General features: G+C 66.7%; 449 protein-coding genes, 10 tRNA genes, 1 other RNA gene and 1 pseudogene (2 of these 461 running past the window's edge). 267 read left to right on the forward strand and 194 right to left on the reverse strand.

The genetic code is table 11. The features are described from left to right. On the forward strand, nt 1-1,246 hold the 3' portion of the coding sequence (locus tag OB895_RS01440; protein ID WP_311878701.1) for an MFS transporter. 128 nt of this gene lie to the left of the window's left edge; 1,246 of the gene's 1,374 nt are visible here — the last part of the coding sequence; its start codon lies beyond the left edge, outside the window; it ends in the stop codon at nt 1,244-1,246. On the opposite strand, the gene OB895_RS01445 is transcribed toward OB895_RS01440, so the two are convergent. Next, nucleotides 1,209-1,808: a TetR family transcriptional regulator gene (locus OB895_RS01445; RefSeq protein ID WP_042537574.1), complete on the reverse strand. Its 600-nt coding sequence runs from the start codon at nt 1,806-1,808 to the stop codon at nt 1,209-1,211. The two genes, OB895_RS01440 and OB895_RS01445, sit on opposite strands and share 38 nt — an antisense overlap. Before the next feature lie 56 nt (nt 1,809-1,864). Between OB895_RS01445 and OB895_RS01450 the strand changes: the two genes are divergently transcribed. The 3 genes from OB895_RS01450 to OB895_RS01460 are packed head-to-tail and all read left to right on the forward strand — an operon-like array spanning nt 1,865 to nt 3,724. After that, nucleotides 1,865-2,452: a biotin transporter BioY gene (locus OB895_RS01450; RefSeq protein WP_311878702.1), complete on the forward strand. Its 588-nt coding sequence runs from the start codon at nt 1,865-1,867 to the stop codon at nt 2,450-2,452. Beyond that, nucleotides 2,442-3,134: an energy-coupling factor ABC transporter ATP-binding protein gene (locus OB895_RS01455; RefSeq protein WP_311878704.1), complete on the forward strand. Its 693-nt coding sequence runs from the start codon at nt 2,442-2,444 to the stop codon at nt 3,132-3,134. Before OB895_RS01450 ends, OB895_RS01455 begins: the two co-directional genes overlap by 11 nt. A 38-nt stretch (nt 3,135-3,172) precedes the next feature. Continuing rightward, a complete protein-coding gene (locus tag OB895_RS01460; protein WP_311878706.1) occupies nt 3,173-3,724 on the forward strand; it encodes an energy-coupling factor transporter transmembrane component T family protein in 552 nt (183 codons plus the stop codon). On the opposite strand, the gene OB895_RS01465 is transcribed toward OB895_RS01460, so the two are convergent. The 4 genes from OB895_RS01465 to OB895_RS01480 form a co-directional block, all read right to left on the reverse strand. Beyond that, nucleotides 3,671-4,987 carry an acyltransferase family protein gene (locus tag OB895_RS01465; protein ID WP_311878707.1) on the reverse strand — a complete coding sequence of 439 codons (1,317 nt, stop codon included), beginning with the start codon at nt 4,985-4,987 and terminating at the stop codon, nt 3,671-3,673. The two genes, OB895_RS01460 and OB895_RS01465, sit on opposite strands and share 54 nt — an antisense overlap. A gap of 109 nt (nt 4,988-5,096) precedes the next feature. After that, on the reverse strand, nt 5,097-5,768 hold the full coding sequence (locus OB895_RS01470; RefSeq protein WP_042537568.1) for a response regulator: 672 nt from the start codon (nt 5,766-5,768) through the stop codon (nt 5,097-5,099). Continuing rightward, entirely contained in the window at nt 5,765-7,021 is a 1,257-nt protein-coding gene (locus OB895_RS01475) for a sensor histidine kinase (protein WP_311878708.1), read from the reverse strand. Before OB895_RS01475 ends, OB895_RS01470 begins: the two co-directional genes overlap by 4 nt. 5 nt (nt 7,022-7,026) lie before the next feature. Further along, entirely contained in the window at nt 7,027-7,647 is a 621-nt protein-coding gene (locus tag OB895_RS01480; protein WP_311878710.1) for a DedA family protein, read from the reverse strand. Nucleotides 7,648-7,758: 111 nt separating this feature from the next. Between OB895_RS01480 and OB895_RS01485 the strand changes: the two genes are divergently transcribed. The 5 genes from OB895_RS01485 to OB895_RS01505 all read left to right on the forward strand — a co-directional run bounded on the left by OB895_RS01485 (nt 7,759) and on the right by OB895_RS01505 (nt 11,585). Continuing rightward, nucleotides 7,759-8,061: a CHY zinc finger protein gene (locus tag OB895_RS01485; protein WP_042537757.1), complete on the forward strand. Its 303-nt coding sequence runs from the start codon at nt 7,759-7,761 to the stop codon at nt 8,059-8,061. Between the two features lie 75 nt (nt 8,062-8,136). Then, nucleotides 8,137-9,735, forward strand: a complete 1,599-nt coding sequence (locus tag OB895_RS01490; RefSeq protein ID WP_042537558.1) for an ABC-F family ATP-binding cassette domain-containing protein — start codon at nt 8,137-8,139, stop codon at nt 9,733-9,735. Between the two features lie 30 nt (nt 9,736-9,765). Then, nucleotides 9,766-10,383 (forward strand): pyridoxamine 5'-phosphate oxidase family protein, encoded by a 618-nt coding sequence (locus tag OB895_RS01495; RefSeq protein WP_042537556.1) that lies wholly within the window; start codon nt 9,766-9,768, stop codon nt 10,381-10,383. After that, a complete protein-coding gene (locus OB895_RS01500; protein ID WP_311878713.1) occupies nt 10,380-10,814 on the forward strand; it encodes a cupin domain-containing protein in 435 nt (144 codons plus the stop codon). The genes OB895_RS01495 and OB895_RS01500 overlap by 4 nt, the downstream gene beginning before the upstream one ends. A 3-nt stretch (nt 10,815-10,817) precedes the next feature. Beyond that, nucleotides 10,818-11,585 (forward strand): LamG domain-containing protein, encoded by a 768-nt coding sequence (locus OB895_RS01505; protein WP_228385515.1) that lies wholly within the window; start codon nt 10,818-10,820, stop codon nt 11,583-11,585. 6 nt (nt 11,586-11,591) lie between these two features. Here OB895_RS01505 and OB895_RS01510 read toward each other — a convergent pair whose 3' ends face one another. Genes OB895_RS01510 through OB895_RS01525 form a run of 4 tightly spaced genes read right to left on the reverse strand, consistent with a single transcriptional unit; the run spans nt 11,592 to nt 13,640 of the window. Further along, complete coding sequence (locus tag OB895_RS01510) at nt 11,592-12,392, reverse strand: SURF1 family cytochrome oxidase biogenesis protein (RefSeq protein ID WP_311878715.1); 801 nt, start codon at nt 12,390-12,392, stop codon at nt 11,592-11,594. An 8-nt stretch (nt 12,393-12,400) separates the two neighbouring features. Further along, entirely contained in the window at nt 12,401-12,595 is a 195-nt protein-coding gene (locus tag OB895_RS01515) for a hypothetical protein (RefSeq protein ID WP_042537550.1), read from the reverse strand. After that, nucleotides 12,592-12,948: a DUF3099 domain-containing protein gene (locus OB895_RS01520; RefSeq protein WP_311878718.1), complete on the reverse strand. Its 357-nt coding sequence runs from the start codon at nt 12,946-12,948 to the stop codon at nt 12,592-12,594. The genes OB895_RS01515 and OB895_RS01520 overlap by 4 nt, the downstream gene beginning before the upstream one ends. Nucleotides 12,949-12,998: 50 nt before the next feature. Then, nucleotides 12,999-13,640 carry a DUF4190 domain-containing protein gene (locus OB895_RS01525; protein ID WP_311878720.1) on the reverse strand — a complete coding sequence of 214 codons (642 nt, stop codon included), beginning with the start codon at nt 13,638-13,640 and terminating at the stop codon, nt 12,999-13,001. Nucleotides 13,641-13,743: 103 nt separating this feature from the next. On the opposite strand from OB895_RS01525, the gene OB895_RS01530 reads away from it, so the two are divergent. After that, on the forward strand, nt 13,744-14,451 hold the full coding sequence (locus OB895_RS01530) for a beta-ketoacyl-ACP reductase (protein WP_042537549.1): 708 nt from the start codon (nt 13,744-13,746) through the stop codon (nt 14,449-14,451). A gap of 21 nt (nt 14,452-14,472) precedes the next feature. On the opposite strand, the gene OB895_RS01535 is transcribed toward OB895_RS01530, so the two are convergent. The 3 genes from OB895_RS01535 to glgC form a co-directional block, all read right to left on the reverse strand. Continuing rightward, complete coding sequence (locus OB895_RS01535; RefSeq protein WP_042537547.1) at nt 14,473-15,171, reverse strand: alpha/beta fold hydrolase; 699 nt, start codon at nt 15,169-15,171, stop codon at nt 14,473-14,475. 33 nt (nt 15,172-15,204) lie between these two features. After that, a complete protein-coding gene (serB, locus tag OB895_RS01540) occupies nt 15,205-15,840 on the reverse strand; it encodes a phosphoserine phosphatase SerB (RefSeq protein ID WP_042537545.1) in 636 nt (211 codons plus the stop codon). 61 nt (nt 15,841-15,901) lie between these two features. Further along, nucleotides 15,902-17,143, reverse strand: a complete 1,242-nt coding sequence (gene glgC, locus OB895_RS01545) for a glucose-1-phosphate adenylyltransferase (protein ID WP_042537543.1) — start codon at nt 17,141-17,143, stop codon at nt 15,902-15,904. A gap of 69 nt (nt 17,144-17,212) precedes the next feature. Between glgC and glgA the strand changes: the two genes are divergently transcribed. The 3 genes from glgA to OB895_RS01560 all read left to right on the forward strand — a co-directional run bounded on the left by glgA (nt 17,213) and on the right by OB895_RS01560 (nt 19,549). Beyond that, entirely contained in the window at nt 17,213-18,397 is a 1,185-nt protein-coding gene (glgA, locus tag OB895_RS01550) for a glycogen synthase (protein WP_042537541.1), read from the forward strand. 17 nt (nt 18,398-18,414) lie between these two features. Next, nucleotides 18,415-19,200, forward strand: coding sequence for an ABC transporter ATP-binding protein (locus OB895_RS01555; RefSeq protein ID WP_042537538.1), 786 nt, complete (start codon nt 18,415-18,417; stop codon nt 19,198-19,200). 91 nt (nt 19,201-19,291) lie between these two features. Next, complete coding sequence (locus OB895_RS01560; RefSeq protein WP_042537536.1) at nt 19,292-19,549, forward strand: type B 50S ribosomal protein L31; 258 nt, start codon at nt 19,292-19,294, stop codon at nt 19,547-19,549. 75 nt (nt 19,550-19,624) lie between these two features. On the opposite strand, the gene OB895_RS01565 is transcribed toward OB895_RS01560, so the two are convergent. The 3 genes from OB895_RS01565 to OB895_RS01575 form a co-directional block, all read right to left on the reverse strand. Next, nucleotides 19,625-19,906 (reverse strand): hypothetical protein, encoded by a 282-nt coding sequence (locus OB895_RS01565; RefSeq protein WP_042537534.1) that lies wholly within the window; start codon nt 19,904-19,906, stop codon nt 19,625-19,627. A gap of 65 nt (nt 19,907-19,971) precedes the next feature. Continuing rightward, nucleotides 19,972-21,219 (reverse strand): alpha/beta fold hydrolase, encoded by a 1,248-nt coding sequence (locus tag OB895_RS01570; protein WP_311878725.1) that lies wholly within the window; start codon nt 21,217-21,219, stop codon nt 19,972-19,974. Between the two features lies 1 nt (nt 21,220). Continuing rightward, nucleotides 21,221-23,224: a DUF262 domain-containing protein gene (locus OB895_RS01575; protein ID WP_311878726.1), complete on the reverse strand. Its 2,004-nt coding sequence runs from the start codon at nt 23,222-23,224 to the stop codon at nt 21,221-21,223. Nucleotides 23,225-23,400: 176 nt separating this feature from the next. Here OB895_RS01575 and OB895_RS01580 point away from each other — a divergent pair, with 176 nt between their 5' ends. Next, on the forward strand, nt 23,401-24,174 hold the full coding sequence (locus tag OB895_RS01580) for a hypothetical protein (protein ID WP_042537528.1): 774 nt from the start codon (nt 23,401-23,403) through the stop codon (nt 24,172-24,174). 190 nt (nt 24,175-24,364) lie between these two features. Next, a complete protein-coding gene (locus OB895_RS01585) occupies nt 24,365-24,868 on the forward strand; it encodes a DUF3145 domain-containing protein (protein WP_042537526.1) in 504 nt (167 codons plus the stop codon). Nucleotides 24,869-25,004: 136 nt separating this feature from the next. Here the strand turns inward: OB895_RS01585 and yczR are convergent, their stop codons facing one another. Further along, complete coding sequence (gene yczR, locus OB895_RS01590) at nt 25,005-26,408, reverse strand: MocR-like transcription factor YczR (RefSeq protein WP_079112926.1); 1,404 nt, start codon at nt 26,406-26,408, stop codon at nt 25,005-25,007. Nucleotides 26,409-26,503: 95 nt separating this feature from the next. On the opposite strand from yczR, the gene yczE reads away from it, so the two are divergent. Beyond that, on the forward strand, nt 26,504-27,169 hold the full coding sequence (yczE, locus tag OB895_RS01595; RefSeq protein WP_079112925.1) for a membrane protein YczE: 666 nt from the start codon (nt 26,504-26,506) through the stop codon (nt 27,167-27,169). A gap of 62 nt (nt 27,170-27,231) precedes the next feature. Here yczE and OB895_RS01600 read toward each other — a convergent pair whose 3' ends face one another. The 6 genes from OB895_RS01600 to aceE all read right to left on the reverse strand — a co-directional run bounded on the left by OB895_RS01600 (nt 27,232) and on the right by aceE (nt 34,865). Further along, nucleotides 27,232-28,470, reverse strand: coding sequence for a beta-ketoacyl-[acyl-carrier-protein] synthase family protein (locus tag OB895_RS01600; protein WP_079112924.1), 1,239 nt, complete (start codon nt 28,468-28,470; stop codon nt 27,232-27,234). A 90-nt stretch (nt 28,471-28,560) separates the two neighbouring features. Further along, nucleotides 28,561-28,809: an acyl carrier protein gene (locus OB895_RS01605; RefSeq protein ID WP_017202249.1), complete on the reverse strand. Its 249-nt coding sequence runs from the start codon at nt 28,807-28,809 to the stop codon at nt 28,561-28,563. A 69-nt stretch (nt 28,810-28,878) separates the two neighbouring features. After that, nucleotides 28,879-29,880: a beta-ketoacyl-ACP synthase III gene (locus OB895_RS01610; RefSeq protein ID WP_042537516.1), complete on the reverse strand. Its 1,002-nt coding sequence runs from the start codon at nt 29,878-29,880 to the stop codon at nt 28,879-28,881. Next, nucleotides 29,877-30,797 carry an ACP S-malonyltransferase gene (locus OB895_RS01615; protein ID WP_311878727.1) on the reverse strand — a complete coding sequence of 307 codons (921 nt, stop codon included), beginning with the start codon at nt 30,795-30,797 and terminating at the stop codon, nt 29,877-29,879. Before OB895_RS01615 ends, OB895_RS01610 begins: the two co-directional genes overlap by 4 nt. Nucleotides 30,798-30,901: 104 nt before the next feature. Then, entirely contained in the window at nt 30,902-32,107 is a 1,206-nt protein-coding gene (locus OB895_RS01620) for a PucR family transcriptional regulator (protein WP_056377454.1), read from the reverse strand. Nucleotides 32,108-32,138: 31 nt separating this feature from the next. After that, nucleotides 32,139-34,865: a pyruvate dehydrogenase (acetyl-transferring), homodimeric type gene (gene aceE / locus OB895_RS01625; RefSeq protein WP_309689029.1), complete on the reverse strand. Its 2,727-nt coding sequence runs from the start codon at nt 34,863-34,865 to the stop codon at nt 32,139-32,141. 153 nt (nt 34,866-35,018) lie between these two features. Here aceE and OB895_RS01630 point away from each other — a divergent pair. Together OB895_RS01630 and OB895_RS01635 are read left to right on the forward strand one after the other, a co-directional pair. Then, nucleotides 35,019-35,091 (forward strand) — tRNA-Val (locus tag OB895_RS01630). A 247-nt stretch (nt 35,092-35,338) separates the two neighbouring features. Further along, nucleotides 35,339-35,716: an HIT family protein gene (locus OB895_RS01635; RefSeq protein WP_153302193.1), complete on the forward strand. Its 378-nt coding sequence runs from the start codon at nt 35,339-35,341 to the stop codon at nt 35,714-35,716. A 57-nt stretch (nt 35,717-35,773) separates the two neighbouring features. On the opposite strand, the gene OB895_RS01640 is transcribed toward OB895_RS01635, so the two are convergent. Further along, nucleotides 35,774-36,610, reverse strand: coding sequence for an alpha/beta fold hydrolase (locus tag OB895_RS01640; RefSeq protein ID WP_042537505.1), 837 nt, complete (start codon nt 36,608-36,610; stop codon nt 35,774-35,776). Nucleotides 36,611-36,804: 194 nt separating this feature from the next. Between OB895_RS01640 and OB895_RS01645 the strand changes: the two genes are divergently transcribed. Both OB895_RS01645 and OB895_RS01650 read left to right on the forward strand, forming a co-directional pair. Beyond that, nucleotides 36,805-38,058 (forward strand): MFS transporter, encoded by a 1,254-nt coding sequence (locus OB895_RS01645; RefSeq protein ID WP_311878733.1) that lies wholly within the window; start codon nt 36,805-36,807, stop codon nt 38,056-38,058. Between the two features lie 62 nt (nt 38,059-38,120). Then, nucleotides 38,121-40,409 carry a helix-turn-helix domain-containing protein gene (locus tag OB895_RS01650; protein ID WP_311878734.1) on the forward strand — a complete coding sequence of 763 codons (2,289 nt, stop codon included), beginning with the start codon at nt 38,121-38,123 and terminating at the stop codon, nt 40,407-40,409. 21 nt (nt 40,410-40,430) lie between these two features. Here OB895_RS01650 and OB895_RS01655 read toward each other — a convergent pair whose 3' ends face one another. Next, nucleotides 40,431-41,483: a PucR family transcriptional regulator gene (locus tag OB895_RS01655; RefSeq protein ID WP_311878736.1), complete on the reverse strand. Its 1,053-nt coding sequence runs from the start codon at nt 41,481-41,483 to the stop codon at nt 40,431-40,433. A 228-nt stretch (nt 41,484-41,711) separates the two neighbouring features. Between OB895_RS01655 and OB895_RS01660 the strand changes: the two genes are divergently transcribed. Both OB895_RS01660 and OB895_RS01665 read left to right on the forward strand, forming a co-directional pair. Then, nucleotides 41,712-42,437 (forward strand): alpha/beta hydrolase, encoded by a 726-nt coding sequence (locus OB895_RS01660; RefSeq protein WP_052492841.1) that lies wholly within the window; start codon nt 41,712-41,714, stop codon nt 42,435-42,437. After that, entirely contained in the window at nt 42,430-44,076 is a 1,647-nt protein-coding gene (locus OB895_RS01665; RefSeq protein ID WP_311878739.1) for an MFS transporter, read from the forward strand. The genes OB895_RS01660 and OB895_RS01665 overlap by 8 nt, the downstream gene beginning before the upstream one ends. 131 nt (nt 44,077-44,207) lie before the next feature. Here the strand turns inward: OB895_RS01665 and OB895_RS01670 are convergent, their stop codons facing one another. Genes OB895_RS01670 through OB895_RS01680 form a run of 3 tightly spaced genes read right to left on the reverse strand, consistent with a single transcriptional unit; the run spans nt 44,208 to nt 45,816 of the window. After that, on the reverse strand, nt 44,208-44,645 hold the full coding sequence (locus OB895_RS01670) for an NAD(P)/FAD-dependent oxidoreductase (RefSeq protein ID WP_311878741.1): 438 nt from the start codon (nt 44,643-44,645) through the stop codon (nt 44,208-44,210). Next, nucleotides 44,588-45,460, reverse strand: coding sequence for an NAD(P)/FAD-dependent oxidoreductase (locus tag OB895_RS01675; protein ID WP_311878743.1), 873 nt, complete (start codon nt 45,458-45,460; stop codon nt 44,588-44,590). The genes OB895_RS01670 and OB895_RS01675 overlap by 58 nt, the downstream gene beginning before the upstream one ends. Further along, on the reverse strand, nt 45,457-45,816 hold the full coding sequence (locus tag OB895_RS01680) for a UBP-type zinc finger domain-containing protein (protein WP_042537498.1): 360 nt from the start codon (nt 45,814-45,816) through the stop codon (nt 45,457-45,459). Before OB895_RS01680 ends, OB895_RS01675 begins: the two co-directional genes overlap by 4 nt. A 142-nt stretch (nt 45,817-45,958) precedes the next feature. Between OB895_RS01680 and OB895_RS01685 the strand changes: the two genes are divergently transcribed. Continuing rightward, the gene (locus OB895_RS01685) at nt 45,959-46,927 is read left to right on the forward strand and encodes a Dyp-type peroxidase (RefSeq protein WP_311878745.1); all 969 of its coding nucleotides are present in this window, start codon (nt 45,959-45,961) and stop codon (nt 46,925-46,927) included. A gap of 18 nt (nt 46,928-46,945) precedes the next feature. Here OB895_RS01685 and OB895_RS01690 read toward each other — a convergent pair whose 3' ends face one another. After that, nucleotides 46,946-47,284, reverse strand: a complete 339-nt coding sequence (locus tag OB895_RS01690) for a DUF7882 family protein (RefSeq protein ID WP_311878746.1) — start codon at nt 47,282-47,284, stop codon at nt 46,946-46,948. A gap of 106 nt (nt 47,285-47,390) precedes the next feature. On the opposite strand from OB895_RS01690, the gene OB895_RS01695 reads away from it, so the two are divergent. The 3 genes from OB895_RS01695 to OB895_RS01705 are packed head-to-tail and all read left to right on the forward strand — an operon-like array spanning nt 47,391 to nt 49,576. Further along, complete coding sequence (locus tag OB895_RS01695) at nt 47,391-47,783, forward strand: thiol-disulfide oxidoreductase DCC family protein (RefSeq protein WP_079112913.1); 393 nt, start codon at nt 47,391-47,393, stop codon at nt 47,781-47,783. Nucleotides 47,784-47,807: 24 nt separating this feature from the next. Next, complete coding sequence (locus OB895_RS01700) at nt 47,808-49,445, forward strand: sodium-dependent transporter (protein WP_042537491.1); 1,638 nt, start codon at nt 47,808-47,810, stop codon at nt 49,443-49,445. Then, nucleotides 49,442-49,576 (forward strand): methionine/alanine import family NSS transporter small subunit, encoded by a 135-nt coding sequence (locus tag OB895_RS01705; protein ID WP_079112911.1) that lies wholly within the window; start codon nt 49,442-49,444, stop codon nt 49,574-49,576. The genes OB895_RS01700 and OB895_RS01705 overlap by 4 nt, the downstream gene beginning before the upstream one ends. A 55-nt stretch (nt 49,577-49,631) precedes the next feature. On the opposite strand, the gene OB895_RS01710 is transcribed toward OB895_RS01705, so the two are convergent. From OB895_RS01710 to OB895_RS01720, 3 genes are read right to left on the reverse strand one after another with little or no spacing between them, the layout of a single operon-like run. Beyond that, nucleotides 49,632-49,916, reverse strand: a complete 285-nt coding sequence (locus tag OB895_RS01710) for a DUF6510 family protein (RefSeq protein WP_042537489.1) — start codon at nt 49,914-49,916, stop codon at nt 49,632-49,634. After that, nucleotides 49,916-50,641: a ferredoxin reductase gene (locus OB895_RS01715; RefSeq protein WP_042537486.1), complete on the reverse strand. Its 726-nt coding sequence runs from the start codon at nt 50,639-50,641 to the stop codon at nt 49,916-49,918. Before OB895_RS01715 ends, OB895_RS01710 begins: the two co-directional genes overlap by 1 nt. Then, nucleotides 50,638-51,228: a sulfite oxidase-like oxidoreductase gene (locus tag OB895_RS01720; RefSeq protein WP_042537483.1), complete on the reverse strand. Its 591-nt coding sequence runs from the start codon at nt 51,226-51,228 to the stop codon at nt 50,638-50,640. Before OB895_RS01720 ends, OB895_RS01715 begins: the two co-directional genes overlap by 4 nt. Nucleotides 51,229-51,406: 178 nt before the next feature. Between OB895_RS01720 and OB895_RS01725 the strand changes: the two genes are divergently transcribed. The 36 genes from OB895_RS01725 to OB895_RS01900 all read left to right on the forward strand — a co-directional run bounded on the left by OB895_RS01725 (nt 51,407) and on the right by OB895_RS01900 (nt 81,606). Beyond that, nucleotides 51,407-52,264, forward strand: a complete 858-nt coding sequence (locus OB895_RS01725; RefSeq protein ID WP_257788254.1) for a sigma-70 family RNA polymerase sigma factor — start codon at nt 51,407-51,409, stop codon at nt 52,262-52,264. A 117-nt stretch (nt 52,265-52,381) separates the two neighbouring features. Further along, the gene (locus OB895_RS01730; RefSeq protein ID WP_042537481.1) at nt 52,382-53,206 is read left to right on the forward strand and encodes a flagellin N-terminal helical domain-containing protein; all 825 of its coding nucleotides are present in this window, start codon (nt 52,382-52,384) and stop codon (nt 53,204-53,206) included. A gap of 102 nt (nt 53,207-53,308) precedes the next feature. Further along, complete coding sequence (fliD, locus tag OB895_RS01735) at nt 53,309-54,673, forward strand: flagellar filament capping protein FliD (protein WP_079112909.1); 1,365 nt, start codon at nt 53,309-53,311, stop codon at nt 54,671-54,673. Between the two features lie 40 nt (nt 54,674-54,713). Continuing rightward, on the forward strand, nt 54,714-55,127 hold the full coding sequence (gene fliS / locus OB895_RS01740; protein ID WP_042537479.1) for a flagellar export chaperone FliS: 414 nt from the start codon (nt 54,714-54,716) through the stop codon (nt 55,125-55,127). A gap of 6 nt (nt 55,128-55,133) precedes the next feature. Then, on the forward strand, nt 55,134-55,412 hold the full coding sequence (locus tag OB895_RS01745) for a hypothetical protein (protein ID WP_042537478.1): 279 nt from the start codon (nt 55,134-55,136) through the stop codon (nt 55,410-55,412). A gap of 108 nt (nt 55,413-55,520) precedes the next feature. Next, nucleotides 55,521-55,868 (forward strand): flagellar basal body rod protein FlgB, encoded by a 348-nt coding sequence (locus OB895_RS01750; RefSeq protein WP_042537477.1) that lies wholly within the window; start codon nt 55,521-55,523, stop codon nt 55,866-55,868. After that, entirely contained in the window at nt 55,865-56,257 is a 393-nt protein-coding gene (flgC, locus tag OB895_RS01755) for a flagellar basal body rod protein FlgC (RefSeq protein ID WP_042537476.1), read from the forward strand. Before OB895_RS01750 ends, flgC begins: the two co-directional genes overlap by 4 nt. Beyond that, a complete protein-coding gene (fliE, locus tag OB895_RS01760; RefSeq protein WP_042537474.1) occupies nt 56,257-56,574 on the forward strand; it encodes a flagellar hook-basal body complex protein FliE in 318 nt (105 codons plus the stop codon). Before flgC ends, fliE begins: the two co-directional genes overlap by 1 nt. A gap of 2 nt (nt 56,575-56,576) precedes the next feature. Further along, nucleotides 56,577-58,217, forward strand: a complete 1,641-nt coding sequence (fliF, locus tag OB895_RS01765) for a flagellar basal-body MS-ring/collar protein FliF (protein ID WP_042537472.1) — start codon at nt 56,577-56,579, stop codon at nt 58,215-58,217. After that, entirely contained in the window at nt 58,214-59,296 is a 1,083-nt protein-coding gene (fliG, locus tag OB895_RS01770) for a flagellar motor switch protein FliG (RefSeq protein ID WP_228385512.1), read from the forward strand. Before fliF ends, fliG begins: the two co-directional genes overlap by 4 nt. A gap of 134 nt (nt 59,297-59,430) precedes the next feature. Further along, nucleotides 59,431-60,069, forward strand: coding sequence for a FliH/SctL family protein (locus tag OB895_RS01775; RefSeq protein WP_042537470.1), 639 nt, complete (start codon nt 59,431-59,433; stop codon nt 60,067-60,069). Beyond that, the gene (locus OB895_RS01780; protein WP_376708834.1) at nt 60,069-61,394 is read left to right on the forward strand and encodes a FliI/YscN family ATPase; all 1,326 of its coding nucleotides are present in this window, start codon (nt 60,069-60,071) and stop codon (nt 61,392-61,394) included. Before OB895_RS01775 ends, OB895_RS01780 begins: the two co-directional genes overlap by 1 nt. Next, nucleotides 61,391-61,816: a flagellar FliJ family protein gene (locus OB895_RS01785; protein ID WP_042537465.1), complete on the forward strand. Its 426-nt coding sequence runs from the start codon at nt 61,391-61,393 to the stop codon at nt 61,814-61,816. The genes OB895_RS01780 and OB895_RS01785 overlap by 4 nt, the downstream gene beginning before the upstream one ends. After that, the gene (locus OB895_RS01790; RefSeq protein ID WP_079112905.1) at nt 61,813-62,163 is read left to right on the forward strand and encodes a hypothetical protein; all 351 of its coding nucleotides are present in this window, start codon (nt 61,813-61,815) and stop codon (nt 62,161-62,163) included. Before OB895_RS01785 ends, OB895_RS01790 begins: the two co-directional genes overlap by 4 nt. After that, complete coding sequence (locus tag OB895_RS01795; protein ID WP_311878752.1) at nt 62,160-63,581, forward strand: hypothetical protein; 1,422 nt, start codon at nt 62,160-62,162, stop codon at nt 63,579-63,581. The genes OB895_RS01790 and OB895_RS01795 overlap by 4 nt, the downstream gene beginning before the upstream one ends. A gap of 12 nt (nt 63,582-63,593) precedes the next feature. Further along, complete coding sequence (locus OB895_RS01800; RefSeq protein WP_311878753.1) at nt 63,594-64,061, forward strand: flagellar hook capping FlgD N-terminal domain-containing protein; 468 nt, start codon at nt 63,594-63,596, stop codon at nt 64,059-64,061. Between the two features lie 30 nt (nt 64,062-64,091). Continuing rightward, a complete protein-coding gene (locus OB895_RS01805; protein ID WP_311878754.1) occupies nt 64,092-65,258 on the forward strand; it encodes a flagellar hook protein FlgE in 1,167 nt (388 codons plus the stop codon). Between the two features lie 147 nt (nt 65,259-65,405). Continuing rightward, on the forward strand, nt 65,406-67,265 hold the full coding sequence (locus OB895_RS01810; RefSeq protein WP_311878755.1) for a heavy metal translocating P-type ATPase: 1,860 nt from the start codon (nt 65,406-65,408) through the stop codon (nt 67,263-67,265). 102 nt (nt 67,266-67,367) lie between these two features. Continuing rightward, on the forward strand, nt 67,368-67,583 hold the full coding sequence (locus OB895_RS01815) for a flagellar FlbD family protein (RefSeq protein ID WP_042541095.1): 216 nt from the start codon (nt 67,368-67,370) through the stop codon (nt 67,581-67,583). Between the two features lie 2 nt (nt 67,584-67,585). Continuing rightward, nucleotides 67,586-68,383 (forward strand): motility protein A, encoded by a 798-nt coding sequence (locus tag OB895_RS01820; protein WP_042541097.1) that lies wholly within the window; start codon nt 67,586-67,588, stop codon nt 68,381-68,383. Next, nucleotides 68,380-69,189, forward strand: a complete 810-nt coding sequence (locus OB895_RS01825; protein WP_309688950.1) for an OmpA/MotB family protein — start codon at nt 68,380-68,382, stop codon at nt 69,187-69,189. The genes OB895_RS01820 and OB895_RS01825 overlap by 4 nt, the downstream gene beginning before the upstream one ends. Nucleotides 69,190-69,224: 35 nt before the next feature. Then, a complete protein-coding gene (locus tag OB895_RS01830; protein ID WP_042541177.1) occupies nt 69,225-70,118 on the forward strand; it encodes a flagellar motor switch protein FliM in 894 nt (297 codons plus the stop codon). Further along, nucleotides 70,118-70,774 carry a FliM/FliN family flagellar motor switch protein gene (locus tag OB895_RS01835; protein ID WP_042541101.1) on the forward strand — a complete coding sequence of 219 codons (657 nt, stop codon included), beginning with the start codon at nt 70,118-70,120 and terminating at the stop codon, nt 70,772-70,774. The genes OB895_RS01830 and OB895_RS01835 overlap by 1 nt, the downstream gene beginning before the upstream one ends. 2 nt (nt 70,775-70,776) lie before the next feature. Continuing rightward, on the forward strand, nt 70,777-71,199 hold the full coding sequence (locus OB895_RS01840) for a flagellar biosynthetic protein FliO (RefSeq protein ID WP_311878758.1): 423 nt from the start codon (nt 70,777-70,779) through the stop codon (nt 71,197-71,199). Nucleotides 71,200-71,326: 127 nt separating this feature from the next. Beyond that, nucleotides 71,327-72,166 (forward strand): flagellar type III secretion system pore protein FliP, encoded by an 840-nt coding sequence (gene fliP / locus OB895_RS01845; protein ID WP_376708825.1) that lies wholly within the window; start codon nt 71,327-71,329, stop codon nt 72,164-72,166. Beyond that, the gene (fliQ, locus tag OB895_RS01850; protein ID WP_042541106.1) at nt 72,166-72,441 is read left to right on the forward strand and encodes a flagellar biosynthesis protein FliQ; all 276 of its coding nucleotides are present in this window, start codon (nt 72,166-72,168) and stop codon (nt 72,439-72,441) included. The genes fliP and fliQ overlap by 1 nt, the downstream gene beginning before the upstream one ends. Beyond that, nucleotides 72,441-73,202, forward strand: coding sequence for a flagellar biosynthetic protein FliR (locus tag OB895_RS01855; protein ID WP_042541108.1), 762 nt, complete (start codon nt 72,441-72,443; stop codon nt 73,200-73,202). Before fliQ ends, OB895_RS01855 begins: the two co-directional genes overlap by 1 nt. Next, nucleotides 73,199-74,302, forward strand: a complete 1,104-nt coding sequence (locus OB895_RS01860; protein ID WP_042541110.1) for an EscU/YscU/HrcU family type III secretion system export apparatus switch protein — start codon at nt 73,199-73,201, stop codon at nt 74,300-74,302. Before OB895_RS01855 ends, OB895_RS01860 begins: the two co-directional genes overlap by 4 nt. A 51-nt stretch (nt 74,303-74,353) precedes the next feature. Continuing rightward, the gene (locus OB895_RS01865) at nt 74,354-76,420 is read left to right on the forward strand and encodes a flagellar biosynthesis protein FlhA (protein WP_042541112.1); all 2,067 of its coding nucleotides are present in this window, start codon (nt 74,354-74,356) and stop codon (nt 76,418-76,420) included. 89 nt (nt 76,421-76,509) lie between these two features. Continuing rightward, nucleotides 76,510-76,758, forward strand: coding sequence for a carbon storage regulator CsrA (gene csrA / locus OB895_RS01870; RefSeq protein ID WP_056377568.1), 249 nt, complete (start codon nt 76,510-76,512; stop codon nt 76,756-76,758). 121 nt (nt 76,759-76,879) lie between these two features. Further along, a complete protein-coding gene (gene flgN / locus OB895_RS01875) occupies nt 76,880-77,362 on the forward strand; it encodes a flagellar export chaperone FlgN (RefSeq protein ID WP_042541118.1) in 483 nt (160 codons plus the stop codon). Nucleotides 77,363-77,369: 7 nt separating this feature from the next. Continuing rightward, a complete protein-coding gene (gene flgK, locus OB895_RS01880) occupies nt 77,370-78,776 on the forward strand; it encodes a flagellar hook-associated protein FlgK (RefSeq protein ID WP_311878760.1) in 1,407 nt (468 codons plus the stop codon). 17 nt (nt 78,777-78,793) lie between these two features. Beyond that, nucleotides 78,794-79,681, forward strand: a complete 888-nt coding sequence (gene flgL, locus OB895_RS01885) for a flagellar hook-associated protein FlgL (RefSeq protein WP_311878763.1) — start codon at nt 78,794-78,796, stop codon at nt 79,679-79,681. After that, nucleotides 79,678-80,076, forward strand: coding sequence for a flagellar assembly protein FliW (locus OB895_RS01890; RefSeq protein ID WP_311878765.1), 399 nt, complete (start codon nt 79,678-79,680; stop codon nt 80,074-80,076). The genes flgL and OB895_RS01890 overlap by 4 nt, the downstream gene beginning before the upstream one ends. 241 nt (nt 80,077-80,317) lie before the next feature. Further along, nucleotides 80,318-80,632 (forward strand): HU family DNA-binding protein, encoded by a 315-nt coding sequence (locus tag OB895_RS01895; RefSeq protein ID WP_042541126.1) that lies wholly within the window; start codon nt 80,318-80,320, stop codon nt 80,630-80,632. 170 nt (nt 80,633-80,802) lie between these two features. Continuing rightward, entirely contained in the window at nt 80,803-81,606 is an 804-nt protein-coding gene (locus OB895_RS01900; RefSeq protein WP_042541129.1) for a sigma-70 family RNA polymerase sigma factor, read from the forward strand. Between the two features lie 36 nt (nt 81,607-81,642). Here OB895_RS01900 and OB895_RS01905 read toward each other — a convergent pair whose 3' ends face one another. Then, a complete protein-coding gene (locus OB895_RS01905) occupies nt 81,643-82,728 on the reverse strand; it encodes an AAA family ATPase (RefSeq protein WP_052492967.1) in 1,086 nt (361 codons plus the stop codon). 132 nt (nt 82,729-82,860) lie between these two features. On the opposite strand from OB895_RS01905, the gene OB895_RS01910 reads away from it, so the two are divergent. Then, nucleotides 82,861-83,238: a hypothetical protein gene (locus OB895_RS01910; RefSeq protein WP_042541131.1), complete on the forward strand. Its 378-nt coding sequence runs from the start codon at nt 82,861-82,863 to the stop codon at nt 83,236-83,238. A gap of 36 nt (nt 83,239-83,274) precedes the next feature. On the opposite strand, the gene OB895_RS01915 is transcribed toward OB895_RS01910, so the two are convergent. Beyond that, nucleotides 83,275-84,108 carry a zinc-ribbon domain-containing protein gene (locus OB895_RS01915; protein WP_079112893.1) on the reverse strand — a complete coding sequence of 278 codons (834 nt, stop codon included), beginning with the start codon at nt 84,106-84,108 and terminating at the stop codon, nt 83,275-83,277. Between the two features lie 101 nt (nt 84,109-84,209). On the opposite strand from OB895_RS01915, the gene OB895_RS01920 reads away from it, so the two are divergent. Beyond that, entirely contained in the window at nt 84,210-85,100 is an 891-nt protein-coding gene (locus tag OB895_RS01920; RefSeq protein WP_079112892.1) for a TIGR01777 family oxidoreductase, read from the forward strand. A gap of 24 nt (nt 85,101-85,124) precedes the next feature. Here the strand turns inward: OB895_RS01920 and OB895_RS01925 are convergent, their stop codons facing one another. Then, entirely contained in the window at nt 85,125-85,889 is a 765-nt protein-coding gene (locus OB895_RS01925) for an SDR family oxidoreductase (protein ID WP_042541138.1), read from the reverse strand. 100 nt (nt 85,890-85,989) lie between these two features. Here OB895_RS01925 and OB895_RS01930 point away from each other — a divergent pair, with 100 nt between their 5' ends. After that, nucleotides 85,990-86,826 (forward strand): helix-turn-helix transcriptional regulator, encoded by an 837-nt coding sequence (locus tag OB895_RS01930; protein WP_042541140.1) that lies wholly within the window; start codon nt 85,990-85,992, stop codon nt 86,824-86,826. Here the strand turns inward: OB895_RS01930 and OB895_RS01935 are convergent. Next, a complete protein-coding gene (locus OB895_RS01935; RefSeq protein ID WP_311878773.1) occupies nt 86,798-87,733 on the reverse strand; it encodes a methyltransferase family protein in 936 nt (311 codons plus the stop codon). The two genes, OB895_RS01930 and OB895_RS01935, sit on opposite strands and share 29 nt — an antisense overlap. A 49-nt stretch (nt 87,734-87,782) precedes the next feature. Then, nucleotides 87,783-88,622 (reverse strand): aldo/keto reductase, encoded by an 840-nt coding sequence (locus OB895_RS01940; protein WP_042541143.1) that lies wholly within the window; start codon nt 88,620-88,622, stop codon nt 87,783-87,785. Between the two features lie 22 nt (nt 88,623-88,644). On the opposite strand from OB895_RS01940, the gene OB895_RS01945 reads away from it, so the two are divergent. The 5 genes from OB895_RS01945 to OB895_RS01965 all read left to right on the forward strand — a co-directional run bounded on the left by OB895_RS01945 (nt 88,645) and on the right by OB895_RS01965 (nt 92,540). After that, the gene (locus tag OB895_RS01945; protein ID WP_311878776.1) at nt 88,645-89,067 is read left to right on the forward strand and encodes a YchJ family protein; all 423 of its coding nucleotides are present in this window, start codon (nt 88,645-88,647) and stop codon (nt 89,065-89,067) included. Between the two features lie 34 nt (nt 89,068-89,101). Continuing rightward, nucleotides 89,102-89,851, forward strand: coding sequence for a zinc ribbon domain-containing protein (locus OB895_RS01950; protein ID WP_311878778.1), 750 nt, complete (start codon nt 89,102-89,104; stop codon nt 89,849-89,851). 25 nt (nt 89,852-89,876) lie between these two features. Then, a complete protein-coding gene (locus OB895_RS01955; RefSeq protein ID WP_311878781.1) occupies nt 89,877-91,574 on the forward strand; it encodes a bifunctional 3'-5' exonuclease/DNA polymerase in 1,698 nt (565 codons plus the stop codon). 30 nt (nt 91,575-91,604) lie between these two features. Further along, an RNA gene (gene rnpB, locus OB895_RS01960) (RNase P RNA component class A) lies at nt 91,605-91,961 on the forward strand. 48 nt (nt 91,962-92,009) lie between these two features. Beyond that, nucleotides 92,010-92,540 carry a hypothetical protein gene (locus OB895_RS01965; RefSeq protein ID WP_042541149.1) on the forward strand — a complete coding sequence of 177 codons (531 nt, stop codon included), beginning with the start codon at nt 92,010-92,012 and terminating at the stop codon, nt 92,538-92,540. Here OB895_RS01965 and OB895_RS01970 read toward each other — a convergent pair. Both OB895_RS01970 and ppgK read right to left on the reverse strand, forming a co-directional pair. After that, nucleotides 92,515-94,008, reverse strand: coding sequence for an amino acid permease (locus OB895_RS01970; RefSeq protein WP_079113985.1), 1,494 nt, complete (start codon nt 94,006-94,008; stop codon nt 92,515-92,517). The genes OB895_RS01965 and OB895_RS01970 overlap by 26 nt on opposite strands. Nucleotides 94,009-94,227: 219 nt before the next feature. Further along, entirely contained in the window at nt 94,228-94,974 is a 747-nt protein-coding gene (ppgK, locus tag OB895_RS01975; RefSeq protein ID WP_042541151.1) for a polyphosphate--glucose phosphotransferase, read from the reverse strand. A 70-nt stretch (nt 94,975-95,044) separates the two neighbouring features. On the opposite strand from ppgK, the gene OB895_RS01980 reads away from it, so the two are divergent. The 4 genes from OB895_RS01980 (at nt 95,045) to OB895_RS01995 (ending at nt 100,585) form a co-directional block, all read left to right on the forward strand. After that, complete coding sequence (locus OB895_RS01980) at nt 95,045-95,260, forward strand: hypothetical protein (protein WP_042541153.1); 216 nt, start codon at nt 95,045-95,047, stop codon at nt 95,258-95,260. Between the two features lie 2 nt (nt 95,261-95,262). Further along, entirely contained in the window at nt 95,263-96,600 is a 1,338-nt protein-coding gene (glnA, locus tag OB895_RS01985; RefSeq protein ID WP_042541155.1) for a type I glutamate--ammonia ligase, read from the forward strand. A gap of 9 nt (nt 96,601-96,609) precedes the next feature. Further along, nucleotides 96,610-99,585: a bifunctional [glutamine synthetase] adenylyltransferase/[glutamine synthetase]-adenylyl-L-tyrosine phosphorylase gene (locus OB895_RS01990; protein WP_079112887.1), complete on the forward strand. Its 2,976-nt coding sequence runs from the start codon at nt 96,610-96,612 to the stop codon at nt 99,583-99,585. A gap of 70 nt (nt 99,586-99,655) precedes the next feature. Then, on the forward strand, nt 99,656-100,585 hold the full coding sequence (locus OB895_RS01995; RefSeq protein ID WP_079112886.1) for a diacylglycerol/lipid kinase family protein: 930 nt from the start codon (nt 99,656-99,658) through the stop codon (nt 100,583-100,585). Here the strand turns inward: OB895_RS01995 and OB895_RS02000 are convergent. Then, nucleotides 100,572-101,726, reverse strand: coding sequence for an AI-2E family transporter (locus OB895_RS02000; RefSeq protein WP_079112885.1), 1,155 nt, complete (start codon nt 101,724-101,726; stop codon nt 100,572-100,574). The two genes, OB895_RS01995 and OB895_RS02000, sit on opposite strands and share 14 nt — an antisense overlap. A gap of 133 nt (nt 101,727-101,859) precedes the next feature. Between OB895_RS02000 and OB895_RS02005 the strand changes: the two genes are divergently transcribed. Then, complete coding sequence (locus tag OB895_RS02005; RefSeq protein ID WP_042541161.1) at nt 101,860-102,360, forward strand: GNAT family N-acetyltransferase; 501 nt, start codon at nt 101,860-101,862, stop codon at nt 102,358-102,360. A 7-nt stretch (nt 102,361-102,367) separates the two neighbouring features. Here OB895_RS02005 and OB895_RS02010 read toward each other — a convergent pair whose 3' ends face one another. Beyond that, nucleotides 102,368-102,604: a glycine zipper domain-containing protein gene (locus tag OB895_RS02010; RefSeq protein ID WP_042541163.1), complete on the reverse strand. Its 237-nt coding sequence runs from the start codon at nt 102,602-102,604 to the stop codon at nt 102,368-102,370. A 132-nt stretch (nt 102,605-102,736) separates the two neighbouring features. Continuing rightward, a complete protein-coding gene (gene glnA, locus OB895_RS02015; RefSeq protein WP_079112884.1) occupies nt 102,737-104,161 on the reverse strand; it encodes a type I glutamate--ammonia ligase in 1,425 nt (474 codons plus the stop codon). Nucleotides 104,162-104,321: 160 nt separating this feature from the next. On the opposite strand from glnA (OB895_RS02015), the gene OB895_RS02020 reads away from it, so the two are divergent. Further along, on the forward strand, nt 104,322-104,708 hold the full coding sequence (locus OB895_RS02020) for an RDD family protein (RefSeq protein ID WP_153302300.1): 387 nt from the start codon (nt 104,322-104,324) through the stop codon (nt 104,706-104,708). A 6-nt stretch (nt 104,709-104,714) separates the two neighbouring features. On the opposite strand, the gene OB895_RS02025 is transcribed toward OB895_RS02020, so the two are convergent. Next, complete coding sequence (locus OB895_RS02025; RefSeq protein ID WP_042541169.1) at nt 104,715-105,194, reverse strand: ATP-dependent zinc protease family protein; 480 nt, start codon at nt 105,192-105,194, stop codon at nt 104,715-104,717. A gap of 26 nt (nt 105,195-105,220) precedes the next feature. Between OB895_RS02025 and OB895_RS02030 the strand changes: the two genes are divergently transcribed. After that, nucleotides 105,221-106,408 (forward strand): RimK family alpha-L-glutamate ligase, encoded by a 1,188-nt coding sequence (locus OB895_RS02030; protein WP_042541171.1) that lies wholly within the window; start codon nt 105,221-105,223, stop codon nt 106,406-106,408. Between the two features lie 64 nt (nt 106,409-106,472). Here the strand turns inward: OB895_RS02030 and OB895_RS02035 are convergent, their stop codons facing one another. Then, nucleotides 106,473-107,183, reverse strand: a complete 711-nt coding sequence (locus OB895_RS02035) for a DUF4191 family protein (protein ID WP_042541187.1) — start codon at nt 107,181-107,183, stop codon at nt 106,473-106,475. A 161-nt stretch (nt 107,184-107,344) separates the two neighbouring features. On the opposite strand from OB895_RS02035, the gene OB895_RS02040 reads away from it, so the two are divergent. Further along, nucleotides 107,345-108,844: a hypothetical protein gene (locus OB895_RS02040; RefSeq protein ID WP_153302188.1), complete on the forward strand. Its 1,500-nt coding sequence runs from the start codon at nt 107,345-107,347 to the stop codon at nt 108,842-108,844. An 8-nt stretch (nt 108,845-108,852) separates the two neighbouring features. On the opposite strand, the gene sucB is transcribed toward OB895_RS02040, so the two are convergent. The 3 genes from sucB to OB895_RS02055 form a co-directional block, all read right to left on the reverse strand. Next, the gene (gene sucB / locus OB895_RS02045) at nt 108,853-110,646 is read right to left on the reverse strand and encodes a 2-oxoglutarate dehydrogenase, E2 component, dihydrolipoamide succinyltransferase (protein WP_311878794.1); all 1,794 of its coding nucleotides are present in this window, start codon (nt 110,644-110,646) and stop codon (nt 108,853-108,855) included. A gap of 67 nt (nt 110,647-110,713) precedes the next feature. Beyond that, on the reverse strand, nt 110,714-112,087 hold the full coding sequence (lpdA, locus tag OB895_RS02050) for a dihydrolipoyl dehydrogenase (protein WP_079112882.1): 1,374 nt from the start codon (nt 112,085-112,087) through the stop codon (nt 110,714-110,716). Between the two features lie 2 nt (nt 112,088-112,089). Next, complete coding sequence (locus tag OB895_RS02055; protein WP_079112881.1) at nt 112,090-113,565, reverse strand: leucyl aminopeptidase; 1,476 nt, start codon at nt 113,563-113,565, stop codon at nt 112,090-112,092. 103 nt (nt 113,566-113,668) lie between these two features. Between OB895_RS02055 and OB895_RS02060 the strand changes: the two genes are divergently transcribed. The 3 genes from OB895_RS02060 (at nt 113,669) to OB895_RS02070 (ending at nt 116,702) form a co-directional block, all read left to right on the forward strand. Further along, entirely contained in the window at nt 113,669-114,610 is a 942-nt protein-coding gene (locus OB895_RS02060; RefSeq protein ID WP_079112880.1) for a proteasome assembly chaperone family protein, read from the forward strand. A 167-nt stretch (nt 114,611-114,777) separates the two neighbouring features. Continuing rightward, complete coding sequence (locus OB895_RS02065; protein ID WP_042540194.1) at nt 114,778-116,010, forward strand: RNA polymerase sigma factor; 1,233 nt, start codon at nt 114,778-114,780, stop codon at nt 116,008-116,010. Further along, nucleotides 116,010-116,702, forward strand: coding sequence for a coenzyme F420-0:L-glutamate ligase (locus OB895_RS02070; protein WP_194285925.1), 693 nt, complete (start codon nt 116,010-116,012; stop codon nt 116,700-116,702). Before OB895_RS02065 ends, OB895_RS02070 begins: the two co-directional genes overlap by 1 nt. 75 nt (nt 116,703-116,777) lie before the next feature. On the opposite strand, the gene OB895_RS02075 is transcribed toward OB895_RS02070, so the two are convergent. After that, a complete protein-coding gene (locus OB895_RS02075) occupies nt 116,778-117,794 on the reverse strand; it encodes a sugar-transfer associated ATP-grasp domain-containing protein (RefSeq protein WP_042540198.1) in 1,017 nt (338 codons plus the stop codon). A gap of 79 nt (nt 117,795-117,873) precedes the next feature. On the opposite strand from OB895_RS02075, the gene OB895_RS02080 reads away from it, so the two are divergent. After that, complete coding sequence (locus OB895_RS02080) at nt 117,874-118,581, forward strand: alanine racemase (RefSeq protein ID WP_228385508.1); 708 nt, start codon at nt 117,874-117,876, stop codon at nt 118,579-118,581. 17 nt (nt 118,582-118,598) lie between these two features. Continuing rightward, entirely contained in the window at nt 118,599-119,618 is a 1,020-nt protein-coding gene (locus tag OB895_RS02085) for an alanine racemase (protein ID WP_311878801.1), read from the forward strand. Nucleotides 119,619-119,672: 54 nt separating this feature from the next. Here OB895_RS02085 and OB895_RS02090 read toward each other — a convergent pair whose 3' ends face one another. Next, entirely contained in the window at nt 119,673-119,885 is a 213-nt protein-coding gene (locus OB895_RS02090; RefSeq protein ID WP_042540282.1) for a DUF7455 domain-containing protein, read from the reverse strand. A 182-nt stretch (nt 119,886-120,067) separates the two neighbouring features. On the opposite strand from OB895_RS02090, the gene OB895_RS02095 reads away from it, so the two are divergent. Beyond that, the gene (locus OB895_RS02095; protein WP_079112877.1) at nt 120,068-122,170 is read left to right on the forward strand and encodes a DNA gyrase/topoisomerase IV subunit B; all 2,103 of its coding nucleotides are present in this window, start codon (nt 120,068-120,070) and stop codon (nt 122,168-122,170) included. A gap of 3 nt (nt 122,171-122,173) precedes the next feature. Here the strand turns inward: OB895_RS02095 and OB895_RS02100 are convergent, their stop codons facing one another. Beyond that, nucleotides 122,174-123,391 carry a glycosyltransferase gene (locus tag OB895_RS02100; RefSeq protein WP_079112876.1) on the reverse strand — a complete coding sequence of 406 codons (1,218 nt, stop codon included), beginning with the start codon at nt 123,389-123,391 and terminating at the stop codon, nt 122,174-122,176. Between the two features lie 32 nt (nt 123,392-123,423). Here OB895_RS02100 and OB895_RS02105 point away from each other — a divergent pair, with 32 nt between their 5' ends. From OB895_RS02105 to OB895_RS02120, 4 genes are read left to right on the forward strand one after another with little or no spacing between them, the layout of a single operon-like run. Further along, nucleotides 123,424-124,413, forward strand: coding sequence for an NAD-dependent epimerase/dehydratase family protein (locus OB895_RS02105; protein WP_079113984.1), 990 nt, complete (start codon nt 123,424-123,426; stop codon nt 124,411-124,413). Further along, nucleotides 124,410-125,207, forward strand: a complete 798-nt coding sequence (locus tag OB895_RS02110; protein WP_079112875.1) for an MBL fold metallo-hydrolase — start codon at nt 124,410-124,412, stop codon at nt 125,205-125,207. The genes OB895_RS02105 and OB895_RS02110 overlap by 4 nt, the downstream gene beginning before the upstream one ends. Beyond that, nucleotides 125,207-126,499 (forward strand): F390 synthetase-related protein, encoded by a 1,293-nt coding sequence (locus OB895_RS02115; RefSeq protein ID WP_079112874.1) that lies wholly within the window; start codon nt 125,207-125,209, stop codon nt 126,497-126,499. Before OB895_RS02110 ends, OB895_RS02115 begins: the two co-directional genes overlap by 1 nt. 14 nt (nt 126,500-126,513) lie before the next feature. Then, the gene (locus tag OB895_RS02120; RefSeq protein WP_311878811.1) at nt 126,514-127,428 is read left to right on the forward strand and encodes a 3-oxoacyl-ACP synthase III family protein; all 915 of its coding nucleotides are present in this window, start codon (nt 126,514-126,516) and stop codon (nt 127,426-127,428) included. A 61-nt stretch (nt 127,429-127,489) separates the two neighbouring features. Here OB895_RS02120 and OB895_RS02125 read toward each other — a convergent pair whose 3' ends face one another. Beyond that, on the reverse strand, nt 127,490-129,931 hold the full coding sequence (locus OB895_RS02125; RefSeq protein ID WP_079112872.1) for a DNA gyrase/topoisomerase IV subunit A: 2,442 nt from the start codon (nt 129,929-129,931) through the stop codon (nt 127,490-127,492). Between the two features lie 60 nt (nt 129,932-129,991). Here OB895_RS02125 and OB895_RS02130 point away from each other — a divergent pair, with 60 nt between their 5' ends. Continuing rightward, nucleotides 129,992-131,113, forward strand: a complete 1,122-nt coding sequence (locus OB895_RS02130) for an alkaline phosphatase family protein (protein ID WP_311878813.1) — start codon at nt 129,992-129,994, stop codon at nt 131,111-131,113. A gap of 29 nt (nt 131,114-131,142) precedes the next feature. Here OB895_RS02130 and sepH read toward each other — a convergent pair whose 3' ends face one another. Continuing rightward, the gene (gene sepH, locus OB895_RS02135; RefSeq protein ID WP_042540212.1) at nt 131,143-132,177 is read right to left on the reverse strand and encodes a septation protein SepH; all 1,035 of its coding nucleotides are present in this window, start codon (nt 132,175-132,177) and stop codon (nt 131,143-131,145) included. 196 nt (nt 132,178-132,373) lie between these two features. Here sepH and OB895_RS02140 point away from each other — a divergent pair, with 196 nt between their 5' ends. Beyond that, nucleotides 132,374-132,667: a DUF4193 domain-containing protein gene (locus OB895_RS02140; protein ID WP_042540214.1), complete on the forward strand. Its 294-nt coding sequence runs from the start codon at nt 132,374-132,376 to the stop codon at nt 132,665-132,667. 152 nt (nt 132,668-132,819) lie between these two features. Here OB895_RS02140 and OB895_RS02145 read toward each other — a convergent pair whose 3' ends face one another. Next, complete coding sequence (locus tag OB895_RS02145) at nt 132,820-133,284, reverse strand: DUF3093 family protein (RefSeq protein ID WP_311878815.1); 465 nt, start codon at nt 133,282-133,284, stop codon at nt 132,820-132,822. Between the two features lie 12 nt (nt 133,285-133,296). Between OB895_RS02145 and dut the strand changes: the two genes are divergently transcribed. From dut to dxs, 5 genes are all read left to right on the forward strand, one after another. Next, on the forward strand, nt 133,297-133,770 hold the full coding sequence (gene dut, locus OB895_RS02150) for a dUTP diphosphatase (protein ID WP_042540218.1): 474 nt from the start codon (nt 133,297-133,299) through the stop codon (nt 133,768-133,770). After that, nucleotides 133,763-134,350 carry a DUF3710 domain-containing protein gene (locus OB895_RS02155; protein WP_042540219.1) on the forward strand — a complete coding sequence of 196 codons (588 nt, stop codon included), beginning with the start codon at nt 133,763-133,765 and terminating at the stop codon, nt 134,348-134,350. The genes dut and OB895_RS02155 overlap by 8 nt, the downstream gene beginning before the upstream one ends. Further along, nucleotides 134,347-135,081: a DUF3159 domain-containing protein gene (locus OB895_RS02160; protein ID WP_042540221.1), complete on the forward strand. Its 735-nt coding sequence runs from the start codon at nt 134,347-134,349 to the stop codon at nt 135,079-135,081. Before OB895_RS02155 ends, OB895_RS02160 begins: the two co-directional genes overlap by 4 nt. A 153-nt stretch (nt 135,082-135,234) precedes the next feature. Then, nucleotides 135,235-138,072: an aconitate hydratase gene (locus OB895_RS02165; RefSeq protein WP_311878819.1), complete on the forward strand. Its 2,838-nt coding sequence runs from the start codon at nt 135,235-135,237 to the stop codon at nt 138,070-138,072. A gap of 169 nt (nt 138,073-138,241) precedes the next feature. Further along, nucleotides 138,242-140,182 carry a 1-deoxy-D-xylulose-5-phosphate synthase gene (gene dxs / locus OB895_RS02170; RefSeq protein WP_042540225.1) on the forward strand — a complete coding sequence of 647 codons (1,941 nt, stop codon included), beginning with the start codon at nt 138,242-138,244 and terminating at the stop codon, nt 140,180-140,182. A gap of 57 nt (nt 140,183-140,239) precedes the next feature. Here the strand turns inward: dxs and OB895_RS02175 are convergent, their stop codons facing one another. From OB895_RS02175 to OB895_RS02185, 3 genes are all read right to left on the reverse strand, one after another. Beyond that, a complete protein-coding gene (locus OB895_RS02175) occupies nt 140,240-140,935 on the reverse strand; it encodes an SPFH domain-containing protein (RefSeq protein WP_042540289.1) in 696 nt (231 codons plus the stop codon). A gap of 141 nt (nt 140,936-141,076) precedes the next feature. Next, the gene (locus OB895_RS02180) at nt 141,077-142,528 is read right to left on the reverse strand and encodes a glycerol-3-phosphate dehydrogenase/oxidase (protein WP_311878822.1); all 1,452 of its coding nucleotides are present in this window, start codon (nt 142,526-142,528) and stop codon (nt 141,077-141,079) included. Continuing rightward, complete coding sequence (locus tag OB895_RS02185) at nt 142,525-143,130, reverse strand: TetR/AcrR family transcriptional regulator (RefSeq protein ID WP_311878823.1); 606 nt, start codon at nt 143,128-143,130, stop codon at nt 142,525-142,527. The genes OB895_RS02180 and OB895_RS02185 overlap by 4 nt, the downstream gene beginning before the upstream one ends. 20 nt (nt 143,131-143,150) lie before the next feature. On the opposite strand from OB895_RS02185, the gene OB895_RS02190 reads away from it, so the two are divergent. From OB895_RS02190 to OB895_RS02200, 3 genes are read left to right on the forward strand one after another with little or no spacing between them, the layout of a single operon-like run. Then, nucleotides 143,151-144,773, forward strand: a complete 1,623-nt coding sequence (locus OB895_RS02190; protein ID WP_311878824.1) for an FAD-binding oxidoreductase — start codon at nt 143,151-143,153, stop codon at nt 144,771-144,773. A 1-nt stretch (nt 144,774) separates the two neighbouring features. Next, nucleotides 144,775-145,686 carry a YegS/Rv2252/BmrU family lipid kinase gene (locus OB895_RS02195; protein ID WP_311878825.1) on the forward strand — a complete coding sequence of 304 codons (912 nt, stop codon included), beginning with the start codon at nt 144,775-144,777 and terminating at the stop codon, nt 145,684-145,686. Further along, nucleotides 145,683-147,335: a GMC oxidoreductase gene (locus tag OB895_RS02200; protein ID WP_311878826.1), complete on the forward strand. Its 1,653-nt coding sequence runs from the start codon at nt 145,683-145,685 to the stop codon at nt 147,333-147,335. The genes OB895_RS02195 and OB895_RS02200 overlap by 4 nt, the downstream gene beginning before the upstream one ends. Nucleotides 147,336-147,382: 47 nt before the next feature. Here OB895_RS02200 and OB895_RS02205 read toward each other — a convergent pair whose 3' ends face one another. The 4 genes from OB895_RS02205 to OB895_RS02220 form a co-directional block, all read right to left on the reverse strand. Next, a complete protein-coding gene (locus OB895_RS02205) occupies nt 147,383-149,542 on the reverse strand; it encodes a 3-hydroxyacyl-CoA dehydrogenase NAD-binding domain-containing protein (RefSeq protein WP_311878827.1) in 2,160 nt (719 codons plus the stop codon). A 5-nt stretch (nt 149,543-149,547) separates the two neighbouring features. Next, nucleotides 149,548-150,753: a thiolase family protein gene (locus OB895_RS02210; protein ID WP_056377658.1), complete on the reverse strand. Its 1,206-nt coding sequence runs from the start codon at nt 150,751-150,753 to the stop codon at nt 149,548-149,550. 73 nt (nt 150,754-150,826) lie between these two features. Beyond that, nucleotides 150,827-152,020: a ribonuclease D gene (locus OB895_RS02215; RefSeq protein WP_311878829.1), complete on the reverse strand. Its 1,194-nt coding sequence runs from the start codon at nt 152,018-152,020 to the stop codon at nt 150,827-150,829. Next, the gene (locus OB895_RS02220) at nt 152,013-152,594 is read right to left on the reverse strand and encodes a DUF3000 domain-containing protein (protein WP_042540241.1); all 582 of its coding nucleotides are present in this window, start codon (nt 152,592-152,594) and stop codon (nt 152,013-152,015) included. Before OB895_RS02220 ends, OB895_RS02215 begins: the two co-directional genes overlap by 8 nt. A gap of 25 nt (nt 152,595-152,619) precedes the next feature. Between OB895_RS02220 and OB895_RS02225 the strand changes: the two genes are divergently transcribed. Further along, entirely contained in the window at nt 152,620-153,774 is a 1,155-nt protein-coding gene (locus OB895_RS02225; RefSeq protein ID WP_079112862.1) for an alpha/beta hydrolase family protein, read from the forward strand. Here OB895_RS02225 and OB895_RS02230 read toward each other — a convergent pair. Beyond that, nucleotides 153,758-154,189: a SufE family protein gene (locus tag OB895_RS02230; protein ID WP_056377665.1), complete on the reverse strand. Its 432-nt coding sequence runs from the start codon at nt 154,187-154,189 to the stop codon at nt 153,758-153,760. The two genes, OB895_RS02225 and OB895_RS02230, sit on opposite strands and share 17 nt — an antisense overlap. A 19-nt stretch (nt 154,190-154,208) precedes the next feature. Beyond that, nucleotides 154,209-155,102, reverse strand: coding sequence for a sulfurtransferase (locus OB895_RS02235; RefSeq protein WP_309688779.1), 894 nt, complete (start codon nt 155,100-155,102; stop codon nt 154,209-154,211). Nucleotides 155,103-155,246: 144 nt separating this feature from the next. Here OB895_RS02235 and zapE point away from each other — a divergent pair, with 144 nt between their 5' ends. From zapE to OB895_RS02250, 3 genes are all read left to right on the forward strand, one after another. Beyond that, nucleotides 155,247-156,296 carry a cell division protein ZapE gene (gene zapE / locus OB895_RS02240; protein WP_079112861.1) on the forward strand — a complete coding sequence of 350 codons (1,050 nt, stop codon included), beginning with the start codon at nt 155,247-155,249 and terminating at the stop codon, nt 156,294-156,296. A 115-nt stretch (nt 156,297-156,411) separates the two neighbouring features. Then, nucleotides 156,412-157,650, forward strand: coding sequence for an ammonium transporter (locus OB895_RS02245; RefSeq protein WP_042540252.1), 1,239 nt, complete (start codon nt 156,412-156,414; stop codon nt 157,648-157,650). Nucleotides 157,651-157,670: 20 nt separating this feature from the next. Further along, nucleotides 157,671-158,249 carry a type II toxin-antitoxin system PemK/MazF family toxin gene (locus OB895_RS02250; protein ID WP_079112860.1) on the forward strand — a complete coding sequence of 193 codons (579 nt, stop codon included), beginning with the start codon at nt 157,671-157,673 and terminating at the stop codon, nt 158,247-158,249. On the opposite strand, the gene OB895_RS02255 is transcribed toward OB895_RS02250, so the two are convergent. Next, nucleotides 158,195-158,893 carry a Pr6Pr family membrane protein gene (locus tag OB895_RS02255; RefSeq protein WP_194285922.1) on the reverse strand — a complete coding sequence of 233 codons (699 nt, stop codon included), beginning with the start codon at nt 158,891-158,893 and terminating at the stop codon, nt 158,195-158,197. The genes OB895_RS02250 and OB895_RS02255 overlap by 55 nt on opposite strands. Nucleotides 158,894-158,989: 96 nt before the next feature. Here OB895_RS02255 and OB895_RS02260 point away from each other — a divergent pair, with 96 nt between their 5' ends. Next, nucleotides 158,990-159,373, forward strand: coding sequence for an SPW repeat domain-containing protein (locus OB895_RS02260; RefSeq protein ID WP_042540254.1), 384 nt, complete (start codon nt 158,990-158,992; stop codon nt 159,371-159,373). A gap of 50 nt (nt 159,374-159,423) precedes the next feature. Here OB895_RS02260 and OB895_RS02265 read toward each other — a convergent pair whose 3' ends face one another. Next, entirely contained in the window at nt 159,424-159,846 is a 423-nt protein-coding gene (locus OB895_RS02265; RefSeq protein WP_311878845.1) for a GIY-YIG nuclease family protein, read from the reverse strand. 246 nt (nt 159,847-160,092) lie between these two features. Beyond that, a tRNA-Val gene (locus tag OB895_RS02270) sits at nt 160,093-160,168 on the reverse strand. Between the two features lie 152 nt (nt 160,169-160,320). Between OB895_RS02270 and OB895_RS02275 the strand changes: the two genes are divergently transcribed. From OB895_RS02275 to OB895_RS02285, 3 genes are all read left to right on the forward strand, one after another. Further along, nucleotides 160,321-160,393, forward strand: a tRNA-Gly gene (locus OB895_RS02275). A gap of 53 nt (nt 160,394-160,446) precedes the next feature. Continuing rightward, nucleotides 160,447-160,517, forward strand: a tRNA-Cys gene (locus tag OB895_RS02280). Between the two features lie 23 nt (nt 160,518-160,540). Further along, nucleotides 160,541-160,612: transfer RNA gene (locus tag OB895_RS02285), tRNA-Val, on the forward strand. Nucleotides 160,613-160,795: 183 nt separating this feature from the next. Here the strand turns inward: OB895_RS02285 and OB895_RS02290 are convergent. From OB895_RS02290 to OB895_RS02300, 3 genes are all read right to left on the reverse strand, one after another. Beyond that, nucleotides 160,796-162,142 carry a cryptochrome/photolyase family protein gene (locus OB895_RS02290; RefSeq protein ID WP_311878848.1) on the reverse strand — a complete coding sequence of 449 codons (1,347 nt, stop codon included), beginning with the start codon at nt 162,140-162,142 and terminating at the stop codon, nt 160,796-160,798. Between the two features lie 56 nt (nt 162,143-162,198). Beyond that, nucleotides 162,199-162,618 carry a DoxX family protein gene (locus OB895_RS02295; protein ID WP_052492931.1) on the reverse strand — a complete coding sequence of 140 codons (420 nt, stop codon included), beginning with the start codon at nt 162,616-162,618 and terminating at the stop codon, nt 162,199-162,201. 63 nt (nt 162,619-162,681) lie between these two features. Further along, complete coding sequence (locus OB895_RS02300) at nt 162,682-163,632, reverse strand: alpha/beta hydrolase (protein WP_311878854.1); 951 nt, start codon at nt 163,630-163,632, stop codon at nt 162,682-162,684. A gap of 177 nt (nt 163,633-163,809) precedes the next feature. Here OB895_RS02300 and OB895_RS02305 point away from each other — a divergent pair, with 177 nt between their 5' ends. From OB895_RS02305 to OB895_RS02325, 5 genes are read left to right on the forward strand one after another with little or no spacing between them, the layout of a single operon-like run. Beyond that, on the forward strand, nt 163,810-164,442 hold the full coding sequence (locus tag OB895_RS02305) for a sensor histidine kinase (RefSeq protein ID WP_311878857.1): 633 nt from the start codon (nt 163,810-163,812) through the stop codon (nt 164,440-164,442). Further along, nucleotides 164,409-165,128 (forward strand): response regulator transcription factor, encoded by a 720-nt coding sequence (locus OB895_RS02310; RefSeq protein ID WP_311878859.1) that lies wholly within the window; start codon nt 164,409-164,411, stop codon nt 165,126-165,128. Before OB895_RS02305 ends, OB895_RS02310 begins: the two co-directional genes overlap by 34 nt. Before the next feature lie 43 nt (nt 165,129-165,171). After that, nucleotides 165,172-165,531, forward strand: a complete 360-nt coding sequence (locus tag OB895_RS02315; RefSeq protein WP_311878862.1) for a YnfA family protein — start codon at nt 165,172-165,174, stop codon at nt 165,529-165,531. A 46-nt stretch (nt 165,532-165,577) separates the two neighbouring features. Next, the gene (gene thrS, locus OB895_RS02320; protein WP_311878864.1) at nt 165,578-167,578 is read left to right on the forward strand and encodes a threonine--tRNA ligase; all 2,001 of its coding nucleotides are present in this window, start codon (nt 165,578-165,580) and stop codon (nt 167,576-167,578) included. Beyond that, nucleotides 167,575-168,123 (forward strand): HIT family protein, encoded by a 549-nt coding sequence (locus tag OB895_RS02325; protein WP_311878866.1) that lies wholly within the window; start codon nt 167,575-167,577, stop codon nt 168,121-168,123. Before thrS ends, OB895_RS02325 begins: the two co-directional genes overlap by 4 nt. Before the next feature lie 6 nt (nt 168,124-168,129). On the opposite strand, the gene pdxY is transcribed toward OB895_RS02325, so the two are convergent. Together pdxY and OB895_RS02335 are read right to left on the reverse strand one after the other, a co-directional pair. Beyond that, nucleotides 168,130-168,981 carry a pyridoxal kinase PdxY gene (gene pdxY, locus OB895_RS02330; protein WP_042540269.1) on the reverse strand — a complete coding sequence of 284 codons (852 nt, stop codon included), beginning with the start codon at nt 168,979-168,981 and terminating at the stop codon, nt 168,130-168,132. A gap of 46 nt (nt 168,982-169,027) precedes the next feature. Beyond that, nucleotides 169,028-170,335, reverse strand: coding sequence for an aminotransferase class I/II-fold pyridoxal phosphate-dependent enzyme (locus tag OB895_RS02335; RefSeq protein ID WP_079112832.1), 1,308 nt, complete (start codon nt 170,333-170,335; stop codon nt 169,028-169,030). Between the two features lie 112 nt (nt 170,336-170,447). Here OB895_RS02335 and pdxS point away from each other — a divergent pair, with 112 nt between their 5' ends. From pdxS to OB895_RS02360, 5 genes are all read left to right on the forward strand, one after another. After that, entirely contained in the window at nt 170,448-171,341 is an 894-nt protein-coding gene (gene pdxS / locus OB895_RS02340) for a pyridoxal 5'-phosphate synthase lyase subunit PdxS (protein ID WP_311878870.1), read from the forward strand. Beyond that, nucleotides 171,331-171,933, forward strand: coding sequence for a pyridoxal 5'-phosphate synthase glutaminase subunit PdxT (pdxT, locus tag OB895_RS02345; RefSeq protein ID WP_311878872.1), 603 nt, complete (start codon nt 171,331-171,333; stop codon nt 171,931-171,933). Before pdxS ends, pdxT begins: the two co-directional genes overlap by 11 nt. Before the next feature lie 74 nt (nt 171,934-172,007). Continuing rightward, nucleotides 172,008-173,471, forward strand: a complete 1,464-nt coding sequence (locus OB895_RS02350; RefSeq protein WP_311878874.1) for a DUF3375 domain-containing protein — start codon at nt 172,008-172,010, stop codon at nt 173,469-173,471. Next, nucleotides 173,464-174,123, forward strand: coding sequence for a DUF4194 domain-containing protein (locus OB895_RS02355; RefSeq protein WP_311878875.1), 660 nt, complete (start codon nt 173,464-173,466; stop codon nt 174,121-174,123). Before OB895_RS02350 ends, OB895_RS02355 begins: the two co-directional genes overlap by 8 nt. Beyond that, entirely contained in the window at nt 174,120-177,479 is a 3,360-nt protein-coding gene (locus OB895_RS02360) for an ATP-binding protein (RefSeq protein ID WP_311879897.1), read from the forward strand. The genes OB895_RS02355 and OB895_RS02360 overlap by 4 nt, the downstream gene beginning before the upstream one ends. A gap of 29 nt (nt 177,480-177,508) precedes the next feature. Here the strand turns inward: OB895_RS02360 and OB895_RS02365 are convergent, their stop codons facing one another. Continuing rightward, a complete protein-coding gene (locus OB895_RS02365; RefSeq protein WP_311878876.1) occupies nt 177,509-178,888 on the reverse strand; it encodes a pyridoxal phosphate-dependent decarboxylase family protein in 1,380 nt (459 codons plus the stop codon). A 157-nt stretch (nt 178,889-179,045) separates the two neighbouring features. Between OB895_RS02365 and OB895_RS02370 the strand changes: the two genes are divergently transcribed. The 8 genes from OB895_RS02370 to OB895_RS02405 all read left to right on the forward strand — a co-directional run bounded on the left by OB895_RS02370 (nt 179,046) and on the right by OB895_RS02405 (nt 187,642). Then, on the forward strand, nt 179,046-179,807 hold the full coding sequence (locus OB895_RS02370; protein WP_042540590.1) for a YebC/PmpR family DNA-binding transcriptional regulator: 762 nt from the start codon (nt 179,046-179,048) through the stop codon (nt 179,805-179,807). Between the two features lie 45 nt (nt 179,808-179,852). Then, nucleotides 179,853-180,437, forward strand: a complete 585-nt coding sequence (gene ruvC / locus OB895_RS02375) for a crossover junction endodeoxyribonuclease RuvC (RefSeq protein ID WP_056376957.1) — start codon at nt 179,853-179,855, stop codon at nt 180,435-180,437. A gap of 9 nt (nt 180,438-180,446) precedes the next feature. Next, nucleotides 180,447-181,052, forward strand: a complete 606-nt coding sequence (gene ruvA / locus OB895_RS02380; protein ID WP_042540586.1) for a Holliday junction branch migration protein RuvA — start codon at nt 180,447-180,449, stop codon at nt 181,050-181,052. Further along, on the forward strand, nt 181,045-182,070 hold the full coding sequence (ruvB, locus tag OB895_RS02385) for a Holliday junction branch migration DNA helicase RuvB (RefSeq protein ID WP_042540584.1): 1,026 nt from the start codon (nt 181,045-181,047) through the stop codon (nt 182,068-182,070). The genes ruvA and ruvB overlap by 8 nt, the downstream gene beginning before the upstream one ends. An 80-nt stretch (nt 182,071-182,150) precedes the next feature. Then, on the forward strand, nt 182,151-182,552 hold the full coding sequence (locus OB895_RS02390; RefSeq protein ID WP_042540582.1) for a preprotein translocase subunit YajC: 402 nt from the start codon (nt 182,151-182,153) through the stop codon (nt 182,550-182,552). Nucleotides 182,553-182,604: 52 nt separating this feature from the next. Next, complete coding sequence (gene secD, locus OB895_RS02395; RefSeq protein WP_309688701.1) at nt 182,605-184,335, forward strand: protein translocase subunit SecD; 1,731 nt, start codon at nt 182,605-182,607, stop codon at nt 184,333-184,335. Further along, a complete protein-coding gene (gene secF / locus OB895_RS02400) occupies nt 184,335-185,324 on the forward strand; it encodes a protein translocase subunit SecF (RefSeq protein WP_042540578.1) in 990 nt (329 codons plus the stop codon). Before secD ends, secF begins: the two co-directional genes overlap by 1 nt. Nucleotides 185,325-185,392: 68 nt before the next feature. Continuing rightward, nucleotides 185,393-187,642, forward strand: a complete 2,250-nt coding sequence (locus tag OB895_RS02405; protein ID WP_042540575.1) for a RelA/SpoT family protein — start codon at nt 185,393-185,395, stop codon at nt 187,640-187,642. Here the strand turns inward: OB895_RS02405 and OB895_RS02410 are convergent. Beyond that, a complete protein-coding gene (locus tag OB895_RS02410; RefSeq protein ID WP_311878884.1) occupies nt 187,629-188,180 on the reverse strand; it encodes a type IV toxin-antitoxin system AbiEi family antitoxin in 552 nt (183 codons plus the stop codon). The two genes, OB895_RS02405 and OB895_RS02410, sit on opposite strands and share 14 nt — an antisense overlap. A gap of 61 nt (nt 188,181-188,241) precedes the next feature. Continuing rightward, a complete protein-coding gene (locus OB895_RS02415; RefSeq protein ID WP_079112825.1) occupies nt 188,242-189,600 on the reverse strand; it encodes a DUF349 domain-containing protein in 1,359 nt (452 codons plus the stop codon). Nucleotides 189,601-189,815: 215 nt separating this feature from the next. On the opposite strand from OB895_RS02415, the gene nirB reads away from it, so the two are divergent. From nirB to OB895_RS02435, 4 genes are read left to right on the forward strand one after another with little or no spacing between them, the layout of a single operon-like run. Next, a complete protein-coding gene (gene nirB, locus OB895_RS02420; protein ID WP_197066010.1) occupies nt 189,816-192,395 on the forward strand; it encodes a nitrite reductase large subunit NirB in 2,580 nt (859 codons plus the stop codon). Next, complete coding sequence (nirD, locus tag OB895_RS02425; RefSeq protein ID WP_311878890.1) at nt 192,392-192,760, forward strand: nitrite reductase small subunit NirD; 369 nt, start codon at nt 192,392-192,394, stop codon at nt 192,758-192,760. The genes nirB and nirD overlap by 4 nt, the downstream gene beginning before the upstream one ends. Further along, entirely contained in the window at nt 192,757-193,524 is a 768-nt protein-coding gene (cobA, locus tag OB895_RS02430; protein WP_042540568.1) for a uroporphyrinogen-III C-methyltransferase, read from the forward strand. Before nirD ends, cobA begins: the two co-directional genes overlap by 4 nt. Beyond that, entirely contained in the window at nt 193,521-194,648 is a 1,128-nt protein-coding gene (locus tag OB895_RS02435) for a uroporphyrinogen-III synthase (protein WP_079112822.1), read from the forward strand. The genes cobA and OB895_RS02435 overlap by 4 nt, the downstream gene beginning before the upstream one ends. A gap of 83 nt (nt 194,649-194,731) precedes the next feature. On the opposite strand, the gene OB895_RS02440 is transcribed toward OB895_RS02435, so the two are convergent. Further along, nucleotides 194,732-195,028 carry a hypothetical protein gene (locus OB895_RS02440; RefSeq protein WP_042540565.1) on the reverse strand — a complete coding sequence of 99 codons (297 nt, stop codon included), beginning with the start codon at nt 195,026-195,028 and terminating at the stop codon, nt 194,732-194,734. A gap of 111 nt (nt 195,029-195,139) precedes the next feature. Here OB895_RS02440 and OB895_RS02445 point away from each other — a divergent pair, with 111 nt between their 5' ends. From OB895_RS02445 to OB895_RS02670, 46 genes are all read left to right on the forward strand, one after another. Beyond that, on the forward strand, nt 195,140-196,471 hold the full coding sequence (locus OB895_RS02445; protein WP_311878896.1) for a replication-associated recombination protein A: 1,332 nt from the start codon (nt 195,140-195,142) through the stop codon (nt 196,469-196,471). 161 nt (nt 196,472-196,632) lie between these two features. Next, complete coding sequence (gene rpsD, locus OB895_RS02450) at nt 196,633-197,262, forward strand: 30S ribosomal protein S4 (protein ID WP_052492801.1); 630 nt, start codon at nt 196,633-196,635, stop codon at nt 197,260-197,262. A gap of 105 nt (nt 197,263-197,367) precedes the next feature. Then, entirely contained in the window at nt 197,368-197,556 is a 189-nt protein-coding gene (locus OB895_RS02455; RefSeq protein ID WP_042536610.1) for a hypothetical protein, read from the forward strand. A gap of 81 nt (nt 197,557-197,637) precedes the next feature. Then, a complete protein-coding gene (gene alaS / locus OB895_RS02460; protein ID WP_056376934.1) occupies nt 197,638-200,298 on the forward strand; it encodes an alanine--tRNA ligase in 2,661 nt (886 codons plus the stop codon). After that, a complete protein-coding gene (gene ruvX, locus OB895_RS02465) occupies nt 200,295-200,771 on the forward strand; it encodes a Holliday junction resolvase RuvX (RefSeq protein WP_056376932.1) in 477 nt (158 codons plus the stop codon). The genes alaS and ruvX overlap by 4 nt, the downstream gene beginning before the upstream one ends. Further along, nucleotides 200,771-202,291, forward strand: coding sequence for an endolytic transglycosylase MltG (mltG, locus tag OB895_RS02470; protein ID WP_311878903.1), 1,521 nt, complete (start codon nt 200,771-200,773; stop codon nt 202,289-202,291). The genes ruvX and mltG overlap by 1 nt, the downstream gene beginning before the upstream one ends. After that, nucleotides 202,288-203,100: a shikimate dehydrogenase gene (locus OB895_RS02475; protein ID WP_311878904.1), complete on the forward strand. Its 813-nt coding sequence runs from the start codon at nt 202,288-202,290 to the stop codon at nt 203,098-203,100. The genes mltG and OB895_RS02475 overlap by 4 nt, the downstream gene beginning before the upstream one ends. 54 nt (nt 203,101-203,154) lie before the next feature. Then, nucleotides 203,155-204,384 (forward strand): chorismate synthase, encoded by a 1,230-nt coding sequence (gene aroC, locus OB895_RS02480; protein WP_079112817.1) that lies wholly within the window; start codon nt 203,155-203,157, stop codon nt 204,382-204,384. Continuing rightward, on the forward strand, nt 204,368-204,886 hold the full coding sequence (locus OB895_RS02485) for a shikimate kinase (protein WP_079112816.1): 519 nt from the start codon (nt 204,368-204,370) through the stop codon (nt 204,884-204,886). Before aroC ends, OB895_RS02485 begins: the two co-directional genes overlap by 17 nt. Then, nucleotides 204,883-205,971, forward strand: coding sequence for a 3-dehydroquinate synthase (gene aroB, locus OB895_RS02490; protein ID WP_079112815.1), 1,089 nt, complete (start codon nt 204,883-204,885; stop codon nt 205,969-205,971). Before OB895_RS02485 ends, aroB begins: the two co-directional genes overlap by 4 nt. After that, nucleotides 205,968-206,405 carry a type II 3-dehydroquinate dehydratase gene (gene aroQ, locus OB895_RS02495; RefSeq protein ID WP_056376921.1) on the forward strand — a complete coding sequence of 146 codons (438 nt, stop codon included), beginning with the start codon at nt 205,968-205,970 and terminating at the stop codon, nt 206,403-206,405. The genes aroB and aroQ overlap by 4 nt, the downstream gene beginning before the upstream one ends. A gap of 75 nt (nt 206,406-206,480) precedes the next feature. Then, the gene (gene efp / locus OB895_RS02500; RefSeq protein ID WP_042536619.1) at nt 206,481-207,041 is read left to right on the forward strand and encodes an elongation factor P; all 561 of its coding nucleotides are present in this window, start codon (nt 206,481-206,483) and stop codon (nt 207,039-207,041) included. Nucleotides 207,042-207,044: 3 nt separating this feature from the next. Beyond that, nucleotides 207,045-207,455 (forward strand): transcription antitermination factor NusB, encoded by a 411-nt coding sequence (gene nusB / locus OB895_RS02505; protein ID WP_042536620.1) that lies wholly within the window; start codon nt 207,045-207,047, stop codon nt 207,453-207,455. A 56-nt stretch (nt 207,456-207,511) separates the two neighbouring features. Further along, complete coding sequence (locus tag OB895_RS02510) at nt 207,512-210,811, forward strand: DEAD/DEAH box helicase (RefSeq protein WP_228385699.1); 3,300 nt, start codon at nt 207,512-207,514, stop codon at nt 210,809-210,811. Nucleotides 210,812-210,886: 75 nt separating this feature from the next. Continuing rightward, nucleotides 210,887-212,464 (forward strand): Rieske 2Fe-2S domain-containing protein, encoded by a 1,578-nt coding sequence (locus OB895_RS02515; protein ID WP_311878912.1) that lies wholly within the window; start codon nt 210,887-210,889, stop codon nt 212,462-212,464. Nucleotide 212,465: 1 nt separating this feature from the next. Beyond that, nucleotides 212,466-213,050, forward strand: a complete 585-nt coding sequence (locus OB895_RS02520) for a hypothetical protein (RefSeq protein WP_079112813.1) — start codon at nt 212,466-212,468, stop codon at nt 213,048-213,050. A gap of 68 nt (nt 213,051-213,118) precedes the next feature. Next, entirely contained in the window at nt 213,119-213,649 is a 531-nt protein-coding gene (gene pyrR / locus OB895_RS02525) for a bifunctional pyr operon transcriptional regulator/uracil phosphoribosyltransferase PyrR (RefSeq protein ID WP_042536623.1), read from the forward strand. Further along, nucleotides 213,646-214,611 carry an aspartate carbamoyltransferase catalytic subunit gene (locus tag OB895_RS02530; protein WP_056376916.1) on the forward strand — a complete coding sequence of 322 codons (966 nt, stop codon included), beginning with the start codon at nt 213,646-213,648 and terminating at the stop codon, nt 214,609-214,611. The genes pyrR and OB895_RS02530 overlap by 4 nt, the downstream gene beginning before the upstream one ends. Continuing rightward, on the forward strand, nt 214,608-215,912 hold the full coding sequence (locus OB895_RS02535; RefSeq protein ID WP_056376914.1) for a dihydroorotase: 1,305 nt from the start codon (nt 214,608-214,610) through the stop codon (nt 215,910-215,912). Before OB895_RS02530 ends, OB895_RS02535 begins: the two co-directional genes overlap by 4 nt. After that, nucleotides 215,909-216,436 (forward strand): PH-like domain-containing protein, encoded by a 528-nt coding sequence (locus OB895_RS02540; protein WP_056376912.1) that lies wholly within the window; start codon nt 215,909-215,911, stop codon nt 216,434-216,436. The genes OB895_RS02535 and OB895_RS02540 overlap by 4 nt, the downstream gene beginning before the upstream one ends. Further along, a complete protein-coding gene (carA, locus tag OB895_RS02545; protein WP_056376910.1) occupies nt 216,433-217,578 on the forward strand; it encodes a glutamine-hydrolyzing carbamoyl-phosphate synthase small subunit in 1,146 nt (381 codons plus the stop codon). Before OB895_RS02540 ends, carA begins: the two co-directional genes overlap by 4 nt. Further along, nucleotides 217,578-220,865, forward strand: coding sequence for a carbamoyl-phosphate synthase large subunit (gene carB, locus OB895_RS02550; protein ID WP_042536628.1), 3,288 nt, complete (start codon nt 217,578-217,580; stop codon nt 220,863-220,865). The genes carA and carB overlap by 1 nt, the downstream gene beginning before the upstream one ends. Next, nucleotides 220,862-221,707, forward strand: coding sequence for an orotidine-5'-phosphate decarboxylase (gene pyrF / locus OB895_RS02555; RefSeq protein ID WP_079112811.1), 846 nt, complete (start codon nt 220,862-220,864; stop codon nt 221,705-221,707). Before carB ends, pyrF begins: the two co-directional genes overlap by 4 nt. Further along, entirely contained in the window at nt 221,700-222,608 is a 909-nt protein-coding gene (gene gmk / locus OB895_RS02560) for a guanylate kinase (protein WP_042536630.1), read from the forward strand. Before pyrF ends, gmk begins: the two co-directional genes overlap by 8 nt. A gap of 64 nt (nt 222,609-222,672) precedes the next feature. Further along, nucleotides 222,673-222,930 (forward strand): DNA-directed RNA polymerase subunit omega, encoded by a 258-nt coding sequence (gene rpoZ / locus OB895_RS02565; protein WP_042536631.1) that lies wholly within the window; start codon nt 222,673-222,675, stop codon nt 222,928-222,930. 93 nt (nt 222,931-223,023) lie between these two features. Further along, on the forward strand, nt 223,024-224,217 hold the full coding sequence (metK, locus tag OB895_RS02570; RefSeq protein WP_079112810.1) for a methionine adenosyltransferase: 1,194 nt from the start codon (nt 223,024-223,026) through the stop codon (nt 224,215-224,217). A gap of 29 nt (nt 224,218-224,246) precedes the next feature. Then, on the forward strand, nt 224,247-226,205 hold the full coding sequence (locus OB895_RS02575) for a primosomal protein N' family DNA-binding protein (RefSeq protein WP_079112809.1): 1,959 nt from the start codon (nt 224,247-224,249) through the stop codon (nt 226,203-226,205). A gap of 69 nt (nt 226,206-226,274) precedes the next feature. Beyond that, nucleotides 226,275-227,195 (forward strand): methionyl-tRNA formyltransferase, encoded by a 921-nt coding sequence (gene fmt, locus OB895_RS02580; RefSeq protein ID WP_056376898.1) that lies wholly within the window; start codon nt 226,275-226,277, stop codon nt 227,193-227,195. Beyond that, complete coding sequence (locus OB895_RS02585) at nt 227,192-228,733, forward strand: RsmB/NOP family class I SAM-dependent RNA methyltransferase (protein ID WP_079112807.1); 1,542 nt, start codon at nt 227,192-227,194, stop codon at nt 228,731-228,733. Before fmt ends, OB895_RS02585 begins: the two co-directional genes overlap by 4 nt. 4 nt (nt 228,734-228,737) lie before the next feature. Then, complete coding sequence (rpe, locus tag OB895_RS02590; protein ID WP_228385698.1) at nt 228,738-229,418, forward strand: ribulose-phosphate 3-epimerase; 681 nt, start codon at nt 228,738-228,740, stop codon at nt 229,416-229,418. Continuing rightward, entirely contained in the window at nt 229,415-229,678 is a 264-nt protein-coding gene (locus OB895_RS02595) for a phosphoribosyl-ATP diphosphatase (protein WP_042536637.1), read from the forward strand. Before rpe ends, OB895_RS02595 begins: the two co-directional genes overlap by 4 nt. A 38-nt stretch (nt 229,679-229,716) precedes the next feature. Then, on the forward strand, nt 229,717-230,559 hold the full coding sequence (gene hisG / locus OB895_RS02600; RefSeq protein WP_042536638.1) for an ATP phosphoribosyltransferase: 843 nt from the start codon (nt 229,717-229,719) through the stop codon (nt 230,557-230,559). Next, on the forward strand, nt 230,559-231,320 hold the full coding sequence (hisF, locus tag OB895_RS02605; protein ID WP_042536639.1) for an imidazole glycerol phosphate synthase subunit HisF: 762 nt from the start codon (nt 230,559-230,561) through the stop codon (nt 231,318-231,320). The genes hisG and hisF overlap by 1 nt, the downstream gene beginning before the upstream one ends. Then, nucleotides 231,317-231,676 carry a phosphoribosyl-AMP cyclohydrolase gene (hisI, locus tag OB895_RS02610; protein ID WP_042536640.1) on the forward strand — a complete coding sequence of 120 codons (360 nt, stop codon included), beginning with the start codon at nt 231,317-231,319 and terminating at the stop codon, nt 231,674-231,676. Before hisF ends, hisI begins: the two co-directional genes overlap by 4 nt. Then, nucleotides 231,673-232,263, forward strand: a complete 591-nt coding sequence (locus tag OB895_RS02615) for a Trp biosynthesis-associated membrane protein (RefSeq protein WP_042536641.1) — start codon at nt 231,673-231,675, stop codon at nt 232,261-232,263. The genes hisI and OB895_RS02615 overlap by 4 nt, the downstream gene beginning before the upstream one ends. Before the next feature lie 48 nt (nt 232,264-232,311). Continuing rightward, nucleotides 232,312-232,557 (forward strand): HGxxPAAW family protein, encoded by a 246-nt coding sequence (locus OB895_RS02620; RefSeq protein WP_042536642.1) that lies wholly within the window; start codon nt 232,312-232,314, stop codon nt 232,555-232,557. Between the two features lie 2 nt (nt 232,558-232,559). Beyond that, nucleotides 232,560-233,330, forward strand: a complete 771-nt coding sequence (trpC, locus tag OB895_RS02625; RefSeq protein ID WP_042536776.1) for an indole-3-glycerol phosphate synthase TrpC — start codon at nt 232,560-232,562, stop codon at nt 233,328-233,330. Next, nucleotides 233,330-234,598: a tryptophan synthase subunit beta gene (trpB, locus tag OB895_RS02630; RefSeq protein ID WP_079112804.1), complete on the forward strand. Its 1,269-nt coding sequence runs from the start codon at nt 233,330-233,332 to the stop codon at nt 234,596-234,598. Before trpC ends, trpB begins: the two co-directional genes overlap by 1 nt. Beyond that, nucleotides 234,595-235,398, forward strand: a complete 804-nt coding sequence (gene trpA / locus OB895_RS02635; RefSeq protein ID WP_079112803.1) for a tryptophan synthase subunit alpha — start codon at nt 234,595-234,597, stop codon at nt 235,396-235,398. Before trpB ends, trpA begins: the two co-directional genes overlap by 4 nt. A gap of 10 nt (nt 235,399-235,408) precedes the next feature. Next, nucleotides 235,409-236,437: a prolipoprotein diacylglyceryl transferase gene (gene lgt / locus OB895_RS02640; protein ID WP_079112802.1), complete on the forward strand. Its 1,029-nt coding sequence runs from the start codon at nt 235,409-235,411 to the stop codon at nt 236,435-236,437. A 135-nt stretch (nt 236,438-236,572) separates the two neighbouring features. Continuing rightward, the gene (gene gltB / locus OB895_RS02645) at nt 236,573-241,096 is read left to right on the forward strand and encodes a glutamate synthase large subunit (RefSeq protein WP_153302177.1); all 4,524 of its coding nucleotides are present in this window, start codon (nt 236,573-236,575) and stop codon (nt 241,094-241,096) included. Beyond that, complete coding sequence (locus OB895_RS02650; protein ID WP_079112801.1) at nt 241,089-242,555, forward strand: glutamate synthase subunit beta; 1,467 nt, start codon at nt 241,089-241,091, stop codon at nt 242,553-242,555. Before gltB ends, OB895_RS02650 begins: the two co-directional genes overlap by 8 nt. 56 nt (nt 242,556-242,611) lie before the next feature. Further along, on the forward strand, nt 242,612-244,063 hold the full coding sequence (gene pyk, locus OB895_RS02655) for a pyruvate kinase (protein WP_079112800.1): 1,452 nt from the start codon (nt 242,612-242,614) through the stop codon (nt 244,061-244,063). Nucleotides 244,064-244,187: 124 nt separating this feature from the next. Further along, nucleotides 244,188-244,943 carry an alpha/beta fold hydrolase gene (locus tag OB895_RS02660; protein WP_311878942.1) on the forward strand — a complete coding sequence of 252 codons (756 nt, stop codon included), beginning with the start codon at nt 244,188-244,190 and terminating at the stop codon, nt 244,941-244,943. Then, the gene (locus OB895_RS02665) at nt 244,922-245,599 is read left to right on the forward strand and encodes an esterase/lipase family protein (protein WP_042536650.1); all 678 of its coding nucleotides are present in this window, start codon (nt 244,922-244,924) and stop codon (nt 245,597-245,599) included. The genes OB895_RS02660 and OB895_RS02665 overlap by 22 nt, the downstream gene beginning before the upstream one ends. 123 nt (nt 245,600-245,722) lie before the next feature. Next, on the forward strand, nt 245,723-246,208 hold the full coding sequence (locus OB895_RS02670) for a hypothetical protein (RefSeq protein ID WP_079112798.1): 486 nt from the start codon (nt 245,723-245,725) through the stop codon (nt 246,206-246,208). Nucleotides 246,209-246,215: 7 nt separating this feature from the next. Here OB895_RS02670 and OB895_RS02675 read toward each other — a convergent pair. Beyond that, nucleotides 246,216-246,298: transfer RNA gene (locus tag OB895_RS02675), tRNA-Leu, on the reverse strand. A gap of 101 nt (nt 246,299-246,399) precedes the next feature. Between OB895_RS02675 and OB895_RS02680 the strand changes: the two genes are divergently transcribed. Both OB895_RS02680 and OB895_RS02685 read left to right on the forward strand, forming a co-directional pair. Beyond that, on the forward strand, nt 246,400-247,020 hold the full coding sequence (locus OB895_RS02680; RefSeq protein WP_042536652.1) for an ANTAR domain-containing response regulator: 621 nt from the start codon (nt 246,400-246,402) through the stop codon (nt 247,018-247,020). Nucleotides 247,021-247,023: 3 nt separating this feature from the next. Continuing rightward, a complete protein-coding gene (locus OB895_RS02685) occupies nt 247,024-247,587 on the forward strand; it encodes a GNAT family N-acetyltransferase (protein WP_079112797.1) in 564 nt (187 codons plus the stop codon). Here the strand turns inward: OB895_RS02685 and OB895_RS02690 are convergent. Next, entirely contained in the window at nt 247,562-247,990 is a 429-nt protein-coding gene (locus tag OB895_RS02690; RefSeq protein ID WP_079112796.1) for a hotdog fold thioesterase, read from the reverse strand. The genes OB895_RS02685 and OB895_RS02690 overlap by 26 nt on opposite strands. Before the next feature lie 72 nt (nt 247,991-248,062). On the opposite strand from OB895_RS02690, the gene polA reads away from it, so the two are divergent. The 6 genes from polA to OB895_RS02720 all read left to right on the forward strand — a co-directional run bounded on the left by polA (nt 248,063) and on the right by OB895_RS02720 (nt 256,471). After that, on the forward strand, nt 248,063-250,669 hold the full coding sequence (gene polA, locus OB895_RS02695) for a DNA polymerase I (protein WP_311878945.1): 2,607 nt from the start codon (nt 248,063-248,065) through the stop codon (nt 250,667-250,669). Nucleotides 250,670-250,762: 93 nt separating this feature from the next. Further along, a complete protein-coding gene (locus OB895_RS02700; RefSeq protein WP_079112794.1) occupies nt 250,763-252,439 on the forward strand; it encodes a DUF885 domain-containing protein in 1,677 nt (558 codons plus the stop codon). Nucleotides 252,440-252,492: 53 nt separating this feature from the next. Beyond that, nucleotides 252,493-253,527, forward strand: coding sequence for an LLM class flavin-dependent oxidoreductase (locus OB895_RS02705; RefSeq protein WP_042536656.1), 1,035 nt, complete (start codon nt 252,493-252,495; stop codon nt 253,525-253,527). A 43-nt stretch (nt 253,528-253,570) separates the two neighbouring features. Next, nucleotides 253,571-254,923 (forward strand): MFS transporter, encoded by a 1,353-nt coding sequence (locus OB895_RS02710; RefSeq protein WP_042536657.1) that lies wholly within the window; start codon nt 253,571-253,573, stop codon nt 254,921-254,923. A gap of 37 nt (nt 254,924-254,960) precedes the next feature. After that, nucleotides 254,961-255,719 (forward strand): SGNH/GDSL hydrolase family protein, encoded by a 759-nt coding sequence (locus OB895_RS02715; RefSeq protein WP_042536658.1) that lies wholly within the window; start codon nt 254,961-254,963, stop codon nt 255,717-255,719. 11 nt (nt 255,720-255,730) lie between these two features. Next, nucleotides 255,731-256,471, forward strand: a complete 741-nt coding sequence (locus OB895_RS02720; protein ID WP_376708835.1) for a formylglycine-generating enzyme family protein — start codon at nt 255,731-255,733, stop codon at nt 256,469-256,471. Nucleotides 256,472-256,473: 2 nt separating this feature from the next. Here the strand turns inward: OB895_RS02720 and OB895_RS02725 are convergent, their stop codons facing one another. Together OB895_RS02725 and OB895_RS02730 are read right to left on the reverse strand one after the other, a co-directional pair. Then, complete coding sequence (locus OB895_RS02725) at nt 256,474-256,899, reverse strand: GNAT family N-acetyltransferase (protein ID WP_079112791.1); 426 nt, start codon at nt 256,897-256,899, stop codon at nt 256,474-256,476. A 20-nt stretch (nt 256,900-256,919) separates the two neighbouring features. After that, a complete protein-coding gene (locus OB895_RS02730) occupies nt 256,920-258,245 on the reverse strand; it encodes an MFS transporter (RefSeq protein WP_079112790.1) in 1,326 nt (441 codons plus the stop codon). A gap of 94 nt (nt 258,246-258,339) precedes the next feature. Here OB895_RS02730 and OB895_RS02735 point away from each other — a divergent pair, with 94 nt between their 5' ends. From OB895_RS02735 to OB895_RS02755, 5 genes are all read left to right on the forward strand, one after another. Further along, a complete protein-coding gene (locus OB895_RS02735; protein ID WP_042536660.1) occupies nt 258,340-258,708 on the forward strand; it encodes a VOC family protein in 369 nt (122 codons plus the stop codon). A 111-nt stretch (nt 258,709-258,819) separates the two neighbouring features. Further along, complete coding sequence (locus tag OB895_RS02740; protein WP_079113977.1) at nt 258,820-259,269, forward strand: GNAT family N-acetyltransferase; 450 nt, start codon at nt 258,820-258,822, stop codon at nt 259,267-259,269. A 27-nt stretch (nt 259,270-259,296) separates the two neighbouring features. After that, nucleotides 259,297-259,629, forward strand: coding sequence for an ArsR/SmtB family transcription factor (locus OB895_RS02745; protein ID WP_079112789.1), 333 nt, complete (start codon nt 259,297-259,299; stop codon nt 259,627-259,629). Nucleotides 259,630-259,723: 94 nt separating this feature from the next. Continuing rightward, complete coding sequence (locus OB895_RS02750) at nt 259,724-260,284, forward strand: GNAT family N-acetyltransferase (RefSeq protein ID WP_042536662.1); 561 nt, start codon at nt 259,724-259,726, stop codon at nt 260,282-260,284. A 251-nt stretch (nt 260,285-260,535) separates the two neighbouring features. Next, entirely contained in the window at nt 260,536-261,381 is an 846-nt protein-coding gene (locus OB895_RS02755) for a class I SAM-dependent methyltransferase (RefSeq protein ID WP_079112788.1), read from the forward strand. A 14-nt stretch (nt 261,382-261,395) separates the two neighbouring features. On the opposite strand, the gene OB895_RS02760 is transcribed toward OB895_RS02755, so the two are convergent. From OB895_RS02760 to OB895_RS02770, 3 genes are read right to left on the reverse strand one after another with little or no spacing between them, the layout of a single operon-like run. Next, nucleotides 261,396-263,747, reverse strand: coding sequence for an ATP-binding cassette domain-containing protein (locus OB895_RS02760; protein WP_042536665.1), 2,352 nt, complete (start codon nt 263,745-263,747; stop codon nt 261,396-261,398). Nucleotides 263,748-263,772: 25 nt separating this feature from the next. Then, entirely contained in the window at nt 263,773-264,183 is a 411-nt protein-coding gene (locus OB895_RS02765; protein WP_079113976.1) for a VOC family protein, read from the reverse strand. A 5-nt stretch (nt 264,184-264,188) separates the two neighbouring features. Then, nucleotides 264,189-264,587 (reverse strand): helix-turn-helix transcriptional regulator, encoded by a 399-nt coding sequence (locus OB895_RS02770; protein WP_228385702.1) that lies wholly within the window; start codon nt 264,585-264,587, stop codon nt 264,189-264,191. Nucleotides 264,588-264,769: 182 nt separating this feature from the next. On the opposite strand from OB895_RS02770, the gene OB895_RS02775 reads away from it, so the two are divergent. Beyond that, a complete protein-coding gene (locus tag OB895_RS02775; protein ID WP_042536667.1) occupies nt 264,770-265,369 on the forward strand; it encodes an HdeD family acid-resistance protein in 600 nt (199 codons plus the stop codon). Between the two features lie 64 nt (nt 265,370-265,433). Here the strand turns inward: OB895_RS02775 and OB895_RS02780 are convergent, their stop codons facing one another. Beyond that, entirely contained in the window at nt 265,434-266,198 is a 765-nt protein-coding gene (locus tag OB895_RS02780) for an SDR family oxidoreductase (RefSeq protein ID WP_042536668.1), read from the reverse strand. A gap of 120 nt (nt 266,199-266,318) precedes the next feature. Between OB895_RS02780 and OB895_RS02785 the strand changes: the two genes are divergently transcribed. The 4 genes from OB895_RS02785 (at nt 266,319) to OB895_RS02800 (ending at nt 269,007) form a co-directional block, all read left to right on the forward strand. Next, the gene (locus OB895_RS02785; RefSeq protein WP_056376841.1) at nt 266,319-266,792 is read left to right on the forward strand and encodes an NfeD family protein; all 474 of its coding nucleotides are present in this window, start codon (nt 266,319-266,321) and stop codon (nt 266,790-266,792) included. A 9-nt stretch (nt 266,793-266,801) separates the two neighbouring features. Next, entirely contained in the window at nt 266,802-267,728 is a 927-nt protein-coding gene (locus tag OB895_RS02790; protein WP_042536670.1) for an SPFH domain-containing protein, read from the forward strand. Then, entirely contained in the window at nt 267,725-268,498 is a 774-nt protein-coding gene (locus OB895_RS02795) for a glycerophosphodiester phosphodiesterase family protein (protein ID WP_042536671.1), read from the forward strand. Before OB895_RS02790 ends, OB895_RS02795 begins: the two co-directional genes overlap by 4 nt. 125 nt (nt 268,499-268,623) lie before the next feature. Then, the gene (locus OB895_RS02800) at nt 268,624-269,007 is read left to right on the forward strand and encodes an RNA polymerase-binding protein RbpA (RefSeq protein WP_042536672.1); all 384 of its coding nucleotides are present in this window, start codon (nt 268,624-268,626) and stop codon (nt 269,005-269,007) included. On the opposite strand, the gene lnt is transcribed toward OB895_RS02800, so the two are convergent. Genes lnt through OB895_RS02845 form a run of 9 tightly spaced genes read right to left on the reverse strand, consistent with a single transcriptional unit; the run spans nt 269,004 to nt 278,686 of the window. Continuing rightward, the gene (gene lnt / locus OB895_RS02805) at nt 269,004-270,527 is read right to left on the reverse strand and encodes an apolipoprotein N-acyltransferase (protein ID WP_079112787.1); all 1,524 of its coding nucleotides are present in this window, start codon (nt 270,525-270,527) and stop codon (nt 269,004-269,006) included. The two genes, OB895_RS02800 and lnt, sit on opposite strands and share 4 nt — an antisense overlap. Before the next feature lie 11 nt (nt 270,528-270,538). Continuing rightward, nucleotides 270,539-273,016: a DEAD/DEAH box helicase gene (locus OB895_RS02810; protein WP_042536674.1), complete on the reverse strand. Its 2,478-nt coding sequence runs from the start codon at nt 273,014-273,016 to the stop codon at nt 270,539-270,541. Further along, nucleotides 273,013-273,771: a twin-arginine translocase subunit TatC gene (tatC, locus tag OB895_RS02815; RefSeq protein WP_042536675.1), complete on the reverse strand. Its 759-nt coding sequence runs from the start codon at nt 273,769-273,771 to the stop codon at nt 273,013-273,015. Before tatC ends, OB895_RS02810 begins: the two co-directional genes overlap by 4 nt. Nucleotides 273,772-273,825: 54 nt before the next feature. Then, a complete protein-coding gene (gene tatA / locus OB895_RS02820; protein WP_042536676.1) occupies nt 273,826-274,083 on the reverse strand; it encodes a Sec-independent protein translocase subunit TatA in 258 nt (85 codons plus the stop codon). 27 nt (nt 274,084-274,110) lie between these two features. Next, nucleotides 274,111-275,100, reverse strand: a complete 990-nt coding sequence (locus OB895_RS02825) for a helix-turn-helix transcriptional regulator (RefSeq protein WP_079112786.1) — start codon at nt 275,098-275,100, stop codon at nt 274,111-274,113. Then, nucleotides 275,097-276,092, reverse strand: a complete 996-nt coding sequence (locus OB895_RS02830) for a helix-turn-helix transcriptional regulator (RefSeq protein WP_042536678.1) — start codon at nt 276,090-276,092, stop codon at nt 275,097-275,099. The genes OB895_RS02825 and OB895_RS02830 overlap by 4 nt, the downstream gene beginning before the upstream one ends. After that, the gene (locus OB895_RS02835) at nt 276,092-277,009 is read right to left on the reverse strand and encodes a hypothetical protein (protein ID WP_079112785.1); all 918 of its coding nucleotides are present in this window, start codon (nt 277,007-277,009) and stop codon (nt 276,092-276,094) included. Before OB895_RS02835 ends, OB895_RS02830 begins: the two co-directional genes overlap by 1 nt. Nucleotides 277,010-277,019: 10 nt before the next feature. Then, complete coding sequence (locus OB895_RS02840) at nt 277,020-278,039, reverse strand: tRNA (adenine-N1)-methyltransferase (protein ID WP_079112784.1); 1,020 nt, start codon at nt 278,037-278,039, stop codon at nt 277,020-277,022. Further along, nucleotides 278,036-278,686 carry an HAD family hydrolase gene (locus tag OB895_RS02845; protein WP_079112783.1) on the reverse strand — a complete coding sequence of 217 codons (651 nt, stop codon included), beginning with the start codon at nt 278,684-278,686 and terminating at the stop codon, nt 278,036-278,038. Before OB895_RS02845 ends, OB895_RS02840 begins: the two co-directional genes overlap by 4 nt. A 124-nt stretch (nt 278,687-278,810) precedes the next feature. On the opposite strand from OB895_RS02845, the gene OB895_RS02850 reads away from it, so the two are divergent. Next, on the forward strand, nt 278,811-279,659 hold the full coding sequence (locus OB895_RS02850) for a PAC2 family protein (RefSeq protein ID WP_042536682.1): 849 nt from the start codon (nt 278,811-278,813) through the stop codon (nt 279,657-279,659). Between the two features lie 26 nt (nt 279,660-279,685). On the opposite strand, the gene OB895_RS02855 is transcribed toward OB895_RS02850, so the two are convergent. Beyond that, the gene (locus OB895_RS02855; RefSeq protein ID WP_079112782.1) at nt 279,686-280,510 is read right to left on the reverse strand and encodes an undecaprenyl-diphosphate phosphatase; all 825 of its coding nucleotides are present in this window, start codon (nt 280,508-280,510) and stop codon (nt 279,686-279,688) included. A 45-nt stretch (nt 280,511-280,555) separates the two neighbouring features. Next, a complete protein-coding gene (locus OB895_RS02860) occupies nt 280,556-281,851 on the reverse strand; it encodes a M20/M25/M40 family metallo-hydrolase (RefSeq protein ID WP_042536684.1) in 1,296 nt (431 codons plus the stop codon). A 113-nt stretch (nt 281,852-281,964) separates the two neighbouring features. On the opposite strand from OB895_RS02860, the gene OB895_RS02865 reads away from it, so the two are divergent. After that, a tRNA-Leu gene (locus tag OB895_RS02865) sits at nt 281,965-282,047 on the forward strand. Between the two features lie 120 nt (nt 282,048-282,167). On the opposite strand, the gene OB895_RS02870 is transcribed toward OB895_RS02865, so the two are convergent. Both OB895_RS02870 and OB895_RS02875 read right to left on the reverse strand, forming a co-directional pair. After that, nucleotides 282,168-283,265, reverse strand: coding sequence for a VIT1/CCC1 transporter family protein (locus OB895_RS02870; RefSeq protein WP_311878974.1), 1,098 nt, complete (start codon nt 283,263-283,265; stop codon nt 282,168-282,170). Between the two features lie 124 nt (nt 283,266-283,389). After that, complete coding sequence (locus OB895_RS02875; protein WP_042536686.1) at nt 283,390-285,132, reverse strand: DEAD/DEAH box helicase; 1,743 nt, start codon at nt 285,130-285,132, stop codon at nt 283,390-283,392. Between the two features lie 145 nt (nt 285,133-285,277). On the opposite strand from OB895_RS02875, the gene OB895_RS02880 reads away from it, so the two are divergent. Further along, complete coding sequence (locus tag OB895_RS02880; protein ID WP_079112780.1) at nt 285,278-286,105, forward strand: SGNH/GDSL hydrolase family protein; 828 nt, start codon at nt 285,278-285,280, stop codon at nt 286,103-286,105. Nucleotides 286,106-286,118: 13 nt separating this feature from the next. Here OB895_RS02880 and OB895_RS02885 read toward each other — a convergent pair whose 3' ends face one another. Then, nucleotides 286,119-286,922: a TrmH family RNA methyltransferase gene (locus tag OB895_RS02885; protein WP_079112779.1), complete on the reverse strand. Its 804-nt coding sequence runs from the start codon at nt 286,920-286,922 to the stop codon at nt 286,119-286,121. A 97-nt stretch (nt 286,923-287,019) separates the two neighbouring features. Between OB895_RS02885 and OB895_RS02890 the strand changes: the two genes are divergently transcribed. After that, the gene (locus tag OB895_RS02890) at nt 287,020-287,859 is read left to right on the forward strand and encodes a Sir2 family NAD-dependent protein deacetylase (protein WP_079112778.1); all 840 of its coding nucleotides are present in this window, start codon (nt 287,020-287,022) and stop codon (nt 287,857-287,859) included. Next, nucleotides 287,856-288,443 (forward strand): histidine phosphatase family protein, encoded by a 588-nt coding sequence (locus OB895_RS02895; RefSeq protein ID WP_042536690.1) that lies wholly within the window; start codon nt 287,856-287,858, stop codon nt 288,441-288,443. The genes OB895_RS02890 and OB895_RS02895 overlap by 4 nt, the downstream gene beginning before the upstream one ends. 26 nt (nt 288,444-288,469) lie before the next feature. Here OB895_RS02895 and OB895_RS02900 read toward each other — a convergent pair whose 3' ends face one another. Genes OB895_RS02900 through OB895_RS02920 form a run of 5 tightly spaced genes read right to left on the reverse strand, consistent with a single transcriptional unit; the run spans nt 288,470 to nt 294,395 of the window. Continuing rightward, on the reverse strand, nt 288,470-289,276 hold the full coding sequence (locus OB895_RS02900; protein WP_079112777.1) for an HpcH/HpaI aldolase/citrate lyase family protein: 807 nt from the start codon (nt 289,274-289,276) through the stop codon (nt 288,470-288,472). Then, the gene (locus OB895_RS02905) at nt 289,273-289,758 is read right to left on the reverse strand and encodes a MaoC family dehydratase (protein WP_042536786.1); all 486 of its coding nucleotides are present in this window, start codon (nt 289,756-289,758) and stop codon (nt 289,273-289,275) included. The genes OB895_RS02900 and OB895_RS02905 overlap by 4 nt, the downstream gene beginning before the upstream one ends. Nucleotides 289,759-289,768: 10 nt before the next feature. Beyond that, a complete protein-coding gene (locus OB895_RS02910) occupies nt 289,769-290,917 on the reverse strand; it encodes an acyl-CoA dehydrogenase family protein (RefSeq protein WP_079112776.1) in 1,149 nt (382 codons plus the stop codon). Between the two features lie 2 nt (nt 290,918-290,919). Further along, nucleotides 290,920-292,836: an acetyl/propionyl/methylcrotonyl-CoA carboxylase subunit alpha gene (locus OB895_RS02915; RefSeq protein ID WP_079112775.1), complete on the reverse strand. Its 1,917-nt coding sequence runs from the start codon at nt 292,834-292,836 to the stop codon at nt 290,920-290,922. Between the two features lie 5 nt (nt 292,837-292,841). Continuing rightward, nucleotides 292,842-294,395, reverse strand: a complete 1,554-nt coding sequence (locus OB895_RS02920) for a carboxyl transferase domain-containing protein (RefSeq protein WP_079113975.1) — start codon at nt 294,393-294,395, stop codon at nt 292,842-292,844. 112 nt (nt 294,396-294,507) lie between these two features. On the opposite strand from OB895_RS02920, the gene OB895_RS02925 reads away from it, so the two are divergent. Further along, the gene (locus tag OB895_RS02925; protein WP_042536694.1) at nt 294,508-295,101 is read left to right on the forward strand and encodes a TetR/AcrR family transcriptional regulator; all 594 of its coding nucleotides are present in this window, start codon (nt 294,508-294,510) and stop codon (nt 295,099-295,101) included. Here the strand turns inward: OB895_RS02925 and OB895_RS02930 are convergent. Genes OB895_RS02930 through pdhA form a run of 3 tightly spaced genes read right to left on the reverse strand, consistent with a single transcriptional unit; the run spans nt 295,094 to nt 298,583 of the window. After that, a complete protein-coding gene (locus OB895_RS02930) occupies nt 295,094-296,458 on the reverse strand; it encodes a dihydrolipoamide acetyltransferase family protein (protein WP_079112774.1) in 1,365 nt (454 codons plus the stop codon). The genes OB895_RS02925 and OB895_RS02930 overlap by 8 nt on opposite strands. Then, the gene (locus OB895_RS02935) at nt 296,455-297,465 is read right to left on the reverse strand and encodes an alpha-ketoacid dehydrogenase subunit beta (RefSeq protein WP_079112773.1); all 1,011 of its coding nucleotides are present in this window, start codon (nt 297,463-297,465) and stop codon (nt 296,455-296,457) included. Before OB895_RS02935 ends, OB895_RS02930 begins: the two co-directional genes overlap by 4 nt. A 2-nt stretch (nt 297,466-297,467) precedes the next feature. Continuing rightward, nucleotides 297,468-298,583 carry a pyruvate dehydrogenase (acetyl-transferring) E1 component subunit alpha gene (pdhA, locus tag OB895_RS02940; protein WP_079113974.1) on the reverse strand — a complete coding sequence of 372 codons (1,116 nt, stop codon included), beginning with the start codon at nt 298,581-298,583 and terminating at the stop codon, nt 297,468-297,470. A gap of 168 nt (nt 298,584-298,751) precedes the next feature. Here pdhA and OB895_RS02945 point away from each other — a divergent pair, with 168 nt between their 5' ends. Continuing rightward, nucleotides 298,752-299,225: an Lrp/AsnC family transcriptional regulator gene (locus OB895_RS02945; RefSeq protein WP_079112772.1), complete on the forward strand. Its 474-nt coding sequence runs from the start codon at nt 298,752-298,754 to the stop codon at nt 299,223-299,225. On the opposite strand, the gene OB895_RS02950 is transcribed toward OB895_RS02945, so the two are convergent. Then, nucleotides 299,197-300,096 carry an alpha/beta fold hydrolase gene (locus tag OB895_RS02950; RefSeq protein WP_079112771.1) on the reverse strand — a complete coding sequence of 300 codons (900 nt, stop codon included), beginning with the start codon at nt 300,094-300,096 and terminating at the stop codon, nt 299,197-299,199. The two genes, OB895_RS02945 and OB895_RS02950, sit on opposite strands and share 29 nt — an antisense overlap. 80 nt (nt 300,097-300,176) lie before the next feature. Here OB895_RS02950 and OB895_RS02955 point away from each other — a divergent pair, with 80 nt between their 5' ends. From OB895_RS02955 to OB895_RS02980, 6 genes are all read left to right on the forward strand, one after another. Beyond that, a complete protein-coding gene (locus tag OB895_RS02955; protein ID WP_079113973.1) occupies nt 300,177-300,929 on the forward strand; it encodes an exonuclease domain-containing protein in 753 nt (250 codons plus the stop codon). Next, nucleotides 300,910-301,848 carry an AraC family transcriptional regulator gene (locus OB895_RS02960; protein ID WP_079112770.1) on the forward strand — a complete coding sequence of 313 codons (939 nt, stop codon included), beginning with the start codon at nt 300,910-300,912 and terminating at the stop codon, nt 301,846-301,848. The genes OB895_RS02955 and OB895_RS02960 overlap by 20 nt, the downstream gene beginning before the upstream one ends. Nucleotides 301,849-301,934: 86 nt before the next feature. Then, nucleotides 301,935-302,267 (forward strand): DUF7882 family protein, encoded by a 333-nt coding sequence (locus tag OB895_RS02965; protein ID WP_042536702.1) that lies wholly within the window; start codon nt 301,935-301,937, stop codon nt 302,265-302,267. A 79-nt stretch (nt 302,268-302,346) separates the two neighbouring features. Further along, on the forward strand, nt 302,347-303,177 hold the full coding sequence (locus tag OB895_RS02970; protein ID WP_311878985.1) for a glycosyltransferase family 2 protein: 831 nt from the start codon (nt 302,347-302,349) through the stop codon (nt 303,175-303,177). Next, a complete protein-coding gene (locus OB895_RS02975) occupies nt 303,174-304,007 on the forward strand; it encodes an endonuclease/exonuclease/phosphatase family protein (RefSeq protein ID WP_079112769.1) in 834 nt (277 codons plus the stop codon). The genes OB895_RS02970 and OB895_RS02975 overlap by 4 nt, the downstream gene beginning before the upstream one ends. Nucleotides 304,008-304,018: 11 nt before the next feature. After that, nucleotides 304,019-304,645 (forward strand): DUF2238 domain-containing protein, encoded by a 627-nt coding sequence (locus OB895_RS02980; protein WP_079112768.1) that lies wholly within the window; start codon nt 304,019-304,021, stop codon nt 304,643-304,645. On the opposite strand, the gene OB895_RS02985 is transcribed toward OB895_RS02980, so the two are convergent. Together OB895_RS02985 and OB895_RS02990 are read right to left on the reverse strand one after the other, a co-directional pair. Then, nucleotides 304,627-304,700: transfer RNA gene (locus tag OB895_RS02985), tRNA-Ile, on the reverse strand. The genes OB895_RS02980 and OB895_RS02985 overlap by 19 nt on opposite strands. 29 nt (nt 304,701-304,729) lie before the next feature. After that, complete coding sequence (locus OB895_RS02990; RefSeq protein WP_079112767.1) at nt 304,730-305,266, reverse strand: gamma carbonic anhydrase family protein; 537 nt, start codon at nt 305,264-305,266, stop codon at nt 304,730-304,732. Between the two features lie 140 nt (nt 305,267-305,406). Here OB895_RS02990 and OB895_RS02995 point away from each other — a divergent pair, with 140 nt between their 5' ends. Continuing rightward, nucleotides 305,407-305,892 (forward strand): Dps family protein, encoded by a 486-nt coding sequence (locus OB895_RS02995; RefSeq protein WP_042536706.1) that lies wholly within the window; start codon nt 305,407-305,409, stop codon nt 305,890-305,892. Between the two features lie 61 nt (nt 305,893-305,953). On the opposite strand, the gene OB895_RS03000 is transcribed toward OB895_RS02995, so the two are convergent. From OB895_RS03000 to OB895_RS03020, 5 genes are read right to left on the reverse strand one after another with little or no spacing between them, the layout of a single operon-like run. Next, complete coding sequence (locus OB895_RS03000) at nt 305,954-307,450, reverse strand: amidohydrolase (RefSeq protein ID WP_079112766.1); 1,497 nt, start codon at nt 307,448-307,450, stop codon at nt 305,954-305,956. Beyond that, a complete protein-coding gene (locus OB895_RS03005) occupies nt 307,447-308,088 on the reverse strand; it encodes an FMN-binding negative transcriptional regulator (RefSeq protein ID WP_042536708.1) in 642 nt (213 codons plus the stop codon). Before OB895_RS03005 ends, OB895_RS03000 begins: the two co-directional genes overlap by 4 nt. Nucleotides 308,089-308,111: 23 nt before the next feature. Continuing rightward, complete coding sequence (locus tag OB895_RS03010; protein ID WP_042536710.1) at nt 308,112-309,110, reverse strand: Fpg/Nei family DNA glycosylase; 999 nt, start codon at nt 309,108-309,110, stop codon at nt 308,112-308,114. A gap of 1 nt (nt 309,111) precedes the next feature. Next, nucleotides 309,112-309,597 (reverse strand): ribose-5-phosphate isomerase, encoded by a 486-nt coding sequence (locus OB895_RS03015; protein ID WP_042536711.1) that lies wholly within the window; start codon nt 309,595-309,597, stop codon nt 309,112-309,114. 37 nt (nt 309,598-309,634) lie between these two features. Then, nucleotides 309,635-310,819: a ferrochelatase gene (locus OB895_RS03020; RefSeq protein ID WP_042536712.1), complete on the reverse strand. Its 1,185-nt coding sequence runs from the start codon at nt 310,817-310,819 to the stop codon at nt 309,635-309,637. A gap of 124 nt (nt 310,820-310,943) precedes the next feature. Between OB895_RS03020 and pepN the strand changes: the two genes are divergently transcribed. The 4 genes from pepN (at nt 310,944) to OB895_RS03040 (ending at nt 316,744) form a co-directional block, all read left to right on the forward strand. Beyond that, a complete protein-coding gene (pepN, locus tag OB895_RS03025; RefSeq protein ID WP_042536714.1) occupies nt 310,944-313,496 on the forward strand; it encodes an aminopeptidase N in 2,553 nt (850 codons plus the stop codon). A gap of 73 nt (nt 313,497-313,569) precedes the next feature. Continuing rightward, nucleotides 313,570-314,643: a mechanosensitive ion channel family protein gene (locus OB895_RS03030; RefSeq protein ID WP_042536715.1), complete on the forward strand. Its 1,074-nt coding sequence runs from the start codon at nt 313,570-313,572 to the stop codon at nt 314,641-314,643. Then, nucleotides 314,640-315,089 (forward strand): globin, encoded by a 450-nt coding sequence (locus OB895_RS03035; RefSeq protein WP_311879002.1) that lies wholly within the window; start codon nt 314,640-314,642, stop codon nt 315,087-315,089. The genes OB895_RS03030 and OB895_RS03035 overlap by 4 nt, the downstream gene beginning before the upstream one ends. Beyond that, entirely contained in the window at nt 315,086-316,744 is a 1,659-nt protein-coding gene (locus OB895_RS03040; RefSeq protein WP_042536718.1) for an FAD-binding dehydrogenase, read from the forward strand. Before OB895_RS03035 ends, OB895_RS03040 begins: the two co-directional genes overlap by 4 nt. 14 nt (nt 316,745-316,758) lie before the next feature. On the opposite strand, the gene OB895_RS03045 is transcribed toward OB895_RS03040, so the two are convergent. Next, on the reverse strand, nt 316,759-317,586 hold the full coding sequence (locus OB895_RS03045; RefSeq protein ID WP_376708826.1) for a DUF8185 domain-containing protein: 828 nt from the start codon (nt 317,584-317,586) through the stop codon (nt 316,759-316,761). Here OB895_RS03045 and OB895_RS03050 point away from each other — a divergent pair. Beyond that, a complete protein-coding gene (locus OB895_RS03050; RefSeq protein WP_042536722.1) occupies nt 317,476-318,363 on the forward strand; it encodes an acyl-CoA thioesterase in 888 nt (295 codons plus the stop codon). The genes OB895_RS03045 and OB895_RS03050 overlap by 111 nt on opposite strands. Before the next feature lie 16 nt (nt 318,364-318,379). Here OB895_RS03050 and OB895_RS03055 read toward each other — a convergent pair whose 3' ends face one another. From OB895_RS03055 to OB895_RS03070, 4 genes are all read right to left on the reverse strand, one after another. Beyond that, a complete protein-coding gene (locus tag OB895_RS03055) occupies nt 318,380-318,868 on the reverse strand; it encodes an acyl-CoA thioesterase (protein ID WP_311879005.1) in 489 nt (162 codons plus the stop codon). Between the two features lie 6 nt (nt 318,869-318,874). Beyond that, nucleotides 318,875-320,554 (reverse strand): energy-dependent translational throttle protein EttA, encoded by a 1,680-nt coding sequence (ettA, locus tag OB895_RS03060; protein WP_042536724.1) that lies wholly within the window; start codon nt 320,552-320,554, stop codon nt 318,875-318,877. A 136-nt stretch (nt 320,555-320,690) separates the two neighbouring features. Beyond that, entirely contained in the window at nt 320,691-321,188 is a 498-nt protein-coding gene (locus tag OB895_RS03065) for a DUF6993 domain-containing protein (RefSeq protein WP_042536725.1), read from the reverse strand. A gap of 85 nt (nt 321,189-321,273) precedes the next feature. Next, nucleotides 321,274-321,816, reverse strand: coding sequence for a single-stranded DNA-binding protein (locus tag OB895_RS03070; protein ID WP_311879007.1), 543 nt, complete (start codon nt 321,814-321,816; stop codon nt 321,274-321,276). A 204-nt stretch (nt 321,817-322,020) separates the two neighbouring features. Between OB895_RS03070 and OB895_RS03075 the strand changes: the two genes are divergently transcribed. Beyond that, nucleotides 322,021-322,290, forward strand: coding sequence for a hypothetical protein (locus OB895_RS03075; protein WP_052492803.1), 270 nt, complete (start codon nt 322,021-322,023; stop codon nt 322,288-322,290). Nucleotides 322,291-322,313: 23 nt separating this feature from the next. Here OB895_RS03075 and OB895_RS03080 read toward each other — a convergent pair. Then, nucleotides 322,314-322,386, reverse strand: a tRNA-Arg gene (locus OB895_RS03080). A gap of 59 nt (nt 322,387-322,445) precedes the next feature. Between OB895_RS03080 and orn the strand changes: the two genes are divergently transcribed. The 6 genes from orn (at nt 322,446) to OB895_RS03110 (ending at nt 325,091) form a co-directional block, all read left to right on the forward strand. Continuing rightward, nucleotides 322,446-323,072, forward strand: coding sequence for an oligoribonuclease (orn, locus tag OB895_RS03085; RefSeq protein ID WP_042536728.1), 627 nt, complete (start codon nt 322,446-322,448; stop codon nt 323,070-323,072). A gap of 36 nt (nt 323,073-323,108) precedes the next feature. Next, nucleotides 323,109-323,184, forward strand: a tRNA-His gene (locus OB895_RS03090). Between the two features lie 115 nt (nt 323,185-323,299). Further along, the gene (locus OB895_RS03095) at nt 323,300-323,929 is read left to right on the forward strand and encodes a LysE family transporter (protein ID WP_079112764.1); all 630 of its coding nucleotides are present in this window, start codon (nt 323,300-323,302) and stop codon (nt 323,927-323,929) included. A 36-nt stretch (nt 323,930-323,965) separates the two neighbouring features. Further along, a complete protein-coding gene (locus tag OB895_RS03100) occupies nt 323,966-324,313 on the forward strand; it encodes a metallopeptidase family protein (RefSeq protein ID WP_056376754.1) in 348 nt (115 codons plus the stop codon). Further along, a complete protein-coding gene (gene clpS, locus OB895_RS03105) occupies nt 324,310-324,603 on the forward strand; it encodes an ATP-dependent Clp protease adapter ClpS (protein WP_042536733.1) in 294 nt (97 codons plus the stop codon). The genes OB895_RS03100 and clpS overlap by 4 nt, the downstream gene beginning before the upstream one ends. Beyond that, a complete protein-coding gene (locus OB895_RS03110; RefSeq protein ID WP_042536734.1) occupies nt 324,600-325,091 on the forward strand; it encodes a DUF2017 family protein in 492 nt (163 codons plus the stop codon). The genes clpS and OB895_RS03110 overlap by 4 nt, the downstream gene beginning before the upstream one ends. 3 nt (nt 325,092-325,094) lie before the next feature. Here the strand turns inward: OB895_RS03110 and OB895_RS03115 are convergent, their stop codons facing one another. From OB895_RS03115 to gatC, 6 genes are read right to left on the reverse strand one after another with little or no spacing between them, the layout of a single operon-like run. After that, nucleotides 325,095-325,676 carry a nucleoside/nucleotide kinase family protein gene (locus tag OB895_RS03115; protein WP_042536736.1) on the reverse strand — a complete coding sequence of 194 codons (582 nt, stop codon included), beginning with the start codon at nt 325,674-325,676 and terminating at the stop codon, nt 325,095-325,097. Beyond that, nucleotides 325,660-325,977: a hypothetical protein gene (locus OB895_RS03120; protein WP_042536738.1), complete on the reverse strand. Its 318-nt coding sequence runs from the start codon at nt 325,975-325,977 to the stop codon at nt 325,660-325,662. Before OB895_RS03120 ends, OB895_RS03115 begins: the two co-directional genes overlap by 17 nt. Nucleotides 325,978-326,014: 37 nt before the next feature. After that, entirely contained in the window at nt 326,015-327,271 is a 1,257-nt protein-coding gene (gene dinB / locus OB895_RS03125) for a DNA polymerase IV (RefSeq protein ID WP_079112761.1), read from the reverse strand. Between the two features lie 47 nt (nt 327,272-327,318). Continuing rightward, nucleotides 327,319-328,833 carry an Asp-tRNA(Asn)/Glu-tRNA(Gln) amidotransferase subunit GatB gene (gatB, locus tag OB895_RS03130; protein WP_042536741.1) on the reverse strand — a complete coding sequence of 505 codons (1,515 nt, stop codon included), beginning with the start codon at nt 328,831-328,833 and terminating at the stop codon, nt 327,319-327,321. Beyond that, nucleotides 328,833-330,350, reverse strand: coding sequence for an Asp-tRNA(Asn)/Glu-tRNA(Gln) amidotransferase subunit GatA (gene gatA / locus OB895_RS03135; RefSeq protein WP_056376746.1), 1,518 nt, complete (start codon nt 330,348-330,350; stop codon nt 328,833-328,835). The genes gatB and gatA overlap by 1 nt, the downstream gene beginning before the upstream one ends. Further along, a complete protein-coding gene (gene gatC, locus OB895_RS03140; RefSeq protein ID WP_042536743.1) occupies nt 330,347-330,646 on the reverse strand; it encodes an Asp-tRNA(Asn)/Glu-tRNA(Gln) amidotransferase subunit GatC in 300 nt (99 codons plus the stop codon). Before gatC ends, gatA begins: the two co-directional genes overlap by 4 nt. 68 nt (nt 330,647-330,714) lie before the next feature. Between gatC and OB895_RS03145 the strand changes: the two genes are divergently transcribed. The 3 genes from OB895_RS03145 to OB895_RS03155 are packed head-to-tail and all read left to right on the forward strand — an operon-like array spanning nt 330,715 to nt 334,758. Continuing rightward, the gene (locus OB895_RS03145; protein ID WP_042536744.1) at nt 330,715-332,415 is read left to right on the forward strand and encodes a long-chain-fatty-acid--CoA ligase; all 1,701 of its coding nucleotides are present in this window, start codon (nt 330,715-330,717) and stop codon (nt 332,413-332,415) included. Between the two features lie 47 nt (nt 332,416-332,462). Then, complete coding sequence (locus OB895_RS03150; protein WP_228385696.1) at nt 332,463-334,298, forward strand: DEAD/DEAH box helicase; 1,836 nt, start codon at nt 332,463-332,465, stop codon at nt 334,296-334,298. Between the two features lie 55 nt (nt 334,299-334,353). After that, nucleotides 334,354-334,758, forward strand: coding sequence for a GNAT family N-acetyltransferase (locus OB895_RS03155; RefSeq protein ID WP_194286028.1), 405 nt, complete (start codon nt 334,354-334,356; stop codon nt 334,756-334,758). Nucleotides 334,759-334,763: 5 nt separating this feature from the next. Here OB895_RS03155 and OB895_RS03160 read toward each other — a convergent pair whose 3' ends face one another. From OB895_RS03160 to OB895_RS03175, 4 genes are read right to left on the reverse strand one after another with little or no spacing between them, the layout of a single operon-like run. Continuing rightward, on the reverse strand, nt 334,764-335,249 hold the full coding sequence (locus OB895_RS03160; RefSeq protein WP_079112759.1) for a hypothetical protein: 486 nt from the start codon (nt 335,247-335,249) through the stop codon (nt 334,764-334,766). Beyond that, a complete protein-coding gene (gene ligA / locus OB895_RS03165; protein ID WP_079112758.1) occupies nt 335,246-337,561 on the reverse strand; it encodes an NAD-dependent DNA ligase LigA in 2,316 nt (771 codons plus the stop codon). The genes OB895_RS03160 and ligA overlap by 4 nt, the downstream gene beginning before the upstream one ends. A gap of 42 nt (nt 337,562-337,603) precedes the next feature. Then, nucleotides 337,604-338,701: a tRNA 2-thiouridine(34) synthase MnmA gene (mnmA, locus tag OB895_RS03170; protein WP_079112757.1), complete on the reverse strand. Its 1,098-nt coding sequence runs from the start codon at nt 338,699-338,701 to the stop codon at nt 337,604-337,606. Between the two features lie 9 nt (nt 338,702-338,710). After that, a complete protein-coding gene (locus OB895_RS03175; RefSeq protein WP_042536752.1) occupies nt 338,711-339,886 on the reverse strand; it encodes a cysteine desulfurase family protein in 1,176 nt (391 codons plus the stop codon). Between the two features lie 95 nt (nt 339,887-339,981). Here OB895_RS03175 and glgX point away from each other — a divergent pair, with 95 nt between their 5' ends. From glgX to glgB, 3 genes are all read left to right on the forward strand, one after another. Further along, nucleotides 339,982-342,054 carry a glycogen debranching protein GlgX gene (glgX, locus tag OB895_RS03180; RefSeq protein ID WP_311879020.1) on the forward strand — a complete coding sequence of 691 codons (2,073 nt, stop codon included), beginning with the start codon at nt 339,982-339,984 and terminating at the stop codon, nt 342,052-342,054. A 76-nt stretch (nt 342,055-342,130) separates the two neighbouring features. Beyond that, on the forward strand, nt 342,131-344,194 hold the full coding sequence (locus OB895_RS03185) for an alpha-1,4-glucan--maltose-1-phosphate maltosyltransferase (protein ID WP_052492804.1): 2,064 nt from the start codon (nt 342,131-342,133) through the stop codon (nt 344,192-344,194). Then, nucleotides 344,191-346,395, forward strand: a complete 2,205-nt coding sequence (gene glgB, locus OB895_RS03190) for a 1,4-alpha-glucan branching protein GlgB (protein ID WP_042536756.1) — start codon at nt 344,191-344,193, stop codon at nt 346,393-346,395. Before OB895_RS03185 ends, glgB begins: the two co-directional genes overlap by 4 nt. Nucleotides 346,396-346,441: 46 nt before the next feature. On the opposite strand, the gene OB895_RS03195 is transcribed toward glgB, so the two are convergent. Together OB895_RS03195 and OB895_RS03200 are read right to left on the reverse strand one after the other, a co-directional pair. Beyond that, nucleotides 346,442-347,368, reverse strand: coding sequence for a tetratricopeptide repeat protein (locus tag OB895_RS03195; protein ID WP_079112753.1), 927 nt, complete (start codon nt 347,366-347,368; stop codon nt 346,442-346,444). Then, entirely contained in the window at nt 347,365-349,386 is a 2,022-nt protein-coding gene (locus OB895_RS03200) for a DUF8094 domain-containing protein (protein ID WP_311879026.1), read from the reverse strand. Before OB895_RS03200 ends, OB895_RS03195 begins: the two co-directional genes overlap by 4 nt. A gap of 180 nt (nt 349,387-349,566) precedes the next feature. Here OB895_RS03200 and OB895_RS03205 point away from each other — a divergent pair, with 180 nt between their 5' ends. Beyond that, the gene (locus OB895_RS03205; protein ID WP_311879028.1) at nt 349,567-350,628 is read left to right on the forward strand and encodes an AI-2E family transporter; all 1,062 of its coding nucleotides are present in this window, start codon (nt 349,567-349,569) and stop codon (nt 350,626-350,628) included. On the opposite strand, the gene OB895_RS03210 is transcribed toward OB895_RS03205, so the two are convergent. The 9 genes from OB895_RS03210 to rpsB all read right to left on the reverse strand — a co-directional run bounded on the left by OB895_RS03210 (nt 350,625) and on the right by rpsB (nt 357,340). Further along, nucleotides 350,625-351,338: an alpha/beta hydrolase gene (locus tag OB895_RS03210; RefSeq protein WP_311879903.1), complete on the reverse strand. Its 714-nt coding sequence runs from the start codon at nt 351,336-351,338 to the stop codon at nt 350,625-350,627. The two genes, OB895_RS03205 and OB895_RS03210, sit on opposite strands and share 4 nt — an antisense overlap. A gap of 2 nt (nt 351,339-351,340) precedes the next feature. Beyond that, the gene (locus OB895_RS03215; RefSeq protein ID WP_311879029.1) at nt 351,341-351,628 is read right to left on the reverse strand and encodes an Rv1322 family protein; all 288 of its coding nucleotides are present in this window, start codon (nt 351,626-351,628) and stop codon (nt 351,341-351,343) included. A gap of 9 nt (nt 351,629-351,637) precedes the next feature. Beyond that, on the reverse strand, nt 351,638-352,303 hold the full coding sequence (locus OB895_RS03220; RefSeq protein WP_079112749.1) for an aggregation-promoting factor C-terminal-like domain-containing protein: 666 nt from the start codon (nt 352,301-352,303) through the stop codon (nt 351,638-351,640). A 66-nt stretch (nt 352,304-352,369) separates the two neighbouring features. Beyond that, the gene (locus tag OB895_RS03225) at nt 352,370-352,954 is read right to left on the reverse strand and encodes a DivIVA domain-containing protein (protein ID WP_042536764.1); all 585 of its coding nucleotides are present in this window, start codon (nt 352,952-352,954) and stop codon (nt 352,370-352,372) included. Continuing rightward, nucleotides 352,954-354,093, reverse strand: coding sequence for a phosphatidate cytidylyltransferase (locus OB895_RS03230; RefSeq protein WP_194286027.1), 1,140 nt, complete (start codon nt 354,091-354,093; stop codon nt 352,954-352,956). The genes OB895_RS03225 and OB895_RS03230 overlap by 1 nt, the downstream gene beginning before the upstream one ends. Before the next feature lie 5 nt (nt 354,094-354,098). After that, on the reverse strand, nt 354,099-354,653 hold the full coding sequence (frr, locus tag OB895_RS03235; RefSeq protein ID WP_042536765.1) for a ribosome recycling factor: 555 nt from the start codon (nt 354,651-354,653) through the stop codon (nt 354,099-354,101). 66 nt (nt 354,654-354,719) lie between these two features. Beyond that, complete coding sequence (gene pyrH, locus OB895_RS03240; protein ID WP_042536766.1) at nt 354,720-355,436, reverse strand: UMP kinase; 717 nt, start codon at nt 355,434-355,436, stop codon at nt 354,720-354,722. Between the two features lie 90 nt (nt 355,437-355,526). Then, on the reverse strand, nt 355,527-356,354 hold the full coding sequence (gene tsf / locus OB895_RS03245) for a translation elongation factor Ts (protein ID WP_311879030.1): 828 nt from the start codon (nt 356,352-356,354) through the stop codon (nt 355,527-355,529). Between the two features lie 44 nt (nt 356,355-356,398). Further along, nucleotides 356,399-357,340 carry a 30S ribosomal protein S2 gene (gene rpsB, locus OB895_RS03250; protein ID WP_042536769.1) on the reverse strand — a complete coding sequence of 314 codons (942 nt, stop codon included), beginning with the start codon at nt 357,338-357,340 and terminating at the stop codon, nt 356,399-356,401. A gap of 305 nt (nt 357,341-357,645) precedes the next feature. On the opposite strand from rpsB, the gene OB895_RS03255 reads away from it, so the two are divergent. Next, nucleotides 357,646-358,179, forward strand: a complete 534-nt coding sequence (locus OB895_RS03255; protein ID WP_079112748.1) for a murein hydrolase activator EnvC family protein — start codon at nt 357,646-357,648, stop codon at nt 358,177-358,179. Nucleotides 358,180-358,198: 19 nt separating this feature from the next. Here the strand turns inward: OB895_RS03255 and OB895_RS03260 are convergent, their stop codons facing one another. Both OB895_RS03260 and OB895_RS03265 read right to left on the reverse strand, forming a co-directional pair. Further along, entirely contained in the window at nt 358,199-359,101 is a 903-nt protein-coding gene (locus tag OB895_RS03260) for a tyrosine-type recombinase/integrase (RefSeq protein WP_079112747.1), read from the reverse strand. Between the two features lie 35 nt (nt 359,102-359,136). Beyond that, on the reverse strand, nt 359,137-359,640 hold the full coding sequence (locus OB895_RS03265) for a DprA-like winged helix domain-containing protein (protein ID WP_311879033.1): 504 nt from the start codon (nt 359,638-359,640) through the stop codon (nt 359,137-359,139). On the opposite strand from OB895_RS03265, the gene OB895_RS03270 reads away from it, so the two are divergent. Next, nucleotides 359,539-361,044 carry a recombinase family protein gene (locus OB895_RS03270; protein ID WP_311879034.1) on the forward strand — a complete coding sequence of 502 codons (1,506 nt, stop codon included), beginning with the start codon at nt 359,539-359,541 and terminating at the stop codon, nt 361,042-361,044. The two genes, OB895_RS03265 and OB895_RS03270, sit on opposite strands and share 102 nt — an antisense overlap. A 683-nt stretch (nt 361,045-361,727) precedes the next feature. After that, nucleotides 361,728-362,864, forward strand: a complete 1,137-nt coding sequence (locus OB895_RS03275; protein WP_311879036.1) for a plasmid recombination protein — start codon at nt 361,728-361,730, stop codon at nt 362,862-362,864. A 1,670-nt stretch (nt 362,865-364,534) separates the two neighbouring features. Here OB895_RS03275 and OB895_RS03280 read toward each other — a convergent pair. Next, nucleotides 364,535-365,095 (reverse strand): helix-turn-helix domain-containing protein, encoded by a 561-nt coding sequence (locus OB895_RS03280; protein ID WP_311879037.1) that lies wholly within the window; start codon nt 365,093-365,095, stop codon nt 364,535-364,537. Here OB895_RS03280 and OB895_RS03285 point away from each other — a divergent pair. The 4 genes and pseudogenes from OB895_RS03285 (at nt 365,028) to OB895_RS03300 (ending at nt 367,164) form a co-directional block, all read left to right on the forward strand. Continuing rightward, nucleotides 365,028-365,777 (forward strand): hypothetical protein, encoded by a 750-nt coding sequence (locus OB895_RS03285; protein ID WP_311879939.1) that lies wholly within the window; start codon nt 365,028-365,030, stop codon nt 365,775-365,777. The two genes, OB895_RS03280 and OB895_RS03285, sit on opposite strands and share 68 nt — an antisense overlap. Then, the gene (locus OB895_RS03290) at nt 365,764-366,393 is read left to right on the forward strand and encodes a hypothetical protein (RefSeq protein WP_311879039.1); all 630 of its coding nucleotides are present in this window, start codon (nt 365,764-365,766) and stop codon (nt 366,391-366,393) included. The genes OB895_RS03285 and OB895_RS03290 overlap by 14 nt, the downstream gene beginning before the upstream one ends. Nucleotides 366,394-366,493: 100 nt before the next feature. Further along, nucleotides 366,494-366,925 (forward strand): annotated as a pseudogene (locus tag OB895_RS03295) (SOS response-associated peptidase family protein); the annotation flags it as partial. Beyond that, nucleotides 366,922-367,164 carry a hypothetical protein gene (locus OB895_RS03300; RefSeq protein ID WP_311879040.1) on the forward strand — a complete coding sequence of 81 codons (243 nt, stop codon included), beginning with the start codon at nt 366,922-366,924 and terminating at the stop codon, nt 367,162-367,164. The pseudogene OB895_RS03295 and the gene OB895_RS03300, both read left to right, overlap by 4 nt. Nucleotides 367,165-367,491: 327 nt before the next feature. Here the strand turns inward: OB895_RS03300 and qcrB are convergent, their stop codons facing one another. Further along, complete coding sequence (gene qcrB / locus OB895_RS03305) at nt 367,492-369,288, reverse strand: cytochrome bc1 complex cytochrome b subunit (RefSeq protein ID WP_311879041.1); 1,797 nt, start codon at nt 369,286-369,288, stop codon at nt 367,492-367,494. 339 nt (nt 369,289-369,627) lie between these two features. On the opposite strand from qcrB, the gene OB895_RS03310 reads away from it, so the two are divergent. From OB895_RS03310 to OB895_RS03325, 4 genes are all read left to right on the forward strand, one after another. Continuing rightward, nucleotides 369,628-370,710, forward strand: a complete 1,083-nt coding sequence (locus OB895_RS03310; protein ID WP_311879042.1) for an SIR2 family protein — start codon at nt 369,628-369,630, stop codon at nt 370,708-370,710. A 197-nt stretch (nt 370,711-370,907) separates the two neighbouring features. Then, nucleotides 370,908-371,573, forward strand: a complete 666-nt coding sequence (locus OB895_RS03315; RefSeq protein WP_311879044.1) for a hypothetical protein — start codon at nt 370,908-370,910, stop codon at nt 371,571-371,573. A gap of 535 nt (nt 371,574-372,108) precedes the next feature. Continuing rightward, the gene (locus OB895_RS03320) at nt 372,109-372,300 is read left to right on the forward strand and encodes an NAD(P)-binding domain-containing protein (RefSeq protein WP_311879045.1); all 192 of its coding nucleotides are present in this window, start codon (nt 372,109-372,111) and stop codon (nt 372,298-372,300) included. Nucleotides 372,301-372,381: 81 nt separating this feature from the next. Beyond that, complete coding sequence (locus OB895_RS03325; protein WP_311879047.1) at nt 372,382-372,861, forward strand: GNAT family N-acetyltransferase; 480 nt, start codon at nt 372,382-372,384, stop codon at nt 372,859-372,861. Between the two features lie 584 nt (nt 372,862-373,445). Here the strand turns inward: OB895_RS03325 and OB895_RS03330 are convergent. The 8 genes from OB895_RS03330 to OB895_RS03365 form a co-directional block, all read right to left on the reverse strand. Next, nucleotides 373,446-374,519 (reverse strand): Glu/Leu/Phe/Val dehydrogenase family protein, encoded by a 1,074-nt coding sequence (locus OB895_RS03330; RefSeq protein ID WP_311879049.1) that lies wholly within the window; start codon nt 374,517-374,519, stop codon nt 373,446-373,448. 5 nt (nt 374,520-374,524) lie between these two features. Further along, entirely contained in the window at nt 374,525-375,358 is an 834-nt protein-coding gene (locus OB895_RS03335) for an ABC transporter permease (RefSeq protein WP_311879050.1), read from the reverse strand. 137 nt (nt 375,359-375,495) lie between these two features. Then, the gene (locus OB895_RS03340) at nt 375,496-377,028 is read right to left on the reverse strand and encodes a sugar ABC transporter ATP-binding protein (protein WP_311879052.1); all 1,533 of its coding nucleotides are present in this window, start codon (nt 377,026-377,028) and stop codon (nt 375,496-375,498) included. Nucleotides 377,029-377,032: 4 nt separating this feature from the next. Further along, nucleotides 377,033-378,046, reverse strand: coding sequence for a sugar ABC transporter substrate-binding protein (locus OB895_RS03345; RefSeq protein ID WP_311879054.1), 1,014 nt, complete (start codon nt 378,044-378,046; stop codon nt 377,033-377,035). Between the two features lie 129 nt (nt 378,047-378,175). Continuing rightward, nucleotides 378,176-379,756, reverse strand: a complete 1,581-nt coding sequence (locus OB895_RS03350) for a helix-turn-helix domain-containing protein (protein ID WP_311879056.1) — start codon at nt 379,754-379,756, stop codon at nt 378,176-378,178. Nucleotides 379,757-379,775: 19 nt separating this feature from the next. Next, entirely contained in the window at nt 379,776-380,786 is a 1,011-nt protein-coding gene (locus tag OB895_RS03355) for a dipeptidase (protein ID WP_311879058.1), read from the reverse strand. Then, on the reverse strand, nt 380,783-382,339 hold the full coding sequence (locus tag OB895_RS03360) for a hydantoinase/oxoprolinase N-terminal domain-containing protein (RefSeq protein WP_311879060.1): 1,557 nt from the start codon (nt 382,337-382,339) through the stop codon (nt 380,783-380,785). Before OB895_RS03360 ends, OB895_RS03355 begins: the two co-directional genes overlap by 4 nt. After that, entirely contained in the window at nt 382,336-383,409 is a 1,074-nt protein-coding gene (locus tag OB895_RS03365; protein WP_311879062.1) for an S-methyl thiohydantoin desulfurase family protein, read from the reverse strand. The genes OB895_RS03360 and OB895_RS03365 overlap by 4 nt, the downstream gene beginning before the upstream one ends. 345 nt (nt 383,410-383,754) lie before the next feature. On the opposite strand from OB895_RS03365, the gene OB895_RS03370 reads away from it, so the two are divergent. The 4 genes from OB895_RS03370 (at nt 383,755) to OB895_RS03385 (ending at nt 387,015) form a co-directional block, all read left to right on the forward strand. Continuing rightward, nucleotides 383,755-384,528 (forward strand): ornithine cyclodeaminase family protein, encoded by a 774-nt coding sequence (locus OB895_RS03370; protein WP_311879063.1) that lies wholly within the window; start codon nt 383,755-383,757, stop codon nt 384,526-384,528. Further along, nucleotides 384,525-385,781, forward strand: coding sequence for an NAD(P)/FAD-dependent oxidoreductase (locus OB895_RS03375; RefSeq protein ID WP_311879064.1), 1,257 nt, complete (start codon nt 384,525-384,527; stop codon nt 385,779-385,781). The genes OB895_RS03370 and OB895_RS03375 overlap by 4 nt, the downstream gene beginning before the upstream one ends. Then, on the forward strand, nt 385,778-386,179 hold the full coding sequence (locus OB895_RS03380) for a YybH family protein (RefSeq protein ID WP_311879065.1): 402 nt from the start codon (nt 385,778-385,780) through the stop codon (nt 386,177-386,179). The genes OB895_RS03375 and OB895_RS03380 overlap by 4 nt, the downstream gene beginning before the upstream one ends. A 62-nt stretch (nt 386,180-386,241) precedes the next feature. Beyond that, entirely contained in the window at nt 386,242-387,015 is a 774-nt protein-coding gene (locus tag OB895_RS03385; protein WP_311879067.1) for an aspartate/glutamate racemase family protein, read from the forward strand. A 163-nt stretch (nt 387,016-387,178) separates the two neighbouring features. Here the strand turns inward: OB895_RS03385 and OB895_RS03390 are convergent, their stop codons facing one another. The 5 genes from OB895_RS03390 to OB895_RS03410 all read right to left on the reverse strand — a co-directional run bounded on the left by OB895_RS03390 (nt 387,179) and on the right by OB895_RS03410 (nt 392,040). Further along, nucleotides 387,179-387,862, reverse strand: coding sequence for a 2'-5' RNA ligase family protein (locus tag OB895_RS03390; RefSeq protein WP_311879069.1), 684 nt, complete (start codon nt 387,860-387,862; stop codon nt 387,179-387,181). After that, complete coding sequence (locus tag OB895_RS03395; RefSeq protein ID WP_311879070.1) at nt 387,859-389,196, reverse strand: extracellular solute-binding protein; 1,338 nt, start codon at nt 389,194-389,196, stop codon at nt 387,859-387,861. The genes OB895_RS03390 and OB895_RS03395 overlap by 4 nt, the downstream gene beginning before the upstream one ends. After that, entirely contained in the window at nt 389,193-390,008 is an 816-nt protein-coding gene (locus OB895_RS03400; RefSeq protein ID WP_311879071.1) for a carbohydrate ABC transporter permease, read from the reverse strand. The genes OB895_RS03395 and OB895_RS03400 overlap by 4 nt, the downstream gene beginning before the upstream one ends. Next, a complete protein-coding gene (locus OB895_RS03405; protein WP_311879073.1) occupies nt 390,008-390,955 on the reverse strand; it encodes a carbohydrate ABC transporter permease in 948 nt (315 codons plus the stop codon). Before OB895_RS03405 ends, OB895_RS03400 begins: the two co-directional genes overlap by 1 nt. A gap of 110 nt (nt 390,956-391,065) precedes the next feature. Next, a complete protein-coding gene (locus tag OB895_RS03410) occupies nt 391,066-392,040 on the reverse strand; it encodes a LacI family DNA-binding transcriptional regulator (RefSeq protein WP_311879075.1) in 975 nt (324 codons plus the stop codon). A 21-nt stretch (nt 392,041-392,061) separates the two neighbouring features. Here OB895_RS03410 and OB895_RS03415 point away from each other — a divergent pair, with 21 nt between their 5' ends. After that, complete coding sequence (locus OB895_RS03415) at nt 392,062-392,856, forward strand: MgtC/SapB family protein (protein WP_311879076.1); 795 nt, start codon at nt 392,062-392,064, stop codon at nt 392,854-392,856. Continuing rightward, nucleotides 392,849-393,481, forward strand: coding sequence for an HAD family hydrolase (locus OB895_RS03420; RefSeq protein ID WP_311879078.1), 633 nt, complete (start codon nt 392,849-392,851; stop codon nt 393,479-393,481). The genes OB895_RS03415 and OB895_RS03420 overlap by 8 nt, the downstream gene beginning before the upstream one ends. A 502-nt stretch (nt 393,482-393,983) precedes the next feature. Here the strand turns inward: OB895_RS03420 and cofC are convergent. The 7 genes from cofC to OB895_RS03455 all read right to left on the reverse strand — a co-directional run bounded on the left by cofC (nt 393,984) and on the right by OB895_RS03455 (nt 403,524). Then, entirely contained in the window at nt 393,984-394,670 is a 687-nt protein-coding gene (gene cofC / locus OB895_RS03425; protein ID WP_311879080.1) for a 2-phospho-L-lactate guanylyltransferase, read from the reverse strand. Nucleotides 394,671-394,732: 62 nt separating this feature from the next. Further along, nucleotides 394,733-396,238 carry a flavin-containing monooxygenase gene (locus OB895_RS03430; RefSeq protein WP_311879081.1) on the reverse strand — a complete coding sequence of 502 codons (1,506 nt, stop codon included), beginning with the start codon at nt 396,236-396,238 and terminating at the stop codon, nt 394,733-394,735. Next, on the reverse strand, nt 396,235-398,580 hold the full coding sequence (gene cofG, locus OB895_RS03435; RefSeq protein ID WP_311879083.1) for a 7,8-didemethyl-8-hydroxy-5-deazariboflavin synthase CofG: 2,346 nt from the start codon (nt 398,578-398,580) through the stop codon (nt 396,235-396,237). The genes OB895_RS03430 and cofG overlap by 4 nt, the downstream gene beginning before the upstream one ends. Nucleotides 398,581-398,677: 97 nt before the next feature. Continuing rightward, nucleotides 398,678-399,700, reverse strand: coding sequence for a glucose-6-phosphate dehydrogenase (coenzyme-F420) (gene fgd / locus OB895_RS03440; protein ID WP_311879084.1), 1,023 nt, complete (start codon nt 399,698-399,700; stop codon nt 398,678-398,680). Nucleotides 399,701-399,703: 3 nt separating this feature from the next. Then, nucleotides 399,704-400,732, reverse strand: coding sequence for a TIGR03842 family LLM class F420-dependent oxidoreductase (locus OB895_RS03445; protein WP_311879085.1), 1,029 nt, complete (start codon nt 400,730-400,732; stop codon nt 399,704-399,706). A 37-nt stretch (nt 400,733-400,769) separates the two neighbouring features. Next, nucleotides 400,770-402,206 (reverse strand): dihydropyrimidinase, encoded by a 1,437-nt coding sequence (gene hydA / locus OB895_RS03450; RefSeq protein WP_311879087.1) that lies wholly within the window; start codon nt 402,204-402,206, stop codon nt 400,770-400,772. A gap of 34 nt (nt 402,207-402,240) precedes the next feature. Then, the gene (locus tag OB895_RS03455) at nt 402,241-403,524 is read right to left on the reverse strand and encodes a M20 family metallo-hydrolase (protein WP_311879089.1); all 1,284 of its coding nucleotides are present in this window, start codon (nt 403,522-403,524) and stop codon (nt 402,241-402,243) included. Nucleotides 403,525-403,831: 307 nt separating this feature from the next. Between OB895_RS03455 and cofE the strand changes: the two genes are divergently transcribed. Together cofE and cofD are read left to right on the forward strand one after the other, a co-directional pair. After that, complete coding sequence (gene cofE / locus OB895_RS03460; RefSeq protein WP_311879090.1) at nt 403,832-404,611, forward strand: coenzyme F420-0:L-glutamate ligase; 780 nt, start codon at nt 403,832-403,834, stop codon at nt 404,609-404,611. After that, on the forward strand, nt 404,608-405,600 hold the full coding sequence (cofD, locus tag OB895_RS03465; RefSeq protein WP_311879092.1) for a 2-phospho-L-lactate transferase: 993 nt from the start codon (nt 404,608-404,610) through the stop codon (nt 405,598-405,600). Before cofE ends, cofD begins: the two co-directional genes overlap by 4 nt. A gap of 108 nt (nt 405,601-405,708) precedes the next feature. On the opposite strand, the gene OB895_RS03470 is transcribed toward cofD, so the two are convergent. From OB895_RS03470 to OB895_RS03485, 5 genes are read right to left on the reverse strand one after another with little or no spacing between them, the layout of a single operon-like run. Further along, the gene (locus OB895_RS03470; RefSeq protein ID WP_311879093.1) at nt 405,709-406,698 is read right to left on the reverse strand and encodes a ribokinase; all 990 of its coding nucleotides are present in this window, start codon (nt 406,696-406,698) and stop codon (nt 405,709-405,711) included. Between the two features lie 54 nt (nt 406,699-406,752). After that, the gene (locus OB895_RS18230) at nt 406,753-407,289 is read right to left on the reverse strand and encodes a 2'-5' RNA ligase family protein (RefSeq protein ID WP_376708827.1); all 537 of its coding nucleotides are present in this window, start codon (nt 407,287-407,289) and stop codon (nt 406,753-406,755) included. Continuing rightward, nucleotides 407,286-408,137: a PHP domain-containing protein gene (locus OB895_RS03475; RefSeq protein WP_311879094.1), complete on the reverse strand. Its 852-nt coding sequence runs from the start codon at nt 408,135-408,137 to the stop codon at nt 407,286-407,288. Before OB895_RS03475 ends, OB895_RS18230 begins: the two co-directional genes overlap by 4 nt. A gap of 34 nt (nt 408,138-408,171) precedes the next feature. Then, nucleotides 408,172-409,140 (reverse strand): nucleoside hydrolase, encoded by a 969-nt coding sequence (locus OB895_RS03480; protein ID WP_311879095.1) that lies wholly within the window; start codon nt 409,138-409,140, stop codon nt 408,172-408,174. 4 nt (nt 409,141-409,144) lie between these two features. Then, entirely contained in the window at nt 409,145-409,768 is a 624-nt protein-coding gene (locus tag OB895_RS03485; protein WP_311879096.1) for an LOG family protein, read from the reverse strand. Here OB895_RS03485 and OB895_RS03490 point away from each other — a divergent pair. Further along, a complete protein-coding gene (locus OB895_RS03490) occupies nt 409,728-411,344 on the forward strand; it encodes an aminotransferase-like domain-containing protein (protein ID WP_311879097.1) in 1,617 nt (538 codons plus the stop codon). The genes OB895_RS03485 and OB895_RS03490 overlap by 41 nt on opposite strands. Here OB895_RS03490 and OB895_RS03495 read toward each other — a convergent pair. The 7 genes from OB895_RS03495 to OB895_RS03525 all read right to left on the reverse strand — a co-directional run bounded on the left by OB895_RS03495 (nt 411,341) and on the right by OB895_RS03525 (nt 418,338). Continuing rightward, the gene (locus tag OB895_RS03495; RefSeq protein ID WP_311879098.1) at nt 411,341-412,111 is read right to left on the reverse strand and encodes an MgtC/SapB family protein; all 771 of its coding nucleotides are present in this window, start codon (nt 412,109-412,111) and stop codon (nt 411,341-411,343) included. The two genes, OB895_RS03490 and OB895_RS03495, sit on opposite strands and share 4 nt — an antisense overlap. Beyond that, a complete protein-coding gene (locus OB895_RS03500; RefSeq protein WP_311879099.1) occupies nt 412,111-412,914 on the reverse strand; it encodes an ABC transporter ATP-binding protein in 804 nt (267 codons plus the stop codon). The genes OB895_RS03495 and OB895_RS03500 overlap by 1 nt, the downstream gene beginning before the upstream one ends. Next, nucleotides 412,901-413,731: an ATP-binding cassette domain-containing protein gene (locus tag OB895_RS03505; RefSeq protein ID WP_311879100.1), complete on the reverse strand. Its 831-nt coding sequence runs from the start codon at nt 413,729-413,731 to the stop codon at nt 412,901-412,903. Before OB895_RS03505 ends, OB895_RS03500 begins: the two co-directional genes overlap by 14 nt. Continuing rightward, on the reverse strand, nt 413,673-414,533 hold the full coding sequence (locus OB895_RS03510; protein ID WP_311879101.1) for an ABC transporter permease: 861 nt from the start codon (nt 414,531-414,533) through the stop codon (nt 413,673-413,675). Before OB895_RS03510 ends, OB895_RS03505 begins: the two co-directional genes overlap by 59 nt. Further along, a complete protein-coding gene (locus tag OB895_RS03515; protein ID WP_311879102.1) occupies nt 414,530-415,453 on the reverse strand; it encodes an ABC transporter permease in 924 nt (307 codons plus the stop codon). Before OB895_RS03515 ends, OB895_RS03510 begins: the two co-directional genes overlap by 4 nt. 2 nt (nt 415,454-415,455) lie before the next feature. Continuing rightward, a complete protein-coding gene (locus tag OB895_RS03520; protein WP_311879103.1) occupies nt 415,456-416,316 on the reverse strand; it encodes a metallophosphoesterase family protein in 861 nt (286 codons plus the stop codon). Between the two features lie 471 nt (nt 416,317-416,787). Next, complete coding sequence (locus tag OB895_RS03525; RefSeq protein ID WP_311879105.1) at nt 416,788-418,338, reverse strand: ABC transporter substrate-binding protein; 1,551 nt, start codon at nt 418,336-418,338, stop codon at nt 416,788-416,790. A 179-nt stretch (nt 418,339-418,517) separates the two neighbouring features. Here OB895_RS03525 and OB895_RS03530 point away from each other — a divergent pair, with 179 nt between their 5' ends. Together OB895_RS03530 and OB895_RS03535 are read left to right on the forward strand one after the other, a co-directional pair. Next, complete coding sequence (locus OB895_RS03530; protein ID WP_311879107.1) at nt 418,518-419,519, forward strand: SGNH/GDSL hydrolase family protein; 1,002 nt, start codon at nt 418,518-418,520, stop codon at nt 419,517-419,519. A 322-nt stretch (nt 419,520-419,841) separates the two neighbouring features. Beyond that, nucleotides 419,842-420,240, forward strand: a complete 399-nt coding sequence (locus tag OB895_RS03535) for a hydantoinase/oxoprolinase N-terminal domain-containing protein (protein ID WP_311879108.1) — start codon at nt 419,842-419,844, stop codon at nt 420,238-420,240. 410 nt (nt 420,241-420,650) lie between these two features. On the opposite strand, the gene OB895_RS03540 is transcribed toward OB895_RS03535, so the two are convergent. Further along, nucleotides 420,651-421,520, reverse strand: a complete 870-nt coding sequence (locus OB895_RS03540; RefSeq protein ID WP_311879109.1) for a hypothetical protein — start codon at nt 421,518-421,520, stop codon at nt 420,651-420,653. Nucleotides 421,521-421,758: 238 nt separating this feature from the next. Between OB895_RS03540 and OB895_RS03545 the strand changes: the two genes are divergently transcribed. Then, nucleotides 421,759-424,554 carry an NACHT domain-containing protein gene (locus OB895_RS03545; protein ID WP_311879111.1) on the forward strand — a complete coding sequence of 932 codons (2,796 nt, stop codon included), beginning with the start codon at nt 421,759-421,761 and terminating at the stop codon, nt 424,552-424,554. Between the two features lie 185 nt (nt 424,555-424,739). Here OB895_RS03545 and OB895_RS03550 read toward each other — a convergent pair whose 3' ends face one another. Further along, entirely contained in the window at nt 424,740-427,460 is a 2,721-nt protein-coding gene (locus OB895_RS03550) for an AAA family ATPase (protein WP_311879113.1), read from the reverse strand. Between the two features lie 465 nt (nt 427,461-427,925). Between OB895_RS03550 and OB895_RS03555 the strand changes: the two genes are divergently transcribed. The 4 genes from OB895_RS03555 (at nt 427,926) to OB895_RS03570 (ending at nt 431,215) form a co-directional block, all read left to right on the forward strand. Next, nucleotides 427,926-428,879, forward strand: coding sequence for a type I glyceraldehyde-3-phosphate dehydrogenase (locus OB895_RS03555; RefSeq protein WP_311879115.1), 954 nt, complete (start codon nt 427,926-427,928; stop codon nt 428,877-428,879). Between the two features lie 865 nt (nt 428,880-429,744). Continuing rightward, a complete protein-coding gene (locus OB895_RS03560; protein ID WP_311879117.1) occupies nt 429,745-430,386 on the forward strand; it encodes a primase-like DNA-binding domain-containing protein in 642 nt (213 codons plus the stop codon). After that, nucleotides 430,383-430,910 carry a hypothetical protein gene (locus OB895_RS03565; protein ID WP_311879119.1) on the forward strand — a complete coding sequence of 176 codons (528 nt, stop codon included), beginning with the start codon at nt 430,383-430,385 and terminating at the stop codon, nt 430,908-430,910. The genes OB895_RS03560 and OB895_RS03565 overlap by 4 nt, the downstream gene beginning before the upstream one ends. After that, nucleotides 430,907-431,215 carry a hypothetical protein gene (locus OB895_RS03570; RefSeq protein ID WP_311879121.1) on the forward strand — a complete coding sequence of 103 codons (309 nt, stop codon included), beginning with the start codon at nt 430,907-430,909 and terminating at the stop codon, nt 431,213-431,215. The genes OB895_RS03565 and OB895_RS03570 overlap by 4 nt, the downstream gene beginning before the upstream one ends. Here the strand turns inward: OB895_RS03570 and OB895_RS03575 are convergent. After that, nucleotides 431,212-431,448 carry a hypothetical protein gene (locus OB895_RS03575; protein WP_311879123.1) on the reverse strand — a complete coding sequence of 79 codons (237 nt, stop codon included), beginning with the start codon at nt 431,446-431,448 and terminating at the stop codon, nt 431,212-431,214. The two genes, OB895_RS03570 and OB895_RS03575, sit on opposite strands and share 4 nt — an antisense overlap. Nucleotides 431,449-431,520: 72 nt before the next feature. On the opposite strand from OB895_RS03575, the gene OB895_RS03580 reads away from it, so the two are divergent. Together OB895_RS03580 and OB895_RS03585 are read left to right on the forward strand one after the other, a co-directional pair. Beyond that, entirely contained in the window at nt 431,521-432,261 is a 741-nt protein-coding gene (locus OB895_RS03580) for a hypothetical protein (RefSeq protein ID WP_311879125.1), read from the forward strand. A 112-nt stretch (nt 432,262-432,373) separates the two neighbouring features. Next, nucleotides 432,374-432,670 carry a hypothetical protein gene (locus tag OB895_RS03585; RefSeq protein WP_311879127.1) on the forward strand — a complete coding sequence of 99 codons (297 nt, stop codon included), beginning with the start codon at nt 432,374-432,376 and terminating at the stop codon, nt 432,668-432,670. Between the two features lie 32 nt (nt 432,671-432,702). On the opposite strand, the gene OB895_RS03590 is transcribed toward OB895_RS03585, so the two are convergent. Then, nucleotides 432,703-433,542: a hypothetical protein gene (locus OB895_RS03590; RefSeq protein ID WP_311879128.1), complete on the reverse strand. Its 840-nt coding sequence runs from the start codon at nt 433,540-433,542 to the stop codon at nt 432,703-432,705. 240 nt (nt 433,543-433,782) lie between these two features. Here OB895_RS03590 and OB895_RS03595 point away from each other — a divergent pair, with 240 nt between their 5' ends. The 5 genes from OB895_RS03595 to OB895_RS03615 all read left to right on the forward strand — a co-directional run bounded on the left by OB895_RS03595 (nt 433,783) and on the right by OB895_RS03615 (nt 438,288). Next, nucleotides 433,783-434,478, forward strand: a complete 696-nt coding sequence (locus OB895_RS03595; protein WP_311879129.1) for an SOS response-associated peptidase — start codon at nt 433,783-433,785, stop codon at nt 434,476-434,478. Further along, nucleotides 434,478-434,717, forward strand: coding sequence for a hypothetical protein (locus tag OB895_RS03600; RefSeq protein ID WP_311879130.1), 240 nt, complete (start codon nt 434,478-434,480; stop codon nt 434,715-434,717). Before OB895_RS03595 ends, OB895_RS03600 begins: the two co-directional genes overlap by 1 nt. 272 nt (nt 434,718-434,989) lie before the next feature. After that, on the forward strand, nt 434,990-436,231 hold the full coding sequence (locus OB895_RS03605; RefSeq protein ID WP_311879132.1) for a Fic family protein: 1,242 nt from the start codon (nt 434,990-434,992) through the stop codon (nt 436,229-436,231). A 428-nt stretch (nt 436,232-436,659) separates the two neighbouring features. Beyond that, complete coding sequence (locus OB895_RS03610; protein ID WP_311879134.1) at nt 436,660-437,571, forward strand: hypothetical protein; 912 nt, start codon at nt 436,660-436,662, stop codon at nt 437,569-437,571. A gap of 210 nt (nt 437,572-437,781) precedes the next feature. After that, nucleotides 437,782-438,288 carry a hypothetical protein gene (locus OB895_RS03615; protein ID WP_311879136.1) on the forward strand — a complete coding sequence of 169 codons (507 nt, stop codon included), beginning with the start codon at nt 437,782-437,784 and terminating at the stop codon, nt 438,286-438,288. 199 nt (nt 438,289-438,487) lie between these two features. Here OB895_RS03615 and OB895_RS03620 read toward each other — a convergent pair whose 3' ends face one another. Beyond that, on the reverse strand, nt 438,488-439,549 hold the full coding sequence (locus OB895_RS03620; RefSeq protein WP_196383414.1) for a YeiH family protein: 1,062 nt from the start codon (nt 439,547-439,549) through the stop codon (nt 438,488-438,490). Nucleotides 439,550-439,636: 87 nt separating this feature from the next. Between OB895_RS03620 and OB895_RS03625 the strand changes: the two genes are divergently transcribed. Next, complete coding sequence (locus OB895_RS03625) at nt 439,637-440,542, forward strand: LysR family transcriptional regulator (RefSeq protein WP_016996892.1); 906 nt, start codon at nt 439,637-439,639, stop codon at nt 440,540-440,542. 41 nt (nt 440,543-440,583) lie between these two features. Here the strand turns inward: OB895_RS03625 and OB895_RS03630 are convergent, their stop codons facing one another. The 5 genes from OB895_RS03630 to OB895_RS03650 all read right to left on the reverse strand — a co-directional run bounded on the left by OB895_RS03630 (nt 440,584) and on the right by OB895_RS03650 (nt 444,600). Then, nucleotides 440,584-441,117 carry a signal peptidase II gene (locus OB895_RS03630; RefSeq protein WP_141880416.1) on the reverse strand — a complete coding sequence of 178 codons (534 nt, stop codon included), beginning with the start codon at nt 441,115-441,117 and terminating at the stop codon, nt 440,584-440,586. Further along, nucleotides 441,114-441,722, reverse strand: a complete 609-nt coding sequence (locus OB895_RS03635; RefSeq protein ID WP_311879144.1) for a cadmium resistance transporter — start codon at nt 441,720-441,722, stop codon at nt 441,114-441,116. Before OB895_RS03635 ends, OB895_RS03630 begins: the two co-directional genes overlap by 4 nt. After that, the gene (locus tag OB895_RS03640) at nt 441,722-443,647 is read right to left on the reverse strand and encodes a heavy metal translocating P-type ATPase (protein ID WP_221625364.1); all 1,926 of its coding nucleotides are present in this window, start codon (nt 443,645-443,647) and stop codon (nt 441,722-441,724) included. Before OB895_RS03640 ends, OB895_RS03635 begins: the two co-directional genes overlap by 1 nt. Next, complete coding sequence (gene cmtR / locus OB895_RS03645) at nt 443,644-444,003, reverse strand: Cd(II)/Pb(II)-sensing metalloregulatory transcriptional regulator CmtR (RefSeq protein WP_036275916.1); 360 nt, start codon at nt 444,001-444,003, stop codon at nt 443,644-443,646. The genes OB895_RS03640 and cmtR overlap by 4 nt, the downstream gene beginning before the upstream one ends. 243 nt (nt 444,004-444,246) lie before the next feature. Beyond that, complete coding sequence (locus tag OB895_RS03650; RefSeq protein ID WP_042538356.1) at nt 444,247-444,600, reverse strand: MerR family transcriptional regulator; 354 nt, start codon at nt 444,598-444,600, stop codon at nt 444,247-444,249. A 192-nt stretch (nt 444,601-444,792) separates the two neighbouring features. Between OB895_RS03650 and OB895_RS03655 the strand changes: the two genes are divergently transcribed. From OB895_RS03655 to OB895_RS03665, 3 genes are all read left to right on the forward strand, one after another. Next, nucleotides 444,793-446,310 (forward strand): SulP family inorganic anion transporter, encoded by a 1,518-nt coding sequence (locus tag OB895_RS03655; RefSeq protein ID WP_042538242.1) that lies wholly within the window; start codon nt 444,793-444,795, stop codon nt 446,308-446,310. Nucleotides 446,311-446,583: 273 nt separating this feature from the next. Beyond that, nucleotides 446,584-447,165: a hypothetical protein gene (locus OB895_RS03660; RefSeq protein WP_042538244.1), complete on the forward strand. Its 582-nt coding sequence runs from the start codon at nt 446,584-446,586 to the stop codon at nt 447,163-447,165. A 215-nt stretch (nt 447,166-447,380) separates the two neighbouring features. Beyond that, nucleotides 447,381-447,926, forward strand: a complete 546-nt coding sequence (locus OB895_RS03665) for a hypothetical protein (protein ID WP_136057006.1) — start codon at nt 447,381-447,383, stop codon at nt 447,924-447,926. Nucleotides 447,927-448,202: 276 nt separating this feature from the next. Here the strand turns inward: OB895_RS03665 and OB895_RS03670 are convergent, their stop codons facing one another. The 7 genes from OB895_RS03670 to OB895_RS18270 are packed head-to-tail and all read right to left on the reverse strand — an operon-like array spanning nt 448,203 to nt 452,055. After that, the gene (locus OB895_RS03670; protein WP_042538246.1) at nt 448,203-448,568 is read right to left on the reverse strand and encodes a rhodanese-like domain-containing protein; all 366 of its coding nucleotides are present in this window, start codon (nt 448,566-448,568) and stop codon (nt 448,203-448,205) included. Nucleotides 448,569-448,600: 32 nt separating this feature from the next. Further along, nucleotides 448,601-449,119 carry a DUF4395 domain-containing protein gene (locus OB895_RS03675; RefSeq protein WP_042538248.1) on the reverse strand — a complete coding sequence of 173 codons (519 nt, stop codon included), beginning with the start codon at nt 449,117-449,119 and terminating at the stop codon, nt 448,601-448,603. Nucleotides 449,120-449,139: 20 nt separating this feature from the next. After that, complete coding sequence (locus OB895_RS03680) at nt 449,140-449,910, reverse strand: sulfite exporter TauE/SafE family protein (protein WP_136057005.1); 771 nt, start codon at nt 449,908-449,910, stop codon at nt 449,140-449,142. A 17-nt stretch (nt 449,911-449,927) separates the two neighbouring features. Next, nucleotides 449,928-451,337: an MBL fold metallo-hydrolase gene (locus OB895_RS03685; protein WP_042538252.1), complete on the reverse strand. Its 1,410-nt coding sequence runs from the start codon at nt 451,335-451,337 to the stop codon at nt 449,928-449,930. 26 nt (nt 451,338-451,363) lie between these two features. Further along, nucleotides 451,364-451,483 carry a DUF8730 family Cys-rich protein gene (locus OB895_RS18265; protein WP_488181021.1) on the reverse strand — a complete coding sequence of 40 codons (120 nt, stop codon included), beginning with the start codon at nt 451,481-451,483 and terminating at the stop codon, nt 451,364-451,366. Nucleotides 451,484-451,497: 14 nt separating this feature from the next. Next, a complete protein-coding gene (locus tag OB895_RS03690; protein ID WP_042538256.1) occupies nt 451,498-451,863 on the reverse strand; it encodes a thioredoxin family protein in 366 nt (121 codons plus the stop codon). Between the two features lie 6 nt (nt 451,864-451,869). After that, nucleotides 451,870-452,055 (reverse strand): DUF8730 family Cys-rich protein, encoded by a 186-nt coding sequence (locus OB895_RS18270; protein ID WP_074731942.1) that lies wholly within the window; start codon nt 452,053-452,055, stop codon nt 451,870-451,872. 102 nt (nt 452,056-452,157) lie between these two features. Between OB895_RS18270 and OB895_RS03700 the strand changes: the two genes are divergently transcribed. The 4 genes from OB895_RS03700 to OB895_RS03715 all read left to right on the forward strand — a co-directional run bounded on the left by OB895_RS03700 (nt 452,158) and on the right by OB895_RS03715 (nt 455,431). Then, complete coding sequence (locus tag OB895_RS03700) at nt 452,158-452,451, forward strand: metal-sensitive transcriptional regulator (RefSeq protein WP_042538258.1); 294 nt, start codon at nt 452,158-452,160, stop codon at nt 452,449-452,451. 144 nt (nt 452,452-452,595) lie between these two features. Continuing rightward, on the forward strand, nt 452,596-453,507 hold the full coding sequence (gene lgt, locus OB895_RS03705; protein WP_042538259.1) for a prolipoprotein diacylglyceryl transferase: 912 nt from the start codon (nt 452,596-452,598) through the stop codon (nt 453,505-453,507). Nucleotides 453,508-453,743: 236 nt separating this feature from the next. After that, nucleotides 453,744-454,457 carry a response regulator transcription factor gene (locus tag OB895_RS03710; RefSeq protein ID WP_228385636.1) on the forward strand — a complete coding sequence of 238 codons (714 nt, stop codon included), beginning with the start codon at nt 453,744-453,746 and terminating at the stop codon, nt 454,455-454,457. Next, on the forward strand, nt 454,454-455,431 hold the full coding sequence (locus OB895_RS03715; RefSeq protein ID WP_042538261.1) for a sensor histidine kinase: 978 nt from the start codon (nt 454,454-454,456) through the stop codon (nt 455,429-455,431). Before OB895_RS03710 ends, OB895_RS03715 begins: the two co-directional genes overlap by 4 nt. Here OB895_RS03715 and OB895_RS03720 read toward each other — a convergent pair. The 3 genes in view from OB895_RS03720 to OB895_RS03730 are tightly spaced (at most 14 nt apart) and all read right to left on the reverse strand, a layout consistent with a single transcriptional unit that may run on beyond the window. Further along, nucleotides 455,422-456,261: an FAD:protein FMN transferase gene (locus OB895_RS03720; protein ID WP_052492863.1), complete on the reverse strand. Its 840-nt coding sequence runs from the start codon at nt 456,259-456,261 to the stop codon at nt 455,422-455,424. The two genes, OB895_RS03715 and OB895_RS03720, sit on opposite strands and share 10 nt — an antisense overlap. Next, nucleotides 456,261-456,740: an FMN-binding protein gene (locus OB895_RS03725; protein ID WP_042538263.1), complete on the reverse strand. Its 480-nt coding sequence runs from the start codon at nt 456,738-456,740 to the stop codon at nt 456,261-456,263. Before OB895_RS03725 ends, OB895_RS03720 begins: the two co-directional genes overlap by 1 nt. A gap of 14 nt (nt 456,741-456,754) precedes the next feature. After that, on the reverse strand, nt 456,755-457,086 hold the 3' portion of the coding sequence (locus OB895_RS03730; RefSeq protein ID WP_042538265.1) for a ferredoxin reductase family protein. It continues 1,090 nt past the right edge of the window; 332 of the gene's 1,422 nt are visible here — the last part of the coding sequence; its start codon lies beyond the right edge, outside the window; its stop codon occupies nt 456,755-456,757.

The following is a 457,086-nucleotide window of genomic DNA, read 5'->3' on the forward strand; positions in this document are numbered from 1 at the left end:
CGTCAGTGAGGCGCTCGACGGACGCGATCTGTACGCCGTAGCCTTCGCCGGCACGCTCGCGACGAGTGTGATCGGCATGGTCGCCGCGGGTGCCTGGTCGGATGCTCGAGGGCCCCGTGGCGCCCTGTACGCCGCGGTGTCGCTGTTCATCGCCGGTCTGCTGCTGTCGGGCTTCGCCGTGACGATGGACCAGTTCCTCATCGGGCGCCTGGTGCAGGGGCTCGGCGCGGGAGGACAGACCGTGGCGCTGTACGTCGTGGTCGCTCGGCTGTATCCACCGCAACTTCACGGCAGAGTGTTCGCGGCGTTCGCCGCCGCATGGGTGGTGCCGTCGATGATCGGTCCCTTCCTCGCCGGGGCGGTCGCCGAGTACCTCGATTGGCGCTGGGCCTTCCTCGGCGTCGCCGTGCTGACGGGCGTCGCCTTCGTGATCGTCGTGGCGCGGCTGCGAGGCGTCGACCTCGGACGCGGCGAGCCGCAGAATCGCCGGGCGCTCGTCATCCGCCTTGTTCTCGCGGTGGTCGTCGCTGTCTTCGCCGTGCTGATCGGCTTCACTGCGGAGATGACCGTGCGCCTCGCATGGCCGGTGGCGATCGGATCCGTCATCGTGATCGGTGTCGCGCTGCTGCCGCTCGTTCCCCGGCGCACCCTCCGTGCCGGGCGCGGTCTGCCGAGCGTCGTCCTCATGCGCGGCATCGCCGCAGGCGCGTTCTTCGCGGCCGAGGCATACGTCCCCTATCTGTTGATGGAGCGCTTCGACTTCACGGCGACCTGGGCGGGGATCGCGCTCATGCTCGCCGCCTTCGCATGGGCCGGAGCTTCGCAGCTGCAGGGGGCCTTCGGAGAACGACTGGGCAACACCCGCATCACCGTGATCAGCCTGTCGCTCCTCCTCGTGGCGCTCGTGCTCGTGCTCGCTGCGGCGCAGTGGGGAGTGTCGCCGGTATTCGTCGTCGTGGGGTGGGGCTTCGCCGGCGGCGGCATGGGGCTGCTGTATCCGCGCCTCACAGTGCTCACCCTCGCCTATTCGAACGAGGGCAATCAGGGCTTCAACTCGTCGGCGCTGTCGATCTCCGACGCCGCGGGCTCAGCTGTGGCGATCGCGCTGGCCGGATTGCTCGTCGCGACGCTGGGCGGCGAGGCCGCATCGTTCGGGGTGGTGTTCGCGTTCTGCCTCGGTCTGGTGCTGCTGGCGTCGGTGCCGGGGCTCAGACTGGGCCATGCCGCGGAGTCGTCCGAGGGCTGACCACTGCACCGAGCGAGTCCCCTGCGAGCGCGGTGACGCCCAGGTCGAAGACCCGATCGAGGCCGGCGGTGACATCGTCCGTGCCGTCGGTGAGAGCGGCCCCGTGGCTGTCGGCGTGCATGCGCTGCTGAACGAGTGTCGCGTGCCCGAGCACGAAGTGCAGCATCGCCGCTGCCCGATCGGCGGCTTCTGCGTGCCCGTGGCGCGCGAGCGCGGCCTCGAGCGCGGTCTGGGCATACGACGAGCCGAGCCGCAGGGCGTAGGTGCTGAGCACGAGCTCCGCACCGTCGCGGTAGGTGAACAGGGCGTCGCGGATGCCGCGCGCGGTGGTCAGCACGTCGGCATCGTCGCGGGGGATCCCCGCGGTGATCCGGTCGGCGAGCTCTGCCAGCAGTTCCTGCTTGCTCGAGAAGTGCCAGTAGAGAGCGCTCGGCTGAACATCGAGCCTGCCCGCGATCCGGCGCATCGACAGGTCGGCGAGGCCGACCTCGTCGAGGAGGGCCAGCGCCACGCGTGCGACGCCATCGCGGTCGTGACGGGCGGAGTTGTGCTCTGGGCTCATGTGATCACTATAGTGAACACCGTTCAGGTGAACAGTGTTCAGGAAGGTGTCGGATCATGACCCAGCAACGCGATGACCTCGGTCGCGAACTAGCAAGAGTGGCGATCTTCGCCGCGCTCATCATCGTTCTCGGCATGGTGACGGTGCCGATTCCCGGCGGTGTGCCGATCACCGCGCAGACATTGGGGGTCATGCTCGCCGGTGCGGTGCTCGGACCCCGACTGGCTCCGCTCTCGATTCTTCTGGTGCTCGCTCTCGCGGCGATCGGACTGCCCGTCCTCGCCGGTGGGCGCGGCGGCCTCGGTGTCTTCGTCGGCCCGACCGCCGGATATCTGCTCGGGTGGGTGGCAGGCGTCATCGTGATCGGTCTCATCGTGGGCCGCGGTCGGCTCAGCTGGTGGCGAATCGCCCTCGGCGTCGTCGTCGGAGGCATCCTGGTGGTGTATCTCTGTGGGATCCCCGTGACAGCGCTCGTTCTCGGGCTCGAACTCGGCCCGACCGCGCTCGCGAGTCTGGTGTTCCTCCCCGGCGATCTGCTCAAAGCGGCCGCGGCGACGGCGCTCGTTCTGGCGCTGCGACGCGCGTACCCCCGGGCGTTCGCCGCGCGTTCGATCGCAGCGCCCTCATCCGTCCGTGCGATCTGAGACCGCGGTCGGATCGATCTCACTCGACGGTGTCGCCGTCGAGAGGGAAGGGCGGGCGATCCTGCGCGACGTGAGTGTCGAGCTCACGGCGCAGAGGATCGCGGTGATCGGCGCGAACGGGTCGGGCAAGTCCACCTTCGCGCGTCTGCTGAACGGCCTCGTGCTGCCGGATGCAGGCCGAGTCACGGTTCACGATCTCGATTCGCGGCGGGACACGAAGGCTCTTCGACGGAGGGTCGGTTTCGTCTTCACCGACCCTCAGTCGCAGATCCTGATGCCGACGCCCGCTGAGGACCTCGCGCTCTCGCTGCGCGGTTCGCCCCGCACGGAGATCGCCAGCCGGGTGGCCGGGGCACTCGCCGAGCACGGGCTGACCGACAGGGCGGACGTGCCCGCGTCCGACCTGTCCGGCGGTCAGAAGCAGCTGCTCGCTCTCGCGTCGGTTCTGATCACCGAGCCGCGCCTGATCGTGGCCGATGAGCCGACCACGCTGCTTGATCTGCGCAACTCCCGAAGGGTCTCCGACCTGCTGCTGGCACTGCCGTCGCAGGTCGTCATCGTCACCCACGACCTCGACCTCGCGGCGAGATGCGACCATGCGGTGCTCTTCGACGCGGGTTCGCTCCTCGCAGCGGGCACCCCGGACGACGTGATCGCCGAGTACCGCGGGCGGTGCGGATGATCCAGTCGTACCGGCTAGGGGCCAGCATCGTCCACCGGATGTCGGCGGGGCCCAAACTCGCGCTCTTCGCGGTACTCGCGCTCGTGTCGTCCGCGTACCCGCATGACGGGTGGAGCGTCACCGTCTCGCTCGTCGTCGTGTGCACGCTCTATCTCGTCGCCGGGCTGCCGGTGAGGGTCCTGATCGCCGAGATCTGGCGGCTGCGCTGGCTCGTGCTGGTTCTCGGGACGGCATTGTGGATCTTCGTGTCGCCGCTGACCGCGTGGATCAGCACGAGCAGGGTCGCGTCGCTGCTCCTGCTGGCTGCGCTTCTCACGATCACCACCCGGATGGGTGATCTGCTCGCCGTTCTGCATCGGATGCTGCGGCCGCTGCGTCGGCTGGGTGTCGATGCCGATGCGGTCGCGATGACGATCTCGCTGACGCTCACGATGATTCCGGTGGTCGCCGGATTCGCCCATGCTGTGCGGGAGGCGCAGCGTGCGCGCGGCGTTCGTCCGGGCCTTCGAACCACCGTGCCGCTGATGGTCAGGACGCTACGCCACGCGGACGAGGTCGGCGACGCTCTCGCCGCCCGCGGTCTGGTGTGATCGGCGTGCGAGGCGTTGGGAGAGCAGCATTCCGCCGACGGCGAGTGCGGCCGTCAGAACCGTCGTTCCTGCGACGAGAAGCAGCACGACCGAGGCGACGCCGAGTGCGGCTGCGATCGCGATCCGGCGAGTCGAGTCAGCGGCTGGTGGGGACGGCTGCGTCTCGACGCGCGTGAACGCCAGCGCGATCGCCGCGGTGAGAGTCAGCGCGGTAGCGAGCCAGAGCGGGCGAGACACCCACCATGCGAGGGTGCTCGGCTCCGGCAGCGCGATGCCGCTGCCGAGCGAGGCCATGGCGCAGATCCCGGCCATGGCGAGCAGCGTCGGCATGTGCCACAGGTAGATCGTCATGGTGCGTCTGTTGACGAACGCGGCGAGTGCGGCCGGGGCTGGGCGGCGGCTGAACGCATCGATGCGATCGCGGAGAAGCGAGACGGCGCTCAGGTGCACGACTCCGACGAGAAGCAGGGCACCTGTGGGCGGGTTGATGTTGGCGATGAGGTCAGGGGAGTAGACGCCGGTGGAGAAGACACCGACGAGTGTGATCGATGCGACAGCTCCCGCGATCGCCCGTGCTCGTCGGCTCAGTCCGTCGATCGTGCCATCGGCGAGGAAGAAGCCGATCTGCTGCAGCGCGAGCCAGACGAATGCGAGATTCAGGAAGCCCACCCACTCGAATCCGGTGATCGCCCGGAGCGCGTCGACGGCGAGCGCAGCCGCGACCAGCGAGGCCACCGTGATCAGCGGCTTCCGGGCGTGAGCCTTCGCGAGTGCAGGAAGAAGCGCCTGGCACCCCAGGAAGACGGCGAGGAACCACAGCGGCTGGCTGTAACGGAAGCCGGCGACGGCGATGATGTCGGCCGGGACGCCGGCGATGCTCAGCGCCGCGAGTGCCGCGCCCACAATCCCGATCGCGAACAGGGCCGGCCGCAGCAGCCGGTGCACCCGGGCGGCGATGAAGGAGGCCGCGGCGCCGCCGCGCGCCTGCGTGCGCCGGAAGGAGATGTAGCCGGCGAACCCGCCGATGATGAAGAAGAGCGGCATCACCTGGAGCACCCAGCTGACGGGCACGATCCACCACGATCCATCGCTGGCGTTCGCGAACACCGGGCTGCCGTCGACGACGGTGACTCCGACCATGATGGCGTGGAGGAGCACGACTCCCGCGACGCAGACCGCACGCAGGAAGTCGATCGCGGTGTCGCGACCTGCCGGCAGCGGGTCTCGAAGTGCGGTGAGGGATGGTGCCTCGACGATGGCCATGAAGTCCTCCTCGGATGGGGTGTCCGAGGAGCGTATGAACGCGGTGCCGTGCGGGGGATCACCCCCAGGGCTGGTTCGCACCCCTACCGGGGTGTGATCCTGGCGAGGCTCAGGACGCGGGTTCGACCAGGCCGGCGTCGTACGCGAGGATCACGGCGTGCACACGGTCGCGGAGCCGGAGCTTCGCCAGCACCTTGCCGACGTGGGTCTTCACGGTCTGCTCGGCGATGAACAGATCGGCGGCGATCTCGCTGTTCGATCTGCCACGCCCGATGAGCACGAGCACCTCTCGCTCTCGGTCGGTGAGCTCGGCCAGCGAGGTCGCGGCTCGCGGTGTGCGCGGCCGCCGCCCTGCGAACTGCTCGATCATGCGCCTCGTCACGCTGGGGGCGAGCAACGCGTCGCCGCCGGCGACCACGCGCACGGCGTGGACGAGTTCTTCCGGAAGAGCGTCTTTCAGCAGGAACCCGCTCGCCCCGGCCTCGAGCGCGTCGTACACGTAGTCGTCGATGTCGAAGGTCGTGAGCATGAGGATCCGCGGCACATGGGCTGCGGGGTAGCCGGGACCGAGGATGCGACGGGTCGCCTCGATGCCGTCGACCTCCGGCATCCGCACGTCCATCAGGATGACGTCCGGATCGAGCCGCGCGGCGAGAGCGACGGCCTCGGCGCCGTCGGCCGCCTGCCCGGCGACACGGATGCCGTCGTGAGCGTCGAGGAGCGCGGCGAATCCGGCGCGCACCATGGCCTGGTCATCGGCGATGAGGACGCTGATCGTCACGGGGTCTCCTCGGGGTGCTCTGGGGTGTTGTCCCGCGGTGGTGCGTCTCTGAGCGGCAGCGAGGCGATGACTTCCCAGCCGCCGCCCGTCGTGGGGCCCGCGTCGAACGAGCCGCCCAACAGCTCGACGCGCTCGCGCATGCCGCGCAGCCCGTATCCGCCGCCGGGAGACGCGGGTGAGCCCGAGGCACGGCCGTTGCGGACGCGGATTCCGACCGCGTCGGGGTCGGCCTGCACGCGCACCGTGACGGCGGCACCCGATGCATGTCGCACCGCGTTGCTCAACGCCTCCTGGGCGATCCGGAAGGCCGCGATCTGGACGGCCTGCGGCGCATCCGTCACGGAACCCGTGATCTCCAGGCCGACGGTCACTCCGGCTCGACGGATGGTGTCGACGAGGGCGGGGATGTCGTCGATGCCCTGCTGCGGTGCGAGCTCGGCCGTCTGGTCTTCGGTGCGGAGAACCCCGAGCATCCGTCGCATCTCGGTCAGCGAGGTGCGCGCCGTGGCCGCGATGCTGTCGAACTCCACGGACGCGGCATCTCCGATCTCGGGCAACCGGTAGCGTGCGGTCGACGCCTGCACCTGGATCACGGACATGCTGTGCGCGATCACGTCATGCAGCTCGCGAGCGATGCGGGTGCGCTCCTCGACGAGAGCTCGTCGTGATTCCTCGAGGGCGGAGTGCTCGCGCTCGCGGGTGAGCTCGGCAGACACCCGAACGCGTCCGGCGACGAGCACCGCCACCAGGAACATCGCCGCGGCCACCGAGGTCGTGACGATGAGGTCGGCGGTGACGCTGCCGGCCGTCTCGGGAGTGGCGACGACTTCGGGGCGCAGCAGCGGCGCCGTGAGGGCGAGCAGAGCTCCGATGGCCAGGGGGAAGACGCCCGCTCTGGCCCCGTGCACGAAGGTCACGACGCCGACCAGGATCACGAACGTCAGCAGCGCGGGCACAGACCACGGCCAGGGGGCCTCCGTCGCGAGAGCCGGGACGACGAGAAGCGGAAGAGTGAACGCCGCAGCGCAGAACAGCGCGATCGCCCATCGCGGGTGACGCAGCGACATCAGTGGTGCGGCGCACAGAGCGGCACCGAGGATGAACGAGAGCGGCAGCGAGGTGCCGTACAGCACGGTCTGCACCGGCACGAGCACCGAGAACAGCACGAGGCTCGCAGCGCCGAGCGCCGTGAGCGCGGCGGTGCGACGGCTGATGCGGGGAGCGCGCTCGGTGCGCGGCCGACGACGTGCCATGTCTGTCATCCTGCCAGTTGCAGAACACGGGTGCGTCGCCGACGGGATGCCGTGACGCGGTCGATCACCAGCCCGATGACGAGAGCCACGACGATGCCGATGCCGGCGCTCACGAGCGGCTGGTCCTTGATCCACGAGCCCGCGAGAAGTCCGATGGCGAGGCTCAGGGCGCTCCAGCTGATGCCTCCCACGATGCTCAACGGGAGGAACCTCCGCCAGGGGAAGCGCAGGGCACCGGCTGACATGTTGACGGCGACGCGGCCGACCGGGATGTACCGGGCGCCCAGAATGAGCGTCGCACTGCGGTGCGCGAGTGCTCTCTCTGCATGAGCGAATGCGGAGGCGACTCGCGGACGGCGCATCCATGCCCACCTGGTCGTGCCCAGCCTGCGGCCGAGGGCGAACGCGATGTTGTCGCCGATCGTCGCCCCCACAGCGGCGATGAGGCCGAGGGGCAGCAGCGTCCAGAACTCACCGGTCGACGCGAGTACCGCGGCGGCTGCCACGAGGACTGTCTCGCTCGGCACCGGCGGGAAGAAGCCGTCGATGATCGTCACCGCGAGCAGCACGGCGTACAGCCAGGGAGAGGCGACGGTCTGCAGGATCAGCTCGTTGATAACATCCACCTCAGAAGGCTAGGAAGCAGGTGGCTGGTGGGGCATCACCCTGAGGTATCGACCGCGTCCCTCTGGAGAGGTAGATCCGACGATCGCCCGACCGAGGTCGGGGCGACCACCGTGCACGGCCTGCTGGTCGACGACCAGACCCGGTGCGAGCACTATCAGGGGCCGCTCGACGTCATCGCCCTCAAGTTCGCGTGCTGCCGCGACTGGTACCCGTGCCACCTGTGTCACGCGGAGCTCGCCCGGCACGATGCGCGCCGGTGGTCGACGGACGAGCGTTCGACGCAGGCGGTGCTCTGCGGCGTCTGCGGTTCGCTGCTGAGCATCGACGCCTACCTCGAGACATCGGAGTGTCCGACGTGCTCGGCGGTCTTCAATCCGGGCTGCCGGCTGCATCACGATCTGTACTTCGACTGAACACACAGCCGGGCGATCTATACTGGGAGTTTGGCCCCTCGGCCTGAATCCCCTTGAACGAACGGACATCCCGCTGTGCTTGCCGTGCACGAACTCGAGATCCGCGTGGGCGCACGCCTCCTGATGGAGAACGTGTCGTTCCGCGTGAGCGACGGAGACAAGATCGGTCTCGTCGGCCGCAACGGTGCAGGCAAGACCACGCTCACCAAGGTGCTCGCCGGTGACGTTCTGCCGTCGGGCGGAAGCGTGACCCGCTCGGGCCAGCTCGGCTACCTGCCGCAGGATCCCCGATCGGGCAACCCCGAAGACCTCGCCCGCACCCGCATCCTCGACGCCCGCGGACTCGGCCAGCTCAACCTCGGGATGAGCGAAGCCGCACTCGCGATGGGGTCGGACGACCCCGCGGTCGCCGACAAGGCGATGAAGCGCTACGCGCGTCTCACCGAGGAGTTCGAAGGTCAGGGCGGGTACGCGGCCGAGGCTGAGGCAGCCTCCATCGCGAACAACCTGTCGCTGCCCGACCGCATCCTCGACCAGCCGCTCTCGACGCTGTCCGGTGGTCAGCGCCGTCGTATCGAGCTGGCCCGCATCCTCTTCTCCGATGCGGAGACGATGATCCTCGATGAGCCGACCAACCACCTCGACGCCGACAGCGTCGTGTGGCTGCGCGAGTTCCTCAAGAACTACAAGGGCGGGCTGATCGTGATCAGTCACGACGTCGAGCTCGTCGGCGAGACCGTCAACCGGGTGTTCTACCTCGACGCGAACCGCCAGATCATCGACACCTACAACATGAACTGGAAGAACTACCTGCGTCAGCGGGTGGCCGACGAGGAGCGCCGCAAGAAGGAGCGCGCCAACGCCGAGAAGAAGGCCACGACCCTGCAGCTGCAGGCGGCCCGCTTCGGGGCGAAGGCGTCGAAGGCCGCCGCCGCTCATCAGATGATCGCGCGTGCCGACAAGCTGCTCGCCGGACTCGATGACGTCCGCCAGGAAGAACGCGTCGCCAAGCTGCGCTTCCCGAAGCCCGCACCGTGCGGCAAGACCCCGATGATGGCGACCGGACTCTCGAAGTCCTATGGCTCACTCGAGATCTTCACCGACGTCGACCTCGCGATCGACCGCGGATCCAAGGTCGTCGTGCTCGGACTCAACGGTGCAGGAAAGACGACGCTGCTGCGCATGCTCGCGGGCGTCGACCAGCCCGACACCGGTCAGCTCGAGCCCGGACACGGTCTCAAGGTCGGGTACTACGCGCAGGAGCACGAGAACCTCGATGTGAATCGTTCGGTGCTCGAGAACATGGTGTCGGCTGCTCCGCACATCACCGAGATGGAAGCGCGCAGAGTGCTCGGCTCGTTCCTGTTCACCGGAGATGATGTGCTCAAGCCCGCCGGGGTGCTCTCCGGCGGTGAGAAGACGCGTCTCTCGCTGGCGACGCTCGTGGTCTCGTCCGCGAACCTGCTGCTGCTCGACGAGCCCACCAACAACCTCGACCCCGCATCGCGCGAGGAGATCCTCGGCGCGCTCGCGCACTACGAGGGAGCAGTCGTGCTCGTCTCGCACGACCCGGGTGCGGTGCAGTCGCTCAACCCCGAGCGCGTTCTGATCCTCCCCGACGGAGTCGAAGACCTCTGGAGCCAGGAGTACCAGGACCTCATCGAGCTCGCCTGATCCTTCGCCCCTCGTGGCATAGTCGAGAGCGTGACGCACGACGAACATGACTTCGACACCGCCCAGCTCAACGAGTGGCTGAAGGGTCGGCACGCTCTCACCGGGCGAGCCCCTGACTGGGATCTCAGCGCACTTCCTGACGACCCGAGCGCGCTGTTCGCCACGTGGCTGCGCGCAGCGGCTGAGGCCGGGGTGGCTGAGCCGCACACGGTGACCCTCGCGACCGTGGATGCCGACGGACTGCCCGACGCTCGCACGCTCATCCTGAAGCGGATCGATGAGCGAGGCTGGGCGTTCGCCAGCACGAGGTCGTCCCGCAAGGGCGCGCAGCTGGCTGCCTCGCCGGGCGCGGCCCTGAACTTCTGGTGGCAGCCGCAGGTGCGCGCGGTGCGGGTGCGCGGCCGTGTGGAAGAGGCGACTGCCGAGGAGAGCGCCGCTGATCTCGCAGCGCGCTCCCCGGCCGCGCGGGCAGAGGTCGCCGACGGCGACTGGGTGCTGTGGCGGATCATCCCCACTCGGGTCGAGTTCTGGCAGGGATCGAGAGACCGCCGTCACACGCGGGTGGTCTTCGACGCTGTCGACGACGGATGGAGCCGCTCGATCATGGGCGGCCCGGCAGATCAGAGGTCGGAAGGGCGAAGGGCGTGAGCGGATACCAGGTGATCGAGATCGGTGCTCTCGACGAGTGGCGCGCACATCATGGCGGGTTCGACCAGGCGCGCTCGCGCGACGGCCGTCGAGTCGTCGATCATGAGCTGACGATGCAGTACATCGGCCTCACCGCGAACGCCCTCGAACCGGGGGAGGAAGCCGGCTACTGGCACGTCCATTCGCGGGTCGAGGAGCTCTATGTGTTTCTCGACGGACGCGGGCAGCTGGGACTCGACGACGAGGTCGTGGAGGTGGGCCCGGGAACGGTGATCCGCGTGGGACAGGGCGTCGCGCGTACCTGGCGCGCTCGGTCCGACAGCCCGGGAGAGCTGCGCTGGCTCTGCATTCGAGCCGGAGGAGAACAACTTCCGCATCTCCCCGACGACAGCTCTCGCCTCCCCGAGAAGCCGATTCCCTGGCGGGATTGATCCGTGGCCGAGCTCCTGCCGCCGCGTCCGTCATCACCGCCGGCTTTCACGGATGACTTCACTCGGGGGCTCGACGCGGAGAAGTGGGTTCCGCACTACCTGCCGCACTGGACGGTGCCCGAGCGCTCCGCAGCGCGATTCGCTTTCGTCGAGGGCGGACTGCAACTCCGGATCGAGCACGATCAGCTCGACTGGCGACCGGACGACGCGCCGCTGCGGGTCTCGAATCTGCAGACGGCGACGTACTCCGGTCCGGTCGGATCGACCGCCGGCACGCATCGCCACCGCGACGACGGGCTCGTGGTCGAGACGCATACGCCGCCGCGACTGCTCTTCACACCCTGTCGTGGGCGGATCGACCTCACGGTTGCCGCGGGCACCGACGAAGGATGCATGCTCGCGGCGTGGCTCGTCGGTACCGAACACCTCTCCGAGACGGACGCCGGCGAGATCTGCATCTTCGAGATCGACGCCTCAGCTGTCGGGAGCACGACGCGGGTACGAACGGGCATCAAGTCGCACCACGACACGAGGTTGACGACCGACATGGTCGAGGTGACCCTCCCGTTCGATGCCCGGAGGCCGCATACCTGGACCGTGATCTGGGGCGATGGCGAGACGATCATCGGATGTGAGGGGCGGGTGGTGCGCCGCTTCACTCAGGCACCGGACTATCCCATGCTCCTGATGATCGACCTCTTCGAGATCGGCGGGCCCGCAGGCGCGTACCCCAAGACCGCCGTCATCGGCGAGGTGACGGCCTGGGACTGACGCGAGTCAGCGGGCGTCGAGCAGCTCGTCCTCGACGTCGGCGTCCTTGTCGCGCCGCCGAGTCGTCTTCACCGGTGCGGGCATTCCCTCGACCTCTTCACGGTGCTTCACGATCTCGGTCCGGATGATGTACCCGATGAAGACGAAGCCCATCAGCGCGAACAGGATCCACTGGATCGCGTAGGACAGGTGCGGTCCCGGGTCGTCGGTGGGTGAGTCGAAGCCGCCGAGGGTCCCGTCGCCGGGTGGAGTCTCGCTGACGATCTGCCCGTACGCGCTCGTGATGACGTCTCCGTCGACCAGCTCGGCGATCGAGGGGAGGTTGATCGTCGGCACCTGCCCATCGGGAGCACCTCGCCCCGAGGCCGGGAGCTGCTCACCCGGGCGCAGGCGCACGATGACCTCGACCTCTCCGGTCGGAGGAGCCGGAACGGAATCCGGGGAGTCGCCGTCGCCCGGCGGCACCCATCCGCGATCGACGATGAACACACGGCCGTCGACGTCGCGGAACGGCACCAGGACCTCGAACGCGCTCGTGCCGCCGTGCGGGCGGTTGCGCACCAGCAGCTGATCATCGGCGATGTACTCGCCGTTCAGCACCACGGGATGCCACACGTCACCGGGATCGAGCACTCCGTCGTCGCCGATGAGATCGGCGAGAGGGACGGGATCGGCGTCGTAGTTCTCCTCCACGAGCGCGATCTGCTCAGATCGCGTCTCATTGCGCTCGAACTGCCAGTTCGACAGGAACGCGCAGGCGATCGCGAATCCGATCGCGATCAGCACGTATACGGTCCATCTACCCATCCGGGCACTCACGAGGGCACACCATCTCTCACTGTCACGGGGAAGTCCCTGGCCGCCAGGTAGTCACGGAGGAAGCCGACATGCTCATCGCACGCGAGCCAGATCTTCTCACGGTCGGCCGCGTGGATACGCGGGTTACGCCACACCACCTGCATGGTCGCCGCGTTCCGGCATCCGGCGCGCGAGCACTCCAATCCACTCACTCGCGATCCTGGCGGCTCTCGTGGATGGTGATGATGCCTGGAGCTGGGGTCTCGTCGACCGGGAGCGTCGGAGTCGCGGCCGGAGCCTCCAACTGCTGCACCGGGGACTCTGCCATGGTCTCAGTGCTGTCGCTGCCCGCGTTCGCGAAGACGACGGCGATGTACGGGAGCACCGCGGCGGCCAGCGCGAACACCCAGGTGTACCAGCCGTAGGGCTGCACGAACATCATCAGGGCGAAGCAGACGATGCGGATGGTCATCGTGAGCGCGTATCGGCGCACGCGGTGGTCAGCCTCGTCTTTCGGCGACTGCGGAAGCGAGGTGACGGCAGGGACCAGGGGCTTGCTCTTCACGATGAGTCCAGCCTACGCCGCCGCGGGCTCCGCGGCTCGCCCGTCTGCCGCTAGGCGGAGAAGAGGAACGGCAGCGTGAAGGCGCCGAAGAAGAGGAAGCCGATCACCGTCATGACGATGCCGACGACCAAGACCGCGACCATGATGTACCCCATGATGAGGCCCGCGAAGGCCATGCCGCGGCCGCCGATCGCCGGGTTCTCTTTCGTCTGTCGCAGCGCCATGTGACCGGTGATGACGGCCACGATCGACGCGAGCAGCGGCACCACCGCCCAGAAGAGGACGACGCCCGCGATTCCGCAGATCAGCGAGGTGATCGCGAGTCCGCTGGCGGGGCGAGGAGCGGGGTAGGGCACCGCGCCGTAGTTCGGATATCCGGCACCGGGCTGACCCGGTGCGGACGCCGCCCCGTAGTACGGCGGCTGGGCGGCGGCGTACGGCTGAGCCACCGCAGAGCCGTAGGGCTGCTGCGGGGCATACTGCGGCGGCTGCGGCGACGGGTTCGCGTACCCCTGCGAAGGAGCGACCGACGGCGCCGCACCGGGATACGCCTGGTGCGGCTGCGCCGAGGGAGCCGGCGGAGCCGGTGCGAGAGGCGCCGCCGGGGGAGTCGGCTGCTGTCCGTCCGCCGAGGTCGGGATGCTGTTGTCGCTCACGGTGATGCCTTTCGTCGGGTTCAGCGTTCCAGCCACGCGGCTGTTCTGTCAAACGTCGACCCGAACGAGTCACAGCATCATCGGTAGGATCGATGACGACCCGGCCGCCGTACCCGCACCGGCCAGATCAGGAGTGGAAATGAGTTCTCGCGTCGTCCTCGTCACCGGTGGAAACCGCGGCATCGGCCGCGCGATCGCCGAACGATTCGTCAGGGACGGCTACCGCGTCGCCGTCACGGCTCGCAGCGGCGAAGGCCCCGAGGGCACTCTCACGGTGCGTGCAGACGTCACGGATGCCGCTGCGCTCGACGCGGCCTTCACCGAGGTCGAGCAGCAGCTCGGACCCGTCGAAGTCGTCGTGGCGAATGCCGGCATCACGAAGGACACCCTGCTGCTGCGGATGAGTGAGGACGACTTCGACAGCGTGGTCGCGACGAACCTCGGCGGCACCTTCCGCGTCGTGAAGCGGGCATCGAAAGGCATGCTGCGGGCTCGATTTGGCCGAGTCATCCTCATCTCCAGCGTCGTGGGCCTCTATGGCTCGGCCGGGCAGGTGAACTATTCGGCCTCGAAGAGCGCGCTCGTCGGCTTCGCACGTTCTCTCACGCGGGAGCTCGGCGGACGCGGTATCACCGCGAACGTCGTCGCCCCCGGATTCATCGAGACCGACATGACCGCTGAGCTTCCCGAAGAGACTCAGAAGCAGTACAAGGCGAACATCCCGGCCGGGCGATTCGCGACGCCCGATGAGGTGGCAGGCGTCGTCACGTGGCTTGCAGGCGATGACGCCGGGTACATCTCGGGTGCTGTCATCCCCGTCGACGGCGGCCTCGGCATGGGGCACTGACACTCCACCGACGACGTACCGTCATCGGCGGGTGATCGCCGCATCGAGCAGCGCGGCGAGTCTGTTCGGTACCGAGAACTGAGGCCAGTGACCTGAGCCGATGCGCACGACCTCGGCATCGTCGATCGCACGGAACTCTTCGGCATACGGCCCCCACTGCTCGAGCTCGGACTCGAGAGTCTCCTGGTCGAGACCTCCCATGAGCAGCGTCACCGGCACCCGGTGCCGCGCACCGGGGCCGAGCTCGATCTCATCGGTGGGCACGCGCGCTGGCACGCTGTGCGTGAGCGGCGCGGTGCGCGCACGGGTCGCCTCGTCGAGGTCGTCGACGTCTTCCGCAGGGAAGAACTCCCATCCGGGGAACGGGACGACGCCGTCCACGATCTCGAACTCGCTGATGCCGAATCCGGACGGCGGCGGTACGGTGTCGACGAATATCACCCGCGAGACGCGGTCGGGCCGCGCATCGGCCACGCCCCAGGCGACGTTGCCACCGCCGCTGTGACCGACGACGACCACGGGCGCGGCGACGGCGTCCACGGCGGCGACAGCGGCGTCGACCCAGTCGGCGATGCCGATGTCAGCGGACTCGGCGGCCGGGAGGCCCACGCCCGGCATGGTCAGCGGATGCACGGTGTGCCCTGCGCGTTCGAGATCGGTGGTCACTTCGCTCCAGCTGGACGCGTCGAGCCAGAGACCGGGGATGAGGATGATGTCCATGCGCCGGAGGGTAGACGGGGCATAGGACATCCGCTAGGGCAGCAGCGCGATGACCTCGGAGAGATCCTGCGGTCCGATGACGAGGCTCGCAGCCTCGCGCACGGCGGGCTTCGCGTTGAACGCCAGTCCGAGTCCCGCGACCGCCATCATCTGCAGGTCATTGGCTCCGTCGCCGATGGCGATCGTGGCGTGGCGGGGCACTCCGAGCTCGTCCGCCCACTCCAGCAGCGAGGCGGCCTTCACAGCGGCATCGACGATCTCGCCGTCGACCCGACCCGCCAGAGCACCGTCGACCACCTCGAGTCGATTGGCGCGCCAACGGTCGACACCGAGCTCCGGTGCGACATCGTCGAGGATCTCGTGGAATCCGCCTGACACGACCCCGACGACACCCCCGCGCTGATGCACGGCGGCAGTGAGCTCACGCACGCCCGGAGTCGGCTCGATCCGGGCGAGCACTCGAGCGAAACCCGAGACAGGAACGCCTTCGAGAGCTGCGACGCGTGAGCGCAGGCTCGTGGCGAAGTCGATCTCGCCGCGCATCGCGGCTTCGGTGGCTGCCTGCACCTCGGCGCCGCGCCCCACCTCGTCGGCGATCAGTTCGATCACCTCATTGCGGATGAGGGTGGAATCGGCATCGAGGACGACGAGGAATCGAGCGGCAGTCACGCCTCTGAGCCTATCGACCGCAAGGCGCGGGTCGGTGCACGGCGGTCTTCGGCCGACATCCTCAGCGATCGATGAAGAGCCCCTTGCCCACCACAGTGATGCCGGATTCGGTCACGGTGAAGCCTCGCGCGAGATCGCGTTCGCGGTCGACGCCGACGGTCGCGCCGTCGGCGAGCACGACGTTCTTGTCGAGGATGGCTCGATGCACCCGGGAACCGGCGCCGACTCTCACTCCGTCGAAGACGACCGAATCGGTGATGGTCGAACCGCCGCCGGCGAGAGTCCACGGGCCGACGACGCTGCGCTCGAGATGCGTGCCCGAGAGCACGGATCCGAGGGACACGATCGAGTCGATCGCGTTGCCGATACGCCCGACGGAGTCTCGCACGAACTTCGCGGGCGGCGAGTTCACGGCCTGCGAGTGGATGGGCCACTCCATGTTGTAGAGGTTGAAGATCGGCAGCGTGGAGATCAGGTCCATGTGCGCGTCGAAGAAGGAGTCGATGGTGCCCACGTCACGCCAGTAGGAGCGGTCGCGCGGGGAGGACCCCGGGACGTCGTTGCGCTTCATGTCGTAGTAGCCGGCCTCGCCTCGATCGACGAAGTACGGCACGATGTCGCCGCCCATGTCATGACCGGAGGTGGGGGACTCGCCGTCTGCCTCGACCGCGGCGATCAGCGCGTCGGCGTCGAAGATGTAGTTGCCCATCGAGGCGAGCACCTCGTGAGGGGAGTCCTCGAGCCCTGCGATGTCGGTCGGCTTCTCGAGGAACTGCTTGATGCGGCCCGACTCGGTGTCGGCGTCGATCACACCGAACTGAGACGCCATCGCGAGCGGCTGGCGGATGCCGGCGACGGTGGCCTTCGCGCCCGACTCGATGTGCGCGTCGAGCATCTGCCGGAAGTCCATGCGATAGACGTGGTCGGCACCGATCACCACGACGATGTCGGGCTTCTCGTCGTTGATGAGGTTGAGGCTCTGCAGGATCGCGTCGGCCGAGCCGGAGAACCAGCGCTTTCCGAGACGCTGCTGCGCGGGCACGGAGGTGACGTACGAGTCGAGCAGCGCCGACATGCGCCAGGTCTGCGAGATGTGACGGTCGAGGCTGTGCGACTTGTACTGCGTGAGGACGACGATCTGTCGCAGACCCGAGTTGATGAGGTTCGATATCGCGAAATCGATCAAGCGATACTGTCCGCCGAAAGGCACTGCAGGTTTTGCTCGGTCGCCCGTGAGGGGCATGAGACGCTTTCCCTCGCCGCCGGCGAGGATGATGCCGAAGATCTTCTTTGGTGCGGACATGCACCCACAATAGATGTGATTCGGCTCGGCTAACTAGCATCTGGACAAGTGAGTCACTACCGTCTAGACATGCGCGTCGAGATGATCACGAAGGAATACCCGCCGGAGATTTACGGAGGTGCCGGTGTGCACGTCGCAGAGCTCGTCACGGCCCTGCGGCAGAATATCGATGTACAGGTTCGTGCCTTCGGTTCCCCCCGAGATGAGGCGGGTACTTTCTCCTATCAGGCCCCGTCGGAGTTGGCCTCGGCCAATGCCGCTCTGCAGACGCTCGGGACCGATCTCGAGATCGTGGCGGCCATCTCCGACGCCGACCTCGTGCACAGCCACACCTGGTACGCGAACTTCGCCGGACACCTCGCCTCGCAGCTGCACGGCATCCCTCACGTGCTCACCGCCCACAGTCTCGAGCCGCTGCGCCCCTGGAAGGCGGAGCAGCTCGGCGGGGGATACGCGGTGTCGAGCGGCATCGAGAAGCTCGCCTACGAGAACGCTGCGGCGGTGATCGCGGTCAGCGCCGGCATGCGCGAAGACATCCTGCGCAGCTATCCCTCCGTCGACCCCGCCCGGGTGCGTGTGATCCACAACGGCATCGACGTCGAGCGGTGGCGTCCGGTGCAGAACCCCGCGTTCCTCGAGTCGGTGGGCATGGACCCGACTCGACCGTCTGTCGTCTTCGTCGGTCGGATCACCCGTCAGAAGGGTCTGCCGTACCTCCTGCAGGCCGCTCGTCTGCTGCCGCCGGAGGTTCAGCTGATCCTCTGCGCCGGCGCACCCGACACCCCCGAGATCATGGCGGAGGTGCAGGAGGGCGTGCGGCTTCTCCAGCAGACCCGCGAGGGCGTCATCTGGATCGATCGGATGCTGCCGCGCGACGAGCTCTCGGCGATCCTCACAGCGGCCACGACCTTCGTATGCCCGTCGGTGTATGAACCGCTGGGGATCGTGAACCTCGAGGCCATGGCGTGCGGTGCCGCTGTCGTCGGCACGGCCACCGGGGGCATCCCCGAGGTCGTCGACGACGGCGTGACAGGGCGTCTCGTGCCGATCGAGCAGCTGCAGGACGGCACAGGGACGCCGGTCGACCCCGAGCGCTATGTCGCCGACCTCGCGAGCGTGCTCACCGAGGTGACGTCCGATCCGGAGCAGGCTCGCGCCTACGGCGCGGCCGGTCGGGAGCGCGCGCGCGACGAGTTCAGCTGGGATGCGATCGCCGACACCACGCGCGCGCTCTACGCGGAGCTGACCGCCTGAGCCGATAGGCTGGAGGCATGTCGATCGCCTTGGAATTCACCGACGTCGTCGTGCGCCGCGAGGGGCGCGACATCATCGATCACGTGACCTGGCAGGTCGACGATGATCAGCGGTGGGTGATCCTCGGACCCAACGGCGCCGGCAAGACCACACTGCTCCAGCTGGCGGACACGCTGATGCACCCGACCTCCGGAGCCGTCACCGTGCTGGGGGAGACCCTCGGTCGAACCGACGTGTTCGAACTGCGCCCCCGCATCGGCTTCGCCTCGTCGGCGATGGCGAAGCGCGTGCCGCGCGACGAGACCGTCCTGAACACGGTGCTCACGGCGGCGTACTCCGTTCTGGGGCGCTGGAACGAGAACTACGAGGACATCGACGAGCGCCGCGCGCTGCGGGTGCTCGGCGACTGGCGTCTCGACCACCTGGCTGATCGCACGTTCGGAACCCTGAGCGACGGCGAGCAGAAGCGCGTCCAGATCGCCCGGGCCGTGATGACCGACCCCGAGCTGCTGCTGCTCGACGAGCCGACGGCCTCGCTCGACCTCGGTTCGCGCGAGGAGCTGCTCGCGCTCCTGAGCGGCTATGCCTCGTCGCCGACGACACCCGCGATGCTGATGGTCACGCATCACGTCGAGGAGATCCCGGTCGGTTTCACGCACGTGCTGCTCATGCGCGAGGGGCGCATCGTGGCAGCCGGACCCATCGCCGAGACCCTGACCGCCGATACGCTGACCGAGACGTTCGGAATGCCGATCGTTCTGAGCAGCGACGAGGGCCGCTACGCGGCCCGCGCGGCATCCTGACGCGGATCTGATAGAATCGATCCTTGGTGCTCTCTGCACCGCAGACTTCCCTCGTCCCTGGCACAATCCAGGGCAGCAACTAAGGAATCCCATGAAGACTGACATTCACCCCGTGTACAAGGCAGTCGTGTTCCGCGACCTCGGCTCGGGCGAGACGTTCCTCACCCGTTCGACTGTCTCCAGCGACAAGACGATCGAGCTCGACGGCGTCGAGTACCCCGTCATCGACGTCGAGATCTCGTCGGCATCGCACCCGTTCTACACGGGCAAGCAGCGCATCATGGACTCGGCCGGCCGCGTCGAGAAGTTCAACCAGCGCTTCAAGGGCTTCGGCGGATCGAGCAAGTAACGATCACCGCGTTCGAAGGCCCCGTGTTCCTCGGAACACGGGGCCTTCGTCGTCTCATCCCGGTGGATCGCGGGGTCAGATGTCGATGATGATGCGTTCCCCGTCGATCCTGCCGGGCGGGTCGCCGGGAGCGGGCGCCGGTGCGGTGCGCTTCGTCTGGCGATCGCGCTCCATCCCGGCCTCGTGTGCCGATGGCATCCAGATCGCGTCGAACGAACCGCCCAGTCCGCCGCCTGCGCTCTCGTACTTCTTCTCGAGCGGCGCCTTCGCGTAGACCGCGACGATCACCACGACGATCGCGATCACCACGACGAGGAGGATCGCGATCGTGAGCAGCATCCCGAGTGCGTCGGCCATGAGACCAGGCTATTCGGCCGCCGCCGCCTCGGCATCCGTCTGCAGGAGGATTCCGGCGGAGATGCTCAGCGGATGCGTCGTCCGTGCGCGAGGTCGATGAGGTGCGTCAGCACAGGGCCGGAGCGCACGCCGTTGTGCTCGTGCTCACTGGTCACCCAGAGCTCGACGCCGGGCAGCAGGCGTGCGGTCTCGAGTGAGAACTCCATCGGGACATAGACGTCGTTCACATAGACGGCGGCAGCGCCCGTCGCACCGGAGGCGGCGATCGCGACCTCGTTGTAGATCCGGGGCCACTCGAAGTCCGCCAGCGCGAGCGTGACGTCTCGCCACGGCTGGAAGGCGGGCACGGTCTCGGTCCATTCGCGGCGGATGTGCTCGCCCGTGAACAGTGTGACGTCGTCGCGGAAGTCCTGCGGCTCTGTGCGTTCCGCCGACCAGCGTGTGGCGTGCCCGCTCGCGTAGCTCGATTCGTGGAACGCGAAGTAGAGCGGGTTGCGGCCACCGTACGGCATGGCGTGCATCAGATCATGGCGGAACGCGTTCGACGCGGGATCGCGCTCGAGCAGCGACCATACGGTCTGCCACCCGTCATTCGTGCCGAGCGCCGAGCCCACGGAGCGCAGCCGTGACGGCGAGACCACTTCGCCGTCGGGAAGCACGATCTCGCCTGCCGCGGCCTGATCGACCAGGCGGCGCATGACGTCTCGGTGCTCGGGGAACCGACGGTAATACCGCTCGGAGGCGGCGCGCATCTTGTCGTAGCAGAGCGCGTAGACCTCGTCGGGGTGCCGGTCGACGGTGCTGAGTCCGCCGGTGATGAAGACATCGGCGAGCGAGTCCGAATCGGTGGACAGGTAGGCCAGGGTCGTGAATCCCCCGAAGGACTGGCCGAGCACGCTCCACGTCTCCGCGCTGAGGTGCTCGCGCATCGCCTCGCAGTCGCGGACGATCGCATCGGCGCGCAGATGCGTGAGGTACTCGGCGACCGCAGCGGAGCCGCGCTCGAGATCGGCATCGCCGACCGGCGTCGAGAGTCCGGTGCCTCGCTGGTCGAGCATCACGACCCGATAGTGCGCGAGGGCCTCGTCGAGCCAGGCGGGGGACGTCGACGAGTGGAACGGCCGAGGGGCCTCGTGGCCCGGCCCGCCCTGCAGGAAGACCAGAAAGGGGAGGCGTTCGCCTCCTTCTCGTGTGACGACCCGCGCGAAGATGTCGATCGTGCGGGTGTCTGTCGGATCTCCCCACACGAGCGGGACGGTCAGTGTGTGCTCTTCGACTGTCAGGTCGAGGAGGCGGCGGATGGTTGTCGTCATGTCACATCACATTCCCGATGTAGGAGTACTTGACGAAGACCTCCGAGGCGATGTCCGCCTCGTCGAGCGCGCCCTGCACTGCGTTCATCATGTAGTTCGAATCCCAGCCCATGTAGAGGTGGTGGGTGTCGTCCAGCTGATCCCACTGCCCCTTCCAGGCCATCGAGTCGTAGATCGGGCCGCCGTGGGTGGCGCAGTACGACACGGCGGCATCGCGGGTGTCCGTCCATGCGCGACGGAAGACACGGTTGAAGAGGTGTTTGACGTCGAAGACCTCCCAGCGCTCTCCGCGGTACTCGACATACTCGAACTCGCGCTCCCATCCGGCCGGCCACCCGCGCCGGCGCACCGCATCGAGGATGGGAGTGAGCCCGTCGTCGTCGATCTCGGGCAGTGCGGGGCGTGCCCAGATCCTCAGCAGATCGGCGGTGAGCCGGATCGTGCGCTGAGAGATGGCCGCCGTTCCCCACGTCTCCGTGGCAGCGAGTGCACTGGTCTCGGGGACGGAGCTGCGAGCATACGCCGCGTCCCGTTTCACGGAGTACGACTCTCCGAAGACCCGCTGCGCGAGGGACTGCTCGAGCAGAGTGAGATTGCCGAGTGTCGGGGCGAGCGCGCGATGCGCATTGCGCTCGTCGTCCGAGTAGTCGATCCACGGACGCTCGCCGTCGCCCGACCAGCTGTCGCTGGGGACTGTGGGCACGATGTGCTCCACATCGAACTCGTCAGGGTCGTCGACTCCCTCGAGCCGCCCGAGGACATAGGCCGGATGCGGCAGCTCGCTGTACTTCAGCACGGCGCTGACGCGCTCGTCCGACGGCGTGATCCGGGCGAACGCTCGAGCCAGTGCCTCTCTTCCGTTCGCGCGCGCTCGGCAGAGGCGGGCCACGAGTCGCTCGTTGGGCAGGTTCACGAGCGTGCGCCGCAGATACATCGCCTGGATCCACTCGAGCGTCTCGACGAGCTCGTCGCGGCCGATGAGCCCGCGGCTGTGATCGCTGTAGACGCTGAGGACCAGCGGATAGGCTGCGCGGCCGAAGGTGTTCACGTATCGCAGCTGCCGAGCGATCTCGGGGTCGTGCTCGAGAGACGGGTCGAGCAGGATGCCGTAGATCTCGGCGTAGTGGCGCCAGACCTCGGCATCCGCCTGCAGGTGATCGAGGTCGACGCGGGGGAAGGACTGTCGGAACGCGCTGTAGACACCGTGCTCGCCGTTGGCCGCCACCTCGCGCCCCGTCGTCATCACGAGGTAGTGCCGCCAGAATGCGCCGATGGTCTCACCGGTGTGCTGCTCGATCGGGAGCCAGAACCGCGCCTCGACGTCGAGCTGCTCGGCGTGGGTCAACCCCATCAGCATGTAGTTGTGGATGAGCTCGTGATCGCGCAGCGGCTCGCCGGTGGAGTTCAGGCTCTCGAAGATCTGCTGCGCGTTCGCGTCGGCGCCGAGGGTGATCGAGACGTGCTCGAGCTTCTTCAGCCCCGCCCAGATCTGCGGCGCCTCGTCGGCGTGCACCTGGCTGCGGAAGAACGCGTAATTGTCATCGAACCGCGATTCGCGCTCTGCCTGGACATCGCGCTCCAGCACCACGGACTCGTACAGCTCGGCCCACGCGTCGTGAGGGCGCAGCTTGGTGCGATCGGGGTCGTCCGGGCGCACGAGCACCCGGTCGAGATCGGCGGCGAGCAGGGGATCGGAGTCCTGAACCGCATGCCGGAGCGCTGCGACCAGCAGCATCAGCGTCGTGATGCGCTGCTGGCCGTCGATCAGCACGAGGTCGGTGTCGGCCTCGCTGTCGTCGGCGGCCGAGAGGATCGACCCGATGAAGTGACGGTGCGACGAGTCTTCACGGGCGACGGCCCGGACGTCGGAGAGCAGCTGCTCGCAGCCGCCGATGTCCCACCTGTACTGACGCTGGTACACCGGCACGACGATGGTCGTGGAGTCCTCTGCGAGCCACTCGATCGTGTTGACAGCTGTCGCCTCGACGTTGGTCGCAGTGCTCATGCTGGTGTCTCGTCCTCCCGTAACGCCGTGCGCCGAGGAGTCGCCAGGCGCCCGATTCAGTCTATTCGCTTATTCACGGCGGCCCTCGGCGGCGCTCCAGAAGTGCCCTGTTAGGCTTGCCTTATCAGGGCCTGTTAAAACGTGCTGGCCCCCGATGAAAGGATCTGGTTCAGATCATGGGATACATCAAGTCCGCTGCCCTCGAAGACAAGGGCTTCGTCGTTCTCGACAGCTACAACCAGGAGCTCGACCCCAAGGAGTGGCTCGACATCGAGTACAACGACTGGAAGTCGTCGGGTGACACCCGCTTCGCCCCTCTCGCCAGCGCCAAGGGCGAGATCGAGTGCAACGGCTTCTGGAACCACAAGCCGCCGCGCACCGACAAGGACGGCGTCTGGATCGACTCGCAGACCGCCAAGGCCCCCAACCTCACGCGTCGCGCGCAGGAGCCCGGTGCCAACGTCGGTCGCTGCCGCGTCATCGAGCTGCAGCCGACCCCGTACGGCGAGTGCCTCTACAACCTCCACCAGGACGACAACAACCGTCTGAACCCCGACGGCACCGGCTGGGTCGTCCGCGGGTTCTTCAACCTCAGCGACGACAAGGACAGCTTCTTCGTCCTGCGCGAGAACCGCACCGACCCGAGCATCGAGTACCGCATCGCTCTGCCGGCGGGCGCTCAGCTCATCGTCGACACGCAGCGTCTGTGGCACGCCGCGACCCACGTGGGCACGGAGCCGCGCTACTGCCTCATCACGTCGTGGACGTCCGGCCCCGAGCTCGACGCCTACATCGAGAAGTACCACGGCACGCAGGACGTGCCTAACGTCGAGGTCCCGCAGGAGGTTCTCGAGGCCGGATACGCCGAGCAGGCCCGCCGTGACGCCGCACGCGCCGCGTACTACGCCGCAAAGGGACAGCAGGTCAAGCAGGCCATGAGCGAGGCGTGATCCTCGTCTGATCAACGGCCGTTCGCGGTCTGAAGGCCCCGGTCCCGCGCGACCGGGGCCTTCGTCGTGTGAATCACATGCTTGTGATTTCGCCTGGTCTGGGCGAGAATAGGCCCACAACCGCATATTCACGCCAGTTCTCGTTGTTTCAGGTCGTTGGGGAAGACGCACCTGATGAAACGGAGAGATCATGGCGACGGCTTACGCACGCGGAGTGGTGTTCATCCACTCTGCACCTCGCGCGCTCTGCCCGCACCTGGAATGGGCGGTCGGTCGCGCTATCGGTCGCGCAGTGAACTTCGACTGGAGCGACCAGCCGGTGCTCGACGGCGCTCGACGCGCCGAGTTCTACTGGGACGGCCCGGTCGGCACGGGTGCCGCTCTTGCAACCGCGATCCGCGGGTGGGAGCATCTCCGTTTCGAGGTCACCGAGGATCCCACACCCCGCAGCGACGGCGGACGCTGGCTGCACACGCCCGACCTCGGCATCCACTATGCGCAGACGGATGCCGCGGGAAACATCGTCGTGGGCGAGGACCGCATCCGCTATGCGATGGAGATCGCCGCAGGCAGCGCGACCGAGCTGCAGCGTGAGCTCGACATCGCGCTCGGCTCCGCCTGGGACGAGGAGCTGGAGCCGTTCCGTCACGCGAGCGACGACGCCCGCGTGGTGTGGCTGCACAAGGTCGGCTAGGCGGACCCACAGACCTGGAACGGGAAGGCGCGAGTATCGGATGCCGGTGAGCGATCCCGGACGCTGAGAAGGCGAATCCCCGTTCCACAGATGACGAAGACCCCGTCCCGAATATCCGGGACGGGGTCTTCGTCTGTCAGATCACGGCCGAGCGTGGCATCTCGGCCCCGGCCGCGCGGCCCCCCGTCATGACGTCCTCCCACGCGAGTCTCAGTCGCCCCATCGCCTCGGCGGTGCGCTCAGGCGGCAGGGTGATCGGAATGCGCAGGCGCCTCTCGAGCACGCCGCCCGTCGAGAACCGCGGCCCCGGCGGAAGGATCAGTCCGTGAGCACGCGCGGCCAGCGACAGGGCGGTCGACACGGGGGCGCCGAGGTCGAGCCAGGCGGAGAGTCCGCCTCTCGTGGGCGGCATGGAGATGGTCTCGAAGGAGCCGAGTCCTGCCGCCACGGCTTCGCGGCCGGCATACAGGCGTGTCGCGACATGCGCGGTGAGCGCCGGCATCTCCTGCAGCAGCTCGACGGCGATGCACTGTTCGAGCAGCGCGGTGCCGAGCTCGAACGAGGGACGGGTGGCGAGCAGACGGGTCATGACCGAGCGGTCCGCCCGGATCCAGCCGATGCGCATGCCTCCCCAGGCGATCTTCGACATGGAGCCGACGGTGATCACATGCGGGCTGAAGGCGGAGAAGGGAAGCGGGGTCCAGTCGCGATCGATGTCGAGCTCGGCGGTCGTCTCATCGACGATCAGGTGTGTGCCGACGCTCCGTGCCGTGGCCGCGATGCGTGTCCGCTCGGCGTCGGAGAGCGTGGCCCCCGTGGGATTGTGGAAGTCGGGGATCAGGTACGCGAGGTGGGGGCGTCCGCGCAGCAGGGTGTCGGTGAGATGGCCCTCGTCCCATCCCGTCACATCGACCGGCGTCGGCAGCAGTCGGTACCCGTGGCGGTGGAGCGCCTCGAGCGCATGCGGGAAGGTGGGCTGCTCGACGAGCGCGCGCTCGCCCCGCCGGCCGATCGAGGCGAGCACCAGATTGAACGCGTTGAGCGCGCCGGACGTGATCATGATCTCGTCCGCATCGGTCGGCACTCCGCGCTCGATGAAGCGCTGCGCGACAGCCTCCCGCAGCTCGGGGAGCCCTTGCAGTGAATAGCCGCTGGTGCCGCGCATGGCAGCGAGCCGAGGGAGTGACCGCACTGTCGCGTCGTACAGCCCAGGCGTCGAATCCATCGACGCGATCGACAGGTCGATGGCCGACTCGTCTGCTGCGCCGCCGGCCGGGGCCGCGGTGTGCGGCAGAGTGACGCGAGTGCCGCCCCCGTGCAGACGAGAGACGTAGCCGTCGCGCTCGAGGAGGTCGTAGACACGGGTCGTGGTGGAACGCGACCGCCGCAGCTCGATCGCGAGCGATCGCTCGCTCGGCAGCCGCTCGCCCACGGTGAGTCGACCGTCGAGGATCAATGCGCGGATGTGCTCCGCGAGGGCCTTGGCTGTGGCGCCGGCGACGTTGTGGGCACCGAGCTGCTGGACGAGCCGTGAGGTCATGACTCCATGATGCCGCAAAGTGGACTGAAGAAAGCAGGCCACTTCTCGCCGAGTGGTCTCGTGAACCAGACGGATGGGTGGGCCAGCATGGAGAGATGCAGCTTCGTTCCGTTCTCCTCCCGATCAGCGCCACCAGTCGACGCGACGTCGTCGAGCGCATCGTGCAGCTGCTCGTGGGGTTGTTCCTCTACGGCGTCGCCCTCGGTCTGATGGTGCGCGGAGGCATCGGCGTCGCTCCTTGGGACGTCCTCGCTCTCGGCGTCTCGGGGCAGACGGGGATCGGATACGGCGTCGTCACCGTGCTGGTCTCGGTGCTCGTGCTGCTCCTGTGGATCCCCCTGCGGCAGCGCGTCGGGCTGGGCACCCTGCTCAATGCCCTGCTCGTCGGGCCCAGCGCGGATCTGGCTCTCGCCGTCATCCCCGCACCGACATCGATCTGGGTCGGGGCACCGATGTTCGTGGCGGGACTGCTGCTGCTCGCCTTCGCCACCGGACTCTACATCGCGGCGGACTTCGGTCCTGGCCCGCGGGACGGCCTGATGACGGGGCTCGTGGGTCGCACCGGGTGGCCGGTGTGGCTCGTGCGCACCCTGATCGAGGGCGGCGTGCTGCTGATCGGCTTCCTGCTCGGTGGTCCGGTCGGCGTGGGCACGGTGCTCTTCGCCTTCGGCGTGGGACCGCTCATCGGCTGGTTCCTTCCGTGGACCACTCGCGTCCGTGCCGCGAGATCCCGTCAGCTCGCGCGGGCGACCGCTCGCTAGACCTGCAGACACGAGAGCGGCCCCCGGGATACCCGGGGGCCGCTCTTCGTCATCGCTGCAGGTCAGTCGGCGCTCGCGAAGACGGCGACGGCGTTGTGGCCACCGAAGCCGAACGAGTTGCTGATCGCGAAGAGCTGGCCGTCGCCGAGAGGCTGCGCCTCGCCCGAGAGCTTGAACGGCACAGCCGGATCGGGCTCCGTCATGTTGATCGTCGGCGGGGCGACGCGGTCGCGGAGCGCGAGCAGCGCGAAGATCGCCTCGAGGGCTCCCGTGCCGCCGAGCAGGTGCCCGGTCGACGCCTTGGTGGCCGAGACGGGGATCTCATCGATCCGCTCGCCGAAGACCTTCTTGAGCGCGACGTACTCGTTGGGGTCACCCACGGGGGTGGACGTCGCGTGCGCGTTGATGTGCGCGACCTGGTCGGCGGTGATGCCGGCCTCGTCGAGCGCCTGCGTGACGGCTCGTGCGGCGCCGGTGCCCTCGGGGTCGTTGCCCGTGATGTGGTACGCATCAGCGGTGACGCCACCCCCGAGCACGTAGCCGTAGATCTTGGCGCCGCGTGCCTTGGCGTGCTCCTCGGTCTCGAGGATGAGCGCGGCTGCGCCCTCGCCCATCACGAAGCCGTCGCGGTCGATCGCGCCGGGACGCGAGGCCGTGGCCGGGTCGTCATTGCGGCGGGACAGAGCCTGCGCGGACGCGAACGACGCCATCGTGATCGGGTGGATGGCCGATTCGGTGCCACCGGCGATCACGACGTCGGCGAGACCGTCCTGCAGGTGGTGGAAGGCGTGGATGATCGACTCGGTGCTCGAGGCGCAGGCGCTGACGACGGTCTGCGCGTAGGCACGAGCCTGGAACTGCAGCGACAGGTTGCCGGCCGCCGCGTTCGGCATGAGCATCGGAACGGTCAGCGGCATCACGCGGCGGGGGCCCTTCTCGCGCAGGGTGTCCCACGCGTCGAGCAGGGTCCAGAGGCCGCCGATGCCGGTGGCGAAGTCGACTCCGAGACGCTCGGGAGCGACCTCGGGAGAACCGGCATCCGCCCAGGCCTCGCGTGCCGCGATGAGCGCGAACTGCGAGGAGGGGTCGAGCCGCTTCGCCTCGTGGCGGGGCAGGACCTCTTCGGGGCGGACGATCGCCTCGGCGGCGAAGGTGACCGGAAGGTCGTACTGCTGCACCCAGTCGTGCTCGAGGGTGCGGGTGCCGGACTGGCCTGCGAGCAGGTTCGTCCAGTTCTCGGGTGCTGTCCCGCCGATGGCGGACGTGGCGCCGATGCCGGTGACGACGATGCGCTTGGTCATGTGTGGTTCCTTGTCAGGCGGGTCGAGCAGAGAGCGGGCAAGGCGGAGGATGCCACGCCCCGACAGCGCGGGGGTGGCATCCTTCGAGGATTACTCCTGGCCTGCGACGATGAAGTTGACAGCGTCGCCGACGGTCTTGAGGTTCTTGACCTCGTCGTCGGGGATGGTGACGCCGAACTTCTCCTCGGCGTTGACGACGATCGTCATCATCGAGATCGAGTCGATGTCGAGGTCGTCGGTGAACGACTTCTCGAGGGCGACCTCGGATGCGTTGATGCCGGTCTCGTCGGTGATGAGCTCTGCGAGGCCTGCGAGGACCTCATCGTTGGTGAAAGCCATGTGGTCTTCCTCTTTCTTACGGGTTTGTATTCGGAACCGTGGAACAGTCTAGGGAAAGTCGGCGCGTTCTCAGGGGAGGACGACGACCTGGGCGGCGAACACGAGTCCGGCGCCGAAGCCGATCTGCAGCGCGAGCCCACCCGAGAGCTCGGGATGCTCGGCCATCAGCCGGTGGCTGGCGAGGGGGATCGAGGCTGCCGACGTGTTGCCGGTGGTCTCGATGTCGCGCGCGATCACGGTCGACTCCGGCAGCTTCAGCTGCTTGGCGAACTCGTCGATGATGCGCATGTTGGCCTGATGCGGGATGAACGCGGCGATGTCGGTCGGTTCGACGCCGGCCTTGTCGAGTGCCTCGCGGGCGACCTTCGCCATCTCCCACACGGCCCAGCGGAAGACCGTCTGGCCCTCCTGGCGCAGGGTCGGCCACGGCACCTCGCCGTCACGGAACTCGGTCAGGGTTGCGTTCATGCCGACCGCATCGGCCTTGGAGCCGTCCGAACCCCACACTGCGGGGGCGATGCCCGGCGTGTCGCTCGGACCGATGAGCGCAGCGCCCGCGCCGTCGCCGAGCAGGAACGAGATGCTCCGGTCGGCAGGGTCGACGACGTCGGAGAGCTTCTCCGTGCCGATCACGAGCGCGTAGCGTGCGGCGCCCGACTTGATGAGCGCGTCGGCCTGAGTGATCGCGTAGGCGTAGCCGGCGCAGGCCGCGTTGACGTCGTAGGCGGCAGCCGGGTTCGCACCCACACGGTCGGCCACGATCGCTGACACCGACGGCGACTGCTTCGGGTTGCTGATGGTGGCGACGATCACGAGGTCGATCTGGTCGGCGGGAACGCCGGACTTCTCGATGGCCTCCGCGCCGGCGATCGCGGCGAGGTCGATCGCATCCGTGCCCTTGTCGGCGCGCACGCGGGTCACGATGCCGGTGCGCTGGCGGATCCACTCGTCGCTCGAGTCGATGGGGCCGATCAGGTCGTCGTTCGGCACGGCGTTCTCGCCACGGGCAGCACCGAAGGAGTAGATCCGCGTGAAGGCGGGACCGGTGACCTGGTTCAGGATGGGGCTCATGCGGCTTCTCCGTTCAGCAGCGCGACGGCCGCATCGAGATCATCGGGGGTCTTCACGGCCACGGAGAGGACTCCGCGCAGACCGCGCTTGGCGAGACCGGTCAGCGCGCCGGCGGGCGCGAGCTCGATCAGGCCGGTGATGCCGTGATCGGCGAACGACGCCATGCAGAGGTCCCAACGCACCGGTGACGACACCTGGTCGACGAGGTGGCTCAGGGCCTGTGCGCCATCGGCGACGACGGATCCATCGCGGTTCGACCAGAGGGTGATCTGCGGGTCGGCCGGGATGACCGTCGCGACCGCATCGCGCAGAGCGGCGACGGCTGAGGCCATGTATGACGTGTGGAATGCGCCGGCCACCTGCAGCGGGATGACGCGGGTCCCCTTGACGGGCTCGGAGGCGAGGGCGTCGAGTCCTGCGAGCTCGCCGGCGACCACGAGCTGTCCGCCGCCGTTGTAATTGGCGGGGGAGAGCCCGAGCTCGGTGAGACGCGTGAGAATCGCCTCTTCATCGCCGCCCAGCACGGCGCTCATGCCGGTGGGGGTCTGTGCCGCCGCGTCAGCCATGGCGCGGCCGCGGATGCCCACCAGGCGCATGCCCGTCTGGGCGTCGATCACACCGCTGCCCACGAGCGCGGCGATCTCGCCGACCGAGTGCCCGGCGACACCGTCGGCGGGGCGACCGCCACGCGCCGTGAGCGCGTTCGCCGCGATCAGGGATGCGGCGACGATCAGAGGCTGGGCGATGCGCGTGTCACGGATCGTGTCGGCATCCGACACCGTGCCGTGCTGCTGGAGATCGACCTCCGCCGCCTCGGAGTACGCGGCGAGGCTGTCTGCCACACCGTCGAGCTCGAGCCAGGGGGAGAGGAAACCGGGGGTCTGCGAGCCCTGTCCAGGGCATACGACGACAATCACAACCCCAGTCTGCCAACGATCCGCCATCAGTGGTGGATGATCCATCACAAGATTCGAGAAAACCCTTGTGTGTGGCGTACAGCTGATGGGGCTCAGATTGCCGATCAGCGCGACGGACGACGCAGGGGAGCCCTGCGCCGAACCTGCTCTGCGGCGCCGATCGAACCGAGGATGAGCGCGGTCTGCAGGATCAGAGCCTCGCGCGGACCCGTGGCGTCCCAGCCGATGACCTCGCTGACGCGCTTCAGGCGGTAGCGCACGGTGTTCGGGTGCACGAACAGCTCGCGGGCGGTCGCTTCGAGCGAGCGGCCGTTGTCGAGGTAACTCCAGAGCGTCGTCACGAGATCGGTGGAGTGCGCCTGCAGAGGACGATAGATGCGCTCGATCAGCGTCTGCTTGGCGAGTGGATCGCCCGCGAGCGCCCGCTCGGGAAGGAGGTCGTCTGCGTCGACCGGACGGGGAGCGCTGCGCCATGCGCGCGCCACGGCGAACCCGGCGAGGGCCGCCCGTGCACTCTGACTCGCGTCGACGAGCGCGGCGACCGCAGGACCGAGCACGACGTAGCCGGGGCCGAACGAGGGCTCGAGTCGCGTCGCGATCTCTTCGAAGCCGAGTTCTTCCTCTTCGCCTTCGGCAGGCTCCTGGCCGGCGATGCGAGCGCGGCCGATCACGAGCACGAGTCGGGATCCCTGCACTCCGATGAGCACGTCGACCGCGAGCTTTCGCGCTGTGCGACGCACGAGGTCGACGTCGAACTGCGGGGGAGTCGTGCCGACCAGTACCGCGACCTCTCCGTGACCGTGCCAGCCCAAGGCGGCGATCCGACTCGGCAGCTCTTCGTCCGCTTCACCGGTGAGGATGGAGTCGACGACGAGGGCCTCGAGTCTGGCATCCCACAGACCGCGGGCCTCGGCGGCTCTGGCGTAGACGTCGGCCGCGGCGAAGGCCACGTCGCGGGAGTAGAGCAGGATCGCCTCTCGGAGATCTGCGCCTCTTCCGGCGACGCGCTCTTCGGTCACCTCGACGGTGACTCGGATGAGCTGCAGAGTCTGCTGCAGGCTGACGCTGCGCAGCAGCTCTCTGGGTGCGGCCGCGAAGATGTCAGCGGCGATCCATGGCGTCGACGTCGGATCCTCATACCACTGGATGAACGACGTGATGCCCGCCTGGGCCACCAGCCCGACCGCAGAGCGGCGGGCTGGTGGCATGTCGGCGTACCACGGGAGGGTGTCCTCGAGGCGCTTGATCGTCACCGAGGCGATGTCGCCGGAGATCCGGCGCAGCCAGGTGAGCGTGGCCGACTTGTCCATGCCGCGCGAAGAGGAACCCGTCACCGACGACTCAGCTTTCGCCGCCCGCGTTGCCGCTGGTGCCGGCGTTCACGTCGTGCAGGCTGTACTTCTGGATCGCCTGCGCGGCGAGAGAACGGTCGACGACCCCGTCTTCGGCGAGAGACTGCAGCGTGCGGACGACGATCGACGGACCGTCGATCTTGAAGAAGCGACGAGCGGCTGCACGCGTGTCGGAGAAGCCGAAGCCGTCGGCGCCCAGCGTCGCGAAACGCTGCGGGACCCACGGACGGATCTGGTCCTGCACGGCGTGCATGAAGTCGCTCACGGCGACGACGGGACCCTCGGCACCCTGCAGCTTCTGCGTGAGGTACGCCGTGCGGGGCTCTTCTTCGGGGTGCAGGAAGTTGTGCTCGTCGGCGGCCAGGCCGTCGCGGCGCAGTTCGGTCCACGAGGTGACCGACCAGACATCCGCGATCACGCCCCAGTCGTTCTTGAGCAGCGCCTGCGCCTCGAGGGCCCAGGGGAGTCCGACGCCCGATGCGAAGAGCTGAGCGCGGGGGCCTTCGCCCTCGCCGACCGACACGCGGTGGATGCCGCGCACGATTCCGTCGACGTCCACGTTCTCCGGCTCGGCGGGCATGACCATCGGCTCGTTGTAGAGCGTGATGTAGTACATGACGTTCGGGTCTTCGTGCTCTCCGCCGTACATGCGCTCGAGACCGGAGCGCATGATGTGCGCGATCTCGTAGCCGTAGGCGGGGTCGTACGAGACCGTCGCCGGGTTGGTGGCGGCGAGCAGGTGCGAGTGGCCGTCGGCGTGCTGCAGGCCCTCACCCGTGAGGGTGGTGCGGCCGGCCGTGGCGCCCATGATGAACCCGCGGGCCATCTGGTCGCCGGCGGCCCACTGCGCGTCACCCGTGCGCTGGAATCCGAACATCGAGTAGAAGAGGTAGATCGGGATCAGCGGCTCGCCGTGCGTGGCGTACGAGGTGCCGGCAGCGGTGAACGCCGCGAGTGCGCCGGCCTCGTTGATGCCGACGTGCACGATCTGACCCTGCGGGCTCTCCTTGTAGGCGAGGAGGAGCTCACGGTCGACCGAGGTGTAGTGCTGGCCGTTCGGGTTGTAGATCTTCGCCGACGGGAAGTAGGCGTCCATTCCGAAGGTGCGGGCCTCATCGGGGATGATCGGCACGATGCGGTGGCCGAAGTCCTTCGAGCGCAGCAGGTCTTTCAGCAGTCGGACGAACGCCATGGTGGTGGCGATCTCCTGCGTGCCGGAACCCTTCTTCGGCAGGGCGTACGCCGTGTCGTCGGGGAGCGCCAGGCCGACGTGCGTCGAGCGACGCTCGGGCAGGAAGCCGCCGAGCGCGTTGCGACGCTCGAGCATGTACTGGATCGTCTCGTCCTGGGGGCCCGGGTTGTAGTACGGGGGCAGGTACGGGTTCTCCTCGAGCTGCGCGTCCGTGATCGGGATGTGCATCGCGTCGCGGAACGTCTTGAGGTTGTCCAGCGTCATCTTCTTCATCTGGTGGGTCGCGTTGCGGCCCTCGAAGTGCGGACCCAGGCCGTAGCCCTTGACGGTCTTGGCGAGGATGACGGTGGGCTTGCCCTTGTGCTCGGTCGCGGCCTTGAAGGCGGCGTAGACCTTGCGGTAGTCGTGGCCACCGCGCTTGAGGTTCCAGATCTGGTCGTCGGAGTAGTCCTTGACCAGAGCGGCGGCACGCTCGTCACGGCCGAAGAAGTGCTCGCGGACGTACGCGCCGGACTCGGCCTTGTAGGTCTGGTAGTCACCGTCGGGGGTGACGTTCATCAGGTTGAGCAGCGCGCCCTCGGTGTCGCGGGCGAGCAGGTCGTCCCACTCGCGGCCCCAGACGACCTTGATGACGTTCCAGCCGGCTCCGCGGAAGAACGACTCGAGCTCCTGCACGATCTTTCCGTTGCCGCGCACAGGGCCGTCGAGACGCTGCAGGTTGCAGTTGACGACGAAGGTGAGGTTGTCGAGGCCCTCGTTGGCTGCGACCTGCAGCTGACCGCGGCTCTCGACCTCGTCCATCTCTCCGTCGCCGAGGAAGGCCCAGACGTGAGACTCGGAGGTGTCCTTGATGCCGCGGTTCTCGAGGTACTTGTTCGACATCGCCTGGTAGATGGCGTTGATCGGACCGAGACCCATCGAGACGGTCGGGAACTGCCAGTACTCCGGCATCAGCCGCGGGTGCGGGTACGAGGGGATGCCGTACGGCGCGTGCGACTTCTCCTGGCGGAAACCGTCGAGCTGGTCTTCGCTCAGGCGGCCTTCGAGGAACGAGCGGGCGTACGTGCCGGGGGAGGCGTGACCCTGGACGAAGATCTGGTCTCCGCCGCCGGGGTTGTCGAGACCCTTGAAGAAGTGGTTGAAACCCACCTCGTAGAGGGCCGCCGACGACGCGTAGGTCGAGATGTGACCGCCGACGCCGATGCCGGGGCGCTGTGCGCGGTGCACCGTGATGGCCGCGTTCCAGCGGATCCACGCGCGGTAGCGACGCTCGACCTCTTCGTCGCCCGGGAACTCGGGCTCGTTCTCAGGAGCGATCGTGTTGATGTAGTCCGTGGTCGGGACCATCGGCACGCCCAGGTGCAGCTCCTTCGAGCGCTTGAGCAGGCTGAGCATGATCTCGCGGCCACGGCCATGGCCCTTCGCGTCGACGAGCTCGTCGAGCGACTGCTGCCACTCGCCCGTCTCCTCCGGATCGCTGTCGAGGGGGCCCTGGGAATACGGATCCTGGTCGTGCACAGTCACGGGGGAGCCTTTCGTCAAGCTGGCAGGTCATGCCATTGAAACGGGAAGCGACGCGGGCAACCTTGTCGGTTGTACACAACGCGTGCCGCCCTCAGCCTATCCCCCTTCCACGACATCGGTGCGCATCGGGTCATCTGTAGACTGGACGCACCAGGGCCTTTAGCTCAGCTGGTAGAGCGCCACGTTTACACCGTGGATGTCGTCGGTTCGATCCCGGCAGGGCCCACCTCATCGATCGCCTGCTGACGGTGGACGATCCTCCACCTCAGGTCTCCGACGGGCGCGGAACTGTACTCTGCAGTGTCGAGAATGGCCAGGCCCGGGGGATTTCTTCGTGCATCGTCGCGCCGCTCGTAGAGTTCTTCGTGGACTCTGAGCGGCTTGCGGACGTCGAGGCGATCCGGGAAGGAGGCCACGTGAAGAGCTGTCGAGAGTGTTCGTTCGTCCTGGCCGATCCGGTGGGCAGGCTCACCGTGTCGCGTGTCGGACTGTTCTCCGACGCCCGGTTCCCCGGCCGGAGCATCCTGAGCCTCCGCGATCACTACGACGACATCGCCGACGCGCCGGCGGAGATCGCCGAGCTCTTCCTGATCGACATCCAGTTCGCCTCCCGCATCATCCGCCGAGCGACCGGAGCCGATCGCATCGACGTCGCACTCTCCGCGGCCGCAGGGCTGCATGTGCATGCGCACCTCGTCCCCCGGCGCCGAGACCGCGATCCTCGTCCCGACCACGGTCCCGACGAGGACCCGAGGGCGCACCGGCCGCTCGAGCCGCTGCCCGAAGCGATGGCCATCGGACTGCTCGCGGCGGCTTTCGACGTCGTCGGGGCCGGGATCTCCGGCTCATAGCGACGGGCGCACCCGGGCACCGAGCCCGGATGCGCCCGCCGCATCGCGCTGAGACTGCTACTGCTGGATGAAAGCGAGGATGTCGGGGTTGATCACATCGGCGTGCGTGGTCAGCATGCCGTGCGGGAAGCCCTCGTAGATCTTCAGTGTCGAGTCGCTCAGAAGCTCGGCCTGCTTCACCGATGCATCCTTGTACGGCACGACCTGGTCGTCGTCGCCCTGGATGACCAGCACCGGCACCGTGATGGCCTTGAGGTCGTCGGTCTGGTCGGTCTCGGAGAAGGCCTTGATCCCCTCGTAGTGGGCCAGGGCGCTGCCCGTCATCCCCTGGCGCCACCAGTTCGCCACCACGGGCTCGGAGAGTTCCACGCCCTCGCGGTTGAATCCGTAGAAGGGGCCGGAGGCGACCGCCTGGAAGAACTCCGCACGGTTCGCCGCCAGCGCCTCGCGGAAGCCGTCGAAGACCGAGATCGGCGTGCCCTCGGGGTTGGCGTCGGTCTGCACCATCAGTGGGGGCACGGATGACACGAGCACAGCCTTGGCGACTCGGCCCTGGGGCTGACCGTACTGTGCGACGTAGCGTGCGACCTGGCCGCCACCCGTCGAGTGGCCGATGTGAATCGCATTGCGGAGGTCGAGGTGCTCGACGACTGCCGAGGCATCGCTCGCGTAGTGATCCATGTCGTGCCCGGTGCCGATCTGCGACGACCGTCCGTGCCCGCGGCGGTCGCTGGCGATGACACGGTAGCCCTTGCCGAGGAAGTACAGCATCTGGGCGTCCCAGTCATCCGACGAGAGCGGCCAGCCGTGGTGGAACATGATGGGCTGAGCCTCGGGGCTGCCCCAGTCCTTGTAGTAGATCTCTGCGCCATCATCCGTGGTCACGAACGCCATGATCAGCCTCCAGGTTTCCGTCGTCCCGAACGATGCCGGACGACTGTCGGTCGCCCCACGTCTGCTTCGTGGGAGCGCGACCACGCTAACCCGCGCGCCGTCATCGACCGCTCGACATCTGTCCAGGATCCGCCCCGTTCGCTTTCGACATCCGTCCGGTGCCGACCGGGCAGGGCGTCGATAGTGTCTCCACCATGACGAACTCCCGCCTCTCACACGGTGCGGGATTCTGGGTGGTCGCGTCAGCCTTCCTGCTCGTGATGGCGTACGCGACGGTGCCCACACCGCTGTACCCGCTCTACCAGGAGGCCGACGGGTTCCCCGTCTCCGTCATCACGCTGATCTTCGCGGCCTTCGCCGTCGGCGTCGTGCTCAGCCTGGTCCTGCTCGGGCACGTCAGCGACTGGATGGGTCGGCGCCGGATGCTGATCATAGCGATCCTCATCGCGGTGCTCAGCGCCGTGCTGTTCCTGCTGTGGCACGAGGTGCCCGGTCTCCTCGCCGCGCGACTGGTGAACGGTGCGAGCGTGGGCATCCTCACTGCCACGGCCACCGCGCATCTCGGCGAGCTGCGCGCGCACGCCCGACCGAGCGAGAACGTCATCGTCGCCGCATCGGTGGCCGGTGCCGCGAACCTCGGCGGGTTGGCGCTGGGACCGCTGATCGGCGGTCTGTTCGCCGAGTTCCTGCCCGCGCCGCTCGTGCTGCCGCACGCGGTGTTCCTCGTCGTGCTCATCGTCGCCGCGATCGCCGTCGCCTGCGTTCCCGAGACCGTGACGCCGCCGCACGAGCCGCGGCGGTATCGACCGCAGCGGATCGCCGCGCCCCCGCGATCGAGGACGGCGTTCGTCGCCGCGGGTTTCGGCGCGTTCGCGGGGTTCGCTCTCTTCGGGCTGTTCACTTCTCTTGCACCGACCATCCTCATCAGCACGTTCGGCGAGCACGACCATCTTCTCGCCGGCGTGACGGCGTGCTCGGTGTTCGCCGCTGCGGCATCCGGGCAGGTGGCGCTCGCCCGCGTGCCGATGCGCATCCAGCTCGCGGTCGCGGCCGTCTGCTGCGCAGTGGGCCTCGTCGCGGTCGCAGCAGGAACTCTGCTGCCGTCGCTCCCGGTGTTCCTCGGAGGAGGCATCGTGGCGGGCGTCGGAGTGGGGCTGCTGTTCAGATCGGCGGTCGCCACGGCATCCGCTCTCGCGGAGTCCGGTCGACGCGGTGAGACGCTGGCGCTGATCTTCCTGATCGCGTACTGCGGTCTCGCCCTGCCGGTCCTCGCGATCGGTGTGATCCTCACCTTCGCATCGCAGACCGCTGTGCTGCTCGTGTTCATCTCGATCGTCCTGATCGCGACGGTCTCGGCAGCGGTGGTCATGCGTCGCGCGTTCGTCGGGCCCGCGTCGCGCGCGCAGCGTGGAGTAGTCGTCCCGATCGATGACGAAACCGCCCCGTAACCGTCCCGCCATCGTTCCGCGGAGAAGACCTGCCAAGCTGATCTCAGCGAAAGGCGGACGTCGTGACCGAACCCTCACCCTTCGGGCTGCTGCTGCGGTCGCTGCGAGTGGGCCAGAACCTGACCCTCGAAGCGCTCGCCTCGCGATCGGGTGTCAGCGTTCGCACGATCGGCGACCTCGAGAGAGGCGCAAGCGTCTCTCCCCAACGCCGCACCGTCGACGCGCTGGCCGACGGACTGGGCCTCGATGCGGCCGATCAGCATGCGTTCCTCCGCGCTGCGCGCGCCCGACCGCGTGCCGCCCTCGCGAGCGACGGCCCTGGGGCGATCTCCCCGCACCGGGTGTTCGACTTCTCGGGCCGCGACGCCGAGATCGATGAGGCGCTCGCGATCCTCTACGGTCCGCCGGCTCCGGATCCGCAGCGCCCCGCACTGATCATCAGCGGGGCCCCGGGAATCGGCAAGACGACCGTGGCGATCGAGATCCTCGAACGGGGAGGGCAAACGAGCGGCCACCACAACGTCTTCCTCGGGCTGGACGGCTTCAGCTCGTCGCCCCTGACTCCGCTGCAGGTGATGACCGCCATGCTGCGCCAGCTCCCCGGAGCGGAGCAGAAACCGCCCGCGGATCTCGGCGAGGCGAGAGCGCGATGGCGGGCAGCCGTCGACATCGCCCCGGTCACGGTGCTGCTCGACAACGTCGCGAACGAGGCGCAGATCCGTCCCATCCTGTCGATCTGCGCCGGCGATGTCGTCGTCGTGACCTCTCGCCGCAGCCTCGCAGGTCTCGAAGGCGTGCGGCGACTGCGTCTCGGACCACTTCGACGACAGGAGAGCATCTCCTTCCTCCGTCGGCTGATCCCGCAGGCCGTGACCGACGACGATGCTCTGGGTGAGGTGGCGGGCCTCTGCGACGACATCCCTCTGGCGCTGCGCGTGGTCGGCAATCGCATCGCCAGCCGGCCCGCATGGACGGTCGATGACCTGCTCGGCCGGATGCGCACGTCGGAGGACCGGCTGCGTCTTCTCGTCGCCGGTGATCTGGCCGTGGAAACCGCCATCTCGCTCTCCTACGACGAGCTCGACCCCCGCACCGCCGCCCTGTTCCGCTGGATCTCCCTCATCGACGGGAGGACGTTCGGCGCTCACCTCGCCGCCGCGGCGGCGCGTTCAGCCGATCTCGCCGAGGTCGAGTCTCGCCTGGACGATCTCACCGATCTGGGGATGCTCGAAGCACGCGGCGGCGATCGCTACCGCCTTCATGATCTGATGCGACTCTTCGGCCGGAGCAAGCTGCGCATGACGGTCGGACCGGACGAGATAGCGCGGCGCCGTGACCACGTTCGATCCTGGCTGCTCGGAAGCCTGGAGCGCGCGGGCGCCTGGTACGAGCCGATGCGGGAGCCCACGGACCTCGGCCGCACCGGGAGAGGGTTCGTCAGTGCGGAGGCCGCCGCGGCCTGGATCCGCGCAGAGGTCGAGCACTGGTGGCCGGCGTATACGGAAGCCGCAGAGCTCGGCGACGATGCGGTGGTCTGCGATGTCGCCGATGCGCTGCACTGGTATTCCGACATCTGGATGACGTGGGGCAACTGGCACCGGTTCTACTCGCTCGCGGCGAGCGCGGCGCAGCGCTTGGGGGATCCGGCGAAGGAAGCGGCGCAGCTCGGATATGTCGCGTGGGCTGAGATCGTCGAGGTCGGCGATCGCGAGAAGGCGGTGATCACCGGACGGTCGGCGCTGGCTGCTGCACGGCGCGCCGGGGATTCGGCCCAGGAGGGCTGGGCGCAGTACTACATCGGATGGGCGAGCTGGACCCTGGATCGTCTCGTCGACGCTGATGGGGCTGCCCTCGCTGCCATCGACGCATTCACCGCTGCGCACGAGACCACGGGGCTGGAGAACGCCCAGGTGCTGTCATCCATGATCAAGGGCAAGCGCGGTCAGTTCCTCGAGTCCATCGCGGCGACGGAGGCCACCCTCGCGAGGGTGCGATCCACCGAGACCTCGGACAGCCTCACCAGCATCGTCACCCAGTACGCGGCGTGCCTCGACCTGATCGACGCCTACGTCGCCGTCGGACGATTTGAGGATGCGATGCGGATCGGCGAGTCGGGCATCGCCATCGCTCGCTCGTTGAACGACGACACCCGAGTGCTGCTCATGATGCGCAGACACATCCGTGCGCTGATCCACGCCGGCGAAGGCGAGGCCGCGATCGCCGAGGCTGATGAAGCTCTGACTCTTCTGGGGCCGGGCAGCAGCGAGGCGTTCATCTTCGAGAGGGTGCGTCGTGACGTGTCGGCCATCGGGACGCCGCGATCGCCGGAAACAGCCGTGGAGTCCGCATGACGGTCGGTTCGCGACACGCGATCACAGCCGGCCCGTCGATTCCCAGAGCCGGATGAGCTTCAGCGCCAGGTGCAGCGTGCTGCGCTTGACACCGTCGTCGAGCGCATCCTTCACGATCGGGGGCATGCGCTCGAGCCGGTAGTAGAGCGTCGTGCGATGCACGAAGAGAATCCGGCACGCGGAGACTACGTTGGCGCCGACGTCGAGGTACGTCTCGACAGTCAGTCGCTGGGTGTCGTCCGTCTGGGAGTAGAGCACGTCGGCCGCCGGAGAGATGATCCGAAGGGCGTCGGGGTTCGCGGATGCCGAGGCGAGCAGCCGCCAGACGCCGAGATCGCTCGCGTCGACGGACGGATGGAACTGGGGGAGGGCCGCAGCGAGAGAGGCGGCTATCGCCGCCTCGTCGGCTGCGCTCCGGAGGTCTGTCGCGCCTCGCTGCGGCGAGGCGGAGCCGATGCCGAGGATCCTCATCCCGCGTCGTGCGGCCTCTTGCAGGAGGATGTCGGCGAGGTCGATGTCCGACGGCTGACCGACCAGCATGACCACTCCGCCCTCGAGCGTGATGAAGTGCGCGGGGACCGGACGCAGATGGGCGAGGTGGCGGCCGAAGGCGATGCGATCGACGTCGGTGACGGCGGAGTCGATCAGGACGGCGCGCACGACCGTGCCCGCCTCGCGTTGCACCCACCTCTGTCTGAGTGCGCGCGAATAGGCGTCTCGACGCACCGAGTCATCCACGTCCAGCAGATCGCGCAGGACCGACTCGCGATCGGCTCGCGATGAACCGGGGTCACGACGAAGGGTGATCCGGACGAGCGCGGCCGCCGCATCGACGGCCTCGAATTCGCTCGCTGTGAGGGGCGACCCCGCGCCGAGGTCGATCACGATGAGCGCGACGGCATCACCGTCGTCCTGCACCGGCACGGACAGCAGCGTCGGCGACTGCGGGCCGACGATCCCCGGTGGGCCGAACCGGCGGATGACCACTCGACGGTTCAGGGACGCTTCGAGCTGGTCCGCGATCTCGTGCAGCGCCATCGAGGTGGCGTCGGTCGTCGTATCGCTGATCGTCATGGGTTCGCTCCTAGCGGGGGATGGGCTCACCGTGTCGCTCTGCGTCGATGGGAGGGGACTCCACCTCACCGAACTCGAGTACGTCTCATGGAACCCTCTCTCTCGCGCACACACCAGGAGGAAAGCAGGCAGAAGTGGAGATGCTCGTCTTCGACTCCTGTCGCATGGTCGCCGGCCTCTCGGTTCTTAGATTCGTCTCACACGCACGTACGACCACGAGGTGGCGAGATGATGAGAACCAGCACGGTGGTGCTCGTGCACGGCGCTTTTCTGGACGCATCGGGATGGTGGCCGATCGTGCTCCGTCTGCTCGACGGCGGACATCGGGTGCTCGTCCCGCCCGTGATCGGCCGCAGCTTCCTCGGCGACTGCGACTACATCCGTACGTTCGTCGAGCGCGTCGACGGAGAGGTGCTCCTCGTCGGGCATGGATACGGAGCAGCGGTCGTCACCGTGGCCGGTGAGGCGACCAACGTCACCGGACTGCTCTTCATCTCGGGATATGCGCTGGATCAGGGGGAGAGCATCGCCGAGATGAGGGATCGCTTCGCCCCGGATGAGGCATCCGGCCACCTCGTGCCCGCCCTGTTCCCAGGCGACGCCGGAGCACGTCGGACAGAGCTCACTGTCGCGCCCGATCAGTTCGCTCGTCTGCTCGCGCAGGGATTGCCCTCGGACGAGTCGGGTGTTCTGGCGGTCTCGCAGCGCCCGATCTCCGCCTCGGTGTTCACCGAGCGGGCGCCCGGCGCCGGGTGGAGGGCGAAGCCGAGTTGGGGCGTGGTGGCGACCGAAGACCGGTTGGTCAGCCCGCAGCTTCAGCGCTTCGGGTATCGGCGGGCGGGCTGTCGGGCTGTGATGGAACTCGACGCGCCGCATCTGGTCACTCAGAGCCACGCTGCGGAGATCGTGCAGCTCATCGGAGGCATCCTCGAGGAGATCGCGGCCCATGGCTGAGGCGCAGGTGAGTGCTGCGCCGGCGCGCATCGGATGGAAGGCAGGATTCGCTCCGCTCGCCGTCCCCATCTTCCGTCTGGTGTGGCTGGCGTCCATCGTCAGCAACATCGGAAGCTGGATGCAGACGGTCGGCGCCCAGTGGCTGCTGGTCCAGGACGACGGATCCCCGCTGCTCGTGGCGCTCGTCCAGACGGCATCGGCAGCTCCCGTGCTCCTGTTCGCGATTCCGGCCGGTGTCATCGGCGAGTTCCTCAACCGTCGGCTCGTCCTTCTCTGGTCGCAGATCGTGCAACTCGCGGTCGTGCTCGGGCTGACCTACCTGACGGCGACCGGTCAGACGACCACGACGGTCCTGCTCGCGTCGACGTTCGTGCTGGGGACGGTCTCGGCCATCCAGCTCCCTGCGTTCCAGGCACTGGTGCCCGACATCGTGCCACCGAAGCTCCTCCTCGACGCGGCGAGTCTCTCCTCCATCGGCGTGAACATCGCGCGGGCGGTGGGACCGGCGATCGCCGGTCTCGTCGTCGCGCAGTTCGGGGTCGCGGCGGTCTTCCTGCTCAACGCGCTCTCGTTCCTCGTGTTCCTCGGGGTGCTCTTCTTCTGGAAGACGTACAGCCCGCCCGCGATTCGCCCGGAGCCCTTCGTCGACGCGACGAGGGCCGGCATCCGCTACGTCCGCCATTCGCGGGTCGTCCGGCTCATTCTGCTCCGGCTCGCCGCCTTCCTCGTTCCCGCGAACGCCCTGTGGGCGCTGCTCCCGACGATCGCGAAGAACTCCCTCGGGTTCTCCGCGAGCGGATACGGTCTTCTCCTGGCGGCTCTCGGCGCCGGTTCCATCGTCGGCGCCTTCGTGCTTCCCTGGGCGCGTCGGGTCGCAGCCGTCAACGGCGTGGTGCTCGCCTCGTCGGTGGTCTTCGGCGCCGGCCTCGTGGCGCTCGTCGCCTCGCCCACGCTGTGGGTGACATTCCCGGCGCTCGTGGCGACGGGGCTCGCGTGGATCGGTGTGATCGCCACCATCAACGGAACCATCCAGGCTTTCCTGCCCGTCTGGGTGCGCACGCGCGGCCTGTCCTTCTACCAACTCGTGCTGTTCGGATGCACCGCCTCCGGCTCTGCGGGCGCAGGGGTGCTCGCGGCCATCTGGGATCCGGGTCTCGTGGTCGTCGGAGCGGGAATCCTGTGTGGACTGGGTGGGCTCTCCCTCCTCGTATGGCCGATGCCCGCGACGAGCGGCATCGGCCGGAGGATCGTGGAGGTGCCGGGGGTCGACGACCGGCCGCGCGCGGGCGGCGACGATGACTCTGCCGTTCTGGTGCTGATCCGATACCGGATCACGGAGGAGCGGAGACAGGAGTTCCTCGCCCTGATGCAGCGGGTCGAGCAGACGCGTCTGCGGACCGGCGCCAGCGAATGGCAGGTGTACGTGGACGCGGACGACCCGGACTCCGTCGTGGAGGCGTACGCGGTCGGCTCGTGGCGGGAGCATGTGAGCCAACACGAGGGGCGGACCACCGAATTCGATGCAGAGCTCATCGCCCGTGCCCGCGCCATGAGCGACACCGCACCGGAGGTCGCGCACCTGCTTCAGATCGCGCGACCTCACCGCCACCGCATACCGACCACCCCCTCCCACGAGTAGTGAAGGGCCTTCACATGGACACGTCCGAGAGCCCCGAGGTGGGTCACGACGTCCCCTCACCCCGCCGGGTGCAGCGCGGCGGCTGGGCGCGGGAGCCCACCACGCAGGAGGGCATCACCCCGTTGCGCTGATCAGAGCGGAGTGACCTCGGCCAGGTATCGATGGATGAGGGTGACCGCCGTGGCGCCTTCGCCCACCGCCGATGCGACGCGCTTGACGGAGTTCGCGCGGACGTCACCGGCGGCGAAGACCCCGGGGACGGAGGTCTCCAGATAGTAGGGGGCGCGTTTCAGGGGCCATCGATCCAGGTCGTCGGGCGAGAGGTCTACGCCGGTGAGCAGGAAACCGCGGGTGTCGAGGCGGACATCGGTGGTCTCCGCCCATTCGGTGTTGGGCGCGCCGCCGATGCAGACGAAGAGGTGCGTGGCCGGCAACCGCGTCGCCGTTCCCGCCTGGTCGAGGGTGATCTCCTGCAGGTGCTCGTCGCCGTCGACGGCGACGACTCGGGTGTTCACGAGGATGGTGACGTTGGGCTGCACGGCGAGTCGGTTGAGCAGATACGCCGACATGGTCGATGAGAGCGACGGTCCGCGCACGAGCACCGTGCATGTGCGGCGTGCGCGGCCAGGTTCATCGCGGCCTGTCCTGCGGAGTTCGCGCCGCCGACGACGTACACATGCTGTCCGATGCAGGCGGAGGCCTCGCTGGTGCCGGCGCCGTAGTAGATGCCCGCACCCTGGAGGTCGCGGGCTCGCGGAAGGTCGAGTCGACGCCACTGCACTCCTGTCGCGCACAGGGCAGCGCGGGTGTGTATCTCGGAGCCGTCGGCGAGCAGCGCCCGCACGTCGTGATCCGTGAACGTGCGATCGACCCCGTGACGCATGAGGACGAGATCCGCTCCGAACGAGACCGCCTGCCGGCGCGCACGCTCCGCGAGCTCTGCCCCGGAGACTCCACCGGGAAAACCGAGGTAGTTCTCGATGAGGCTGCTGAAGCCGGCCTGACCGCCGACGGCGTCGCGTTCGACGACGGCGACACTGAGACCCTCCGATGCCGCGTAGACCGCAGCCGAGAGTCCCGCAGGACCCGCGCCGTGGATGATCAGGTCGTACGTCGATCGGGCAGGGGGATGGACCCAACCGAGAGCCGACGCGACCTGCTCCGGGGTCGGATCTTCGAGGACGCCGCCACGCGGCAGTGCCACAAGGGGGAGACGCCTGCCGGCGAGATCGACGCCCCCCGCAGACGAGGAGCCTGCCGGTACCGCGATCGAGAGGAAGGGGACTCCGCTGCGGGTCAGATAGTCGCGAATCGCGTACTCGTCCCGACCGTCGGCATCCGCGATGAGGCGGAGAGGCGGCTGGTCGCCCGAGACGTCGGTCATGCGTTCCCGGCGAGCTGCTCTTGCCAATCCGCCGGGACCCGCTCAGCAGGACCCGGGGTGGTCTGCGACAGCGGGTGGCTGTGCGGGGGCGCGAGGACGGGTCCGTCGAAGGCGGTCTCGGTGTCGAAATCCCAGAACCAGTCCTCGCCGGGCTCGAAACTCTGGATCACCCGATGACCGCTCGAGTGCGCATGCTTCGTCGCGTGCTTGTGCAAGGAGTCGTCGCAGCATCCGATGTGCCCGCAGAACGCGCATCGACGCAAGTGCAGCCACCACGAGCCGAGGCTCTCGCAGTCCACGCACCCGGGGCCGGATGGCGGGACGTCGGAACGGATGAAGTCGCTGACATCGCTCATGGGCGGGTCTCCTGTGGTCGGTGTGCTGTCCGGGTCATGATGTCGGGATTCTGGGCCGTACTCAAGGGTGCCCGCCGGAATGCCCCTGCTCGTTCGACACCCGTCGAAGCCTTGTCCGTCGACATCCTCTAGGTTCGACAGCGTGAGCAGCTCTCCCTCCCGCCGCGTCCCGATCGAATCACAGAAGGTCGATGCGCCCCTGACTTCCAGCGCGACGTTCCTCGTGCTGCGGATCGCAGAGGGTGCGGATGCCGCGGCGTCCGTGCGTGACGCGATCAGCGGCATAGACGACATCGTGAAGAACGTGGGATTCCGTGACCTCGATGCGATGTTGTCGTGCACGGTCGGCATCGGCTCTGCAGCATGGCCGCGACTCACCGCGCGCCGCGCTCCCGCGGAGCTGCACCCCTTCGCGCCGGTCGTGGGTCCCGTGCACACCGCCCCCAGCACCCCCGGCGATCTGCTCTTCCACATCCGTGCGAACCGTCAGGATCTCGTCTTCGAGTTCGAGAGGCAGCTGCTCGATGCTCTCGGCGACTCCGTGACCGTGGTCGACGAGATCGCCGGCTTCCGCTACTTCGACGTCCGCGACCTGCTGGGCTTCGTCGACGGCACGGCGAATCCTGTCGGGAACAGCGTGGCCGATTCGACTCTCGTGGGTGCGGAAGACGGAGACAACGTCGGCGGCAGCTACGTCGTCGTCCAGAAGTACCTGCATGAGCTCGATCGGTGGCAGTCGCTGACGACCGAGCAGCAAGAGGCGATCATCGGTCGGAAGAAGGCCGACAACGTCGAGTTGGACGACGCCGTCGCGGGGCAGAAGTCCCACAAGACGCTCGCCACCATCGTCGTCGACGGGGTCGAGCACGACATCCTCCGTGACAACATGCCCTTCGGGCGCCCTGGTTCCTCGTCGTTCGGCACCTATTTCATCGGGTACTCGCGATATCTGTGGGTCATCGAGAAGATGCTCGAGAACATGTTCATCGGCGATCCGCCCGGCGCATACGACAGGCTGCTCGACTTCTCGAACGCGACGACCGGCTGCGTCTTCTTCGCTCCATCCGCAGACTTCCTCGGCAGACTCGCGGACGAGCAGCTCCCTGCGTAGCCACGGGGCGAGCGTTTCTCACCCGGTGCGCGTGGATCGCCCGGGGTCAGCGCTCGGCTCGACAGCGGGCTCGCGCACGACGTACAACCCCGACGTGGCGTTCGCGGTCGACGCGAGCGCCTCGACCCACTGGCGGTTGAGGTCGGGCACCCGGCCGCCGGAGTAGCTGAAGACGAGGTTGCAACCGGGGTGCAACCACACCGTGCTGCGACCGCCGCCGATGCTGGTGTCATCCTTCCAGGTGAAGAGGAAGGGCTCACCTCGTCGCAGCTTCGTCGTCACGACCACCTGCAGATGGTGGAGCGTGCGATCGTCGATCTCGGCCTTCTGGCTTCCCTCGTACACGAACCTGCCCATGTGCCCAGACCTACAGTGGTGCGTGGCGTGTCGCAAGGCCCTTGCGAACCGCCGGCGCGAGAGCGCACGAACAACGGGGGAGTGGACGAGGCGTAGGGTCGATGCCATGCGTCCGCAACCGCTGCTCGTCTACGACGGTGACTGTGCCTTCTGCACCACGTGGGTCCGCCGACTCGAGCGGTGGCTCGTCAGGTTCCCCGAGGCTCAGCCGTGGCAGTGGCTCGACCTCGACGAGATCGGCCTGAGCTCCGCCGATGTCACCCGCTACGTGTGGCTTCTGGTCGGCGAGCGCCGGTTCCGCGGTCACGCCGCCTTCGCCGCGCTGCTGAGGATGCAGCGCTCGAGGTCTCTGCGCGTCGTGGGCCAGCTGCTCGTGACGTCGCCGTTCTCCTGGGCTGCGGCACTCGGCTACACGCTGATCGCCCGCTTCAGACACAGGCTGCCCGGGGGGACCGCCGCCTGCGCGCTGCCGCGCCCCGAGAGTCGCGCAGTCAACTGATCGCGACTCCGGTACTCTCGGCGCATGGCCACCGCAACGACGCAGACCCCTAAACGTGAGGCGTTCGGCTCGCGGAACGTCTTCATCCTCTCTGCGATCGGCTCCGCCGTCGGGCTGGGGAACATCTGGCGGTTCCCCTACGTGGCGTACGAGGGCGGAGGTGGCGCGTTCCTCATCCCGTATCTGTGCGCGCTGCTGACCGCCGGCATCCCTCTGCTGTTCTTCGACTACGCCATCGGTCACCGGTTCCGCGGTTCTGCGCCGTTGGCCTTCCGCCGGATGCACCGCAGGGCAGAGCCGCTCGGCTGGTGGCAGGTGCTCATCTGCGTGGTCATCGCGGTCTACTACGCGGTCATCATCGCGTGGGCCGCCATGTACACCTGGTTCTCCGCTCAGCTGACCTGGGGGCCGGGCAACGAGAACGACTTCTTCTTCGTCGACTTCCTCCGCTCGGCCGACGTCGCCGAGGTCGGCATCTCGACCGAGTTCGTGCCTCAGGTCGGGCTGCCGCTCGTCGCGGTCTGGCTGATCGTCATCGTGATCATGGCGCTGGGGGTCAAGCGGGGAATCGGCCGGGCCAACATGATCCTGATGCCGCTGTTGACAGTGATGTTCGCGATCCTCGTGGTGCAGTCGCTGTTCCTTCCCGGCGCGATGGACGGCCTGAACGCCTTCTTCACGCCGAACTGGGAAGCACTCGGAGACCCCGCCGTGTGGGCCTCTGCCTACGGGCACATCTTCTTCTCGCTCTCGGTCGCCTTCGGCATCATGGTGACGTACTCGTCATACCTGAAGCGCAAGACCGACCTCACCGGCTCCGGCCTGGTGGTCGCCTTCGCGAACTCGGGCTTCGAGATCCTCGCGGGAATCGGCGTGTTCGCCGCGCTCGGCTTCATGGCGCAGGCGCAGGGCACCGAGGTCGCCGGAGTCGCGTCGTCGGGGATCGGACTCGCGTTCATCGCCTTCCCGACGATCGTGTCGCAGGCGACGGGCGGCTCGATCATCGGCGTCCTGTTCTTCGGGGCGCTGGTCTTCGCAGGCGTGACCTCACTGATCTCCATCCTCGAGGTGATCGTCGCCGCCCTGCAGGACAAGCTCGGCTGGGCGCGCATCCGCACGACCCTGACGGTGTCGATTCCGCTCGCGATCGTCTCGATGGCGCTCTTCTCGACGACCACCGCTCTGTCGGTCCTCGATACGGCTGACGCGTTCGTCAATGCCTTCGGCATCATGGCGGTCGCGCTCGTCGCCGTGATCGTCGTGGCCTGGCTGCTGCACAAGCTGCCGGCGCTCGTCGAGCACCTCGATCGCCGTTCGAGTTTCCGGGTCGGTCGGGTCTGGATGCTGCTCGTCGGTGCGCTCGCGCCCCTGGTGCTCGGCTACCTGCTGGTCACCGAGCTGATCTCGAAGATCTCCGAGCCGTACGGCGGCTACCCCGGATGGTTCCTGGCCGTCTTCGGATGGGGCATGGTCATCGCACTCGTCGCGCTCGCGCTGCTGCTGTCCGCGTTGCCGTGGAGCGGTCGCTCGCACGCCAAGGACGACCCGGAGTACGACGAGTTCCTCGCCGAAGAACACTACGAGCCGGATGCCGAGACCTCGTCGATCCCGATGGTGCCGACGACGGAACCCCGCTCGACGGAGAAGGGAGCCAGCGCATGACCATCACAGCCGTCGTCATGATGATCATCGCGATGGTCACGATCTGGGGCGGACTCGTCGCCGCCATCGTGAACCTCGCGCGTCACCCCGAGGTCGCGGATTCGGAGCCCGCTCCGCCGGTCGAGCTCTGACCGACGCCGGGGGACGCGGCGTCGCCCCAGGACCTGCATCCCACAGGTCGGGGCGCTATCCGTCGGCCGGCCAGCGCAGGAGACTCAGAGCACCGATCACGAGGGTCGCGCTGCCGCCGTCGCGGAGACAGGTCAGCAGTGTGCGACCGCACCCGCGGCAGAGGAGGATGACGCCGGCCGGATCGAGCTCGGCGATCGCGTCGGCGAGCTCGGCCTCGCGGTCGCAGTGCGCGCATGCTGCTCGCGCGCTCGTCATGTCTCTGCCGAAGACCTCGAGCAGGATCCCGCCTGCGGCGTTGCCGTCGACTCGCGTGCGATGACCGGGGTGGGCAGCGTCCATCAGGCACCTCCGAAGCGCTCAGTGCGGATCCGTTCCGGCGGATGCCCCGCCGCCACGAGCAGGTCTGCGACCGCCTCGACGAAGCCCGTCGGCCCGCAGACGTAGACCGACGGGTGTTCGGTGGCGGGAATGGTGGAGGCCGCGATCGTCGCCGCGTCCACCCGGCCGGCCGGGCGTTCGGAGCCCGGAGGCGCCGAACGGCTGTACGCCCAGTCGACGAGGAAGGCGTCGTCGGCGAGCTGGGCGAGGTCGTCCGTGTAGAACGCATCGGCGGCTGAACGCACCGCGTACAGCAGGCGCATCGGCGCCGAGCTGCCCGTGCGCGCATGCTGCCTCGCCATCGCGATGAGCGGGACGATCCCCGACCCGCCTGCGATGAGCTGCACGGGCTCGGTCTGGGTGGGGGTCCACACGAAGTAGGCGCCGATCGGACCGCGAACCTCCAGTTCGTCTCCGGGGCGCACGTCCTCGACGAGATAGGGAGAGACCTCGCCCTCGGGCACTTCGTCGACCGCGAGTTCGATGATGTCCGAGTCACCGGACGATGCGAGGGAATACGACCTGACCGCTTGATACCCGTCTTCTGCGGTCAGACGCACGTCGACGTGCTGACCGGCCAGATTCCCCGGCCACCCGTCGACCCGCAGCTCGAGCACGCGACCGTGGGGGGTGGGGTTTCGTGTCTCGACGACTCTGGCGACCAGCCACAGCGGTGCCGTGGTCACCAGTAACGCTCCTCTTTCCAGGGATCTCCGTACATGTTGTAGCCGTTCTGCTCCCAGAATCCGGGTTCGTCGTTCTCGAGCAGATCCAGACCGTGGACCCACTTGGCAGACTTCCAGAAGTAGAGGTGCGGCACCAGAAGGCGAGCAGGGCCGCCGTGCTCCGCAGCGAGCGGCTGGCCGTCGAATTCGAACGCCACCCACGCTTTGCCGCCTGTGAGGTCGGCGCGCGGAACGTTGGTGGTGTACCCGCCGTAGGAGAAGACCCGCGTGAAATCGCCCTCGCCGGCATCCTGCAGCAGATGATCGAGCGAGACCCCACGCCAGCGGGTGCCGAGCTTCGACCACCGGGTCACGCAGTGGATGTCTGTGGTGATGGTGTCGATCGGGAGTGCCTGCAGGTCGTCCCATGACCAGGTGCGACGGATGCCGTCGAGACCGACGACCGCGAACTCCCACGTGTCGAGGGAGACTCGCGGCGTCGGCCCTGCGGAGAGCACGGGGAAGTCCTCGGTGAGGTACTGGCCCGGAGGGAGGCGGTCGTCCGACTCGCGTCGCCGTGCGCCGAAGCCGCGGGAGATCACACCCATGATCGTCTTCTTTCGTTCGGTCGGAGCGGAGCCGCGAGTCGCTCGCGGGGGATTCCTGCCGTGTGGGACTGATTCTAGGGCGACTGAGTATCGGCGCGCCCTGATCATTTTTTACTCATAAACGTGCGCTTCATGCTAACTTCACTCGTAAAACAGTCGTTCAAGCCACGGAGTCACATTGCTGAGTAGTTTCGCTGTTTCTGCTGATTCCACTCAGCCTGAAGTCGTCTCTGCCTCGCCCGAGAAGCTGGCGCGCGACAACATGCCGCTCGCGACCTTCCTGGCTGTGGAGAAGGCGAGATCGGCGACGCATGTCGACCTCGACGATCTGCTCTCGGCCGCACGCCTGGGCCTCGCCCGTGCCGCGATGTCGTATGACCCGGCGCGCGGCATTCCCTTCGGCGCCTTCGCGAGCAGCCAGATCAACTGGGCGATGCTGTCGGAGATGCGCAGAGCGGATCCTGCCGGCGAACGCAGTCGCGACAAGATCGAACGCCTGCGGGTCGCCGCCGAGACTCTGCTCGCTCGCACCGGCCGGGTGGCGACCACGGCGGAGCTCGCGCGGGAGTCCGGCTTCACTGTCGACGTCGTGGCCGAGATGATGAAGCTCGACGAGATGGTGCGCACCGCGACCAGCTTCGAGGAGCACTTCGACGTCGAGACCGGGCGTCAGGCCGCCGATCTCACCGACGGCGTCATCCTGCCCGAGCACGCGGTCGAGCAGTCGGAGACGCGTGCGATGGTGAACCGCGTCATTGAGGCGCTGCCGGCGGCGATGCGACAGGTCGTCCGCGGGATCTACCTCGAAGACCGGATGGTGAAGGACATCGCCGAAGAGCTCGAGGTCAGCCACGCGTATGTGTCGAAGGTCCGCTCGCGGGGTCTCGCTCTGATGCGCGAGGCCATGGAGGCATGGGAGAACGGCACGACCGGCGATCGATCGACCAAGGCGCGGGCGGAGTTCTTCGAGACCCTGTTCGGCCCGATCCGCCCCGAGGCTCGCGACCGGTCGAGCGAGCTCCTCGCCGCCGTCTGAACCGACCCCCGGAATCTTCCGGCTCCGTGGTTACGACGGCGGCGCATGTCGCGAATATCGGTTGTGCAGGCCCACGGATGGGCCCGCGTCCAGCCCCATAACCACGGAGGAATTCTCATGGGTCTTCAGATCGCAACCAACGTCGGTGCACTCAACGCGTACCGCAACCTCTCTGTCAACCAGAACGACGTCTCGAAGTCGCTCGAGAAGCTCTCGAGCGGTCTGCGCATCAACCGCGCAGCCGATGACGCCGCCGGCCTCGCCATCTCCGAGGGCCTGCGTTCGCAGGTCAACGGCCTGAACGTCGCAGCACGCAACGCTCAGGACGGCATCTCGGTCATCCAGACCGCGGAAGGCGCGCTCACCGAGGTCCACTCGATCCTGCAGCGCGTTCGTGACCTTGCCGTGCAGGCGGGTTCCGACTCGAACAACGCCGATTCGCGCACCGCCATCAAGACCGAGATCGACTCGCTCGGCAAGGAGCTCACCCGCGTCGCCGCCAGCACCAACTTCAACGGCATCAAGCTGCTCGACAGCGCGAGCACGCTGACGTTCCAGGTCGGTGCAGGCTCTGACGCCGATGAGGACCAGATCGCAGTCACCCTGACCGACTTCTCCGGTCTCGGCGCTCGTATCGAGGCGCTGACGGTGACGGACGCTGCCGCTGCGCTCACCACGATCGCGGCGCTCGACACCGAGATCAAGGGTGTCTCGACGGCTCGTGCCGGCCTCGGTGCCGTGCAGAACCGCTTCGAGTCGACGATCAACTCGCTGCAGGTCTCGGCCGAGAACCTGGCCGCAGCGAAGAGCCGCATCGCGGACACCGACATGGCGGCCGAGATGGTCAAGTACACCGCCTCGAACATCCTGCAGCAGGCCGGCACCGCCATGCTCGCTCAGGCGAACCAGTCGGGCCAGGGCGTCCTGCAGCTTCTCCGTTGAGTCGCTGCGCCTGAGGCGCAACAGGCGCCCGGGCGGAGTCACCTCCGCTCGGGCGCCTTCCTGTAGGACACCCCAGACCACCTCGCACGGAAGACGACCGGGATGAAACTCGACGGACTCGTATCAGGGCTCAAGACGCAAGAGCTCATCAAAGCGCTCATGGACGTCTCGGCGATTCCGAAGACGCTCATCACCAACAAGATCGCAGACCGCAACTCGATCATCACGAACCTCCAGTCGCTGAACACCACGCTGCAGGAGCTCGTCGCCAAGGCCAAGACCGCGGCCGCACCCTCCTCGCTCGCCTCGTTCACGGCGACATCGTCATCCGAGACCGTCACGGTCACGGCCGGCGCGAAGGCATCGGCGTTCTCGACCGACGTCGTCGTCGACGCCGTCGCCACGGCGCACTCCATCGTCACGGCATCCGGAGGATCCGCGGCATGGGGCGGCGCATTCACTCTCGTCGGCTCGGACGGTGAATCTATCGAGGTGACCCCGCTCGGCACGGGTCCGCAGGACCTGGCCAAGGCCATCAACGCGTCCAAGGCCGGGGTGAGCGCGACGGTCGTCCCCGCCGGTGTGGATGCCGACGGCAAGCCGCTTTCTCGCATTCAGCTGACGTCGATCGAGACCGGCGCAGCCGGCGAGTTCGCCGTGCATCGAGGCACTGCCGCGGACGTCGCGGCCGGCACCTCGACGGATCTCGGCGCCGAGCCGGGCGCCGCCGTCATCACGCAGGGGGCCGACGCCCGAATCCGTCTGTTCGCCGGAACCGCCGCCGAGCAGACGCTGAACAGCGCCAGCAACACGATCAGCGTGGGCGAGGGCATCGAGGTCACGGTCACGAAGCCCAGCGCTGATCCGGTGACGGTGACCGTCGCCAGGGACGACAAGAAGCAGACCACGACCGCCGAGACGTTCGTCAAGGAGATCGCTGCGCTGCTGACGCGCATCGACAAGGGATCGAAGGCGACGATCGGAGATGTCGGCGAGACCACCACTCTCGGCGTGTTCACCGGAGACAGCACCGTTCGCAATCTCCGCGGCGCTCTCGCGAACGCGATGCAGCTTCCGGTCGACGGAGTATCGCCGTCGACGATCGGAATCTCGATCAGCGACAAGGGCGTGCTCTCCTTCGACGCGGAGAAGTTCGGAAAGGCCCTCGCCGAGGATCCGGAGAAGACCCAGGAGATCTTCTCGTCGATCGCCGGACGGGTCGAAGGCGTCACCGACCAGTACTCCGACAAGTACGACGGGCTGCTCACCCAGCGCATCACCGGTCAGGAGACCGAGGTCAAGACGCTCAAGACCCAGGTGGAGCGATGGGACGTCCGGCTGGAGCAGAGGCAGGCGACGCTCGAGCGCACGTATGCGCAGCTCGAGGTCCAGCTCTCGAAGCTCCAGTCGCAGTCGTCGTGGCTCACCTCGCAGCTCGCAGGCCTCAACGGCACGACGACGTCGTGACCTGAGCACCGCAACCACCATCTCATCGGAGACCAGAACCATGCCCATCACCTCTCTCGACCGCGCGAAGCAGCAGTACCTCGAGCAGCAGGTCGCGTCGGCCACGCCCGAACGCCTTCTCGTGCTGCTCTACGACCGCCTGCTGGTCGACATCGAGCGCGCAGACGCCTCGCAGGAGTCCGGAGACTGGGCGGCCGCGGGCAACCACCTCGTGCACGCGCAGCAGATCGTCGCCGAATTGAACGGCTCACTCACCGATGAGTGGGACGGCTCCGCTGAACTGCATGGCGTGTACACGTACCTCACGGGCCGTCTGATCACCGCGAACATCGCTCGTGATCGGGTCGCCACCGCAGAGTGCCGCGATCTCGTCGTTCCGCTGCGTGAGGCCTGGCATGCGGCGGCCGCGGCGATCACGTCCGGCACGCAGACGCCCATCACGGCTCTGGCCTGAGCTCTCGTGCCTGACAACCTCTCGGCCTGGCTGACGGTGCTCGACCAGTTCGAGCGGGCTCTCGACGCTGCCGACGAGCAGCTCGATGACCAGCCCTTCGATGCGCCACCCGGCCCCGTGCCGGAGGAGCTTCGCGAACGCGCAGAGGCTGTTCTCGCGCGACAGCAGCTCATGATCGGCGGCCTGGTCACCTCCCGCGCCCATGTCGCACGCGAGATCGCCGCACTGCGACGGGTGCCGACCTCCAAGACCGACGTACCCGCATATCTCGACGTCGAGGGTTGAGCATCGAGGTTACGTGAGCAGTCGAGTGTCGCGATAGTCGGCACCGAGCACGGATCGCTCGACGATTGGCCAGGGATCGGCCTCTCCACCAACGTCCGGAGTGCCCCCGTGCTCGAATCCGTCACCTCCTCTGCGCTGATCAGCGCCCTCGATGGGCTGGCCCTGCGCCAACGCTCGATCGCCGAGAACATCGCCAACGTCAACACGCCCGGCTACCAGGCCAAGCGCGTCCAGTTCGAGGACGAGCTGCGCTCCGCCGTCGAAGGCGGTTCGGGAACAGTCGGCGCCACGGTCGAGCGATCGCTCGAACCGACCAGGGTGAACGGCAACAACGTCAACCTCGACACCGAGACCCTGTCGAACATCGACACCGTGCTGCGGTTCCAGTTCGCCAGCCAGGCGATCGGCGGCCAGGCGGCGTCCATCACCAAGGCAATCGGGCAGGCCTCCGCATGACCTTCGACGCGATCGGCATCGCCGGCACCGGCCTGACCGCGCACCGCAAGTGGCTCGACGCGCTCAGCGACAACATCGCCAACGTGAACACGGCCACTCCCGCGGGCCAGGAGGCGTTCCGAGAGAAGTTCGTCACCGTGCAGGCCGGCACGGAGAGTCCGGGCGTCTACGTCGCAGGCGTGGTCGAATCCGATGCCGAGGCCAAGCTCGTGTACGACCCCGAGCACCCCTACGCGAACGAGGACGGCTATGTGCAGTACCCGAACGTCGAGCTCGGCGACCAGATGAGCATGCTGATCCTGGCGCAGCGCGGATATGAGGCGAACGCCGCCGTCGTCGACCGTGCGAAGACGACGTACGAGGCCGCACTGCAGATCGGGCGCAACTGATGTCCGGCGTCGAGGCCATCTCCGCGGCAGGCGTCACGCCGCTCTCTGCGCTCAGCTTCGAGACGGGTCCGGAGGCATCCGGTGCATCGGCATCGGGGAGCGCCTTCGCGACATCGCTCTCGGGTGCCGTGGAGAACCTCCAGCAGCTGCAGTCGTCGTCGAACGAGCTGGCGGTGAAGGCCGTCACAGGTGACCTGCAGGACATCCACCAGGCGATGATCGCCTCGACACGCGCCTCAGTGACGCTCGATCTGGTGGTCGCCGTGCGTGACCGCAGCGTCTCGGCGTTCAACGAGATCATGAGGATGCAGGCCTGACGATGCCCAAGATGCTCACGAGCTACTACGACCGCGCGAAGCTGGTCGTCTCAGGATTCTCTCTCGCACAGCGCACGATCGCCATCATCGGCGTCGCGCTGCTCGTGATGGGGGCCATCGCGCTCGGCGCATGGCTCACCAAGCCGCAGATGAGTCCGCTGTTCACCGGCCTGAGCGCCGGCGATGCCTCGGCTGTCGTCGAGCAGCTGAAGTCGGCGGGCGTGGGCTACGAGCTCACCGAGGGCGGCGCGACCATCCTCGTGCCCGACGACCAGGTCTACGCGCAGCGCCTGGCAGCGGCATCGGCCGGTCTTCCCGGAGACACCAGCGAGGGGTACACGCTGCTCGACGACATGGGTGTGACCGCGAGCGAGTTCCAGCAGTCGGTCACCTACAAGCGCGCGATCGAGGGCGAGCTGGCCGGCACGATCGGTGCCATGGAGGGCATCTCCACCGCATCGGTGCAGCTCGCGATCCCCGAAGAGAGCGTGTTCGTCTCGGAGCGGCAGAGCCCGACCGCATCCGTGTTCGTGAAGACCCGCAACGGATCGACCCTCAGCGACGAGAAGATCGAGGCCATCGTGCACCTCACGAGCGCCGCTGTGCCGGGGATGACCCCCGAAGACGTCGCGGTGACGGATCAGGACGGCCGAGTGCTCTCGGCTGTCGGAACCGGCCTCACCGGCAGCTCGTCGAAGCAGGCGACGGAGCACGAGGCGAAGGTCGCCGCATCCGTCAGCAAGATGCTCGAGACGATCGTCGGGCCCGGAAACGCCACCGTGACGGTGTCGGCCGACGTCGCGAACTCCACGTCCGAGCGCATGGACGAGACGTACTCCGCCCCCGAGGGGGAGCTGAGCGCGTCGGAGGAGACCAAGACGGAGACCTACAACGGCGGTCAAGCGGGCGGCACCGGCGTGCTCGGCCCCGACAACATCGCGGTCCCGAACAACGCCGACGGCACCGGCGCCTACGAGTTCGAGGAGACGTCTCGCAACAACGCCGTGAACAAGTCGACGGAGAAGACCATCACCCCGGCAGGAGAGGTGACGAGGCAGACGGTCAGCATCGCGCTGAATCGCGGAACCGTCACAGGCGTGACGGCGAACCAGATCGAATCGCTCGTGGCATCGGCCGCCGGCATCGACGTCGAGCGCGGCGACGAGATCGCCGTCGAGTTCGTCGAGTTCAACGAGGCGGGAGCGACGGCGGCGGCGACGGCGCTCGCGGCAGCGGAGGCCGAGCGTGAGGCGCAGATGCAGCAGGAGCTGCTGCGGTCGGCGATCATCGGCGGATCGATCCTGCTGGCGGTGATCATCCTGATCGTCTTCCTCGTCGTGCGCCGCAAGATGAAGCGCCGTGTGCTCTACACCGAAGACGGTCCGATCGAGTACTTCGCCACCGTCACCGAGAGCGAGGAGCAGAAGCTCCGTTCACTCAGGGGCCTCAAGGAAGCCGAGGCGATCGTCGCCCCGGCACCCACGACGCTGCTGCCGTCGGCATCGATCGACCTCGATGACGAACCGGAGCCCGACAAGGTGCTCGTCGAGCGCAGACGCCGTGAGATCGACGATCTGGCGAAGCGCGAACCCGACACCATCGCCAGCGCACTGGCCGACCTGATGGACGAGGCGACCGTATGAGCGCATTGACCGAGTTGCTGGATGCACAGGCCGACACGGTCGAGGTCTCGACCGCCGTGGCGCCCGCGGCGATTGCGGTGCCGGAGATGAGCGGCCTTCGCAAGGCCGCGATCGTGCTGATGAACATGGACCGCGCGGCCAGCGCCGAAGTGCTGCGTCACCTCGGTGAGGAGCGCTCCGAGATGCTCGCCGCCGAGCTCACGCAGCTCGGGGGAGTGGACGTCGCCTCCACCGCCCGCGCCCTCGCGGAGTTCCGGCGCATCGCCACCGGCGGCTCTGTGCCGTCGCGCGGCGGCCAGGAACTCGCCACCGGACTGCTCGAGACGGCGTTCGGGCGCGAGAAGGCCGTCGGGATGGTCGGCAGGGTGATGTCGCAGGGCTCGGTGTCCTTCGACTTCCTCAACGCGGCAGACCCGGCCCAGCTCGCCACGATCATCGAGGGCGAGCTGCCGACCACGGTCGCCGTGGTGCTGGCGAACCTGCGAGCCGATCGTGCGGCGGCGGTGCTCGCCGCCCTGCAGGACCCGCTGCGCACCGATGTCGCTCAGGCGATCGCGACGATGGGCACCGCGACCCAGGAGGCGATCTCGATCGTCGCCGACTCGCTGCGCTCTCGCACCGGCGTCTTCGCGATGCGCGACAATCATGAGGCGATCGGCGGCGTGCAGCCTCTCGTCGAGATCATCAACAGGTCCGACACCGCCCTCGAGAAGTCGCTGCTCGCGAGCCTCGAGGGGCGCGACCTGGCGCTGGCCGAGGATATCCGCAGCCGCATGGTCACGTTCGCCGACATCGCTCGTCTCGAAGACCGCGACGCCCAGCGTGTGCTGCGCGGGATCGACCTCCGCATGCTCGCGCTCGCGCTGAAGGGCGCAGACGAGCAGATCACCGACAAGGTCAAGAGCAACATGACCGAGCGCAACCAGGAGAACCTCGCTGAGGAGACCCGGGTGCTGGGTCCCGTGCGCATGCGTCAGGTCGACGAGGCCCGCGCCGAGATCGTGCGCATCATCCGTGATCTGGAGGCCGCAGAGGAGATCACGATCTCGCGCGAAGACGAGGACGAGCTCATCGAGTGATCCCTCTGACGGCAGGTGATTCGGCGGCGGCGGTTACGGCCGCAGATATGTGTCGCGATAGTGGGCAGGGAGCACGGATCGCTCGACCTACGGGCCACGGACAGGCCTCGCCCTTCGACTCCGAGGTGTCCGCTGTGCTCGATTCCGCCTTCACGCCGTTGGTCGTGCCGCGCGTCGGCGAGACTCCCATCGACCTCCGAGGCGAGGCCGACCGCGCTCGCACCCGGGGCTACGCCGACGGCTTCGCCGAAGGTCGCAGAGTCGCACTGGACGAGGGTGAGGCCCAGCGTGCCGCGCAGCAGCAGCGGATGCAGGAACTCCAGGAGCTGTACCTGCACGAGCGGGGCTCTGGTCTGCGCGCGCTGGAGACCGCGCAGGCGGCGCTCGACCAGCGCATCGACGAGCTGAGCACGCTCGCTGCCGACCGAGTCGAAGAACTCGCGGTCATGCTGGCCACGACGATCCTCGGAGCGGAATTGTCGGATCCTGCGCGATCCGCCGCTCACGCGCTTCGGCGCGCCCTGGCCGAGATGCCGGCGGACCGGTGGACTCGCGTCGCATTCAGCGTGCAGGACGCCCGTGTCCTGCAGGAGGAGGAGTCGACGATCGACGCGCTCCGCGGCATCCAGGTATCGGTCTCTCCCGCCGTAGACAACGGCGGCGCCATCGTGGAGATCGAGAACGGGGCGGTCGACACGCGCATCACCGCAGCACTCGCGCGCGCGGCCGCAGCACTCGACGGCGACGACCAGGTTGCCGAGGTGATCGGGTGATCACCGGGACGCGGTCGTGGCAGCGCGCGCTCACGGCCGCGCGCCCCGAGCGCTCCGGCACGGTGAAGGCGGTGCGAGGACTCGGGGTGGAGGTGCTCGGCATCGACGGAGCGGTCGGCGACCGCATCCGCATCGACACGGCGGACGGCCGCCCGGTCGATGCCGAGATCGTCGCCGTCGACGGTGCCTCAGCCCGCTGCATGCCCCTGGGCAGGCTCGACGGGATCACCGCCCGTGCCCGGGTGCGGCATGGGGGAGCGCCGCTGCAGGTGCCGACGGGACGAGCGCTGCTCGGACGCGTGCTCGACGGACTCGGTCGGCCGATCGACGGCAAGGGGCCGCTCGACAGGAGCGTCGCCCACGTGTCGCTCGACCACGATGCCCCGAGCGTGATGGACCGCCAGCGCATCGACCGGCAGCTCGGACTCGGTGTGCGCGTGCTCGACACCATGACACCCGTGGGCTCGGGACAGCGTCTCGGTCTGTTCGCCGGGTCGGGTGTGGGCAAGTCGTCACTGATGTCGATGATCGCCCGTGGATCCACCGCCGATGTGAACGTCATCGCCCTCGTCGGCGAGCGCGGTCGCGAGGTGCGCGAGTTCCTCGAAGACGACCTCGGGCCTGAGGGTCTGTCGCGTTCGGTGGTGATCGTCGCGACCTCGGACCAGCCGGCGATGGCACGGCTGCGCTCGGCGTTCGTCGCCACGCGGATCGCCGAGGGCTTCCGCGATGACGGACTCGACGTGGTGCTGATGATGGACTCGTTGACGCGCGTCGCCATGGCGCAGCGCGAGATCGGGTTGAGCGCCGGCGAACCGCCCGCGACCCGGGGCTATCCGCCCTCGACGTTCTCGGTGCTGGCCCGGCTGCTCGAGCGGGCGGGAACAGGGCCCGTGGGGTCGATCACCGGTCTCTACACGGTGCTCGTCGACGGCGACGACCACAACGAGCCGATCGCCGATGCCGCCAGAGGAATCCTCGATGGGCATGTGGTGCTCGATCGGGCCCTCGCGATCCGCGGTCACTTTCCTGCCGTCGACGTGCTCGGGTCGGTGTCGCGCGTCGTGTCGAAGGTCACCACGCCGGAGCAGCGGCAGAACGCCGTGACGCTGCGCAGCGTCCTGGCCGCTCGGCGCAGTGCGAACGACCTGATCGAGATCGGCGCCTATCGGCAGGGGGCCAACCCGATGGTCGACGCCGCGATCGCTCACGAGGGTGCGATCTCCCGATTCCTCACCCAGAGCATCGACGACCTCGCCGCGACAGACGAATCCTGGCTGCAGCTCGCCACCCTCACCACCGACTTCGGAGGACTCACCCCATGACCTTCCCACTGGCTGGTCTGCTGCGTGTGCGCGGCGCCCAGGAACGTGTCGCCGCCGAGCATCTCTCGCGTGCGAGCGCAGAACGGGCGCAGGCCGAGACCGCGGCGCAGACTGCGATCACGAGCCTCGCCGACATCAGCGCTCAGATCGATGATCCTCGGGCGCTGATGGCCATGGCCGCGGCCCGCGCCGCGGGGCGCAGCACTCTCAGCGACCTCCAGGCGCTCGTCGACATGAGACGCAGCGCGGAGTCGGAGGCCAGGTCTGCGCATGTCGAAGCGCGACGCGATCTGAAGGGGCTCGAGCGACTCGAGAGCACCCACCGGGTCGAGACCGCCAAGGCCGAGCTCGCCGCCGAGCAGACCGCGCTCGATGAGATCGCCGTGGTGCGCACCTCGCGACGTGAGGGGAGCGCGGCATGACCGGGCTCGCAGCGGTGATCGCCCGCGTCGACGCGATCGAGACCCAGATCGTGTCGCTGGATCCAGCGGGGCGTGCGGCCGCCGCAGCTGCGACCGAGGCGACCACCGAGACATCGGCGGCCAGCTCGACGACGTTCGCCGGAGTGCTGGAGGCGGCCAAGGCGGCCTCGGCCACCGAGACCACCGCCCCTGCCCCGGCCGAGGGGTCAGCGGCCGCCAGCACTGCGGCATCCGGCGGAGAGAACGCAGACGTCATCGCAGCACTGCAGACCTTGTTCTCGGCGAGCGCCTCGGGGACAGGCGGATCGACTCCGTCGATGCAGAAGATCATCGAGATGCTCGGATGACCGGGGTGGCACTGCTCGCGATGATCTCCGGCGCCGGCCCGGGTGAGGCGGACACCGGGGGACGAGCGTCGGGTGACTCCGGTTCGCTGTTCGGCAACGCGCTCACCGCGGCAGGTCAGGCGCTTGACGGCGCGTCGGACTCGGGCACGGCGATGCTCGCCGCAGATCGGCCGAGCGGATCGACGGCGGAAGCATCATCGGCAGCAGATCGCACGATCGACCCGCAGGCGGCGATCGCGGCCATGACCCATCTGGTCGCGTGGTCGGCTCCGGAGACCGCAGGGCCCTCCGTGGCAGCCCCGCAGGTGACGACCCCGCAGGTGACGACGCCGCAGGTGACGACGCCGCAGGTGACGACGTCCCAGGTGACGACGTCCCAGAGCACCGTTCCGGGTGAGACGGCTCCGGACGCGGTGGTGGAGACCGTACCCGGGACGGCCGGGACGGAGGCGACACCTGTCGATCCCGTGAGCGGCGCCGCCACGACGGATGGAATGCACGTGGTTCCGGTTGCCGCGGCGTCGCCGACGACGTCGGCTTCGGCGTCGATCTCGGCACCCGCTTCGGTGAGCGCGGCAGTCGTCGCCGGTGGACGCGGCGACCCCCGATCGATGCAGGGCGGGACGCTGGGCGACGTCCGAGAAGTCGACGTCGACGCTCCGGCGACTCCGCTGGAGCCTGCCGGTGGCGGCGCCGATCCGTCGCTGTCCGAGCCGGTCGCCGTCGTGCCCCGGCCGGAGTCACTCCCGAGGCAATCGACGCCCGCGATCCCGTCCATGGTCGGTGCCCCTCTGGCCGCGACCGTGGCCGCTCCGAATCAGCAGGTGACGAGCGATGCGGGAGATAAGGCGCAGGGGTCGCAGCCCGCTCCCGCGACGGCCTCGACCGTGCCGGTCGCTGCCCCCCTGCCGACGGCGACACCCGTGTCGTCGCCCGATGCGGCCACAACCGCGAATCGTGCGGTGGCCGCCCAGGTCGCGCCGGTGGTCGTGAGCATCGCCCAGCGTCCGATGGGGACGCACCAGCTCACGATGACGGTGAACCCCGACAGCCTCGGCCCCGTCACGGTGCGCGCGCACATCTCCGCATCCGGAGACGTGCAGGTCGAACTCAGCGGTGCGACCGACGCCGGGCGCGACGCGCTGCGCACCATGCTCGTCGAGCTGCGCCGTGACCTCGCCGCAGTGATGCCGCACGCCTCGCTGAGCGTCACCCACGGCTCTTCCGCTGATGCCTCCAGCGACCGCGGCCAGCAGGCCGCGGGCGATGCGCCGACAGGGCAGGGAGCAGGCGATCGCGAGGCGAACCGCGGGCGCCCCGACCACCCCCGCGGGATCGAGCAGGCGCGGGATCTTCCCCGCACCATCCAGACAACGCCCTCTGCCACCTCCGGCGCGGGGCTCGACATCTTCGCCTGAGAGGACGACCGAATGACTGTCGACGCAGTGAGCGCCCCGAGTTCGATCCATACGGGAAGCACCACCGACCCCGCAGCCCGGAAGCAGGTGCTCGACGGGGAAGTGTTCCTCAAGCTCCTGGTCACCCAGCTGACGCACCAGGATCCCTCGAGTCCGATGGACACCAACGAGATGATCTCGCAGACCACCCAGCTCGCCATGATGGAGCAGCTGACGGCTCTCGCCGACAGCGGCGCCGAGGCCTTCGCCCTGAACATGCGTCAGGCCGCGAGCGCGCTCATCGGCCAGGAGGCGAGCTACAAGGATGCCGACGGCAAGACCGTCTCGGGCCTCGTGACCAAGGTCTCGTTCGACGGACCGATCCCGCAGGTGACGATCGGCGACAAGACCGTCGCGCTCGACGTCATCACGGGCGTCACCACCGCACCGACCACCCCCGCACCGACCACCCCCGCTGCGCCCACCCCCGCCGCAGTCTGACCTCCGTCTCACCCAGGAAGAGAGAACCCCATGCTCCGCTCGCTCTACTCCGGAATCTCCGGCCTCCGCTCGCACCAGACCATGCTCGATGTCACGGGCAACAACATCGCGAACGTCAACACGGCCGGGTTCAAGGGCTCGTCCGTGCTGTTCCAGGACTCCCTGTCGCAGCTGATCGGCAACCCGGGAATCCCCGACGACGAGGTCGGCGGTCGCAACCCCGCCCAGGTCGGTCTCGGCGTGCAGGTCGCCGGCGTGCGCACCAACTTCGCACAGGGCTCGGCCCAGGCGACCGGCCGAGGAGGCGACCTGATGATCTCGGGCGACGGTTTCTTCGCGGTCCGGTCCGGCGGAGAGACCCTGTACACCCGAGCAGGTGGATTCTCGTTCGACCCCGCCGGCAAGATGGTCACCGCCGACGGCTCGATCGTGCAGGGCTGGTCGGCACAGGACGGCGTCGTCAACACCGGCCAGGCGACGGGCAACATCGTGCTCCCGCTTGACGCCGTGTCTCCCGCGAGGGCCACGACGGAAGCCACCGTCACCGGCAACCTCCCGTCGACGGCTGCGACCGGCGACGAGCTGGTGCGCGACGTCACTGTCTACGACGCGCAGGGCACGCCTTCGACTCTCAGCCTGACCTTCACGAAGACGGCGACCGGATGGGACGTCACCGAGCCCGCCAGCGGTGCGACCGGGTCGCTGGCGTTCACCGACGGCAAGCAGGCCGGGGCAGGCCTCACGCTCACCGCAGGGGCTGTGAGCGTCGACCTGGGAGCGGTCACCGGCTATGCGGAACTGTCGACGGTCGCCGTGTCCGAGCAGGACGGTGCGGCAGCCGGCACCCTGAAGTCGTACAGCATCACCGGCGACGGATCCATCGTCGGCACGTTCAGCAATGGTGCGACGCAGACTCTCGGCAAGATCGCGATGGCCACGTTCGCCAACCCCGAGGGACTCGAGAAGGCCGGCGGAACGTCATACCGCGCATCCGTCAACTCCGGTGCGGTGCGCATGGGCGAGCCGGGCCAGGCAGGCTTCGGCAGCCTCGTCTCGGGCGCTCTGGAGATGAGCAACGTCGACCTCTCGCAGGAGTTCACCAACCTGATCGTCGCGCAGCGCGGCTTCCAGGCCAACGCGCGCATCATCACGACCAGCGACGAGGTCCTCCAGGAGCTCACCCAGCTGAAGCGCTGATGCGAACGAACCCGGCGCCGTCTCACGGCGCCGGGTCCGCCTGCGGAGCGATCCGGTGAACCGGGTTGCCCGCTGCCGAGAAGCGGCCGGGGGCTCTGTCGCACACTGCCCCTGGCGCCAGGGGCAGCGGAGAGAGAGGCTGAGGGCATGTGCTTCGTCCGCCGGTACCCCGTGATCATCATCACGGTCGTGGTTCTCGCGGGGGTGCTCGCTCTGCACATGGTCGGCATACCCGCCATCGGACGATGGATCGCCACTGCCTACGTCGGAGCGTTCGTCGTCTGGACGCTCGTCGGAATGGTGCGGGATGTGCTGCGCGGGCACGTCGGGCTCGACATCCTCGCAGTCGTCGCGATGGTCGCCACTCTCGCCGTCGGAGAGTACATCGCGGCACTCATCATCGTCCTGATGCTCGCGGGCGGCGAAGCCCTGGAGCAGTTCGCGGGCAGACGTGCGAAACGGGACCTCTCGGCACTGCTGGACAGGTCTCCGCGGATCGCACATGTCCTCGTGCATCCGCTGGCACCGGACTCGGAAGAGGTTCGGGATGTCGCAGTCGACGATGTCGCGGTCGGCGACGCGCTGCTGGTGCGTCCGGCCGAGATCGTGCCGATCGACGGCGTGCTGCTTTCGGCGTCAGGTGAGTTCGACGAATCGTCGCTCACCGGCGAGAGCATGCCCGTCGCTCGCGAGGCCGGGGGCGAGGTGCTGTCCGGAGCGATCAACGGAGCACGGGCCGTCCGCATCCGCGCACTGCGATCGAGCGCAGACAGCCAATACCAGCAGATCGTCGCGCTCGTGCACGAGGCTGAGGAGTCGCACGCCCCGGTCGTGCGCCTCGCCGATCGATTCGCGATTCCGTTCACCGCCGTCGCTCTCGTGCTGGCCGGCGCCGCATGGGCGATCTCCGGTGACTCGACACGGTTCGCCGAGGTGCTCGTGCTCGCGACTCCGTGTCCTCTCCTCATCGCGGCTCCCGTCGCATTCCTCGGCGGACTCTCCCGGGCGGCCAAGACCGGAGTCATCATGAAAGGCGGTGCGGTGATCGAGCAGCTGGCTCGGGTGCGGTCCGCGGCCTTCGACAAGACGGGCACCCTCACCCAGGGACGCCCCGACCTCGTCGATGTGCGACCCGCCACGGGGATCGATGCTGACGAACTGCTGATGCTCGCGGCGTCCGCCGAGCAGTACTCGTCGCACGTGCTCGCCGAAGGAATCCGTCGCGCCGCCGCAGAGCGTCGCCTCGAACTCCGTCGATCCGATGACGCGAGTGAAGTCGCGACCAACGGTGTGGTGGCGGTCATCGACGGCCGCACCGTCGTCGTCGGCAAGCCCGCTTTCGTCGCATCGCTCGCCGCCGACACCGTGCGCGCAACTCTCGGGACAGGTGAGGCTGCGGCCTACGTCGCGATCGACGGGCGGTTCGGAGGCGTCCTCATCCTCGCGGATGCGCCGCGACCTGAGGCGACCTCGGTCGTGTCCTGGCTCCGATCGCATGGCATCGAGCGCATCATGATGCTCACCGGAGATGCTCGATCGACCGCGGAATCCGTCGCTCGCGAGGTCGGGATCGACGATGTCCACGCAGAACTCCTCCCGCCGGAGAAGGTCGGGCTCGCCGCCGACCTCCGTCCGAGACCGATGATGATGGTGGGCGACGGTGTCAACGACGCGCCTGTACTGGCGGCCGCCGACATCGGTGTCGCGATGGGTGCGCGTGGGGCGACGGCCGCGGGCGACGCTGCGGACGTCGTGATCCTGGTCGATTCACTGACCAAGGTCGTCGATGCGGTCGCCATCGGACGGCACACACTGCGTGTTGCGCTCACCGCGATCTGGATCGGCATCGGGCTGAGCGTGGGGCTCATGCTCATCGCGATGACGGGGATCATCCCGGCGGTCGCGGGTGCTCTCGCCCAGGAAGCGGTCGACCTCGCGACGATCCTCTATGCCCTCCGCGCACTGGGCGGTCCAGCCACCGGACTCGTCGCCCCTCGCGCGTCGTGAGGTCGAGACCCGCCGGTGCGCCGACTGGTTACCGGGGGAGAGCCGCGTCGCGATAGTCGGGGCAGACTTCCCCCTCTCATCCGAAGCCCGGAGACCCCCTCGATGATCATCGTCACCCGCCTCGACCGCACCCGGTTCGCGGTGAACCCCGACCTGATCGAACGAATCCATGCGTCGCCGGACACGACTCTGCACATGGTCGACGGGCATGTGTACGTGGTCGAGGAGGACCTCGACGCCCTGATCGACCTGATCGTCGCCTACCGTGCGCGCGTCCTCGGCGCAGCCCAGGCTCTGACCTCACAGACGGGCGCGTGATCATGGATCCCGCGTTCATCATCGGAGTGGTCCTGGCGTTCGGTGCCCTCGTCGCGATGATCACGATGGAGGGGGCGAGCTTCGAGGCTCTGCTCATCCCCGCGCCGATGATCCTGGTGCTCGGCTCGACGATCGGCGTCGGCATCGCGAGCCACACCCTCCGCGACACGATCCTCGCGGTGAAGAGCCTCGGGCGCATGGTCCGTGGCCCCAAGATGACACCGGAGGCGGTGATCCCGTTCCTCGTCGGGTATGCCGAGAAGGCTCGCGGCGAAGGGCTCCTCGCCCTCGAACAGGAACTCGACTCCGCGCCTGACGAGTTCACCAGGCAGGCGCTTCAGGCGCTCGCGGACGGCACGGATGCCGAGGATCTGCGGACCCTCATGGATGACGAGATCGCGGCGACATCGTCGCGCAACCGCGTCGCATCGAAGTTCTTCGGCTCTCTGGGCGGATATGCGCCCACGATCGGCATCGTCGGCACCGTCGTCTCCCTGACGCACGTGCTCGAGAAGCTCGACGAACCCGATCACCTCGGTCCGATGATCGCCGCAGCCTTCGTCGCCACCCTCTGGGGCCTCCTCTCTGCCAACTTCATCTGGAACCCGATCGCCGGCCGTCTGGGTCGGATCGGGGCCGTCGAACTCGAGAGGATGACCCTCGTCTCCGAGGGGATGCTCGCCATCCAGGCCGGCAGCGCGCCCCACCTCCTGCAGGAGCGACTCGAGGCGCTGTCGACCGTGAAGCCCAAGGCCGGCAAGCAGAAGCGGGAGCCTGAGTCGGTCGAGGGCGTCCAGTGAGCACAGCCCGTCGAGCTCGCGGTCGCGGGCATGAGGACGACTCGCATGACGAGCCGGACGAGCGCTGGGCCGTCTCGTATGCCGATATGGTCACCGTTCTCATGTGCCTGTTCATCGTGCTGTTCGCCGTGTCGAACGTCGACAAGACGAAGTTCGAGATGCTCGCGAACAGCCTGGCGACGGGGTTCGGGCAGGAGAGCACCGAGGGTGGCGCCGACACCGCGGAGGGCGTGATCGTGCCGCCCGAGCTGCAGGACGACGACGGCGTGGTCGACCTCGCCGCCCGCGCGGAGACCGAGTTCGAGTCGCTCGTGGGCCTGCGTGACCGCATGAGCACGTCCCTGGCGGCTCAGGGACTGCAGGACACCGTGCAGTTCGTGATCGACGATCGGGGGCTCCAGGTCGGGCTGGTCGGCGCCGAGACCTTCTTCGCCGACAACAGCACCGACCTCTCGGCGAAGGCCGATGCGGTGCTCGACACCATCGGAGACGTCCTGGCCACGGTCGACAATCAGGTGAGCGTCGAGGGGCACGCCGATCACCGGGTCTCGGCCGCTCCCTTCCCGACCAACTGGGAGCTCTCGGGAGGGCGCGCGACCCAGGTGGCTCGATTCCTCGTCGAGCACGAGGGCTTGGGAGGTCCACGCGTGAAGGCCACCGCGTTCTCCGACACCCGCCCCATCGTGCCGGGCGACAGCCCACAGGCGCTGGCCAGCAACAGACGCGTCGACATCGTCGTCGAGTCGAACGAAGAAGAGCAGGTGAGAGCGCTGATACCCGCTCTCGCGGCTGCTGCGAACAAGTGAGCACTCACGTGAACACCACCGTCGAGGAGACCGTCATGACCGCATCCGCCGTGCTCGATGACCCGGTCGTGCGCTACCCGGCGTACGATTTCGGACGCCCGGCCCAGCTCGGGCGCGAGAGCACCCGGCATCTCGAGGCGGCGTTCGAGTCGTTCGCCCGGCTGTGGTCGTCGCAGCTGACCGACAAGATCCGCGTGCGGGCGCACCTGGCGCTCGAGAGCGTCGACCTGGTCTCGTACGAGGAGTACTCCGACACGCTCCCCGGCACGACGGCGATGGTCGCCGGCTCCTTCGCCGACCGTGATGAGCCGTGCGTCGTGCAGTTCGGACTCGACAGCGCCCTGCTGTGGGTCGTGCAGATGATGGGGGGCAGGAGCACATCGCTTCCCGCAGCCCGTACGTTCACTCCGATCGAACTGGCTCTCGTCCGCAACCTGATGGAGGGCACGTTCGAGCACCTCCACGCCAGCCTCGATGCTCTGCTCCCGGGCGCACCGAGGTTCAGCGCCGTGCACTACAACCCCCAGTACATGCAGGTCATCTCCGCCACCGCCGCGGTGATCGTCGCCCGCTACACGATGCGGCTGGGCGACTCGGAGTCGACGGCGACCGTCATGCTGCCCGCGTCGGCGGTCGTCGACCGCCTTGCGGCCTCAGGATCCGATGCTGCATCGGCTCACACGACCGAGCAGACCCTCGAACAGGTGCGCAGCACCCCGTTGGAGCTGACGCTGCGTCTCGCCCCCATCACGATCGGCACCGGTGAGATCCTCGACCTCGCGCCGGGAGACCTGCTGCGCCTGCCGCACCCGGAGACTCGACCTTACGAGCTGATGGCCGGACAGACGCGGATCGCCCTCGCGACACCCGGCAGCAGGGGCTCGCGCCTCACATGCAAGATCACGACCACCCATGAGGAGACCCACTGATGAGCACCTTCCATGAGACCGCCATCGCCGCGGCGATCGCCGGCAAGCTGCCGTTCGGATACCCCGTCATCCCGGCGCCCTCGACCGACCCGGGCGCGTCGGGCGACGCGGTCGTCGTCACCTTCACGGGCAGCCCCGGTGCTCGTATCGCGATCCAGGTCGTCGATCCGTCGCAACTGGAGGACGGTTCGAAGACCGCACCGCTGACCGATCGACTGCATCCGATCTTCGAGGCGGCCACAGCCGTGCTCGGCAGCGGTTCGCTCGGCGACGGAGCCGTGGTCGCGGCCACTGATGTCTTCACCGACTCGGGCACGCAGGTATTTGACATGGTCGACGCCGACGGCAGCGTCGTGGCCCGCGCATCCGTGCGCATCGACGGGGCGAGGTCCGCAGCCGCGGCGGGTCCTCAGCGACTGAATCGCATCGCGGGCGTCGAGATGGAGCTCGTGGTCGAGATCGGGCGCACACGGATGCCGGTGCGCGACGTGCTCTCGCTCGAACCGGGGCGTGTGGTCGAGCTCGACCGCGCGGCCGGGTCTCCCGCGGACATCAAGCTGAACGGCCGCCTGATCGGGCACGGCACCGTCGTGGTCGCGGAGGGCGACTTCGCGATCCGCGTCGAGCGCATCCTCGACGGCGCCGAGACGGTCTGACGATGGACGACATCCTCGTCGCGCTCCGAGCGATCGTGGCGCTGGGAGCGGTGCTCGGTCTGCTCCTCTTCCTGAGCCGTCGCCTGCAGAAGTCACAGGCGAAGGGAGTGAGCCCGCTGGCCGGGCTGATGCCGAAGAAGCTCGCCAAGCTGACCGAGCTCGTGCCGTCGCGTCCGGCGGCAGCCACGCGCCCGGAGAAGATCACCGTGGTGGCGCGGTCGGGCATCGGGGGCAAGGCGCAGCTCGTGGTCGCCGAGTTCGGCGGCATCCGCTACGTGCTCGGCGTGACCGAGCACGGGATCAACGTCGTCGACACCCAGGAGGCGCCTCCGCTCGCCGAGGATGTCCTCGCGGAGGACGAGCGCCCCGCTGTCTCCGAGATGCCCGACGACATCGTCGACCGCGCACTGCGCTCCGTCGCCTGACGGCATTCAGCTCATCGATCGACGCGGTTACGTGCACCTCGTCGTGTCGCGATAGTCGACTGCGAGCACGGATCGCTCGACCCTCTGGCTACGGATCGGCCACGTCACCCATCTTCGGAGTGCCGCCGTGCCCGTATCCGCCGCAGTCGCCGCGTCGCCGTCTGCGCGCGCACCGCGACTGCCGCGGCGTGCCTGGGTGCTCATCGGCGTCGCGTTCGGCATCGCGGCGGTTCTGGTGCTCCTGCAGACCACCGGTGCGCACGCCGCCGCGTCGCTCATGCCGACGGAGACCGGTGATGGCGACGGCGTGACGATCAACGGCATCAACGGGACCCCGTCCGACAGCATCATGACGCTGCTCGGCATCACCGTTCTCAGCGTCGCTCCGGCCCTGCTGCTGATGATGTCGAGCTTCACCAAGATCTTCGTGGTGCTCGCCCTCACCCGCAATGCGCTCTCGCTGCCGTCGATCCCGCCGAACCAGGTGCTCGCGGGGCTGAGCCTCTTTCTGACGCTGTTCATCATGTGGCCGGTGCTCACCGACATCAATGCCGTCGCGGTCGCACCGTTCACCGATGGTCAGATCGACTTCGGCAGGGCGTTCGAGCTCGCCCAGGAGCCGCTGCGCGAGTGGATGCTCACCTACACCCGCGAAGAGGACATCGCGCTGATGCACCGGGCGGCGCAGATGGAGAACCCCACGGACGCCGCCAGCATCCCGCTGCAGACGCTCGTGCCGGCGTTCATGATCAGCGAGCTGCGCGCTGCCTTCCTGATCGGGTTCATCATCTTCGTCCCCTTCCTCGTGATCGATCTCGTCGTCGCCAGCGCACTGATGTCGATGGGCATGATGATGCTGCCTCCCGTCATGATCTCGCTGCCGTTCAAGATCCTCCTGTTCCTGCTCATCGACGGCTGGGGCATGGTCATCACGGCGCTCGTCCAGTCGTACAACGGGGGTGGCTGATGAACCCGGAGGCCGTCATCGACATCGGGCAGGCGGCGCTCATCGTGGGCGCGAAGCTCTGCGCGCCGCTGCTCATCACCGCGCTCGTGGTGGGATTCGCCATCTCGCTGCTGCAGTCCATCACTCAGGTGCAGGAGATGACGATCTCGTTCGTGCCGAAGCTCGTCGCCGTCGGCATCGCCCTGCTCGTGACGGGGCATTGGATGATCGCCGAGATGATCGCCTTCACGAACGAGATGTTCGCGCGGATCCCGTCGCTGCTGAACGGCGGCTGATGAACATCCCCATCGACTTCACGTGGCTCGAGGCGACCTCCCTCGCCTGCGTGCGGATCACCGCCTTCCTGGTGCTGGCGCCGCCGTTCAGCCACGGCACGATCCCGATGCGGATCCGCGCGATGCTCGGCGTGGGTCTCGCTCTCGCCGTATCGCCGGTGGTGACAGCAGGCTACGAACGTCTCGACACCGGAGCCTTCATGCTCGCCCTGGCCGGTCAGGCGCTGACGGGCGCGCTCCTCGGCTTTCTGGTGATGGTGCTCTTCAGCGCGATCCAGGGGGCGGGCCATCTCGTCGACACGTTCGGCGGGTTCCAGCTGGCGCAGGCGTTCGACCCCGGGATGGCGATCAACGGTGCGCAGTTCACGCGCCTGTTCCAGATGACCGCGATCATGCTGCTGTTCGCCTCGGACGGATACCAGCTCGTGCTCGGCGGCCTGTTCCGCTCGTTCGACGCCGTGCCCGTCACCGGCATGATCGATCTCGCCAAGCCGGCGGAGGCACTCGTGGGGGCGGCGGGGCAGATGATGCTCAGCGCCGTGCAGATCGCGGGCCCGCTGCTCATCGTGCTCTTCCTCGCAGACGTCGGTCTCGGACTGGTCAGTCGCGTCGCGCCGGCACTGAACGCGTTCGCCATGGGCTTCCCGATCAAGATCGGCCTCACGCTGCTGCTGGTCGGATTCGTCTACGCGGCGCTGCCCAGTGTCGTCGCAGTCATCGCCGAGGAGGCCGCGAGGCTGCTCCTGGGGGTGACGCGATGAGTGAGTCCGACAGCGGCGAACGCACCGAGAAGGCGACCGAGCGTCGCCTGAAGGAAGCGCGGAAGAAGGGGCAGATCGGCCGCAGCCAGGACTTCACCGCCTGGGTCTGCATAGCGGCCGCCGCCGTGATGATGGTGCCGACGATCGCCTCCGGCACGCAGGTCGTCACCGAGCTCTTCCTCGCCGTGACACCCGTCGCGATGAACCCCACCGACGGCGCGGCCCTCGACGTGCTCGGCTCGGCGATCGCATCGCTCGGCGGCATCCTGCTCCCGATGCTGGTGGTGGTGCTGCTCGCGACGACGGCCACCGCAGTCGCTCAGGGCGGCATCCATCTGCGAGGGGTGACGATGCGCACCGAGCAGTTCAACATCGTGTCCGGCATGAAGCGGGTCTTCGGGCAGCAGGCGCTCTGGGAGGGTGCCAAAGCGCTGCTGAAGACGCTGGCGATCGGGCTCGCGCTCTGGATCGTCGTCTCAGGTCTCGTGCCTGTGCTCATGGCCAGCGGCAGCCACAACATCACCTGGCTGCTCGAGCAGGCGGCCGGGGGAGCGATCGCGCTCCTGCAGGTCGCGGTCGCGGTGGGCATCCTGCTGGCCGCGATCGACGTGGCGGTCGTGATGCGACGCAACCGCAAGCACACCCATATGACGAAGAACGAGGCCAAGGACGAGCACAAGAAGAGCGAGGGCGATCCGCTCGTGCGCTCGCAGCGCCGTTCGCGGCAGCTCGCCATGAGCCGCAATCGGATGATCGCCGCGGTCGGCGACAGCGATGTCGTCCTGGTGAACCCCACCCACGTCGCGGTCGCGCTGAGGTACGAGCCGGGCAAGTCGGCCCCTCGGGTCGTGGCGAAGGGGGCGGGGGTCGTGGCGCAGAAGATCCGCGAGAGGGCGGAGGAAGCCGGCGTGCCGATGATCAAGGACGTCCCGCTCGCGCGTGCGCTGCACTCGGCCTGCGAGATCGGGCGGGAGATCCCCGAAGAGCTCTACACCGCCGTCGCCCAGGTGCTCGCCTTCATCGAGCATCTCAAGCGCCGAGGGTCGGCCAGGGGGACGCACACGATGCCCTTCGCGAGCACCAGGGACCGCGGCCTCTGAGCCGGGTCACGAACAGATTTCGAACGACGAGAGAGAACGAAGGCGAGACGCATGATCGGTCAGCTGTTGTCCAAGGCGACGGTGCCCGTAGGAGTGGTGGGCATCATCCTCCTGCTCATCGTGCCCATCCCGACCGGGCTCCTCGACGTCCTCATCGTCCTGAACATCTCGTTCGCGCTCCTGATCCTCCTCACCGCGATGTTCATCAAGAAGCCGCTCGACTTCTCGGTCTTTCCCAGCCTGCTGCTCGTCGCGACGCTCTTCCGGCTCGGTCTGAACGTCGCGTCGACGCGTCTCGTGCTCAGCGAGGCGCATGCAGGCGAGGTGATCCAGGCGTTCGGGGAGATCACGATCAGCGGGTCGCTCGTGATCGGTGCGGTGATCTTCCTCATCCTCACCGTCATCCAGTTCGTCGTCGTCACCAAGGGTGCAGAGCGCGTCGCCGAGGTCGGAGCACGATTCACCCTCGATGCCATGCCCGGCAAGCAGATGGCGATCGACGCGGATCTGAACGCCGGGCTGATCACCGACACCGAGGCGCGCAGGCGTCGAGCCGAGGTCGCGGCGGAGGCCGACTTCTACGGCGCGATGGACGGCGCGTCGAAGTTCGTCAAGGGTGACGCGATCGCGGGCATCGTGATCGTCGTCATCAACTTCGTCGGTGGCATCATCATCGGCATGGTGCAGCACGGCATGGAGGTCGGCGACGCCCTCGAGACCTACAGCATCCTCACCATCGGCGACGGACTGGTCACCCAGATCCCCGCGCTGCTGATGGCCGTGTCGACCGGCATGATCGTGACTCGCGAGAACGCCGAGTCCGAGATGGGGCAGGCGGCCGGTCGTCAGCTCATGCAGTCGCGCAACGCCCTCGTGATCACGGGCCTCGCAGCCATCGCCATGGGCTTCATCCCCGGGATGCCCCTCGTGATCTTCCTGGCGATCGGAGCGGTGCTGCTGTTCGCGGCATCCCGCGTCAAGGCCAACGAAGACCGCGATGCCGCGCTCGAGGCCGATGCGCTGCAGCAGGAGGCCGTCGAGGCCGGGGCCGAGGGACCGGAAGAGCTCATGGACAGGATGCGCGTGCACGCGCTGGAGATCTCGCTGTCACCTGACATCGTCGATCTGGCATCCGGGGGAGCGGGGGATCTGCTCACCCGGGTGAAGTCCCTTCGTCGCAAGCTCGCTCTGGACATCGGCATCCTGATGCCGCCGGTGCGCACCCGTGACAACATCGACCTGCCGGCGCAGACCTACTCGATCCTGATCGCCGGGGTCGAGGCCGGGCGCGGATCGGTGCCGCGCGGACACGTGCTCGCGATCGGCACGGGTCTCGAGCAGCTTCCCGGCACGGCCGTGGTCGACCCCGTGTTCGGCCTCGAGGGCAAATGGGTGCCCGCCGAGATGTCGCACGCCGCTGACATGGCGGGTGCGACGGTGATCGATCGGGCGAGCGTGATCATCACCCACCTCTCCGACATCGTGCAAAGCCAGGCCGATCGGCTGCTCTCGCTCGAAGACGTACGCCAGCTGACCGAGCACCTGAAGCAGTCCAGCCCCGCGACGGTCGAGGAGCTCACTCCGGCCGTGCTGTCGCTCGCCGCGATCCAGCGCGTCCTGGCGGGGCTTCTCGCCGAGCGGGTGCCGATCAACGACCTCTCCCGCATCTACGAGGCGCTCGCACTGCGAGGCAAGACCTCGACCGAGACCGCGGGGCTGATCGACGCGGCCAGGGCGGCGCTCGGGCCGGCGATCGCCTCGCGCTTCGCCGAAGACGGAAGGATCCGGGTCGTCATGTTCGAGCCGATGCTCGAACAGCAGATGCTCGAGGGGATGCGGGTCGTCGACGGCCATCCGCAGATCGTGCTGACGCCGGAGTCGACCATGCAGGTGCTCGAGAACGTGCGTCGCACCGTCGCCGAGCTCGAGCAGGTGGGTCCGGAACCCGTGCTCGTGTGTGCTCCGTCTCTGCGTCAGGCCGTGCGTCGGATGGTCTCGTCGCAGGTCAGCGGCCTCCCCGTGCTGTCGTACGACGAGGCGGCGGCAGGCGGCCTCGCGACCGACGTCGTCGGAGTGGTGCGCATGACGCAGTCGGCTCTTCCGAGCGCGGCAGTGTAGGGCCTGGATCTGCTCATTTACGAGCTGAGTGCGATACGTTTGTGGGCAGAGGGCGCAACAGCGCTCACGCCATGGAAGGCAGACGACGCATGCTGGTACTCACGAGACGCGCCAACGAGAGCATCGTGATCGGCGACGACATCACCGTCACCATTCTCGCGGTGACGCCCAGCGGCGTCCGCGTCGGCATCGATGCGCCTCGCGACAAGCGCATCAACCGCGCCGAGATCGTCCTCGCGGTGAGCGACGCGAACCAGGAAGCCGTCCAGACATCCTCCGATGAGTCCGCCGAATCGGTTCTCCTCGGCATCCTGGGAAGAACGACCCCGGCACCCTGATCCGGTCGCAGGAGCGTCATCTCGACGCGCGCCGAGTTACTGGCCCGCTCCTTGTCGCGATAGTCGTGGATGTGACGGGCGATCCCGTCATGGAAACCGTGACATGACGAGGTGACGAACCGTGGCCGCTCACGACCTGAGCATGCAACTGATGCGAGAGCGCGACCTTCTCGAGGTGCTGCTCTTCAAGCTCGACGAGCAGCAGATGCTGCTCGCGACCGGACGCAACCGTTGGATCCACCATGCGGCGAACGAGATCGAGCGGGTCATCGCGGCCATGCCGACAGTCGCCCTCTCGCGTGACACGCTGGTCATCGCTGTGGCTGACGAGTGGGGCGTGCCGGAGGCGACGACGCTCCGCGATCTGATCGAGGCCGCACCGACCGACGCGTGGCGCGAGATCCTGACGGGGCACCTCGACGCGATGACGACCCTGGCCGACGAGATCGGCGACATGAAGAAGGTCAACGAGCAGCGCCTGCGCACGGCCATCCGGGTCACACAGGAGACCATCGCGGGTCTCGGCGTTCCGACCGGCGAGTACGACACGCACGGCGATGTCGTCCGCGGCGCGGACGCCCGACTTCTCGACACAAGGGTGTGAGGTAACGATGTCGTCATTCGCAGGGCTCCGCCTCGCAGAATCCGCGCTCTCCGCGGCACGAGCGGGCATGACCGTGACCGGTCAGAACATCGCCAATCAGGCCACCCCCGGCTACACGCGCCAGCGGGTGGAGCAGACCTCGTTCTCAGCGCCGGGGCAGACGGGACTCTGGCCGTCGGGACTCGGCATCGGCGGCGGTGTCGGCGTGACCGGGATCGCGCGGCTGGGCGACGACATCCTCGACGCTCGCGTCCGTGATGCCCTGTCGACGTCGGGCTTCTGGAGCGCCCGCGCGACGGCCGCCAGCAGCGCAGAGGGCGTGATGGCCGAACCGACGAAGGACGGTCTCGCGGCGAATCTCGACCGCTTCTGGGCGGGCTGGTCCGACCTCGCCAACACGCCGGATCCGGCTGCGGCCCAGGTCGTGCTCACGAATGCCAACGTGCTCATCGGACAGATCGCCGCGGGATACCAGACGATCGCCGGGCAGTGGAGCGACCTGCGTGGACAGGTCGACAGTCAGCTCGCTGACGTCAATGCCGTCGCAGGCCAGGTGGCCTCGCTCAACGGTCAGATCAGGGATGCACTGCAGTCCGGGCGCAACGCCAACGAGCTGATCGACCAGCGCAACGTCCTCGCCCAGCAGCTCTCGACCGCAGTCGGAGCCAAGGGCAATGTGGAGGCAGACGGAACCCTCACCCTTCGCGTCGACGGCAACGCGCTCGTGTCGGGCGACAGCAGTCGAGCGCTCGTGGCGAGCGGGCCGCGTGACATCGCCGATGCCGGTCGCATCACCGTCGCGTGGGCCGATCGGCCGGGCCTGGCAGTGCCGATCACAGGCGGCATCGTCGGCGGCACCATCAGTGCGCTCGCCCCCGCATCCGACGGCGGCACGCTGGCGGGAGTCGCCGCGGCCTACAACGAGACGGCGACAGCGCTCGCGACCGCCGTGAACGACGTGCACCGCACGGGTGTCACATCGTCCGGTGCAGCCGGGGGCGACTTCTTCACGCTCAACGGCGCGGGCCCTGCTGCTCTCGGGCTCAGCGTGGTTCCCGCCGGTCTCGACCAGCTGGCTCTGGCAGCGCCGGGAGCCGGAGCGAAGGACACCACGATCGCCGACCGCATCAGCGCGCTCAGTGCATCGGCGACTGGGCCCACCAAGACCTGGTCGACCTTCGTCACCGGGTTCGCGGTCACCGTCGCAGGCGACCTGCAGCGCGCCGACATCGCCGACATGGGAGCTGTCGCGGCGGTCACCGCACAGCAGTCGAACTCTTCGGTCGACGGGGACGAGGAGACGATCAACCTCCTGACATACCAGACCGCCTATCAGGCAGCGGCCCGCGTGCTGACCGCTGTCGACGAGGCCCTGGATCTGTTGATCAACCGCACCGGCCTCGTCGGCCGCTGACTCTGGGGAGAGTGAACATGATCGGCCGTATCACGAGCAACACCATGACGCAGCAGTCGCTGCGGACGTTGCAGACCAACCTCGCGGACCGCGAGCGCCTGCAGAATCAGGCTGCCTCGCAGCGTGCCTTCCGCTCGCCGAGCGAAGACCCTGCCGCAGCGGCCACAGCGCTCGGCGTGCACGGCGACCAGTCGCGCGTCGCCCAGTTCGCCCGCAACCTCAGCGACGGGATGGCGTGGGTGACGACCGTCGACACTGCTCTCGGGGCCAGCGCAGACCTGCTCAATCGTGCGCGGGATCTCACCGCGCAGGGAGCCAACTCGGGGGCGCTCAGCGCGACAGCGCGCGAGTCGATCGCGCAGGAGCTCGAGTCGATCAGCGCGGAGCTGCTCGCCAAGGCGAACACGAGGGTGCTCGGTCGCAGCGTCTTCGCCGGCACGAGCGATGCGGGAGGCGCCTTCGACGCCACCACGTTCACGTTCAACGGCGGCACGGGTGACGGAGTGCATCGCCGCATCAGCGACAACGAGACGGTGCGCGTCGACTTCGACGGCTCACAGGCGTTCGGCGAGGGTGCTGACAGCGCGTTCGCCCTGCTGAACAACATCGCGGCGGACCTGCGCAGCGGCGTCGAGGTGGGCGCGCGTCTCGGCGACATCGATGCGCGACTGAAGGATGTCAACGCCGCGCGAGGAACGACGGGGGCGCGTCAGGTGCAGATCGAGCGCGCCTCGGCCCAGAACCTCTCGGCGTCGATCGACCTCGAGGCCCGTCGCACCGAGGTCGAGAACGTCGACAGCCTCGAGGTGCTCGTTCGACTGCAGTCTGCCGAGCTCGTCTTCCAGTCCGCACTGCAGGTGACGGCGCGATCGCTGCAGACCAATCTGATGGAGTTCCTGCGATGAGTGCGTCGACCGACCGGAGGACCGCGTCGCTGGACGTCGAGTTCGCATCGCCCATGCCGGGCCTGAACCCGCACACGGGGTTCACTCTCGAGCAGATCGACGGCGCGGAGGGGTTGCACGCGCTGCGAGCCACGGACGCCGATGTGCGGTTGTTCCTCCTCGATCCGCTCTCCGGGGACTACGGCTACGAGCCGACCATCCCCGCCGAGGTGCGAGCGCAGGTCGGCGCCGCCGATGACTCCGAGATCCGTGTGTTCGTCGTGGCCAACCCTTCTGCAGACGGTGTCTACATCAATCTCCGAGCTCCGATCCTCATCCATGCCACCTCCGGCCGTGCGGTGCAGGCGATCCTCGAGGATCAGCGGTACCCGATCCGCGCGCTTCTGGGCGGGTGAGGGGGCGTCCTGATCGACGGCTCTTCCGGCGGCGCGGGCTCTCAGCATGCAGAGGATTCTGAGATTCACCGCATATACCAAGGAAGAGGAACTATCCTCTGAAGAGCACAGGCTGGGGTACTGGCGGGATCCCGGCGTCGTCGCAGGAGATCGGGGCCTGGGGCACGTCACGGATGCGGTTGGTAGGGGTACAGCGCACGGCGCTCGGCGACGAGCGACATTCCATGGGACGGAAGACAACATGAGCACTTCAAGGACGCTCGAGACGAATCGGGTCAGCAAGCGGGAGTTCGTGCAGAGGTTCGCACGACGCGGCGGCATCTCGGTTCAGGCGGCACAGACTGCGTACACGGCGATGATCGACGAGCTTCTCGACCTCGTCGGCCGGGGCAACACGGTGACGCTCACCAATTTCGGCAAGTTCTATCCGCAGACGCACAAGGGGCATCGTGTGCAGTTCGCGAAGGACGACGGAGACGCCGAGGTCAACGACTACACGGTGCTGAAGTTCTCTGCGACTCGAGAGGTGAACCGTCGAGTCAAGGTGAACGATTAGTCATCGTTATCTGAACGTAAACGAGAATCCCCGGAGGTTTTGGCCTCCGGGGATCTTTCATGCCCGTCTCACCTCTAGCATGTAGGTGAAAGCAGTTCCGGTCGCTGGGGAGAGACCACACTGTGAGTCGCTGGGGAGGGCTTGCACTTACAGTGAAAGAGGCGAATTCGATGCCTATGCGCCCGCGCGACCAGCTCGTGGTCGATCATCTGCACATCGTCGGCGCGGCAACGGCGTATGTGGCCTCGCGCATCACCCATGTCTCCCGCGACGATCTCGCCTCTGCCGGTGCGTTCGCGCTGGTCCGTGCGGCCGAGAAGTTCGATGCGAGCCTCGGTGTGCCGTTCGGGGCGTTCGCCCGGGCACGCGTCAACTGGGCGTTGAAAGACGAGCTGCGGTCGATGGACTGGGCGCCTCGAGACGTACGAGTGCGGGCGAAGCAGACGATCAAGGTCAGGCAGACCCTGTCGGCGGCGCTCGGACGCACGCCCACAGTGACGGAGATCGCCGCGGCCATGGGCGTCGACACCGCAGTGGCGCGAGAGGGCCTGGATGACGCCGAACGTCTGCTCACCAGTCTTGACGCGCCGGATGCGCCGGAGATCGTGTGGACCGGGTATCTGCCGGAAGAACTCGCGATCGCATCCGAGCGCGATGAGTTCCTGCGACGGGCCGTCGCTGCGCTGCCGGAACGCAAGCGGTGGATCATCACGGCGATCTACTTCGACGACCGCACGGTGACCGAGCTCGCGGACGAGCTGGGAGTATCGCACGCCGCCGTCTCTCAGCAGCGAGCCGCGGCGGTGCGCATGCTCCGGGATGCGCTGGACCGCCATTACGCCGACGCCCCGACGACCGAGTCCGCGCCGGCCGCGCGCTCATCCGCGTCCGGGCTGGACGCGTATCTCGAGCGCCTCGCAGCCAGCGGCCAGCGGTTCACACGGGCGATACTCTCGCACGCCGTCGGCGTCTGATCAGGAGCCCGCCGTCCGACGCGTCGGCGAGGTCGCTCAGAGACTGAAGCCGTAGTTCGCCTGACCTACCAGGATGAGGTTGACCGTCGTCGGGTAGACCTCGGGCTCCTCGTCCTCGTCGTCGAGAAGCTCGAGCTTGTGGATCGGCACGAAGATGCTGCCGTCCGGTTCGAAGATGAGATCCTTCGGCACGAACGACGCGAAGATCGACCGCGTCGCGTTGCGCAGTTCGAAGGTGCGCCCGACGTCGCCCCGCTCGAAGAGGTTCATCTCCACCTCGTCCGACCAGACCTTGCCGTCGGGGAAGCGGGCCTCGATGCGATACGTGCTCGGCTCGACAGACTTGATGTTGAGGTCCTCCACGACGTCTGCGAACAGCGCGTCCGGCTGCTCGAGCTCGAACGCGATGGCACGCAGGTGGTCGTAATTGAGGCGGGCCCGGCGCGAGAACAGGGCGACGTTCTCGATCTCGTCAGGATCGGCGTGCGGTGCCTGGTCGATCAGATACTGCCGCACCTCGTCAGGGCCCGGGTACTCGAATCGCATGTGGTAGTGGAACCGCCCAGGGCGGTTGACGATGTAGGTGCTGACATCGCTGATGTCGTTCACCGTCAGGCAGTAGATGCGCTTCACGGACGAGAGGCCGTCGAACAGCGACAGGAACTGGTTCTGCCGGTTGTCTCCCTCTCCGCCGCGGCGCCCCGCAGGGAAGACCTTCTCGAACTCGTCGAAGATGATCAGGCACTCGTCGAGGGTGTCGAGGAACTCCACGATGCCGTCGTTGTCCTCTGAGACGATCACCACGGGCAGGCACTGCTCGCGGGCCTCCTCGGCGACCATGCGCAGGAACAGCGTCTTGCCGATCCCTTTGTCGCCGGACAGCATCACACCGAGACTGCGATCCGTGAGGGCATAGGAGCGGAAGATCTTGTCGACCTTCCTGTCGCGGCCGCCGTAGACGCGTTCGGTGCCCACTGTCAGGTCGTCGATCTTGATCAGGCTGAAGCCCTCTTTCGAGGTGAAATGCACCCGATAAGTGCCGAGAGGGAACTCGTGATGCGTGCGGACGGCCGCGTCGTACACGCGGACATGTCCGCCCGTCTCGATGTAGGTGCTGGTCAAGATCCTTCTCCTTTGCTCCCCGTACTCATATATCGGTTGAGATCCGATCGCCGTAAGGCGTTCGGAAAGAAACTTTTCGCAGTACCCTGAGCGGACAGTGGGCGTGGGGACGCCCGGGTCAGGGGATCCATCATGGGCGAGTATGCAGGGGACGAGCAGCCGGTCGCAGGTGCGATCGTCATCGTGGTCGAGGCCGCGCCGCAGGGGCTGATGCAGTACACACTGGATCCCGACGACCGACAGCCCGCATGGCAGGCGGTGCTCGTCGCTCACGACGACGCCGTGATGGGAGCCGTGACCACGCCCGAGCAGACGGCGGAACTGCTGGTGCGCGGAAGCGTCGAGTGCATCAGGCAGAGCATCCCGAGCCTCGAGGTCGGCGGCCTGACCATGCGCCCCGAGCTGGGCCCGAACGACAATGCACAGATCGTCGCCGCCGGAGAAGCCACCTTCCTGAGGTCCGAATGGGATGCGGTCGTCAGGCGGGCCGACGACCGACCCGAGAGCTGAGCTCGAACTCTGTCACCCGAGCACGCCACATCGCCGTCAGCCGGGAATCAGGTACGCGTCGACGATGAGCGGGCCGCGGATCTGACGGAGCTCGTCGATGATGCGATCGACGCCGCGGGCAGAGACCGACGGCATCTGCAGGTCGTGGGGGCCCAGCGGCTCGAGCCGCCCTGTGCGGATGCGGATGACCTCCCAGCCGGCGGCGCGCAGGGCACGATCCTTGCGCAGGTCCGTCTCCTGTCGCTTGCCGACATGCTCGAGTCCGTGGCGCCCGACGGTGTCGTACTCGATCGCGACGCGAAGCTCCGGAAGCAGGATGTCGGGCCAGACCTCGGTGTGACGGAAGAACGGTCGCGCCACCTTGACCGCGTTGACACCCGACGCGAAGGTGATGCGAGACGCGAGCGCTGCGCGGAGCCGGGCTTCGGCGGCGGATGCCGGCGCAGGAGCGCACACGCTCGAAAATGCCTCGCCGGTCGGCAGATCGGGAGTCTTGTCGCACAGCGTGAGCTGCGGTCTCGGACGCCGCGGAATCGCGCGGGCCTCTCCCAGCACCACGGGCTGGGGCCTGGCGAGCGTCGAGCACTCGGGGCACCATGCCGATTGGCGACGCACCCGTCCCGGCCGCTCACGCTGTTCCGACGGAGTCGCGGCGAAACGATGGCCGACCCGGCATTCCCAGCACAGCAGCACGTCTGCGGCCAGCGGCACCTGCGAGAGCGCGATGCCGTGATTGAGCTCGGGATGGTACTGACGGATCAACTCGGGGTACGCGGCCCATTGCGAGCGATAGGTGCCGACCTCGTATGGCACGTCTCGGCCTCGCGAGAACTGGCGTCTCGCCCACCACGACTGCACTGGTTCGGCCACGTCGGGCAACCTACCGGTCGCCGCCGACATCGCCAGAGGGCGTCGGACGTGACAGACTCGCGAGGGAGAACGAGTCCGGTGGACGGACAGAGGGAGTCATCATGCCGCAGCGGATCGTGATCAGTGGCGCATCGGGTCTGATCGGCACGGCCCTCGCGTCGTCCTTGCGCTCGGACGGCGTGGAGGTGACGACCCTCGTGCGTCGTCCTCCGCGCGACGCCTCCGAGGTGCAGTGGACACCGGGGGAGCGTGAACTCGACCCCGACGTGCTGGCAGGTGCTGACGCCGTGGTGGCTCTGGGCGGGGCGAGCGTCGGCCGCCTGCCGTGGACCCCGCGCTACCGCCGTGAGCTGGTCGAGTCTCGGCTGACGACCACTCGCACGCTGGCCACTGCGGTGCGCACCCTGCGTGACGATGCTCCGTCGCTCGTCTCGGCGTCCGCCGTCGGCTACTACGGCTCGGCACCCGGCGAGATCCTGACCGAGGCGTCTCTTGCGGGTGACACTTTCCTCGCGCAGCTCTGCGTCCGCTGGGAGCAGGAGGCGCTGCGTGCGGGGGAGCAGACGAGAGTGGCGCTGCTGCGCACGGCCCCGATCATCCACCGCCAGGGTGTGCTCAAACCGCTCATCCAGCTGACCCGATTCGGCGTCGCGGGTCCCATCGGGCCCGGCACCCAGATCTGGCCGTGGATCTCTCTGGAGGACGAGATTCGCGGCATCCGACACGTGATCGATCAGCGTCTCGAGGGTCCCGTGAACTTCACCGGCCCGACGCGCGCCTCGGCGAACGACATCGGCCGTGCACTCGCGAAGAAGATGCGGCGACCGTTCTGGATTCCGGCTCCGACCTGGGCGCTGAGACTCGCGCTGAGCCGTGACGCCGCCGACTCGCTGCTCGTCTCGGATGCCGATGTGAGGCCGGCGGCGCTGGAGGACTCCGGGTTCGAGTTCACCCACAAGACCGCTGCGCAGGCCGTCGACGCAGCGATCTGATCGCGGTGGTCGACGGCCGCATGCTCAGCGGGCGTGGGGGTCGCGCCGGTTGAGGGTCTCGACCACCTGCGCGTAGTCGCCCCGCGCCTCGCCGTAGCGCAGGAACTTGACGTTCTCGACCTGGATCTCGGTCGCGTCCGGCTGGGCCTCGATGAGTTCGACGACCTCGGTGACGAACTCGTCGAGCGGCATCGCGAAGTCGCTGGTCTCCTGACCGGGCATCAGGGACGTGCGCACAGCGGGCGGTTCGAGCTCGAGCACGCTCACGCTCGTGTCGGCGAGCTGCAGGCGCAGCGATTCGCTGAGCATGTGGATGGCCGCCTTCGTGGCGTTGTACGAGGGGGTGACGCGCAGCGGGGCGAAGGCCAGCCCGGACGACACGGTCATGATCGTGGCATCCGGCATGGTGCGCAGGTGCTCGATGAACGCCGCGATCAGTCGGATCGGGCCGAGCAGGTTCGTGGTGACCGTCGCCTCGGCCGTCTCGAGGAACCCTGCGGGCGACGTCCAGTCCTCGGGGCGCATGATGCCGGCCATCGCGATGACGACGTTGAGCGAAGGATGCGTGGCCAGCACCGTCTGCGCCGCACTGTGGATGCTGCCGGCATCCGTCGTGTCGATCTGGACGGTGTCGATGCCCGGGTTCGCCGCCGCGATCTCGTCGAGCAGTTCGACACGACGTCCGCCCACGATCACGGTGTTGCCTCGTTCGCTGAGTCGCCGGGCGAGCGCGAGGCCGATGCCGCTCGTGGCGCCGGGGATGAAGATGGTGTTTCCGGTGATGTTCATGCATCCACTCTTCGGAGTGTCGCAGCGGCGCACCAGAGACCACGCATCCAGGGATCCCCGATCCCTGGATGCACGACGCCGAGCACGAGATACTTCACGGGTGGACAGAGAAGCACTGGCCGAGTTCCTCGTGCGACGCAGGGAGCAGCTGAAGCCGTCAGACGTCGGGCTCGGCGCGGGAGCGCGCCGCCGCACTCCCGGTCTCCGTCGCGAGGAGGTCGCGCAGCTCGCAGCCATGTCGACCGACTACTACGCGCGCCTCGAACAGCAGCGCGGTCCGCAGCCCAGCGTGCAGATCCTCGCCTCGCTCGCACGGGCGCTGCGGCTGACTCCCGACGAGCGCGACTACCTGCATCGCATCTGCGGGCACAGCGCCCCGGACCGCACGACCTTCACCGACTACGTGCATCCGGGCATGCTCCGTGTTCTCGACCGCCTCGATGACACGCCCGCCTTCGTCGTCTCGATGCTCGACGAGGTCCTGATCCAGAATGACGCCGCACGGGCGCTGCTCGGCGACGTCAGCGGTCTGGAGGGTATCGAGCGCAGCGGGATCTACCGCTGGTTCGCGCACCCGCATGACGAGCGCGGGCGCTACCCGGAGCAGGATCACCTGAGGCACAGTCGTGTGCTCGTGGCGTCGCTCCGGTCCGCATACGGCGCGCTCGGCGAGCGCTCACGAGCCGGCGAGATCGTGCGCGAGCTCATCGTCCGCAGCCCGGAGTTCGCCGAGCTGTGGAACGTGCACGAGGTGCGGCGGCGTTTCGAAGACCACAAGGTCCTCATCCATCCGGAGATCGGTCCGATCGAGGTCGACTGCCAGGCGCTGTTCACCGAGGACGAATCCCAGGCGCTCATCGTGCTGACAGCAGCGCCGGGAAGCGATGCGGCGAGCAAGCTCGAACTGCTCAGAGTGCTCGGGACACAGCGGGTCTGACCGGCAGCCAGCACGACACCCTGCTGCTGTACTCCACGAATTCCGACCCGAATCTCGCTTCGAGATCCGCCTCCTCGAGCGGTCGCACGACCGAGTTCCACAACAGCGATCCAAAGAGCGAATACGCGACGACGAGCCAGGAGCCCATGATGAGGCCCACGCTGATGCCCTGCGCGATGCCGGCGACCGCCATCGGGTTGCGCACGTATCGATAGGGGCCGGAGATCACGAGTCGCCGCGCCATCTGCGACGGGAGCGGGGTGCCCTCGCCCTCGACCGACATCGACACGGCCGACCAGATTCCGAGGGCGGTCGCGGCGACGAGAAGCACACCGCCGGCCAGGTGGACGACGAACGGAACCTCGATGCGCAGCGACCACCGGGCCTCGACGAGCGACACCACGATGGGGATGACCACCAGGAAGGTGCCCCAGAAGAACAGCGTCTGCAGTCCGGTGCGGGCGAGCAGCGCTCGCGTGCGGATGCTCGCAGCCGGCCGGAAAGCGAGCGGACCGGTGACCAGCCATTCCACGGGTGCTCGCCCGCAGAGCAGGACGATTCCCGCCGCTGCGCTCGCCCCGGCAGCGATCACCATGACCAGGGCGCCCCATCCGGCGAGGCCCGTCGCCGTGGCGTAGACGGCCATACCGGCGGCGACGATGGCCGTCCACGGAACAGCGACCCAGACAGCCCACCGGAAACCCGCTGCGATGACAGCCGAACCGATGACGAAGAGCGGGATGTCGAACACCGCCACGAGTCCCGCCGGCAGGTCTCCGAGGGTGAGACGACGCACGTCGTCCGACAGCGCCGCCGCGATCCACCAGGCCACTCCCGCCAGAGCCTGCACAGCGAAATACAGCCGAGCGGTCACCGGTGTGATCGGGATCCCTGCGATGACCGGCATGCCGCCAGTCTATGAGCGCCCTCTGCCGACGCCCGCTCAGGACGCCGCCTCAGGACTCCTCGTGCGACCCGGGATCTGCGTCGAACAGCCGTCCGTCTGCGCGTCCGAGCGCGGTGATCGCCTCGACCTCGGCGGTGGTCAGCACGATCTCTGCTGCGGCGAGGTTCGAGACCTGGTGTTCGAGAGAGGATGCCTTCGGAATCGCCACCGTCTCCCGTGCGATGTGCCAGGCGAGCACGGTCTGGGCGGGGGAGATGTCGTGCGCCGCGGCGACCTCACCGATCACCTGTTCCTCGATCAGCTGCTTCGCGCGTCCCAGTGGACTCCACGCCTCGGTGAGGATGCCGTTCTCGCGGTGATAGGCGAGCTGCTCGTCCTGCGGGAAGTACGGGTGCACCTCGATCTGGTTGACGACGGGGCGGACGCCGGTCTCGCGCTCGATGCGTTCGAGGTGCTCGGGGAGGAAGTTCGAGACGCCGATCTGTCTCACGACTCCGCGCTGCTGAGCCTCCACCAGCGCCTCCCATGCCTGCACGTACTCGTCCTGGTGCGGGTTCGGCCAGTGGATGAGGTGCAGGTCGATCGCGTCGACCCCCAGCCGTGACCGGCTCTCCTCGATGCTCGTCCGCGCCTTCGCGCGCGGGTGATGACGGCCGGGCAGCTTGGTCGTGACGATGAGTTCGGACGCGTCCACGTCGGATTCGCGCACCCCGCGGCCGACCGACCCCTCGTTCTCGTAGTTGAATGCCGAGTCGATCAGCCGGTACCCGGCGCCGATCGCCGAGGCCACGGCATCCGCGCCTGCATCCCCGTTGAGGGCGTAGGTGCCGAGTCCGAGAGCGGGGAGGGCGAAGCCGTTGTGGGCCGTGAAGTGAGGGAGAGCCGTCATGGCGCCAGCGTACGCTGGAGCGATGAGCGGACTGCAGAGGATGGCGCCAGATGACGGCGTCCCGGATAATGCGGCGCGTTGTCCGTGTGGCTCCGGAGATGTCTTCGGCGGATGCTGCGGGCCTCTGCTCGACGGGGCACTCGCAACCACGGCTGAGCGCCTGATGCGCTCGCGCTTCACGGCGTTCTCGATCAAGGATGCCGCGTACCTCCTGGAGACCTGGCATCCGTCGACCCGCCCCGCCGAGATCGACCTCGACGACGACGTGGTCTGGCGGCGCCTCGTGATCATCGATCGCGCCGGCGGTGGCCCTTTCGATCGCGACGGCGAGGTCGAGTTCGAGGCCTTCTGGCAGCAGGGCGCCGAGCGCGGTTCGCTCCGCGAGCGGAGCCGCTTCGTGCGCGAGGACCGCAGGTGGCTCTACCTCGACGGACAGGTCGGGTGATGGACGTGACCGCGCAGCGACTAGATTTGAGAGCGTGAACGCCAGCCCAGAACACCAGCGCATCCTGCTCGACGTCGCCGACCTGGACCGGCGCATCGCGCAGGCGGAGCGCGCGCGCACCAAGCCCCCGCAGGCCGCCCGCATCACCGAGCTCGTCGCGATCCGTCAGGATCAGCTCCGCGAGCTGACCGCGCTGACCGGCACACGTGACGACGTGCGCACCGAGCTCAAGCGGCTCGAGTCCGATGTGAAGCTCGTCGAGCAGCGGCGGGCCCGCGATGCCGATCGCCTCGCCACGGCCACGAACTCCAAGGAGGCCCAGGCGCTCGAGCACGAGATCGCCAGCCTCGCCAGGCGCCAGAGCGACCTCGAGGACATCGAGCTCGATGTCATGGGTCGTGTCGAAGATGCCGACGCGGCGGTCGCCGCGCAGCAGGCTCTGCTCGGCACCACGACCGCAGAAGGAACCGCGCTCACCGCTCAGGCCAAGGCCGACGTCGCGGCCGCGACCGACCTCATCGCCCAGTTGACGCGCGATCGCGAGGCGGTGACGGCATCCCTTCCGGCGCCGCTCCTGGCCGAGTACGCACGCCGCGCCGCGAACAGCGCCGGCGCCGCGAACAGCGCCGGCGCCGCGGTGCTGAGCCGTGGCACTTGCGAAGGCTGCCGGATGCTGCTCCCGGGCACCGACCTCAACGACATCCGCAACGCGCCGGACGACCTCGTGGTCTTCTGCCCCGAGTGCGGCTGCATCCTGGTGCGCACCGAGGAATCCGGGCTGTGATCTCTGCGCCGCGAGCACGCCAGCGGTGAACTCGCGGCAGCAGACCGAACGTCGCGTCGTCCTGGTGGCGGCTCGCTCGGGCGGCTACACGGCGGTGGAACTCGATGCGGATGATGCCGAGGCACATCGGTTCGACCTCTCCGCGTCTGAGATGCCTGCGTGGGTCGCGGCTCAGGAGCGCGAGAATTCGCCGCGCTGGGTGATCCGCAGCGCCCGCGAGATCTACCCCGTCCTGCTCGACGCGGGGGTCATGCTCGCCCGCTCTCACGATCTGCTGCTCTGCCACGCGATTCTTCGCGACACGGACAAGGTCCCGCGCCCGCTCGCTCCGTCGTCGTCCTGGGTGCGACGTGAGCCCGTCGACGAAGCCCCGGCGCTGTTCGACGTCGTCGCGCATGACGCGCCGGATGACCCTGTCGGCGACGCCCTCGACCAGTACCGCGAGCAACGTCGCGTTCTCAGGGACAGCAAGGACGGTCGCCTGACGCTGCTCACCTCGGCCGAATCGGCCGGAGGACTGATCGCCGAGGAGATGCGCGCGGCCGGCCTGCCCTGGAACGAGTCGGTGCACGATGGCATCCTCACCGAGATCCTCGGCACCCGACCGATCGCGGGAGGCCTGCCCAGTCGCATGGTGGCGCAGGCCGAGCGGGTGCGTTCGATCCTCGGAGACCCCCATCTGAACCTCGAGAGCCAGCCGAAGCTGCTCCGCGCTCTGCACCGTGTCGGCGTGCAGGTCGAGTCGACGGGCCGGTGGGAGCTCGCCCAGCACAGCCATGCCGTGGTCGAGCCGCTGCTGGCGTACAAGAAGCTGTCGCGTCTGCTGAGCGCCAACGGATGGGCGTGGCTCGCCGAGTGGGTGCATGACGGGCGTTTCCGGCCGATCTACATCACGGGCGGGGTCGTGACGGGGCGGTGGGCGTCGGCGGGAGGCGGCGCCCTGCAGCTGCCACGCAACCTGCGCGCCGCGGTGCGCGCGGATGAAGGGTGGACGCTGGTCGTCGCCGACGTCGCTCAGCTGGAGCCGCGGATGCTCGCAGGCATGGCGGGCGACCGTGCGATGGCCCGGGCCGCGCAAGGAAAGGACCTCTACGCCGGGGTGGTGGAATCGGGTGCCGTGGCGACGCGCGAAGAGGCGAAGTACGCCGTCCTCGGGGCGATGTACGGAGCGACGACCGGTGACAGCGGTCGTCTGGTTCCCCGCCTGCGCAAGGTGTATCCGCGCGCTATGGCGCTCGTCGACAAGGCTGCACGGTTCGGCGAGGACGGGGGAGTCGTGTCGACGTGGCTGGGTCGGTCGTCTCCGCGTCCGTCGATCGAGTGGGAGACGATGCAGGCCGCCGCCACCGATGCCGACGCCGACCCCACCGAGGTGGCACTCGCCCGCCGGCGCGCGCGCGACTGGGGACGCTTCACCCGCAACTTCGTGGTGCAGGGCACCGCGGCAGAGTGGTCGTTGATCTGGCTCGCTGAGATCAGGCACCGCCTGCAGCAGTTTCCCGAGGCAGAGCGAGAGGCTCCGGCATCCGGGATCTTCGGCTCGCGTGCCCACCTCGCCTTCTTCCTGCACGATGAGGTGATCCTGCATGTTCCTCAGGAGCAGGCGGATGCCGCCGCGGATGCCGTACGCGAAGCGGCGGCGGTGGCCACGCGCCGACTCTTCGGGGGTTTCCCGATCGAGGTCCCGCTCGATCTGCGGATCGCGGAGTCGGCTGAGAAGTAGGACGCTCTGGTCGTAGACTGGACGTGCGAATGGGTCGACTGGACGGTCGCGTGGCGGGCAACCGCACCGAGGAACGTCCGGGCTCCTCAGGGCAGGACGGTGGGTAACACCCACCCGGAGCAATCCGCGAGAAAGTGCCACAGAGAGCAGACCGCCCCGCAAGGGGTAAGGGTGAAAGGGTGGTGTAAGAGACCACCGGGGGCCATGGTGACATGGCCCGCCAGGTAAACCTCGTCCGGAGCAAGGTCAGACAGAGGATGTTGACGCGGCTCGCCGAGTCCTCGGGTAGACCGCTAGAGTGCCACGGCAACGTGTCGCCGAGAGAGATGGCCGTCGAAGGGGCGAAGAACCCCGGAACAGAACCCGGCGTACAGGTCGGCCCATTCGCATCATCACCGTTGGCTTCGGGGCAGGATGCCACGGTAGCGTTCGTTCATGTCGAACCGCACAGCCGCCGCCACCGTGGCGTTCCTCGCCGCCTTGGTTGCCGCAGCGCTCACCGGCTGCACCGCGCCGGCTCCGGAGGGCACCGAGACTTCCGCGGCAGTTCAACCCGTGGTGAAGCCGACGCCGAGCGGTACGCCCGTGCCGACACCGACCGCGACGGCTGAGGTGAGCCGCTGCGACGTGCTGTCCAAGATCTCGTTGACCGGCTACAGCGAGGGCGATGAAGAGCCGACCTACTACGCGACGTGGAACGGCGTACTGCCGGTGGACAACGGAATGACCGATTTCGCGCGCGGCACGGTCACGAAGACAGCGGACGGCACCATCGCGACGTACACGGTCGCCGCTGGCGATGCGCCGTCCGCGATCAGGGAGCGGCTGTGCAGCGACGTTTACGCGGCGATGACCTATAGCCGTCTGGGGTCGATGCTGTACCCGGGCGATGTGCTGACGCTGGGACCGGGAGCCATGGAGCCGCTCGCGACGGAAACGTTCATCTGGGAGCCTCAGCGCCGCTGACAGTATCCGGGGCGCTGCTCCCCGCATCCGACGCCTTCCGTCGCTTGAGGTTGCGTCGCACGAGCGGCCAGAACAGAATGAGCACCCCGGTGGCGATGAGGCTCGTCCAGACCTGGGTTCGTCCACCCTCGCTGAACATCATCACGGCGATCACCGCCGCGATGCATGCGATCAGCAGGATGTTGAGCCAGGGGTGCAGCCACATCTTGAGCTTGAGGTTCGCGACCTCCTCGGGCGTCATCTTCTGACGGAGCCGCCACTGCGTGAGGGCGATGAAGACGTAGACGAACAGGGCGACGAGTCCGGCTGAGTTCATGATGAAGTCGAAGATCCCCGATCCCGGCGTCAGGAAGTTCACCAGGGTGGCGATGAGTCCTCCGCTGGTCGAGGCCAGCAACGCCATCACCGGCACGTTGCTCTTCGACTTCTTCGCCACGATCTTCGGCGCGAAGCCCTGCTCGGCGAGGGCCGCGAACATGCGCGATGCCGAGTAGAGACCCGAGTTCAGCACCGAGATGACCGCGGTGAAGATCACGAGCTGCATGATGATGCTCGCGCCGGGAATGCCGAACTGCTCGAGAGCGTAGGTGAACGGCGCATTGGCCACATCGGTCGGAACCGGCAGCTCGTTCCAGGGAACGACGGTGACGATGATGAGCACGGAGCCGACGAAGAACAGCAGGATGCGCCAGATGATCGTGCTCGTCGCCTGACGGATGCCCTTGGCAGGGTCCTCCGACTCGGCGGAGGCCATCACGGCGATCTCCGTGCCGAAGTACGAGAAGATCACCAGCGCCACCCCTGTGAAGGCGACGCCGAAGCCGTTCGGCGCGAAGCCGCCGTGCTCCCACAGGTTCGAGATCGAGACCTCGGAGTTCGGCCACAGTCCGAAGGCGAACAGCAGACCGGCGCCGAGGAAGACGACGATCGCGAGCACCTTGACGCTGGCGAGCCAGAACTCGACCTCCCCGAAGGCGCGGACGGAGATGATGTTCGTGCCGACGAAGATGCCGATCAGGATCAGCGACCAGGCCCACGACGGGACCGCGGGGAACCAGCTCGCCATGGTCTCGCCGCCCAGCACCGCCTCGTAGGCGAGCACGCCGACCCAGAAGTACCAGTACAGCCATCCGACGAGATACGCGGCCCAGTTGCCGAGGCCCACTCGTGCGTACTCCATGAACGAGCCGATGGCCGGGCGGGACGCCGCCATCTCGCCGAGCATGCGCATGGCGAGGAACACGAGCAGCCCGCCAATGAGGTACGACAGCACCGCGGCCGGCCCGACGGCGCGGATGACGTTGCCCGATCCCACGAACAGACTCGCCCCGATGATTCCGCCCAGGGTGATCATGGTGACATGGCGCGACCGCAGCTTCTTCGCCTGAGGTCTCTCGACCGGTACGAGACCGGCTGACGTCGCCGGCGAAACCGGCTTCCTCCAGGACGATTCTGAGGGTTCGTTCATCTCGAAGCTGCCTTTCGTCACGGCGCGGCCCTCACAGCCAGGCCGGCCATCCGGGTCGTCTCGCCGACCGAGAAGCACACGGAGAGGCTATGTTGTCACGGCTCTGCGACCCCGCGCAGTATTTTCTGCGGCGTGCATCCGGCGTTCGGCTGGACATGCAGAAAGGCCCCGCCGGATCGGCGAGGCCTTCTGCTCTCGGTACGTGTGTGTGTATGCGTGTCAGTCGCCGGCGAGGGATGCAGCGCCGATGATGCCCGAGTTGTTGCGGTGGATCGCCGGCACGATCGGGGTCTTGAGGTCGAGCAGCGGCAGGAAGTCTCCGGCGTTCTTCGACACGCCGCCGCCGACCACGAACAGGTCGGGGCTGAAGAGGAACTCGATGTGCGAGTAGAACCTCTGCAGACGCTCGGCCCACTCCGACCAGCTCAAGCCCTCGCGCTCGCGCGCGGACGTCGCCGCATAGGTCTCGACCGACTCGTACTCGCCGAAGTTCAGGTGTCCGAGCTCGGTGTTCGGCAGCAGCACGCCGTCGTAGAGGAACGCCGACCCGATTCCCGTGCCGAGGGTGGTGAGCAGCGTGAAGCCGCGCACGTCGCGGGCCGCACCGTGGCGCGCCTCTGCGACACCGGCAGCATCCGCGTCGTTCACGAAGACGATGTTGCGTCCGAGGCCGTCACGGAAGAAGCGCTCGGCGTCGAAGTCGACCCACTCCTTCGAGACGTTGGCGGCGGAAAGCGTCTTGCCGCGCTTGACGATGGCGGGGAAGGCCACGCCGAGGGGGAGGGTCGAGTCCTTCACGTCGAGGGTCTTCAGCACCGTCTGCACCGCCTCGAGGACATCCTGCGGAGATGCGCCCTTGGGAGTGGGCACGCGCACCCTGTCCGAGGCCATGATGCCGTGCTCCAGGTCGACGAGACCTGCCTTGATACCCGTGCCGCCGATGTCGACGCCGATCGCTTTTGCCATGGTCGATAGCTTAGCGACCGACGTCAGCGCCGATAGGATCGATGACACCACGTGAAGAAGGGGATCGGCCATGTCGAACGGCGATGAGAAGTACTGGTACAACCTGGAGACCGGTCAGGTGGAGTTCGGGATGATCTCCGCGTCGGCCGATCGCGTCGGGCCCTTCGACACCGAGGCCGAGGCGTCTCGGGCTCCCGAGAAGCTCAAAGAGCGCTCGCGCGCCTGGGCCGAGGAGGAAGCGGCCGAGAGCGGCTGGGACGCCGGCACCGGCAAGGGCGCTGAGTGACCGTGGACAAGCAGAGAGATTTCGTCCTCCGGACGATCGAAGAGCGCGGCGTCAAGTTCGTCCGCCTGTGGTTCACCGATGTCATCGGCACTCTCAAGTCCGTGGCGATCGCGCCGGCCGAGGTGGAGGGCGCGTTCGCCGAGGGGATCGGGTTCGACGGCTCTGCCATCGAGGGTCTGACCCGCAGCTACGAGTCCGACCTGCTCGCGCAGCCCGACCCCACCACGTTCCAGACCCTGCCGTGGCGTGGCGAGATCGATCCGACTGCGCGCATGTTCTGCGACATCACGACGCCCGACGGGCGTCCGGCTGTGTCCGACCCGCGCCACGTGCTCAAGCGCACGCTCGCGAAGGCCGCCGATGCCGGGTTCACCTTCTACACGCATCCCGAGATCGAGTTCTACCTGCTCAAGTCGTCGTCGTTCGGTCCTGAGGGTCCGGTGCCGGTGGACTCGGCCGGCTACTTCGACAACGTGCCCGGCGGCACCGCGCACGACTTCCGGCGCCGTTCGGTGCGGATGCTCGAAGACCTCGGCATCTCGGTGGAGTTCAGCCATCACGAGGGCGGGCCCGGACAGAACGAGATCGACCTCCGCTATGCGGATGCGCTCACCATGGCCGACAACGTGATGACGTTCCGCACGGTCATCAAGGAGGTCGCGATCGAACAGGGCGTCTACGCGACGTTCATGCCGAAGCCTCTCAGCGGTCACCCGGGAAGCGGCATGCACACGCACATGTCGCTGTTCGAAGGGGAGCGCAACGCGTTCTACGAAGAGGGCGCCAAGTACCAGCTGTCCAAGACCGGACGCCACTTCATCGCCGGGCTCCTGCGGCACGCGAACGAGATGGCCGCGGTGACCAACCAGTTCGTCAATTCGTACAAGCGGCTCTGGGGCGGCGACGAGGCTCCGAGCTTCGTCACGTGGGGTCACAACAATCGCTCCGCGCTCGTCCGGGTACCGATGTACAAGCCCAACAAGGGCGGATCGTCGCGCGTCGAATACCGTGCGCTCGACTCCGCAGCGAACCCCTATCTCGCCTATGCGCTCATGCTCGCGGCGGGGCTCAAGGGCATCGAGGAGGAGTACGAGCTGCCGCCGGAGGCCGAGGACAACGTGTGGTCGCTCAGCGACGCCGAGCGTCGTGCGCTCGGCTACTCCGCGTTGCCCGCGAGCCTCGACCACGCGCTCGAGTACATGGAGAGCTCCGAGCTGGTCGCCGAGACCCTCGGCGAGTCGGTCTTCAACTACGTGCTTCTGAACAAGCGCAAGGAGTGGGAGGCCTACCGCGGCCAGGTCACACCGCTCGAGCTGAAGAACAACCTCGAGCTGCTCTGAGCGTCGTCCATGGCCCGTTCGGACGACTCTGTCTCGCTCTCCGCGCTGGCCAGGCTGGGGTTCGCCGAGCTCAGCGAGGCGGCGGCGAACCTCACCGAGCTCGCGACGCTGATCGGTGTCGACCGGTCGCTTCTGCTCGCTGAGGCGGATGCTGCTGATCCCGACGCGGCAGTCGAGGGGATGCTGCGCGTGGCGCGGCGCGATGCGGCACCGATCGCAGCTGTGTTCGCAGACCAGCGGGCGCGCAGACGCGCATGGCGGGTGTTCGGGTCGTCACAGGGCTTCGCCGACTTCTTCCTCAGGCATCCGACAGAAGTGTCGGTGCTGGCCGACCGATCGACGGGGCTGCCGTCGGCAGACGAGCTGCGCGAGCGCATGCTCGACGCGGTCGGCGCGCGCGACGGCTTCGCCGATTCGGGCGACGACAGTGCAGTGGTCACGCTGCGCGTGGCCTACCGGCGCAACCTCGCACTGATCGCCGCGATCGATCTGACGGCGTACAACCCGGTGCGGATCGTGGCCGATGTCGCAGCGGCGCTGGCCGATATCGCCGGCGCTGCGTTGGAGGCGTCGCTGGCCATCGCCCGTCGACGGCTCGTCGACACGATGAGTCGCGACCAGGTCGCTGCCACGCAGCTCGCCATCATCGGCATGGGCAAGGCGGGCGCACGCGAGCTGAACTACGTCAGCGACGTCGACGTGATCTTCGTCGGGGGAACCGCAGACGAGGATGTCGTCTCGGAATCGCGGGCGATCGACATCGCGACGCGCCTTGCGAGGGAGACGATGCGCGGCCTGAGCGGCATCGAGGTCGAACCGCCGCTCTGGGAGGTCGACGCGGCGCTCCGTCCAGAAGGCAAGCAGGGGGCGCTGGTGCGATCACTCGGCTCGCACCTGGCCTATTACGACCGTTGGGCCAAGAGCTGGGAGTTCCAGGCGCTGCTGAAGGCGCGGCCTCTCGCAGGCGATCCCGAGCTCGGCGCCGAGTACATCGCCGCGGTGCAGCCCAAGGTGTTCTCCAGCGCCGCGCGGGAGAACTTCGTCGACAGCGTCCAGCGCATGCGCGAGCGGGTCATGGAGCACATCGACCCCGAGGATGCGCCGTACCAGCTCAAACTGGGCTCCGGTGGACTGAGGGACATCGAGTTCACCGTGCAGCTCCTGCAGCTCGTGCATGGCCTCACCGACCCGAGCCTGCGCACCCGCGGCACGTTGGAGAGCCTCGACGCGCTGGTCGAAGGCGGCTACATCGGTCGGGCGGAGGCTGCGTCGTTCGCGGACGACTACTGCGTGCTGCGGCTGATGGAACACAGGCTGCAGCTCAAAGAGCTCAGCCGCACCCACCTGATGCCTCGCACGCCGGCCGGCCTGCGCGTTCTGGCTCGCAGCACGGGGCTCGGAGAGTCCGGCGAGGCGATCTGGGCTCGATGGGAGAGCGTCCGGCGTGAGGTGCGCGACATCCACACCCGGCTGTTCTACCGTCCTCTGCTGAGCGCCGTGGCCTCCCTGCCCGAAGAGGAGCGCACCCTCTCGACCGCCCAGGCGCACGATCGCCTCATGGCCATCGGCTTCCGCGACCCGGCGGGCGCTCTGCGACATATCGGCGCGCTCACGACGGGGTTGAGTCGCAAGGCGACCATCCAGCGGCATCTCATGCCGGTGATGGTCCGCTGGTTCGCCGACGGGAGTGACCCGGACTATGCGCTGATCGCGTTCCGCCGCATCAGCGAGCGTCTCGGCGACACCCCCTGGTTCCTCCGGATGCTGCGGGATTCGTCCGGCGCCGCTGAGAGCCTGACGAGGCTGCTGTCGTCGTCACGGTACGTCGGCGAGCTCATGGAATGGATCCCCGAGTCTGTGGCCTGGCTCGACAGCAGCGAGCTCCTGCGTCCGCGCAGCGGCGCGGCGCTCGACGAGGAGGCCAGGGCCATCCAGACGCGTCACAGGAACGTGGGTGACGCACTGCAGGCCGTTCGAGCGCTGCGACGTCGCGAACTGCTGCGCACGGCGATGGGCGGCGTCCTCGATGTGCTCTCGATCGAGCAGATCGCGACCTCGCTCACCGAGATTACCGACGCCACGATCCAGGCGGCGCTGCGCGCGGTCCGGCGTGAGATCGTCACCGCCGATGACGAGGCGTTCGATTTCGCGGTCATCGGCATGGGCCGATTCGGGGGAGCGGAGCTGGGGTTCGGCTCCGATGCCGACATCCTCTATGTATACGACGCGAACGGCGTCGACCCTCAGCGGGCGCAGTCGCTCGGAACGCGGATCGTCGCAGGACTCCGGGAGCACCTGACCGATCATCGGGTGCCGCTCGATCTGGATGCGGACCTCCGGCCGGAGGGACGCAACGGCCCGGTGGTGCGGTCGATCGAGGCGTATGCCGAGTACTACCGACGCTGGTCGCTGTCGTGGGAGGCCCAGGCTCTGCTCCGAGCACGAGGGGTCGCAGGCAGCGCCACTCTCATCGCGAAGTTCACGGCCCTCGCCGACAGCATCCGGTACCCCGCGGAGGTCGATCTGCAGGGCACCCGCGAGATCAAGCGGATCAAGGCTCGGGTCGAGGGCGAGCGGCTGCCGCAGGGAGTGGATCCGCGTCGTCATCTGAAACTCGGCCCAGGCACGCTCAGCGATGTCGAGTGGCTGGTGCAGCTTCTGCAGTTGCAGCACGCCCACGATGTGCCTGCACTGCGGACCACGTCGACCCTCACCGCCCTCGGGGCTGCCGTCGACGCGGGATTCGTCCCGGCCGATGCCGCCGATCTGCTCCGCGCCGCGTGGTTGCTGTCCAGTCGCCTGCGCTCGGCGATCACCCTGTACACCGGCAAGACGAGCGACGTGCTGCCGACGGATCCGCGCGACCTCGATGCGATCGGTCGACTGCTCGGTTATCCCGATCGTTCAGCGAGCGTGCTCGACGATGACTACCTGGGGGTGACCCGGCGTGCGCGCCGGGCGTTCGAGCAGCTCTTCTACGGGTAGGCGGTCTCGCGTCGCGTCAAGGGCTGGCGCGCCATTTGCCTTTTCTGCGCCGGTCGCACAGGCTGAGCGCATGACGATCTCGAAGCTCGGTGTGATCTGGAACCCCTCCAAAGTTGACGGGGATTCGCTGCGCGAATCCGTCGCCGCGACGTTCGTCTCCGACGGAGTCGAAACGCCCGTCGAGTGGTGGGAGACCAGCATCGAGGACCCGGGGCGCGGTATGGCCGCCGACGCGGTGGCCGCAGGCTGCGACGTGGTGATCGCCGTCGGTGGAGACGGGACGGTCCGGGCTGTCGCGGAATCGTTGGCGGGCACGGACTCCGCGCTCGGCATCGTGCCGCAGGGCACCGGCAACCTGCTCGCTCGCAACCTCGAGATCCCGTTGAACGACATCCCCGCCGCACTGGAGCGGGTCCGCGACGGCGAGCCGCAGCGGATCGACATGGGCTGGGTCGACCACGACGGCACCGAGCACGCGTTCGTGGTGATGGTCGGCTTCGGCATCGACGCTCAGATGCTGGTGGAGACCGACGAGGACCTGAAGAACCGTGCCGGATGGATCGCATACGTGGAGGCGATGGGGCGTGCCCTGGCCGGCACCGAGATGACCGACATCACCCTCACGCTCGACGATCAGGAGCCGCAGTCCCTCCGCGGTCACACGATGCTGATCGGCAACTGCGGCATGGTGCAGGGCGGCATCCGTCTCCTGCCGGACGCAGTGCTCGATGACGGGCTGCTCGACATGCTGCTCGTGAGCGCCGACGGGCCGCTCCAGTGGCTCGACACCGTCCGCGCCTTCGTCTGGGAGAACGGGATCCGCCGCATGATGGGCAATGTCGATACCGCGGTGAGCACCGACTCGACGACCCACATCTCCGCCGAACGCATCCGGGTCGAGCTCGCATCACCGCAGACGTTCGAGATCGACGGCGAAGAGGTCGGAGCGGTCTCCGACTTCACTGTGCGGGTCCAGCCCGCAGCGCTCACGGTTCGCTGAGGGTTCCCGGCGGGACGAGCTTGCTGTCCTGCAGCGGGAACACGACCTTCTGGACGACGATGATGATGCTGGCGGCGACCGGGATCGCGACGAGCGCGCCCAGGATCCCGCCGAGCGCGCCTCCGGCGACGGCAGCGATGACGACGAGCGCACCGGGTACAGCGACGGCCTTGTTCATGATGCGAGGCGATAGGACGTATGCCTCGATCTGCATGTAGACGAGGTAGTAGCCGAAGGCGATGAGCGCGGTGACCGGGCTCACGATCAGGCAGATCAGCGCATTGATGATCGACGCAGTCAGGGTGCCGACGAGTGGGATCATCGAGCCGATGAAGGCGATCAGGGCGAGCAGGGCAGGCACGGGCGCGCCGATGATGCTCAGAACGATGAGGCTCAGGATGCCGTTGATCAGCGCGAGGCTGGCCTGTCCCATCACATATCGTCCGACGGCACCCGAGACGTCTTCCAGGAGCCCGCCGAAGGTGTCCCGCTGGTACGACGGGACGAAGCGCACGGCGACGCGCTTCATGCTGCGGAGGGACGCCATGAAATACAGCGTCAGAATCAGCACGATGGTGACTCCGGTGAACCCTCCGGCGATGCCGGCGCCGACCGCGAACACGCCGCCGCTGATGTTCAGGATGTTGCCCGGGTCCTGCACGAAACTCAGCACGCCCTGGGCCGCGTCGTCGAAGGTGGAGCCGAACTGCTCGCTGACGTCCTTGAACCAGGCGCTGGCCATGAAGTCCTCGACCATCTTCGGGCCGTCTTGGATCAGGTTTGTCACCTGCTCGACGAGGAGCGGCACGATGGCGAGGATGATCCCTACGAAAGCCAGGACCACGACGGAGACGACGATCGCGACCGCCGCTGGGCGAGGGAGCTTGCGCTCGATGAACGAGACGACGGGGTCCAGGCCGAGGGCGAGGAAGACGGCGACCCCGATGTAGACGAGCACCGTCGCGAGCTGATCGACGATGCCTCCGATCAGGAGGGCGACCAGGACGCCCAGCGCACCCAGAAGTCCGTATGTGAACGGGTTGATGCGAGCGAGCGCCGCCGCCGCGGTCTTGGGCTGAGCCGGGGGAGTCTCGGTCGTGTGGACCCTGTTCGACTGCAGCCTGTCGTTCTTGCGGCGCATGATGGCCCCTCGCTATTGTTCGTTCGGACCCCTCAGTTGACCAGTCGATGCGGGGGAAAGCAAGCGCGACACGGCCACGCTCTTTGTGGTGTATGACGTGGTGGATGTCGGATGCCTGTGCGATCGTTCACGCATGGATGCCCTGACACTCAGACCCTGGTCCGCGGGTGATCTCGAGCTGCTGCGTGTGGCGAACACTCCGGAGATGACGGCCCATCTGAACGGCGTCGAGAGCGAGCAGCAGCTGGTCGACCGCAACGCCCGCTACCTCCGCCTGTGGGAGGCGGGAGAGGCCAGGATGTTCGTCATCGAGGACGAGGATCGTCGTTCGCTGGGGTCGATAGGGTTCTGGAACTCCGAGTGGCGTGACGAGCCGGCGTTCGAGACGGGGTGGTTCGTGATCCCTGACGCGCAGGGGAGAGGCGTGGCTTCCCGGGCTCTCGGTCTGCTGATCGATGACGCGACAGCGCACCGTGGTGACCGCAGGTTCCTGACGGCATTCCCCTCGGTGGAGAACGCGGGGTCGAACGGCGTCTGCCGTCGCAGCGGGTTCGAGATGGTGGGCACCTTCACCGACACGTTCCGCGGTGCAGAGCTGACGATGAACGAATGGGTGCTGGATCTCGTCGGCTGAGCGCGCGCTACTCGGCCGTCTCGGGCTTGTCGCCCTTCTCGCTCTTCGGCGACGACTCGAACGCTGCGCCGAACGCGACTCCCAACGCCAGGCCGAACGCAACCCCGACGCCCACGTTGTCGAACAGCAGCATCCCTGCCCCCGCACCGATCGGAAGCCCGATCGCCATCCCGAGAGCGATGCCGACACCCGGCTTCTTCGTCGAGTTCTCGGTTGCTTCGGAGTTCTCGTCTGATTCGGTCATACGCAGCACGATACGTAGTCGGGCGAGCACCCACATCCCCCGCAAGACGGACACGGTGCGGTCTGCGGCGGGCAGGAAGACAAGAACGCCCCCGAGCCACAGCTCGGGGGCGTTCTCGGAGAATTCTGCGGATCAGACTCCGAAGTACAGCTCGTACTCGAACGGGTGCGGACGCTGAGCCATCGGCAGGATCTCGTTCTCGTGCTTGTACGAGATCCAGGTCTCGATGAGCTCCTCGGTGAACACGCCGCCCTCGAGGAGGAACTGGTGGTCCGCCTTCAGGGCGTCGAGCGAGTCCAGCAGGGAGTTCGGGACCTGGGGGATGTTCTTGGCCTCCTCGGGGGGAAGCTCGTAGAGGTCCTTGTCGACGGGCTCGTGCGGCTCGATGCGGTTCTTGATGCCGTCGAGACCTGCCATGAGCTGTGCAGCGAACGCCAGGTACGGGTTGCCCGAGGCGTCGGGAGCGCGGAACTCGATGCGCTTGGCCTTCGGGTTGGAGCCCGTGATCGGGATGCGGATGGCAGCCGAGCGGTTTCCTGCGGAGTAGACCAGGTTGACCGGCGCCTCGAAGCCCTTGACCAGACGGTGGTAGCTGTTCAGGGTCGGGTTCGTGAACGCGAGCACGGCCGGGGCGTGTGCCAGGAGTCCGCCGATGTACCAGCGGGCGACATCGCTGAGCTGGCCGTAGCCGGCCTCGTCGTAGAACAGCGGCTTGCCGTCGTTCCAGAGCGACTGGTGCGTGTGCATGCCCGAGCCGTTGTCGCCGTAGAGCGGCTTCGGCATGAAGGTGGCGACCTTGCCCCACTCCTCGGCGGTGTTCTTGACGATGTACTTGAACTTCAGGATGTCGTCCGCCGAGTGCACCATGGTGTCGAAGCGGTAGTTGATCTCCTGCTGGCCCGCGGTGCCGACCTCGTGGTGCGAGCGCTCGAGGATGAATCCGGCCTCGATCAGCTTCAGGGTGATGTCATCGCGCAGGTCAGCGGTCTTGTCGACCGGGCTGACGGGGAAGTAGCCGCCCTTGTACGGGGTCTTGTTGGCGAGATTTCCGCCTTCTTCCTCGCGACCGGTGTTCCACGCGGCCTCTTCGGAGTCGACCTTGTAGAAGCTCTCGCCGGCGGTGACCGAGTAGCGCACGTCGTCGAAGATGTAGAACTCGGCCTCGGGGGCGAAGAACGCGGTGTCGGCGATGCCGGTCGATGCGAGGTACTTCTCGGCCTTCTTGGCGACCTGGCGCGGGTCCTTCGAGTAGATCTCTCCGGTGCGGGGGTTGTAGATGTCGAAGATCATCACGAGGGTGCTCGCCTCGCGGAAGGGGTCCATGTAAGCCGTGGTGACATCAGGGATGAGCTGCATGTCGGACTCGTGGATGCTGGCGAAGCCGCGGATCGAGGAGCCGTCGAACAGCTGCCCGTCCACGAAGAAGTCCTCGTCGACAGTGGCCGCTGGGATGTTGAAGTGCTGCTGCACACCCGGGAGATCAGTGAATCGGATGTCAAGGAACTTGACGTCGTTCTCCTTGATGAAGGTCAGCACCTCGGACGAATCTTTGAACATGTACGACTCCTGGATTGCGGATCGATGGCTTCACGGCCATTGTGCACAGTACGTGCGGGGCGTTACTCCACGGTATCCGCTTTGTTTCCAGCATGTTACGCGCCGGTAGGCTGATGACGTGACGGATGCTGTGAACACGTACCCCGGAGAACGACTCGGAATGCCGCAGACGGGGACGGGCAGCATCGCCCGCCCTGGGCGGCGGATCGGGGCTCTCCTCATCGACTACATCGCCGCGACGATCATCGCCACCGGCTTCCTCGGATACGACCAGTTCGCACTGCCCGCAGAGGCAGGCCTGACGATGTTCGCGCCGATGGGCGTGTTCGCCCTGCTGCAGATCCTGTTCATCCCGACGGCGGGTGGCAGCCCCGGACACCGCATCCTCGGCATGCGCGTCGTACGCCTCGGCGGTGGCTGGGTGGGAGTGTGGCGGCCGATCGTGCGCACGCTGCTCATCGTCATCGTGATCCCGGCGGTCATCTGGGATGCCGACCAGCGAGGTGTTCACGACAAGGTGACGGGACTCGTTCTCATCCGCGCCTGACGCGGCTCACTCCTTGCCGCGGTTGCGGCGTCGTGCCTCGCGCGGTGCGCGACCTCCGAGGAACGAGCGTGCGGGGTCGACGACGTAGCCCTGTCGCAGCGCCTCACGACCGATGAGCATGCGGAAACCCATCTCATCTCGGTTGCTCAATGTCACCTCGGCGAGCACCTCTCGGTCATGCAGACGAATGAGCATCTCGACGACGAGTCGCTCCTGCGCATGGCCGGAAGAGCTGCGCACCGCGCGGCGATCGTGCACCGGGGATTCGACGATCACCGCGTCCTCCTGGCTGTCCTGCCAGGGCTTCACCCGGAACCGGACCCACGACACGCCGTCGCGCTCGAACTCCTGGATCTCGAATGCGTGCAGCGAAGAGGTGCGGGCGCCCGTGTCGATCTTGGCTTTGAGCCAGTCCACACCGAGATCGGGCAGGCTCACCCATTCTCGCCACCCGATAAGGGTGTTTGAATGGGATGACTTACTCACCCGACCATCCTGGCAGGAAATCCCCCGTGAAGATCGCAGTGCTCTCCCGCGCGCCGCAGGCGTACTCCACCCAACGGCTGCGCGCCGCCGCGCTCCAGCGAGGTCACAACGTCAAAGTGCTGAACACGCTGCGCTTCGCGATCGATCTCACGGCCGACGAACCCGACCTGCACTACCGCGGACGTCAGCTCAGCGACTACGACGCGATCCTGCCCCGAATCGGCAACTCGATCACCTACTTCGGCACAGCAGTGGTGCGCCAGTTCGAGCAGATGGACGTGTACACGCCGAACACGGCGAACGGGATCTCGAGTGCCCGCGACAAGCTCCGCGCGAACCAGATCCTCTCGCGCCACAACATCGCGATGCCGCCCACGGCGTTCGTGCGCAACCGCGCCGATGTGCGGCCCGCCATCGAGCGCGTCGGCGGCGCTCCTGTCGTCATCAAGCTCCTCGAGGGCACGCAGGGGATCGGCGTCATCCTCGCGCCGCAGGTGAAGGTCGCTGAGGCGATCATCGAGACGTTGCACTCGACCAAGCAGAACGTGCTCATCCAGAAGTTCATCTCCGAGAGCCGCGGTCGGGACATCCGCGCGCTCGTGGTGGGAGACCGGGTGGTGGCGGCGATGCGACGGTCCGCAGCCGGAGACGAGTTCCGCTCGAACGTGCATCGCGGGGGCTCCGTCGAAGCCGTCGAGCTCGACCCCATCTACGAACGCGCGGCTGTTCGCTCGGCCCAGATCATGGGCCTGCGCGTCGCCGGAGTCGACATGCTCGAAGGCGACGAGGGCCCGCTGGTCATGGAGGTCAACTCCTCGCCGGGGCTCCAGGGCATCGAGACGGCCACCAAGCTCGACGTCGCCGGGGCGATCATCGACTACATCGCAGGGCAGGTGGCGTTCCCCGAGATCGATGTGCGCCAGCGCCTGACGGTGTCGACCGGCTACGGCGTCGCCGAGCTGATGGTGCATGGCGCGGTCGATCTCGTCGGCAAGACGCTCGGCGAGGCCGGACTCTGGGAGCGCGACATCACGGTGCTCACGCTGCACCGCGGCGTCTCCGTCATCCCGAACCCGCGAAAGCACGTCGTCCTCGAGGCCGAGGATCGACTCTTCTGCTTCGGCAAGCTCGACGAGATGCGATCCATGGTGCCGGAGCGCCGGCGTCGCCGCGCCAAGGTCCGCCGCCTCCCGCGTCAGCCGCTCTCCGAGTGAAACGACGAAGCGCGGCCGCCTCTCGAAAGAGGACGGCCGCGCTTCGTCGTATGCAGGCGTCAGATCAACGAGGGCGCTGCGCTCGGACCTTCGTGGGGTCGATGCCCTTCGGGATCGGCAGCGAGGAGATCGACTGCGACACCGACTCGATGCGTCGGATGACGGCGCCCATGGTGGCCTTGTCGATGACCTTCGGAAGCTTCTTGATCGTCTTGGCGAGGTCGGCGATGGCGACGTCGTCATCGCCGTGGCCGACGTAGAGCACGGTGACAGGCACGCCGTGGGCGACGCGGGCGGCCTTGCTGCGCTCGTCGTTCACGAGGCGGGTCAGGCGTCCGCGTGAGCCCTCTCCGACGACGACGACCCCGCCGCGTCCGACCGTGCGGTAGACGGCGTCCTGCGTCTTGGGGTTGATCCCCACCGGCGTCTCGGAGCCCTGCCAGTGGCGACCGAGGCTGGTGCTGAGCACGTGGCCCGTGGCACCGGGCATTCCGTCGATCTTCTGATACATCGCCGAGGTGGACAGGCGCGTCATCAGGAACATCGCGCCGAGCAGACCGAGCATCAGGCCCGAGATGCCCCAGAGGATGAGGGTCCACACCTGGAACGGCGGGATCAGGTAACCGACGATGAGGCCGACGAGCACACCGAGGACCAGCAGCGCGATCTGAGCCCAGGGCAGCCAGGGGTAGATCTCTCTCGTGAACTTGAAGAGGGACTTGATCTGGGAGAAGAATCCCGGACGCTTCTCGGGCGCGGACGTGCGGTTTGCCATGTGCATAAGAATACCGACTCCGGGAGGCGCTCATGGCGTCGTTCGCGTCAGGCGGATTCCTGGTCGCCATCCTCCTCTGCACAGGTCGTCGATCCCCGCGGAAGCGTCCACATCCCGCCTCCCTCCCACACAGGCTCCGTGCGATGCACTGACATGGGGTGATGGCAGATACAGAGGCGCGGTCACGAGGGGCGGTGCTCGTGCCGGGTGCGCATCGCGCGATCAGGAGGATCGACCCGGGCGAAGGACCGTACGCAGGAACGCTGGTCACCCGGGGCGGGTCGGTGGCCGTGCAGGTCGACTCGGAGTCGATCAGCGGGTGGGCGGGGTGGGAGCACGCCGGAGACGATCACGTCGCGGGTCCGCTCGACATCGTGCGGCGATCCGACGGGCATGACGTTCTTCTGCCGTGGTGCACGGAGCGGGTCTCCTCGTTCGTCGGACGCCGTGCCGCAGCCGATGCCTCGCTCGCCTCCGGAGAGATGACCACTCTCGTGGCGAGCATCCTGCGCGGTCTGGGCGAACTCGCGAGAGCCGAGGGGCACGATGAGACCGGCGAGTGGTGGCTCACGGACGACGGACGACCGACGTTCGTGATCGGTGCCGGCGAGACTGCTCGAGCCGCGGCGGCTGCCCTCGTGGCGCGGTTGCGGGAGGATTGTGCCGATCGCACGCTAGCTCGTCTGCTCGTCGTGATCGAGGAAGGGCTCGGTGCCGAGATCGCAAGGCCGGGGATGCCGGCTCGTCAGCTCGAGAGGTGGGAGGCCGAGCTGTTCGACACGGCGGCTCCGAAACCGCTGAAGCGAGATGTGCATGCGCCAGCGCTGGCAAGGCATACCGATGCGGCGAGGCATGCGGTCGTGGCACGGCCCGTCGCGCGGCGCCATCTGAGAACCCGCGCGTCGCTGCCGAGGGACCGCAGCGGAGTCGGGGCACTGTCGTCTCGAATCGTCGGTGGGATCGTGCATAGCCTCAACGGGTATCGAGACGGCGTCGCCCTCCGGCTCGGACGCAGACCTGGGCCCGGCATCGTCGAACGCTCGGTCCGTCGAACCGAGTCGGCAGACGTCGGCACCGCAGCTGGCAGACCTGCTCCCGTTAGACGCGGTCGACGAACGATCGTCGCCGCTGCGGCGGCGGCAGTGGTGCTCGCCGGCGGGCTGCTCTGGCCCGGCGGGGCGACGGGGGAGCCTGACGGGGAAGGCGCCCCCGCCGTGCCGAAGAGCACTCCCCTCGCGACGGAGGTGCACCGCGTCTCCACCGATTCATCGCCGACGCCCATGTCACCCGCACCGGATCCGCCGACGCCGGGGGAGGGATCGCCGAGCGACGGATCCGACCCGACGGACCCCGTGGAGGCGGCGCGGATGCTGATCAGTGCGATCGGCATCTGCGGCGAGAACGAGGACAAGGTCTGCGACGGTGCTGTCGCTCAAGGATCTGTCGGTGTCGTCGACGAGTTGGGCGGCGGCAACGAGGGAGCGCTGCAGCTTCAATCGGTGGATGAGTACGGAGACGTCGCAGTGATCCGGGTCTCCCCGTCTCAGGGCGTCAGCGATGGTGCGGCGTCGGAAGGTGGGGAACGGATGGTCGTGCTCGTACGGATCGCAGAGAAATGGCTGGTCCGCGACGTGTATGACGTCGCGGACCAGCCAGGGTGATGCTGTGGTCAGGCTCCGAGCTGAGCGGCGAACTGCGCCGACTCGAGGCGGGCCTTCACCGCGCCGAGGAAGCGGGCGGCGTCGGCTCCGTCGATGATGCGGTGGTCGTACGAGAGCGCGAGGTACACATACGAGCGCACGGAGATCGCGTCCGCTCCACCGACCTTGACGAGACCGGGACGCTTGACGACCGTTCCGGTGCCGAGGATCGCGGACTGCGGCAGGAACACGACGGGGGTGTCGAACAGCGCGCCACGCGAACCGGTGTTGGTCAGCGTGAACGTGCCGCCGGCGAGCTCGTCGGGCTTCAGCTTGTTGTCACGCGTGCGCGCGGCGAGGTCGGCGATCTCGTGGGCGATCTCCGCGATGTTCTTCGACGCGGCATCGCGCAGGACCGGCGTGAGCAGACCGCGCTCGGTGTCGACGGCGATCGACACGTTCTCGGACTCCGGGTAGACGATGTTCTCTCCGTCGACCGTGGCGTTCACGATCGGGAAGGCGCGCAGTGCCTCGGCGGCGGCCAGAGCGAAGAACGGCAGGAACGACAGCTTGTCGCCGGTCTTCTCGAGGAACGATCCCTTGACGCTGTCGCGGTACTCCGCGAGAGCGGTCACATCGACCTCGACCACCGTGGTGAGCTGAGCCGTCTGCTGCATCGACTCGACGGCGCGCTTTGCGAGCACCTTGCGCAGACGCGACATCGGCTGCGTGGTGCCACGCAGCGGCGACACCTCGAGCGGAGCCGGTGCGGCAGGAGCGGCGGCTGCAGCGGGTGCAGACGAGGCGCTCTCGGCGGCCTTGAGGACGTCCTCCTTGCGGATGCGTCCTCCGACACCGGTGCCGGTGACGCTGGCGAGGTCGACGCCCTGCTGCGAGGCCAGGCGGCGCACGAGCGGGGTGACGTACAGGTTGTCGCTCTCGGTCGGGAGTGACAGCTTCTGCTCGGCCTGAGCCGGAGCCGCGGCGGCGCCGCCGGTCGCCTGCTCCGGAGCCGCCTGTGCGGGAGCCGCCACGGGCGCCTCGGCGGCAGGCCGCTCTGCAGGCTTGTCGACGGGGGCCTCCGAGACCGATTCCTTGGCCTCAGGCGCCTCGGCAGCAGACGGCTGCCCGGCAGGAGCCGGGGCCTCTGCCGCGGGCGCGGGTGCCTGTGCCGGTGCGGCCGCGGGGGCCGCTCCGGAGCCGACACGAGCGAGCACAGCGCCCACCTCGACGGTCTCGTCTTCGGCTGCGACGATCTCCTGCAGCACACCGGCGACGGGCGACGGGATCTCGGTGTCGACCTTGTCGGTGGAGATCTCGAGCAGAGCCTCGTCGACCTCGACCGTGTCGCCGATCTGCTTGAGCCAGCGCGTGACGGTGCCTTCGGTGACGCTCTCGCCGAGTTCCGGGAGGACGATGTCAGTGGCGTCGCCGGCGGGTGCGGGCGCGGGAGCCGCCTCGGCGGCAGCGGGCGCAGCGGCTTCGGGCTCTGCGGGAGCCTCGGCCTGCGGCGCGGCCGGCTCGGGGACCTCCTCAGCGGCGGGGGCAGCGGCCGCGGGGGCGTCATCTGCCGGAGCGGAGGCGCTGCCGTCGCCGATGCGCGCGAGCAGCGCGCCGACCTCGATGGTCTCGTCCTCGGCGACGAGGATCTCCTCGATCACACCGGTGACAGGAGAGGGGATCTCGGTGTCGACCTTGTCGGTCGAGATCTCGAGCAGGCCCTCATCCGCCTGAACGGTGTCTCCCACCTGCTTGAGCCAGCGGGTGACGGTGCCCTCTGTGACGCTCTCGCCGAGAGGGGGGAGGACGACGGATGTGCTCATGACTGAGTCTCCTTCAGGAAGTTAAATGACGCGTGTCTAGCTTAGTGAACTGTTCACCGGTTGGTGTTCAGAGGGCGTGCAGCGGCTTTCCCGCGAGGGCGAGGAAGGCTTCTCCTAGTGCCTCGCTCTGCGTGGGATGCGCGTGGATCAGGGGGGCGATGTCCTCGGGGTGGGCTTCCCACGCGACGGCCAGCTGGCCCTCGGTGATGAGCTCGCCCACACGGTCGCCGAGCATGTGGACGCCGATGACCGGGCCGTCTTTGCGTCGGACGACCTTCACGAGCCCGCCGGTGCCGATGATCTCGCTCTTGCCGTTCCCGGCGAGGTTGTACTCGTACGCCACCACGGCATCCGCGCCGTGCTCGGCGACGGCCGCTTCTTCCGTGACGCCGACGGAGGCGACCTCGGGGCTCGAATAGGTGACCTTCGGGATCTGGATGTCGGGAACGTGTGCGGGGGAGAGCCCGGCGATGCGTTCTGCGACCGCGATGCCCTGCTGGAACCCGCGGTGCGCGAGCTGCAGCCCGGGTGTGATGTCCCCGACGGCCCACACTCCGGGGACACCGGTCCGGAGATCCTCGTCGACGGTGACGAAGCCGCGGTCGAGGGTCACCCCCGCCTCCTCGAAGCCGAGGTCGGCCGTGACGGGTCCGCGCCCCACAGCGACGAGCAGGTAGTCGGCGGTGAACTCCTTGCCGTCCTCGAGTGTGACGGTGACCGAGCTGTCGTCCTGAGTCGCATTCTGGAAGCGGACGCCGAGCGAAGACTGGATTCCGCGGCGCCGGAAGGCCCGCTCGAGTCCCTTGCTCATCGCGATGTCCTCGTTCGGGACGAGGTGGGGCAGTGCCTCGATGATGGTGACCTCGGTGCCGAACGAGCGCCACACACTCGCGAACTCGACGCCGATGACGCCTCCGCCGAGCACGAGCACACGCTCGGGGATGACATCGAGCGACAGCGCCTGCTCGCTGGTGAGGATCCGGCCGCCGATCTCGAGCCCGGGAAGAGTCCGGCTGTAGGAGCCGGTGGCGAGGACCACGTCTGCGCCGACGTACACGTCATCGCCCACGCTCACCGAGCGGTCGGCGTTCAGGCGGCCGAAGCCCGCGACGGACGTGATGCCCCGAGCCTTCACCAGGCCCTCGAGACCCTTGTACTTCTTCGCGACGATTCCCTCGCGGTAGGTGCGGACACCTGCGGGATCGATTCCCTCCAGAGTCGCCGAGATGCCGACATGCGCGGCATCTCGCACATGCTCAGCGACCTCTGCCGCGTGCAGCAGCGCTTTCGTCGGGATGCAGCCGCGGTGCAGGCACGTGCCGCCGACCTTGTCCTTCTCGATGAGCGCGACGGACCTGCCGAGTTCGCTCGCACGCAGGGCGGCGGCGTATCCGCCGCTGCCTCCGCCCAGGACGACGATGTCGAAGGTGTGCGTGGTCATGGTCATGCCTCCTTGTGGGATGCTTCGGCGAACGCGATGATCGATCGGACCATCGCTCCTGTGGGGCCCTTGTCGGTGAACCCGTACGGCGCCCCGTTGTGCTCGCCGGAACCGGCGATGTCGAGGTGCACCCAGGGGATGCGGGGGGCGTCCTTCTCTTCCGAGACGCGGCCGACGAAGCGGCGCAGGAAGAGCCCGGCATACGAGGCCCCGCCCATGCGATCGCTCATGTTGGCGTTCTGCATGTCGGCGATGGGGGAGTCGAGCGAGTCCTCCATGTACGCCGGGAGCGGCATGTGCCAGGCCAGTTCGTCGGCTGCGTCGGCGGCGGTGAGGAACTCGGCGACCGCGGCGTCGTCACCGAACACACCGGTGTGACGGTGTCCGAGTGCCATGACGATCGCGCCGGTGAGAGTAGCGACGTCGATGATGACGTCGGGGTTCTCACGGCTGGCGGCCACGAGGCCGTCGGCCATGACCAGGCGGCCCTCGGCATCCGTGTTCGGGACCTCGACGGTCGTGCCGTCGAGGATGCGGATGACGTCGCCGGGACGCAGTGCGCGCCCGGAGGGCATGTTGTCGGTGATGCAGAGCCAGGCCGTGACGTGCACGGGCAGGCCGAGGGCGGCGATCGCGCGCAGCGCGGCGACACTCGTCGCTGCGCCCGCCATGTCGAACTTCATCCCGACCATCGAGGCTGCCGGCTTGAGCGAGAGTCCGCCGGTGTCGAATGTGATGCCCTTGCCGACGAGGGCGATGTGGCGTGTCGCCTTCGCGGGCGCATAGTCGAGTCGGACGAGGCGCGGAGGCCTGTCGGAGCCCTGACCGACGCCGAGGATGCCGCCGAATCCCTGCTCAGCGAGGGCGTCCTCGTCGAGGATCTCGACGGTGACGTCTGCCAGACCCGAGACACTGTCTGCCGCGCTCTGCGCGAGCTGTGTGGGGCTCTGCCACTCGGCGGGGACGAACACGAGGTCCTTGACCAGGGCCACTGCCTCGCCGACGGCGATCGACCGGGAGAGGGCGGCGTCGTCGAGTTCTGCGTGCAACAGGACTGAGGAGGCGCGACTCTTGCCCGATTCCTTGCGGTACCCCTCGAACCGGTAGGCGCCGAGCACTGCACCGTCTGCGGCGGCTGCCGCGAACTCCTCGAGGCCCGGTGCCAATGCCACGGACACCGTCTCGAAGCCGGTCAGTGAACGGAGAGCGGCGCCCACCGCGTTGCGCACTGCCTGGGCGTCCGGCGCGCGCCCGACACCGACGACGGCGAACGGCAGAGTCGTCACCTCGGGGGCATAGGCACGGGTGAAGGCGGACGCCGAACCGGTGAAGCCGATGCCCTGCAGCGATTCGGTGAGTCCGGGATAGCCGTTCAGCGACTCCGTCGAGTCCGAGATCTCGGGGATGACCAGCACTGCGGCGTCTGCAGCGCTTCCGGGGAATTGATCTGAGGTGCGCGAGAGCGCGGGAAGCGTCATGACTCCATCCTAGGTCGGCCGCGTGTCCGGTCGCCGAGCGGGTGTTCGCTCTCAGCTTGAAGGTCACCGCCCGGCCGTCCGACGCTGCTCGTAGCATTGACTCATGCCCTTCTCCGGAGAGATACATGAACGTGTAGCGAACGCGCCGGTCGTGCCGCGCGGACTGCCCCTGGTCCTGCTCCTCACGGGTTTCACCGACGCGGGCAACGCCGTCTCGGGGCTCATCGAGCACCTGCGCGAGACGACCTCTCCCCAGCCGGTCGTGGTCTTCGACAACGACGTGCTCCTCGACTACCGCGCGCGTCGCCCGGTGATCTCGTTCGATCAGGACCATCTGACCGAGTTCCGCCCCGCACGGCTCGAACTGTCGCTCGCGACCGATGCTCTCGGCCAGAAGTTCCTCCTCCTCGCCGGGTACGAGCCCGATTTCGCGTGGAACGAGTTCGCGCGCACGGTGCTCGAACTCGCCGACGAATTCGAGGTGTCAGGGCTCAACTGGGTGCACTCGATCGCCATGCCCGTGCCGCACACCCGCCCCATCGGCACGACTGTGAGCGGCAACAGGCGCGAGCTCACCGTGGCGCATTCCGTCTGGCGTCCGCGCACGCAGGTGCCGGCGACCGCGGGCCACCTCCTCGAGTTCCGCTTCGCCGAGCACGGCGAGCGGGTCGTCGGCTTCGTGCTGCTGGTGCCCCACTACCTCGCCGAGACCGAGAACCCCGACGCCGTGATCGCGGCGGCCGAGAAGCTGATGGCCGCGACCGGCCTGGTGATCCTGCTCGACGAGGTGCAGGAACGCCGAGAGGACTATCGCACCCGCGTCGATGATCAGGTGATCGGCAACGACGAGCTGCAGCAGATGGTGCAGGGGCTCGAGCGCCGGTATGACGCCTATATGGCCGGCCGTGACCCCGAGGACGGGTCGTACGACGAGGGTGGTTTCAACGAGCGCGACCTGCCGAGCGCTGACGAACTGGCTGCAGAGCTCGAGCGCTATCTCGCCTCTCGCCCCAGCGGCGACGAGGACAAACCGGGTCGAGGCTGACGTCGAAGGCGCGAACTTCGGGCGATTGCACCGGCATGCCCACACGTGTGCGATACTAGGAGTCTGACCCGTTGTCAATCGATCTTTCCGGAGATCTGACTTGACAAGGGTCTTACTAGTGTCCGAAATGCTCCGGGGCCTGCGAGCGGCCCCGTGAAAGGCGAAACGTGACTCCTGCCACGACGAAGAAGACCCGGACGAAGAAGACCGCCGACGCTCCCGAGGTCGACGCTCCCGTCGAGGAGGCGGCTGAGAAGCCGGCCCCCAAGACGGCAGCGCAGCGGGCCGCCGCCAAGCGCGCGCCCGCGAAGAAGAAGAAGGCCGAAGACATCGTCGAAGACGACGAGACTCCTCCCGCCGCAGAGCCCGACGAGGACGACGAGGACTCGAAGCCGAAGTTCACTGAGCCTCTGCCGACAGGTGCCATCGTCATCTCGTCGAATGACGACGAAGACGTGCCCGTCTACTCGACGCAGATCACCGGTGCGACCGCCGACCCTGTCAAGGACTACCTGAAGCAGATCGGAAAGGTCGCCCTGCTGAACGCGGCCGAAGAGGTCGAGCTCGCGATGCGCATCGAGGCCGGGCTGTTCGCCGAGGAGAAGCTCTCCACGATGACTGCTGCCGAGAAGGCCAGCCAGCTCGGACTCGACCTGCAGTGGGTCGCCCGCGACGGCCAGCGTGCGAAGAGCCACCTGCTGGGTGCCAACCTGCGTCTCGTCGTCTCCCTCGCCAAGCGCTACACCGGTCGCGGCATGCAGTTCCTGGACCTGATCCAGGAGGGCAACCTCGGCCTGATCCGCGCGGTCGAGAAGTTCGACTACACCAAGGGCTTCAAGTTCTCGACGTACGCCACCTGGTGGATCCGTCAGGCGATCACGCGTGCCATGGCCGACCAGGCCCGCACGATCCGCATCCCGGTGCACATGGTCGAGGTCATCAACAAGCTGGCCCGCGTGCAGCGCCAGATGCTGCAGGACCTGGGTCGCGAACCCACGCCCGAAGAGCTCAGCCGCGAGCTGGACATGACGCCCGAGAAGGTCGTCGAGGTGCAGAAGTACGGCCGCGAGCCGATCTCGCTGCACACTCCGCTCGGTGAAGACGGGGACAGCGAGTTCGGCGACCTCATCGAGGACACCGAGGCCGTGGTCCCGGCCGATGCCGTGGGCTTCACGATGCTGCAGCGCCAGCTGGAGCAGCTGCTCGACTCGCTGTCCGAGCGCGAGGCCGGTGTCATCCGGATGCGCTTCGGACTCGGTGACGGGCAGCCCAAGACGCTCGACCAGATCGGTGACACGTTCGGCGTGACGCGTGAGCGCATCCGTCAGATCGAGTCGAAGACGATGGCGAAGCTGCGCCACCCGAGCCGCTCGCAGTCGCTGCGGGACTACCTCGAGTGATGCAGGCGAACGAGGGCAAGGCGCTCGAGGCGAGCGTCGACGGCAAGAGCTACGCGCGCATCCCCCTGCGGACGCGCGTCGTCATGCCCGATGACGACCTCGAGTCGGTCGTCATGGAGTACGCGAAGGATGCGGTGCAGCCGGGCGACCTGCTATTCGTGACCGAGAAGATCGTGGCGATCACGCAGGGTCGGTCGTACCGGCTCGACGAGATCTCGCCGCGACCTCTCGCACGCTTCCTCTCGCGATACGTCGTCCGCACCTCCTACGGGATCGGTCTCGGAATGCCAGAGACCATGGAGATGGCGCTGCGCGAGTGCGGCACCCTGCGGATCCTGTTCGCTGCCGGTGTCTCGGTCATCACCAAGGCCTTCGGGCGCCGAGGCGACTTCTACCGCATCGCCGGCGACAAGGCCCGTGCGATCGACGGCCCGACGAAGAACACGATCCCGCCGTACAACCAGGCAGTCGTGCTCGGCCCGAAGAACCCGCGCGAGGTCGCAGTGCGCCTGAAGAAGATGCTCGGTGGGAACCTCGAAGTGGCCGTCGTCGACATCAACGACATCGGCGGCAACATCCTCGGTTCGACGCTCGATAAGGCAGGCGAGCGTCGACTCGTTCAGATCCTGGGCGACAACCCGCTCGGACAGGCCACGCAGTCGACGCCCATGGGCATCGTCCGCGAGGTCTGACCTCCTCGAGTCGCACGTCGCAGCAAGAAGGCCCGGATGCTCAGCATCCGGGCCTTCTGCATTCCTGTCGTGCGGTCAGAATCCGATCGCGGCCTGATAGCGCGGCTTGTGCCCTGTGCGGATGCCGGTGACGCTCGGCTTGTTCTCGTACACGCCGGCACCCCAGTTGCCCTCGACCAGAACCGGACCGTCGGGGGTGACCACGACATCCCAGCCGACGTACTGGATCTGCGGCACGACACGAGCGACCTGATCCACGAACTCGCGGACCTCATCCATCAACGGCAGCTGGAAGTCGGCGATGGGGAAGCCGGAGTCCGGGTGCGTGACGTGCACGTGACCGTGGGAGTCGTATCCGGAGCCCACGGAGTGACCGCTCTCGTCGAGCATCGTGTAGAAGCCGCCGAAGCTCATCTGGTCGCTCACCGCGCCGCGTCCGAACTTCTGAGCCATCGCGAGGATGTGCGTCTTCTCGCCATCGAAGAACGCGGTGATGCGCGTGGTGTTGACGGTTCCGGGGCAGACGGCCGCGAGATCGGCGTGCTGGCGGATGACCTCTTCGACGAGAACCTGCTTCTTCGACAGGAGCTCGGCATGGAACGCGTCCCAGTCGGTGACGTCGGCGGCGTGATAGCGGTGCACACCGGTGCCCGCCTGCCCGTGGGTCTCCTTGACGACGATCGTCCCCTGGCGCTCGGTAAAGTCACGCAGCTCGTCTGCGTTGCCCTCGGTGATGAGCATCCATTCGCGCTTGAGGAATGCGTCGAAGACGGCGTTGAACTCCGCCTTGTCGTGGAACAGGTGGCGGTAGTCCGGGTGGTCGTACTTCTGGGAGATCTCGTTCGACACCGGGTGGGTCATGAACGTGTCGCGCTCCGCCTTGGTGAGGATCGCGAAGTCGTAGTCGATGTAGTCCTGGAACCCGACGTTGTGTCGCCCGGCGGACCACAGCATGTCGACGACCACGAGCGGCACCGCCTTGCCGTGCTGAGATGACGCCTCTTTGGCCCTCTCGATGACCGAGGCGACGTCGATGCGGCGGGCGCGCGCCAGCAGGTAGCGGACGCGGGGCGCGAGGGAAAAGCGTGACATGGATCTCCAAGTTCGGGGTCCCCTCCAGTCTACGGTGGGTGCGCAGGGCATCCTGAGAAGGCGGAGCTAGGCTGGAAACGTGTGTGAGAAGACTTCGAGTTCTCGTCCGCGCGCGATGATCTCGCGGTCGGCGCTGGCGGCCGCATCGACCGCCGCTGTCGCCGCCGGGGGCCGCGTGGCCGACCTTCGCCGGGATGCCTGGGGGCACGGAGTGCTCGCTGTCGCTCACGCCGTCGTCGCGGCCGGAGCGGCCTCCGTGCGGGTCGACTACGCCACCGAGGCGGAGGCGCTGGCGCTCGAGGGCATCGACGCGGTGACGGACGGCGATGCCGATATCGACCCGTTCCTGCTCTACGGTTTGCCTGACCCTGACGGAACTCTGCGGACGAGGCCGGTGATGCGCCTGGTCGGCAGAGTGCTCTCCACCAAGCCGCTGGCCGCCGGAGACGCGGTCTCCTACGGCTACACGCATCGAGCGACGCGCGATACGACTGCCGCACTGGTCACCGGCGGATACGCGCAGGGAATCGTCCGTGCTCTCGGCAACGCCGCCCACGTCGAGATCGAGGGCGTTCAACGGCCGATCATCGGGCGCGTCGCGATGGACGTGTGCGTGATCGATCTGCAAGGCACTGCCTCCGTCGCCACCGGAGCCGATGCCACCTATTTCGGAGGGCGCGGACCTGCCGCTCCCTCCCTCGCGAGATGGGGCGCGGTGACAGGACTCACGATCGCCGAGCTCGTCACCGTCGCAGGCTCCCACGCGGAGCGGGGGTGGGAGGCGTGAGCCGTCCGGAACTGCGCGTGGATATAGAGAGGTTCAGGTCGAACATCCGTGCCGTGCGCGATCGCATCGCTCCGTCGGCGCTGATGATCGTGCTCAAAGACGACGCCTACGGTCACGGTCTGCGCTGGGCCGTGGAGGCCGCGAGAGGAATGGGCGTCGACTGGTACGGGGCGTACGACGTCCGCAGTGGTGTCGAGGCAAGACGCGTGCTGGGTGACACGGGGCGTATCTTCGCATGGGCCACCTCGACCGATGACGAGGTCGACGAAGCGTTGCGCGCACGCATCGACCTGGGAGTCGGATCAGCGGAGTACCTGTCGCGCATCACGGCGCTGGCTGCGCGACGGGGACTGCGGGCGCGGATCCATCTGAAGATCGACACCGGTCTGCATCGCAACGGGCTGCTTCCGGCCGAGTGGGAACGCACCATCGCCGAGGTGCGCGCCGGTGAGGCCGCAGGGCACCTGGAGCTCGTGGGAATCTGGAGCCATCTCGCCGAGGCGAGCGATGACGAGGACGACGAGGCTCAGACCCTTTTCCTCGACGCCGTGCGCGTGGCGGAGCAGTCGGGTGCGACACCCGAGGCGCTGCACCTGACGGCATCCGCCGCGTCCTGGTGGCGCCCCGAGCTTCGCGGCTCGGTGTCGCGGATCGGAGCGTTCTGCTACGGCGTCCGTTCGGCGGACGGCCCCGATCTTGCCGGGGTGGCACCGGTCGCGGAGCTCACTGCGACGGTCGTCGACATCGTCGACGGTGATGCCGTGGTGGGCATCGGCGCATTCGACGGCATCCCGTCGACGCTGGCAGGGGCCCGAGTCGGCACCCTCGCGGGGGCTCGCGAGCTTCTGCGCATCGACGCGGTGACCTCGGTGGTCGAGGGGTGGCCGGGAATGCGGATCGGCGACTCGGTCTGGATGTTCGGCGCAGGAGATCATGGCGAGTCGAGCGCGACGACCCTCGCCGAGCGCATCGACACCGTCGGTGAGGAGATCCTCACCCGACTCACCGCTCGCATCCGACGGGTGAGCACCCCTTAACGAATGCGGAGCCCGTCAGATGACGGGCTCCGAGGCGGATGTGACCGCAGCTGATCAGTCGATCAGGCGAGCGGTCTCGTCGTGCCAGCTCGTTGCGATGCTGCGGAGCTTCTCTTCGTACTTACGTCCGTGGTGTGCGCAGAAGAGGAGTTCGGAGCCGTTGACCTCGGCGGCGATGTAGGCCTGAGCGCCACATGAATCACAGCGATCCATGGCGGTCAGGCGGAACTCGACGGCGGAGGTCTCACGTTCGGTCGTTGCGTTCATCATGGTGCCTCCTTGAGTGTCGGGTTCGCTGGTTGGGCGTGTTCAATACAACCACGCTGACGGTGTGCACATGCCCGGTTTGCGGCGTGTTTCGCTCAGCGCGTACGCGTGGGACGCCTCGCAGGGGTTAGCGGGGAGTGTCTGCGGCTGCAGCCGGGGCATCGCGAATAGACTCGGAGATTGTGACCGCCGAGTATTCCGCCCATCATCTCCAGGTGCTCGAAGGGCTCGAGGCCGTCCGCAAGCGTCCCGGTATGTACATCGGTTCGAACGGATCCCCGGGCCTGATGCACTGCCTCTGGGAGATCATCGACAACGCCGTCGACGAGGCCGTCGCGGGCAACGGCTCGAAGATCGACATCATCCTGCACGATGACGGCAGCGTCGAGGTGCACGACCGTGGCCGGGGCATCCCCGTCGACGTCGAGCCGCGCACGGGCTTGACCGGCGTCGAGGTCGTCTTCACGAAGCTGCACGCCGGCGGCAAGTTCGGCGGCGGGTCCTACGCGGCTTCCGGCGGTCTGCACGGCGTCGGAGCTTCCGTCGTCAATGCCCTCTCCGAGCGCCTCGACGTCGAGGTCGACCGCGGCGGCAAGACCTACGCGATGTCGTTCCACCGTGGCGAGCCCGGACTCTTCGCCGACAGCGGCGAGAAGCGACCGGACGCGAAGTTCACGCCGTTCCGGGACAAGAGCGAGCTCCGGGTCGTCGGCAAGGCGCCGCGCGGCACGAGCGGCACGCGCATCCGCTACTGGGCGGATCACCAGATCTTCACGAAGGATGCTGCGTTCCAGCTCAACGATCTGGTGACCCGCGCGCGTCAGACGGCCTTCCTCGTCCCGGGGCTGGAGCTCGTGATCCGCGATGAGCGCGCGGCCAACGGCTCGGAGGTCGAGGGGCAGCCGATCGAGACGTCGTACCGGTACGACGGCGGCATCTCGGAGTTCGTCGAGTACCTCGCGAACGACGCGCCCGTCACCGACACCTGGCGCATTCAGGGCGAAGGCACGTTCAAGGAGACCGTTCCGGTTCTGCAGGCCGACGGCCACATGATCGCCACCGAGGTCGAGCGCGTCTGCGCCGTCGACATCGCGATGCGCTGGGGCACCGGCTACGACACGACCACGCGGTCCTTCGTCAACATCATCGCCACGCCCAAGGGCGGCACGCACCAGCAGGGCTTCGAGCAGGAGCTGCTCAAGGTGCTGCGTTCGCAGGTCGATCAGAACGCACGCCGACTGAAGGTCGGCAGCAACGACAAGCTCGAGAAGGACGACGTCCTCGCGGGGCTCACCGCTGTGCTGACGGTGAACGTCCCCGAACCGCAGTTCGAGGGGCAGACGAAGGAGATCCTCGGCACGCCGGCCGTGCGCCAGATCGTCGCCCAGGTGCTTCGCAAGGATCTCGCGGCGCGGTTCAGCTCGACCAAGCGCGACGACAAGAGTCAGGCGACGCAGCTGCTCGACAAGGTCGTCGCCGAGATGAAGGCTCGCGTCTCTGCGCGAGCCCATAAAGAGACCCAGCGGCGCAAGAACGCCCTCGAGTCGTCGACGCTGCCGACCAAGCTGGTCGACTGCCGCACCAACGAGGTCGAGCGCAGCGAGCTGTTCATCGTCGAGGGCGACTCCGCTCTCGGCACCGCGAAGAACGCCCGCAACAGCGAGTTCCAGGCGCTGCTGCCCATTCGCGGCAAGATCCTCAACGTGCAGAAGGCGTCGGTGGGCGACATGCTCTCCAACGCCGAGTGCGCCTCGATCATCCAGGTGATCGGCGCGGGTTCGGGCCGCAGCTTCGACATCGACGCCGCACGGTACGGCAAGGTGATCCTGATGAGCGATGCCGACGTCGACGGCGCTCACATCCGCACGCTGCTGCTCACGCTGTTCTACCGGTACATGCGTCCTCTCATCGAGCACGGTCGCGTGTTCGCCGCAGTGCCACCGCTGCACCGTGTGATCGTGATGAACCCGGGTTCCAAGCCCAACGAGACGATCTACACCTACAGCGAGCAGGAGATGCACGCGCTGCTTGCAAAGCTCCGCAAGTCGGGCAAACGTTGGCATGAGCCGATCCAGCGGTACAAGGGTCTCGGCGAGATGGACGCGGAGCAGCTCGCCACGACCACCATGGATCGTGGCGGACGCCTGTTGCGCCGCGTGCGCATGGAGGATGCCGAAGCGGCCGGCCGAGTCTTCGAACTGCTGATGGGCAACGAGGTCGCTCCTCGTCGCGAGTTCATCATCGAGTCGTCCGACCGGCTCTCGCGTGAATCGATCGATGCCTGAGCATCAGCGCTTCAGAGCCATGGCGGCCCGGTAGACGTCCAGCAGCGCGTCTCGGTGGGTGTCCTGAGAGACTCGCTCTCGGTGAGCGATCGCAGCTGCGCTCATCCGAGTGAGCCGCGCGGGATCGTCGCGCAGCTCTCGGATCGCGGCCGCCAGTCCCTCGGCATCCGGTGTCCGAGTGACGAGCCCACCGCCGTCGGGCAGCATCTCGAGGAGATCGGGATCCGTGACGATCACCGGCAGGCCGGAGGCGATCCCCTCGAGGATCACCATCGGCTGATTGTCGAAATCGAGGGAACTCGACACCAGGACGTGCGCACCGCGCATGGCCTCGAGCACGCGCGATTGGGCGACCCCGCCGTGCACCGTGAGCTTGCCGGCAGCCATGCCGGCTGATGCCGCGGCGACGCGATGTCTGGCCACACCGTCGCCGAACATCTCGGCTCGGATGCCTGAGAGCTGACTCACGGCGTCGACGAAGACCTCAGGACGCTTCTCGGGCGAGAGCCTTCCGCACCACACCACTCGAAGCGGCTCTGCGGGGTCGAGGATGCGCGGCGGGGGAGCGCCGACCTCGTGGAGCACCGTCGCCTCCAGGCCGTTCGAGAGCACGGTGAGCGGCGTCCGCACGCCCTGAGCCGAGAGCTTCGCGGCGAAATGGGCGGAGGGCACGATGACCTGGTCGGCATGATTCGCCTGGCTGACCATGAGCCGCCACATGAGCCGCGCCGCACGTGTCTGCGCATATGGCGCGCTGCTGTCGACCACCGTGCTGTCGTGGCTCATGCGGCGCCGGTGCATGGTCGCGAGCAGCGCCGTCGTGATCGAGGGCAGCGGCAGCACAGAGCGCGTGTAGACGTCGATGCGTCCGTGCATGGTCTGCACGACCGGTAGTCCGAGAGTCTTCGCCGCCTCGAAACCGCCCAGCGCCGCGAACATCTCGGTGTGCACGTGGACGATGTCGACTCGGCGGGAGCGCAGGCCCTCGGTGAGCGACGCCGCGACGGCCGAGGGGGTCCAGGCGAACGGGTATCCGTCCGGTGCGAAGCGTCGGGCGGTCGGCAGGCGCACGACATGCGGGTCGTCGCCGGACTCGGCCAGGGGCGCGAACACGAAGACCTCGTGCCCGGCCTGCTCGAGAGCCTCTCTGTGCGCCTTGATGACCGTCTGCACGCCGCCGAGCGTGGGCAGGTAGTAGTCGGTGACCATGGCGATGCGCACTCGACCACAATAGGACGACTATCGTGATGAGCATGTCCGGAGCCCGTGTGCTGGTGACGGGGGCGAGCGGGTTCCTCGGCGGTCACGTCGTGCCCGAGCTGCGGAGACACGGATACGAGGTCTTCGCCGCGGGCCGCAACGAGCACGCGCTCGAGCTGGTCGCCGACGACGGCCACCGAGTTCTCGGCGATCTGGCCTCTCTCCGCACGCAGGACCTCCCCGTGGACGCCGTGATCCATTGCGCCGCGCTGTCGGCTCCCTGGGGGCGCTGGAGGGACTTCCGCGAGGCGAACGTCGACGGCACCGATCATGTCGTCGAGTTCGCCCGTCGCAACCGTGTGCGCCGGGTGGTGCATGTGTCATCTCCCAGCGTGTATGCCGCACCTCGGGACCGCATCGGCATCCGCGAACCCGACGTCGATCGCTCCAATCGACTGAACGGATACATCCGCTCGAAGATCGCCGCCGAGGATCTGCTGCTCGACGCCGTGGACAGCGGGAAGATCGCAGAGCTCGTGATCGTGCGCCCCCGCGGTCTGATCGGCGTGGGCGACCCGAGCCTCGTGCCCCGCCTTCTCGACGTCCACGCACGCATCGGCGTGCCGGTCTTCGACGGCGGCGACAATCTCATCGACGTCACGGCGGTCGAGAACGTGGCCTCGGCGCTGCGCCTCGCTCTGACCCGCGGAGACGCTGCGGGCGGGGTGTACAACATCACCAACGACGACCCGCGGCGGTTCCGCGAACTGCTGACGATCCTCCTCGAGCGGATGGGGGAGACCCCGCGGTTCCGCCCGATGCACCGAAGAGCGGCCTGGGTGCTGGCATCCGCGTCGGAGGGCGTCTGCTCGATGCTGCCGTGGCGGCCGGAGCCGCCGCTCACTCGCTACACGCTCAGCACGATCGCGTACTCTCAGACGCTCGACATCACGCGCGCGAAAGCGGAGCTCGGATACCGCCCCGAGGTGTCGCTCGATGACGCTCTCGCCGGCGTGGCCGCACACCTGAGGGAGCATGCGTGACCGGCCGCCTCCGCCACTACGTCTGCGGCAGCACCTCACATGACGTCGGCGCGATGTTCCGCGGCGCACCGCACGGTGTCCGCGAGTTCCCCTCCGGCGTGTTCCTGTACGACACCGCGGACGGCCGGCGCGTGCTGTTCGACACCGGATATGCGACGGGACGGTGGCACACCGGCTGGCGCGGTGCCGTCTACCGTCGTCTGCTTCCTCCGATCGTCGGGGACGCGGATGATGTGGCCGCCCGGCTCCGCGCGGACGGCGTCGACCCCGCGTCCGTGACGCACGTCGTGTTGTCTCATCTGCATCCGGACCACGTCGGGGGAGTCCGTCGGTTCCCGCATGCCACTTTCGTGCTGAGCGCGGGGCACGAGCGGACGCTGTCGGCTCCGCGACTGCGCGCGGGGGTGCTCACCGGCCTGCTTCCGAGCTGGTTCTCGGATGCCGAGCGGATCGTGATCGATGAGGGAGCCTTCGCCACCGTCGAGGTCGGCGGCACCGCACTGCGAACTCACGACCTTCTGGGCGACGGTTCGTACCTCGTCGTCGATCTGCCCGGCCACGCCGACGGACACCTCGGCGCGCTGATCGAGCGCCGCGTCCTGCTCGCCGGGGATGCGGCATGGGGGAGCGATCTGATCGACGCCTCCGGCACGCTGAAGGCCCTGCCCCGAGCCGTCCAGCACGATGCCGATCGATACGCCGCCACGGCGCGGATTCTCGGCGAGCTCGCAGCGGCCGGCATCCGCGTGGTCTGCAGCCATGATCCGCTCGACGCGAAGGAGCTGTTGAGCTGATGTCGAAGCTCAGGATCCTGCGCGAGTTCGTCGCGGTACGCTGGCTCCGCCCGTTGCGCACTCGGGCTGCGGTCGAACGGCGTCAGAGGCGCCTGCTGCGCTCGCACCTGAGATTCCTGCGACGGCGGTCGCCCTACTTCCGTGACCTCCTCGTGACGCGCTCGTTCTCGGAACTGCCGCTCATGGACAAGAGCGTCATGATGAGCCGCTTCGACGAGATCAACACCGTCGGCGTGGGCAAGGACGAGGCCCTTGCACTGGCGATCGCGAACGAGCGCTCCCGTGACTTCGACGCGGATCTGGGCTCGAACTCGGTGGGCCTGTCGAGCGGCACCAGCGGCCACCGTGGCCTCTTCGTGGTCAGCAGCGCCGAACGCGATGCCTGGGTGGGAACCGTGCTCGCCCGCACCCTGCCTCGGGGCAGGCTCCTCGGGCATCGGATCGCGCTGTTCCTCCGGGCGGATAACAGCCTGTACGAGTCGGTCGGCTCGCGGGCGGTCTCGTTCCGCTACTTCGACGTCTACACCGACATGGACGACAACATCGCCCGGCTGCGCGAGTACCGACCGACCATCCTCGTGGCTCCGCCGTCGGTGCTGAGGCTGATCGCACGTGCAGCCGACGCCGGTGGATTCGACGTCGTGCCGCAGCGGGTGTACTCGGTGGCGGAGGTGCTCGAGCTCTCTGACGAGCGGCGCATCACCGCCTCCCTCGGACAGCCCGTCCTGCACCAGCTCTACCAGTGCACCGAGGGATTCCTCGCGCACACCTGCGAGCACGGGGTGATCCATCTGAACGAGGACAACATCCTGGTCGAACGCGAGGCGCTGCATGCCGAGCGGTTCACGCCGATCGTGACGGACCTGCGCCGTCGGGCGCAGCCGATCGTGCGGTATCGGCTCGGCGACGTGCTCCGCGAGCGCACCCGACCGTGCCCCTGCGGCAGCGCGCTCACCGCGATCGAGCGCATCGAGGGACGAGAGGGCGACACCCTGGTGTTCCGTTCCCTCGACGGCCGGGATCTGCCAGTCTTCGCAGACGTGATCGCGCGCGCATTGCTCTTTGCCGAAGGGTTCGACGAATACCGCATCACCCAGATCGGCGAGTCGCGGCTGCAGATCGCGCTCGACACCCTCGACGATCGATCTCGGCGTCTCGTCGAAGACGAGGTGCATGCGCTGGCCGACCGGCTGGGGTGCGAGCGGCCGGACATCACGTTCGTCGACTACGTGAACGACGGGGCCGTGAAGCTGCGGCGCGTGGTGCAGGAATGGGGGGACCGGAGATGGTGAGGAACTGCGAGATCGTGGGCTGGGGGACTTCTCTGCCTTCGCGTGTCGTCCGATTCGGGGAGGAGACGCGGTACCGCATCGACGACGACGTGTCTCATCTCGACATGCTGGCTGAGGCGTGCGAGCGGGCACTGGCGCACGCGGACATCACGGCGGACGACGTCGACCTCGTTCTCGGTGCGTCTGCCGCGGGGATCCAGCCGATCCCGTGCACGGCCGCGCTCGTGCTGGAGAGACTCACGCTCACCGGGCATGCGGCGGCCTTCGACGTGAACTCGACCTGCACGAGTTTCATCACGGCGCTCGACATCGCCTCGCGGTATCTCGATGCCGGGGATCATGAGACGATCCTCGTGTTCGCAGGAGATGTGGGGACGCGGTTCCTGAATCCGGAGCAGCGCGAGAGCTTCGAGCTCTTCAGCGACGCCGGTGCGGCCGTCGTGCTGCGCCGCTCCGCTGACGGCGACCGAGGAGTGATCGCCAGCGCTCAGCGCACCTGGCCCGCGTATGCGCACGACACGGAGATCAGGGGCGGGCTGTCGGGATCGCCCGCGCAGGCCTATGCGGCGGGAGACTCCGCTGACTACCTGTTCGACATGAACGGGCGCCGGGCGCTGTTGGGGATGATGCGCGTGCTTCCCGAGTTCTTCGAGGCGTTCCACCGAGGATCGGGGATCGCGCACGACGATGTCGCCCTCTGGGTTCCCCACCAGGCGTCTGCCGCGCTCGGGCCGATGCTCGACCGCCTCGGAATCCCTGCCGACCGTCGGATCGATGAGGTGCGGGACTTCGGCAACATGGTCTCGTCGTCCGTGCCGTTCATGCTCGCCCGCTCGCTCGATAGCGGTCGCGTCGGGGCAGGCGACACCGTGATTCTCTGCGGCACGGCCGCCGGGCTCACCGCCAACATCCTCGCTCTCCGACTCTGATCCGGCTCACCGGCCGCCGCCTCAGACGCCGCTGCGGGTCAGGTCGCACTGGCGCGCGCGCTCAGACCAGAGTGCGACCGATGCTCCCGATCACGCCGTCGATCGGCTGACCCGACGCATCGCGTCGGGCGCCGGGCTCGGGGAGCTTGCGCACCGCACCTGTCGGGTCGACGGCCTGCGCGGGGCTCGGCCCGACCCAGGCGACCGTGAGGTGGTCCTCGCCCTTCAGGAACGAATGCGCGCGCACTCCGCCGGTCGCCCGACCCTTCGACGGGTACTCGGCGAAGGGCGTCACCTTGGCGCGTCCTGGCTCGGTGCCCGGAAGGCTGCTGTCGGAACCCGAGACGGTGGCGACCACGGCATCGGCATCCGGCGAGACCGCTCCGAAGAACAGCACCGATGAACCGGCGCCGAGCTTGATGCCGGCCATGCCGCCTGCGGGCGCGCCCTGCGGGCGGACGGCCGAGGCGGAGAACCGCAGCAGTTGGGCGTCGGTCGTCACGAACACGAGGTCGGCGTCGTCCTGCGCTTCGACCGCGCCGACGACCGTGTCACCGGGCTTCATGCCGATGACCTCGAGATCCGGACGCACGGGAAGCGTCGACGGGACGATGCGCTTGACCGTCCCCTGTGCCGTGCCCATGGCGATCGGGACGTCGCTGTCGAAGCGCACGAAACCGAGGATCCGCTCTCCGCGGATGGTGATGCCGAGATAATCGCGCAGCGGAGCTCCCGCCGCGAGCTGCACGGAGGACGACGGCACGGACGGCAGATCGACGGGGGAGAAACGCAGCACGCGCCCCTCAGAGGTCAGCGCGCCTATCTCTGCGCGCACCGTCGTCTCGACAGTCGTCAGGATCGCGTCGTGCTTGCTTCGCCGTGCCGGAAGCGTCAGCTCTTGGCCCTCGGCGAGGTCCACCCGCACGGCACGCCCTGTCGTCGAGAGCACGAGCACGGTCGGAGCGTCGGCGATCTGCAGGTCGACCGCGCCCTTCGTGGCGCGCGGCTTCGGGGGCGCGGCGTTCATCAGCAGCGTGCGGCGAGGAGTCCCGTATGCGTCAGCCGCTGCGTCGAGCTCCTCGGCGACCACTGCTCGCAGGAGCACGTCGCTCCCGAGCAGATCCCGCAGCCTGGCGATCTCGGCGAGCAGGGCGTCGCGCTCGGTCTCGAGCTCGATGCGCGAGAACTTCGTCAGGCGCCGCAGGCGCAGTTCGAGGATGTACTCGGCTTGAAGCTCGCTGAGGTCGAACACCGAGCGCAGTCGAGCCCGCGCCTGCTCGGAGTCGTCCGACGAACGGATGACCTGGATGACCTCGTCGATGTCGAGGATCGCGATGAGCAGGCCCTCGACGAGGTGCAGGCGCTCCTCTCGACGGGCGAGACGGTATCGACTGCGGCGGGTGATGACCTCCAGCCGGTGCGCGACATAGACGCGCAGCATCTCCTTGAGCCCGAGCGTGCGCGGCTGTCCGTCGACCAGGGCGACGTTGTTGATGCTGAAGGAGTCCTCGAGCGGGGTGAGCCGGTAGAGCTGCTCGAGCACGGCATTGGGGTCGAAGCCGGTCTTGATGCCGATCGCGACGCGCAACCCGTGGTTGCGATCGGTGAGATCGGTCACGTCGCTGATGCCCTGCAGCTTCTTCGACTGCACCGCGTCACGGATCTTCTCGATCAGACGCTCGGGGCCGACCATGTATGGGAGTTCGGACACGATGATGCCGGTGCGCCGCGGCCCGAGCGGTTCGACCGAGACCTTGCCGCGCACCTTCAGGGCGCCGCGGCCGGTGGCGTATGCGTCTCTGACACCGTCGAGCCCCATCAGGATGCCACCCGAGGGGAAGTCGGGGCCGGGCACGAACTCCATGAGCTCTTCGGTCGTGGCGTCGGGGTTCTCGAGCAGATGGGTGGCGGCGGCGACGACCTCGATCAGGTTGTGCGGTGCCATGTTGGTCGCCATGCCGACGGCGATGCCGCTCGCGCCGTTGACCAGGAGGTTCGGGAACGCAGCAGGGAGCACGGAGGGCTGCTGGAACTGACCGTCGTAGTTCGGGATGAAGTCGACGACGTCCTCGTCGAGGTTCTCGGTGAGAGCCATCGCAGGGGAGGCCAGTCGTGCCTCGGTGTAGCGGGCCGCTGCGGGCCCGTCATCGAGCGAGCCGAAGTTGCCGTGGCCGTCGATCAGCGGCACACGCAGAGCCCATTCCTGGGCGAGTCGTACGAGGGCGTCGTAGATCGCCGAGTCGCCGTGCGGGTGCAGCTTTCCCATGACCTCGCCCACGACGCGGGCGCTCTTGACGTGACCGCGGTCCGGGCGAAGCCCCATCTCGGCCATCTGATAGAGGATGCGACGCTGCACGGGCTTCAATCCGTCGCGAGCATCGGGCAGAGCCCGCGAGTAGATCACCGAATAGGCGTACTCGAGGAATGAACCCTGCATCTCTGTTTCGAGATCGATGTCCTGGATTCGCTCGGGGGCGAGCTCGGCAGGCGGGGTCTTCGGCATGGGCATCCTGAAATGGTGCGAGGCTGAGGGCGTACGGGAGCCTGTGTCAGACTGGCTCGGATGTCCCTCATTCTACCGTCCGAGTCGCTCGCCGCCCGCAGCGTCGTCGGGGTGGCGGACGACGTGTTCGCCGCTCTCCGCGGCGAATCGGCGAGCCTGCCGCGGGCCGAATCCGTCGTCCTCGCCATCATCGACGGGCTCGGCGCCATCAGCCTGCGCGCCCACGCCGGCCATGCCAGGGCGCTCACGTCCGGGATGGCGAAGAAGCACGTCGCCCACTCGGTCTTCCCCTCGACCACCGCGGCGGCGCTGACCAGCATCCTCACCGGGGTCTGGCCGGGGCAGCACGGCCTGGTCGGTTATCGCGTTCTCGACCCTGCTCGGGGCATCCTGGTCAATCAGTTGACCGGCTGGGAGTCGGAAGGGCTGGATCCGGCGACCTGGCAGGCGGCTCCGACGGTCTTCGAGCGCGCTCGTGCAGAGGGGCGCCCGACCTTCGCGGTCGGCGTCGCCGCCTACGCGGCGAGCGGGTTCACCCGGGCCACGCTGCGCGGGGCCGAGTTCGTCGCCGCCCAGACACCCGCAGAGCGCGTCGAGGTGGCATACGACCTCGCCGAGCGTCACCCGGGCTCGCTGATCTACTGCTATCTGCCCGAGGCCGACAAGGCCGGGCACAGGTACGGCCTCGACTCGGTGCAATGGGTGTCGGCGCTCGAAGAGATCGATGCCGCCCTGTCTCGACGCGTGCCTCCGGGCGTCGGCGTCCTCGTGACCTCGGACCACGGCATGGTCGACGTGCCGGTGCACCGGCAGGTCGTGCTCGAGGCCGAGCACCTCGACGGGGTCCGGCACATCGGAGGTGAACCGAGGATGCTGCACGTCTATGTCGAACCGGACGCCGATGCGGCGGTCGTCGCCGAGCGGTGGCGTCGCGATCTCGAAGGCCTCGCCGACGTCGGCACCGGGCAGGAGGCGATCGCATCCGGGTTCTTCGGCCCCGAGGTGACATCGGCCGCCGCGTCGAGGATCGGCGATGTGCTCGTCGTGGCGAGAGGAAACGGGGCGGTGTACGACGGTACGGCCGCGGATCAACGCAGCAGGGGGATGATCGGGCAGCATGGTGGTCTGACCCCGGAGGAGCGTCAGGTCCCACTGCTCAGGTTCGGCGCGTTCGCTCGCTGATCGTCGGCATCCACCCGCCTGAGGGCGCCCTATTCGTCGGTGCGTGCTCCGAAAACGATCTCGTCCCATGACGGCATCGCGTTGCGGCGCTTGCGGCGTCCATTGCCCTCGTTCGACGGCTCGGGGGTGACCTCCGGCTCGTCTTCGCCGGGCTCGTTGCTCTCGAAGGCGTCGAACAGCGCGATCGGATTCTGGTCCGTGTCGCTGTCGTCCGAGTGGTCGAGGATCGGCGCGGTCTCGCGCTGGCCGCGTCGGCGTCGCAGAGCCTCGAGCAGGTCGGCCGTCTCGGGGCTCGTCGTCGCCGACTCGGGTGCGCGCTTGATGGCGGCATCCTGCACCGCGGCAGTCGAGCGCTCGGGCGCGATGCTGTCATCGACATCAGCCTCGGGCGCGGGGAGCAGGCGGGGTCCGAACGCGCCGGAGTCGAAGCGGCTGTCGTCCTTGTAGGGCGATGCCTGCCGTTCAGCCTCGACAGCGCGCAGACGGGGGATGAGGCCGTCGGGCAGCGAGCCCTGGCGGGACAGCTGTGTGGCATCGGCATTGAGGGGCGCCAGCGCACTGCGTCGGGGGTCGAAGCTCCAGCGTGCATCGTGCTCGACCTCGTTGGCGGTGAACTCGAGCTTGATGATCCAGCCGGTGTCGTCCTTCCAGCTCGCCCAGCGCTCGGCCGAGGCCTCGACCTCAGACAGTTTGGCGCGGATCGCGGTGCCGAAGGTGGGCTGAGCGTCGGGCTCGACATCGCTGCCGATCAGGACGGGAACGGCGAGGGCCTGACCGATGACGTGCTCACGCTCGGCGAGAACGGGTCCTTCGAAGCGGATGACGTCGTCGACGCTGATGCCGAGGAGTGCGGCGACCTCCGGTGCCGTGAGGCCGGCGCGGATCTGCGCCTGGATGTCGCGCGGACTCGCGGCGAGCCGCTGAGCCGTCGGCTCGCTCTGTCGCGTCGCGCGCCGGATCTCGCGGTGCAGGACGTCGTCGATGGGCAGCGCGAAGCGCTCGCCCGACTCGGTCGCGAGTACGAGCACTCCTGCCTCTGTGCCGACGATGGTGACGTTTTCCATGCGAATGCCCCTCTGATGGGTGTGCGTTCATGGTGTCACGCGGGGCCGCCCAGAACCGGGAATACTCTGGGCGTGCCGTGAGTTTGGTCTGTCGCAGCCGCGGGCATTTGCTTATTCCTCCGCGGTCATGCAAACTATGGCCGCCGATTACCCCGACGGCGCACCACCCACTCGCATGAAAGTGGAGATTCACCACATGGCAACCGACTACGACGCTCCCCGCAAGAGTGAAGACGACTCCGAGTCGATCGAAGCCCTCAAGGAGCGTGTGCCGGACAAGCTCTCCGGCTCGTCAGGAGACGAGGACGCGGACAACCCGTCCAGCTTCGATCTTCCTGGAGCCGATCTTTCCGACCTCGAACTTGATGTCGTCGTGCTGCCCGCGCAGCAGGACGAGTTCACCTGCATGAACTGCTTCCTCGTGAAGCACCGTTCGCAGCTCGACCACGAGGGGGCTTCCGGCCCCATCTGCAAGGAGTGCGCTGCCTGAGCGCACCAGAGAACAAGATCCCACGCGCCCCCGACCTCACGGTCAGGGGCGCGTCGTCTTGTGGTCAGGTCAGCGCTCGTCGCGGTCGAGCCGGCGCTGGGTCTGGTCGGGCAGCGCCGGTTCTGGTCAGGGCAGCGCCGGTTCTGGTCAGGTCAGCGCTGGGCGGCGATGATCGCCGCGGCGAGCCGATCGGGAGTTCGGGTCGAGATGGTCCAGGTGTCCACCGGATCGTCAGGGTCATCGTTCGGAACGACGACCACCCCGTCGACACCCCCGCGGATGAGATGCCAGCCCCGTGCCGGCAGGCCTGGGCCCCGCGCCTGGCGCGCCTCTTCGGCGCTCAGCGCTCGGGGCGTGCCGAGGTGCTGGACCTCGATGTGCGCTCGACCGGCACGAAGCACGTCGCCGTCGACCGACACGAGCGGCGCGAGCGCGATGAACGCGACCACCAGCACAGCCGAGACGGCGGCGCCGACGATCAGGGCGACGGTCGAGCCGATGGGCACGAAGATGAGCGCCACCATGGGGCCGGCGAGAGCGACCGTCACCAGCAGCCACAGGCTGGGGGACAGTCTCTCGCGGTAGCGGGTCCGCGCGTCGGGAGCGATGTTCTGCATTAGCCTCGTGGGGTGACTGAATCCGTTGATGTCCCCATTATCGCCTCTGTCGTGCCCGGCTACGCCCACCCCGGCGATGCCGGAGCCGATCTGGTGGCGGCCGAGGCCGTTCATCTGGCCCCGGGGGAGCGGGCGCTCGTCGCGACCGGGGTGCGCATCGCGTTGCCGGAGGGGTACGCGGCATTCGTCGTGCCCCGCAGCGGTCTCGCGGCCAAGCACGGCATCTCGATCGTGAACTCGCCGGGAACCGTGGATGCCGGATACCGCGGTGAGATCAAGGTGAGTCTGATCAACACCGACATCCACACGGCGTACGATGTGGCCGTCGGCGATCGCATCGCGCAGCTGATCGTGATGCCCGTGACTCGTGCCACCTTCATCCCGGTCGAGGAGCTGCCAGGCAGCGTCCGCGGCGAGGGTGGCTTCGGCTCGACCGGCTACCAGGCAGGACTCCATTCATCTTCGGCAGGACAGATCAATGACTGACAACAATGCGACTCCTTCGAAGTCGGCACCGGACGACCGGGCGACACAGGGTCCCTTCGACGACTCCGAGGCGAACCCCGTTCGTCCGTACATCGACCTCGGTGGAATCAAGATCCTCCCGCGTGAGGGGCTGAACCTCCGACTCGAGGTCGAGGAGCAGTCCAAGCGCATCGTCGCCGTCGGACTCGACTACGCGGACTCCTCCCTCCAGGTGCAGCCGTTCGCCGCGCCCCGATCCGGTGGGCTATGGGACGAGACCCGCGTGCAGCTGCGCGATCAGGTCCGCACCCAGGGCGGGCGGGTCGAGGAGCGCGAGGGGCCGCTCGGCAAGGAGCTTCTCGCAGAGGTCCCTGCCGCGGCCAACGAGGGCTCCGAGCTGCGGCTCGCCCGGTTCATCGGCATCGACGGCCCTCGATGGTTCCTCCGCGGCGTCATCGGCGGCGCTGCGGCGTCTGACCTCGAGGCCGCCGCCAAGGTCGAGGATCTCTTCCGGTCGATCGTCGTCGTCCGCGGGGGAGCTCCGATGCCTCCGCGCGACCTGATCCCGCTGAAGATGCCCGCGACTCCCGGCTCCGCGTGACCACCCCCGCTCCCGAGCCCGAGCGCGAGCAGAGCGCATCCGACATCGTCGGGGCCGCGCTCGGCGGCGCTGCCCGCCGCGCCGGTCTCGACCCGACCGAGAGCGACGCGACGCACAAGGTGGTGTGGTCCGCGATGGGCGGATGGCGCGGCATCCTCGAATCGGTGCTTCCCAGCCTCGCGTTCGTCATCCTCTTCACGATCCGGCCCGAACCCCTGATCCTGCCTCTGGGCGTGTCGGTCGGACTCGCGGCGGTCTTCACCATCGTCAGACTGCTCCAGAAGTCCCCGCCCTCGGCCGCCATCGGTGGCCTCGTGGCCGCGGCGGCTGCCGCCGCACTGGCGCTGTGGACGGGGCGAGGCGAAGACAATTTCGTCCCCGGGCTCATCACCAACGCCGTCTACGGCACCGGGATGCTCGTCTCGGCCCTGATCGGCTGGTCGCTGATCGGTCTCGCCGTCGGCTTCCTGATGGGAGAGGGCACCGCGTGGAGGCGCGATCGTCGAAAGCGTCGTGCGTTCCTGTGGCTCGGCATCGCCTGGGCTGCGCTGTTCTTCGCACGTCTCGCGGTGCAGCTGCCGCTGTATCTGGCGGGGGACGTCACGGCTCTCGGCACACTGAAGCTCATCATGGGCCTGCCGCTGTTCGCGCCGTTGATCGCGGTCACCTGGCTCGTCGTGCGCGCCCTGTATCCGCGAACCCCGGATGCCGGAACACCGCAGCGGTCATGATAGATTTATCTTGACATCAAGATAAATTGCAGGCTTTCGCCCGGAGGCCGAGCAGAGCAGACTGGTTAGGACTGCCTTGCTAGCCGCAGGGGCTCGCTGGCGAGCAAGATGGAGGCGCCTGTCGCTCCCATCCGAATAGAAGGAGACGGAATCGTGTCCACGGTGAACAGCTTCGGTGCCAAGAGCACCCTGACGGTCGGCAGCACCGACTACGAGATCTTCCGCATCGACACGGTGCCCGGTTTCGACAAGCTCCCTTTCAGTCTCAAGGTCCTCCTCGAGAACCTGCTTCGCACCGAGGACGGCGCGAACGTGACGAAGGCGCAGATCGAAGCCCTGGGCTCCTGGGATGCCGCGGCTGAGCCGAGCACCGAGATCCAGTTCACGCCGGCCCGTGTGGTCATGCAGGACTTCACCGGTGTTCCCTGCATCGTCGACCTCGCCACCATGCGCGAGGCGGTCACCGCACTGGGTGGCGACGCGAACAAGATCAACCCGCTCTCACCCGCCGAGATGGTCATCGACCACTCGGTGATCGCCGACCTCTTCGGCTCGGAGAACGCTCTCGAGCGCAACGTCGAGATCGAGTACGAGCGCAACGGCGAGCGCTACCAGTTCCTGCGCTGGGGCCAGACGGCCTTCAGCGACTTCAAGGTCGTTCCCCCGGGGACCGGCATCGTGCACCAGGTGAACATCGAGCACCTGGCCAAGGTCATCTACGACCGCGACGTCGACGGCGTGCTGCGCGCGTACCCCGACACCTGCGTCGGCACCGACTCGCACACCACCATGGTCAACGGTCTGGGCGTGCTCGGCTGGGGCGTCGGCGGCATCGAGGCCGAGGCCGCGATGCTCGGCCAGCCCGTGTCGATGCTCATCCCGCGCGTGGTCGGCTTCAAGCTCTCGGGCGAGATCCCGGCCGGTGTCACGGCGACCGACGTCGTCCTCACGATCACCGACCTGCTGCGCAAGCACGGCGTCGTCGGCAAGTTCGTCGAGTTCTACGGCGAGGGCGTCGCCTCGGTGCCGCTCGCGAACCGCGCCACCATCGGCAACATGTCGCCCGAATTCGGTTCGACCGCGGCGATCTTCCCGATCGACGACGTCACCCTCGACTACCTGCGCCTGACGGGTCGCAGCGAAGAGGCCGTCGCGCTGGTCGAGGCCTACGCCAAGGAGCAGAAGCTCTGGCATGACGCCTCGCAGGAGCCCGTCTTCAGCGAGTACCTCGAGCTCGACCTCGGCACCGTGGTGCCGTCGATCGCCGGCCCGAAGCGCCCGCAGGACCGCATCCTCCTCTCCGACGCCAAGTCGCAGTTCGAGCAGGACATCCTCGCGTACGCCTCGGCATCGACGTCGGACTCCGTCGTCGATCTCGAGTCGAAGCACTCCTTCCCGGCATCCGACCCCGGTTCGGTCCCCGGCGAGGAGGAGCCCACCACGACTCGTCCCGTGCACATCAACAGCGGAGCTCCGGCGCACGCGTCGAAGCCCGTGCCGGTCGAGACTCCGTCCGGTGAGAAGTACATCCTCGACAACGGCGCGGTCACCCTCGCGGCGATCACCTCGTGCACCAACACCTCGAACCCCTCGGTGATGATCGCCGCGGGTCTGGTCGCCCGCAAGGCGCTCGAGAAGGGGCTCAAGCAGAAGCCGTGGGTCAAGACCACACTCGGCCCCGGATCCAAGGTCGTCACCGACTACTACGAGAAGTCCGGTCTCGACAAGGACCTCGAGGGCCTCGGCTTCTACACCGTCGGCTACGGCTGCACGATCTGCATCGGCAACTCGGGCCCGCTGATCGAGGAGGTCTCCGCGGCCATCAACGATCACGATCTCGCCGTGACCGCCGTGCTCTCCGGAAACCGCAACTTCGAGGGACGCATCAGCCCCGACGTGAAGATGAACTACCTCGCCAGCCCGCCGCTGGTCATCGCCTATGCGCTGGCAGGCTCGATGCACTTCGACTTCGAGAACGATGCGCTCGGCAAGGGAACCGACGGCGAAGACGTCTTCCTCAGGGACATCTGGCCCAGCCCGGCCGAGGTCCAGGAGCTCGTCGACTCGTCGATCTCGCGTGAGCAGTTCATCAAGCAGTACTCCACCGTCTTCGACGGCGACGAGCGCTGGCGCAGCCTGCCCACCCCGGACGACGACATCTTCCAGTGGGACGAGAACTCGACCTACGTGCGCAAGGCGCCGTACTTCGACGGCATGACGATGGAGCTCACCCCGGTGCGCGACATCGAGGGCGCGCGCGTCATGGCGACGCTGGGTGACTCGGTGACGACCGACCACATCTCGCCTGCCGGCAACATCAAGCCCGGCACCCCTGCGGCTCAGTACCTCACCGAGCACGGCGTCGACCGCAAGGACTTCAACTCCTTCGGATCGCGCCGCGGCAACCACGAGGTCATGATCCGCGGAACGTTCGCGAACATCCGCCTGAAGAACGTCATGGTCTCGGCCGTCAACGACGGCCAGGTCGTCGAGGGTGGCTTCACCCGTGACTTCACGAAGCCCGGTGGACCGCAGTCGTACATCTACGACGCGAGCATGAACTACCAGGAGCAGGGCACACCCCTCGTCATCTTCGGCGGCAAGGAGTACGGCTCCGGCTCGTCGCGAGACTGGGCGGCCAAGGGCACGAGCCTGCTGGGCGTCAAGGCCGTCATCACCGAGAGCTTCGAGCGCATCCACCGCTCGAACCTCATCGGAATGGGCGTCGTCCCGCTGCAGTTCCCCGCAGGCGAGAGCTGGGAGTCGCTGGGTCTCGACGGCACCGAGGTCGTCTCGATCACGGGTCTCGAGGAGCTCAACAACGGCACCACTCCGAAGACGGTCCGTGTGACCGCCACCCCGACCGAAGACTCGCCCGAGGGCAAGCAGGTCGTGGAGTTCGACGCGGTCGTCCGCATCGACACCCCCGGTGAGGCGGACTACTACCGCAACGGCGGAATCCTGCAGTACGTGCTGCGTTCGCTGGTCTGATCACAGCGACGACGAGGGCCCAGTTCTTCTGAACCGGGCCCTTTCGCGTGTGCGGGTCCGTGTCAAGGGGCGAGGCGTTCTCCGAGCTTTCACGGATGGCCGCGGTAGGATCGATCAGGCTTTCGAACCGGAATCGGATGCCGCCAACGGTGCCTATGAGGAGGTGCAGATGCCCATTCTTCCGAGCATCTCAGGACCCCGTGATCTCGACTCCCTCTCGACGGAGCAGCTCATCGAACTCGCCGGCGAGGTCCGCGAGTTCCTCGTCGAGAACGTGTCCCGTACCGGCGGACATCTGGGCCCCAACCTCGGAGTGGTGGAGCTGACGATCGCTCTGCATCGGACCTTCTCGTCGCCCGACGATCCGTTCATCTTCGACACCGGCCACCAGTCCTACGTGCACAAGCTGCTCACGGGACGCCAGGACTTCTCGTCCCTCCGCGTCCGCGGTGGACTCGCGGGCTACCCCCAGCGCGGCGAGAGCCTGCACGACGTGGTCGAGTCCTCCCACGCGTCGAGCTCTCTCAGCTGGGCCGACGGAGTCTCCCGTGCGCTGACCGCGACCGGTCGCGGCGATCGTCACGTGGTCGCGGTGGTCGGCGACGGTGCGCTCACGGGCGGCATGACGTGGGAAGCCCTCAACAACATCTCCGACGACAACGACCGCAATCTCGTGATCGTCGTCAACGACAACGGGCGCTCGTACGCTCCGACGATCGGCGGGATGTCGCGGTACCTCAACCGCGTGCGCACCGCCGCGGCCTACAAGGACCTGCACCACAAGTCGGACCGGCTCTTCCGGGCGTTCGGGCCCGTCGGTCGCGCGGTCTTCCGCGGCGTGCGTGGTGGCACCCACGGCTTCCTGTCGCGTTTCACCAACAACGAGGCGCTGTACTCCAACCTCGACATCAAATACCTCGGTCCCGTCGACGGGCACGACCTCCCGGCACTCCTCGAGACCCTCGAGCTTGCGAAGTCCTATGGTGCACCGGTCATCGTGCACGCCATCACGGAGAAGGGCCGCGGATACCAGCCCGCCCGAGACGACGAGGCCGACCAGTTCCACGCTGTCGGGCGCATCGATCCGACCACGGGCGAGACGCTCTCGTCGGGCGGCACCGGCTGGACCGACGTGTTCTCCGACGCCCTGGTCTCGGTCGGCGAGCGTCGCGACGACGTCATCGCCATGACGGCAGCCATGCTGCGCCCGACGGGGCTCGCTCCGTTCGCCGAGCGCTTCCCCGACCGTGTGTACGACGTGGGCATCGCCGAGCAGCATGCGGTGGCCTCCGCCGCTGGCCTCGCGTTCGGCGGACTGCATCCCGTCGTGGCCCTCTATGCGACCTTCATGGGACGCGCGTTCGACCAGGTGCTCATGGACGTTGCGCTGCACCGCGCGGGCGTCACCTTCGTTCTCGATCGTGCGGGTGTCACCGGACCCGACGGGCCCAGTCACCACGGCATGTGGGACCTCGCGATGCTGCAGATCGTCCCGCACATCCGCATCGCGGCACCACGAGACGCCGCGCGGCTGACGGAGGCTCTCGACGAGGCCGTCCTCGTGGACGACGCCCCGACGGTGATCCGCTTCCCCAAGGGCGACGTCGCGCCCGAGCTGCCGGCGATCGAGCGCCTGCACGACGGCGTGGACGTGCTGGCCAGGGGTGAGTCGGAGGATGTCCTGCTGGTGGCCATCGGCCCGTTCGCAGCTCTCGCGATGGATGTCGCCGAGCGGCTTCGTGCCCAGGGCATCGGCGCGACGGTCATCGACCCCCGGTGGGCGATTCCCGTGCAGCCCTCGATCGTGAGCATGGCCGCGCGGCATCGTCTCGTGATCACCATCGAAGACGGCATCCGCGTCGGCGGCATCGGCACTCGCGTTCGTCAGGTCCTTCGCGAAGCCGGCATCGACACGGCCGTCGACGAGCTGGGGCTGCCGGACGAGTTCATCGATCATGCATCGAGGGACCAGATCCTCGCGGATGCAGGCCTCACCGCGTCGAAGATCGCGCAGGACGTCGTCTCTCAGGTGCTCGGGACGCGAATCCCCGTTGCACGGGATGCCGGCGCGAACGGATCGATCGACCTGCCGCTGCACGAGCGGAGCTGATCGACGTCGCATTCCGGTCCCGGCCGAGGAAGGCCGAGGAGTCAGCGAACCCGACGATCAGTTCAATGCGTGGAGGGCTGCGACCGCCTGGGCCCCGCGATCGGAGTCGCGGAGAGCGGTCGAGAGCAGGTAGCCGTCGGTCAGGGCATCGCCGGTGACCATGACGCGCACGAGCTCGACTCCGCACGCCCGGCGCACCTCTTCGGCGCTGGCAGCGATCACGCGGGTGTTGATCTCGTCGTTGTGCGGCAGCTCGGCGCCGTCGAGTCCTCGGATGACGTCTCGCAGCGCCGCACCGACGATGTTCGAGGCGCGTTCCTTGACGTTGACGACATCGAGTTCGAAGACCCGGAGATCTCGCCCGGTCGGGATCGGACGCCACTCGAACGAGGCATGCACGCGGTGCTGATGTCCGTTCGCCCCGGTCATCTCTCGCGCGGGCAGATCGGTGGCACGGCACCGCACATCGATGAGGCGGTACCAGTAGAAGAGCGGGAATGCGCCGTGGGATCCCGGGTCGAGCACGACGACCTCTCCGACCGCTCCGCCTCGGGATGACGGGCGACGCTGCGGTCGGTTGCGGATGATCGGCTTGCCGTTCCGCGTGCGGATCGCAGCCCACCCCTCATCGACCGTGACGATGAAGATCTTCAACAGCGCCGGCACGACCAGCAGGATCGTGAGGATCGCAGTGCCGGTCTTGAAGAGGCCCGACATTCCCTTGCCGCCCAGCATCGAGAGGAGCATGTCCATGCCACCACTGTGCCCCCTCGAGCGCGGGCGGATCGCCATCTTCGAGGCGCACGCGAAGGTGTTCATGCGCTGTTCCGCGCTCGTTACCCGGCCTGCCGCGAGGCGGATAGGGGGCGGGTCGGTCGCGGTGGTGCGGCCCTGTCAGGAGAGAGTGGCGAGTATTTCGGCGACGGCGGATTCGACGGCTGCACGCTGTCGCTCGCGGTCCTCGTCCACGAGACCGACGCGCGTGCGCCGGTCGAGCACATCATCCGCGGTCATCGCGCCCTCGGCGCGGACGGCGAACTCGATGGTGGCGCGCGACACAGGTCCGCGGCCCACGCTGTCGCCGGCGGGAACGGCGACGGCGGTGTCGGTGAGCCGCAGGGTCGCCGTGTTGCTGGGGCCCGCGCCGAGTCCTGCCGTCTCAACGGCCAGGTCGACCGCGTCCTCGGCCATCCGTCGGTAGGTGGTCAGCTTGCCGCCGAGCACGTTGACGAAGCCCTTCTCCGAGACCTCGACGAGATGACGACGGGAGATATCCGCCGTCGAGGTCGCGCCGGTGTCGACGAGTGGGCGCAGCCCGGCGAATGATCCGCGTACCTGGTCCCGAGTGATCGGCACGGACAGCACTCGGTTGAGGTTCGTGAGCAGGAACGCGATGTCGCCCTCGGTCGCCACAGGAACGCGCGGCACCGGCCCCGGCGCGTCCTCGTCGGTGAGTCCGACGATCACGCTTCCGTGCTGCTGCGGCAGCGCGAAGACGTAGCGGCTGATCGAACCCTCGTGCGGAATCGTCAGCGCGGCCGACGGGTCGCCGAGATCGGCGGCATCGAGCACGATATGCGTCCCGCGACTGGGCCGCACCGTGATCGACTCATCGAGACTCCCGGCCCAGACACCGGTGGCGTTGACGACCGCTCGCGCCCGGATATCCAGGCGCTCGTCCGTCAGCACGTCCTGAGCGATGGCGCCGTCGCGGCGCAGCGCGAGCGCCCGCACCCGTGTGAGGATGCGAGCGCCGTGACTCGCCGCAGTCCTGGCGACCGTGACGACCAGGCGCGCATCGTCGACGAGCTGACCGTCGTACGAGAGCATCCCTCCTCGCAGGCCCGCTCGGGAGAGCGAAGGGACGAGGCGCTGAGCCGTTCGAGCCGAGATGAGGCGCGGCGGTGGCAGGAACCGGCTCGGCGTGCGGGCTCGTATGCGCAGCAGGTCTCCCATCGCCATCCCGACAGTCCCGGCCGCACGCTGGCGCGCGGTCACCCCGGTCGTGAAGGGCAGGAGCTGGCCGAGCGGACGGATGAGGTGCGGTGCGATCCGCGTCATCAGGAGGTGTCGCTCGACAGCGCTCTCCTTGGCGGTGGCCACATCGCCGGTGGCGAGATAGCGAAGTCCGCCATGCACGAGTTTCGAGCTGAAACGGCTGGTGCCGAACGCGAGGTCCTCGGCCTCGAGAAGAGTGACGCTCAGACCCCGTGCTGCGGCATCGAGCGCGACGCCGACACCCGTGATGCCCCCGCCGATCACGAGGACATCGACCGTCTCGTCGCCCGTCCGGCGGAGTTCTGCGGCCCGACGCGCGACGTTGAGGTCGGGGGAGTGAGAGGTCATGGCCGGACCAGCCCGTCGAGTGCGGCGCGCAACTCGCGCTCCCACGAGTCCTCGGAGAGGAGCTCTGAGACCGTCCCGTGCGAGAGCACCGCAGACTGGGCGATGAGCAGCAGCATGACGGCGATCTCGTTCGGATCACCCCAGCGGACTGATCCGCCCCGCTGCGCCGATCCGATCGCCGTGGCCAGCCAGGCCAGGATCAGTCGCTGGCTCGATCCCACCCGCTGCAGCGTGTACCGGGTGAATGCTTCGGGCTCTTCAGCGAGAAGCCGCCCGTACACGGCGTCTGCCCGGAAGAGCGCGGTGAAGCGCAGGACGTCGTCGACCAGCTCGCTTCGGGTGGCTGCATGAGCCGGGAACCGGTCGAGGATCACTGCGACTCTGCGCAGCAGCGCTGCGCGGACGACATCGTCGGCATCGCTCCAACTGCGATAGACGGTGGGCCGGCTGTGACCGGCACGGCGAGCGAGCTCTGCGATCGTCAGGCCGTGCACTCCTCGGCGAACGATCAGCTCATCTGCGGCGTCGAGGATGCGCGATTGCGTGGCATCCCATTCGGGCGCTGAGGTGCCGACGTCGGCCAGTACTTGACGTTCTTCCATGATCTGTCACACTGTAACGCATGAGCGGAGAGAACGGCAGGGTCGCCGTGCGGTCGGAGATGCGCTGGAACGGCTGGGGCGATCCCGCTCGGGCATCAGATCTGCCGCGTGCCGTGCGCATGCTTCTGCCCTTGCTGCTCGGACGCCCGCAGAAGCCCGCGACGGCGGTGAACCTCGCCGAGGTGCGGGTCGAGCCGTCCGCACTGCTCGACGGCGATCTTGAGGCGCTGAGGGCGGTGGTCGGGGCAGAGCACATCGACACGGCGGATGAGTCGCGGATCCGCCATGCAGGGGGCCGCTCGACACCGGATCTGCTCAGACGGCGGCAGCGGGAACAGGCGTCTCCGGATGCCGTCGTGCTGCCAGGAAGCCACGATGAGGTCGCGGCGCTGCTCCGCGTGTGCGCCGACCTGGGGATCGCCGTGATTCCGTTCGGGGGCGGAACGAGCGTGGTCGGCGCTCTCGACCCCGATCGAGGCGCGCACCGCGCGGTCATCAGTCTGGACCTGCGGCGGCTCTCGGGCCTCATCCGTCTCGATGAGGTGAGCGGCGAGGCCTGTCTCGCCGCAGGGACCGCCGGTCCGGAGGCTGAGGCGCTGCTCGCTGCTCAGGGCTTCGAACTCGGCCACTATCCGCAGAGCTTTCGCTACGCCACGATCGGCGGGTTCGCGGCTGCGCGCTCGTCGGGGCAGAACTCGGCAGGGCATGGGCGATTCGACTCCATGGTCACCGGCCTCAGAGTCGCGACCCCGACCGGGGACATCGATCTCGGTCGATCACCGGGCTCCGCAGCCGGTCCCGATCTCATCCGAGTCTTCCTGGGGTCGGAGGGCATCTTCGGGGTGATCACCGAGGTTCGTGTTCGAGTCCACCCTGTGCCACGAGAACGCGTCCTCGAGTCGTGGAGCTTCGCGGACTTCTCGCATGGTGTCGACGGGCTGCGACAGGTGGCCCAGAACGGTGGTGGCCCCACGGTCATTCGTCTCTCAGATGAGGCCGAGACCGCCGTCAGCCTCGCCCAGGTGGGCCGGATCGGGAAGGCGCTCGCGAAGGGCGCGAGCATCGTCACCGTGTACGAGGGGGACGGCATCGCCGAGCGTCGGGCGCGGGCCTCCGAGATCCTGACGGCGGCAGGTGGCGTGTCATCCGGAGCGGGCGGCGCGGAGGGATGGCTCGACGGCCGATTCGACGGCCCCTATCTGCGAGATTCGCTGCTGGACGCGGGGGTGTTCTGCGAGACGCTGGAGACGGCGACCACGTGGTCGAACCTGCACCACCTCCGAGCGGAGATCACGGCCGCTCTTCGCGGCGGCTTCGCGGCGGCCGGAGCCAAGTCCTATGTGATGTGCCACGTCTCACACGTCTATCCGACCGGAGCCTCCCTGTACTTCACGGTGCTCGCGAACCTTCGGTCCGACCCCCTGGAGGCGTGGGCGGAGATCAAGCGACGGGTGAACGACTCGATCATCGCGGCGGGTGGCACGATCAGCCATCACCACGCCGTCGGTCGCGATCATGCCCCATGGCTCGAGAAGGAGATCGGCGAGACGGGCGTGCGGATCCTCGCGGCCATCAAGCGCGAGCTCGACCCGACGTGGATACTCAACCCGGGGGCGGTCATCATGTCGGATCGGTCGGCCTGACATGGCTGAGCACATCGCCGTGCTGTCGAACCCGTTCGCCGGCAAGGGGCGCGGAGCGCATCAGGCCGAAGCCGCGCTCGCCCACCTCCGCGCCCGAGGTCTGGACGTGCGCGTCTACACGGGAGAGTCGGCCGCGTCCAGCCGGATCCTGGTGGCACAGGCGCTCCGTGAGAGTCCTCGCGTGCTCGTCGTCGTCGGAGGAGACGGCACGCTCTCCGCCATCCTCGACGCGGTGTGCGCAGCCGGGGTGCCGGTCGTCCTGGTGCCGGCCGGCACCGGCAACGACCTCGCTCGAGCTCTGGGTCTGCCCCGCCGCGACCCGGTCGCCGCGGCGGAGCTCGTGCTGACCGGCGTTCCCCGAGCGATCGACATCGGTGAGATACGCGCGGCGGGGCGCGTCGATCCATTCCTGACGATCGCCGCGCTCGGGTTCGATGCGAAGGTCAGTGATCGCACCAACCGGCTGCGCTGGCCGCACGGTGTGCTGCGCTACTACCTCGCCCTGATCGTGGAGCTCGTGCGCCTCCGGCCGATGGAGTTCACGGTCTCCGTCGACGGCGCCGCGCCCATCCACGCGCCCGGCACGCTCGTCGCGGTGGGCAACACCGAGAGCTACGGCGGGGGCATGCCGTTGTGCGTCGGCGCCGCCGCCGACGACGGGCTGCTCGACATCGTGCAGGTCGCGCCGCTGACTCGGCTTCGGCTGCTGCACCTGTTCCCGCTGCTGTTGCGCGGAGCGCATCTGACCAGACCCGAGGTGACCCATCGCCAGGCTCGTTCCGTGACGGTGAGCGCCCCGGGGCTCGTCGTCTACGCCGACGGAGAGCGCATCGCCGACAGCGAGTGCACCATCGGAATCCGCCGGTCGGCTCTGACGATCCTGGTGCCCACGACTGCGCAGGAGCAACGATGAACGATACCTCGCGCGATGCGCAGGACAGCGGGGCCTTCGACGACGAGGTCGTCGTCATCGGCTCGGGGTTCGGCGGCTCGGTGGCCGCATTGCGGCTGGTGGAGAAGGGCTATCGCGTGCGCGTGTACGAGGCGGGTCGTCGCTTCGAGGACGAGGACTTCCCGAAGACCAACTGGAACGTCCGCCGCTATCTGTGGGCGCCGAAGCTCGGATGCTTCGGCATCCAACGCATCCATCGTCTGCCTCATGTGATGATCCTCGCGGGAGCAGGGGTGGGCGGGGGCTCCCTCAACTACGCCAACACGCTGTATCAGCCCGGCGGCGCGTTCTTCGATGACCCGCAATGGAGTGCTCTCGCGGATTGGGAGACTGACCTCGCGCCGCACTATGCGACAGCGAAGCGGATGCTCGGAGTGGTGGAACGCTATCCGCACACGGGCCCCGTCGAGCGCATCATGGCGGGCGCAGCCGACGACCTCGGAGTGGGTGGCACGTTCCGCAACGCACCTGTCGGGGTCTGGTTCGGCAAGCCCGGCGAGCGCACAGCGGACCCCTTCTTCGGAGGGGAGGGTCCGGACCGCACAGGCTGCACGCTCTGCGGCAACTGCATGGTCGGATGCCGCGTCGGCGCCAAGAACACACTGATGAAGAACTATCTCGCCCTCGCAGAGAAGCGCGGTGTCGTCATCGAGGCGTTGCGCACCGTCACCGAGGTGCGCGAACTCCCCGGCGGTGGCTTCTCGGTGACGACGGAGCGAAGCGGGGCATGGTTCCGGAGCGAGCGCCGCACCGTCCGTGCACGCCAGGTGGTGCTGGCAGCGGGGACCTGGGGCACGCAGCAGCTGCTGCATCGGATGAAACGCGCCGGAGCCCTCCCACGGGTGTCGGACGCGGTCGGCCGCCTCACCAGGACCAACTCGGAGGCTCTCGACGGCGCCGTCGCCGTTGCTGTCCCGGCCTCCCTCGAGCTCGCGCGCGGCGTCGCGATCACGACCTCGTTCCACATCGATGCGAGTACGCACGTCGAGAATGTGCGGTACGGGCCGGGATCGAACCTCATGGGGGCGCTCGCGTCGATCATGGTGCCCGGTGATCGCGGTCTCGGACGACGACTGGCGAGTCTGATCGGTCAGTTCGTGCGTGCGCCGATCCGTCAGCTGCGTCTGGGCTCACTTCGACGCTGGAGTGAACGCGGCATCATCGCGCTCGTGATGCAGACGGTCGACAACTCCCTCTCGCTGTCACTCCGGCGACGGTTCGGGCGGCTGGTCATGACCAGTGCACAGGGACACGGCGAACCGAACCCCAGTCATCTGCCGCAGGCGCACCGCGCGGCCGCGGCGATCGCAGCGCGGGTCGAGGAGGAAGGCGGCGTTCCGGCTGCGGCCCGAGGCTCGTGGCCCGAGGTCTTCGGCATCCCGCTGACTGCTCACTTCCTCGGAGGCGCCGTGATCTCGTCCACCCCCGAGACCGGCGTGGTCGATCTCTACCATCGGGTATGGGGTCACCCGGGGTTGCACGTCGTGGATGGCGCCGCCGTCCCGGCGAACCCCGGGGTGAACCCGTCGCTGACGATCACCGCGCTCGCCGAGCGCGCTCTGTCGCACTGGCCCCGCCGCGGCGAGGCCGATCAGCGCCCGCCGCTGTAGACACGACGGAGGGGGCCGCCTGATGGCGGCCCCCTCCGATGTTCAGATCAGCGGTTCTCGATGCCGCGGATCTGCGGCGTGTGGAACTCGCCGCCGAACGCCCGCTGCGAGGCGCCCTCACGGTCGAGGTACGGCGATGCGCCGCCGTCGATGAACGGCCAGCCGGCTCCGAGGATGAGGCACAGATCGATGTCCTCGACCTCGGGCACGACGCCCTCGTCGAGCATCAGCTTGATCTCGCTCGCAAGGCCGTCCTGCACGCGCTGCAGAATCGTCTCTGCCGACGCCGGCGTCTTGCCGACGGCGGGCCTCAGCAGCTTCTCTGCCTGCTTCGTCCAGCCGGTGACGCGACCGCCCTTGTCCTTCTCGACGACCGCATCGAGCTCTGCGAGCGCATGGAAGTTCTCGTTCGCATAGAAGCGGTCGGGGAACGCGTGCGCCATCGTGTCCTGCACATGAGCGGCGACCTTCCATCCGACCAGGTCGATCAGCTGGAACGGACCCATCGGAAGGCCGAGCGGCGCGAAGGCCTTCTCGACGTCCGTGATCGGGGTGCCCTCGTAGACCGCGCGAGCTGCTTCGCCCATGACCTTCGCCAGCAGACGGTTCACCACGAAGCCCGGGGCGTCGGCGGTGAGCACCGCGTTCTTGCCCAGGTTCTTGGCGACGACGAATGCCGTCGACAGCGCGGCCTCGGAGGTGCCCGGTGTCTTCACGATCTCGATCAGCGGCATCACCGCGACCGGGTTGAAGAAGTGGAACCCGACGAGGCGCTCGGGGTGAGCGAGCTTCGCGCCGATCTCTTCCACAGACAGCGACGAGGTGTTCGTCGCGAGGATGGCGTCTTCGGCGATGACCTTCTCGATCTCGCCGAACACCTGCTGCTTGACGCCGACCTCTTCGAAGACGGCCTCGATGACGAAGTCGCAGTCGGCGTAGAGACTCTTGTCGGTGGTGCCGGTCACGAGCGCCCGGAGCTTGTTGGCGGAGTCCGCGTCGAGGCGACCCTTCGCCTCGAGCTTGCCGATCTCCTCGTGGATGTAGGCGACTCCCTTGTCGACGCGCGCCTGGTCGAGGTCGGTGATCAGCACGGGCACCTGCAGCTTGCGCACGAACAGCAGCGCGAACTGGCTGGCCATCAGGCCGGCGCCGATGATGCCGACCTTGCTCACCTTCTTGGCCAGGGCCTTGTCGGGAGCGCCGACCGGGTGCTTCGCGCGCTTCTGCACCAGATCGAAGGCATACATCGAGGCGGCGAACTGGTCACCCGTCACGAGATCGGCGAGGGCCTCGTCTTCTCGGGCGAAGCCCTCGGCCTTCGTTCCGCTCTTCGCCTTGTCGAGCAGGTCGAGTGCGGCATACGGAGACTTCGGAACCGTGCCGATCTTCGACTCGAGCATGCCTCGGGCCATCTTGATCGCGATCGGCCACTTGGTGAGTCGTTCGATCTTGCCCGGCTCGTTCTTGCGCTCGACCTTCTTGCCCCCGAGGACCGCATCTGCCCAGGCGAGAGAGTTCTCGAGGTAGTTGGCCGCGGGGAAGATCGCATCGACGATGCCGAGATCGAAGGCCTGCTGCGGCTTCAGCATCCGGTTCTGCTTGAGCGGGTTCGAGATGACGACCTCGAGAGCGTTCTCGATTCCGATCAGGTTGGGCAGAAGATACGCCCCACCCCACCCGGGGATGATCCCGAGGAAGACCTCGGGGAGCGCGATCGCCGCTGCGGAGGCGTCGACCGTGCGGTAGCTGGAGTTCAGCGCGATCTCCAGACCGCCGCCGAGCGCGAGGCCGTTCACGAACGCGAACGACGGCACTCCGAGCTCGCCGAGCTTGCCCAACACCTTGTGACCGAGCTGCGCGATCAGGCGGGCGTTGTCACGCGAGCCGACCTTGCTGATGTCGGAGAGGTCGGCGCCGGCGGCGAGGATGTACTGCTTGCCGGTGATGCCGACCGCCTGGATCTCTCCGGCAGCGGCGCGGGCGGCGAGCCCGTCGAGGGTCTCGCCGAGGGCGGTGAGCGTGGCGGGTCCCAGAGTGTTCGGGCGGTTGTGGTCGCGTCCGTTGTCGAGGGTGATCAGCGCGAGGACCTTGCCCGACGCGAGGCGGATGTCACGCACGGGGGAGTGCGTGATCACCTCGCCGTCGGTGAGAGCCTGGATGGGGGAGAAGTCGACATTCGCGTACTGCTCGGAAATCGAGTTGGCCATCGGGCTTACTTCCTCTTCTTGCCGTCGTAGTGCGGGTTCTCCCAGATGACGGAGCCGCCCTGCCCGAGACCGACGCACATGGCCGTCAGGCCGTAACGCACGTCGGGGCGCTCGGCGAACTGCGCCGCGAGCTGGATCATCAGACGCACACCGGATGCCGCGAGGGGGTGACCGAGTGCGATGGCGCCGCCCCACTGGTTGACACGGGGGTCGTCATCGGCGATGCCGAAGTGATCGAGCAGCGAGATGACCTGAATCGCGAAGGCCTCATTGAGCTCGAACAGGCCGATGTCGGCGATCGTCAGTCCGGCCTTCTTCAGGGCCTTCTCCGTCGAGGGGATCGGTCCGATTCCCATGATCTCGGGCTGAACGCCGGCGAAGGCGAACGAGACCATGCGCATCTTCGGCGCCAGGCCGAACTCCTTCACGGCTCCACCGCCGGCGAGCAGCGACATCGTGGCGCCGTCGGTGAGCGGCGACGAGGTTCCCGCCGTCACCCGACCGTGCGGGCGGAAGGGCGTCTTCAGGGCGGCGAGGTCGTCCATCGTGGTCTGCGGACGACGACCCTCGTCCTCGGTGGCGAGACCCCAGGCGCCGTCGGCGCCCTTGGTCGCGACCGACACGAGATCGGGCTGGATCTTTCCGGCGTCGTAGGCCGCCTGCACCTTGTGCTGGCTGAGCATGCCGAACCGGTCGGAGCGCTCCTTCGTCAGGTGCGGGAAGCGGTCGAAGATACGCTCGGCCGTGACGCCCATGTTCAGGGCACCGGGGTCGACCATGCGCTCGGCGACGAAACGCGGGTTGGGGTCGGCGTTGCCGCCGATCGGGTGGTGGCCCATGTGCTCGACACCGCCGGCGAGAGCGAAGTCGTACATGCCGACGCCGATCGACGCGCCCATGGTCGTGACGCTGGTCATCGCGCCGGCGCACATGCGCTCGACGGCAAGTCCTGGCACAGTCTGCGGAAGCCCCGCGAGAATCGCCACGGAACGGCCGAGGGTCAGACCCTGGTCTCCGGTCTGACTGGTCGCGGCGATGGCGACATCGTCGATGCGGTCGGCCGGGACGGCTGCGTTCCGCTCCATGAGGCCGATGGTCGCCTTGACAGCGAGGTCATCAGCGCGGGTGTTCCAGTACATGCCTTTTTCGCCGGCGCGCCCGAAGGGGGTGCGCACTCCATCGACGAAGAAGACGTCCGATATTTCGGCCACTCTGCCTCCAAGTTTGTGCGGTGGCCTCAGTCTATGGAGGGCCGGAAACGGGGAGGAATCGGTTGGATCGAACCTACGAAGCGTCCGACGGGGGCTCGTCGGGTGTTTGCGCGGCTTCTACAAAGGCGTCGGCGATCTTCTGTGCAGTCTGTGCAATCTGCCAGGGGCGGGCACCGAGCTCCGCGAGCGCGTCGCCGATGGCTTCCGGCGTCGTTCCCGGCACGTCCCAGGCCACCCGGCGGAGGTGATCGGGGGTGAGCAGGTTCTCCGTCGGCATTCCGAGCTCCTCAGCCGTGGCCTCGACGACGGGGCGCGCGGCCTTGAGGCGCGCATCGGCCTCCGGATTGCGGTCCGACCATGCCCGAGGTGGCGGCAGCGTGTCGCTCGGAACCCGCTCACGGGGCAGCTCCTCCGTGGTGCGTCCATCGACCATCGCCTGCCACCAGCGATCGAGTTGCGTACGGCTCGCTCGACCTTGGAAGTCCTTGATGCCTGCCAGCGCCTGCTTGCTCTGCGGGTTCGCGAGCACCGCAGCGATCAGTGAGCGATCCGGCACCAGACGTCCCGGAGAGACATCCTGATCCTGCGCGAAGGCCTCGCGAGCCTGCCACAGCGAGCGCGCGACGGCCAGGTTGCGCGCACCGCGCACCTGGTGGAGCCCGCTCAGGCGACGCCAGGGGTCTTCGCGCGGAGGCTTCGGGAGTCGGGTGAGCGTGGCGGCGAACTCCTCGGCGGCATACGCGGTCTTGCCCTGCTCTTCGAGCTCCGCCTTCAGCGCCTCATAGACGTCGATCAGGTACAGCACATCGAGCGCCGCATACTCGAGCCAGGCAGGGGGGAGCGGTCTGGTCGACCAGTCCGCCGCAGAGTGCTCCTTCTTGAGGGTGATGCCGAGCGTGTTCTCCACGACGGCAGCGAGACCGACTCGTTCGTGACCCAGCAGACGCGATGCGAGCTCGGTGTCGAAGATCTCCTGCGGCAGCAGATCGAGTTCGCGAAGCGAAGGGAGATCCTGGCTGGCTGCATGGAAGACCCAGAGCACATCGCCGATCGCCTCCTGCAGCGGGCTGAAGTCGCCGAGCGCCGGGGGGTCGAAGAGGAAGACCCCCGCGTCTCGGCGGAAGACCTGCACGAGATACGCCCGCTGGGAATAGCGGAATCCGGATGCCCTCTCGACGTCGACGGCGACAGGGCCTGTGCCTGCGGCCAGTGCAGCGCACGCTGCACGGAACTCCGAGACGTCGGAGATCACGGAGTATTCAGTCACGTGCTGCCTTTCGCGCGCCGATAACGGCGATGCCCTCGGAACCCGGCGGAAGACCCGCCAGCATCCCGACCAGTTCGACCCAGGCCTCGACATGGGGTGCGAAGGGGCCCTCGGGTGTCCAGGACGCCCTCAACTCTATCTGTGCGCCGTCTCCTTCGACGGCGAGGCCACCGAAGCCCTTCGAGAGGGTCTTGGTCGACGTACCGGACTCGGAGTGATAGCCGGCGCCCCTGGAGTCGAGCGCGTCGACGAGCCACGACCAGGTGACATCGGCGAGCAGGGGATCGGTGCCGATCTCCGTCTCCAGCGGAGCCTGGGCGAAGATCACGATTCGCCAGTCGCCGTCCCATGCTGCCGGGTTGTCGGGATCATGCAGCAGCACGAAGCGTCCGGTGCCGTAGGCGGACTCCCCGCTGTCGTCCGGGCGGACGTCTGCGGCGAGCGCGAGGGCGTGCGGAGCCAGGCCCTGTGGTGTGGGTATCTCGCGGATGGTGATGTCTGCGCGGAAGGCGATATCGCGCAGTTCGGCCACGGCGGCGTCGAAGATCGTCCCGGCATCGGGGTGAGCGGTCACGGCAACAGGCTAGAGTCAGGAAGCGATGAAGAGTCTCAGGCACGCCGTTGCGCTCCTTGTCCCTGCACTGCTCGCTCTCGGGACGGCACTGGCCCTGCTCGTCTTCAGCGTGGCCCGCCGGGTCGTGATTCCGAAGAAACGACCGGCCGACGTCGAGATCCTCGCGGTCGACACCGGCGCGCAGACGATCGAGCTCACTCGAACACGAGACACCGAGCTGCCGGGGCGTTACGGTCTCTTCACCTCGGGCACGTACGGGTACGTCAAGCTCGGTGCGGTGCTCAGCGCCGACGCGACGACCGTGCGGCGCAAGCTGCTCACGCAGATCGAGCCCGGCGCCCGCGTCGACAGGAGTGCGGGATTCAGCGGCTGGTACTACTCGACGCCCAGCGAGCTGCACCTGCCATGGCAGAACGTGCTCATCGGGTCACCGGCGGGTCCGTGCCCCGCGTGGCTCTTCCCCGGCGAATCGTCGACGTGGGTGGTCCAGGTGCACGGCCGCGGAGTCACCCGTGCCGAGTGCCTTCGCGCAGTCCCCGTGCTGCACGCGGCGGGCTTCCCGAACCTCGTCGTGTCGTACCGGAACGACGGCGAGGCTCCACGCAGCCGAAGCGGCTCCTACGCGCTGGGGGCCGCCGAGTGGCGCGATGTGGACGCCGCTGTCTCGTACGCGCTGCGCCACGGCGCTGAGCGCGTGATCCTGATGGGATGGTCGATGGGGGGTGCGGTCGCTCTGCAGACCGCACTGAACTCGGGCAACCGCGACCGCATCGCCGGACTGATCCTCGAGTCGCCCGTGATCGACTGGCGCAGCGTGCTGCGCTTCCAGGCGCGAGCGGCGGGAATGCGCGCGCCGCTGCCGGATCTGGCTATGAGCGCGCTGTCCGTTCCGCTGACCGCGCGGCTCAGCGGCGCTGAGAACGCGATCTCGTTCGACAGCCTCGACATAGTGGCGCGCGCGGATGAGCTGAAAGTGCCCATTCTCATCCTGCACAGCGATGACGACGGATTCGTGCCGGCCGACGCGTCGCACGCGCTGCAGCAGGCCCGCCCGGATCTCGTCACCATGCCGGCATTCTCGGGCGCTCGGCACACCAAGATCTGGAACTACGACCAGACCGGGTGGAGCGACGCCATCACCGGATGGCTCGCCGCTCAGGGCTTCAGCGCTTCTGCCTGACCTGCTTCTTCGCGCGCATGAGCATTCCCGTCATGCCGCCGATGCGCAGGGGCGACACGGCTCTGGTGAGCCCGATCGACTGCGGGTAGTCGTCGGGGATCGCCAGGACCTCGTCAGCAGTGAGGCCGGTGATGCCCTGCACGAGGATGCTCGCGAACCCGCGCGTGGTCGGTGCCTCGGGCGGAGCCGTCGCGTGCATCGTGACCACGCCGTCATTCACCTCGACGTAGATGTAGACGGGGGATTGGCACTCCGCGACGCGCTCGCACATCTCCGGGTGGTTCGCGACCTCCTCGGAGACCTCGGGCAGCTCGTCCGAGTACTCCAGCAGGAGCAGCAGACGATCCGCTTCGGGGGTCTCGAGGAATCCGTCGCGGATCTCGGCGAGGGTGTCAGGAAGTTCGCTCTTGCTCATCCCCGCCATCCTCCCACGGTCAGAGGGATCCGGGCTCCGATCCGGTGACGATCGGGACGCGCACCGCGCTGCCCCACTCGGTCCACGAGCCGTCGTAGTTGCGGACGTTCTCGAAGCCGAGCAGGTGCCTGAGCACGAACCAGGTGTGGCTGGAGCGCTCACCGATGCGGCAGTACGCGACGACGTCGTCGCCGTCCGCAAGCCCGGCGCCGTCGCGGTAGATCGCATCGAGTTCGGCACGCGACTTGAAGCCGCCGTCCTCTGCGACCGCCTTGGCCCACGGCACGCTCTGAGCAGTCGGGATGTGGCCTGCGCGCAGAGCGCCCTCGTCGGGGTACGCCGGTGCGGTGGTGCGCTCACCGCTGTACTCCTCGGGGGAGCGGACGTCGATCAGGGGGCTGCCGATGTGTGCGAGAACGTCTTCCTTGTAGGCGCGGATCACAGAGTCATCGCGCTCGACGACGGGGTACTCCGTCGGTGTGATCTGCGGTGCGTCGCGGGTGATCTCTCGACCCTCCGCGATCCAGCGATCGCGACCGCCGTCGAGCAGTCGCACGTCCTCGTGGCCGAAGAGCGAGAAGACCCAGAGTGCGTAGGCGGCCCACCAGTTGTTCTTGTCGCCGTAGATCACGACCGTGTCGTCGCGGGAGATGCCCTTGCTGCTGAGCAGCTTCGCGAACCCCTCGCCATCGACGTAGTCGCGGACGACCGGGTCGTTGAGCTCGGTGTGCCAGTCGACCTTCACGGCGCCCGGGATGTGACCGGTCTCGTAGAGGAGCACATCCTCGTCGGATTCGACGACGACCAGGCCGGGCGTGCCGAGGCGCTCGGCCAGCCACTCGGTGGTCACGAGCCGGCCGGGCTCGGCATACTCGGCGAACTTGGACGAAGTGGTGTCGAACTCGATGGCCACAGGGATCTCCTCAGACGGTGAGCGGCGATGATGCAGGGGTGACGGCGTAATGTGGAGCCGATACTTCGACGATAGATCCACGCCGCGCGCCCTGCACCGGATTCGTAAGACTTCGACACAGGTGCGCCCCGATACAGGACCGTGATGACCGACACGCCCACCCGCACGGGCATCGTGCACCTGACAGATCGACAGCCGACCGTCACCGGTCCCGAGATGCTGGCCAGCCTCGTGCCGCCGCCGCAGTTCGACGGCGCCACGTTCGAGAGCTATCGCGCCGACGAGGCGTACCCGTCTCAGGAAGAGGCGAAGGAGACACTGATCCGCTTCGCCGGACGAGGCGCTCCTGTGAAGCGCGGTGGATTCTTCGGCCGAGCCAAGAAGGAGCCCGAGACGAAGCCGGGCGTCTATCTCGACGGCGGCTTCGGCGTCGGAAAGACCCACCTGCTGGCCTCGATCTATCACGCGATGCCCGCGCGCAGGAAGTACTTCGGCTCGTTCATCGAGTACACGGCTCTGGTCGGCGCGCTGGGATACAAGAACACCGTCGACCTGCTCAAGGGCGCCGATCTGCTGTGCATCGACGAGTTCGAGCTCGACGACCCGGGCGACACCATGGTGATGACGCGCCTGATCGGCGAACTCGTGCCGACCGGCACCAAGCTCGCCGCAACCTCGAACACGCCGCCGAACGCGCTGGGAGAGGGACGCTTCGCCGCGCAGGACTTCCTGCGTGAGATCCACGCGATGTCGGACAGCTTCCAGACGATCCGCATCGACGGCGTGGACTTCCGCCAGCGCGCTCTCGACGGGCACGCCGTCGTCAGCGATGACGATGCGTACGACCGCGCGATCGAGGATGGGGCCGGCCGGGGCATCGCATCAGACGACTCGTTCGCCGATGTGATCCGTCACCTGGCTCGCGTGCACCCCTCGCGCTACCTCCGGATCATCGCAGGACTCGACCTCGTGGGCCTGAAGGACGTGCGAGTTCTGACGGACCAGTCCGAGGCTCTGCGCTTCGTCGCGTTCGTCGACCGTGTGTACGACGCGCAGATCCCGATCGTCGCCACCGGTGTGAGCCTCGATCAGGTGTTCGCGGAGGAGATGCTGAGCGGCGGATACCGCAAGAAATACCTGCGTGCTATCTCCAGACTCAATGCACTTACACACGCGGATCGCAGTGTCGCGTAACGCGATGTTCACACACGCGGCGTCTCTGTAACGCCGCCGCAACAAACCTCACGCATTCCGGAAATCGGGCGGCCTCACACTGAAGCTCTCAGTTTCCCGAATGTGAGGTTTGACTATGGATGCTCCAGGCAACATCTCCTGGGCGATCACCGCGACCGCCCTCGTACTGCTCATGACGCCCGGCGTCGCCTTCTTCTACGGCGGTCTCGTCAAGGCCAAGAGCGTCGTCAGCATGATGATGATGAGCTTCGGCTCGATCGGCCTCGTCGCCGTTCTGTGGATCCTCTTCGGGTTCTCGATGAGCGCCGTCGACAGCCCCACCGCCTTCGCAGGCAACCCCTTCGCCGACATCGGCCTCTCCAGCCTCGCGGCCGGTGAGGGGTCGAACGTCGCACTTCTCGGAGTCGCATACGGTGCGACCTTCGCGATCATCACCGTCGCACTCATCTCGGGTGCCATCGCCGACCGTGCGAAGTTCGGCAGCTGGCTGATCTTCGCCGGCGTCTTCGCCACGGTCGGATACTTCCCCGTCGCCGCATGGGTCTGGGGCGGCGGTTGGATCATGAACCTCGGCACCACGCTCTTCGGTGAGGACAGCGGCATCGGAGTGATCGACTACGCCGGCGGTACCGCTGTGCACATCAACGCGGGTGCTGCCGCGCTCGCGCTCGCAATCGTCCTCGGCAAGCGCATCGGCTTCCAGAAGGGCATCCTCAAGCCGCACAACGTTCCGCTGACCCTCCTCGGTGCTGCTCTGCTGTGGTTCGGCTGGTTCGGCTTCAACGCCGGTGCCGAGTGGCTCGCAGAGGACATGGGCGGCGTCGGACTCATCGGTCTGAACACCCTCGGCGCTACGGCGGCCGCGATCCTCGGCTGGATCCTGATCGAGAAGATCAAGGACGGAAAGCCCACGTCGGTGGGTGCAGCGTCGGGTGCCGTCGCCGGTCTGGTCGCCATCACCCCCGCCTGCGCCAACCTGACCCCCGGGTGGTCGCTGCTGCTCGGTGCCGTCGCCGGCATCGTGTGCGCACTCGCGGTGGAGATGAAGTTCCGCCTCGGTTTCGATGACTCGCTCGACGTCGTCGGCATCCACCTCGTCGGTGGCCTGATCGGAACGCTCTACCTCGGCTTCTTCGCCTCCGGAACCGGTCTCTTCGTCGGTGGCGACGCACGCCAGCTCGCCGTCCAGGCGATCGCAGCTCTCGGTGTGCTGGTCTACTCCTTCGTCGTCGCCTTCATCATCGGCTTCGCGATCGAGAAGACGATCGGCTTCCGCGTCACCAGCGAAGACGAGATCGCCGGTGTCGACCAGGTCGTGCACGGCGAGGAGGGATACGCACTGGCCGACGCCTGAACTCCCGTTAGGGTGACCGTGTGAGCAACTCGAACGGCATCCTGGCAAGACTCGCGGAGATCCTCTTCACAGCACTGGGATCTGACCGGGCGTCTCGGACGAACACTCGTCCGGGACGCCCGGTCTCGCGTGTGCGCACGTCCGAGGAGGTGCGCTCCGCAGCATCCGGCTCGAGAAATCCCGCGCGGGGAAAGGAGACGGTGCGCGTCGACCCCGACCGGATCGAGCAGCTCCGCATCGGCTACGCGCCCGACCGCGACGGCGCACCGGACGCGGGAGAGATCATCTGGACCTGGGTGCCGTACGAGGAGAACGACGGCAGGGGCAAGGACCGTCCGGTGCTCGTGATCGGGCGCGAATCGGCGGATCGGGTCTACGCGGTGCGAATGACGAGCAAGGCCCACGACGGCGACCGCGACTATCTGTCGATCGGTTCCGGAGACTGGGACTCGCAAGGACGCGAGTCGTGGGTCGATATCGAGCAGCTCTACAGCGTGCACGAGAGCGGTCTGCGCCGCGAGGCGGCCGTGCTCGACCGTTCTCGTTACGGTCGGGTCGCATCGGCGCTGGCACGTCGGTACGGCTGGGCGAGCGCGTGAGCATCTGACTCTTTCGAGCGTCTCGGGGTCCCGAAGCCGCGCACTCTGCTGAGCGTCCACACCAGCGAGCCGGATGCGACGAGAGCCGCCACGAGTCCCGCGACGTGCAGTGTCAGAGACATGCCGCCCCGCTCGGGCAGCAGGAATCCGTAGGGCACCCAGCCGTCCGTGATGCCCCTGAGCAAGACGACGCCCAGCCATGCGACCGGGTACGGGAGCACGAGCCAGAGGCGTCGCCACGGCATCGGAGCACGATCGCCGATGAGCACCCAGTCGAACACCAGCAGCACGGGGAACAGGGTGTGGAGTGCGAGGCTCACCCAGGCCGGCGCGCTTCCGGTTCCCGGTACCAGCACGTTGTACACGACGCCCACGACGATCATGCACGCAACGGCCACGGCACGAGCGCTGGTGAGCGGTACAGGTATCGAGCGACGGCGAATCGTCAGCAGCCCCGTCGCTATCAGGACACCAGCGGTCAGCAGACTCGTCAGATTCGTGAAGTAGCCGAAGTAGTCGACCAGACTCGCTCCCTGACGGGGAATTCCGATCACATACGTGAACACCAGGATCTCGACCACCACTCCGCCCACGAGCACACGGAGGATTCCGATCCCAGGAGAGGCAGGCGGCAATGACGTCATCCGTTCAGGGTACGAGCGGGACTCCTGCAATCCGTTCGGCGAAGCGCTGCGAACCATCTGTGAGTCGCAGCACGCGACGACATCACAGGAGGCATCATGCGTTTCATCCCCACCAAGGTCCATGGCATCCTCGACTACGTCGTCGGAGTGGCGCTGATCGCTGCTCCGTGGCTGTTCGGCTTCGCAAACGTCGGCGGTCCCGCCGTGATCATCCCGATCGTGCTCGGCGTCGGCCTCATCGTCTACAGCCTGTTCACGAAGTACGAATGGGGCCCCTTCGGCTTCATCCCGATGCCCGTCCACCTCGTCTTCGACATCGTCGCGAGCCTGTTCCTGGCGCTCTCGCCCTGGATCTTCGGCTTCTCGACCGAGGCGCCCAACGTGTGGCTCCCGCACGTGGTCGTCGGTGTCGCCGTGATCCTGGTCGTCCTGTTCTCACAGCCCCAGCCTGCGAGCGTCAAGGCCACAGCACGCGCCTGATCCATCTGCACTCTGAAGCCCCGCACGGAACGTCGGCCCCGTGCGGGGCTTCAGTTCTGCAACGCCGAGCTCACCCAGCGTGCGTACTGCTGCCAGGGTTCGCCCTCAGTGTGCAGCCCCGCAATGTGCGCCGACAGGATCGGGGTGAGCGTGAACCACTCGCCCCCCTCGCGGGCTTCCGCGAACTCCCGATGTCTCGCCTGTTCGACTTCCCGACCGCCACGCTCGAAGGCCAGGAGCTCTTCGTGCCGGATGCTGGCGAGGCGTTGCCGAGGGCGACGGCTGGTTCCGATCTTCACTCGGCGGTCATAGCGGATGTAGTAGACCACCTCGATCACGGGCCTGGGCAGACCGGGATCCGGCGAGTCCCCGTATCGCCATCCGCACCAGGCGCACATCAGCGCCGCTGCCACGCGCACTGCCTCCGCGTGGCCGCACAGCGAGCAGGGGCTGGGTAGCTGGATGGCCGACACGGTCGGCACGCTACCGGCAGCCACCGACGTCGAACCTCGCCTAGCTGCGCCGCAGCGAGCCGGAGTCTTGGAAGCGCTGCGACGAGCGGGTCGAGATCCCGGGAGTGGATGGTCTCCCACACCGCCGGCATCCCGCGGCTGCGGTCGCCCGAGAGGAAGTCGTCGAGCAGAGTGGTCATCCTGTGCCGGGCGACGATCCGCTCATGGGTGCGAAAAAACCCCGCGACACCTGAGTGTGCGGGGTTGTGGTGGGCGATACCGGACTCGAACCGATGACCTCTTCCGTGTGAAGGAAGCGCGCTACCAACTGCGCCAATCGCCCATACCTGTGGGGTACGTCAACCGATACTACCCGACGGTCGGAGGCGAAGTTGACCATGCTGGGAGACACGCGCGAGATTCGGTTTGAGTTTTGACAGTCGCCGATCATCGGCTAATGTTTCATAAGTGCCCGGGACAACAACCGGGAACAACGCGGATGTAGCGCAGTTGGTAGCGCACAACCTTGCCAAGGTTGGGGTCGCGAGTTCGAGTCTCGTCATCCGCTCAAGTGCAGGGGCCTTCTTCGGAAGGCCTTCCGCACGTGGGGTCAATCCACACGGTGGCGTGGCCGAGCGGCTAGGCACCGGCCTGCAAAGCCGTTTACACGGGTTCGAATCCCGTCGCCACCTCAGTAACTGAATAGCCCGAACGGGCGCGATTGGCGCAGCGGTAGCGCGCTTCCCTGACACGGAAGAGGTCACTGGTTCGATCCCAGTATCGCGCACAGAGAAACCCCCGGTTTTCCGGGGGTTTTTTGTTTCTCCGGGGTGATCTTTCGCCGAACGAGCCGACGAGGAGATCGTTCACTCGGCGGTGATGAGCGTCGGAGCAGGGTCCTCCAGCCCGCTTCGTAGCTCGACCCGTGTTCACACGACGGGAGCGGGGCAACTGCCCGCTCACACTGCGATCAGGTCGGCTGTGACGACCGCTTGACCACGTCGTAGGCGGCGAGCGCAGCCTTGCGTGTCGCAGCGAGATCGACGATCGGCTCCGACGGAGCATCCGATGCCCACTGCGAGATGTAGAGACCGTTCGGGTCGAACTTCTTCGCCTGCAGTTCGGGGTTGAAGACACGGAAGTACGGTGCGGCGTCAGCGCCGGACCCCGCCACCCACTGCCAGTTGAACGGGTTGCTCGCGCCGTCAGCATCGACCAGCGTGTCCCAGAACCACTCCTCGCCGCGACGCCAGTCGATCAGCAGGTTCTTCACGAGGAACGATGCCGTGACCATGCGCACCCGATTGTGCATGAAGCCGGTGTGCCAGAGTTCCCGCATGCCCGCATCCACCAGCGGGATGCCGGTGTCGCCATGCTGCCACGCCTCGAGCTGCGCCGGATCGAGCGGCGGCCACGGGAACGCGTCGTACTGACGGCGCAGATTGACGGTCGCCAGATCGGGGGAGTGGAACGTCGTGTGCCAGGCGAACTCGCGCCAGCCGAGCTCCGAGAGAAAACCTGCGGCACCGTCGGCGTCGACCGCCTCCTGCCAGACGGTGAACGGGCTGAGCTCGCCCCAGCGGAGACGAGGCGAAAGCAGAGAGGTGGCACCGGCCGACGGTTCGTCACGGGCGCGGTCATATGACCCGATGTCCTCGTGCAGGAAGGAGCGCAGCCGGGCGCGCGCGGCAGGCTCGCCGGGCTCCCAGGTCTCGCGCAGTCCGCCGGCCCAGTCAGGGCGGGTGGGCAGCAGGTTCCAGTCGTCGAGGTCGTCTGAGGCCGGCGCGCTGGCGACTCCGTCGAGGCTTCGCGGTGCGGGGAGCGGCGCTCGGGGCGTGGGAAGCGCGAGGCAGGCGCGCCAGAACGGAGTGAACACCGAGAAGTGGGTGCCGCTGCCGGTCTTCACCGTCCACGGCTCGTGCAGCAGCGATGCCTGGAAGGACGTCACCTCGAGTCCGTCATCGCGCAATGACGTCTTCAGGGTCGTGTCGATGTCACGTTCGGCACCGCCGTAGCGCCGGTTCCAGAACACGGCTGTGGCTCCGGTGTCGGTGACCGTCTCGCGCACGACGCGGTCGGCCGGACCACGCCGGAGGATGAGCGATGCGCCGAGGTCCTGCACCCGTTCGCTCAGCGACGCGAGGGAATGGTGCAGCCACCAGCGAGCAGCACCGCCCAGCGGTCGTATGCCGGGGGACTCCTCGTCGAGGACGTACAGCATGACCAGGGGTTCGTCGCGATCGATCGCTGCCCTCAGTGCCGGATTGTCGGCGAGCCGAAGGTCGTCGCGGAGCCAGACGAGTGAGGGAGAGACCATGGCACCATTCTCACCCGAGCGTCCGAACCGGTGGGCGGGGTTGCGCGCCTGGGACCTCAGCGGCTACGGCGCGCCGGTCGCCTACGCGCGGGAGCTGGCTCGGCGGTCGACCACACAGCCCACAGCACCAGGAGCGGCTGGAGGAAGAGGCGTCCGAAACGACGAGCCTCGGTGTCGAGACCCGGCGTCGACCGTCGGGTTCGCCACTGGTGCACGTTTCCGGGGAAGACGGCGACGAAGAACGCGGCAGTCGCGAAGCCCATGCGGCGTCTCTCCTTCGGGAGGGCGAGCAGCCCGACGGCGAGAGCGACCTCAGCGGCTCCCGAGGCGATCACGATCGCGTCCTTGTCGAGGCGCGTGGCCTTCGTGGCCCAGTCCGGCACGACGACCCGGAAGCCCCGGGTGCTCACGAAATGGACGATGCCTATCGCCCCGAGTGCGAGTGCGAGGATCCAACGCGCCAGTGCTCTGATCATCTGCTCACGCTACCCCGACGGCTCCGGAGGGCATGCGGTTCGTCGGAGCGCCGCCACGCCCGGTCATCCGGAACCGAGCATTCGGGCGCCCTCCCATTCGCGAAACCCGTCGGCGATCTCGGGTGCGTGCGTGTGATGCAGATAGTGCTCGCCGTCGATGGGGATGACGGTTCCGTCGTCCACGGCCGCGGCCTGGCGCTCGTGCAGGTCGAGCCAGTTCGGAGTGACCGCGTTGTCGGCGACCACGAACAGCAGGAGCGGGAGTCGGTCGGGAAAGCCGGTGCCCGCGGCATCCGCGAAGTTGGTCCTGATGTGCGTCATCTCATCGAGATAGGTGGGGGAGAGCGAGTTCCGATTGCTGAGGAGCGCCATCTGCTCGCGCGCGTCGTCGTCGTAGTCGAGGCCGCCCAGGTCATCGCCCGTCAGGCTCGTGATGACTCGGACCAGGCCCAGACTCTTCGCCGCGCCCAACAGCCCGACGGGGAACTGCGTGTCCATGTTCGGCTGCCCCGGCACGCTCGTGTCGATGCCGACGAAGGCCGTCACCTCATCCGGGTATCGCTCGGCGTACTCGATCGCATAGAGCCCTGCGATCGAGTGCCCCATGAGGACGTACTCGTCGACCTGCAGCACCCGGAGTGCCTCGTGGATCTCGCCGACGATGTTCTCGGTCGTCCGCTCGGTGTCGGTGCCGTCGCTCAGACCATAGCCGAACGGTTCGACGACGATCACCCGGTGATCTTCAGCCAGATCGGACACCAGCGGCGCGAAGTCGAGCACAGGCGAGGCCGTGCCGAAGCCCGGGAGAAGCACGATGTCGGTCGCGCCCTCTCCTGCGACGAGGACGTTCATCTCGCGGCCGTCGACCACCACCGTCTGACCGTAGGGTTCGATACGGTCGCGCTCGGTGGCTGTGGCTACCGCATTCACGATCGTCGTGGTCGTGAGACCGACCGCGAGAACGCCGCCGATCGCGGTCAGGACGACGAGGGTTCTCTTGATGGATCTGCGCACGGTGGCCTTCCCGGCGCACGTGGAGATCGGGAGGAGCGCGCGCCTGCTCTCCAGCCTGACGAACGCGAGACGCCCGCGCGTCAGCCCTCGACGGACATCCGCATACCGCGTTCGCGGTATGCGGATGTCATCCGGCGGGAGGATCCGGGCGTCGCGGAGACGCGAAATACTGGATGCATGCCGACGACCCGTGAACCCCGTGGCGGGATTCGACTGAACGATGTCGTAGCCCACCAGATCGCGGTGATCAGCCTGAACGCCGGTGTCGCCTCGTCGGCGCTCGACAGCAGGCCGGAGCGCGCCAGGGAGGCTCTCACCACGGTGCGCAGTGCATCTCGCACTGTGCTCAGCGACATCGGCGGCCTCATGTCGCTGCTTCGCTCCGATGCTCTCGACGACCCCGAAGACCGCCGGCCGCAGAGCGGGCTGGCCCAGCTGGACACCCTGATCGACGGTTTTCGACGAGGTGGGCTCCGAGTCGATCTGCGGCGCCAGGACGACGGGTTCGTGCTGTCGCCCGCGAGTGACCACGCGGCGTATCTCGTGCTGCAGGAGGCACTCACGAACGCCCACAAGCACGGCCTCGGAGGCACAGCCACCGTGGCGCTGCGCATCGAGAGCGCGGCCCTGCACCTGACGATCGTGAACCCGACCAGAAACGTCGCACCTGCGTCGCCGGCCCCCGGCAACGGACTCCGTGGCATCCAGGAGCGGCTCGCAGCGGTGCGTGGAGCGGCACACTTCGGCAGCGATCGAGGTGTCTTCTCGCTGGAGGCGTGGATCCCGGTCGAGGGCGTCGATACGCCGTGACGGTCTCGGTGCTCGTGGTCGACGACCAGCCTCTCGTGCGACATGCCGTGCGGGACATCCTCATCGACGGTGGCCTCGTGGTCGCGGGGGAGGCATCGAACGGACACGACGCCGTGCGTCTGGCGAAGACGGCCGCACCGGACGTCGTGCTCATGGACATCAGGATGCCGGAGCTCGACGGAATCGCCGCCACCGCGCTCATCTGCGCTCAGAACGACTCAGCCGTCCAGAACGACTCGGCGGCTCAGCCGCGAGTGCTGATCCTGACGACGTTCGAAGAGGACGAGAACGTCGTCGCCGCACTTCGCGCGGGGGCGAGCGGCTTCATCGGCAAAGGCGCGGAACCCGACGAGATCGTCCGGGCTGTGCGCACCGTCCACGACGGGGAAGCCCTGCTGTCGTCGATGGCCACGCGTGCACTGATCGAGCGCTCCATCCGACGCGGCGGATCAGACCCCGCCGCACGATGGACCACCGCCCTCGCTCTCCTGACTCCGCGCGAGCGCGAAGTGCTCGTGCTCGTCGCCGAAGGCCTCGCCAATGACGAGATCGCCGCGGGGCTCACGATCTCGCCGCACACCGCGAAGACCCACGTGAACCGGATCATGTCGAAGGCGGGAGCACGCGACAGGGCGCAGCTCGTCATCCTCGCCTACGAGACCGGACTCGTCGTGGCCGGCGACTGATCCGCGTCGTCAGGCGTGACAAGCCCTGCGCCACACTGGGATCATGACCGTCCTGCGCATCAGCATCCTGTTCGTGCTCGCCGCCGTCGCCGAGATCGGGGGCGCCTGGCTGATCTGGCAGGCTCTGAAGGAGAACAGAGGCTGGGTGTTCGCGGTTCTCGGGGTCATGGCCCTCGGCGCATACGGGTTCATCGCGGCGCTCCAGCCCGACGCGAACTTCGGGCGTGTGCTGGCGTCGTACGGCGGCGTGTTCATCGCCGGATCCCTGGCGTGGGGGATCATCGTCGACGGCTTCAAGCCGACGCTCTGGGACTGGGTCGGATCCGCGATCGCGCTGGTCGGCGCGGCGATCATCATCCTCGCGCCGACGGCGGCGGACACCTCGTCGGAGACGGGACTGTAGCGGTCAATCGGCCCCGGGCATGCGAGTAGCCTAGATCCAGACCCAGATGGAGTGTGCAGTGCCTGAAAATGCTCAGCCGAAAGACGGCTTCGCCCTGTTCTCTGACCGTTCAGTCGTCGCGATGCGCGTCAACGGAACCCTCAAGGACCTCGCCGCGACAGTGACGGATGCCGACGAGGTCGAGCCGGTCACGATCGACAGCCCTGACGGACTCAACATCCTCCGACACTCGGCGGCGCATGTGCTCGCGCAGGCGGTGCAGCGGATCAACCCGCAGGCGAACCTCGGCATCGGTCCGCCCATCACCGACGGCTTCTACTACGACTTCGGCGTCGAGACGCCGTTCACGCCCGAGGACATCAAGGCGATCACGAAAGAGATGCAGCGCATCGTGCGTGAGGGCCAGCGTTTCGTGCGCCGGGTCGTCACCGACGACGAGGCACGAGCCGAGCTCGCCGACGAGCCCTTCAAACTGGAGCTCATCGGTCTCAAGGGCGGCAAGGAGGCGGCAGAGGGCGCGTCCGTCGAAGTCGGCGAGGGCGAACTCACGATCTACGACAACACGACCCGCGACGGCGAGGTCGTCTGGAAGGACCTCTGCCGCGGGCCGCACCTGCCCAACACCCGCATGATCGGGAACGGCTGGGACCTCACCCGCATCGCCGCCGCCTACTGGCGCGGCAGTGAGAAGAACCCGCAGCTGCAGCGCATCTACGGCACGGCGTGGCCGTCGAAGGACGAGCTGCGCGAGTACCAGCACCGTCTCGAGGAGGCCGCGAAGCGCGACCACCGTCGACTGGGCAAGGAGCTCGACCTGTTCTCGTTCCCCGAGGAGATCGGCTCGGGCCTCTCGGTCTGGCACCCTCGCGGTGGCATCGTCCGCGGCGAGATGGAGCAGCACGCGCGCAGGCGGCACATCGAGGGCGGCTACACGTACGTGTACACCCCGCACATCTCGAAGGAAGACCTCTTCCTCACCTCGAACCACCTCGTCACGTACAAGGAGGGCATGTACCCGCCGATCGTGATGGACGAGGAGCGCGACGACGAGGGAAACATCACCAAGCAGGGCCAGGACTACTACCTGAAGCCCATGAACTGCCCGATGCACATCCTCATCTACAAGGAGCGGGCACGCAGCTACCGCGACCTGCCGCTGCGCTTCGCCGAGAACGGCACCGTGTACCGCAACGAGCTGTCCGGTGCACTGCACGGCCTCACTCGCGTGCGCGGCTTCACCCAGGACGATTCGCACCTCTTCGTGACGCCGGACCAGCTCGAGGGCGAGGTCTCCAAGGTCCTCGAGTTCATCCTGTCGATGCTCCGCGACTTCGGCCTGACCGACTTCGAGCTCGAGCTGTCGATGAAGGACGACGAGAAGTCCAAGTGGATCGGCTCGGACGAGTTCTGGGAGTCGTCGACCGATGCTCTGCGTCGCGTCGCTGTGGCATCCGGTCTGAAGCTCACCGAGGTTCCGGGCGAGGCCGCCTTCTACGGCCCCAAGATCGACCTCAAGACGCGCGACGCGATCGGCCGCACCTGGCAGCTGTCGACCGTGCAGGTCGACCCCAACCTGCCCGAGCGCTTCGAGCTCGAGTACATGGACAAGGACGGCCACAAGAAGCGGCCGATCATGATCCACCGTGCGCTGTTCGGGTCGATCGAGCGGTTCTTCGCGATCCTTCTCGAGCACTACGCCGGTGACTTCCCGGTGTGGCTGTCGCCGGTGCAGGTCGTCGGCATCCCCGTCGCAGACGAGTTCGCCGACTACCTCGGCGAGGTCGTCGACACCCTCCGGACGCAGGGAGTGCGGGCTGAGCTCGACACCTCCGACGACCGGATGCAGAAGAAGATCCGCACGCACACGACCGGCAAGGTTCCGCTGCTGCTGATCGCGGGGGAGAAGGACCGCGAGGCGGGCACCGTCTCGTTCCGCTACCGCGACGGCACGCAGGAGAACGGCGTGCCGATCGCCGACGCCGTCTCTCGCATCCGTGCCGCGATCGACGCGCACGCTCTCGTGCAGACAGCAGGGGACCTGGCGTGACGACGCCCTCCGAGCCGTGGGAGGACGCCGGCGAATTCGCCGGCGTCCCCGACGAGTTCCAGCGGCTGTGGACCCCGCACCGGATGGCGTACATCCAGGCGGGCCCGGAGCCGCTGCGCGAGGAGTGCCCGTTCTGCAAGGCTCCGAAGTTCCCGGATGCCGAGCGGCTCATCGTGGCACGGGGCGAGACGGCCTACGTGCTGCTCAACCTGTTCCCCTACAACTCGGGGCACCTTCTGGTCTGCCCGTATCGCCACATCGCGACCTACGACCAGGCGACGCCCGAAGAGGTCGCCGAGATCGGTGCGCTGACCCAGATGGGCATGCGCGTACTCCGAGAGGTGTCACGCTGCGACGGCTTCAACCTCGGGATGAACCAGGGCGCCGTCGCGGGCGCCGGCGTCGACGGACACCTGCACCAGCACATCGTGCCGCGATGGACGTCGGACGCCAACTTCTTCCCGATCATCGCGAAGACCAAGGCGCTGCCACAGCTGCTCGGCGAGGTACGCGAGGCCGTGGCAGACGCCTGGCCGAAGGCCTAGCGCGGGTCAGCGCACCTGACGCGCGGTGAACTGCATGCGCGGGTTCGCATAGAACTCCTGCGCCTCGACGAGCTGCAGTTCGCGCGCACCGGACTCGAGGGTCGCCGCGAGCAGGTCGAACACGCTGGATGCCGTGCGCTCGAGCGCCGTCTTGGCGTCGCCCGTCGCGACGTAGTGCGCCGTGAACAGGGCCGCGGTCACGTCACCCGAGCCGTTGGCCTTCATCGGCAGGCGTGGCGTCTGCACGATCCAGGCGCCGGTCGGGTCGGCGACGAGCATCTCGATGGTGCCCTCTTCGCGGTCGGGGCGCTCGACGCTCGTGACGAGCACCGTGCGCGGTCCCATCGCCATCGCCAGGTCGACCGACGTCAGAGTGGACTCCAGCGTGTCGGGCTCGGTGTCAGTGAGGAAGCCGAGCTCGAACTGGTTCGGCGTGATGATGTCGGCAGCCGGCACGACCTTCTCGCGCAGGAGGATCGGGATGGCCGGTGCGACGAAGCATCCGGACTTCGCGTTGCCCATGACCGGGTCGCACGCGTACACGGCGTCGGGGTTGGCGGCCTTGACCCGCGCGACGGCGTCGATGATCACGTCTCCGATGCCCTCGCCGCCCTGATACCCGCTGAGCACCGCATCGATCTCGCCGAAGACGCCGCGTTCCTCGATGCCTGTGATGACCTCACGCACGTCGTTCGGATCGATCAACGGGCCGCGCCAGGCGCCGTAGCCGGTGTGGTTCGAGAAGTTCACCGTGTAGACCGGGAGCACCTCGACGCCGATGCGCTGCAGAGGGAAGACTGCGGCGGAGTTTCCGACATGGCCGTACGCGACGGCGGACTGGATGGAGAGGATCTTCATTCTCCGATCCTTTCAGTGAGGGCGGGAAGGATCCCGCGGCGGGTGTTCATCGCACGGCTGCGACGAGGTCGGCGACGAGCGTCTCCGCGTCGTCTTCTGACAGGTCATGAACGGTGAGGCGCAGGTGGTGTGAGGGCTCGGCCCGCTCGTCGAGGGCGAAGTCGTCTCCCGTGCGCGCCAGCCAGCCACGTCGCATCAGTCGCTCGGCGACGACCCTCGCCGGTTTCGGCAGCCGCACCCACAGGCTCAGTCCGTCGGTGGCGGGGGAGTCGAGTCCCTGTTCCCGCAGACGATCTGCGAAGGCCGCGTTCCTCGCGGCGTAATGCTCTCGGGCCTCGGCGATCCGTGAGACGACAGCGTCATCGGTGAGTTGGGTCAGAGTGAGACGCTGCAGCAGGTGGCTGACCCACGTGGTTCCCGGGCTGAGCCGCATGGCGAGGCGCTCGGCCGTGGTCGCGTCCGTCGCGGCGATCGCGAGGCACATGTCGGGTCCGAGGAATTTCGAGACCGAGCGCACGAGGGCGAACCGGCGGTGCTCGGGTCCGATGAGGGACTCGTACGGCCGATGGGACAGCATCGAGAAATGGTCGTCTTCGATGATCAGCACATACGGGTGGTCAGCGAGCACGGCGCGCAGCTCGGCGGCCCGGGCGGCAGTGAGGCTCGCACCGGTCGGGTTCTGTGCACGAGGAGTGCAGATCACTGCGCGGACGCCGGCATCCAGCGCCTGACGCAGCCCCTGGACCGTCATGCCCTGGTCATCGACGGGCACGGGGATCGCACGGTACCCCCCGAGGCGCACCGTGTGGATGCTGGCGAGGAAGCAGGGGTCCTCGAGCGCGACGGCGTCGTCGCGCATCAGCGCCTGAGCGAGAAGGCGCTCCACGGCATCGACAGCCCCGCTGGTCACGGTGATGCCGAAGTCGAGGTGGCCGATGTCGCCGGCGATCCACTCGCGCGCCCATTCGTCGAGACCGCGGTCGATGACGGGTTCTCCATAGAGCACGGGTCGCCCGGCGACCGTGGCGAGCGCCTGCGACGGATCGGGGATCAGCCGGGGATCGGGGTTGCCGGTGCCGACGTCGCGCAGCACCGTGTCGGACGCGTATCCCTCCTGGGCGACGGCCTCGAGACCCGTGATGACCGTGCCGGCGCGACCGCGCGAGATGACGATCCCCGCCTGGGCGAGCTGTCGGTAGGCGGCGACGGCGGTGTTGCGGTTGACGCCGAGAGTCGCCGCCAGCTCGCGGACAGGCGGAAGAGGGCTGCCTGCACGCAGGACTCCGCGGTCGCGCAGCCCGCGCACGCTGTCGGCGATGTCCGCTGCGGTGGTTCCCGTGATCTGGTCGCTCATGTGTCCTCACCTCCGATTCTAGGTCGTTCCGGACAGTGCTACTGTTTGGCCTAGATCAAACGAGACATCGTTCGACACCCATGCACATCGTGCTTCCCCGACAGGAGCTCTCATGACCGAACAGCCCACCACCGGATCCTCGCGCGTCAAGCGCGGTCTCGCCGAGATGCTCAAGGGCGGGGTGATCATGGACGTCGTCACCGCAGATCAGGCGAAGATCGCCGAGGACGCCGGCGCCGTCGCCGTGATGGCCCTCGAACGGGTTCCCGCCGACATCCGCGCCCAGGGCGGAGTGTCGCGGATGAGCGACCCCGACATGATCGACAGCATCATCGCCTCGGTCTCGATCCCCGTGATGGCCAAGGCCCGGATCGGTCACTTCGTCGAGGCGCAGGTGCTGCAGGAGCTCGGCGTCGACTACATCGACGAGTCCGAGGTGCTGTCGCCCGCCGACTACGTGAACCACATCGACAAGCACGGCTTCGACGTGCCGTTCGTCTGCGGTGCCACGAACCTCGGTGAGGCACTCCGCCGGATCAACGAGGGTGCGGCCATGATCCGTTCCAAGGGCGAGGCCGGCACCGGCGATGTCTCCGAGGCGATGAAGCACATCCGCAAGATCCGCGGCGAGATCGCCGCGCTCACCGCGCTGCCCAAGGACGAGCTGTTCGTCGCCGCCAAGGAGCTGCAGGCGCCGTACGAGCTCGTCGCCGAGATCGCCGAGACGGGCAAGCTCCCCGTCGTGCTCTTCGTCGCCGGCGGCGTGGCCACGCCTGCGGATGCCGCCATGATGATGCAGCTGGGCGCCGACGGCGTGTTCGTCGGCTCCGGGATCTTCAAGTCGGGCAACCCCGTCGAGCGCGCGAAGGCGATCGTCAAGGCGACCACGTTCTTCGATGACGCGAAGGTCATCGCCGAGGCCTCGCGCGGCCTCGGAGAGGCGATGGTCGGCATCAACGTCTCCGACCTCCCCGCACCGCACCGCCTGGCCGAGCGTGGCTGGTAGACCCGCAGTCGGCGTGCTGGCCCTGCAGGGCGACGTGCGTGAGCACGCCGCCCTGCTGGCCGGGCTCGGTGCCGACGTCGTCCTCGTGCGGCGCCCCGAGGAGCTCGCCGCCGTGAGCGGCCTCGTGATCCCCGGTGGCGAGTCCAGCGTGATCGACAAGCTCTCGCGCACCTTCGGGATGCAGGAGCCGATCCGTGCCGCGATCAGCGCCGGGCTTCCCGCGTATGGAACATGTGCGGGGCTGATCCTCCTCGCAGACGAGGTGCTCGACGGCATCGACGGGCAGCAGTCGTTCGGCGGTATGGACATCGCCGTCCGCCGCAATGCCTTCGGGCGTCAGACGGAGTCATTCGAGATGTCGCTCGATCTTCCGGTGCTCGGCGAGCCCCCTGTGCACGCGACCTTCATCCGCGCTCCGATCGTGGAGCGGGTCGGTCCTGATGTGGAAGTGCTCGCCACGCTGCCCGACGGCGGGATCGTCGCGGTGCAGCATGGGTCGCTGCTCGGCACCAGTTTTCATCCCGAGGTCGACGGTGAGACGCGCTTCCACGAGATGTTCCTCGAGCGGGTCCGAGATCGCAGCGGTCGATGACATCGATCCAGGGCGACCCGCCATGCACCAGCGCATGACAGGCCGTGGTCCCAGGTCGGACTAGTCTCTTTCGAGTGACTGGATCCAGGGCTGAGACCGCGTACGCGCGTGCCATCACCGCATTCAGCACCCCGACACTCGATCTTCTCCACGGCCGATTCGCTCCGTTCGTCGTCGCGTCGCTCACCCTTCTGTTCAACGCCGACCGGGCATCGGTCGCGGTGGCGGATGCGCATGCCGAGCTGGCCGAGGTGCTGGATGAGCTCCGCGCGGCGGGCTACGACGACGACGACAGAAGACTGCCGTCCGGCAGCGGACGTGACGTCTGCCGCAACTGGGTGCGCCTGGGCTGGCTTATCCAGCAGATCGACGACGACATCGAGGTCTATCGCCTGTCGGCGCACGCCGTCGCGGCGCTCGAGATATCCGGGCGCACCGGCGGCGGGCGAACGCGAGTGTCGAACTCGCGTGTGCGCACCCTGCTCGATGCCGTGGAGCATCTCTCGGTGAGCGCGGAGGTCGACCCGGTTCGTCGCCTCTCCCGGCTGCAGGCGGAGCGCGACGTCATCGATGCGGAGATCGCTCGCATCCAGGACTCCGGACGCGCGGAGCCTGCGGATGACGAGGAACTCCTCGAGGAGGCGGAGAACGTCCTTCATCTGGCGCGCGAGCTCCCCGCCGACTTCACGAGGGTCGCCGAGTCGCTCAGAGCGATGCAGCGCGACGTCGTCGCCCACCTCCGGAGGGACGAGCGGCCGACGAGCGAGGTGCTGCGCGAGTATCTCCAGCGCGCCCAGGACGTGATGCAGTCGACCCCGGAGGGTCGTGCCTTCGCAGGTGCCCTGCGTCTGATCGGCGACCCCGAGCGCATCGACGCCCTCACTGAGCAGCTCCGCGGACTCCTCGACCAGCCGTTCGCGCGCATGCTCGACGGCACACAGCGTGCCGAGCTCGATGCGATCGCGCGACGCGTGGAGCTGGGGGTGGAGGAGGTGCTGGCCGCACAGCGCCGCGCCTCGCATGTCATCACCGGGCAGGTGAAGACCCACGACCCGTTGCGTGACCGTCAGATCGACGACCTCCTCCGCGACGTCATCGCAGGACTCCACGGGTGGTCGGGTCCGGCCGCGGTGGTCGATCCTGTGCGCAGCATGCCGCTCGCCGACCTCGGGCATCTCCGTCAGACGACCAGCGACATCCGCCCGCCGCGAGCTCCGGCCCCGCTCACGGACGCCGACGACGTCGACTTCCTCGATCACGACACGCGTGCGTGGGGTGGTCCGAGGTATGCCGAGCTCGAGGAGTACGTCGCCGGTCTCGGCGCGCAGTTCGATCTCGCCGAGGCGTTCCGGGCGGTGCCCGACGCGGCTCGACGCCCGGTCGATCTCCTCGGCCTGCTCGAGATCGCCCACCGCAACGGCCTCGCGGACGGCGACGGGATCTCGACGGTGGAAGCGCTGAGGCCTGACGGGACGACGCGCCGCTTCGCCTTCGGCGCCGTGATCGCCCGCAGCACGAAAGAGGATGCAGATGAGTGACGACGACCTCACCACGGCGGTCGCCGACGAGGGGTTCATAGCCCCCACGGCGATGGAGGACGACCTCGAGGCGCACTTCCCGGGTGACCGCGGCACGCTCGACCCCGAGATCAGACGTGTGCTCGTGCACCTTCTGCAGCGCCGCTTCATCTCGATGGAGCGCAACCGGCGCGAGTGGACGCTGCTGATCGAGCACCAGCACGTCATCGAGTCGCGGCTCAACGACATCTACCTGCGGCTGATCATCGATCACGCACGCGGATTCGCCTACAAGCAGCAGTTGCGCTCCGATGAGGTCGAGATGCCGGTCCTGCTGAAGGATTCGCCGTACTCGCGGGCCGAGACGCTGGTGCTGGTGCACCTGCGAACCGTCTACCAGCGCGAGTCGGCGTCCGGCGAGGGATCCGTGCGGATCGACATCGAGGACGTCGAGCAGACCGTCCTCAGCTACTTCGCCGACACCGACGGCGGAACCGCCAAGCAGCAGAGGGCGATCCGCAGCGCACTGGACCGACTGGACCGAGAGGGCATCGTGCAGGAGGAGACCAGCGGGCGGTATCGGATCACCGCGCTCGTCGAGGTGGTGCTCAGCGCTGAGACGCTCAAGGGGCTGCGGGAGTGGCTGCGAGCCCAGGCGGTGGTGGCGCGATGACGATGATGGACACGCTCTTCGGGATGATCCCCGCGAGCTCCCGCGGCCAGCAGTGGGTGGCCGAGGAGCTGCAGCTCATCAACTGGGGCGGATACGACGGGGGGCCGCACCGGGTGCGGTTCTCGCCGGATGCGACCCTGCTGTGCGGTGGGTCGGGGTCTGGAAAATCCACGCTCATGGACGGCTACATCGCCCTGATGATGCCGCACACGACGCCGTTCAACGGCGCCTCGAACGGCGGTGTCACGGGGCGTCCGCGGGGCGATGAGCAGCGCAACATCCTGTCGTACGGGCGCGGCAAGATCGACGAGTCCCGAACGGACGAGGGCACGAAGCTCCGGGTGCTGCGCGGTGACGGCGAGGACACCTGGAGCGCCGTCTCGATGACCTGGTTGGATCACGACGGATCGCGCTTCACGGCGGTGCGCGCGTGGTACATCCCTGCGGACGCCCGCACTCTCGAGGACACCACGAGAGTGCGAGCCACGGTCGACGGCGCATTCGACCTCGCGCAGCTGGAGCGCGCCGCGACTCACCGCCTCACCGACACGTCGGTGCGAGCCGTCGGACTCGACCCCGTCGCGACCGACCGCGAGTTCTCGGCCCGGCTGTACGCCGTGCTCGGCATCGGAGCGGCCGGCTCCGGGGCGAAGGCGATCAGTCTTCTCGCCCGCATCCAGGCGGGGCAGCAGATCACCACGGTGGACGATCTGTACAAGAAGCTCGTGCTCGAGGAGCCCGAGACGATGGCGACCGCGGACGCGGTGGTCGCTCACTTCGACGAACTGGAGAGCACACGCACGCGGATGCTGGTCGCCAAGCAGCAGGTGGCGGCTCTCGAGCCGATCCGCGGGATATCCCGGCGCATCGAGGAGGCATCGGAGCGGATGCGGGTCGTGGACGAGGTCGGGGTCTTCTCCGAGTCGACCTCGCTCGCGGCTCTCTGGAGCGCAGAGCGTCGTCTCGACCTGCTGCGCGGAGTGGAGGCGGATCTCCGCGACCGAACCCACGCGCTCCAGCTGGCCGTGCGCGAGAAGAACGCCCTCATCGCCGCCGCGGACAGCGAGCGCGAGGGTCTTCTGGACGTCCTGCGGCAATCCGGAGGCGATCGCCTCGAGACCGCCCAGCGCGAACTGCGCGGCGTCGAGCGCCGTCTCGAAGATGTCCGGCGTGAGCGGTCCCGTTTCGACGCCGTCGCCGGCGAGCTCGGCATCGAGGTGCACGACGCGGTCGCGTTCGAGAGCCTGCTGACCCGTATCGGACGGGAGCTCCCGCAGGCAGGGATCCGAGGCGCACGCGCGGCATTCGCCGACGCCGAGTCCGCTCGCAGAGCCGTGGAGACCGAACTCGCGCAGGTGCGTGCCGAGCGGGACCGCTCCCGAGACCTGCGGGGGAGCATCCCGGCACATCTGCATGAATCGAGAGTCCTGCTCGCTCAGGCCGCCGGGCTCGCCCCGACGGATCTGCCGTTCGTCGGCGAGCTGATCGAAGTGCGCACCGAGTTCGAGCCCTGGCGGGAAGCATTCAACCTGGCGCTCGGCGGGTTCGCACGGACACTGCTCATCGACGTCTCGAACCTCGGACGATTCCGCGCGGCCATCGACTCGGTGCGCACCACGGAGCGGATCAGCTACGAGGGAGTGCACACCGGTCTCGCCGAGTCGCGGCCGGCCGACCCGAGAACGCTTCCGGGTCGACTCGAGCATCGATCGACGCCTTTCACCGGGTGGCTCCAGCAGCGACTCCGCGAGCGGTTCGAATACGTCTGCGTCGATTCCTCGGCCGAGCTCGCCGAGCATTCTCGCGCGTTGACGATCACGGGACAGGTGTCGCAGGGCGACCGGGGGTTCCACGGCGGGCATGGCCGCGCGAACCTGCTCGGATTCTCGAACGCACGCCGTCTGCGTGAACTCGACGAGCAGGTCGCCGAGCTCGAGATCCGACGGGATGCCGCATCCTCGGCGGCTGCCGAAGCGGAGGCGGACCTGGACCGGATCGAGGCCACCGCGAAGGCGCACGCGAAGATCGAGGATCTCACCTGGGAGCAGATCGACGTCGAGGCCGTCGAGGCGGAGCGTGCGCGCTGGCTCACGGTCGAGGCGGAGGTCACCGTCGAGAACCCGAAGATCGCCGAGTTGCGTTCGCAGGCCGAGGAACTCAGGAAACGGGCGGGCCGTCTGCGTGACGAGAGCGCCCGTCTCGGGGGCGACCTGACGCTCGCTCAGGACCGTTGGGTCGAAGTGACGGACCAGGTCGACGCCTCTCAGCGGATCGTCGATGCGGCGGAGGCGGCGGAGATCGCGCTCGAGGAGCGGCACCGTTCCTTCCTCGACGCGCGTTTCCTCGGTGCGGAGGCTTCCGTCAGCGTCACGGCGTCCGAGCGACTCGCCCATCTCGACTCCGCGTTGCGCACCGCCGCGACCAGGCTGCTCGAGGACCGCACGTCGGCGGCCACGGCGCACGCCGAGCAGCGCGAGCAGATGCGACGCCTGATGACCGGGTTCCTCGAGCGCTGGGACACCCTCACGATCCTGCCCGACCCCGACGAGTCGGTCGCGGAGTTCGAGGGGATCCTCGATGCGCTGGAGACCAACGGCCTGCACGAGCTGGAGTCCGAGTGGCGGGACAGCCTTCTCAAGCTCTCCGGAAACGATCTGACGAGTCTGGACTCGACGCTCGGGCGCGCGCTGCGTGAGATCAAGAATCGCATCGACCCGATCAACCGGATCATGGAGGAGCTGCCGTTCTACGACGACGAGCACCGCCTCCAGATCACGCCGCGCGAGAATCAGTCGGAAGCGCGCAGACGATTCCGCAAGGAGCTGCGCGAGGTGCGCGGCCTCATCGACACGGCGGGGACGGACGCCGACCGTGAGAGCGTCTACCGGAGGATGAGTCGTCTCATCGCTCGGATGCGGCGGACGGCGCCGGACTTCGCCGAGCTCATCGACGTGCGCAACCATGTGCGGGTGAGTGCGGAGCGGATCCATGCCACGACCCGGGAGCACGTCGCGCTCTACGACCACATCGGTGAGAAATCAGGGGGCGAGTCGCAGGAGCTCGTCGCGTTCATCGTGGGCGCCGCGCTGCGATACCAACTCGGCGACGCGGGAGCCGAGCGTCCCCGCTACGCGCCGGTGTTCATGGACGAGGCCCTGATCAAGGCGGATGCGCACTTCACGAAACGTGCGATCGGCGCGTGGCGGGGTCTCGGCTTCCAGCTCGTGATCGGAGCGCCGAACGACAAGTACAGCGCGATCGAACCGCACGTCGACGTGGAGTACGACATCCTGAAGGACACCCGCGGTCGCTCCTGGGCTCGTCCGAAGGTGGGCCTGCCGGCCGGGGGCGAGTGATCGCGGGCGAGTGATCGAGGCGAGTCGGATCAGCCCGACACGAGTGTTCGGATCGCGCCGACTGTGCGATCGATGTCGTCTCGGGTCGTCGCCCAGGACGACATCGAGCATCGCAGCGCCGCGCGACCACGCCACGCGGCGCCTGTCAGGGCAGCTGTGCCCTCGGCGAGCACGGCCTCGCCGAGGGCTCGCGTCGCCTCGTCGGAGTCGAGTCGGAACATCACCTGGGTGTAGTCGACGTCGTTGAGGATGCGGATGCCGTCGACCGAGGCGAGTCCGGATGCCATCGCCATGGCGTTCTCATGCAGTGCGTCGATGAGACGCGCGATTCCCTGGCGCCCGAGGCTGCGCATCGCCGCCCAGGCGGGCACGCCTCTGGCCCGCCTGGAGAGCTCCGGAGTGACATCCCAGGGATCGAGGCTCGTGAAGACGAGATAGTCACCGCCGGTGCGGAACGCGGCGATCGAGTCTGCAGGATCGCGGACGATCGCCATTCCGCAGTCGTACGGAGCATTGAGGGTCTTGTGCGCATCCGTCGCCCAGGAATCAGCCAGACCCATCCCCTCGGTCAGGGGGCGAAGCGAGGGCGACGCCGCGGCCCACAGCCCGAACGCGCCGTCGACATGCACCCACGCACCGTGGTCGTGCGCGATCGGGATGAGCGCGGCGAAGTCGTCGAACGCACCGGTGTGCACCTCGCCCGCCTGAAGGCAGACGATGAGCGGCCCCGTGGCCTGACTGAGGGCGTGCTCGAGGGCCTCGGGTCTCATGCGCCCCTGGTCATCCGATTCGATCACGACCAGCTCGTCGGTTCCTATCCCGAGGAATCGAGCCGCCCGATCGATCGAGCCATGGCGATCGGCGCCGACGACGAATCTCACGGCGGGTGCGAGCCGAAGCCCCCTCTCCGAGAGATTCCAGCCGCTTCGTGCGAGAACGGCGTTGCGCGCTGTCGCCAAGCACGTGAAGTTCGCCATCTGGCCGCCCGTGACGAAACCGACGCTCGCGCTCTCAGGCAGTCCGAACAGGTCGAGCATCCACTGTCCGGCGATGCGCTCCATCGCGACCGTCGTCGGGGTGAGGGTCGCCGACCCCGAGTTCTGGTCCCAGGTCGACACCAGCCAGTCTGCGGCGAGAGCGGCGGGGTGGGTGCCTCCGATCACGAACCCGAAGAAGCGGCCTCCCGGAATCGCGACGAGGCCCGGATCACCCCGTCGTGCCATCTCCTCGATCACGCTCGCGGCATCCGTGCCCTCCTCGGGCAACGGACCCCCGAACGCCGACATCATCTCGTCGAGGCTCGCCCGCGGCCACACGGGTCTCTCGTCGAGCGACCCGAGAAAGTCGATTGCTGCGCGGTGTGCGGCTTCGAGGCCGCGGGTTCTGTCATCGACGGCTCTTTCGTCCATGAGTCAGGACTACACCTGCGCTTCCCGTGATGCCAGAGGGTGCTGACCGCCCTCCCTGCGAAACGGGTGGGACGTCCGCCACAGCTCACGGGCGTGGTTCGATAGAATGGACGACGCCCTGGGCAGTGCCCACGGCGGATACGACGAGCGGAGAATAATGTCCGGGCATTCCAAGTGGGCCACCACGAAGCACAAGAAGGCCATCATCGACTCCAGGCGCGCGAAGTCCTGGGCCAAGCTCATCAAGAACATCGAGGTCGCCGCCAAGCTGGGCGGAGCTGACCTGCAGGGCAACCCGACCCTTTTCGACGCCGTGCAGAAGGCGAAGAAGACCTCGGTCCCGAAGGACAACATCGACCGCGCGGTGAAGCGCGGAGCGGGCATCGGTGGCGAGGCTGTCGAATACACCTCGATCATGTACGAGGGCTACGGCCCCAACGGCGTCGCCATGATGATCGAGTGTCTGACCGACAACAAGAACCGCGCGGCGGCCGAGGTGCGCACCGCGCTCAGCCGCAACGGCGGAACCCTCGCGGACCCCGGCAGCGTCGCCTACAACTTCAGCCGCAAGGGCGTCATCGTGGTCGGATCCGAGGGGACCACCGAAGATGACGTGATGATGGCCGCTCTCGAGGCCGGCGCCGAAGAGATCGAGCCGCACGCCGAAGGCTTCGAGATCATCACCGAGGCCACCGATCTCGTCACCGTGCGCAGCGCCCTTCAGGAGGCGGGAATCGACTACGAGTCCGCCGACGTCGAGTTCGTTCCGAACCTCAAGGTCGAGATCGACGCAGACACCGCCCGCAAGATCTTCCGCCTCATCGATGCGCTCGAAGACAGCGAGGACGTGCAGAACGTCTTCACGAACTTCGACCTCACGCCCGAGGTGCAGGCCGAGCTCGAGAACGACGACGCGTAGGCGCGGCGTCGCCCCGGGATCCGGGGCGACGCATAGCCTGGGGGAGTGACCTCCTCCTCGCTTCGCGTGCTCGGCATCGACCCCGGTCTCACCCGGTGCGGTGTCGGTGTGGTCGACGTGGATCGGGCTCGTCGGGGCACACTCGTGCACGTCGGGGTCATCCGCTCCGAGCCCGATCTGCCGATCGGTGAGAGGCTCGCGCTGGTCGCTGCCGGCATCCGCGAGGTGATCGAGACCCATCGGCCCGACGCCGTCGCCGTCGAGCGGGTCTTCGCACAGCAGAACACCCACACAGTGATGGGCACGGCGCAGGCGAGCGGCGTGGCGCTGCTGCTCGCGGCCGAGGCCGGTCTTCCCGCAGCGACGCACACTCCGAGCGAGGTGAAGGCGGCGGTGACCGGCTATGGTTCGGCCGACAAGCGCCAGGTGCAGGCGATGATCGCGCGCATCCTCCGCCTGGATGCTCCTCCGCAACCGCCGGATGCCGCCGACGCGCTGGCGATCGCCCTCTGCCACGCATGGCGACGCGGCGCTGCCGGCGCACCAGGGCAGGAGTCGCTGACACCGGCGCAGAAGGCGTGGGCTGATGCGGAGCGTGTCGCTCGAACATATCTACGATCCGGTGCGTAGGCTGGTCGGATGATCTCCTCGCTGCACGGCGCTGTTCTCCACTCGACCGCCGATCAGGTCATCATCGACGTCGGTGGCGTCGGATTCTCGGTCGCCGTTCCCGCCGATGTCGCGCACACCGCGACGGTCGGCGAGAAGCTGCTGCTGCACACGAGCCTGATCGTCCGCGAGGACTCCCTGTCTCTGTTCGGATTCGCCGATCGCAGCGAGCTGGAGATCTTCGGACTGCTCATCAGCGTCACGGGCGTCGGACCGAAGTCGGCGCTCGGGGTGCTCTCGCACCTCACCGTCGACCAGATCGCCGAGGCCGTGACCGGCGAGGACGACGCGCCGTTCCGGCGTGTCTCCGGTATCGGACCGAAGACGGCCAAACTCATCGTCCTCCAGCTCGCAGGCAAGGTGCACCCCGTCGGCGCCGGGTCGAAGCCGGTGAAGACCGGCCCAGTCGACGTCGTCGATCAGGTCACCGCCGCGCTGGTCGGCCTCGGGTGGTCCGAGAAGGTCGCCGCCGAGGCCGCCGCGCAGACGGCCGCCGAGGCATCCGAGGCAGAGCGAGCGTCAGTCGCGCCGCTCCTGCGCCGCACTCTGGCTCTCCTGGGGCCGGCGCGTGTCTGACGTCCGCGACGCCGCCGAGCCGGCGGACGACACCGAGCTCGCCATCGAGGGTGCTCTGCGCCCCACGAGCCTGGGCGAGTTCGTCGGTCAGCAGAAGGTCCGTGGGCAGCTCCAGCTCCTGCTCGATGCGGCGCGGATCCAGAACCGTCCGCCGGATCACATCCTGCTCGCGGGTCCTCCTGGACTCGGCAAGACCACGCTGGCGATGATCGTCGCGCATGAGAGCGAGCGCCCGCTGCGACTCTCGAGCGGACCCGCGATCCAGCATGCCGGCGACCTCGCCGCCCTGCTCTCGAGTCTCGTGCCCGGCGAAGTGCTGTTCATCGACGAGATCCATCGAATGGCTCGCTCTGCGGAGGAGATGCTGTACCTCGCGATGGAGGACTTCCGCATCGACATCATGGTCGGCAAAGGCGCGGGAGCGACCAGCATCCCGCTCGACCTCGCCCCGTTCACGCTCGTCGGCGCCACCACTCGCTCGGGCCTGCTCCCGAACCCGCTGCGCGACCGCTTCGGATTCACCGGCCACCTCGAGTTCTACGACGAACCGGAACTCGAGCGCGTCATCGATCGCTCCGCTCTCATGCTGCGCGTCGATCTGCCGCGGGATTCGCTCTCTGAGATCGCCCGCCGGTCGCGGGGTACACCGCGAATCGCGAACCGCCTGCTCCGACGGGTGCGCGACTATGCGCTCGTCCACGGCGGCGGGGAGGCCTCGTTGCACGGGGTCCGGGCCGCGCTCGAGCTCTACGACGTCGACCCGATCGGCCTCGACCGTCTCGACCGCGCCGTGCTCGAGGCTCTCGTGCGTCGCTTCCGCGGCGGGCCGGTCGGCCTCAGCACGCTCGCGGTGGCTGTCGGCGAGGAGGCGGAGACCGTCGAGAGCGTGGTCGAGCCGTACCTCGTGCGCATCGGATTCCTCGGCCGGACACCGCGTGGTCGAGTGGCCATGCCGGAGGCCTACGCCCACCTGGGGATCGCGCACCCCGATGGGGCGCTTCGACTTGATGACCTATAATCACTGAAGACTTCCCCCGATAGAACTGCGCGCCCGTCTGTGGTGCGCGCACCTGAGAAAGGCCCTTCGCCACCATGCCCATGGAAATCCTCCTCTTCGGCCTTCTCGCCGTGCTCGTCGTGTTCATGTTCGTCAACGGACGCAAGCGCCAGAAGCAGATGAAGGCGGAGCAGGAGGAGAAGGCCACCAAGACGGTTCCCGGTGTCAAGGTGCTCCTGCAGGGTGGTCTCTACGGCACGATCGTGGCGTACGACCACGATGACCTCGACTCGCCCGCGCTCGTCGAGATCGCGCCCGGCACGGTCATCGAGGTGCACAGCCAGGCGATCCTCCGCATCGTCGAGCCCAAGGACGCCGTCGTCGAGGATGCTGACGACTCGGTCGTCGTCGTCGATGAGGCGCCCATCGTCGATGACGCTCCTGCGATCGAGACCACCGAAGAGACCCGTCGTCGTCTCGAGCGCGACGCCGACGACAAGTAGTCTTCGCGCTGCACGACTTCGGCACTCCGGCATCTTAGAAAGCTGATCACACGTGGCCACTTCTTCCCCGGTCCGTCATGCCTGGCGGGTCCTCATGGGCCTGCTCCTGGTGACGGGCGTCCTCTTCGGCATCAACGCCCTCGGCGTCCACGTGTTCGAGAAGAGCTCCTGGTCTCCTGAGCTCGCGCTCGACCTCCAGGGCGGCACGCAGATCGTGCTGAGCGCGGAGACCGAAGACGGAGCTGCGCCCTCGCCGGAGCAGCTCGATCAGGCCGCGGCGATCATCCGACAGCGCGTCGACGCGTCTGGCGTGGCCGAGGCAGACATCACCACTGAGGGCGGCCGCAACATCGTGGTCCAGATCCCGGGTGTCGCCGACGAGCAGACGCGTGCCCGGATCCAGTCCAGCGCGCAGCTCGAGTTCCGCCCGGTGCTCGCCACGACCGCAGGCACCAACCAGTACGTGGGTGAAGACGGCAACGAGACGGCCTATCCGACTCCGGACGACTCGCTGAACGCGACGCCGACGGCCGAGCCGACGGATGCGAGCGACCTCGCATGGGTGACAGACCGACTGGCCGCAGAGTTCCAGGCCTACGACTGCGCCAACCCCGACAACGACCCCTCGAACGCGCCCAAGGATCAGCCGCTCATCGCGTGCGATCCCTCCGGGCAGGCGAAGTACCTGCTGGGACCGACCGAGCTCACGGGCGATGCGATCACGGACGCCTCGGCAGGCCGTGACCCGAGGACGGGCGCATGGCTCGTCCAGCTCACCATGAACGGAGACGGCGCCGAGGCATTCGGCGAGGTCAGCACCCGCCTCAACCAGAACCGCCTGGCTGAGCTCTCGCCGCGTGACCAGTTCGCCTTCGTCCTCGACGGGTCCGTCATCAGCGCACCGCGCATGAACGGGCAGATCCTCGACGGCCGCCCCAGCATCTCGGGCGACTTCACCCAGGAATCCGCGACCGCCCTGGCTGACCAGCTCAAGTTCGGCGCGCTGCCGCTCAGCTTCGAGGTGCAGAGCTCCGACACGATCTCGGCGACCCTGGGCACACAGCAGCTCCAGATCGGCCTCATCGCCGGACTCATCGGTCTCGCTCTCGTGGCGATCTACTCGCTGATCGTGTATCGCGCGCTCGGAACCGTGATCATCGCCTCGATCGCCGTGATGGCGGTGCTGACCTACGTCATCATCTGCATCCTCGCATGGCGACTCGGGTTCCGCCTGTCGCTCGCCGGCGTCGCGGGTCTCATCGTCTCGATCGGCTTCACCGCCGACTCCTTCATCGTCTACTTCGAGAGGATCCGAGACGAGCTGCGCGACGGCAAGTCGATCACTTCGGCGGTCGAAGACGGCTGGGGCAGAGCCAAGCGGACCATCTACATCTCGAAGTCGATTAACATCCTCGCGGCCGTCGTGCTGTACATCCTCGCTGACTCCACAGTGAAGGGCTTCGCCTTCACACTGGGTCTGACGACCCTCATCGACGTGTTCATCTTCGTGATCTTCACCCACCCGGTGATGCAGCTGCTCGCTCGCACGAAGTTCTTCGGCGGCGGACACAAGCTCTCCGGCCTCGACCCCGAATCGCTGGGCGCGGTGTACCGCAGCCGGTCGCAGTTCCGTCAGGTGCCGACCGCCACGGCGGGGCGCGGTGCGAAGAACGCCAGGGCCAAGGGTGAAGCCGAGCGCCGTCAGACCATCGCAGAGCGCAAGCGCGCCGAAGCACTAGCCGGTGACAGATCCAGCCGCACCGGAAGCGAGGGGGACGCCTGATGGCTTCCATGAATGAGTTCGGCAACAACCTGTACTCGGGAAAGACCTCTTTCCCGTTCGTCGCCAAGCGCCGCCTGTGGTTCATCATCGCGATCGCCCTGGTCGTCGGTTCGGCGCTGGTGCCCCTCCTGCGCCCGATCCAGTTCTCGATCGAGTTCACCGGCGGGTCGCAGTTCACGGTTCAGGCGCCCGACAGCACCGACCAGCGGACCGCGACCGACGCGGTGCAGTCCGTCGTGCCGGGTGCAGCGACCAAGGTCGTCGTCATCAACGGCAGTGACATCCGCGTGCAGACCGATCAGATGGGCGCGGATGAGACCCAGCAGGTCTCCAACGCTCTGGCCGATGCCTTCGGAGTCGAACCCGACAGCGTGACGTCGTCGTTCATCGGCCCAGCATGGGGCGAGAACGTCACCAGGCAGTCGTTGTGGGGACTTGCGATCTTCCTCGCACTGACCTTCCTGATCCTCGCCATCTACTTCCGCACCTGGAAGATGTCCGCGGCTGCGATCGTCGGCCTTCTGGATGTGCTCGTGATCACCGTCGGCGTCTACGCCCTCGCCGGTTTCGAGATCTCGCCCCCGGCGGTGATCGGTTTCCTCACGATCCTCGCCTATTCGCTGTACGACACGACGGTGGTGTTCGACAAGATCAGGGAGAACACGACGGAGGACGGCGAGAACTCGTCTCGGACGTTCGGCGAGTCGGTCAACCTCGCGGTGAACCAGACGCTGGTCCGATCGATCAACACCTCGGTCGTGGCCGCTCTGCCGGTGGGAGCGGTGCTCTTCATCGGCGCCTTCTGGCTCGGTGCCGAGTCGCTCACGGACATCTCGCTCTCGATCTTCGTCGGCATCCTGGTCGCGACCTACTCGACGCTGTTCGTGGCTGCTCCGCTCTACTCGCTGTTCCGCGAGAACGAGCCGCAGATCGCGGCGCGCGACGCGAAGATCCGCGAGGCGCGAAGCCTCGCAGCCGCAGAAGCCTGATCGTCCCCGCTCCTCGGGGCCGCACCCCGCAGGGCACGCGTAAACTGTTGTGATTCGGAGGTGAGCGGATGGCGGAACCGCAGACGGCGTCGCAGGGCTCCAGCCTGAGACGACTGGTTCCCCGCATCTTCTCCCGCGCGCCCAGGATCAACGACCTCGACAATCTGATCCGCACGGTGCGTGCGAATCACCCCAAGGGCGATCTGGCCGTCATCGAACGCGCCTACGCCGTCGCGAAGGAGAAGCACGCAGGGCAGCAGCGGCAGAGCGGTGAGCCGTACATCACTCACCCGCTCGCTGTCGCACAGATCCTCGCCGAGATGGGCCTCGGCCCTCGAGCGATCGCCGCAGCGCTGCTGCACGACACCGTCGAGGACACCGGCTACGCCCTCACCGACCTCACGGCGGAGTTCGGCGACGAGGTCGCGATGCTCGTCGACGGCGTCACCAAGCTCGACAAGGTCAAGTACGGCGAGAGCGCGCAGGCCGAGACCGTCCGCAAGATGATCGTCGCGATGTCGAAGGACATCCGCGTTCTGCTGATCAAGCTCGCCGACCGGCTGCACAACGCCCGCACCTGGGGCTTCGTCCCTCCTGAGAAGGCCGCGAAGAAGGCGAAGGAGACGCTCGAGATCTACGCGCCTCTCGCCAACCGCCTCGGCATCCAGGCGATCAAGTCGGAGCTCGAAGACCTCTCGTTCGCCGTGCTGCATCCGAAGATCTACAACGAGATCCACAACCTCATCGCGCAGCGCACGCCGCAGCGCGAGAAGTATCTCGCTCAGGTCGTCGAGGAGATCGACGAGGATCTGCGCGATCTGCGCATCCGCGGCAAGGTCGTCGGACGCCCGAAGCAGCTGTACTCCGTCTACCAGAAGATGGTGGTGCGAGGCCGCGAGTTCGACGACATCTACGACCTCATCGGCATCCGGGTGCTCGTCGCCTCCGTTCGCGACTGCTACGCCGTGCTCGGGGCGATCCACGCGCGGTGGACCCCGCTTCCCGGGCGCTTCAAGGACTACATCGCGACCCCGAAGTTCAACCTGTACCAGTCGCTGCACACCACGGTGATCGGTCCGTCCGGACGCACGGTCGAGATCCAGATCCGCACGCATGAGATGCACCAGCAGGCGGAGTACGGTGTCGCCGCACACTGGATGTACAAGGAGCGGATGAACGGCGGGAAGGCCGAGGTCCGCGCGTCGGACAGCGACATGGCCTGGCTCGCCCACATCTCCGACTGGCAGGCCGAGACGGCCGACCCGGGGGAGTTCCTCGACTCCCTGCGGTTCGAGATCGGCGCCAAAGAGGTCTACGTCTTCACTCCCAAGGGTCGCGTGGTCGGTCTCCCGGCCGGTGCGACACCCGTCGACTTCGCCTATGCCGTGCACACCGAGATCGGTCACCGCACGATGGGCTCGAAGGTCAACGGTCGTCTCGTGCCGCTGGAGTCGGAGCTCAAGAGCGGCGATGTGGTCGAGGTCTTCACCTCGAAGAACCCCGACGCCGGTCCGAGTCAGGATTGGCTCGGCTTCGTCAAGAGCACTCGCGCGCGTAACAAGATCCGCGGATGGTTCACGAAGGAACGTCGTGAAGAGGCCATCGAGCAGGGCAAGGAGGCCATCGCTCGCGCGATGCGCCGCCAGAACATGCCGCTGCAGCGGTTGATGAGCCAGGACTCGTTCGCCGAGGTGGCCCACCAGCTCCGCTACGAGGACGTCTCGGCCCTGTATGCCGCTGTGGGCGAGGGGCATGTCTCGACGCAGTCGGTGCTCGAGAAGGTCACCGCGCTGGTCGCGGCGACCGACCCCGCCACAGGTCCGATCGACCTCCCTGGCAGCATGCCCTCGCGCGAGCCCCGCTCCGGCGATTCCGGAGTGCTCGTGCGTGGTGCATCCGACATCCTGGTCAAGGTCGCGAAGTGCTGCACCCCGGTGCCCGGCGACGCGATCGTCGGGTTCGTCACCCGTGGCAGTGGCGTGTCGGTGCACCGCACGGATTGCCCGAACGTCAAGGCGCTCGAGAGCGACGAGGACCGATTCGTCGAGGTGTCCTGGGCGCCGACGACCAAGAGCGTGTTCCGCGTGCAGATCCAGGTCGAGGCTCTCGACCGTTCGGGTCTTCTCTCGGATGTGACGCGTGTGCTCAGTGAGCACCACGTCAACATCCTGTCGGCGACGGTCAGCACCACGGACGAGCGCCTCGCGATCAGCCGCTTCGTGTTCGAGATGGGCGATGCCGTGCACCTCGACCGCGTGCTGAACGCCGTGCGTCGCATCGATGCGGTGTACGACGTCTACCGCGTCACCTCGTCCTGACGAGGAGCCTTTCGAGTGCACCGCGACCGGCCCGCTTTCCGGGCACGCGGATCATGGTGTCGATCTCGCTGAGTGCGGCCGAGACGAGGGCCGGCTCGGTGTCGGCCAGCAGCAGCATCCATCGCCGCAGCGACTCGTCGCGGTGCAGGCCGAGGGCGAGATCGACCATCGTGCGCTGGGGCGTCATGACGGGCACCCCGCCGATCAGCTCGATGTGCGTGCGAGACAGCGCGGTGTCGTGCAGGATCACCCGAGAGGGCAGCGCTGCGCGGATCCGGTGGCCGACCGCACGTCGGACATGGTGGCGAGCGGGCGGAGCATCACCGGCCCCGTGAATCCATGCGGCGGATGGACCGGAGGCAGCTGTGTCGGCGGGGACGAGGGCCGCGATCGCAGCCGCCCTCGCGCTCGGGCTCTCGATGAGATCGGCGGGAATGTAGCCCTCGCCGAGATCGACCAGGTGCCCGTCGATCCTCGCCGCGCTGAGCTCGGGGATCGTGAGCCGTTCACCGGGCAGATACAGGAACGCGGGGTGCATCACGCCAGTCTGGCGCGGTGCACCCCGCGTTCCGTGTCGATCGGAGGATCTGTGGAGAAGGTCAGCCGCCGAGCGCGTTCAGCCAGGCGCGGCGCGCTTCGAGAGCATCCGCGGCGGCCTTGGCGGCCTTCTTGTCTCCCGACTTCTCTGCGGCGGCGAGCTCGGCCTCGAGCTTCTCGATCGCCTCGAGGAGCTGCGAGCTCATGTCGTTGGCGCGCGCCTTGGTCTCGGGGTTGTTCTTCTTCCAGTCGACTTCTTCACGAGCCTTGAGAGCCTGCTCGATCACGCGGAGGCGATCGTCGAGCGCCCGCTCCTTGTCTCGGGGGAAGATGCGACCGATCTCGTCCCACTGGCGCTGGATGCCGGTGAGCAGCGCGCGGGCGCGCTTGATGTTGGGCTCATCGGCCACGGCCTTCGCCTCTTCGAGCAGAGCCTGGCGAGCCTCGATCTTCGGAGCGGAGTCTGCCTCTTCCGCAGCCGACTGCTCGGCCCGTGCCGAGTACAGCGCGTCTCCCGCCGCCTTGAACCGTGCCCACAGCGCGTCGTCTGCCTTGCGTCCGGCGCGGCCGGCGGCCTTCCATTCGTCGAGCAGGGTGCGGTACGCAGGGATGCCGTCGACGCCGCGCGGTGCGAGTGCCTCTGCGCGCTCGACCAGACGAGTCTTCGCGTCACGGGCGGTCTTGTGCGTGTCGTCGAGCTCGGAGTAGAACGCGCGGCGTGCCTTGTCGACCGTGCCGCGTGCATCGCGGAACCGCTTCCAGAGCTGCTGCGAGACGCCCTTCGACAGGCGCGGACCGTTCTGCTGCTGTGCCTGCCAGGCGTCGAAGAGCTCGCCGAGCTCAGCGGTGACCTGCTTCCACTGCACCTTCGACAGGTCGCGGGCGGCGATCTCCTCGGCACGCTCGACGAGGGCCGTGCGATCGGCGATGGCCTTGTCGACCAGTTCCTTCGCCTGCTGGGCCTCCTGAGCCGTCGCCTCGGAGAGCGAGGAGGTCAGGGCGTTCAGTCGCTCGCGGAGTCCGGCGAGGTCGCCGACGGCGGCCGCATCCGTCGCCTCGGCGAGAAGATGGCCCGCCTGCTTGACGAGGTCGGCGGCGGAGGCGCCCCCGGCCTGGTGGCGCTGCTCGAGCGTGTGCACCTTGAAAGCGATGTCCTCGTACTTGCGCACGAAGTAGGCGAGCGCCTCGTCGGGGGTGCCGTCAGGGTACTGTCCGACGACGCGCCAGTCCTCGCCCTCGCGGACCTCGACGGTGCCGTCGTCTGTGACGCGGCCCCACTTCGCGGCGTCGGAGGACGACGCGGCGCTGGCGGCGGCAGCTGCCGGCGCGACGGCAGCCGGCGTCGGCACCTTTCGCGGCAGGGGCGCAGCCGGGGGAGCGGGAACGGGGGGAGTCGGCTTCGACGGCTCTGTGGCAGACACGGTGATTCTCCTTGCGCGGTAGGGCCCGCGGGAGGCGGAAAGGACGAGCTTCAGCCTAGTACGAGAGCGAGGTTGCAATGTGGTGGTCGGATCTCACAACGGCCGTTACCGATCTGTGAGCGAATCGTTCGACGCACGAAACACCGGGCGTCACATGCGGGAAACACCAGGCTCCTATCGTCGCCTTCACGACGTCCCCCGGCGATTGGAGCAGTATGAACGAGGTCTTCCTCACCCCCAAGGAGATCGTCGTCGTGGGTGCCGGTATGGTCGCCCACCGGTTCGTCGAGAGCCTGATCAGCCGGGCTGACACGCCGATGCATGTGACGGTCATCGGCGACGAGGCACGCCGGCCCTACGACCGGGTCGGTCTCACCGGATTCTTCTCGGGGGCGACGCCGGAGGATCTCGAGCTCGATCCCTCGGTCTTCGACGACTTCCGCGTGCGGTTCATGGCCGATGACAGGGTGCTGCGGATCGACCGTTCGGCTCGCACCGTCACGACCAGATCGCGAAAGAGCATCCCGTACGACACGCTCGTGCTCGCCACAGGCTCCTACGCCGCCAAGGTCGCCGTCGACGGGGCCGACCTGCCAGGATGCTTCGTCTACCGCACCCTCGAAGATGTGCACTCGCTCAAGGAGTTCGTCTCGGTGCGGAGCCGGATGCTCGGCCGTCCGCTGCGCGGCGCCGTCATCGGCGGAGGTCTCCTCGGTCTCGAGGCTGCCGGCGCACTGCAGGGGATGGACGTGGAGGCGACCGTCGTGCAGTACTCGGATCGCCTGATGTCGGCGCAGCTGGACTCCGCAGGTGGAGGAATGCTCAAGCGACTGCTCGAAGCGCGAGGGATCTCGGTGCGCACTCAGTCGCGCACGACGCGTCTCGATCCTGACGAGTCGGGTGCGGTCACCGCACTCGAGTTCCAGGACGGTTCGGTCGAGAGAGCCGACGTCGTCGTCTTCACGGTGGGTGTCCGCCCGCGCGACGAGCTCGCACGCAACGCGGAGATGCTCGTGGATCCGCGGGGTGGCATCATCATCGACGACCGGTGCTCGACCTCTGACCCGCACATCCTGGCGATCGGCGAGGTCGCCAGCTTCGAGGGTCGCTGCGTCGGTCTCGTGGCACCCGGATATGCGATGGCGGAGGTCGCAGCCACCCGCCTCCTCGGCGGTGACGCGGCGTTCCCCGGATACGACGACTCCTCGAAGCTCAAGCTCTCGGGCGTCGACGTCGCGAGCTTCGGCGATGCGATGGCGACCACTCCGAACGCTCTCGACGTCGTCTATGCCGATCCGGTGGCCGGGGTCTACAAAAAGCTCGTGCTGTCGGACGACGCGCAGACGCTGCTCGGTGGGATCCTCGTCGGAGACGCGGCAGCCTACGGCGCCCTGCGCCCCCTGGTGGGGGCGAAGCTCGGGGCGGACCCTGCCGCGTACCTGCTGCCGGAAGGCGGCAATGAGGCGCCAGGCGGCGAGCTGCCGGACGAGGCCGTCGTCTGCTCGTGCTCTAACGTGACGGCTGGACGCATACGCCAGGCGGTGCACGAGGAGGGCTGCACCGATGCCGCCGCGGTGAAGGGGTGCACGAAGGCAGGCGCCACCTGTGGGTCCTGCGTCCTGATGGTCAAGAAGGTCGTCGGTCAGGAGCTGACGAAGCTCGGTCAGACCGTGTCTCACGCGCTGTGCGAGCACTTCGATCTCTCGCGCCGCCAGCTGTTCGACGCGGTGCGGGTCGCGCAGCTCACGACGTTCAGTGCGATCGTCGACCGGTTCGGGCGCGGGCGCGGGTGCGACATCTGCAAGCCGGCGATCGCCAGCATCCTGTCCGTCCTCGTCGGGGCCCATGTGCTCGACGGAGAGAACGCCACGCTGCAGGACACCAACGACCATGTGATGGCCAACATGCAGAAGGACGGCACGTACTCGGTCGTGCCGAGGATGGCCGGCGGAGAGGTCACCCCGGAGGGACTGATCGCTATCGGGCAGATCGCCAAGGACTTCGCGCTGTACACGAAGATCACCGGCGGTCAGCGCATCGACATGTTCGGGGCGCGGCTGGAGCAGCTGCCGCTGATCTGGCAGCGTCTGGTCGACGCCGGCTTCGAATCGGGCCAGGCCTACGGCAAGTCGCTGCGCACGGTGAAGTCGTGCGTCGGCTCGACGTGGTGTCGATACGGAGTGCTCGACGCCGTCGGCATGGCGGTCAAGCTCGAGCTCCGCTATCGGGGCCTTCGCGCGCCGCACAAGCTCAAGCTCGGCGTGTCCGGGTGCGCTCGCGAGTGCGCCGAGGCGCGGGGCAAAGACGTCGGCGTGATCGCCACCGAGACCGGATGGAACATGTACGTGGGCGGGAACGGCGGATTCACTCCGCGGCACGCCCAGCTGCTGGCCTCCGATCTCGACGACGAGGGGCTGATCACGGCCATCGATCGGTTCTTCATGTACTACATCCGCACGGCCGATCGTCTGCAGCGGACGGCTCCGTGGTGCGAGGATCTCGAAGGGGGGCTCGACGGCCTCCGGAGCGTGATCTTCGACGACAGCCTCGGTATCTGCGCCGATCTCGACGAGGCGATGGCGCAGCACGTCGATCGCTACGAGGACGAGTGGGCGGCCACCCTCGCCGACCCCCTCAAGCTCGAGAGGTTCCGGTCATTCGTGAATGCCGCCGACACACCTGATCCTTCGCTCGCCTATGTCTCGGAGCGCGGCCAGATCCGTCCGGCCACCGCGGAAGAGCGCCGCACCGGCGGGGTCCTCATCGCCGGGACCGCGCTGGAGGTGCGTCGATGAGCCTCGCGATCGACGCCGCGACGCACGTGCAGGTCTGCACGATCGGCGACCTCGAGGTCGAGAGAGGTCGCGCGGCTCTCATCGACGGACAGCAGGTGGCGCTGTTCCTCCTTCCCGACGGGACGGTGCTCGGCGTCGACAACCTCGACCCCTTCTCGGGTGCGCACGTCATCTCACGCGGGATCGTGGGCAGCCGGGGGGACACTCCCACCGTCGCCTCTCCACTGCACAAGCAGGTCTTCGATCTGCGCACAGGCGAGTGCCTCGAGACCCACGGCAAGCCGCCTGCGGCGCTGCGGGTGTGGCCGGTCGCGATCGACGACGGCACCGTGTACGTCGGGCCGCCGGAGAGCACGGGCCCATGAGACGCGCACGAGTGGGCAGGGTCGACCTGATCGGCGGCGGGCCGGGTCCGGCTGATCTCATGACGGTGCGCGCGTATCGACTGCTCATGGCGGCGGATGTCGTGATCGCCGATCGCCTCGGTCCGTTCGAGGAGCTCAGGCACGAGCTGCCACCGCATGTCGAGATCATCGACGTCGGCAAACGCCCGGGACATCATCCGGTGCCGCAGCACGAGATCGACGCTCTCCTGGTGGACCGCGCTCTCGCAGGGCATCGGGTGGTTCGCCTCAAGGGTGGGGACCCGTTCGTTCTCGGGCGCGGGGGCGAGGAGGTGCTCGCGTGTGAGGCCGCCGGCGTGCCGGTCAGTGTCACACCGGGTGTCAGCAGTGCGATCTCCGTGCCTCAGTCCGCGGGCATCCCCGTGACCCACCGTGGCGTCGCGTCGGCCGTGCACATCCTCAACGGCCACGGCGACCTCACCGCGAGCGCGATCGCGTCCATGTCCGATCCGTCCGTCACCACCGTGATCCTGATGGGGGTGGCGTCGCTGCCTCGCCTGGCCGCTTCAGCCGTCTCGCACGGCGTGCCGGGGGACATCCCCGTGGCGATCGTCGAGAACGGGCACACCGAGAGGCAGCGGACGATCCGCAGCACCCTCGCGCAGGCGGCCACGGATGCGGCCTCGGCCCAGGTGGTGAATCCGGCCGTGATCGTGATCGGCGAAGTCGCCCGGGCAGGGCTGCTGCTGCCGACACCGGCGATGATCGCGGAGAGCATGACATGACCACTGCGCGCGCACTCGACTCCGCGCTGGCCGGGTGCACGATCATCGTCGCCGCCGACCGTCGCTCGGTCGATCTGGCGACCGCTCTCGAGCGGCGGGGCGCGGTCGTCCATCGAGCACCCGCGCTGAGCATCGTCACCAACTCCGACGACGCCGAACTGCTCGCTCGCACCGAGCGAGTGATCGCTTCTCCACCGGACATCGTGATCGTCACCACCGGGGTCGGGTTCCGCGGATGGATGGATGCCGCGCACGAGAACGGCCTCGACGGGCAGCTCGACCGAGCCCTGCAGGGTGCGCACTTCGTCGCTCGGGGCCCGAAGGCGCACGGTGCGATCCAGCAGGCGGGCTTCACGGCCGACTGGGTCGCCGAGTCCGAGACATCGGCCGAGGTCGGCGAGTACCTCCTCGCCTCCGGAGTGGCAGGGAAGCGGATCCTCGTGCAGCATCACGGCGCCGGCGCGGACGGACTCGACGAGTTGCTGACGGATGCCGGCGCAGAGGTGCTGAGCATCACCGTCTACCGCTGGGGCCCTCCTCCGGACCCGGACGTGGTGCGACGCTCGGCGCTTCAAGCGGCCGGCGGGGAGGCAGACGCCGTGCTGTTCACGTCGGCCCCGGGAGCGGCATCGTGGATCGCGTTCGCCGAGGAATCCGGCGCGCTGGAGAGCGTCAGGAGGCGCGCCGAGTCGGGGCGCCTCCTGCTCGCCTGCGTGGGGCCGATCACCGCCGCGCCTCTGCACACCGCGAACCTTCGCACCACGATCGCCGACCGGGGGCGTCTCGGATCGCTCGCCCGGACCGTCATCGCGCACTTCGGAGGGGGGAAGGCGCCGTCTCTGCCGACCGATGCCGGACTCGTCGAGGTGCGCAGCGGCGGAGTCCTCGTGGACGGTGCGTTCATCCCGCTCTCCCGGTCGGCGGCAGCGCTGATCGAGGCACTGGCCTCGGCAGGGGGCCGCGTGCTCTCGCGAGCCGAACTCGGCGGGGTGCTTCCGGGGGCGGAGCGCAACGGACACGCGGTCGAGGTCGCCGTCGCACGGCTGCGGGAGGCGCTCGGCGGTAACGAGCTCGTGCACACCGTGGTGAAGCGGGGCTATCGTCTCGCGGTCACCGAGTACTGAGCGGCGTCGCAGCGGCGACCGGAACACCGGGCGCTCCGGATCGCACGACGCGCGGGAGGGTGGCCGGGTAGCCGCTCAGCGGGTCACTCGGCAGGGGCGTCCGTGGGCGCGGGCTCAGGGGTCGCCTGGTCCGACGGCAGCGGAGCGTCGGTCGGTTCGACGGTCGGCGTAGGGGAGGGCGCTGGCGGGTTCACCTGAGCATGCACGACCTGACTCACGATGGCGCCGGCGATGATCAGCACGCCGACGACGACGGCGATCGCGTTGTCGCGGGTACGGCGGCGGATCTGCCCCTCGTGCCACGTCTTGCGGGCTGTGTGCAGGCGCGCGCGCTCCGCTTCGGTGCGCGACTGCTGCGTGCTCTTCCCGCGTCCGGCCATTGCGTGCTCCCTTACTCGACGTGAATGTGCAACGTCGCCTGAGAGCCTACCGTCGAGATCGCGCCGCCCTGTTCTGCCCGAAGTGTCGGTGCCCCGCGTTAGCCTGGACGGATGACCTCCGCAGCCGCACTGCTCTCCGGGCAGACGCCCCTCGCCGTGCGCATGCGCCCCGTGTCGCTCGATGAGGTGGCGGGCCAGAAGCACCTGCTGCGCGCCGGTTCTCCCATCGTCGCCCTGGCCGATCCCGCTGCCTCCTCCCCGGGTGCCGTCTCGATCATCCTGTGGGGGCCGCCCGGCACCGGCAAGACCACCCTCGCTCAGGCGATCGCGCGCTCATCCGGGCGCAGGTTCGTCGAGCTCTCGGCGATCACCGCCGGCGTCAAAGACGTGCGCGAGGTCATGCAGGAGGCGATCACCCAGCGGGACCTCTACGGCCAGACCACGATCCTGTTCCTCGACGAGATCCATCGATTCACCAAGGCGCAGCAGGACGCGCTGCTGCCCGGCGTCGAGAACGGGTGGGTCCTGCTGATCGCCGCGACCACCGAGAACCCCTCGTTCTCGGTGATCTCGCCGCTGATGTCGCGGTCGCTGCTCCTGACGCTGCAGCCGCTGACAGACGACGACGTCGGGCTGCTCGTCGATCGGGCGGTGACCGATGCGCGCGGACTCAACGGCGCGGTCACTCTCGCCGATGACGCGCGTGCCGCCCTCATCCGACTGGCGTCCGGCGATGCGCGACGCGCGCTCACGGGGCTCGAGGCGGCTGCGGCCGTCGCTCTGTCGAAGGGCAAGGAGGGCGCGGTGCCGGCCGCGACCGCCGACGATGTCGCTCAGGCCGTCGACAAGGCCCTGCTGCGGTACGACCGTCAGGGTGACGAGCATTACGACGTCATCAGCGCGTTCATCAAGTCGATCCGCGGCTCCGACCCCGACGCCGCACTTCACTACCTCGCAAGGATGATCGAGGCGGGGGAGGACCCCCGTTTCATCGCGCGGCGTCTGGTGATCTCGGCGTCCGAAGACGTGGGTCTCGCCGATCCTCAGGCGCTCTCGATCGCGGTCGCCGCCGCCGATGCGGTCGCCTTCATCGGCATGCCCGAGGGGCGGATCCCGCTCGCCGAGGCGACCGTCTACCTCGCCACGACCGCCAAGTCGAACGCGGCGTACGTGGGAATCGACGCGGCGATCGCCGACATCCGCTCCGGCGGGTTCGGTCGGGTGCCGCTGCACCTGCGCGACGCCCACTATCCCGGTGCCAAGCGGCTCGGCCACGGACGCGGCTACGTCTACCCGCACGACGGCGAGTTCGGCATCCTTCCGCAGCAGTATCTGCCCGACGAGCTGCGCGGGAAGCGGTACTACGAGCCCAAGAACTTGGGCGCTGAGCGAGACATCTCGGCCCGCCTGGAGCGCATCCGTCGCATCCTCGACGGCCGGTGACACGAATCTGTTAGACTGGATCGGCTCGAAACCAAGTTTTCGGGCATCTCCTCGTTCACACCCCACCTTGCTGGCGCCCCGGCGTGCGCTCCAAGGCAGAACGCGGACGATACGTCCGTGAGTCGTGAAAGACGCGACCACGTCATCGGAAGGATAACTTCGTGACCACGAAGTCCCAGGACCGCCGCAAGGTGCGTCTGAGCCGTGCACTCGGCATCCCGCTCACCCCGAAGGCCGCCCGCTACCTCGAGAAGCGTCCCTACGCTCCGGGCGAGCACGGCCGCACCAAGCGCAAGGCTGACAGCGACTACGCCGTCCGTCTTCGTGAGAAGCAGCGTCTGCGCGAGCAGTACGGCATCCGCGAGAAGCAGATGCGCAACACGTTCAACGAGGCTCGCCGTCAGGAGGGCCTGACCGGTGAGAACCTGGTCGAGCTGCTCGAGATGCGTCTCGACGCCCTCGTCGTGCGTTCGGGCTTCGCCCGCACCACTGCGCAGGCTCGTCAGCTCGTCGTGCACCGTCACATCCTCGTCGACGGTCAGCTCGTCGACCGCCCGTCCTTCCGCGTGAAGCCGGGTCAGCTCATCCACGTCAAGGCCAAGAGCGAGGGCACCGAGCCCTTCCAGGTCGCAGCAGCCGGCGGCCACGCCGAGGTCCTGCCTCCCGTTCCCGGCTACCTCGAGGTCGAGCTCGACAAGCTCCAGGCTCGCCTGGTTCGTCGCCCGAAGCGCGCCGAGGTCCCCGTGACCTGTGAAGTGCAGCTCGTCGTCGAGTACTACGCAGCTCGCTGAGTTCAGCTTTTCCGCAGAAGGCGTCGGGGTCACCCGACGCCTTCTGTCGTTTCCGCATACGATGGAAGCACCGCGCCCACGCGGGCCAAAGGCAAGGATGGCGACATGAAGAACGTGCAGTGGTTCCTGATCGGTGTGATCGGCGGCTTCGTCGCGGCGCATCTCATGAACAACGACCCGCGCGGTCATGAGATCCTCGCCGAGGTCGACGCCCGCTTCAACGAGTTCACGGGGATCGTCGGCGATGCCTTCCGCGCGGAGCAGGCTCGTCTCACCGAACCCTCTGACGACTGACCGTCGCGGCAGCCTCGCCGCGATATCACGTCAGTCTTCACGCCCTTCCACACCCTGTACGCAAGGACACCTGGCACCCCTATGAAAACTGCGGAGATCGCGGAGCGGTATCTCGACTTCTTCGAGAAGAACGACCACCTCATCGTCCCCTCGGCCTCGCTGGTCAGCGATGACCCGTCGCTCCTGTTCACGGTCGCCGGAATGGTGCCGATGATCCCGTACCTCACCGGAGTCGTGCCCGCACCGCATCCGCGCATCGCCGATCTGCAGAAGTGCATCCGCACCAACGACATCGAAGAGGTCGGCAAGACCGCGCGTCACGGCACCTTCTTCCAGATGATGGGCAACTGGTCGTTCGGCGACTACTTCAAAGAGGGTGCGATCCGCTACGCGTGGGAGCTCCTGACGAGCTCCGAGGCCGACGGCGGCCTCGGTTTCGACGAGAAGGACCTCTGGGTCACCGTCTACGAGACGGATGACGAGGCCGAGGCGATCTGGCGTGACATCATCGGCCTCAAGCCCGAGCGCATCCAGCGTCTGGGGCGCGCCGACAACTACTGGAACACCGGTCAGCCCGGCCCCGGTGGACCGGACTCCGAGATCTTCTTCGATCGCGGCCCCGCATACGGCAAGGACGGCGGCCCGGCCGCCGACGACTCGAGGTTCCTCGAGATCTGGAACCTCGTGTTCATGCAGGACTTCATCGAGAACATCCGGGGCAAGACCGAGTTCGACATCGTGGGGGAGCTGCCCCAGAAGAACATCGACACCGGCATGGGACTCGAGCGCGTCGCCTTCCTCAAGCAGGGCGTCGAGAACATGTACGAGACCGATCAGGTGCGCCCGGTGCTCGACCGTGCGGTCGAGCTCTCGGGTCGGCGCTACGGAGCCGTGCACGAAGACGACGTCCGCTTCCGGGTGGTCGCCGACCACGTGCGCTCGTCGCTCATGCTGCTGTCGGACGGCGTTCGCCCGTCCAACGAGGGCCGCGGCTACATCCTCCGACGCCTGATGCGTCGCACCGTGCGCTCGATGCGTCTGCTCGGTGTCGACGAGCCGGTGTTCCCCGAGCTCTTCGCCACCTCGCGCGACGCGATGAAGTCCGCCTACCCCGTGCTCGAGAAGGAGTGGTCGACTCTCTCCGCTTCGGCGATCGCCGAGGAGGAGACCTTCCGCCGCACGCTGGCATCGGGATCCACGATCCTCGACCTCGCGCTCGATGAGACGAAGAAGAGCGGCGGAGCGTCGCTGAGCGGCTCCGAGGCGTTCCTGCTGCACGACACCTACGGCTTCCCGATCGATCTCACGCTCGAGGTCGCCGAAGAAGCGGGTCTGGCGGTCGACCGCGAGGCGTTCGACACCCTCATGCAGGAGCAGCGCTCGCGCGCCAAGGCCGATGCACGCAATCGCAAGCGTCAGCTCGCGGACGTCTCCGTGTACCGCGATCTCCGTGCTCTGGGTGAGACGGGCTTCGACGGATACTCCGAGCTCGAGGTCGACTCGCGCATCCTCGGAATCCTCGTCGACGGCCACACCGTTCGCAGCGCCGCAGAGGGGCAGATCGCCGAGGTCGTGCTCGCCGAGACCACGCTGTACGCCGAATCCGGTGGGCAGGTCGCCGACAAGGGCGTGATCGTCGGCCCCGGGTACGAGCTCGAGGTGCTCGACGTGCAGCGCCCGGTGCCCGGACTCATCAGTCACACCGTCGAAGTCACCCGTGGTGTCGTCGCCGTCGACGATGCGGCCACCACCGTCGTCGATGCGGCGAATCGACGCGCGGCTCGCCAGGCTCACTCCGCGACGCACCTCGTGCACGCCGCGCTCCGCGACACCCTCGGTCCGACGGCGACGCAGGCCGGGTCGCTCAACCGTGCGGGCTACATGCGGTTCGACTTCTCGTGGTCGCAGGCGCTCTCGGCTGACACGCGCACCGAGATCGAGGAGATCACCAACCGCGCCGTCAACGACGCCCTCGAGGTCACGACCCGCATCGTGACGCTCGATGAGGCGAAGGATGCCGGAGCCATGGCTCTCTTCGGCGAGAAGTACGGCGATGTCGTGCGCATGGTCGACATCGGAGGGCCGTGGTCTCGCGAGCTGTGCGCGGGAACCCACGTCAGCACGAGCGCGGAGATCGGTCTCGTCAGCGTCGTCGGCGAATCGTCCGTCGGTGCGTCGAACCGACGCATCGAAGCGCTCGTCGGTCAGGATGCGTTCCGCGAGCTCGCGGCAGAGCGTGCACTCGTGTCGCAGCTGACGACCTCGCTCAAGACCCCTCGCGATCAGCTCGCCGAGCGCATCGCCGATCTCTCCGCGAGCCTCAAGGCGGCCGAGAAGCGCATCGCGCAGTTCGAGTCCAAGGAGCGCGCGGGTCGTGTTCCCGCCATCGCCGATGCGGCGAGCCGCGTCGGCGCCTTCCGGGTCGCTGCGCAGTCGCTCGGCGAGGTGGCTTCGGCCGATGACGTGCGCGAGCTCGTCCTCGCTGTCCGGGACCGCCTCGGTTCCGACGCCGCCGTCGTCGCGCTCGGCGCCTCCGTCAACGGTCGCCCTGTGGTGGTCGTCGCGACGAACGACGCCGCCCGTGCGGCCGGCGCCAAGGCGGGAGCGCTCGCGAAGCGCGCCGCTTCGGTGCTCGGTGGAGGCGGCGGCGGTCGTGATGACGTCGCTCAGGGCGGTGGCACCGATGTCGCAGCTCTGCAGTCGGCGCTGGAGGCCGTGTCGCAGGAGCTGCAGTCAGCGTGAGCGGATTCCGCCGCGGGGTGCGCATCGGCATCGATGTCGGGCGGGCGCGCGTCGGGGTCGCTCGCTGCGATCCGGACGGCATGCTCGCGGTGCCCGTCGAGACGGTGCAGCGGAACGAGCAGGCGATCGACCGGATCGCCACGATCGCCGAGGACTACGACGTGCTCGAGTTCGTCGTCGGACTGCCCGTCAACCTGATGGGTGCCGACACGGCATCGACGACGGATTCCCGTGAGTTCGCGGTCGCCCTCCAGGCTCGCACAGGCACTCCTGTGCGGCTCGTGGACGAGCGGCTCAGCACGGTCACTGCACACGCCGCGTTGCGTTCTTCGGGCAGAACACAGAAGAACTCTCGTAGCATTGTGGATCAGATCGCCGCGGTGGTCCTGCTGCAGCAGGCGATCGACACGGAGAAGAGCACCGGAAACCCGACCGGTGCCACGATTCCGCTCGACGAGGAGTCCCCCCGATAATGCCCGAACGTGAGAGTGCTTCGCCCCAGCACGATCCGGACGCCCGCCTGGGTGACCTGTTCGAGAACCTTCCCGACCCGGCGCAGCAGATCCCGACGGTTGACAACACGCCACCCGCGCCGGGGTCTCGTCGAGCGGCACGCGAAGCCGCCGCCGCGCAGTCGTCCACTGACCCCGCACGCCCGTCCGCGGACACGTCGACGGGTGAGGACGTGTCGACCCGAGCGATGCCGACGGCCGCCGCCGAGGACCCCGCCGTGTCGTCGCCTTCGGCGGATCCGACGGGTTCCGCGGAGCGAGCCTCCGACGCCCCGTCGGGCGGGCCTACCGGCGACGGGGCTCCGGCCCGGGCCGGCGACGGCTCCGCGGCAGGCGGCCGTCTGGAGGACCTCTTCCACGGACATCCCGAGGACCACACCGGCAACCGACCGCCGGCGAAGAAGAAGCGTCGCACAGGGTGCCTCGTCGCCCTCGTCATCGTCCTCGCGGTGATCGGCGGCATCGTCGGCGCAGGCGTCTGGGCGTGGAACGCGTACGGCGACAAGATCAGCGATGCCCTCGGCTGGGGCGATCCGAAGGACTGGGAGCCGGGGATGGCCACCGGCGAGGTGCTCGTCACGATCCATGAGGGCGACACCGGCGCACCCGTGTCGGCGGCGCTGTACGAAGCCGGCGTCACGCGCACGGAGGATGTCTTCTACGACTACCTCGTCACCGAGAACATCGCGGTCACCTTCTATCCGGGCATCTATTCCCTGAAGGAGAAGATGACGGCCGAAGCGGCGCTCGAGGCGCTGCAGAACCCCGAGAACAAGCGCGAGAACTCCGCCAGCGTCGGCGAGGGCGCGACCATCGAATCCTCGCTGCCCGACATGGCCGAGTCTCTGGGCATGCCCGTCGAAGAGCTTCAGGCTGCGGTCGACGCGGATCCGGCGACCTACGGTGTCAGCGCGCAGAGCCTCGAGGGGTGGCTCTTCCCGGCCGTCTACACGTTCGATCCTGAGGTGACCGCCACGCAGGTGATCCAGCGCATGGTCGATCGCACGAAGGAAGCGCTGACGGAGGCCGGGGTGCCCGCCGAGGATGCGCAGCGCGTGCTGACGATCGCGTCGATCATCCAGCGCGAGGGCCTCACCGCAGACTTCCCGAAGGTGTCGCGCGTGATCGAGAACCGTCTCGACATCGACATGAAGCTGCAGATGGACTCGACGGCGCAATACGGATACGGCTCGCTCCACGAGGGTGTCGTCTCGAGCTCCGCCGAGGCGCTCGAGGACGACAACCTGTGGAACACCTACGTGCACACCGGCCTGCCGGTCACACCGATCGCCAGCCCGAGCTTTGCGGCGATCGATGCAGCGATGCACCCGGCCGACGGTCCGTGGCTGTACTTCGTGACGACGAACCTCGCCACCGGCGAGACCCAGTTCTCGGTCACCTATGAGGAGCACCTCCAGGGCGTCGAGAAGTGGGAGCAGTGGTGCCAGGAGAATCCTGACGGGGGATGCTCGGCCGGATGACCCAGCGGCGCCTCGCGGTATGGGGAGACCCGATCGCGCATTCCAAGTCACCCCAGCTGCACGCCGCGGCATACGCCGCACTCGGTCTCGACTGGGAGTACACGCGTCGCCGAGTCGACGAGGCGGCGTTCATCGAGGCGCTGGAGACTCTGGACGATTCGTGGCGCGGGCTCTCGCTCACGATGCCCCTGAAAGAGAAGGCGCATCGAGCCGCGCGAACGCACGATCGCTGCGCGGACCTCACCGGAGCGGTCAACACGCTCCTGCTGACCGGTGGGATCAGCGGGTTCAACACCGATGTCGGCGGGATCGTCGATGCCCTGGGTGAGCAGGGTCTGCTCGACATCGACCGGGTCCGCATCCTCGGCGCCGGTGCCACGGCCTCATCCGCTCTGGTCGCGTGCGTCGAGGCAGGAGCCCGCTCGATCGATGTGCGGGCACGCCGACCTGAACGCGCCGCCGCGCTCCTGGCCCTCGGGCATCGGCTCGGTGTCACGATCTCGGCGTCTCCCTTCGATGCCGACCTGCCCGACGTCGGGCTCACCGTGGCGACGCTGCCCGGTGGCACGGCGCTCGGCCCCGCTACCTCTGCGCGGCTGTCTACGAGCGGGGGAGTGCTGTTCGACGTCGCCTATTCGCCGTGGCCGTCGGCTCTCGCCTCGGCATGGAGCGACGGCCGCGCCGTCTCCGGTGAGGGGATGCTGCTGCGCCAGGCCGTGCGGCAGGTCCGGATCTTCCTGCACGGCGACCAGAGCGTTCCGCTGCCCTCCGAGGAGGCCGTGGTCGCCGCGATGAAGGCCGTTCTGTAGTCACCGGTCGTCACGCGGCACGATCCGAGTCGAAAGGCGTGGGAGACTAGAGCAATGCTCCGCGTGCTCACGGCCGGCGAATCGCACGGCCCAGAACTCATTGCCGTCATGGAGGGTCTGCCTTCAGGCGTCCCTGTGTCCTCCGAGGCGATCCAGGCCGATCTCGCACGTCGCAAGCTCGGCTATGGGCGCGGCTCGCGCATGAAGTTCGAGCAGGACGAGCTGACGATCTCGGGCGGCGTCCGCCACGGCAAGACCCTCGGCAGCCCGATCGCTCTCCGCATCGGCAACACGGAGTGGCCGAAGTGGATCGAGGTCATGAACCCCGAGCCCGTCGAGCTGACAGACAAGTCCCGTGGCCGGAGCGCACCGCTGACCCGCCCGCGGCCAGGACACGCCGATCTCGTGGGCATGCAGAAGTACGACTTCGACGAAGCACGGCCCATCCTCGAGCGTGCCAGCGCACGAGAGACGGCTGCCAGGGTCGCCCTCGGCGCCATCGCCCGCTCGTTCCTCGGCGAGCTGGGCATCCGCCTCGTCAGCCACACGCTGTCGATCGGGCCGGTACGCGTGCCGGACGGCGCTCCGCTTCCGACCCCCGAAGACGTCGACACGCTCGATGCCGATCCGCTGCGCTGCTTCGACGCGACGACCTCCGCCCTCATGGTGGAGGAAGTCGATGACGCGAAGAAGGACGGCGACACCCTCGGTGGGATCGTCGAGGTGCTCGCATACGGTCTTCCGCCCGGACTGGGCTCGCACGTTCACTGGGATCGCCGTCTGGATGCACGTCTCGCGCAGGCACTCATGAGCATCCAGGCGATCAAGGGCGTCGAGGTCGGCGACGGCTTCGAGACCACGCGCCGACGCGGCTCCGCCGCTCACGACGAGCTGTTCACGACCGCAGACGGCATCTCGCGCGGCTCGGACCGCGCGGGAGGCACCGAGGGCGGGATGTCGACCGGAACGGTGCTGCGCGTGCGCGCGGGAATGAAGCCGATCGCCACCGTGCCGCATGCTCTTCGCACGATCGACGTCGCCTCGGGCGAGGACGCCACCGCACACCATCAGCGCTCTGACGTGTGCGCCGTGCCGGCGGCCGGAGTGGTGGCCGAAGCCATGGTGGCCGTCGAACTCGCCAATGCCGTGCTCGAGAAGTTCGGGGGCGACAGCATCGGCGAGACCCGCCGCAACCTCGAGGGTTACCTCGCGGCGATCCCGGCCGAGCTGCGCACGACGCCCGCGTCCGAGGCGGCGCTCATCGCGCATGACGAGCGAGGCTGATCCGCTGACGCTGGTGCTCGTCGGTCCGATGGCCGCCGGCAAGACCAGCGTCGGGCGTCGCGTCGCGCGCAAGCTCGGCGTGCCGTTCGTCGACACCGACAAGCGCGTGGTCGCAGCATACGGCCCGATACCGGCGATCTTCGAGCAGCACGGTGAGGCGCACTTCCGCGCGCTCGAGCGCGCCGCGGTCGCAGAGGCTCTGGGGGCGGGCGGTGTGATCTCCCTCGGCGGTGGGGCCGTGACGGACGCGGCCACCCGCACGCTGCTGATCGAGCACCCGGTCGTGTTCCTGACCGTGACCCCTGCGGCGGTCGCCGATCGGATCCACAGCGGCGGACGCCCCCTGCTCGCGGGCGATGACCCCGTCGGGCGTTGGACACAGATCTTCGAAGAACGTCGAGACTGGTATGACGAGGTGGCATCCGTGACGTTCGACACGTCACGGCGCCCCATGCAGCGCATAGCCGACGACATCGTGGCATGGAGGAGAGAACTGGGATGAGTACGACAACCATCAGCGTGACGGGGGAGAACCCCTACGACATCGCCATCGGACGCGGCATCCTCGACCGGGTGTCGGAGGCGCTCGATCCCGGAGTGCGCAAGGTCCTCGTCGTCCACCCGCCCACGCTCGCCGCCCGCGCGGCGGAGCTGCGGGATCGGCTGCTCGCCGACGTCGAGAACGGTCAGCGAGAGGTTCTGCTCGCAGAGGTGCCTGATGCCGAGCAGGGCAAGCGCATCGAGGTGGCCGCCTTCTGCTGGCAGGTGATGGGACAGGCCGACTTCACCCGTTCGGACGCCGTCGTCGGATACGGCGGCGGCGCCGTGACCGATCTCGCCGGCTTCGTCGCGGCGACCTGGCTGCGGGGGGTGCAGCTCGTCCAGGTGCCCACCACCGTGCTCGGCCTCGTGGACGCATCGGTGGGCGGCAAGACCGGGATCAACACCGCCGAGGGCAAGAACCTCGTCGGCGCTTTCTGGGCACCTCGCGCGGTGATCGGCGACCTCGACGAGCTCGCCAGCCTCAGCCCGAACGAGGCGACCGCGGGCTTCGCCGAGGTCGTGAAGGCCGGATTCATCTGGGCGCCCGAGATCCTCGACATCATCGAAGCGGACCCCGCGCGCGCCGTCGACTCGACGACACCCGAGTTCCGTCGGGCGATCGAACTCGCCATCGACATGAAGGCGCAGGTCGTCTCCGACGACTTCCGCGAAGCGGGCCAGCGCGAGATCCTCAACTACGGCCACACCCTCGGCCACGCGATCGAGCATGCCGAGCGATACCGCTGGCGCCACGGTGCGGCGGTCTCGATCGGCATGCTGTACGCGGCTGAGCTGTCGCGACTCGCCGGCCGACTGTCGGACTCCGCCGCCGAGCGTCACCGCACGATCCTCGACTCGCTCGGGCTGCCGACCGGCTATCGTGCCGGTGCATGGCCACAGCTGCTCGCGACGATGCAGCGCGACAAGAAGAGCCGGGGTGGCATGCTGCGGTTCATCCTCCTCGACGACATCGCCAAGCCCACCGTGCTGCAGGCGCCGGACGAGTCGCTGCTCTTCGCCGCCTACCAGGAGATCGGCGAATGACCCGTCGCATCCTGCTCGTCAACGGTCCGAACCTCAACCTGCTCGGCAGCCGCGAGCCCGAGGTCTACGGCACGGCGACACTCGCCGATGTCGAGAAGCTCACCGCTGCGGCCGCCGAGGCGGAGGGCTTCGAGCTCCGGGCGCTGCAGAGCAATCACGAGGGGGTGCTGATCGATGCCATCCACGCCGCGAGGGAGGACTGCACTGCGATCATCATCAACCCAGGCGGGCTCACGCACACGAGTGTGGCGCTGCGCGACGCCCTGACCGGCGTCGCTCTGCCCTTCGCCGAGGTGCACATCTCCGACGTGTACGCGCGGGAGGAGTTCCGGCACCATTCCTACCTCCACGATGTGGCAGCGGTGCGTGTGATCGGCGAGGGCGTCGACGGCTACGCGAGCGCTGTGCGGCAGCTCGCAGCGCTCATCGCGTAGAATCGACTCTCGGCCCACCCCAGTCCACCTCGGACGCGAGCGGCCCCCAGACTCTAGAAACGGAAAGTCCAGCGCATGGCATCTACCGCAGACATCAAGAACGGCGTCGTCCTCAACATCGAGCGGCAGCTCTGGAGCGTCGTCGAGTTCCAGCACGTCAAGCCCGGCAAGGGCGGCGCGTTCGTCCGCACGAAGCTCAAGAACGTGATGAGCGGCAAGGTCGTCGACAAGACGTTCAACGCCGGCGCGAAGATCGAGATCGAGAATGTCGACCGTCGCGACTACACCTACCTGTACACCGATGGTGACGGGTACGTCTTCATGGACCAGACCGACTACGACCAGATCACTGTCCCCGCGGCGACCGTCGGCGATGCGAAGAACTTCCTGCTCGAGAACCAGCAGGTCACGATCGCGCTCAACAACGGCAACCCGCTGTACATCGATCTGCCGGCGTCCGTGATCCTCGAGATCACCTACTCCGAGCCGGGCGTGCAGGGCGACCGCTCGTCGGCCGGCACCAAGCCCGCCACGCTCGAGACGGGTTACGAGATCCAGGTGCCGCTGTTCGTGGAGACCGGCACCAAGGTCAAGGTCGACACGCGCACCGGCGACTACCTCGGTCGCGAGAAGTAAGGCGTGAGCGCCCGTACGAAGGCGCGCAAGCGCGCACTCGACATCCTGTTCTCCGCCGACGTCCGTGGCGACGAGGTCGCGGTGGCCCTGGCCGCCGAAGCCAAGCGCGCCGCGAGCGAACCCGCCCGCGAGGCCTCCTGGCTGTACGCGCGCGAAGTCGTAGACGGCATCATCGACCACCGCGACGAGATCGACGAGCTCATCACGACGCACAGTCGAGACTGGAAGCTCGAGCGGATGCCCGCGGTCGACCGCGCGCTGCTGCGCATCGGCGTCTGGGAGATCCTGTTCAACGCCGAGGTGCCGACGGCCGTCGCCATCGATGAGGCGGTCGAGCTCGCCAAGGAGTTCTCCACCGACGATTCGGGCGCATTCGTGCACGGCGTGCTCGCCCGCGTCTCTCGCGCGGCCTGAGCGACGACTCAGGACGCGGTCTCCGAGATGTCGGAGGCCCTGGGAAGGATGGGGTCATGCCCGCGCCGCACGTCGATCTTCGGGATCTCATGCAGATCACCGATGCGGGTGGTTATCAACGCGGTCTCGCCTATTTCCGCGAGGGCAACGTGCTCGACGTGGTCTGGCATGAGGATCTCCTCGAACTCGAGGGGCATGTTCGCGGCAGCTCCGATGCCCAGTATGTGACCGAGATCCTCTTCCACTCGTCGAACGGGACGAGGCGTCCGAGGACGACTCGCTGCTCGTGCCCGGTGGGCAGCGGCTGCAAGCACGTCGTCGCGACGCTGCTCGCGTCCAACGTGCACGAGTACTCCCAGCAGGCGGCGGCTCTTCAGCGTCAGCCCGAGGTTCAACCCGAGTCAGTCGCGCCCCGCAGCGCTGCGGCGACGTCGTGGCGCAGTCTGCTCGACCCGTCGGTCTCTCGGCACCCCCAGCGCCTCGCGCTCGGGATCGAGCTGCGGCACCGCGAGTCCCGCAGCGAGAACCACTGGGGACCACGCCCCGTTCGTGCTGCGACGGCACGCGATCTGGCACGTCCGAACGGGGAGCTGCTGCTGGCGATCCGTCCGATGATGCGCAGTGCGCAGACCGGCGCCTGGATCCAGGGAGGCGCAGGCTGGGATGCCGTCCGGCGCGACGCCTCACAGTTCGGTCGCGATCAGAACCGCTGGTTCGGCGACCTGCTCAGCATCTCGCGGGATTCGCTGCTCTCCGGCAACGCCGGCGAATGGCTCGTCCTCGACCAGGTCGAGTCCCCTCTGCTCTGGCGGCACCTCCGATCGGGCGCCGAGCTCGGCATCCCGCTCGTCGCGAGTCAGAAGAGCGCCTCGGTGCGCATCGCGGCCGGCGCGGAGGTCTCGACACGCATCACTCGAACGGACGACGGCTCTCTGGCGGTGTCCGCGGACGTGCGCATCGACGATCGAGAGGTTCCTGACCGGGAGGTGCATCCGATCGGCCGCACGGGGGTGTACTCGGTCGGCCTCGTGGGCGCACGGATCGAGATCGTCCTCGCCGAGGTGTCGCTGAGCGAGCAGACGCGCGCACTGCTCGCGGCACCCGATCCGATCGTCGTGCCCTCCGACGACGAGAAGGCGTTCATCGCCGACGCGTATCCGCTGCTGGCGAGACGAAGCACCGTGCGCACGGTCGGCGCGGTCGCGCTCCCCGACGTTCCCGAGCCGGAGCCCGTGTTGACCGTCAGCTACGAGCGCGGCGATGTCGTGAGCTACACGTTCGAATGGTCATACGGTCAGTTCGGGCGCGTGCCGTTCGCCTGGAACGACGCAGCAGTGCGCGACGCCGCCGTCGAGACCGCCAAGAGGGCGGCGATCGAGGCTGCGTGGCAGGAGTTCCGCACGACGAGCTTCAGGCCGAGCGGTTCCTTCCATGACATCGACGCGGCGGCGTTCGTCGCGGAGGGGGTTCCCGCACTCGAGGCGGTGGGAGTCCGCGTCGAATCGAGCGGAGAGCGCAAGGCGTACCGCGAGCTGATCGGCGATCCGCAGGTCAAGGTCACGACCGTCGAGTCGACTGACTCCGACTGGTTCGATCTCGGCATCCTCGTGACGATCGACGGCCGGACGATCCCCTTCGGGCCGCTGTTCACGGCACTGAGCAAGGGGCGCAAGAAGCTGCTCCTCTCCGATGGCGGGTACTTCTCACTCAACCACCCGTCGCTGGATCGTCTCCGTGACCTCATCGAGGAGGCGGGCGAGCTCGACGAGTGGGAGACGGGTCCCCGGATCAGTCGCTACCAGACCGATCTCTGGGAGGAGTTCGAGGATCTCGCAGACGAGGCCGAGCCTGCCGTCAGCTGGCGCGCCACGGCTGACGGGCTTCGTCAGGCCACCGGTGTCCCCCCGACGCCCGTGCCCGAGGGGGTTCAGGCGGAGTTGCGCCCCTATCAGAAGACCGGCTTCGACTGGCTGGTCTTCCTGTGGCGTCATCGGCTGGGCGGAATCCTCGCCGACGACATGGGTCTCGGCAAGACCCTGCAGCTCCTGACGTTCGTGCAGCACACGAGGGATGCCGGCGAGACGCGGCCGTTCCTCGTGCTCGCGCCCACGTCGGTGCTGAGCACCTGGCGGTCGGAGGCCGCGCGATTCACTCCGGGGCTTCGCGTGTCGATCGTCGACAGCACGAGCGGAAAACGCGCTGACGTGCTGAGGGCGGCGGCACGGTCGAGCGATCTCGTCGTCAGCTCGTACACGGTCGCACGACTCGACGAAGAGGAGTTCCGCGAGGTCGAGTGGGCCGGGCTGATCCTCGACGAGGCCCAGTTCGTCAAGAACCCCAAGACGAGACTCCACCGCGCCATCTCGACGTTCCGTGCCGACGTCACGTACGCCGTGACCGGCACGCCGATGGAGAACAGCCTCTCCGAGCTGTGGTCGCTTCTCAAACTCGCCGCGCCGGGGCTCTTCCCCTCGGCGCGGAAGTTCAAGGACCGCTACATCCAGCCGATCGAGAAGGGGAAGGTGCCCGAGAACGAGGAGGGCGGCGAGTATCGCGCTCGGCGCCTCGCCCAGCTCCGTCGTCGCGTCAGGCCTCTGATGCTGCGGCGCACGAAGGAGCTCGTGGCGCCCGATCTCCCTGCCAAGCAGGAGCAGCTTCTCGAGGTCGAGATGAGCCCGGAGCACAAGGCGCTCTACGACGTCGTGCTGCAGCGCGAGCGTCAGAAGGTCCTGGGGCTGATCGACGATCTCGATCGCAACCGCTTCATCGTGTTCCGCTCTCTCACGCTGCTGCGGATGCTGAGCCTCGCACCTGCGTTGGTCGACGAAGCCGATGCGGACATCGGCTCGAGCAAGCTCGACACGCTTCTCGAGCGAGTGGTCGAGCTGCAGGCCGAGGGGCACCGCGCGCTCGTCTTCAGCCAGTTCACCTCGTTCCTCGATCTCGCAGCTGCTCGTCTCGAGGCCGCCGGCGTCCCGTATGCGCATCTCGACGGCTCGACGCGGCGCAGAGAGCAGGTGATCGACGGGTTCAAGGCGGGGGAGCAGCCGGTGTTCCTGATCAGTCTGAAGGCCGGTGGGTTCGGACTCACGCTGACCGAAGCCGACTATGTCTTCCTTCTCGATCCCTGGTGGAACCCGGCCGCCGAAGAGCAGGCGATCGACCGCACGCATCGCATCGGGCAGACGAATCAGGTGTTCGTCTATCGGATGATCTCGACCGGCACGATCGAGGAGAAGGTCCTCGAGCTTCAGCGCCGCAAGGCCAGGCTCTTCACCGCGGTGATGGACGACGACGAGCTCTTCGCGCAGTCGCTCACGGCGGACGACATCAAGGGTCTGTTCGACGAGGCCTGATTTGTTCCGGCCGGGTCACCGCATCCGTCCAGCACCCCGTCGGTAGAATCGAACGGCTCACTTCAGGAGGAATGCATGCGGATCACGGGACTCGGCCACGCCGGGATGTTCATCGAGACAGTCGGCGGGAACATCATCTGCGACCCGGTTCTCGGGCCCTCGTTCTTCGGCTCGTGGTTCCCGTTCCCCGACAACCGCGCTCTCGACTGGGAGCGGTTCGGCCGCGAGGCGGACTTCCTCTACATCTCTCACCGGCACCGCGACCACTTCGACCCGACGCTGCTCGAGCGCTACATCCGCAAGGACATCGAGGTGCTGCTGCCCGAGTACCCCATCGATGACCTCGAACAGGACATCAGGGCACTGGGATACACGAACATCACCTACGCCCCGGCGGGCAAGATCATCGAGCGCGGTGATCTCAAGATCATGATCACGCCGTTGCGAGCGCCGAGTGACGGCCCCATCGGCGACTCGTCGCTGAGCGTCGACGACGGCACCGGATCGGTGCTCAACCAGAACGACTCCCACCCCCTCGACCTCGACACGCTGCTGCACTTCGGCAAGCCCGACGCGTACTTCACGCAGGTCTCGGGTGCGATCTGGTGGCCCATGGTCTACGACCTGCCGATGGACGCGAAGCAGAACTTCGCGAAGCTCAAGCGAGACGCGCAGAACAAGCGAGCGATGTACTACATCGACAAGGTGGACGCTCCGCACGTCTTCCCGATGGCAGGGCCGCCCATGTTCCTGCGCGACGATCTCTTCGACTTCAACGGGGTCGGACGCAACGGTGAGTCCATCTTCACGGACCAGAAGCAGTTCCTCGCCCACATGAAGGAGCTCTCCCCGCAGTACGACGGGCATCTGTTCGTTCCGGGGACGGTCGTGACCGTCGACGCCGGTCAGGTGTCGACCGAGCAGACGCTGTACACCGAGGCGGAGCTCGCCCACATCTTCGATGCGAAGTGGGACTACCTCGACGAGCAGCGGGCGTCCCGCCAGCAGGAGATCCTCGATGAGGAGGCTTCTCGCGCAGAGGTCCTTCCTGCCGCCGAGATGCTCGATGAGCTGAAGGCCTGGTGGGAGCCGCTGCTGAAGAAGTCGCGCACCATCCGCCTCGGAGTCGGTGGCTGCGTGCGATTCAGGATCGGCGACCTCGACATGGTCGTGGACTTCCCTCGGGCGAAGGTCCGCGAGTATGCGGGCGAGGAGTGCATCTACTGGTACACGATCCCCGCTGATCTCGTCTCGACGAACATCCGCGATCATGAGATCGACTGGTCGAACTCGATCTTCCTCTCCATGCAGTTCCAGGTGGGACGCAGCGGCAAGTTCAACGAGTTCCTGACGACGTTCCTCAAGTGCCTCTCGGTCGACCGCATCGAGTACGTCGAGAACTGGTACCAGGAGCAGACGGATCAGACCGAGGACGCCGAGATCGGCGACTGGGTCGTGCAGCGCCGCTGCCCGCACCTGCGTGCCGACCTGACCAAGACCGGCAAGGTCGACGAAGACGGCATCCTGACCTGCAGCATGCACGACTGGAAGTGGGACCTCAAGACCGGCCGCTGCCTGTCGACGAGCGGTCACCCCATCCGTTCCACGAAGATCGACGAAGTCAGCGACGCTGTGCTCAGCGAGGCCAGCTGACGTGTCACGAACCCCGCATCCGCAGGGATCGGGTCGTGATGCCCGAACGACGCGGCTCGAGTACAAGGGGCCGTTGCGCGGTGCGCGATGGATCGTGCGCTCCAACCCCGAGCGACTCGTGCGCATCGCCGCGGACTTCTTGACCGGCGTGGGCTTCGAGCGCCGCGACGACGACTTCGACGGCAGGCTCCGCGCGCGAGGCTCGGAGTGGACGGCGACCGCGCTCGAGATCGGCGACGAGAAGGGCTCGAAGCGCAGCTGGTGGCGAGGTCTGCTGACCGACGAACTGCCCTTCCCGTTGCCCCACGCGCTGCAGCCCGTTCTGCCCCCGACCCTCGTCGTGGCCGCAGCACGCCCCGTCGCCGTCGGCGTGGCCGAGCTCGTCGTCTTCCCGCACACTTCGGCACGTGGAGATGCGACGCATGCGCGCGCAGCGGCACCACGCGTCACATCCGCCCTGGAACAAATCACCGCCGCCGCCGGGGCCGAGGGCGCGATGCTCTCGCACGAGTCACTCTCCGGCATAGCGAACGACGGCTCGCCCGCATCGCAGGCGGTCGTTCGTGAAGTCCTGGAGTGGCGCTGAGTCGCGCTAGACTGGGTCAATCAAGCAACCTTTAACACCGTCCTGTGAGGCGGAGAAGGGAGCGGCCGATGAGTGCACGAACTGTGCTGCACGAAGCCGATATCTCGCGGGCATTGACCCGCATCGCACATGAAATCCTCGAATCCAATCGGGGGGCTGAGAACCTCGTCCTGCTGGGAATTCCGACCCGCGGAGTCACTCTCGCCCATCGCCTGTCCGCTGTGATCGGTGAGATCGCACAGACCGCCGTTCCGGTGGGAGCGCTCGACGTCACACTCTTCCGGGATGATCTCGCGAAGCAGCCGACGCGGTCCCCTCGTCCGACGGACATCCCCGCCGGCGGCATCGACGGCAAGACGGTCGTCCTCGTCGACGACGTGCTCTTCTCCGGCCGCAGCATCCGCGCTGCGCTCGATGCGCTGCAGTCGATCGGCCGTCCCTCGATCGTGCGCCTCGCGATCCTGGTCGATCGGGGGCACCGCGAACTGCCGATCCGGCCCGACTTCGTCGGCAAGAACATCCCGTCGTCCCGTCAGGAGCGCGTCAACGTGCGGCTGGCCGAACATGACGGCGCCGAGGAGGTGACGATCGAAGCATGAGACACCTCCTCGACACCCGCACCCTCGATCGCGAGACGGCTCTGCGCATCCTCGACGTCGCCGAGGACATGTCCGACACGCAGTCACGCGAGGTCAAGAAACTCCCGACCCTCCGCGGCAAGACCGTCGTGAACCTCTTCTTCGAGGACTCGACGCGAACCCGCATCTCGTTCGAGGCCGCAGCGAAGCGTCTGTCGGCCGACGTCATCAACTTCGCGGCCAAGGGCTCGAGCGTCTCCAAGGGGGAGAGCCTGAAGGACACCGCCCAGACGCTGCAGGCGATGGGCGCGGATGCGGTCGTCATCCGCCACCCCGCATCAGGTGCGCCGCAGACACTCGCCACCAGCGGCTGGATCTCGGCCGGGGTGGTCAATGCCGGCGACGGCACGCACGAGCACCCGACCCAGGCGCTCCTCGACGCGTTCACGATCCGCAAACGGCGCTTCGGCGCCGACAGCCGCGGTCGCGATCTCGCCGGCATCCGGGTCGTGATCGTCGGCGACGTGCTGCACTCGCGGGTCGCGCGATCGAACGTCTGGCTGCTCGCCACGCTCGGCGCCGAGGTCACCCTGGTCGCTCCGCCCACCCTGGTGCCGCAGAACGTCTCGCTCTGGCCCGCCAGGGTCGTCTACGACCTCGACCAGGCCCTGGCCGAGGGGCCCGACGCCGTGATGATGCTCCGCATCCAGCTCGAGCGCATGAACGCCGCATATTTCCCCACTGAGCGGGAGTATTCCAGACGATGGGGTCTTGACGCGCTGCGTGTGGCCGGCCTTCCGGACGGTAGCATTGTCATGCACCCCGGACCCATGAACCGAGGGTTGGAGATCTCCTCCGAAGCCGCCGATTCCCCGCGTTCGACCGTGCTGGAACAGGTGACGAACGGGGTGTCCATCCGCATGGCGGTGCTGTACCTGCTCCTTGCAGGAGAACGAGACGACGAACGAGGGGGAGACCTGTGAGCGAGACCCTCGTCATCACCGGCGCACAGCTTCTCGGTGCCGAGCGCGCCGACATCATCGTGGAGAACGGTCTGATCACCGAGATCGGCACCGGGCTGAGCCGTGGGGGTGCGCGGGTCATCGACGCCGACGGCCTGGTGGCACTTCCCGGGCTCGTCGATCTGCACACCCATCTGCGCGAACCCGGCTACGAAGCGTCCGAGACGATCCTCACCGGCACCAGGGCGGCCGCGGCCGGCGGGTTCACCGCCGTGTTCGCCATGCCGAACACGTCTCCGGTGGCCGACACCGCAGGCGTCGTGGAGCAGGAGCTCGCGCTCGGTGAAGCGGCCGGGTACGCGACCGTGCAGCCCATCGGCGCCGTGACCGTGGGGCAGAAGGGCGAGCGACTCGCCGAGCTCGGTGCGATGGCGACATCCCGTGCGCAGGTTCGCGTCTTCAGCGATGACGGATTCTGCGTCTTCGACCCGCTGATCATGCGTCGCGCGCTCGAGTACGTGAAGTCCTTCGGCGGCGTCATCGCGCAGCACGCGCAGGACCCCCGCCTCACCGAGGGCGCCCAGATGAACGAGGGCACCGTCTCGGCCGAGCTCGGCCTCGCCGGATGGCCGGCCGTCGCCGAGGAGTCGATCATCGCCCGCGATGTGCTCCTCGCCGAGCACGTCGGATCGCGTCTGCACGTCTGCCACCTGTCCACGGCCGGCTCCGTCGACATCATCCGCTGGGCCAAGAAGCGGGGCATCGACGTCACGGCCGAGGTCACTCCGCATCATCTGCTCCTCACCGATGAGCTCGTGCGCGGGTACGACGCGCGCTACAAGGTCAATCCGCCGCTGCGTCGCGAGGAGGACGTCCTGGCGGTGCGCGAAGGCCTCGCCGACGGCACCATCGACATCGTCGCGACCGACCACGCGCCGCACCCGAGCGAGCACAAGTCGTGCGAGTGGCAGGCCGCCGCCAACGGCATGGTCGGACTCGAGAGCGCGCTGCGCGTCGTGCACCAGTCGATGGTGCAGACCGGCCTGATCGGCTGGGAGGACGTCGCTCGGGTGATGAGCGCCGCGCCCGCGCGGATCGGCCGTCTCTCGGGCCACGGGCTGCCTCTCGAGGCGGGTGCTCCCGCGCAGATCACCCTCTACGACCCGTCCGTCGCCGGCGTCTTCACCGAATCGGACCTGCACGGTCGCAGCGTGAACTCGCCCTACCTCGGCCGCGACCTCCCCGGTCGCGTCGAATTCACGATGCACCGCGGAGTCCTGACGGTCGACGGCGCAGACGTCGTCGAGGAGCTGAACGCATGAGCGCGCGCGACATCGCCATCGCGATCACCATCGCCGTGGCGGCGCTCGTGCTCGTCGTCATGTTCACCGCGTGGCGACGACGACTCCGACGCGACTCTGGTCTCTCGGCGCCCCTCGGAGTGCCGGAGCACGCCGAGGTGATCGCCCGTCGTGAGGTGCTCTACGTCTCGACGACCAAGCACGACCAGCCGCTGGAGCGGCTGACCCTGCACCCGCTCGCCTACCGAGCCAGGGGAGAGGCCGCCGTCACTGATCGCGGCCTCGCGCTCTGCCTCGACGGGGCGCCGACGGTCTTCCTCGCCTCTGCACGGCTCGCGAGCGTCGATCGTGCGACCGTGACGATCGACCGCGTCGTGGAACCGGGCGGACTCGTCCGCGTCGCCTGGAGCGCAGACGACGACACGATCGTCGACTCGTACCTCCGCCTGACAGACGGCGACCCCCAGAACTTCATCTCAGAACTGCAGCGCCTCGTCCCCGCCACGGACGACACCGCCGCCCCCGACACAGGAGCAACGTCATGACAGCCCTCCCCGAACCCGCCGTCCTCGTCCTCGAAGACGGGACCCGCCACACGGGCCGTGCATACGGCGCGCGGGGCACCACTTTCGGCGAGGTCGTCTTCGCCACCGGCATGTCCGGCTACCAGGAGACCCTCACCGATCCCTCGTACGCAGGCCAGATCGTCTTGCAGACGGCACCGCACATCGGCAACACCGGCATGAACGACGAAGACCGCGAGTCCCGTCGCATCTGGGTGGCCGGCTACATCGTCCGCGACCCCTCGCGCGTCGTCTCGAACTGGCGAGCCAACGCCTCGCTCGACGAGATCCTCGAGCGAGACGGCATCGTGGGCATCAGCGGCATCGACACCCGCTCGATCACCCGACACATCCGCTCGGCCGGCTCGATGCGCGGCGGCGTGTTCTCGGGCGACGCCGCGAAGATCGACCCCGAAGAGCAGCTGCGGCTCGTGCGCGAAGCCCCCGAGATGGCCGGTCAGAACCTCTCGTCGCAGGTCTCTGTCGACGTCGCCACGGTGACGACGGCGATGGGGGAGCGGGTCGGCAATCTCGCCGTCCTCGACCTCGGAGTCAAGCAGGCGACGATCGACAATCTGGCAGCCCGCGGCTTCGAGGTGCACGTGCTGCCCCAGGACGTCACGATCGACGACATCCGCTCGATCGACCCCGTCGCCGTCTTCTACTCGAACGGCCCCGGAGACCCCGCGGCGTCGGGCGACCATGTCGAGCTGCTGCGCTCGGTGCTCGACGACGGGCTGCCGTTCTTCGGGATCTGCTTCGGAAACCAGCTGCTCGGCAGGGCGCTGGGGCTCGGCACCTACAAGCTGCCCTTCGGCCACCGCGGCATCAATCAGCCGGTGCTCGACAAGTCCACCGGACGCGTCGAGATCACCGCGCACAACCACGGTTTCGCCGTGGAAGCGCCGCTGGAGGGTTCGTTCGACAGTCCCCACGGCTACGGCAAGGTCGAAGTCAGCCACGTCGGTCTGAACGACAACGTCGTGGAGGGCCTCCGCGCCCTCGACATCCCGGCGTTCTCGGTGCAGTACCACCCGGAGGCCGCCGCCGGCCCGCACGACGCCAACTATCTCTTCGACCGGTTCCGTGACATGGTCATCGCCAGCAAGAAGGACGCCAAGTAATGCCCAAGCGCGACGACATCAACTCCGTTCTCGTCATCGGCTCCGGCCCGATCGTCATCGGTCAGGCCTGCGAGTTCGACTACTCCGGCACCCAGGCGTGCCGTGTGCTCCGCGAAGAGGGCGTCAGGGTCATCCTGGTCAACTCCAACCCGGCCACGATCATGACCGACCCCGACTTCGCCGACGCGACGTACATCGAGCCGATCACGTGGCAGGTCATCGAGACGATCATCGCGAAGGAGCGCCCTGACGCGATCCTTCCGACTCTCGGTGGACAGACCGCCCTGAACGCCGCGATCGAGCTGCACAACCACGGCATCCTCGAGAAGTACGACGTCGAGCTGATCGGCGCGAGCTTCGAGGCGATCAACAAGGGCGAGGACCGCCAGATCTTCAAGCAGCTCGTGCTCGACGCCGGAGCCGACGTCGCCCGCAGCATCATCGCGCACTCGATGGACGACCTGCTCGAGGGTGCGGCCGAGCTGGGCTATCCGCTCGTCGTGCGCCCTTCGTTCACGATGGGCGGTCTCGGCTCGGGCTTCGCATACGACGAAGAGGACCTGCGCCGCATCGGCGGGGCCGGTCTGCGCGATTCGCCGACCACCGAGGTGCTCCTGGAGGAGTCGATCCTCGGCTGGAAGGAGTACGAGCTCGAGCTCATGCGCGACACCGCCGACAACACGGTGGTCGTCTGCTCGATCGAGAACGTCGACCCGGTCGGCGTGCACACGGGCGACTCGATCACGGTCGCCCCGGCTCTGACGCTCACCGACCGCGAGTACCAGAAGCTCCGCGACATCGGCATCGACATCATCCGCGCCGTCGGCGTAGACACCGGTGGCTGCAACATCCAGTTCGCCGTCGACCCCAGCAACGGCCGCATCATCGTCATCGAGATGAACCCGCGCGTCTCGCGCTCGAGCGCCCTCGCCTCGAAGGCCACCGGATTCCCGATCGCCAAGCTCGCGGCCAAGCTCGCACTCGGCTACCGTCTCGACGAGATCCCCAACGACATCACGGGTGTCACCCCGGCGAGCTTCGAGCCCACGCTCGACTACGTCGTCGTCAAGGTGCCGCGATTCGCGTTCGAGAAGTTCCCGGCCGCCGATGCGACGCTGACGACCACCATGAAGTCGGTGGGTGAGGCCATGGCGATCGGCCGCAACTACGCGACCGCGCTGCAGAAGGCGCTGCGCTCGCTCGAGAAGCGCGGCTCGAGCTTCCACTGGGGCGAGGAGAACCGCTCTGCAGACGAGCTGCTCGAGATCTCGAAGATCCCGACCGACGGTCGCATCGTCACCCTGCAGCAGGCGCTGCGCAAGGGTGCGACAGTCGAGCAGGCGTTCGAGGCGACTGCGATCGACCCGTGGTTCATCGACCAGATCGTGCTGATCAACGAGGTCGCCGAGACCGTGCGCACGGCGCCCGAGCTCGATGCGGCCACGCTCCGCTATGCCAAGGAGCACGGATTCTCCGACGCGCAGATCGCACAGCTCCGGGGTGACGACGAGGCCGAGATCCGCGGTGTGCGCCACGGCTTGGGCATCCGCCCCGTGTACAAGACGGTCGACACCTGCGCCGGCGAGTTCCCGGCTCTCACGCCGTATCACTACTCGAGCTACGACTTCGAGACCGAGGTCATGCCATCGGATCGCACCAAGGTCGTGATCATCGGATCCGGTCCCAACCGCATCGGCCAGGGCGTCGAGTTCGACTACTCCTGCGTGCACGCGTCGTTCGCGCTGTCGGATGCCGGCTTCGAGACCATCATGGTCAACTGCAACCCTGAGACCGTGTCCACCGACTACGACACGTCCGACCGGCTCTACTTCGAGCCGCTGACGCTCGAGGACGTGCTCGAGGTGCTCGACGCGGAAGCCGCCAGCGGCACCATCCTCGGCGTCGTCTGCCAGCTCGGCGGCCAGACGCCGCTGGGTCTCGCCAAGGGCATCGAGGCCGCGGGCTACACCGTGCTCGGCACGAGCCCCGAGGCCATCGACATCGCCGAAGAGCGCGAGCTGTTCTCCCAGCTGCTCGACGCGGCGGGTCTCATCGCACCGCGTCACGGCACCGCTGTGAACGCTGACGCCGCGGTGGCCGTGGCCGACGAGATCGGCTACCCCGTGCTCGTGCGTCCGAGCTTCGTGCTCGGCGGACGGGGAATGGAGATCGTCTACAGCGCGGAGTCGCTGCGCGAGTACTTCGTGCGCACGGCGGGCGAGGTCATCATCGAGGAGGGCAAGCCCCTGCTCGTCGACCGATTCCTCGACGATGCGATCGAGCTCGATGTCGACGCGCTGTACGACGGCACCGATCTGTACATCGGCGGCGTGATGGAGCACCTCGAGGAGGCCGGCATCCACTCGGGCGACTCCAGCTGCACGCTGCCGCCGGTCTCGCTCGGCCGCACCGACATCGACCGGGTGCGCGAGGCGACCCTCGCGATCGCGAAGGGTGTCGGCGTGCGCGGTCTGCTCAACGTGCAGTTCGCGATCAGCGCCGGCGTGCTCTACGTCATCGAGGCGAACCCGCGCGCGAGCCGCACGGTGCCGTTCGTCTCGAAGGCGCTGGGCATCCCGATGGCGAAGGCCGCGAGCCGCATCATGGTCGGCTCGACCATCGCCGAGCTCCGCGCCGAGGGCATGCTCCCCGAGCAGGACGGCTCTCGTGTGCCGCTCGACGCCCCCGTCTCGGTGAAGGAGGCCGTGCTTCCCTTCAAGCGGTTCCGCACGGCCGACGGCAAGACCGTCGACTCGATCCTCGGCCCGGAGATGCGCTCGACCGGCGAGGTCATGGGCATCGACCGCGACTTCCCGACCGCGTTCGCGAAGAGCCAGGCGGCCGCGTACGGCGGGATGCCGACCTCGGGCACCGTGTTCATCTCGGTGGCCGACTCCGACAAGCGCGCGGTGATCCTGCCGGCCCACCGTCTGCAGCAGCTCGGGTTCACGATCGTGGCCACCGAGGGCACGGCCGAGATCCTCTCGCGCAACGGCATCGCGGTGACCGTGGTCGAGAAGTACAGCGAGACCCAGGAGTCGGGCGCGACCAACATCGTCGACCTCATCAACGACGGGTCGATCGACATCGTCGTGAACACGCCTTCGGGTGGGGCGGCGCGTGCTGACGGCTACGAGATCCGTGCGGCTGCCGTCGCGGCCGACAAGGCGCTGTTCACCACGATGGCAGTGCTCGGCGCAGCGGTGAGCGGCATGGACGCAGCCCACGAGGGCTTCCAGGTGAAGAGCCTCCAGGAGTACGCACTCGACCGGAAGGCCGCTCTGTGAGCGCACGCTTCGGCGAACGGGTCCGTGCCGCCCTCGCGGCGCACGGCCCGCTGTGCGTGGGTATCGACCCGCATGCGGCGCTGCTCGCGGACTGGGGGCTCGGTGACGACGCCTCCGGCGTCCGCGAGTTCGGGCTGCGCACGGTCGAGGCCGCCGTTGGCCGTGCCGCGATCGTGAAACCGCAGGTGTCGTTCTTCGAGCGCTTCGGCTCTGCGGGGTTCGCAGCCCTCGAAGAGGTGCTCGCGGCTGCGCGCGCGGCCGGACTCATCGTGATCGCGGATGCCAAGCGCGGCGACATCGGCTCGACCATGGATGCGTATGCGGCGGCGTGGCTCACACCGGGGTCTCCGCTCGAGGCCGACGCCCTGACCGTCAACCCGTTCCTCGGGGTCGGTGCGCTCGACGGCGCCTTCGCCCTCGCCGGCGAGCACGACAAGGGCCTCTTCGTGCTCGCCGCGACGAGCAACCCTGAGGCGCAGACTCTGCAGCGCTCGGTCTCCGAGACCGGCCGCGCTGTGTCTGCGGACATCATCTCGGTCGTCTCGGCACGCAATGCGGAGCACTCGGAGGCAGGCGAGTGGGGGAGCTTCGGCTTCGTCATCGGAGCGACGGTGGACTGGACGGATGCCGGCATCGCCGCATTCGCGCCGGTGGCACCCGTCCTCGCCCCCGGTTTCGGCACGCAGGGCGCGACTCCGGCAGACCTGCACCGGCGGTTCGGCTCGATGAGCCCCGCGGTGATCGCGAGCGAGAGCCGCAGCATCCTCTCGGCCGGACCCGCTGGTCTCGCCGCCGCCATCGACGCTCGCGTCGCAGAGTACAGGGAGGCCGGCCGTGGCTGAGTCCCGTCCCGTCCCCGAGGTCGATCGTGCCGCTGCCGCACGCAAGGCGGTCGAGCGGCGCCGCGCCCGTGCGTCGCTCAAGCGCGATCTGACGACGCGTGTCGTCACCCCGCAGTCGGTGCTCGAGCGCGCCACCGCCGACCCCGATTCGGTCGAGGGATCGATGCGCATCACGGACTTCCTGCTCGCCCTCCCTGCCATCGGGGCGGGCAAGCGCGACCGAATTCTCGCAGAACTGCACATCTCGCCGGTCAAGCGACTGGGCGGTCTCGGCGTCAGGCAACGGCTGGCGCTCACGCAGTGGCTCGACACGCGCTTCCCGCTCCTGCAGCCGCGGGGCGCACGCAGCCGTCTGCTGGTGCTCGCCGGCCCGACCGCTGTGGGCAAGGGCACGGTCGCTGCCCACATCCGCGAGCACAATCCCGAGATCCATCTGTCGGTCTCGGCGACGACCCGCGCACCGCGCCCGGGCGAGATCGACGGCGTGCACTACTACTTCGTCGACGACGCGGAGTTCGATCGGCTGATCGCCGAGGACGAGCTTCTCGAGTACGCGGTCGTGCACAACAGGTCGCGATACGGAACTCCGCGTGCCCCGATCGATGCCGCGCTGGCCGCCGGCAAGACCGTTCTGCTCGAGATCGACCTGCAGGGTGCGCGCCAGGTGCGCAAGGCCGAGCCTGCGGCGACGCTCATCTTCCTGCTGCCGCCGACCTGGGACGAACTGGTTCAGAGACTGGTCGGTCGAGGCACCGAGGGTGCCGAGGAACGCGCTCGCAGACTGCGCACCGCGAAGGTGGAGCTCGCCGCGCAGAACGAGTTCGATCACCTCATCGTGAACGAGGACGTCGCCGCCGCGGCCGCAGAGGTCGTAGAATTGTCTTCAAGCTCTGCGCGCTGAGCTTGTTCGCGCGCCGCAGCACAGTCTTCGCGACGATCCCGTCGCCTGATCAGGAGGTCCCACCATGGCCGGACACCACACCAACGGAATCATCGATCCCCCCATCGACAACCTGCTCGACCGCGTCGACTCGAAGTACGAGCTCGTGATCTACGCCGCCAAGCGCGCCCGTCAGATCAACGACTACTACTCCGACCTCCACGAGGGCAACCTGTTCGACAACGTCGGTCCGCTCGTCGACTCCTCCGTCGAGGACAAGCCGCTGACCATCGCTCTGCACGAGATCAACGAGGACAAGCTCCGCCTCCGTCACGCCGAGTGACGTCCGATGACCGCACCGCCGACTGATGTCGGCGGTGCGGTCCATCATGGGAGCCACCCCCTTCCTGCTGTCCGATTCCGTCCTGGAGCCCCGATGAGCGCGCTGCGTCTGTTCACGTCCGAGTCCGTCACCGAGGGGCACCCGGACAAAATCTGCGACCAGATCTCAGACAGCATCCTCGACGGACTCATCGCGAAAGACCCCGGCTCGCGGGTCGCGGTCGAGACGCTGGTGACCACCGGTCTCGTGCACGTCGCCGGTGAGATCCGCACCGAGGCCTACGTCGACATCCCGACCATCGTCCGACAGGTCGTCAATCGCATCGGCTACACGTCGAGCGACACCGGCTTCGACGGGGACTCCTGCGGTGTGAGCATCTCGGTGGGCGAGCAGTCGACGGACATCGCCCACGGTGTCGACAGCGCCCAGGAGCACCGCGACGGCTCATCCGTCGATCCGCTCGACGGACTCGGTGCCGGAGACCAGGGCATCATGTTCGGGTTCGCCACGAACGAGACGCCGCAGTTGATGCCGATGGCCGCGTGGACTGCGCACCGCATCGCCGAGCGTCTCGCCGAGGTTCGCCGCTCCGGCGCGCTGCCGTTCCTCCGCCCCGACGGCAAGACGCAGGTCACGCTCGGATACGACGGCTTCACGCCCAAGACCGTCGATGCCGTCGTGCTGTCGACCCAGCATCACCCCGAGATCTCGCAGGAAGAGCTCAAGGCACAGGTGCGGGAGCACGTGATCGACCCGGTCCTCGAGACCACAGGGCTCGACCTCGACGACATCACCTACTACATCAACCCCGCCGGTCCCTTCGTGACCGGCGGTCCCAAGGGCGACGCCGGGCTCACCGGCCGCAAGATCATCATCGACACCTACGGGGGTGCGGCGCGCCACGGTGGCGGTGCCTTCAGCGGCAAGGACCCGTCCAAGGTCGACCGCTCGGGCGCCTACGCGACGCGCTGGGTCGCCAAGAACGCCGTGGCGGCGGGTCTCGCCGACCGGCTCGAAGTCCAGGTCGCGTACGCGATCGGAGTCGCACGTCCGGTGGGGCTCTACGTCGAGACCTTCGGCACCGGCAAGGTGTCGGACGAGGCGATCATCCGCGCGATCAACGACGTCTTCGATCTCCGTCCGCAGGCGATCATCGAGGAGCTCGATCTGCTGCGCCCGATCTATGCGCAGACAGCCGCCTATGGGCATTTCGGTCGCGAGCTGCCGGAGTTCACCTGGGAGCGCACCGACCGCGCTGAGGAGCTGCGGCGCGCTGCAGGCCTCTGACGGAGCGCGAGCCTGATGGCGATCCGCTCATGACGGCCGAGAGCCGTCGTATCGCGCGCGTGCTGCTCGACTCGCCGCTTCCGCAGCTCGACCGGCTCTTCGACTACGCCCTGCCGGCAGAACTCGGAGACGTGCCCATCGGGGTGCGCGTGCGCGTGCCGCTCCGTACCGCCGGTCGGGTCATCGACGGGTACGTGGTCGAGATCGACACCGAGGACGACGCCGACAGGCCCCTCTCCGAGGTCGAGAGCGTCGTCTCACAGGTTCCCGTGCTCCCCGAACGCACCTACCGGCTGGCTCGTCGTGCAGCCGACCGTGCGGCGGGTTCGGCGTCGGACGTGCTGCGTCTCGTCATCCCCAAGCGTCAGGTGCGGGTCGAGAAGGCGTGGACCTCAGACGCGCCGACGCCCGTGCCCGCCGATGACGCCGTCACCTCCGCATCTTCGCTCATCGCCACGTACGACCACCTCGAGGAGGTGCTCGAAGGCGCAGGCAGAGCCGCAGTGGAGGCGATCCCGGTGCAGCACAGGGGCGAGCCTGGCTGGACGGCTCTGCTCGCGTCGACGGCGACGCGGATGCTCGCTGCCGGACGCTCCAGCATCCTGATCGTGCCGGACCATCGCGACCTCGATCTGCTGCTCGCAGCGCTCGGTTCGCTGGTTCCGCCCGAGGCTGTCGTGCGATACGACTCACGTCAGACGAACCCCGATCGATACCGCTCGTTCCTCAGATCGCTCGAGGATGCTCCGTGCATCGTCGTCGGCAACCGCTCCGCCGTGTACGCGCCGGTCCGCGCCGGGCTCGTCGCCGTCTGGGACGACGGCGATCCGCTGCTCGGCGAACCTCTCGCGCCCTACATCAACGCGCGCGATGCGGCCCTGCTCCGGCAGGAGCAGGAGGACTCCGCCCTGCTCTTCGTCGGCCACACCCGTACGACGGACGTGGAGCGCCTCGTCGCGCACGGCTACCTGCAGGACGTGCGAGCCGCGCGGCGGGTGATGCCGAGGGTGATCCTGAGCACCCCGCAGGAGATGGATGCGCCGACAGCCCAGCGGATGCCGTCGTCGGCGTTCCTGTCGGCCCGCAACGCCGCGTCCGAGGGGCCGGTGCTCGTGCAGGTCTCGCGCCCGGGATTCGCACCGTCCCTCGTATGCGCGGAGTGCCGGGCCCCCGCCCGATGCGCGCACTGCGGCGGACCCCTGGGCGCCAAGCATCGCGGCGCCGTGCCGGTGTGCGCGTGGTGCGGCCGGGGCGCGCGAGCCTGGACCTGCCCGACGTGTGCGTCGACCAAGCTGCGCCTGGCGTCGTCGGGAAGCGAGCGGACCGCCGACGAGCTGGGCAAGGCGTTCCCCGGCGTCCGCGTGATCGTGGCCGACAGCGCGCACCCGGTCGAGCACGTCGCGGACAAGCCCGCACTGGTGGTCGCGACGCGCGGCGCCGAGCCGCTTGCCGAGGGCGGTTATCGCGCAGTGGTGCTGCTCGACGGTCCGCGGATGCTCCAGGCCCCGGATCTGCGGATCGGCGAGGCCTGCCTGCGGTGGTGGTCGAACGCGGCAGCGCTCGCGGCCCCGGGGGCGCCGATCCACCTCGTCGGAGTCGACGGCACGATCGCGCGAGCGCTCGCGACGTGGAACCAGTCGGGTTACGCACGCTCTGAGCTCGCAGAGCGCGCGCCGCTCCACATGCCGCCGGCCGCGCGCGTGGCCCTGGTCGAGGGGTCAGCCGCGGCCGTCGGCCGTGCGCTGGCGGCGCTGCAGGAGCTCGCCCTCCCGTCCGACGCGGTCCTGGGTCCTGTGCCCATCGAGTCCGACGACTACCCGCCGCGCGTCCGCGCCCTCGTCCGGTTCGAGTACGGCGCCGGAGTCAAGGTCGCGGCGACGCTGCGAGCGGCCGTCGTCGCCGAAGCCGTCAGCAATCGCCGGGGCAAGGGCAAGTCGACTCGGAGCACGCTCTCGGTTCGGCTCGATATCCTCGACCCAGAGCTCTGATCAGTCCGCACCGATCCGATCACCCCGATCCTCCCGGATCCTCACCCCGCATCCCTCCGGAGCACCTTCATGCGTCTCGTCTTCGCCGGCACACCATCGGCAGCCGTTCCCACCCTCCTCCGCCTCGCGGACGAACACGACATCGCGGCTGTGGTCACGCGTCCTGATGCGCCACTGGGGCGCAAGAGGGTGCTGACACCGTCACCCGTCGCTCAGGCAGCCGCCGACCTCGGTCTGCCGATCATCAAGGCTGCGCGGCTCGGTGACGAGGCGACAGAGGCGATCGCTGCCCTGCAGGTCGAGCTCGGCGTGATCGTCGCGTATGGCGGCCTCGTGCGAGAGCCGCTGCTCTCCACCCCGGCGAAGGGATGGATCAACCTCCACTTCTCGCTTCTGCCCCAGTGGCGAGGTGCTGCTCCCGTGCAGCGCGCGCTGATCGCCGGCGACGCCCAGCTCGGAGCAAGCGTCTTCCAGCTCGTGCCGGCCCTCGACGCAGGAGATGTCTTCGCGACCCGCGTCGTCGATGTGGCAGCAGGGGCGACGGCCGACGCGGCGCTCGCGACCCTTGCCGTCGACGGGGCGCAGCTGACGGCCGAGGTCGTGCAGGCCATCGCCGACGGCACTGCGCGCGCCGTGCCGCAGCACGGGGAGCCGACACTGGCGCCGAAGCTGACGCTCGACGACGGCCTGCTCGATTGGAGCCAGCCCCTCGCTCAGGTGTTCGCGCGCTTCCGCGGAGTCACTCCCGAGCCCGGGGCGCACACCACCGTCGACGGGCTCCGACTGAAGATCCTCGAGGCGGCGCCATCGAGCGACGTCGTCACCCTGGAACCGGGAGAGATCATCGCCACGAAGTCGGCCCTCCTCATCGGCACGGGCTCGACGCCCCTCTCGGTCGCTCGTGTGCAGCCGGCGGGCAAGGGAGCCATGAACGCGGTCGACTGGTGGCGGGGCCAACGCGACACCGACGGTCTGAGAGCCGGAGCATGAGCGGCCAGGGAGACGCGAGGCGTCGCGACGGCCGTCCGGGCGGTCCGCAGAACCGGCCGCAGGGGCGATCGCACGGGCAGCGTGGCAGTCAGCAGGCCGGTGGTCAGCCACGGGGCCGTCGTGGCGACGAGCCTCGCGGGCCGCAGCGCACGGTGCAGCCCGCGCGTCGGGTGGCGTACGACGTGTTGCGAGCGGTCTCCGAGTCGGATGCCTACGCCAACCTCATCCTGCCTTCGGCCATCGCCGAGGCGGGCCTCGGCCCGCAGGATGCGGCCCTGGCCACTGAACTCGCATACGGGACGCTCCGTCGACGTGGCACCTACGACGCGATCATCGCCTCCGCCGCCGATCGTCCGGCGGAGGAGATCGACCCGGCTGTGCTCGATGCGCTGCGCCTGGCCACGCACCAGCTGCTCGCCACACGGGTCGCCTCGCACGCGGCCGTCAACGAATCCGTGAATCTGGTCGCCTCGACGCAGGGGCGAGGCGCTTCGAGCTTCGCGAACGCCGTGCTGCGCCGGATCGCCCGAGAGACACCGGGGGAGTGGGAAGACCGCATCGAGAGCTCGGCACGGTCCGATGACGAGCGTCTCGCACTGCGCTCCGCGCATCCCGTGTGGGTCATCAGGGCATTGCGACGCGCGCTGGCGGCCGAGGGCCGGGCAGACGAGCTCGATGATCTCCTCGACGCCGACAACGCCTCGCCGGAGGTGACGCTCGTCGCGCTCCCCGGTCTCGCAGACCCGGGTGAGCCACGGCGTCCGTACGCGCCGACCGCCTTCGGCTCGCCCGGGGGAGACCCGCATCGCGTGATCGCCGCGACAGGCGGCACCGTCCGCGTGCAGGACGAGGGTTCGCAGCTCGTCGCTCTCGCACTGGCGGCTGCCGCGCCCATCACGTCGGGCGAGCGCTGGCTCGACCTGTGCGCCGGCCCGGGCGGCAAGACCGCGCTGCTCGCCGCCATCGCCCGCGAGCACGACGTCACGCTCGAGGCGAACGAGGTCATCCCGACACGCGCACGTCTCGTGCGCAACGCCCTGCGTGCGGTGCCTGGCGAGGTCGTGGTGCACGAGGAGGACGGGCGCTCGTTCGGCGCGTCCCATCCCGGTGCCTTCGATCGCATCCTCGTCGACGCGCCGTGCACGGGCCTCGGCGCGCTCAGACGGCGGCCGGAAGCGCGCTGGCGCAAGACCCCCGCCGACGTCGCAGAGCTCGTGCCGCTGCAGGTCGAGCTCCTCAGCTCCGCGCTCCACGCACTCGCGCCGGGTGGGATCGTCGCGTACGTCACCTGCTCGCCGCATCTCGCCGAGACGACGGGCGTCGTCCAGGAGGTGCTCCGAGGCCGCACAGACATCACCGAGCTCGATGCGCGTGGCGTGCTCCAGGGCGTCTCCGCGTCACCGATCGACCTCGCCGGCGACGGCTCCGGTCGCGTGCAGCTGTGGCCGCACCGCCACGGCACCGATGCCATGTTCCTCGCGCTGCTCCAGCGCACCGCCACCGAGCAGGGCGACGCGAACTCCGAAGAGAGAGACTAGAGACGTGGAACTCCCCAGCGCACCGCGCATCAACCCCAGCATCCTCGCTGCCGACTTCGTGAACATGCAGCGCGATCTCGCCAAGATCGCGACCGCGGATTTCGCTCACGTCGATGTGATGGACAACCACTTCGTGCCGAACCTCACATTCGGGCCGCAGATGGTCGAACGGATCCAGGCGACCAGCCCCATACCGCTCGACGTGCACCTGATGATCACCGAGCCCGAGCGCTGGGCGCCCGCCTACGCAGAGCTGGGCGCCGCCAGCGTCACGTTCCACCTCGAAGCGGCGGCGGATCCGATCTCGCTCGCTCGCACCTTGCGCAGCATCGGGGCGAGGGCCGGCGTCGCGATCAAGCCGGACACCCCCGCTGAGGGGCTCTACAGCGTGCTCGAGGAGTTCGACCAGATCCTCGTGATGACGGTCGAACCCGGGTTCGGCGGGCAGGGGTTCATGCACGAGACCATGCCCAAGCTGCGCGCTCTCGCCGACGAGGCCAAGCGTCGCGGATCGAACGTCTGGTTGCAGGTCGACGGCGGCATCTCGGACGCGACCATCGAAGCGGCAGCCGCCGCGGGCGCCGACACGTTCGTCGCCGGGTCGGCGGTCTACGGCGCCAACGACGTCGAGGCGGCCGTCACCCGGCTCAGAGACCGCGCCAGAGCCGCTAGCCTGGAATCGTGAAGACTTTCGACGAGCTGTTCGCCGAGCTCAGCGTCAAGGCCGAGACCCGTCCAGAGGGATCGGGGACGGTCGCGGAGCTCGACGGCGGCGTGCACACGATCGGCAAGAAGATCGTCGAGGAGGCCGCCGAAGTCTGGATGGCCTCCGAATACGAATCCGACGAGGCCGCTGCGGAGGAGATCTCGCAGCTGCTCTACCACGTCCAGGTGATGATGATCGCGAAGGGCCTGAGCCTGCAGGACGTCTACCGACATCTGTGAAGCGCTCCGCCCCACTCGCTTCGATCTGAAGGCTTCCCATGCTGCGCATTGCTGTTCCCAACAAGGGCTCTCTCTCCGAGACGGCCGCCGACATGCTCGCGGAGGCCGGCTACGCCGGTCGTCGTGACCCCAAGACGCTTCACGTCGTCGATGCCGACAACGACGTCGAGTTCTTCTATCTCCGCCCGAAGGACATCGCGACCTACGTCGGGTCCGGCGCCATCGACGTCGGCATCACAGGACGCGATCTGCTCCTCGACGCCCGCATGCCGGGCGCGCGCGAGATCGAGGCGCTCGGCTTCGCCGGGTCGACGTTCCGCTTCGCCGCGCCATCGGGGCGCTACACCGACGTCTCAGAGCTCGACGGGCTGCGCGTCGCGACGTCGTACCCCGGCCTCGTCGACGCGTTCCTGGACGAGCGGGGCATCGCCGTCGACCTCGTGCCGCTCGACGGCGCGGTGGAGTCCGCCGTGCGCCTCGGCGTCGCCGACGCCGTCGCCGATGTCGTCGAGACGGGAACGACGCTGCGTCAGGCGGGGCTCGACGTCTTCGGCCCTGTGATCCTGCAGTCCGAGGCCGTGCTGATCGCCGGCCCGCATGATGCCGAGGGGTCCGAGACGCTTCTTCGCCGCCTGCGCGGAGTCATGGTCGCTCGGCGGTTCGTGATGATCGATTACGACCTGCCGCTGGCTCTGCTCGACGACGCCGTCAAGATCGCGGGTGGCATCGAGTCGCCCACGGTCTCACCGCTCCGCGATCCGGAGTGGGTCGCCGTCCGCGTCATGGTGGCGCGTGCGCGGGTCAACCCCGTGATGGACGCGCTGTATGCGCTCGGCGCTCGCGCGATCCTCGTCACGGCGATCCACAACGCGAGGCTCTGATGGCGCTCGCGAGTCGCGTCATCCCGTGCCTCGACGTCGCCGCGGGTCGCGTCGTCAAAGGCGTCAACTTCGAGAACCTGCGCGACATGGGCGACCCCGTCGAGCTCGCGCGCCACTACACGGCGCAGGGCGCAGACGAGATCACCTTCCTCGACGTCACGGCGACCGTCGATGCTCGCGCGACGACGTACGACGTGGTGCAGCGCACGGCTGAGCAGGTGTTCGTGCCGCTGACGGTCGGCGGGGGAGTGCGCAGCGTCGACGACGTGGCGCGGCTCCTCTCGGTCGGCGCCGACAAGGTCGGGGTCAACTCGGCGGCCATCGCTCGCCCTGAGCTGATCGGCGAGATCGCGGACCGCTTCGGCGCACAGGTGCTGGTGCTGTCGCTCGACGTCAAGCGGGCACCCGGCACTCCCTCCGGTTTCGTCGTCACCACCCATGGCGGACGCACCCAGACGACCCTCGATGCGCTCGACTGGGCGCGTGAGGCGGCGGAGCGCGGGGCAGGCGAGTTGCTGGTCAACTCGATCGACGCCGACGGCACGCGAGACGGCTTCGACCTCGAACTGGTGAAGCTCATGCGTGAGGCCGCCTCAGTGCCGGTGATCGCCTCCGGTGGCGCGGGCAAGGCATCCGACTTCGCTCCCGCGATCAAGGCCGGAGCGGATGCGGTGCTGGCAGCCAGCGTGTTCCACACGGGCGCGCTCACGGTCGGCGACGTCAAGGACGCGCTGCGCGCGGAGGGAGTGCTCGTCCGATGAACGATATCGAGGAGCGCATCGCCCAGGTCGCCTTCAACGACGACGGCCTCGCGCCGGTGATCGTCCAGCAGTGGGACACGGCAGAGGTCCTCATGCTCGCGTGGGTCGATGCCGAGGCCCTGCGCCGCACCCTCACCACCGGTCGCGCGGTGTACTGGTCGCGCTCGCGTCAGGAGTACTGGCGCAAGGGAGACACCTCCGGACACATCCAGGTGGTGCACGAGGCGCGACTCGACTGCGACGGCGACGCCATCCTGCTGCGGGTCGACCAGACCGGCCCTGCGTGCCACACCGGCACCCGCACCTGCTTCGACACGACGGACCTGCACGCCGTCGAGGGGAGCTCGGCCGAGTGACTCTCGCGCGCAGAGGTCGCTCGATCGCCGTCTCCGGCTTCCTCCTCGCGGGAGCGGTCGGGATCATCTCGTCGACCCAGACGTGGCTCACCGTCGAACGCGCGGATGCCGGGGAAGCCATCCTCGTGCCAGGCGCGTCCGCGCTGCCGCTGCTCGCTCCTCTGAGCCTCGCGGTCCTGGCGCTCGGCATCGCCCTTTCGATCGTCGGCCCGGTCATGCGACTCGTGTTCGGCATTCTCGCCACCGCGGCAGCGCTGTTCCTCGGCTGGACGACCCTGCAGCTGCTCCTGACCGAGCCGCTGAGCGCTGTCGGTCCCACCGTCACCGAGACGACCGGGCTCGCAGGCAGCACGGCGATCGCCGACGTCGTCGCCGGCATCGAGCTCTCGGCCTGGCCCGTGATGACGCTCATCGGCTGGGTGATCCTGCTGGCGGCATCCCTCGTCGTGCTCCTCACGTGGCGGCGATGGAAGCGCGGCGGACGCCGCTACCGCACCGATGCCGCACATGTCGACTCGACCGCCGGGCCCGTCGACGCGATCGATTCGTGGGACGACCTCTCGCGCGGAACCGACCCGACACGATGACCCCGATAGACTTGATCCGAACCAGCACGTCGTCCCCCGGAGGAGACCATGACCAACCCGATCGCTGACCCCGGCCACGGACACTCGCCTGCCGCATGGACGGGCGTCATCATCATGCTCGCCGGCTTCACGATCGGCACGCTGGCGTTCTGCCTCGCCGAGTTCAGCCCCGTCTGGGTCGCGCTGATCTGGGTGGGCGCCGCGATCATCCCGATCGGTGCGCTGGTGGGCTGGCTGCTGTCGAGGGCCGGCTACGGCGTGAAGGGCCCCAAGTACTCGCCGAAGGCGCACTAATGGTGCTCGCCGACCTCACGGCCGGCGCAGTCGCAGACGCTGAACGTCGTGCTCTGACCCGGCCTCTGGCCGACGTCGAGCGCGACGCTCTCGCACGCCCCGCCGCCAAGGACGCGCTCGCGTTCCTCGCTCCCGCTGAGCGCGTGAAGATCATCGCCGAGGTGAAGCGCGCGAGTCCGTCGCGGGGTGCTCTCGCCGAGATCCCCGACCCGGCACTGCAGGCTTCCCTGTATGAGACGGGCGGTGCGTCTGCGATCAGCGTCCTGACCGAGGAGCGTCGATTCGGCGGCAGTCTCGCCGATCTCGAGGCCGTCACGGCCCGGGTGTCGCTGCCTGTGCTGCGCAAGGACTTCATCGCGAACCGCTACCAGGTGCTCGAAGCCCGAGCAGCCGGTGCCGACCTCGTGCTGCTCATCGTCGCCGGACTCGATCCGCACGTGCTCCGTGATCTGTTCGGCTTCATCACGGAGCTCGGCATGACTCCGCTGGTCGAGACCCACTCGGCCGACGAGCTCGAGGTGGCGATCGATCTCGGTGCGCCGCTGATCGGCGTCAACGCCCGCGATCTGACGACACTCGAGCTCGACCGCGACCTCTTCGGCCGTCTCGTCGACCGCATCCCGGACTCAGCCGTCAAGATCGCCGAGTCCGCGGTCCTCACACCTGCAGACGTCACGCATTACCGCTCCGCGGGTGCTGATGTCGTCCTGATCGGGGAGGCGCTCGTCACGGGCGACCCGGTCGCCACTCTCAAGAGCTTCCTGGAGGCGTGATGAGCCTGCGAGATCAGCATGGTCCCCTGTTCGGCGAGTACGGCGGGCGATACATGCCCGAGTCGCTGATCGCCGCGATCGACGAGCTCTCAGCCGCGTATGCCGATGCGATCGTCGACCCGGCGTTCCGCGCCGAGCTGGCGTCTCTGCTCAGCTCGTACGCCGGCCGCCCGTCTCCGCTCACCGAGGTCGCGCGGTTCGCCGAGCACGCCGGTGGTGCGCGCGTCTTCCTCAAGCGCGAGGATCTCAACCACACCGGATCGCACAAGATCAACAACGTGCTCGGTCAGGCGCTGCTGACGAAACGTCTCGGCAAGAAGCGCGTGATCGCCGAGACGGGCGCGGGTCAGCACGGCGTCGCCACGGCGACGGCTGCCGCCCTCTTCGGTCTCGAGTGCACGATCTACATGGGTGAGGTCGACACGGAGCGCCAGGCGCTGAACGTCGCTCGGATGCGACTGCTCGGCGCAGAGGTCGTCGCCGTCACCTCGGGTTCGCGCACCCTGAAGGATGCGATCAACGACGCCTACCGCGACTGGGTCGCGTCGGTCGAGACCACCAACTACATCTTCGGCACCGCTGCAGGCCCGCATCCTTTCCCCGCGATGGTCCGGGACTTCCAGAAGATCATCGGCGAGGAGGCGCGACAGCAGCTCCTCGCCGAGGTCGGACGTCTGCCCGACGCGGTCATCGCCTGCGTCGGAGGCGGCTCGAACGCGATCGGCATGTTCGATGCCTTCCTCGACGACGAGGGCGTGAAGCTCTACGGCGTCGAGGCCGCCGGAGACGGCGTCGACACTCCGCGGCATGCCGCATCGATCGAGCGTGGGCGCCCCGGCATCCTGCACGGCGCCAAGACCTACGTGCTGCAGGACGAAGACGGTCAGACGGTCGAATCCCACTCGATCTCCGCCGGCCTCGACTACCCGGGCGTCGGTCCTGAGCACTCCTGGCTCGCCGACATCGGCCGCGCCGAGTACATCCCTGCGACCGACGACGAGGCCATGCAGGCACTGCGCCTGCTGAGCCGCACCGAGGGCATCATCCCGGCGATCGAGTCGGCGCACGCCCTTGCGGGGGCTCTGCGCCTGGGCCGTGACCTGGGGCCCGACGCCGTGCTCGCCATCTGCCTCTCCGGCCGCGGCGACAAGGACATGGACACGGCTGCTCGGTACTTCGACCTCTACGACGCCGAGGCGCTCGCGCACGACGTCGAGGACGAGAGCGACGCCGAGGCAGCCGCGTCGAAGGGGGAGCCGGAACTGTGAGCCGCGTGGAACAGGCGATAGCCGCAGCACACGAGGCCGGCCGCAGCGCGTTCGTCGGATACCTCCCGGTCGGGTTCCCCGACCTCGAGACCAGCATTCAGGCAGCCATCGCACTCGCTGAGAACGGCGTCGACATCATCGAGCTCGGCCCGCCCTACAGCGACCCGGTGATGGACGGCGCGGTGATCCAGGAGGCGACCACCGCGGCGCTCGCGAACGGGTTCAAGATGAAGGACCTCTTCACCGCTGTGCGCGCGATCACCGCCGCGACAGACGTGCCGGTGCTGGTCATGACGTACTGGAACCCCGTGTTCCAGTACGGCGTCGATCGATACGCCGACGACCTGCTCGCAGCCGGCGGCGCCGGGCTCATCACCCCCGACATCACCCCGGAGGTCGCGGGGGAGTGGATAGCAGCGAGTGAGCGCACCGGTCTCGACCGTGTCTTCCTCGCAGCTCCCACCTCGTCGGACGAACGCCTCGGGCTGGTCGTGAAGTCATCGACCGGCTTCGTCTACACCGTCTCGACCATGGGCATCACCGGTGAGCGCACCGAGCTCGACCGGGCTGCGCGCACCCTGGTCGGCCGCCTGCGCGAGCACGGCGATGTCCGCGCCTGCGTCGGCATCGGCATCTCGACCGCCGAGCAGATCGCCGGGGTCTCCGAATACGCGGACGGCGCGATCGTCGGCACCGCGCTGGTCCGCGCTCTCCGCGACGGCGGCATCCCCGCGCTCGCAGAGGTCACCCGAAACCTGGCAGTCGGCACGTCGTCGGCACGCCCCACACACGAGAACTAGAATCGCACTCATGTCCCTCGCGCTTCACAGCACCTTCGGCGGCGTGCTCGCCAGCATCCCGAGCCCCCCGGTCTCCTACATCGACCTCGGGCCGCTACGGATCCACTTCTACGCGCTCTGCATCATCGCCGGCATCATCGCCGCGGTGCTGCTGACCAACCACCGCCTCACGAGGCGCGGGGCAGAGCCGTGGGTCGTGATCGACATCTCGATCCTCGCCGTTCCGCTGGCGATCATCGGCGCGCGCATCTTCCACGTGCTCACGCACCCGAACTTCTACTTCGGCGAGGGCAGGAACACCTGGAACCCGTTCGAGCCCGGCTCCGTCTGGGCTATCTGGGAGGGTGGCATCGCCATCTTCGGCGCCCTCATCGGTGGAGCCGTCGGTGCATACCTCGGCTGCCGCTGGACCGGCATCCGCTTCTGGACCTTCGCCGACGCGCTGGCGCCCGGACTCCTGCTCGCGCAGGCCATGGGCCGCTTCGGCAACTGGTTCAACAAGGAGCTCTACGGACTCCCCACCGACCTGCCGTGGGGTCTCGAGATCCCCGCCGACAATTCCGCATTCCCCCCTGGGCTTCCCGAGGGCACGCTCTTCCACCCGACCTTCCTCTACGAGGTGCTGTGGAACGGTCTCGGCGTCATCGTTCTGCTGTGGCTGAGCCGCAAGGCGACCGCGTTCCAGTGGGGCAGGCTCTTCGCGATCTACCTCATCTGGTACAGCGCCGGCCGTGTGGTCTGGGAGTCGATCCGCATCGATCCGAGCGAGATCTTCCTCGGCCTGCGCAGCAACGTCTGGGCTGCGATCATCGGCATCGTCGTCGGCCTTGCGATCCTCATCGTGCAGTCACGCCGTCACCCCGGACTCGAGCCGTCGCCGTACCAGCCCGGTCGCGGCCGGACCGACCTGGACGCTGATGTAGAATCGCAGAACAATCCCTCCGACTTCGTGGACCTGAGTGAGCCTCCGTCCGAAGAAGTCGCCGCAGGAGCCAGCGCCACAAGCACCGCTCCCACGGACACGGAAGGTGCTCGATAGCCGACCGGTCCGTGCGGACCCCATCACATCCACCCGGCCAATGACGCCCCCGGGTCAGCTGCAGATCTGAGGACGGTACTGGTGTATTTTCAGCCTCCCTACGGCGCTTCCGGCGCTTACCCCCCGAAGCAGGGCATGTATAACCCGGCGTTCGAGAAGGACGCCTGCGGCCTCGCCATGGTCGCGACACTTCGTGGCGAAGCCGGCCACGACATCATCGCGTTGGCGCTCGAGGCGCTGCGCAACCTCGAGCACCGCGGTGCGATCGGCTCGGATGCCGGCACGGGTGACGGCGCAGGCATCCTGACCCAGATGCCGGACGCGTTCCTGCGCGCGGTCACAGATTTCGAACTGCCCCCGGTCGGCGAGTACGCCGCGGGTCTGGCATTCCTCCCGCGCGATTCCAGCGAGCGCCGTCAGCAGAAGGCCGGTATCGAGAAGATCGCCCGCGCCGAAGGCCTGCGCGTCCTCGGCTGGCGCGAGGTGCCGACGGTCAACGACAACCTCGGCAAGCTCGCCGACGAAGCCCGACCCGCCTTCGAGCAGCTCTTCGTGAGCGCCGGGGGAGCGACCCACTCCGACGCGCCGCTCACCGGGATCGCGCTCGACCGCGTCGCCTACCGCCTGCGCAAGCGCGCCGGCCACGAGCTGGGGGCGTACTTCGTCTCGCTGTCCGCGCGCACGCTCGGTTACAAGGGAATGGTCACGACGCTCCAGCTCGAGCCCTTCTACCCCGACCTGCAGGACGAGCGCTTCATGTCGGAGCTCGCCGTCGTGCACTCGCGCTACTCGACCAACACGTTCCCGTCCTGGCCGCTGGCTCAACCGCTGCGCATGCTCGCGCACAACGGTGAGATCAACACGGTCGGCGGAAACCGCAACTGGATGCGTGCGCGTCAGTCGCAGCTCGAGTCCGAGCTGCTCGGAGACATGGCACCTCTGCTGCCGATCTGCACCGACGGCGCCAGCGACTCCGCGTCGTTCGACGAAGTGCTTGAGCTGCTCACGCTCACGGGTCGCAGCCTGCCGCACGCCATCATGATGATGGTGCCGGAGGCCTACGAGAAGCAGTCGGACATCTCGCCCGAGCTGCGCTCGTTCTACGAGTACCACTCGAACCAGATGGAGCCGTGGGACGGCCCGGCCGCCCTCATCTTCACCGACGGCACCGTGGTCGGAGCGACCCTCGACCGCAACGGTCTGCGCCCAGGGCGCTGGACCGAGACGACCGACGGCCTGATCGTCATCGGTTCGGAGACCGGCGTGCTCACCTTCGAGCCCGAGCGGATCAAGCGTCGAGGACGCCTGCAGCCGGGCAAGATGTTCCTCGTCGACACCTCGCAGCAGCGCATCATCGAGGACGAGGAGATCAAGCGCGACCTCGCGACCCTGCACCCGTGGCAGGAATGGCTGGATGCCGGATCCGTCCGTCTCGCCGACCTTCCCGAGCGTGAGCACATCGTGCACCCGCCGGCTTCCATCACCCGGCGTCAGCGCACCTTCGGCTACACCGAAGAAGAGGTGCGTCTGCTGCTGACCCCGATGGGTCAGACCGGCGTCGAGCCCCTCGGTGCCATGGGATCGGACACTCCGATCGCGGTGCTCAGCAAGCGCCCGCGTCTGCTCTTCGACTACTTCACGCAGCAGTTCGCGCAGGTCACCAACCCGCCGCTCGACTCGATCCGCGAAGAGGTCGTCACGAGCCTCAAGCTGGGTCTCGGCCCCGAGAGCAACCTGCTCACGTGGGGCCCGGACCACACGCGCACCGTGTCGCTCGACTTCCCCGTCATCGACAACGACGAGCTCGCGAAGATCCGCCACATCGACAAGGCGCTTCCGGATCGCTCGAGCGTGACGATCAAGGGTCTCTACCACTTCGACGCCGGGTCGAACACGCTCGAGAAGCGTCTCACCGAGATGTGCGACGAGGTCGACGAGGCCATCGAACAGGGTGCCGAGTTCGTCATCCTGTCGGACCGCGACTCGAACAAGGATCTGACCCCGATCCCGTCGCTGCTCATGGTCTCTGCGATCCATCACCACCTGATCCGCCGCGAGAACCGCATGAAGGTCGGACTGATCGTCGAAGCCGGCGATGTGCGCGAGGTGCACCACGTCGCGACCCTGATCGGATACGGCGCCTCGGCGGTCAACCCGTATCTCGCGATGGAGACGGTCGAGCATCTCGTGCGCACCGGATACATCACGGGCATCAGCCCCGAGAAGGCCGTCCGCAACCTGATCTACGCGCTCGGCAAGGGCGTCCTGAAGATCATGTCGAAGATGGGCATCTCGACCGTGTCGTCGTACGCCGGGGCCCAGGTCTTCGAGGCCGTCGGCCTGAGCGAGGAGTTCATCGACAAGTACTTCACGCGCACCGAGTCGAAGCTCGGCGGAATCGGCATCCAAGAGATCTTCATCGAGAACCAGGCTCGCCACGACTACGCCTATCCCGAGGACGAAGCCGCTCGTGCGCACGAGCGACTGTGGACCGGTGGTGAATACCAGTGGCGCCGTGACGGCTCACCGCATCTCTTCAACCCCGAGACGGTGTTCAAGCTGCAGCACGCGACGCGCGAGCGCCGCTACGACATCTTCCGCGAGTACACGAAGATGGTCGACGACCAGGCGGCGGAGCTCAAGACGCTCCGCGGGATGTTCACGCTGCGCACCGGCACCCGCAAGCCGGTGCCGCTCGATGAGGTCGAACCGGTCTCCGCGATCGTGAAGCGCTTCTCGACGGGCGCCATGAGCTACGGCTCGATCTCGAAAGAGGCGCACGAGACTCTCGCGATCGCGATGAACCGGCTCGGCGGCAAGTCGAACACCGGCGAGGGCGGCGAGGACACCGACCGTCTGCTCGATCCCGAACGCCGCAGTGCGATCAAGCAGGTCGCGTCAGGACGCTTCGGAGTCACGAGCCTGTACCTCACCGAAGCCGACGACATCCAGATCAAGCTCGCCCAGGGCGCCAAGCCCGGCGAGGGCGGTCAGCTGCCTCCGCAGAAGGTCTACCCCTGGGTCGCGCGCACACGCGGCGGCACGCCCGGCGTCGGCCTCATCTCGCCGCCGCCGCATCACGACATCTACTCGATCGAAGATCTGAAGCAGCTCATCTTCGACCTGAAGCGGGCCAACCCCGAGGCGCGGATCCACACGAAGCTGGTCAGCCAGTCGGGTATCGGCGCAGTGTCCGCGGGTGTCGCGAAGGCGCTCAGTGACGTCATCCTGGTGTCCGGCCATGACGGCGGCACGGGCGCGAGCCCGATGAACTCCCTCAAGCACGCGGGAACGCCCTGGGAACTCGGCCTCGCCGAGACGCAGCAGACGCTCATGCTGAACGGCATGCGCGACCGCGTGGTGGTGCAGGTCGACGGCCAGCTGAAGACCGGACGCGATGTCATCATCGGCGCCCTGCTCGGCGCCGAGGAGTTCGGTTTCGCCACCGCCCCGCTGGTCGTGAGCGGGTGCATCATGATGCGGGTCTGCCACCTCGACACCTGCCCGGTGGGCGTCGCGACGCAGAACCCGGTGCTGCGCGAGCGCTTCACGGGCAAGCCGGAGTTCGTCGTGAACTTCATGGAGTTCATCGCCGAGGAGGTCCGCGAGATCCTGGCGGAGCTCGGGTTCCGCTCGATCGACGAGATCGTGGGGCGTGCAGAGCTCATCGAGGCGAACGCGGCCCTGCAGCACTGGAAGGCGGAGGGTCTCGACCTGAGCCCTGTGCTCGAGGGCCCCGCGTTCCCCGCGAGCGAGCCGCGTCGCAGCCGCCGCACCCAGGATCACGAGCTCGAGAAGCACTTCGACGTGCAGCTCATCGACATCGCGAAGCCCGCCCTCCTCAACGGAGAGCCGGTCGTGGTCGAGCTGCCCATCGCCAACACCGAGCGGGCCGTCGGCACGATGCTGGGTCACCAGGTCACGTCGCGCCACGGCGCCGCGGGCCTTCCCAGCGGCACCATCGACGTCACGCTGCACGGAACGGCGGGTCAGTCGCTGGGAGCGTTCCTTCCCTCCGGCATCGTGCTGCGCCTCGAAGGCGACGCGAACGACTACGTCGGCAAGGGGCTCTCGGGCGGCGACATCTCGATCCGTCCGGCTCGGGGCTCTGCCATCGCGCCGCACGAGAACGTGATCGCCGGCAACGTCATCGGATACGGAGCCACGTCGGGAACCATGTTCCTCTCCGGCGTCGTGGGCGAGCGATTCCTCGTCCGCAACTCCGGTGCCACGGCGGTCGTCGAGGGCGTGGGCGACCATGCGCTCGAGTACATGACCGGTGGAGTCGCTGTGATCCTCGGCTCGACGGGTCGCAACCTCGGCGCCGGCATGTCCGGGGGAGTCGCTTACATCCACTCGCTCGACAGCGCCAAGATCAACGCCCAGTCGCTCGGCAGCGGAGAGCTCAGGCTCGAGCCGCTCGACCGTGCCGACCTCGAAGTGCTGCGCAGCCTGATCGTCGCACACGTGGAGCGCACGGCCTCGCCGCTCGGCTCCGACATCCTGGCGCGGTTCGATGAGACCGCAGGCCAGTTCACGAAGGTGCTTCCGCGGGACTACGCCGCAGTGCGCAGCATGCGCGAAGAAGCAGTCGCCGAGGGCATCGACCCCGACGGCGACATCGTCTGGAACCGCATCCTGGAGGTGACCGGTGGCTGATCCCAAAGGTTTTCTGAAGGTCACTGAGCGTGAGCTTCCGAAGCGTCGTCCTGTGCCCGTGCGCATCATGGACTGGAAAGAGGTCTACGAGGCCGGCGATCAGGCGGTCCTGAAGCGTCAGGCCGGGCGATGCATGGACTGCGGTGTGCCGTTCTGCCATCAGGGCTGCCCGCTGGGCAACCTGATCCCCGAATGGAACGACCTGACCTGGCGCGGAGAAGGGCGGGCGGCGATCGACCGTCTGCACGCGACCAACAACTTCCCGGAATTCACCGGTCGGCTGTGCCCTGCGCCGTGCGAGAGCTCCTGCGTCCTGGGCATCAACCAGCCCGCGGTCACGATCAAGCAGATCGAGGTCTCGATCATCGACGAGGCGTTCGCCAAGGGCTGGGTCGAGCCGCAGCCTCCCGCTCGTCTGACCGGCAAGACGGTCGCCGTCGTGGGCTCCGGCCCCGCGGGGCTCGCGGCAGCACAGCAGCTGACCCGTGCAGGTCACACGGTCGCTGTCTTCGAGCGAGACGATCGCATCGGGGGTCTGCTGCGCTACGGCATTCCCGACTTCAAGATGGAGAAGGGGCAGCTCGAGTCCCGCCTGCGCCAGATGCAGGAGGAGGGGACGAGGTTCCGTGCCGGAGTCGAGATCGGCAAGGACATCTCGTGGTCCGATCTCCGCGCCCGCTACGACGCCGTCGTGATCGCCACCGGATCGACGGTTCCCCGTGACCTGTCGATCCCGGGACGTGACCTCGACGGAGTGCACTTCGCGATGGAGTACCTCGTCGAGTCCAACCATGCGGTCGCCGGAGACAAGGTCCCCGAGCAGATCAGCGCCGAAGGCAAGCACGTCATCGTGATCGGCGGCGGCGACACCGGTGCGGACTGCATCGGAACCGCACACCGTCAGGGTGCGATCAGCGTCACCAACCTCGCGATCGGCAAGCAGCCCGGCACCGAGCGTCCGGGACACCAGCCATGGCCGATGATGCCGACGCTCTTCGAGGTCTCCTCGGCTCATGAAGAAGGCGGTGAGCGCGTCTTCCTCGCCTCGACCGTCGAGTTCCTCTCCAACGACGTCGGCGAGGTTCGTGCTCTGCGTGTCGCGGAGACCGAGTACATCGACGGCCGCCGCGTGCCCAAGAGCGGCACCGAGCGCGAGATCCCCGCAGACCTCGTGCTGATCGCCATGGGCTTCACCGGTCCGGAGCAGGACGGCTACACAGAGGACACGCTTCCCCAGGTCACCGACCGCGGTGCCTTCCGTCGTGATGACACCTACGAGTCGACCGTGCCCGGTGTCTTCGTCGCCGGCGACGCCGGGCGGGGGCAGTCCCTCATCGTGTGGGCGATCGCGGAGGGCCGTGCAGCCGCGGCCAACGTCGATCGCTTCCTCATGGGCACGACCGTTCTGCCCGAGCCTGTGCGACCGCATGAAGTCGCTATCGGTCTCCAGCCCGCGTAGGCTGAGCCGCGGCACCGTCGCCTGATTTCCATCCCCCACTACCCTGGAGCAATCTGTTGAGACGCGCGAAAATCGTCGCCACCCTGGGCCCCGCCACCTCCACCTATGAAACCGTGCGTGCACTGATCGACGCCGGCGTGGACGTCGCGCGCCTGAACCTCAGCCACGGTGACTACTCCGTGCACGAGAACAACTACGCCAACGTGCGCAAGGCCGCCGACGACGCGGGCCGCGCCGTCGCCATCCTCGTCGACCTGCAGGGACCGAAGATCCGCCTCGGCAAGTTCGAGAACGGCCCCTACGAGCTCGCCGCCGGCGACATCTTCAAGATCACGACCGAGGACATCATCGGCAACAAGGAGATCTCCGGTACGACATTCAAGGGCCTGCCCAACGACGTGAAGCCGGGAGACTTCCTGCTCATCGACGACGGCAAGGTCCGCGTCGAGGTCGTCGAGACCGACGGCGTCACCGTCACGACCCGCGTGATCGTCGCTGGCGCCGTGTCGAACAACAAGGGCATCAACCTGCCCGGTGTCGCAGTCAACGTCCCCGCTCTGAGTGAGAAGGACGAGGAGGACCTCCGCTGGGGCCTTCGCATCGGCGCCGACCTCATCGCCCTGTCGTTCGTCCGCAACGCGGAGGACATCAGCCGCGTGCACGAGATCATGGCCGAAGAGGGCGTCAAGGTCCCCGTCATCGCCAAGGTCGAGAAGCCTCAGGCCGTCGATGCGCTCGAAGAGATCGTCGACGCGTTCGACGCGATCATGGTCGCCCGTGGTGACCTCGGCGTCGAGCTTCCGCTCGAGGCCGTGCCGATCGTGCAGAAGCGCGCCGTCGAACTGGCGCGCCGCATGGCGAAGCCGGTCATCGTCGCGACGCAGATGCTCGAGTCGATGATCAACAGCCCGGTGCCCACGCGCGCCGAGACCTCGGACGTCGCGAACGCCGTGCTCGACGGTGCAGACGCCGTGATGCTCTCGGGCGAGACCAGCGTGGGCGACTACCCCGTGGTCGTCGTCGAGACGATGGCTCGCATCATCGAGTCCACCGAGGAGCACGGTCTGGAGCGCATCGCTCCGCTCACGACCAAGCCGCGCACCCAGGGAGGTGCGATCACCCTCGCCGCTCTCGAGGTCGCAGAGTTCGTCGACGCGAAGTACCTCTGCGTGTTCACGCAGTCGGGTGACTCGGCTCGCCGCCTCTCGCGTCTGCGCTCGCGCATCCCGATGATCGCGTTCACCCCCGAGCCGAGCATCCGTCGACGCATGGCCCTCACCTGGGGCATCCGCTCGAAGCTCGTCGACATGGTGCAGCACACCGACCTGATGTATCTGCAGGTCGACGACTATCTGCTCTCGAGCGGACTCGCCGTCGAGGGAGACAAGGTCGTCGTGATCTCGGGTTCCCCTCCCGGAATCGTGGGCTCGACCAACGACATCCGCGTCCACAAGATCGGGGACGCCGTCAACGGCGCAGCGCCGATCTACAAGGAAGCCACGATCTGATCCAGGTCGCACAGCGAAGGGGCGGAACGATTGTTCCGCCCCTTCGTCGTCCGTTCGGCGGTGTTCCAGGGCGGCCATGTCAAGCGTCTGGTGCGGGAGAGCGCGTCGCACCTACGGTGAGCGGATGACCCTTCTCTCTCGGCGCATCGTCGTGGCGGGCCACGCCTTCCGTCTGCACGAGAGCACCGAGACGCACGCGCCAGGCGTCGTCACATATGTGCTGGTCCACGGCATCGGCATGTCCCATCGGTATTTCGCTCCTCTGCACGCGGCCCTGCCGAGGTCTGCACGGGTGATCTCGATCGACCTCCCCGGTTTCGCCGGGCTGCCGCAGCCCGAGCGCGATCTCGAGGTCGAGGACATGGGGCGCCTGCTGGCAGAGCTCGTCGCGGTTTTGGGGCTCGGACGCGTCGTCTACGTCGGGCATTCGATGGGAGCCCAGTGGGTGCTCGAAGCTGCGCGTGCGCGTCCGGAGCCTGTCGAGGGCATCGTGTTGATCGGCGCGGTCGTCGATGAGCGGCACCGCACGCTCGGAGCGCAGGCACGCGCACTCGTGGTCGACACGCTGGGGGAGACCCCGGCAGCGAACGCCGTCGTCCTGGTCGACTACCTGCGCTGCGGCATCCGCCGGTATCTGAAGCAGGCACGGCGGATGATCGAGTACTCGACGGCGTCGACGGTTCCGGCATTGCAGATGCCGGTGCTGGTCATCCGCGGAGGCGACGACCCGGTCGCGGGGTCGGAATGGAGCCACGCTCTCGGCGCCGCGGCGCATGACGGTGTGGTCGTCGAGATCCCCGGACAGCAGCACAACGTGCACTTCTCGGCGCCGCAGGCAGTCGCCGAAGCGATCGAAGGATGGGCGCCATCCGCACGCTGAGACGAGCCGCCTGGTGGATCGCCGACTACACCTATGCCGTGTACTGGCAGTTGCGCGCTGCCGTCGACCGACGCGACGCCGCTTCCTTCGCGACCGGCTCCGAGGCTCCGATCGTGATCCTTCCGGGCGTGTACGAGACATGGCGGTTCATGCAGCCCCTCATCACAGCTCTGCACGCCCGGGGGCACCCCGTGCATGTCCTCGATTCGCTCAGGCACAACCGCCGCCCCGTCATCGAATCGGCCCAGCTCATGACCGACTTCCTCGAGTCGGCGCAACTCACCGATGCGCTCATCGTCGCGCACAGCAAGGGCGGACTCGCGGGCAAGATGGCGATGGCTGGTCCCTCGGGCTTCCGGGTGCGCGCCATGGTGGCGGTGGCCACGCCCTTCGGCGGCTCCCGCTATGCGCGGATGCTTCCCGTCCGCTCTCTCCGCGCGTTCTCACCCTCGGACCCCTCGATCATGCAGCTCGCGCGCCAGGTGGACGTCAACCGTCGGATCGTGTCGATCTACGCGGCTTTCGACCCGCACATCCCCGAGGGAAGCGAGCTCAGCGGCGCGATGAAGAACGTGCGTCTCGACTCCGGCGGGCACTTCCGGGTTCTCGCGGACCCCCGGGTTCTCGCAGAGGTCGCTGCGCTGTCCGAGCGGTGAACGACGTGTCACCCCTCGGGCTTCACCGACCCGTCGTCCACGGCTCCGCGGCTTCTCAGCCGCGGACTAGTACTCTGGTCAGGCGCAGTCCGCCCGCACGGCGGCAGCCCCGCACCCGCACACATGGATGACCTGACCATCGACCCCGCCGTGGCCGAGCGACCCGACCGCCCCCGCCCGCTGGTCGGAGCGCCATCCGCACCTCAGCGGTATCCCGCCGGCGCTCTCCCGGATCCCGACGACACGCCCCTCCTTTCGAGGAAGCCGGGAAGCATCGGCGTCAGGTTCCGCCTCAAAGGTCGCTTCCGCACCCACGAGGCCATCGCGTGCGTCCCCGCCTATCTTGCGCAGAGTCACGCATGCGACACCGTCGTCGACTCCGACGGACACCGGGTGCACGACGGGCAGACATATGAACCGGTGCTGGTCGGCGGACTTCACGTCGATGCAACCGATGAGAACCTCGACGCGATCATCCGGTCCGTGGTTCCGCGAGACGTCGTCACCGCCGACCACCCTGCGGTCGCTGAGCGGATGATCCTCGAGGCGATGAGCCCCGCCCTCGATCGATATCTGTTGATCGACGGTCAGGTATGGATCAGCATCTGAACTGATGTGCCGGCGGTGGGACTCGAACCCACACGCCCTTTCGGACAAAGCATTTTGAGTGCTCCGCGTCTGCCATTCCGCCACGCCGGCTCGTGTGTAGCGTCTTCGACTTTAGCGCAGGCGATCCGTGCTCACCGTCACCCGCCACACCATCGGGGGACCTCAGAGGTGGTCTCCACTAGGATGGGTCTGTGACCGAGCAAGAACAGGCAGCAGAACAGCCCACGTCATCCGCACCCAGACGCGTCGTCGTCGCCGAGGACGAGTCGCTGATCCGTCTCGACATCGTCGAGATCCTCCGCGACAACGGCTTCGATGTCGTCGGTGAGGCAGGTGACGGCGAGACGGCCGTGGCTCTCGCGACCGAGCTCCGCCCCGACCTCGTCATCATGGACGTCAAGATGCCGCAGCTCGATGGCATCAGCGCAGCCGAGAAGCTGCACAAGGGCAACATCGCACCCGTCGTCCTTCTCACGGCGTTCAGCCAGAAGGAGCTCGTCGAGCGCGCGAGCGAGGCCGGAGCACTGGCCTACGTCGTCAAGCCCTTCACCCCGAACGACCTGTTGCCCGCCATCGAGATCGCCCTCGCCCGTCACGAGCAGATCATCACGCTCGAGGCCGAGGTCGCCGATATGGTCGAGCGCTTCGAGACCCGCAAGCTCGTCGATCGTGCCAAGGGCCTGCTGAACGAGAAGATGGGCCTGTCCGAGCCCGAGGCGTTCCGCTGGATCCAGAAGGCATCGATGGACCGCCGCCTCACGATGCAGGATGTCGCCAAGGCGATCATCGAGCAGCTCGCTCCGAAGAAGTAGCCTTTGCTCCCGCTCGACGCGGAGCATCTGCTGCGTCCTGTGCAGGTCGGCGACGGTCCTGCACTCGCCAGGGCGTATTCGGCCAACCGAGAGCACCTCGCACCGTGGGAGCCACTCAGGTCACCGGAGTTCTTCACCTCGGAGTGGCAGGAGTTCCACGCCGAGCAGTGCGTGATCGAAGCCTCTGCTGGCCGGAACATCCGCTTCGTGATCGAGTCGTCCGACGGCGAGATCCGCGGACGGATCAACCTCAACAACATCGTTCGCGGCGCGTTCTGGAACGCCGATCTGGGCTACTGGGTCGATCACACGCGGCTCCGTCGCGGTCTCGCCTCCCGCGGGGTGCGCCTCGTCTCCGCCTACGGGCGGGACGAGGTGCGACTGCACCGCCTGCAGGCAGCGACACTGCTGCACAACTCCGGCTCACAGCGTGTTCTCGCGGACAACGGCTTCGAGCGCATCGGCATCGCACCGCAGTATCTGCGGATCGCGGGGGAGTGGCAGGACCACCTGCTGTTCCAGCTGCTGCTGGACGAACCTCTCAGCGAGCCTCGGGAGCGTCCTTGATCATGTTGGTGATGCGGATCGTCGAGCACCGGCGGCCCTGATCGTCGGAGACGACGATCTCGTGCACCGTGATGCTGCGCCCGAGGTGCACGGGCGTGCACACGCCGGTCACCACGCCGGACGTCGCCGATCGCGTGTGCGTCGCGTTGATGTCGACGCCGACGGCCAGTCGCCCTGGACCCGCGTGCAGGTTGGCGGCCATGGATCCCAGCGACTCGCCGAGCACGACATAGGCGCCGCCGTGCATGAGGCCGACGGGCTGAGTGTTGCCTTCGACGGGCAGCGTCGCGACGCAGCGCTCGGTGGTGAACTCGAGGAACTCCATGCCCATCTTCTGAGCGAGCGCACCCATTCCCCGGGCTGTCGCCCAGTCGAGTCCTGCACTGGTCGCGGTGTCGCTCATAGTTCCTCCTCAGCGGGTGTCCGTCGTCCTCGTTAGGCTGACAGGGTGACGGACTCCGCAAAGCCTACCCTCATGGTCGTCGACGGCCATTCGCTCGCCTATCGTGCCTTCTTCGCCCTGCCGGTCGAGAACTTCACGACCAAGGACAATCAGCACACGAACGCCATCTACGGCTTCCTGTCGATGCTGGTCAACCTCATCAAGGCCGAGCAGCCGACGCACATGGCGATCGCTTTCGACACTTCGCGCCACTCGTTCCGCACGGATGTCTACCCGGAGTACAAGGCGACCCGCTCCGAGTCCCCGCAGGAGTTCAAGGGGCAGATCCCGCTCCTGCAGGACTGTCTCGCCGCGATGTCCATCCCGGTTCTCACCAAAGAAGGGGTCGAAGCCGACGACATCCTCGCGACGCTCGCGGCGCAGGGAGCGGAGCAGGGATACGACGTGCTCGTGGTCTCGGGAGACCGCGACACGATCCAGCTAGTCACCGACGACGTCACGCTGCTGTACCCGTCGGTGCAGGGCGTCTCGCAGCTCAAGAGGTACGACCCGGTGACCGTGCAGGAGCGCTACGGGGTCCGACCCGAGCAGTACCCCGACATCGCGGCTCTCGTCGGCGAGACGAGCGACAACCTTCCCGGTGTGCCCAAGGTGGGCGAGAAGACGGCCGTGAAGTGGCTGACCCAGTTCGGCTCGCTCGACGACCTGCTCGAGCGCTCAGACGAGATCAAGGGCGTCGTGGGCGGCAATCTGCGCGATCACATCGAAGACGTGCGTCGCAACCGCCGCCTCAACCGACTGCTGCGTGACGTCGAACTTCCCGTCGCGCCTGACGACCTCGCCGTCACACCGATCGATGCCCAGGCCGTGCGAGACATCTTCGCCCGCCTCGAGTTCCGCACCCTGCTGCCTCGCGTCTTCGAGGCCGTCGGCGCCGGCGAAGTCGCCGACGATCCGACGACGACAGTGGTGCTGCCCGAGCCGACCGAGGTCACCGCGGCGGAGTTCGTCAGCTGGGCCGAGGCGCAGACCGACGACGTCGCCGTGCGGATCGTCGTGCAGGGCGCGGCTCCGACGAGACTCGGTGCCGCCTCCGGGGACGAGCTCCGTGAACTCGACTGGAACGACGAGGTCGTCGAAGTCCTGCGGCCGTGGCTCGAGTCCGCGAGCCCCAAGGTGCTCCATGACGCGAAGCCCCAGGTGAAGGCTCTGCTCCGCCTGGGGGTGCGAATGAGCGGCCTGGCCTATGACACGAGTCTGGCGGGATGGCTGCTGCGTCCGAGCTTCCCCGACAAGACGCTCGGCGACCTCGTAGAGCGCTACCTCGGCGAGAAGCTGCCGGAGGCAGACCCGACGCAGCTCGTTCCGGAGACCGAGGGCGCGACTCCCTCGCAGGAGGCCTGGTTCGCGCTCCGTGTCGCCGCCGCGCTGCGTGAGGACATTCCCGAATCCGTCGCCACCGTGCTCACCGACATCGAGCTGCCGACGCTGCTGACCCTGGGCGACATGGAGGTCGCCGGTGTCGCGGTGTCGCACGACGTGCTGTCGACCTTCTCCGGCGAGCTGGCGACGCGGGCCGAGGGTCTCGCTCAGGAGGCGTTCGGCATCGTCGGTCGCGAGTTCAATCTCGGCTCTCCGAAGCAGCTCCAGGAGGTGCTGTTCGACGACCTGCAGCTGCCCAAGACCCGCAAGACGAAGACCGGGTACTCGACGGATGCCGCAGTGCTCGCCGACCTGCAGGAGTCCCACCCGCATCCGTTCCTGGGCCTGCTGCTGCAGCACCGCGAGGCGACGAAGCTGCGCCAGATCATCGAGTCGCTCGACACCGCCATCCAGGACGATCACCGCGTGCACACGACGTACGTGCAGACCGGCAGCCAGACCGGACGCCTGTCGAGCACCGATCCGAACCTCCAGAACATCCCGGTGCGCACCGAGGAATCACGTCGCATCCGCAGCGCCTTCCAGGTGGGAGAGGGCTACGAGTCTCTGCTCACCGCCGACTACTCCCAGATCGAGATGAGGATCATGGCACATCTCTCGGGCGACGAAGGTCTCATCGAGGCGTTCAACAGCGGTGAGGACCTGCATCGGTTCGTCGGTGCGCGGGTGTTCGGTGTCGAGCCGAGCGAAGTGACCTCGGCGATGCGCACGAAGGTGAAGGCGATGTCGTACGGGCTCGTCTACGGCCTGTCGGCCTTCGGGCTGTCGAAGCAGCTCCGCATCGAGCAGTCCGAGGCGAAGCAGCTGATGGTCGAGTACTTCGCTCGGTTCGGAGCGGTTCGCGACTACCTGCGGGCATCCGTCATGAAGGCCAAGGAGGTCGGCTACACCGAGACCATCTTCGGCCGCCGCCGCCCGTTCCCCGACCTTGCGAGCCCGAACCGCGTGCTTCGCGAGAACGCCGAGCGCGCAGCGCTCAACGCCCCGATCCAGGGAAGCGCGGCGGACATCATGAAGATCGCACTCCTGCACATCCACGAGGACCTGAGGTCAGAAGGTCTCAGCTCGCGCGCACTGCTGCAGATCCACGACGAACTCGTCGTCGAAGTGGCACCGGGGGAGTGGGACGCGGCGGAGCGGATCGTGCGGACCCGCATGGGCGATGCAGCGGACCTCACCGTGCCTCTCGACGTTCAGGTCGGCCGCGGACACGACTGGAACGAGGCCGCGCACTGAGGCTGGCCGACGCGTCGTGACTTCCACGGTGCAGAGCACGGCTGCGCGGCACACCGATATCCTGCGCCGGGGGTGCGGGGCTACGCTGGAGGGATGACTTCAGCTCCCCGCACTCCGTCTGCCATCGACAAAGTCGCCGATGAGTGGGTCGACACCATCGCGGTGCTCGCCCCGACGCTCGGCACCTACATCGGCAGAGACGAGGTCAACGACCGTTTCGGCGATCTGAGCCCCGAGGGGCACGAGCAGATCGCATCTGCAACGCGATCGACGCTCGCGAAGCTGCAGGCACTCGACCCGGTCGACGCGATCGACGAAGTCACGAAGACCGATCTCTCGGCAGAGCTCAGCCTGGATCTCGAGCTGCACGACGCGAAGTGGCACCTGCGAGACCTCAACGTCATCGCTTCAGCGCCGCAGGACGTGCGGTCGGCCTTCGATCTGATGCCGACGGCCACAGCGGACGACTGGAGCGTCATCGCGACGCGTCTCGCCGCGGTGCCCGATGCGCTCCGCGGATACACCGAGACGCTCCGCGCGGGCATCGCCGCCGGGATCACCCCGGCTCGGCGCCAGGTGGTGGAGGTCGCGACGCAGATCGACCGCTACACGGCCGACGACGGGTTCTTCGCCGCGTTCGTGGCCGAAGCGACTCCTCAGGAGGGCAACCTCCCCGCATCCCTCGCTCGCACTCTGGCCGACAACTCCGCTGCGGCGCGAGTCGCGTACGACGAACTTCGCAGCTTCCTGGCCGAGGAGCTCGCTCCCGTCGCGACGGAGGTCGATGCCGTCGGACGAGAGCTCTATGCGCTGAACTCCCGTCGCTTCCTCGGTGCCACGATCGACCTCGATGAGACCTACGACTGGGGCCGCGAGGAACTGGCCCGCATGGTCGCCGAACAGACCGCGATCGCGAACGAGATCCTCCCCGGCGCCTCGGTCGAAGAGGCCGTCGCCCACCTCGAGGCCGATCCCGCTCGCAAGCTCGTCGGAACAGACGCTCTCCAGAAGTGGATGCAGGAGACGAGCGACCGCGCCGTCGCAGAGCTCGGCGCCACGCACTTCGACATCCCCGAGGCGATTCGCACTCTCGAATGCATGATCGCGCCGACGCAAGAGGGCGGCATCTACTACACCGGTCCGACCGACGACTTCTCGCGTCCGGGGCGCATGTGGTGGTCGGTTCCCGAGGGCGTCACCGAGTTCGACACATGGCGCGAACTGACGACGGTCTATCACGAGGGTGTCCCGGGGCATCACCTGCAGATCGCGCAGGCCGTCTACAACCGCACCGAGCTCAACTCCTGGCGGCGACTGCTTGCCGGCACCTCGGGCCATGCAGAGGGTTGGGCGTTGTACGCCGAGCGTCTGATGCAGCAACTCGGCTACCTCGACGATCCGGCCGACCGGTTGGGCATGCTCGACGGCCAGCGGATGCGCGCGGCCCGTGTCGTGCTCGACATCGGAGTGCACCTCGGCAAGCCGCGTCTCGATGGCGAGGGCACCTGGGACGCCGACTACGCACTCGACTTCATGCGCAAGAACGTGAACATGTCCGATCAGTTCGTGCAGTTCGAGGTCAACCGCTATCTCGGCTGGCCGGGCCAGGCGCCCTCCTACAAGGTCGGTCAGCGCATCTGGGAGCAGGTGCGAGACGCGTATCAGGCAGAGCGGGGCGCGGACTTCGATGTGAAGGACTTCCACAAGCGGGCCCTCGACATGGGCGGGGTCGGACTCGACACACTCCGAACCGCGCTTCTGTCGCGCTGAGGGAATGCGCCGACTGGATCCGCTGTTCATTCAGCTGAATAGAAAGGGCTGACATGAGCATCGAGTTCGGGCTGGACACCTTCGGCGACATCACGAGAGGCGACGACGGCGAGCTGCTCACCGGCGCGCAGACGATCCGCAACATCGTCGAGCAGGCGGAGCGCGCCGACAGCGTCGGTGTCGACTTCTTCGGCGTGGGGGAGCACCACCGCACGGAGTTCGCCGTGTCGGCACCGGAGATGGTGCTCGCCACCATCGCGGGTCGCACGAAGAGCATCCGTCTCGGAACCGCCGTCACCGTGCTGTCCTCGGATGACCCTGTTCGCGTGTTCGAACGCTTCTCCACCCTCGATGCCCTCTCGAACGGACGAGCCGAGGTCGTGCTCGGCCGGGGCTCTTTCATCGAGTCCTTCCCGCTCTTCGGCTACGATCTCCGCGACTACGACGCCCTCTTCGAGCAGAAGCTCGAACTCTTCGTCGAACTCCTCAAAGAGCAACCGGTGACCTGGTCGGGATCGATGCGCGCCTCGCTCGAGAACGCTAACGTCTTCCCGAAGACGGAGAACGGTCTGCGCACCTGGGTCGGGGTGGGCGGCAGCCCTGAGTCCGTCGTGAGGGTGGCACGTCACGGTCTCGGCCTCATGCTCGCGATCATCGGAGGCCCTGCCGGTCGCTTCCGTCAGTTCGTGGATCTCTACCACCGTTCGGTGGCATCCTTCGGCACGACCTCACACCCGATCGCCGTGCACTCGCCGGGCCACATCGCGGACACCGATGAGGAGGCATGGGAGGCCGCGTACTCCGGGTTCGAGGCGATGAACAACACCATCGGTCGCGAGCGCGGATGGCCTCCGTACAGCCGGGCACGCTTCCAGAACGACGTGGGACCTGCGGGAGCTCTGTATGTCGGCTCGCCGGAGCGAGTCGCGGCCAAGATCGCCGACACCGTCACGACGCTCGGACTCGGCCGCTTCGACATGAAGTACGCCACCGGCACGCTGTCTCACGACGCGATGATGCGCAGCATCGAGCTCTACGGCTCAGAGGTCATCCCTCGGGTGCGTCGGCTGCTCGCCGACCGCGACTGACGCACGTGCTCGGCGGCGCGCGCGTCACATCTACGATGTAGCCATGGCCAACACCGCGCTGCCGAGCCGGGCGTCGATCGCCGGACGTCTCGATGAGCTCCCGTTCACGCGCCGTCACCTGCGTCTTCTCACCGGCTCAGGGGTCGGCTGGGCTCTGGACGCGATGGACGTCGGACTCATCTCGTTCATCCTCGCGGCTCTCACCCAGCAGTGGGGTCTGACGAAGACGGATGCCGGATGGATCGCATCGGTCGGCTTCATCGGAATGGCGATCGGCGCGACCCTCGGCGGCCTCCTCGCCGACAGGCTCGGGCGGCGCCAGGTCTTCGCATTGACGCTGCTGATCTACGGCGTCGCCACGGGCGCGAGCGCACTCGTGAGCGGGCTCGCCGCGCTCCTCGTGCTGCGGTTCCTCGTCGGACTGGGTCTCGGCGCCGAGCTTCCCGTCGCTTCCACGTATGTGAGCGAGTTCGCGCCCGCTCGCATCCGTGGCCGGCTCATCGTCATCCTCGAGGCTTTCTGGGCGCTGGGGTGGACGGCGGCCGCCCTGATCGGGTTCTTCGTGATCCCCGCATCCGACGACGGCTGGCGCTGGGCCTTCGCACTCGGCGCGATCCCGGCCGTCTATGCCCTGATCGTCCGGTGGGGGCTCCCGGAGTCGCCGCGGTGGCTCGCCTCGCGCGGCCGCATCGCCGAGGCCGATCGGATCGTGGCGACCTTCGAGGCTGACGCGGGTGTCGAACCGGGCCCTGCGATCAGGAGAGAGCCGGCGTCGCGCGCGATCGCCGTCACCACCCGCGCGCGATTGACCACGCTGTGGAACGCGGAGTTCCGGGTTCGCACCATGTGCCTCTGGCTCGTCTGGCTCTGCGTGAACTTCGCGTACTACGGCGCGTTCATCTGGATCCCCAGCATCCTGGTCGATGCGGGATTCGATCTGGTACGGTCCTTCGGGTTCACGCTCATCATCACTCTCGCTCAGCTGCCGGGATATGCGGTCGCCGCGTGGCTGATAGAGGTGTGGGGCAGGCGCACGACGCTCTCAGTCTTCCTCGTCGGCTCGGCGGTGTCGGCTGTCTTCTTCGGGACATCGACGACCGAGACCGCCATCATCGCCTCGGGCATGGCCCTCTCGTTCTTCAACCTCGGCGCCTGGGGCGCGCTGTACGCCGTGACTCCCGAGATCTACCCGACCTCGTTGCGGGGCACAGGAGCGGGCTGGGCGGCGGGAGTGGGACGCATCGCGTCGATCGTCGCTCCGCTCGCCGTGCCCATCGTGCTCGTCGCGGGCGGGGCGCCGGTGCTGTTCGCGGTGTTCGGCGCGTGCTTCATCGTTGCGGCAGGAGCGGCCTGGGGCTTGGTCGATCGCGGGGGAATGGCGCTCGACGACCGGTGAACGCCTCAGTGTCCGTGCGCGGGAATAGGCTGTCGAGGTGACAGAAGTACGTTATGTGGCCATCGGAGATTCCTTCACCGAGGGAGTGGGTGATGATCTCCCCGACGGCCGTGAGCGAGGGTGGGCGGACCTCGTGGCTCAGGGATGGGCCGATGCCGCCGGTCACCCGATCAGCTACGCGAACCTCGCGATCCGCGGCAAGCTCGCCTGGCCGATCGTCGAGCAGCAGCTCGAACCCGCGCTCGCGCTGCGTCCGACGCATCTGTCGTTCAACGGCGGAGGAAACGACATGCTCCGACCGAGGACCGACCTCGAGCACATCGCCGACGCGTTCAGTCGGGTTCTGCGCCGGTGTGACGAAGAGGGCGTCACCCTGATCCTGCTCTCCGGGGCGAATCCGAGTGGTCAGCTTCCGATGGGGTCGCTCGTGCAACGGCGCGGCGACCTGCTCTCCGACGCGGTGCTGCGCCGGGTGGAGGGTCGCGACGACGTCGTGCGGGCACTCAACTGGCCAGACCGAGAACTCGCCGATGCGAAGTACTGGTCTGCGGACCGGCTCCACATGAACTCCGCCGGTCACCATCGTGTCGCCGCGCGAGTGCTCCACGGCCTGGGGTTCGAGCCGCCGTCGACGTGGTGGTCTCCGACCGCTCTCACCGCAGGTGGCCCGGCCGGTCTCGCCTACTACCGTGAGTTCGTCGGCCCCTGGGTCCGACGGCGCGTCACACGCACCTCTTCCGGAGACGGCCGCGCCGCGAAGTACCCGGACTGGGTCGAGAGGGTTCCGCACGCGTGACCGACATCGAGATGCGCCGCATCACAGGCGGCTCGGTCACTCTGCATGATGCGCGTCGCAAGGTCGAGCGCACCGTCGCGGTCGAGGACTTCGAGATCGGCGTGTTCCCGATCACCGAGGAGCAGCTCGCGGAGATCCTCCCCATCGCATCACGGCATCCGCGGCGTCCTGCAGTCGATGTGAGCTGGCTCCGGGCGATCCATTTCTGCAATGCCGCCTCCGAATGGGAGGGGCTCGATCCGGTCTATCGCTTCGACGGCGAAGACGTCAGCTGGGATGCGACAGGTGACGGGTATCGGCTGCCCACTGAGGCCGAATGGGAGTACGCCTGCAGGGCGGGCTCGGTCGGTCCTCATTACGCTCCGCTCGCCGACGCCGCCTGGACGAGCGCCGACGCGGTCTCCTCTCCTCAGGATGTCGGTGGCAAGCTGCCGAACCTGCACGGCCTCTTCGACACTCTCGGCAACGTCTGGGAGTGGTGCTGGGATCTTCTGGATCCGGCCCGCTACGACGACTATCGGGTGTTCCGAGGCGGCGGGTTCGCCGACGACTCCTGGAGCGTCCGGGCGTCGGTGCGCCGCGGGGGAGGACCCCGCATGCATCACGAGGACGTCGGCATGCGTGTCGCCCGAGGAGGCTTCAACTCATCGGATGACGCCCAGGGCTGGTCAGCGCGAGCAGATCGTGAGCGTGCAGCGGTCGACGGCCCCGTGCCCTTCGGATGGACACCGTTGAGGCGACCGGGGCGCTGACATCACCCTCGGTCGATCAGCTTCACCATGTAGTGGTCGGGGTCGGCCGACGGTGCGAAGCCGTACTGTGCGTACAGACCGCCGGCAGTGCTGGTGGCGAGCATGATGCGCTTGACGGTCGAGGATTCGCGGAGGTCCTCCAGCACCCCCTCGACCAGCATCCGCCCGATTCCGTGTCCTCGGGCCTTCTCGTCGACGAACACATCGCACAGCCACGCGAAGGTGACTCCATCGGTCACGACGCGGGCGTACCCGACCTGCCGGTCAGCGTCGTCGCGGATCGAGTAGTTGCGTGACGCGTCTATCGCGGCGTCCTGGGTCGCGCGGCTGCGGCCCTTCGCCCAGTACGACTCCTCGCTCAGCCAGCGGTGCACCAGGTCGCGATCGATCAGGGCGCGGTCGTTCGAGAAGGTGAAGCTCGTGGGCATGAGCCTCATCCTAGAAGCAGTCAGCGTCGCCTCTCGGGATCCAAGCCCATCCTGATGCGTGTGCGCTTGCGCTCGATCAGGATGAAGGTGACGCCGAGGATCCAGAGCGGGATGGGCATGAGGAACGCGACCCGGAATGCCTCAAGTGAGTAGGTCTCCGGCGTTCCCGCCCCTTGCAGGTCGAGAGCGAGCCCGATGAGGAAGATCGCGATCAGAGCAGCGATGAACCCGCCCGCATTCGTCACCCCGGTCGCGGTGCTCAGGCGGTGCGAGGGATTATGCGTGCGTGCGTGGTCGAAGGCGATCATGCTCGCCGGGCCTCCTGTCGCGAGAGCCACGGCGAGAAGGTAGAGCAGCCAGAGCGGAGCCGGCTCGGGCAGAGCGAGGACGGCCACCCATGCGACGACCTGCACACCGACGGCAGGCAGGACGAGTGCGAGCGAGCGCTGGTTGGGCAGACGACGAGAGAGGTCGCCGATGATGGGACCCAGCGCCATTCCGGCGACCACGTACACCGAGATGATCCCCGCGGCGTGCGCGGTGTCGAGTCCCTGAGCCGCGGTCAGGAACGGCATTCCCCACAGCAGGATGAAGGCGGTGCCGGCGAACGGCGTCGTGAAGTGCGACCAGAACGCGAGACGCGTGCCGGGGTGGGCCCAGGCCGCGCGGATGCCGACGCCCGTATCGATGGCCGAGGTGACGACGCGGATCACGCCCGTGTCGGTGTCGATCGTCACGTCAGCGCCGCGCTCGGCGGGGTGATTGCGGATGACGAGCGCGACGAGGATCGTGAACAGGACGCCGAGTCCCGCGATGCTGCCGAAGGTGACCGTCCACGTGGTCGCGTGCAGAAGAGCTGCGAGCGGTACGAGTGCGATCAACTGGCCCGCCTGACCGATGATGCCGGTGAACTGCACCATGATCGGTCCCCGCTGCGCCGGGAACCAGGTCGCCACCAATCGCAGCACGGCGGGGAAGATCGCCGCGTCGCCAGCGCCGAGAAGGATGCGGGCGAAGATCGCGATCCCGATGCCGGGGGAGAGGGCCATCGTGAGCTGGCCCGCTGCCATGAGCAGCATGCCGATCGTCATGATGGGGCGGGAGCCGAAGCGGTCGAGCAGGATTCCGACGGGGATCTGCATCCCGCCGTAGACGGCGAGCTGCACCACGGCGAACAGCGCGAGGGTCGACGCATCGGCCTGGAACCGATCAGCGGCCTCCACGCCGACGGCGCCGAGCGACGTGCGGTTGGTGATGGCGAGAACGTAGGCTGCGACACCCACGCCCCAGATGAGCCAGGCCCTCCAACCCGGGGTGGTCACGGGGGAGCGGGGAACCTGTTGCACTCCTCCCACGGTACTCCTCGTGGGAGAGTCTCCCGACGCGAGGACACTCGAGCAGGGGGTGCCGGATGTCCGACGCTCTCGCTACCGTGGCCGCATGACACCTGTACCCGTGCACCACTCCATCAACTACGTCGAGCTCGTCGTCAATGATCTCGAGACGGCGAAGCGGTTCTACCGAGACGCGTTCGGCTGGGTCTTCGTGGATTACGGTCCCGCCTACGCGGGTATCGCCTCGCTGACCGGAGACGGCACGGAGGTGGGCGGTCTGCTTCTCTCCGACCAGGGGCGTCCGCCCGGCGGGCCGCTCGTGCTGCTGTACTCCGACGATCTCGACGCCACACAGAAGTCGATCACCGACGCGGGCGGCGCAGTGGTCCAGGGGCCGTACGAGTTCCCCGGTGGACGGCGACTGCACTTCATCGACCCGAGTGGCAACGAGCTCGGGGTCTGGGCTGCGCGGTGACGCCAGAATGAGTGTGTGACGTCTCATCCTCATCCTCATCCTCCGTATGACGAACTCCGTCGGTCGCTCCGCGTCCGTGCGTCGACGTGGGATGACGCGGACACGACCGCGGTGAGTGAACTCGTCCGCACGTATCTGCTGCAGACCGAGGCGGAGAAGGTCGAGTATGCCGAGGCATCGCCTGCAGGGCTGGCAGCGTTGCCGCCGAGTTACGAGCGCGAGGTGTCCGATCCGGTCGCCGCCTACGCGGACTGCACCACTCTGCTCGCAATGACCGAGCAGGGGCCCGTCGGTGTGGTGATCGTACGGGTCGATGGGGGAGAGGCCGAGATCAAGAGACTCTGGGCAGATCCGAACCTCCGTGGACGTGGTCTCGGATCCGCGTTGCTGGATGCTGCACTGGCGCTGACAACAGGACGCGTCCGGCTGTCCGTCTGGGAGTGGCGGGCGCCGGCGATCAGGCTCTACGAATCGCGCGGTTTCGAACGCGCCGCGTCGTGGGACGACCGAGAGGGGCTCATCTGCATGGAGAGACCCGCAGAAACTTTGCCCTTGCGCTAACTGTTCCCGTGATCAATACTTATCTTCATGGCTAACGATCAGGACGAGAACGCGGTTTTCCTTGCTCTCGCGGATCCGACTCGCCGCGAGGTCGTTCGCACACTAGGTCGCGGCCCGGCGAGCGTGGGCGAGCTCGCGCAGCCCTTCGCGATGACGCTTCCGTCGTTCATGAAGCACATCCACGCGTTGGAGGACAGCGGACTCATCCGCACATCCAAGAGCGGTCGCGTGCGCACCTGCACACTCGATCGCGACCGCCTCGCGGTCGTGGGGCACTGGCTCGACGAGCAACGGCGAGTCTGGGAAGACCGCACTGACCGCCTTGACGCCCTGATGGCCGATCCGGAGGAGAACCGATGACCCGCACCGCACTCGACCCGCGACTCGACCTGACTCTCGAGACGGCGCTGCCTGCGACCCCCACCGCCGTCGATCCGACGCACGGGGGCTCTGAATGACTCACCAAGTCGACATCGTCGAGCATGATGCCCTGTCCGAATCGCAATCGGCGGCACTGAGAGAACTCTTCGATCGTGAGTACCGAGCGGAGCATGGAGAGTGGAACCCCGATCGCCCGTACGGGTATTCGCCCGCAGATGTGCACGCGATCGTGTTCCGTGGCACCATCGCTGTCGCGCACGTCGGGTTTCAACGGCGCCTCATACGCGTCGGCGCACGCGAGGTCGCGGTCGCCGGAACCGGGGGAGTCCTCGTCCATCCGGACTGCCGCTCCGACGGACTCGGTCGCCTCGTGATGTCGCACGCGCAGCAGGCGATGCGCGACGACGATCGTGTGAGTTTCGGCTACCTCGGGTGCCGAGAGGAGGTCGTGCCGTTCTACGAGCGCACCGGCTGGTCACGGGTGAACGCCGTAGAACGTCATGTCTCGATGATCGACTCGAACGAGACGGTGACATCTTCGGCGGGGCCGATACTCGTCTTCTCGGCCGGCTCGGGCGCTGACGCAGATCTATGGCCGGAGGGTGACATCGACCTGCGAGGCACTCCATGGTGACCGTAACGAGGCGGACACGTGTTCCACAGCCAGATGCAGTCCGCAGACAGCCGGCTCCGTTGCGGGGCGCGCTCGGAGGCGCCTTCACCGCTGCGGGCGCGGGTTTGGTCGTGACAGCTATGGGAGTGTGACTGGCTTCGACACCGCGGGTCCATAAGCGACGGGGAGGCCGATTCTGACGTGTTCTGACATAATGTGCATTATCGGCGTTACTACGTTGCCGCGATCGGAGCGGTCGATAGGCTCGTGACGTGAACGGAAGCAACGTCGAGATCGACTGGGAAGCGGCGCGAAACGCCAACCGACAGAACTGGGATGATCGCGTCCCGTTGCACGAAGCGGCATACGGTCTGGACGCGTACGACGAGCCGACTCACATCAGCGACGTCGTGAGCGACGACCTGCCGGTGCTCAACCGTTTCGTGCGCGGCGGAACGCTCGCGGAATTGGACGTGTGCCACCTCCAGTGCCACATCGGCACGGACACGATCTCCTTGGCGCGTGCCGGGGCGATCGTGACCGGCGTCGATTTCTCGGAGCCGGCGCTGCAAGCCGCAGAGGCACTCGCGAACCGCGTCGGGGTCTCGGCCACGTGGGTCCAGACCGACGTCCTCGATGCGAGCAACGTGGTGTCAGGCGACTTCGACATCGTCTACACGAGTATCGGGACGATCTGCTGGCTCGAGGATCTCGACCGATGGGCGGCCCAGATCGTCGCTCTGCTGCGTCCGGGTGGGACGTTCTTCATCCGCGACGGCCATCCTGCGCTGCTGGCTCTCGACGAGGGCGCCCAAGAACTCACGACCCGCTACCCGTACTTCGGCGACGGCCGTGCGCAGCAATGGGACGACGAGTCGACCTACGCCGGAGACGGCAAGGTCGCTCACCCGCGCACCTACGAGTGGCCGCACCCCCTCTCCGAGATCCTCGGATCGCTGTTGAGAGCCGGTCTCCGCCTCCTGCACTTCGATGAGGGACGAACACTCCCCTGGCAGTTCAGCCCGCGGATGGTCGAGGTGTCCGGCGGCTACGCGTGGCCAGAGGCGGAACGGAACCTCATCCCCTGCACCTTCACCATCGTCGCGCGCCGGGACTGAGGCAGGCCCCTCCCCTACGCGCCGACGTACTCCGCCAGGTGCTCCCCCGTGACCGTCGACTTGGCCGCGACGAGATCCGCCGGGCTTCCCTCGAAGACGACCCGACCTCCGTCATGGCCCGCGCCCGGTCCGATGTCGATGATCCAGTCGGCGTGAGCCATCACCGCCTGGTGGTGCTCGATCACGATGACGGTCTTGCCGGATTCGACGAGTCGATCAAGAAGGCCGAGGATGTTCTGGACGTCCGCGAGGTGCAGGCCCGTGGTCGGTTCGTCGAGCACGTACGTGTCGCCCTTCTCCCCCATCTGGATGGCCAGCTTGATGCGCTGACGCTCGCCGCCCGACAGCGTCGACAACGGCTGCCCGAGGGAGAGATACCCGAGGCCGACGTCTTCGAGGCGACCGAGGATCGTGGCGGCGGCGGGCAGCTTCGCTTCCCCTTCGGAGAAGAACACCCTCGCCTCGGCGACAGGCAGGTCCAGCACCTCGGTGATGTCCTTGCCTGCCAGCTTGTACTCGAGGACGGCAGCCTGGAACCGCTTGCCGCCGCAGTCCTCGCACGGCGTCTCGATCGTGTCCATGAACCCTAGCTCGGTGATGATCACACCGGCGCCCTTGCATGTCGGGCACGCTCCTTCGGAATTCGCGCTGAACAGCGCGGGCTTGACGCCGTTGGCTTTCGCGAACGCCTTGCGAATGGGCTCGAGCATGCCGGTGTACGTGGCGGGGTTGCTCCGTCGTGATCCCTTGATCGCACCCTGGTCGATCGCGACGACGCCCTCGAGCTTCGACACCGATCCGTGGATCAGCGAGCTCTTGCCCGAACCGGCGACCCCAGTGACCACAGTGAGAATGCCGGTGGGGATGTCGACGTCGACGTCCTGCAGGTTGTTGGCGTTGGCACCGCGGATCTCGATCGCACCGGTGCTGCTGCGCACCGATTCCTTGAGCACTGCTCGATCGTCGAGATGATCACCCGTGCGCGTGCCACTGGCCTTCAAGCCTTCTACGGTTCCCTCGAAGCAGATCTCGCCTCCCGCGCTTCCCGCGCCGGGACCGAGGTCGACCACATGATCACCGATCACGATGGTCTCGGGCTTGTGCTCCACGACCAGCACCGTGTTGCCCTTGTCTCGCAGGCGCAGAAGCAGCGTGTTCATGCGCTGGATGTCGTGCGGATGAAGGCCGATGGTCGGCTCGTCGAACACATAGGTGACGTCGGTGAGAGACGACCCCAGATGGCGCAGCATCTTGATGCGCTGCGCCTCTCCGCCGGACAACGTACCGGAGGGCCGTTCGAGGCTCAGGTACCCCAGGCCGAGCGTGACGAATGCGTCGAGGTTGGCACGCAGCGCCTCGAGCAGCGGAGCTGCGCCAGGGAGCTCCAGACCGCGCACCCATTCGGCCAGATCCGTGACCTGCATGCGGCACGCATCCGCGATGCTGATGCCGTCGATCTTCGACGACCGAGCCCCCTCGGTGAGACGGGTGCCGTCGCACTCCGGGCAAGTCGCGAACGTCGCCACGCGCTCGACGAAGGCGCGGATGTGCGGCTGCAGGGCGTCGAGATCCTTCGACAGCATCGACTTCGTGATCTTGGGGATGAGTCCTTCGTAGGTCATGTTGATTCCCGAGATCTTGACCTTCGTGACTTCGCCGTAGAGGAACAGGTGGCGCTGCTTCTCGGTGAACTCGGCGACCGGCTTGTCGGCCGGGTAGAACCCCGACGCGGAGAAGCCCTTCACCATCCAGCCGTCCGCGGTGTACCCCGGGACCATGATGGCCCCCTCGTCGAGGGACTTCGACTCGTCGACGATCTGAGTGAGGTCGAGGTCGGACACCGCTCCCCTGCCCTCGCACCGAGGGCACATGCCACCAAGGTAGATCGCGTCCTTGACGATCTTCTTCTCGCCCCCCGGCCCTGTCATCACCCCGCTGGCCCTCTGGGTGGGGATGTTGAAGGAGAAGGCTGTGGGGCCCCCGATGTAGGGCTGGCCCAGTTTGCTGAAGAGGATCCGCAGCATCGCGTTCGCATCGGTGACCGTGCCGACCGTTGACCGCGGATTCGCCCCGAGTCGCTCCTGATCGACGATGATCGAGGTCGTGAGTCCCTCGAGCACATCGACGTCGGGGCGAGGCACCGACGGCATGAATCCCTGCACGAACGCGCTGTAGGTCTCATCGATCATGCGCCGCGACTCGGCGGCGATCGTGTCGAAGACCAGTGAGCTCTTGCCCGACCCCGAGACACCGGTGAACACCGTGAGACGACGCTTGGGGATGTCGACGCTCACTTCTTTCAGATTGTTCTCGCGCGCACCCTGCACGCGGATGATGTCGTGGCCGTCAGCGGGGTGCGTCGTCATGAGGATCCTCGAGTAGCGACCGGGGTCAGCCGGCCTGGTTGATTCGGAGAAGGTTGCCCGCAGGGTCGCGGAACGCGCAGTCGCGCACGCCGTACGGCTGGTCCATGGGCTCCTGGACCACGTCCGCGCCGCTCTCGACGAGACGCTCGAACACGGCGTCGAGATCGTCGCTCGCAAGCGTCAGCGCGCCGTAGCTGCCCTTGGCGATGAGTTCGAGGATCGTCTGTCGCTCGGCGTCGGTGATCCCGGGGTCTGTGGCCGGCGGGTGCAGCACGATCGACGTCTCCGGTTGTCCTTGCGGGCCGACCGTGAGCCATCGGAGACCGTCGTAGCCGACGTCGTTGCGCACCTCGAACCCGAGGGCGTCCCGATAGAAGCCGAGGGCCGCATCGGCGTCGGTGTGCGGAAGGAATGCGTAGTGGATGCTGATTCTCATGGGATTCACGTTAGGTGCGCGCCCGTGCGCGGCGCTTCTTGATTCCTGATCGGTCTGATCACGTGCTTCGCCTGGAAGGTGGGGATGCCGTCGACATCCGCTGCGCGCTCACGATACACGCGGGGTGAGACACCGACGAGCTCGGTGAATCGTGTGCTGAAGGTGCCGAGCGATGAGCACCCCACTTCGAAGCACACCTCGGTGACGCTGAGGTCGCCGCGGCGCAGCAATGCCATGGCCCGCTCGATCCGCCGCGTCATCAGATAGGAGTACGGCGATTCGCCGTAGGTCTCCTTGAACTGCCTGCTCAGATGCCCCGCCGACATGTGCGCGCCGCGCGCCAGAGCCTCGACATCGAGAGGCGTCGCGTACTCGCGATCGATGCGATCCCGCACTCTGCGCATCACGACGAGCTCGCGGAGCCGCGCATCGTCGTCCGGGGTCACCCCCCGATTTTCGCATGACCTCGCGTAACAGCGTGTGAACGTCCGCGACATATCGATATCGACCTCCCCCCATCCCGCCCCGGACAGCGCTACTCTGTGACCATCCCTCACAGGATTTTCTCAGAAAGGGGTCCCCCACCATGTCTGATCCACTCGCAACCGAAGCGAAGTCACTGTTCAAGTCCATTCGCGTGGTGCTGGCGGTCTCGGGCGCCATCGCCCTCATCGCCGGCATCGTCCTGCTCGTCTGGCCGCTCAAGTCCGCCGTGATCGTCACAGGCATCTTCGCCACCTACCTCGTGATCGCAGGTCTCGTCTACATCGGCCTGGGCATCTTCTCCAAGGTCAAGGGCGGATGGGCTCGAGTCGGCCACATCGTGCTGGGCCTCGTCTACATCGTCGCCGGCGTGATCGCGTTCGCGAACCTCGGAGTCGCCGCGGCGACCCTCGCGCTCGTCGTCGTCATCTTCATCGGCATCAGCTGGATCGTCGACGGAGTGGTGGCGCTGTCCCTCCTCGGACAGGACGGCTCGCGGGTCTGGACGCTGCTCTACGCACTGCTCAGCATCATCGCCGGTATCGTCGTGCTCTTCTCCCCGCTGTACGCGGCGGCGGTGCTCTGGCTGGTGCTCGGCATCTCGCTCGTCGTTCTCGGAATCGTGCAGATCGTCCGCGCGATCACCCTCGGTAAGGACGCGAAGGACTTCGTGGCCTCGGCGAAGGCCGACTCCGCGATCTGACTCGCCTCCAAACGCAGAGAGCCCCGTCCATCCGGACGGGGCTCTCTCTGTTGGTCTCAGAGACTCACTCGGCCTCGAAGGCGCTGACGTCGCCGACCAACCGGGTGTTGTCGGCAGGAACGGCGTCGACTGCCGCACGTGCGATCTCCGCTGCGAACTCCGACACGTTGTAGAGCTTGCCTGCGGACTCGCGGCGCTCGGCGATCGCGCCGGGGTTGGCGCGCTCGAGAAGCGTCGCCGTGATGGTGCCCTCGATCATGTCGCCGGAGACGACGGTGAACCCGATGCCCTTCTCGGCGAGACCGGGGATGCGCTCGCGGAGCGCATCCTCACCTGCACGCTTCGACAGCGCGACCGGCTCGTACTCCGGCATCGTCGGCGTGGTGCGGATGAAGTGGGCCTGGTGGCTCGTCACGAAGACGACCCGCGACCCATCGCCGAGCAGAGGGGCAGCGGCGTCGAGGACGTTCAGCTGCGCGTCGCGGTTGAGCGTCAGCGCGTAGTCCTCAGCCATCCCGGATTCCATGCCCCCTGATGCGTTCAGCACGAGCACATCGAGGCGACCGAACTCGGCCTTCACCGCATCGAACATCTCGCCGACCGACGAGGGGTCGGTGAGGTCGGCGCCGACGACGAGCACGCGTCGCCCCAGCTCGCGCAGCTGAGCGGCGAGCTTCTCGGCGCGCGGCGCCTTGTTGCGGAAGTTGATGACCACGTCCGCCCCCGCCTCGGCGAGGTAGCGCACGGTGTCTGCCCCGATTCCTCGAGACGAGCCGGTGACGAGGGCGACCTTGCCCTCTAGAGAACCTGCGGGAAGAACGTCGGTCACGGTGACTCCTCTGATGCGTGAATCGCCGTGATGACACGGCGCTTTCAGACTATCAAGCCGGCCCCTTCGAACCGGGAACCGGCTCGTGCCGCGTGATAGGTTGACCGCAAAGGAGGCCGCATGGACAACTTCGCGACATTCGTACAGTTCATCGACCAATGGGCATGGATCGGGTGGCTGATCCTGATCGCCATCTTCCTCGTGATCGAGATGCTCACTCTCGACTTCACCTTCCTGATGCTGAGCTTCGGCAGCGCAGTCGGCCTCGTCACCGATTTCCTCGGCATCCCGGTGTGGGTCCAGGTGCTGATCGCCGCGGCGGCGGCCGCACTGTTCATCCTCTTCCTGCGTCCGCCGCTGATCAAGCGTCTGCATCGCGGCGAAGACCCGACCAAGTCCAACGTCGAGGCCCTGCTGAATCTGCGAGGCACGGCCCTGCAGGACATCACCCAGATCTCCGGACAGGTGAAGCTGAGCAACGGCGACACCTGGACCGCCCGCACCGCAGGGGCCGTGCCGATCCCCCAGGGCTCACCGATCGCAGTGATCGCGATCAACGGCGCGACCGCGACCGTCCGTCCCGTCAACGACTAGGAGAACCTCTTGGACGATGCATCGTTCATCCCCGCCGCGATCGGGTGGATACTCGTCATCGCGATCATCATCTTCGTGGTGGTCACGCTGGCTCGCTCCATCCGCATCATCCCGCAGGCCACAGCCGGCGTGGTCGAGCGCCTGGGCCGCTATCACAAGACGTTGATGCCCGGACTCAACATCCTGGTGCCCTTCATCGATCGCCTCCGGCCCCTCATCGACATGCGCGAACAGGTGGTCTCGTTCCCGCCGCAGCCTGTGATCACCGAGGACAACCTCGTGGTCTCGATCGACACCGTCGTCTACTTCCAGGTGACCGACGCTCGCGCCGCGACATACGAGATCGCGAACTACCTCGGTGCGGTCGAGCAGCTCACGACGACGACCCTCCGAAACGTGGTCGGTGGCCTCAACCTCGAAGAGGCTCTGACGAGCCGCGACAACATCAACGGCCAGCTCCGCGTCGTTCTCGACGAGGCGACCGGCAAATGGGGCATCCGCGTCGGGCGAGTGGAGCTGAAGGCGATCGACCCGCCCATCTCCATCCAGGATTCGATGGAGAAGCAGATGCGCGCCGAGCGTGACCGCCGTGCGGCCATCCTCACGGCCGAGGGAACCAAGCAGTCCGCGATCCTCGAGGCGGAGGGCGCACGGCAGGCGGAGATTCTCCGCGCAGAGGGTGACAAGCAGGCGGCTGTGCTGCGCGCCCAGGGTGAGGCCGAGGCGATCCAGAATGTCTTCACCGCCATCCACCAGGGTGAGCCGGATGACAAGCTGCTGGCCTACCAGTACCTGCAGATGCTGCCGAAGATCAGCGAGGGACAGTCGAACAAGCTCTGGATCATCCCGAGCGAGCTGACCGAGGCGCTCAAGGGCATCGGCACCGCGTTCACGCCGAAGCCCGGACAGCCTCCGACGAACCACCCGGGCGCGTGACGCACCCCTACTTCGAGAAGGCAGCCCACCCCCGAGTCCTCGCTCACCGCGGTCTGATCACCACGGCGGGCGAGGACTCCGGCGTCTGGGAGAACTCGGCAGCGGCCTTCGCCGCGGCTCACGCCGCCGGCGCCGAGTACATCGAGACGGACTGCCGGATGACGGCCGACGGTGACGTCGTTCTCTTCCACGATGCGACGCTGCAGCGCCTTGCCGGCGACCCCCGACCCGTGCGGGATGTACGCACCCGTGAGCTCGCCGCGATCTTCGCCGATCACGGCGGTCTCCTCACCGTCGCCGAGGCCCTGTCGGCATTCCCGACGACGCGCTTCAACATCGATGTGAAGACCACCGAGGCCGCCGAGCCCCTCGGCCCGATTCTCGAAGATCACACGCACCGTGTGCTCGTCACCAGCTTCTCGGATTCCGACCGTCGCGCCACGATCGCATCGGTGCTCCGTGCCGGTGCCGCTCTCAGACCGGCCACATCGGGTGGCAGTCGCACCATCGCCGCAGTTCGCGCCCTCTCGGCTGTCCGCGTCTCCCCCGGCCGCGCGCTGCGCGACATCGACGTCCTCCAGATCCCCGAGCGTCACCGCGGTGTGAAGGTTCTCACTCCCCCTCTGATCAGCGCCGCGCACCGACGCGGCGTCGAGGTTCACGTGTGGACGGTGAACGACGCCGACTCCATGCGACGGCTGGTCGATGCAGGTGTCGACGGGATCGTCACGGACCGCGCGGACCTCGCGCTGGCGACGATCGGCCGCTGATCGCGCCACGCCGCCTCTACGCTGTGGCGCTGGGATTCCGCTGTGAATCGCGCCGAGATTCCGCCCGCGTGGATGAAGCGCACAGGCTGGAGCGTTATACCTGACAGCGACGAGAGGACCACACAATGGCAGATCGCAGCCTACGCGGCATCCGACTCGGCGCCCAGAGCCTACAGAGCGAAGAGGGCGTCGTTTTCATGGAGCGCCGTGAAACCACCTACATCTGTGACACCTGCGGCCATGTCACGAACCTGATGTTCTCGGCGGACGCAGAACCGCCCCAGACCTGGGAATGCCGTGCCTGCGGAGCGGACGCCCGCCTGAACGTCGACGGCCAGGCCGTCACGCTCGACGCGACCGACGAGAAGGCAGCCCGGACGCACTGGGACATGCTTCTCGAGCGTCGTACACGCGCAGAACTCGAAGAACTGCTCGAAGAGCGACTCGCCTTCATCCGCGCGCGCCGCGGTGCAGGTGAAGACCCGACCCGCGAGAAGATCGGCGCCTAGCGCCGACGGGCGCGCAACCGCCCGAAGGCCAGCGCGCCCAGCCCGCCCCACAGCAGCAGCATCTGGATCCAGGGGCCGGTGACGACACCGGCTGTCAGGCCGGAGCGAAGCTCGACATCCTCGAGCAGCGCTCCGGCCTTTCCTGCGTCGAGGCTCGATACGGTGGACCCATCCGGGCGGATGATCTGGCTCGTGCCCACCGTCGAGATGTTCACGACGCTGCGGCCGGTCTCGATCGCCCGCATCCTCGCGAATGCCAGCTGCTGCAGATTCTCGTTGGTGCCTCGGAAGTCGGCGTTGTTGGTCTGGAAGACGAGAACCTCGGCTCCTTCGGCCATTCCCTCGCTGATCACGTCGTCGTAGATGACGTCGAAGCAGATCGCCAATCCGACCCTCACGCCGTCGACATCGATGACCGGCGGGTTCGTTCCCGGGGTGTATTCGCGTTGGATGAGTCCGATCAGATCGGGCGCGAGTGCATTGAAGAAGGCACGGTCGGGCACGTACTCGCCGAAGGGAACCGGGTGCCGCTTGTCGTGCAGCTGCCCGTCCCCGCCGTCTTCCGTCCACAGCAGTGAGGTGTTGTAGAACAGGCCCTCTCGCTCCGTCGCGGCGTTGGCAAGCAGCGGCGCGCCGATTCGCGAGGTGATCGCGCTCATCCTCCGCGCCAATGAATCCGACTGGAACGGGTCGAAGTCGAGCGATCCCTCGGGCCAGACCAGCAGATCGACGTCTTCGCCGTAGAGCGGTTCGGTCGCGTCCGTCTGCGCGTCGATGAGCGAGTAGGGCTGGCGCTCGTCGAAATACCCGCTCGGCCCGTTCCCCTGCACCGCGGCGATGCGCATCGACCCGGTGACGGTCGTGGGGAACAGGGGCGTGATGAGCAGGGCCACCGTCACGATGACCGGTGCGATCAGCGCGGTCGGGCGTCGCCAGGCACGTTCGCGAATCACCTGGATGAGGAGGGCGACGAGGAACACCATCAGGAAGCTGAGACCGCTGACGCCGATCCACGAGGTGACCGGGGCCAGCGGGCTCTCGGCCTGGCTCATGCCCAGACGGGCCCACGGGAAGCCTCCGTACGGCCAGGAGCCGACGAACACCTCGCGCCCGACCCACAGCGCGGCCACGACGGCCGGAAGAAGCAGGAGGCGCGCCCAGGCGCCAGGGAAGGCTGTGGGGATCCATCGATAGGCGAGCGTGATCAGGATCAGCGCCACCGCCGTGAGGACGCCTTCGAGGACGCTCAGTGCGGCCCAGGGCAGCGGGCCGAGGTAGCGCGAGGTGAACGACACGAGCAGTCCGAAGAAGATCACCCCGTAGACCAGCCCCACCGCGAGCGCGCCTCCGACCCGACGGCCGATGAGCGCGACGAGCAGCAACGCGGTGGCCGGGAACGCCAGTGCCCACACCGCGGCATCCGGGTAGGAGAGATTCATCAGGAGCGCAGCCAGGGCCGCAACGGGAAGGGCGAGCGAAAGCGGCAGAAGAGGGCGCTGTCGCGCTGGGGAATCAGGCATCGGTCCCGTTCTCACATCGAGGAGTAGGCGACGATGCCGCGGCGCACGCCGTCGAGAGCGACGCGGGCATTGCGCGCCAGGGCGCCGTCCTCCGCGACGATCGAGAGCTGGTCGAGCAGGTCGATCGTCTGCTTGGCCCACCGGACGAAGTCGCCCGCGGCCATGTCGGCGTCGATCAGGACGCGATCGAGCATCCCGCCCCGGGCCCACGAGTGCATTGCGCCCGCGAGACCGGCAGCCAAGGGCTCGGACCCCGGAAGATGGTGATCCTTCTCGAGGTCGTCGAGCTCGGCCCAGAGAGTCGTGGTCTTCTCGTAGGCTGCGCGGAAAGCCCCTCTCGGCAGATCGCGCTCGCCCGCGTTCGCCTCGTCGCGTCGCGGCTCGTAGACGAGGCAGCAGGCCATGGCGGCGAGCGACGGAGCGTCCAGGCCGCTCCAGAGACCCTGCCGCAGGGATTCTGCGACCAGGAGATCACGCTCTCCGTAGATGCGACGCATCGTCCGACCGGCCTCGGTGAGAGTGGTCTCGTCGTTCTCGTCTCGGTGGAGGTAGTCGAGCGTCTCAAGCACCTCGACGACACGATCGAAGACGCGAGCCACCGTTCCGGTCCTCGTCTCGATCTGACGACGGATGCGGTCGTTCTGCCTCTTGAGCTTCCAGTACCGCTCCGCCCAACGGGCGTGGGCCTCGCGATCGGGGCAGCGGTGGCAGCCGTGCCGCTGCATCCGGGTGCGCAGGCTCTGGATCTGCTTCATGCGCTTGTCGCGCGATGCCCGCGGAGCGCTCGAGTCCTGACGGTTCTTCTTCTCGAGGTCGCTGAGCTCTCGGCGGATCGAGGCATAGTCCAAGAAGTCGCCGTGGTCGCAGACCATCGCCGCCTTGTAGCCGTCGAGGGATTCCTCGGCCTCACGCACCTGCCTGGCGAGTCCGACCACCGCGCGATCGGCCTGGAACTGAGCGAAGGACGATTCGAGCACCTCGCGCGCCCGCTGTTTGCCGAACAGGTCGATCAGGTTGACCGCCATGTTGTACGTCGGACGGAAACTGGAGTTGAGCGGGTAGGTGCGACGTGAGGCGAGTGCGGCGACCGCCTGCGGATCCATCCCCTCGGTCCACTGCACCACGGCGTGGCCTTCGACGTCGATGCCCCGTCGCCCGGCTCGTCCGGTGAGCTGGGTGTACTCCCCCGAGGTGATCGCCACCCGGGCCTCACCGTTGAACTTCTCCATCTTCTCGAGCACCACGGTGCGTGCGGGCATGTTGATGCCGAGCGCCAGGGTCTCGGTCGCGAACACGACCTTCACGAGCTTGCGCTTGTAGAGCTCCTCGACGACCTCTTTGAAGGCGGGCAGGAGCCCGGCGTGGTGGGCGGCCACGCCGCGTTCGAGGTTCTCCAGCCAATCCCAGTATCCGAGAACACCGAGATCCTCATCCTGCAGGGTCCGCGTCCTGTCTTCGACGATCGCGCGGATCTCGGCCCGCTCCTCGGTCGAGGTCAGACGGACACCCGATCTGCGGACCTGCTGCACCGCAGCGTCGCAGCCTACCCTGCTGAAGATGAAGAAGATCGCCGGCAGCAGGTTGGCCGCCTCGAGCAGCCGCACCACGTCGGGGCGGTCCATGCGCTCGATCCGCTGCACGTTCGCCGAGCGGACCGCACGGCGTCCTCCGCGTGGCGGACGCTGCGCCTGCCGTCCCGCATGACGATTGCTGCGGTAGGACTGCGCCTCACGGTTGTTGTCGTAGTTCGAACCGGTGGACGAGCGGATTCGCATCAGCTCCTGATTCACCAGAGCCGTCGCGATGCCCGCGCGGTCGTCGAAGAGCGGGAGCAGATCATCACGCACCAGCACGTGCTGCTCGAGCGGCACCGGTCGGATCTCCGAGACGATCACCTCGGTGTTTCCGCGCACCGTGTCGAGCCAATCGCCGAACTCCTCGGCGTTCGACACCGTGGCGCTCAGCGACACCAGCCGCACCTGCTGCGGGAGGTGGATGATCACCTCTTCCCACACCGCCCCGCGGAATCGGTCGGCGAGGTAGTGCACCTCATCCATCACCACATACCGAAGGTCGCGCAGCGCTGCGGAATCGGCGTAGATCATGTTGCGCAGCACTTCGGTCGTCATGACGACGATCCGAGCGTTGCCGTTGATGTTGGTGTCACCCGTGAGCAGACCCACGTCATCGGCGCCGTAGACGTCGACCAGCTCGCGGAACTTCTGATTGGAGAGGGCCTTCATCGGCGTCGTGTAGAACGCCTTGTCGCGCGGCGTCTGCATCGCGAGATGGATCGCGAACTCTCCGACGATGGTCTTTCCCGCCCCGGTGGGAGCGGCGACCAGCACGCTGCTCCCGTCTTCGAGCGCGTGGCACCCTTCGATCTGGAACGGGTCGAGCTCGAACTTCTGATTCGCGGCGAAGGCGACCGTCGCCGGGTGCCCTGCGGCTTCGCGAGCCGCGGCGTATCGCTCTGCCGGCGAGCTCATGCGCTCACGGGTTCGATGCCCGCGGCCGCATCAGCCTTGCGCTTGCGCCGATCGAAGAGCATCGAGATCAATGTGGCCGCGAAGTACAGCACGATCATGGACCCCATCAGCAGCAGCATCGAGAAGACATCGGCGGGCGGTGTGGTGACGGCCGCGAAGATCGTGCACACGAGTATGGCGACGCGCCATCCCTTGAGGATCTCCTTGCCCGAGACGACCCCCGCGAGGTTGAGCGCGACGAGGAAGACCGGGAGCACGAAGGCGATGCCGAGCACAAGCAGGAACTTGAAGACGAAGTCGTAATAGGTCGCGTAGTCGAAGAACTGCGCCATTCCCGTCGGCACGAAGCCCGCCATGATCTCGATCACGTGCGGGAGGACGAAGAATGCGACAGTGCATCCGCCGAAGAACAGCGGGATGGCAGCTCCCAGAAATCCCCAGGTGTACTGGGTCTCCTTCTTCGTGAGTCCAGGCATCACGAACGCCCAGACCTGCCAGAGCCAGACCGGGGCTGAGATCAGCAGACCGATCGCGAACGCGATGCGCATCCGGAGATCGAACCCGCTCGTGACGGTCGTGAAGTTGAGGCCGACGTACTCGCGACCTTCTTCTTCGGCGATCGCAGCGATCGGAATCGACAGGAGATCGATGACCGGTCCGGTGATGATGAACGCGATGATCATGCCGACCACGAGAGCGCCGGCCGCGATGAACAGTCGCCGACGCAGCTCGATCAGATGCGCGCCGAGAGACATCCGCCTGTCGCGGCCCGGCGTCCCCGGATCGGCGGATTCGAGAGCGGACACGAACTATGCGGATCGAGGAGGCTGACCCGGATCCGTGTCGCGAGCCGTCACCGTGGTGTCCGCGGTGGTGGCCGCGGGAGTCGGGGATGCCGGATCCGCGGCGTCAGTCGCGTCCTCGTTCTTCATCGCCTTCATCTCGCCCTTGAAAACCCGGGCGGACTGCCCGAGGCTCTTCGCGAGTGCCGGCAGCTTCGCCGCACCGAAGAGCAGCAGGATGACGGCGAGGATGATCAGCAGATGTGGCCAACCGAAAGCGCCCATGATTCTCCTTCGTCGTTTAGTAGCAGTCTAACCGGCGTTGTCGCCGTCTGGTCGGCGATACAGCGCGAGTCCTGCGGCGGCCCACTCGCGTGCAGCCGTGCGGGCGACGCCGGGATCCACGACTTCGAGGGCTCCGCCGAACTTCGCCGCCAGTCGTTTCACACCCCGAGGGTCGGCCAGGTGCAGCCGCACGGTTACGATCCCGTCACTGACGTCGGCGTTGTCCGCGGTGAGGAAGTCACCGAGCAGAGGCGCCATCCGCTCGGGCACACGCACTCTGACCTCGCCCTCGTCCTCGACGGCGGTGAACGCCTCCGGGACGTGGTCACCGGCGTGTGTGATCGGAATGTCCGTCAGACGCGCATCGCTCACCCGATCGAGGTGGAACGTCCGCATCGCCTGTCGCATGTGGCACCACCCCTGCAGATACCACTGTGCGTTCGTGATCAGCACCTGCACAGGATCCACGGTTCGCGTGGTGGGTGCGGCATCGGGCGCCTGGTACGTGAACGACACGGCGACACCGTTCTGCACACCGCGCGACACGACCTGGCGCACCTCGTCGACAGCGCTCGGCGCGACGACGACCTCTGCCGGGGCGTCTGCCGCACCGCGCGACAGCTTCGAGATGAGACCGCTGACGAGTCCGGAGTCGGAGACCGCCGGCACGGCGGCGACCATCTGCAGACCGGCGAGCAGCGCTGCGGCCTCGCGGGCGGTGAAGCGCGGAACCCGCCGTAGGGCGACATCGTTGGTGATCTCGATGACGTCCTCTTCGTCGAGGAGGTCCCAGTTGATGTCGAACATCTCCTGCGGCTGCTGCCAGAAGCCGGAATCACCGGGCAGGCCGATGACGGTCAGCTTCTCGACCATCTGTCGCATCTCCGCCGGAGTCACCCCGAACTCCGCAGCCGCCTCAGCGAGCGAGACCTGGCCGTGCTCGAGAAGGTAAGGCACGAGCGTCAGGTAGACGCGGACGCGGTCGGCGGCGAGCAGCGGCTTCGCCTGAGCGCTCATCGTGACTCCCCTGCGTCCGAGTTGGTCGCGACGACCGCGCTCAGGCGATCGACGACTGCGGTGCGCAGCGCGACGGGCTCGACCACCCGCACCTCGGGGCCGTACGAGGCGAGTTCGTCGGCGAAGATATGCAGGTCGACGAACGGCACGAGGATTCCCTGGGTCGCCGCAGGCGTCGCACGGCGGCCCAGACGCAGCGAGGCCTCGGTGCCAGGGGTGACCTCGAGCAGCGCCGAGTTCTGAGAGGCGACGCGCTCGAGACCACTCAGTGCACGCTCCCCCGCTCCCTCGCGCAGGGCGGAGTCGAAGGCCCTCGTCGTGATCCTCACGTCCCCGACGATCCTGCTGAGCAGGAACATGCGGTCCTCCTCGATGTCCACGTCGACGCCGAAGACATGCCATCTCGCCTCGTAGTCGACGAGAGCCAGCGGACGGATGCTGCGGCGGCGCGGCGCGTGCTCCCCCGGCTTGAGGTAGTCGAAGACGACGACGCGGCTCTTCTCGATCGCGTCCTGCAGCTGCGGGAACGCCGCATCGCGAGCGGTGATCCGTGGCGCGAAGCCGATGATCGGCTCGTCGCCGTCGATCCCGAGTGCCCGGATCTTGCGCACGCCGGCCTTGGCGTCGCCCGATGCGGATTCGGCACTCCAGACGCTGCCGGCCAATTGCAGCACAGCGAGCTCAGCAGCGGTGAATTCGATGTCGCTGGGCAGGTCGTATTCCGCCTGCGGAATGCGATAGCGGGCTTCGCGGAGGTCATTGGGATCAGCCTGGTCGCCGATCGTCTCGACGGGGACGCCGAGAGTACGCAGCTCGTCCTTGTCGCGCTCGAACATCTTCTCGAGCGCATCCGAGCGCACGCCCGCATCGGCACGCTGACGGTAGCCCGACACGTTGTCGAGGATCTGCTGCTTGGTGAGCCCGATCTCCGTGGCCATGAGCGCCACGACGAGGTTCGTCAGACGCTCTTCCGCGGGAATACGGGCGGCCATCACTGCTCCGGAACGGGAACGATGCCGAGGATGTCGACCACGATGGCGGTCGCCGGGTTTCCGTCGGCTTCGGGCACGACGACGAGCAGCTGCGACCCGACGGTCGCGCCGACGAGCTCCTCCGCTGCCGGACCGATGTTGGGCTCCGCGCCCCAGCTGCTCGATGTGACGGTCTTGTCATCCCAGCCCAGGGCCATGATGTTGGTCACGATCGTCGAGTCCTTCTCGACCTTCGCACCGTCGCCCTTGATGAGCGTCTGAGTCACAGCCTCCGTCGGAGCATCGCTGTCGGGGATGATCACGCCAGGGGTCCCGTCAGGAGCGCGCACCACGGTCGGCAGGCCACGGGCGTCGTTGAACTGGGATGCGCCTTCGGCGTGGGCCAGGTAGACATCCTGCAGGTCGACGATCGCGACGACGTTCTCGTCCTTCGCGAGTCCGAATGCCTCGGCATTGGCTTCACCGAAGTCCTCGGGGGTCAGCACGGCGACGATCCGGCTTCCGCCGGTGGCGCACTCGAGCACCGTCTCGAGTCCGGCGGACCGCTCGGCCCAGTACGAGATGCTGTGCACGCGGCTCGGGTCGCCGTTGAATTCGGACTCGTACAGCTTCTCGCCGCTCTCTCCGCCATAGAAGGCGATGTCGAGCACCATGGGCTGAGAAGTCGAGGTGAGGGTGTTCCCCTCGCCGGTGACGATGTCGGCGAACGAGGTCTCGTCCGCCTTCACGGGGCTGTAGACCGTGACGTCGGGCGCCTCACCCAGATCGCCCTCCACGGACACCGAATCCTTGATGGATGGAGTAGACGCGGCCGCACGATCGCAGACGTCACCGGCGAACGACGGCGCCGAAGCGCATCCGGTCAGAGTGAGGACGGCGAGGCTGAGGGTGGCCAGAACGGCGGACGTTTTACGCACGCGCTCCAGTCTATTCCGTCGGTGGCTCGGATTCGCGCGAACCAGACGCCAGACGTGCCCCTTCGGCGGCCTTCGCGGCCTCCCTGGCACGCTTGCGGAGGTTCTTGTCGTTGATCTCGCGATCGCCTACGGCGCCGGGCGTCCACGCGTCGACATCCGCATCGCCATAGCTGCTCTTCGAGGCCCTGCGCTTCACCTGCGGCGCCACGGCACCCGGTGCCAGCCGGCGCGCCGTGAGGAGGAAGCCGGTGTGCGCCACCATGCGGTGATCGGGCCTGACGGCGAGGCCTTCGACGTGCCATCCTCGCACCATCGTCTCGGACGCCTCGGGGTCGGTGAACAGCCCGGTGCCGCGGATGTACTCGGCGACGCGCGAGAGCTGCGTGGCCGTCGCGACGTAGCAGAGCACGACGCCGCCGGGTGTGAGTGCGTCGGCGACGACGTCCATGCATTCCCACGGTGCGAGCATGTCGAGTACGACGCGATCGACCGTGCCGGCCGGGAACTCGGCTGGAAGCGCATCGGCGAGATCCCCGACGACCACGTTCCAGGTGTCCGGCGTCTCGCCGAAGAATGTCTCGACGTTCCCGCGGGCGACCTGGGCGAAGTCCTCACGACGTTCGAACGACACCAGTCGACCGACCGGACCGATGGCCCGGAGCAGCGAGAGCGAGAGGGCGCCCGAACCGACGCCCGCCTCGACGACGACCGCGCCGGGGAAGATGTCGGCCTGCATCACGATCTGCGCCGCATCCTTCGGGTAGACGATCGCCGCGCCGCGCGGCATCGACATCGCGAAGTCGCGCAGCAGCGGCCGCAGCGCGAGGTACTCGTGCCCCGAGCTGTTCGCGGCGACCGAACCGTCGGGAAGACCGATGAGGTCACGATGCCGCAGCACTCCCTGATGGGTGTGCAGCTCGCCGTCCTCGCGGAGGGTCACGGTATGCAGACGACCCTTGGGGCCGGTCAGCTGCACCCGATCGCCCTCCCGGAACGGCCCGCTCGGCCGCGGTGAGGTGATGTCGGTCATCGGGTGGCTCCCGTCATGGAGGTCTTGCGGTCGAAGAGTTCGATCAGGTCTGCGGCCGTGCGACCGTCGAGGGTCGGCCAGAGCTCGTGAGCGCCCACGTCGTCGAGGGAGACGATGTGCGGCACGCCGAGAGCGACGGCGCCGGAGGCGATGCCTGCACGGAGTCCGGTCGGCGAGTCCTCGATGACCACGGCCTCGGCGATGTCGATCTCGAGCAGCGACGCCGCGTGCAGGTAGGGCTCGGGGTGAGGCTTGGGGTGGATCACGTCATCGCCGGCGACGACGATGTCGAAGGCGTCGAACTCGATCAGGTCGACGACGCTCAACGCCATACGGCGCAGCGACATCGTGACGAGGCCGGTGGGGATCCCCGCCGACTTCAGGTCCTGCAGCAGCTCGCGGGCACCGGGGCGGAAAGGCACTCCCTGTGTGCGCAGCGCCTCCTGCACTCCATCGGTGAGGAGCGAGATGATCGCGTCCGCGTCCATATCCACCCCCGCGTGCTGGAGGATGATCGCACTGTCGATGAGACCGTTGCCGACCAGCTGAAGGGCGTCCTCGTGGGTCCATGACCCGCCGAAGGATTCGACCAGCGCCGTCTCGGCTGCCATCCAATACGGCTCGGTGTCGACGAGGGTTCCGTCCATGTCCCAGAGGATCGCGCGGGGCTGTCTGCTCACCGAACCATGTTACCCGTGGCTCCGCCCGGTCCCCGCGCGGTCGGACTAGCCTGGAGGGATACCGATCCGGAATTGGCGAAGGGAGCCCACGATGGATGTCCTCGGTTCACGCATCGTCATCGTCGCCTTCGATGGCTGGAACGACGCGGGTGAGGCCGCGAGCGGCGCGATCGCCGCGCTGCGTTCCGCGAACGACTACGACCTCGTGCACTCCATCGACCCGGAGCTGTACTTCGACTATCAGTACACCCGCCCGGCCACGAAGACGGACGCCGAAGGCCGCCGCCAGCTCACCTGGCCCGAGGCCGGTCTGTGGCGCCCGCGCGACCCGGGGCCCGGTCCCGAGTTCTGGGTGCTGACGGGAGTCGAGCCCGCGCGCACCTGGCAGTCGTTCGCTGCGGAGTTCATCGACGTCGCTCTTCGCGACGACATCACCGGGTTCGTGACCCTCGGCGCGATGCTCTCGGATGTGCCCCACACGCGACCGATCTCGATCTTCGCGTCGAGCCAGAACGAGCAGGTCCGCGCAGCGCATGGCCTCGAGCGGTCTCTCTATGAGGGCCCCGTCGGCATCCTCAGCGTGTTCGAGCACTTCGCCGAGAGCGCCGGAATCCCGACCGCGAGCCTGTGGGCCAGCGTGCCGCACTACGTCGCCTCCGCCACTCCGTCACCGAAGGTCACCCTCGCTCTTCTGGACAGGCTCGAGGAGCTGACCGGCGTCGACGTCCCGCGAGACCACCTTCGCACCGAGGCCGCCGCGTGGGAGGCGTCGATCGACGCCGCCGCCGCCGATGACGAGGACATGACGGAGTACATCCGCCAGCTCGAGCAGACCCGCGACACGTGGGACTCCCCCGATGCGTCCGGCGATGCGATCGCTCAGGCCTTCGAGCGCTATCTGAAGCGCAGAGGCGACGGCCCCGGAGACCACAAGCGCTGAGCCCGGAGGTCTCCGGTGCCGCGCTGCTATGCCGCGATGACGCCGGTGCCGAGAAGGACCAGGAGCACCGTGCCCAACAGGATGCGGTAGATCACGAACGGCAGGAAACTGCGCTTCGAGATGTAGTTCATGAAGAACGCGATCACGCCCAGTGCCACGACGAACGCGATGCCGGTCGCTGCGAGCGTGTCGCCGAACGAGAAGAACGAAGGCTCGTCCCAGCTCTTGAACAGCTGATAGAAGCCACTGCCGAACACCGCGGGGATCGCCAGGAGGAACGCGTAGCGCGCGGCAGCCGCGCGCTCATAACCGAGGAACAGTCCCATCGTGATCGTCCCGCCCGAGCGCGACACACCCGGGATCAGCGCGAGCGCCTGCGCGAAGCCGTATGCGATGCCATGCGGATAGGTGAGCTGATCGAGCTTGCGTCGCTTCGCGCCCACGTGGTCGGCGACGCCGAGCAGGATGCCGAACACGATCAGCATGATCGCGACGATCCAGAGCGACCGGAAGACGGTCTCGATCTGATCCTGGAAGAGCAGGCCGAGCAGCACGATCGGGATGCTCCCGATGATGATCATCCAGCCCATCCGGGCATCCGGATCGCTGCGCGGCACTCTGCCCGTCAGCGAGCGGAACCACTGCGCGATGATGCGGACGATGTCGCGCCAGAAGAACACCACGACCGCCGCCTCCGTGCCGATCTGCGTGATCGCGGTGAACGCGGCACCAGGGTCCTCGCCGGACGGCAGGAACGTGCCGAGGATGCGCAGATGGGCGCTGGAGGAGATCGGGAGGAACTCGGTGAGTCCCTGGACGATGCCGAGGATGAGCGCTTCGAACAAGTGCATGGAGGAGCTTTCTGATTCGTGGTGCGCGGACGTGGAGCAGAGAGCTCAATACGTGCGCAGCAGATCGGCCAGCACCCGCTGACCGAAGACAAGCGATTCTACGGGCACTCGCTCATCGACACCGTGGAACATCCCCGTGAAGTCGAGGTCGGCAGGGAGGCGGAGTGGCGCGAATCCGTACCCGGTGATCCCCAGATAGGCCAGCGCCTTGTTGTCGGTTCCGGCGCCGAGCAGATACGGAATGACCGGCACTCCCGGGTCGTGCCGCCCCAGACTCGCCACCATCGCCTCGACGAGTTCGCCCTCGAACGGCGTCTCCATGCCGATGTCGCGAACGACGGTCTGGATCTCGATGTCATCGCCGACGATCTGCTGCAGCTCGGCGAGCACCTCGTCCTCGGTTCCCGGGATCACCCGCACGTCGATCAGCGCTTCGGCTCGTTCGGGGATCACATTGTGCTTGTACCCCGCGGTGAGCGCCGTGGGGTTCGTCGTCGTGCGGAACGATGAGCGGAGGAACGCCTCAGCGGGGCCGGCGGCGGCAGCAAGCGCGTCCGGGTCGTCGATGGAGCGGCCTGTGAGAGCGCTCAGGCCCTGCAACAGCGCCTCCGTGGTGGGAGTGAGACGAAGGGGCCATCGAGTGCGCCCGAGGGCCGCCACAGCTTCTGCGAGCTTCGTGACGGCGTTGTCGTCGTGCAGTCGGCTTCCGTGGCCGGCACGCCCTCGCGCGACGAGGCGGATCCAGATGAGCGCCTTCTCCCCCACCTGCAGCAGGTAGGCGCGGCGATCGTCGACCGTGATCGAATAGCCTCCCACCTCGCTGATGGCCTCGGTCGCTCCCGCGAACCACTCCGGGTGGTTCTGGACGACGAGCGCCGAGCCCTCGACGCCGCCGTTCTCCTCGTCGGCGAAGAATGCGAGCACCAGATCGCGCTCCGGCTGCTCCCCCGCACGCAGGAGGTCTGCGACGGCCGTGAGGATCATCGCGTTCATGTTCTTCATGTCGACCGCTCCACGCCCCCAGAGCATGCCGTCCTTCACGATGCCCGCGAACGGGTCGACGCTCCAGTCCTCGGCCATCGCCGGGACGACGTCGAGGTGTCCGTGCACGACGAGAGCCGGCTTGCTCCGATCGCGCCCCGGCACGCGCGCCATCACGTTCGTGCGCCGCGGGATCGGCTCGTAGTATTCGACATCCAGACCCAGGTCCTGCAGATAGGCGCCGACATATTCGGCTGCCTCACGCTCACCCTTCGCGTTGCCTCCGCCGAAGTTCGAGGTGTCGAATCGGATCAGGTCGCTCGCGATGCGAACCACCTCGGGGAGAGCCACGTCAGTCATGAGGTCCAGGCTATCGAAACGTCGTGGCGCGCCCGGGCGTCACCGCCGGTTTCTGAGTGCCTCGAAGCTCGTGCTAATGTAAATCTTCGTTCGGCAACGAACATCCAACACCTGCGCGGGTGGCGGAATGGTAGACGCGCTACGTTGAGGTCGTAGTGCCCGTAAGGGCGTGGGGGTTCAAGTCCCCCTCCGCGCACAGACAGGCCTCGGATATCCATACGATATCCGAGGCCTTCTTCGTACCTTCGGTGTCGACGTGTCGTCCGGCAGAACCCGAGGTGAACTCCCCGAGCCCTGCCCCACGGGCCGGCGCGCGTCAGAGCGTGCTCACGCCGAACACCAGCCCGAGCACGTACGTGACGGCCGCAGCGCCGAAGCCGATCGCCAGCTGCCGCAGCGCGCGACGCAGGGGCGGTCCCCCCGACAGGATGCCGACCATCGCTCCGGTCGACAGCAGAGCGACCCCCACCAGCACGAGCGCGACGACCACCGCAGTCGTCCCATCGAGTCCGAAGATCCACGGGAGCACAGGGATGATCGCGCCGGACGCGAAGAGCAGGAAGCTCGAGATGGCCGCCGTCCAGTCGCTGCCGACGATCTCGTGGTCGTCTCCGGCGTGGAGGTGGATCGGCCCCGTCGTCGTGCGCTCGACTCCGGCTCGCGCGGCGTCCACTATCCGCCGTGCGCGCTCGAGCGCCTCCTGCTGGCCGATTCCGCGCGCGCGGTAGACCAGAGCGAGTTCGTTCTCGTCGATGTCGAGATCGGCGGCGGATGCCGCGGCATCCTCGTTGGCTTCCGTCGACGCCAGCAGCTCGCGTTGGGAGCGCACGGAGACGAACTCCCCCGCGCCCATCGACAGAGCCCCGGCGAGCAGACCCGCGATCCCGCTGAACAGGACGAAGGCGGAGCTGACACCCGTAGCGCCGATGCCGAGCACGAGTGCGAGGTTGCTCACCAGGCCGTCGTTCGCTCCGAAGACGGCAGCACGGAACGACCCGGACAGACGGCGCCTCCCACGAGCGGCGAGACCGCGGACGACTTCGGAGTGCACCTTCTCGTCTGCGCGCATGGCAGGAGTCGCGTACTGCTCGGAATCGTACGGAGATCTGTCCTCGGCGCTCTGCGCGAGTGCGAGGACGAAGATGGATCCGAACCGCCCGGCCATCCAGCCCAGCAGGCGAGACCGGATGCCGGCTCGCGGCAGTCGCGCCGGTTCTGCGCCCAGCAGATCGAGCCAGTGCTGCTCGTGGCGACGCTCGGCATCGGCGAGGCTGAGCAGGATCTCGCGCTCCTCGCCCGTGCGACGGTTCGCGAGCTTCTGGTACACGAGCCCTTCGGCGCGTTCTTCCACGAGGTAGCGCGCCCAGCGGCGACGGTCTGCGGCGGTCGGCTCGGCGGCAGCGGGGGCTGTCATGAAGTCTCCTGATCGACGATCCCCGGGAACGGGGCAACCGTTCAACGCTAGCTTCGAGCCACTCTCTCGGCGGCACTGGGAGCAGGATTGCCAGCTTTTCGGGCCTCCGAACCGAAGGCGCGATTCAGGATCGGACGCGCTTGCGGAGCACGTCGATGCGCGACTGCAGCTGCGTGACGGTCGCCTGCGCGACAGCAGGCCCGCCGCAGATCCGGCGCAGCTCCGCGTGCACGGCCCCGTGCGGCTCGCCCTTCTGTCGGGCGTACAGGCCGACGAGGCTGTTCAGCAGCTGGCGCTGCTCGCGAAGCGTGCGGTGCAGCGGCGCCGGGAGCGTGGTCGTCTCGGTCGGCCCTGCCTCGGCCTCCCGTGTCTCTCGCAGGCGAGTCTGACGTGCCTGGCGTTGCATCAGCAGCTCGTGCACGTGCTCCGGCTCGAGAAGACCGGGGAACCCGATGAACTCCTCCTCCTCGGGAGTGCCCGGCTCGGCGAGCTGGCCGAACTCCTGTCCCTCGAACACGACCCGGTCGAAGTGCGCAACAGACGAGAGCGCCTGATAGCTGAACTCCTGTGTCAACGCATCGGAGGCGTCGTCTTCGCGGTTCGCCGACTCGAGCAGCGAGTCCTCGAGCCCGTCGTCGTCCTTCGACTGACGATCGAGAGCGTGGTCGCGCTGCTTGTCCATCTCGTTCGCGAGTCCCATGAGCACCGGAACCTGCGGAAGGAAGACACTCGCCGCCTCACCCCGTCGACGCGCCCGCACGAAGCGACCGATCGCCTGGGCGAAGAAGAGCGGCGTCGACGACGACGTCGCGTAGACCCCGACGGCGAGTCGGGGCACATCGACGCCTTCCGACACCATGCGCACCGCGACCATCCAGCGATCCTCGCTGTTGCTGAACTTCTCGATCCGCTCCGAGGCTGTCGCGTCGTCGGACAGGACGATCGTCGGCTGCTGTCCCGTGATGCTGTGCAGGATCTTCGCGTAGGCGCGTGCCACCGTCTGGTCGGTCGCGAGCACCAGTCCTCCGGCGTCGGGCACGTGGTGCCTGATCTCGGTCAGACGACGGTCCGCAGCCGAGAGCACGGCAGGCATCCACTCGCCCTCGGGGTCGAGCGCGGTGCGCCAGGCCTGCGACGTGACGTCTTTCGTGTTGTCCTGACCGAGATGCGTCTCGAGCTCGTCGCCGCTGCTCGTGCGCCACCGCATCTTGCCCGCGTACATGTGGAACAGCACGGGCCTGACCACGCCGTCTGCCAGCGCCCGGCCGTAGCCGTAGTTGTAGTCGGTGCGGGAGATGCGCGCGCCGGACTCGTCAGGGTGGTACTCGACGAACGGGATCGGTGCGGTGTCGCTGCGGAACGGCGTGCCGGAGAGCAGCAGTCGGCGCTTCGCCGGTCCGTAGGCGTCGCGGATCGCGTCGCCCCAGCTGAGCGCGTCGCCACCGTGATGCACCTCGTCGAGCACGACGAGCGTCTTCGCGTCTTCGGTCAGATGACGGTGGACCGACGACTTCGCCGCCACCTGCGCGTAGGTGACCACGGCGCCGTGGTAATGCCGTGCCGGCGCCCAATGACTGTTGCGGAACCGGGGGTCGAGACGGATGTGCACGCGAGCGGCGGCATCGGCCCACTGCGTCTTCAGATGCTCGGTCGGGGCGACCACGATGATGCGGTTGACCTCGCCCATGCGCATGAGCTCGACCGCGAGCGTGAGGGCGAACGTGGTCTTTCCTGCACCCGGTGTCGCCGCCACGAGGAAGTCTCGCTGATCGGCCTGGAAGTACTGCTCCAGCGCTTCCTGTTGCCAGGCGCGCAGCTTGTTCGCGGTTCCCCAAGGGGCACGCTGAGGAAAGGACGGAGAGAGCATCGAGACAACGATAATCGCTGCCGCCGGCACTCGGCACGCTCACGAGTTCCGCCGCGCGCGTCTCGCCCGGACGCTCGTACCCGGGTAGGCTCGGTCACTGCGCGGCCTCCACCGCACGGCTGCGCTCGTCGTGAAGGAGAGCTGGATGACAGATCAGGATTCGATCCGAACCCCGGAGCTCGACAACGAGAATCCCCATCCCTGGCGGAGATTCGTCGCGATCGGCGACTCGTTCACCGAGGGCATCGGCGACCCGGACCCGTCGCAGCCGGGCAGCCACCGTGGCTGGGCAGACCGTGTCGCCGAGGTGCTCTCGCGCCAGGTCGACGACTTCGCCTATGCGAACCTCGCCGTGCGGGGCAAGCTGATCTCCCAGATCGTGCGCGATCAGATCGAGCCCGCCGTGGCGCTGCATCCCGACCTCATCTCGATCTGCGCCGGGGGCAACGATGTGATCCGACCGGGAACCGACCCCGACGCGATCGCCGCCCAGCTCGAGGACGCCGTCGCGCGTCTGTCGTCGACGGGCGCCGCGATTCTGCTCTTCACCGGAGTCGACACGGCCTTCACCCCGGTCTTCCGGGCTTTCCGCGGCAAGGTCGCCATCTACAACGAGAACGTGCGCGCGATCGCCGAGCGACACGACTGCATCGTCGCCGATCAGTGGGCGCTCAAGGTCGTGCAGGACATGCGGTTCTTCGACGACGACCGCCTGCACTACAACTCGCTGGGCCACCACGAGGTCGCCCGCATGGTTCTGCGCGCGCTCAACGTGCCCAACGATCTCGAGGCCATGCAGCCCGAGACGATCCCGCTCCGCACCTGGCGCGAGGCCCGCACCGAGGACTTCGGCTGGGCCCGAGAGCATCTCGTGCCCTGGGTCCTGCGGCGTCTGCGCCACCAGTCATCCGGCGATCACATCGTGGCCAAGCGCCCCGAGCCCTCCCCGATCATCCTCCCGAAGTCAGACTGACGACGGCCAGCGGTCAGGGCGAGGTGAGCGCCCACAGCGCCACTGCGGCGGCAGACGCGACGTTCAAGGAATCCACACCACCGGACATCGGAATCGTCACGACCGTGTCGGCGTGGTCGAGGGCCGTGCGGGAGAGCCCGTCGCCCTCCGACCCCATGACGATGGCGACTCGCTCGGGGCGGTTCGCGACATAGGCATCGAGCGTCACGGCGTCATCGCTGAGAGCGAGAGCTGCGATGTCGAACCCCGCCGCGTGGAGGTCCGCCACGGCAGACTCCCAATCCGTGATGCGAGTCCATGGCACCTGGAACACCGTGCCCATGCTCACGCGCACGCTGCGTCGGTACAGCGGGTCCGCTCCCCCGGGCGACACCAGCACCGCGTCCGCCCCGAGGCCCGCGGCCGCACGGAACGCCGCACCGACGTTGGTGTGATCGCCGACGTTTTCGAGGATCAGCACGAGGTTCGCGGCGTCGAGGACCTCGCGCACGGTCGGAAGCACGGGGCGATGCATCGACGCGATCGTGCCCCGGTGAACGGCGAAACCGGTCACCGATTCAGCCACCGCGTCGGGGACGACGTACACCGGCACGTCGAGGTCGCCGACGATCTCCCGAATGTCGTCCACCCGCCGCTCCTGCACCAGCACGGAACGCGGACGATAACCAGCCCCGACCGCCCGAGCGATCACCTTCGTCGATTCGGCGATGTAGAGCCCACCCGCCGGTTCTCTCACGGTCCGGAGCGCGGTGTCGGTGAGCCCGCGGTAGTCGTCGAGTCGTCGGTCGTCCGGATCGGTCACGCGCAGCAGTTCCACGCGGCCCAGTCTGCCATCGCTTGGTCGACCGGCTCCGCGGTCAGCCGCGACGCGTCGACCACGCTGCGCACGTCGTAGACTCGCACAGGGAGGTCCTGTGAGCGCATCGAGTCCGGTCGAACTGTCGGCCACCATCGCTCGCACCGCTGAACTCCTGCGTGGTCGCAAGATCGCACTGCTCACGGGCGCCGGCATCTCCACGGACTCGGGGATCCCCGCCTACCGCGGCGAAGGATCCCGCAACCGGTCCGATCCGATGACGATCCAGCGGTACCTCGCCGACGAGGCTGCACGGCGCCGCTACTGGGTCGGCGGCCATCTCGGGTGGCGGGCGTTCGCTCGGGCCGAGCCGAATCCGGGTCATCTGTCGCTCGCCGACATGGAGTCGTCGGGTCACGTCAGCGGCGTCATCACCCAGAACGTCGACGGCCTGCATCTGCGTGCAGGCAGCTCTCATGTGATCGAAGTGCACGGAACGATGCGCAGGGTCCTCTGCCTGAAATGCGGTCAGGTGTTCGATCGCCGCGACGTCGCGGTGCAGATCGAAGAGCGCAACCCCTGGATCACCGTCCCCGAGAACGTGGCATTGAACCCCGACGGCGATGTGCTCCCGGAGAGCACCGACGGCTTCATCGTCCCCGTGTGCACTGTCTGCGAAGGGATGCTGAAGCCTGACGTCGTGTTCTTCGGCGAGTACGTCCCGCAAGACCGCTTCAAGGCTGCCGAGTCCCTGCTCCGTGCCAGCGACGCTCTGATCGTCGCCGGCTCGTCTCTCGTCGTCAACTCCGGCGTGCGGCTCGTCGAACGCGCACGACGACGGAGCATCCCGCTCGTCATCATCAACCGTGAGCCCACGCGCGCGGACGTCTGGGCCGATGCCACCATCGCCGCAGGCACCAGCGATGTGCTCCCCGCGATCCAGGAGCTCCTCGAATGACTCTGCTCACGCTCATCCGCCATGGCCAGACGGACTGGAACCTGGCACGCCGGATCCAGGGCTCCACCGACATCCCGCTGAACGAGAAGGGCCGCGAGGATGCTCGGACCGCCGCAGGTCTCCTCGAGGGCACCACGCACCATTCGATCTACGCCAGCCCGCTGAAACGCGCGCGGGAGACGGCCGAGATCATCTCCGGGAGTCTCGGCCTCGGCTCACCGGTGCTGGTGCCGGACATGCGCGAGCGCGAGTTCGGCGAGGGCGAGGGCATGCTCGTGTCGGACTACATCGAGAAGTACGGCGACTGGCTGTCTCCGGTCCCCGGGGCGGAGACATTGGAGGGGGTCGCAGAGAGAGCGCTCATCGCACTCGACACGATCGCTCGTGACGCTCGGCGTCGTTCCGCACCGGTGGCGGAGTCCGTCATCGTCGTGACGCACGGAGGCGTGATCCGGTCGCTGATCGACCATGTCTCCGGAGGCACGCTGCCGCGCGTCGGCGAGGTCCTCGCGAACGGTTCGGTCCACCGTTTCGAGGCCTCCCCCGGCTCGCTGCGCCTGATCGACCAGGGCATGCTCGTCTGACCCGGGAACCCGTGCAGCACCTCTGATCAGCGAACGCGGCTGAGCACCGATCGCGCGTGCCTCAGCACGGGCTCGTCGATCATGCGTCCTCTGAAGCGGAAGACGCCTCGTTCGCGCCCGGCGGCTTCGAGCACTCCGCGGGCCCACTCGACGCTGGCTTCATCCGGTGCGTACGCGGCGCGGATCACCGCCACCTGACTCGGGTGGATGCACGCGGTGGCGACGAACCCCGAAGCGGCCGCATCGACCGCCTCGGATTCGAGACCGGAGACGTCCTCGATGTCGACGTGCACCCCGTCGATGGCTCCCTTGCCCTGGGCTCCGGCCTCGAGGAGCACCCGTGAGCGCGCATAGCGGGCGACGTCGCGATAGCCGCCCGTCGCCGTGCGACTCGACGTGCCGCCGAGGGAGGCGACCAGGTCCTCCGCGCCCCACATCATCGCGACGACCTGAGGGTGGGCGGCGATGCGATCTGCGGCGTGAACGCCCCTCGCCGTCTCGCACAGGGCGACCAGCGAGAAGCTCTCTTCGAAGGCGGAGAGACTCTCCGCGCTCTCCGTCTTCGCGACCATGACGGTGCGGAGATCGGTCTGGGCGAGGGTCGCGAGATCGGCGGTGAAGGCGGCGGAATCCGGCGCGTTGACGCGGACGATCACCCGATCGGGGTCGAGGTCGGCCTCGATGAGATTCTGCCGGGCGCCGGCCTTCGCCTCTGGCAGCACGGCATCCTCGAGGTCGATGATGACCGCATCCGCCTTCTCGAGGGCTCCGCGGAATCGCTCGGGTCGGTCGGCAGGGCAGAAGAGCAGCGCGGGTCCCAGGCTGAAGGTCATCGTCCCCCCTCCGGCAGGCAATGGACGAGGACGGTGCGGGTCGCCGTCGCGACGACTGTGGCGTCCTGGTTGCGTCCGGTATGGGCGATGGTCACGATTCCCTGACCCGGGCGTGATGTCGAGAGCCTCTTCTCGACGACGACGCTCTCGGTGTACAGCGTGTCGCCGGCGAACAGCGGGTGAGGGAACGCGATCTCCCCGAATCCGAGCTGAGCCACCAGAGTGCCCTGGGTCAACTGCGCCACGGATGCCCCGACCATCGTCGAGAGCGTCCACATCGAGTTGATCAGACGCGCACCGAAGGGGCGCTGCGCATCGGCGAAGGCCGCATCCAGGTGGAGCGCCTGGGTGTTCATGGTGAGCGTCGTGAAGAGGACGTTGTCGGCCTCGGTCGCGGTGCGTCCAGGGCGATGCAGGTAGCGCGCGTCTGTGACGAACTCCTCGAAGAAGAGTCCCCGCTGGACGATGTCGTGCACGGTCATGCCTGCCACGCTACCCGGCGAGTCCCAGCGCCCGCGCGATCACGAGCAGCTGCACCTCCGTGGTGCCTTCACCGATCTCGAGGATCTTCGAGTCGCGGTAGTGACGGGCCACCGGGAACTCGTTCATGAAGCCGTTTCCGCCGAAGATCTGCGTCGCATCCCTCGCGTTGTCCATGGCCGCTTCTCCAGCGACGAGCTTCGCGATCGCGGCCTGCTCGGCGAACGGTCGTCCCGCGTCGCGCAGACGCGCAGCGTGGTGCCAGGCGAGTCGCGCGGTGTGCACACGGGCGCGCATGCGCGCGAGGGTGAACTGCGCGTTCTGTCGCGTGCTGAGGGCGCTGCCGAAGATCGTGCGACTCTTCGCATAATCGACGGCGGCTTCGAGACATCCTTCCGCCGCACCGGTCGAGAGCGCGGCGATCGCGATGCGTCCCTCGTCGAGGATGCTGAGGAAGTTGCGGAAGCCGCTGCCCTGCTCCCCCAGCAGGTTGCCCGCGGGCACGCGTGCACCGGCGAAGCTGAGCGGATGTGTGTCGGACGCGTTCCATCCGACCTTGTCGTACGGGGCCTCCACGGTGAATCCGGGGGTGCCGTTGGGAACGATGATGGTCGAGATCTGCTTGCGTCCGCCTTCGTTTCCGGTGACGGCCGTCACGGTGACGAAGCGGGTGATCGGCGTCCCTGAGTTCGTGATGAACTGCTTCGAGCCGTCGATGACCCAGTCGTCCCCGTCGAGGCGAGCGGTCGTGCGGGTCGCTCCGGCGTCGCTGCCCGCCTCCGGCTCTGTGAGACCGAAGCCCGCGAGGGCGCGGCCGGCGAGCAGGTCGGGCAGGTACTCCTGCTTCTGCTCTTCCGTGCCGAACCGGAACACGGGCATCGCCCCGAGGCTGACTCCGGCCTCGAGCGTGATGGCGATGGACTGATCGACGCGTCCGAGGGCCTCGATCGCGATGCCCAGGGCCATGTAGTCGCCCCCCTGGCCGCCGTACTCCTCGGGGAACGGCAGACCGAACAGCCCGAGATCACCCATCTGCGCCACGACGTCCATCGAGAGGGTGTGCGTGCGGTCAGCTTCGTAGGACTGCGGTGCGACGACCGTCTCGGCGAAGTCACGCACCATCGCGGCGAGCTCGCGTTCCTCATCGGTCAGCTCGAACATGCTCAGTTCTCCTCTGTCGTCATGTGCGCGACCTGTTGATCGCGTCGTACCTGATCGCCGACGGCGACCGTCAGGTGCACCGTCCCGTCGTGCGGTGCCAGCACCGGATGCTCCATCTTCATCGCCTCGATCGAGATGAGAGGGGTGCCGGCGGTCACCTCGTCGCCGTCTCGGACGTGCACGGCGACGACGCTTCCCGGCATCGGGGCCCGCGCCTCCGGCCCGCTCTCGGTCTCGCGCTGTTCCCGCGCCTGCAGGCGGTGCAGCATGCGGGCCCGGCGATCCAGCGGCCGCAAGTGCACCGTGCGTCCGTCCTCGCTCACCCAGACACCGCCGTCGACGTCCGTCGCGACAGCCGCGCGGGATCGAGGACCGTCGGTCCCAGGGGCACGGATCACCTCGCCCCGGTCGGTGAGGAACCACACTTCGCGTCGGTCGTGCCTGGTGAGAGACTCCCACACCCGGCCCGCTCGTCGAGCCCTCCTGGCTTCGCCGAGGGCGTCATCGACGTGAGACACAGCGCGACTCGCCGCCATCAGCATCGTCGGCGACGGCGGCTCGTCGTCGAGCGGCAGAAGCGTCTCGATGAGTCCGGTGTCGAGGTCTCCGGCCCTCACCCGCTCATCGCGGCAGAGCAACCGGAGGAAGGCGATGTTCGTGTCCACGCCCAGCACGACGGTTCTGCCCAGGGCCTCGTCGAGGCGGCGGAGGGCAGTGCTCCGGTCATCCGCGAAAGCGATGACCTTGGCGATCATCGGGTCGTAGAAGCCGGTCACCTCGCTGCCGGTCTCGACCGCCGCATCGACTCTCACCCCCTGAGGGGGGTCGAAGAGCAGAATGCGGCCGGTCGACGGAAGGAACCCGCGCTCGGGCGACTCGGCGTACACGCGCGCCTCGACTGCGTGCCCGCGCACCGTGGGTGCGGAGTCGAGACGTCCTCCTGCGGCGACAGCGATCTGGAGGGCGACGAGGTCGAGTCCGGTCACCTCCTCCGTGACGGGGTGCTCGACCTGCAGGCGGGTGTTCATCTCGATGAAGAAGACCTGGTCGGGAGCATCTGCATCGATGAGGAACTCCACCGTGCCGGCGCCGACGTACGAGACACTCGCCGCGGCCTGGGTCGCGGCCTCGAGAAGACGGTCCCTTGTCGTGTCGGGGATGCCTGCAGACGGAGCCTCTTCGATGACCTTCTGGTGGCGGCGCTGGAGCGTGCACTCGCGCTCGCCGAGGGCGAGCACCGTGCCGTGCGTGTCACCGAAGACCTGCACCTCGATATGTCGTGGCCGCCGGATGAGCCTCTCCAGGATCAGCGAGTCGTCACCGAATGCCGATAGCGCAACGCGGCGCGCAGAGGCCAGGGCGGCGCTCAGTCCGGCCGGCGTCTCGACGACCTCCATCCCCTTGCCGCCACCCCCCGCGCTCGGCTTCACGAGCAGGGGGTAGCCGACAGCGTCCGCCTCCTCGGCGATCTCCGCGTCCGACAGTCCTCTCGCGTCGAACCCGGGCACCACGGGGACTCCTGATCGGACGACGTGATCGCGGGCCTTGGCCTTGTCGCCCATGATCTGGAGCGCGTCGATCGGCGGCCCGATGAAGACGACACCGCTCTCGGCACATGCTTCCGCCAGCCCGACGCTCTCGGAGAGGAAGCCGTACCCGGGGTGGATGGCCTGCGCCCCGGTCGCACGCGCGGCCGCGATGACGGCGTCGATGTCGAGGTAGGACTCGGCGACCGGCGCCGGACCGATCCGCACGGCGTCGTCGGCCTCGCGCACATGGGGTGCATCGGCATCCGCATCGCTGTAGACGGCGACGCTGCGGATGCCCATGGTCTGCAGCGTGCGGATGATGCGGCGTGCGATCTCGCCCCTGTTGGCGACGAGCACCGTGTCGAATTCGCGGGTGGCAGAGGTCGTCATCGCGGTCACATCCTGAAGAGGCCGAAGTGCGGCTCGGGAAGGGGGGTTCGGGCGACCACGTCGAGGGCGAGCCCCAGCAGGTCGCGAGTCTCGGCCGGATCGATGATGCCGTCGTCCCACAGGCGAGCAGTGGCGTAATACGGCTCGCCCTGGGTCTCGTACTGCTCACGGATGGGCTGCTCGAAGGCTGCCCGCTCCTCGGAGCTCCAGGCCTGGCCGCGTGCTGCGAGCTGGTCGTCCTTGACCGTCCCGAGCACGGACGCCGCCTGGGCGCCGCCCATCACCGAGATGCGGCTGGCCGGCCACGTCCACAGGAATCTCGGCGAATAGGCCCGTCCGCACATCGAGTAGTTGCCTGCGCCGAAGGATCCGCCGATGATCACGGTGAGCTTCGGCACGCGCGTGCTGGCTACGGCGGTGACCATCTTGGCTCCGTCCTTCGCGATGCCCCCCGCCTCGGCGTCCGACCCGACCATGAACCCCGAGATGTTCTGCAGGAAGACCAAGGGGATGCCGCGCTGGTCGCAGAGCTCGATGAAATGCGCGCCCTTCAGCGCGGACTCGCTGAACAGCACGCCGTTGTTCGCCACGATCCCGACCGGATGCCCGTGCAGTCGCGCGAACCCGGTGACGAGGGTCGTGCCGTACTCCGCCTTGAACTCCCGGAACGTGTCGCCGTCGATCAACCTCGCGATGACCTCGTGCACGTCGTATGCGGCGTTGACGTCGACGGGGACGACGTCGTAGAGCGATCCGGACTCCGCGGGCTCACGAGTGTCGTGCACCTCCCACACCGGGTGGAGGGGCGCCGGCAGAGTGGCCACGATGTCACGCAGGATCTCCAGTGCGTGCTCGTCATCTTCGGCCAGGTGGTCGACCACACCGCTGCGACGGGCGTGCAGTTCACCGCCGCCGAGCTCTTCCGCGGAGACGACCTCGCCGATCGCCGCCTTGACGAGCGGCGGGCCACCGAGGAAGATCGTGCCCTGGTCCCGGACGATCACGGTCTCGTCGCTCATCGCCGGGACGTAGGCGCCGCCTGCCGTGCAGGATCCCAGCACCGCCGCGAGCTGCGGGATGCCCTCCGCCGACATCCGCGCCTGGTTGAAGAAGATGCGACCGAAGTGCTCACGATCGGGGAACACCTCGTCCTGCTTGGGAAGGAATGCTCCGCCCGAATCGACGAGATACAGGCAGGGCAGTCTGTTCTCGAGCGCGATCTCCTGCGCGCGCAGGTGCTTCTTGACCGTGAGCGGGTAGTAGGTTCCCCCTTTCACGGTGGCGTCGTTGCAGACGACCATCACGTGGCGTCCGTGCACGAGGCCGATCCCGGCGATCACTCCGGCGGCCGGCGCGTCTCCCCCGTACAGCCCGTCTGCGGCCAGAGGGGCGATCTCGACGAAGGGACTGCCCTCGTCGAGGAGCCTGGTCACCCGGTCTCGCGGAAGCAGCTTGCCCCGAGCGATGTGCCTCTCACGAGACGCTTCGGGACCGCCCCTGGAGGCGACCGCCAGTCGTTCGTGCAGCTCGGCGGCGAGGGCCTGCTGGGTTGCGGGCATCGTGACGTCCTCCTCGACCACACGGCGCCGGCGTCATCGCTCTGGCGCACTGGATGCTTTCTCGGTTAGTGTTCACTAACCGATCGCATCAGGTTAGCGAGGATTAACTGAGATGACAAGCCCCCCGACTGCGCGAGATCGCGCGAAGGCAGAGAGGTCGGACGCGATCCTCCGAGAGGCGGCCCGGCTCTTCGCCGAGAGCGGGTACAACGGGGTGAGCCTCGAGGACATCGGCGCCGCCGTGGGCGTATCCGGCCCTGCGGTCTACCGTCACTTCGCCGGCAAGCAGGCACTGCTCGGCGCCGTGCTGATCAAGGTGAGCGACGATCTCGTCTCCGGAGGAACCCGGGTCGCGGCCGACGGGTCCACGCCCGAAGAGCGCATCCACGCACTCGTCGCCTTCCACGTCGAATTCGCCCTCGGCAACGCCGACGTGATCCGCGTGCACGATCGAGATGTCGTGCACCTTTCGGCGCAGGATCACTCCGCAGTCCGACGCCTGCAACGCGCCTACATCGAGCTCTGGATCGACACTCTGCACCCTCTCGTCGAGGCCGATGCCGACGAGCTCCGCCTGCGGGTGCAGGCGTGCTTCGGGTTGATCAACTCGACTCCGCACAGCACGCGGGCAGCAGCCAGACACCACTCCGCCACCGCGGCCGTGCTCGCCGCGATGGCGGAATCGGCGCTCCGAGCGACTATCTGAGAAGCATCGCCCGGCCGGGTTCCTCCAGCACGTCGGCGACGTCCTTGAGGAACCTCGCGCCCTCCGCTCCGTCGACGATCCGGTGATCGAAGGAGAGGCTGAGCGTCATCACGTGGCGAAGGGCGATCTCGCCGCGGTGCTCCCACGGAAGACGCCGGACCGCGCCGACCGCGAGGATCCCCGATTGCCCGGGCGGGAGGATCGGGGTGCCTGCATCGACGCCGAACACCCCGATGTTCGAGATCGAGAAAGTGCCGCCGGACAGCTCCACCGGAGACGTCCTGCCCTCACGCGCCGTGGCGGCGAGAGACCTCACGGCATCCGCGAGCTCGATGAGGCTCATGGTCTCGGCGTCACGGATGTGCGGCACGATGAGTCCGCGGTCGGTCGCGGCCGCGATTCCGAGATCGACGTACCCGAACTGCACGATCTCTCCCGCGGATTCGTCCCACCGCGCGTTCAAGCCGGGGGCGCGGGTCAGCGCGAGACACACCGCCTTCGCCACGACGGCGAGTGGGCCGATCCGGTGCTCGGACAGCGACCGGTCGCCGCGCAGCGACTCGAGAAGGTCCATGGTCGCTGTCACATCGACGGTGTGGAAGACCGTGACGTGCGGAGCGGTGAAGGCGCTCTCGACCATCGCTGCGGCGGTGTGCTTGCGGACTCCGCGAATGGGGATGCGCGTCTCGCGCGAATGCTCCCGGAGCCCGGTCGCGTCGTCCGGAACAGCAGTGCGTCGTGGCGTGGGGTCCGCCTGCTCGACAGTCACCCCGGTGCGGGAGACGTAGTCGTCGATGTCGGCGCGTGTGATCACGCGATCTCCGACCGACGCGGCGACCAGGGCGAGGTCGACGCCGAGACGCTTCGCATACGCGCGCACGGGAGGGGTGGACCGAGGCCGTTCGGTGACGACCTCGACGCTCACAGTCGGCGAGGCGTCATGCGGTGCCGCCTCGAGCACAGCCGTGTCGGTCGTCGCTCTGGCTCCGGCCGCGCGCCTGGCGCGCCGAGCGGGCCGCCCGGATGCCGTAGGGGCGGCTCCGTAGCCCACCAGGTTGGGCTGCGCCTTCTCCTGCCCATCGACTCCGCTCGAGTCCGCGGTGGACGGGCCATCGGCTCCCTCCACGTCGAACTCGATCAGCGGAGCACCGACCGCTATCGTCTGTCCCGCCTCGGCATGCAGGGCGGCGACGACGCCTTCGTAGGGAGATGGCAGCTCGACGATCGCCTTGGCCGTCTCGACCTCCGCCAGAGTCTGGTTGAGCGTCACTGTGTCGCCGGGTGCGACGAGCCACTGGACGACCTCCGCCTCTGTCAGCCCCTCGCCGAGATCCGGCAGTCGGAACTCCGCGTTCATGCGTCTGCTCCCGTCAGGCTGTTCGGACGGTCGAGCACGCGATCGACGGCATCCAGCAGCCGGTCGAGGTCCGGCAGGTGGTACTTCTCGAGCTTCGCCGGCGGATAGGGGACATCGTGTCCGGTCACACGCAGTGGAGCAGACTCGAGGTATTCGAAGCATCGCTCCGTGACGCTCGCGATCACCTCGGCGGCCATGCCTGCCTCGCGTGAGGCCTCGTGCGCCACGACGACCCGCCCGGTCTTGCGGACCGACGTCGCGACCGTGTCGTAGTCGACGGGCGACAGCGAACGCAGATCGATGACCTCCAGCGAGATGCCCTCGTCCTCCGCAGCCTCGGCCGCCTGCAACGCGGTCGTGACCATCGCCCCATAGGTGATGAGGGTCGCATCGTCACCTGCTCGGACGACACGTGCGAGTCCCATCGGCGCGGCATCCGCCAGCGGTGCGTCGAGGTCGACCTCGCCCTTGTGGTGGTAGAGCCGCTTGGGCTCGAAGAAGATCACCGGGTCGTCCGACGCGATGGCCTGACGCAGGCTCCGGTACGCGTCCTCGGGATTCGACACGGCGATCACGCGCAGTCCTGCCGTGTGCACGAAGTACGCCTCGGGCGATTCCGAGTGGTGCTCGGCCGCGCCGATCCCGCCGGCCCAGGGGATGCGTATCGTGATCGGCATCCGTACCCGACCCTGCGTGCGGTAGTGCAGCTTGGCCACCTGGGCGACGATCTGATCGAACGCGGGGTACACGAAGCCGTCGAATTGGATCTCCACGACCGGCCGATAGCCACGGAACGCCAATCCGACAGCCATTCCGACGATGCCGGACTCTGCGAGAGGCGTGTCGATCACGCGCTTCGCACCGAACTCGTCGAGGAGTCCGTCCGTGATGCGGAAGACGCCGCCGAGTCTGCCGATGTCCTCGCCCAGCAGCACGACCTTCTCGTCGTCTCGCATCGCCTGGCGCAGACCCGCGCCGAGCGCCTTCCCGAGAGTGATCTGAGTCATGTTCACACCTCCCCGTCGAAGGATGCCAGGTACGCGGCGTACTCATCGCGCTGACGATCGAGCCCGGCGTGCGGCTCGGCGTAGACGCCGTCGAAGACGGCGAGCGGAGGGCGGGTCACCATGCTCAGGCACTCGGCGCGCATCTCCCGTGCCGCGACGTCGGCGGCCTTCTGAGTGTCGGCGATCTGCTCGTCGCTCAGCTCGCCCAGCGACCGCAGATGCGCTTCCAGGCGAGCGATGGGGTCGCGACGACGCCATGCCTCGAGCTCGTCATCCCTGCGGTAGCGAGTCGGATCGTCGGCCGTCGTGTGCGGGCCCATCCGGTATGTGACGGCTTCGATGTAGGCGGGGCCCTTTCCTGATCGGGCGTGCGCGAGGGCCCAGCGCATCGCAGCCACGCATGCGAGGACATCATTGCCGTCGACCCGGAGGCTCGGGATGCCGAAGCCGGGCGCCCGCCCGGCGATCGGATACTTCGACTGCACCGACACGGGCTCCGAGATCGCCCAGTGGTTGTTCTGGCAGACGAAGACGACCGGAGCCTGATAGGAGGAGGCGAAGATCATCGCCTCGTTGACGTCGCCCTGACTCGTGGCACCGTCGCCGAAGTAGGTGACGGCGACTTCGTCCGCGCCTTCATGACGGATGCCGAGCGCATAGCCGACGGCATGGAGCGTCTGCGCTCCGATGATGATCTGCAGCGGAGCGACCCGGAGTGCTGCAGGGTCGTGACCCGCGCCCTCCTCGCCGCGCCACATGCGGACGAAGTCGCCGGGCTCAGCGCCACGCGCGTAGATGACCCCCGTCTCCCGATAGCTCGGGAAGACGTAGTCCTGAGGCGCGAGCGCCCTCGCGGTGCCGATCTGGGTCGCCTCCTGTCCCTGGCACGGAGCCCAGAGCCCGAGCTGCCCCTGACGCTGGAGCGCGACGCCCTCGGCGTCGATACGACGGAGGATGACCATGTCGCGATGCAGCGCCCGCAGCTGTGCGGCGTCGACGTCATCGACATAGGAGTCGAGCAGCGGGTTCGAGATCCGCTCGCCCTCCGGTGAGAGGATGCGCTCGGCGAGTTCGAGATCCTGCGCCGTATCGACGATCGGGGTGATCTGCGGTGACATCATCGTCCTCCTCATTCGTGGCCGTCGTCACGGGTTCTACGCTCGGCCCCGGCCTCATCGCCGGTTGAGTCGAGAGTACGTCCGCTCATCACCTCGCTCAAGCAACCGCGATCGGCTTGAGCATGTTGCCAAATCCGGGCATCCCCCACCCTGCTATCGTTTGGCACTATGGCCGGACTTGACCGCATTGATCTCGAACTGCTCGCCGCGCTCTCCGATGATCCCCGCGTCACGATCGTCGCGCTCGCGGAGAACCTCGGGCTGTCCCGCAACACCATTCAGGCGCGGATGGCGAGACTCGAGCAGACCGGGATATTCCAGTCGTACGAGCGATCGTTCTCGACAGACGTGCTCGGATTCCCGCTTCAGGCGTTCGTGAGCATCGGGGTGCGTCAGACCGAGCTGCCACGCATCATCAACGAGCTGGCCCGCATCCCCGAAGTCGTGCAGGCGCATGGACTCAGCGGGTCCATCGACCTGCTCGCGCGCGTCGCGTGCAGGGACGCCAGACACCTCTTCGACACCGACGCGCGCATCCTGTCGATCGAAGGCGTGGAGCGCACCGAGACCTCTCTCGCGATGGGCGAGGTGATCCCGTTCCGTGTCGCCGGCCTCATCGGCCTCGCGCGACGGGAATCCTGAGGAATCGGCGAACGGCACCTGCGGCTTCGGCGGGCGTCTCGTAATGGATCAGGTGTCCGACCTCGGCGATCTCGACCAGAGTGGCGTCGTCGAAGCGCTCCGCAAGCTGTCGCTCGACCTCGATGGGGGTGATGTCGTCTCGCTGGGCGGCGATGAGAAGCGTGGGCGTCGAGATCGAGGAGGCGAACTCGCTCACGTCATGCGACACGCTCGTCACGAACGCATCCCGGAGGACGTCGCGGTCGGCGAACCGCGAGAAGTAGGTGTCGTGCTGGTCGTGGATGAACCGCCGCAGCTGCGGGTCCGACGTCTTGGCCATCGTGATGCTCATGACCCTGACGATCAGACGGTTGCGCAGAAGCGCCGTTCCCGCTCGTTCGGGCAGGCGCGCTCCGAGCGAGTAGTACAGGACCGCGAGACGCGTCATGATGCCCTTGGGTCCCTCGAGTGCGGGCGCTCCGATGGGGTTGATCAGGATCAGCCGCGGGGTCTCGAGACCCGCTGCGACCGCCGCAGAGGCGACGATCGATCCGAAGGAGTGCCCGAGTATCACCGCCCCGGGAGCCACCGTCGCCGCGAACTCCTTCAGCCACGCGACGTATTCGTCGAGATCGTAGGAACGGCCGGCGACTGGCGCCGTCTCGCCGAATCCCGGGAGATCGGGAGAGATCACGCGAACCTCCGGAAGGAACGCGAGGATCGGCTCGAGGCCGTGGTGCTCCCCTCGGAATCCGTGCACCGCGACGATCGTCACGTCAGCGTCGGCGGGTCCGTACTCCCAGAACACGGTGGTCCCACCTCGAACATCGACCTCGTGGCGCACGACCGGCAGTCGGCTCAGGCGGTCTGCATAGGGAGAGGGGGCGGTCATGGACCAAGTCTAGAGTCGGCGGATGCATGCTCTCCGTGTGCCTCCGCCCGGATGTCGGAGCCCGGATCTACGGTGAAAGCATGCCCCCGGCCCCCTCGCTCCCGCACTGGATCACTCGTGTAGGCGTGTTCGACCTCGAGACCACGGGGATCGACGTGGAGAAAGACCGAGTCGTCACCGCGCATGTGGGGCTGCTCGACGCAGACGGACGTGAGATCGCCGCGAGGGACTGGCTGTCTGATCCTGGAGTGCCGATACCCGAGGGTGCCACGGCCGTGCATGGAGTCACCACCGAGCATGCCCGCCGGCACGGGCGTCCGGGCGCTGAGGTGGTCGGAGAAGTGACCGCTGCCCTGCGGTCCCTGCTCTCACAGGGGGTTCCGATCGTCGCGTACAACGCGGCATACGACTTCTCCCTCCTGGCTCACGAGGCGCATCGCCACGGAATCGCACCGCTGGAGGATCCCTCCCCGATCATCGACCCTCTCGTGATCGACAAGGCCTACGACCGGTATCGCCCTGGCAAGCGCACTCTCGAGGTCGTCGCCGCCCTCTACGCGGTACGACTCGAGGATGCCCACGAGGCGGCCGCGGATGCGGTGGCCGCAGGCCGGGTCGCGCAGGCCCTGGCGCGCCAGTTCGTGCTTCCCGAGACGCTCGAAGAGCTGCATACGCGCCAGATCGGGTGGGCGCGTTCTCAGGCGGCGAGCCTGACGGAGTACTTCATCCGGATCGGCCGTCTCGAGCCGGAGGAACGCCTCGACGGCACCTGGCCTGTCCGCGCACACCGCACCCGAGGGGAGGAGCCTCGCGATGCGGTTCCGAACCAGTGACGTCTCACGCGTCGAGAGCACCTGGAAGCAGTTCGTCCCGTCTGCGGTCCTGCACGACGTCGACCCGGAGCGCTTCCGCTTCGATTGGCACTCTGCGGATCTCGGCGGCGTGAGCCTTGTTCGCTACGACCTGGCAGCGGAGGTGCGTTCGACCGCGGAACCACTCGACCAGGTTCTGGTGTGCCGGGTGGACGGTCCGGATGCGCGGGTGTACTCCGATCGGGGCGATCTCGATGCGAGCCGCCCGTGGATCTCGGACGGACCCCGAGTGCATGCACGATGGGACGCGGGGGCACGTGTGGCGGCGCTCGTGTTCGACCGCGACACCCTGTCGCGCCTCGCGCGGCGGATAAGCGGTGACGACGACCTCTCCATACGTATCGAGGACCTCTCCCCTCGCTCCGCTTACGCGGCCGCGGCATGGGATCGCATGTTCGCGTATCTCGAGCAGAGCGCCGCACCGCTCGATGACACCACGGACGATCTCGAACTCCTGCGCAGCGAGTTGGCGCGCCATGCGGCGGCCACGACGCTCGCCGCGTTCGCGACGACGAGCCGCCTCGAACGCCATCGCCCGGCGCAGACCACAGCCGCTCCGGCGACCGTGCGCCGTGCTCTCGATTTCATCGCCGAGAACTCGCACCGGCCGATCACCGTCGATGATGTCGCCGCGGCCGTGCACATCTCGACGCGGGGACTGCAATACGCCTTCCGACGAGCGCTCGACACGACGCCGGCCGAGTCGCTGCGACGGGCGCGGCTGGACGGCGCCCATCGCGACCTGCAGTCCGGGGCGCCCTCGACCGTCGCGGCGGTGGCCCGCCGATGGGGTTTCTCACATCCTTCGCGATTCGCCGCCGCGTATCGCGACAGCTTCGGCGTGCTTCCCTCTGTGACGGCCGCGACGCATCGCCGATGACATTATGCGAACAGATTGTTCGCTCCCCTCGCGCGCCGAGGGTGGCCGGTGCGATGGTTCGCCCCCTGGCGCATATATTCCGAGATATGGGTTCTCTCTACTACGGCGCCTCCGAGCCGATCCATATCGACGATCGTGCACTCGCGCACCTCAAGGTCGTCGTTGCGACGAAGCTGCGTCGCAACGAGAGCTTCACACTCACCTGGAAGCACCCGGACGGAGACCCTGAAGGCCGCTCGACGGTCTGGCTGCATCCGTCGATCCCCCTGAGGTTCGTCTTCGACGAGAGCGAGGCGCCCGAGCTCAGCCGTCGATGGATCGAGGATCTCGCCCATTCGGCCAACTCGAGCGGCGGCATCACGCTCGTGGAGGAGCTGATCGAGCCTTCGTCCGACCTGCAGGCTGCAGACGCTCGCTGATCCGGGCGCGGAGGGTCGGGCGGGCTCCGCAGTGTCAAGTCCCTCGTTCTCTCCGCCGATCGATGACATGATCGCGCCGATGACGGAACGCAGCGAAGGGCATGTGGTCGACAGTGCCGCCACGGTCCGGTCACGGATAGGGCCCGCCGACTCCCCCACCATCTCGGTGGTCGTGCCTGTCAAGGACGACGCGGCTCTGCTGGCACGGTGTCTGCGTGCCCTGCACGCCCAGGAGTCGCCGGCGGACGAGATCATCGTTGTCGACAATGACTCGTCCGATTCGTCGGCCTCGGTCGCTCGAGCCTCGGGCGCGCGCGTGCTCACCTGCATCGAGCCGGGCATCCCCGCTGCGGCGTCCACTGGATACGATGCCGCACGCGGTGATCTGATCCTCAGACTCGACGCGGACTGCGAACCGGATGCCGACTGGATCTCCGCGGTCGTCTCGGCATTCGGGCAGGACGAGCGCATCGGAGCCGTCACCGGAGGTGCGCGCTTCACCGACGGGCCTGTGGCGCTCCGCGTCCCGCTCGCTCGGCTCTATCTCGGCGCGTACACGAGCCTCTTGAGCGTGACTCTCGGCCATAGACCGCTGTTCGGCTCGAATCTCGCGTTCCGCAGGGAAGCATGGCATGCGGTGCGTGCGGACGTGCATCGCGGCGATGCACACATCCACGATGACCTCGACCTCGCCTTCCACCTCGGCGAGAACCACCGCATCGCTCGGCTCCCCGGCGAGTCGATGGGGATGTCGATGCGACCGTTCACCGCAGGGCAGTTCGGCCGGCGCGTGCAGCGAGGCTTCCGCAGCGTGCTCGTGCACTGGCCGCGCGACTTCCCCCCTGTGCGGTGGGCACGCCTGGTGGTCCGCCGTCGCCTACGCGGCCCCGCTGCACGGCGAACACGATGACCGTGCCCGCGCTGATCGGCCCTGTGGTCGCACCGGAGCTGCACGCGATGTCGTTCAACATCCGCCGGGCCATGGAGGGCTTCGCGCGTCCGAAGCAGGACCGCTGGAGTGTGCGCGCCCCGGCAGTCGCTGAGATGCTGCGCTCGGAGCGTCCGACGATCCTCGGGCTGCAAGAGGTGCTTCCCGGCGCGATGAGGGTCGTCACCCGCGCGCTCGGCCCCACTCACAGGTTCATCGGCAGAGGACGAGGCCGCGAAGGCACGGGCGAGGGCACCCCGCTCGTCTACGACGCCGAACGCCTGGAACTGCGCGGATGGGAGCAGCAGGCCCTTTCAGCGCGCCCAGACGAACGGGGCAGTCGATCCTGGGGCAACCTCATCCCCCGCATTCTCGTGACGGCGGAGTTCGCCGACACGTCGACGGGCATCCGGTTCCTCGTCGTCAACACCCATCTCGACCACCTGTCCTCTCGTTCGCGGCGACGATCGGCCGAGGCCATCTCCGCGCTGGTCCGGAAGCGTGCTCTTCCGACGATCGTGATGGGTGATCTCAATGCCGGTCCCCGCTCCCGCGCCGTACGCACGCTCCTGTCGCGGGCGGAGCTCACCGACTCCTGGAGCGCTGCCGAGGACCGGCTGACACCGCTGTGGAGCACGCTCAACGGATATCGACGACCGCGGCTCACGGGGCGGCGCGTCGACTGGATGCTCGTCAGCCGAGACGTCCGGGTGCGTGCTGCCGGCATCAACGCAGGTGTCTTCGATGGGATCAGACCCTCGGATCACCTGGCAGTGCAGGCGCTGCTGCGTCTGCACGGCAAGACACAGTGAAAGAGGACACAGTGAAAGAAGACTTCCTCCGTCCGCCTCGGTCCCTCGCGGAGTGGTGCGCAGACTCTCTGCGAGTTCTGGGGATCGTCGGCGTCGGCGTGGCGCTGATCTGGCTCGCGCCGACGGACGCCGGCATCGCCGCACTCGCTCTTCCGGCCCTGATGCTGCCTCGAGTGCTGGGACTGCGCGGGGGGTTCGATCTGGCGGTCTGCGCGACCGTGCTCGTGGCCGCGTGGAGCAACATATTCGACCTGTACCGGACGATCCCGGGCTGGGATCTGGTCGTGCACCTGATCTGCACGGGTATTCTGACGATCGTCGCGGCGCTGATCCTCACCCGGGCGGAGGTCGTCACGATGACTCGCGACCACGGCGCGCGGCCGCGAACTCCGCTCGTCCTGGCACCGCTCCTGGCCCTCGCACTCAGCGCCATGTGGGAGATGGTCGAGTGGCTGGGCTGGGCCTACCTCAGCGACGAGATCTTCGTCACGTATCAGGACACGATCGGCGACATGGTCTTCGGCGGACTCGGCGGTATCGCCGCCGGCGTCATCCTCGCGACGTCATCTCTGAGACGACCGCGCTCGACAGATGGCGTGGGCGGCTCAGCGAACAGGAGTAGGGCGGGCGGGACTTGAACCCGCGATCGTTGGGTTATGAGCCCACTGCCTTAACCAGCTTGGCCACCGCCCCGTGAGCACCAGCCTATCGGGCCGAACCGGTCAGATCGGTGTGGCGGCGGCGTGCGTCTCGAGGTGCACCAGATAGATCTCGGCGTTGGCGATCAGGTCGGCACGCTCGTCGTCGCTGAGGGATCGACGCACCTTCGCCGGCACCCCCGCCACCAGTGAGCCGTCCGGCACCTCGGTTCCTCCGAGCACGACTGCTCCGCCGGCGATGAGGCAACCCGCACCGATGACCGCGCCGCTGAGCACGACAGCCCCCATGCCGATGAGAGAGCCGTCTCCGATCGTGCATCCGTGCACCACGGCGTTGTGACCGATGGACACCTTGTCACCGATGGTGACGGGATGAGCCGCATCGACGTGGACCGAGACGTTGTCCTGCACATTGCTGCCTCGACCGATCACGATGGATGCCGAGTCGCCTCGCAGCACGGCGTTGTACCAGACGCTCGCGCCTTCAGCCAGCGAGACGTCGCCGACGATGCGCGCTCCCTCGGCGACGAACGCGTCTTCGGGTATCGACGGGATCTTCCCCGGGAGCGCGAGGACAGAAGCTCCGGCTGCGATGCTCATGAGGTGAGACTATCCTCCCAAGGCCGGATTTCCGCATGATTCCGGGGCACTAAGCCGAGCCTTCGCTTGCTTGCGGAATGTTTTCAGACGAGTAGCGTTGTCATCATCAGGCACGAAGAGACAACTCCGGAGGAGTCAAGATGAGCAAGGTACAGACCGTTTCCACCACCGCCAGCGACCCGACAGTGGCAGCTGCAGCGGCTCAGTTCCTCTCCCCCGTCGTGCTCGGACTCCAGGCACTGACGATCGATGGCAAGCAGGCGCACTGGCACGTGCGCGGCGCCAACTTCGTCGGCGTCCACGAGCTTCTCGACACGATCGTCGCGCACGCAGGAGACTTCGCCGACACCGCCGCCGAGCGGATCGTCGCCCTCGGCCTGCCGATCGACGCGCGCATCAGCGCCGTGGCCGCCAAGGGCAGCGCTACGTCGGTTCCCGCCGGCTTCACCCAGTCCGACGAGCTCGTGCGCGCTGTCATCTCCGACATCGACGCGATCCTCATCGACGTGAAGGCTGCGATCGACGGGCTCGACGAGGTCGACCTCACGAGCCAGGACGTCGCGATCGAGATCATGCGCGGACTCGAGAAGGACCGCTGGTTCCTCGTGTCGCACATCGCCGCATAAGCATCCGTCTGACGAAGAAGGGCACCGGGTCTTCCCGGTGCCCTTCTTCGTGTTCCGGATGTCAGGTGCCGTAGGTCAGACGCCCCGCCACCATCGTCGCCGTCACCGGCATCCCTCGCAGATCCGCCCCGGAGGCGGTCAGCGGGTCGTAGCCGCACAGGGCGACATCGGCCAGCTCACCCGGGCGCACAGAGGTGCGGACGCTCGCCCGGAGCGCCTGCTCGCGTGTCAGCCGCTCCTCGGGGTGCCACGGATCACGGTCGTCGTCGGTGCGGGTGACGGCAGCGGCGATCGCCTGCCACGGATCGAGCGGTGCCACAGGCGCGTCCGATCCGAAGCGCAGCTCGACACCGGCGTCCCGCAGGGCGCCGAGCGGATAGCCGATCGAGGTCTGCCCTGCCCAGTGCCGGCCGACGAGATCTCTGTCGTCGAGAGCGTGCTGCGGTTGCACGCTCGCGATGATGCCGAGTCTGCCGAACCGCGCGAGATCGGCGTGACGCACCAGCTGGGCGTGCTCGATGGTGCCCACCGCACCAGACGCGGTGAAGGCATCGAGCGCGCCGGTGACGGCGCGGTCGCCGATCGCGTGCACGGCGACCGCGAGTCCTGCTCCGGTCGCGACGGTGAGCAGCTCTGCGAGCTCGGCCGGGGGCACGGTGAGCACCCCGAAATTCTCGGGATCACCCGGATACGCGTGTGAGCATGCGGCGGTGCGGGTGCCCAGCGAACCGTCGCTGATGATCTTCAGCGGTCCGACATGGATCAGGCCGCGCCCGGCTTCCGGCGCGTCCTCGTCCTGGTGCAGCTCACCCGACCTCAGGCCGGCACGGATGGCTCGCTCGAGGTCGAACGGATAGATCGCGAACTCGACGCGATGCGCGGCGAACCCCGCCGCGACTCGGCGTGGCCACGCATCGGCATTCCATGCCATGTCGAAGTCGACCAGCCCCGTGACGCCGCGGGACGCTGCTCTCTCCCCCGCGTCCCGGACCGCCGCATCGCCGCGAACAGGATCCACGGCATTCAGTCGACGAGAGATCTCGAACGCGTCCTGCTCGCGCAGCATCCCGTCGGCGCTGGCGAACCCCTCGAGTCGCAAGGCAGCCGAGTTGAGCCACGTGCTGTGCACGTCTGCATTTATGAGGTAGGTGGGGACCTCTCCGGTGACGCTGTCGAGCAGAGCGAGCGTCGGGCGATCCGGCCACATCGCATCGCGGAATCCGCTGCCCACCTTCCGTCCATCCGGCAGGGGTGCCGCGGCCGCCATGATCGCAGCAGCCTCAGACGCGGAGGCCGCGCCGCCGAGTGCGACTCGCTCCGCCGCCAGCGCCCACTGGACCGTGTGAACATGGTTGTCCCACAGGCCGGCCACCGCCCAGGCCCCGTTGCCCTCGAGGATCTCGCCCTGCGGCGCGACAGCTCCGGTGGGAGCGATGTCGCTGATGCGACCGTCTTCGATGAAGATGTCCACAGGCTCGTCGTCGATCAGGAACTCTCTTCCAGGGCCGGAGACCCGCACGCCGACGAGGGTGCCGACCCGCTCTCCGATCCCGATCACGAGCGACCTCCGACGCGCGCCTGCTGAACACGACGCATCTCGGCCGCGAGGGCGGGCTGCCTGTAGGGCCCGACGGCCTCGAGCTCGGCGATGACCGTCTCCACGGTCTCGGTCGGCTTGTTCTGACTGAGCTTGCGCTTGGCGACGACCCTGGTCGGGGTGAGTCTGAAGCCCACCGTCCCTGTGGCCAGGCGAGTGACGAACGCGGGATCGTTCGGCCGTTCCCACATGCGCCGTGGCTCCGGCATCCGTCCCTCGAAACGGTCGACCAGCCGGTCGAGCACGGCGAGGTTCTCTTCGTCGCTGAGGATCTCGGGAATCCCTGCGAGATGCACGGCCGTGTAGTTCCAGGTCGGAACCGACGGCACATCGCCGTACCAACCGGGCGAGATGTAGCCGTGCGGTCCCTGGAAGACGACGAGCATCTCCCCATCCCCCAGGCCGTGAATCAGGTCGTCCGGCCGCCCGACATGCCCCACGACCGTCAAGTCGTCATGGTCGTCATCGAGAAGAACGACGTAGTGCGAAGAGACCAGGCCGTCGGGACCGTGGCTCACGATCGTCGCCCAGGGATTGGCATCGACGATCCGACGGATCTCGGCCACATCCGCGAGCGTGAAACTGGGGTTCTGACGCATCCCCTCAGCCTATGGCCGACGGGTCACGCTTGGCAGCGCGGGCACCAGTACAGCTTGCGCGCGCCGATCTCCTCGAGAGCGATCTCGGTGCCGCAGATACGGCACGGCAGACCTGCGCGATGGTAGACCCAGTGCCGGTCGTCGCGGCTCGCCATCGCGGCGCGGTACGCATCGGGCGAGAGATCATCCATGGTCATCATCTGACCGGTCTCGACGCCGACGGCGAGGAGACGCACCCAGTCATGCCACAGGGCTCGCACGACGTCCTCGGGAACCTCTCGGCCGGGGGTATGCGGGTTCAACCGCTGGCGGAACAGCATCTCGGCCCGATACACGTTGCCGATGCCGCTCACCACGGCCTGATCCATGAGCAGGAGAGCGATCACCGTCTGCTTCTTGCGGACCGCCGCGACGAAGCGCTCCTCGTTCTGCACCGGATCGCCCACGAGCGGATCGGGACCGAGCTTCGCGACGCTGGCGAGCATCTCCTCAGGAGTCTGCAGCACGCATGCCGTGGGACCGCGGAGGTCAGCGGCGGTGATGTCGGTCATCAGACGCAGCCGAACCTGCCCGACGACCGGCGGCGGCCACTCGAGCCCCTCGTCAGCGAGACCCTTCGTCTGCTCCGACATGCGAACGTGCACACGGGTTCTACGGGGCGCGCCGATCGACGCCAGCGAGTTCTCTCCGGCATCGTCGAGGATCTCCTCATCCACCACCGTGCCCCTCTGGTTGGTCTGCCCCATGCGACCGTTCGCAGACGCGATGGTGGGGTCCACCAGGATGTCGCCGGCGAAGTCCCAGGCTCCGTAGAGACCGAGGTGCACGCGCAACCACACATCGCCTTCGGCCTCGAGGAACATCTGCTTGCCCACAGCCTGCACGCTGATCGCCTCGCGTCCGTTCAGGACGGCCGCCCCCTCGGCGAATCGTCCCTGCGGGCTCGAGGCGAGCATCGCCTTGCCGACGAAGTTCCGATCGAACTGACGAGCGATGCGATGGACGGAGTGGCCCTCGGGCATGTCAGGCTCGCGGGTCCGGAAGCAGCGAGCCGTCGCGCTCGAAGTCCGCGATCTGACCGATGCGGCGGATGTGACGCTCGTCTCCCGAGAACGGCGTGGCGATGAAGGTGTCGATGAACGAGGTGACCTCGTCGAAGGAGTGCTGACGCGCCCCGATCGAGATCACGTTCGCATCGTTGTGCTCACGGGCGAGCTCTGCGGTCGACGTGTTCCACACCAGCGCGGCGCGGACACCGGCGACTTTGTTCGCGGCGATCTGCTCGCCGTTCCCCGAACCGCCGAACACCACGCCGAGCGTCTCGACCCCGGCCCTCTGGTCCGCCACGACCGCCTGCGCAGCGCGGATGCAGAACGCGGGGTAGTCGTCGAGCGCGTCGTACTCGACCGGCCCGTGGTCGACGACTTCATGGCCTGCGCTGCGCAGATGGTCCTGCAGCTGCGTCGAGAAGTCGAGACCGGCGTGATCGGTGGCGATATGGATGCGCATGGCATCCATCCTAGAAGCGCAGACGGTCAGCGGGTGCTCACGGAGCCACGCCGGCCGCAGCCGGCTTGAATCCCGCCCGGACGTTCTCGCAGCAGCCGGGGCGGCACACATCGAACGCACCGGGCAGAGAGGTGACATGGGGGCGATCCTCGTTCGGACGACCCTCCAGGCGCTCGACGATCAGGTCGACGATTCCGGTGACGAACGACGGGGCGACTCCGGGCGTCGGAGTACGCGTGAAGGCGAGTCCCGCCTCCTCGGCGGCTTCGGCGGCCTCGGTGTCGAGGTCCCAGAGCACCTCCATGTGATCGCTCATGAACCCGACGGGCACCACGGCCACGGCCTTCCGGCCGCGTTCGGGCAGCTCGCCGATGACGTCGCACACATCAGGCTCGAGCCACGGCTGCGAGGCGGGGCCCGAACGGGACTGGTAGACCAGCTCCCACGAGACGTCAGCCGCTGCCGGGATGCTCTCACGGACGCGATCCATCACCCACGCGGCGACGGCGAGATGCTGCGCGGCATACGCGCCGCCCTCGCCCCAGTCGATGTCCCGCGCGCCCGAGCGCTCGGCATCCGCAGTCGGGATGCTGTGGGTGGAGAAGAGGATCTGGATGTCGGCCGGGGCGATTCCCTGACCGAGGAAGGTCTCCACGGCCTCGCGGACACCCGTCTCGAAGGACTCGACGAACCCGGGGTGGTCGTAGAAGGGACGGATCTTGTCGATCGTCACGGTCTCGCCGAGCTTCGTCTCCTCGAGCACTCGCGCGAAGTCCTCGCGATACTGCCGGCAGCTCGAGAAGGAGCTGTACGCGCTCGTGGCGAAGGCGAGGAGCGTCGTCTTGCCGTCGGCTGCGGCTTCGGTGACGACCTCTTCGAGGTAAGGACTCCAGTTGCGGTTACCCCAGTACACCGGAAGATCGATGCCGCGGCGCGCGAGCTCGCCCTCGAGCGCCTCCTTGAGGATGCGGTTCTGTCCGTTGATGGGGCTCACACCGCCGAAATGGCGGTAGTGGTGCGCCACCTCTTCGAGGCGCTCGTCCGGGATCCCCCGCCCCCGCGTGACATTGCGCAGGAAAGGTATGACGTCCTCCTGCCCTTCTGGGCCGCCGAACCCGGCGAGCAGGATGCCGTCATAGGCCACCGGGGTGGTCATATACGGCGCGCCGGAGGAAGCGGCATCGGAGGCAAAGAGGACGGTGTTCTGCTCGATCGCGGTCACCCGTCCATTCTTTCATCTCCTGGAAGTGAGTCAGGCCGCCGTGCTGGCGTAGGCTGTCATGGTTGCCGTGGGCGCCAACTGCGCTGGGTTGCGGCAGCATCCCCTCACCCCTGGGAGTACAGCTGTGCCTGGAGAGAACCTCACCCGCATCGAAGCGCAGGAGCGCCGCGACGTCATCGACACCCAGTCGTACGAAGTCTCGCTCGACCTGACGAAGGGTGCGGAGGTCTTCGGCTCCCGCAGCGTCGTCCGGTTCACCGCGACGCCGGAGAGCATCACCTTCATCGACCTGATCGCACGCGACGTGCGCGAGATCTCGTTGAACGGAGAGCAGCTCGACCCCGACGAGGTCTTCGCCGACTCGCGCATCGCGCTCGCCGGCCTGCAGGCCGAGAACGTCCTCGTGGTCGACGCGGACTGCCTCTACACCAACACCGGCGAGGGACTGCACCGCTTCGTCGACCCTGTCGACGGCGAGGTCTACCTCTACTCCCAGTTCGAGGTCCCCGACTCGCGGCGCGTGTTCGCCGTGTTCGAGCAGCCCGATCTGAAGGCGACGTTCCAGTTCACGGTGACGGCACCGGCGTCCTGGAAGGTCGTGTCGAACTCCCCCACGCCCGAGCCCATCGTCCACGACGACCACTCGGTCGCGACGTGGGGCTTCGAGCCCACGCCGCGCATCTCGTCGTACATCACGGCCCTGGTCGCAGGCCCCTACGAGGCGACGTTCTCCGAGCTCACCAGCTCCTCGGGCCGGGTCATCCCGCTCGGCGTCTACGGACGCAAGAGCCTGTGGCAGCACCTCGACGCCGACTACATCTTCGACAAGACGCGCGAGGGCTTCGCGTACTTCGAGTCGAAGTTCGGCGTTCCCTACCCGTTCGCGAAGTACGACCAGCTCTTCGTCCCCGAGTTCAACGCCGGTGCGATGGAGAACGCGGGGGCGGTCACCTTCACCGAGACGTACGTGTTCCGCAGCAAGGTCACCGACGCCGTCAAGGAGCGCCGCGTCGTCACGATCCTGCATGAGCTCGCGCACATGTGGTTCGGCGACCTCGTGACCATGAAGTGGTGGAATGACCTCTGGCTGAACGAGTCGTTCGCCGAGTGGGCGTCGACGATCGCGACCGCGGAGGCCACCGAGTGGACCGAGGCGTGGACCACTTTCAACGCGATGGAGAAGACCTGGGCCTACCGCCAGGATCAGCTTCCCTCGACCCACCCCATCGTGGCTGAGATCAACGACCTCGAAGACGTGCAGGTGAACTTCGACGGCATCACGTACGCGAAGGGCGGCTCGGTTCTCAAGCAGCTCGCCGCCTGGGTGGGCATCGAGGCGTTCTTCGCCGGCGTCTCGCAGTACTTCCAGAAGCACTCGTGGGGGAACACCGAGCTGAGCGACCTTCTCACCGAGCTCGAAGCCACCAGCGGACGCGATCTGAGCACCTGGTCGAAGAAGTGGCTCGAGACCGCGGGCGTGAACACGCTCGAACCGGTGATCGCAGACGACTCGGACGGCACCATCACACGATTCGCCGTGACGCAGACCGCTCCGGCCGACTACCCGACCATCCGTCCGCACCGGCTCGGCATCGGGTTCTACAACCTCCAGGACGGCGCACTCGTGCGCTCGCACTACGCCGAGGTCGACGTCGACGGAGACCGCACCGAGGTTCCCGAGCTGCATGGCCTCGCGCGTCCCGACCTCGTGCTGCTCAACGACAACGACCTCGCCTACGCGAAGATCCGCCTCGACGAGCGCTCCCTCGCCACCGCGATCGCACACCTCGCCGACATCAGCGACCCCCTCGCGCGCTCCCTCGTCTGGGGCGCCGCCTGGGACCAGACCCGCGACGCCGAGACCGCGGCCTCCGATTACATCGACCTGGTGCTCGGCAACATCGGCCGCGAGACCGAGTCGACCACGGTCCGCACGACGCTCGCGCAGCTGCGCACCGCCGCCACGCTCTATGTCAGGCCAGAGGCTCGTCTCGCCGCTCGCCAGAAGGTCGCAGACGGACTCTGGGCTCTTGCAGAAGCCGCCGAATCGGGCAGCGACAGCCAGCTCCAGTTCGTGACGGCCTTCGCGAACGCCCTGGTCACTCCCGAGCACGCGGGCATCGTGGGGCGCCTGCGCTCCGGCGAGGAGACGCTCCCGGGCCTCGAGATCGACGCGGACCTCAGCTGGCAGCTGCTCGTCGGACTCGCCACGATCGGCGCGACGGATGCGGCATCCATCGATGCCGCGCTCGCGTCTGACAACACGTCGAAGGGCGGCGAGTTCGCCGCGCAGGCACGTGCGGCGCTGCCCGACTCCGCCTCGAAGAAGGCGGCGTGGGCGTCGCTGATCGAACGCGACGACGCTCCGAACACGATCGTGCGGTCTGCCGCGCTCGGCTTCGTGCACCCGGCCGGCGCCGAGGCTCTTCGCGAGTTCGTGCCCGCGTACTTCGACATGCTGGTGCCGATCTGGGAGTCCCGCAGCTACCAGATCGCGCAGTATCTGATCGTGGGCCTGTTCCCCACGGCCATCGCCGATGTCGAACTGCGCGACGCGACACGCGCGTGGCTGTCGGCCAACCAGGACGCGGCACCGGCGCTGCGCCGTCTGGTGCTCGAGAACCTCGCCGACGTCGAGCGCTCGCTCGCTGCGCAGTCCCGCGACGCGGAGGACTGAGCCCGCTTCTCCCATCAGGCCTCTGCGCGATGCGTCCAGCCCGCGCAGAGGCCTGATCGCTACTCTGGAGGGGATGATGCAGCCATTCGACACGACGCCCGACCCCGCAGAGACCGTTCTCCCCTCCTGGTGGATGGACGTCGTCACGGTGCTGCGCGATGTGGGCCTGCAGGCGCTCGGAGTGGTCGCGATCATCGCCGGCTGCGTTCTCATCGCTCTCTTGCTCCGCGTGGTCATCCGCCGCGTCGTGCATCGCATCGTCGACAGCGCGAAGAACAAAGCGGCCGTCGACGACACTCAGGCATTGGAACGCTCGCCGCTCGCTGACATGCGTCTCGTGCAACGCACGCGGACTCTCGGCACCATCCTGCAGAACATCGTCAACGTGATGCTGGTGGTCATCGCGATCGTGCTCGTGGTCAATCACCTCGCGCCGACGCTCCTGGGCTCGCTGACACTCCTCACTGCTGCTGTGGGCGCCGGTCTCGGTTTCGGCGCTCAGAACATCGTCAAGGACGTGCTCAACGGCATGTTCATCGTGGCGGAGGACCAGATCGGAATCGGCGATGTCGTCGATCTCGGCCTCGCCTCGGGCGTGGTCGAATACGTGAGCGTGCGCATCACGCAGGTGCGCGACGTGAACGGCACGCTCTGGTACGTCCGCAACGGCGAGGTGCTTCGCATCGGCAACATGTCGCAGGGCTGGGCCAGGGCGATCATCGATCTCGGCGTGCCGGTGGACGCCGATCTCGAGAAGGTCGAGCAGATCATGCTCGACACGGCTCAGGCTCTCGCGAAGGATCCGAAGTGGCGCACCCGCATCATCGAGAAGCCCGAGCTCTGGGGCCTCGAGTCGATCGACGGCGACGCCCTCGTCGTGCGGCTCGTCATCAAGGCTCGTGCCAACGCCAAGGACGACGTCGCGCAGGAGCTGCGTAAGCGCCTACGGGCCGCGATGCTCGAGAACGAGATCCTCCTCCCGAGCATGACCACCGTCGTCCCCACCGGGCTCGAGGGCGCCCGTCGCGTTCGGGGTGCCAATCCCCCCAAGACACGTCCGAACGCCGTCACCGGCGTTCCCGTCATCCCGGATCGTGGAATCTGGCGGCGCAAGAAGACGAACGATGACGGGAGCTCCCAGAAGTGACGTTCTACGACGAGGTCGGCGGGCACGACACCTTCGCGAAGATCGTGTCGGTCTTCTATCGCGAGGTCGCCCTGGACCCGGTCCTGAAGCCGATGTACCCCGAAGAGGATCTCGGCCCTGCCGAGGAGCGACTGCTGATGTTCCTGGAGCAGTACTGGGGTGGCCCCACGACCTATGGGGAGACGCGCGGACACCCACGCCTGCGGATGCGTCATATGCCGTTCCACGTCGACCCCGACGCTCGTGACAGGTGGCTCCGGCACATGCGAATGGCTTTGGACGAGGCGCAATTGTCGCCACTCCACGAATCGACGCTGTGGGACTACCTCGAACGCGCCGCGTATGCCATGGTGAACACATTCGAGCCGTCCGGCATCGGCGCACCCTCGGCCGGGCGCCCCACGCTCGAGACGCGATCACGTCAGGAATCAACGGAGAGCACATGACGAACACGCCCCTGTCTGCAGACGTACTGGTCATCGGATGGGGGCTCGCCGGTCTTGTCGCAGCGGGTGAGGCGCTGGATGCCGGTCGTCGTGTGATCCTGGTCGACCAGGAGCCGCGCACCAACCTCGGCGGGCAGGCATGGTGGTCGTTCGGCGGCCTGTTCTTCATCGACTCTCCCGAGCAGAGGCGGATGGGCATTCGCGATTCGCTGGCCCTCGCCACGCAGGACTGGTTCGGGACCGCATCGTTCGACCGCCCCGAGGATCACTGGCCGCGTCGGTGGGCCGAGGCCTATCTGCAGTTCGCGGCCGGAGAGAAGCGCTCGTGGTTGCGCGAACGCGGAGTGGGTTTCTTCCCGGTGGTCGGCTGGGCCGAACGCGGAGGCTACGGTGCGCTCGGTCCCGGCAACTCCGTCCCTCGATTCCACATCACCTGGGGCACCGGGCCGGGTGTCGTCGCGCCGTTCGCCGCCGCGGTCGAGCAGGGCGAACGCGAGGGACGGATCACGATCCTCCCCCGCCATCGCGTGACGGAGCTGATCACCACCGACGGAGCCGTCACCGGCGCGCGCGGCACGATCCTGGAGTCGAGCCCCGCCGCTCGCGGCGTCGAATCGACGCGGCGCGCGATCGGCGACTTCGAGATCAGCGCGGGCGCCACGATCGTCTCCTCCGGCGGTATCGGAGGAAATCACGACCTCGTGCGCGCTGCCTGGCCGGCAACCTTGGGCGCGCCTCCTGAGCACATGCTCACGGGAGTGCCCGCATATGTGGACGGATCGATGCACGCCGTCTCGGAGTCTGCCGGTGCGCGTCTCGTCAACGGCGACCGCATGTGGCACTACGTCGAGGGAATCACGAATTGGAACCCCGTGTGGCCGTCGCACGGCATCCGCATCCTCCCCGGCCCGTCTTCGCTGTGGCTGGACGCGACGGGCAAGAGACTGCCCGTGCCGCTCTTCCCGGGCTTCGACACGCTGGGCACACTCGCCCACCTCCGCAGCACCGGCCACGACCACTCGTGGTTCGTCACCTCTCGCCAGATCGTCGAGAAGGAGTTCGCCCTCTCCGGAAGCGAACAGAACCCCGATCTCACCGGCAAGGATGTCGGGCTCCTCGTGAAGTCCCGACTCGCCAAGGGCCCGACGGGGCCGGTGCAGGCGTTCCTCGACGAGGGAGAGGACTTCATCGTCGAGAACGACCTCGAATCGCTGCTCGAGCAGATGCAGCGGCACCCCGGCGGAGAGTCACTCGACATCGATCATGTGCGACGAGAGGTGATCGCGCGTGACCTCGAGATGGAGAACGAGTTCACGAAAGACACCCAGATCGGCATGCTGCGTTCGATGCGCGGCTACCGTGGCGACAAGCTGATCCGCACCGCAGCTCCGCATCGTCTTCAGGACCCGGCAGCCGGCCCTCTCGTCGCCGTCAAACTCCACGTTCTCACCAGGAAGTCACTCGGCGGGATCAACACCGATCTCGACGGCCGCGCTCTCGGTGCCGACGGCGAACCGATCCCCGGTCTGTATGCCGCCGGTGAGGCGAGCGGATTCGGCGGCGGCGGTGTGCACGGTTACCGGGCGCTCGAGGGCACGTTCCTCGGTGGGTGTCTCTTCTCGGGACGCCAGGCCGGGCGCGCCGCCGCCCGTTGAGCTCGTGCTCCGCGCTACTGGGCGGAGCCGGTGCCCCTGACAGCTGTGAGACCGGCCGCGACGGGTCCTCGAGCGAGAACGTGACCGCGCCGGAAGGCGAGTCGAGTCCACCGCCCCGACTGCATCACCGGAACGTCTTCCTCACCGGAGATGAAGCCGAACGCGTCGGCCGCGAATGCGACTCCGCGAGGCAGGCCGCCGAGATCCTCGTCGGGCTCCCCCCAGATGGCTGCACGAAGCGCTCTGACGGCTTCCTCCCCGGACCCGGGCGTCGCTCCGCGCGCAACTGCGCTGATCCCCCACTGCGCGCGTCGAGCGATGACGGATGCCGCCAGGGTCGACGTCGGCTGCCAGTGGCCGCGCGGTGGAGCGACTCCGGCCCACGCGGGTGAGAGCCCTGTCTCCGGCAGGGTCAGCGCGCTGTCATCGTCTGTCGCGGTGAGCGAGGAGACGACGACATCGCACTCGAGCTCAGGATCCACCTGCACGACGCGCATCGCCAGCACTGTCGGGGTCTGATCGAACAGACCGTGGGGCGCTAGAGCGGCTCCTGTGAGCGCGAGAACACCTCTGGCCGCCTGCAGCCGAACCCCCTCATCGGAGATTCGGGTCGCTCGCCCGAGGAAGGTCAGTACGTCCTTCGCGGTCTCGGCGTCTGCAAGAAGAAGCTGGTGGGGCACACCCTCTAAACTAGCAACGCCAGCGGCATCCGCCGTCGCGGGAAGGAACTCATGACCGCCGACGCCCACGCGATTCGCACCGTCGAACAACTCCTCGACGTACTGGACCTCGATTCCACTCAGGCCCGCACCACCGAAGACATCTTCACCGGATCTTCGCATCCGATGCCCTCCGGGCGGATCTACGGTGGTCAAGTGCTCGCTCAGAGCCTCCTCGCCGCGGAACGGACGCTCCCCGAGGATCGTGCGGTGCACTCCATGCACGGGTACTTTCTGCGGCCGGGCGACGCAAGCCAGGGCATCACGATCGCCGTCGACCGCATCCACGACGGCCGATCCTTCTCCACCCGTCGTTCGCAGGCGTATCAGAACGGTGTGCCGATCTTCTCGATGATCGCCTCCTTCCAGGACGACGATCCGGGCATCGAGCACGCGGTTCCCATGCCTGAAGGAATTCCGGGTCCGGACTCTCTGCTGCCCGACGAGCAGCGCGTCGACGGGCTGCCGCCCGGCGTTGTTCGGATGCTCAGCGATCGCGCTGCTGACGTGCGCCACATCGACTCACCGATGTTCCTGCCGAGCGCGGATTCCCGCGTTCCTCAGCAGGGCGTCTGGATGCGCATGAAGGCACCGCTTCCCGACGACCAGCGCATTCACCGGGCGGCTCTCGCGTATCTCAGCGATATGACGATCCAGGAATCGATCCTTCGCGCCCACGGCGTGTACTGGGGGCTCCCGGGGTTGAAGGTGGCGAGCCTCGACCACGCGATGTGGTGGCACCGGCCTGCGCGCGTCGACGAGTGGCTGCTCTACCTGCAGGAATCGCCGAACGCGCGCGGGGGCCGCGGCCTCGCTCAGGGACGCATCTACACGCAGTCGGGCGATCTGGTCGCCTCTGTCGCCCAGGAGATCATGGTCAGGGTGCCGTCCCCGGCCTGATGCCGCGCCTTTCGGCTCAGCGGTGGGTGTACTCGATGGAGGGGCCGACGTACGGCTCCCACGCGTCGCGCATCTCCTGCGTGAGCCGTGTGGGACGGCCCGACTTGGCGTCGACGAGCACGATGATCGCGGTCGACCGCGCATAGATCGTGCGGGGCTCGGCTGCGGGGTCGTTGTGCACCTCGTAGCAGACCTCGACGCTGGAGCCGCCGAGCTTGCCGAACCACATCTGCACTTCGAGAGGTCGACGCTGGTACGGCACCGGAGCGAGGTACTCGATCTCCTGCCGCGCGATGAGCGTCAGCGTGCCCTCGTCGATGCCTGAATCGAGCACAGCGGTCGATGGTGCCTGCTCACCGGGACCCGCACGCCAGAACGCGCGTACGCGCGCCTCCTCGAGGAGCTTCAGCATCGAGGTGTTGTTGACGTGATTGAATGCGTCCAGATCGCCCCAGCGGAGTTGGATCGGGATGTGCAGCCGGGGCCCCGGTGTCAGGTCGGACATCGGCGATCAGTCGCGCGTGAGCTTGCGGTGCGTCGACCGGTGCGGCTTGGCCGCGTCGGCGCCGAGGCGCTGGACCTTGTTCTCCTCGTAGGACTCGAAGTTGCCCTCGAACCAGTACCACTGAGCGGGCTTCTCGTCGGTGCCCTCGTACGCGAGGATGTGGGTCGCGATGCGGTCGAGGAACCACCGGTCGTGAGTGATGACCACTGCGCAGCCGGGGAACTCGAGAAGCGCGTTCTCGAGAGAACTCAACGTCTCGACGTCCAGGTCGTTGGTCGGCTCGTCGAGCAGGAGAAGGTTGCCGCCCTCCTTGAGCGTGAGGGCCAGGTTCAGACGGTTGCGCTCGCCACCGGAGAGCACGCCTGCCTTCTTCTGCTGGTCCGGGCCCTTGAAACCGAACTTCGAGACGTACGCGCGTGAGGGGATCTCCGTCTTGCCCACCGTGATGACGTCGAGACCGTCGGACACGACCTCCCACAGCGTCTTGTCGGGGTCGATGTTCGAGCGCGACTGGTCGACGTAGCTGATCTTGACCGTCTCGCCGATCTTGAGGTCTCCGCCGTCGAGCGGCTCCAGGCCGACGATCGTCTTGAACAGGGTCGTCTTACCGACACCGTTGGGGCCGATCACACCGACGATGCCGTTCGGCGGAAGGTTGAAGCTGAGCCCATCGATGAGCACCCGGCCGTCGAAGCCCTTCTGGAGCTTCTTCGCATCGATCACGATGCTTCCGAGACGCGGTCCCGCAGGAATCGAGATCTCCTCGAAGTCCAGCTTCCTGGTGCGTTCGGCCTCTGTCGCCATCTCCTCGTACCGCGCGAGTCGCGCCTTCGACTTCGTCTGACGGCCCTTTGCGCTGGACCTGACCCACTCCAGCTCCTCCTTGAGGCGCTTGGCGAGCTTCGCGTCCTTCTTGCCCTGGACCTCGAGGCGTTCGCCCTTCTTCTCCAGGTAGGTCGAGTAGTTGCCCTCGTAGCCGATCAGGCGGCCACGGTCGACCTCGGCGATCCATTCGGCGACGTGGTCGAGGAAGTACCGGTCGTGAGTGATGGCGATGACCGCGCCCTTGTATGCCTGAAGGTGCTGCTCGAGCCAGAGCACGCTTTCCGCGTCGAGGTGGTTGGTCGGCTCGTCGAGCAGGAGCAGATCGGGCTTCTGCAGGAGCAGCTTCGCGAGTGCGACGCGTCGCTTCTCACCTCCGGAGAGCGGAGCGATCGCCGCGTCTCCGGGAGGCGTGCGCAAGGCGTCCATGGCCTGTTCGAGCTGCGAATCGAGGTCCCAGCCGTCCGCCGCGTCGATCTCCTCCTGCAGGGTTCCCATCTCGGAGAGCAGGGAGTCGAAGTCGGCATCGGGATCTGCCATCAGCATGGAGATCTCGTTGAACCGGTCGACCTTCGCCTTGATGGCGATGCCGTCCTGGATGTTCTCGATCACCGTCTTGGTCTCGTCGAGCTCCGGCTCCTGCATCAGGATTCCGACCGAGAAACCGGGAGACAGCTTCGCCTCGCCGTTCGACGGCGTGTCCATTCCGGCCATGATCTTGAGGATCGTCGACTTTCCGGCGCCGTTGGGACCCACCATGCCGATCTTGGCACCGGGGAGGAACGCCATCGTGACGTCATCGAGGATGAGCTTCTCACCCACCGCCTTACGTGCACGAACCATCGAGTAGATGTACTCAGCCACCGAAAACCGCTCCTTCTGTTGGCGTCGAAGATCGACACTCCAGCCTACCGGCGATCTCGGGGGCCGCTACCGAAGCCGGATGCCAGCTCCACGACGCGGTTGCGCGCGGTGCCGCACGTGCCACGCACGTGGCGGGTCACCAGTCGATCGCTCGCGTCGTCCCGACGAGACAACGTCCCTCGGCCAGTTGCGGCATGACGACCGTGACGGGCTCGCCCGTCGACGGGCCCACCTGCCCTATGAGGCACTCCGTGTCTCCCCACCGCACGGCGAACATGAGGCTCTCCACCGGGTTGCCGACGGTCGAGACGTCCTGTGTGACCTGCATGGCTGCGCGGTCGAACCCGGCGGCGATCAGGGCGTCGATGTAGGCACGACCCGACACCTTCTGGTCTGACGCCCACACCGCGGCGGTCACGGCCGCGAAGAGCGGCAGGTTGTCATCGGCGGTGCCGTCCGGAACGTACGCGGAACCCGAAGGAGACGCCGACGGACTGGGGCTCACTCCGGCATCCGTCGGCTTCGGTGTGGGCGTTGCGGGCGCACCGCATGAGGTCAGCAGCAGCGCCAGCGTCGTGGCGACGCCGGTCGCGATCGCCGCACGCGATGCGGAGGAGTCCGGTCGTCGAAGCACGAACTGAGTCTAAGGGCGTCCTCCCCCGCAGCGCCCGAGCGCGCTCACGGCTGCCATGTGCGCCGGCGTCGATCGGCCAGGAATCTCAGAGCGTGCTCGCCCCTGCGGCAGCAGAATCCGCGAGGCCGTCTTCGGTGCCCAAGTGCGCGCCGTCCTTCGCCGCCCACGACGTGTCGATGTCCGGACCGTCACCACGCGAGTGCGCAGGCTGCTCGGGGTCATCGTGCGGATCCGATGTCGCAGCGGTTCTGGATGGGGCATCGACCCCCGATCGCGCGCTGCGGCGATACGCCGTCGTCCCCCATCGGAGATCGTGGCCGATCGCATCGGCGTCGATGTCGACGCTCGTGCCCTGCTTGCCGTTGTTCTCCCAGGCGCGAATCTTCATCCTCCCCGTGACGATCACGCTGTCACCGGACCGCAGAGAGGCCTTCGCATGTTCGCCCAGCTGACGGAAAGCCGCGACCGAGTACCAGTTCGTCGTCACATCGACCCACGTCTGGGTCGCATCATCGAATCGTCGGTGCGTGCTCGCGAGTCGGAAGTTCGTGACGGGAACTCCACCTGTCGTTCGCCCCTGAGTGGGATCGGTGGCGACGTTGCCGACGATGGTCACTGTGTCATGCATGTTCTCTCCTCTGTGCCCGGAGCGTGCGTCCGGATCACTTCAGAGTGCGTCCTCTCTCCACCTCGCCGATGCCGAGAACACGGGCATCCTGAACAACTCGGAGCGGCGCGCGAATGTGCAGAACCACTCCGTCGCCGGCAGTCGTCACGTCTGGCCAGCAATGTCGGTGGTCGGTCATACGTTCGAATCATGAAAGGAGATTCGATGTCTGCAACCCTGATCACGTCCACGCCCGAGGTTCCCTACGCGACACCGCAGCTGTCGACCAAGAAGGAGCATCTTGTGCGCGCGTCAGCCCACCTGTGGCGGGTTCACGACGCGCGAGAGAGGGTCCTCGGGCACCTGCGCCTCATCCCGGATCCACTCGGGGTTCGCTACCGGGCGGAGCGCCTGCACCTCGCCACGGCGTCGTTCCGACTCGTCGGCGACTTCTGGAGCGCGGATGACGCGGTCGCCGCTCTCCGCAACGGATGAGCACTGCCCGGCTCAGGCGATCGTGCCCCCGGCAGGATTCGAACCTGCGACCAAGAGATTAGAAGGCTCCTGCTCTATCCCCTGAGCTACGGAGGCGCACACATCTACCGTACCGCGCCAGACTCGGATGTCGGAGCCGTCGATAGGATGGCGAAATGGTATCTGCCTCAGAGAATGACCGCCTCGTATGGATCGATTGTGAGATGACCGGTCTCGATCTGGCCGTCGACGAACTCGTCGAGATCGCCGTCGTCGTCACTGATTTCGAGCTCCGTCCGGTGGACCCCGGCTTCCAGGTCGTCATCCGCCCGAGCGACGCGGCACTCGAGAACATGAATGACTTCGTGACGAAGATGCACGAGACGTCGGGGTTGATCAACGAGATCCCCCACGGCGTATCGTTGGCCGAGGCCGAGGCGCAGACCCTCGCCTACATCAAGCGATTCGCTCCGGTCGAGCGCAAGGCTCCTCTCGCCGGCAACACCATCGGCACAGACCGGATGTTCCTGGCCAAGTACATGAGTCAGGTCGATCAGTGGCTCCACTATCGCAACGTCGATGTCTCGAGCATCAAAGAGCTCTCGCGGCGGTGGTACCCGCGGGTGTTCTTCCAGGCGCCGGCGAAGGACGGCGGACACCGCGCCCTCGCCGACATCCTCGAGTCCATTCGCGAGCTGCGGTACTACCGCGAGGCGGTCTTCGTCGACGAACCGGGGCCCTCGAGTGACGATGCTCGCGACATCGCCGCACGCACGGTGTCAGAGTTCACTCCGAACATGTAATAGACTCGTCTGGTTGCCGATCGCGATCGGCACATGGTGGGTATAGCTCAGCTGGTAGAGCGCTGGCTTGTGGTGCCGGATGTCGCGGGTTCGAGTCCCGTTACTCACCCCACTCTGAGAAGGTCCGAGTCGAAAGGCTCGGACCTTCTCTGCGTCACGAAGCGCTTCCTGCTCCGGGCCCTAACCACGGTGATCGACGCACGGTGAGGCCCCCGTAGGATTGCGGGGTGTCGCTCGCCGTGTGGTTCTCACTTCTGACCGCCTGCGTGGTTATCAGCTTCACGCCGGGGGCCGGCGCCATCAACACGATGTCGAACGCGCTGAGCCAGGGCTGGCGCCGTTCGATCTGGGGAATCCTCGGGCAGCAGCTCGCTCTCATCGTTCATGTCGTGATCGTGGCGGCAGGCCTCGGACTCGTCGTGTCGCAGTCTGAGGTGCTGTTCAACGTGATCCGATACGCCGGCGCGGCATACCTGGTCTTCCTCGGCATACGTCTGATCCTCACCAAGCCGAAGCTTCCTGCCGCTGATGAGGGGACCACGGTCGACCTCTACGAGGGCCACTGGTCGATGATCAGACGCGGGTTCTGGGTGAATCTCCTCAACCCGAAGGCGATCGTGTTCTTCCTCGCGTTCATCCCGCAGTTCATCCGCCTCGATCAGCCACAGCTCCCTCAATACCTCACTCTCATCGTCACGGTCATCATCGTCGACATCGTGGTGATGTGGGGGTTCTTCGCCACCGCGGCACGGCCTTTCCGAAGCCTCACACGATCAGCGCGCGGACAGCGGACGCTCAACAGCGTCTTCGGTGTCCTCTTCATCGCCGTCGCCGGTCTCCTCGTCTTCCTCCACTGACGCTTCGCTCCCCCGCCCGGCAATAGGCTGGACCTGATGGAAATGGATGCTGCGGACTTCGAAGAACTCGTGATCGACGAGCTCGATCGGCTGCCCGACGAGATGGTCGACGGGCTGGAGAACGTGGTGTTCGTCGTCGAGGATCGTCCGGAGGACGGAAGCCTGGACCTGCTCGGGCTCTACGACGGGCTGGCCCTGACCGAGCGCACGCAGTACGGCTCCGGCGAGCTCCCCGACCGGATCGTCGTCTACCGCGAGCCGCATCTGGCAGCGTGCGAGACGGACGACGAACTGCGCGACGAGGTGCACACGACCCTGGTGCACGAGATCGCGCACTTCTACGGCATCGACGACGAGCAGCTCCACACGCTGGGGTGGGCATGAGCCCCCTCGCCACGCCCGACGTCGAAGAGTCGGTCGATCTCTCGGCAGCTCCGCTCGAACCATGGGAGGTCGTCGTGTGGAACGACCCTGTCAACCTGATGAGCTACGTCGTGCGAGTCTTCCGCACCTACTTCGGCTACTCGCTGGAGCGCGCGACGGTGCTCATGCGACAGGTGCACCACGACGGCCAGGCGATCGTCGCGACAGGGCCGCGAGAGACGATGGAGGTGCACGCGCAGGCGATGCACGACTACGGCCTGTGGGCGACCGTCCGAAAGGCCAAAGGATGAGCGAGCCGATGGTGCGGATACGTATGGCTCGGGTCGAGGGCGCGCAGCTCGCGCAGCTGGTCGACGACTTCCGCGATCTCGTGGGAGCGACCCGCGACGTCGAGGATCCCGCGATCGGCCGCCTGGTTCCCGATGCCTACCCCGAGGACGAGGAGTCGTCTCGCGCGTTCCGGGATGCGACGCGAGAAGACCTGCTCGACCGACGCGCTCTGGACGCGGACATCGTCCGCACCGCACTCGCAGGCATGCGCGGTGACCTCGCCGAGATGTCACACAGCGAGGCCTTCGCGGAGCACGACCTCGACATACCTCCGTCCGACATCGACGCATGGCTGCGCACGCTCACCGCATTGCGCCTCGTGATCGCGGAGCGCCTCGGCATCGAGAGCGACGATGACCATGACCCCGACGACCCGCGGTTCGGCGTCTACGACTGGCTGGGGTACCGCCTCGAACTCACGATCGACGCGGCCGACGAGCTCCTCTGAGACCTACGGCACCTCGATGACCCTGGTCGCGAGCGCACGCGGATCGTCACGCACGATGTGATCGCTTTCCTGCTGCGCCCAGCGATCCCAGTGCGGACGATAGGTATCGCCATCGCGCGCCAGCGCTCGGGCCTTGCGACCGACCTCCGCGGACTCGACCCAGACCCGCACATCCGCAATCGCCGCCGTGTCGGGCGTGAGTATCCCGCTCCCTTCGATCAGCACCCCGAGCGCCGGGTCGACCGCGTGAATCTCGGCCTCGCTGCCGCTCCCCCAGTCCCATCGTCGCCACTCGCCCAGATACCCTCGTCCGTGCGGGCGGAGGATGCCGTCCAGAGCGCGTTCGACTCCGTCTCTGAGCCCGTCCCAGCCCGGATAGATCGAATCCAGTGCGACGAGCTGCACCCGTCCTGCTATCGGCCAACGTTCGACGAGCATGCGCGCGAGGGTCGTCTTCCCCGCTCCGCTGCGACCGTCGATCAGGACGACCGGGTTCGCCGCCGCGAGCATGTGGATGTCGTCGACGATCAGGGCCGCAGCTCGCTCGAGGGCGTCAGCGACCGGGTCACTACTTCTTGAGGGCACGGATGATGCGAGAGAGAGCGCGTCCGGTCACCCAGATGAACGGCACAGCGACGACGAGCAGCGTCACGATGTTGGGCTCGAACCGGAGCCCCTCCTCGCGACGGACGTAGACGCCGACCGGGACCGACACGCCTCCGCCTCCGCCGCCCTCGGCACCGTCACCGCTTCCTCCGCCGAAGCCGGAGTAGGTGAACGCCACCGGAGTGATGCTCACGCCGTCGATATCCTGCGGCTCGCCGTACGCGCTCTTCACGCCGAACGAGGCAGCCTGCTGTCCGAGTTCCAGTGCAATGTTGGGCATGGCTCCACGCTAGCCCAGGAATCGGCCGTGGGAAGGGTCAATCGAGCCCGTGCGCCCTGGGATGTTGCGCAGCACCACGGCCGTCGCCCCGCCCGATGTGTCTCGCTCGCCTGATCGTGGCCGTGCCGAAACGTGCGACGGCATCGTCGACCGCGCCCTCGACGCGCCTCCAGTCCTCGTCGTCGTCCCAGAGGCCGAAGCCGCCGCCGCCGGCCGGCCGCAGCTTCTCAGCGCGCACTCCGACCAGACGCACGGGATCCCGTCGATCGATCTGGTCGAAAAGCGCTTGGGCGGCCTCTCCGATACGCTGGCCCACCGCGGTGGGTTCCGGGAGCGTCTGCGAACGGCTGATGGTGCGGAAGTCGTCGAACCTGATCTTGATGGCGACCGTCGACGTCTCCCATTCCGCCTTCCGCAGGCGCGCTGCGACGCGGTCGGCGAGGCGCAGGAGCTCGGCTCTCAGGAAGGACCTGTCTGAGATGTCGGTGTCGAAGGTCTCCTCGTGCCCGACGCTCTTCTCGACGCGTTCCGTCTCGACTGCCCGGGGATCCTCGCCGCGAGCGAGCTCCGCGAGTCGCGCGCTGAGAGCCGGCCCCACGGCGCGGTCGAGCATCGCCGGAGACGAGGTGCGGATGTCGCGCACCGTGCGGATTCCGCGCCCCTCCAATGCCTCGGCCGCCTTCGGCCCCACACCCCACATGGCGCGCACCGGACGCGGGTCGAGGAAGTCCTGCGTGTCGGATGCCGAGACGACGAGCATCCCATCGGGCTTCGAGATCGTCGAGGCCATCTTCGCCACATGCTTCGTGGCTGCGACGCCGACACTGCAGGTGATGCCCACCTCATCTCTGACGCGCTGCCGAACGAGGTGCGCGATCTGTGCAGGGCTGCCCCAGAGCCGTCGGACGCCGCGCACATCGAGGAAGGCCTCGTCGACCGACAGCGGCTCGACCAACGGCGTGAACGACTCGAAGATCGCCATCACCTGACGTGAGACCGCCTGGTAGCGATGGAAGTGCGGAGGAACGACGCGCGCCGACGGGCACAAGCGCAGCGCCTGAGACACCGGCATCGCCGCACGCACGCCGTAGCGGCGCGCCTCGTAGGAGGCGCTGGACACCACCGATCGGCCGTCGGGCGACCCGATGATCAGCGGGAGACCGCGCAAGTTGGGATCATCGAGCACCTCGACACCGGCGTAGAACGCATCCATGTCGACGTGCAGGATGCTCGTGCCGGTGTCGTCGGCATCGGCTGACGACACGATGCGCCCTCTGCCGTCACCGTGTCCCATGAGACCATTCTCCCCCGGACCTCAGACATGAGGTCCGGGGGATCCGATCACTGCGCAGCGCGCTCGAGAACGAGTTCGCGGACCCGGGCTGCGTCGGCCTGGCCCTTCATAGCCTTCATCACAGCGCCGATGACGGCGCCGGCTGCCTGGACCTTGCCGTCCTTGATCTTCGCGAGAACGTCGGGCTGAGCTGCCAGGGCCTCGTCGATCGCGGCGATCAGCGCGCCGTCATCCGAGACGACGGCGAGTCCGCGGCCGTCGACGACCTCCTGCGGCGTCCCCTCACCGGCGATGACTCCCTCGAGCACCTGGCGGGCCAGCTTGTCGGTGAGGGTCCCGGCGTCGACGAGCTTCTGCAGCGCCACGACGTTCTCAGGAGAGATCAGCTCCGTGGCATCCTTCTCCTGCGTGTTCGCGAGGCGGCTGATCTCGCCCGTCCACCACTTGCGGGCCGTGGCAGGAGTCGCTCCGGCCGAGATCGTCGCCTCGACGACCTCCAGCAGGCCGCCGTTCCGCACGTCCTGGAACTCCAGGTCGGTGAACCCCCACTCGCCCATCAGGCGGCGCCGACGCGCCACCGGCTGTTCGGGCAGCTGCGCTCGGAGCTCCTCGATCAGCTCGGCCGCAGGCTCCACCGGAACCAGGTCGGGCTCGGGGAAGTACCGGTAGTCATCGGCATCCGACTTGGGACGACCGGGCGAGGTCGTGCCCGTGTCCTCGTGCCAGTGCCGGGTCTCCTGAGTGATCGTGCCGCCGTCGGCGAGGATCTGCGCCTGACGCTGGATCTCGTAACGCACGGCGCGTTCGACCGACCGCATCGAGTTGACGTTCTTCGTCTCGGTGCGCGTGCCGAGCTTCTCCTGGCCGCGAGGGCGCAGCGAGATGTTGGCGTCGCAGCGGAGGTTGCCGCGCTCCAGGCGGGCTTCGGAGATCCCGAGGCTGCGGACGATGTCACGGATGGTCGCGACATAGGCCTTGGCGACCTCCGGGGCACGGTGCTCAGTGCCGAAGATGACCTTCGTGACGATCTCGACGAGCGGAACACCGGCGCGGTTGTAGTCGACCAGCGAGTACTCGGCACCCTGGATGCGTCCGGTGGATCCGCCCATGTGAGTGAGCTTGCCGGCGTCCTCCTCCATGTGCGCGCGCTCGATCGGGATCTGCACGATGGTTCCGTCTTCGAGCTCGACCTCGACCTCACCCTCGAAAGCGATCGGCTCGTCGTACTGCGAGATCTGGTAGTTCTTGCCGAGGTCGGGGTAGAAGTAGTTCTTCCGCGCGAAGCGGCTCGACGGTGCGATCGAGCAGCCGAGTGCAAGACCGAGGCTGATCGATGAGCGAATCGCCGTCTCGTTCACGACGGGCAGCGATCCGGGCAGACCGAGGTCGACCGGGGCGATCAGCGTGTTCGGCGCAGCCGCGTGATAGGCCTCGTTCGCCGGGTTCGGCGCGTCCGAGAACATCTTCGTGTTGGTGTTGAGTTCGACGTGCACCTCGAATCCGAGAACGGGCTCGAACAGCTCGAGCGCTTTGTCGAAGTCCATGAGCTTGGCAGTGGCCATCAGCGGGTCCCTCCCACGAGCTGGGGTGCACGCGTGAGGAGCGGTGCTCCCCACGAATCGACGAGGAGCGTCTCGACCGCAGCGCCGACCTTGTAGAGTCGCGCGTCCTCCCTCGCCGGTGCGATGAACTGGATGCCGACGGGCAGTCCGTCCTCTGCCGCGAGGCCGCTCGGGATCGAGATGCCCGGGACGCCGGCGAGGTTGACCGGGATCGTCGTGATGTCGTTGAGGTACATCTGCAGCGGATCGTCGATCTTCTCGCCGATCTTGAACGCGGTGGTCGGTGCCGACGGCGTCGCGATGATGTCCACCTCCGCGAAGGCGTTCGCGAAGTCCTGCTGGATGAGCGTGCGGACCTTCTGTGCACTGCCGTAGTAGGCGTCGTAGTACCCCGCCGACAGTGCGTACGTGCCGAGGATGATGCGTCGTTTGACCTCGTCGCCGAAGCCGGCGTCGCGCGTCGCGGACATGACGTCCTCGACGGTCGGGTTGCCATCAGGAGTCACACGGAGACCGAAGCGCACGGAGTCGAACTTCGCGAGGTTGCTGGATGCCTCGGCGGGGAGGATCAGATAGTACGCGGCGACGCCGTACTCGAAGTGGGGCGCTCCGATCTCGACGATCTCTGCACCCTGAGCCTCCATGAGCGCGAGAGCGCTGCGGAACGACTCGGCGACGCCCGGCTGGAACCCGCTGTCGGGCAATTCCCTGATGACGCCGACCCTGAGGCCTTTGAGCACATCTCCGCGCGCGCCCTCACGGGCGGCATCCGCGAACGAAGGCCACTCGTCGCGCAGCGATGTGGAGTCCTTCGGGTCGTGACCGCCGATCGCGTCATGCAGCAGACCTGCGTCGAGCACGGTGCGCGTCACCGGTCCGACCTGGTCGAGGCTGGAAGCGAGTGCGATCGCGCCGTAGCGGCTGACACCGCCGTAGGTGGGCTTGACGCCGACCGTGCCGGTCACATGCGCGGGCTGACGGATGGATCCACCGGTGTCTGAGCCGAGCGCCAGCGGAGCCTCGAAGGCGGCGACGGCCGCGGCCGATCCACCGCCGGAGCCACCGGGGATCCGATCGAGGTCCCACGGGTTGCGGGTGGGGCCGTATGCGGAATGCTCGGTGGACGACCCCATGGCGAACTCGTCCATGTTGGTCTTGCCGAGCGGGATCAGCCCTGCCGCGCGCGATCGAGCGACGACGGTGGCGTCGTACGGCGAGCGGTAGCCCTCGAGGATCCGCGAGCCGCTGGTGGTCGGCTGGTCGGTCGTGACAAGCACGTCCTTGATGGCGAGCGGCACACCGGCGATCGGGCCGAGCTCCTCGCCCGCAGCCCGCCTCGCGTCGACAGCTGCGGCGGCATCGAGCGCGCCCTCGTTCACGTGGAGGAAGGCATGGACGTCGCCGTCGACGGCGGCGATGCGGTCGAGGTGTGCGCGCGTCGCCTCGACGCTGGAGATCTCGCGGCTGGCGAGCTTGTCCGCAAGCTCGGCTGCGGTCATCCGGATGATGTCGCTCACTGTTCTTCTCCCAGGATCGCGGTGACGCGGAACCGGCCATCGGCCTGGTCCGGCGCGTTCTGGAGCACCTGTTCGTGCGTGAGCGTCTCGCCCACCACATCGGGACGGTAGACGTTGCTCAGCGGGATCGGGTGACTCGTCGCGGCGACGTCGGGGCTTGCGACCTCAGACACCTTCGCGATGTTGTCGACGATGGCATCGAGCTGGCCCGTCAGCCGGGTCACCTCGTCGTCGTTGAGCTGGATGCGCGCGAGCACGCCGAGATGGCGCACAAGATCAGGGGTGATTTCAGACACGTCCCAAGTCTAGTTGCCGTGCTCGTCGTCTCCCCGCAGACGGGCGGTGCCGGTCCTATGCTGGGCGGGTGAGCCCGTACCAGCCTCCCCGCCCGTGGATCGCCAGCTATGCGGAAGGCGTCCCCGACGACCTCGCCCCCGTCTCGGGATCGCTGGTCGACATCGTCGCGGCATCCGCTCGCGATTACCCCGACGCCCCTGCACTGCAGTTCTTCGGACGTGAGACGACCTATGCGCAACTGCAGGATGCGATCGACCGCGCCGCCGAGGGTCTGCGCGATCTCGGCGTGCGCGCAGGGGATCCGGTCGCGATCGTGCTGCCGAACTGCCCGCAGCACATCGTGGCGTTCTACGCCGTGCTCCGTCTGGGCGCCGTGGTCGTCGAGCACAACCCGCTCTACACGCCTCGCGAGCTCCGCAAGCAGTTCGAGGACCACGGCGCGAAGCACGCGATCGTCTGGAACAAGGTCGTATCGACGGTGCAGGAGTTCCCGGCCGATCTCGCGGTGACGAACCTCATCTCCGTGGACGTCACCCGGGCGATGCCCTTTCTGACCCGCGTGGCTCTGCGACTGCCTGTGGCGAAAGCGAGAGAGTCGCGCGCGGCGCTCACCGAGCGCGTCCGGGGAACCGTCGCCTGGGACTCGCTGGTGCAGTCGGCTCCGATCTCGGCGACGCACCCGAAGCCGGCCACCGGCGACCTCGCCATCATCCAGTACACGTCGGGCACCACGGGAACCCCCAAGGGTGCGGCGCTGACGCACGGGAACCTGCTCGCGAACGCCGCCCAGTCGCAGGCGTGGGTGCCGTCCATCCAGCGTGGCAAGGGCTGCGTCGTCTACGCGGTGCTGCCTATGTTCCACGCTTACGGCCTCACGCTGTGTCTGACGTTCGCGATGTCGATGGGAGCACGACTCGTGCTCTTCCCGAAGTTCGATCCGGACCTCGTGCTCGGTGTGATGAAGAAGCACCCGGCGACGTTCCTTCCGCTCGTGCCCCCGATCGCTGATCGACTGCTCGCCGCGGCGAACGCCGAGGGCGTGTCCCTCGACGGGATCGAGGTCGCGATCTCCGGCGCCATGGCGCTCCCTCACGAGCTGGTGGTGCCGTTCGAGGCTGCCACGAACGGCTTCCTCGTCGAGGGATACGGACTCAGCGAATGCTCCCCCGTTCTGATGGCGAATCCGGTCGCAGACAACCGCGTGCCCGGAACAGTGGGACTTCCGTTGCCCGGCACCGAATGCCGAGTGGTCGATCCCGACAACCCGACCGTCGATGTCGAACCCGGCGCAGCGGGCGAACTCCTCGTGCGCGGTCCACAGGTGTTCTCCGGGTACTACGGCAAGCCGGAGGAGACCGAGGCCGTCTTCGTCGACGGCTGGTTCCGCACCGGAGACATCGTGACGGTCGACGATGCGGGCTTCATCAGAATCGTCGACCGCATCAAGGAACTCATCATCACCGGCGGCTTCAATGTCGCACCGACGGAGGTGGAGAACGCACTGCGTCAGCACCCGCAGGTCGCCGACGCCGCGGTGGTCGGCCTGCCGAGCGATCACTCCGGCGAGGAGGTGGTCGCGGCGATCGTCATCGACTCCGGAACCGAGGTGGACGTCGAGGCGATCCGCGAGTATGCGCGCAGCATCCTCACCCCCTACAAGGTGCCCCGGCGCATCTTCGTCGTGGATGAGCTTCCGAAATCGTTGATCGGCAAGGTCCTGCGCCGGCAGGTCAGGGAGAAGCTCCTGGCGCTGACCTCCGGTGCCTGAGGGCGCCCTCACAGGCGCGGGAACCCGGGACGCGCTACCCTTGATCAGTGACCCCTGAAGACGCTGTGCCCACCGACGCCCCCGAGACCCCTGGATTCGAGGAGCTCGGCATCACCGGCCCCGTCCTCAAGGCGATCAAGGACCTCGGCTACGAGACCCCCTCCCCCATCCAGGCCGCGACGATCCCGACTCTCCTGTCGGGCCGCGACGTCGTCGGCATGGCGCAGACAGGAACGGGAAAGACCGCGGCCTTCGCGCTCCCCGTCCTGGAGCGCCTCGACGTCTCGCAGAAGACTCCGCAGGCGCTGGTGCTCGCTCCGACTCGCGAGCTCGCACTGCAGGTCTGCGAGGCCTTCGAGTCCTACGCCTCGAAGATGAAGGGTGTGCACATGCTGCCGGTCTACGGCGGCCAGGCCTACGGCGTGCAGCTCTCCGCGCTGCGCCGCGGCGTCCACGTGATCGTCGGAACGCCCGGCCGCATCATGGACCACCTCGCCAAGGGCACTCTCGACCTCTCGCAGCTGCAGTACCTGGTGCTCGACGAGGCCGACGAGATGCTCAAGATGGGCTTTGCGGAAGATGTCGAGCAGATCCTCGCTCAGACGCCCGTCGAGAAGCAGGTCGCACTGTTCTCCGCGACGATGCCCCCGCAGATCCGCCGCCTCGCGCAGAAGTACCTGCGCGATCCCGAAGAGATCAGCATCAAGTCGAAGACCGCAACGGGCACCAACATCACGCAGCGCTACCTCGTGGTGTCGTACGCGCAGAAGGTCGATGCGCTGACCCGCATCCTCGAGGTCGAGAACTTCGACGGCATGATCGTGTTCGTCCGCACCAAGAACGAGACCGAGACGCTCGCCGAGAAGCTGCGCGCCCGTGGATACTCGGCCGCTGCGATCAACGGCGATGTGGCGCAGGTGCAACGTGAGCGCAGCGTCAACCAGCTCAAGGACGGCAAGCTCGACATCCTCGTCGCGACGGACGTCGCCGCTCGAGGTCTCGACGTCGAGCGCATCAGCCACGTCATCAACTTCGACATCCCCACCGACACCGAGTCCTACGTGCACCGCATCGGCCGCACCGGACGCGCCGGTCGCAAGGGCGACGCGATCAGCTTCATCACCCCGCGCGAGCGTTACCTGCTCAAGTCGATCGAGAAGGCGACCCGCCAGCAGCCGACGCAGATGCAGCTGCCCAGCATGGACGACGTCAACACCACGCGTCTCGCGCGATTCGACGATGCGATCACGACCGCGCTCGGCGACAGCCCGCGGATCGAGAAGTTCCGTGACATCATCGCCCACTACGTGCGCAACCATGATGTGCCTGAAGCCGATGTGGCCGCTGCGCTCGCGGTCGTCGCGCAGGGCGACACTCCGCTGCTGCTCGACCCGTCGGATGACCCGCTGACGAAGGCCGTCGAGTTCGACAACCGTCCGCCGCGGGAACGCAACACCCGCGATCAGCGGGAGCCCCGCGAGCCTCGCGAGCGCCGTGGACGGGGCGACTACAAGCCCTACCGCATCGAGGTCGGTCGACGTCACCGGGTCGAGCCGCGTCAGATCGTCGGTGCGCTCGCGAACGAGGGCGGCCTCGGCCGTGACGATTTCGGCGCCATCAACATCCGGCCGGACTTCACGGTCGTCGAGCTTCCCGCCAACCTCGACTCCTCGGTGCTCGACAAGCTCAGGGACACCCGCATCTCTGGTCGACTGATCGAGATCAAGCCCGACCGTGGTCCGGCAGCCCGACGCAACGACGGCCCGCGCGACGCCGGCGCTCGAGGCGGCTTCGACCGCCCCCGCTACGACCGCGAGGACCGTCCGGCCCGCTCCGATGAGCGCGGCGAGAAGCCGTTCCGCAAGCCGCGGCACAAGGACTGATCGACCAATGCACATCGAGCGCGCAGGCCCCGAGGATGTTCGGGGCCTGGCGCGCTTGAAGTGGATTGACAGAGCCGGCGACGACGCCGACACCGCGGAGTTCGACTCGTTCGTGGACGCACTCGGGGCGTGGTGGGAAGCCCATCGGGCCACCCACTTCGCGTTCGTGGCCCTCACCGAGGACACGACGGTGGGTGCCGCATGGGTCGCGCTGCTCCCGCGCGTGCCCAGCCCTGGTGCGAACAACCGCCTCTCGGCAGACATCCAGAGCGTCTTCGTGATGCCCGAGCACCGTGGGGGCGGCGTGGGCGCCGCACTCGTCGACGCAGCTGCCACCCATGCGCACAGAGCCGGCGCCTCCAGGGTCACCGTGCACTCGAGCGAGCGCGCGGTTTCGGTCTATCAGCGGCTCGGGTTCACCGGATCTCCGAAGCTGCTCCAGCGGATCGCCGAGGCATAGTCGCGTCAGGCGCCTGAGGTTCCCGACGCCGCGCTGCGTGCCAGGCGCGCGGCGACGTCGAGCAGGGACTCCGGCCGCGCGAGCAGCGATCGCTGCTCCGGGTGGTCGATGAGGTGCTGCAACAGCCTGTGGGCGCCATCGACTGTCGGAGCCCAGTATCCGCCGACATGGTGACGGCTCAAGGGTGCGGTGGTGGATTCTCCGTCGATCTGCACGTCGACTGTGCCGTCATCCGGGTCCATTCCGAGATCGGAGACGGCGAGGAACGTCAGCGCACCGATGACGATCGTGCTGGCGAGACCCGGCAGCCGGAATCTCGTCACGGGTACGTCGATCAGCACTCGTTCGACCTGAATCCACGGGACGATGCCGCGATTCTCACTGCCGTCGCGGAAGAGCACCGCGTCGGGTGTCAGGCGCAGATGATGCCTCCCCGGATCACCCACCGCCAGCGCGCCCGGAACGACGATCAACGGCCCGTAGCGCTTCATCCGAGCGCGTCCGGCCCCTGGGTCACGAGGATGTGGAACTGAGCAGCGTCGAGGATGCGGATACCGAGCTCCTCCGCCTTGCCCAACTTCGACCCCGCGCCAGGACCGGCGGCGACGAAGTCGGTCTTCTTCGACACGCTCGACGCGGCCTTGCCGCCCGCCTTGATGATGGCCTCCTGGGCACCGTCGCGTGTGTACCCGTCGAGCGATCCGGTCGCGACGATGGTGAGGCCGTCGAGTACGCCGCCCTCGACCACGGCAGCACCCGGACCCGGGTGACCGGGAGTCGCCCACTGGACCCCGGCCTCGGCCCACTGCTGCACGATCTCTCTGTGCCAGTCGACTTCGAACCACGCGAGCAGCGAGTCGGCGATGATGCCGCCGACCCCCTCGACCGCAGCGAGCTCGTCGCGGGAGGCCGCGCGGATCGCATCGAGCGAGCCGAACCACTGCGCGAGCGCTCGTGCCGCGACGGGGCCGACATGACGGATGTTGAGCGACACGAGAAGTCGCCACAGGTCCTTCGTCTTCGCCTTCTCGAGTTCGGCCAGGAGGGTGAGGGCCTGCGACGACGGCTGCGGCCCCTCGAGGCCGGACTTCTTCTCTGCGGCCGTGGGATTGCGGCGGAACGGCGCTCGTGTCTTCACCAGCCCGTCGTCGTCCTCCTTCGGCAGGCCCGTCTCCGCGTCGCGGACGAACAGCTCGATCGGCACGATCTCTTCGAGCGTGAGCGCGAAGAGTCCTGCCTCGGTCTCGAGAGGCGGAACGGCCGGCGACGTCGGCTGGGTGAGCGCCGCTGCAGTGACCTCGCCGAGAGCCTCGATGTCGAGCGCGCCCCGTGATCCGATGTGCTCGACGCGACCGCGCACCTGCGCAGGGCACGATCGCGCATTCGGACACCGCAGATCGATGTCGCCCTCCTTCATCGGGCGCAGCGGGGTGCCGCACTCGGGGCACTCCACGGGCATGACGAACTCGCGCTCCGTGCCGTCGCGCTTGTCGACCACGGGACCGAGCACCTCGGGGATGACGTCGCCCGCTTTACGCAGCACGACGGTGTCACCGATGAGTACGCCCTTCGCCTTCACGACGTCCTTGTTGTGGAGCGTCGCCTGCCTCACCACCGAGCCAGCCACCTGGGCGGGAGCCATCACCGCGAACGGCGTGGCCCTGCCTGTGCGACCCACCGATACGACGATGTCGAGGAGTTTCGTCTGCACCTCTTCGGGCGGGTACTTGTAGGCGATCGCCCAGCGCGGAGCGCGGCTGGTGGCTCCGAGCTCATCGTGCAGGGAGAGCTCATCGACCTTGACCACGATGCCGTCGAGTTCGTGCTCGATGTCGTGCCGGTGCTGGCCGAAATACTCGACGAACGCCGCGACTTCGTCGATGCTCGTGCAGACCTTGGTGTGGGGGCTCGTCGGCAGGCCCCACTCTGCGAGCTGCTCGTACACCTGGCTCTGCGCTGCGACGGGTGGGTTCTGCCAGGCGCCTATGCCGTGCACGTAGAGAGCGAGCGATTCGATGCGCAGCATCCCCGCCTCGAGCTCGAGACCGTTCTTCTTGTCGATCTGCTGCCGGAGGCCCCCGCTCGCCGCGTTCCGCGGGTTGGCGAAGGAAGGGAACCGCCGGGCGGCGGCCGTTCGGGCCTTCTCCTCGTCGAAAGGCTTCTTCGCACCCGATCGCGCCTCCCATCGCGCATACGCGTCGTCGTAGGCACGCTCGCGGAACTCCGCCTGCGCCGCGTTCAGGCGTTCGAACGCCGCAACGGGGATGAACACCTCGCCGCGGACCTCGACGATCGCAGGGTGGCCCGTGCCCGAGAGCTCGAACGGTATCTCGGGCAGTCGCAGCGCGTTCTCGGTGACGATCTCCCCGACGCGCCCATCTCCTCGCGTCGCGGCGGACGTCAGCCGGCCGTTCTCGTAGCGGAGATTGATGGCGAGTCCGTCGATCTTCAGTTCGGTGAGCCAGTCGACGTCACGCCCCGCCGAGGCCCGCGTCTTCGCTGCCCACTCCCGCAGTTCGTCGATCGAGAACACATTGTCGAGACTCAGCATCCGCTCGGCGTGCTCGATCGTCGCCAGACCCGTCGCTTCGGCGGCGCCCACCATCTGGGTGGGTGAATCCTGCCCCTGGAGCTCGGGGTGCAGCCGTTCGAGTTCTTCGAGCCGGCGCATCCATCCGTCATACGTGGCGTCGTCGACGAGCGAGGTGTCACGCCCGTAGTACGCGTCCTTCGCCTCGAGGATGCGAGTGGTCAGCTCGTCCGCTTCGATACGGGCGTCTTCCAACGAGATGTTCTCCGGCACCCCGCCAGTCTACGAGCGAGCACCGACATCCCGAGCGCGGGTCTAGGCGTCGACAGGCACGGCCGACACCGTGCGATCGATCGTGAACTGGCCGAGCACTCTCGTTCCCACGTACAGCACAGCAGTCTGTCCGGGGGCGACGCCGTCGAGGGGGCGATCCGGCACCACTCTCACTTCATCCGCCGAGACGAAAGCCCTCGCAGGTTCCGGTTCCGAATGAGCGCGGATCTGCACGTCACAGCTGAACTCCGCGTCTTCGGGGGCTGCACCTGCCCAGCTGAACCGACCGCCGGAGATCTCGCGCGTCGCGAGCGCCTCCTTCGGCCCGACGACCACGGTGTTCGAGACCGGGCGCACCTCGAGCACGAATCGGGGCTTGCCGTCGGCGGCGGGAACCCCGAGCTTGAGCCCGCGGCGCTGGCCGACCGTGAACGCGTGCGCACCCTCGTGGGACCCGACGACGGCTCCGCTGCGGTCGACGACCTCGCCTGTCGCCGTGCCCACCTTCTCGGCGAGCCAGCCACGGGTGTCGCCGTCAGGGATGAAGCAGATGTCGTGGCTGTCGGGCTTCTGCGCCACGCTCAGACCGCGCGCTTCGGCTTCCGCACGCACGACGGCCTTGGACGGCGTGGTTCCGAGCGGGAAATAGGTGTGCGCGAGCTGGTCGGCCGTCAGCACACCCAGCACGTAGGACTGATCCTTCGCGTTGTCCGCAGCCCTGTGCAGCTCGAGGCCGGCATCCGTGGGGATCAGCGTCGCATAGTGTCCCGTGCAGACGGCATCGAAGCCGAGCTCGATCGCTCGATCGAGCAGGGCGGCGAACTTGATCTTCTCGTTGCATCGCATGCACGGATTGGGAGTGCGCCCCGCCTGGTACTCCGACACGAAGTCGGCGATCACGTCTTCGCGGAACCGCTCGGAGAAGTCCCAGACGTAGAAGGGGATGCCGAGGAGATCTGCTGCGCGTCTGGCGTCGAGAGCGTCCTCGATGGTGCAGCAGCCCCGGCTCCCGGTGCGCAGGGTGCCGCCCGCCCGGGAGAGCGCGAGATGCACTCCAACGACGTCGTGCCCCGCCTCCACGGCCCTCGCGGCCGCGACTGCGGAGTCCACTCCGCCACTCATGGCCGCAAGAATCCTCATGGAACCAGTCTACGAGCGCGCAGCCGAGCCGGAGCCGGACGCTCTCGCATAGGCGTCGGCGATAGCGGCGAGAACCGCGTCGATGTCGGCGTCTGTGGAGGTGCGGCCCAGCGAGAACCGGAGCACGCTGCGGGCATCCTGCTCGCTGCGCCCCATCGCCATCACCACATGCGACGGCTCTGCGACTCCTGCCTGGCACGCCGATCCGGTCGACGCGGCGATCCCTGCCGTATCGAGCAGGAAGAGCAGGCTCTCCCCCACCGCACCGGGGAAGAGAATGTGGGCGTTGCCGGGGAGGCGTCGCGAACTGTCGCCGAGCAGCTCAGCCTGCGGCACTCGTGTCAGGATGCCGTCGACCAGCCGGTCGCGCATCGCTGCGAGTCGAGTCGTCTCCGACTCCCGCTCGGACTCCGCGAGTTCGAGCGCGGTGGCGAACGCGGCTGCGCCCGCCACATCCTGCGTCCCGGCGCGGAGCCCTCTCTGCTGCGCGCCACCGCGAAGGAGCGCCGAGAGCCGAGCGGTGCGAGCGACGACCAACGCGCCGACACCGACCGGCGCTCCGATCTTGTGTCCTGCGACGCTCATCGCGACCAGCCCCAGCGCATCCGGGGCATCGCCTCTCAGCCCTCGGAAGGACAGTGGGAGATGACCGAGCGCCGACACCGCATCGAGGTGAAGGGGCACGAGAGCCTGCGCGGCCGACGAGGCGAGCTCAGCGGCGTCGTTGATCGTCCCCGCCTCGTTGTTGGCGACCAGGGCGGTTGCCAACGCTGCTCCGGGAAGCTGGTCGGCGAACACTCGCCCGTCGATCGCCGCCGTGCGAAATACCGGTACAGCGCGCAGGACCGCTCCCGCTGCGACCAGAGCCTCGATCGTGTCCACGGTCGCGTGATGCTCGGCCTCCGGCATCACGATCGCATCCGTCCCCACGGGCCGCGCCTGCCAGAGTCCCTGCAGCGCGAGATTGATCGACTCCGTGCCGCCCGAGGTGAAGACGACCTCGATGGGATCGCAGTCGAGCACTGCAGCTGAGCGCTCGCGCGCCTCCTCGAGCAGGCGCCTCGCATCCTGCCCCGCGCCGTGGGTCGACGATGCGTTCCCGACCATCTCGCTCGCATCGAGCCATGCATCCCGCGCCTCAGGGCGCAGGGGTGTCGTGGCCGCGTGGTCGAGATAGTGCCGCATTCCTCCACTCTCCCCCATTTTCCCGGTGGTGGCGTGCACATGGAACTGAGTGCATGCGGTCCTGAGACCCGAGTGCAGACCTCTAGTGTGTATTCATGCCCGCGATCCGAGACATCACCGTGCCCGGCGGTACTGCACTCGACAACCTCGGTGTGCGCCTTCACGACGGCGTCGGAACCCTCCGCGTCTGGTCGCAGAACGCGTCCTCCATCGAGCTCGTCGTCTTCGATGCCACCGACCTCGACTGGGTGATCGATCAGGCCGACCTCGCCCGCCTTCCCGGCGGCATCTGGGAAGTGACCACGGAGCTGCTCCAGCCGGGAACCCGGTACGCGATCCGCGTAGGAGGGCCGCACGGTCCGGGCAACACGTTCAACCCCGAGACCCTCCTGCTCGATCCCTATGCCCGTGGTCTCGCGCAGGGCGACGGCTACGAGGAGTGGCGCTCCGTCGTGATCGTCGACGGGTTCGACTGGGGAGAGTCCGTCAAGCCGCGGATCCCGCTCGACCGGACCGTGATCTACGAGGGGCACCTGAAGGGTCTGACCAAACGCCAGCCCGACGTGCCGCCTGCTCTGCACGGCACCTATGCCGGGCTCGCGCACCCGGCCATGATCGAGTACTTCCACTCTCTCGGCATCACCTCGATCGAGCTGCTTCCCGTTCAGGCCTTCGTGCCGGAGCCGCGGTTGCTCGAGCGCGGCCTCACCAACTACTGGGGGTACAACACCCTCAACTTCTTCACGCCGCACAACGCCTACGCGACAGAAGATGCCCGCAAGGGCGGCCCTGAGGCCGTTCTCGCCGAGTTCAAGGGCATGGTGCGACTGCTGCACGAAGCCGGACTCGAGGTCATCCTGGACGTCGTGTACAACCACACGTCTGAGGAGGGCCTCGGCGGTCCTCGCTCGAGTCTTCGCGGCATCGACAACGCGAGCTACTACCGACAGGACGCGTCCGGCGCGTACATCGACACGACGGGGTGCGGCAACACGCTCGACACCTCGAGCGATGCCGGCGCGCGACTCGTGCTCGACTCGCTGCGCTACTGGGCGCAGGAGATGCAGATCGACGGGTTCCGGTTCGACCTCGCCGCCGCGATCGCGCGCGACGACTCGCACACCTACACACCGGAGCATCCGCTGCTCACCGCGATCGCCAACGATCCGATCCTCAGCGAGACCAAGCTCATCGCGGAGCCGTGGGACGTCGGCATGGGCGGGTGGCAGACGGGCAACTTCCCGAACGGCTGGATGGAGTGGAACGACCGCTACCGCGACCGGGTGCGGAACTTCTGGCTGAGCGACATCGATTACGCGCGTCGTGCCTCCGCCCCGGTCGGCATCGGCGGCTTCGCCACGCGTCTCGCCGGCTCCTCGAACACCTTCGCCGCCGAGCGGGGCTCGCTCGCGAGCATCAACTTCGTCACGGCGCACGACGGGTTCACGCTGCACGACCTCGTGTCGTACGACGTCAAGCACAACGAGGCGAACGGCGAGCAGAACCGCGACGGTGCCGACATGAACCGTGCGTTCAACCATGGCATCGAGGGGCCGACCGACGACCCGACCATCCTCGCCGCCCGTCGAAAAGCGATGCGCAACCTGCTCGGCACCCTGCTGCTGTCTGCGGGCATCCCGATGCTCACCGCAGGCGACGAGGTCGGGCGCACCCAGCGCGGCAACAACAACGCCTATGCGCAGGATTCGTCGCTGACATGGCTCGGATGGGACGCGGAGCCGTGGCAGGAAGACCTGCGCGCGCACGTCGCTCGACTGATCCAGCTCCGTTCGGAGAACCCCGCCCTGCGCCCGAGCCGATACGCCCGACTCGGCGAGCACATCCCCAACGCCTCGGTCATGGACTGGTTCGACCAGAACGGCGAGACGATGGAGAGCGAGCAGTGGACGGACCCCGGTAACCGAACGCTCCAGTACGTCGCGGCCTCGACACCCGACCGTGAGGCGGCCAACCGGATCCTCCTCATCGTGCACGGCACGGAGTCGCCCATCGACGTGCGCCTCCCGGAGGAACTCGAGGATGCGACGCGCTTCGTCTCGCTGTGGTCGAGTGCCGACGAGCGCCCGGATGCCGGTGGCGAAGTGTTCGCCCCGGGCGACATCCTGCCCATCCCCGGCACCTCCATGCGACTCTTCCGCGTGGAATGACGGGCGGCGCGCCGGTGCCTTCCGCGAGCTACCCGCTCACCGTCCGGAGCGGTACATTCGGGAGGTGGCCGCACGAATGAGCAGCACCAGTCCGAAGGCTCTCCGAAGCCCCGCACAGATCCCGTCGCGCCCGTTGGGGCCCGTCTCGGACGGCGACGGGCTCGTCGCGACTCGCATCCCTTTGGTCGGCGGCACCCCCGCCGTGCCAGGCGGTTTCGCACCCAAGGCCTTCGTCGGCGAAGTGGTGCCGTTCAGCGTGGTCGCCTTCCGCGAAGGGCACGACCTCATCGGCGTGCAGCTCCGGCTGACCTCACCCGACGGCGAGGAGACGCTTCACCGCCTGACCCCTTTCCTGGACGGGACCGATCGCTGGGGTGCCGAGATCGCGATCGACCTTCAGGGTCGCTGGTCGTTCCGCTTCGAGGCGTTCTCCGATGACTTCGCGACCTGGGCGCATGCCGCCGAGGTGAAGGTCGCCGTTGGCGTCGATGTACCGGTGATGGCGGCGCTCGGCGCCGAGCTGCTCACGCGCGCAGCGGCCGAGAAGGACCGTCCCGCCGCTCAGCGCCGACGTCTCAGAGACATCGCCGCAGCGCTGGCCGGCGGCGATGCGGCGACGACGACCGCTGCCTCGACCGATCCCGAGCTCGCGGGATTCTTCCGGGACCGGCCGCTCACGACACTGCGTTCCGCGTCAGCTGTGCACACGCTGCTGGTCGAGCGGACTGCAGCGGGCGTCGGCGCATGGTACGAGTTCTTCCCCCGCTCAGAGGGAGCGAAGCATCTCAAAGACGGCACTGTCAAGAGCGGAACGTTCAGGACGGCCGCCAAACGCCTTCCCGCGGTCGCCGCGATGGGATTCGACGTCATCTATCTGGTGCCCGTCCATCCGATCGGGACGACGAACCGCAAGGGTCGGAACAACACACTGACGACCGAACCAGGGGACCCGGGTTCGCCGTATGCGATCGGCTCTGCCGACGGCGGACACGACGCGATCCACCCCGAGCTCGGCAAGCCCGCCGACTTCCGCGCGTTCGTGCGAGCCGCGAAGAACGAGGGTCTGGAGGTCGCTCTCGATCTCGCGCTGCAGGCCTCTCCGGACCACCCCTGGGTCGATGAGCACCCGGAGTGGTTCACGACCCTCCCCGACGGCACCATCGCATACGCAGAGAACCCTCCGAAGAAGTACCAGGACATCTACCCCCTGAACTTCGACAACGACCCTGCCGGCATCTACCAGGAGATGCTGCGCATCGTGCAGCACTGGGTGCGCGAGGGCGTCAAGATCTTCCGGGTCGACAATCCGCACACGAAGCCGCTGCAGTTCTGGGAGTGGCTCATCGCCACGGTGAATGCCCAGGACCCGGACGTGATCTTCCTCGCCGAGGCGTTCACGCGCCCTGCCGTGATGCGCGCGCTCGCTGCCGTGGGGTTTCAGCAGAGCTACAGCTACTTCACCTGGCGCAACACCAAGGCGGAGCTCGAGGAGTTCCTCACCAGCGTCGCGCACGAGACCAGCGACTACATGCGACCGAACCTCTTCGTGAACACGCATGACATCCTCACCGAGTACCTGCAGTTCGGCGGACGCGCGGCATACCGGATCCGGGCATGCATCGCGGCGACAGCTGCTCCCGTGTACGGGGTCTACGCGGGCTACGAACTCTTCGAGAATGTCGCGCGCCCCGGTTCCGAGGAGAACATCGACAACGAGAAGTACGAGTTCAAGTTCCGTGACTGGGAGGGTGCGGAGGAGGCCGGCGACTCGTTGGCGCCCCTCCTGCGCCGTCTGAACGCGATCCGTCGCGCGCACCCGGCTCTGCGACAGCTCCGCAATCTCGCCGTGCACTGGAGCGATGACGACTCCGTGCTCGTCTACAGCAAGCACCTCGATGCGGCCTTCACCGGCACCGGCGAATCCGACACGCTCCTCGTGATCGCCAACGTCGATCCGCATTCCGTTCGCGAGACCACAGTGCATCTCGACACCACGATCTGGGGTGTGCCCCTGGGCGAGCAGTTCGAGGTGGAGGACCTGCTGACCGGTGCCGTCTGGACCTGGGCCGATCACAACTACGTGCGCCTCGACGCCTTCGCCGAACCGGTGCACATACTGAAGGTGAGGAGACGATCATGAGCTACGTCGAGGATGCAGCTACGTCATCGGACTGGGCGGCGGTGGCGGCCGGTGCCCACCACGACCCGCACGCCGTGCTCGGCTCGCACCCGTTCACCGACGCGAGCGATCGCACCGTCACGGTGATCCGCGCCCGTCGTCCTCTCGCCTCCTCGGTCGCGGCGGTCTTCCGGGACGGGAGCCGACTCGAGCTCGACCACGTCGCGCACGGTATCTGGGAGGCGCAGCACGACGGAGCCCCGGTTCCGTATCGGATCGCCACCGCGTACGGCGACGACGACGAGACGATCTCCGGCGACCCCTACCGCCACCTGCCCACCCTCGGCGACGTCGACCTGCATCTGATCGCAGAAGGGCGACATGAGCGGCTCTGGCAGGTGCTGGGAGCTCATGCACAGACCGTGGGAGGCGAGACCGGCGTCGCGTTCGCCGTGTGGGCACCCAACGCGACAGCGGTTCGAGTGGCGGGCGAGCACAACGGCTGGAACGGCGAAGCACACGCGATGCGCTCGATGGGCGTGAGCGGCATCTGGGAGCTGTTCATCCCGGATCTCGCGATCGGAACGACCTACAAGTACGAGATCCGCACCCGCGGAGGGTCATGGATCTTCAAGGCCGACCCGATGGCGCAGGCGGCGCAGATCCCCCCCGAGACCGCATCGGTGATCACGCAGTCGACCTACGACTGGTCGGACGGCGCATGGATGACCCGCCGTGCCGCGACCCATGCGGTCGCGCAGCCGTTGTCGGTCTATGAGGTGCACCTCGGATCCTGGCGCGGAGGCCTGAGCTACCGCGACGCCGCAGAGCCGCTCATCGCCCATGTCAACGAGGCCGGTTTCACGCACGTCGAGTTCATGCCGCTCGCGGAGCACCCCTTCGGTGGCTCCTGGGGCTATCAGGTGAGCGGGTACTACGCGGCGACGAGTCGTTTCGGCAGCCCCGATGATCTGCGATACCTGATCGATCGACTGCACCAGGCCGGGATCGGCGTGATCATGGACTGGGTGCCCGGGCACTTCCCCAAAGACGCCTTCGCCCTCGCGAAGTTCGACGGCCAGCCTCTCTACGAGCACCCCGACCCTCGGCGCGGCGAGCACCAGGACTGGGGAACCCTCATCTTCGACTACGGTCGCCCCGAGGTGCGCGGCTTCCTGGTCGCCAACGCCCTCTTCTGGCTGAGCGAGTTCCATGTAGATGGTCTGCGGGTCGACGCAGTCGCCTCGATGCTCTATCTCGACTACTCCCGCAACGAGGGCGAGTGGGAACCGAACATCCACGGAGGCAGGGAGAACCTCGAGGCGATCCGCTTCCTGCAGGAGGTGAATGCGACCGCCTATCGCCTTCACCCCGGCGTGCTGATGATCGCGGAGGAGTCGACGAGCTTCCCCGGCGTCACCGCACCGACCGATCACGCCGGACTCGGCTTCGGGTTCAAATGGAACATGGGCTGGATGAACGACTCGCTCCAGTACATCGAACGCGACCCGATGTACCGCGCGCACCACGAAGGCGAGATGACCTTCTCCTTCGTCTACGCGTTCGGTGAGAACTATCTGCTGCCGATCAGCCACGACGAGGTCGTGCATGGCAAGGGCAGTCTTCTCGCGAAGATGCCGGGCGACCACTGGCACAAGCTCGCGAACGTCCGCGCGTACCTGGCATACATGTGGGGGCACCCCGGGAAGAAGCTCCTGTTCATGGGGCAGGAGTTCGGGCAGCTCGCGGAGTGGTCCGAATCCCGCGAACTCGACTGGTGGCTGCTGGACCAGCCATCGCATGCGCAGCTGCAGAGTTTCGTCGGCCAGCTCAACCGCACTTACCGTGCCCAGGCGCCCCTCTGGGAGCGAGACAACGACGGCTCGTCGTTCGCGCGTCTCGGCGCTCCCAGCTGGGACCCGAACGTGATCGCCTTCGAACGCCGTGACGCCCACGGTGGCCGTGTCGTCGTGATCAGCAACTTCGCCGGCGTGGAGCGCAGCGGCCACCGCCTCGCTCTGCCCATCGCAGGCGTGTGGCAGGAGATCCTCAACACGGATGCGTCAGAATACGGCGGTCGAGGATCGGGCAACCTCGGCATGGTCGTCGCGCACTCCGACGATGACGGACCTGCCGTGGCGACCCTGACGATTCCCGCGCTGTCCACCATCTGGCTGCGCCACGAGGGCGAGCCTCACGTACCCACGATCAGTCACGGCTGAGCGGCTGCGGCTGACCGGCATCGGGCCGCTCAGCCGCAGCACAGCGTCAGAAGAGCAGCGAGGAAAGCCTGTTGCGCGCGGTGATGACGCGAGGGTCCGCAGCGCCGATCAGTCCGAAGAGCTCGATCAGACGCTCTCTGACCGGCGTCCGCTCGTCTGAGGGAAGCTGAGCGAAGAGGTCGAGCAGCCGTCCGAACGCATCCTCGACGTGACCACCGGCGAGGTCGAGGTCGGCGACGTCGAACTGCGCCTGGACATCTCGTGGCTGGGCCGCAGCGGCAGCCCGCGCATCCTGCAGGTCGAGATGCTGCACACGGTCGAGCAGACGAACCTGGCCCAGGCCCGCGATCGCATCCTCATCGCGAGGATTCTCTGCGAGAGCCTTCTCATACGCCACGATCGCCGCAGCGTAGTCGCCCGCCTCGATGGCAGCGAATGCCTCGGCGTGCAGCGGCGGCATCGGCGGTTCCTCCGGAGCCTCCTGCCCCTCGGAGGCCTCGCCGACATTCAATGTGCCCGTCACACCGTTCTGAGCCGCGAGCTGGAGCAGCTGCGCGAAGACCTCTCTGACCTGCTGCTCGGGAACCGCACCCGTGAACATCGGGACTGGCTGGCCGGCGATGAGTGCGACGACCATCGGGATCGACTGCGCACGAAACCCCTGAGCGAGTTGGGGGTTCGCATCGACGTCGACCTTGGCGAGCAAGACCTTGCCGCCGAGTTCGCGCGCCACCTTCTCGATGATCGGGCTCAGCTGCTTGCACGGGCCGCACCATTCCGCCCAGAGGTCGACGACGACCGGCACCGTGCGAGAGAGCTCCAGGATCTGGCCGAACGACTCATCGGTCGCATCGACCACGATGTCAGTCCCGGTAGCGGGACTCTGCGCGCCTGCCGCCGGTGCTGCAGGGCGGTTTCGCAGAGAAGAGAGGTCGACAGCTCCGCGGAGCGCGGCGGGAGAGATATCGGTCATTTGATCACCTCGACGGAGAGAAGGTCCTGTCGGACAGCCAGGAGACGGATCTGCTCGGTCGACCCCTGGGAGGGAACCGAGAAGAACAGTTGGAATTCGTACTTGGTCGTCACACCCTTGGCGGACTCGGACACGCCCGTCAGGGCCTTCGCCTGCGCGTTGTCGCCGAAGCGGATCACGGCGTCCGCCGACGTCGGCGTCACCGACTCCGTGTCGACGAGCGAGACCGCCACGATCGCGCCGCTGTCGAGCGTGGCCATCGAGACCGGTGCGGAATCCGCCGGGACGATGTCGAACGCCGTCTGCGAGGTCTCGGCGGCACCATTGTCCGCGAGGTTCTGCACGACGGCCTGGCGGCTGTCGCGAATCGACTGGGCGAGTTTCTGAGATATCTCGTCGAACAGCCCGTAGGAGGCGCTGGTCTCTCCCGCGTCGACGATGTCGGCGAATGTGGTGGCGAGCTCACTCGGCGGGATGCTGAGGAACGCGGAGTCGTCCGGCACGAGTGAGGTACCGAGCCACGGTGCGGCCACCTCGGGGAAGACTGCGTCCGCCGACATCTCGGCCATGTTCGTCACCTTGTAGTTCGACCACGGGTCCTGCTGAGTCATGGTGAGGATCACGGGCGGCACGGTGTCGTCGCCCGCGTTCTTCGAGAGCAGCAGAACCGTGCGCGGCCAACGGTCGGTGGCTTCGGGCAGCACGACCTCGACGTCATCCGTCGGGATCGCGGCAGGCACCGGGGTTTCCGGAAGAGCGGTCCGCAGCGCGTACTCGGTCGTCCGAGCCGTCAGCGCCGGACCATCGAGCCGGGTCCCGGCGAGAGCGATGTCCATCGCCGCGTCCGCGTCCGAGAGGGTCGTCGACACCTCCTGCAGGATCCGTCTCGCCTGCGCCTCGGTCACGGCCGGCGGTTTCTGGTTCTCCGGGGCGATCACGGTCGCACTGGGCGACGGTGACGGTGTCCCTTCTCCGAACTGCGGCCAGGAGTCGGGCGAGCAACCGCTCGCGAGCAGGGCCGTCACCGCGAGCGCGGGCAGGGCGAGCAGGCGGCGTCTGCGGTCGGTGGTCGTCGCACGCCTCTCGGTCTTCCGATCGCGGTCGGAGCTGCGCTCGCCAGCCGCGTCATCCGCGCCTTCGCGGCCCACTCCCGCCGTGTCCGGGCCCTCAGCGGGCGCACCCCCAGAGGCCTCATCCGCATCGCCGGGTGCGGGCGCCGAGCTCTCGATCACCGCGCGTTCCGAGGGCGGCAGCTGAGCCACATCGATCGGCTCGGTCGCCGGGAGGGGTCCGGGGCCCTTGCGCCGCGGACCTCGCCCGCGGCGCTGGTGACGGATTGCGAGGACATAGAGCACGAGACCGACGAGGAGCAGGGCCGCGCCTGCGGCCATGAGCGGTCCCGCGAGCGGCGTCGACGTGTCGAGCGGCCGCGAGATCACGATGTCGTCGGGAGCGTCTGCGGTGCCGTCGTACGCGATGATCAGACTGACTCCTTCGGGGAGCTGCATCTTGTCGACGATGAGAGCGTCGGTCTCGGTGAACGAATCCAGCCAGAGATCGGAGCCCGCCGGATTGCGTCCCGGCTCTGCGGCCGCGCCGCCCTCGGTCGGAGTCGCGGAAGGAACCGGAGTCTCCGCGGGAGCGGGGCTCTCGGTCGGTGCCGGGGTCGGGGTGTCATCGCCGTCGGCCGCGGCTCCGGCGGCAATCAGCTCGGCCTCGAGCTCGCCACCCTTGCCGGCGGTCACGTGGTTGTACGAGGCGTCGGCCAGCCATGCCTCCATGTCGGCCGTCCGACCGTATGCCGCGAAGATCTCACCTTCACCCCGCACGAGCAGCGTCTGAGAGCCCGGGTGCTCGCGCAGGACGTCGCCGTCCAGCAGCACATAGGGGGCGGGTTCTTCCACAGCGACTGAGACCTCCTGGGTCGACGGACCCATGAAGATGGTTCGCTGCGCGATGCCCGCAGCGATCAGTCCCGCAGCCAGCACGAAGGCCACGACGGCCCATACGAAACGCACGAATAGTCTCCTCACACGGCCCGGACGCATGCCCGAGTCGCAACACTCGACGTTTCAGACTAGCGAAATCAGCTGTGTGTTGCCCACGAGGGGGGCGCCGGAGTCGCGTGCGGCACGTCGTCGCGGCCAGTCGCGGTGCGGTGGATACGCTTGCAGGGTCCCACCTTCCGAGGAGCACCGATGAAGATCCACAACCCGTTCCGTACCGCTCTCGTGGCGACGCTCGGCGTGGGGTTGGGCATCCTGCTGATCGGCAGCGTGGAGAGCCTCTCGACGGTGCTGCTCTACGTCGGAACAGCGCTCTTCCTCAGCCTCGGTCTCGACCCGCTCGTCTCGTTCCTCGAACGCAGACGGCTCCCCCGCTGGCTCGCCGTGCTCATCACCATCCTCGCGGTTCTCGGCGTGTTCGCGGGCATCATCCTGATCGTCATCCCGGTGCTCGTCGATCAGATCTCACAGCTCATCGCCGAGATCACGGCCATCGTCCAGCGAGGCACATTCCTTTCCGACCTGCGCCAGTGGATGGTCGACACCTTCCCCAATCTCAAGGTCGACGAGGTCTTCGCGTACGTCACGAACTGGCTCGAGACGAACCTCGCCCAGATCGGCGGGTCGATCGGCCAGAGCGTCCTCGCGGCCGGCGGCGCCGTGGTGAGCGGGCTGTTCGGCGCGTTCATCATCCTCATCCTCACGATCTACCTCACCGCCTCCACACCGTCGCTCAAGCGCGCGGTCTATCAGCTCGCCCCCGCGTCGAAGCGCGAGCGGTTCATCGACCTGGCCGAACAGATCACCGATTCGGTCGGCTACTACGTCATGGGGCAGGTCACCCAGGGCGTCATCAACGGCGTACTGAGCATGATCTTCCTCACGATCATCGACGCGCCGTTCCCCGCCGTGCTCGCCGTCGCGGCCTTCTTCTTCTCGCTGATTCCGCTCGTCGGCACTCTGACGGGGTCGACGATCATCGTCCTCGTGTGCCTGATCCCCGGACTCGGCTCTCCGGCGACAGCGATCGCCGCGGCCATCTACTACCTCATCTACATGCAGATCGAGGCGTACATCATCTCCCCGCGAATCATGAGCCGCGCCGTGTCGGTACCGGGCGCGGTCGTCGTCGTGGCGGCGCTGGCCGGTGGCAGTCTGCTGGGCCTGCTCGGTGCGCTGATCGCGATCCCCGTGGCGGCCAGCATCCTGATCCTCTACCGACAGGTGCTGATCCCCCGGATGAACGAGCTCTAGACGGCGGACCATTCGGTCGGCAGCGGGAGAGCCGCCGGATTCACCGCAGCGACGATCTCGGTCAGGACGCGTCGCGTCTGGCTCTCCCCCACCCAGAGGTGCTTGCCGCCCTCGACGGCGATCAGCTTCGCGTGAGGGATCGCTGCGAAGCGCTCTCGCGCTTCGGCCGGGCGAAGGTAGTCGTCGAGCTCGGGAACGAGCACCACCACTTCGACATCGACGCCCGCCCACGCCGCGACGTCGGAATCCGTCGCCCGGTGGAGCGGCGGAGAGAGCAGGATGATGCCTTCGACGTCGTGCTCCCGCCCGTACTTCAGGGCGAGCTCGGTGCCGAACGACCAGCCGAGGAGCCATGGGCGAGGAAGACCTCGCTCACGCACGAACTCCATCGCCGCTGCGACGTCGAATTGCTCTGCTGCTCCCCCGTCAAACGCGCCACCGCTGGTGCCACGGGGTGAGGTCGTGCCCCGGGTGTTGAATCGCAGCACTGCGAGATCGGCCAGCGCCGGCAGCCGCGCGGCGGCCTTGCGGATGATGTGCGAGTCCATGAAGCCGCCGGCCGTCGGAAGCGGGTGCAGCGTGACCAGGGTGGCCGCAGGTGCGGATGACTCGGGCATCGCCAACTCGCCGACAAGCGTCAGGTCATCAGCGGTCTCCAAGACGATGTCCTCGCGCAGCGCCGGCAACTCGATCGGTCCACGGATCTCCATGCTCATGCAATCCTCCAACAGTGTGTGTGCCAATGCCGTCGGGCGGCGAGATCGGCGGCATCGCCGAGAACCCCGTCTGCTCGCCAGACAACGAGGTGGGCCGTTCCCGGCGCGACGATGCGCCCGCATCCGGGGCAGATGTACTCCTTCAGAGCCTGCGTCGCCGACACGGGCTGCACGGTCCACTCCGAGCCGCGACGCACTTCCGTGCGCTTCCATGACGCGAGGAGACGATCGAGCGAGTCGTCGGTGTCAGGGCGCGCCGGACGGCGTCTGCGAGAGCGGGCCATGACGCCGGCTCACCACCAGTGGTTGTTCGTCCAGAAGGCGTGAGCGCCGGCCCAGCTGCCGTATCGGCCCGTGGCGTATCCCGTCGCCCAGCGCAGGTTGTCGACCGGATCGTAGCCGTTGCCGGGAACCTTGCTGCAGGGCAGCGCCTGAACGAGACCGCACGCACCCGAGGACTTGTTCGTCGCGTTCGGGTTCCACCCGCTCTCGCGGGAGACGATGTAATCGACGTAGCCCCAATCGGACTCCGCGATGCCCGCTGCCGCCATCCACTCGGCAGGGGCTCCCCCGCCGGTGTAGAAGAGAGGACCGCTTGGGCCGGGCTTCGACGAACCGGAGGATCCCTCGGAGGCAGTGGTCGGCGTCGGTGTCGGCGTCGGCTTGGGCGTGACGTAGACCGAGAACGTCCCTCGCTGAACGGGAGCGATCGCCGCGCCCTCTGCCGTGACAGTGAGATTCTGCGTATCGCCGAGCGCCGCCGAGTATGCCGACTCCGGGGCTACCTCTTCGGGTTGCTGAGCGAGTGCGACACCGGTCGGTGCCACCATGGCCGCAGCGAAGCCGACGACCGCGAGGCCGCTGAAGAATCCCGCGACGCCTCGTCGGCGACTGCCGGTGCGCGCCGAAAGAGTCGCCGATGCGGGCACAGGCGTGACGTCTTTTCGATGAGGTGTCATGTCGTTTCGGGAGTTCACGATGAGTGGCAGTCTACCCGGTGAGGCACGAGTCGGCCATCGGAACGCTCAGCGAACAGCCAGGATCACGTCGACGGTCGCGTCGAGCAGTGCGTCGACCTGCTCTTCTCGATACCCTCCGCGCTGCATGCGGAACGCGGCCGAGCGCAGCTGCTCGGCCGTCAGCGGCTCGCCGTCCCGCAGATAACGGGCGATCCGGGTGCCGACATGGTCTACCTCATCGATCCGGTAGCCGAAGGTGAGAATGCCCGTACGTGCGAAACGCTGCCGCTTCGGACGCGCGAGGTGGTCGAGGATGACCTGGGCTTCACCTCGGGCCTGCTCCACCCACGCCCCTGCGCCCTGCGAACGGACGACCCGGTCGCGCGCACGCGCCGCCAGTGCATCCTCCACGCGCCCGAGTGCCGCGTCGACCTCAGCCACGACGTAGCCGTTCTTGACGAGCGGAAAGGATGCCACGCGGACGTCGGCTGCGCTGAGGTCGTCGGCATCTCCCTCGAAAGCCGCCCTGGCGGCCGCGAGAAACGTGTCGACCGCGGCACGGTGATAGCCGCGCACTCGCCCCGTGGTCAACGAGAACGCGGGCGGCTCCTGCTTCGCGGCGTCCGCAGTCTGTACGTCGTCGGAGAGCATCACAGCACCACCCAGGAGGAGAAGAGGAAATACAGGCACAGTGCGGGAATCGTCGACGGCAGGATGCTGTCGAGCCGGTCGAGGAGCCCCCCGTGCCCAGGAAGCCAGGAGCTCATGTCCTTGATCCCGAGATCACGCTTGAGCATGGACTCGCCGAGATCGCCCAGCGTCGCAGACAGGAGGATCGCCACGCCGAAGATCACGCCGGTCCACCACGGCAGGTCGAGCAGGAAGAGCGCGAGAAGCACGCCGGCTGTGATCGAACCCACGACAGCTCCGCCGAAGCCCTCCCAGGTCTTCTTGGGGCTGATCTTCGGCGCCATGGGGTGCCGCCCGAACGCGAGCCCTGCGGCATACGCACCGGTGTCGGCCACGACGGCGATCGCGATGAAGCTCAGGACCCACCACTGACCCCCCTCCTGCTTGAGCAGGATCAGTGCGACGGCCGCGAGGAACGGCACGTAGATCTGGACGAATCCGCCGATGACCGCATCCGTCAGCACATCGCCGTAGGTTCTGCCGTCCTTGGCGATCATCTGGCCGACCAGTCGCCAGACGATCACGAATGCGACGGCGAAGAACAGCATGACCCAGACGAACCACAGGTCGAGGAAGAACGCCGACAGCACGAGCAGAGTCGCGGCGATGAACTGCGGGATCACATCGATCCGCCGCCCCGATGCACGCAACGCCAGCGAGAGCTCGTAGACGCCGAGCAACGCGGCAGCCAGTGCGAACGGCACGAAGAGGACCTTGATGAACAACAACGACGCGAGCAGCGCAGCGCCGAACGCGAGCCCGATCAGGGTCGCGAGGATCAGGTCGCGGCCCGTCCGCTCCTTGATGCGCTCGTTCGCCTGGTCGAGCTGACCTCGCGCATGAGTGACATGCGTTCCGAACTCGTCGCGCTTCGCCCGCCACTGCTCTCTGATCGCATTGTGTTCAGCCGTGTCCAATGCGGACTCCGTCATCGCACGTTCGTCGGCAGGGAGGGGTGGTCGTGGCGGGATGCTCGTCCCGTCGAACGCCACGAGGGCGCCGTCGACCAGCGGGATGGCGCCGGTCGAGGTCGACGAGTCGCGCGCCTCGCGGCGCGTCTGCGGCTTGTCGGCGCCGTCATCAGTGCGTTCGTCGGACATGCCGCCTATACCTCGAGGAGTTCAGCCTCTTTGCGCTTGAGTGCGTCGTCGATGAGATCGACGTGCTGGCGCGTGAGGGCGTCGAGTTCCTTTTCTGCCCGGGCGATCTCGTCTTCGCCGAGTTCGCTCTTGAGACCGTCGAGTTCGTCCTTCGCCTTGCGACGGATACCGCGCACATGCACCTTGGCGTCTTCGGCCTTGGTCTTGACCAGCTTGACGTACTCCTTGCGACGCTCAGCCGTGAGCTCCGGCATGGTCACGCGAACGAGGTTGCCGTCGTTCGTGGGGTTCGCGCCGAGGTTCGGCATGTCCCGAATCGCCTGCTCGATGCCCTTCAGAGCCGACTTGTCGTAGGGCGTGATGATGAGCGTACGCGCCTCCTGGTTCGCCAGCGAGGCGAGCTGAGCGAGCGGCGTGGGCGTGCCGTAGTAGTCGACGAGCACCTTCTGGAACAGCTGCGGGTTGGCGCGACCGGTGCGCACCGTGGAGAAGTCCTCCTTGGCGGCCTCGACCGCTCGTGCCATACGGGAAGTGGTTTCAGCGAGGACATCCGCGATCACGGTGACTCCTATCGTCGGGGTGTTCTGAAATTCTATCGGGCGTGACCCGTGAGCACCGTCAGGCGCTCAGGCAGTGACGAGAGTGCCGATCGGCTCTCCCAGAAGCGCACGCGTGACGTTGCCGGCAGGTTCCATGCCGAACACGCGCATGTCCATGTTGTTGTCCATGCAGAGACTGAATGCCGTGGAGTCGACCACCTTGAGTCCGCGCTGAAGGGCGTCGCGATACGTGACGCGCTCGATGCGCTCCGCATCGGCGTGCTTGTTCGGGTCGGCGGTGTAGATCGCGTCCACGCCGTTCTTGGCGACGAGGACTTCCTGCGCGCCGATCTCGAGCGCGCGCTGTGCGGCGACCGTATCGGTGGAGAAGTACGGCAATCCGGCACCTGCGCCGAAGATGACCACACGGCCCTTCTCCATGTGCCGCTCGGCGCGGAGCGGAATGTACGGCTCAGCGACCTGGGTCATGGAGATGGCCGACTGCACACGGGTGGGCGCACCCGCCTGCTCGAGGAAGTCCTGAAGGGCCAGGGCGTTCATGACCGTGCCGAGCATTCCCATGTAGTCGGCTCGCCCGCGATCCATCCCGCGCTGGCTGAGCTCCGCTCCGCGGAAGAAGTTGCCACCGCCGACGACGATGGCGACCTCGACCCGATCGACCGCCGCGGCGATGTCACGTGCGATCTGACTGACGATGTCGGGGTTGACGCCGAGCTGGCCGGCGCCGAACGCCTCACCGGAGAGCTTGAGAAGGACGCGACGGCGTCCTGTGCGTTCGGTCATGGGGTGATCCTCTCGTCCCGATTCAAGATAGTGCCTTCTGGGCATGAAGAAGGGGTTCGGATCGCGTTGATCCGAACCCCTTCGACGGTGTTACGCGCCGACCTTGAAGCGCGCGAAGTCCGTCACGGTGATACCGGCGTCCTTCGCCACCTGGGCGACGGACAGCTTGCTGTCCTTCGCGTAGTCCTGCTCGAGCAGGGCGACCTGCTTGATGAACGCGGAGACACGGCCCTCGACGATCTTGGGCAGCGCCGCCTCCGGCTTGCCCTCGTTGCGAGAGATCTCGGTCACGATCTGGCGCTCCTTCTCCACGGCGTCGGACGGAACGTCCTCGCGGGAGAGGTAAGACGGGTTCGCGAACGAGATGTGCTGCGCGATGCTGCGGGCAGTCTCGGCGTCATCACCCGTGTAGGCGACGACGACACCGATCTGCGGAGGCAGGTCCTTGCTCGTGCGGTGCAGGTAGACCTCGACCTTGTCGCCCGAGATCGTGCGCACGCGGCGCAGCTCGACCTTCTCGCCGATGATCGCGGCCTCTTCCGAGATGACCTGCTCGACGCTCTTGTCGCCCGCCTGGGCGGCGAGTGCGGCCTCGACCGAATCGGCCTTGACAGCTGCGACAGCGTCGGCGACCTTGTCGGCCAGCGAGATGAAGCGCTCGTTCTTCGCGACGAAGTCCGTCTCGCAGGCGAGCTCGATCAGCGTCACTGCGCCGTCCTGCTCGCGAGCGACGATGAGGCCCTCGCTGGTAGAGCGGTCAGCGCGCTTCGCGTTGCCCTTGGCACCCTTGAGACGCAGGATCTCGGTGGCCTTCTCGACGTTGCCGTCAGCCTCCTCGAGCGCCTTCTTGGTGTCGACCATTCCCGTGCCGAGCTGTTCACGGAGCGCCTTGAGATCGGCGATGGTGAAGTTGGCCATGTGTGGTGGCTCCTTGCTTCGTGATGTGTGTGGTGGTCGCGGAATTACTTGGCGTCTGCAGCCTCGGCGTCGGCGACCTCAGCGGTCTCCTCGCCCGAAGCGTCGGCGATGGCCTCGTCGTGCGCCTCGGCACCGGCCTCGTCGGCAGCGGTCTCGTCAGCGGCGGGCGTCTCGACGACGGCAGCCTCATCGGCGGGCGTCTCGACGGCGGCGGCATCAGCGGACTCCTGAACGGGGGCCTCGAGAAGCTCCTTCTCCCAGTCGGCGAGCGGCTCAGCGTCGCCCGTCTCGGGGTTGTGCTTCTGCTGGAGACCCTCAGCCGCGGCGTCCGCGATGATGCGGGTGAGCAGCGAGACCGAGCGGATCGCGTCGTCGTTGCCGGGGATCGGGTACTGGAAGTCGTCGGGGTCGGCGTTGGTGTCGAGGATGCCGATCACCGGGATGCCGAGCTTCTTCGCCTCGTCGATGGCGAGGTGCTCACGCTTGGCGTCGACGACCCAGAGGGCGGACGGCGTCTTGGTGAGGTTGCGGATACCCCCGAGCGACTTGTGCAGCTTGTCGAGCTCGCGCTTCTTGAGAAGGAGCTCCTTCTTCGTGAAGCCCGAAGCGGACGGGTTCTCGTAGTCGAGCTCCTCGAGCTCCTTCATACGGGCGAGACGCTTCGCGATCGTCTGGAAGTTCGTGAGGAGTCCACCGAGCCAGCGCTGGTTGACGTAGGGCTGGCCCACGCGGGTCGCCTGCTCGGCGAGGATCTCCTGCGCCTGCTTCTTGGTGCCGACGAAGAGGATCGTGCCGCCGTGCGCGACGGTCTCCTTGACGAAGTCGTAGGCCTTGTCGATGTACCCGAGCGACTGCTGCAGGTCGATGATGTGGATGCCGCTGCGCTCGGTGAGGATGAAGCGCTTGACCTTCGGGTTCCACCGACGCGTCTGGTGTCCGAAGTGCACGCCGCTGTCGAGCAGCTGGCGGATGGTGACCACAGCCATGGTCGTCTCCTTGTTCTGGCGCGGATATGCGCCGTTGAGGTTGTCAAGTCGATCGGATGATCGAACTTCCTGGTGCCCGGCGCACCCCCGCCTGAGTGGAAACAGGACCTGTGGGAGTGGATGCCACGACTGAAGTCGCTCTGGGCACGCGTAGTCACCCCGAGATCGAGGTGCCTCCTCAGCATACAGGATGCGCGGGCCTCACTCACCCTGCACATCGCGCCTGTTTCGGGCATTCTGCACGCGCTCCGCGCAGGCGTCAGTCCGACGGAGAGCCAATCGCACACACGAAGGATCATTGCCTCATGAGCACCCGCAGACGCCGGACGATCGTTCTCCTCCTGCTGATCGTCATCGCTCTCGCACCGCCCACCGCGCCGAGGGCGAGAGCGTCATCGTCATCCTCAGCCGGCGCTGCGCATCCACTCTGGAGATGGCCGATCGATGCACCCCGCTCGGTCGCAGCGCCGTATCGCGCTCCGGCACACGCGTTCGGCGCCGGCCACCGAGGCATCGATCTCGCGAGCGCGCAGGGAGTGATCGTCCGCGCACCCGCCGATGGGGCGATCGCATTCCGTGGGACAGTCGTCGACCGGCCCCTGATCACGATCGCGCATCCCGGCGGGTATGTGTCGACGTTCGAGCCGGTCTCCTCCACACTCGCCCCCGGCGATCTCGTCTCGGCCGGCGACGAGATCGGCACGGTCGCGGCCGGCGGTCACACGATGCTCGGCGCACTGCATCTCGGAGTTCGGCTGGACGGTGCGTACATCAACCCGATGCTGCTCTTCGGGCCGGTGCCTCGAGCGGTGCTGCTTCCCTGCTGCGACGCGCCGTGACGCGCGACCCGTCTGCGGCTCACGCCCGGGGGTGTGCGAGACGGTACGTCGCAGTGAGACGCTCAGCGGAGACGTGAGTGTAGATCTGGGTCGTGCCGAGGCTGGCATGACCCAGGATCTCCTGGACCGCGCGCAGGTCTGCTCCGCCGTCCAGGAGATGAGTCGCTGCGGTGTGCCTGAGCGCATGCGGTCCGACAGTCTCTTCGCCGACGAAGGGCGCGAGCACCTCGGCGACGAGTGAATACACCGCGCGCGGTCCGATCCGCGCACCACGACTGCCGAGGAACAGAGCGGGAGTCGGCCGCGCTGTGCGGGCGGCGAGTGCGGGACGCCCTCTGGTCAGGTACGCGCCGGCGGCATCGCGGGCGGGGACCCCGAAGGGCACCACTCTCTCCTTCGAACCCTTTCCCAGAACGCGCGCGGTGCCTCGATCGAGATCGAGGTCGTCGACATCGAGGCCGCACAGCTCGGAGACGCGGATCCCGGCGCCGTAGAGCACTTCGAGGATCGCGTGGTCTCGGAGAACTAGCGGATCACCGGCGCCGGCGGCTCGGCGTTGCGCATCGAGCAGGGTCGTCATCGCATCCTGAGAAGCGATGGTGGGGAGGGTTCGCCCCCGCTTGGGAGCGACCAGGCGCAGGCTCGGATCGTGATCGACGAGCTGCTGCTCGTGCGCCCAGCTGAAGAAGGAGCGCGCCGCCGCTGCTCGCCGCGCGAGCGTCGACCGCGCATCCCCACGCTGAGTCGCCCGCCAGAGCCAGTCTCGGAGAGTCTCCAGCGTGACCTGGTCGACCTCGAGTTCACCGACGGTCTCCGCGAGGTCCCGTAGGTCTGATCGGTAAGCGCGCACGGTGGCGGGAGACAGCCGACGCACCTGAGCAAGGTGGTCGGCGAAGGCATGTGCGGCCGCCGCGAACTCCATGGATCAAGTGTGCAGGAACGCCGATCACCGTCGCGTCAGCCGCGCCGCTCGCTGACCCGCGCCCTCTGCCACCCCCCTTCGACTCGTCGCACCGCACCCTCGAGCTCGAGCAGCCCGAGCAGGGCATTGACTCGCTCAGGCGCGAGCCCCGACCGTCGAGACAGCTCGGCAGCGGCTCGCGCATCGCGGCTGCTCATGGCATCGAGCACGCGAGACTGGTCGGGATCCGTGCCTCGACCGGGTGACGTACCCGGCGGCCCGTCGCCCCAGAGCTCGCGTATCTCGGCAGTCGTGGTGACGCACCGCGCGTCGTACTCGCGCAGGAGCCGATGACAGCCGGCTGACGAAGCGGATGTCACCGGCCCGGGCACGGCGCCGAGCGGTCGACCCAGTGCAGCTGCGTGCCCTGCAGGGGTGTCTACGGATATCCTCTGACTGTGGCAATTTCTGCTGAAGCAACCTGTGCGATCTACGTTCGTATCTCTCAAGACCGTACCGGCGAGGAGCTGGGCGTTGAACGCCAGGAGCGAGAGTGCCACGAACTGGCTGCACGCCTTGGCCTCCAGGTCGGGCGCGTATACGTCGACAACGACATCAGCGCGACGAGCGGAGCACGGCGGCCGGCATTCGAAGAGATGCTTATGGACCATCCGAGGGCGATTATCGCCTGGCATCAGGACCGCTTGCTGCGCCTAACAAGCGACCTCGAGAAGGTCATCCGTCTCGAGATTCCAGTTCACATGGTGACAGCGGGGTCACTGGATCTGAGCACTCCGTCCGGACGAGCCGTTGCGCGCACGGTTGCTGCGTGGTCTCAGTTCGAGACCGAGCAGAAAGCGCTGCGTCAGAAAGCATCCAACCGACAGGCTGCTGCCAACGGCTACTGGCAGTTCAGCTTGCGTCCCTTCGGGTACGAGCGCGTCAACGGAGACATCGTCGTGGTGGACACAGAGTCAAACCTGGTCCGCGACGGGTACCGATGCGTGCTTCGCGGCGATAGTTACCGCTCGATCGCAAGGAGGTGGAACCGACTTATCGAGCGCTGGGATACCCCCGGTCTCAGACCCGTCATGGGTGGCAAGTGGGCAAGTTCAAGAGTCCAAAGACTGCTGGAGAACTCTCACTACGCCGGCATCGTGACGTATCAAGGGGAATCAGTCGAGCTAGCACCCGGGAAGTCCCCTCAGTGGACACCGCTCGTCACTGAAGAAACGTGGCGAGCGTTCAGGGACTTGAAACTGGCCAGGAAGACGAAGCGCTCGTGGGCGGTGTCGCCGAAGCACCTGCTCTCGGGGCTTCTCGAATGCGGGGTGTGCGGTGGCACCCTGTACTCACATGCCCAGGATCAGACCACGCGAAAGGGCGCAGCCGACGCCGGGAAGGCACGTCTTCCTGTTCTCGATGCCGCAGGCGCGCGCATCAAGCACACCACCTACGTCTGCGTCGACAAACACTGCGTGTCGATCCGAGCGGAGTACGTTGACGCTCTTGTCGGTGAGGTTATAGCTCTCAAACTCTCGGACCCACGCGTAGTTCAGGCCTTGCGAACAACCGAAGATAGTGCTCCCCTCGAGGCCGAGATCGCGGACCTGCATAAGCGGCGCGATGATCTCACGGACATGATCGGTGACGGACTCATCCCTCGGGAGCGCGCGCGAGAGAAACTGAACGAGATTGCGGAGCGCTTGCAGAGTGCGTTGTCTCGAATGGAACGTCTTCGATCCGATTCGCCCATTACTGACCTCATGCTTTCCAACTCGATCCCCGAGCGATGGTCGGCACTGCCTGTGCTTGCGCGAAGGAGAGCGATCGTTCGACTCGGTCTCAAGCTGACTATCAATCCCGCCGACCGAGGAAGGCGTGCGACCGATCCATCGACCGGCAAGGTGTACAGCGAACGCGCCTGGGCGATGCGTCGCGTCGCCTGGCGATGGTCGGAGTAGATTCACCCCTTTGGTCCGCACGGCTTTGGCAGCATCTGCCCACTGCTGTGGTATCTTATAGGTCGATTAAGCGAAAAATGACGAAGCCCCACCTGTAATCCGCTCGCGAAGCGGAATAGATTTGCGTCATAGGAACACCAGCGTTCCACCGGATGACGAATCCGGAAAACCTACCCGGCGAGTAGAGCGTGGCAGCAACCGGTCCTCTTCAAGGACCACTATGTCTACAACGGCTCATTTCACCGGATCGCCGACCGAGCAGCTTCTCGACCTTTATGAAGCCGCAGAGATTCGAAACCCGGACGGCTCTCGTCGCTTCGGCAGCGTATTCACTTTGCGCAGGCGGGTCAAGGACGGCTCTCTCCCCCATCGGCGCAGCGAGGCGAATCGCAAGTATCTAGTCGCGCTCTCGGATCTCGAGCACCTCGAACGAGCCGATTCGCCAGTGGCGGCCGAGTCAGCTCGCGCGGAACTCCGGCTAGCGGCCAACCGTGTCCTCTCCACCAGTGGACCGCTCACAGATGACGAGTGCGAGCACTTCGCAGCTCTCCTCCGGGGAGGTGTCGCAGCGTGACGACTCGCATGATCCGGAAGACGACCGCGAGCACCGACGTGAGCGTGGCGTCTGCAAGCCTCGCTATGGATCTCGACAACGCGATCGACGCCGGCCGAGGGGGCAATCGATGAGCTTCACGATAACTTTCGACGCCTCCCTCAAGGTAAAGCGCGGACCTCACGCGAAGAATCTCTTCCGCCATATTGCGCGCGACGTCGACCAAGCGGCCGATCACTATTTCCCTCAACGGAACGTGAACATCGTGCCGGCACGGACTCCTTTGAACGTAACGAGGGTCAACGACGGGGCGGGGGGTTTCCGCTGGCCAGTGACCATCGACGGGCGTCCGCCTTCGGACGAGTTCGACGACTATCTGAAGCACCGGCTCAGGTCTGTACACAGGCCGTTGCGACGAGACGCGGTTCTCATGAGGCCGATTGTGTTGCAACTGGACCCGACCTGGTTCGCAACGCAAAACTCCGATTGGCGCGAGAATCACCTGAGTGCTGAAGCGCGTCGCTACATGGCCGCCGCTATGGACTGGGTGTGCGCTGAGTTCGGTCAGCCGAACGTCGTCGGGTGGTCGCTTCATTTGGATGAGTATCACCCCCAGATCCAGGTACTGATGACTCCGGTGACACAGGACGGCCGCCTCTCTCAGATGGAGTTCTTCAAGGGGCCACACGACCTGAAGCGTCAGCACAGCGCGCTGCGCGCGGCAGTGGCGGCGAGCGGCTATGACGTGGAGCATCGGGTCACCGAACGCTCGAGGGAACACCTCAGCAGTAGCGACTTCCAAGCTCGGGCGGATCGACTGCGGGCCGGCGCGATGAAGCTTGATCTTGATATCGCGGAGACCGAGGCGATCGCGATGCGACTGAGGTCACGCGTCTCAGCCGTCGACAACCGCGAAGCCGAGCTCGCTGCTAGGGAACGCGAGGCGGCGGCGGCGAGAGAAGCTCTGCAACAAGCGCTCCTACGTGCTCGCGAGGCCGAGCAGAGCGCTCGACGAGCGCAGGCGAACGCGGTTCGCGCGCTGGATGATGCCGACTCCGAGCGGGCGCGTCTCGAGCAAGCCAGCGCCCGCCTCGAGTCCCTGCCGCCGTACTTCGAGCGGTGGCTCGACCGCACAACCTCGAAGGATGGAACGCCCCTTCGCGAGCGATTCGAGAGGGATAGAGCAAAAATGCGACGCCAAGCCGGCGCTCCCATCTACAACGACACGATGACACCCACGAAGCCCCACCCAGGGGTCGAGTACTGAAGCGAAGACAGGGGCTGCCCGCAAACCGTCGTCGGTAGCCCCTGTCCTGCCGGTTCAAAGCGGAGATGAAACGGGTAACCGTACGAATTCATCTGCTCCGGACCACACACGGGACGCACGCACGTAGACCGGCAGTCTGCGGGCCTGACTTGCCAAAACATCCACCATGCCATCCGAATCTCCCCGATCTGCAATCAGGGTTTTAGTTGCCCGTTCGCAGTCATACCGTCGGCTCCTTTCAAGGCTTCGCCTTGAAACTCTGAGGCTATCGATCGCGGCAGCCTCGTGCGATGACCGCAAAACGGGCGCTTTACGGCAACAGCTGTCCGCATTGCGGTCAGCCTGCAGCAACGATCACACCTCGGGCTGGAATCCCGAAGATGTCGTTCGCGGGTTCCCGTCCGATGACCGCAATACGGGCGCTTCACGGCAACAGCTGTCCGCATTGCGGTCAGTCTGCAGCAACGATCACACCCCGGGCTGGAATCCCGAAGATGTCGATCGCGGGTTCCCGTCCGATGACCGCAAAACGGGCGCTTCACGGCAACAGCTGTCCGCATTGCGGTCAGTCTGCAGCAACGATCACACCCCGGGCTGGAATCCCGAAGATGTCGATCGCGGGTTCCCGTCCGATGACCGCAAAACGGGCGCTTCACGGCAACAGCTGTCCGCACGTCGGTGCGCCAGCGGCAGCCGCGCACCATAGGGCGCGAGACCCTGGTCAAGGATGACTCCAGTTTGGAAGTCCATCTCAGTCACCCGAGTTGCGCTCCCTGCCAACCCCACCGGCCCCCAGGGAGGACTCTTCTGAGTGGGGCTGCCCCACAGCGACGGCGACTCCCCTCGCTGCTGCGCTGGTGAGGTTTCGCAGGCCCTCCCCTCGCCGTCTGCTTTCGGAATATTCCGCCGCGCTGACGTCGACTCCCTAGAGCTGGAGGCGCAATGCTCTACGGCCATCCGTCACAGTGGTGCGGCGACTGTCCGCCGTCGGTTGCTTGATTCGTCTCGCCACCATCTGGGTCGAGTCCTGCGTCGGTCATCCTGACCTAGCGGTCGCCGCCAGCGGACATCGCTCGTAACTACGAGCAGCAATCTCGGCGTGCAAATATGTATGGGGCTACAGATATACGGATGATCCCAACTAGCGCGAGGTCAGTACCGGCCGTGTCTGTCCGTCTTCCGGACCGAGCGACGGAACATCTCGACGCAGGTCGCCCCCCCTTCTTGCGATCAAGAAAACTCATCAGACTTCACGCCAAGAGGACGTGAAAGTTCAGCGCTGCTCTGAAGCGAGTCAGTGCCGCGGTGTCTCAAGGCTGTGCCGCACGAAACCCCGGGCGGCCGACGGCCGCCATCGACCGAATCTGACGAAGAAGCGCAATCAGATCCCCGTGTCATGTCTATGGTCGACGTGTCAGGCTGGGATGCTCGCGCTTGGGCAGCACACCGCTGATCGCTGGCTGCCCGAGCGGAGGCGATACGGGCCCCCTGAACGCGGCCCGCACGGTGATTACAAGCGTCCATCGCCCTCAGCGACGAATCCAATGCCAAGTTACGACGGCGAAGAGCTTCGTCCCGCGGTCGAGCGCCAACCCGTGCGCCTCTTCGATTTCGACTCGTGCGACTCCGCGTCCCGGGAAGCGATCACGAGACAGAGACCGAGTTCTCGTCTACCGGCTCCGAAGATCAGGTACGGGCTTCGGCAGGAGATCGTCAACAGAGACCTGTAGCACTTGAGCGATCGCAAGGATGGACCGAAGCGCGGGGTTGGCGGCGGTGCCGCGACGCGATTCTCCACTCTCGTACTGGCGATAGATAAAGCGACTGAGCCCAGCACGGTGAGCTACTTCCTCCTGACTCAGCCCGACCTCGAGGCGGAGACGGCGAAGTTGCACCGAGAGCTTGAGGACGAAGTCCTGCCACTCGGCGTCTGCCTCACCCTCACGACTGGTCACGGTTCCAAGCGTTGCGAGGATGGCAGCCTTGTATGGGCTTACGCGTAAGCCATAGTGTGGGACGCGTAGCAACTCGCGATCAACACGAGCAGTTTCGGGCCGGCTGAAAACGAATGAGAGGATGGCGACCGCCATGACGAACACAGGGTCCCGAGCACCTGTCCGACAGTGGATCTCGACGAAGCCCCCCACCCCTTTGGCATGGAGCGTGTTGTTCGCGGAGCTCACCGAAGGTGAGTCAGCCCGGCAGTGGGGGTTGGCGGCCGGCCTGTTCATAGTTCATCATCGCCGCCGGCATGCCCATGGACCTACATTCAGCGAGGTGTTCGAGCACCTACTTCCGGAGACCCGCGGCGTACCGTCCCACGCCGTCGAAGACTGGACCGGGCAGGACTGGTATCTGGCTCGGCATCGATTCCGGATGGCGGTGGTCTTTGCATGGAGCCGAATGGGCTACGTCGACTACGACCCGGGGGTTGCGAGGAGCCTTAGGCCCGGCCGCCGGCTGACTGGGCTGATTGAACGGAACGAGCGCATCCGTTCTCTCGCAGGAGAACCGACGCCGCCCGAATCGAAGGCGCTGCAACGCGCCGCGATGAATGCGTCTCTGAATCCCGAGCAAGCGGTGACGAGGCTTCATACGACGCGACGCTTCATCGACCGCGCGACGAAAGCCGGTTTTCTCCACGCGGTCGAGGTCGCCGATAACGAGGTTCGCTACCCTGCCTGGCAGTTCTCTCCCGATCGAAACAAGCCCGTCGTGGATGGCGTTCGCCTCATCGCGTCCTCCATACCCGCTGAATGGACTCTCGCCACGATCCACCGATTCTTCACCACTCCGCGCGCCGGTCTCAAAAGTAAACGGCAGGCGCAATCACCGGTGCGCTGGCTGAATCTGGGAAGAGATCCGGGCGCCATTGCGATCATCCTCGAGGGGTACTCGTATGACATCGGGTGAACAGTCGGAAGAAGTCCGCGCGGAGACTGCTGCAGAGGATCAATCGGACACACACGAGGCAGTGTCTCCGGAAGAGATTGCGGCTTCCCTCAGCCACCTCTTCGAGGTGGCTGCCGAGCAAGGACGCGATTGGAAGCTCATCGACGCCTTGCTGATCACCATCACGGAGTTCATTTCCGAAAAAGGGAGAGATGTGCTCACGCCTATCGACTCATCTCACCCAGAACAGCGCCTGCGGCCAGAGTTCAAGGCGCGCATCAAGGCCATCGTTGATTCCTTCAGCGACGACGAGGCCGCCGCCTTCCTATGCATCGGAACGCGGCAGGTGAGAAGACGCGCACACAATCGCAGCTTGTTCTTCTTCACTGTCGGAACCAGGCGCCGTTACCCCGCGTGGCAGTTCGACGAACGAGTGGGCACCGTGCCCGGGGTGCGAGATGTTGTGCTGGCCATCCCCGACGGATGGCGACCTGAGCAGAGTCATGCGTTCATGACGAGTGTCGGGTTAGAGCTCGATCTGCGTGGAGAACGCATCACGCCGCACATGTGGCTAGTCGAGGGTTGCGATCCAGCTCGAATCGTTGATCTCATCCGCGACCGCGAGCAAAGCCAGTGAGAGTTCCAGGAATCGTCGCAATCGAGGTCGACAAGCGCGCCGCTGCAAGCGCGGGCTACTGCAACCAAGGGGCGCGGGATGACTTCGGGCGCCCTATTGGGCGCCCGCCTTCAGTGCTGCGAGATGCATCGTTCCCATGAGGGGCTACTTCGAGTGGACCGGCGACAAGACCCCGAAGACCCCTCACTTCCTGTACGGCGACGGGCTGCTCTCGGCCGCCGGTCTCACCTGGTCGATGGAGCTGCCGAACGGCGAGAAGTCCCGCCGGCTCGTCGTCATCACCCGCGAAGCGCGCGATGCCAGCGGCGAGGTGCACGACCGGATGCCTGCGTTCCTGACGCCCGATACCTGGGATGCCTGGCTGACGCCGGAAAAACTCACCGGTGACCGGAAGACTGAGACCCTGGCGATGCTCGAGCACACCTCGAGCGACGTCGCCTCCACCACCCGCGAGCACATCCGGGACCGGAAGGTCAGCAACTCGCGAACCATCGACCCTACTGACCCGACTCTGCTGGAGCCCTTCGCATGACGGGGAAGAAGCGTGAGTCCCTCACTGCCCCGGAGATCTTCTGGACGATCATCGCCATCGGCGGAGTCGTGCTCTTCGTGGTCGGGGTGGTGCTGATGGTCAACGGAGAGCCCATCAGCTGGCTCACGTTCGTGAGTACGGTGCTGACGACTTCCCTCGCTGTCGGCGCGTTCGTCGCCAGTCGCCGCGATCGCCGCCGGCGCAGCGCCTCACCTGCGGCTCCGGGACAAAGCGAATAGCCCCGGAGCCCACGACATCTATCTTAACGGGACGCGTGATTCCGCGAATTCTCGGGAGTCACGGCGGGGCCGTGCCCTCTACGTGCACTCGTGAAAGAAGGGTACCTTCTCTCACGGCGGGACCGTGGCACGTTCTGATTCTACCGCTGGTGCCTGCGGCCTTGAATGGATCTGCGCGGCGAGCTTGCCCGGTTGTCCGCTCGTCCCCTCGGCGTAGCCCGCTCCATCATCGAGTCCGCTCGAGATGGCCTCACATCGATGATTCCAAGAGGTTGCGACTGTGGAGCCGACTCGACCTCGTCCACCTGCGAATACCGCCGTCACGACTTACTGGTCGAGGTCATGTTGTCGGTCCGCTGTCGAGGGGGACTTCTCGGCAGTCTTGATTTTCTCTTGAGGCTCCAGGCGCTCCTCGAACAACAGGCGCCAGAGCGCGGCGCGAAGCAGTGGGGTGGGCGCGGCGCGTCCGCCTCCGGGCTTCATGCCCGGACCAAGGCGGGCGTTTTCATAGTTCAGTCGCGACCGTTCCTCGGGTGTCAGTGGTGAGTGCACTTCGACGTACTCCCCACCCGGTAACCGCACGATCCGTCCAGTCTCGAATCCGTGGAGCATTAGGTGTCGATCCTTGCGCTGCAGACCAATCGCGATCCGGCGCGTGAGCACAAATGCGATCATGGGCCCTAGGAGGACCGTTACCTGAAAAAACTGGATGGTCTGTTCGAGGCCGATAGCGAATACTGTGGCGAGCAGATCGGCACTGGCGGCCCCCCAGAGGGCTCCGTAGAAAACAATCGCCGCGACGCCTATGGCAGTGCGGCCCGGCGCGTTCCTCGGCCGATCGAGAAGATGGTGGTTCCGGTTGTCGCCGGTGATCCATTCTTCGAGGAATGGGTACGATACGACGAGCAAGAGAAAGAGCGCCACGACGGTTAGCGGAACGAGCACCGCCAATGTCCACGTGCGGCCCAGCCACTCGACCTCCCACCCGGGCGGCACGAGTCGCAAGGCCCCGTCTAGGAAGCCGGTGTACCAGTCCGGTTGGCTACCTGCCGATGCGTCCCCCGGAGACGAAGGCCCGTACAACCAGATGGGAGCGATCGTGACTGTTGCGGAAATCGCCATGATGAGTCCGCTAACGACGAGGAACAGTCCTCCGACGCGCATCGCCATCTGAGGGAAAAAAGGGATCCCGACGATATTCTGCTCCGAGCGGCCGGGGCCTGCGAACTGCGGGGCACCATGACGGTAGCCAGAGCGGATGCGAAGGATCAAGAACAGGACGAGCACGGCCGGGAAGACGAAGACATGCAGGGGGTAAAGGTTCTCAATGATCCGACCGGGGAAGGCACCGCTGAACACTAAGTTCGATAGCGCGGTTCCGACGAACGGGATGCCGAGCGCGATCCCTTCCGCTATGCGCAATCCCGTGCCGGAGAGAAGGTCGTCAGGTAGCGCGTAGCCACTCCATCCCGAGGCGAGAGCCATCGCGAAGACCAGGAAGAGCAGCACCCAGCTCCCTCGTCGCGGACGACGGAAGGCACCGGTGAAAAAGTTCACGAGGATCTGCAGGATGATCGCGGCGGGGAGCAGGAGGCCAGCCCAATGATGGGCCTGGCGCATCAACAGCCCTCCGGGCACTTCGAACGACAGGTAGAGCGTTGAGGCATAGGCCGCGGACATCTCTATGCCGACGAGGGGTGGGTAGCTCCCCGCATACGTCACGGGAGCGCTGGACGCGTCGTACCCGAACATGAGGAACACACCGGTCACGAAGAGGATGACGAGGCAGGCCATCGACACCACCCCGAATAGGTTCGACCAATGCAGCGGTGCCGATCTACCCCGGAGATCGGTGAGGGCCTCGCGAAGACGGCGTCCGGCTGCGCTCTCGCGCATCGTTGCCGAGAGTCGATCAGTCAGGGAGCCGTGGTGTTCGCTCGAGAAGTTCATGGGCCCTCGGTTCTCTATCAGATAGACCATCGCGAGATTTGGATGTGGCGTGGAAGTGCATTTCGCCGTGATAGTCGAACCGCGTTTCCCTGCTGGGCTTACAGATGCGCGCGATAGGAATCCGCCGATCGCGCCTGCCATATCGCCGTTGCCGAGAATCAGGGTCGATGCCATGAAGCTCTCTTTTCCTGCCTGCCAGTCGGGGCCTCGACAGCAGGCCGCGAACGTTCGCACTGATCTAAGGATGCGTCGACTCCGATCGACGGCGAAGAGTCATTCGACTCACCGAGACTCGGTTCCCTGCCTAAACGCTGCGGCGGGCCGCCGGCATGAGGCTGAGTCCTGCATAGCGTCGCCTTCGAGTCATCTGACGGCTAACTTCGTCCGTCCCACTGGAGAAAATCCTGGAACCCCGCCCCCAGGCCGAGGTCGGAAGCGGATTCGTCTGATTCGGTGCACGGGGCTCTCGCCCGACACCGACGGATGGGTGGCTCTGTCGCTACGATGGCGGCTATGGACTCATGGGTCGAAGAAGCTGGAGAGTCCATCATTGTCCTGCTGGGGGCTGGCGCCTCCGCTCCTCAACTCCCCGTCTCAACGGAACTAACAGACCTTGTCGTCGGCCACCTCGACACTGTCTACCCAGTGAACGACGAGTCGAACATCGGTCGCACGTGGCACGAGGTTCGCCGTCGGTTGGCTGGGGTCACCAACATCGAGGAGTACTTCGCCGCCATCGATGCCCTCTCCAAGCGCGATACGGCTATCTCGAGATTCTGGGTCGACGAATGGGCCGAGTTCCCATCGATGTCCACCGACCCGGCTCAGCCGCCGACTGTCCAGTACGCAGCCGTGCTCCTTGCTCACCAGGTTCGAATCACCGTCATGGAGATCCTCACCGCCCGTTCTGGTACAGCTGATGTGTCATACCTTCGTCCCCTCGTCTCAGCGCCTCTGCAGGGCATCATTTCGACGAACTACGACCTTTTGATCGAGCGCGCCGCCGACGCTTCCGGGGTGCAGTACTCGACGGGAGCTGCACTGTGGGACGGCGGCATCCGGTGGTTCAATGAACGGCACCCTGAGGGGGCGCTGAGGCTCCTGAAGGTACACGGGTCCCTCAACTGGCGAACCTCCCATGAGATCATCGGAAGCCCGCTCCCGATCCTCGGCATCGATGAATACTCCATCGGGCAACGGGCGCCGGCCGACGTTTTCGCTATGGACGTCTCCATCTTTGGCCTCGGCAACAAGCTGAGGTCAGACCGTGCATATCCAGCGCTGGTGCGTGAGATCGATGAGGTTCTCGTGGGTGCGAAGCTGCTGGTGGCGATCGGATCCTCATTCTCCGACGTCCACGTCACAGAGCCGATCAGGCGCTGGGCGGCGCTGAACCCCGGGGCGAGGATCATCATCGTCGATCCGTACCGCACGCACTCGCTCCGACCTCATACCCCGCTTGGCGAGTTGCAGCAGGGCCTGTGGGATGGGTCCGGATTCGGGGACGAGCCGGGAATGGTCAATCACGATCGGATCAACCGAATGCGCTTTGTTCTCGAGACCGCCTCAGAAGGCATCGCTGAGCTGTTCGGCTGACGCCGGCCAGCCAACGCTTTCTGCTCCCGAGGGTACGATACGGACTCTCTTATTGCCAGCGCACTTACTCCGAGCAGTCGCGTCGTAGATTCGTTGTCATGACTCCCCCGCGAGAAGAAGAGTACTTGGCTCGCTTCGCCGTCTCGCGCGCCCTGGGGGTCACCGTCGACGCATACGACGACGGCAGCGAACCGAGCATGCCCGATGCGCTGATCCGGGCGGCCACAGGTGACGAGCCCCTGGAAGTGGTCACGGACACCGACAGTCCCTATCTCAAGCTGCGAGACGCCTTGAAGAAGCACGGTCGGAAACTCGACACCGAGCCAGGTTCGCCCGCGTGGGAGGTCACCCTCATCCACACCAAGGCGGACCTTCGCCGCGTTCGGCTCCTGCTACCCCAATTGATCCGCAAGTATGAATCAGAGCTGTTGGCGGATCACGTCCCCGAAGAACTCGAGCACCTCGGCGTTGAGGACGCCCATGCACTCCCCGGGCAGCGCGGATTCATCCACTTCTCTGCCGCGGGTTGGAACAGCTGGGACTACATCAGCGAGTTCGGCGACTGGCTCGATGGCGTCTTCCGGCGGGAAGCAGACGTTGCCCAGAAGCTCGCCCGATACGGTGGAACGAGACAGCACGCTTTCGTGTGGGTGACATCCCTGGCGTCCTGGAGCGCACTCGACCAGCTTGAGGTTGATGAGGAGAACATCCCGCAGCTGCCGAACCGCGAGCCGGATGTTCCCGACACGCTCACCGACATCTGGATCTCGAGCACCCTGGTTCGCCCGTCACGCGGCATGCTGCATTGGCATCGTGGTCGGGGGTGGTCGTGGGCGCCCCTGGAGTTGTCGGAAGCCATCTGAAGGCCAGTGCGCGGTGCCTGAGCATAAACAAGCGCAGACACTAAGAGGACGATCAGACACTTGTTGTCTGCGCACGTTGCGTGTGAACGGCTAGCCAGGTTGGCGGCCGTTCATAAATTCGGGATCCTCGACCCTGGCAGCAACCCTGATCGCACTGAGCCAGCGGTCGTGGCAAGGTACCGAACAAACCAGCGGCTCCCAGGCTCCGGAGCAAGCGTGAAGTTCACCCGCTCAGCCTGGGCACGTCTCCCCGCAGAGTGCGTGCGAATCGGCTCCTCAGCCGCAGCGGTGATGTACGAGAGGCGCTGCGCACGAACACATCATCAGAGATCACAGCGAAGCTCTCACGGGCAAGATCATCATCGACATCAGCAACCCCGTCACCTTCGACCCGCTTGCTCGGGTACGCGCCCCGCAAGGGAGCGCGGCTGCCGCTCTCGCTGAGGCGCTGCCCGACAGCCGGATCGTCAAAGCATTCAACACCAACTACGCCGGTCATCTGAAGGCCGCAAGTATCGACGACCAGCCGCTCACGGTGCTCGCTTCATCAGATGACCGCGATGCCGCGGCATTCGTCCTCGATATGGCGAGCCGTGCTGGGGCAGAGACATTTGACGTCGGCACCCTCGACCGCGCCGAGGCACAGGAGGGGCTGTGCTACCTCCAGATGGCGATCACCTTCTCTGAAGCCAATGCCACCGAGGGCGGATTCGTCTTCATCGGGTGACCCGCTGCCTCATGACCCGGCAGTCGACATCCACGATGCGCGGTCGATTGAAACCGATCCCCTGAAGAATGGACGCGAATGATGAGCACGCAACAGAACAGCGGCGAGAGCGAAGGCTCCGAATCCGCAGCCCACACAGCCGAAGACAGGTTCCTTCAGGACGGCCTGGCGGACCTTCGCAGGGACAGTCTTCGCGACGTCGACCTGCCCTCCGTGGACGCGGAGTTCGAGATGGTCGTGCACCGCGACGACGTTCGACGTCACTACGTGGCCAGCCTCGAGGAGTTCGAGGTGGCGACGATCGAGTTCAAACAGATGGGTAACCGGGTCGTAATCCTCTCAACGACGGTTGTTCCGGAGTTCCGAGGGCGAGGCATCGCTGTAGAGCTCATCGCTTACGCCCTTGACGACGTGCGCGATCGCGGTCTGCTCGTCACCATTTACTGCCCCCTGGTTTCGGCCTACATCAACCAGAATCCGGAGTATGGGGACCTGGTCGACGCGAGACATCCGGGACATACACCCAGCGACCACCTCCTCACTCGAAGGATCACATCATGAAGAACATCGCCGTCTACGGTTTCGGACGTATCGGCCGACAGCTTGTGCGCAGCGCGGTGCAGAACTGTCCGATCTCATGAAAGTTGTCGGTCGGTGAGACACGACACCCTTGAAAAGACGGGCGAGTGCTCTGACGCCAAGCCTGCCCGTCTTTCTCACGAAACATGTCGGTAATCGCGTTCTGTCCTGACGTCTTCTACCAACCCGCCTGAGACATCGCGTGGACCGTCTTGGTGCAGCGGCTCCGGCGAGGGGTCTCGGCAGATACTTAGTCTGCGTGTCGGCCCGCACTTGAGCGAACTCGGTCACCGAGCACTGCAACGGCGATACCTGTAAGGCTAAGCACTGCGTCCAACGACCACGCCCAGGGGTGAGTCTCTGGAGGAATCATGATCACAGCCTGCGTTATCACGGCGTCGCCCGCGCTGACCGGGGGTGGCTGCTGACTAGGGTGCCCCGCAACCGCGGTCGAACAACGACCATTCACACTTCAGTAGTCGGGAGGACGCGAGGAACGGCTCCGGAGACCCCGTCGCAACTTTTCCACTACCTCGGAAGGCGTGCAATTCGTGATGCGCGACAAGTCAGCTTGGCTCGTGCACTTTGGTTCGCGCGAGTTCTAGGGCGGCTTCGGTGGATGTGATTCCTCGTCCTCGACTGATGTCGAAGATCTCGTCGATTGTGTCGCCGATGCTGTCGACGCGCGCTTCTACCTCGACGGGACTCCACCCCAGAACCTCCCGTCCGACCAGGTGCAGCGCGCCTCCGGCGTTTGCTACGAAATCCGGCGCGAAAAGTATGCCCCGTTCGTGAAGGATGCGTCCTGCTTCATCAGAGGCGAGGATGTTGTTGGCCGCGCCAGCGACCGCTGCAACGGGCAGAGTGGCTGCGACCTCTGCGTCGATCACGCCGCCCATGGCGCACGGAACGAATATTTCGCACTCGGTAGTGAACACCTCAGTCGTTTGAAGGAGGGAAGCCCCGAGCTGTTGCGCGTGAGCGAGTCGACCCTCATCGACATCGGCTACGGAGACTGACGCTCCAGCCTCCAGCAGTCGGCGCGCCAAGTCTCCCCCGACGGCGCCCAGTCCTTGAACGATCACCCGCCGCTCCTTGAGGCTCGAGTGTCCGAGCTTCAAGGCAGTCGCGAGGATGGCAGCGAAAACGCCGCGGGCGGTGTTCCCAGCGCTCGACCCGGACCCGCCCTCGGCGACCGATCGGCCGAAGACATGTGTGGTGTATTTGTGGAGCTCGGCCATGTCAGTCGAGTCGGTATTGACGTCTGGACCCGTCCAGTAAGCCCCGTGGAGGCGCTCGATATTCTCGGCATGCAGCCGAAGAATACGTTTCCAGGTCGACTTCGGCAGCGATTGACGAGGCGCGGGTAGCGCGATGACAGACTTTCCTCCGCCCATGGGTAGTCCCGCCACGGCCATCTTCAGGGTCATTGCTCCTGCCAGCCGGCCAGCGTCAATCAAAGCATCCGCGGGGTTCGTGTACACGACAGCACGCGTGCCGCCGGCGGCCGGTCCGAGTCGGGTCGAGTCGATCCGGACGAAGAAGTGCGCGCCCGTCTCCGGGTCAAATCGCGCGACTGTCGTCTCGCCGCCCCATGTGAGTGCCTCGTCCCACTTCTCTGTTTGTGCTTCGCTATGCATTCCTGTTATCCGGCCTTTCCGCGTCGAGTCACAGCGTCGATTCCGACTGCGAGGAGAATCACACAGCCGAGGATGATGCGCTGGATGATCGGATCCACCTGGTTCAGGTTGAACCCGTTATTGAGGAGCGCGATAAACACGACGCCCACAACGGTTCGCCACACGGCACCCGATCCGCCTGCGATTGACGTGCCACCAACGACGACGGCAGCGATCACGCCGAACGCGAAGGTGAAGTCATCGGACGCCTGCGCGCTCGCGCTTCGAGACGCGTTGAGTACCCCGGCGAACCCTGCCGCTCCTCCGGCGAGCAGGAAGGTCGATGCGACGATCCACCCTGCCCTCACCCCAGAGAGCCGTGCCGCCTCGGGGTTGGCACCAGTGGCGTAGACGTATCGCCCGTATCGAGTGCGAGCCAGAAGCACCCAGAAGACCGCCACCGCCAGGAGCGCGAACCACGTCGCGGAGGTGAGCCCGAGGATGCGGGTCATTGCCAGCCCGCGGAAGTCAGGGTCTGTCGGGACGACAATCGACTGTCCGCTGACAAGGTATCCGACACCGAAGATGATGAAGGAAGTCGCGAGCGTGGCGATGAAGGAGTTGATGTTGAACCGGACGACGACGATCGCGTTCACCACACCGCAGACGATTCCGAATGCGATGCCGCCGATGACGGCGAGCCAAATTGACCCCGTGGCGATCTGAAGCTGGATGCCAACGATAGGTGCTGCGACGTAGACGGCGGAAAGGCTGATGTCGAAGCTGCCGGCGATCATGAGCAGAGTGAAAGGCACGGCCACGATGAGCACCGTCGCCTGCTGGGCGAGAATGTTCGTCAAGTTCTGAGGGGTGAGGAATCCTTGCGTGGACACAGCAAGAAGAACGAAGAGCGCCAGCGTCACCCAGACAATGGCGTACCTCGAGAGATAGCGGCGAACCTGAGCCCCGCGTGGTGAAGTCTGCGCCTCGATCGTGGTCACGGGTTATTCCTTCCTTGAGGGTGCTGCATGAGGTCATCCGAGCCAAAAGCGAGTAAGGCGATGGCGTGTTCTGTCACGTCATCCCCTGCGAGGGTTCCGACAATCTCTCCCTGCCGCATCACCGCGACGCGGTGCGCGATGCCGATCACTTCCTCCATCTCGGAGGACACGACCAGCACCGCCATTCCTTCTTGAGCGACTCGGACTATGAGGTCGTAGATCTGTCGCTTCGCGCCAACGTCCACCCCACGGGTGGGTTCATCGATGATCAACAGGCGCGGCTGGGTCAGAAGCGATTTCGCGAACATCGTCTTCTGCTGGTTTCCGCCAGAAAGAAGCCCGACGGGGTCCATAGCGTTGCGCATGCGGACGTCCACTTCGGCGAGCCGCTCAGATACAGCCGCCCGCTCATGTCCGGTCCGGACGAACCCGCCTCTGCTGAACTTCTTCAGCGACGCCAACGACACATTGTCCGAGATCGAGAAGCTGAGAAACAGGCCCTCGAGTTTTCGGGACTCTGGAAGCAGTGCGATTCCCCGTTCAACAGACCGCCACGGCTTCCGGCGGAGGTACGGCGACCCGTCGAGGAGCACCGTGCCGGATGTCGATCGATCAGCGCCGAAGAGTGCACGGACGACTTCAGTGCGCCCTGATCCCACGAGTCCCGTAAGGGCGACAATCTCTCCAGGGGAAACCTGCAGGGAGACATCGTGAAAACCGCGACCGCTGAGACCGGACGCGTCCAGCATCGGCCGGCCGCCGCCTTCCGGGTATTGCTTTGGCGGGAAGGCCGCAGCCAAGGGTCGACCGATCATGCTCTCGATGAGGGTCTGGGGGCTTTCTACAGCGGCTGGTCCCGAGCGAATGACTCGACCATCGCGGAGAACCGTGATGTCGTCGGCGATGTCGAGCACCTCTTCGAGGAAGTGCGACACGTAGACGATCGTGGCACCGGCATCTCTCAGTTGCTTCACGATGCGGCGTAACGCGAACGCCTCGTGCGTCGCCAGTCTGGCGGTGGGTTCGTCCATTACGATCAGCGATGATCCCCGCGCGAGCGCGCGCAGGATTTCGACCTTTTGCTGGTCAGCAATGGACAGGTCGCCGACGTAGGCAAAAGGGTCGACGAAGATGCCGCTATCTTCGGTGAGCGTCGCGTAGCGAGACCGCAACGCTCGGGTCCGCACGAAAGGACCGATATGCGGCTCGGTACCGAGGTAGACGTTCTCGATGACAGAGCGGGTGGGAACGAGTGCGAGTTCCTGAGCGACGATCGTAATGCCGTGCCGCAGTGCGTCTCGGGGCGTGGAGAACGAGACGCGGACTCCATCGATCTCGATGGTTCCTTGGTCCTCGCCGTGAACGCCTGCGATCACCTTGCCGAGGGTGGACTTGCCCGCGCCGTTTTCTCCGACCAACGCATGTACCGTTCCTCGCCGGATGGTGACGGCGATGTCACGAAGTGCGTGAACGCCATCAAACGACTTGGCGATGTTCGTGAGGTTAAGGAACGGCGCGGGCGTAGTCATTTCCTCAGCCCTTCCACTGCGCGGTGAAGTCGTCGACGTTGTCGGACGTGATCAGTCCGGCGCCGGGGAGGTCCTCGACCGCGTCGATGCCACCGGTCTTCTTGGAGTCGCGGATTGCTGCGACCATTGCTTCGATCGCGAAGCGTCCCTCATCGGCGGGAGCGAGGGCGATCGTTCCGAACCACGTGCCGTCCTTGATGCCGGCGATGGCGGGCTCCGAGCCACCGACACCGATGAGCTTGACCGAGAACATGCCGGCGTCAGCGAGCGCCAGCTGCGCTCCCTTGACCTGCTGGTCCCCGCTGCCCACCAGCACATCGAACTCCGGGGTCGCCTGAATCACGTCCTGAGTCGCTTTGAGCGGCTCGTCGGTGCCAAGGAATCCGCCCTCGGGCTCCGCCACGATCTCCACGTTCTTCGCATCGGCGACCGACGAGTCGAAGCCCGCCCGCACAGCATTGTCGAATGCTGTGCCCTTGAGGCCGAACATGTAGACGACCCGGCACGGATCAATGTCGGCGCACGCATCGACGGTCAATTGACCCAGTCGTTCGCCGGTGATCTCCGGCGGCGACAGTACAGACGCGGCCACGCCGTCAACCTGGGGATCCGCCGTGTCGAACTTGTCGCCGACGACCTGGTTGAGAACGACGACCTCGAGACCTGCGTCCAGGGCTTCCTGGACGGCGGGGACCATGCCAGCCCCATCGAGTGCGGTCAGGATCACGCCCTGGTACTGCCCGGACGAGATGACGTCCTGGATCTGATTGGCCTGAACTGCGGCGTCGAACTTCGCATCGAAGTCCGTGATCTTCACGTTCTCCTCATCGGCGTAATCCGTCATCGCGTCGCGGGCTGAAGCCATGTAAGTGTTCGCCGCGCTCACGTTGAGGAAGGCGACGCGAACCTGCTCCTCTCCGCCAACCTCGGGCGCATTTGCTGAACAGGCAGTGAGGGCGATGAGAAGGGGAACCGCGGCTGCGGAAACCCACCTCATCCTCTTCTTCGAAAACGACATCATCACTCCTCGGGTGCGGTGCGGGATCGGGATACCCCGCGTGAGGAGGAGATTACGAGTGCCTAGACGCGCAACACAGGGGCTGCATGCTCAGTTCTCGCGGAGACCCAGTGCTAAGTGCACAACGTGCTAGAAGGAGTCGAGTCTGATGATGCGACACGCCAGCTGAACAGCTAGGCGCTGATCCGGGTCGGTCAGGTCGGCGACGAGCAGTTCCTGCACACGCGTGAGCCGGTTCATCACGGTGTTGCGGTGAAGGCCCAGGGACTCCGCCGTCAGCGTCGGTGAAGACTGAGAATCCAAGTAGCTCTCCAGTGTCTCCATCAGGACTCCGTGGGCATCGGCGTCGAGGATGGGTTTCAGAAGAGTACGCGCATATTCGGCGAACTCCTTCGACGAGTACCAGCCGAACAGGATCTGCTGCACCCCAAGTTCATCGATATGTTGCACAGTGACTCGATCGCCACCGGTTTGCGCGATAGTGGCGGCTTCGTGCGCTTCAGCGAGGCTTCGACGCAACCCTGCGAGGCCGACATACGGTCGCCCGATCCCGGCGGCGACCTTCATGTCCTCGTGTTCAGCAGCGATGGCAAGCAGGGCTCGACGCACACCAGAGATCAGTTTCGAGCGCTGGCCGGCTGCCGGTTCCCGATCGGAGAAACCCCAGAGAGTCCACCCATCTGCACGTTCGATGATGGCTCCATCGATACCGTTGCGGGTGAGCGCTGTTTTGAGCTCATCAGTGCGCGCGAGCACAAGGAGCTCGTTACCCGATTCCATCGATTGGACATGGACGGCTGAGCACCACCCCTCGACCTTCCATCCCAGAACGCCGATCTGTCGCAGCACAGAGGGCTCCGTCCCGTCCGAGGCGATCACCGCGTTCAGGGCGCCCAGTCTCACGCGAGCGTCTCTCTCCTGGGCGAGGCGGTCGGAAAGAAGAGTCGCGACGAGGAACTGGCTTGCGATCTTGAGGATACTTTCTGCCCCTCGTCGCCAGGACGCCGTTGGACTGTCGCGCTCGGCGACGAGCCAGAAGCTTGGCGCCTCGTTGATGGCGAGGACGACGGGGTGTATCGCTCGTGCGGTCTGTCCCAGGAATTGGATCGTGTAGACCGGGATGCGGTCTTTCGCGACAAGGGCAGGTTCGATCGCTAGGCCGAGCACTGTCCGACCCTCAAGTCCGACTAGAGCCGTTGTCGCATCCAGGATCGAGTCGACGACGCGGAGCATCCCTGACGCGCCTTCCCGAGGGTTCACTCGACTGAGGGCTGTGACCGCATCAACGATGAGCGCAGCGAGGACGCGGTCGGGTTCGGTGATGATCTCCCTGAGGGAATCGACAATGATGAATGTGTCGAGGTCCGTCTCGACGAGTGGGATCCCCAAGCGGTTAGCGAGCCTCCGCGGGGCAAGGCCGATGTCTAACCCGGGGTTAGTGACGACGACCATGGACGCGGACGCCTCCGATGCCCATCGGAGAACGAGATCGAGGAAGTAGGTGTCCGTTCGGATACGAGAACCATCGATCACCACCGCAGCACCCGTCCGAATCAGAAAGACAGCTGTACCTTGAGGCGCGATTTGAACGTCGAGGACGCTCAGATCGACACCGGCCTCGCCGGCCAGTAGCGTCGCCTGGCTCAGCAGCGGCAGCGCAAGGAGCTGGCGCACGGTGACGTTCTCAGAGGTGCGGGGATCCTTCATCATGGCCGGATTCTCCCACGGGCTAGGGCAAGGCGGTCCTCATGAATGAGGCGAGGTTCTCCCCCGCGACCGCCGTCGCTACGTTCGTACCGACCCGCTGGGTCAGTCGCGGGACGAACGACGCAAAGTCCGCAGGCCGGCTCAAGCCATCCACCCACGGCAGGTCGTCGATGGGCACAAGCAGCCCGCTGAGTATGGGGTCCACGATCTTCGCAACGTCCAGCAGGAAGTCGGTGCCCATCCCGACTTGCGACGAACCGAGTACCGCGACTGCATGTTCGATGTGATCGAGATACGAGTCGACATCTGGTCGATCCGAGAGGAACGGACCAAAGGCATTCAGGCACAGGAGAGCCTGCTTGTCCTTCATCACTTGGAGCTGGTCGTCCTGGAGGTTGCGCGGATGGGGCTGGAGGTTGGCGCAGGAGGAGTGCGATGCGATGAATGGCTTCTGAGCGATGTCAGCGAAATGGTCGAACCCCGCCCTCGATAGATGTGAGACGTCGACCACCATCCCCCTCTCTTCCATGAGAGCGATGGCCGAGACGCCGAGCGCGGTGAGCCGACCCCCGGTGTCCGATTCGCCGACGCCATCCGCCATCATCGTTCGGCGGTTCCAGGACAGCGAAGCCATTCGCACCCCGGACCTGTAGAAGGTGTCAATGAGTTCCAAACCTGACCCGATCGGTTCGGCACCTTCCAGCGCCAGGATCAAGGCGATCTTGCCCGAGGTAAGGGCCTCGTCCAACTCGCTCTTCGTCCGCACGAGAAGAACGTCTTCGGCGTGCTCATCCGCGAGGCGGTACGCCTCCTCGAGCAGAACCATCGCCCGCCGAAGTGCGCCCTCTCCAACAAACTGTTCCTCCGTGCAGATGGGTAGCACCTGGAGCCGGACGCCGCCGGCCCGCAGCTGGGGCAGGAATTCCGCACCGAACGGATCTGGATGGCCGCGCTCTCGCATGTGTCGCACTGCGAGAAGGAGGTCATTGTGAGCGTCCGCGATGATCGACCCCCCAGCGATCGGCTCGGTCATCGCAGCAACGGTCCTGCCGCCTTCACCTGGACACGGCATGCCTCACCGGGAACGTAGGTCAGGGGCACCTCATTGATGGATGTCACACGTACCGCTGCGGGATCGGCGCCTGCGCGCACGGCCGCGTCGACCGCTGCCCACCGGGCTTCTTCGAGGCTGGATTCGCGGCCCTGTTCGCCGTAACGGTAGACCTGGTCGATGCTCCCGGATGCCTCCGCGATCGCCGCACCGTATGCGTTTGCGACCGCGTGGTTGGGAGGACGCACCACTTCGCTCACCCCGGCAACCTCGTCGGGAACGAGATGTGATCCGCCGCCGACAGCGATGAGAGGAAGAACGTGCTTGCTCGCTTTCATCCGTTCAACCATGATCTCGATCTGGCTGTCGACCCATGCCAGCGCCTGACGAACCGTGTCCTCGGACACCGACTCCACGAGGGCCGGGTCGCCGAATCCTTGGAGCCTGCCTCCGCGCACAGAGATATCGGACAAAGTCAGAGTGGAGCCGCCGCGCACGCGAGCATCTGTGGACACTCGGTAGCCGACGGAATCAGGTCCCACCGTGACACCATCTGGGGTCTCGCCAATGAGGGAGCCGCCGCCCAGTCCGATCGAAATCAGGTCAGGCATACGGAAGTTGGTGCGCACACCTCCGACCTCGATGGCGGACGCGGATTCTCGGGGAAAGCCATCGACGAGGATCCCGACATCGGCCGACGTACCGCCGACATCGATCACCATCGCGTCGCTCAGCTGCGCCAGCGAGGACGCACCTCGCATCGAGTTCGTGGGCCCCGACCCGAGGGAGAGAACAGGCAGTTGCACCGCTTCCTCCGCCGACATCAGTGTTCCGTCGTTCTGCGTCAGGAATGACTCGACGTCGAGGGAGTTCTGTGTCAAAGCTGCGTCGAAGCCGCGGACAACCCCACGAGCAACGCCGAGAAGTGACGCATTGAGGATCGTGGCGTTTTCTCGTTCGAGGAGTCCCAGCGCCCCCACGCGATGGCTGAGGCTGACCGCGAAGTTCGGGCCGAGCTCCTCGAAGATGATCTCAGCCGCGCGGAGCTCATGATCGTGGCTTGCCGGAGAGAACGGGGCTGAGATGGCGATGGCTTCGACGACTCCTGCGATCTCCCCCGCAAACGCGCGCACCGCGTTCTCGTCGAGGGGAGAGATCTCCGAGCCGTCGTAATTGTTCCCGCCTCGAATGATCGAGACCGGCCCCATGATCGCTGCGAGGAGGTCCGCCGGCCAAGCTGCTCCGGGCCGCACGCCAACAGTCGCTGGAGCTGCCAGGCGGAGGGTGCCCACCCGCTGCAAGGACCGACGTTGAATGACGGCGTTCGCGGGGTGAGTCGTGCCGAGCATGGCCTGACCGATCCGGTCCTTTTCAACTCCGACGAGGACCTGCTCCAGCGCAGCGCGGATTCCGTCGAAGGGGTCCGGGGTCGTGGCTGCCTTGGTTGCTGCGACGACCGTCCCTTGGTTGTCGACGACGACCGCGTCTGTGTTCGTGCCGCCCACGTCGATTCCGATACGAAGGTCCTTGATCACTGTGCTTCTCCCTCGAATGCGATGTACTCAACGTCGTAGCCGAAGGCGCTCGGGCCCACGACCTCCATCATTCCTTCGCGCTTCCATTCCGGCGCGCACGGCATCCCGATGACTCTCACCCGCTGGCCATAGGCGAGCTGCTCCGTCGTGATCGGCTCCGCCGTCTCATGATCGACCATGCAGATCAGGTCGGGCGGGGTGAGGACAGTGACCCCGTCTTCGATAGCGAGCAGCATCTCGTTCTGAATCTCGATTCGCATCGTGCTCGACCCGTTGGCGAATGCCTCGATGACGACGGTCCCCCGCGCGAAGCCCGACGTCGTCCGACGGTCGAGATCGACGATCTTCCCCTCGAACAGCGTTCGCCCCCCGGTGAACGCATACAGGTCTTCCCAAGATCCGGTCCCACCCTGGATCGCCCGAAGAAGCCTCCCGACTTCCGTGGCATAGGTGAGAGATCCCTGAATCGCGACGGTTCGAGCGGTTCCCGCCGTCATCGAGTATGAGGCGAACGAGTTCGCAAGACCAAGATTCATCGACGCGTTGCGGATGAGGGTCTCTGCGATCTGGTTGGTCTTGGACACCACGATGACGGTGTTGCCGTGCTCATCCGCCAGCGCAACGGGGGATGCCGAGATTCCGGCGAGAGTGAATACGGTCATCTCGATCTGTGGGAAGGCTCGACGCATCCCATCCGCGTCGATGCATGGGAGTCCGAGTTCCGCGGCGACCATGAGCGGCACGAGCGTATTCATCCCCCCGACCTCGACGGGCAGGATCGCCGCGATCTCCTGTCCCAGGTACGACCCGAGAGCGCGCACGGCGTCCGCGTAGAGCTGGCCGGAGGGGATCTTCTCGATGATGACGGTCGGAGCGCCGAGCACCGCGATCGTCACGACCAGCGCGTCCTCGGGAAGCTCGTCCGCGCTGATGAGCTTGATCGGACCGAAGTCATTGATCGCCTGATGCGCCATCAGCTTGGCTTGATAAGGATCTCCGCCACCACCATTGCCGAGCAGCGTCGCTCCCAGCGTGAGCGGATCCAGTTCTTCGAGGTCAATGAGTCTCACAGTTTGCCTTCCTTCGTGATGGGTTGACAGTAAAACCCGATCGATCAAACTCGAATGTGCAGACAGCTTTCTTTTGCCGACCAGGATGTGCCAAACGCACATCTCGAGGAAGCCGCGGGGGTGAAAGATGGTGCTGTGCAAGCGACAGACAGTTCTATCCTCATCATTGGGCCTCACGACGTCGAACGACTTCTCACTGCAGAAGAGATCATTCAGACGCAGAAAGACTGCTTCATAGCGCTCTCAGCTGGAACATCGCAGCTGGGTGAACGGGTACTGCTCACAGGCGCAGCCGGCTCCACGGCGTTCTCGTATGCCGCACGCACGACTCCCCACGCTCCCCCCGTGAGTAAGTTCGGCGCAGTAGTGCCCGGCAACAAGGCCAGGGGCCTGCCGACGGTGTCCGCGATCGTGATCGCCCTGGACGCTGACACCGGCCGCCCCGCTGCAATCATCGACGGAGAGGCTCTCACCAGCCGCCGCACGGTGGCGGCCTCCATCGTCGCCGCCCGCACGCTTGCAGACCGAAACCCCAAGGTCGCCGTGATTGGCCTCGGAACACAGGGGACGCTCCACGCGTACGCAGCGGTCGAGCATTTGGGGACCCGAGTCGTGTCTCTCTGGGATCCTCGACCGGCCAAGGCCGCCGCTCTTGCCAGCAAATTGCAGCAGAAATTCAGCGACATCGACGTCCGCTCTGAACCCTCGCCCGCTACGGCGGTGAGCGACGCCGACGTCGTCTTCCTCTGCACCAGCAGTTACGAGCCGGTGATCGCCAGCGGCTGGGTCAAGGCCGGCGCTACCATCATCAGCATCGGAGCCTTCGCCCCAGATCGACGTGAAGTGGCACGAGAGCTGATGGAAGAGGCAAGGCTGATTGTCGACCACCAGCCGACGGCGGTACGTCAGTGCGGTCAGATCGTCGATGCGGTATCCGCAGGTGTTGTTCGCGCCTCAGACGTCATCGAAATCGGCGCCGTTCTCGCTGGCCAGGTGGATGCGAAGGATGCCCGGGTCACGGTCTACAGCAGCGTTGGCGTCGGCGTCCAGGATGCCGCCGTCGTCACAGAGCTCCTGCAGCGTGCCGAGCGCGACCAGCTGCGGAGCATCAACTGGTGAGCGAGAGGCACGTGGTCGTCGTCGGCGCGGGCGTCATCGGCCTCTCGTGCGCATTGCAGTTGCGTCGTCGAGGACACGACGTCACCGTATTCGATGCTGGCGAGATCGGCGCGGGAGCATCCGCCGGGAACGCCGGTTGGATCGTCCCGTCACTCTCCGCCCCAGTCGCAGCCCCGGGAGCTCTCTCGTACGGTATGCGCTCTCTCTTCCACCGCTCCGGCGGCTTCAGTATCCGCGCAACCCCCGCGCCGTCGATGATGGCGTGGGGGTTGCGCTTCGCGCGCGCCACCCGGCGCTCCGCCTTCGAGGCGGGTCTGGCCGCCACCGCTCAATTCGCCGCCGGCGCGGCCCGATCGTTTACCGACCTCGAAAAGTCAGGCGTGACGACATCGATCCGATCGGATGGCATGCTGATCGTGTTTGACGATGAAACTAAAGCCCGTCGCGCACTCCCCTCCTACTCACGCCTGATTGAGTACGGAATCAACGTGGACGACTACGTCGTCAGCGCTAGCGAGCTCAAACACCTGGAACCCGGCCTCGGACGCTCGGCCAGATCGGGGATCTACTTCCCAGACGAACAGTATGTGGATCCGGAAGTGCTGTGCGCGGGGATTGCGAGCAGAGCCGTGCGGGAGGGCGTTGTCATACGCACACACTCCCCCGTCGATCGGGTCACGCACCCGTCACACCCTGTGGTCCTGCTGAGGGACGGCACCACGATCGGCGACTCCATCGTCATTCTCGCAGCAGGTACGGAGAGTACGAGGCTCGCGCGCGGGCTGGGCTACAAGCTGCCGATGCAGGCCGGCAAAGGCTACAGCGTCCGCGTCCAACCTGAACTACCGCTCCGACGCCCCATCTACATCCCGGACGCAAAAGCCGCGCTCACTCCCACTGACGACGGACTTCGAATCGCCGGAGTCATGGAACTGGGCAGCCGCTCTCTCCGCATCGACGGTCGCCGACTGTCCCGCATGCAACAATCCGCGGAGAGCTACTTCGCCGAGGACTTCCGCCCTGGAACGTCGCATAAATGGGCTGGCCTTCGTCCCGTCAGCGCCGACAGCCTGCCGGTGATCGGAGCGATCCCGAACACGCGCGACGCTTTCATAGCCACCGGTCACGCCATGTTGGGAGTCACACTCGGGCCCCTCACAGGCGAATCGATCGCCGATCTGGTGTCCGGAGTACACCGCCCTCTCATAGATGCATTCTCACCAGCTCGCTTCTCGAAGGAAACCTCACCATGACCAGGACACAAGTCGCTGACCTCCTCGACAGATTCGCCCGCGGCTGGAAAGACCTCGATGGAGACCAGGTGACCTCCTGCTTCGTCGACTCACCAGCGACGACCGTGATCGGCACTGACGAGGGTGAATTCTTCGTGGGCTGGCAGGCATACTCGGAATCATGGCGAACGGGACGCCCCTCGCACGTTACTGAATTCGGCTGGGAGGACTCTCGCAGCATCGAAATCGCCGGCGACGTGGCCTGGGCTCACGGCGTCATCGACTTCGATATCACGTCGATAGAGGCGCGAGCCGTCGGGCGGATGTGGATCACATGCGTCGCGCGTGAAGTGTCTTCCCGATGGCTCATCGCACACCTCCATGCGTCGTTCGCGGGTCCAGTGCAATCCGTCGAGTGAATAGCTCCAATACCGGGCGACAAGCACAAGACAAGCAAGTCCCGAGTCGTTAGCGTCAGTTCATGTCACGAATTCTCTGGATCAACCCCGTCGGAACATCCGCATATGACGCCCCAATGGGCGACGCACTGCGACCAGAAGGTCGTGAGACGACGAGAGTGGATGTCGCCTCCCTCCCGATGGACGGCCCGACGCATCTCGAGTTCAACGCATTCGAGATGGCGGTAGCGCCCGCCACGGCCGGGGTGATCCGATGGGCTCAACAGGAGGGCTATGACGCTGCCGTCGTCGGATGCTTCTACGATCCAGGGCTCCGCGCCGCACGCGAGATATCCAAGAGCATGGCCGTCACAGCTCCCGCGGAAGCGTGCCTCCACATCGCGTCCACGCTCGGGGAAAACGTCTCCATCCTCGTCGGACGGCGCAAGTGGATACCCGAGATGCAAGAGAACGTCGAAAAGTACGGATTCACCCGAAGAGTGCGCGAATTCCGCGTCCTCGAGATGAGCGTGAACGAATTCCAGCAGGATCCAGCATTCACCGAGCAGCGGATTCTCGAAACCGCGCAAGCTGCTGTCGACGAAGGTGCCGACTGCGTCGTCCTCGGATGCACCGTCGAGTTCGGCTTCTACCGTCACGTGCAAGAGCAGATTGGCGTCCCAGTTATCGACGCGATCGTCGGCCCCCTTCGATACGCCGAGTTCCTCGCCGACCTCCGCGCCGACCAGGGCTGGTCGCACAGCAAGGCGGTCGGCTACGACACTCCCGCAGACGATGAACTCAGCCGATGGGTCCCGATCGTCGAGCCGATTATCAGCCGGGATCCAAGAGGCTAATCAGACGCGGCAGCAATCTGATCGGCATGTCTGCCCACGCCTGAACCGAGGTCGCGATCCCGCCGAAACAATCGTTGTTTGGGGGGGGCGGGCGCACACCAATTGATGCTGTCAAAGCGGGGTGTGGTGCCGCTGCTTTGTGCACCACACCCCGCAAGCTGTTCTAACCGGCAAGGTTCCAGCTGGCGATAGGAATCCACTCCTGAGTGAGCCAGTATTTGGCATCCCAGTCTGCTGACCAGAAGCGGTAGATCGTGATCGTGTCGGCGGTCCAGTCTTCCGGCAGGTCTTCGACCAGGCGCTCGAGGACATCTTTCGCTTCTGCTCGAGCCGAGGAGTTGTCGATTCCGTCGTGACCGAGGACTGTGAGGTGGGCACGGAAGTGCTCCGCTCCCTCCTTCGCACGCCGTTCGGCCGCTTTCCGATCAGTCGGTTCGAATCCGCGTAGCTGCTCGGTTTCTCGCCGGAGGTCCTCGTACAGGTCCACCAGTTGGGAGTTCTGTTCCCCGTCGCTGGCGTGGTTGTAGTCGATGCCGATGGCAGCCCCGATTGCGGCGTTCAGGCCTGCTCCGTGAATGGGGATTGCCGCGCGGCCGGCGAGGACTCCGTCGACGGCGTCGATGAGTTGTGCCTCGGTGCCGGTGAGGACGATGGATCCGATGAGCGTGAGGTGTGGCGGGTAAGCGGTAGCCGCGTGGAACCCGAACAGGTCACGGGCGGTCCGCATCATTTCCAGGGCTGGGAGGGCGACCTCGGCCGGCGGCCGAATGAAGATCCCGTACCGGTACTCGCTCGCTGGACGGACAATCCCGCTCAGCGTGCCAGCGTGTGTGTTCGCACGTGTCACTGACCGACTCGCTCGTTATAGTCGGCGACGACGCCTTCGGCCGCATCCTGCACGGCGGTCAGGGTGCTCTTTACGTCCGCGCCCTGCACGATCTTCTCCATCGCGGGGGTCAGCTCTCCACGGACGGCCTGCAGCGCGCCACTAAGGCAGCCCGCAGATGCCACGGTGTCCGACGTGTCAGCGAGCTGCTCCAGCAGCGCCGTCTGACGGGGATCCGCGTCCGACTTCACAGCGTCCAGCGCTGCCTCGGTGGTGGGGAGGAAGCCGGTGGCTGTGAAGCTCTGTTCCTGTACGTCGTCGCTGCCCAGGTAGGCGAGGAACTCAGCCGCGGCCGCTTTCTCGGAGTCATCTTCGAGGCTGTCGCTGAGTGCGAACACGCTGTTGCCGCCGGGGGCGACTCCGCCGTCCTTGCTGTCGACGGGGAACGGAACGATCGACCAGTCGGTCGTCATGGCATCTGTGACCGTGCCGAGCGCACCGGAGGATGAGAAGAACGCTCCGGCTTCGCCCGCTGCGAGGGCGTTGACTCCTGCGGCGAAGTCGGTGCCGACGTTGAGCGCGGAACCGCTGGTGAAAGCCGACTGCAGGTCGGTCCACTGGTCGACCTGCGCATCATCGGCGATCGTGAAGGCATCGGCGGGCTTGTCGCCACGACCGTTCTCGGGGGTGCAGTAGTCGATCGCGGCACCGGCGGTGAGCTGTTCGAACCACCAGGCGTTCATGTGGAATGTGAGTCCGGCCTTGCCGGTGGCGGCTTTTGCCTTCTCAGCCCACTTCGTGAGCTCACTGATCGTCGTCGGAAAGTCTTCGACGGTGGTGTCAGTCGCTGCAAGAACATCGTCTCGGACGAAGATCGCCGGCTGTGAGGCCTGGAACGGCATGGAGGAAACAGTTCCGTCGACGGTGTAGTAGTTCGATACCGCTGGCACGAGCGCGTCGAAGTCGTAGTCGACGGCCGCGTCCTTGAGCAGCTGCTCGGCGGGGGCGACGAGGCCGCTGTCAATCATGAACGCGGTGTTGACGTCGTTGATCTGGACGAGGTCCGGAAGGTCTCCAGCCTGCACGGACGCGGAGAGCTTGGCGATCGTGTCGTCGTATTTGCCCTGGTAGGTGGCCTCGATCGTGATGTCATCGTGCGCGTCGTTGAAATCCTTCACGATCGCGTCGAGCGTCTCGGCGGTCGCGCCTTCGGCGGAGTGCCAGAAGGTGAGTGTGACGGGTCCCGACGGCTCGGCCGGGGTGTCGTTGCCGGCACAGCCGGTGAGGACGAGGGCGGTGCCGGTTGCGAGGGCCACGGAGGCGACCGCAATCCGCTTGGTACGGGTAGTGATCATTTGCTTGCTCCTTCAGTGAGCCCCCGGGTGAGGGCGGATTGCCCGATGATCACGACGATGATCATGGGAAGGCTGACGAGGACCGATCCGGCGAGCAGGGCGCCGATGTCCGGCCCGACGGAGTCGGCCATCTGGGAGATGCCGGCTTGTACGGTGCGATTGCTGGGGGTGTCGGTGATGAGGAGGGGCCAGAGGTAGCCGTTCCATGCGGCGATAGCGCACGTGATGATTGCGGCCGCGATGGTTGGCCGGGACAGGGGAACGAGGAACTTCCACAGGAATGCCATCGGTCCGACGCCGTCGAGGACGGCGGCTTCGTGGAGCTCTTTCGGGAAGCTCGCGAACGATTGCCGCAGCAGGAAGATGGTGACCGCTGACGCTCCGAATGGGAGGAACACGGCGATGAGGGTGTCGTAGAGGCCGATCGATCGGATGGTCAGGTAGTTCGCGATCATGGTCGTCTCGCCAGGGATCATCATCGAGATGAGGAAGACTCCGAAGAGGATCTTCGCGAAGCGGAGCTTGCCGAAGGTGAGTGCGTAGGCGGCGAAGATCCCGGTGACCACTTGGAGAGCGGTCTGGGCGATCGTGACGATCACGCTGTTTCCGAGCTGGACGAACAGTGGCGCTCGGTTGAGTGCGCGCGTGAAGTTGTCGAGCGTGAAGGAGGTAGGGACCAGGCCCTCGAGCCCTCCGCTGAGCGCACCGGCTGGTCGGAATGCTCCGACGTAGGCGTAGACGACCGGGAACGCCACCAGGAGGACGACGATCGTGAGATACACCGGGAGGAAGATCTTGCTGAGGCGAGTCATCAGTAGTGCACCTTCTTGTTGCTCACACGGAACTGGATGAAACTCACGATGCCGACGACGACGAGAAGAACGATCGCTCGGGCGGATGCGTCCCCGAAGTTGCCGCCGCTGGATCCGAACGCGAGGTTCCAGATGTCGATGACGAGCGTTCGGGTGGCGTCCGCCGGCCCGCCCTGGGTGAGGACGTTGATGACGGTGAACTCTCGGAGCGCGCCGACGGTGTGGTAGATCACGAGGAAGAGGATCGAGGAACTGATGAGGGGCATGACGATGGAGATGCCGGTGCGTACCGGGCCGGCGCCGTCGATGGCCGCGGCCTCGCGCACCTCCTGGGGAACGCCGGCGAGGGCGGCGAGGAGGATCAGCACCGTGAACCCGATCCCTACCCACGTGTCGACGATGATGACGCTGACGAGCGCGAAGTCGGGGTTAGTCAGCCAGCCCGGGCTCGATAGCCCGACCGAGCCGAGAATCTGGTCGGCGAGACCGAAGCCGGGTTGAAACATCGCCCGGAACACGAGTCCCGCGACCGCCACCGATACCGCCATGGGGATCAGGACGACGGGACGTGCGAGCCAGCTGGCGCGGCGACTGGTGGACATCGGGAGAGCGATCGCCAACCCGCACACGAGCTTCAAGGTCACGGATCCGACAGCGAAGAGGAAGGTCGTGCCGAGAGTGGAGAGGAACTGGGGCGAGGAAAACATGTCCGCATAGTTTTCGACGCCGATGAACCCGGAAGGTCGACCGAACAGGTCCGTCGACTGGAACGACAACGTGATCACACGAACGAGCGGGTAGTAGTCGAACAGGATGAAGAACCCGAGGGCCGGCGCCAGAAGCGCTAGAGCCCACCACGCAATCTGACGGCGTGGACGACGAGGCCGATGCTCCAGGGAACGTTCCCTGTTTGGTGCAAGAAGTTGCGATTGCGTCCGGGGTGTCATGGCTGCGCCTGTTCGTTGAGCAAGTCCAAGAGCGGTGCTCTGCTGTGAGTTCTACCGTAGGGAACGTTCCCTAACCCAGGATGACAGGAGGGTTGCCGTCTGTCAAACACTTACTTTGAAGGTGCCCGCAGAATGCCGGGGAGCGCAACGTGCTCTGCCTCACGCTCCGAGGTCAGAATGTCCACCACGAGCTCAAGTGCGCCCGAGGCGATGTCGCGAATCGGCTGGACCAACGTGGTTAGCCCAAGTAGCGGCGAGGCGTAGACCCCCACGCCGTCGTATCCGGTGACGAGTACATCCCGCGCATCGGCCAGCTGCTCTCGGATCGCGACTGCCCACCGATCATTCGGTGCCATCACAGCAATCCGCCCGGCCGTATGCGAGCGGACGCGCCGGGCCGCATCCGCGGGAGCGTCGGTGGCCACGACAATTGGCCTTATTCCGCGCACCTGCGCGCGAGCAATGAACAGGTTGGCCCGAACGTGAAGACTGGGAGCGATCGACGCTTGTGGGACGGGGATGATGACCGTGTCATAGCCGGCGTCGACGACATGATCGACGAGCTGGCGCGCGCCGTCCTCGTCATCGCAACAGACACTGCTGATGCGCGTATCCCACTCGCTGCGGCCGACGACCACCGTGGGCACTCGCTCAGCGAACGGATACAGGTCCCCGGCGGGGAGAAGGCCGCTGCAGACGAGAAGCCCATCGACCCGCATCGCAAGGAGGGACCGGAGCGCAAGACGCTCCTCCTCGAGATCCGGCTTCCCCGATCCCGTCATCGTCACCAACCGCACATCTCGATCAGAAGCCGCAGCCTGAAGTTCACCGAGGAGGGTCCCGTAGAAGACACTCGCGGGATCGCGAACGAGGACACCAACCGTGTCGATGCTGCGCGAGCGCATGCGCTGCGCCATGGCGTTCGCGACGTACCCGGTCTCCCTCACGGCGGCCATAACCGCATCGCGACTCTCGGGGCTCACACCCGGCTCATCATTCAGAGCTCGGGACACCACCGACTTCGACAGACCTGACACGCGTGCGAGATCGAGGATTGTCGGGGGCCGACCCTGCCGCTGATCCATCGGGTGCTCCTTCATCGCATCGTGGAATCGACTATTACCACAGTACAGGGAACGATCCCTATACTCATGGGGAACGTTCCCTTAACGGTCGATGGAGGCATGATGGTGAACATCGAATGGATCGGTGAGACGACACTCACCGAGGTTGTCCTACTGTTGATCGCCTTCGTCCTCTCCGCGATCGTCGGTGTTGAACGGCATCGGAAGCTCAAGAGTGCGGGCCTTCGCACCCACACTCTCGTCGGCGTCGGGTCCGCCGTTTTCACTCTCGTATCCGCATACGGATTCCAGACAGTGACGGGCCCAGAAACCATCGTCGACCCGTCACGCATCGCCGCGCAGATCGTCTCCGGCATCGGCTTCCTCGGAGCCGGAGTCATCTTCGTCCGACAGAACTCTGTGGCAGGACTCACGACCGCAGCGTCGATCTGGGTCACTGCCGCCATCGGGATGGCCTGCGGTGCGGGAGCCCCCGTGCTCGCCGGCTTCGCCACAGCACTGCACCTCATCACGGTGTGGGCGCTCGGAAAACTCGGAACGCGAATCAGACAGGAGCCAGACACCAACATGTTCAAAGTCAGATACCGCGAAGGCTACGGCGCACTACGCAACACGCTTGCGGTCGCCGCACAGTCCGGATTTGAGGCACTCGTCACTGAGACAAAGGACATCACTAAGCCAGGGAAGTCAGCACGATTCCAAGCAGCGATCAGCGTGAAGAGTCGCTCCCGCCAAGAACCATCTCAGCTGATCGAGACGATCGCGGACCTGCCCGGGGTGCTGTCCGTCGAGATGGCTCAGCCCGACTATGACTGACCCCATCAGCATTCCGGGCAAGGTGATCGTCTTCGACTACGGAGAAGTCATTTCCAACGAGCCGACCGTTGCCGAGCGCTCCGAGATTGTTGCTCTCGCCGGCATGCAGGAACGCGCTAGTCAGTTTTGGAACAGCTACTGGTTACACCGCTTCGCGCTCGATCACGGCACAGTCACACCGAAGGAGTATTGGCGCCGGATCGAACACGACCTCGAAGCGACGTGGCATCCGGCACAACACCACGAACTCTGGCTTCGCGACTTCCGCAGTTGGCTCGCAATCGACCCTAATACCCTCGATGTCCTGCTCGATCTGCAGCGCGGCAACACCCGAATGGCGCTGCTTTCCAACGCTGGCCGTGACTTCGCCTCGTACTACCGCCACGGGATGCTCGGCGACTTCTTCGAAGTCGTACTCATCAGTGGAGAGATAGGAAGCTCGAAACCGAGCCGCGCGATCTACGAACACCTCTTGCGCGAACTCAGCGCCCCGGCAAAGGACGTCGTGTTCATCGACAACCGCACGGACAACGTCGCCGGCGCAGAGGCAGTTGGCATCGCTGGCCACGTCTATACGACCACCGCCGATCTGCGCCTCTTCCTCAGCCGCCTCACTCAGCCCTGAACACCAACCTGCCCTGTACCCGCCCCTGCCCCCTGCCCCCGCCCCTGCCCCCTGCCCCCGCCCCTGCCCCTGCCGACGCTCACCCTCGAAGGTCACGCTTTGGGCACGGCGCACAACCCAAACTGCGATCGTGGTGGAGGCCTCTCAGGGTCCCCGGCGCACTTCGTCGGCAATTCTTGCGGATAGGCGCGAGGCTCCCGGCGGGGAGGGACTTCTCGATGATCTCATCCTCGGATGCACCGTCGAGTTTGACTTCTACCGTCCCGTGCAAGAGCAGACGGCGTCCAGTTATCGACGCGATCGTCGGTCCGCTTCGATACGCCACACGCCTTGCCGACGTGCGCCGATCAGGGTGGCCCTATCGCAAGGCAGACGCCTACGATACTCCGGCCGACGATTTGCTCAGCCGATGGGTCCCGATCGTCGAGCCAGTCATCAGTCGGGATCCGAGGGACTGAGTCAAACGCAGCCAGCGATGGCTGGTGTTGCGGTGTCATCTGATTCAGCTCAATTTTTCAGTCGGCAAGCTGGCCGCGATCTCGAGGCGGGGCGCTCCAGCTCGAGTCGGACTCACCGATTCGGCGTCATGCGCATGGATTCTTCTGGTGCAGGCGGCTCGTGTGCGCGGGCCGAGCGCGGAGCGCGGAATGAGGTCGAGGTCCTGCACTGTGTCCACGTCCCAGCGCAACGTCGACACCTCGGGTAGCGCCAGCGAAATATGCCCGCCCGCGAGGTGCCGAGCCAGCGACCCCACTCCGAATGCGGGTTCGAGACTGATTCCTTTCTGAGCCGTCAACATTGTCGTTCCTGAGCCTTGTCGATCGGCCACCACGGCACGAGGGTGGAGGCTTGCGTGTGCAAGCGCAGCATCGAGCTCGACGGAAGCCAATGCCGGTAAGTCACCAACCACTGCGGCGACAGGGAACTCCGTCAAATCCTCTAGCGCCTCCGTGATCGCACCATTCAACCCGGCAGATGGCCGCTGGATGGCCATGGAGACACCGGGCCGACCCGCAACCAGATGGTTCGCCCAACTCAGGTCGGTGGTCACGATGTAGACGTGTTGCACTCGCGCCGAATGCATGATGGCCGCGAGCGTGTCTTTCGCAATGGCAGCCGCCAGCTCGTCGTGGTTGACACCCGGGACGCTTAGACGTGACTTACCTTGAGCTGGCGGCTTGATTGGCATGACCACCGCCCAGTCCGTCGTCGCTGCGGACGAGGACGCGATAGCACCACTTGCTACGGATGTCATCCGTGTTCCACCTCGAGGAAGTCTCCTCCGAAGGCGTCGCGCTCCGACGCAAGGAACTCGCTGCCGTCGGCTGCCGCGAGCCGCGACCGGAATTTTTCCACGGTTCCCGGCCACAACAGAGTGAGCCTGTTCGATCTCGGGTCGACGTACCAGTTGCGACAGCCCCCCGTCAGCCACGGGGTCGAGGCAGCGGCTGCATCAATCTCAGCGCAATAGGCGGCTACCGCTGCTGGGTCCACGCGCAATACGCCGCTAGCAACGCGCCTTCGGCGGGCGAGCGCGCGCAGCACGTATCCCGTCTGTTCCTCGAGCATGAGCACCGCGGAGTTGTGGCCCAATGACGCGTTCGGTCCGTTGAGCACGAAGAGGTTCGGAAATCCATCCACGACTGTGGAACCGAAAGATGTCATCCCTGTCGACCAGTGATCCTCGAGGCTGACCCCCCTCTCACCGCGCACAACGCTGGCGTAGGGCTGTCGAGCCGACTCGAAACCCGTCGCAAGAATAACCGCGTCGACTTCGTACTCGGCTCCACTCTCGGCGAGCAACGTCGATCTGTGCACTGAGCGGAGGCCCGATGGCTCGAGGGTGACAGTCTCCGATGCTACGGCCGGGTAGAAGTCATCAGAAAGCAGAACACGCTTGCATCCGAATGAGTAGTCAGGGGTCAGTGCCCGCCGCAGATTCCCGTCGTCGACTTGAGACGCCAAGTGTTGAAGTGCCGTCGCGCGGGCTGCCTCTGCTGCCGCAGTGTCGCCTGAACGGGAGGCGAACCGCGCTTCTCCGTCGCTCGCAAGGTCTCTGCGCAGCCTCTGCAACTCGGATAGATGTCCACGAAAGTGCTTTCGTTGGGCGAGGTCATACTGACGGTTGTGTCGCGGTACGATCCACGCTGGCGTTCGCTGGAACACAACGATATCGGCGGCAGTCCCCACGAGTTCTGGGACGATCTGCACGCCGCTTGCGCCCGTACCCACGACCGCTACCCGAGCTCCGGCGAGACTGATGTCGTGGTCCCAGCGCGCAGAGTGAAACAGCGGCCCAGGGAAGGAAGGAAGGCCCGAGATTTCAGGGATGGCAGGCTCGGAAAGTCGCCCACATGCCAGAATAATCGCGTCCGCCTCGATCGATCCTGCGTCTGTAGTGATCAGCCAGATCGCCTGGTCCTCGTTCCATTCAGCCCTGAGCATCGGAGTTCGGAGGCGCAAGTTGTCTCCGAGGCGCTGCTTCTCGACGAGCCCCTCGAGGTATAGGCGGATCTCGGCGCCTCTTGCGTAGACGCTCGACCAGTCTGGGTTCGGGTGATCGGCAAGACAGTAAAGGTGTGAGGGCACGTCGCATGCCACACCCGGGTAGGTGTTGTCACGCCACGTCCCGCCAACAGCGCCGGCGCGTTCGATCATAAGGAATGAGGTGCGTCCGGACTTGCGTAACGCTATGGCGGCGGTAATCCCGGCGAACCCCGCGCCCACAATGAGTACCTCGACACGCTCTGCTGTCATCGCAGTGGCACTTTACGATCGGACGCTGGTTCCTGGTAGTCCGTCATGCGCTGCCGGAGCGGTCTGAACAGACGAGATGCAACGCGAGCGGCATCTTTCACAGGCAGCTCGAGACCATGCTCTGCTCCGACGTCCGGCAGAACGCGTCCGTCGAGCAGGGTGCCGCCGAGGTCGTCGCCGCCGGAGCGGAGCAGGTCGGCGGTGAGGGCTAGGCCGAGGCGAGTCCAGGGCACCTGGATGTGCGGGATGCTGCCCGAAAGGATCAGCCTGGACACTGCCACCATCGCGCGATGCTCATCTCGGAGTGATCGATCAGGCGCCAGGCACACGCCGCCACCTGGTAAGGGAATCGGGACGAACTCCGTGAATCCGTTCGTTTCATCCTGGATCGAGCGCAGTACTCGTAGATGTGTGATCCTTTCGGCCGCCGTCTCGACATGGCCGTAGAAGAGTACGGAACTCGACCGTATTCCGAGGCGGTGAGCGGTCTTCACCGCTTCGATCCAGCGTTCGACTGGCGGGTCCGACGGCGCGATGCGATCGCGGACGCGTTCACTAAGAACCTTGACGCCAGTGCCTGGCATCGTGCTGACGCCCGCGGTGCGCAGCGCGATGAGCGCGGCTTCGATCCCGAATCCGCCTCGGTTGGCAAGATCCCAGACATCTCGAGGACCATACGCGTGCACGTGGATTCGTGGGGCAGCCTCCTTGATCGCGTCCACGATCTCGATGTAGGCCTCGGGCGGTTCATCGTCCGGTACCCGGCCCTGCACGCATATTTCGTTGATCCCGAGGCTCCAGGCATCGTGCGCGATCGCGGGGACATCAACGATTCCGAAGGTACCGCGCTGCCCCTTGTCCGACAGGCGGTAGGCAGAGGAAGCCAGGTTGCGATTGATCACGATGCTGACAGCCTCGCCGACGGTGTACCGCCGGACGTCGTCTGCGGTGGCTGTGACTGCGTCAAGGTCAGCGCCGGTCGCCAGCAGCAATGTCGTCCACTCATAGTCGTCTAGGTCCAGCGGATTGGATGCTGCTCGCTCAGCGAGCAAACGAACGGACGAACCGGATGTCTTGCGGTTCGCTCGTGCGTTGTCGCTTGGCCCGTCAACCGCTTCATTCGATTCGGGTCTTTCCTGGTGAGCGTCGAAGCGTGCGAGACCGGTCTCTGGGTCTGCGACGCGTGTGACCGCTGCATGCAGGCCCGGGTCAATCCAGAACATCGCATCACTGACGAACTCCGGATGTGCTGTCAGGCGCTCGCGCAAGACGAAACCAGACTCGGCAGTGGATGCGGCGAGCTGGTTCAGATGCGGCCAGGGACGCTCGGGGTTTACGTGATCGGCTGTCAATGGGGAAACACCTCCCCAGTCATCGGCGCCGGCGCGCAGTAGGAGGTCTAGGTTGGCGGAATCGGACAGGTTGGGTGGAACTTGAACCCGCATGGCCGGACCGAAGAGGAGACGAGTCACGGCTATGGCGGCGACATACTCGGTGATGTCTGCGTCGGCCGCAGAATTCATTGCCGTACGCGGTTTCGCTCGAAAGTTCTGGACGATGACTTCCTGAATGTGACCGTGCCGTTCGTGACTTGCACGTAAAGCCACGAGCGACTCCGCGCGATCGCGTAACGTCTCGCCGATGCCCACGAGGATCCCGGTTGTGAACGGGATGCGGGCGATGCCGGCGTCCTCGATCACTTGCAGGCGTAGGGAGGGTTCTTTGTCGGGCGAGCCAAAGTGCACCTGCCCGGGCTCGTTGAAGAGCGTCTGCGAGGTGGTTTCGAGCATCATTCCCATCGACGCTGCCGATGGGCGTAGCTGTCGAAGCTCCTCGGCGTACATGACTCCCGGATTGAGATGCGCGAGCAGACCCGTCTCAGCGGTGATGAGTCTTGCCATCGCCCCGACGTACTCGAGCGTGGATGCATACCCATTGGCTCGGAGCCAATCTCGAGCCTCGCCCCAACGGTCCTCCGGCCTGTCCCCCAGGGTGAGCAACGCTTCTTTGCACCCCATCGATGCTCCCTTGCGGGCGACCGCGAGTACTTGATCCGGTGACATGAACGCTGGCTTGTTTTTTTTCAGAAGCTGCCCCGGCGTATCCACGAAAACGCAGTAGTGACAACGGTCGCGGCAGAGCGTCGTGAGCGGCACGAACACCTTGCGTGAGTAGGTGATCGTGCCGGGCCTTCCAAGTGCTTCCAGGCCGGTGTCACGTACCGTGCCGGCGAGAGCAACGAGCTGATTGAATTCATCGCCCTTAGCCGCGAGCAAGGTCTCTGCATCGTCTGCGTCGAGTTGTTCTCCGCGACGCGCACGCAAGAGCGCGCTACTTACCATCGCTCATCATCCCCTTGGTATTGCGGAGGCAGTTGAACATGCGGTAGTTGAGTTCGGTCGTCAGGAGTGAGAATTGCACGTGCTTAGCCACCGGCGGCTACAGCGCACGTAGCCTGGGGGCGATGTCGCTCTCGAAGAGCCGTAGGAACCGGCGTTGATCGGCACCGGGCGCGTGGAAGACGAGGTGGTTGAATCCCGCATGAACGTAGGCTGCGATTTCAGCGGTTACCGTGTCTGGATCCGCGCTGACGATCCACCGCGAGGCGATCTGAGCGATCGGAAGAGCGTCGGCGGCGCGTTCCATTTCGATCGGATCACTGATGTCATGCTTCTGTTCCTTGGATAGGGCCAGAGGCGCCCAGAATCGCGTGTTCTCGAGAGCTGCCGAGGGATCGCGATCGTAGGACAGTTTGATCTCGATCATGCGGTCCAGATCCGAAAGTTGCCTCCCTGCTGCCGTTGCTCCTTCTGCAACTGCGGGTACGAGCGTCTCCGTATAGAGGTTCATGCCTTTACCGGAGGTGCAGATAAACCCATCCCCTGCCTTGCCGGCGTACCTCGCCACAGTTGGCCCACCCGCGGCAACGTAGATGGGGATCGTCGATTCCGGCCGATCGTAGAGGCGCGCGTCGTTGACCTCGAAGTACGCGCCTCGGGAGGTGATGCGCTCACCGCTCCACAGGGCGCGCATGAGATCCACCGACTCTCGCAGTCGGGCGAACCGCTCCCTGAACTCCGGCCACACCTGCCCATTAGCCCCGTGAAAGCCGGCTGCGATCTCATTGAGGGCCTCCCCCGTGCCGACCCCGAGAAAGATTCGTCCGGGATACATGACGCCCAGAGAGGCGAACGCTTGGGCGATCACAGCGGGGTTGTATCGAAACGTCGGGGTCATGACGCTAGTGCCGATGCGGATCGAGGACGTACGCTCGCCGACCGCAGCCATCCATGTCAATGAGAACGGCGCGTGACCACCATGATGGCGCCACGGCTGGAAGTGATCGCTTATGGCAACGCTCTCGAATCCCCGTTGCTCTGCTTCAACGGCGAGTTCGACGAGTTCGCGAGGATCGAACTGTTCACTGCTGGCTTTATAGCCGAGGGTTAGCGCTGTTCTCATGGGTCAGGCCTTCGCGGTGATCTGGGTCTGGAGGGCGGGGATGACGGTCTCGCCGTACACGCGGAGTGTTTCTTCCTTGTTGTCATGGTCGAGGTAGCCGGCAAACTGATCAGCACCAAGGGCTTTCAGCTCAGCGAGCTTCTGTTGATGTTCTTCACGAGTGCCGATCAGACAGAAACGCTCTACGATGTCGTCCGGCACGAAGTCGACGTGACTGTTGTTCGCTTTGCCGTGCTCGTTGTAGTCGTACCCGGTGCGCCCGGCGATGTAGTCGGTGAGGGCCCGCGGCACCTCACCGTCGGTGCCGTATTTCGCGACGATGTCAGCGACGTGGTTTCCCACCATCCCGCCGAACCATCGACACTGATCGATCGCATGACGGCGTGATGCATCGGTGCCGTCAGTGATATACATCGGCGCGGCGACGCAGAACTTGATCGTCTCGGGATCTCGGCCGGCTTTTGCCGCCGCGCTTCGTACGGTCGCGATCATCCAGCGAGCGATATCGACGTCGGCGCACTGCAGAATGAATCCGTCGCCGATCTCTCCGGTCAGCTTGAGTGCTAGCGGTCCGTACGCTCCGACCCACAGGTCCAACTCGGAGCCATGGCTCCAGGGGAACCGCAACGTCGCCCCGTTGTGCTCGACGGGCCGGGAGTTCGCGAGTTCGCGAATGACATGGATGGCTTCTCTGAGGTCACCCAGGCTGGTCGGCTTTCCCCCGCTGACTCGGACAGCTGAGTCCCCGCGGCCGATGCCGCAGATCGTGCGGTTTCCGAAGTGGGCGTTGAGGGTGGCGAACGTGGAGGCGGTCACCGTCCAGTCACGTGTTGCTGGGTTGGTCACCATCGTCCCGACGTTGATGCGGTGCGTGTTGCTAAGAATCTGGGAATGCACGACGTACGGTTCCATCCAGAGGATGTGAGAGTCGTAGGTCCAGAAATAGTTGAAGCCGTGCTCCTCAGCTTGCTTGGCCAAAGACAAGATGCGGGAGACCGGTGGGTTGACCTGCACGACGACGCCAAAGTCCATGGGGTGTCCTCTCGTTCGTTTTTTTGGGGCTTGGGGCCTAAATCAGGTACTGGCTCAATCCGCGCTTGAGGAATCGCCCATCTCCCTTGGTGCCGAGATATCGCCCTTCGTTGACGATGACCTTGCCTCGCGAGAGCACGGTGTCGACGTGCCCGTCGATCTCGAACCCTTCCCATGCGGAGTGGTCCATGTTCATGTGATGGGTTTTTTCGTGCCCGATCGAGGTGTGTCCGTTCGGGTCATACACGACGATGTCGCCATCTGCGCCTGGCTGGATCACTCCCTTCCGCCCGTACAACCCGAACATCCGGGCAGGGGTAGTGCTCGTGAGCTCGACCCAGCGTTCAAGGGTGATCTTCCCCGTCACGACACCCTGGTACATGAGGTCCATCCGATGTTCGACGGAGCCGAGACCGTTCGGGATGGATCGGAAGTCTTTCAGGCCAAGCGTCTTCTGATCCTTCATGCAGAACGGACAGTGGTCTGTGGAGACCATCTGGATGTCGTTGGTCCGCAGCGCCTGCCACATGTGATCCTGATGCCCTTCTGCCCGGGATCGCAGGGGCGTCGAACAGACCCACTTTGCCGCTTCGAAAGACCCCCAGGTCTCGCTAGTCGCGTTCAGTTGATCTTCGAGTGAGAGATATAGATACTGCGGACACGTCTCACCGAAGACGTTCTGGCCATGGTCGCGCGCCGCTGCAAGTTGCGCGACCGCCTGCTTCGCGCTGACGTGCACAACATAGAGAGGCGCACCCGTCAGGTTCGCGATCATGATGGCGCGGTGGGTTGCTTCCTCTTCCATCTGCCAGGCGCGTGCCAGGCCGTGGAAGTAAGGATCAGTCTTGCCTTCCTCCACCAACTGCTGTGCGAGGACATCGATGACCGGACCGTTTTCGGCGTGCATCATTGTGAGCAGCCCTGTGTCCCGGGATACCTGCATCGCGCGCAGCACTTGAGCGTCGTCGGAGTAGAACACTCCCGGGTACGCCATGAAGAGTTTGAAGCTCGACACGCCTTCCTCAATCAGACCGGGCATGGCAGCAAGAGCTGCGTTGTCTACCCCGCCAATGATCTGATGGAAGCCGTAGTCGATGGCGCAGTTACCGGCGGCCTTCGTGTGCCAGGCAGCCAGTCCATCCTGAACACGTTCTCCCTGTCGCTGGATCGCGAAGTCGATGATGCTCGTCGTGCCGCCCCATGCTGCGGCGCGCGTGCCGGTCTCGAACGTGTCGCTGGCCTCGGTGCCGCCGAATGGCATTTCCATGTGAGTGTGCGCGTCGATCCCTCCGGGGATCACGTATTTGCCGGAGGCATCGATGATGGTGTCGACGACTGCGGAAAGGTCCGTTCCAAGAAGCGCCGCCCCTGGCTGCATCACGGCCGCGATCGTCTCGCCGTCGATCAGCACGTCTGCCAGGCTTCGACCGGTTGCTGTGACGACAGTGCCCCCGTGGATGAGTGTTGTGGTCATGCGAACTTCTTCCCTGCCTGCGATTCAGCGACGTTCACAGCGCGTCGGTTTCTGAGGCGGAAGTAACGCTCGGCCAGACTCTGTCATTCGCGATCGCGCCGTGGATGAGACGCCACGTGACTTCGGTGAGAACGCGTAGCCCCCTCTCGAGGTCGTCGTCGTTCGTGAACTCGCGTTCGCAATGCGAGACGCCGTCGACGCTGGGAACGAACATCATGATCGAGGGGACGCGAGTGTTCATGGCCACCGAGTCGTGTCCGGCCATGGTTTGCATTCGTCGCGAGGCCAAACCAACAGTGGCCACCGCCGCCTCTGCAAGTGAGATCCCGTCTTCGGGGAATCGCCGGATCGGGCGGATGTCGAAGTCTTTGACTCGCACCTCGACGTTGTCCTGTTGCTCGATCGCTGCAATATCCTCGAGAACCGCTCGACGTGCTTCAGCGACAATGTTGGGGTCTGCGGATCGGATGTCCGCGACTAGATGGACCCGTCGCGCGACCACGATAGGAGAATTGGGCTCGACAACGAGGTGGCCCACGGATGACACGAGTGCTTCTTCCGGGAATCGGAGCGTGACGTTCCGGACACTGAGAACGATCCTTGAGGCCGCTACGAGGGCATCGCGTCTGTCCGCCATCGCGGTGGCGCCGGTGTGGGACTGTTCGCCGAGCACCTCGATGTCCAGTTTCTGCGTGTACCAGCTGGAATCGACGACCCCGATGTCGACCTGTTCACGCTCGAGTATTCGTCCCTGCTCGATGTGAATCTCGGCGTACCCAGCGGCTACCGGGGGAACATCGGTGCCGAGGTATCCGATCGATTCGAGAGCCTCCACGACGCTGACTCCGTCGAGATCGCGGACCGCCCTCATGTCATCGCCTTCGAAGATGCCCGTGAAGACCGAGCTGCCCATGACGGAAGGAGGGAAACGGCTTCCCTCCTCGTTGAACCAGTTCACAACTGCGAGGTTGAAGGTGGGATTCGCACTCTCGACCTTCACTCGGTCGATGATCGATGAAGCCGCGTGCAAGCCCGCAAGGACGCCATAGGCGCCGTCAAAACGGCCGGCCAGCGGCTGCGAATCGAGGTGTGAGCCGATCAGAATGTACGGGGCGCCGGGCACCCACTCCCAGCATGCGAACATATTGCCGATGCCATCGGTCCGAACCTGGAAGTCACGCTCTTCGGCCCAGCGCCGGAACCAATCGCGCGTGAGTTTGTCTTCCGGAGTAGCCGCCTGGCGGTCCACGCCGTTTCGGGGCGTTGCCCCGATCTTGGCGACTTCATGAAAGTCGCTTAGAAAGTCTCGAGCGCTCATTTGACCCTCCTCATGGGCGGTTTGATTCGTGATTCAGGACTGTGCTCAGCACCACCAGCAGCCAGCGTCCCTTCGTTGAGAGAAGTCGACACACTGAGGTGAAGCTTGTCGTGGTGCAGGGGGCGCGAAGCCGAGATGGTGAAGCGCCAGGAGCCTCCCCCGCATCGCTGAGGAGGTCCCCTGGTGCTGACACGCTATGTTCCGCGTGAAGTGCCGGAAAGGACCAGTGGGGAGCGAAGTGGTTTCTCTAGTGGTTCTGTAATCCGCTGGTAACACTGACAGCTGGATGCCCAGAGAAGCTTGAACGGTGATAGCTGTCGAGAGTCTCCTCATACGCCCACTCCTCGGTTTTCCCGAAGTTGTCCCGGGCACTGACATCGCCGCGATGATCGCTGCCGCTGCTGGCGAGATTCACGATGGCGACATATTCGTGGTGACGTCCAAGATCGTGTCCAAAGCAGAGGGTCGGGTTATACCTGCTGAGAATCGGGCGCTCGCCCTGGCTGAGGAGACAGTTCGGATCGTCGCTTCCCGAGTCTCTGATGGGGTCCTGGTCACGCAGATCGTAGAGAATCGGTTGGGCATCGTCGCTGCTGCTGCTGGAATAGACGCGAGTAACGCGCCTGAAGGGTCGATCCTCCTTCTGCCGAAAGATCCGGATGCTTCGGCGCGCGATATCGCCGCGCGATTACGCGAGCTCCTCAGCGCATCGGTGGGTGTGATCATCTCGGACACTATGGGACGCCCGTGGCGCGAGGGGCAGACGGATTGCGCGATAGGTGCGGGCGGCGTCCGGGTGATTGAGGATCTCCGGGGTTCCGTGGATGCTGAGGGGCGCTCTCTCGTCGTTACGGCTCCGTGCGTCGCCGACGAACTCGCTGCGGCCGCGGACCTCGTGAAGGGGAAGACGTCGCGAAATCCGGTTGCCCTCGTTCGCGGCCGAAGCGACCTCGTAGGCGGTCTCGATCTTCCGGGCGCCCGTTCGATCGTTCGCCCCCGCGACAAGGACATGTTCCGTCTCGGCGCTGACGAGGCATGGCGGGACGGCTTCGCGGCGGGGCGCGCTGCGACAGAGGCTCAATCATGAGGGCGGCTCCGCGTGTTGTCGTTTTGGCTGGTGGGGTCGGAGGCGGTCGGTTCGTCCTCGGAATGCGGGAGGCGCTGCGTCGACGAGATGCTGCAGTCAATACCGAACAGCTGACCGTGGTAGTGAACACCGGCGACGACCTATGGTTGTCGGGCGTTCGGCTGCAGCCTGATGTGGACTCCGTGATGTACGCACTTGCCGGCGTCAATGACGTGAATCGGGGGTGGGGCCGTCAAGGAGAGTCTGAGCGCGTGGCGAGCGAGCTGCGGGAGTGGGGCGCGACGTGGCCATGGTTCACGCTCGGTGATCTGGATCTTGGTGCCCACCTCGCCCGCACGGGGTGGTTGCGCGACGGATTAACGGTGACGGAGGTGGTAGCACGACTCGCCTCCCGCTGGGCACTGGGGGCCAGCCTGCTGCCGATGACGGACGCAGAAGTGGATACCGTCGTCGAAGTCGACACAGGGACGGGACGCCGCGAGATGCATTTTCAGGAGTGGTGGACCCGATATCGCGCGACGCTGCGGCCGCTGGCGTTCCGGAACCCGGGCATGGAAAGCGCAGGGTTGCCGTCTGGTGTCGCGGAGGCCATCGCCGCGGCAGACGTCGTCGTTGTCGCACCGTCCAACCCTGTTGTGTCGATCGGTCCGATCCTCGCCGTGCCCGGAATGCGCGAGGCGATCGCGTCATCGCACGCCGCTGTCGTGGGTGTCTCCCCGATCATCGGAGGGAAGGTCGTGCGCGGGATGGGAGATGTCTGCCTCGACGCGATCGGAGTGGCCACGAGCGCGGCCGCTGTGGCTGAGCACTACCGATCACGCCGTCACGGCGGCGTGTTGGATTGCTGGATCCTCGCCGAGGAGGATGCGCATCTCGCATCGGCCGTCGAGTCCGCGGGTATCGCTGCCGTAGTGCATCCGCTGTGGATGACAGATGTCACGGCGACAGCTGCCATCGCGGAGGTAGCGCTGCGTTCGGCCGGCCGATGAGGGGGGCGCCATCCGAACGGCGTGTTCGAGCGTCAAGTGACGAGACACACGCCTAGCAATGATGTCGCGGACGGCATTGTTCGGGCGCGCTCCCCTCCAGCGCTGATGTCATCGGTGACGCCCGACTGGCCGAAGAACCTTGTCGCGCGATCCGTAGCTCTGCTGGGCACCTTCGCCCTCTGCGGCGAAGCCCGCGACGACCACTGCTAGTTGGCAGGCTTCGAAGAGTGTCGCTCCTGAGGCGAGTGCAGCCAACACGGTTCCGAAGAAGGCGTCACCGCAACCCGTTGTATCCACGGGTTGAACCTCGACAGCTGGCACGACGGTTGCGAGATGACCGTCGAGCACGAGGGCTCCTTTACCACCGAGCGTGACGATGGCTCGGTGTACTCCTAGGATGGCGAGCTTGACGGCGACCCGCTCTTGCACGAAGTGGTCACCCGCTAGCCCGTCGACATCCACAGCAGAGCCCAGGAGGTCAGAGAGCTCCGTCTCGTTGACGACGAGAACGTCTGCCGCGGCGATGAGTTCGGGAGGTACAGCCATGAAGGGTGAGAGATTTAACAGCACCTGCGTTCCGTGAGCCTTCGCGATCACGGCGGTGTTGAGCACTCCATCGAGAGGTATTTCGAGGCACAGACCGACGACGGCGGCGTCCGCGATCGCGGATGCGTGGCCTTCAACGAACGCTTCGTTCGCGCGACCGTTTGCCCCTGCGCTCACCACGATTGTGTTCTCGCCCGCATCGTCGACTGTGATCAGTGCGGTTCCAGTGGGAAGATCTACAGCCTCAACGTGAGCCAGCGAGACTCCCGCACCACGTAGCGAGTTCGTAACGACGCCAGCGTTCGAATCGCGTCCCACGGCAGTAACGAATGAGACGTTCGCCCCAAGAAGCGCGGCCTGCACGGCCTGATTTGCGGACTTTCCTCCTGGTCGCACGACGATCGATGATCCGACGACCGTCTCGCCTGGCCGGGGGAGCTCGAACGTACGCGTGCAAATGTCGGCGTTTGCGGAGCCGACGACTGCGACCCTGCCGTTTATGCTCTCGAGCACTTTGCGAACGGATCGAGCGGGGATGGACGGTCTCGACATCAGTTTTTCCTTCGACGGGGCCTCGTGAACCACGCATGTGAGCATCAACCAGCGTCATGCGAATGGGTGGGTGCTGGCGACGGAGTACCGCGGAGAAGCTGTGCTCCCATTACTCCTGACCAAGTCAACGGAGTCCACCACCCATTCGTGCCTAACCATTCGACCGATGAGTCGCTCGCCAGCAGCAGTGTCGTGGCATCGCGCAATGGTGACGTGGCCGAAGTAAGGCCGGGCAAGGACTCCAGGGTCCTGCGAGACGTGCCCGAGACGAGCGATGACGCGCTCAGCCATCGCATCGGCACCGTCGACGGGCACCACTAGGTGTGAATTAAGCAGCGTCGTTTCCCCCCGCAGACGAAGGCTCACGGGGAGCTGCCCGTGAACGAGCTCCTCCAATTCATCTCGGACTCCTCTGGTGCTGCTTACTTCGCCGAGGAACATAAGCGTGCAATGCAGGGCATCGGCCGGCGTCCAGTCGTCGACGAGACCTGCGTCGGTCAACGCCTGCTGCTCATCCTCCGGGAATGCTGCGCGCACGGACGCAGCCATCTCGTCAGGCACGGAGAACCCAATATAGTGTCGAGCGCTCATGAGACTCTCCCTGCACTCACGCGCTGCACGACTCGCGCAGCCATCTTGTCGAGAACGTGCGGCGGTGTTTCATACTCGCCTAGTTGATTCGGCTTGCCGGTGCCGTGATAGTCGCTGCCTCCGGTGGTATAGAGCCCGACGTGATCCGCGAGGCGAAGCAGCTGCGCTCTTTGGACTCGGGAGTGCTCCCGATGCCAAACCTCCAGCCCCGACAGTCCCACCGACTTCCACTGCGAAAGCATGTACCCGTCGATACTTGAGGAACCGCGAGCGGACCCCCATACGTGCGCGATCGTCGACAGCCCGCCGGCCTCATCAATGAGCGCGATGGCCTCTTCTACCGTGGGTGCAGGCAGTGAGGGAACGTAGGGCGAGCCGTTGCCGAGGATGGTGGCGAATACCTCCGGGCGTGAGCGCGCGTACCCCTTTGCCACGAGCGTATCGGCGATATGTGGACGACCGACGCTGTCTACTCCAGCAGCCTCGTTTTGCACCTCGCGCCATGTGATCGAGTAGTCAGCGGAGAGCCGCGAGACAATCTCTTCCGCGCGACCCCGTCGATGTTCCCGCAGCGACCGCAGCCGATCCTGAAGCGACCGAGAGTGCTCGTTGATGTAGTGACCGAGGACATGCACGATGGTGCCGTCCGCATCAGCGGAAAGCTCGATGCCGCTGACGAAAGCGATCCTGTGCCGAGTCGCCTCCGTTCGCGCTTCCGTGAGGCCGGAGGTTGTGTCGTGATCGGTGAGTGAGATGGTGGTGACGCCCGCTAAGGCGGCAAGCCTAACGAGCGCGGCGGGATCGTCCGTACCGTCCGAATGATTCGAGTGAGTATGGAGGTCGATCACGTCAGGTCCTCCGTTCGAAGAGCGAAGTCATGAATCACGGTGCACCCGCTTCAGCTGTCGCTGACCATGACCTGACGCCGAGCACCGAAAGAATATTGCCCCGTGGTGGGTCGCCCTCGACGGCGTGGACAACACGGTGGCGCAGCGATCGTCCCTGAGAGACGAGAACGGAGCCTCGAGTGACCCGTGTCGAGATGTCTACCGACAGATTCGATGGCGCACTCAGCGCTGGCGAGACGACGCCAATTGCGATTGCGGCGGCCAGCGCGTCGTGAAAAGCGCACCGCCGCTCGCCGTACCGGAGTTCGTGGAAGTCCAGGTAGTGCGTCAGCATCTGGGCCACCGCCTCGACCCCCGGGTTGCCTGCCGTGAGTAGACCGTCCTGATCTGCGTCGTCGAATGTGTGCTGCAAGGTCACATCGAGCGGGACAACGGTGACCTCCCATGCAGCGCGGAGGACGATGTCTGCCGCCTCGGGGTCTGCGTAGAAGTTCGCCTCCGCGGTCTCGCTCACGTTGCCCGGTACCGCCACCGCCCCTCCCATCACCGTGACACTGCGAACGAGGGATGTGATGGTCGGATCGCGGTGAAGAGCTAGCGCGAGGTTCGTCAACGGGCCCACAGCGATGACGTCAAGTGTGTCGGGGCGTTCGTGTGCCAAGGCGATTAGGAGGTCAGCTGCGTCGATTGACGCGATCGGTCGCGTGGCCGTGGGGAGGTGGACGTTTCCGATCCCGTTCTCTCCATGGACGTGGTTGAGGGGCCCCGTGTAACTAGAAACCAGAGGGTGCGCAGCGCCCTCCGCAACGGGCACGTGGCCCGCCCCCAGGAGCGCGAGCAAGTTGCGGGTATTTTCCGCTGCGGTCTTCGCGCTGACGTTGCCGCTGACTGTGCCGACGCCCGCGATCTCGGAGTCGGCCAGCACGAGCAGACTCAGCGCGAGCGCATCGTCGATTCCAGTGTCGACGTCGATGTACACCCAAGGGGCAGATCGGCCGGCCATGGGTTCAGTCGATGGCTTCAACGAGCACGCGCACCTTACCCGGGTTCCACTTCTTGGCGGGCGCAGTGTATGTCGCGAAGCGGTTCAGGATGTCGGTCAGCTCATCTTCAAAAATCAGCATGTCTGCGTATTCGGTCTTCATGAAGCCCTCGTCAGCCATCATTCGTGCGAAGACCTCGAGCGACGAGTAAAAGCCGCGCACGTTCAGGAAAGCGCAAGGCTTGGAATGGAATCCCAGCTGTGCCCAGGTCCACTGCTCTGCGATTTCCTCGAGAGTGCCTGCGCCGCCGGGGAGGGCGATGAAAGCGTCTGCCAGATCAGCCATGAGGGCCTTGCGCTGATGCATGTTGTCGACCACATGCATTTCAGGAAGGCCCTTGTGACCGATCTCGCCGTCGATAAGTGCTTGTGGCATTACGCCGACGACCTTGCCGCCAGCTTCGATTGCGGCATCGGCAACCGCACCCATCAGCCCAACAGCGCCGCCTCCGTAGACGATCGTGATGCCGCGCTCTGCGAGTTCGACGGCTACGCGTCGGGCGGTCTCGATGTACTCCGGATCAGCACCTGCGTACGATCCGCAATAGATGGCCACCGACTTCGGCATACTCGACTGGACTTCAGTCACGGGAAAGCTCCTCTCCAGCCGGGCACGCGGTGTGACCGGGGTGTTGCACTCAAGTAACGTACGAAGAGGCGGAGTTTATCGGCGAGGACCAGTGGAGGCACAAGTGGCGTTTCCTTCAGAAAAGAAGCGGCGCTCATCAGAGACCCAAGATCTTCGTCGCTATCTCGGAAACTGGCGTAACGGCCGGGGAACAGTCTCTGAGCGCATCGCCGTCGCCCTAGAGGAGGCGATCTATCGAGGCGAGATCTCCGCCGGATCGCGCCTTCCGTCGGAGCGGCAGCTCGCCGAGTGGCTGGACGTCAGTCGAAGCACCATCATCCGCTCGCTGGACCTCCTGGAAGAACACCAGAGCGTCGAACGCGTTCAGGGGTCTGGAACGTTTGTGAGGGATGCGGGTACGCTTCTCCCCCGGGGCCCTGGTCCGCGGCCGCTCTATGACCAGTTCCGAGTGAGCGACCGTACCGTGCAGAGTTTGCTCGCGGGCGTCTTCCCATCTGCGCGGGGCCTGCCGGAGAGAGCATTCGAGTTGACTTTCGAGGACATCGCCGGAACGAGCGGACCGGATGCGACGGGCAGCGGTTACAACATCGCCGGACTTGCTCGCACACGCCGTGTCGCCGCGGACTGGATCGCAGACGAAGGCGGTCGGCCATCCCCGGACACCGTGATCATCACGACGGGGGCCACACAGTCGCTGGCCTTGGCGTTTGAGGTCATGGTGCAGCCCGATGACGTGGTCATCGTAGACCCGTTCGCGTACCCGACCGCGGTCTCGCTACTTCGAGCGCGCGGCGCACGCGTGTTGCGGGCACCCGCCGACGACGACGGTCGTACCGACGTCCAGGAACTGTATAGACGTGCTGTGAGTTCCAACGCCGCGATGGTTGTGGCGCTACCCGTCTGCAACTCGGCGACCGGGCACAGCTACTCCCCGCAGGCCATGACGGCGCTGGCTCACCTCGCGGAACACGGAGTCGCCGTTATCGAAGATCGGTCGTTGGCAGATTTTCAGCCCGCCTCAACGCCGCCGCTCGCCCAACTCAGCACGGCGCCAAACGTGGTCACTGTCGGCTCGTTCAATAAGCCATACTGGGGCGGCTTGCGTCTCGGATGGATGTCCGTACACGAATCGCTTGTCGCGTCACTAGTACGCGTGAAATCCAGGATGGACTCTGGGGCGTCCGTGCCCTCTCAACTCATTCTCGACCGCCTCCTCGAGGACCACACCGCCATCATCGAAGGCAGACGATCCGAATTGGCGGAAACCCGTAGTCTGGTTGCGCGCCTGATCACCGGCGCTGGCGCCGGTTGGAAGATCGAAGGAGCGCCCGTGGGCCCCACTATGTGGGTTCGTCTGCCCGTTGGGGATAGTTCGGCGTTCGTGGACTACACATCCAGCCACGGGATCTCCGTCGCCTACGGTGGTGATTTTCGCGCGGACGGCCGTGGTTCACCGCACATTCGGCTTTCGCTCACCAGTGGTTCGGCGGTGACCAGAGTGAGCGTGGAGGCGCTGCTGTCCTTGTGGGTAGATCATGAAGCCGAGGTCCGCAGCAGCCCAGACACTCCCAGCTAGTCGTCGCTGTCGTCCGCGACCCACCAGCTTGCTTTTGAGACCTTCGGATCCATGCTGAGACGCTGAACAGCATGCTCGAGGAGCCCAAACTCATCTCCTCCCGCGCCCGTGAACTGGGCCACGATGGCGACCTCAGAGTGCTTGCGGGGTCGGACGACTAGAGAACGCAACGAAAGCTCAGGCGTGGCAGCTGATTGCATCAGTAGCGCGCGGATTCGCGGCTCGCCCTTCTCAGACGTGACCGCTTCAAGGATGTAGTCTCGTGCCGTCTCCACGTCGAGTTCGATACGCCGCGACTCCGGATCAGGTTCGTACGCATCGACACCTCCACCGACCCTGCGATTGATGAGCCGACTCAACGGGCGAAGCAACGTGTTGCAAGCGATCACTCCCGCGGTGCCGATGATCGCCATCCAGATCATCCCGCCGCCGGCGAGTGACCCTACGGCGGCTGCGCACCACAGCGTCGCCGCGGTCGCGAGGCCGCGGATGTTCAGGCCGTTTCGAATGATCACCCCGGCTCCGAGGAAGCCGATCCCGGATACAACCTGCGCGGCCACTCGTGTGGGATCCGCCACGGGAGCATTGAACCCGACGGCGCCGAGGATGACGAACAGGGCCGCACCGACAGAGACCAACGCGTTGGTTCGAATGCCTGTGGCCCGCAACCGCCATTGCCGCTCAAGCCCGATGGCCGCCCCAAGAACAATCGATGCGATGACTCGAATCGACAGATCCAACAGGATCAAGGGGTCAGATAGCCCCATCAAAGCAAGTCCGTCCCGCTAGCCATCAGAGCGGAATCGTCGCGCTTGGCAGGGTGAATCGTGATCGCTTCAAGTAGCTCTTGTGTATACGGATGCTGAGGCGAATCGAACACTGTATGTGCAGGGCCGTCTTCGACGATCTCACCGCGTCGCATCACCAGGATCCTGTCGCAGATTTTACGTGCCACCCGGAGGTCGTGGGTGATGATCCCGAAGAGTCTCTCCTCGTTTACGCAGCGAGTAGCGAGCAGGGCGATGACCTGCTCTTGCGTCAGCGGGTCCAGCGCTGACGTCGGCTCGTCACTGATGAGCACTGTCGGCTCCACGAGTAGGCCACGGGCGATCACCACACGCTGCTGCTGACCACCGGAGAGGCGCCGGGGGTACATGCGCGCATGCTCATCACGCAGGTTCACCTCGCGGAGTCGCTCCATCGTCACTTCGTCATGCTCACTTCCGGTCGCGAGATGGTGTGCCTTGATGACTTCGGAGAAATGCCCTCGGACGGTCATCCGCGGGTCAAGCGCCCCCGACGCGTGTTGCGGGATCATCTGGAGCTCACGCCGTTGCGCACGCCACCGCCGGCCGGAAGTAGCGATCGGGAGCCCCTTGAACAGCACCGTGCCTTCGCTCGGCGTGTCGAGCCCCAACAAGATGCGAGCCAGTGTGGTCTTTCCACTCCCGCTTTCGCCTACAATCGCGACCGCCTCTCCCTTGTTGAGGGTGAGGTTGATGTTCTTCAAGGCGTAAGGGGCCTGTCGACCGAATTGCTTGGACAGGTTCCGTGCTTCAAGAAGGCTCATGGGTGCCGTCTCCTAGCGTCAAAATCTCCGTGCTCGTGGCCGCTGCGACGAGAGCTCGCGTGTACGTGTGTGTGGGCGACTGAATTATGGTCGCCGTTTCGCTTTCCTCAACGATGGCTCCGTCGAGGATCACAGCGACGCGGTCCGCGAGCAGCGTTGCCGCAACCAGGTCGTGTGTAATGAGCACGAGAGTCAGTCCCTGTTCTTCGATGATTCGTCGGAACAGCCTCATTACTTTCGCCTGGGTGGTGACATCCAGCGCGGATGTCGGTTCGTCCGCGACGAGCACATCCGGCTCGGTCGCCAGCACGCTGGCGAGTAGGACGCGTTGGGCGAGACCACCGGAGAGTTCGTGAGGGTATCGCGTCATAATGATCGCGGGTTCGGGTACTCCGACGTTGGCGAGAAGCTCGAGCGAGCGCGTCTCGAGCTCCCTTCTCGGAACCCCACGAATCTTGAGTGCTTGTTTCAGTTGCCACCTAACCTGTCGAAGCGGGTTGAGGGCGCTCGCTGCGTCCTGCAACATGTACGCCGAGCGCCCAGAGACCTGTATCGACCCCTCGGTTGTGGTTGTTCGCGGGTGTCTGCCCGCAATCGCTCGCCCGAGAGTGGTCTTTCCGGAACCGGATTCTCCGACCAGAGCCGTGCATGTTCCGGGAGCAATGTCCAGATTTAGATCGTGCAACACAGTGCGGGGAGCGCCAGCGTGATACGTGAGGCTGAAGCTTGTTACTCGGACCGCTGCAGGAGTCTTAGCGTCAGGCACGATCCACCAACCGATCTTGAAGCTGATCACCGATGAGGCTGATCGCAACACTGATGACAATGATGACGAGGCCAGGGACGAGCGCTATCCACCCCGCAGTTGTGAGGTAGTCGCGTCCTGCGCCGACCATTTGCCCAAGGCTTGTCTGCGGCGCGCTGATGCCGAGGCCGAGGAATGACAAGGCACTCTCGATGAGGATCTTCGTCGGCAAGGCCTGCGTAAGTTGGACTAGCATCGGGCCCGCCACCGCTGGTGCGATGTGGCGGATCAGGACCGCGCTTGTAGGCACGCCGAGGTTGACTGCGGACGTGGCGTAGCCGCTGGTGCGCGCAAGCATGACCTGCCCGCGCATGATGCGAGCAAATCGCTCCCACCCTTCGATGGCGAGAACGACTACGAGGGCAATGGGCGATCCACCGAAAAGAACGATTGCTCCTAGGGCCAGGATGAATGCGGGAATCGACGCCTGGACATCGATGAGAAACGATATGACGGTGTCGATGGCGCCGCCGAACCATCCCGCAAGCGCCCCCATCAAGGATCCGAATATTCCGCCGAGGATCGTCGCTGTGACCGCGATCAACACGCTTGTCTGGAGTGCGTACAGCGTGCGGCTAAGCACATCGCGGCCGAGGTCGTCCGTTCCGAACCAATGCGAACTGTTGGGTGGCTGAAGACGGTCTGCGAGCACACCCTCGTTGAGGCCATACGGTGCGAGTGGCGCCGCGAAACAGGTCACTACTAAGGCACAAAGGAGCACTGCTAGCGAGACGACGACGAGTGGTCGGCTGAGGAAATTCTTGCTGCGCGTTCGTGGGAGCTGAAGGATGTTGGTGTCGAAGGGCTCGCTCATGCTTTGCTCCTCCTGAGTCTCGGATCCGCGATCTTGTAGGACATGTCAGTGAGGAGATTTACCAGGACCACGCTGACGGTAACGAGTAGCACCACACATTGCACGACGGCGAAATCTCGTTGGCCTGCTGCCTGGACAAACAGCCGTCCGATGCCAGGCCAGCTGAACAGAACTTCCACGACGCTTGATCCCGCGAGCAGGTAGGCGATATCGAAACCGAGGATGGTGATCAGCGGAAGAAAGGCGTTCGGTAGTGCGTACTGCAGTACCTGTTTCCAACGGGGAAGCCCGAGTGAGGCGGCGTGCTCGATGCTCGGCAGTGACAAGGCATCCGACATCGATGCTCGCGTCATTCGCGCGAGCAGGGCGGCGGGCGCGAGCGCCATCGCGATCAAGGGCATGACTAGATGCATCGGTGTCGTGTTCCCCGCCGATGGCAACCACCTCAGGGTCACAGCGAAGACCAGCACGAGTACTACGCCCAACGCGAATGACGGAATGGCACCAAGGATCACGCTTGTCGACGACAGCACCCTGTCCAGCCACTTTCCGCGGTGAAGCGCGGCGAAGACACCGACCGAAAGGCCGACCGACGTGGAGACGATGAATGCGGGAACGGTGAGCTGCAGAGTGGCTGGGATCCGGGCGGCGACGACGTCAAGGGCTGGGGCCGAATCAAAATAGCTTTGCCCGAAGTCGCCCCGGGCAATACCGGCCAGGTAGACCAGGTATTGCTCCCAGATGGGCTTGTCCAAGCCCCACCGCTGGCGATAGAGCGCTTCAATCTCGGGGGGGCTGCCCTCGGGGACGACAGAGCGGATCGGGTCGCCGGTGAGACGGATGATGACGAACACGATGGTGGCGACGATCAGCACGGTGGCCAGCGCCCGGAGAATGCGGACGAGAGTAGCTCGAGCCATTTTCAGACCTCTACGCGCTCTGCGGGCCCGCGGCGATGTGCGAGCAGCGGGGGTTGGAGTTCTTCAGCTTCCAGTAGTCGGAAGCTGACGCTGTTCGGGGCAAACTGGTATTCGACGGCGCCGTTGCATCGCAGCCCCAGCTGTCGCTTCACTCCCTCAAGCGGCCCCTTGGAGAGGGAAGGAGCGGCAACGACGAGTACGCCGTGCGACTGGAACGTCATGAACTCGTGTAGGTGGCCGCACCCGATGAGGCGAAGGCGGCCGCTCTGCGCCAACCGAAGCAGCCTGGCTCGGGCGCCGAGTCCGATGGCCTTGTTCACGAATAGTTGGTCACTGAGACTGACGATAGCCGGCGGCTTGTGGATGAAGAGGGCGATGGGCAGCTCTGGGTGTGCAGCGATACGCTGCTCGAACCAGTCCCATTGTTCGTGCTCCTCTGACTCGAGCACGTTGTCGAAGAGTTGGGAGTTGAGTCCTACGAGCAACCACCCATCCGTGACAACCGCCCATCGATCGTCACCGAAGTGGCGGCGGTAGCGCGATAGTCGCTCCTCTGAGACCAGCCCGTGGTAAGGGTCCGGATCGCTGTCGCCGATATCGTGGTTGCCGGGGATGACCCGCCAAGGTGTAGTCAGACGGCGCAACTGGAAGGCGCCGAATTCGTGGTCCTCGTCCGAGTCCGGGTCGTCCTCCACCACGTCACCGCTATGAACCACGAGGTCAGGGCGCGTCCACTCGGTGAATCGAACTAGGTTCGTCCATGCATCGACGCCGGACTGGTCGCGGGAGCTCAAATGGGTATCGGACACATGCAGCACCCTGAAGCTCTGCTGCACATCGCTGATGGTCTTGTTAATAGTCATGCGGAGAGGGATTCCTAGCTCTCGAGGTTCGGCGCGACGCAAGGCCAGGACCGCGGCTCAGCAGTCGTGGAAGCGCAACCGGTGAACCGGGTCAGGCCGACGGCAGTGGATGCCGCCGCGGTGATTCTCCTGATTTTCTTCATCGGCGTTCCTCGGTGTGCGCTTCGTTGAGCGGTACGGGCAACAGACACGCTAGGCCCGATGTGTACCGCCGCCAAGGACCACTGCACCGACAACTGGTCTCTCTCGCTCTACGCAGGAGTAGGCCCTAGCGCACGTTCCCGGGAGTATCCGTAGCTCTCGCTGGGCAGTGGAAAAAGACTCTTCCAGATTCTGACGTTGGTTGGCACCGAAGCGAGGAGCACCAGCCGTGGCCTGTCCGTAAACCCCTGTCACGGGGCAGCAGTATCCCCCGCGCCAGACTCGAGTAGCGCGGGGGTACTGCTGGGTGTTACGTCTGGACGTTCCCTATTACTCGCTGGGCACGGGAGCCAGGCGAAGCCAGTAGCGCGGGTCGGGAGCGACATCGACACCGGAGCCCAGGCCATAGATGTCGAGCGGCTGCCACAACATCAAGGCTGGGGGTGACTCGTTCCAGAGCTTCGTGGCCTCGTCGTATGCCGCTTTTCGGTCGTCCTCATCCAGCGACTCGGCGACTTCCTGGGCCGCGGCGGTGAAGTCTGGTGGGTTGATCCCGCGCCCCTGCGCGACGTAGTTGGAATTGGGCGCCGCCCAGTCGATCCACATGGGGGACACGGGATCCGGGATCAGGATATTGCTAGAAGACAGCACGATGTCCGCGGACGGCCAGTCGAGCAGGGTGTAGTCGGCGACCGCGTCCAGCTGAATGTTGATACCGGCCTCCTCCCACATGGGGAGCATGGCTTCGAGGGCCTTGTCGCCGTTGGTGTAGAACCCGGTGATGTACCGGAGCACAAGCGGCTCACCGTTGTAGCCGGCCTCGCTTAGCAGCTTCTTCGCCTTCTTGATGTCCTGACTCGTCGCACCTTCGTCGTCGTTGTAGAAGTCGGAGTACACCGGAAGGTTTAGCCCGTCAGGAACAGGCACCCCATCACCCCAGAACGACTCGTTGATCGACTTCTGGTCGATCGCCAACGCGAGAGCCTGACGCACGCGAGCGTCTGCAATCGGGCTGTCCGTGTGCGCCGTGAGGTACGTGAGGTTCACCGCGTTATTCACTTGTACGGATTCCGTAGTCTGACCGTTCGACGCGACCAGCTCTGTCTGGTCTGGCGGCAGGTTCGTGACGATGTCGTACTCGCCAGTGGCGAGCCCTGAAACACGCGCGGAGACCTCCGGGACACTCCGGAAGGTCAGACTCTCATAGGGTGGCTTCCCACCCCAATAGTCGTCGTTCGCGCTCAATTCGACGCTCTCCCCCGGAGACACGGAGTCAACCTTGTAGGGCCCGGTACCGACTGGAGCGAGACCGAAGGCTTCGATTCCCTCAGTTTCGATGAGCTTCTTGGGAGCGACGAATCCCATTGGCGATGCCAAGCGCAGCAGAATCGTCGGGTCGGGCTGCTTCGTCGACACACGAACTGTCTCGTCATCGATCACTTCTGCCCCGGCGAGCGTCGACGCAAAGGCCATAGGTTCCAGCGGCTTATCGCCCCACAGCCGCTCCGCTGACAGGGTGAAGGCGACATCCTCCGCTGTAAGCGGAGTCCCATCGTGGAACACCACATCCTGGCGAATCTTGAGATCGATCTCGGTGTCCGAAACCTCAGTCCAACTGGTTGCGATTCCGGGGGAAAGTTCACCGGTTGTCGGGTCCATGAAGATGAGCGGGTCGAAGACGTTGCTCGTGATGCGCAGGGCCGTGTTGGCTTGGTTGGATGCGTTGTACGGCGGGGAGATGTTTGGAACAGCAATAGTGAGTTCCTGCTTAGCCTCGCCGGTCGGCTGCGTCTCGGGCGACGCTCCGCAGGCTGAGAGGCTAAGAACGGCCGCGACGACTACAGCGATAGTCGCCGTGCCCGCGGGCAAGCGTGGCTTCATGGTCGGGTACTCCTTGATGTCTTCGTTGAGCGGGTGAAGGGTTACGCTCAGAAGCTAGATCCGCTTCGGGATGCTGCAAAGAACCACTCCAAGCACAAGTGGTCTCTCTTGCCGGGCGTTATGCCCCCGTGACCGTTTCTGCCCTCTCGGTATATTTTCAGCCTGCTACGCTCCGGCGAATGGTGAACGAGATTATCGACGAAACCTTCGTTCGGGGGCTACTTCCGGGGTTGCCCCTGACCGAGGGGAGTCGACTTCCAGAGTGGATGCGAAGCCACCTCCCAGTCGACACCGTCGAGGCAGCAAAGGTGCCAGCAGCTATTCATCTCGCGTTCATGGGCGACTCATCCCGGGTTCTCTTGCGGCTCAAACGAGGCGCACCCGCTGCGATGTGCTCGCCCACACTAGTCGCCGAAGCCGTCGCGTGGCAGGGCGAAATCGTCATCGGGCGGGCTGCCGTTCCACCCGACACCGAAGGCTCAGAGCTTGAAATCGAGATCGAGTTTGATGAGCACGATACGGTGCAACCCGTACGGCTCGCGCTCCCGGAGAACTACCAACTTCGCCGAGCCGAAGTTCGAGCCCTGAACGGAAGTATCAGGCCGGCCCCGAGACGTCCGCGACTGGTGGTGTACGGAGACTCGATCACGCAGAACTGGTCCGTGTCGACTCCTGGGAGCGGTTGGGCTTCCCGCGTCGCTGAGCGACTCAACTTCGAGCTCGTAAACCTTGGGTTCGCGGGCTCTGCCCGCGGTGAGGTGCTTGCCGCGTTAGCGGTCGCTCAATCGAATGCGGATGCTGTTGTGCTGGCCTGGGGTACCAACGCTTGGTCGCGGGTTCCAACCGACGAGCACACGATTGCGGCCACCCTCCGCCTGTTCTTGCGCGCCATCACCGATCAACTGCCAGGTCGGCCAATTCTGGTGATGAGCCCCCTACTCCGCCCGGAAGCGGAGGAGGGGGCAAACACATTCGGCGTAAACCAACGCCAATTGCGGGAGGCTATCGAGGTGGAGGCGGCCCGCTTCAGCACCGAGCATCGCCTTCCTCGACTATCTGCGGTCTCCGGTGAACACATCGTGTCGGCGGCTCAGCTCGTCGACGGGACGCACCCAGGGGACGCCGGCAACTTGGCGGTGGCGTCAGCCGTCACGGCAGCTCTCCTGGGTCTCATCGACTAGTCGAATCCACCGCTCTGCAGTCGGTCGTCCACCACTTGCATCTGCTCGAGGGCTCCGGCGTTCGGCGTCGGATCGAACGATTGCCGTCGATGAACCCGTTCGATGACTCCAGAGTCGCCGACGGTCTTTTCGCACACAAGTCAAAATGATTCCATTCGACGGCCAGGCTGATCCAGGCGCCACCGGGCGGCCGGTCCGAATCGGCTTTGCACATCGACTGGCCTCTCATGCAACCTGCACATCGAGGGGGGTGGGGTGACCCTATAGCTTCGCCGAAACATCAGTACCAAGGAGTAGGTATGGGGGCGCTTATCGAGTGTCAATGGACATCGGCGGCACGTTCACCGACGTTGTCGCGTACGACGCAGAGTCAGGTCGCTTACACGCAACGAAGGCGTCGACAACACCAGGAGAGTTGAGCGTCGGCGTGCTCAACGGATTGCAGGCGCTCGTGCCGGAACTTGCCTACAAGGAAGGATCGATCGCGTTCGCCGGGCAACAGATCCCAACGTCCGAGACGCACCTCTGGCATCAGCAGCTCGAGGTGCATCCCACCACGGCGACCGACAGCCCCGGGCACCCGTGCGACTACATCATGAGTCCGCCGCAAGGGGAGCACCTTGTGGCGTGGGCCCACACACGGTTGGTCTGCTCTGAAACCGAGCCAGTGCTCGCGTCGCCGTGGGATCTCACCGGAATCAATGAAAAGTCGTTCCCGTAGCACCGACGAGTTCGGCACAACGCAGTCGACGCGCCGAGCACGGACAGGGCACCGGCAGCCCATCAGTTCCGTCTTGGCCAGCAAGGCAGGCGCGATCCTCACCAGAACTTTCCTACACGCGGGCTTCACCAACTACGCCAATATTGGCGGGCCGCAGATGGCGATCGACGCGAAACGCGCCTGTCTCACCTGGAGCCGTTTGCGGAGTTCGCGGTGCCCGCCGAGTGGGAACGGACCTATCGACCACTCGCCGTGAAGACCCCTGCAGCTGGCGAGATCCTCACGCTCACGTACACAGCTGCACTCGCACTACCCTCCCCAATCAGAAGCGACCGGGGAGAGGCGCGCGTGCGCAGCCACTGGCGTAGCGGTCAGCCTGCACGCCGGCACTCTCGAAGGCCGCGAAGCTCCTAGAGCTTCCCAGCGAGGACCATCGCGCGCATCGCGATCTTGCCGGCATTCATGATCCCGTATCGGTCTTCGACCCGTGCGGCGAGCTCGATCACGGATTCTCCTGCTTCCGCGGCACCGAGCACGCTGCCGAGCAGCACCGATTGATCGTAGACATCTCCGCCGGGGGCTAGGAACTGCGCCATCAGCTCTTCGGTGGGAGTGAGGGGTTTTCCTCGCAACGGAGTGCTCACCTTCCATCGAGCATCCAGGCGCCCTAGCGAGTACCACTTCGCTCTCGACCGGACGGAGCTCGGTGATAGTTTGACGGCGCCCTTCCCCGACGTCACGGCTGCGCGAGCCCAGATATCTCCCCCCGCTCCTTGAGGCTTCTGGAAGATCATGTCGCTGCGCGCGATGACGGCCATCGGCTGCAGCATCAGGGTAAAGACGCAGGAGTCATGGGCCTCGAGCCGGATCCGGCTTTCGTCCTCTCCCCAGCCGCCGCCTACTAGCTGACCCGACACTCGCGAGTCCTCCGCACCCTTCGAGCTGAAGAGCAGCGCCGGGTTGAGTACCGTCACCGGGGTTCGGCCCTTGTTGATCACTGTGATGACAGCGACATCGAGTGCGGGACCGTCCAGTCTGTATGGCATCCGCCAGTCGATGGTGTCGGGGTTCTCCATATCTGCCGGAGAGGCACGCACCATCCGGAGGCCATCGGTTCGGCCGAGCTCGAGCTGCACCTTCAGGATGCTGCCGCCCCATACCCACTCTCGGACAGCCCAGAAGAGTGCCACAGCCGCGACGACCAGGATCCCCACCTGCACCAGGTCGGCAAGAAGATTAGGGGCCGGCACGACGCAGGCGAGGGCGGCTAGACAGATCACGTGGCCTCCTGGCGGTCACGTGATCTTACCGAGGCCGACGCTCTGCGCTTCTCCGACATGTTCGGCACGGGTCACTCGTAAGGGAGAGCGCTTCGCACAATCTTCAACGCTCCTGCTCGAGCAGCCTCTGCGAGCACCCTGCCGTGAAACGGTGGCCCCGTTCGGTACATTGATGCGACCGACTGGATCTGTCACGTATTGAATCGTCTCGCCTCGAAAGACCACGAATGGAGCCCCCATGGCCCAGGACTACCCGCTCGAGGAACTCAGTCCGCGCGCTTTCGAACAAATGACGATCGCCGCGTGTGAGGAGGTGTTCGGTCCAGGGCTTGAAGCCTTCGGGGCGGGGCCGGACGGGGGGCGCGAGGCCACCTTCCGTGGGCTCATTCGGTGGGGCACCGAGCCTGACGATCCGAACGTGTGGGATGGGTACACGGTGATCCAAGCGAAACAGCGCGAACATCACTCCGCCGATCCCGCTAACAACCTCTCTTGGCTTCTCAAGCAGATCGACGCGGAACTCGATAAATGGCTGGACATGTCCAGCACCCGGGCTCCATTCCCGGACCACCTCCTCTTCGTCACGAACGCCCGCATCTCGAGTGCGCCGGGCGCTGGCATCGACCGCCTCACCGCGCACCTTGCCAAATGGTTGGACAACCCCGCGTCCGGCGACCCGAGAATCACCCTGCGAAAGCGCGGCCTCCGACAGATCCGGGTGTGGCACCGAGACAAAGTCAACTCTCTTCTCACCGCTCACGGATCCGTGCGCAACGGGTTCAAGGCGCTCCTCACCGTGGGTGACCTGCTCGAACGCCTCACTCAGATTTCCGACACATTGAGGCCCGACGAGCTGCATCCCTTCTTACACACCCACGCGGGAGCGGCGCTGTCCGCCGAACGCTGGGTCCACTTTCAAGAAGCTGGCGGCAGCGACCGCGAGTCCGTCGAGCAGATCGTCATTGACCTGAAAACTACCGACGAAGACGCAACGGAATCTACAGTCCTCTCCGAGATCTTCACCCGGTCAAGCGCTGTGCTGAAACCCATGATGACCGATCGGGTGGAGCGCCCCCACGTCGTCATAACCGGACGAGCAGGAAGCGGCAAGAGCACCATCACGAAATTCGTCACGCAGGCATTTCGCTCACAATTTGCGGCAGAAGAGTCTCTGCCACCCACCGCTTGGCATGTCCGCGAAGCAACCGAGGCAGCATTCCGCAGCCTCGGGACGGACGGCCCTACCGGGCGGCGATGGCCCGTGCTCATCAGGCTCACGGATTTCGCTGCGGCCATCGGGCCGAGCGGCGACCTCATGCTGCTCCGATTCCTCGCCGACACGATCTCGCGCCGGGCCGACATCGACATCAAACCGAACGTCCTCAAACGATGGCTCACCTCCTGGCCGTCGATCATCATCCTCGACGGGCTCGATGAAGTGACCGCGCTCGAGGTCCGCCCACGAGTGCTCGACGCGATCACCTACTTCGTGGAAGACCTCGAGAACAGCAACGCCGACCTCCTCTGCATCGTCACCACCCGCCCCTCCAGCGACGCGGAACGATTCATGCCCGAACGATTCCGTCAACTGAACCTCACCTCCCTCGATCGGGAAACAGCAGAACGCTACGGGCGAATGGTCACTCAACGGCGCCTTGCCGACGATCCGGACCGTCGAGACCCACTCCTCGCGTCCTTGGAACGTCAGTTCTCACTGACCACGATGCAACGCCTCATGAAGACTCCGCTCCAGGTACTGATCATGACGATCATCCTGGAGCGAGTCGGAACACTGCCCTCGGACCGCTACCAGCTCTACTCCCAGTACTTCGACACGATGTACACGCGCGAAGCAGGAAAACCCACCACCCTGGCACCCCTCCTCGCGTCACAGAATCACGCCATCATCTATCTGCACGAAACGGTCGGCCGGGTCCTCCACATCAAGGCGGAAACTTCCGGAGGCGAAAAATCGGTAATGCCCCGCGGGCAGATGCGCGAGCTCCTCGACGCCCGACTCACCGAACTCGAACACGACACAGACCACCTCCGAACCCAGATCGGGGACCGGATCATGCAAGCCGCAACCGAACGGCTCGTCCTCCTCGTGCCCGCCGAAGACGACGGGTTCGCCTTCGAAGTCCGCAGCCTTCAAGAACTCATGGCTGCTCGGTCACTCGTGAAAACCAACGACGCCAACCTTCGCACGCGGCTCATCGCCCTCGCCCCCAGCCCGCACTGGCGCGCAACCTGGGTGTTCATGGCCGGATACGTATTCTCCAACGGCACCGACGAACAACGAGAAATGATCGTCCACATCGTCGAGAACGTCGACACCGGCGAGACGTGGCCCGGCTGGTTGAGCCCGATCGGCCCCGAACTCGCCGCTGCCCTCCTCGACGATGGCCTCGCCACCCAGACACCTAAATGGCTGCGCCGACTCGTCCAAGTCGCCCTCCGAGCATTGACCGGCCCGGCACCACGCAACATGCAGTCGTTCGCGGATGGCCTCACCGCAGCAGCCAGCGCCGACTCCACCACACGAAGCCTCCTCCGCAACACACTTATCCAGGCCCTATCCGGGACTCCACGAGCAAGTCACACCGCCCGGTTCCTCCTCGCGATGACCAAGCTCGACGCAGGGATCAGTCAGGCAGCGCTCCGGGACGCCACAGAACCGATCTTGTCGAGAACCTCCGAGACCTTCGACTGCCTCGGCACCGTCCTCGAAGACCACATCTCATCGCTGCCAGAACCCGGCGACGCGGTCGTGGCCCTCAGACCCCTCCTCGATGCTCTGAACTTCTACCACGCACCACCGTTCGGCAGCGGCGAGGTCGGCGTGACCCTCGTGCACAACGACACCGTCACCGACAATTCGACCGCGCAACTGATCGACGACCCACACACCGCCGCACTCCTCGAAGTCCTCATCGCCTCCCTCCCCCTCGAGAGCTGGCGCGTCCCGCACGGGGTGTCTGTCATCTACGAACGCGGCGCCGGCCGCCGCCCCGTCTCCGACCAACTCGACTGACCGCCACGAAACTGCGCGCGAACCCCGACCGCCGCGCGCGTCGCACACATGCACGGAGACGAGTGAGATGAAGTCGGCCATTTCGGACTGTTGCCCCCATTTCGGCGACGCGGGTCGTGTTGCCGTTCTTGCCGCTGGGCCTGACCAGACCCCACTCAGCAGCCGGTGGCGACACCGACCGGAGACTAGGGACGCTTCTTCGACCCAATCGACTTGAGCCCGCGGCGTCCACGGAGTAGACCGAGGTCCCGTCCTTGGTGCGGTCGTTCGAGCCGGCTCAACACAGCGTGCTGGGTCTCTGGCGTCCAAAAGATCGTGAGGCGCTCTCGAGCTCGGGTAACCGCGGTGTAGAAGATGCTGTGTGAGAAGCGGTCCTCGTTGGCGTCGGTGATCACAACCTTCACGGAATCGTACTCGAGACCTTGCGCCTTGTGGATGGAAACCGCGTAGGCGACTTGGAACGGAACCGTGTTGCTATTGGACTCGTCCTCCTCGTCGGTACTCCCCTGCTCCGAAACGGAGAAACGGACCGTCGAGCCGCCGAGCCACTGCAATCCGGAGACTCGCGCGACATCAAATGCCGTGAGTATCCGATCTAACTCGATGTCAAACTGGATCTGACCGGGGAAGGTTTCGATTCCAACAATCGTTCCTTTGAGGTTGTTGTAGATGACTCCTCTGAATCGCGAGGTGTCGCCGAATAAGACGGGGTCGCCGATCTTGTACGTTGAGACGCCCCAAACGGTCGCGTCGCCAGGATTGCCGCTCTGGAGGAACCGGTTGATGTTGTTAATGCCGTATAGGCCGTCGTAGTTGAGGCACAGGATGATCTCTTGGTCATTGCGTGGTGCGAAGAGGGTCTCGTCGAGCACGGCCGAGTAGCCGTAGTGAGCCAGCAACTCTTCGATGTTCGGCTCGATGCCGCGCACGGCATCCCAGAACTTCAGTAGCTGGTCGCTCTTCGTGCGGTAGGGGCTGGTGAGCTCGAACACCGAGGAGTCCGGCAGGAACGCCGGAGCCAACGTAAACCAGTTGCCGAATTTAATTGATTCGATCTGGTAACTGTCCCCGACAAGAACGAGTAGTTCGAACGATGTCCGCCGTAGCACCTGGAGGAGATCGTCGTTGCTGACGATGCTGCACTCGTCAATGAACAGCACGTCAAATTCGGTGCCGGTGTCGTTCCAGAGGTGGCTCGCGATCGTTCGAAACGTGGAGTTCTGGGCACTGACGCGCCGCTCAAGGTTGTTCTTCGCCGGATTGGTGTGCGCCAGGAACAACTTCCTCTTGTCGTTGAAAAAGTGAGCGATGTGGTCGATCATCGTCGACTTTCCCGTGCCGGCTGCACCGTAGATCAAGGCGACCTGGGAACTCGCGAACAGCGCTTTGAGCGCCGCCTCTTTCACCGGATCATCCACGGTCACCGTCGGCGTCTCTTCAAGCCATCGCTCGACCGCCTCGGTATAGCCGCCGATCCCAGATTTGGCGTGGGCCTGAAGTTCTTCGATGATCTCGACCGAGTCGTCTTCGTACTCCTGGACGAAGACGTGCTTCTTGTCGTGGACGAGGTCCCGCGCCGGGCGGTGCCCGTGCCAGAGCTTGCTGTTGAAGGTCGCGATCAAAGCGTCAAGGTCGCCGAAGCGCTCAAGCTCCTCATCGGGTGTGTAGAGCATGCCGTGCTGCTCGACGTTGTTCTTTACACGACGAGCAAGCAGCTCATGGACGCGGTCGCGAGTGTCCAGACTTTCGACCAGGTCGGAGAACGTGACGTTGTGCTTCTTCGGCGACGTGCAGAAGGGCATTGAATCGAATGGCTTGCATCCGCGATCCAGGTTGAGATTCGAAAGCAGGCTAGAAGTTTGAGAGCTGTACTGCTGCTTGAGGATCAGGTTATTCATCCTGAGCATGAGGTAGCGGATCATGTTGTGCCCGGGGCGTTGGCGGGAAATCAGATCGCGAGCCCTCTCAAGCACGGGAAAGATCGCCGCCTTCTGGACGCGCCGCGTGGCTTCATCTCGTAGCCCCGCAAACCCCGTGTCAGGAAGCGCGACGACATCGAGGAGTCCAGTCTCCGTGCGAGTTAAATACTCCATAAGCACGCGGTACTCACTGGACCCCGACGATACCTTCGACGCTACTCCGAACAACCGAGCGAAGTTGTCGAACTCGCACGGACGAATCGAGACCTCCCAGTCCGTGATGATGGTGATCGGCATCGTCTGGCCGAGCACGTCGATGGCTTCGGAAACCACGGTAAGGTTCGCCGCGTACTTGTCCGTCATCTCGATGTCTGTGAACGCAATGATGCGGTCGACCTTCTGCAAGTGATCAGTCGTCGCGCGGAAGACTACCTCGTAGAGAATCCGCCCCTTCGTGAAGATCGGCCGGATTCGATGGACGTAGTACCGGTTCCGAACACCTCCTGGTGTCGGATCGGCGCGGACGGCATCGATCCGGGCGGCGATCTTGCGGTGGTACTCGCGAAGTGAAGGATCGAGGTTGACCGGAAAATCCTCCAGATTATTGAGCGTCTCCATCTTGCAAGCAGCCCGCAGCAGCAGGCGAAGCCTGATGAGATACTCGTAGTACTTGAGCATCAGCCGCTCGGAGGTGTCACCATCCATCGTGTAGTGCGACACGCTCTCCTGTAGCAGCTTGTGAAAACGGTGCAGGAACTGAATGCGCTTTGGCGCTGACCCGATGGCGACCAGCGCCGCCTGAATCGCGTCGTAGTCATAGGCGGCATCACCACGGCCCGTGTGAACGCGAACCGCTGCTCCCTCGACGAGATTTCGAAGGTGTGACAAAACCACGAGCGACATAAGTGCACGATCGCCTTTCAGCGCAGCGATGCTGTCACAGATCGCACGATCGGCGCTACGGATCTGATCATCGACTGTTCTCATCGCCGCCCCCTTGCAAGCCCCGTTGTCGTGTCCAACCTGTGGCTCGTGCCAGAGCGCTGGGATGGATCGCTCTACGCTCAAAGTACCGCGCGTGGTTGCAATACGTCACGAACTAGCTCATCCAGCTCCTCATGCGCACCATCGAGACGAAACTCGACCACGCACCCCACGTCATCCACGGAAGCGGGCACACCAGTCCACTGCAAAGTCAGGTCCACAGGAATCCAATCAACGTCGACGGAAGATACCTATTCGACGGACGGCCTGACTCCTGAGGAGAGGTACTGCCCTATATCTCGGGTCCTGACAACTCAGGCCACCAACATCGGCGACCCCACCCACCCGCAGGTTGACACCCACACCCACCCGCCAACCCACGCCACGCCGCACACGCGACAACATCCGTGAGAATCCGCCACCTTTCGTGAGAACAGCGACAACTTTCGTGAGAAAGCGACAGGTTTCGTGAGAAACGACAAGAACGACCTATTCTTCCCGAGCGTCGTCTGTGACATCGCGTCGGCCGGTGACCTCGCCGCGCTCCTCGAGGTGGACACGAACTACGGACGGTGGCGAGGTGTCACCTCAGACGACGACACGTCCATCTCCATCGACGGTAGGCGAATCACGTACATCAACTCCCGCGAGGGCGTGCCGGACTGGAACGCGCTCGGCATCGATCTGGTCGTCGATTGCACCGGCCGCGGCGTCACCCGGGAAGCGGCTGAGCGGCATCTCGCAAACGGCGCCGAGCGCGTGCTGATCAGCGGCCCGAGCAAGACTGCTGAGGATTGCGACGCCGTGCTGCTACCGGGCATCAACCTGGACGACTACGACAGCGGTGCGCACAAGATCGTCAGCATGGCGAGTTGCACCACCAACGCACTTGCGGCCGTCGTCAAGGTTCTCCTCGAGTCCACGGGCATTCGCTTCGGTGTCTTCTCAACCGTCCATGCGTACACGAACACTCAGTCACTGACGGACCAACCGATGAAGTCCAGGAGAGACTCCCGGGCCGGCGCGGAGAACATCGTCCCTTCCTCTTCCGGCGCTGCGAAAGCCCTGGGTTTCATCTGGCCGGATCTTCAGATCACCGGCAAGGCCTATCGGGTACCCGTCCGCACCGGCAGCATCGTGGAGCTCAACGTGATTCCGGAGCACGAGATCGCGACGGAGGATCTTCGCGACCTGTTCCGGAAGGCTGCGACTGCCGGGGCCCTCCACGGCATCCTTGATGTGTTCGAAGACGAGTGGACCTCGGCCCGCATCGTCGGAGATCCGCACTCCTCGATCGTGGACCTTCCGCTGACCCAGTCATTCAACGGCATGGTTTCCGTGGCGGCTTGGTACGACAACGAAGCCGGATTCTCGATGCGTCTCGCCGAGACAGCTGCCCGCTTGGCATCCACAGACATGTGAGTGGCCTGCAGCGGGGCGATGACAAACGCGGCTCACGCATCAGTCCGGTTTACATCGCCGCTCGTCCCCCTCGGGCAGTCGAGCAATGTTGGAAGGCACTCCGCGTAACTCCCCCAGCCAGAGGCGAGCCCGCGAATCAAGCGGCTGTGTCATGGACAACGGTATGGGTGGCACCCGCCCCTGCTGAGACCGGGGATGGCTAGACCATCCCGCATCTCATCTACCAACGGTAGAAGGAGAATCCGAGGCCGTCGCACAGCGGCGCCCTCAGCCCGAGCTCAACGCACAGCGTCAGAACGGCCCATGAGACCCCCGGGGAGCATCCGCTCCTCGGGGGTTTTCTCTCGCTTACGGGTCGATGTGTCACTTTCGGGTTCGCAAAAGCGGAACATCCGGCGATCGCACACGCCCTGAAAACACCAGGTCAAGAGCCGAAAGCGTCAACCGCCGCCGGCGTGTACCGTATCTGCGTGCCGCTTTCGTGCGCGTCGAATGTGCTCCTGACCTGGGCTATTGAGCGATTGTTCCGTTTGTTCCGCGGATTTCCCGGAACTACATGCGTGCGTGTGCGCATGCGCGTGTGTGTGGGGTTTCCCGAAATCGATGGAACAAACGGAACAGACTCTCTTCTTTCTCTCTCTTTCCCTTGAAAAATCAACCAAAACCGCCCGACACCCTGTACCTTTTCTGCCCCACGTGCTCCCCAAAAGTGACACATCCCACGTGCTCCTGAACTCGACAATTTGCCGCTGAGCTGGGGAAACAACGGATCTGCGTTGTGTCGCTTTTGCGCGCCAGAAAAGGTACATCGGCCTCCGAGCGCCCATTTTGGGCTCCGCGGTACAGACCAGCGAAAGGCCGTCTCATGCGAAACGTCGACGACAACCTCACCACCGCCATCAGCGAGCTCCAGTGCGTGCAGACCGGAACGCCCGCGACCATCGACGAGCTGAACGCCATCCGCATCGCCCGAGATCGCATAGAACTGCTCCTGCGCTCCTGTGTCACTGAGCTACGCGAACACCCCACTCTCCCAGCGTCCTGGAAGGACATCTCCACGGCATTGGACTCCGACTCCGCACATGCAGTTCGCAAGCGCTTCTCCACGACGCTCGCCGTCGAGCTGGAGCAGGCGGAGCGTTTCTGGGGTGAGTACGGAACCCGCTTTGTGTGGGATCTTCTCCCCAACGGCTTCCTCTACGCCCTGTACCGGAGCTGGCTCGTGAACGCGCTCCCCGGTCACGCTGGCCTCTCGAAGGAGACCTTCATGCGTCGGCTCCTCACGGTTGTTCAGGAGTCGGGAGGTTGGGAGCACGTTCGCGTGCGCGCTGGCGACCGTATGCGCAGCCCTGAGCCTCTGCTCAAGCTCTTCACCACGTGGTCCCCCTCGTCCATCGAAGGACGAGCCGTTTGGGGTTTCAAGCGGATCCTCGGAGGAACCGCTGAATCCTCGCCCAGACGCATATCCGAAATTCACGATCGCTCCCAGGAATCGAGACACCAATGACGACAACCGAGCAGCAGAGCCAGACTCGCACCTTCATCACGACCGCGCAGGTGCGCGCACAGGATCTCCACGACGACGACTTCATCCTCCTCGAGGGCGAATGGCGGGCGATGATGGACATCCATCGCAACAGCGACTCAGTGATGTCCATGGTTTCTGACGGCGATCGGGATCTGTCCGCGATCAAGGACGAGATCGCAGCCGTCCGTATGGACACCCGACAGAACGGAGCGCCGGGCGTACAGGGGCAGATCAGTCGCCCCGGCACGCATCCCGCAGTGTTCGCGAGCAGCGAGGTCAACGTGCTGTCTCACCCGGGCAATGACGGGGTAGACGAGCGCACCGACACGCGAACTGTTCGAACCACCTCAGCGATTGCTGCGCTCCTGGACTCCGGCGAGTACGTGGCAGCACGATTCGTCCTCGACGAAGCCTCCGACGGAAGCGTCGTCGACGACGCCTGGGCAGTCTTCCGGCAGTGGGATCTCGTCACCGTCCAGATCGAGGAGGTAGTTACCGCATGACCGCCAGCACCCTCTTCAACCGCGAGGCCCTCCCCGGGGTGATCAGCAGCAAGTGCGTTCCCACGGAGTACGACATCGAGACGATCAGCCGCGCCGGCATCACGATCATCACCCTGATCGACGATCGCTGGCGCCGTTTCTCGGGGCTTTCGCTGCGCAGTGCACTCCGTCGTGCTGAAGCGGCTCAGGATCCCCGTGATCCGATCCACCACCGGCCCTACCCGGATCCGCGAGAGGTGTCGTGGGCCCCGGTGAAGCGGAGTCCTCTGGGGCGCCTGCTGAACTGGGCCGCCCGGCGCCGCTAGCTCGCCTGGAGGCGTTCGAGGAACTCCTTGAACGCCTCCTCCGCGACATCCTTCGACTCGTGCACTCCGAGCATCACGCGGTGGAGGGGCATCCCCTCGAGCTTCACCTCGGCCTGAGCCTCGAATCCGTTGCCCATGTTCCGGATCAGTGGCATCACGCTCACGACGTGATCGGCGTTGATCCACATCGACGGCGCTTTACCTGTCGGGTCGGGTAGCTCGAGCAGTTGCATGCCCCTCACCGTATAGACCAACCCGGCATCTGGCTATGACGCCGCCGGCACTACCGACTTCCAGGAGCGCAGATGCCACTCACTCAGATCCCCCGCGACGCATGGGGGCAGGACGCCATTGAGATAGAGAAGCTGATTCCCTTCGACGGCATCTGTCGCATGTGCGGGAACTGGCGTTGTGCGGACTGTGGCGTCGTCCGTGCGCGAAGGAACCGCTTCAGCGCGGGCCCGCAACAGTGCTCGACCTGCAAGAGCCTCAACGGTCGGATGGAGCCGACCCGGCATCATCCTGGTCGGGTCCTGGACTGCTACCTCATGTTCCTAAGACTCGTCGCTGGCGGACTCGCGGCGCGGTACCCGGTCGAGGAGCCGCTCCCAGATCCGGCCGTGGCGCTCATCGCGCTCGTCCGAGGGTCTCGTGGTCCGTCCCGGCATGACGCAGACATGTACATCACTCACGAGCCTGCCCTTCCGGTCGACTGGCCGAACGGGCACGTTTCCGTCGAATCAAGCGACTCCGATGGTGTCGGTGCTCTCGGCGAGGATCAGGTCGACGTGACGCTCACTGGTGTGGATGTCGACGAATGCATGCTGATCACGATCGGCGACTACCATCACTATCTCCACAGCACGACCACGAGGGAACTCAGCAACATGCTGCGATCGCTCGTGGGTCACCGCGCGAGTGTGACGATCCACGGGATGCGCCACTCGCTCCGAGAGGACGCCGTTACAGTGCTCGACGTCCAGCTGCGCCAGAGGATCGCCGAGTGGAACGCCCGCGCCTGCAGCCTCGGATTCCCTGGAGTCTGACGACGAGTCGAACGGCATCGACGAGGGTCGAGTATCGTCTGTCACGGCTGGGGGCGGACCGCGAGTGGAATCCCACCGCCCCGCATGCCCGAAAAGAAGGGAGGAGACACTCATGACCGAGAACACCTGGCACCAGGCGTACCTCTCACTGCTCGAAACACTGCGGACAGCACAGCAGGAGCGCGATCGTCGAATGGACTTCGTCAGGGCAGACGACGGATCACAGGAGCTCGGATGGGTCATCTTCGAGCGCGGCCGCATGCTCGACGCGGTCAACAAGCTGCGAGACCAGTCGAACGCTGCACCCGTCGACCTAGATGACGTGGTACGCGCTGAGACCAGTGCTTGCGGCCACTCCGATTACACGTCGAAGTTCGCGATCCGCTGCGCCGACCTCGTCCTCGCGTAGAGAGCTTCACACTCTAGAGGGTCGGCGACAGACTAACTTTTCCGTTCCATATCCAGAGTCAACCCACGTGCCTTCGCGTAGATCTTGCGGAGGCGGAAGAACTCCTTCCGTGAAGGATGACTTCGGTGTTCCTCGAAGTACGGTGCGATGTCCTGGAACTGATCGGCCATCGGCCAGTTCTCGATCCAATGCTCCCATCTGCTGGCGTTCGCGACCCAGGTCTCGACCACCCAGCTGATCGTCCTCGCGACGAGCTCGAGAGGTGTCAAGTTCCCCGGATCGTTGTTGCTCATGATCCAGTAGTCGCCAACGACCGGCGGGGGCGGGAAGATCGCCCGCGCACCAGCCTCGGGCGTCTTCCAGAGGCGATGCTCACCTCGCTGTACAGCGACCAGGAACTCGTAGCAGCGATGCAACGCAACCTGAGCCGGACCGTATGCATCATCGATCGGACCCCACCAATACTTCAAGGTCGTCAGAACGGCTGTCTTCGGCGTCTGCTTCGCAGAACGCAGTAGCTGGATCTTCCATTCACTTTGTGCGTCGATCGTGCAGAGAATCACGGGCGTGAGCTCGAACCAAGCTCCGGTGTCCACACGGTCCGAACCATCGATCCCGGCGCCCGGCAGCTCGGTGTAGATCGGGTTGACGTCGAACCGGAGGCTGAGAGCTTTGGAGATGTGCAGGCCGTTAAGAGTGCGGTCGTCCTCGTCTTCGTATCGCTCGTCATCGTCCATGTAGACCGCGGCACCATATGGCGAATCGTCATTGGTCACGCCCGCCAGGGAGGACGTGTAGCTCTCGCCTGTCTCCTCCATGCGCTTACGCGCTGCGGAACGCACTCGTGCCGAGGTTCGCTTCTTGTCGACCATGATGGCCACTGCTTCCTGCGCGCGATCCGCACCCCCGCACGCGATTGGAGCGAGCGAAGAAGTCTGACTGTCGGCCTCAGGGTCGTTCGCACTTCACCGAGGGATCCCGGTGCGGGGTCGCCCTCTCGTGCTGTCGGGATCAGTCGAGCCCGATGCGTCGATGGTACCCCCGGCTCTGACGATCGCCGAAGAGAATCGCCACGCCCCCAAGATGCGCTGCGAGAGCGTAGGGTCGCTCTCATGTGTGGCCGCTTCGCCAATGACTCGTCCGTTGACCAGATGGTTCGAGAGTACGTCGCGGACGGCGGCAAGCCCGAGGACTGGTGGAAGTCGTGGGCTGGCGCCTACTCGGTGTCTCCGACGCAGAACGCACCGATCGTGCGCGACCGCGGCGAGGGTCGAATCCTCGAGCTCGTTCGCTGGGACTGGCAGAAGCCGGCGAACCGACCCAAGGGTGGTCCGGTCATAAATGCTCGCATGGAAAAACTGACAGCCGGGTTCTGGGCGCCGGCCTTCAGTGCTGCTCGATGCATCGTTCCCATGCGCGGCTACTTCGAGTGGACGGGCGAGAAGACCCCGAAGACGCCGCACTTCCTGCACGGTGACGGTCTGCTCTCGGCCGCCGGGCTCACCTGGTCGATGGGGCTGCCGAACGGCGAGAAGTCCCGCTGCTTCGTCGTCATCACCCGCGAAGCGCGCGACGCCAGCGGCGAGGTGCACGACCGGATGCCCGCGTTCCTGACGCCCGACACCTGGGACGCCTGGCTCACACCGGAGAAGCTCACCGGTGACCGGAAGACGGAGACGTTGGCGATGCTGGAGCACACCTCGAGCGACGTCGCCTCGACGATCCGTGAGCACATCGTCGACCGCAAGGTCAGCAACTCGCGCACTGTAGACCCGACGGACCCGACTCTCCTGGAGCCGGTCGCGTGATGGCTGAGCGTCGAGAGTCCCTCACTGCCCCGGAGATCCTCTGGACGATCATCGCCATCGGCGGAGTCCTGCTCCTCGTGGTCGGGGTGGTGCTGATGGTCAACGGAGAGCCCATCAGCTGGCTCACGTTCGTGAGTGCGGTGCTGACGACTTCCCTCGCTGTCGGAGCGTTCGTCGCCAGTCGCCGCGATCGCCGCCGGCGCGGCGCTTCACCTTCGGCGCCGGAGCCGAGCGAGTAGCTCCGCCCATCGCCAACATCTACCCGGACGGAGACGCCATGACCGCCCCAGAAGAGCAGCCTCGTCTCGCACGTCTCCAGGAGATCCGAGAGGGCATGGAGGCGCTTCGGATTGAGGCTCTCGCGGAGCGCGGAGGCAAGACCTTCACGACCGAGGAAACGCTCGAGTTCATCCGTCGACATGATGATGCCGCAGACAGCTCTTTGCGCCAGACGCGGGTTGAGTCACCCCCCGCCAACACCTAATCACATAAGTGTTGGTATGATGGTGTGATGTCCACATCTTCGTCCAGTACCCGCATCCCCATCGATGCTGTCTCGAGCGAGACCCTGGACTGGGCGCCGCGGGCACCGGAGATGTTCTCGCGGGCCGAGGTTGTGCGTCAGACCGGGCCGTATGAGGCGACGGTCACGGCTCCGATCGCGGGGTGGAGCCCGCAGGTCCCGAGCGAAGACGCCGCTGACGTCGAAGACGCCACGCGCCAGCTGGTCGCATTCGACGAGCATGCACGGCGCACGCTCGGCACCGACAACCCGGCGTTGGGTCCGATGACCGCGATCCTGCTGCGCACAGAGTCCGCGTCCAGCTCTCAGATCGAGCAGCTGACGACGTCGGCGAAGCAGCTCGCTCTCGCCGAGATCGATGAAGGCGACAAGGCCAACGCGCTCACTGTCATCGGCAACGTCCGCGCCATGGAAGCAGCCCTCGCGCTCTCGGACGAGATCTCCGAAGAGTCGATCCTGCAGATGCACCACGCTCTGATGCGTCACCAGCCCGACCTCGAGCACGAAGCAGGTCTCTACCGTCAGGAACAGGTCTGGATCGGCCCCGGCAACGCCGGCCCCCGCCAGGCGGAGTTCATAGCTCCCCGCCACGATCGGATTCCCGGTGCGATCGGTGACCTGGTGAGCTTCGTGAAGCGCCAAGACATCTCTGTGCTTGTTCAGGTTGCTGTCGCACACGCCCAGTTCGAGACCATCCACCCGTTCGTCGACGGCAACGGCCGCACCGGCCGCGCGCTCGCGCAGTCGATCCTGCGCAACAAGGGTCTCGTCGGTTCGACCGCGGTACCGATCTCTGCGGGACTGCTCGTGAACACCGGGCGCTACTTCGAGGCGCTGACAGCTTTCCGCGCCGGCGACGCTGCCCCGATCATCCGCGAGTTCGCCATGGCGAGTCGCATCGCCGCGTCCACGGGGACGCAGCTGGTCGACGACCTCGTCGCGCAGCTGGACGAATCCCGCGCTCTGCTCCAGGGCGTTCGCTCGGATGCTGCGGTCTGGAAGATCCTTCCGGCGCTCGTCGGACAGCCCGCGGTGAACACGAAGTACCTCATGGGATCGCTCAGCCTCGGCGAGATGGCGGCGCTGCGCGCGCTGGACACGCTCACCGATCGCGGGGTGCTCACCGAGACGACCGGCCAAGGGCGCAACCGGGTCTGGCAGCACCGCGGGATCTTCGAAGTCCTCGACGGCTACGCCGAGCAGATCCGCCGGATGACCGCTCGAGGCTAGTCGCCCGCCAGCGCGGGGTCATAAGCCCGGGCAGGTCAGCACCGCTTATGACCCCCGACCCGACTTCCGCGGAATCTCGCGGACTTCGTGCGCTCCCGTGCGCTCGATTGCTGGGGCACTTCAACGGAGACCCCCAGCAATCGAGCGGATCCGAGCGGTCGGGTGAAAGAACTACTGGGCAGCTGGGCACGCCCAGGCGGTCTCCTCCACGTCCCTGAGTGTCAGGGGCAACTGACCCGGATGTCGGACCCCGTAACTACACTGATATTTCGGCGGTCTGGACCGCCACACTCTGAGCTGATTCTCTCCACGCGGAGGACAGCGACGATGACAACCGAGGCGGATCCAGAGCTGAAACCTGTCGAATCACGTTCTCTCTCATGAGGGCGTCGCAGGCGTGGGGGCCGATGCCCAGAAATGAGATCGAGTTGTCTGATTCCATCACCCGCGATCCCGCCATCAAGCGCGACGCGAAGGCCTGGCGCGATGCCGCCGGCGCGAACTACACCGAGGCGCTGCGCCTCATCGAGGATCCGCTTCACCAGGGCATCCTCGGCGGTCGAGTCGTCGTGCGCGACCTGCTCCGCACGCTCGACGAGCACCCGATCATCGGATCCGAGCATGCCTCGACGACGTTCGGGCGAAACGGCCTCAGCGCGGATGAGCCCATGAGCGAGGACCTTTCCACCGGCCGGCTGCGAGAGACCCTCCTCGCTGTCGAGTTCCTGCGGATGTTCACGCCAGTCACTGAGGCCGACCTCCAGGTTGAGCGGAACTGGACCGGTAGCTACGGGCTCAAGCACGCCGCCGAGGAGTTCCTCGGGGGGACCGTGCACCTCTACGTGTCGAACGGCTCGCTCATCTGGGCCGCGGCACTCCTCGGTCTGCCGATGCGCACCAATGACATCGATCCGACGAGCAAAAACGTCGAGATCGCCCTCCTCCACCAAGAGGTGGCCTTCGTGCGGGCGGACTCGACCAACAGGCTCGAGAAGCGCCAGGGAAAGCACTACATGCCTCCCGGCTACAAGCGCCTCAAGGCCGCGATGAAGCTCGCGAGCAAGGGTGAGAGCATCACTGAGGCGCTCAACATCCCGATCCGTGCGCGGGGCGACTGGTCGGAGTTCCACCTCTGGCTCGCAGACCAAGTCGACCGCGATGGATTCGAAGGACGGTTCGCCAGCGACTACCTCGCTGGTGTCGAGAGCAGCGATCATCGCCCGGCAGCGTCCGGAAAGGATCTCCGGACGATCCTCCGGGATGTGCGGATCGATTCAAACTTCCTCGATGCGGCGAAGGCTCTGATTGCAGAGCACGACCGTCTCTCGTCTACCCGCTGACGCCACCAGAAGAGCCGCCCGGAGCACACGCGCCGGGCGGCTTTTTGCTGCCGACCTTTCGCTTCAACCCCACAAACCTCAGAATGCGGACCGGCCGCCGATCCGCATAAATCCGCGGGTTTCGCGCCTCCAACCTCACAAACCTCAGATGCGCAGGGATGCCTCATCCCGCACGACGATCACCCCGCATACGACCTCGAGGAGACACCGATGGCTCTCATCTACAGCACGACCCCGCACGACACCGACGAGCTGATTGCTCTGCGTCAGGTCATCAACGACAACGAGCGCGCGTTCTCGGAGCTCAGGACTATCTACAGCGACGACCAGCGGCGTCTCTGTGATGAGTACGACGCCCTCATGGCCGCGCAGCGACCGACCTACCCGGCGCCGGAGCACCTGCAGGGCCTGGACATGGTCGCCGAGATGATGCGCTCCGGCACCGAGTACGGCGACCACCACGGATCGCCCAGGCAGGTCGATCGTGAAGCTGGCCGGGCTCTCCCGCGCAGCGTCGACTTCTCATCGTTCGCCTGCAGGATCAACATCCGCGCCCTCGCCCCGTACCGTGCCCGCTCGTCGCAGCACGCGTGGATCTTCACAGAGGACGACATCGAGGCTTTCCGAGACGAGCTGACGAAGCGCTCGCTCGGCATCGCATCCCATTGGGGGCACGAGGATGGCGTCGCCTTCCAGGTGTTCAACGCTCGCGTCTGAGCGCGCGTTCAGGTTCGGTTGATACCGCTCGGATTGGCCAGCCGGAAACGCTACACCATCGGTTTCGGTGCTACTAGGTTTCGGCAGGGGGTTACGGCGGGTCGATCATCGGCGTGTCGTGACGTTGACCGGGGTGATCCTCAAAGCCGCCGGATTCGATCGTTTGCGGCGCGTAGTGACGCCCTGGTGCCGGCCATGTTCAGCCGGCGAGGGTGACTCCGCAATAGGCGATGGTGGCGACGAGGAGGGTGGAGAGCGCGGCGAGGGCGAAGGGCTTGAGGCCCACCTTGATGAGGTTCCGAATCTTGACGCCGCAGCCGAGTCCGAACATCGCTGCAGCCAGCAACCCTGTCTGCAGCAGCCCGCCGGTCGTCAGCACGAAGTCCGGCAGAGGGATAAAGGAACGCAGGAGCACCATGGCGATGAACCCGATGATGAACAGCGGGACGATGGGCGGCAGCTTCGAACTCGACCTCTGTTGACTGGGTTCGCCTGCCGTACGGCTGAGACGGCGCTGCCGGATGCTAAGGATGGCCACGACAGGGGCGAGCAGCAGCACTCGGGCGAGTTTGACGATGACCGCGACCGTGAGCGCTCCGCCACCGATGATGCCTCCAGCGGCGACGACTTGCGCGATTTCATGGATGGAACCCCCTGCCCACATCCCGGCCGTCTCGGAGCCCAGGCCAAGCAGGTCCGTGATCAGTGGGACGAGGGGAATCATCAGCGTTCCGAAGATCACCACGAGGGCGACCGCGGTGATGGTGTCTTCCTCGGCCTCGTCGTCCGGATCGGTGACCCCTGCCGCGCCCGCCACGGCTGCCGCGCCGCAGATGGAGAATCCGCAGGCGATTAGCAGCGAGAGCCCGGATGGAACCCGTAGCAGCTTCCCCAGGAGAACGGTGCCGAACAGTCCGCCGGCGACAATGCACACGATGACGACCAGCATCGGGGCTCCGAGTTCGAGGATGTCTGTCAGTACCAGTTGGAGTCCGAGGAAGACGATGCCGGCGCGCAGGAGCTTTTTCGCGGAGAAGTCTATGCCGTCGGAGGCTGCCGCTGGCAGCCGGACGACGTTGGCCAGGAGTACGCCAAGCACGATCGCGATAATGAGCGGGCTGACTCCCGGCAGCAGCAGGCTGACCCCGTACGATGCTCCGGCCGCGGCGAGGCAGAGGACAAGCCCGGGCAGCAGCGCGCGGACTCGGGCAAGCAGCGTGTGTTCCGGTCGGGCGGTCGCAACGTCCTGGGCATGGGTCATGCATCCATCATTTCCTCGGACCGCTCGTGCGAGTAGAGGCAGATACCGTCCGCCATACAAGTTATGCTTGTGCTTGGGAGGCGGAAGATGCGCAACGGGCCGGACTTGGAGGCACTGCGAGCCTTGGCGCTCGTCGTGAAGGAAAGCAGCATGTCGGCGGCAAGCACGCAGTTGGGCGTGAGTCAGCAGGCGGTGTCTCTGCGCATCCGGAAACTGGAAAAAGATTTGCGCGTGCGACTCCTGGTGCGTTCTGCACGGGGTTCGCGATTGACTCCGGCGGGCGAGCTGATTGTCGGCTGGGGAACAACGCTGCTGACGGCGGCCGATGAGTTCTCGGATGCTGTCGATTCGCTCCGCACGGATCGCGGGAAGATGATGCGCATCGCCGCGAGCCTCACGATCGCAGAACACCTCCTACCGGAATGGATCGCCCGGTGGCGCATCTCTCACGGCGATGACGGCCCGGTCGTTCAGCTCACAGCCGCCAACAGCAGCACGGTCGTCGAGGCCATACGCGAGGGAACCGCAGACCTCGGGCTCATCGAGACCCCTGTCGTTCCCGCCGGCCTCCGGTCAGTCACTGTTGCTTACGACACCATCGAAGTCGTTGTGCAGCACGGTCACCGGTGGGCGAAGACCCGCCAGGTGTCCGTTCGTGAACTGGCGGCCACTGGGTTGGTGCTCCGCGAGACCGGCAGCGGCACCCGACGAGCGCTCGAGAACGCCCTCGCCGTGGCGGGCTTTCCACTCGCAGCCGAGCCCGCAGCCGTGCTGACGACCACGCTCGGCGTTCGCAGCGCGATTATGGCCGGCATCGCCCCCGGCGCGCTGAGCTCCCTCGCAGTGTCCGAGGACACCCGTGCCGGCCGACTCGTCCGAGTTCGGATCAACAATCTCCAGATCACCCGCCCGCTCACCGCCATCTGGGCGGGGACGGCTCCGCCGCCTCATGTACGGGACTTCCTGGATGTCATCGCCCGAACTGACCGGTAACGATCGATTTCGGCGCGGTCTGTCGCCGTGAAGCATCGGGGTCAGTCTTTGGACTCATCACCGCCCCGGATCATAAGGAACCCTCCGGCGATCGCGGCAGCGAAGATCACGATGTCGGCAATGTTCCCGATGAACCAGTTCCCGTAGGCGAGGAAGTCAACGACGTGCCCCTGGGCGAATCCCGGATCCCGGAAGAGGCGGTCGCCTGCATGTGAGGCGGCAGCTCCACCGAGCGCGCCGACGATGACCGCCCACCCCAGGCGGCGAATCCGGAACGCGAACACGATCGCTGTGACGGTGGCTGCGACAGCGAGCAACGCGAACACCCAGGTGAAGCCCTCCCCGAACGAGAATGCCGCACCGGGGTTGTACGCGAGTTGCAGGCCAAGCAGGTCACCGATCAGCGGGATGCGCTCGCGCTCGGTGAGGGTCGCTTCGGCCCACGCTTTCGTCCCCTGATCGATCAGAACGACGACCAGCGCGATCAGGAGCGCTCCGCCGGTGAGCTGCCAACGCCGCGCGGACGGCAGCTGTCGCGCAACAGACGGCTGAGATTCTGCCTCGGACGATGTCATGCGAGGACCTCGATCAAGCGGACGATGACGCCGGATTCGATCAGGATGAACAGCCCAAGACCGATGAACACGGCCGGTACGAGCCAGTGCTCGACGCGCTCCAGTCCCTCGGTGACGGCCTTGTTGGTGCCGATCAGCCGCCCGGCGGCGCACCATACGGCGACGAGGATGAGGAACACGACGATCATGACGGCGACGTCGCCTGGCGTGCTGGTGCGGAAGATCGGCGTGTACAGGGAGATGTTGTCCGCACCGTTGGCGATCGTGATTCCCGCGACCCCCCATAGTCCAACCGCGGTGATCTTCGAGTCGTCATCATCGTCATCGCTGTTACGGCGCAGGCCGCGAATGAGCGTCCAGATGCCGATGCCGAGCGGGATCAGGCCGAGGAAGCCGACCCATTCGTCCGGGACGATGGTGAGGCCGAGCGCAGCGATCACACTGATTACGACGAGGGTGATGAAGCCGAGGTATTGACCTGCAACGATCTGCCATGGCCGGGGTTTTCCTCGGCTGGAGGCGAGGAACAGCACGGTGAGGACGACAATGTCGTCGATGTTGGTCGTGGCGAACAGGCCGATCGCTGACCCGATGGTGGCGAGCATCAGCTGGCCACCCGTGGTGTGCGGGTGCGGGCGGCACGTAGGCCGTTGAGGATCACGATGACCTCTGCGACCTCGTGCACCATGACGACGGCCGCGAGCCCAAGCACCCCGAAGAGTGCGAGCGGAAGCAGTGCGGTGATGATCAGCAGCGACAGGATGATGTTCTGGTTGATGATCCGGCGGCCCCGGCGGGCGTGGTCAAACGCCCGTGGGATGAGGCGGAGATCGTGACCGGTGAAGGCCACATCCGCGGATTCGATCGCCGCATCGGAGCCCGTGGCGCCCATAGCGATACCGACGTCCGCACCAGCAAGGGCTGGGGCATCGTTGATGCCGTCGCCGATCATTGCGACCGGCCCCGCCTTCGACAGCTCTCGAATCGCGGTCGCCTTGTCCTCAGGGCGCAGCTCGGCGCGCACGTCACTGATCCCGGCCTGCGCAGCCAGCGCATGAGCCGTGCGGGCGTTGTCGCCGGTGAGCATCGTCACACCAACGCCCTGACCTGTGAGTGTCCGGACGACCTCGGGGACTTCAGTGCGCAACTCGTCACGAACGCCGATCGCGGCGACCGGTGACCCGTCACAGTGGACGATCACGACGGTCATGCCCTGCTCCTCGAGAGCTACGACCCGGTTGCCGAGCTCGCCAGCGTCAAGCCAACGAGGACTTCCGACAGTGATTTTCGATCCGTCCGCGGTGCCGTCAATGCCATGGCCGGCCTGCTCGGTCACGTCTGCAGCTGCCGGAGTGCCCGGAGCGGCGGCGGTGATCGCGGCGGCGAGAGGATGCGTGCTGTGCTGCTCCAACGCGGCCGCCCAGGCCAGCGCCTGAGCCTCCGTCACACCATTGGTGGTGAGCACGGCGGTGACGGCGGGCTCGTTGCGGGTAAGGGTGCCGGTCTTGTCGACGGCGACGTGACGTACTGTGCCGAAGCGCTCGAAGACAGCGCCAGACTTGATGATCACGCCGAACTTACTTGCCGCACCGATCGCGGCGACGACCGTCAGCGGCACCGAAATTGCCAGTGCACACGGAGACGCCGCGACCAGCACAACGAGCGCGCGGGTTATCCATACCTCTGGATCTCCCAGCAGCGACCCGATGATCGCGACGAGCGCTGCGAGGATCAGCACACCGGGCACGAGCGGGCGGGCGATCTTGTCCGCGAGACGTGCACGCTCGCCCTTCTCGGTCTGCGCCTTCTCGACCAGCTCCACGATCGTGGTGAGCGAGTTGTCGGTGCCCGCAGCGGTCGTTTCGACCTCCAGCGCGCCGGCGCTGTTGATCGCACCGGCCGACACCGCATCGCCGGGCTCGACCTCGACGGGGATCGACTCCCCGGTGATCGCCGAGGTGTCCAGGCTGGAGCGGCCAGAACGGACGATCCCGTCGGTTGCGATCCGCTCGCCGGGACGGACCACCATGACCTGGCCGACCGTCAGCTCTCTCGCGGGCACCTGCGCAGAGACGCCGTTCTGCAGCACGGTCGCTGTCTCCGGCACGAGCTTCAGCAGCGCCCTCAGCCCGCCCCGGGCACGGTCCATCGCTTTGTCCTCGAGCGCCTCAGCAATCGAGTACAAGAACGCCAGAGCCGCAGCCTCCTCCACGTAGCCGAGGATGACCGCGCCGATCGCGCTGATCGTCATCAGCAGCCCGATACCGAGCTTGCCCTTGAACAGTTTCCGGATCGCGCCGGGCGTGAACGTCGACGCACCGAGGAGCAGACCGGCCCAGAACAACACCAGCGCCGGGATCTCGAGGCCGGACCATTCAAGGATCAGACCGGCCAGGAATGCGACACCGGAGAAGACCGGCACCATGATCCCACGGTCCCTCCACCAGGGCCGCACAACCTCTTCGGTCTCATCCTCCGCCGCAGTGGCAGGCTGGGCAGGCTCGTGCTCGCAGCCACACGCCGCGCTCACGCGTCCGCCCCCGTCCCACAGCAGCCAGCCACCGTGCACGCAGAGTCCACGCACGGCGCGTGCTCATCGACCGCCAGCGTCACGTCCACGAGCGCGACGAGCGCAGCCGTAAGATGCGGGTCGGCGATCTCGTAACGAGTCTGGCGACCCTCCGGCTCGGCAACGACAATCCCGCAGTCACGCAGGCAGGTGAGATGGTTCGACACGTTCGAACGCGTCAGCTCCAGCTCACGAGAGAGCACAGCCGGGTAGCTCGGTCCACCGAGCAGAGACATTAGGATTCGGGAACGCGTGGGATCGGCCATGGCCCGGCCGAGCCGGTTCATGACATCGAGGCGTGAGGAAATAGTCAGCACACACTGAACTATACAGTGATTGATGACCTATTGGAACGGCTTCACCCCAGGCGACATCTCTGGGGCCTGGGTGTAAGTACATCCGGCTCACACCCCACCGAATACGCCTACCGAAACCCGCTTACGGCGCACGTTTCTGGCATTCGATCTGGTGTGCCTTCACTCACCGCGCCGCAAACGATCGTTTTCGGCAGACCGATCGACTATGGGCCGAGGCCTCCAACGCGGTGCATCCGTCTCTCTTTAGAGCTGACCGAGCAGTTGCACGAACTCGTCGGCCATGGCGAGCTGCTCCGTGAGTTTCTGGCGACGCTGGTCGGCGCCGTCGCGGATGTCATCGATCCGGGCGCGCAACGCCACGTCGCTCGGGTCGACGGTGAGGGCGTCGACGACGTCGAGGAGTTCGCGCATCTCGTCGAGGGTGTATCCCAACGGTTTCATTCTGCGGATGATGAGGATGCGATCGACATCTTTCTCGGTGTAAAGCCGGAACCCGCCCTCCGTGCGCGCGGACGGCTGCACGAGCCCCACGTCGTCCCAGTGTCGAAGCGAGCGGAACGAGAGCGCCGTGCGCTCGGCCACTTCGCCGATCCGCATCGTCTCGACGGTCCTGTGTTCGTCTTCCACTGATTTCCCCACAACACTCACGTTACGTTAGAGTCTAGATCGGCGCGGCTCTCGCGCCCGCTCCCCTTATCTTTCCGTGTCGGCCTGACCGACGCCTGCGCACCGCTGCGCTCCCATTCGTTTCCCGCGCTCTCACGAGAGAGCCCAGCACCCGGAGGGCACATGACTGCCGTCACCCCCACCCGCGACTCCGCGTCGCGTTACCGCATCGAACCCACCGTCATGCAGGCGCTGCGCAGCCCGCGCCTTTTGACCCGTGAAGTCCTCGCGGGCCTCGTCGTCGCCCTTGCCCTGATCCCGGAGGCGATCGCGTTCTCGATCATCGCGGGCGTCGACCCCCGAGTCGGCCTGTTCTCGTCCTTCATCATGGCCGTCGCGATCGCGTTCCTCGGCGGACGCCCTGCCATGATCACCGCGGCCACCGGAGCAATCGCGCTCGTCATCGCGCCCGTCGCTCGTGAGTACGGCATGGACTACTTCATCGCCACGGTCCTGCTCGGTGGACTCATCCAGATCGTCCTCGCGTTGCTCGGGGTCGCCAAGCTGATGCGGTTCATCCCGCGCTCGGTGATGGTCGGGTTCGTGAACGCTCTGGCGATCTTGATCTTCACTTCGCAGTTTCCGCAGCTCATCGGCGTTCCCTGGCTGGTCTACCCGCTCGTCGCGGTCGGCCTGCTGGTGATGTATCTCATGCCGCGGATCACGAAGGTGATCCCGGCGCCACTCGTCGCGATCGTGCTGCTCACCGCGGCAGTCGTGGTCTTCGCGTGGAACGTGCCGAACGTGGGCGATCAGGGAGAACTTCCCGAGAGCTTGCCGGCGCTGTTCATTCCGAATGTGCCGCTCACCTTCGAGACGCTGCAGATCATCGCTCCCTACGCGCTGGCTATGGCCGTGGTCGGCCTGCTCGAGTCGCTCATGACCGCGAAGCTCGTTGACGACATCACCGACACCCACTCCCGCAAGACCCGCGAGGCACTTGGACAGGGCGCCGCGAACGTTCTCTCCGGCGCGTTCGGCGGCATGGGTGGCTGCGCGATGATCGGCCAGACCATGATCAACGTCAAAGCCTCCGGCGCACGCACCCGGATCTCGACCTTCCTCGCCGGCGTCTTCCTGCTGGTCCTCGTGCTCGCGCTCGGCGACGTGGTGGCGATCATTCCCATGGCAGCGCTCGTCGCCGTCATGATCCTCGTCTCGATTGCGACTTTCGACTGGCACAGCATCCGCCTGAGCACGCTCAAGCGCATGCCGAAGAGCGAGACCGCCGTCATGCTCATCACCGTCATCGCCACCGTCTGGACCCACAACCTCGCCGTTGGCGTCATCCTCGGAGTCGTGGCCGCGATGATCATGTTCGCCCGACGCGTCGCACACTTCGTCAGCGTCACCCGCACCCTCAGTGACGACGGCGACACAGCGCATTACGCCGTCGATGGAGAACTCTTCTTCGCCTCCAGCAACGACCTCACCACCCAGTTCGAGTACGGCGACGACCCCGACACGGTAGTCATCGACATGAGTCACTCCCACGTCTGGGACGCTTCCACCGTGGCCGCCCTCGACGCCATCGTCACCAAGTACGAAAACCACGGGAAGACCGTCACCATCCAAGGCCTGAACGACACCGCAGCAGCGTTCCACGGCCGCCTCACCGGAAACCTCGGCGCCGGGCACTGAGTCACGATTCACGCAAGAAGAAGGGGCGGCCTCGGGTCGCCCCTTCTTCGTCATCCACCGACGCCGCCGCTCCTCGACCCTCAAGCTCGGCATCGAGCGCGAGGCTCGGCCCTCCAGCGCGCCGAAACAGTCTGCCGAAACCGGCTTCCGGTGCACGTTTGCGGCACCCCTCGCAGAGCAGAATACGAAATCACGCCGTAAACGATCGTTTTCGGCACTCCACAACTACGGAGTATGCCCTTCGTCAGATGAGACCCACCGTAGGCTCAGAGGATGAGCACGGGTCAGGTGTTGCGCATCCCGTTCGAGTCGAAGGGGTTTGCAGGCGTCGTCACTGTAGACACGGTGACGAGCACGAACATTTCGCAGACTGGGCTGAACGCCCTTCTGAACGATGTGCCACACGAACGGCTCATCGGCTACCCGATCATGACGGCAACCGTTGAGCATGCCGGCTCCGGCTACAACGCTGTGTTCGCCTGGGTTCAGTTCGTGGAGATGACCCCCGCAGATGAATCGCCCTCGACAGCGTTCTTGGACAATATGCCGAGCCTGAACCAGCAGGGTCCTTTCAGTTCGCTTGGGTTTCTGCCGACGCTGTTTGACGCCCCCGCGAATCCCAACGCGCCAGACCTTCAATGGCGCGCCCATTCATATCTTGTCCGGTTCTCTGTTTACGAACCGCGAGTGATCACGCCGATTGCAGCGTTCCAATGGGGGTACGACCTATGCGCGGGAAAGCCCAGCGTCGTACATGCGACCCCTCTTCCCTGGCAAGACATGCTGCGCTGGACGAGCTCGCTGCCTGACTCGTTAGGCGGTTGGGACGTTAACGTAGCTCCCGACGCTGACTAGTGGCGAGCTCCTAGCGTCGCTGTCACCCGCACGCTCAGCCGAAAACCTCTGCCGCTTGGTGGTTACGCCGCGCGTTTTCGGCAGGCCTTCCGTTGCACACGCCAGGATCGCGCCGTAAACGATCGATTTCGGCTGCGATCGCGGCTATTCTCCGGGGGATCCCGTTGAACCACATCTCCGACATTTCTCGAGCTTCGGAGTGAGAGAGTGAGAGCGTGGAGATGAGGCGGAAGGGCAGAGCGGGCGCGATGTTCCTCTGCGCAATCGTGGCGACGACAACATTCACAGGATGCGCTGTCGAATACCATGGCTATCCCAGCGGAATAGATGGTGTGCTCTGGCGACAAGTCGCATCCTTCGAAGATCCTCTATCCCAGCGTCTCTACAGTCCCCCAGTTGATGGTCCGACGGCTTACCTCGACACCCTTCCTGGCGCACGGTGGGATGGCGACGCCCTCTCAGCGGCTGAGTTCGAGATCGAGCAGGGTGGCATCGTCCTCTACAACATCTCTTCGACGGATGCCTTCGCTCACGTCTCGGTGTTCATCGCCTCAGGACCACGACCGGCCATCCCGACCGATGATGGCTATGCCTACAACGGGCCAAGCGAGGTTTACACCTGCTACGACGTGAGGGCCGATTTTCGCTCGCAGCCAATGCCGTCAGCAGAACGAGACATCCTCACGAAGTGTCCAACACCCCTCGTGGAACTCTTAGCCGAGGATGCCGCATTTGCTAGTGGTGAGGTGTTCGACGGGTAGGCATCGACTTTTTCCGTCCGCCGGCGATCAACGGGAGCTGCCGAAAGCGCCTGCCGAAACGCGCTTCCGGCGAACGTTAGTGGCACCCTCGAAAGCGCACGACACCTGACCTCACCGTAAACGATCGTTTTCGGTGGGCTAAGGCGAGCAGGTTTGAACAGTCGGGGCGGGCATCTGGCGACCCCGCCCCGACTGTGCATCGCGAGGCAGTGCTCGAGCGATGCGGTGGCGTGCTGTGCACGCAGGTACGTGCTCGTGGGGGCGAGCACGTACGTCTCAGGGCTGCACGACGGGGAGGCCTGTCGTGGCGGCGGCGTCTTCCAGGGAGCCGAGGTTGAGGAGGTCGGTGAAGCCGGCCTGCTTCATCAGGTCGATGGCGACTCCTGCCCGGTTACCTGAACGGCAGTAGACGAGGTAGGTGGCTTCGGGGTCAAGGTCCGGCAGCGCAGCTTGGAGGTCGCCGCCCGTGACGTCGAGCAGGAGGGCGCCGTCGAGGTGGCCGGTGGCGCGCTCGGCGGGGGTGCGCACGTCGATGATGACCGCGTCGGGGCCGAGGTCAGCCTGTGGTGTGGGTGTGCTGGCGCAGGAGGTGAGCGTGAGTGCGGTGATGACGGCGAGGGTGGTGAGGGTTAGGCGGCCCATGTGCGTCCTTTCGTTGTGAGGGAGCGAGAGTGTCAGCGGTCGCAGGCGCCGTTGGCGCAGTGGCGGGTGGGCTGCCTACTGAAGCGTTGGTGCAGGGCACATCCCGCGCACCACCCGAGGGTGGCTTCTAGGAGCAGGACTGTGAAGCAGACTCCGCAGAGCCCGAGAGTCACGGGTAGCGGGACCATTCCAGCGCTCATCGTCACGCACGAGATAGCAGCGAGACCGAGGGCGAGCCACCAGGCGAAGACCTTCTGCGGCGCGCCCACCCAGTGCCGACGGCGGCGGCGTGTCAGAGCACGGCCGAGGGCGAGAGTGAGGGACAGCCGGTCGCTGATGAGTACGCGCGTCGTCATGTCGAGGAGGAAGAACATGCCGAACATCTGCAGCGGCCTGATGCTGTCGGAGGCGAGCGTGATGGTAAGGGCGGTGATGCCTATGGCGAGGAGGATGCCGGCGGCGATGCGGACGGCGTGCTCGTCGAGGACGGGCACCTCGTATCCGTCGACGTGTTCCCCGGTGCGGGGCGCGGTGTCGGTCGCGTGAGGCATGGGCTTCTTTCTGGTGGTGGTCAGGCGGAGAGCGTCTGAATGATGAGGGTGGCGAGCATGGTCAGCCCCACGGCCAGCACCAGAACCCCGAACCCGGTCCGGATGCCGGCAGCCGGGAGGCGATGCGACAGTGCCAGACCGATGAAGGATCCAGCGACGGCGAGCGCGGTGAAGGTGAGGACGATGGGCCAGTGGATGGCCACGGTCGTGATCTGGGTGAGGAAGCCGGCGGACGAGTTCACGGCGACGACTAGCAGCGATGTCCCCACTGCAGCGGCGATGGGCTGGCCGAGGAAGGTGAGGGCGGGGACGATGAGGAACCCGCCGCCTGCTCCCAGTGCCCCTGTGAGGACTCCCACGCCGAGTCCCGTAGCTGTCGTTCGGATTCCACGGACGACCGGCCGCGTCGGAGGGCGCGCCGCGCGTCCTCGTCGCGGCCGCATCATGGCGATCGCTGTGACGATCATGATCGCCGCGAACAGAACGGTGAGCACGGTTTCTGGTAGCAGCTGACCAACCATCCCGCCACCGATTCCCCCGATCAAGCCGGTCGCCGCGAAGACGCCGGCGACTTTCCAGCGCACCTCGCGTCGGCGCACACGGAAGGCGGCGGAGACGGCGCTGGTGATAGCGACGACGAAGAGAGAGGAGACGATCGTCTCCCTCGTTCCGATGCCCAGGACGAGGGAGAAGATGGGGAAAGTGAGGATGGAGCCCCCGCCGCCGAGGAGCCCGAGTGCGACACCGACAAGGGCCGCGAGAGTCATCGCGAGGATGATGGAGGTGTCCACTCGAGCTCCTCGGCCGCTCAGGCGGCCGTCGGCCGAGACGGCGTCGCGGCGAGCCAGGCGTTGTAGCTGCCTTCGATCTCGATGACGTCGAGGCCGGCCCGGCGCAGGGCGCTGGCGGCGACGCTGTTGCGGACGCCGCTCTGGCAGTAGGTGAGGATCTTGCCGGCGGGCAGTTCGTCGGTGTGCCAGAGGGCCCGACCACCGGAGAGCTGCGCGGCGCCGGGGATGTGCCCGGCGTTGTACTCGGTACGGTTTCGCACGTCGAGGAGGAGCGCCGCGTCGACCTGGTCCAGGTCGGTGGGGGCGATCGTCTTGGGCTGCACCGTGGGGAGGCCATCGAGTGTGGTGATGAACCCGTCGACCTGATCGATGCCGACCCGCAGCAGATGATCCCGGAACCGGGCCGCGGCGTCCCCCGAGTCGATGATGAGGACGAGCGGCCGCGTCTCGGTGTCGGGGTCGTAGACCCAGGCGCCGTAGCTGGCTGCTTTCGCGACTCCGGGCACGTTCAGCGCGCCCTGAACAGTGCCCTCGTGCACGAGGGAGTGGTGGCGGGTGTCGACCATGATGACCCGGTCGGCGTCGATGTCGGCGTCAAGATCGAAGACGCTGCGCTCGAGGAGCGGAGGAAGTTCGCCCAGCACGGCCGGTCCGACGCGGTTCTGCCGCTTCATTCGTGCGAAGTAGGCGTGTGCGTCGGGCTGATCGTTCAACAGCGTGTCGATGAATCCCTGCTCATCGCCGGCCTCGAGGTAGGGAGCCCACCAGGCGAAACGCCGCTCGTATCCGACTGTCGAGCTTGGGACGGCGCCGAGCGCCTTGCCGCAGGCGGACCCCGACCCGTGCGCGGGGAGCACCTGCACGTAGTCGGGCAGGGTGAGGAAGTGGTCGCGGAGGCTCGCGAATAGATCCCGTGCGCCGTCGAAGCGGGTGTCGATGCCGCCTGCGGCCTCGTCCAGCAGGTCCGGGCGTCCGACGTCCCCGACGAACACGAAGTCACCGGTGAGGACATAGCCCGGCTCGGAGGTCGTGGCGCCGTCGATGACGAGGAAGGACAGGTGCTCGGGGGTGTGCCCGGGAGTGTGGACCGCCTCGACCGTGATGTTGCCGACCGTGATGCGGTGACCGTGCATTATCCGGGTGGCGTCTTGGAACCCGACACCGTACTGCCAGTCCGGGCCGCCCTCGCCGGAGACATACATCGTCGCCCCGGTACGGGCTGCGAGCTCGCGGGTGCCGGAGAGGTAGTCGGCGTGGATGTGGGTCTCGGTGACCGCGGTGATGGTCATGCTGTTCTTCGCGGCGAGGTCGAGGTAGACCTGGATGTCGCGGCGCGGGTCGACGACGATCGCTTCACCGGTGCGCTGGCAGCCGATGATGTAGCTGGCGTGGGCGAGGTCGTCGTCGTAGAGGCGTTCGAGGAGCATAAGGGTCTCCGTCGCTTTCTTCTGGGTCAGTGCGTGCAAGTGCAGCGCTGGGATACGGGGACGCCCGCGAGGGCTTGTTCGATGTGCTGGCCGCAGCCGTCCCAGGTGGGCTTGCCGCAGGAGGAGCAGGTGATTCGTGCGCACATGGTGCCAGGTCCTTTCAGGGGGTAGCGGTGTTGGCGAGCTGGCGGCGGACGTCGTCCATGTCCAGTTCGCGGGCCTTCTCGATGAGCAGCTCGAGCTGCGGTTCGGCAAGAGCTCCCGGCTGCCGGTAGACCAGGACGCCGTCGCGGACGACCATCAGGGTCGGAATCGAGGTGATGCGGTGGGCGGAGGCCAGAGCGGTCTCGGCCTCGGTGTCGACCTTCCCGAAGAGGATGTCGGGGTGCCTGTCGGATGCTGCATCGAATACCGGGGCGAAGGCCCGGCAGGGTCCACACCACTCAGCCCAGAAGTCGATCAGCGCGATGCCCTCGGCGTGGGTGAGCTGTTCGAAGTTCCCGGTGGTCAGTTCAACAGTTGCCATCGCCGATCACCGTCCGAACAGGCGGGCGAAGAAGCCACCCCGCTGAGACTGGGCGGCCTGGACTTCGGCACGGGTATGGCTGCCATTGCACCAGTCGGATGCGGGCACGGATTTCCGCACGGATGCGACGTGCTGACCGCACCCGGTCCAGGTCGTCTTTCCACAGGTGTGGCACTTCGTTGCTCTGCACATACACTGATCTCCTTGCTCGGCGATACCCCGGGGAGTATCAGTTCATGTGAATACGATACCCCAGGGGGTATAGTGGTTGTCAACTCGACGGAAGGACCACCCATGACCGACACCCTCGTCACCGGCGACCCGCTCGTCCACGACCCCGAAGCCAAGCGCAAAGTCGTCAACCGCCTCAAGCGAGCTCAGGGCCAGCTGGCGGCGGTCATTACGGCCGTCGAGGACGACGCGCACTGCCGCGACGTCGTGCAGCAGCTCTCCGCCGTCTCGAAGGCCCTCGACCGGGCCGGATTCCTCGTGATCTCGACCGCGCTGCGGGAATGCCTCACCGATCCGGACGCCGACGACGTCACCTCCCCCGCCGAGTTGGAGAAGCTCTTCCTCTCCCTGGCCTGAACCGGTCAGGCCCGCTCCTCGGGGCCCTCGCCTGGTGACCTGGGAGGAGTTCGACGATTCCCGTGTCGAACACCGTTAGTCTTCCCAGGGCGCTGTTCGCATGGGACCGGCGCTGAACAATGATGTGTTGAAGCATTCACAGTGATGCCAGATGAGGAGCGGTGCTTCGTGCTTTTGACGAGTCTTCCCAGCCCCCCACCGTCGTGGGCACAGTTCACCCTCGGGCCGCTCACAATCCACACCTACGCGCTGTGCATCATCGCCGGGATCATCGCCGCCGTGATCATCACCCAACGACGCCTGTCGGCACGAGGCGCGGAGGACGGCGTGGTTGTCGACATCGTCATCTGGGCTGTCCCGATCGGCATCATCGGAGCCCGGTTCTATCACGTGTTCACCCACGTCGGGGACTACTTCTATCCGGGCGCGAACCTCGGGAACATCTTCGCCATCTGGGACGGCGGCAACGCCCTCTACGGGTCCCTCCTGGGCGGCGCTGTCGGTGCGTACATCGGCTGCCGACGAACCGGTATCCGGCTGTGGTCCTTCGCCGACGCTCTCGCGCCCGCGATGCTCATCGCGCAGTCCATGGGTCGGATCGGCAACTACTTCAACCACGAACTCTTCGGGCTGCCCACCACGCTGCCGTGGGGGCTCGAGATCCTGCCGACGGACACCATGTTCCCGGACGGCCTCCCGGCCGGAACGCTGTTCCACCCGCTGTTCCTGTACGAGATCATCTGGAACCTGATCGGCGTGGCGATCATCCTCCTCCTCGAGCGCAGATACCGGTTCCGGTGGGGACGAACCTTCGCCCTCTATATGATCTGGTACGGCCTCGGACGCAGCTGGCTCGAGGCCATCAGGATCGACCCCACCAGCGACGCCCTGTTCGGCATCCCCGCGAACGTCTGGGCATCCGTCGTCGTCGTCGCCCTCGGCATCGCGCTATTCGTCGTCCAGGGGCGACGACACCCCGAACCCGAACCCTCCGTGTACCAAGAAGGACGCGCGCCAGCGGTGGAACATCAGCCCAGCAGCGCAGACGAGAGCTGAACGCCACCCACACCTCCAGCTGTCAGCTAGTTCTGTCTAAGCGATCACGGACACAACGCCTCTTGACGTGGTGCGCCGAAAATCCCTGCCGAGAGGGGTTTCCGAAGATCGTTTGTGGCGCCTCATAAGGAGCCACCGGGCCAGTGACGCCAAAACGATCGTTTCTGGTGTGACGGACGACGGCATGCGGAAGATCATCCGGGTTACCCGACCCGGTTTGCGCCGGGCGTACGCTGATGGTCTCGATCGCGGAAGACGGGACGACGACCATGGGCGACTCGGCACAGGGGCCACGCGGTTCGCTGCTCTATGTTGAAGATGATGCGGAGATCGCTGCGCTGACCGTCGAAGTGCTGGAAGAGGTGTACGACGTCGAGCATGCCGCGGACGGCGAGACCGCGCTCCGGCTCGCGCTGAGCAGGCGATACGACGCCATGGTGGTCGATCGACGCCTCCCCGGCATGGACGGCGTCGATTTCATCTGTGCCGTGCGTACCGCGCACATCACGACGCCGGTCCTGATGCTGACCGCGCTCGGCACCGTGGACGATCGTGTCACCGGTCTCGACGGCGGAGCGAACGACTACCTGGTGAAGCCGTTCGATTACGACGAGCTGCTGGCGCGCCTTCGGGCGCTGCGACGCGCGTTCAGGGCTGATGGGGTACGTCGACGCCTCGGCGAGTGGGTTTTCACGCCGGACGCCCAGGCCGCGTACGATCCATCTGGAATCCGAGTGGCGCTGACGGCGACGGAGAGCGCGCTCCTGGAGCTGTTGAGCACCAGCCCCGAGCACGTGTTCAGTCGGGACGAGATCCTCCGCGCCGTGTTCCATGAAGGAGATACGACGAGTTCGGTGGACACGTACGTGCACTATGTGCGGCGCAAGACGTCCCCCGACATGATCGAGACCGTCCGCGCACGCGGCTACCGCGCGGGAACACCGTCATGAGCGACGCCGATAATCGACGCGTGCGTCGCGCAGCGCTATCCATCGGACTCTGGGTCGGAGTCTCGTCGGGTGTGATCGTCGCGATCGGCATCGGCGTGCTGATCGCGGTGGTGCTCTCAACGTCGCGCCGCGAAGGCGAGGAGCACGGCGGCGGCTGGTTCGGCGGTCCCGCCGGAACGCGGGACGACTTCATCGTCGACATCGACGTGATCGTTCCGGCCGTGATCATCATCGGAGTGATCGGCGTGGTGCTGCTCGGGGTTGTCGCCGCGGTCGCCGCTCGACGATCGGTCCGCCCGCTCGGGGAGGCGCTGCGTCGGCAGCGAAACTTCGTGGCCGACGCGAGCCACGAACTGCGTACGCCGCTGACGGCGCTGACGAGCCGTATCCAGGTGTTGCAACGCCGTCATGACCGAGGCGAGGACCTCGGAGCGGGTCTCACCAACCTCCGGCGCGATGCGGACATGATGGCCGACGTGCTCAACGACCTGCTCATCGCCGCGGAAGGAGAATCGTTCGCCGACGGGAACGCGGACGTCGCGACAGCGGCGGCGACAGCGGTCGCAGCGATGACGACGAGCGAGAAGCGCTCCGAGGTCTCGCTCGCGATCACCGTGGATCAGGAGGTGAAGGCGCAGCTGCCGGAAGTCACGCTCGTCCGCATCCTGGTCGCGCTGCTCGACAACGCCGTGCAGCACTCCCCGGCGCGAGGTACCGTCTCGATCCGCATCGCGCGGGACGCCCGCAACGTGACGGTGCGCGTCATCGACGAGGGCTCCGGGATCGAAGGCATCTCGCCCGAGCAGGTCTTCGAGCGCTTCGCGCGTCCGCGCGAGAGTGGGCGCCCTCGCAGCTTCGGTCTCGGACTCTCACTCGTGCGAGATGTCGCTCGCCGTGCCGGAGGGTCCATCGAGGTCGAACGGTCGACAGCATCCGGCACGACTTTCCTGCTCACACTGCCGGCTCATCCCTGAACGAGTGCGTCTCCTCCGATCGGATGCGAACCGACCGTCGTCGTCTGCACGTCCACCATCGTCGTGCCGAGCCAGCGGGTCACGCGACGATCAGCATCGACGACGATGCCGGTGCGCGACCCCGCAGCCGCGATCCACGAGCGGTTCGCCGGGCCGGCCACCACGGCAGCGGTCGCCCAGACGTCCGCTTGCGTGAGACCGTCGGTCACGATCGTGGCCGACGCGGTGCCTGTCGCGGGCCTACCGGTGCGCGGATCGAGGATATGATGCCCGCGCTCCGCCGTCCCTGAGGTCGCCACCGCACCGTTCACCACGTCGACCACCGCGATCAACTGACCGCGGTCGTGCGGGTCGGCGATTCCCACCGGCCATCGCCAGTCGGCTCCCTCGGCTGTGAACAGCTGCAGGTCTCCTCCGGCGTTGATGCCGACCGCGGTCGCGGCAGCCAGCAGCGGCTCGAGGTGCCGACGGCCCGCAGCTTCCACCGCCCAGCCCTTGACGTATCCCGTCGGGTCGAACCTTCCCCGCCACCGGGCGGAGACCAGGCCGCCAGTCTCCTCTTCGGCGCGTTCGCAGGCATCCGCGACCAGCGCCACCCTGCTGTCAGCGTCGGCGATGGAGAGTTCACCGCGACGGATGCGGCTGATGTCGGAATCAGTGCGATATGTCGAGAAGACCCGGTCGATGTCACGCAGTTCGTCGAAGCATGCTCGCACTGCCCGGTCGGCGCCCTCGTCGGTCATTTCCCCCGGAGCAATCAGATGGATGCTCATCGGAATGCCCATGATCTCCTCGACCCAGACCCGCGTCACCTCATTCGCGGTACGCATCAGCTCTGCGCCTGGTCGATCGCGCTCTGCAGCGACGAGAGGTAGCCACCGCTCGTGTATGTGGCACCGGACACCATCTGGATCTTCGAGCTCTGCGCCTGGATCGTCTCCGAGACGAGCCTCGGGATCGCGGTGCCGTTGATCTGCCGGTCCCGACCGTTGCTGTTCGGGTAATCGACCGCCTGTGCGTCCGTGATCTGTCCACCGGAGACGGTTATCTGCACCTGCACCGGCCCGTAGCGGGTCTGCGATGATGCGCCGGTGTAGGTTCCGTCGGCGAGGCCGGTGCCAGACATGGTTCCCGAGTTCGTCGATGTGGTTCCCGAGCCGCTCGCGCCGGTCTCGGCGGTCGTCAATGAACTGCCCGCTGTCGCCGCACTGGCGTCGGTCGGGGTGACCGCCTCCAGAGACGTTCGGTAGCTGAACAGCAGCACGAGTCCGCTGACGGTCGCGAGCAGCGTGTAGAGGATCTTCTTCATGGCCGTCTCCCTGCTCAGATCGTGAACGATTCGGAATGGATGCGATGGGCGGGGAACCCGGCGCCAACCAGGTCGCGCCTGAGGTCTTTCATCCAGGCCTCACCGCCACAGATGAACACGTCGTGGTCCTTCGGCTCCGGCACGAGATGGCGGAGGAGATCTGCGCCCGACCACGCCTCGTGCGTGGCAGGGATCCAGCTCGACGCGCCGGAAGATCGCGGGCCGATGAACGGCAGGTAGCTCAGGCCACGGGTACTGATGAGGTGAGCGATGGCCTCCTGCCGAAGAGCGTCCTCGGCCGCGGACTCCCGGGTGATAAGCATCGCTTCTCCCGGTCCGTAGCCTT

Source organism: Microbacterium forte (assembly GCF_031885415.1).
GTDB lineage: Bacteria > Actinomycetota > Actinomycetes > Actinomycetales > Microbacteriaceae > Microbacterium > Microbacterium forte.

Coding starts and splice junctions, on each gene's coding strand:
- OB895_RS03535 (WP_311879108.1), top strand. CDS start 419,842: ATGGACATCGGCGGCACGTTCACCGACGTTGTCGCGTACGACGCAGAG.
- OB895_RS03225 (WP_042536764.1), bottom strand. CDS start 352,954: ATGCTCTCCGACGACGTACAGACTGCGGACGCCGCGAAGCAGGAGCCG.
- OB895_RS01530 (WP_042537549.1), top strand. CDS start 13,744: ATGAGTTCTCGCGTCGTCCTCGTCACCGGTGGAAACCGCGGCATCGGC.
- OB895_RS03220 (WP_079112749.1), bottom strand. CDS start 352,303: ATGACACCTCATCGAAAAGACGTCACGCCTGTGCCCGCATCGGCGACT.
- OB895_RS02725 (WP_079112791.1), bottom strand. CDS start 256,899: ATGCCCACGAGCTTCACCTTCTCGAACGACCGCGCCCTGATCGATCGC.
- OB895_RS02775 (WP_042536667.1), top strand. CDS start 264,770: ATGTCTGATCCACTCGCAACCGAAGCGAAGTCACTGTTCAAGTCCATT.
- fliD (WP_079112909.1), top strand. CDS start 53,309: ATGAAACTCGACGGACTCGTATCAGGGCTCAAGACGCAAGAGCTCATC.
- OB895_RS01570 (WP_311878725.1), bottom strand. CDS start 21,219: ATGACGACAACCATCCGCCGCCTCCTCGACCTGACAGTCGAAGAGCAC.
- aroC (WP_079112817.1), top strand. CDS start 203,155: ATGCTCCGCGTGCTCACGGCCGGCGAATCGCACGGCCCAGAACTCATT.
- OB895_RS02355 (WP_311878875.1), top strand. CDS start 173,464: ATGAGTGACGACGACCTCACCACGGCGGTCGCCGACGAGGGGTTCATA.
- OB895_RS01565 (WP_042537534.1), bottom strand. CDS start 19,906: ATGGCCGACGCACTCGGGATGCTGCTCACGATCGCGATCCTCCTCGTC.
- OB895_RS01810 (WP_311878755.1), top strand. CDS start 65,406: ATGTGCTTCGTCCGCCGGTACCCCGTGATCATCATCACGGTCGTGGTT.
- OB895_RS03040 (WP_042536718.1), top strand. CDS start 315,086: ATGACGAACACGCCCCTGTCTGCAGACGTACTGGTCATCGGATGGGGG.
- OB895_RS03565 (WP_311879119.1), top strand. CDS start 430,383: ATGACGACAACCGAGCAGCAGAGCCAGACTCGCACCTTCATCACGACC.
- OB895_RS03590 (WP_311879128.1), bottom strand. CDS start 433,542: ATGGTCGACAAGAAGCGAACCTCGGCACGAGTGCGTTCCGCAGCGCGT.
- aroQ (WP_056376921.1), top strand. CDS start 205,968: ATGACCCGTCGCATCCTGCTCGTCAACGGTCCGAACCTCAACCTGCTC.
- pyrR (WP_042536623.1), top strand. CDS start 213,119: ATGAGTGCACGAACTGTGCTGCACGAAGCCGATATCTCGCGGGCATTG.
- OB895_RS01575 (WP_311878726.1), bottom strand. CDS start 23,224: ATGAGCACTGCGACCAACGTCGAGGCGACAGCTGTCAACACGATCGAG.
- OB895_RS03725 (WP_042538263.1), bottom strand. CDS start 456,740: ATGAAGAAGATCCTCTACACGCTGCTCGCGACCGTCAGCGGACTCGTG.
- OB895_RS02155 (WP_042540219.1), top strand. CDS start 133,763: ATGACTGACAACAATGCGACTCCTTCGAAGTCGGCACCGGACGACCGG.
- OB895_RS03185 (WP_052492804.1), top strand. CDS start 342,131: ATGAGCAGCACCAGTCCGAAGGCTCTCCGAAGCCCCGCACAGATCCCG.
- OB895_RS01980 (WP_042541153.1), top strand. CDS start 95,045: ATGTCGAACGGCGATGAGAAGTACTGGTACAACCTGGAGACCGGTCAG.
- OB895_RS02665 (WP_042536650.1), top strand. CDS start 244,922: ATGGGCGCCATCCGCACGCTGAGACGAGCCGCCTGGTGGATCGCCGAC.
- OB895_RS18265 (WP_488181021.1), bottom strand. CDS start 451,483: ATGTGCGCACGAATCACCTGCTCCTCCTGCGGCAAGCCCACCTGGGAC.
- OB895_RS02180 (WP_311878822.1), bottom strand. CDS start 142,528: ATGACCTCTCACTCCCCCGACCTCAACGTCGCGCGTCGGGCCGCAGAA.
- OB895_RS02710 (WP_042536657.1), top strand. CDS start 253,571: ATGGCCAACACCGCGCTGCCGAGCCGGGCGTCGATCGCCGGACGTCTC.
- OB895_RS03585 (WP_311879127.1), top strand. CDS start 432,374: ATGACCGAGAACACCTGGCACCAGGCGTACCTCTCACTGCTCGAAACA.
- OB895_RS02000 (WP_079112885.1), bottom strand. CDS start 101,726: ATGCGCCGCAAGAACGACAGGCTGCAGTCGAACAGGGTCCACACGACC.
- OB895_RS03340 (WP_311879052.1), bottom strand. CDS start 377,028: ATGACTACGCCCGCGCCGTTCCTTAACCTCACGAACATCGCCAAGTCG.
- OB895_RS03470 (WP_311879093.1), bottom strand. CDS start 406,698: ATGTCGAGACCGTCCATCCCCGCTCGATCCGTTCGCAAAGTGCTCGAG.
- OB895_RS03455 (WP_311879089.1), bottom strand. CDS start 403,524: ATGAGCGCTCGAGACTTTCTAAGCGACTTTCATGAAGTCGCCAAGATC.
- OB895_RS02485 (WP_079112816.1), top strand. CDS start 204,368: ATGACGAGCGAGGCTGATCCGCTGACGCTGGTGCTCGTCGGTCCGATG.
- OB895_RS02060 (WP_079112880.1), top strand. CDS start 113,669: ATGCCCTTCTCCGGAGAGATACATGAACGTGTAGCGAACGCGCCGGTC.
- fliQ (WP_042541106.1), top strand. CDS start 72,166: ATGAACCCGGAGGCCGTCATCGACATCGGGCAGGCGGCGCTCATCGTG.
- nirB (WP_197066010.1), top strand. CDS start 189,816: ATGAACGAGGTCTTCCTCACCCCCAAGGAGATCGTCGTCGTGGGTGCC.
- OB895_RS01600 (WP_079112924.1), bottom strand. CDS start 28,470: ATGACCAAGCGCATCGTCGTCACCGGCATCGGCGCCACGTCCGCCATC.
- OB895_RS03275 (WP_311879036.1), top strand. CDS start 361,728: ATGAGCTTCACGATAACTTTCGACGCCTCCCTCAAGGTAAAGCGCGGA.
- flgL (WP_311878763.1), top strand. CDS start 78,794: ATGATCGGCCGTATCACGAGCAACACCATGACGCAGCAGTCGCTGCGG.
- OB895_RS03205 (WP_311879028.1), top strand. CDS start 349,567: ATGAAGATCCACAACCCGTTCCGTACCGCTCTCGTGGCGACGCTCGGC.
- OB895_RS02005 (WP_042541161.1), top strand. CDS start 101,860: ATGGATGCCCTGACACTCAGACCCTGGTCCGCGGGTGATCTCGAGCTG.
- OB895_RS01840 (WP_311878758.1), top strand. CDS start 70,777: ATGGACGACATCCTCGTCGCGCTCCGAGCGATCGTGGCGCTGGGAGCG.
- fliE (WP_042537474.1), top strand. CDS start 56,257: ATGTCCGGCGTCGAGGCCATCTCCGCGGCAGGCGTCACGCCGCTCTCT.
- OB895_RS02825 (WP_079112786.1), bottom strand. CDS start 275,100: ATGAGCGCTCAGGCGAAGCCGCTGCTCGCCGCCGACCGCGTCCGCGTC.
- clpS (WP_042536733.1), top strand. CDS start 324,310: ATGAGCCCCCTCGCCACGCCCGACGTCGAAGAGTCGGTCGATCTCTCG.
- OB895_RS02530 (WP_056376916.1), top strand. CDS start 213,646: ATGAGACACCTCCTCGACACCCGCACCCTCGATCGCGAGACGGCTCTG.
- cobA (WP_042540568.1), top strand. CDS start 192,757: ATGAGACGCGCACGAGTGGGCAGGGTCGACCTGATCGGCGGCGGGCCG.
- OB895_RS02750 (WP_042536662.1), top strand. CDS start 259,724: ATGACTCACCAAGTCGACATCGTCGAGCATGATGCCCTGTCCGAATCG.
- OB895_RS02700 (WP_079112794.1), top strand. CDS start 250,763: ATGACTTCAGCTCCCCGCACTCCGTCTGCCATCGACAAAGTCGCCGAT.
- OB895_RS03490 (WP_311879097.1), top strand. CDS start 409,728: ATGGCCACCGACTTCGGCATACTCGACTGGACTTCAGTCACGGGAAAG.
- OB895_RS03030 (WP_042536715.1), top strand. CDS start 313,570: ATGATGCAGCCATTCGACACGACGCCCGACCCCGCAGAGACCGTTCTC.
- OB895_RS02195 (WP_311878825.1), top strand. CDS start 144,775: ATGGCTGAGCACATCGCCGTGCTGTCGAACCCGTTCGCCGGCAAGGGG.
- OB895_RS02900 (WP_079112777.1), bottom strand. CDS start 289,276: ATGACCTTCAGCCTGGGACCCGCGCTGCTCTTCTGCCCTGCCGACCGA.
- OB895_RS01585 (WP_042537526.1), top strand. CDS start 24,365: ATGGCGACGGCTTACGCACGCGGAGTGGTGTTCATCCACTCTGCACCT.
- OB895_RS01795 (WP_311878752.1), top strand. CDS start 62,160: ATGACCGGGGTGGCACTGCTCGCGATGATCTCCGGCGCCGGCCCGGGT.
- sucB (WP_311878794.1), bottom strand. CDS start 110,646: ATGAGCACATCCGTCGTCCTCCCCCCTCTCGGCGAGAGCGTCACAGAG.
- OB895_RS01450 (WP_311878702.1), top strand. CDS start 1,865: ATGACCCAGCAACGCGATGACCTCGGTCGCGAACTAGCAAGAGTGGCG.
- mnmA (WP_079112757.1), bottom strand. CDS start 338,701: ATGAGGATTCTTGCGGCCATGAGTGGCGGAGTGGACTCCGCAGTCGCG.
- OB895_RS03420 (WP_311879078.1), top strand. CDS start 392,849: ATGACTGACCCCATCAGCATTCCGGGCAAGGTGATCGTCTTCGACTAC.
- OB895_RS02920 (WP_079113975.1), bottom strand. CDS start 294,395: ATGCCCGCAACCCAGCAGGCCCTCGCCGCCGAGCTGCACGAACGACTG.
- OB895_RS01655 (WP_311878736.1), bottom strand. CDS start 41,483: ATGACGATCAGCGATACGACGACCGACGCCACCTCGATGGCGCTGCAC.
- OB895_RS02260 (WP_042540254.1), top strand. CDS start 158,990: ATGCGTTTCATCCCCACCAAGGTCCATGGCATCCTCGACTACGTCGTC.
- OB895_RS03345 (WP_311879054.1), bottom strand. CDS start 378,046: ATGTCGTTTTCGAAGAAGAGGATGAGGTGGGTTTCCGCAGCCGCGGTT.
- nirD (WP_311878890.1), top strand. CDS start 192,392: ATGAGCCTCGCGATCGACGCCGCGACGCACGTGCAGGTCTGCACGATC.
- OB895_RS03615 (WP_311879136.1), top strand. CDS start 437,782: ATGGCTCTCATCTACAGCACGACCCCGCACGACACCGACGAGCTGATT.
- OB895_RS03045 (WP_376708826.1), bottom strand. CDS start 317,586: ATGCGAAGATCCGGTGAAGATGTCTTCGGTGGTGCGGGCCTGAGTGGA.
- OB895_RS02475 (WP_311878904.1), top strand. CDS start 202,288: ATGACCCAGCGGCGCCTCGCGGTATGGGGAGACCCGATCGCGCATTCC.
- OB895_RS02670 (WP_079112798.1), top strand. CDS start 245,723: ATGGATGACCTGACCATCGACCCCGCCGTGGCCGAGCGACCCGACCGC.
- OB895_RS02040 (WP_153302188.1), top strand. CDS start 107,345: ATGGCAGATACAGAGGCGCGGTCACGAGGGGCGGTGCTCGTGCCGGGT.
- OB895_RS03325 (WP_311879047.1), top strand. CDS start 372,382: ATGAGCACGCAACAGAACAGCGGCGAGAGCGAAGGCTCCGAATCCGCA.
- OB895_RS02255 (WP_194285922.1), bottom strand. CDS start 158,893: ATGACGTCATTGCCGCCTGCCTCTCCTGGGATCGGAATCCTCCGTGTG.
- OB895_RS02845 (WP_079112783.1), bottom strand. CDS start 278,686: ATGGACGGAACCCTCGTCGACACCGAGCCGTATTGGATGGCAGCCGAG.
- orn (WP_042536728.1), top strand. CDS start 322,446: ATGGTATCTGCCTCAGAGAATGACCGCCTCGTATGGATCGATTGTGAG.
- OB895_RS01820 (WP_042541097.1), top strand. CDS start 67,586: ATGGATCCCGCGTTCATCATCGGAGTGGTCCTGGCGTTCGGTGCCCTC.
- OB895_RS03175 (WP_042536752.1), bottom strand. CDS start 339,886: ATGCGGCACTATCTCGACCACGCGGCCACGACACCCCTGCGCCCTGAG.
- OB895_RS03520 (WP_311879103.1), bottom strand. CDS start 416,316: ATGACTATTAACAAGACCATCAGCGATGTGCAGCAGAGCTTCAGGGTG.
- ruvA (WP_042540586.1), top strand. CDS start 180,447: ATGATCTCCTCGCTGCACGGCGCTGTTCTCCACTCGACCGCCGATCAG.
- glgC (WP_042537543.1), bottom strand. CDS start 17,143: ATGTCCGCACCAAAGAAGATCTTCGGCATCATCCTCGCCGGCGGCGAG.
- OB895_RS01900 (WP_042541129.1), top strand. CDS start 80,803: ATGCCTATGCGCCCGCGCGACCAGCTCGTGGTCGATCATCTGCACATC.
- OB895_RS01925 (WP_042541138.1), bottom strand. CDS start 85,889: ATGAACATCACCGGAAACACCATCTTCATCCCCGGCGCCACGAGCGGC.
- OB895_RS01710 (WP_042537489.1), bottom strand. CDS start 49,916: ATGGACGCTGCCCACCCCGGTCATCGCACGCGAGTCGACGGCAACGCC.
- ppgK (WP_042541151.1), bottom strand. CDS start 94,974: ATGGCAAAAGCGATCGGCGTCGACATCGGCGGCACGGGTATCAAGGCA.
- OB895_RS03410 (WP_311879075.1), bottom strand. CDS start 392,040: ATGGATCAGCGGCAGGGTCGGCCCCCGACAATCCTCGATCTCGCACGC.
- OB895_RS02975 (WP_079112769.1), top strand. CDS start 303,174: ATGACCGTGCCCGCGCTGATCGGCCCTGTGGTCGCACCGGAGCTGCAC.
- OB895_RS01605 (WP_017202249.1), bottom strand. CDS start 28,809: ATGGCTTTCACCAACGATGAGGTCCTCGCAGGCCTCGCAGAGCTCATC.
- OB895_RS02115 (WP_079112874.1), top strand. CDS start 125,207: ATGTCGAAGCTCAGGATCCTGCGCGAGTTCGTCGCGGTACGCTGGCTC.
- OB895_RS02105 (WP_079113984.1), top strand. CDS start 123,424: ATGTCCGGAGCCCGTGTGCTGGTGACGGGGGCGAGCGGGTTCCTCGGC.
- OB895_RS01640 (WP_042537505.1), bottom strand. CDS start 36,610: ATGGCGTTCGTGACCACGGATGATGGCGCAGAGATCTACTACAAGGAC.
- OB895_RS03380 (WP_311879065.1), top strand. CDS start 385,778: ATGACCAGGACACAAGTCGCTGACCTCCTCGACAGATTCGCCCGCGGC.
- OB895_RS03050 (WP_042536722.1), top strand. CDS start 317,476: ATGACCGCCGACGCCCACGCGATTCGCACCGTCGAACAACTCCTCGAC.
- OB895_RS02200 (WP_311878826.1), top strand. CDS start 145,683: ATGAACGATACCTCGCGCGATGCGCAGGACAGCGGGGCCTTCGACGAC.
- pdxY (WP_042540269.1), bottom strand. CDS start 168,981: ATGAAGATCCTCTCCATCCAGTCCGCCGTCGCGTACGGCCATGTCGGA.
- OB895_RS03700 (WP_042538258.1), top strand. CDS start 452,158: ATGACCGACACCCTCGTCACCGGCGACCCGCTCGTCCACGACCCCGAA.
- csrA (WP_056377568.1), top strand. CDS start 76,510: ATGCTGGTACTCACGAGACGCGCCAACGAGAGCATCGTGATCGGCGAC.
- OB895_RS03070 (WP_311879007.1), bottom strand. CDS start 321,816: ATGCATGACACAGTGACCATCGTCGGCAACGTCGCCACCGATCCCACT.
- cofC (WP_311879080.1), bottom strand. CDS start 394,670: ATGCCAATCAAGCCGCCAGCTCAAGGTAAGTCACGTCTAAGCGTCCCG.
- OB895_RS03395 (WP_311879070.1), bottom strand. CDS start 389,196: ATGATCACTACCCGTACCAAGCGGATTGCGGTCGCCTCCGTGGCCCTC.
- OB895_RS01785 (WP_042537465.1), top strand. CDS start 61,391: ATGACCTTCCCACTGGCTGGTCTGCTGCGTGTGCGCGGCGCCCAGGAA.
- OB895_RS01670 (WP_311878741.1), bottom strand. CDS start 44,645: ATGTCGGCGTATCTGCTCAACCGACTCGCCGTGCAGCCCAACGTCACC.
- OB895_RS03445 (WP_311879085.1), bottom strand. CDS start 400,732: ATGGACTTTGGCGTCGTCGTGCAGGTCAACCCACCGGTCTCCCGCATC.
- OB895_RS01665 (WP_311878739.1), top strand. CDS start 42,430: ATGGCTGAGGCGCAGGTGAGTGCTGCGCCGGCGCGCATCGGATGGAAG.
- OB895_RS02405 (WP_042540575.1), top strand. CDS start 185,393: ATGGCGGAACCGCAGACGGCGTCGCAGGGCTCCAGCCTGAGACGACTG.
- metK (WP_079112810.1), top strand. CDS start 223,024: ATGAGCGCGCTGCGTCTGTTCACGTCCGAGTCCGTCACCGAGGGGCAC.
- OB895_RS03545 (WP_311879111.1), top strand. CDS start 421,759: ATGGCCCAGGACTACCCGCTCGAGGAACTCAGTCCGCGCGCTTTCGAA.
- OB895_RS02540 (WP_056376912.1), top strand. CDS start 215,909: ATGAGCGCGCGCGACATCGCCATCGCGATCACCATCGCCGTGGCGGCG.
- OB895_RS03280 (WP_311879037.1), bottom strand. CDS start 365,095: ATGAACAGGCCGGCCGCCAACCCCCACTGCCGGGCTGACTCACCTTCG.
- OB895_RS03620 (WP_196383414.1), bottom strand. CDS start 439,549: ATGACCCATGCCCAGGACGTTGCGACCGCCCGACCGGAACACACGCTG.
- OB895_RS02230 (WP_056377665.1), bottom strand. CDS start 154,189: ATGAGCAAGAGCGAACTTCCTGACACCCTCGCCGAGATCCGCGACGGA.
- OB895_RS02205 (WP_311878827.1), bottom strand. CDS start 149,542: ATGGCCAACTCGATTTCCGAGCAGTACGCGAATGTCGACTTCTCCCCC.
- lnt (WP_079112787.1), bottom strand. CDS start 270,527: ATGCCTGATTCCCCAGCGCGACAGCGCCCTCTTCTGCCGCTTTCGCTC.
- OB895_RS03430 (WP_311879081.1), bottom strand. CDS start 396,238: ATGACAGCAGAGCGTGTCGAGGTACTCATTGTGGGCGCGGGGTTCGCC.
- OB895_RS01990 (WP_079112887.1), top strand. CDS start 96,610: ATGGCCCGTTCGGACGACTCTGTCTCGCTCTCCGCGCTGGCCAGGCTG.
- flgK (WP_311878760.1), top strand. CDS start 77,370: ATGTCGTCATTCGCAGGGCTCCGCCTCGCAGAATCCGCGCTCTCCGCG.
- OB895_RS03405 (WP_311879073.1), bottom strand. CDS start 390,955: ATGACACCCCGGACGCAATCGCAACTTCTTGCACCAAACAGGGAACGT.
- OB895_RS03660 (WP_042538244.1), top strand. CDS start 446,584: ATGAGCACGGGTCAGGTGTTGCGCATCCCGTTCGAGTCGAAGGGGTTT.
- lpdA (WP_079112882.1), bottom strand. CDS start 112,087: ATGACCACGCACACCTTCGACATCGTCGTCCTGGGCGGAGGCAGCGGC.
- OB895_RS02870 (WP_311878974.1), bottom strand. CDS start 283,265: ATGACAGCCCCCGCTGCCGCCGAGCCGACCGCCGCAGACCGTCGCCGC.
- OB895_RS02955 (WP_079113973.1), top strand. CDS start 300,177: ATGCCCCCGGCCCCCTCGCTCCCGCACTGGATCACTCGTGTAGGCGTG.
- OB895_RS03300 (WP_311879040.1), top strand. CDS start 366,922: ATGACGGGGAAGAAGCGTGAGTCCCTCACTGCCCCGGAGATCTTCTGG.
- OB895_RS02455 (WP_042536610.1), top strand. CDS start 197,368: ATGAAGAACGTGCAGTGGTTCCTGATCGGTGTGATCGGCGGCTTCGTC.
- OB895_RS02965 (WP_042536702.1), top strand. CDS start 301,935: ATGGGTTCTCTCTACTACGGCGCCTCCGAGCCGATCCATATCGACGAT.
- OB895_RS02860 (WP_042536684.1), bottom strand. CDS start 281,851: ATGACTGACGTGGCTCTCCCCGAGGTGGTTCGCATCGCGAGCGACCTG.
- rpoZ (WP_042536631.1), top strand. CDS start 222,673: ATGGCCGGACACCACACCAACGGAATCATCGATCCCCCCATCGACAAC.
- OB895_RS03310 (WP_311879042.1), top strand. CDS start 369,628: ATGGACTCATGGGTCGAAGAAGCTGGAGAGTCCATCATTGTCCTGCTG.
- tatA (WP_042536676.1), bottom strand. CDS start 274,083: ATGGGCGCTTTCGGTTGGCCACATCTGCTGATCATCCTCGCCGTCATC.
- glgA (WP_042537541.1), top strand. CDS start 17,213: ATGCGCGTCGAGATGATCACGAAGGAATACCCGCCGGAGATTTACGGA.
- OB895_RS02840 (WP_079112784.1), bottom strand. CDS start 278,039: ATGACCGACATCACCTCACCGCGGCCGAGCGGGCCGTTCCGGGAGGGC.
- OB895_RS18270 (WP_074731942.1), bottom strand. CDS start 452,055: ATGTGCAGAGCAACGAAGTGCCACACCTGTGGAAAGACGACCTGGACC.
- OB895_RS02620 (WP_042536642.1), top strand. CDS start 232,312: ATGACCAACCCGATCGCTGACCCCGGCCACGGACACTCGCCTGCCGCA.
- OB895_RS02010 (WP_042541163.1), bottom strand. CDS start 102,604: ATGACCGAATCAGACGAGAACTCCGAAGCAACCGAGAACTCGACGAAG.
- OB895_RS01865 (WP_042541112.1), top strand. CDS start 74,354: ATGATCGGTCAGCTGTTGTCCAAGGCGACGGTGCCCGTAGGAGTGGTG.
- OB895_RS02185 (WP_311878823.1), bottom strand. CDS start 143,130: ATGGAAGAACGTCAAGTACTGGCCGACGTCGGCACCTCAGCGCCCGAA.
- OB895_RS02360 (WP_311879897.1), top strand. CDS start 174,120: ATGACGATGATGGACACGCTCTTCGGGATGATCCCCGCGAGCTCCCGC.
- OB895_RS03330 (WP_311879049.1), bottom strand. CDS start 374,519: ATGCATAGCGAAGCACAAACAGAGAAGTGGGACGAGGCACTCACATGG.
- OB895_RS02020 (WP_153302300.1), top strand. CDS start 104,322: ATGCCGCAGACGGGGACGGGCAGCATCGCCCGCCCTGGGCGGCGGATC.
- efp (WP_042536619.1), top strand. CDS start 206,481: ATGGCATCTACCGCAGACATCAAGAACGGCGTCGTCCTCAACATCGAG.
- OB895_RS02305 (WP_311878857.1), top strand. CDS start 163,810: ATGCCGACGACCCGTGAACCCCGTGGCGGGATTCGACTGAACGATGTC.
- OB895_RS03350 (WP_311879056.1), bottom strand. CDS start 379,756: ATGATGAAGGATCCCCGCACCTCTGAGAACGTCACCGTGCGCCAGCTC.
- carA (WP_056376910.1), top strand. CDS start 216,433: ATGACAGCCCTCCCCGAACCCGCCGTCCTCGTCCTCGAAGACGGGACC.
- OB895_RS03160 (WP_079112759.1), bottom strand. CDS start 335,249: ATGAAGCGCTACGGGCCGTTGATCGTCGTTCCGGGCGCGCTGGCGGTG.
- OB895_RS01860 (WP_042541110.1), top strand. CDS start 73,199: ATGAGTGAGTCCGACAGCGGCGAACGCACCGAGAAGGCGACCGAGCGT.
- OB895_RS03110 (WP_042536734.1), top strand. CDS start 324,600: ATGAGCGAGCCGATGGTGCGGATACGTATGGCTCGGGTCGAGGGCGCG.
- secF (WP_042540578.1), top strand. CDS start 184,335: ATGGCTTCCATGAATGAGTTCGGCAACAACCTGTACTCGGGAAAGACC.
- OB895_RS03670 (WP_042538246.1), bottom strand. CDS start 448,568: ATGGGCCGCCTAACCCTCACCACCCTCGCCGTCATCACCGCACTCACG.
- OB895_RS02315 (WP_311878862.1), top strand. CDS start 165,172: ATGACCGTCCTGCGCATCAGCATCCTGTTCGTGCTCGCCGCCGTCGCC.
- OB895_RS03575 (WP_311879123.1), bottom strand. CDS start 431,448: ATGCAACTGCTCGAGCTACCCGACCCGACAGGTAAAGCGCCGTCGATG.
- OB895_RS02765 (WP_079113976.1), bottom strand. CDS start 264,183: ATGAGAATCAGCATCCACTACGCATTCCTTCCGCACACCGACGCCGAT.
- OB895_RS03010 (WP_042536710.1), bottom strand. CDS start 309,110: ATGCCCGAGGGCCACTCCGTCCATCGCATCGCTCGTCAGTTCGATCGG.
- OB895_RS01920 (WP_079112892.1), top strand. CDS start 84,210: ATGCCGCAGCGGATCGTGATCAGTGGCGCATCGGGTCTGATCGGCACG.
- OB895_RS01730 (WP_042537481.1), top strand. CDS start 52,382: ATGGGTCTTCAGATCGCAACCAACGTCGGTGCACTCAACGCGTACCGC.
- OB895_RS02970 (WP_311878985.1), top strand. CDS start 302,347: ATGACGGAACGCAGCGAAGGGCATGTGGTCGACAGTGCCGCCACGGTC.
- pyrH (WP_042536766.1), bottom strand. CDS start 355,436: ATGACCGAACGCACAGGACGCCGTCGCGTCCTTCTCAAGCTCTCCGGT.
- fliG (WP_228385512.1), top strand. CDS start 58,214: ATGAGCGCATTGACCGAGTTGCTGGATGCACAGGCCGACACGGTCGAG.
- OB895_RS03525 (WP_311879105.1), bottom strand. CDS start 418,338: ATGAAGCCACGCTTGCCCGCGGGCACGGCGACTATCGCTGTAGTCGTC.
- trpB (WP_079112804.1), top strand. CDS start 233,330: ATGAGCCTGCGAGATCAGCATGGTCCCCTGTTCGGCGAGTACGGCGGG.
- OB895_RS03355 (WP_311879058.1), bottom strand. CDS start 380,786: ATGACCGAGCCGATCGCTGGGGGGTCGATCATCGCGGACGCTCACAAT.
- rpsB (WP_042536769.1), bottom strand. CDS start 357,340: ATGGCTGTGGTCACCATCCGCCAGCTGCTCGACAGCGGCGTGCACTTC.
- carB (WP_042536628.1), top strand. CDS start 217,578: ATGCCCAAGCGCGACGACATCAACTCCGTTCTCGTCATCGGCTCCGGC.
- OB895_RS01815 (WP_042541095.1), top strand. CDS start 67,368: ATGATCATCGTCACCCGCCTCGACCGCACCCGGTTCGCGGTGAACCCC.
- OB895_RS03560 (WP_311879117.1), top strand. CDS start 429,745: ATGCGAAACGTCGACGACAACCTCACCACCGCCATCAGCGAGCTCCAG.
- OB895_RS02055 (WP_079112881.1), bottom strand. CDS start 113,565: ATGACGCTTCCCGCGCTCTCGCGCACCTCAGATCAATTCCCCGGAAGC.
- OB895_RS02070 (WP_194285925.1), top strand. CDS start 116,010: ATGCAGGCGAACGAGGGCAAGGCGCTCGAGGCGAGCGTCGACGGCAAG.
- OB895_RS03655 (WP_042538242.1), top strand. CDS start 444,793: ATGACTGCCGTCACCCCCACCCGCGACTCCGCGTCGCGTTACCGCATC.
- OB895_RS02720 (WP_376708835.1), top strand. CDS start 255,731: ATGCGCCGCATCACAGGCGGCTCGGTCACTCTGCATGATGCGCGTCGC.
- glgB (WP_042536756.1), top strand. CDS start 344,191: ATGAGCTACGTCGAGGATGCAGCTACGTCATCGGACTGGGCGGCGGTG.
- OB895_RS02515 (WP_311878912.1), top strand. CDS start 210,887: ATGCGGATCACGGGACTCGGCCACGCCGGGATGTTCATCGAGACAGTC.
- OB895_RS02585 (WP_079112807.1), top strand. CDS start 227,192: ATGAGCGGCCAGGGAGACGCGAGGCGTCGCGACGGCCGTCCGGGCGGT.
- OB895_RS01660 (WP_052492841.1), top strand. CDS start 41,712: ATGATGAGAACCAGCACGGTGGTGCTCGTGCACGGCGCTTTTCTGGAC.
- OB895_RS02410 (WP_311878884.1), bottom strand. CDS start 188,180: ATGCACCCCGCGTTCCTGTATCTGCCCGGTGAACGGCTCACGATCCCC.
- OB895_RS03715 (WP_042538261.1), top strand. CDS start 454,454: ATGAGCGACGCCGATAATCGACGCGTGCGTCGCGCAGCGCTATCCATC.
- OB895_RS03550 (WP_311879113.1), bottom strand. CDS start 427,460: ATGAGAACAGTCGATGATCAGATCCGTAGCGCCGATCGTGCGATCTGT.
- OB895_RS01800 (WP_311878753.1), top strand. CDS start 63,594: ATGACTGTCGACGCAGTGAGCGCCCCGAGTTCGATCCATACGGGAAGC.
- OB895_RS01910 (WP_042541131.1), top strand. CDS start 82,861: ATGGGCGAGTATGCAGGGGACGAGCAGCCGGTCGCAGGTGCGATCGTC.
- OB895_RS03230 (WP_194286027.1), bottom strand. CDS start 354,093: ATGTCCGACGAACGCACTGATGACGGCGCCGACAAGCCGCAGACGCGC.
- OB895_RS18230 (WP_376708827.1), bottom strand. CDS start 407,289: ATGAGCGCTCGACACTATATTGGGTTCTCCGTGCCTGACGAGATGGCT.
- hisI (WP_042536640.1), top strand. CDS start 231,317: ATGAACGATATCGAGGAGCGCATCGCCCAGGTCGCCTTCAACGACGAC.
- OB895_RS03720 (WP_052492863.1), bottom strand. CDS start 456,261: ATGCGTACCGCGAATGAGGTGACGCGGGTCTGGGTCGAGGAGATCATG.
- OB895_RS01895 (WP_042541126.1), top strand. CDS start 80,318: ATGAGCACTTCAAGGACGCTCGAGACGAATCGGGTCAGCAAGCGGGAG.
- OB895_RS03635 (WP_311879144.1), bottom strand. CDS start 441,722: ATGCTCGCCACCATCGGGTCAGCGATCGGCCTGTTCGCCACGACCAAC.
- OB895_RS01620 (WP_056377454.1), bottom strand. CDS start 32,107: ATGGACAAGTCGGCCACGCTCACCTGGCTGCGCCGGATCTCCGGCGAC.
- OB895_RS01460 (WP_311878706.1), top strand. CDS start 3,173: ATGTCGGCGGGGCCCAAACTCGCGCTCTTCGCGGTACTCGCGCTCGTG.
- OB895_RS01935 (WP_311878773.1), bottom strand. CDS start 87,733: ATGCCGGTCATCGCAGGGATCCCGATCACACCGGTGACCGCTCGGCTG.
- hisF (WP_042536639.1), top strand. CDS start 230,559: ATGGCGCTCGCGAGTCGCGTCATCCCGTGCCTCGACGTCGCCGCGGGT.
- OB895_RS02365 (WP_311878876.1), bottom strand. CDS start 178,888: ATGGACGAAAGAGCCGTCGATGACAGAACCCGCGGCCTCGAAGCCGCA.
- OB895_RS01695 (WP_079112913.1), top strand. CDS start 47,391: ATGCGTCCGCAACCGCTGCTCGTCTACGACGGTGACTGTGCCTTCTGC.
- OB895_RS03260 (WP_079112747.1), bottom strand. CDS start 359,101: ATGGAGTTCGCGGCGGCCGCACATGCCTTCGCCGACCACCTTGCTCAG.
- OB895_RS02035 (WP_042541187.1), bottom strand. CDS start 107,183: ATGGCAAACCGCACGTCCGCGCCCGAGAAGCGTCCGGGATTCTTCTCC.
- OB895_RS01560 (WP_042537536.1), top strand. CDS start 19,292: ATGAAGACTGACATTCACCCCGTGTACAAGGCAGTCGTGTTCCGCGAC.
- pdhA (WP_079113974.1), bottom strand. CDS start 298,583: ATGTCACCGCAGATCACCCCGATCGTCGATACGGCGCAGGATCTCGAA.
- OB895_RS02575 (WP_079112809.1), top strand. CDS start 224,247: ATGACGGCCGAGAGCCGTCGTATCGCGCGCGTGCTGCTCGACTCGCCG.
- OB895_RS01445 (WP_042537574.1), bottom strand. CDS start 1,808: ATGAGCCCAGAGCACAACTCCGCCCGTCACGACCGCGATGGCGTCGCA.
- OB895_RS02875 (WP_042536686.1), bottom strand. CDS start 285,132: ATGCTCTCTCCGTCCTTTCCTCAGCGTGCCCCTTGGGGAACCGCGAAC.
- OB895_RS02950 (WP_079112771.1), bottom strand. CDS start 300,096: ATGACCGCCCCCTCTCCCTATGCAGACCGCCTGAGCCGACTGCCGGTC.
- OB895_RS03100 (WP_056376754.1), top strand. CDS start 323,966: ATGGAAATGGATGCTGCGGACTTCGAAGAACTCGTGATCGACGAGCTC.
- OB895_RS01510 (WP_311878715.1), bottom strand. CDS start 12,392: ATGGGTAGATGGACCGTATACGTGCTGATCGCGATCGGATTCGCGATC.
- yczE (WP_079112925.1), top strand. CDS start 26,504: ATGCAGCTTCGTTCCGTTCTCCTCCCGATCAGCGCCACCAGTCGACGC.
- OB895_RS02905 (WP_042536786.1), bottom strand. CDS start 289,758: ATGACCGTGCACGACATCGTCCAGCGGGGACTCTTCTTCGAGGAGTTC.
- OB895_RS01995 (WP_079112886.1), top strand. CDS start 99,656: ATGACGATCTCGAAGCTCGGTGTGATCTGGAACCCCTCCAAAGTTGAC.
- OB895_RS01705 (WP_079112911.1), top strand. CDS start 49,442: ATGACCATCACAGCCGTCGTCATGATGATCATCGCGATGGTCACGATC.
- cofG (WP_311879083.1), bottom strand. CDS start 398,580: ATGGTAAGTAGCGCGCTCTTGCGTGCGCGTCGCGGAGAACAACTCGAC.
- OB895_RS02245 (WP_042540252.1), top strand. CDS start 156,412: ATGGATGCTCCAGGCAACATCTCCTGGGCGATCACCGCGACCGCCCTC.
- OB895_RS01675 (WP_311878743.1), bottom strand. CDS start 45,460: ATGACCGACGTCTCGGGCGACCAGCCGCCTCTCCGCCTCATCGCGGAT.
- OB895_RS03625 (WP_016996892.1), top strand. CDS start 439,637: ATGCGCAACGGGCCGGACTTGGAGGCACTGCGAGCCTTGGCGCTCGTC.
- OB895_RS02510 (WP_228385699.1), top strand. CDS start 207,512: ATGCCCGCGCCGCACGTCGATCTTCGGGATCTCATGCAGATCACCGAT.
- OB895_RS01645 (WP_311878733.1), top strand. CDS start 36,805: ATGACGAACTCCCGCCTCTCACACGGTGCGGGATTCTGGGTGGTCGCG.
- alaS (WP_056376934.1), top strand. CDS start 197,638: ATGAAAACTGCGGAGATCGCGGAGCGGTATCTCGACTTCTTCGAGAAG.
- OB895_RS03075 (WP_052492803.1), top strand. CDS start 322,021: ATGTCTGCAACCCTGATCACGTCCACGCCCGAGGTTCCCTACGCGACA.
- OB895_RS02960 (WP_079112770.1), top strand. CDS start 300,910: ATGCGGTTCCGAACCAGTGACGTCTCACGCGTCGAGAGCACCTGGAAG.
- fliF (WP_042537472.1), top strand. CDS start 56,577: ATGCCCAAGATGCTCACGAGCTACTACGACCGCGCGAAGCTGGTCGTC.
- OB895_RS01690 (WP_311878746.1), bottom strand. CDS start 47,284: ATGGGCAGGTTCGTGTACGAGGGAAGCCAGAAGGCCGAGATCGACGAT.
- OB895_RS02930 (WP_079112774.1), bottom strand. CDS start 296,458: ATGAACGCGGAGTTCCGACTGCCGGATCTCGGCGAGGGGCTGACAGAG.
- OB895_RS03630 (WP_141880416.1), bottom strand. CDS start 441,117: ATGACATCGTCCGAGGCAGAATCTCAGCCGTCTGTTGCGCGACAGCTG.
- dxs (WP_042540225.1), top strand. CDS start 138,242: ATGCCCATTCTTCCGAGCATCTCAGGACCCCGTGATCTCGACTCCCTC.
- OB895_RS02690 (WP_079112796.1), bottom strand. CDS start 247,990: ATGAGCGACACCGCGACCAGTGCAGGACTCGACTGGGCGACAGCCCGG.
- OB895_RS01805 (WP_311878754.1), top strand. CDS start 64,092: ATGCTCCGCTCGCTCTACTCCGGAATCTCCGGCCTCCGCTCGCACCAG.
- OB895_RS02935 (WP_079112773.1), bottom strand. CDS start 297,465: ATGACTCAGATCACTCTCGGGAAGGCGCTCGGCGCGGGTCTGCGCCAG.
- OB895_RS02145 (WP_311878815.1), bottom strand. CDS start 133,284: ATGCAGAACATCGCTCCCGACGCGCGGACCCGCTACCGCGAGAGACTG.
- OB895_RS03530 (WP_311879107.1), top strand. CDS start 418,518: ATGGTGAACGAGATTATCGACGAAACCTTCGTTCGGGGGCTACTTCCG.
- OB895_RS03710 (WP_228385636.1), top strand. CDS start 453,744: ATGGTCTCGATCGCGGAAGACGGGACGACGACCATGGGCGACTCGGCA.
- OB895_RS03210 (WP_311879903.1), bottom strand. CDS start 351,338: ATGGAGATCCGTGGACCGATCGAGTTGCCGGCGCTGCGCGAGGACATC.
- OB895_RS01855 (WP_042541108.1), top strand. CDS start 72,441: ATGAACATCCCCATCGACTTCACGTGGCTCGAGGCGACCTCCCTCGCC.
- OB895_RS03255 (WP_079112748.1), top strand. CDS start 357,646: ATGAGCACCCGCAGACGCCGGACGATCGTTCTCCTCCTGCTGATCGTC.
- hydA (WP_311879087.1), bottom strand. CDS start 402,206: ATGACCACAACACTCATCCACGGGGGCACTGTCGTCACAGCAACCGGT.
- fliS (WP_042537479.1), top strand. CDS start 54,714: ATGCCCATCACCTCTCTCGACCGCGCGAAGCAGCAGTACCTCGAGCAG.
- OB895_RS02895 (WP_042536690.1), top strand. CDS start 287,856: ATGACTCTGCTCACGCTCATCCGCCATGGCCAGACGGACTGGAACCTG.
- OB895_RS02660 (WP_311878942.1), top strand. CDS start 244,188: ATGACCCTTCTCTCTCGGCGCATCGTCGTGGCGGGCCACGCCTTCCGT.
- OB895_RS02705 (WP_042536656.1), top strand. CDS start 252,493: ATGAGCATCGAGTTCGGGCTGGACACCTTCGGCGACATCACGAGAGGC.
- OB895_RS01610 (WP_042537516.1), bottom strand. CDS start 29,880: ATGAGCCCCATCCTGAACCAGGTCACCGGTCCCGCCTTCACGCGGATC.
- OB895_RS02370 (WP_042540590.1), top strand. CDS start 179,046: ATGTCCGGGCATTCCAAGTGGGCCACCACGAAGCACAAGAAGGCCATC.
- OB895_RS03685 (WP_042538252.1), bottom strand. CDS start 451,337: ATGCTCCTCGAACGCCTCTACGACGACGACCTCGCCCACGCCAGCTAC.
- gatB (WP_042536741.1), bottom strand. CDS start 328,833: ATGGCCACTGCCAAGCTCATGGACTTCGACAAAGCGCTCGAGCTGTTC.
- OB895_RS01555 (WP_042537538.1), top strand. CDS start 18,415: ATGTCGATCGCCTTGGAATTCACCGACGTCGTCGTGCGCCGCGAGGGG.
- OB895_RS03595 (WP_311879129.1), top strand. CDS start 433,783: ATGTGTGGCCGCTTCGCCAATGACTCGTCCGTTGACCAGATGGTTCGA.
- OB895_RS03120 (WP_042536738.1), bottom strand. CDS start 325,977: ATGCCCAACATTGCACTGGAACTCGGACAGCAGGCTGCCTCGTTCGGC.
- flgC (WP_042537476.1), top strand. CDS start 55,865: ATGACCTTCGACGCGATCGGCATCGCCGGCACCGGCCTGACCGCGCAC.
- OB895_RS03515 (WP_311879102.1), bottom strand. CDS start 415,453: ATGGCTCGAGCTACTCTCGTCCGCATTCTCCGGGCGCTGGCCACCGTG.
- OB895_RS01945 (WP_311878776.1), top strand. CDS start 88,645: ATGAGCGGACTGCAGAGGATGGCGCCAGATGACGGCGTCCCGGATAAT.
- OB895_RS02995 (WP_042536706.1), top strand. CDS start 305,407: ATGAGCAAGGTACAGACCGTTTCCACCACCGCCAGCGACCCGACAGTG.
- OB895_RS03570 (WP_311879121.1), top strand. CDS start 430,907: ATGACCGCCAGCACCCTCTTCAACCGCGAGGCCCTCCCCGGGGTGATC.
- OB895_RS03195 (WP_079112753.1), bottom strand. CDS start 347,368: ATGACCGATATCTCTCCCGCCGCGCTCCGCGGAGCTGTCGACCTCTCT.
- OB895_RS02925 (WP_042536694.1), top strand. CDS start 294,508: ATGACAAGCCCCCCGACTGCGCGAGATCGCGCGAAGGCAGAGAGGTCG.
- OB895_RS03650 (WP_042538356.1), bottom strand. CDS start 444,600: ATGCGGATCGGCGAAGTGGCCGAGCGCACGGCGCTCTCGTTCCGCTCG.
- OB895_RS02770 (WP_228385702.1), bottom strand. CDS start 264,587: ATGCGCAGAGTGCGGGATCGCATCGATCGCGAGTACGCGACGCCTCTC.
- fmt (WP_056376898.1), top strand. CDS start 226,275: ATGCGTCTCGTCTTCGCCGGCACACCATCGGCAGCCGTTCCCACCCTC.
- OB895_RS02125 (WP_079112872.1), bottom strand. CDS start 129,931: ATGCCGAAGACCCCGCCTGCCGAGCTCGCCCCCGAGCGAATCCAGGAC.
- tatC (WP_042536675.1), bottom strand. CDS start 273,771: ATGTCTCTCGGCGCGCATCTGATCGAGCTGCGTCGGCGACTGTTCATC.
- pdxS (WP_311878870.1), top strand. CDS start 170,448: ATGACCGAACAGCCCACCACCGGATCCTCGCGCGTCAAGCGCGGTCTC.
- OB895_RS03600 (WP_311879130.1), top strand. CDS start 434,478: ATGGCTGAGCGTCGAGAGTCCCTCACTGCCCCGGAGATCCTCTGGACG.
- OB895_RS01680 (WP_042537498.1), bottom strand. CDS start 45,816: ATGAGCGATGTCAGCGACTTCATCCGTTCCGACGTCCCGCCATCCGGC.
- OB895_RS03500 (WP_311879099.1), bottom strand. CDS start 412,914: ATGAGCCTTCTTGAAGCACGGAACCTGTCCAAGCAATTCGGTCGACAG.
- OB895_RS02130 (WP_311878813.1), top strand. CDS start 129,992: ATGTCCCTCATTCTACCGTCCGAGTCGCTCGCCGCCCGCAGCGTCGTC.
- OB895_RS01830 (WP_042541177.1), top strand. CDS start 69,225: ATGACCGCATCCGCCGTGCTCGATGACCCGGTCGTGCGCTACCCGGCG.
- OB895_RS02445 (WP_311878896.1), top strand. CDS start 195,140: ATGACCTCCGCAGCCGCACTGCTCTCCGGGCAGACGCCCCTCGCCGTG.
- OB895_RS03400 (WP_311879071.1), bottom strand. CDS start 390,008: ATGACTCGCCTCAGCAAGATCTTCCTCCCGGTGTATCTCACGATCGTC.
- OB895_RS02945 (WP_079112772.1), top strand. CDS start 298,752: ATGGCCGGACTTGACCGCATTGATCTCGAACTGCTCGCCGCGCTCTCC.
- OB895_RS01970 (WP_079113985.1), bottom strand. CDS start 94,008: ATGAACGAACCCTCAGAATCGTCCTGGAGGAAGCCGGTTTCGCCGGCG.
- OB895_RS02745 (WP_079112789.1), top strand. CDS start 259,297: ATGGCTAACGATCAGGACGAGAACGCGGTTTTCCTTGCTCTCGCGGAT.
- OB895_RS02175 (WP_042540289.1), bottom strand. CDS start 140,935: ATGGACATGCTCCTCTCGATGCTGGGCGGCAAGGGAATGTCGGGCCTC.
- OB895_RS03385 (WP_311879067.1), top strand. CDS start 386,242: ATGTCACGAATTCTCTGGATCAACCCCGTCGGAACATCCGCATATGAC.
- OB895_RS03215 (WP_311879029.1), bottom strand. CDS start 351,628: ATGGCCCGCTCTCGCAGACGCCGTCCGGCGCGCCCTGACACCGACGAC.
- dinB (WP_079112761.1), bottom strand. CDS start 327,271: ATGGGACACGGTGACGGCAGAGGGCGCATCGTGTCGTCAGCCGATGCC.
- tsf (WP_311879030.1), bottom strand. CDS start 356,354: ATGGCCAACTTCACCATCGCCGATCTCAAGGCGCTCCGTGAACAGCTC.
- OB895_RS02225 (WP_079112862.1), top strand. CDS start 152,620: ATGAAGAGTCTCAGGCACGCCGTTGCGCTCCTTGTCCCTGCACTGCTC.
- OB895_RS01580 (WP_042537528.1), top strand. CDS start 23,401: ATGGGATACATCAAGTCCGCTGCCCTCGAAGACAAGGGCTTCGTCGTT.
- OB895_RS02830 (WP_042536678.1), bottom strand. CDS start 276,092: ATGGCCGCCCGTATTCCCGCGGAAGAGCGTCTGACGAACCTCGTCGTG.
- OB895_RS02880 (WP_079112780.1), top strand. CDS start 285,278: ATGACAGATCAGGATTCGATCCGAACCCCGGAGCTCGACAACGAGAAT.
- OB895_RS01475 (WP_311878708.1), bottom strand. CDS start 7,021: ATGGCACGTCGTCGGCCGCGCACCGAGCGCGCTCCCCGCATCAGCCGT.
- OB895_RS01965 (WP_042541149.1), top strand. CDS start 92,010: ATGTCGAACCGCACAGCCGCCGCCACCGTGGCGTTCCTCGCCGCCTTG.
- glnA (WP_079112884.1), bottom strand. CDS start 104,161: ATGTTCAAAGATTCGTCCGAGGTGCTGACCTTCATCAAGGAGAACGAC.
- OB895_RS02910 (WP_079112776.1), bottom strand. CDS start 290,917: ATGTTCGAGCTGACCGATGAGGAACGCGAGCTCGCCGCGATGGTGCGT.
- OB895_RS03315 (WP_311879044.1), top strand. CDS start 370,908: ATGCCCGATGCGCTGATCCGGGCGGCCACAGGTGACGAGCCCCTGGAA.
- OB895_RS01940 (WP_042541143.1), bottom strand. CDS start 88,622: ATGACGGCTCTCCCTCACTTCACGGCCCACAACGGCTTCGCCCTCCCC.
- OB895_RS03480 (WP_311879095.1), bottom strand. CDS start 409,140: ATGGCCGGCCGATCTGCCCCTTGGGTGTACATCGACGTCGACACTGGA.
- OB895_RS03510 (WP_311879101.1), bottom strand. CDS start 414,533: ATGAGCGAGCCCTTCGACACCAACATCCTTCAGCTCCCACGAACGCGC.
- OB895_RS03290 (WP_311879039.1), top strand. CDS start 365,764: ATGACATCGGGTGAACAGTCGGAAGAAGTCCGCGCGGAGACTGCTGCA.
- fgd (WP_311879084.1), bottom strand. CDS start 399,700: ATGAGAACAGCGCTAACCCTCGGCTATAAAGCCAGCAGTGAACAGTTC.
- OB895_RS03605 (WP_311879132.1), top strand. CDS start 434,990: ATGTCCACATCTTCGTCCAGTACCCGCATCCCCATCGATGCTGTCTCG.
- OB895_RS01835 (WP_042541101.1), top strand. CDS start 70,118: ATGAGCACCTTCCATGAGACCGCCATCGCCGCGGCGATCGCCGGCAAG.
- polA (WP_311878945.1), top strand. CDS start 248,063: ATGGTCGTCGACGGCCATTCGCTCGCCTATCGTGCCTTCTTCGCCCTG.
- OB895_RS02335 (WP_079112832.1), bottom strand. CDS start 170,335: ATGAGCGACCAGATCACGGGAACCACCGCAGCGGACATCGCCGACAGC.
- thrS (WP_311878864.1), top strand. CDS start 165,578: ATGGAGTGTGCAGTGCCTGAAAATGCTCAGCCGAAAGACGGCTTCGCC.
- OB895_RS02990 (WP_079112767.1), bottom strand. CDS start 305,266: ATGAGCATCGCAGCCGGAGCTTCTGTCCTCGCGCTCCCGGGGAAGATC.
- lgt (WP_079112802.1), top strand. CDS start 235,409: ATGTCCCTCGCGCTTCACAGCACCTTCGGCGGCGTGCTCGCCAGCATC.
- lgt (WP_042538259.1), top strand. CDS start 452,596: ATGCCAGATGAGGAGCGGTGCTTCGTGCTTTTGACGAGTCTTCCCAGC.
- OB895_RS01720 (WP_042537483.1), bottom strand. CDS start 51,228: ATGGGTGTGATCTCCCGCGGCTTCGGCGCACGGCGACGCGAGTCGGAC.
- OB895_RS02440 (WP_042540565.1), bottom strand. CDS start 195,028: ATGGCCGGACGCGGGAAGAGCACGCAGCAGTCGCGCACCGAAGCGGAG.
- OB895_RS02850 (WP_042536682.1), top strand. CDS start 278,811: ATGGATGTCCTCGGTTCACGCATCGTCATCGTCGCCTTCGATGGCTGG.
- mltG (WP_311878903.1), top strand. CDS start 200,771: ATGCCCGAACGTGAGAGTGCTTCGCCCCAGCACGATCCGGACGCCCGC.
- OB895_RS01700 (WP_042537491.1), top strand. CDS start 47,808: ATGGCCACCGCAACGACGCAGACCCCTAAACGTGAGGCGTTCGGCTCG.
- yczR (WP_079112926.1), bottom strand. CDS start 26,408: ATGACCTCACGGCTCGTCCAGCAGCTCGGTGCCCACAACGTCGCCGGC.
- OB895_RS02915 (WP_079112775.1), bottom strand. CDS start 292,836: ATGACGACCTCTGCCACCCGCGAATTCGACACGGTGCTCGTCGCCAAC.
- OB895_RS01890 (WP_311878765.1), top strand. CDS start 79,678: ATGAGTGCGTCGACCGACCGGAGGACCGCGTCGCTGGACGTCGAGTTC.
- OB895_RS02075 (WP_042540198.1), bottom strand. CDS start 117,794: ATGTCACGCTTTTCCCTCGCGCCCCGCGTCCGCTACCTGCTGGCGCGC.
- OB895_RS01790 (WP_079112905.1), top strand. CDS start 61,813: ATGACCGGGCTCGCAGCGGTGATCGCCCGCGTCGACGCGATCGAGACC.
- zapE (WP_079112861.1), top strand. CDS start 155,247: ATGACCGACACGCCCACCCGCACGGGCATCGTGCACCTGACAGATCGA.
- OB895_RS03015 (WP_042536711.1), bottom strand. CDS start 309,597: ATGCGCATCCATATCGCCACCGATCACGCCGGTCTCGACTTCTCGACG.
- OB895_RS02760 (WP_042536665.1), bottom strand. CDS start 263,747: ATGACGACGCACCCCGCTGACGGCCACGACATCATCCGCGTGCAGGGT.
- OB895_RS02290 (WP_311878848.1), bottom strand. CDS start 162,142: ATGGTCTCTCCCTCACTCGTCTGGCTCCGCGACGACCTTCGGCTCGCC.
- OB895_RS02810 (WP_042536674.1), bottom strand. CDS start 273,016: ATGAGCTCGCCGGCAGAGCGATACGCCGCGGCTCGCGAAGCCGCAGGG.
- OB895_RS02800 (WP_042536672.1), top strand. CDS start 268,624: ATGGCAGATCGCAGCCTACGCGGCATCCGACTCGGCGCCCAGAGCCTA.
- OB895_RS02435 (WP_079112822.1), top strand. CDS start 193,521: ATGACCACTGCGCGCGCACTCGACTCCGCGCTGGCCGGGTGCACGATC.
- OB895_RS02855 (WP_079112782.1), bottom strand. CDS start 280,510: ATGCACTTGTTCGAAGCGCTCATCCTCGGCATCGTCCAGGGACTCACC.
- OB895_RS02735 (WP_042536660.1), top strand. CDS start 258,340: ATGACACCTGTACCCGTGCACCACTCCATCAACTACGTCGAGCTCGTC.
- OB895_RS03690 (WP_042538256.1), bottom strand. CDS start 451,863: ATGGCAACTGTTGAACTGACCACCGGGAACTTCGAACAGCTCACCCAC.
- OB895_RS02090 (WP_042540282.1), bottom strand. CDS start 119,885: ATGAACGCAACGACCGAACGTGAGACCTCCGCCGTCGAGTTCCGCCTG.
- aroB (WP_079112815.1), top strand. CDS start 204,883: ATGAGTACGACAACCATCAGCGTGACGGGGGAGAACCCCTACGACATC.
- OB895_RS03055 (WP_311879005.1), bottom strand. CDS start 318,868: ATGTCCGACCTGACACCGGGGCCCCGGCTGCACATCCCGATCCAACTC.
- OB895_RS02785 (WP_056376841.1), top strand. CDS start 266,319: ATGGACAACTTCGCGACATTCGTACAGTTCATCGACCAATGGGCATGG.
- glgX (WP_311879020.1), top strand. CDS start 339,982: ATGCCCGCGATCCGAGACATCACCGTGCCCGGCGGTACTGCACTCGAC.
- qcrB (WP_311879041.1), bottom strand. CDS start 369,288: ATGGCATCGACCCTGATTCTCGGCAACGGCGATATGGCAGGCGCGATC.
- OB895_RS03675 (WP_042538248.1), bottom strand. CDS start 449,119: ATGCCTCACGCGACCGACACCGCGCCCCGCACCGGGGAACACGTCGAC.
- OB895_RS02140 (WP_042540214.1), top strand. CDS start 132,374: ATGGCAACCGACTACGACGCTCCCCGCAAGAGTGAAGACGACTCCGAG.
- OB895_RS03495 (WP_311879098.1), bottom strand. CDS start 412,111: ATGGGGCTATCTGACCCCTTGATCCTGTTGGATCTGTCGATTCGAGTC.
- OB895_RS03580 (WP_311879125.1), top strand. CDS start 431,521: ATGCCACTCACTCAGATCCCCCGCGACGCATGGGGGCAGGACGCCATT.
- cofD (WP_311879092.1), top strand. CDS start 404,608: ATGAGGGCGGCTCCGCGTGTTGTCGTTTTGGCTGGTGGGGTCGGAGGC.
- OB895_RS01535 (WP_042537547.1), bottom strand. CDS start 15,171: ATGGACATCATCCTCATCCCCGGTCTCTGGCTCGACGCGTCCAGCTGG.
- hisG (WP_042536638.1), top strand. CDS start 229,717: ATGCTGCGCATTGCTGTTCCCAACAAGGGCTCTCTCTCCGAGACGGCC.
- OB895_RS02295 (WP_052492931.1), bottom strand. CDS start 162,618: ATGATCAGAGCACTGGCGCGTTGGATCCTCGCACTCGCACTCGGGGCG.
- sepH (WP_042540212.1), bottom strand. CDS start 132,177: ATGGAAAACGTCACCATCGTCGGCACAGAGGCAGGAGTGCTCGTACTC.
- OB895_RS01465 (WP_311878707.1), bottom strand. CDS start 4,987: ATGGCCATCGTCGAGGCACCATCCCTCACCGCACTTCGAGACCCGCTG.
- gltB (WP_153302177.1), top strand. CDS start 236,573: ATGTATAACCCGGCGTTCGAGAAGGACGCCTGCGGCCTCGCCATGGTC.
- OB895_RS02390 (WP_042540582.1), top strand. CDS start 182,151: ATGGAAATCCTCCTCTTCGGCCTTCTCGCCGTGCTCGTCGTGTTCATG.
- OB895_RS03005 (WP_042536708.1), bottom strand. CDS start 308,088: ATGCGTCAGAACCCCAGTTTCACGCTCGCGGATGTGGCCGAGATCCGT.
- OB895_RS02190 (WP_311878824.1), top strand. CDS start 143,151: ATGAGCGGAGAGAACGGCAGGGTCGCCGTGCGGTCGGAGATGCGCTGG.